This is a genomic window from Acidimicrobiales bacterium (assembly GCA_041394265.1).
Lineage (GTDB): Bacteria > Actinomycetota > Acidimicrobiia > Acidimicrobiales > SZUA-35 > JBBQUN01.
Genome location: JAWKIO010000005.1, coordinates 2,292,199 through 2,753,571, shown reverse-complemented (window position 1 = coordinate 2,753,571; position 461,373 = coordinate 2,292,199). Strand labels below are relative to the sequence as shown.

437 protein-coding genes, 6 tRNA genes, 2 pseudogenes and 1 riboswitch (2 of these 446 cut by a window edge) are annotated in these 461,373 nt (G+C 67.0%); of the genes and pseudogenes, 210 read left to right on the top strand and 235 right to left on the bottom strand.

Features of this window, described 5'->3' with window-relative positions:
• Together gatA and gatC are read right to left on the bottom strand one after the other, a co-directional pair.
• Positions 1-829 carry the 5' portion of an Asp-tRNA(Asn)/Glu-tRNA(Gln) amidotransferase subunit GatA gene (gene gatA, locus R2733_13470; GenBank protein MEZ5377510.1) on the bottom strand. It extends 656 nt beyond the left edge of the window, so only the first 829 of its 1,485 coding nucleotides appear in the window; its start codon is at positions 827-829; its stop codon lies beyond the left edge, outside the window.
• Complete coding sequence (gene gatC, locus R2733_13465; GenBank protein MEZ5377509.1) at positions 826-1,128, bottom strand: Asp-tRNA(Asn)/Glu-tRNA(Gln) amidotransferase subunit GatC; 303 nt, start codon at positions 1,126-1,128, stop codon at positions 826-828. Before gatC ends, gatA begins: the two co-directional genes overlap by 4 nt.
• Before the next feature lie 157 nt (positions 1,129-1,285).
• On the opposite strand from gatC, the gene R2733_13460 reads away from it, so the two are divergent.
• The gene (locus R2733_13460) at positions 1,286-1,705 is read left to right on the top strand and encodes an SCP2 sterol-binding domain-containing protein (protein ID MEZ5377508.1); all 420 of its coding nucleotides are present in this window, start codon (positions 1,286-1,288) and stop codon (positions 1,703-1,705) included.
• Between the two features lie 20 nt (positions 1,706-1,725).
• Positions 1,726-2,364 (top strand): inorganic pyrophosphatase, encoded by a 639-nt coding sequence (locus R2733_13455; protein MEZ5377507.1) that lies wholly within the window; start codon positions 1,726-1,728, stop codon positions 2,362-2,364.
• A 10-nt stretch (positions 2,365-2,374) separates the two neighbouring features.
• Here R2733_13455 and R2733_13450 read toward each other — a convergent pair whose 3' ends face one another.
• Complete coding sequence (locus R2733_13450) at positions 2,375-4,483, bottom strand: PASTA domain-containing protein (GenBank protein ID MEZ5377506.1); 2,109 nt, start codon at positions 4,481-4,483, stop codon at positions 2,375-2,377.
• Positions 4,484-4,636: 153 nt separating this feature from the next.
• Between R2733_13450 and R2733_13445 the strand changes: the two genes are divergently transcribed.
• Complete coding sequence (locus R2733_13445) at positions 4,637-5,146, top strand: hypothetical protein (GenBank protein ID MEZ5377505.1); 510 nt, start codon at positions 4,637-4,639, stop codon at positions 5,144-5,146.
• Positions 5,147-5,153: 7 nt separating this feature from the next.
• Here the strand turns inward: R2733_13445 and ligA are convergent, their stop codons facing one another.
• Positions 5,154-7,235, bottom strand: coding sequence for an NAD-dependent DNA ligase LigA (gene ligA, locus R2733_13440; GenBank protein ID MEZ5377504.1), 2,082 nt, complete (start codon positions 7,233-7,235; stop codon positions 5,154-5,156).
• Between the two features lie 290 nt (positions 7,236-7,525).
• Between ligA and R2733_13435 the strand changes: the two genes are divergently transcribed.
• The 3 genes from R2733_13435 to R2733_13425 all read left to right on the top strand — a co-directional run bounded on the left by R2733_13435 (position 7,526) and on the right by R2733_13425 (position 10,414).
• Positions 7,526-8,464 (top strand): hypothetical protein, encoded by a 939-nt coding sequence (locus R2733_13435; GenBank protein MEZ5377503.1) that lies wholly within the window; start codon positions 7,526-7,528, stop codon positions 8,462-8,464.
• Between the two features lie 97 nt (positions 8,465-8,561).
• Positions 8,562-9,227, top strand: a complete 666-nt coding sequence (locus R2733_13430; protein MEZ5377502.1) for an RNA polymerase sigma factor — start codon at positions 8,562-8,564, stop codon at positions 9,225-9,227.
• Positions 9,227-10,414, top strand: coding sequence for a hypothetical protein (locus R2733_13425; protein MEZ5377501.1), 1,188 nt, complete (start codon positions 9,227-9,229; stop codon positions 10,412-10,414). Before R2733_13430 ends, R2733_13425 begins: the two co-directional genes overlap by 1 nt.
• A gap of 2 nt (positions 10,415-10,416) precedes the next feature.
• Here the strand turns inward: R2733_13425 and R2733_13420 are convergent, their stop codons facing one another.
• Genes R2733_13420 through R2733_13400 form a run of 5 tightly spaced genes read right to left on the bottom strand, consistent with a single transcriptional unit; the run spans position 10,417 to position 15,085 of the window.
• The gene (locus tag R2733_13420; protein MEZ5377500.1) at positions 10,417-11,376 is read right to left on the bottom strand and encodes an L-threonylcarbamoyladenylate synthase; all 960 of its coding nucleotides are present in this window, start codon (positions 11,374-11,376) and stop codon (positions 10,417-10,419) included.
• Between the two features lie 17 nt (positions 11,377-11,393).
• Positions 11,394-12,437 (bottom strand): tRNA 2-thiouridine(34) synthase MnmA, encoded by a 1,044-nt coding sequence (mnmA, locus tag R2733_13415; GenBank protein ID MEZ5377499.1) that lies wholly within the window; start codon positions 12,435-12,437, stop codon positions 11,394-11,396.
• Between the two features lies 1 nt (position 12,438).
• Complete coding sequence (locus tag R2733_13410) at positions 12,439-13,608, bottom strand: cysteine desulfurase family protein (GenBank protein MEZ5377498.1); 1,170 nt, start codon at positions 13,606-13,608, stop codon at positions 12,439-12,441.
• A gap of 51 nt (positions 13,609-13,659) precedes the next feature.
• Entirely contained in the window at positions 13,660-14,037 is a 378-nt protein-coding gene (locus R2733_13405) for a hypothetical protein (GenBank protein MEZ5377497.1), read from the bottom strand.
• A 4-nt stretch (positions 14,038-14,041) separates the two neighbouring features.
• On the bottom strand, positions 14,042-15,085 hold the full coding sequence (locus tag R2733_13400) for an RDD family protein (protein MEZ5377496.1): 1,044 nt from the start codon (positions 15,083-15,085) through the stop codon (positions 14,042-14,044).
• Positions 15,086-15,107: 22 nt separating this feature from the next.
• Here R2733_13400 and R2733_13395 point away from each other — a divergent pair, with 22 nt between their 5' ends.
• Together R2733_13395 and R2733_13390 are read left to right on the top strand one after the other, a co-directional pair.
• Positions 15,108-16,124: a stage II sporulation protein M gene (locus R2733_13395; GenBank protein MEZ5377495.1), complete on the top strand. Its 1,017-nt coding sequence runs from the start codon at positions 15,108-15,110 to the stop codon at positions 16,122-16,124.
• Positions 16,125-16,184: 60 nt separating this feature from the next.
• Complete coding sequence (locus R2733_13390) at positions 16,185-16,733, top strand: N-acetyltransferase (protein MEZ5377494.1); 549 nt, start codon at positions 16,185-16,187, stop codon at positions 16,731-16,733.
• A gap of 3 nt (positions 16,734-16,736) precedes the next feature.
• Here the strand turns inward: R2733_13390 and R2733_13385 are convergent, their stop codons facing one another.
• From R2733_13385 to R2733_13360, 6 genes are read right to left on the bottom strand one after another with little or no spacing between them, the layout of a single operon-like run.
• The gene (locus R2733_13385; protein ID MEZ5377493.1) at positions 16,737-17,132 is read right to left on the bottom strand and encodes a cupin domain-containing protein; all 396 of its coding nucleotides are present in this window, start codon (positions 17,130-17,132) and stop codon (positions 16,737-16,739) included.
• A 14-nt stretch (positions 17,133-17,146) separates the two neighbouring features.
• Entirely contained in the window at positions 17,147-18,475 is a 1,329-nt protein-coding gene (locus R2733_13380) for a DUF58 domain-containing protein (GenBank protein MEZ5377492.1), read from the bottom strand.
• A 7-nt stretch (positions 18,476-18,482) separates the two neighbouring features.
• Positions 18,483-19,586: a MoxR family ATPase gene (locus tag R2733_13375; GenBank protein ID MEZ5377491.1), complete on the bottom strand. Its 1,104-nt coding sequence runs from the start codon at positions 19,584-19,586 to the stop codon at positions 18,483-18,485.
• On the bottom strand, positions 19,583-20,752 hold the full coding sequence (locus R2733_13370) for a DUF4350 domain-containing protein (protein MEZ5377490.1): 1,170 nt from the start codon (positions 20,750-20,752) through the stop codon (positions 19,583-19,585). The genes R2733_13375 and R2733_13370 overlap by 4 nt, the downstream gene beginning before the upstream one ends.
• A 30-nt stretch (positions 20,753-20,782) precedes the next feature.
• Positions 20,783-21,445 carry a DUF4129 domain-containing protein gene (locus R2733_13365; GenBank protein ID MEZ5377489.1) on the bottom strand — a complete coding sequence of 221 codons (663 nt, stop codon included), beginning with the start codon at positions 21,443-21,445 and terminating at the stop codon, positions 20,783-20,785.
• Positions 21,446-21,469: 24 nt separating this feature from the next.
• Complete coding sequence (locus tag R2733_13360; GenBank protein MEZ5377488.1) at positions 21,470-22,288, bottom strand: hypothetical protein; 819 nt, start codon at positions 22,286-22,288, stop codon at positions 21,470-21,472.
• 102 nt (positions 22,289-22,390) lie between these two features.
• Here R2733_13360 and R2733_13355 point away from each other — a divergent pair, with 102 nt between their 5' ends.
• Entirely contained in the window at positions 22,391-23,143 is a 753-nt protein-coding gene (locus tag R2733_13355; protein MEZ5377487.1) for a class I SAM-dependent methyltransferase, read from the top strand.
• Between the two features lie 8 nt (positions 23,144-23,151).
• Here R2733_13355 and R2733_13350 read toward each other — a convergent pair whose 3' ends face one another.
• Positions 23,152-23,895, bottom strand: a complete 744-nt coding sequence (locus R2733_13350) for a rhomboid family intramembrane serine protease (GenBank protein MEZ5377486.1) — start codon at positions 23,893-23,895, stop codon at positions 23,152-23,154.
• A gap of 257 nt (positions 23,896-24,152) precedes the next feature.
• Here R2733_13350 and mscL point away from each other — a divergent pair, with 257 nt between their 5' ends.
• Positions 24,153-24,515: a large conductance mechanosensitive channel protein MscL gene (gene mscL / locus R2733_13345; GenBank protein MEZ5377485.1), complete on the top strand. Its 363-nt coding sequence runs from the start codon at positions 24,153-24,155 to the stop codon at positions 24,513-24,515.
• A 35-nt stretch (positions 24,516-24,550) separates the two neighbouring features.
• Here mscL and meaB read toward each other — a convergent pair whose 3' ends face one another.
• Entirely contained in the window at positions 24,551-25,498 is a 948-nt protein-coding gene (gene meaB, locus R2733_13340) for a methylmalonyl Co-A mutase-associated GTPase MeaB (protein MEZ5377484.1), read from the bottom strand.
• On the bottom strand, positions 25,495-25,773 hold the full coding sequence (locus R2733_13335) for a NifU family protein (protein MEZ5377483.1): 279 nt from the start codon (positions 25,771-25,773) through the stop codon (positions 25,495-25,497). The genes meaB and R2733_13335 overlap by 4 nt, the downstream gene beginning before the upstream one ends.
• Positions 25,774-25,951: 178 nt before the next feature.
• On the opposite strand from R2733_13335, the gene R2733_13330 reads away from it, so the two are divergent.
• The gene (locus R2733_13330; protein MEZ5377482.1) at positions 25,952-26,221 is read left to right on the top strand and encodes a hypothetical protein; all 270 of its coding nucleotides are present in this window, start codon (positions 25,952-25,954) and stop codon (positions 26,219-26,221) included.
• Between the two features lie 6 nt (positions 26,222-26,227).
• Entirely contained in the window at positions 26,228-27,733 is a 1,506-nt protein-coding gene (locus R2733_13325) for an MFS transporter (GenBank protein ID MEZ5377481.1), read from the top strand.
• A gap of 27 nt (positions 27,734-27,760) precedes the next feature.
• Here R2733_13325 and R2733_13320 read toward each other — a convergent pair whose 3' ends face one another.
• Together R2733_13320 and R2733_13315 are read right to left on the bottom strand one after the other, a co-directional pair.
• On the bottom strand, positions 27,761-28,330 hold the full coding sequence (locus R2733_13320) for an alpha/beta family hydrolase (protein ID MEZ5377480.1): 570 nt from the start codon (positions 28,328-28,330) through the stop codon (positions 27,761-27,763).
• Entirely contained in the window at positions 28,327-29,037 is a 711-nt protein-coding gene (locus R2733_13315) for a hypothetical protein (protein ID MEZ5377479.1), read from the bottom strand. The genes R2733_13320 and R2733_13315 overlap by 4 nt, the downstream gene beginning before the upstream one ends.
• A gap of 62 nt (positions 29,038-29,099) precedes the next feature.
• On the opposite strand from R2733_13315, the gene R2733_13310 reads away from it, so the two are divergent.
• The gene (locus R2733_13310; GenBank protein ID MEZ5377478.1) at positions 29,100-29,918 is read left to right on the top strand and encodes a polyphosphate kinase 2 family protein; all 819 of its coding nucleotides are present in this window, start codon (positions 29,100-29,102) and stop codon (positions 29,916-29,918) included.
• Between the two features lie 236 nt (positions 29,919-30,154).
• Here the strand turns inward: R2733_13310 and glpX are convergent, their stop codons facing one another.
• The 27 genes from glpX to R2733_13175 all read right to left on the bottom strand — a co-directional run bounded on the left by glpX (position 30,155) and on the right by R2733_13175 (position 55,773).
• The gene (gene glpX / locus R2733_13305) at positions 30,155-31,144 is read right to left on the bottom strand and encodes a class II fructose-bisphosphatase (protein MEZ5377477.1); all 990 of its coding nucleotides are present in this window, start codon (positions 31,142-31,144) and stop codon (positions 30,155-30,157) included.
• A 183-nt stretch (positions 31,145-31,327) separates the two neighbouring features.
• Positions 31,328-31,735, bottom strand: a complete 408-nt coding sequence (atpC, locus tag R2733_13300; GenBank protein MEZ5377476.1) for an ATP synthase F1 subunit epsilon — start codon at positions 31,733-31,735, stop codon at positions 31,328-31,330.
• Positions 31,735-33,195 carry a F0F1 ATP synthase subunit beta gene (gene atpD, locus R2733_13295; protein MEZ5377475.1) on the bottom strand — a complete coding sequence of 487 codons (1,461 nt, stop codon included), beginning with the start codon at positions 33,193-33,195 and terminating at the stop codon, positions 31,735-31,737. Before atpD ends, atpC begins: the two co-directional genes overlap by 1 nt.
• A gap of 24 nt (positions 33,196-33,219) precedes the next feature.
• Positions 33,220-34,212 (bottom strand): F0F1 ATP synthase subunit gamma, encoded by a 993-nt coding sequence (locus tag R2733_13290; GenBank protein ID MEZ5377474.1) that lies wholly within the window; start codon positions 34,210-34,212, stop codon positions 33,220-33,222.
• A 6-nt stretch (positions 34,213-34,218) separates the two neighbouring features.
• Positions 34,219-35,838 carry a F0F1 ATP synthase subunit alpha gene (atpA, locus tag R2733_13285; protein MEZ5377473.1) on the bottom strand — a complete coding sequence of 540 codons (1,620 nt, stop codon included), beginning with the start codon at positions 35,836-35,838 and terminating at the stop codon, positions 34,219-34,221.
• Positions 35,839-35,871: 33 nt separating this feature from the next.
• A complete protein-coding gene (atpH, locus tag R2733_13280) occupies positions 35,872-36,393 on the bottom strand; it encodes an ATP synthase F1 subunit delta (protein ID MEZ5377472.1) in 522 nt (173 codons plus the stop codon).
• Between the two features lie 33 nt (positions 36,394-36,426).
• Positions 36,427-36,960 (bottom strand): hypothetical protein, encoded by a 534-nt coding sequence (locus tag R2733_13275; GenBank protein ID MEZ5377471.1) that lies wholly within the window; start codon positions 36,958-36,960, stop codon positions 36,427-36,429.
• Positions 36,961-36,967: 7 nt separating this feature from the next.
• Positions 36,968-37,504, bottom strand: a complete 537-nt coding sequence (gene atpF / locus R2733_13270) for a F0F1 ATP synthase subunit B (GenBank protein ID MEZ5377470.1) — start codon at positions 37,502-37,504, stop codon at positions 36,968-36,970.
• 11 nt (positions 37,505-37,515) lie between these two features.
• Positions 37,516-37,815, bottom strand: coding sequence for an ATP synthase F0 subunit C (gene atpE, locus R2733_13265; protein ID MEZ5377469.1), 300 nt, complete (start codon positions 37,813-37,815; stop codon positions 37,516-37,518).
• Positions 37,816-37,953: 138 nt separating this feature from the next.
• The gene (gene atpB, locus R2733_13260; protein ID MEZ5377468.1) at positions 37,954-38,712 is read right to left on the bottom strand and encodes a F0F1 ATP synthase subunit A; all 759 of its coding nucleotides are present in this window, start codon (positions 38,710-38,712) and stop codon (positions 37,954-37,956) included.
• 28 nt (positions 38,713-38,740) lie between these two features.
• Entirely contained in the window at positions 38,741-39,229 is a 489-nt protein-coding gene (locus R2733_13255; GenBank protein MEZ5377467.1) for an ATP synthase subunit I, read from the bottom strand.
• Positions 39,226-39,540: an AtpZ/AtpI family protein gene (locus tag R2733_13250; protein ID MEZ5377466.1), complete on the bottom strand. Its 315-nt coding sequence runs from the start codon at positions 39,538-39,540 to the stop codon at positions 39,226-39,228. The genes R2733_13255 and R2733_13250 overlap by 4 nt, the downstream gene beginning before the upstream one ends.
• A gap of 68 nt (positions 39,541-39,608) precedes the next feature.
• Entirely contained in the window at positions 39,609-40,901 is a 1,293-nt protein-coding gene (locus tag R2733_13245) for an MraY family glycosyltransferase (protein ID MEZ5377465.1), read from the bottom strand.
• A gap of 117 nt (positions 40,902-41,018) precedes the next feature.
• Positions 41,019-42,275, bottom strand: a complete 1,257-nt coding sequence (gene glyA, locus R2733_13240; protein ID MEZ5377464.1) for a serine hydroxymethyltransferase — start codon at positions 42,273-42,275, stop codon at positions 41,019-41,021.
• On the bottom strand, positions 42,275-42,742 hold the full coding sequence (gene rpiB / locus R2733_13235) for a ribose 5-phosphate isomerase B (GenBank protein MEZ5377463.1): 468 nt from the start codon (positions 42,740-42,742) through the stop codon (positions 42,275-42,277). Before rpiB ends, glyA begins: the two co-directional genes overlap by 1 nt.
• Positions 42,743-42,799: 57 nt before the next feature.
• Entirely contained in the window at positions 42,800-43,225 is a 426-nt protein-coding gene (locus R2733_13230; protein ID MEZ5377462.1) for a cyclic nucleotide-binding domain-containing protein, read from the bottom strand.
• A 156-nt stretch (positions 43,226-43,381) separates the two neighbouring features.
• The gene (prmC, locus tag R2733_13225; GenBank protein ID MEZ5377461.1) at positions 43,382-44,317 is read right to left on the bottom strand and encodes a peptide chain release factor N(5)-glutamine methyltransferase; all 936 of its coding nucleotides are present in this window, start codon (positions 44,315-44,317) and stop codon (positions 43,382-43,384) included.
• Entirely contained in the window at positions 44,310-45,386 is a 1,077-nt protein-coding gene (gene prfA, locus R2733_13220; GenBank protein MEZ5377460.1) for a peptide chain release factor 1, read from the bottom strand. Before prfA ends, prmC begins: the two co-directional genes overlap by 8 nt.
• Positions 45,387-45,455: 69 nt before the next feature.
• Entirely contained in the window at positions 45,456-46,484 is a 1,029-nt protein-coding gene (locus tag R2733_13215; protein ID MEZ5377459.1) for a hypothetical protein, read from the bottom strand.
• A gap of 14 nt (positions 46,485-46,498) precedes the next feature.
• Entirely contained in the window at positions 46,499-46,786 is a 288-nt protein-coding gene (locus R2733_13210) for a type B 50S ribosomal protein L31 (protein MEZ5377458.1), read from the bottom strand.
• A gap of 43 nt (positions 46,787-46,829) precedes the next feature.
• The gene (rho, locus tag R2733_13205; protein ID MEZ5377457.1) at positions 46,830-48,665 is read right to left on the bottom strand and encodes a transcription termination factor Rho; all 1,836 of its coding nucleotides are present in this window, start codon (positions 48,663-48,665) and stop codon (positions 46,830-46,832) included.
• Between the two features lie 251 nt (positions 48,666-48,916).
• Positions 48,917-50,311 (bottom strand): threonine synthase, encoded by a 1,395-nt coding sequence (gene thrC, locus R2733_13200; protein ID MEZ5377456.1) that lies wholly within the window; start codon positions 50,309-50,311, stop codon positions 48,917-48,919.
• Positions 50,308-51,633 carry a homoserine dehydrogenase gene (locus R2733_13195; protein ID MEZ5377455.1) on the bottom strand — a complete coding sequence of 442 codons (1,326 nt, stop codon included), beginning with the start codon at positions 51,631-51,633 and terminating at the stop codon, positions 50,308-50,310. The genes thrC and R2733_13195 overlap by 4 nt, the downstream gene beginning before the upstream one ends.
• A gap of 65 nt (positions 51,634-51,698) precedes the next feature.
• Positions 51,699-52,976, bottom strand: coding sequence for a diaminopimelate decarboxylase (lysA, locus tag R2733_13190; GenBank protein MEZ5377454.1), 1,278 nt, complete (start codon positions 52,974-52,976; stop codon positions 51,699-51,701).
• Entirely contained in the window at positions 52,976-54,577 is a 1,602-nt protein-coding gene (locus tag R2733_13185; protein ID MEZ5377453.1) for an arginine--tRNA ligase, read from the bottom strand. Before R2733_13185 ends, lysA begins: the two co-directional genes overlap by 1 nt.
• Positions 54,578-54,678: 101 nt before the next feature.
• Positions 54,679-55,230, bottom strand: a complete 552-nt coding sequence (locus tag R2733_13180; GenBank protein ID MEZ5377452.1) for a pyridoxamine 5'-phosphate oxidase family protein — start codon at positions 55,228-55,230, stop codon at positions 54,679-54,681.
• Between the two features lie 21 nt (positions 55,231-55,251).
• Positions 55,252-55,773: a GNAT family N-acetyltransferase gene (locus R2733_13175; GenBank protein MEZ5377451.1), complete on the bottom strand. Its 522-nt coding sequence runs from the start codon at positions 55,771-55,773 to the stop codon at positions 55,252-55,254.
• Between the two features lie 96 nt (positions 55,774-55,869).
• Here R2733_13175 and R2733_13170 point away from each other — a divergent pair, with 96 nt between their 5' ends.
• Positions 55,870-56,313: a YchJ family metal-binding protein gene (locus tag R2733_13170; GenBank protein ID MEZ5377450.1), complete on the top strand. Its 444-nt coding sequence runs from the start codon at positions 55,870-55,872 to the stop codon at positions 56,311-56,313.
• A 40-nt stretch (positions 56,314-56,353) separates the two neighbouring features.
• Here R2733_13170 and R2733_13165 read toward each other — a convergent pair whose 3' ends face one another.
• From R2733_13165 to R2733_13155, 3 genes are all read right to left on the bottom strand, one after another.
• The gene (locus R2733_13165; GenBank protein ID MEZ5377449.1) at positions 56,354-57,178 is read right to left on the bottom strand and encodes an ABC transporter permease; all 825 of its coding nucleotides are present in this window, start codon (positions 57,176-57,178) and stop codon (positions 56,354-56,356) included.
• Positions 57,175-58,134, bottom strand: coding sequence for an ATP-binding cassette domain-containing protein (locus tag R2733_13160; protein MEZ5377448.1), 960 nt, complete (start codon positions 58,132-58,134; stop codon positions 57,175-57,177). The genes R2733_13165 and R2733_13160 overlap by 4 nt, the downstream gene beginning before the upstream one ends.
• 154 nt (positions 58,135-58,288) lie before the next feature.
• Positions 58,289-58,930, bottom strand: a complete 642-nt coding sequence (locus R2733_13155) for a TIGR03086 family metal-binding protein (protein ID MEZ5377447.1) — start codon at positions 58,928-58,930, stop codon at positions 58,289-58,291.
• A gap of 63 nt (positions 58,931-58,993) precedes the next feature.
• Here R2733_13155 and R2733_13150 point away from each other — a divergent pair, with 63 nt between their 5' ends.
• From R2733_13150 to R2733_13140, 3 genes are all read left to right on the top strand, one after another.
• A complete protein-coding gene (locus R2733_13150; protein MEZ5377446.1) occupies positions 58,994-59,950 on the top strand; it encodes a YafY family protein in 957 nt (318 codons plus the stop codon).
• Between the two features lie 87 nt (positions 59,951-60,037).
• On the top strand, positions 60,038-60,976 hold the full coding sequence (locus R2733_13145; protein ID MEZ5377445.1) for a DMT family transporter: 939 nt from the start codon (positions 60,038-60,040) through the stop codon (positions 60,974-60,976).
• A 76-nt stretch (positions 60,977-61,052) separates the two neighbouring features.
• On the top strand, positions 61,053-61,952 hold the full coding sequence (locus R2733_13140; GenBank protein MEZ5377444.1) for an LLM class flavin-dependent oxidoreductase: 900 nt from the start codon (positions 61,053-61,055) through the stop codon (positions 61,950-61,952).
• Positions 61,953-61,977: 25 nt separating this feature from the next.
• Here the strand turns inward: R2733_13140 and R2733_13135 are convergent, their stop codons facing one another.
• The 5 genes from R2733_13135 to R2733_13115 form a co-directional block, all read right to left on the bottom strand.
• Positions 61,978-63,393, bottom strand: coding sequence for a vWA domain-containing protein (locus R2733_13135; protein MEZ5377443.1), 1,416 nt, complete (start codon positions 63,391-63,393; stop codon positions 61,978-61,980).
• Between the two features lie 189 nt (positions 63,394-63,582).
• Positions 63,583-64,245 (bottom strand): hypothetical protein, encoded by a 663-nt coding sequence (locus R2733_13130; protein ID MEZ5377442.1) that lies wholly within the window; start codon positions 64,243-64,245, stop codon positions 63,583-63,585.
• Positions 64,246-64,323: 78 nt separating this feature from the next.
• Positions 64,324-64,878, bottom strand: a complete 555-nt coding sequence (locus R2733_13125) for a hypothetical protein (GenBank protein ID MEZ5377441.1) — start codon at positions 64,876-64,878, stop codon at positions 64,324-64,326.
• Positions 64,879-65,074: 196 nt separating this feature from the next.
• The gene (locus tag R2733_13120; GenBank protein MEZ5377440.1) at positions 65,075-65,815 is read right to left on the bottom strand and encodes an aspartate/glutamate racemase family protein; all 741 of its coding nucleotides are present in this window, start codon (positions 65,813-65,815) and stop codon (positions 65,075-65,077) included.
• Between the two features lie 43 nt (positions 65,816-65,858).
• Positions 65,859-67,112, bottom strand: a complete 1,254-nt coding sequence (locus tag R2733_13115; protein MEZ5377439.1) for an MFS transporter — start codon at positions 67,110-67,112, stop codon at positions 65,859-65,861.
• Positions 67,113-67,458: 346 nt separating this feature from the next.
• On the opposite strand from R2733_13115, the gene R2733_13110 reads away from it, so the two are divergent.
• The 7 genes from R2733_13110 to R2733_13080 all read left to right on the top strand — a co-directional run bounded on the left by R2733_13110 (position 67,459) and on the right by R2733_13080 (position 75,572).
• Entirely contained in the window at positions 67,459-68,847 is a 1,389-nt protein-coding gene (locus tag R2733_13110) for a 4-hydroxyphenylacetate 3-hydroxylase N-terminal domain-containing protein (protein MEZ5377438.1), read from the top strand.
• Complete coding sequence (locus tag R2733_13105; GenBank protein MEZ5377437.1) at positions 68,847-70,133, top strand: acyl-CoA dehydrogenase family protein; 1,287 nt, start codon at positions 68,847-68,849, stop codon at positions 70,131-70,133. The genes R2733_13110 and R2733_13105 overlap by 1 nt, the downstream gene beginning before the upstream one ends.
• Positions 70,134-70,190: 57 nt before the next feature.
• Entirely contained in the window at positions 70,191-71,765 is a 1,575-nt protein-coding gene (locus R2733_13100) for a diguanylate cyclase (protein ID MEZ5377436.1), read from the top strand.
• A gap of 274 nt (positions 71,766-72,039) precedes the next feature.
• Complete coding sequence (locus R2733_13095; GenBank protein MEZ5377435.1) at positions 72,040-72,360, top strand: hypothetical protein; 321 nt, start codon at positions 72,040-72,042, stop codon at positions 72,358-72,360.
• A gap of 44 nt (positions 72,361-72,404) precedes the next feature.
• Complete coding sequence (locus R2733_13090; GenBank protein ID MEZ5377434.1) at positions 72,405-73,760, top strand: acyclic terpene utilization AtuA family protein; 1,356 nt, start codon at positions 72,405-72,407, stop codon at positions 73,758-73,760.
• Positions 73,757-74,092, top strand: a complete 336-nt coding sequence (locus R2733_13085; GenBank protein MEZ5377433.1) for a hypothetical protein — start codon at positions 73,757-73,759, stop codon at positions 74,090-74,092. The genes R2733_13090 and R2733_13085 overlap by 4 nt, the downstream gene beginning before the upstream one ends.
• Positions 74,085-75,572 (top strand): carboxylesterase family protein, encoded by a 1,488-nt coding sequence (locus R2733_13080; protein MEZ5377432.1) that lies wholly within the window; start codon positions 74,085-74,087, stop codon positions 75,570-75,572. Before R2733_13085 ends, R2733_13080 begins: the two co-directional genes overlap by 8 nt.
• 81 nt (positions 75,573-75,653) lie before the next feature.
• Here the strand turns inward: R2733_13080 and R2733_13075 are convergent.
• From R2733_13075 to R2733_13055, 5 genes are all read right to left on the bottom strand, one after another.
• Positions 75,654-75,725: transfer RNA gene (locus R2733_13075), tRNA-Arg, on the bottom strand.
• A gap of 22 nt (positions 75,726-75,747) precedes the next feature.
• A complete protein-coding gene (locus tag R2733_13070; GenBank protein ID MEZ5377431.1) occupies positions 75,748-76,710 on the bottom strand; it encodes a glycosyltransferase family 2 protein in 963 nt (320 codons plus the stop codon).
• Between the two features lie 2 nt (positions 76,711-76,712).
• A complete protein-coding gene (locus R2733_13065) occupies positions 76,713-77,306 on the bottom strand; it encodes a glycosyltransferase (protein MEZ5377430.1) in 594 nt (197 codons plus the stop codon).
• A 40-nt stretch (positions 77,307-77,346) separates the two neighbouring features.
• The gene (locus R2733_13060; GenBank protein MEZ5377429.1) at positions 77,347-77,820 is read right to left on the bottom strand and encodes a hypothetical protein; all 474 of its coding nucleotides are present in this window, start codon (positions 77,818-77,820) and stop codon (positions 77,347-77,349) included.
• A 47-nt stretch (positions 77,821-77,867) separates the two neighbouring features.
• Positions 77,868-78,497 (bottom strand): hypothetical protein, encoded by a 630-nt coding sequence (locus R2733_13055; protein ID MEZ5377428.1) that lies wholly within the window; start codon positions 78,495-78,497, stop codon positions 77,868-77,870.
• 67 nt (positions 78,498-78,564) lie between these two features.
• Here R2733_13055 and R2733_13050 point away from each other — a divergent pair, with 67 nt between their 5' ends.
• Both R2733_13050 and R2733_13045 read left to right on the top strand, forming a co-directional pair.
• The gene (locus R2733_13050; GenBank protein MEZ5377427.1) at positions 78,565-79,710 is read left to right on the top strand and encodes a hypothetical protein; all 1,146 of its coding nucleotides are present in this window, start codon (positions 78,565-78,567) and stop codon (positions 79,708-79,710) included.
• Entirely contained in the window at positions 79,707-81,227 is a 1,521-nt protein-coding gene (locus tag R2733_13045) for a polysaccharide biosynthesis C-terminal domain-containing protein (protein ID MEZ5377426.1), read from the top strand. Before R2733_13050 ends, R2733_13045 begins: the two co-directional genes overlap by 4 nt.
• Here R2733_13045 and R2733_13040 read toward each other — a convergent pair.
• The 3 genes from R2733_13040 to R2733_13030 are packed head-to-tail and all read right to left on the bottom strand — an operon-like array spanning position 81,205 to position 85,078.
• Positions 81,205-82,230, bottom strand: a complete 1,026-nt coding sequence (locus R2733_13040) for a glycosyl hydrolase (GenBank protein ID MEZ5377425.1) — start codon at positions 82,228-82,230, stop codon at positions 81,205-81,207. The two genes, R2733_13045 and R2733_13040, sit on opposite strands and share 23 nt — an antisense overlap.
• Positions 82,230-83,510 carry a hypothetical protein gene (locus tag R2733_13035; protein MEZ5377424.1) on the bottom strand — a complete coding sequence of 427 codons (1,281 nt, stop codon included), beginning with the start codon at positions 83,508-83,510 and terminating at the stop codon, positions 82,230-82,232. Before R2733_13035 ends, R2733_13040 begins: the two co-directional genes overlap by 1 nt.
• Before the next feature lie 14 nt (positions 83,511-83,524).
• Positions 83,525-85,078, bottom strand: coding sequence for a polysaccharide biosynthesis tyrosine autokinase (locus tag R2733_13030; GenBank protein MEZ5377423.1), 1,554 nt, complete (start codon positions 85,076-85,078; stop codon positions 83,525-83,527).
• 243 nt (positions 85,079-85,321) lie between these two features.
• Here R2733_13030 and cysD point away from each other — a divergent pair, with 243 nt between their 5' ends.
• Genes cysD through cysC form a run of 3 tightly spaced genes read left to right on the top strand, consistent with a single transcriptional unit; the run spans position 85,322 to position 88,165 of the window.
• Positions 85,322-86,233: a sulfate adenylyltransferase subunit CysD gene (cysD, locus tag R2733_13025; protein MEZ5377422.1), complete on the top strand. Its 912-nt coding sequence runs from the start codon at positions 85,322-85,324 to the stop codon at positions 86,231-86,233.
• 58 nt (positions 86,234-86,291) lie between these two features.
• The gene (cysN, locus tag R2733_13020) at positions 86,292-87,539 is read left to right on the top strand and encodes a sulfate adenylyltransferase subunit CysN (GenBank protein ID MEZ5377421.1); all 1,248 of its coding nucleotides are present in this window, start codon (positions 86,292-86,294) and stop codon (positions 87,537-87,539) included.
• Positions 87,539-88,165 carry an adenylyl-sulfate kinase gene (gene cysC / locus R2733_13015; protein MEZ5377420.1) on the top strand — a complete coding sequence of 209 codons (627 nt, stop codon included), beginning with the start codon at positions 87,539-87,541 and terminating at the stop codon, positions 88,163-88,165. Before cysN ends, cysC begins: the two co-directional genes overlap by 1 nt.
• 6 nt (positions 88,166-88,171) lie before the next feature.
• Here cysC and R2733_13010 read toward each other — a convergent pair whose 3' ends face one another.
• The 6 genes from R2733_13010 to R2733_12985 form a co-directional block, all read right to left on the bottom strand.
• A complete protein-coding gene (locus R2733_13010) occupies positions 88,172-89,680 on the bottom strand; it encodes an LCP family protein (GenBank protein ID MEZ5377419.1) in 1,509 nt (502 codons plus the stop codon).
• An 81-nt stretch (positions 89,681-89,761) separates the two neighbouring features.
• Entirely contained in the window at positions 89,762-90,613 is an 852-nt protein-coding gene (locus R2733_13005) for an alpha/beta hydrolase (GenBank protein ID MEZ5377418.1), read from the bottom strand.
• Complete coding sequence (locus R2733_13000) at positions 90,610-90,903, bottom strand: GNAT family N-acetyltransferase (protein MEZ5377417.1); 294 nt, start codon at positions 90,901-90,903, stop codon at positions 90,610-90,612. The genes R2733_13005 and R2733_13000 overlap by 4 nt, the downstream gene beginning before the upstream one ends.
• Before the next feature lie 251 nt (positions 90,904-91,154).
• Positions 91,155-91,676 carry a TetR/AcrR family transcriptional regulator gene (locus R2733_12995; protein ID MEZ5377416.1) on the bottom strand — a complete coding sequence of 174 codons (522 nt, stop codon included), beginning with the start codon at positions 91,674-91,676 and terminating at the stop codon, positions 91,155-91,157.
• A 68-nt stretch (positions 91,677-91,744) separates the two neighbouring features.
• Positions 91,745-92,071, bottom strand: coding sequence for a darcynin family protein (locus R2733_12990; protein MEZ5377415.1), 327 nt, complete (start codon positions 92,069-92,071; stop codon positions 91,745-91,747).
• A 163-nt stretch (positions 92,072-92,234) separates the two neighbouring features.
• The gene (locus R2733_12985; protein MEZ5377414.1) at positions 92,235-93,461 is read right to left on the bottom strand and encodes an acyl-CoA dehydrogenase family protein; all 1,227 of its coding nucleotides are present in this window, start codon (positions 93,459-93,461) and stop codon (positions 92,235-92,237) included.
• Between the two features lie 104 nt (positions 93,462-93,565).
• Between R2733_12985 and R2733_12980 the strand changes: the two genes are divergently transcribed.
• Together R2733_12980 and R2733_12975 are read left to right on the top strand one after the other, a co-directional pair.
• Complete coding sequence (locus R2733_12980; GenBank protein MEZ5377413.1) at positions 93,566-94,171, top strand: DNA-3-methyladenine glycosylase I; 606 nt, start codon at positions 93,566-93,568, stop codon at positions 94,169-94,171.
• A 109-nt stretch (positions 94,172-94,280) separates the two neighbouring features.
• Positions 94,281-95,522: a hypothetical protein gene (locus R2733_12975; protein MEZ5377412.1), complete on the top strand. Its 1,242-nt coding sequence runs from the start codon at positions 94,281-94,283 to the stop codon at positions 95,520-95,522.
• 54 nt (positions 95,523-95,576) lie between these two features.
• On the opposite strand, the gene R2733_12970 is transcribed toward R2733_12975, so the two are convergent.
• The 3 genes from R2733_12970 to R2733_12960 form a co-directional block, all read right to left on the bottom strand.
• Complete coding sequence (locus R2733_12970; protein ID MEZ5377411.1) at positions 95,577-96,749, bottom strand: Coenzyme F420 hydrogenase/dehydrogenase, beta subunit C-terminal domain; 1,173 nt, start codon at positions 96,747-96,749, stop codon at positions 95,577-95,579.
• A gap of 194 nt (positions 96,750-96,943) precedes the next feature.
• Entirely contained in the window at positions 96,944-97,276 is a 333-nt protein-coding gene (locus tag R2733_12965) for a hypothetical protein (protein ID MEZ5377410.1), read from the bottom strand.
• A gap of 199 nt (positions 97,277-97,475) precedes the next feature.
• Complete coding sequence (locus R2733_12960; protein ID MEZ5377409.1) at positions 97,476-98,279, bottom strand: uracil-DNA glycosylase; 804 nt, start codon at positions 98,277-98,279, stop codon at positions 97,476-97,478.
• A 28-nt stretch (positions 98,280-98,307) separates the two neighbouring features.
• Here R2733_12960 and R2733_12955 point away from each other — a divergent pair, with 28 nt between their 5' ends.
• From R2733_12955 to R2733_12940, 4 genes are read left to right on the top strand one after another with little or no spacing between them, the layout of a single operon-like run.
• Positions 98,308-99,081, top strand: coding sequence for an MSMEG_4193 family putative phosphomutase (locus tag R2733_12955; protein ID MEZ5377408.1), 774 nt, complete (start codon positions 98,308-98,310; stop codon positions 99,079-99,081).
• Between the two features lie 11 nt (positions 99,082-99,092).
• Positions 99,093-99,611 carry a DUF3090 family protein gene (locus R2733_12950; protein ID MEZ5377407.1) on the top strand — a complete coding sequence of 173 codons (519 nt, stop codon included), beginning with the start codon at positions 99,093-99,095 and terminating at the stop codon, positions 99,609-99,611.
• Between the two features lie 7 nt (positions 99,612-99,618).
• Positions 99,619-100,368 carry a phosphatidylinositol kinase gene (locus tag R2733_12945; protein ID MEZ5377406.1) on the top strand — a complete coding sequence of 250 codons (750 nt, stop codon included), beginning with the start codon at positions 99,619-99,621 and terminating at the stop codon, positions 100,366-100,368.
• A gap of 51 nt (positions 100,369-100,419) precedes the next feature.
• Positions 100,420-101,037 (top strand): flavin reductase family protein, encoded by a 618-nt coding sequence (locus tag R2733_12940; protein ID MEZ5377405.1) that lies wholly within the window; start codon positions 100,420-100,422, stop codon positions 101,035-101,037.
• 28 nt (positions 101,038-101,065) lie between these two features.
• On the opposite strand, the gene R2733_12935 is transcribed toward R2733_12940, so the two are convergent.
• Positions 101,066-102,421, bottom strand: a complete 1,356-nt coding sequence (locus R2733_12935) for a PLP-dependent aminotransferase family protein (GenBank protein MEZ5377404.1) — start codon at positions 102,419-102,421, stop codon at positions 101,066-101,068.
• Positions 102,422-102,640: 219 nt separating this feature from the next.
• On the opposite strand from R2733_12935, the gene R2733_12930 reads away from it, so the two are divergent.
• The gene (locus R2733_12930; GenBank protein MEZ5377403.1) at positions 102,641-104,332 is read left to right on the top strand and encodes a S8 family serine peptidase; all 1,692 of its coding nucleotides are present in this window, start codon (positions 102,641-102,643) and stop codon (positions 104,330-104,332) included.
• 130 nt (positions 104,333-104,462) lie between these two features.
• Here the strand turns inward: R2733_12930 and R2733_12925 are convergent, their stop codons facing one another.
• From R2733_12925 to R2733_12885, 9 genes are all read right to left on the bottom strand, one after another.
• Positions 104,463-104,909, bottom strand: coding sequence for a pilus assembly protein TadG-related protein (locus R2733_12925; GenBank protein ID MEZ5377402.1), 447 nt, complete (start codon positions 104,907-104,909; stop codon positions 104,463-104,465).
• Positions 104,906-105,277, bottom strand: coding sequence for a hypothetical protein (locus R2733_12920; GenBank protein ID MEZ5377401.1), 372 nt, complete (start codon positions 105,275-105,277; stop codon positions 104,906-104,908). The genes R2733_12925 and R2733_12920 overlap by 4 nt, the downstream gene beginning before the upstream one ends.
• A gap of 74 nt (positions 105,278-105,351) precedes the next feature.
• Positions 105,352-105,816 carry a hypothetical protein gene (locus R2733_12915; GenBank protein ID MEZ5377400.1) on the bottom strand — a complete coding sequence of 155 codons (465 nt, stop codon included), beginning with the start codon at positions 105,814-105,816 and terminating at the stop codon, positions 105,352-105,354.
• On the bottom strand, positions 105,809-106,003 hold the full coding sequence (locus R2733_12910) for a hypothetical protein (protein MEZ5377399.1): 195 nt from the start codon (positions 106,001-106,003) through the stop codon (positions 105,809-105,811). The genes R2733_12915 and R2733_12910 overlap by 8 nt, the downstream gene beginning before the upstream one ends.
• 56 nt (positions 106,004-106,059) lie before the next feature.
• Entirely contained in the window at positions 106,060-107,001 is a 942-nt protein-coding gene (locus R2733_12905) for a type II secretion system F family protein (protein ID MEZ5377398.1), read from the bottom strand.
• Complete coding sequence (locus R2733_12900) at positions 106,998-107,882, bottom strand: type II secretion system F family protein (protein MEZ5377397.1); 885 nt, start codon at positions 107,880-107,882, stop codon at positions 106,998-107,000. Before R2733_12900 ends, R2733_12905 begins: the two co-directional genes overlap by 4 nt.
• Positions 107,879-109,168 (bottom strand): ATPase, T2SS/T4P/T4SS family, encoded by a 1,290-nt coding sequence (locus R2733_12895; protein MEZ5377396.1) that lies wholly within the window; start codon positions 109,166-109,168, stop codon positions 107,879-107,881. The genes R2733_12900 and R2733_12895 overlap by 4 nt, the downstream gene beginning before the upstream one ends.
• Positions 109,165-110,511, bottom strand: coding sequence for a hypothetical protein (locus R2733_12890; protein ID MEZ5377395.1), 1,347 nt, complete (start codon positions 110,509-110,511; stop codon positions 109,165-109,167). The genes R2733_12895 and R2733_12890 overlap by 4 nt, the downstream gene beginning before the upstream one ends.
• Positions 110,508-111,143, bottom strand: coding sequence for an RcpC/CpaB family pilus assembly protein (locus R2733_12885; GenBank protein ID MEZ5377394.1), 636 nt, complete (start codon positions 111,141-111,143; stop codon positions 110,508-110,510). Before R2733_12885 ends, R2733_12890 begins: the two co-directional genes overlap by 4 nt.
• A 326-nt stretch (positions 111,144-111,469) precedes the next feature.
• On the opposite strand from R2733_12885, the gene thrH reads away from it, so the two are divergent.
• The gene (gene thrH / locus R2733_12880; GenBank protein MEZ5377393.1) at positions 111,470-112,108 is read left to right on the top strand and encodes a bifunctional phosphoserine phosphatase/homoserine phosphotransferase ThrH; all 639 of its coding nucleotides are present in this window, start codon (positions 111,470-111,472) and stop codon (positions 112,106-112,108) included.
• On the opposite strand, the gene R2733_12875 is transcribed toward thrH, so the two are convergent.
• A complete protein-coding gene (locus R2733_12875; GenBank protein ID MEZ5377392.1) occupies positions 112,086-112,973 on the bottom strand; it encodes a DUF3445 domain-containing protein in 888 nt (295 codons plus the stop codon). The genes thrH and R2733_12875 overlap by 23 nt on opposite strands.
• A gap of 35 nt (positions 112,974-113,008) precedes the next feature.
• On the opposite strand from R2733_12875, the gene R2733_12870 reads away from it, so the two are divergent.
• The gene (locus R2733_12870; protein MEZ5377391.1) at positions 113,009-113,251 is read left to right on the top strand and encodes a helix-turn-helix domain-containing protein; all 243 of its coding nucleotides are present in this window, start codon (positions 113,009-113,011) and stop codon (positions 113,249-113,251) included.
• A gap of 26 nt (positions 113,252-113,277) precedes the next feature.
• Here the strand turns inward: R2733_12870 and R2733_12865 are convergent, their stop codons facing one another.
• Positions 113,278-113,802 (bottom strand): hypothetical protein, encoded by a 525-nt coding sequence (locus tag R2733_12865; GenBank protein ID MEZ5377390.1) that lies wholly within the window; start codon positions 113,800-113,802, stop codon positions 113,278-113,280.
• 108 nt (positions 113,803-113,910) lie between these two features.
• On the opposite strand from R2733_12865, the gene R2733_12860 reads away from it, so the two are divergent.
• Genes R2733_12860 through R2733_12835 form a run of 6 tightly spaced genes read left to right on the top strand, consistent with a single transcriptional unit; the run spans position 113,911 to position 120,603 of the window.
• Entirely contained in the window at positions 113,911-114,567 is a 657-nt protein-coding gene (locus R2733_12860; GenBank protein MEZ5377389.1) for a LysM peptidoglycan-binding domain-containing protein, read from the top strand.
• Between the two features lie 55 nt (positions 114,568-114,622).
• Positions 114,623-115,048 (top strand): OsmC family protein, encoded by a 426-nt coding sequence (locus tag R2733_12855; protein MEZ5377388.1) that lies wholly within the window; start codon positions 114,623-114,625, stop codon positions 115,046-115,048.
• 58 nt (positions 115,049-115,106) lie between these two features.
• Positions 115,107-117,224, top strand: coding sequence for an ATP-dependent helicase (locus R2733_12850; GenBank protein ID MEZ5377387.1), 2,118 nt, complete (start codon positions 115,107-115,109; stop codon positions 117,222-117,224).
• 52 nt (positions 117,225-117,276) lie between these two features.
• Positions 117,277-118,800: a GMC family oxidoreductase gene (locus R2733_12845; GenBank protein MEZ5377386.1), complete on the top strand. Its 1,524-nt coding sequence runs from the start codon at positions 117,277-117,279 to the stop codon at positions 118,798-118,800.
• A gap of 50 nt (positions 118,801-118,850) precedes the next feature.
• Positions 118,851-120,131: a TauD/TfdA family dioxygenase gene (locus R2733_12840; protein MEZ5377385.1), complete on the top strand. Its 1,281-nt coding sequence runs from the start codon at positions 118,851-118,853 to the stop codon at positions 120,129-120,131.
• Positions 120,016-120,603, top strand: a complete 588-nt coding sequence (locus R2733_12835) for a hypothetical protein (protein MEZ5377384.1) — start codon at positions 120,016-120,018, stop codon at positions 120,601-120,603. The genes R2733_12840 and R2733_12835 overlap by 116 nt, the downstream gene beginning before the upstream one ends.
• Before the next feature lie 17 nt (positions 120,604-120,620).
• On the opposite strand, the gene R2733_12830 is transcribed toward R2733_12835, so the two are convergent.
• Entirely contained in the window at positions 120,621-122,153 is a 1,533-nt protein-coding gene (locus R2733_12830) for a carboxylesterase family protein (GenBank protein MEZ5377383.1), read from the bottom strand.
• A gap of 210 nt (positions 122,154-122,363) precedes the next feature.
• Between R2733_12830 and R2733_12825 the strand changes: the two genes are divergently transcribed.
• Complete coding sequence (locus R2733_12825) at positions 122,364-123,461, top strand: phosphotransferase (protein MEZ5377382.1); 1,098 nt, start codon at positions 122,364-122,366, stop codon at positions 123,459-123,461.
• 12 nt (positions 123,462-123,473) lie between these two features.
• Here R2733_12825 and R2733_12820 read toward each other — a convergent pair whose 3' ends face one another.
• Positions 123,474-124,484: an alanine racemase gene (locus R2733_12820; protein ID MEZ5377381.1), complete on the bottom strand. Its 1,011-nt coding sequence runs from the start codon at positions 124,482-124,484 to the stop codon at positions 123,474-123,476.
• A gap of 30 nt (positions 124,485-124,514) precedes the next feature.
• On the opposite strand from R2733_12820, the gene R2733_12815 reads away from it, so the two are divergent.
• Positions 124,515-125,429, top strand: a complete 915-nt coding sequence (locus tag R2733_12815) for a DUF72 domain-containing protein (protein ID MEZ5377380.1) — start codon at positions 124,515-124,517, stop codon at positions 125,427-125,429.
• A 15-nt stretch (positions 125,430-125,444) separates the two neighbouring features.
• Here the strand turns inward: R2733_12815 and R2733_12810 are convergent, their stop codons facing one another.
• A complete protein-coding gene (locus R2733_12810) occupies positions 125,445-126,740 on the bottom strand; it encodes an acetyl-CoA hydrolase/transferase C-terminal domain-containing protein (protein MEZ5377379.1) in 1,296 nt (431 codons plus the stop codon).
• Between the two features lie 132 nt (positions 126,741-126,872).
• Here R2733_12810 and mutM point away from each other — a divergent pair, with 132 nt between their 5' ends.
• Positions 126,873-127,679: a bifunctional DNA-formamidopyrimidine glycosylase/DNA-(apurinic or apyrimidinic site) lyase gene (gene mutM, locus R2733_12805; GenBank protein MEZ5377378.1), complete on the top strand. Its 807-nt coding sequence runs from the start codon at positions 126,873-126,875 to the stop codon at positions 127,677-127,679.
• Positions 127,680-127,697: 18 nt separating this feature from the next.
• Here mutM and R2733_12800 read toward each other — a convergent pair whose 3' ends face one another.
• Together R2733_12800 and R2733_12795 are read right to left on the bottom strand one after the other, a co-directional pair.
• Complete coding sequence (locus R2733_12800; GenBank protein ID MEZ5377377.1) at positions 127,698-128,222, bottom strand: VOC family protein; 525 nt, start codon at positions 128,220-128,222, stop codon at positions 127,698-127,700.
• 34 nt (positions 128,223-128,256) lie between these two features.
• Positions 128,257-128,805, bottom strand: a complete 549-nt coding sequence (locus tag R2733_12795; protein MEZ5377376.1) for a YceI family protein — start codon at positions 128,803-128,805, stop codon at positions 128,257-128,259.
• A gap of 145 nt (positions 128,806-128,950) precedes the next feature.
• Here R2733_12795 and R2733_12790 point away from each other — a divergent pair, with 145 nt between their 5' ends.
• The 7 genes from R2733_12790 to R2733_12760 all read left to right on the top strand — a co-directional run bounded on the left by R2733_12790 (position 128,951) and on the right by R2733_12760 (position 136,052).
• A complete protein-coding gene (locus R2733_12790) occupies positions 128,951-129,406 on the top strand; it encodes a MarR family transcriptional regulator (GenBank protein MEZ5377375.1) in 456 nt (151 codons plus the stop codon).
• An 88-nt stretch (positions 129,407-129,494) separates the two neighbouring features.
• Positions 129,495-130,220, top strand: a complete 726-nt coding sequence (locus R2733_12785) for a DUF2520 domain-containing protein (protein ID MEZ5377374.1) — start codon at positions 129,495-129,497, stop codon at positions 130,218-130,220.
• Positions 130,217-131,071 (top strand): pantoate--beta-alanine ligase, encoded by an 855-nt coding sequence (panC, locus tag R2733_12780; GenBank protein MEZ5377373.1) that lies wholly within the window; start codon positions 130,217-130,219, stop codon positions 131,069-131,071. The genes R2733_12785 and panC overlap by 4 nt, the downstream gene beginning before the upstream one ends.
• 30 nt (positions 131,072-131,101) lie before the next feature.
• The gene (locus tag R2733_12775) at positions 131,102-132,529 is read left to right on the top strand and encodes an RNB domain-containing ribonuclease (protein MEZ5377372.1); all 1,428 of its coding nucleotides are present in this window, start codon (positions 131,102-131,104) and stop codon (positions 132,527-132,529) included.
• On the top strand, positions 132,522-133,658 hold the full coding sequence (locus R2733_12770; protein ID MEZ5377371.1) for a serine hydrolase: 1,137 nt from the start codon (positions 132,522-132,524) through the stop codon (positions 133,656-133,658). The genes R2733_12775 and R2733_12770 overlap by 8 nt, the downstream gene beginning before the upstream one ends.
• Entirely contained in the window at positions 133,658-135,649 is a 1,992-nt protein-coding gene (locus R2733_12765) for a S9 family peptidase (GenBank protein MEZ5377370.1), read from the top strand. Before R2733_12770 ends, R2733_12765 begins: the two co-directional genes overlap by 1 nt.
• Positions 135,650-135,662: 13 nt before the next feature.
• Complete coding sequence (locus R2733_12760; GenBank protein MEZ5377369.1) at positions 135,663-136,052, top strand: DUF2752 domain-containing protein; 390 nt, start codon at positions 135,663-135,665, stop codon at positions 136,050-136,052.
• A gap of 1 nt (position 136,053) precedes the next feature.
• On the opposite strand, the gene R2733_12755 is transcribed toward R2733_12760, so the two are convergent.
• Complete coding sequence (locus tag R2733_12755; GenBank protein MEZ5377368.1) at positions 136,054-137,742, bottom strand: Ppx/GppA phosphatase family protein; 1,689 nt, start codon at positions 137,740-137,742, stop codon at positions 136,054-136,056.
• A 15-nt stretch (positions 137,743-137,757) separates the two neighbouring features.
• On the opposite strand from R2733_12755, the gene R2733_12750 reads away from it, so the two are divergent.
• Both R2733_12750 and R2733_12745 read left to right on the top strand, forming a co-directional pair.
• On the top strand, positions 137,758-138,516 hold the full coding sequence (locus R2733_12750; protein ID MEZ5377367.1) for a 50S ribosomal protein L11 methyltransferase: 759 nt from the start codon (positions 137,758-137,760) through the stop codon (positions 138,514-138,516).
• Positions 138,509-139,141, top strand: a complete 633-nt coding sequence (locus R2733_12745) for a hypothetical protein (protein MEZ5377366.1) — start codon at positions 138,509-138,511, stop codon at positions 139,139-139,141. Before R2733_12750 ends, R2733_12745 begins: the two co-directional genes overlap by 8 nt.
• 256 nt (positions 139,142-139,397) lie before the next feature.
• Here the strand turns inward: R2733_12745 and R2733_12740 are convergent, their stop codons facing one another.
• Positions 139,398-140,189 (bottom strand): metallophosphoesterase, encoded by a 792-nt coding sequence (locus R2733_12740; protein ID MEZ5377365.1) that lies wholly within the window; start codon positions 140,187-140,189, stop codon positions 139,398-139,400.
• Positions 140,190-140,440: 251 nt separating this feature from the next.
• Here R2733_12740 and R2733_12735 point away from each other — a divergent pair, with 251 nt between their 5' ends.
• The 7 genes from R2733_12735 (at position 140,441) to R2733_12705 (ending at position 148,051) form a co-directional block, all read left to right on the top strand.
• Entirely contained in the window at positions 140,441-141,400 is a 960-nt protein-coding gene (locus R2733_12735) for a nitronate monooxygenase (protein ID MEZ5377364.1), read from the top strand.
• Complete coding sequence (locus tag R2733_12730; GenBank protein MEZ5377363.1) at positions 141,397-142,257, top strand: sulfurtransferase; 861 nt, start codon at positions 141,397-141,399, stop codon at positions 142,255-142,257. The genes R2733_12735 and R2733_12730 overlap by 4 nt, the downstream gene beginning before the upstream one ends.
• Complete coding sequence (locus R2733_12725; GenBank protein MEZ5377362.1) at positions 142,254-143,231, top strand: LLM class flavin-dependent oxidoreductase; 978 nt, start codon at positions 142,254-142,256, stop codon at positions 143,229-143,231. Before R2733_12730 ends, R2733_12725 begins: the two co-directional genes overlap by 4 nt.
• A 41-nt stretch (positions 143,232-143,272) precedes the next feature.
• On the top strand, positions 143,273-144,142 hold the full coding sequence (locus R2733_12720) for an enoyl-CoA hydratase/isomerase family protein (GenBank protein ID MEZ5377361.1): 870 nt from the start codon (positions 143,273-143,275) through the stop codon (positions 144,140-144,142).
• Positions 144,135-145,700 carry an MDR family MFS transporter gene (locus R2733_12715; protein MEZ5377360.1) on the top strand — a complete coding sequence of 522 codons (1,566 nt, stop codon included), beginning with the start codon at positions 144,135-144,137 and terminating at the stop codon, positions 145,698-145,700. Before R2733_12720 ends, R2733_12715 begins: the two co-directional genes overlap by 8 nt.
• Before the next feature lie 181 nt (positions 145,701-145,881).
• Positions 145,882-147,048, top strand: coding sequence for a GNAT family N-acetyltransferase (locus tag R2733_12710; GenBank protein MEZ5377359.1), 1,167 nt, complete (start codon positions 145,882-145,884; stop codon positions 147,046-147,048).
• A complete protein-coding gene (locus R2733_12705) occupies positions 146,999-148,051 on the top strand; it encodes a lytic transglycosylase domain-containing protein (protein MEZ5377358.1) in 1,053 nt (350 codons plus the stop codon). Before R2733_12710 ends, R2733_12705 begins: the two co-directional genes overlap by 50 nt.
• Before the next feature lie 39 nt (positions 148,052-148,090).
• On the opposite strand, the gene R2733_12700 is transcribed toward R2733_12705, so the two are convergent.
• Positions 148,091-149,413, bottom strand: coding sequence for a hypothetical protein (locus tag R2733_12700; protein ID MEZ5377357.1), 1,323 nt, complete (start codon positions 149,411-149,413; stop codon positions 148,091-148,093).
• 86 nt (positions 149,414-149,499) lie between these two features.
• Between R2733_12700 and R2733_12695 the strand changes: the two genes are divergently transcribed.
• The 6 genes from R2733_12695 (at position 149,500) to R2733_12670 (ending at position 156,067) form a co-directional block, all read left to right on the top strand.
• Entirely contained in the window at positions 149,500-151,005 is a 1,506-nt protein-coding gene (locus tag R2733_12695) for an AMP-binding protein (protein MEZ5377356.1), read from the top strand.
• Positions 151,005-152,054: a phosphotransferase family protein gene (locus R2733_12690; protein MEZ5377355.1), complete on the top strand. Its 1,050-nt coding sequence runs from the start codon at positions 151,005-151,007 to the stop codon at positions 152,052-152,054. Before R2733_12695 ends, R2733_12690 begins: the two co-directional genes overlap by 1 nt.
• On the top strand, positions 152,054-152,779 hold the full coding sequence (locus tag R2733_12685; protein ID MEZ5377354.1) for an alanyl-tRNA editing protein: 726 nt from the start codon (positions 152,054-152,056) through the stop codon (positions 152,777-152,779). The genes R2733_12690 and R2733_12685 overlap by 1 nt, the downstream gene beginning before the upstream one ends.
• Positions 152,779-153,570: a DUF1295 domain-containing protein gene (locus tag R2733_12680; GenBank protein ID MEZ5377353.1), complete on the top strand. Its 792-nt coding sequence runs from the start codon at positions 152,779-152,781 to the stop codon at positions 153,568-153,570. Before R2733_12685 ends, R2733_12680 begins: the two co-directional genes overlap by 1 nt.
• A gap of 77 nt (positions 153,571-153,647) precedes the next feature.
• Positions 153,648-155,174, top strand: coding sequence for a Gfo/Idh/MocA family oxidoreductase (locus R2733_12675; protein ID MEZ5377352.1), 1,527 nt, complete (start codon positions 153,648-153,650; stop codon positions 155,172-155,174).
• Entirely contained in the window at positions 155,171-156,067 is an 897-nt protein-coding gene (locus R2733_12670; GenBank protein MEZ5377351.1) for an alpha/beta hydrolase, read from the top strand. The genes R2733_12675 and R2733_12670 overlap by 4 nt, the downstream gene beginning before the upstream one ends.
• On the opposite strand, the gene R2733_12665 is transcribed toward R2733_12670, so the two are convergent.
• From R2733_12665 to R2733_12640, 6 genes are all read right to left on the bottom strand, one after another.
• The gene (locus R2733_12665; protein ID MEZ5377350.1) at positions 156,053-157,879 is read right to left on the bottom strand and encodes an MFS transporter; all 1,827 of its coding nucleotides are present in this window, start codon (positions 157,877-157,879) and stop codon (positions 156,053-156,055) included. The two genes, R2733_12670 and R2733_12665, sit on opposite strands and share 15 nt — an antisense overlap.
• Before the next feature lie 60 nt (positions 157,880-157,939).
• Positions 157,940-159,661, bottom strand: a complete 1,722-nt coding sequence (locus R2733_12660) for a class I adenylate-forming enzyme family protein (GenBank protein MEZ5377349.1) — start codon at positions 159,659-159,661, stop codon at positions 157,940-157,942.
• Positions 159,662-159,685: 24 nt separating this feature from the next.
• The gene (locus R2733_12655) at positions 159,686-160,669 is read right to left on the bottom strand and encodes a hypothetical protein (protein MEZ5377348.1); all 984 of its coding nucleotides are present in this window, start codon (positions 160,667-160,669) and stop codon (positions 159,686-159,688) included.
• A gap of 94 nt (positions 160,670-160,763) precedes the next feature.
• On the bottom strand, positions 160,764-161,606 hold the full coding sequence (locus R2733_12650; protein ID MEZ5377347.1) for an ATP-binding cassette domain-containing protein: 843 nt from the start codon (positions 161,604-161,606) through the stop codon (positions 160,764-160,766).
• Entirely contained in the window at positions 161,603-162,307 is a 705-nt protein-coding gene (locus R2733_12645) for a hypothetical protein (protein ID MEZ5377346.1), read from the bottom strand. The genes R2733_12650 and R2733_12645 overlap by 4 nt, the downstream gene beginning before the upstream one ends.
• Positions 162,304-162,834 (bottom strand): RNA polymerase sigma factor, encoded by a 531-nt coding sequence (locus R2733_12640; protein MEZ5377345.1) that lies wholly within the window; start codon positions 162,832-162,834, stop codon positions 162,304-162,306. The genes R2733_12645 and R2733_12640 overlap by 4 nt, the downstream gene beginning before the upstream one ends.
• A 128-nt stretch (positions 162,835-162,962) precedes the next feature.
• Between R2733_12640 and R2733_12635 the strand changes: the two genes are divergently transcribed.
• Positions 162,963-163,946 carry a sterol desaturase family protein gene (locus R2733_12635; protein ID MEZ5377344.1) on the top strand — a complete coding sequence of 328 codons (984 nt, stop codon included), beginning with the start codon at positions 162,963-162,965 and terminating at the stop codon, positions 163,944-163,946.
• Here the strand turns inward: R2733_12635 and R2733_12630 are convergent.
• Positions 163,876-164,430 carry a hypothetical protein gene (locus R2733_12630; protein ID MEZ5377343.1) on the bottom strand — a complete coding sequence of 185 codons (555 nt, stop codon included), beginning with the start codon at positions 164,428-164,430 and terminating at the stop codon, positions 163,876-163,878. The genes R2733_12635 and R2733_12630 overlap by 71 nt on opposite strands.
• A gap of 61 nt (positions 164,431-164,491) precedes the next feature.
• Here R2733_12630 and R2733_12625 point away from each other — a divergent pair, with 61 nt between their 5' ends.
• Genes R2733_12625 through R2733_12615 form a run of 3 tightly spaced genes read left to right on the top strand, consistent with a single transcriptional unit; the run spans position 164,492 to position 166,795 of the window.
• Positions 164,492-165,190, top strand: coding sequence for a hypothetical protein (locus tag R2733_12625; GenBank protein MEZ5377342.1), 699 nt, complete (start codon positions 164,492-164,494; stop codon positions 165,188-165,190).
• A 37-nt stretch (positions 165,191-165,227) separates the two neighbouring features.
• Positions 165,228-165,812: an RNA polymerase sigma factor gene (locus R2733_12620; protein MEZ5377341.1), complete on the top strand. Its 585-nt coding sequence runs from the start codon at positions 165,228-165,230 to the stop codon at positions 165,810-165,812.
• Positions 165,809-166,795, top strand: a complete 987-nt coding sequence (locus tag R2733_12615; protein ID MEZ5377340.1) for a hypothetical protein — start codon at positions 165,809-165,811, stop codon at positions 166,793-166,795. Before R2733_12620 ends, R2733_12615 begins: the two co-directional genes overlap by 4 nt.
• Before the next feature lie 65 nt (positions 166,796-166,860).
• Here the strand turns inward: R2733_12615 and polX are convergent, their stop codons facing one another.
• Together polX and R2733_12605 are read right to left on the bottom strand one after the other, a co-directional pair.
• Positions 166,861-168,651 carry a DNA polymerase/3'-5' exonuclease PolX gene (polX, locus tag R2733_12610; protein MEZ5377339.1) on the bottom strand — a complete coding sequence of 597 codons (1,791 nt, stop codon included), beginning with the start codon at positions 168,649-168,651 and terminating at the stop codon, positions 166,861-166,863.
• Positions 168,651-169,097, bottom strand: coding sequence for a GatB/YqeY domain-containing protein (locus R2733_12605; GenBank protein MEZ5377338.1), 447 nt, complete (start codon positions 169,095-169,097; stop codon positions 168,651-168,653). Before R2733_12605 ends, polX begins: the two co-directional genes overlap by 1 nt.
• Before the next feature lie 121 nt (positions 169,098-169,218).
• On the opposite strand from R2733_12605, the gene R2733_12600 reads away from it, so the two are divergent.
• The 6 genes from R2733_12600 to R2733_12575 are packed head-to-tail and all read left to right on the top strand — an operon-like array spanning position 169,219 to position 176,524.
• Positions 169,219-170,355 (top strand): serine hydrolase domain-containing protein, encoded by a 1,137-nt coding sequence (locus R2733_12600; GenBank protein MEZ5377337.1) that lies wholly within the window; start codon positions 169,219-169,221, stop codon positions 170,353-170,355.
• A gap of 15 nt (positions 170,356-170,370) precedes the next feature.
• Entirely contained in the window at positions 170,371-171,666 is a 1,296-nt protein-coding gene (locus R2733_12595; protein ID MEZ5377336.1) for a cytochrome P450, read from the top strand.
• Positions 171,667-172,296 carry a rhomboid family intramembrane serine protease gene (locus R2733_12590; protein MEZ5377335.1) on the top strand — a complete coding sequence of 210 codons (630 nt, stop codon included), beginning with the start codon at positions 171,667-171,669 and terminating at the stop codon, positions 172,294-172,296.
• 1 nt (position 172,297) lies between these two features.
• Positions 172,298-173,059 (top strand): SDR family oxidoreductase, encoded by a 762-nt coding sequence (locus R2733_12585; GenBank protein MEZ5377334.1) that lies wholly within the window; start codon positions 172,298-172,300, stop codon positions 173,057-173,059.
• Positions 173,060-173,093: 34 nt separating this feature from the next.
• A complete protein-coding gene (locus R2733_12580; GenBank protein MEZ5377333.1) occupies positions 173,094-175,223 on the top strand; it encodes a RecQ family ATP-dependent DNA helicase in 2,130 nt (709 codons plus the stop codon).
• A gap of 50 nt (positions 175,224-175,273) precedes the next feature.
• Complete coding sequence (locus tag R2733_12575) at positions 175,274-176,524, top strand: cytochrome P450 (GenBank protein ID MEZ5377332.1); 1,251 nt, start codon at positions 175,274-175,276, stop codon at positions 176,522-176,524.
• On the opposite strand, the gene R2733_12570 is transcribed toward R2733_12575, so the two are convergent.
• Positions 176,511-177,317, bottom strand: coding sequence for a nucleotidyltransferase domain-containing protein (locus R2733_12570; protein ID MEZ5377331.1), 807 nt, complete (start codon positions 177,315-177,317; stop codon positions 176,511-176,513). The two genes, R2733_12575 and R2733_12570, sit on opposite strands and share 14 nt — an antisense overlap.
• A gap of 57 nt (positions 177,318-177,374) precedes the next feature.
• On the opposite strand from R2733_12570, the gene R2733_12565 reads away from it, so the two are divergent.
• The 5 genes from R2733_12565 to gcvP all read left to right on the top strand — a co-directional run bounded on the left by R2733_12565 (position 177,375) and on the right by gcvP (position 184,570).
• A complete protein-coding gene (locus R2733_12565; GenBank protein MEZ5377330.1) occupies positions 177,375-178,646 on the top strand; it encodes an MFS transporter in 1,272 nt (423 codons plus the stop codon).
• A gap of 90 nt (positions 178,647-178,736) precedes the next feature.
• Entirely contained in the window at positions 178,737-179,372 is a 636-nt protein-coding gene (locus tag R2733_12560; protein MEZ5377329.1) for a hypothetical protein, read from the top strand.
• Positions 179,373-179,458: 86 nt separating this feature from the next.
• Entirely contained in the window at positions 179,459-180,280 is an 822-nt protein-coding gene (gene surE, locus R2733_12555; GenBank protein ID MEZ5377328.1) for a 5'/3'-nucleotidase SurE, read from the top strand.
• Between the two features lie 106 nt (positions 180,281-180,386).
• A riboswitch (glycine riboswitch) is annotated at positions 180,387-180,499 on the top strand.
• Between the two features lie 26 nt (positions 180,500-180,525).
• On the top strand, positions 180,526-181,689 hold the full coding sequence (gene gcvT, locus R2733_12550) for a glycine cleavage system aminomethyltransferase GcvT (protein MEZ5377327.1): 1,164 nt from the start codon (positions 180,526-180,528) through the stop codon (positions 181,687-181,689).
• 1 nt (position 181,690) lies between these two features.
• Positions 181,691-184,570: an aminomethyl-transferring glycine dehydrogenase gene (gcvP, locus tag R2733_12545; GenBank protein MEZ5377326.1), complete on the top strand. Its 2,880-nt coding sequence runs from the start codon at positions 181,691-181,693 to the stop codon at positions 184,568-184,570.
• Between the two features lie 31 nt (positions 184,571-184,601).
• Here gcvP and R2733_12540 read toward each other — a convergent pair whose 3' ends face one another.
• On the bottom strand, positions 184,602-184,985 hold the full coding sequence (locus R2733_12540; protein ID MEZ5377325.1) for a DUF3499 family protein: 384 nt from the start codon (positions 184,983-184,985) through the stop codon (positions 184,602-184,604).
• Between the two features lie 249 nt (positions 184,986-185,234).
• On the opposite strand from R2733_12540, the gene R2733_12535 reads away from it, so the two are divergent.
• Positions 185,235-186,236: an XdhC family protein gene (locus tag R2733_12535; GenBank protein ID MEZ5377324.1), complete on the top strand. Its 1,002-nt coding sequence runs from the start codon at positions 185,235-185,237 to the stop codon at positions 186,234-186,236.
• A 48-nt stretch (positions 186,237-186,284) separates the two neighbouring features.
• Here the strand turns inward: R2733_12535 and R2733_12530 are convergent.
• Positions 186,285-189,797: pseudogene (locus tag R2733_12530) on the bottom strand (indolepyruvate ferredoxin oxidoreductase family protein).
• Between the two features lie 69 nt (positions 189,798-189,866).
• Positions 189,867-190,817 (bottom strand): LLM class flavin-dependent oxidoreductase, encoded by a 951-nt coding sequence (locus R2733_12525; protein MEZ5377323.1) that lies wholly within the window; start codon positions 190,815-190,817, stop codon positions 189,867-189,869.
• A gap of 164 nt (positions 190,818-190,981) precedes the next feature.
• On the opposite strand from R2733_12525, the gene R2733_12520 reads away from it, so the two are divergent.
• Entirely contained in the window at positions 190,982-191,977 is a 996-nt protein-coding gene (locus R2733_12520; protein MEZ5377322.1) for a sulfotransferase, read from the top strand.
• On the top strand, positions 191,974-192,921 hold the full coding sequence (locus tag R2733_12515) for a sulfotransferase (GenBank protein ID MEZ5377321.1): 948 nt from the start codon (positions 191,974-191,976) through the stop codon (positions 192,919-192,921). Before R2733_12520 ends, R2733_12515 begins: the two co-directional genes overlap by 4 nt.
• A gap of 22 nt (positions 192,922-192,943) precedes the next feature.
• On the opposite strand, the gene R2733_12510 is transcribed toward R2733_12515, so the two are convergent.
• The 4 genes from R2733_12510 to R2733_12495 all read right to left on the bottom strand — a co-directional run bounded on the left by R2733_12510 (position 192,944) and on the right by R2733_12495 (position 195,126).
• Positions 192,944-193,234, bottom strand: a complete 291-nt coding sequence (locus R2733_12510) for an MGMT family protein (protein MEZ5377320.1) — start codon at positions 193,232-193,234, stop codon at positions 192,944-192,946.
• Positions 193,221-194,006: an HDIG domain-containing protein gene (locus tag R2733_12505; protein MEZ5377319.1), complete on the bottom strand. Its 786-nt coding sequence runs from the start codon at positions 194,004-194,006 to the stop codon at positions 193,221-193,223. The genes R2733_12510 and R2733_12505 overlap by 14 nt, the downstream gene beginning before the upstream one ends.
• A 33-nt stretch (positions 194,007-194,039) precedes the next feature.
• Positions 194,040-194,807, bottom strand: a complete 768-nt coding sequence (locus tag R2733_12500) for a hypothetical protein (GenBank protein MEZ5377318.1) — start codon at positions 194,805-194,807, stop codon at positions 194,040-194,042.
• A gap of 85 nt (positions 194,808-194,892) precedes the next feature.
• Complete coding sequence (locus tag R2733_12495) at positions 194,893-195,126, bottom strand: hypothetical protein (GenBank protein MEZ5377317.1); 234 nt, start codon at positions 195,124-195,126, stop codon at positions 194,893-194,895.
• A gap of 377 nt (positions 195,127-195,503) precedes the next feature.
• Here R2733_12495 and R2733_12490 point away from each other — a divergent pair, with 377 nt between their 5' ends.
• Positions 195,504-196,280 (top strand): hypothetical protein, encoded by a 777-nt coding sequence (locus R2733_12490; GenBank protein ID MEZ5377316.1) that lies wholly within the window; start codon positions 195,504-195,506, stop codon positions 196,278-196,280.
• Positions 196,281-196,319: 39 nt separating this feature from the next.
• On the opposite strand, the gene R2733_12485 is transcribed toward R2733_12490, so the two are convergent.
• Positions 196,320-196,775: a hypothetical protein gene (locus tag R2733_12485; GenBank protein MEZ5377315.1), complete on the bottom strand. Its 456-nt coding sequence runs from the start codon at positions 196,773-196,775 to the stop codon at positions 196,320-196,322.
• A gap of 141 nt (positions 196,776-196,916) precedes the next feature.
• On the opposite strand from R2733_12485, the gene arfB reads away from it, so the two are divergent.
• Positions 196,917-197,333 (top strand): alternative ribosome rescue aminoacyl-tRNA hydrolase ArfB, encoded by a 417-nt coding sequence (arfB, locus tag R2733_12480; protein ID MEZ5377314.1) that lies wholly within the window; start codon positions 196,917-196,919, stop codon positions 197,331-197,333.
• Between the two features lie 66 nt (positions 197,334-197,399).
• Positions 197,400-197,822 carry a rhodanese-like domain-containing protein gene (locus R2733_12475; GenBank protein MEZ5377313.1) on the top strand — a complete coding sequence of 141 codons (423 nt, stop codon included), beginning with the start codon at positions 197,400-197,402 and terminating at the stop codon, positions 197,820-197,822.
• A gap of 20 nt (positions 197,823-197,842) precedes the next feature.
• Here R2733_12475 and R2733_12470 read toward each other — a convergent pair whose 3' ends face one another.
• Genes R2733_12470 through R2733_12455 form a run of 4 tightly spaced genes read right to left on the bottom strand, consistent with a single transcriptional unit; the run spans position 197,843 to position 201,058 of the window.
• On the bottom strand, positions 197,843-198,742 hold the full coding sequence (locus R2733_12470; protein ID MEZ5377312.1) for a diacylglycerol kinase family protein: 900 nt from the start codon (positions 198,740-198,742) through the stop codon (positions 197,843-197,845).
• Positions 198,735-199,400: a VOC family protein gene (locus tag R2733_12465; protein ID MEZ5377311.1), complete on the bottom strand. Its 666-nt coding sequence runs from the start codon at positions 199,398-199,400 to the stop codon at positions 198,735-198,737. The genes R2733_12470 and R2733_12465 overlap by 8 nt, the downstream gene beginning before the upstream one ends.
• A 20-nt stretch (positions 199,401-199,420) precedes the next feature.
• Positions 199,421-200,302 (bottom strand): 2-phosphosulfolactate phosphatase, encoded by an 882-nt coding sequence (locus tag R2733_12460; GenBank protein MEZ5377310.1) that lies wholly within the window; start codon positions 200,300-200,302, stop codon positions 199,421-199,423.
• 30 nt (positions 200,303-200,332) lie between these two features.
• Positions 200,333-201,058: a PAS domain S-box protein gene (locus R2733_12455; protein ID MEZ5377309.1), complete on the bottom strand. Its 726-nt coding sequence runs from the start codon at positions 201,056-201,058 to the stop codon at positions 200,333-200,335.
• 504 nt (positions 201,059-201,562) lie between these two features.
• Here R2733_12455 and R2733_12450 point away from each other — a divergent pair.
• Entirely contained in the window at positions 201,563-201,868 is a 306-nt protein-coding gene (locus R2733_12450; protein ID MEZ5377308.1) for a helix-turn-helix transcriptional regulator, read from the top strand.
• Positions 201,869-201,978: 110 nt separating this feature from the next.
• On the opposite strand, the gene R2733_12445 is transcribed toward R2733_12450, so the two are convergent.
• Positions 201,979-202,359: a hypothetical protein gene (locus tag R2733_12445; protein MEZ5377307.1), complete on the bottom strand. Its 381-nt coding sequence runs from the start codon at positions 202,357-202,359 to the stop codon at positions 201,979-201,981.
• A 798-nt stretch (positions 202,360-203,157) separates the two neighbouring features.
• Between R2733_12445 and R2733_12440 the strand changes: the two genes are divergently transcribed.
• Both R2733_12440 and R2733_12435 read left to right on the top strand, forming a co-directional pair.
• Entirely contained in the window at positions 203,158-206,007 is a 2,850-nt protein-coding gene (locus R2733_12440; GenBank protein ID MEZ5377306.1) for a cold shock domain-containing protein, read from the top strand.
• 288 nt (positions 206,008-206,295) lie between these two features.
• Positions 206,296-206,802 (top strand): hypothetical protein, encoded by a 507-nt coding sequence (locus R2733_12435; protein ID MEZ5377305.1) that lies wholly within the window; start codon positions 206,296-206,298, stop codon positions 206,800-206,802.
• Between the two features lie 335 nt (positions 206,803-207,137).
• On the opposite strand, the gene R2733_12430 is transcribed toward R2733_12435, so the two are convergent.
• Positions 207,138-207,344 (bottom strand): hypothetical protein, encoded by a 207-nt coding sequence (locus tag R2733_12430; protein MEZ5377304.1) that lies wholly within the window; start codon positions 207,342-207,344, stop codon positions 207,138-207,140.
• 138 nt (positions 207,345-207,482) lie between these two features.
• Between R2733_12430 and R2733_12425 the strand changes: the two genes are divergently transcribed.
• The 3 genes from R2733_12425 to R2733_12415 all read left to right on the top strand — a co-directional run bounded on the left by R2733_12425 (position 207,483) and on the right by R2733_12415 (position 211,700).
• Positions 207,483-207,872, top strand: coding sequence for a lamin tail domain-containing protein (locus tag R2733_12425; protein MEZ5377303.1), 390 nt, complete (start codon positions 207,483-207,485; stop codon positions 207,870-207,872).
• 12 nt (positions 207,873-207,884) lie between these two features.
• Positions 207,885-210,764, top strand: a complete 2,880-nt coding sequence (locus R2733_12420) for an AAA domain-containing protein (protein MEZ5377302.1) — start codon at positions 207,885-207,887, stop codon at positions 210,762-210,764.
• A 327-nt stretch (positions 210,765-211,091) separates the two neighbouring features.
• Positions 211,092-211,700 (top strand): hypothetical protein, encoded by a 609-nt coding sequence (locus R2733_12415; protein ID MEZ5377301.1) that lies wholly within the window; start codon positions 211,092-211,094, stop codon positions 211,698-211,700.
• An 81-nt stretch (positions 211,701-211,781) separates the two neighbouring features.
• On the opposite strand, the gene brxD (R2733_12410) is transcribed toward R2733_12415, so the two are convergent.
• The 10 genes from brxD (R2733_12410) to pglW all read right to left on the bottom strand — a co-directional run bounded on the left by brxD (R2733_12410) (position 211,782) and on the right by pglW (position 234,563).
• Entirely contained in the window at positions 211,782-213,101 is a 1,320-nt protein-coding gene (gene brxD, locus R2733_12410; protein MEZ5377300.1) for a BREX system ATP-binding protein BrxD, read from the bottom strand.
• A 12-nt stretch (positions 213,102-213,113) separates the two neighbouring features.
• Positions 213,114-213,731: a hypothetical protein gene (locus R2733_12405; GenBank protein ID MEZ5377299.1), complete on the bottom strand. Its 618-nt coding sequence runs from the start codon at positions 213,729-213,731 to the stop codon at positions 213,114-213,116.
• A 113-nt stretch (positions 213,732-213,844) separates the two neighbouring features.
• Positions 213,845-216,139, bottom strand: coding sequence for a dynamin family protein (locus R2733_12400; GenBank protein ID MEZ5377298.1), 2,295 nt, complete (start codon positions 216,137-216,139; stop codon positions 213,845-213,847).
• Between the two features lie 891 nt (positions 216,140-217,030).
• The gene (locus R2733_12395; protein MEZ5377297.1) at positions 217,031-219,136 is read right to left on the bottom strand and encodes a DEAD/DEAH box helicase; all 2,106 of its coding nucleotides are present in this window, start codon (positions 219,134-219,136) and stop codon (positions 217,031-217,033) included.
• A gap of 13 nt (positions 219,137-219,149) precedes the next feature.
• On the bottom strand, positions 219,150-220,475 hold the full coding sequence (gene brxD, locus R2733_12390) for a BREX system ATP-binding protein BrxD (GenBank protein ID MEZ5377296.1): 1,326 nt from the start codon (positions 220,473-220,475) through the stop codon (positions 219,150-219,152).
• Positions 220,472-223,108: a BREX-2 system phosphatase PglZ gene (gene pglZ / locus R2733_12385; protein ID MEZ5377295.1), complete on the bottom strand. Its 2,637-nt coding sequence runs from the start codon at positions 223,106-223,108 to the stop codon at positions 220,472-220,474. The genes brxD (R2733_12390) and pglZ overlap by 4 nt, the downstream gene beginning before the upstream one ends.
• Positions 223,105-226,788, bottom strand: coding sequence for a hypothetical protein (locus R2733_12380; protein ID MEZ5377294.1), 3,684 nt, complete (start codon positions 226,786-226,788; stop codon positions 223,105-223,107). The genes pglZ and R2733_12380 overlap by 4 nt, the downstream gene beginning before the upstream one ends.
• Positions 226,737-227,420 carry a hypothetical protein gene (locus tag R2733_12375; protein ID MEZ5377293.1) on the bottom strand — a complete coding sequence of 228 codons (684 nt, stop codon included), beginning with the start codon at positions 227,418-227,420 and terminating at the stop codon, positions 226,737-226,739. Before R2733_12375 ends, R2733_12380 begins: the two co-directional genes overlap by 52 nt.
• Positions 227,421-227,595: 175 nt before the next feature.
• On the bottom strand, positions 227,596-230,343 hold the full coding sequence (gene pglX, locus R2733_12370) for a BREX-2 system adenine-specific DNA-methyltransferase PglX (GenBank protein ID MEZ5377292.1): 2,748 nt from the start codon (positions 230,341-230,343) through the stop codon (positions 227,596-227,598).
• Entirely contained in the window at positions 230,283-234,563 is a 4,281-nt protein-coding gene (gene pglW / locus R2733_12365; GenBank protein MEZ5377291.1) for a BREX system serine/threonine kinase PglW, read from the bottom strand. The genes pglX and pglW overlap by 61 nt, the downstream gene beginning before the upstream one ends.
• Positions 234,564-234,688: 125 nt before the next feature.
• Here pglW and R2733_12360 point away from each other — a divergent pair, with 125 nt between their 5' ends.
• The 4 genes from R2733_12360 to R2733_12345 all read left to right on the top strand — a co-directional run bounded on the left by R2733_12360 (position 234,689) and on the right by R2733_12345 (position 238,227).
• On the top strand, positions 234,689-235,126 hold the full coding sequence (locus R2733_12360; protein MEZ5377290.1) for a hypothetical protein: 438 nt from the start codon (positions 234,689-234,691) through the stop codon (positions 235,124-235,126).
• A 391-nt stretch (positions 235,127-235,517) separates the two neighbouring features.
• On the top strand, positions 235,518-236,408 hold the full coding sequence (locus R2733_12355; GenBank protein ID MEZ5377289.1) for a hypothetical protein: 891 nt from the start codon (positions 235,518-235,520) through the stop codon (positions 236,406-236,408).
• Entirely contained in the window at positions 236,405-237,967 is a 1,563-nt protein-coding gene (locus R2733_12350; protein MEZ5377288.1) for a hypothetical protein, read from the top strand. The genes R2733_12355 and R2733_12350 overlap by 4 nt, the downstream gene beginning before the upstream one ends.
• Positions 237,968-238,155: 188 nt before the next feature.
• A tRNA-Arg gene (locus tag R2733_12345) sits at positions 238,156-238,227 on the top strand.
• A gap of 109 nt (positions 238,228-238,336) precedes the next feature.
• Here the strand turns inward: R2733_12345 and R2733_12340 are convergent.
• From R2733_12340 to R2733_12325, 4 genes and pseudogenes are all read right to left on the bottom strand, one after another.
• On the bottom strand, positions 238,337-238,690 hold the full coding sequence (locus R2733_12340; protein ID MEZ5377287.1) for a DUF5615 family PIN-like protein: 354 nt from the start codon (positions 238,688-238,690) through the stop codon (positions 238,337-238,339).
• A complete protein-coding gene (locus R2733_12335; protein ID MEZ5377286.1) occupies positions 238,687-238,908 on the bottom strand; it encodes a DUF433 domain-containing protein in 222 nt (73 codons plus the stop codon). The genes R2733_12340 and R2733_12335 overlap by 4 nt, the downstream gene beginning before the upstream one ends.
• Before the next feature lie 83 nt (positions 238,909-238,991).
• A pseudogene (locus R2733_12330) lies at positions 238,992-239,195 on the bottom strand (DNA-binding protein).
• Positions 239,196-239,265: 70 nt separating this feature from the next.
• Complete coding sequence (locus R2733_12325) at positions 239,266-239,937, bottom strand: UPF0158 family protein (protein ID MEZ5377285.1); 672 nt, start codon at positions 239,935-239,937, stop codon at positions 239,266-239,268.
• Between the two features lie 98 nt (positions 239,938-240,035).
• Between R2733_12325 and R2733_12320 the strand changes: the two genes are divergently transcribed.
• The 8 genes from R2733_12320 (at position 240,036) to R2733_12285 (ending at position 247,374) form a co-directional block, all read left to right on the top strand.
• The gene (locus R2733_12320; GenBank protein ID MEZ5377284.1) at positions 240,036-241,220 is read left to right on the top strand and encodes an RtcB family protein; all 1,185 of its coding nucleotides are present in this window, start codon (positions 240,036-240,038) and stop codon (positions 241,218-241,220) included.
• A gap of 39 nt (positions 241,221-241,259) precedes the next feature.
• Complete coding sequence (locus R2733_12315; protein MEZ5377283.1) at positions 241,260-241,826, top strand: GNAT family protein; 567 nt, start codon at positions 241,260-241,262, stop codon at positions 241,824-241,826.
• Positions 241,823-242,362 carry an O-acetyl-ADP-ribose deacetylase gene (locus R2733_12310; protein ID MEZ5377282.1) on the top strand — a complete coding sequence of 180 codons (540 nt, stop codon included), beginning with the start codon at positions 241,823-241,825 and terminating at the stop codon, positions 242,360-242,362. The genes R2733_12315 and R2733_12310 overlap by 4 nt, the downstream gene beginning before the upstream one ends.
• A 94-nt stretch (positions 242,363-242,456) precedes the next feature.
• Positions 242,457-243,368, top strand: a complete 912-nt coding sequence (locus R2733_12305; GenBank protein MEZ5377281.1) for an NAD(P)-binding domain-containing protein — start codon at positions 242,457-242,459, stop codon at positions 243,366-243,368.
• A gap of 45 nt (positions 243,369-243,413) precedes the next feature.
• On the top strand, positions 243,414-243,794 hold the full coding sequence (locus R2733_12300; GenBank protein MEZ5377280.1) for a limonene-1,2-epoxide hydrolase family protein: 381 nt from the start codon (positions 243,414-243,416) through the stop codon (positions 243,792-243,794).
• A gap of 51 nt (positions 243,795-243,845) precedes the next feature.
• Positions 243,846-244,532, top strand: a complete 687-nt coding sequence (gene ureA, locus R2733_12295; protein MEZ5377279.1) for an urease subunit gamma — start codon at positions 243,846-243,848, stop codon at positions 244,530-244,532.
• 13 nt (positions 244,533-244,545) lie between these two features.
• Entirely contained in the window at positions 244,546-246,312 is a 1,767-nt protein-coding gene (locus R2733_12290; protein MEZ5377278.1) for an urease subunit alpha, read from the top strand.
• A gap of 6 nt (positions 246,313-246,318) precedes the next feature.
• The gene (locus R2733_12285) at positions 246,319-247,374 is read left to right on the top strand and encodes an agmatine deiminase family protein (protein ID MEZ5377277.1); all 1,056 of its coding nucleotides are present in this window, start codon (positions 246,319-246,321) and stop codon (positions 247,372-247,374) included.
• Positions 247,375-247,434: 60 nt separating this feature from the next.
• On the opposite strand, the gene R2733_12280 is transcribed toward R2733_12285, so the two are convergent.
• Complete coding sequence (locus tag R2733_12280) at positions 247,435-248,133, bottom strand: hypothetical protein (protein MEZ5377276.1); 699 nt, start codon at positions 248,131-248,133, stop codon at positions 247,435-247,437.
• Positions 248,134-248,336: 203 nt separating this feature from the next.
• On the opposite strand from R2733_12280, the gene R2733_12275 reads away from it, so the two are divergent.
• Positions 248,337-248,882 carry a PadR family transcriptional regulator gene (locus tag R2733_12275; protein ID MEZ5377275.1) on the top strand — a complete coding sequence of 182 codons (546 nt, stop codon included), beginning with the start codon at positions 248,337-248,339 and terminating at the stop codon, positions 248,880-248,882.
• Here the strand turns inward: R2733_12275 and sigJ are convergent.
• The 3 genes from sigJ to R2733_12260 all read right to left on the bottom strand — a co-directional run bounded on the left by sigJ (position 248,864) and on the right by R2733_12260 (position 252,804).
• A complete protein-coding gene (gene sigJ / locus R2733_12270) occupies positions 248,864-249,859 on the bottom strand; it encodes an RNA polymerase sigma factor SigJ (GenBank protein ID MEZ5377274.1) in 996 nt (331 codons plus the stop codon). The two genes, R2733_12275 and sigJ, sit on opposite strands and share 19 nt — an antisense overlap.
• A complete protein-coding gene (locus R2733_12265; protein MEZ5377273.1) occupies positions 249,856-251,166 on the bottom strand; it encodes an FAD-dependent oxidoreductase in 1,311 nt (436 codons plus the stop codon). The genes sigJ and R2733_12265 overlap by 4 nt, the downstream gene beginning before the upstream one ends.
• 102 nt (positions 251,167-251,268) lie before the next feature.
• Positions 251,269-252,804, bottom strand: coding sequence for a right-handed parallel beta-helix repeat-containing protein (locus R2733_12260; GenBank protein MEZ5377272.1), 1,536 nt, complete (start codon positions 252,802-252,804; stop codon positions 251,269-251,271).
• 83 nt (positions 252,805-252,887) lie between these two features.
• Here R2733_12260 and R2733_12255 point away from each other — a divergent pair, with 83 nt between their 5' ends.
• From R2733_12255 to R2733_12225, 7 genes are all read left to right on the top strand, one after another.
• Entirely contained in the window at positions 252,888-254,432 is a 1,545-nt protein-coding gene (locus tag R2733_12255; GenBank protein ID MEZ5377271.1) for a D-aminoacylase, read from the top strand.
• A gap of 7 nt (positions 254,433-254,439) precedes the next feature.
• Positions 254,440-255,426 (top strand): GNAT family N-acetyltransferase, encoded by a 987-nt coding sequence (locus R2733_12250; GenBank protein MEZ5377270.1) that lies wholly within the window; start codon positions 254,440-254,442, stop codon positions 255,424-255,426.
• Positions 255,423-256,301 carry an LLM class F420-dependent oxidoreductase gene (locus tag R2733_12245; GenBank protein MEZ5377269.1) on the top strand — a complete coding sequence of 293 codons (879 nt, stop codon included), beginning with the start codon at positions 255,423-255,425 and terminating at the stop codon, positions 256,299-256,301. The genes R2733_12250 and R2733_12245 overlap by 4 nt, the downstream gene beginning before the upstream one ends.
• A 67-nt stretch (positions 256,302-256,368) precedes the next feature.
• Positions 256,369-256,551, top strand: coding sequence for a hypothetical protein (locus tag R2733_12240; protein ID MEZ5377268.1), 183 nt, complete (start codon positions 256,369-256,371; stop codon positions 256,549-256,551).
• Complete coding sequence (locus tag R2733_12235) at positions 256,548-257,534, top strand: YihY/virulence factor BrkB family protein (protein ID MEZ5377267.1); 987 nt, start codon at positions 256,548-256,550, stop codon at positions 257,532-257,534. Before R2733_12240 ends, R2733_12235 begins: the two co-directional genes overlap by 4 nt.
• Positions 257,535-257,670: 136 nt before the next feature.
• Complete coding sequence (locus tag R2733_12230; GenBank protein MEZ5377266.1) at positions 257,671-258,363, top strand: hypothetical protein; 693 nt, start codon at positions 257,671-257,673, stop codon at positions 258,361-258,363.
• A complete protein-coding gene (locus tag R2733_12225) occupies positions 258,360-259,016 on the top strand; it encodes a hypothetical protein (GenBank protein ID MEZ5377265.1) in 657 nt (218 codons plus the stop codon). The genes R2733_12230 and R2733_12225 overlap by 4 nt, the downstream gene beginning before the upstream one ends.
• Before the next feature lie 134 nt (positions 259,017-259,150).
• On the opposite strand, the gene R2733_12220 is transcribed toward R2733_12225, so the two are convergent.
• From R2733_12220 to R2733_12205, 4 genes are all read right to left on the bottom strand, one after another.
• Positions 259,151-260,326 (bottom strand): serine protease, encoded by a 1,176-nt coding sequence (locus R2733_12220; GenBank protein MEZ5377264.1) that lies wholly within the window; start codon positions 260,324-260,326, stop codon positions 259,151-259,153.
• Positions 260,323-262,536, bottom strand: coding sequence for a transglycosylase domain-containing protein (locus tag R2733_12215; protein MEZ5377263.1), 2,214 nt, complete (start codon positions 262,534-262,536; stop codon positions 260,323-260,325). Before R2733_12215 ends, R2733_12220 begins: the two co-directional genes overlap by 4 nt.
• The gene (locus R2733_12210) at positions 262,529-263,488 is read right to left on the bottom strand and encodes a hypothetical protein (protein MEZ5377262.1); all 960 of its coding nucleotides are present in this window, start codon (positions 263,486-263,488) and stop codon (positions 262,529-262,531) included. The genes R2733_12215 and R2733_12210 overlap by 8 nt, the downstream gene beginning before the upstream one ends.
• A gap of 208 nt (positions 263,489-263,696) precedes the next feature.
• A complete protein-coding gene (locus R2733_12205; protein ID MEZ5377261.1) occupies positions 263,697-263,963 on the bottom strand; it encodes a ferredoxin in 267 nt (88 codons plus the stop codon).
• A gap of 128 nt (positions 263,964-264,091) precedes the next feature.
• Between R2733_12205 and R2733_12200 the strand changes: the two genes are divergently transcribed.
• The 6 genes from R2733_12200 (at position 264,092) to R2733_12175 (ending at position 271,442) form a co-directional block, all read left to right on the top strand.
• Entirely contained in the window at positions 264,092-265,492 is a 1,401-nt protein-coding gene (locus tag R2733_12200) for a wax ester/triacylglycerol synthase family O-acyltransferase (protein ID MEZ5377260.1), read from the top strand.
• Positions 265,489-267,630 carry a prolyl oligopeptidase family serine peptidase gene (locus tag R2733_12195; GenBank protein ID MEZ5377259.1) on the top strand — a complete coding sequence of 714 codons (2,142 nt, stop codon included), beginning with the start codon at positions 265,489-265,491 and terminating at the stop codon, positions 267,628-267,630. Before R2733_12200 ends, R2733_12195 begins: the two co-directional genes overlap by 4 nt.
• A 4-nt stretch (positions 267,631-267,634) precedes the next feature.
• Positions 267,635-268,741, top strand: a complete 1,107-nt coding sequence (rsgA, locus tag R2733_12190; protein MEZ5377258.1) for a ribosome small subunit-dependent GTPase A — start codon at positions 267,635-267,637, stop codon at positions 268,739-268,741.
• 207 nt (positions 268,742-268,948) lie between these two features.
• Positions 268,949-269,299, top strand: coding sequence for a LysM domain-containing protein (locus tag R2733_12185; GenBank protein ID MEZ5377257.1), 351 nt, complete (start codon positions 268,949-268,951; stop codon positions 269,297-269,299).
• A 125-nt stretch (positions 269,300-269,424) separates the two neighbouring features.
• Positions 269,425-270,681, top strand: coding sequence for an L-2-hydroxyglutarate oxidase (lhgO, locus tag R2733_12180; protein MEZ5377256.1), 1,257 nt, complete (start codon positions 269,425-269,427; stop codon positions 270,679-270,681).
• A gap of 128 nt (positions 270,682-270,809) precedes the next feature.
• Positions 270,810-271,442, top strand: coding sequence for a peroxiredoxin (locus R2733_12175; GenBank protein ID MEZ5377255.1), 633 nt, complete (start codon positions 270,810-270,812; stop codon positions 271,440-271,442).
• A 124-nt stretch (positions 271,443-271,566) separates the two neighbouring features.
• Here the strand turns inward: R2733_12175 and R2733_12170 are convergent, their stop codons facing one another.
• Complete coding sequence (locus R2733_12170; GenBank protein ID MEZ5377254.1) at positions 271,567-275,079, bottom strand: adenylate/guanylate cyclase domain-containing protein; 3,513 nt, start codon at positions 275,077-275,079, stop codon at positions 271,567-271,569.
• 132 nt (positions 275,080-275,211) lie between these two features.
• A complete protein-coding gene (locus tag R2733_12165) occupies positions 275,212-276,027 on the bottom strand; it encodes a zinc finger domain-containing protein (GenBank protein MEZ5377253.1) in 816 nt (271 codons plus the stop codon).
• Between the two features lie 182 nt (positions 276,028-276,209).
• Between R2733_12165 and R2733_12160 the strand changes: the two genes are divergently transcribed.
• The 3 genes from R2733_12160 (at position 276,210) to R2733_12150 (ending at position 281,303) form a co-directional block, all read left to right on the top strand.
• Positions 276,210-277,832, top strand: coding sequence for a glycoside hydrolase family 13 protein (locus tag R2733_12160; GenBank protein ID MEZ5377252.1), 1,623 nt, complete (start codon positions 276,210-276,212; stop codon positions 277,830-277,832).
• 151 nt (positions 277,833-277,983) lie between these two features.
• The gene (locus tag R2733_12155) at positions 277,984-278,751 is read left to right on the top strand and encodes an ABC transporter ATP-binding protein (GenBank protein ID MEZ5377251.1); all 768 of its coding nucleotides are present in this window, start codon (positions 277,984-277,986) and stop codon (positions 278,749-278,751) included.
• Positions 278,752-278,753: 2 nt separating this feature from the next.
• A complete protein-coding gene (locus R2733_12150; GenBank protein MEZ5377250.1) occupies positions 278,754-281,303 on the top strand; it encodes an FtsX-like permease family protein in 2,550 nt (849 codons plus the stop codon).
• Positions 281,304-281,447: 144 nt separating this feature from the next.
• Here the strand turns inward: R2733_12150 and R2733_12145 are convergent, their stop codons facing one another.
• Both R2733_12145 and add read right to left on the bottom strand, forming a co-directional pair.
• Positions 281,448-286,043 carry a DEAD/DEAH box helicase gene (locus tag R2733_12145; GenBank protein ID MEZ5377249.1) on the bottom strand — a complete coding sequence of 1,532 codons (4,596 nt, stop codon included), beginning with the start codon at positions 286,041-286,043 and terminating at the stop codon, positions 281,448-281,450.
• Positions 286,044-286,097: 54 nt separating this feature from the next.
• Positions 286,098-287,129, bottom strand: coding sequence for an adenosine deaminase (add, locus tag R2733_12140; GenBank protein ID MEZ5377248.1), 1,032 nt, complete (start codon positions 287,127-287,129; stop codon positions 286,098-286,100).
• 98 nt (positions 287,130-287,227) lie between these two features.
• Between add and R2733_12135 the strand changes: the two genes are divergently transcribed.
• Positions 287,228-288,157, top strand: a complete 930-nt coding sequence (locus R2733_12135) for a TIGR03621 family F420-dependent LLM class oxidoreductase (protein ID MEZ5377247.1) — start codon at positions 287,228-287,230, stop codon at positions 288,155-288,157.
• Positions 288,158-288,252: 95 nt separating this feature from the next.
• On the opposite strand, the gene R2733_12130 is transcribed toward R2733_12135, so the two are convergent.
• From R2733_12130 to R2733_12115, 4 genes are all read right to left on the bottom strand, one after another.
• Positions 288,253-288,699 (bottom strand): hypothetical protein, encoded by a 447-nt coding sequence (locus tag R2733_12130; protein ID MEZ5377246.1) that lies wholly within the window; start codon positions 288,697-288,699, stop codon positions 288,253-288,255.
• A gap of 134 nt (positions 288,700-288,833) precedes the next feature.
• A complete protein-coding gene (locus tag R2733_12125; GenBank protein MEZ5377245.1) occupies positions 288,834-290,573 on the bottom strand; it encodes an ABC transporter ATP-binding protein in 1,740 nt (579 codons plus the stop codon).
• 29 nt (positions 290,574-290,602) lie between these two features.
• A complete protein-coding gene (locus R2733_12120; protein MEZ5377244.1) occupies positions 290,603-292,336 on the bottom strand; it encodes an ABC transporter ATP-binding protein in 1,734 nt (577 codons plus the stop codon).
• A gap of 178 nt (positions 292,337-292,514) precedes the next feature.
• Positions 292,515-294,683, bottom strand: a complete 2,169-nt coding sequence (locus R2733_12115; GenBank protein ID MEZ5377243.1) for an AAA family ATPase — start codon at positions 294,681-294,683, stop codon at positions 292,515-292,517.
• A gap of 72 nt (positions 294,684-294,755) precedes the next feature.
• Between R2733_12115 and hemE the strand changes: the two genes are divergently transcribed.
• From hemE to R2733_12080, 7 genes are read left to right on the top strand one after another with little or no spacing between them, the layout of a single operon-like run.
• The gene (gene hemE, locus R2733_12110; GenBank protein MEZ5377242.1) at positions 294,756-295,817 is read left to right on the top strand and encodes a uroporphyrinogen decarboxylase; all 1,062 of its coding nucleotides are present in this window, start codon (positions 294,756-294,758) and stop codon (positions 295,815-295,817) included.
• Between the two features lie 7 nt (positions 295,818-295,824).
• Positions 295,825-297,351, top strand: coding sequence for an apolipoprotein N-acyltransferase (gene lnt / locus R2733_12105; GenBank protein MEZ5377241.1), 1,527 nt, complete (start codon positions 295,825-295,827; stop codon positions 297,349-297,351).
• Positions 297,348-299,009, top strand: a complete 1,662-nt coding sequence (gene pgi, locus R2733_12100) for a glucose-6-phosphate isomerase (protein MEZ5377240.1) — start codon at positions 297,348-297,350, stop codon at positions 299,007-299,009. Before lnt ends, pgi begins: the two co-directional genes overlap by 4 nt.
• A 60-nt stretch (positions 299,010-299,069) precedes the next feature.
• A complete protein-coding gene (locus tag R2733_12095) occupies positions 299,070-299,840 on the top strand; it encodes an ABC transporter ATP-binding protein (GenBank protein MEZ5377239.1) in 771 nt (256 codons plus the stop codon).
• On the top strand, positions 299,837-300,604 hold the full coding sequence (locus tag R2733_12090) for an ABC transporter permease (GenBank protein MEZ5377238.1): 768 nt from the start codon (positions 299,837-299,839) through the stop codon (positions 300,602-300,604). The genes R2733_12095 and R2733_12090 overlap by 4 nt, the downstream gene beginning before the upstream one ends.
• Positions 300,605-300,653: 49 nt before the next feature.
• Positions 300,654-301,799 carry an ABC transporter substrate-binding protein gene (locus R2733_12085; GenBank protein ID MEZ5377237.1) on the top strand — a complete coding sequence of 382 codons (1,146 nt, stop codon included), beginning with the start codon at positions 300,654-300,656 and terminating at the stop codon, positions 301,797-301,799.
• Between the two features lies 1 nt (position 301,800).
• Positions 301,801-302,811, top strand: coding sequence for an LLM class flavin-dependent oxidoreductase (locus R2733_12080; GenBank protein MEZ5377236.1), 1,011 nt, complete (start codon positions 301,801-301,803; stop codon positions 302,809-302,811).
• A gap of 27 nt (positions 302,812-302,838) precedes the next feature.
• Here the strand turns inward: R2733_12080 and dtd are convergent, their stop codons facing one another.
• Positions 302,839-303,276: a D-aminoacyl-tRNA deacylase gene (gene dtd / locus R2733_12075; GenBank protein MEZ5377235.1), complete on the bottom strand. Its 438-nt coding sequence runs from the start codon at positions 303,274-303,276 to the stop codon at positions 302,839-302,841.
• Positions 303,277-303,457: 181 nt separating this feature from the next.
• Here dtd and R2733_12070 point away from each other — a divergent pair, with 181 nt between their 5' ends.
• From R2733_12070 to R2733_12050, 5 genes are all read left to right on the top strand, one after another.
• On the top strand, positions 303,458-304,732 hold the full coding sequence (locus R2733_12070; protein MEZ5377234.1) for a glycosyltransferase family 4 protein: 1,275 nt from the start codon (positions 303,458-303,460) through the stop codon (positions 304,730-304,732).
• On the top strand, positions 304,732-305,454 hold the full coding sequence (locus R2733_12065) for a class I SAM-dependent methyltransferase (protein MEZ5377233.1): 723 nt from the start codon (positions 304,732-304,734) through the stop codon (positions 305,452-305,454). The genes R2733_12070 and R2733_12065 overlap by 1 nt, the downstream gene beginning before the upstream one ends.
• Before the next feature lie 16 nt (positions 305,455-305,470).
• Positions 305,471-306,502: a hypothetical protein gene (locus R2733_12060; protein MEZ5377232.1), complete on the top strand. Its 1,032-nt coding sequence runs from the start codon at positions 305,471-305,473 to the stop codon at positions 306,500-306,502.
• Positions 306,503-306,586: 84 nt separating this feature from the next.
• Entirely contained in the window at positions 306,587-307,201 is a 615-nt protein-coding gene (locus tag R2733_12055) for a maleylpyruvate isomerase N-terminal domain-containing protein (protein ID MEZ5377231.1), read from the top strand.
• A gap of 175 nt (positions 307,202-307,376) precedes the next feature.
• Entirely contained in the window at positions 307,377-308,108 is a 732-nt protein-coding gene (locus tag R2733_12050; GenBank protein ID MEZ5377230.1) for a glucose 1-dehydrogenase, read from the top strand.
• A 109-nt stretch (positions 308,109-308,217) separates the two neighbouring features.
• Here R2733_12050 and R2733_12045 read toward each other — a convergent pair whose 3' ends face one another.
• On the bottom strand, positions 308,218-308,898 hold the full coding sequence (locus tag R2733_12045; GenBank protein ID MEZ5377229.1) for a hypothetical protein: 681 nt from the start codon (positions 308,896-308,898) through the stop codon (positions 308,218-308,220).
• Positions 308,899-308,997: 99 nt separating this feature from the next.
• Here R2733_12045 and R2733_12040 point away from each other — a divergent pair, with 99 nt between their 5' ends.
• Positions 308,998-309,909 (top strand): TIGR03564 family F420-dependent LLM class oxidoreductase, encoded by a 912-nt coding sequence (locus R2733_12040; GenBank protein MEZ5377228.1) that lies wholly within the window; start codon positions 308,998-309,000, stop codon positions 309,907-309,909.
• A 33-nt stretch (positions 309,910-309,942) separates the two neighbouring features.
• Complete coding sequence (locus R2733_12035; protein MEZ5377227.1) at positions 309,943-310,869, top strand: TIGR03564 family F420-dependent LLM class oxidoreductase; 927 nt, start codon at positions 309,943-309,945, stop codon at positions 310,867-310,869.
• A gap of 7 nt (positions 310,870-310,876) precedes the next feature.
• Here the strand turns inward: R2733_12035 and R2733_12030 are convergent, their stop codons facing one another.
• The 4 genes from R2733_12030 to R2733_12015 form a co-directional block, all read right to left on the bottom strand.
• The gene (locus R2733_12030; protein MEZ5377226.1) at positions 310,877-311,953 is read right to left on the bottom strand and encodes a 2OG-Fe(II) oxygenase family protein; all 1,077 of its coding nucleotides are present in this window, start codon (positions 311,951-311,953) and stop codon (positions 310,877-310,879) included.
• Between the two features lie 129 nt (positions 311,954-312,082).
• On the bottom strand, positions 312,083-312,871 hold the full coding sequence (locus R2733_12025; protein MEZ5377225.1) for an alpha/beta hydrolase: 789 nt from the start codon (positions 312,869-312,871) through the stop codon (positions 312,083-312,085).
• 39 nt (positions 312,872-312,910) lie between these two features.
• Positions 312,911-313,537, bottom strand: a complete 627-nt coding sequence (locus R2733_12020; protein MEZ5377224.1) for a class I SAM-dependent methyltransferase — start codon at positions 313,535-313,537, stop codon at positions 312,911-312,913.
• Positions 313,534-314,016: a GtrA family protein gene (locus tag R2733_12015; protein MEZ5377223.1), complete on the bottom strand. Its 483-nt coding sequence runs from the start codon at positions 314,014-314,016 to the stop codon at positions 313,534-313,536. The genes R2733_12020 and R2733_12015 overlap by 4 nt, the downstream gene beginning before the upstream one ends.
• A gap of 74 nt (positions 314,017-314,090) precedes the next feature.
• Between R2733_12015 and R2733_12010 the strand changes: the two genes are divergently transcribed.
• From R2733_12010 to R2733_12000, 3 genes are all read left to right on the top strand, one after another.
• Entirely contained in the window at positions 314,091-314,945 is an 855-nt protein-coding gene (locus R2733_12010) for an acyl-CoA thioesterase II (protein ID MEZ5377222.1), read from the top strand.
• A 125-nt stretch (positions 314,946-315,070) separates the two neighbouring features.
• Positions 315,071-316,369 carry a PQQ-dependent sugar dehydrogenase gene (locus tag R2733_12005; protein ID MEZ5377221.1) on the top strand — a complete coding sequence of 433 codons (1,299 nt, stop codon included), beginning with the start codon at positions 315,071-315,073 and terminating at the stop codon, positions 316,367-316,369.
• A gap of 78 nt (positions 316,370-316,447) precedes the next feature.
• Positions 316,448-316,633 carry a hypothetical protein gene (locus R2733_12000; protein MEZ5377220.1) on the top strand — a complete coding sequence of 62 codons (186 nt, stop codon included), beginning with the start codon at positions 316,448-316,450 and terminating at the stop codon, positions 316,631-316,633.
• Between the two features lie 7 nt (positions 316,634-316,640).
• Here R2733_12000 and R2733_11995 read toward each other — a convergent pair whose 3' ends face one another.
• A complete protein-coding gene (locus R2733_11995; protein MEZ5377219.1) occupies positions 316,641-317,075 on the bottom strand; it encodes a GNAT family N-acetyltransferase in 435 nt (144 codons plus the stop codon).
• A gap of 157 nt (positions 317,076-317,232) precedes the next feature.
• Here R2733_11995 and R2733_11990 point away from each other — a divergent pair, with 157 nt between their 5' ends.
• On the top strand, positions 317,233-318,072 hold the full coding sequence (locus R2733_11990; protein MEZ5377218.1) for a PAC2 family protein: 840 nt from the start codon (positions 317,233-317,235) through the stop codon (positions 318,070-318,072).
• 44 nt (positions 318,073-318,116) lie between these two features.
• Positions 318,117-318,755: a LysE family translocator gene (locus tag R2733_11985; protein MEZ5377217.1), complete on the top strand. Its 639-nt coding sequence runs from the start codon at positions 318,117-318,119 to the stop codon at positions 318,753-318,755.
• Between the two features lie 27 nt (positions 318,756-318,782).
• On the opposite strand, the gene R2733_11980 is transcribed toward R2733_11985, so the two are convergent.
• The 5 genes from R2733_11980 to fdhD form a co-directional block, all read right to left on the bottom strand.
• On the bottom strand, positions 318,783-319,466 hold the full coding sequence (locus tag R2733_11980) for an NUDIX hydrolase N-terminal domain-containing protein (protein MEZ5377216.1): 684 nt from the start codon (positions 319,464-319,466) through the stop codon (positions 318,783-318,785).
• A 39-nt stretch (positions 319,467-319,505) separates the two neighbouring features.
• On the bottom strand, positions 319,506-321,800 hold the full coding sequence (locus R2733_11975; GenBank protein MEZ5377215.1) for a [protein-PII] uridylyltransferase: 2,295 nt from the start codon (positions 321,798-321,800) through the stop codon (positions 319,506-319,508).
• Positions 321,801-321,807: 7 nt separating this feature from the next.
• Positions 321,808-323,331, bottom strand: a complete 1,524-nt coding sequence (locus R2733_11970; protein MEZ5377214.1) for a S1 RNA-binding domain-containing protein — start codon at positions 323,329-323,331, stop codon at positions 321,808-321,810.
• Between the two features lie 89 nt (positions 323,332-323,420).
• Entirely contained in the window at positions 323,421-324,125 is a 705-nt protein-coding gene (locus R2733_11965) for a chlorite dismutase family protein (protein MEZ5377213.1), read from the bottom strand.
• Between the two features lie 36 nt (positions 324,126-324,161).
• Positions 324,162-324,974, bottom strand: coding sequence for a formate dehydrogenase accessory sulfurtransferase FdhD (fdhD, locus tag R2733_11960; GenBank protein MEZ5377212.1), 813 nt, complete (start codon positions 324,972-324,974; stop codon positions 324,162-324,164).
• Between the two features lie 67 nt (positions 324,975-325,041).
• Here fdhD and R2733_11955 point away from each other — a divergent pair, with 67 nt between their 5' ends.
• From R2733_11955 to R2733_11940, 4 genes are all read left to right on the top strand, one after another.
• Positions 325,042-325,785: an RDD family protein gene (locus R2733_11955; protein ID MEZ5377211.1), complete on the top strand. Its 744-nt coding sequence runs from the start codon at positions 325,042-325,044 to the stop codon at positions 325,783-325,785.
• Positions 325,743-327,452 (top strand): hypothetical protein, encoded by a 1,710-nt coding sequence (locus tag R2733_11950; GenBank protein MEZ5377210.1) that lies wholly within the window; start codon positions 325,743-325,745, stop codon positions 327,450-327,452. The genes R2733_11955 and R2733_11950 overlap by 43 nt, the downstream gene beginning before the upstream one ends.
• Before the next feature lie 265 nt (positions 327,453-327,717).
• On the top strand, positions 327,718-328,608 hold the full coding sequence (locus R2733_11945) for a glucosyl-3-phosphoglycerate synthase (GenBank protein MEZ5377209.1): 891 nt from the start codon (positions 327,718-327,720) through the stop codon (positions 328,606-328,608).
• 20 nt (positions 328,609-328,628) lie between these two features.
• Positions 328,629-328,820 (top strand): hypothetical protein, encoded by a 192-nt coding sequence (locus R2733_11940; GenBank protein MEZ5377208.1) that lies wholly within the window; start codon positions 328,629-328,631, stop codon positions 328,818-328,820.
• On the opposite strand, the gene R2733_11935 is transcribed toward R2733_11940, so the two are convergent.
• The 6 genes from R2733_11935 to ispF all read right to left on the bottom strand — a co-directional run bounded on the left by R2733_11935 (position 328,798) and on the right by ispF (position 333,263).
• Positions 328,798-329,808, bottom strand: a complete 1,011-nt coding sequence (locus R2733_11935) for a glycerate kinase (protein MEZ5377207.1) — start codon at positions 329,806-329,808, stop codon at positions 328,798-328,800. The genes R2733_11940 and R2733_11935 overlap by 23 nt on opposite strands.
• Positions 329,809-329,840: 32 nt before the next feature.
• Positions 329,841-330,446: a LytR C-terminal domain-containing protein gene (locus R2733_11930; GenBank protein MEZ5377206.1), complete on the bottom strand. Its 606-nt coding sequence runs from the start codon at positions 330,444-330,446 to the stop codon at positions 329,841-329,843.
• 52 nt (positions 330,447-330,498) lie between these two features.
• Positions 330,499-330,572: transfer RNA gene (locus R2733_11925), tRNA-Thr, on the bottom strand.
• A 34-nt stretch (positions 330,573-330,606) separates the two neighbouring features.
• Positions 330,607-331,695 carry a hypothetical protein gene (locus R2733_11920; protein ID MEZ5377205.1) on the bottom strand — a complete coding sequence of 363 codons (1,089 nt, stop codon included), beginning with the start codon at positions 331,693-331,695 and terminating at the stop codon, positions 330,607-330,609.
• Positions 331,692-332,738: a 23S rRNA (guanosine(2251)-2'-O)-methyltransferase RlmB gene (gene rlmB, locus R2733_11915; protein MEZ5377204.1), complete on the bottom strand. Its 1,047-nt coding sequence runs from the start codon at positions 332,736-332,738 to the stop codon at positions 331,692-331,694. The genes R2733_11920 and rlmB overlap by 4 nt, the downstream gene beginning before the upstream one ends.
• Before the next feature lie 12 nt (positions 332,739-332,750).
• Positions 332,751-333,263, bottom strand: a complete 513-nt coding sequence (gene ispF, locus R2733_11910; protein ID MEZ5377203.1) for a 2-C-methyl-D-erythritol 2,4-cyclodiphosphate synthase — start codon at positions 333,261-333,263, stop codon at positions 332,751-332,753.
• Between the two features lie 313 nt (positions 333,264-333,576).
• Between ispF and R2733_11905 the strand changes: the two genes are divergently transcribed.
• The gene (locus R2733_11905; GenBank protein MEZ5377202.1) at positions 333,577-334,236 is read left to right on the top strand and encodes a Crp/Fnr family transcriptional regulator; all 660 of its coding nucleotides are present in this window, start codon (positions 333,577-333,579) and stop codon (positions 334,234-334,236) included.
• Positions 334,237-334,374: 138 nt separating this feature from the next.
• Here the strand turns inward: R2733_11905 and disA are convergent, their stop codons facing one another.
• The 4 genes from disA to R2733_11885 all read right to left on the bottom strand — a co-directional run bounded on the left by disA (position 334,375) and on the right by R2733_11885 (position 341,185).
• Positions 334,375-335,448 (bottom strand): DNA integrity scanning diadenylate cyclase DisA, encoded by a 1,074-nt coding sequence (gene disA, locus R2733_11900; protein MEZ5377201.1) that lies wholly within the window; start codon positions 335,446-335,448, stop codon positions 334,375-334,377.
• Between the two features lie 84 nt (positions 335,449-335,532).
• The gene (gene radA / locus R2733_11895) at positions 335,533-336,888 is read right to left on the bottom strand and encodes a DNA repair protein RadA (protein ID MEZ5377200.1); all 1,356 of its coding nucleotides are present in this window, start codon (positions 336,886-336,888) and stop codon (positions 335,533-335,535) included.
• A gap of 110 nt (positions 336,889-336,998) precedes the next feature.
• Positions 336,999-338,501 carry an HAD-IA family hydrolase gene (locus tag R2733_11890; protein ID MEZ5377199.1) on the bottom strand — a complete coding sequence of 501 codons (1,503 nt, stop codon included), beginning with the start codon at positions 338,499-338,501 and terminating at the stop codon, positions 336,999-337,001.
• 149 nt (positions 338,502-338,650) lie between these two features.
• Entirely contained in the window at positions 338,651-341,185 is a 2,535-nt protein-coding gene (locus R2733_11885; protein MEZ5377198.1) for an ATP-dependent Clp protease ATP-binding subunit, read from the bottom strand.
• A gap of 254 nt (positions 341,186-341,439) precedes the next feature.
• Between R2733_11885 and R2733_11880 the strand changes: the two genes are divergently transcribed.
• A complete protein-coding gene (locus R2733_11880) occupies positions 341,440-342,435 on the top strand; it encodes a polyprenyl synthetase family protein (protein MEZ5377197.1) in 996 nt (331 codons plus the stop codon).
• A 130-nt stretch (positions 342,436-342,565) separates the two neighbouring features.
• Here the strand turns inward: R2733_11880 and R2733_11875 are convergent, their stop codons facing one another.
• Positions 342,566-343,174, bottom strand: coding sequence for a DJ-1/PfpI family protein (locus R2733_11875; GenBank protein MEZ5377196.1), 609 nt, complete (start codon positions 343,172-343,174; stop codon positions 342,566-342,568).
• A gap of 68 nt (positions 343,175-343,242) precedes the next feature.
• Positions 343,243-344,235, bottom strand: a complete 993-nt coding sequence (locus R2733_11870; protein ID MEZ5377195.1) for a GlxA family transcriptional regulator — start codon at positions 344,233-344,235, stop codon at positions 343,243-343,245.
• Between the two features lie 168 nt (positions 344,236-344,403).
• On the opposite strand from R2733_11870, the gene R2733_11865 reads away from it, so the two are divergent.
• Positions 344,404-344,838, top strand: coding sequence for a PPOX class F420-dependent oxidoreductase (locus R2733_11865; GenBank protein MEZ5377194.1), 435 nt, complete (start codon positions 344,404-344,406; stop codon positions 344,836-344,838).
• Between the two features lie 24 nt (positions 344,839-344,862).
• Here the strand turns inward: R2733_11865 and R2733_11860 are convergent, their stop codons facing one another.
• Positions 344,863-345,492: a hypothetical protein gene (locus tag R2733_11860; protein MEZ5377193.1), complete on the bottom strand. Its 630-nt coding sequence runs from the start codon at positions 345,490-345,492 to the stop codon at positions 344,863-344,865.
• 98 nt (positions 345,493-345,590) lie between these two features.
• Here R2733_11860 and R2733_11855 point away from each other — a divergent pair, with 98 nt between their 5' ends.
• The 4 genes from R2733_11855 (at position 345,591) to R2733_11840 (ending at position 350,493) form a co-directional block, all read left to right on the top strand.
• Complete coding sequence (locus R2733_11855; GenBank protein ID MEZ5377192.1) at positions 345,591-346,796, top strand: ATP-binding protein; 1,206 nt, start codon at positions 345,591-345,593, stop codon at positions 346,794-346,796.
• The gene (locus tag R2733_11850) at positions 346,793-347,425 is read left to right on the top strand and encodes a response regulator transcription factor (protein ID MEZ5377191.1); all 633 of its coding nucleotides are present in this window, start codon (positions 346,793-346,795) and stop codon (positions 347,423-347,425) included. The genes R2733_11855 and R2733_11850 overlap by 4 nt, the downstream gene beginning before the upstream one ends.
• Before the next feature lie 144 nt (positions 347,426-347,569).
• Positions 347,570-349,810 (top strand): hypothetical protein, encoded by a 2,241-nt coding sequence (locus R2733_11845; GenBank protein MEZ5377190.1) that lies wholly within the window; start codon positions 347,570-347,572, stop codon positions 349,808-349,810.
• A gap of 77 nt (positions 349,811-349,887) precedes the next feature.
• Positions 349,888-350,493 (top strand): hypothetical protein, encoded by a 606-nt coding sequence (locus tag R2733_11840; protein MEZ5377189.1) that lies wholly within the window; start codon positions 349,888-349,890, stop codon positions 350,491-350,493.
• An 86-nt stretch (positions 350,494-350,579) separates the two neighbouring features.
• Here the strand turns inward: R2733_11840 and lysS are convergent, their stop codons facing one another.
• The 11 genes from lysS to R2733_11785 all read right to left on the bottom strand — a co-directional run bounded on the left by lysS (position 350,580) and on the right by R2733_11785 (position 359,897).
• Positions 350,580-352,064 (bottom strand): lysine--tRNA ligase, encoded by a 1,485-nt coding sequence (lysS, locus tag R2733_11835; protein MEZ5377188.1) that lies wholly within the window; start codon positions 352,062-352,064, stop codon positions 350,580-350,582.
• A gap of 5 nt (positions 352,065-352,069) precedes the next feature.
• Complete coding sequence (gene nadC / locus R2733_11830; GenBank protein MEZ5377187.1) at positions 352,070-352,948, bottom strand: carboxylating nicotinate-nucleotide diphosphorylase; 879 nt, start codon at positions 352,946-352,948, stop codon at positions 352,070-352,072.
• Between the two features lie 33 nt (positions 352,949-352,981).
• Positions 352,982-354,574, bottom strand: a complete 1,593-nt coding sequence (gene nadB / locus R2733_11825) for an L-aspartate oxidase (protein MEZ5377186.1) — start codon at positions 354,572-354,574, stop codon at positions 352,982-352,984.
• A gap of 78 nt (positions 354,575-354,652) precedes the next feature.
• Entirely contained in the window at positions 354,653-355,102 is a 450-nt protein-coding gene (gene folK / locus R2733_11820; protein ID MEZ5377185.1) for a 2-amino-4-hydroxy-6-hydroxymethyldihydropteridine diphosphokinase, read from the bottom strand.
• A complete protein-coding gene (gene folB, locus R2733_11815; protein ID MEZ5377184.1) occupies positions 355,102-355,473 on the bottom strand; it encodes a dihydroneopterin aldolase in 372 nt (123 codons plus the stop codon). The genes folK and folB overlap by 1 nt, the downstream gene beginning before the upstream one ends.
• On the bottom strand, positions 355,466-355,981 hold the full coding sequence (locus R2733_11810) for a hypothetical protein (protein ID MEZ5377183.1): 516 nt from the start codon (positions 355,979-355,981) through the stop codon (positions 355,466-355,468). Before R2733_11810 ends, folB begins: the two co-directional genes overlap by 8 nt.
• Complete coding sequence (gene folP / locus R2733_11805; protein MEZ5377182.1) at positions 355,968-356,789, bottom strand: dihydropteroate synthase; 822 nt, start codon at positions 356,787-356,789, stop codon at positions 355,968-355,970. Before folP ends, R2733_11810 begins: the two co-directional genes overlap by 14 nt.
• 7 nt (positions 356,790-356,796) lie before the next feature.
• Positions 356,797-357,768 (bottom strand): tRNA lysidine(34) synthetase TilS, encoded by a 972-nt coding sequence (gene tilS, locus R2733_11800; GenBank protein ID MEZ5377181.1) that lies wholly within the window; start codon positions 357,766-357,768, stop codon positions 356,797-356,799.
• Positions 357,728-358,840 carry a zinc-dependent metalloprotease gene (locus tag R2733_11795; GenBank protein ID MEZ5377180.1) on the bottom strand — a complete coding sequence of 371 codons (1,113 nt, stop codon included), beginning with the start codon at positions 358,838-358,840 and terminating at the stop codon, positions 357,728-357,730. Before R2733_11795 ends, tilS begins: the two co-directional genes overlap by 41 nt.
• Positions 358,841-359,021: 181 nt before the next feature.
• Entirely contained in the window at positions 359,022-359,330 is a 309-nt protein-coding gene (gene rsrA, locus R2733_11790; protein MEZ5377179.1) for a mycothiol system anti-sigma-R factor, read from the bottom strand.
• A 3-nt stretch (positions 359,331-359,333) separates the two neighbouring features.
• A complete protein-coding gene (locus R2733_11785; GenBank protein MEZ5377178.1) occupies positions 359,334-359,897 on the bottom strand; it encodes a sigma-70 family RNA polymerase sigma factor in 564 nt (187 codons plus the stop codon).
• A gap of 345 nt (positions 359,898-360,242) precedes the next feature.
• On the opposite strand from R2733_11785, the gene R2733_11780 reads away from it, so the two are divergent.
• The 8 genes from R2733_11780 to R2733_11745 all read left to right on the top strand — a co-directional run bounded on the left by R2733_11780 (position 360,243) and on the right by R2733_11745 (position 365,446).
• Positions 360,243-360,434 (top strand): ribbon-helix-helix domain-containing protein, encoded by a 192-nt coding sequence (locus tag R2733_11780; protein MEZ5377177.1) that lies wholly within the window; start codon positions 360,243-360,245, stop codon positions 360,432-360,434.
• 361 nt (positions 360,435-360,795) lie between these two features.
• Entirely contained in the window at positions 360,796-361,146 is a 351-nt protein-coding gene (locus R2733_11775) for a hypothetical protein (protein MEZ5377176.1), read from the top strand.
• Positions 361,143-362,258 carry an AAA family ATPase gene (locus tag R2733_11770; GenBank protein ID MEZ5377175.1) on the top strand — a complete coding sequence of 372 codons (1,116 nt, stop codon included), beginning with the start codon at positions 361,143-361,145 and terminating at the stop codon, positions 362,256-362,258. Before R2733_11775 ends, R2733_11770 begins: the two co-directional genes overlap by 4 nt.
• Before the next feature lie 209 nt (positions 362,259-362,467).
• The gene (locus R2733_11765) at positions 362,468-362,692 is read left to right on the top strand and encodes a hypothetical protein (GenBank protein ID MEZ5377174.1); all 225 of its coding nucleotides are present in this window, start codon (positions 362,468-362,470) and stop codon (positions 362,690-362,692) included.
• A gap of 99 nt (positions 362,693-362,791) precedes the next feature.
• The gene (locus tag R2733_11760; GenBank protein ID MEZ5377173.1) at positions 362,792-363,355 is read left to right on the top strand and encodes a helix-turn-helix domain-containing protein; all 564 of its coding nucleotides are present in this window, start codon (positions 362,792-362,794) and stop codon (positions 363,353-363,355) included.
• Between the two features lies 1 nt (position 363,356).
• Positions 363,357-364,856: a phage terminase large subunit gene (gene terL / locus R2733_11755; protein ID MEZ5377172.1), complete on the top strand. Its 1,500-nt coding sequence runs from the start codon at positions 363,357-363,359 to the stop codon at positions 364,854-364,856.
• Between the two features lie 117 nt (positions 364,857-364,973).
• Positions 364,974-365,261 (top strand): hypothetical protein, encoded by a 288-nt coding sequence (locus R2733_11750; GenBank protein ID MEZ5377171.1) that lies wholly within the window; start codon positions 364,974-364,976, stop codon positions 365,259-365,261.
• Positions 365,258-365,446 (top strand): hypothetical protein, encoded by a 189-nt coding sequence (locus R2733_11745; protein MEZ5377170.1) that lies wholly within the window; start codon positions 365,258-365,260, stop codon positions 365,444-365,446. The genes R2733_11750 and R2733_11745 overlap by 4 nt, the downstream gene beginning before the upstream one ends.
• Positions 365,447-365,459: 13 nt before the next feature.
• Here R2733_11745 and R2733_11740 read toward each other — a convergent pair whose 3' ends face one another.
• A complete protein-coding gene (locus R2733_11740) occupies positions 365,460-365,636 on the bottom strand; it encodes a hypothetical protein (protein ID MEZ5377169.1) in 177 nt (58 codons plus the stop codon).
• Positions 365,637-365,815: 179 nt separating this feature from the next.
• On the opposite strand from R2733_11740, the gene R2733_11735 reads away from it, so the two are divergent.
• Complete coding sequence (locus tag R2733_11735; protein MEZ5377168.1) at positions 365,816-371,269, top strand: phage tail tape measure protein; 5,454 nt, start codon at positions 365,816-365,818, stop codon at positions 371,267-371,269.
• A gap of 96 nt (positions 371,270-371,365) precedes the next feature.
• Positions 371,366-371,725, top strand: a complete 360-nt coding sequence (locus R2733_11730; GenBank protein MEZ5377167.1) for a helix-turn-helix transcriptional regulator — start codon at positions 371,366-371,368, stop codon at positions 371,723-371,725.
• Between the two features lie 3 nt (positions 371,726-371,728).
• Here the strand turns inward: R2733_11730 and R2733_11725 are convergent, their stop codons facing one another.
• Positions 371,729-372,790, bottom strand: coding sequence for a DUF4214 domain-containing protein (locus R2733_11725; GenBank protein MEZ5377166.1), 1,062 nt, complete (start codon positions 372,788-372,790; stop codon positions 371,729-371,731).
• Positions 372,791-372,895: 105 nt separating this feature from the next.
• A complete protein-coding gene (locus R2733_11720; protein ID MEZ5377165.1) occupies positions 372,896-373,276 on the bottom strand; it encodes a hypothetical protein in 381 nt (126 codons plus the stop codon).
• A 131-nt stretch (positions 373,277-373,407) separates the two neighbouring features.
• Here R2733_11720 and R2733_11715 point away from each other — a divergent pair, with 131 nt between their 5' ends.
• The 8 genes from R2733_11715 (at position 373,408) to R2733_11680 (ending at position 376,989) form a co-directional block, all read left to right on the top strand.
• Complete coding sequence (locus tag R2733_11715) at positions 373,408-373,692, top strand: hypothetical protein (GenBank protein ID MEZ5377164.1); 285 nt, start codon at positions 373,408-373,410, stop codon at positions 373,690-373,692.
• A gap of 32 nt (positions 373,693-373,724) precedes the next feature.
• A complete protein-coding gene (locus R2733_11710; GenBank protein MEZ5377163.1) occupies positions 373,725-373,991 on the top strand; it encodes a hypothetical protein in 267 nt (88 codons plus the stop codon).
• 74 nt (positions 373,992-374,065) lie between these two features.
• Entirely contained in the window at positions 374,066-374,986 is a 921-nt protein-coding gene (locus tag R2733_11705) for a tyrosine-type recombinase/integrase (protein ID MEZ5377162.1), read from the top strand.
• Positions 374,987-374,993: 7 nt separating this feature from the next.
• Complete coding sequence (locus R2733_11700; protein ID MEZ5377161.1) at positions 374,994-375,593, top strand: hypothetical protein; 600 nt, start codon at positions 374,994-374,996, stop codon at positions 375,591-375,593.
• Positions 375,594-375,768: 175 nt separating this feature from the next.
• Complete coding sequence (locus tag R2733_11695) at positions 375,769-375,939, top strand: hypothetical protein (protein ID MEZ5377160.1); 171 nt, start codon at positions 375,769-375,771, stop codon at positions 375,937-375,939.
• Positions 375,936-376,244, top strand: coding sequence for a hypothetical protein (locus R2733_11690; GenBank protein ID MEZ5377159.1), 309 nt, complete (start codon positions 375,936-375,938; stop codon positions 376,242-376,244). Before R2733_11695 ends, R2733_11690 begins: the two co-directional genes overlap by 4 nt.
• Positions 376,241-376,729, top strand: coding sequence for a hypothetical protein (locus tag R2733_11685; protein ID MEZ5377158.1), 489 nt, complete (start codon positions 376,241-376,243; stop codon positions 376,727-376,729). Before R2733_11690 ends, R2733_11685 begins: the two co-directional genes overlap by 4 nt.
• A complete protein-coding gene (locus R2733_11680; protein MEZ5377157.1) occupies positions 376,723-376,989 on the top strand; it encodes a hypothetical protein in 267 nt (88 codons plus the stop codon). Before R2733_11685 ends, R2733_11680 begins: the two co-directional genes overlap by 7 nt.
• A gap of 89 nt (positions 376,990-377,078) precedes the next feature.
• Here the strand turns inward: R2733_11680 and R2733_11675 are convergent, their stop codons facing one another.
• From R2733_11675 to R2733_11635, 9 genes are all read right to left on the bottom strand, one after another.
• Entirely contained in the window at positions 377,079-378,047 is a 969-nt protein-coding gene (locus R2733_11675) for a site-specific integrase (GenBank protein ID MEZ5377156.1), read from the bottom strand.
• A 287-nt stretch (positions 378,048-378,334) separates the two neighbouring features.
• Positions 378,335-378,407: transfer RNA gene (locus R2733_11670), tRNA-Thr, on the bottom strand.
• Positions 378,408-378,489: 82 nt separating this feature from the next.
• A complete protein-coding gene (locus tag R2733_11665; GenBank protein MEZ5377155.1) occupies positions 378,490-379,557 on the bottom strand; it encodes a hypothetical protein in 1,068 nt (355 codons plus the stop codon).
• Positions 379,557-380,153: a dTMP kinase gene (gene tmk / locus R2733_11660; GenBank protein MEZ5377154.1), complete on the bottom strand. Its 597-nt coding sequence runs from the start codon at positions 380,151-380,153 to the stop codon at positions 379,557-379,559. Before tmk ends, R2733_11665 begins: the two co-directional genes overlap by 1 nt.
• Positions 380,154-380,160: 7 nt before the next feature.
• Positions 380,161-382,920 carry a type I DNA topoisomerase gene (topA, locus tag R2733_11655; GenBank protein MEZ5377153.1) on the bottom strand — a complete coding sequence of 920 codons (2,760 nt, stop codon included), beginning with the start codon at positions 382,918-382,920 and terminating at the stop codon, positions 380,161-380,163.
• Between the two features lie 125 nt (positions 382,921-383,045).
• Positions 383,046-384,422 carry a Na+/H+ antiporter NhaA gene (gene nhaA, locus R2733_11650; protein MEZ5377152.1) on the bottom strand — a complete coding sequence of 459 codons (1,377 nt, stop codon included), beginning with the start codon at positions 384,420-384,422 and terminating at the stop codon, positions 383,046-383,048.
• Between the two features lie 57 nt (positions 384,423-384,479).
• Positions 384,480-385,061 (bottom strand): ATP-binding protein, encoded by a 582-nt coding sequence (locus R2733_11645; GenBank protein MEZ5377151.1) that lies wholly within the window; start codon positions 385,059-385,061, stop codon positions 384,480-384,482.
• A gap of 10 nt (positions 385,062-385,071) precedes the next feature.
• Positions 385,072-386,298: an FAD-binding domain-containing protein gene (locus R2733_11640; protein MEZ5377150.1), complete on the bottom strand. Its 1,227-nt coding sequence runs from the start codon at positions 386,296-386,298 to the stop codon at positions 385,072-385,074.
• 134 nt (positions 386,299-386,432) lie between these two features.
• Positions 386,433-387,962 (bottom strand): cryptochrome/photolyase family protein, encoded by a 1,530-nt coding sequence (locus R2733_11635; GenBank protein MEZ5377149.1) that lies wholly within the window; start codon positions 387,960-387,962, stop codon positions 386,433-386,435.
• Between the two features lie 233 nt (positions 387,963-388,195).
• On the opposite strand from R2733_11635, the gene R2733_11630 reads away from it, so the two are divergent.
• From R2733_11630 to R2733_11620, 3 genes are all read left to right on the top strand, one after another.
• Complete coding sequence (locus R2733_11630; GenBank protein ID MEZ5377148.1) at positions 388,196-389,128, top strand: hypothetical protein; 933 nt, start codon at positions 388,196-388,198, stop codon at positions 389,126-389,128.
• Between the two features lie 88 nt (positions 389,129-389,216).
• On the top strand, positions 389,217-391,505 hold the full coding sequence (locus R2733_11625; protein ID MEZ5377147.1) for a DEAD/DEAH box helicase: 2,289 nt from the start codon (positions 389,217-389,219) through the stop codon (positions 391,503-391,505).
• Between the two features lie 66 nt (positions 391,506-391,571).
• Positions 391,572-392,273, top strand: coding sequence for a CDP-alcohol phosphatidyltransferase family protein (locus tag R2733_11620; protein MEZ5377146.1), 702 nt, complete (start codon positions 391,572-391,574; stop codon positions 392,271-392,273).
• Positions 392,274-392,278: 5 nt separating this feature from the next.
• On the opposite strand, the gene R2733_11615 is transcribed toward R2733_11620, so the two are convergent.
• The 7 genes from R2733_11615 to R2733_11585 form a co-directional block, all read right to left on the bottom strand.
• Positions 392,279-393,187, bottom strand: a complete 909-nt coding sequence (locus R2733_11615) for an aminoglycoside phosphotransferase family protein (GenBank protein ID MEZ5377145.1) — start codon at positions 393,185-393,187, stop codon at positions 392,279-392,281.
• A 54-nt stretch (positions 393,188-393,241) separates the two neighbouring features.
• On the bottom strand, positions 393,242-393,616 hold the full coding sequence (locus R2733_11610; protein MEZ5377144.1) for a TadE/TadG family type IV pilus assembly protein: 375 nt from the start codon (positions 393,614-393,616) through the stop codon (positions 393,242-393,244).
• Positions 393,616-393,819 carry a DUF4244 domain-containing protein gene (locus R2733_11605; GenBank protein ID MEZ5377143.1) on the bottom strand — a complete coding sequence of 68 codons (204 nt, stop codon included), beginning with the start codon at positions 393,817-393,819 and terminating at the stop codon, positions 393,616-393,618. The genes R2733_11610 and R2733_11605 overlap by 1 nt, the downstream gene beginning before the upstream one ends.
• Before the next feature lie 66 nt (positions 393,820-393,885).
• The gene (locus R2733_11600; protein ID MEZ5377142.1) at positions 393,886-394,470 is read right to left on the bottom strand and encodes a type II secretion system F family protein; all 585 of its coding nucleotides are present in this window, start codon (positions 394,468-394,470) and stop codon (positions 393,886-393,888) included.
• Positions 394,467-395,237 carry a type II secretion system F family protein gene (locus R2733_11595; GenBank protein MEZ5377141.1) on the bottom strand — a complete coding sequence of 257 codons (771 nt, stop codon included), beginning with the start codon at positions 395,235-395,237 and terminating at the stop codon, positions 394,467-394,469. The genes R2733_11600 and R2733_11595 overlap by 4 nt, the downstream gene beginning before the upstream one ends.
• Positions 395,234-396,310, bottom strand: a complete 1,077-nt coding sequence (locus R2733_11590; GenBank protein ID MEZ5377140.1) for an ATPase, T2SS/T4P/T4SS family — start codon at positions 396,308-396,310, stop codon at positions 395,234-395,236. Before R2733_11590 ends, R2733_11595 begins: the two co-directional genes overlap by 4 nt.
• Complete coding sequence (locus R2733_11585) at positions 396,310-396,972, bottom strand: hypothetical protein (GenBank protein MEZ5377139.1); 663 nt, start codon at positions 396,970-396,972, stop codon at positions 396,310-396,312. Before R2733_11585 ends, R2733_11590 begins: the two co-directional genes overlap by 1 nt.
• Positions 396,973-397,047: 75 nt before the next feature.
• Between R2733_11585 and R2733_11580 the strand changes: the two genes are divergently transcribed.
• Both R2733_11580 and R2733_11575 read left to right on the top strand, forming a co-directional pair.
• Positions 397,048-397,143: transfer RNA gene (locus tag R2733_11580), tRNA-Sec, on the top strand.
• Between the two features lie 134 nt (positions 397,144-397,277).
• Complete coding sequence (locus R2733_11575; GenBank protein ID MEZ5377138.1) at positions 397,278-398,018, top strand: GNAT family N-acetyltransferase; 741 nt, start codon at positions 397,278-397,280, stop codon at positions 398,016-398,018.
• A 67-nt stretch (positions 398,019-398,085) separates the two neighbouring features.
• Here the strand turns inward: R2733_11575 and R2733_11570 are convergent, their stop codons facing one another.
• Entirely contained in the window at positions 398,086-399,420 is a 1,335-nt protein-coding gene (locus R2733_11570; protein MEZ5377137.1) for a hypothetical protein, read from the bottom strand.
• A gap of 244 nt (positions 399,421-399,664) precedes the next feature.
• Here R2733_11570 and R2733_11565 point away from each other — a divergent pair, with 244 nt between their 5' ends.
• Entirely contained in the window at positions 399,665-400,411 is a 747-nt protein-coding gene (locus R2733_11565; GenBank protein ID MEZ5377136.1) for an alpha/beta fold hydrolase, read from the top strand.
• 21 nt (positions 400,412-400,432) lie between these two features.
• Here R2733_11565 and R2733_11560 read toward each other — a convergent pair whose 3' ends face one another.
• The 5 genes from R2733_11560 to R2733_11540 form a co-directional block, all read right to left on the bottom strand.
• Positions 400,433-401,368, bottom strand: coding sequence for a sigma-70 family RNA polymerase sigma factor (locus tag R2733_11560; GenBank protein ID MEZ5377135.1), 936 nt, complete (start codon positions 401,366-401,368; stop codon positions 400,433-400,435).
• Positions 401,369-401,758: 390 nt separating this feature from the next.
• Complete coding sequence (locus R2733_11555) at positions 401,759-402,397, bottom strand: hypothetical protein (GenBank protein MEZ5377134.1); 639 nt, start codon at positions 402,395-402,397, stop codon at positions 401,759-401,761.
• A 75-nt stretch (positions 402,398-402,472) separates the two neighbouring features.
• Complete coding sequence (locus tag R2733_11550) at positions 402,473-403,708, bottom strand: D-alanyl-D-alanine carboxypeptidase family protein (protein MEZ5377133.1); 1,236 nt, start codon at positions 403,706-403,708, stop codon at positions 402,473-402,475.
• A 111-nt stretch (positions 403,709-403,819) separates the two neighbouring features.
• Positions 403,820-405,535, bottom strand: a complete 1,716-nt coding sequence (locus R2733_11545; GenBank protein ID MEZ5377132.1) for an NAD+ synthase — start codon at positions 405,533-405,535, stop codon at positions 403,820-403,822.
• Positions 405,536-405,716: 181 nt separating this feature from the next.
• Positions 405,717-406,529: a hypothetical protein gene (locus R2733_11540; protein ID MEZ5377131.1), complete on the bottom strand. Its 813-nt coding sequence runs from the start codon at positions 406,527-406,529 to the stop codon at positions 405,717-405,719.
• Positions 406,530-406,697: 168 nt separating this feature from the next.
• Between R2733_11540 and R2733_11535 the strand changes: the two genes are divergently transcribed.
• Positions 406,698-407,024: a YdhR family protein gene (locus R2733_11535; GenBank protein ID MEZ5377130.1), complete on the top strand. Its 327-nt coding sequence runs from the start codon at positions 406,698-406,700 to the stop codon at positions 407,022-407,024.
• A 194-nt stretch (positions 407,025-407,218) separates the two neighbouring features.
• Here the strand turns inward: R2733_11535 and glnII are convergent, their stop codons facing one another.
• Positions 407,219-408,235: a glutamine synthetase GlnII gene (gene glnII, locus R2733_11530; GenBank protein ID MEZ5377129.1), complete on the bottom strand. Its 1,017-nt coding sequence runs from the start codon at positions 408,233-408,235 to the stop codon at positions 407,219-407,221.
• 156 nt (positions 408,236-408,391) lie between these two features.
• Between glnII and R2733_11525 the strand changes: the two genes are divergently transcribed.
• Both R2733_11525 and R2733_11520 read left to right on the top strand, forming a co-directional pair.
• Positions 408,392-409,723 (top strand): glutamine synthetase family protein, encoded by a 1,332-nt coding sequence (locus R2733_11525; GenBank protein ID MEZ5377128.1) that lies wholly within the window; start codon positions 408,392-408,394, stop codon positions 409,721-409,723.
• 5 nt (positions 409,724-409,728) lie between these two features.
• Positions 409,729-410,409 (top strand): response regulator transcription factor, encoded by a 681-nt coding sequence (locus R2733_11520; GenBank protein MEZ5377127.1) that lies wholly within the window; start codon positions 409,729-409,731, stop codon positions 410,407-410,409.
• A gap of 14 nt (positions 410,410-410,423) precedes the next feature.
• Here the strand turns inward: R2733_11520 and R2733_11515 are convergent, their stop codons facing one another.
• The 6 genes from R2733_11515 to R2733_11490 form a co-directional block, all read right to left on the bottom strand.
• On the bottom strand, positions 410,424-412,226 hold the full coding sequence (locus R2733_11515) for an AMP-dependent synthetase/ligase (GenBank protein ID MEZ5377126.1): 1,803 nt from the start codon (positions 412,224-412,226) through the stop codon (positions 410,424-410,426).
• 96 nt (positions 412,227-412,322) lie between these two features.
• Positions 412,323-413,573: a serine--tRNA ligase gene (serS, locus tag R2733_11510; protein MEZ5377125.1), complete on the bottom strand. Its 1,251-nt coding sequence runs from the start codon at positions 413,571-413,573 to the stop codon at positions 412,323-412,325.
• Between the two features lie 40 nt (positions 413,574-413,613).
• The gene (locus R2733_11505; GenBank protein ID MEZ5377124.1) at positions 413,614-414,654 is read right to left on the bottom strand and encodes a histone deacetylase family protein; all 1,041 of its coding nucleotides are present in this window, start codon (positions 414,652-414,654) and stop codon (positions 413,614-413,616) included.
• Between the two features lie 8 nt (positions 414,655-414,662).
• On the bottom strand, positions 414,663-414,821 hold the full coding sequence (locus R2733_11500; protein ID MEZ5377123.1) for a hypothetical protein: 159 nt from the start codon (positions 414,819-414,821) through the stop codon (positions 414,663-414,665).
• 57 nt (positions 414,822-414,878) lie between these two features.
• Positions 414,879-415,226, bottom strand: coding sequence for a Rid family detoxifying hydrolase (locus R2733_11495; protein MEZ5377122.1), 348 nt, complete (start codon positions 415,224-415,226; stop codon positions 414,879-414,881).
• Entirely contained in the window at positions 415,223-416,797 is a 1,575-nt protein-coding gene (locus R2733_11490) for a 2Fe-2S iron-sulfur cluster-binding protein (protein ID MEZ5377121.1), read from the bottom strand. Before R2733_11490 ends, R2733_11495 begins: the two co-directional genes overlap by 4 nt.
• Positions 416,798-416,820: 23 nt before the next feature.
• Between R2733_11490 and R2733_11485 the strand changes: the two genes are divergently transcribed.
• A complete protein-coding gene (locus R2733_11485) occupies positions 416,821-417,762 on the top strand; it encodes a hypothetical protein (GenBank protein ID MEZ5377120.1) in 942 nt (313 codons plus the stop codon).
• Here R2733_11485 and erpA read toward each other — a convergent pair.
• The gene (erpA, locus tag R2733_11480; protein MEZ5377119.1) at positions 417,755-418,078 is read right to left on the bottom strand and encodes an iron-sulfur cluster insertion protein ErpA; all 324 of its coding nucleotides are present in this window, start codon (positions 418,076-418,078) and stop codon (positions 417,755-417,757) included. The two genes, R2733_11485 and erpA, sit on opposite strands and share 8 nt — an antisense overlap.
• Before the next feature lie 127 nt (positions 418,079-418,205).
• Here erpA and R2733_11475 point away from each other — a divergent pair, with 127 nt between their 5' ends.
• Positions 418,206-419,426: an Mrp/NBP35 family ATP-binding protein gene (locus R2733_11475; protein ID MEZ5377118.1), complete on the top strand. Its 1,221-nt coding sequence runs from the start codon at positions 418,206-418,208 to the stop codon at positions 419,424-419,426.
• 32 nt (positions 419,427-419,458) lie between these two features.
• Here the strand turns inward: R2733_11475 and R2733_11470 are convergent, their stop codons facing one another.
• Genes R2733_11470 through R2733_11460 form a run of 3 tightly spaced genes read right to left on the bottom strand, consistent with a single transcriptional unit; the run spans position 419,459 to position 421,103 of the window.
• On the bottom strand, positions 419,459-420,208 hold the full coding sequence (locus R2733_11470; protein MEZ5377117.1) for a mechanosensitive ion channel: 750 nt from the start codon (positions 420,206-420,208) through the stop codon (positions 419,459-419,461).
• Positions 420,205-420,534 carry a hypothetical protein gene (locus R2733_11465; GenBank protein MEZ5377116.1) on the bottom strand — a complete coding sequence of 110 codons (330 nt, stop codon included), beginning with the start codon at positions 420,532-420,534 and terminating at the stop codon, positions 420,205-420,207. The genes R2733_11470 and R2733_11465 overlap by 4 nt, the downstream gene beginning before the upstream one ends.
• Entirely contained in the window at positions 420,531-421,103 is a 573-nt protein-coding gene (locus tag R2733_11460; GenBank protein ID MEZ5377115.1) for an RNA polymerase sigma factor, read from the bottom strand. Before R2733_11460 ends, R2733_11465 begins: the two co-directional genes overlap by 4 nt.
• Before the next feature lie 252 nt (positions 421,104-421,355).
• Here R2733_11460 and R2733_11455 point away from each other — a divergent pair, with 252 nt between their 5' ends.
• On the top strand, positions 421,356-422,024 hold the full coding sequence (locus R2733_11455; GenBank protein MEZ5377114.1) for a hypothetical protein: 669 nt from the start codon (positions 421,356-421,358) through the stop codon (positions 422,022-422,024).
• 306 nt (positions 422,025-422,330) lie between these two features.
• On the opposite strand, the gene R2733_11450 is transcribed toward R2733_11455, so the two are convergent.
• The gene (locus R2733_11450; GenBank protein MEZ5377113.1) at positions 422,331-422,906 is read right to left on the bottom strand and encodes a hypothetical protein; all 576 of its coding nucleotides are present in this window, start codon (positions 422,904-422,906) and stop codon (positions 422,331-422,333) included.
• 30 nt (positions 422,907-422,936) lie between these two features.
• Positions 422,937-423,476, bottom strand: a complete 540-nt coding sequence (locus tag R2733_11445) for an FxsA family protein (GenBank protein ID MEZ5377112.1) — start codon at positions 423,474-423,476, stop codon at positions 422,937-422,939.
• Between the two features lie 87 nt (positions 423,477-423,563).
• On the opposite strand from R2733_11445, the gene selA reads away from it, so the two are divergent.
• Complete coding sequence (gene selA / locus R2733_11440; GenBank protein ID MEZ5377111.1) at positions 423,564-424,835, top strand: L-seryl-tRNA(Sec) selenium transferase; 1,272 nt, start codon at positions 423,564-423,566, stop codon at positions 424,833-424,835.
• Positions 424,832-426,595: a selenocysteine-specific translation elongation factor gene (gene selB / locus R2733_11435; protein ID MEZ5377110.1), complete on the top strand. Its 1,764-nt coding sequence runs from the start codon at positions 424,832-424,834 to the stop codon at positions 426,593-426,595. The genes selA and selB overlap by 4 nt, the downstream gene beginning before the upstream one ends.
• 12 nt (positions 426,596-426,607) lie before the next feature.
• Here the strand turns inward: selB and R2733_11430 are convergent, their stop codons facing one another.
• On the bottom strand, positions 426,608-426,868 hold the full coding sequence (locus R2733_11430; protein ID MEZ5377109.1) for a WhiB family transcriptional regulator: 261 nt from the start codon (positions 426,866-426,868) through the stop codon (positions 426,608-426,610).
• Between the two features lie 152 nt (positions 426,869-427,020).
• Positions 427,021-428,262, bottom strand: a complete 1,242-nt coding sequence (locus R2733_11425; protein MEZ5377108.1) for an NfeD family protein — start codon at positions 428,260-428,262, stop codon at positions 427,021-427,023.
• A gap of 62 nt (positions 428,263-428,324) precedes the next feature.
• Between R2733_11425 and R2733_11420 the strand changes: the two genes are divergently transcribed.
• Positions 428,325-429,272, top strand: coding sequence for an ArsA-related P-loop ATPase (locus R2733_11420; GenBank protein MEZ5377107.1), 948 nt, complete (start codon positions 428,325-428,327; stop codon positions 429,270-429,272).
• Positions 429,269-430,342: an ArsA-related P-loop ATPase gene (locus tag R2733_11415; protein MEZ5377106.1), complete on the top strand. Its 1,074-nt coding sequence runs from the start codon at positions 429,269-429,271 to the stop codon at positions 430,340-430,342. The genes R2733_11420 and R2733_11415 overlap by 4 nt, the downstream gene beginning before the upstream one ends.
• Here the strand turns inward: R2733_11415 and R2733_11410 are convergent.
• Complete coding sequence (locus tag R2733_11410) at positions 430,324-430,671, bottom strand: STAS domain-containing protein (protein MEZ5377105.1); 348 nt, start codon at positions 430,669-430,671, stop codon at positions 430,324-430,326. The genes R2733_11415 and R2733_11410 overlap by 19 nt on opposite strands.
• Before the next feature lie 356 nt (positions 430,672-431,027).
• Here R2733_11410 and R2733_11405 point away from each other — a divergent pair, with 356 nt between their 5' ends.
• The 4 genes from R2733_11405 to R2733_11390 all read left to right on the top strand — a co-directional run bounded on the left by R2733_11405 (position 431,028) and on the right by R2733_11390 (position 432,816).
• Entirely contained in the window at positions 431,028-431,429 is a 402-nt protein-coding gene (locus R2733_11405; protein ID MEZ5377104.1) for a response regulator, read from the top strand.
• 64 nt (positions 431,430-431,493) lie between these two features.
• Positions 431,494-431,567, top strand: a tRNA-Pro gene (locus R2733_11400).
• A 108-nt stretch (positions 431,568-431,675) separates the two neighbouring features.
• Positions 431,676-432,578 (top strand): oxygenase MpaB family protein, encoded by a 903-nt coding sequence (locus R2733_11395; protein ID MEZ5377103.1) that lies wholly within the window; start codon positions 431,676-431,678, stop codon positions 432,576-432,578.
• Entirely contained in the window at positions 432,565-432,816 is a 252-nt protein-coding gene (locus tag R2733_11390) for a MazG nucleotide pyrophosphohydrolase domain-containing protein (GenBank protein ID MEZ5377102.1), read from the top strand. Before R2733_11395 ends, R2733_11390 begins: the two co-directional genes overlap by 14 nt.
• Before the next feature lie 19 nt (positions 432,817-432,835).
• On the opposite strand, the gene R2733_11385 is transcribed toward R2733_11390, so the two are convergent.
• The 3 genes from R2733_11385 to R2733_11375 all read right to left on the bottom strand — a co-directional run bounded on the left by R2733_11385 (position 432,836) and on the right by R2733_11375 (position 436,326).
• On the bottom strand, positions 432,836-433,933 hold the full coding sequence (locus tag R2733_11385) for a 2-oxoglutarate and iron-dependent oxygenase domain-containing protein (protein ID MEZ5377101.1): 1,098 nt from the start codon (positions 433,931-433,933) through the stop codon (positions 432,836-432,838).
• A gap of 15 nt (positions 433,934-433,948) precedes the next feature.
• The gene (locus R2733_11380) at positions 433,949-434,968 is read right to left on the bottom strand and encodes an aspartate-semialdehyde dehydrogenase (protein ID MEZ5377100.1); all 1,020 of its coding nucleotides are present in this window, start codon (positions 434,966-434,968) and stop codon (positions 433,949-433,951) included.
• A gap of 137 nt (positions 434,969-435,105) precedes the next feature.
• The gene (locus R2733_11375) at positions 435,106-436,326 is read right to left on the bottom strand and encodes an aspartate kinase (GenBank protein MEZ5377099.1); all 1,221 of its coding nucleotides are present in this window, start codon (positions 436,324-436,326) and stop codon (positions 435,106-435,108) included.
• A gap of 178 nt (positions 436,327-436,504) precedes the next feature.
• On the opposite strand from R2733_11375, the gene R2733_11370 reads away from it, so the two are divergent.
• From R2733_11370 to R2733_11355, 4 genes are all read left to right on the top strand, one after another.
• Complete coding sequence (locus R2733_11370; protein ID MEZ5377098.1) at positions 436,505-437,341, top strand: peptidylprolyl isomerase; 837 nt, start codon at positions 436,505-436,507, stop codon at positions 437,339-437,341.
• Positions 437,342-437,351: 10 nt separating this feature from the next.
• Positions 437,352-438,050: a leucyl/phenylalanyl-tRNA--protein transferase gene (gene aat, locus R2733_11365; protein ID MEZ5377097.1), complete on the top strand. Its 699-nt coding sequence runs from the start codon at positions 437,352-437,354 to the stop codon at positions 438,048-438,050.
• Between the two features lie 19 nt (positions 438,051-438,069).
• Positions 438,070-440,043 carry a protein meaA gene (locus R2733_11360; protein ID MEZ5377096.1) on the top strand — a complete coding sequence of 658 codons (1,974 nt, stop codon included), beginning with the start codon at positions 438,070-438,072 and terminating at the stop codon, positions 440,041-440,043.
• Positions 440,044-440,169: 126 nt separating this feature from the next.
• A complete protein-coding gene (locus R2733_11355) occupies positions 440,170-440,934 on the top strand; it encodes a diguanylate cyclase (protein MEZ5377095.1) in 765 nt (254 codons plus the stop codon).
• A 14-nt stretch (positions 440,935-440,948) separates the two neighbouring features.
• Here the strand turns inward: R2733_11355 and R2733_11350 are convergent, their stop codons facing one another.
• Genes R2733_11350 through R2733_11340 form a run of 3 tightly spaced genes read right to left on the bottom strand, consistent with a single transcriptional unit; the run spans position 440,949 to position 443,865 of the window.
• The gene (locus tag R2733_11350; protein ID MEZ5377094.1) at positions 440,949-442,118 is read right to left on the bottom strand and encodes a CoA transferase; all 1,170 of its coding nucleotides are present in this window, start codon (positions 442,116-442,118) and stop codon (positions 440,949-440,951) included.
• Positions 442,079-442,318 carry a hypothetical protein gene (locus R2733_11345; protein ID MEZ5377093.1) on the bottom strand — a complete coding sequence of 80 codons (240 nt, stop codon included), beginning with the start codon at positions 442,316-442,318 and terminating at the stop codon, positions 442,079-442,081. Before R2733_11345 ends, R2733_11350 begins: the two co-directional genes overlap by 40 nt.
• Entirely contained in the window at positions 442,315-443,865 is a 1,551-nt protein-coding gene (locus tag R2733_11340) for an acyl-CoA carboxylase subunit beta (GenBank protein ID MEZ5377092.1), read from the bottom strand. Before R2733_11340 ends, R2733_11345 begins: the two co-directional genes overlap by 4 nt.
• Positions 443,866-444,007: 142 nt before the next feature.
• On the opposite strand from R2733_11340, the gene R2733_11335 reads away from it, so the two are divergent.
• Entirely contained in the window at positions 444,008-444,640 is a 633-nt protein-coding gene (locus R2733_11335) for a TIGR00730 family Rossman fold protein (protein ID MEZ5377091.1), read from the top strand.
• On the opposite strand, the gene R2733_11330 is transcribed toward R2733_11335, so the two are convergent.
• A complete protein-coding gene (locus R2733_11330) occupies positions 444,631-445,464 on the bottom strand; it encodes a hypothetical protein (GenBank protein ID MEZ5377090.1) in 834 nt (277 codons plus the stop codon). The genes R2733_11335 and R2733_11330 overlap by 10 nt on opposite strands.
• 7 nt (positions 445,465-445,471) lie before the next feature.
• Positions 445,472-445,903 (bottom strand): potassium channel family protein, encoded by a 432-nt coding sequence (locus R2733_11325; protein MEZ5377089.1) that lies wholly within the window; start codon positions 445,901-445,903, stop codon positions 445,472-445,474.
• A gap of 132 nt (positions 445,904-446,035) precedes the next feature.
• Between R2733_11325 and R2733_11320 the strand changes: the two genes are divergently transcribed.
• From R2733_11320 to cbiB, 4 genes are read left to right on the top strand one after another with little or no spacing between them, the layout of a single operon-like run.
• Positions 446,036-446,932, top strand: a complete 897-nt coding sequence (locus R2733_11320; protein ID MEZ5377088.1) for an aminotransferase class I/II-fold pyridoxal phosphate-dependent enzyme — start codon at positions 446,036-446,038, stop codon at positions 446,930-446,932.
• A complete protein-coding gene (locus tag R2733_11315; GenBank protein ID MEZ5377087.1) occupies positions 446,929-448,413 on the top strand; it encodes a cobyric acid synthase in 1,485 nt (494 codons plus the stop codon). The genes R2733_11320 and R2733_11315 overlap by 4 nt, the downstream gene beginning before the upstream one ends.
• Positions 448,407-449,051 carry an adenosylcobinamide amidohydrolase gene (locus R2733_11310; GenBank protein ID MEZ5377086.1) on the top strand — a complete coding sequence of 215 codons (645 nt, stop codon included), beginning with the start codon at positions 448,407-448,409 and terminating at the stop codon, positions 449,049-449,051. The genes R2733_11315 and R2733_11310 overlap by 7 nt, the downstream gene beginning before the upstream one ends.
• A 14-nt stretch (positions 449,052-449,065) precedes the next feature.
• Complete coding sequence (gene cbiB / locus R2733_11305; GenBank protein ID MEZ5377085.1) at positions 449,066-449,977, top strand: adenosylcobinamide-phosphate synthase CbiB; 912 nt, start codon at positions 449,066-449,068, stop codon at positions 449,975-449,977.
• On the opposite strand, the gene R2733_11300 is transcribed toward cbiB, so the two are convergent.
• Positions 449,972-451,078 (bottom strand): hypothetical protein, encoded by a 1,107-nt coding sequence (locus R2733_11300; protein MEZ5377084.1) that lies wholly within the window; start codon positions 451,076-451,078, stop codon positions 449,972-449,974. The two genes, cbiB and R2733_11300, sit on opposite strands and share 6 nt — an antisense overlap.
• Before the next feature lie 87 nt (positions 451,079-451,165).
• Between R2733_11300 and R2733_11295 the strand changes: the two genes are divergently transcribed.
• A complete protein-coding gene (locus tag R2733_11295) occupies positions 451,166-452,245 on the top strand; it encodes a DUF4214 domain-containing protein (GenBank protein ID MEZ5377083.1) in 1,080 nt (359 codons plus the stop codon).
• Between the two features lie 7 nt (positions 452,246-452,252).
• Here the strand turns inward: R2733_11295 and R2733_11290 are convergent, their stop codons facing one another.
• Complete coding sequence (locus R2733_11290) at positions 452,253-452,846, bottom strand: DUF1801 domain-containing protein (protein ID MEZ5377082.1); 594 nt, start codon at positions 452,844-452,846, stop codon at positions 452,253-452,255.
• A 79-nt stretch (positions 452,847-452,925) separates the two neighbouring features.
• Positions 452,926-453,357, bottom strand: a complete 432-nt coding sequence (locus R2733_11285; GenBank protein ID MEZ5377081.1) for a VOC family protein — start codon at positions 453,355-453,357, stop codon at positions 452,926-452,928.
• Between the two features lie 155 nt (positions 453,358-453,512).
• Here R2733_11285 and R2733_11280 point away from each other — a divergent pair, with 155 nt between their 5' ends.
• From R2733_11280 to R2733_11260, 5 genes are all read left to right on the top strand, one after another.
• Positions 453,513-454,532, top strand: a complete 1,020-nt coding sequence (locus tag R2733_11280) for a hypothetical protein (protein ID MEZ5377080.1) — start codon at positions 453,513-453,515, stop codon at positions 454,530-454,532.
• A gap of 58 nt (positions 454,533-454,590) precedes the next feature.
• Entirely contained in the window at positions 454,591-456,096 is a 1,506-nt protein-coding gene (locus R2733_11275; GenBank protein ID MEZ5377079.1) for a DUF6605 domain-containing protein, read from the top strand.
• A gap of 127 nt (positions 456,097-456,223) precedes the next feature.
• Positions 456,224-457,957, top strand: coding sequence for an amidohydrolase family protein (locus R2733_11270; GenBank protein ID MEZ5377078.1), 1,734 nt, complete (start codon positions 456,224-456,226; stop codon positions 457,955-457,957).
• Positions 457,954-459,120, top strand: coding sequence for an amidohydrolase family protein (locus R2733_11265; GenBank protein ID MEZ5377077.1), 1,167 nt, complete (start codon positions 457,954-457,956; stop codon positions 459,118-459,120). Before R2733_11270 ends, R2733_11265 begins: the two co-directional genes overlap by 4 nt.
• Before the next feature lie 58 nt (positions 459,121-459,178).
• Positions 459,179-460,432 carry a GGDEF domain-containing protein gene (locus R2733_11260; protein ID MEZ5377076.1) on the top strand — a complete coding sequence of 418 codons (1,254 nt, stop codon included), beginning with the start codon at positions 459,179-459,181 and terminating at the stop codon, positions 460,430-460,432.
• Here the strand turns inward: R2733_11260 and R2733_11255 are convergent.
• Positions 460,429-461,085 (bottom strand): flavin reductase family protein, encoded by a 657-nt coding sequence (locus R2733_11255; protein ID MEZ5377075.1) that lies wholly within the window; start codon positions 461,083-461,085, stop codon positions 460,429-460,431. The genes R2733_11260 and R2733_11255 overlap by 4 nt on opposite strands.
• Here R2733_11255 and R2733_11250 point away from each other — a divergent pair.
• Positions 461,084-461,373, top strand: partial view of an ATP-dependent DNA ligase gene (locus R2733_11250; protein MEZ5377074.1) — the start only. Its footprint extends 901 nt past the window's final position; the window shows 290 of its 1,191 coding nt (coding positions 1-290); its start codon is at positions 461,084-461,086; its stop codon lies beyond the right edge, outside the window. The genes R2733_11255 and R2733_11250 overlap by 2 nt on opposite strands.

Here is a 461,373-nt window from a genome sequence, read left to right as displayed (position 1 = left end):
CGATCACTTCGGGCTCGAATCCCTCGATCTCGCCCTCGCCCATCAGCTCGGCGATGACGCCCACCCGCAGTCCTTCGACGCCCCGACCGATGGCGGGGAGGCAGGGCACGTGCGGCTTGGGGATCGAGGTGGAGTCGCGCCGATCATGGCCGGCGATGGTGTCGAACAGCGCCGCCGAGTCGGCGACGTCGGTCGTGAACGGACCGATCTGGTCGAGCGAGCTGGCGAAGGCGATCAGGCCGTAGCGGCTGACCGATCCGTAGGTCGGCTTCAGCCCGACGACGCCACACAGTGCCGCCGGTTGGCGAATCGAGCCGCCGGTGTCGGAGCCCAGGGCCAACGGAGCAAAGCCGGCGGCGACAGCGGCCGCCGACCCGCCGGACGAACCGCCGGGGACCCGAGTCGGGTCATGCGGATTCCGGGTGGCCCCAAAGGCGGAGTTTTCGGTGGACGAGCCCATGGCGAACTCGTCGAGGTTGGTCTTGCCCACGCTGACCACGCCGGCTGCGGCCAGCCGTTCGACGACGGTGGCGTCGTACGGCGGCTCCCAGCCCTCGAGGATCTTCGACGAGCACGTGGTGGCGATCCCCCGCGTGCACATGTTGTCCTTCAGCGCGATCGGTACACCGGCCAGTGGTCCCAGGTCTTCGCCGGCGGCAAGGCGCTGGTCGACGGCGGCCGCGGCTTCGAGGGCCTGCTCGCCGTGCACGAGGTTGAAGGCATGGATCTCGCTCTCACGAGCGTCGATGGCTGCGAGGTGGCGTTCCATCACCTCGACGGAGGTGGTGGCGCCCGAGGCGATGTCTGAAGCGATCTCGAGTGCGGTCATGGCTCCTCCCCCAGGGCGGGCGGCACCATGAACATGCCGTCTTCAGCTGCCGGGGCGTTGGCGAGCACTTCCTCCCGCCCGTCGAATTCCTCGACCACGTCGTCGCGGAACACGTTGGCCAGTGGATACGGGTGGTGGGTGGGCTCGACGTCGCCGATGTCGAGGGCCTCGACGTCGTTGGCGTGCTCGAGGATGGCCGCGAGTTGCTCGGTGTAGACATCGAGCTCGTCGTCGGGGATCGCCAGCATCGCGAGCCGAGCGACCTCCGCCACTTCTTCTCTGGTCAGGTGCGCAGACACCGGTTCAACCTATCCGGCCGCCCCAGCGCCGAGTCCTCCATTTGGGTCGACCCCCTCACGCGCCGATCCGACCTGACGACCGCCCGGTAGCCTCTGCAGACACGGCTTGCGGTCGCCACGATTCGCCTGACCGTCGTTCGATCGAGGAGCACCTGTTGTGTCAAGCCCCACCTACCCCTTCCTTTCCGACGAATGGGTCGAGGCGGCACGAGCGCTGCGTTCCGAATACGAGGGCCGGATCCCAGAGCCTCCGGCGTCGGTGCGGCTGAACACGATCATCACCGATTCCCCGCATCATGACGGTCCCCTCCACGGCCACATCGACACCACCCGGGGTGAGATCATCATCGACGAGGGTCACATCGATGCCCCGGATCTCACGGTCACGGTCGACTACGCCACCGCCAAGGCGGCGTTCGTTGCTCGCGATCCCCAGGCCGTGATGCAGTCCTTCCTCTCGGGAAAAATCCTGGTCGAGGGCGATGTCATGAAGCTCATGGCCCTTCAATCTGCGCAGCCGACGGCCGATGCTGTCGAGATGTACGAGCGGCTCGACGCATTCACGGCCCGCGACTGATCGACCGATAGGAACGGATCATGGCCAAGAACTTCAATCGCTACCGCGCCCACCCATGGCACGGCCTGCCCATCGGCGACAGCGCTCCCGACCTCGTCGAGTCGTACATCGAGATCACCCCGTTCGATGCGGTGAAGTACGAGATCGACAAGCAGACCGGCTACCTCCGAGTCGATCGACCCCAGGGCAGCTCGGCGCTTCCACCCACGCTGTACGGCTTCATCCCCCGCACCTACTGCGGCAATCGGGTGGCGTCGCTCACCCCACTCGCCGAACAGGGCGACCACGACCCGCTCGACATCTGCGTGCTGTCGCAGCAGCGCATCGACCGGGCCGACATCGTGCTCTCGGCTCGAGTCGTCGGCGGGATCCAGCTGCTCGACGACGGCGAGGCCGACGACAAGATCGTGGCCCTGCTCGCGAGCGACACCGTGTTCGACTACGCGAAAGACCTGAAGCAGCTTCCGGTGGCCGTGGTCAACCGCATGGTCCACTACTTCGGCACCTACAAGATGGACATCACGGGGGCCACGCCGAACAAGATCGAGGTCGTCGGCACCTATGGCGCCGATCACGCCCGTCAGGTCATCCGCGCCGCGATGGACGACTACGACGAGGAATTCGGCCTCGAGGAGCGCCGCCGCCTGGCCGAGGACTGACCCGCCAGACTCAGCGGGTGAAGATGACCACCGCGGTGCCCTCGCGGTGGGATTCACCGGCGGGCGGGTTCGTTGCCAGCACCTCGGAGTTTGGCGGACCCTCGGTGTCCTGCACCCAGAAGCCGGCTGCCTGCAAGGCGTCGGCCGCGTCTGCCGCGCTCATACCGGTCACGTCGGGAACCGTCACGAAGGGCTTACCCGTGGAGAACACCACGGTGACCTCGCTGCCCCGCTCGACGGTCGTGCCCACCGCCGGGGTCACGGAGATGATCTCGCCCTCTGGCACGTCCCTCGAACTCTCCTCGCCGCCGACGAACACCAGTTGCACCGCTTCGATCGCCTGCTGGGCGCCGGCCACATCGAGCCCCTGGATCGCAGGAATCGTGCGCGGCGCCGGACCCCGGCTCACGGTCAGGTCGACCGCGCTCCCGGTCTCGAGTTCGGTCTCGGGTTCGACCGATGCCGCAACCACCTGCCCGACCGGGATCTCCTCGTCGTCGACCTCGGTGACCGTGCCCACGACGAGCTTCACATCGTCCAGCGCCTGGGCGGCGTCGACCTGCTGGAGGCCGACAAGTGTGGGAACCGTCCGCAGTTCGAGCCCGGCCGACACCACGAGCGTGACGATCAGCCCTTCCTCGTACTCGACGCCGGGTTCGGGAGATTGGGCCAAGACCTCCCCCGGCACCGAGCCGTCCTGACGGACGGTGTCATCGACTTCGACGAGCCAGTTGTTGAGTTCGATGTCACGGCGGACGCTGGCGATGTCCTGCCCGACGAACGTGCCCATGGGGTGGGTGGGCGTCGCAAACACCTCGCCGATGTCGCCCGGCGCAAGGTCACGGCCCTTGTAGGCAACGGCCGCTCCGGCGATGAGGACGAGCAAGAGGACGACGAACGGCCAACGTCGTCGGACGTCTTCGGTCTCGATCACGTCGTCGTCATCGTCGTCGTCGTACCGGCCGTCACCGCCCGGTTCGACCACCATCTCGGCCGTGTGGTGCGTGGCGCCCCGAGCCGGCTCGACCGCTCGGTGCACGCTGGTCGCCATCGTCGACACATCGACCGGCGCGTTGTCGTTCGTTGCCGGCAGGACCCCGGTGGCCTCGGCCCGCAGATCGATCGGTCGCTCGCCGAGCACGATGGTGCCGGCGGTGTCGATCGTTGCCTCGGGATCGGCACCGTCGCCTTCGGCGTCGTGGACCGCCAGCTCGGTGACGTCGATCGGCACCAGCGGCAGCCGCTTCGGGCGCGGGAGCGACGACGCCGCTCGGTGGAGACCACGGGCCAGGGTGGCGGCATCGATCCGCTCGCCGGGGGCAGCCCGACCGGCGGCGGCGAGCACGGGCGCAAGCGGGCCGAGCTCGGATGGCACCTCGAGGTTGGTGTCCTGACGCAGCAGCATGGTGGAGAGCGCCGTCGGCGCCGTGAGCGGCACCGAGCCGGTCACCGCCTCGACAAGGCTCAGCGCCAGGCCGTAGACGTCGGCCCGTCCATCGACCACATCGGCCGTCGCCTGCTCGGGTGCGGCGTAGCGAGCGGTACCGACCAGGGCGCCCTCGGGTTCGGTCCAATTGGCCTCGGCGACCGCGCGAGCGATCCCGAAGTCGGCGATGCGGAGCCGGGCCGCGTCGTCGAACAGCAGATTCGCCGGCTTGATGTCGCGGTGAACGAACCCCCGCTCGTGGGCGTAGGCAAGCCCCTGTGCGGCCTGGAGGCCGACCATCAACGCCTGCGACAGGCTCAGCGTGGTGCGATTGGCCTCACCTGGCGACCGGGTCGCCAGTGGTGCCGGCCCGTCGAGCATCGATCGCAGGCTTCCGCCCTCGAGCAACTCCGAGACGAGGTAGGCCGGGTCGGTGTCGGACCAGTCGTAGACCGCAAGGATGTGGGGATGGTTGAGCTGGGCCGATGACCGCGCCTCGGACTCGAACCGCCGAGCGAACCGGGGGTCGGCGGCGAGGCCGGCATGGAGGAGCTTGACCGCCACCCGCCGGTGCAGCGAGAGATCCTCAGCCAGGTAGACACGCGCGGATCCGCCGCTCCCGATGGGAGCGACCAGCCGGTAGCGCCGGCCGAGGACTCGACCAACGTGCTCATCGAGACTCCGAGCGCGCACAGCGTGATGGTATCGACCCGGCGCGTGCCGCCGAGGTACCCCCATCCAACTTCGAGTCGACGGTCACCCGATACCCGGAAGCGGCGACCGATCCGGCACAATGGTCGACGGCCCGCCGCAGCGGGCGTCGCTGTCTCACCCTCGGTATCCCACGTGCGCACTCGCATCATCCTCATCGCCGGCGTCTTTCTCGCTTTCGGGGCTCTCGTGCTCGGCGCCATGTACGACGCCCCCACCGAGCCGGCCGCGATCGTGCGGACCCAGTCGGCGGCCGACGGGGGCGGTGAGCGCGACGGCGAGTCGTCGGTGCTCGACATCAACCCGATCGAGGGCTGGTTCCCCCAGACCGGGGTGGGCAGCACCTGTACCGAGTCGGTCGGTGTCGATCTCATTCCCGGCTACGGCGCCGTGCTCGTGATCAACGGCGAGCCGATCCCCGACAACGAACTCAACATCTACGAGAACCCCGATGCGCCGCCCGGTGAGCGAGTCCTGACCGCCGCAGGCGCTCTGGGGCGCTACACCTGGGGGCCCGAGGAAGACTGTCCCAACGGCCGACTGCTCCGCCCCGAGGGCAATTCGGTGATGGCATGTGTGTATCGAATCGAACAGGGCCCGAACGGCTGCCGCCAGTACGGACCGTTCGAGTTCGACGCCCTCTGATCCGGCGTCAGCTGGGTAACTGACCGGTCTCGAGCAGGGCGACGAAGCCGGCTTCGTCGATCATCGGCACACCGTGTTCCTCTGCTTTGGTGACCTTCGACGCACCCGGCTCGGACCCAACCACGACGGCCGTGGTCTTCTTCGACACCGAGCCGGGACTCTTGCCGCCCCGTGACTTGATGGCGTCGGCCGCGCCGTCACGGGAGAAGCCATCGAGCGAGCCGGTGACCACGATCGACATCCCCGCCAGGGTCTGGGGGATGTCGACCACCTCGGGCCCTTCGAAGTTCAGGCCGGCAGCCCGCAGCTTGGCCACCAGGGCCTGCGCCGCCTCGCTCGAGAAGTACTCCTTGGTGGACCGGGCGATCACCGGGCCGACGCCGTCGAGGGCGGCCATCTCGTCGACCGAGGCCGCCATGATCGCGTCGAGGTGGCCGAACCCCGACGCGAGGCTGGCGGCACCGCTTGGACCCAGGTGGCGAATGCCCAGGCCGACGAGCAGGTTGGCGAGCGGCCGATCTCGGGTGGCGTCGATGGCGGCCACGAGATTGTCGATGGTGGCCTGCCCGAAGCCTTCCCACTGGGCGACCTCGCCCCAGTCGATCGTGTAGAGGTCGCCGACGTCGTTGACGAGGCCACGTTCGATGAAGAGGGCGATCCGGCTCTCACCCATGCCGTCGATGTCCATCGCACCGCGCGAGGCGAAGTACTCGATCTGGGTCTGGCGCCGGGCCGGGCAGGCCGGGTTGATGCAGAACGTGTGCGCCTCGTCTTCAGGGCGGACGAGTTCGACCCCGCACGAAGGGCAGTGGGTGGGGAAGTGCCACTCGGGGAGGTCGTCGGGTCGCTCGGCCAGCACGGGTCCGAGCACTTCGGGAATGACGTCGCCCGCTTTACGGACGATGACGGTGTCACCAGGGCGAACGTTCTTGAGGCGGACCTGATCGGCGTTGTGGAGGGTAGCCATCTGCACGGTGGAGCCGGCCACCACCACGGGAGCGAGAACGGCGAAGGGTGTGGCCTTGCCGGTCCGCCCGATCGAGACCTGGATGTCGAGCAGTTTGGTGGTCTTTTCCTCTGGTGGGAGCTTGAACGCCATGGCCCACCGGGGGGCTCGGGCGGTGGAACCCAACGACCGTTGTGCCGCCAGCGAATCGACCTTGATCACCGCGCCGTCGATCTCGTAGTCGAGGTCGTGGCGATGTTCGTGCCACTGCTCGGTGAAGGCGATGACCTCGTCGATGGTTCGAACCGCCCGGCGCTCGGGATTGACCGGGAAGCCGAGCGAGGCCAGCCAATCGAGCGCCTCGCCCTGGGTGGTCAGCTCGGGGCCGTCGACGACCTCACCCAGCTGGTAGGCCCAGAATGCCAGGTTGCGCGACGCGGTGACCGACGGATCCTTTTGGCGGAGGCTGCCCGCTGCGGTGTTACGTGGGTTGGCGTAGAGCGGCTTGCCCGCAGCCTCCTGTGCCTCATTGAGGGCGGCAAACTCGGCGACGGGCAGGTAGACCTCGCCCCGGACCTCGAGCACGGGCGGTGCGCCGACCAGTTCGGTGGGGATGACATCGATGGTGGACACGTTGGCGGTGATGTCCTCGCCCACCCGACCGTTGCCGCGCGTGGCGCCCTGGACGAGCACGCCCTGCTCGTAGCGGAGCGAGAGGGCCAGCCCGTCGATCTTCAGCTCGCAGAAGTAGCCGATCGCCAGGTCGTCGCCGTCGATCTCGAGCGACCGCGCCATGCGCTCGGCCCAGCCTCGCAGCTCGGCATGATCGAACGAGTTGTCGAGGCTCATCATGGGCACCCGGTGCTCAACCGACGCGAACGTGGCCGACGGTGCGCCGCCGACCGCCTGGGTGGGCGAGGTATCGCTGGCGAGATCGGGGTGCTCGGTCTCGAGTGCCTGGAGCTCACGAGCCAGGGCGTCGTAGTCGGCGTCGGGGATCTGGGGGTTGTCGAGCTCGTGATAGTCGCGGTTCGCCTGGGCGATCAGCGCCCGCAGCTCGTCGATACGGAGCGCCGCATCATTGCTGGTCGCATCGCCGCTGGTCGCGTCGTTGCTCGTCGAGGTAGGGGTGCGATCGTCCACCACCAGAGCGTAGATCGTCCCCCTGACATTCACGGCCGACCCCGGATCACCCCACACCGCCCCGACCACCGCAACCACCGCAACCACCGCAACCACCGCAACCACCGCAACCGTCGAGCATTCGAGCCCAGTCCTTCGAACTGTCCACTCTGGAGCTCAGAATCGGGCTTCAGTGTGGACAGTTCCGCGGTTTGGGCTTCAGCGCCGACAGTTCGTGTGCTCCCCGCCTCCTGGCCTCGCCCACTGCACGGTCTGGTCGCGGCAGGGTCTGGTCGCGGCACAATGGTCCGATGACCACCGTTTCCTCGCCGACCACGCTGCCTGCGCTGATCGAGCGAGGCGGACTCTGGCCGGTGCGGATCGTATGGTTCGTGCTGCCGTTGCTCATCGGTCCCGGGTTGCTCGACACCGTCGACGGCCGCAGTGGGCCGGTGCAGACCGTGGTCGAGGTCGGCGCCTGGGCGGCCTGGTTCGTCGGACTCGTCTCGGTCATGGCCCCCTCCACGGTCACGCTCACCCTGCTGCGAACGGTCGCGCCCGCCACGGTCGTCGCCCCACTGGTGGGTGCGCTCACGGCTGGCAGCTGGCCGGTCGGCGTCGTGATCGCGCTGCTTGGTGGTCTGGTCGCCAACGCGATCGTCTTCCTCCCCACCACCGGCGAACCGATGATCAACGGGTCGGCCTACGGCGCCGAGAAGCGAATGGCGCTACGGCCGCCGGCGTCGATCCTGATCGGCCCGCTCTATCTGGCGTGGGGTGCGGTGTTCGTCGGCGTCGCCGCCGGCCCGCTGCTCCTCGCCGCCAAGAACTGGTGGTTGGGGGTGCCGCTCACCATCGTCGGCATCTTCTTGGCGATCACGGGTGTCCGATCGCTCCATCAGCTGTCGCGGCGGTGGATCGTGTTCGTGCCGGTCGGGTTCGTGATCCACGACTACTGGTCGCTGGCCGAGTCGCTGCTGGTGCAGCGGAAAACCAAACCCACGCTCGGCCCAGCCGAGGCCAAGCGAACGCCGACCGACACCGATACCGGCGCCACCAACGGCCCGGTCGACCTCACGGCCGGCGCGCTCGGTCTGGCCCTGTCGCTCCGGCTCCCCGAGCCGATGCCAACCGCGTTGCGGGCCAAGGGCGAGGTCACCTCGACCACGGCGACCGAGTTCTGGTTCTCCCCGACCCGCCCCGGACGGGTCCTCGCCGAAGCCCGTACGAGGGCGATCACCATCGGCTGAGAAAATTCTGAAAGGTCGGCAGCGGTGGCGACACGTGGATGATGTGGCACCAACATCTTCCCGTTCCGATGCACACGGAGCGATGAGTCCGCCGGCGGTGGCGACCATTCGAACCGAACGATTCCGTGCGATCTATGACGGCCTCTTCGATGACCTGACCAGCTATTGCCGGCGCCGGGTCCCGCCCGACGACGTGGCCGATCTCGTTGCCGAGACCATGATGATCATCTGGCAGCGCCTCGACGACGTGCCCACCGGTGCCGCCGCTCGACCCTGGGCCTATGCGGTCACCAGGAACCTCATGCGGAACCACTGGCGCAAGGGACAGCGGAGCGACGCACTGCGCACCGTGCTGATCGGCGAACTCCACCAGGCCCAGGAGCGCAACGCCAAATGCGGTACCGGCCCGGCACTCGAACCCGACCAGATCGAAGCGCTCGTCGACGCCCTGCACGGCCTCAAGCCGAAGGAGCAGGAACTGATCCGCTTGGCGACGTGGGAGGAACTCTCACACGCCGACATCGCCGTGGTCTTGGACTGCTCGACCAACGCCGTCGCCATCCGACTGCTGCGGGCACGAGGCCACCTCGCCGACCGGCTCGGGCGAGACCCGCGCTGGGGCAACGACACCAGCCGAAACGGAGCGACGGTGAAAACACCGAAAGCCATCGGACCCTCCCGACACGTAGGGGGTGATGGTCGCACAGCGACCGAGAACGACACGACGACCAGCGACGTGACCCGACCGGGAGGATGCAAGTGATGAACGAACACGATCCCTTCGAGGTCCTGCGCAGTCACAAGCCGTTCTCGGCCGACACCGCGATCACCGACACCACCCAGGAGGCCAAAGCGGCCCTGTTCGAGGAGATCACGATGACCGAGCACACACCCGAAGCCGAACGACGCGCCCGCAAGCTGGCGAACGCACCGAGTCGATGGCAGCGGCCGACCCTGGCGGCGGCTGCCGCCACCGTTGCGGCGGTCGGCGTCCTGTCGACGACGCTGAACAACCCATCGGCCTACGCCTCGGTGATCGAAGCCACCGAGGTCGTCGCCGAGGCCGACAGCGGCCGCGTTCGGGTCGATGTCGATGTGCGAGAGGACTCGAGCGGCGGGTCGACCGAGTCGGGTTCGTTCTTCGTCGACGTGACCTACACCGGAAACGACTCCCTGATCGTGACTGGAGGAGCGTTCGACGGCGACCAGCAGGCCGGCCTCGACGACTACGAGATGTCGATCATCCAGGTCGACGGGACCAGCTACCTCTCCAACCCCGACGGCACGTGGGCGGCGATTCCGGGTTCGGACTCGATGAGTGAGGGCTTCCTGCCCGGCCTCGGTGCCGCCGACACCGATCCCACCGAGATGCTCGAGTTGCTGCGCACGGCCGAAGACGTGTCGAAGGCCTCGAACAACGACGGCACCACGACGTACGTGGGCACGATCACGGCAGCGTCGGTCGAGGCACTCGACCCGGACCGTCTGCCGGCCGGCATCGCCATGATCGCCGAGGACCCGGGCAATCTTCCGCCGGAGATGGGGCTGACCGTGACGGTCGAGAACGGTGCACTTCGTTCGGTCCGGCTCGACGCCATCGGCGACTACCCGGGCAGCGACCTCACCTCGCCGGGCTACATCGATGCGACGATCACCACGACGTACAGCGATGTCGGCTCCGTCGACCCGATCGAGACACCGGCGCCCGAGCTCATCGTCGAATCGCCGTTTGCCGACGAGTCGATGATGGAGGCCGTCACCATCGTTGGTGACTTCCTCGAGGCGAACCCCGGATTCTGCGGCCTCGATTCCGAGGAGACCTACGACCCGGCGATGCCCGAAGATGTCGAGACGTTCGTGGAGGAGTTGTCGGCGTGCTTCGACGAGCAAGCTCCGCCCGACGTCGCCGCGGCCTGGCGGATCATGAACGAACCGCTGCTGGGCGACTGACCTCAGCGGGGGGCGCTGGCCTTGGCGAGTCGGTCCATGACCGCAGGCAGCAGGTCGCCTGCCTCGTGCGGGGCGACCACCATGATCTGCGTCGTGTCGGCACTGTCGGCACGACGCAGCGCCGCGTACAGACCCTCGGCAAACCCTGCAGCGTCGGCAGGCAGCCACTGGACCTTCGAACGCTCGGGGTCGAGTACCGGTTCACCGAGCGGCGCGATGACTGCCACCCGATCGTCGAGCGGGCCGTCGATCGATTCGACCACGACCACGGGCGCGTCGGGTGCATAGTGCGACGCCATCATCCCGGCCGCCCGAGATTCACCCGTGCGACCATCGACCACCGATTCGCCGAGCACCGCTTCGATCGCCTCGACCGACACCCCACCCGGCCGCAGCAACACCGGCGCTCCGCCGACCAGTTCGATGATGGTGGACTCGACCCCGACCTTGGACGGACCGCCGTCGAGGATGACGTCGACCGCATCGCCGAGGTCGGCTCGAACGTGGTCGGCCGTCGTCGGGCTGACATGACCGAAGCGGTTGGCGGACGGCGCGGCGACGCCGCCACCGAAGCGACGCAGGACTTCGAGCGCCACCGGGTGATCCGGAACCCGCAGCCCGACCGTCGTCCGACCACCGGTGACCGATGGCGCTGCAAGGCCCGATGACTCGACGATGATCGTGAGCGGCCCGGGCCAGAACGCCTCAGCGAGTGCCGCGGCCCGCGCATCGGAGCCCGTCGACCACTCGTCGACCTGCTGGGCCGATGCCACGTGCACGATGAGCGGATGCCCGGCCGGTCGGCCCTTCGTGGCGAAGATCCGCTGGACGGCCGCCTCGTTGGTGGCATCGGCGCCGAGGCCGTACACCGTTTCGGTGGGCAGCCCGATGAGTCCGCCAGCCCGCAGCGTGGCGACGGCGGCATCGATGTCGGCGTCGGTCGCCGTGGGCTGGGAGGTCATCGCCATTGAGTCCGGACTCACTCGGCGGTGGCGCCGCCGACGACCTGATCACCCACGTAGAAGACCACCGACTGGCCCGCAGCGATTCGAGTGTGCGGCGCATTCCATCGCACGGTCGCGCTGCCGTCGCTGGCGATGTCGACCCGGCCCGGCTCGCGTCGTCCGTGGGCCGCAGCCTGGATCATCACCTCGGCTTCGACCGGACCGGCGGTCCAGGCGAGTTGCGACAGCGGGGTGTGATCGGTCCTGGTCAGCTCGCGTGGGCCCACGGTGACCTGTGGTGTCGCCGGATCGATGTCGATCACGTAGTTGCGCTCGGCGTTGCCAGCGAGCCGCAGCCCCTTGCGCTGCCCGATGGTGACCAGCTGGACCGAGGTGGTGTGGCCGACCACGGTGCCGTCCGTATCGACGATGTTGGCGGGTGTGAGCGGGATGCGGTCGCCGAGGAACTTCTCGCGGCCGCCGTCGGAGTGGATGAAGCAGACATCCTGACTGTCGGGCTTGGTTGCCGTCCGCAATCCGAGCTCGGTCGCCAGTTCACGGACCCGCTCCTTCGTGATGTCACCGACGGGGAGCACGAGCCGAGCCAGCTGCTGCTGATCGAGCATGTGCAGCACGTAGGACTGGTCCTTCGCTTCGTCGGCACCACGGGCCAGATGTCGGACACCGGCGTCGTCTTCGACAATGCGGGCGTGATGCCCGGTGGCCACCAGATCGAAACCGAGGGCGTCGGCTCGCCGCAGCAGCTTGTCGAACTTGATGTGACGATTGCACTCGACACACGGGTTCGGGGTGCGACCGGCTTGGTAGTCGGCGACGTAGGGATCGATCACGAATTCGACGAACTCGTCGCCGAAGTTGAACACGTGGTGGTCGATGCCGAGCTGTTGGGCGACACGGCGTGCATCGTCGACGTCGGACACCGAGCAGCAGCCCGAATCGCTCTCGCCACCCCACAGCTTCAGGGTCACGCCGGTGACCTGATGGCCCTGCTCGACCAGGAGTGCGGCCGCGACCGACGAGTCGACACCTCCCGACATCGCGACGAGGATCTCGGCCATGTCAGCTCCGCTCCCGCAGCCGGGCGACGGCAGGACCGATAGCAGCGATGGCCGCGTTGATGTCGTCGTCGTTCGTGGTGTAGCCGAGCGAGAGCCGCAGCGAGCCGAACGCCAGGTCGCGACCGAGGCCCATGGCGGCCAGCACGTGCGATGGCTCCATGGCGCCGCTGGCGCACGACGACGCAGCGGAGGCGAAGATGTCGTGCTTCTCCAGTAGGAAGAGCAACGCCTCGCTCTCGATGTCGTCGAAGCAGAGGTGCGCGATGCCGGCCACCCGCTCGGGCTCGACTCCGTCGACGACGCCGGACACGTGCGTACCCGGGACGTCGGCCACGAGGGCCGACACCAAGCGGTCGCGCATGGCTCGGGTACGAGCGACCATCTCGGTGCGGGTCGTGTCGGCCTCGGCAGCGGCCGCGACCATGGCGGCAATGCCGGCAACGTTCTGGGTGCCGCTGCGTCGCTCACGTTCCTGACCGCCGCCGATGGTGCGAGCCGCCAGCGGTGTGCCGCGCCGAACCATCAAGACGCCCACGCCCTGGGGACCACCGAACTTGTGGGCAGCGAGCGAGAGCAGATCGACGTGTGGTGCGACGGTGCGCAGGTCGATCCACGAGAAGGCCTGGACGGCGTCGGTATGAAGCACGGCATCGGGCGCGAGTTCGCGAACGATGCGAGCCACCTCGGCCATCGGTTGCACGATGCCCGTCTCGTTGTTCACCGTCATGACCGACACGAGGCTGATCGCCAGCGAGTCGTCATCGGCGGCTGCGCTCGCAGCTGTCGCTAGCAACTCCTGCAGCACCACCAGATCGATGCGACCGTCAGCACGGACCGGGCACACGAGTCCCTTGCGGTGCTCGACCGGTTCGAGAACCGCATGGTGCTCGATGGCCGAGCAGAGCGCACGCCCGCCCTGTGCGTCGAGCACACCCAGCACGGCGAGATTGTCGGCCTCGGTGCCGCCGGCGGTGAAGACGATCTCGCCGGCATCGCACGCGAGGAACTCGGCCATGGTCTCACGAGCGTCGTCGAGCACCCGATTGGCATCGCGAGCGAAGCGGTGGGCGCCCGACGGGTTCCCCGGCTGACCGGTGAGCAGGCGCGTCATGACACCGATCGCGACTGGGCGCGGCGGCGTGGTCGCCGAATGATCGAGGTAGTGCGCCATCAGTTCAGGCTAGCTGTGCACCGTCACTGCGCCGCCAGCGGAGCCGGCTTGCTACGACATCAGGGCGGCGACGACGAAGCTGCCGTCGCTCAAGAGCTGCACGAGGCGCGGGCTGCCATCGATCAGCTGCTCGGTGCGTTTTCCGCCGGGGCCATCCACGGTGTAGCTGATCCCGGCGTCGTGCAGCGTGGAGGTGACATCGTCGGTGCACAGTCCGACGTAGCGATCGGCCTCGGTGTTCCACGACTCGCTCATGGCCTCGACGCCGGGACCGGAGAGCGCCAGATCGACGAGGTGCTGAGGATCGAAGTCAGGGCACGGCGCTGCGTTCCTCGCCTCGCCCACGGCGCCACAGGCGCCGAAGAGCATCGAGACCGCGACGATCAAGATCGCTCGAGTTCTCCGTGTTTCGGTGGCCGCCGGCTGCATGGGGTCAGGACCTGGGTGGCGGGGGCGGCATCGAGGACGCTGGTGGTACCGGGGGTGGCATCGACATGGGCGGGCCCGATGGGGGCGCCGGCGGCGGGGCGGCGGGCGGGCGTTGGTAGCTGCCGACCATCGGTACGTTGGCGAACGGCCCGTAGATCGGCGGGGGTGGCGCAGCCGTCGTGAATCCGACGCCGTACGCGCTCGTGAAGGCTGGCAGCACGGGGGCCTGAGTGGAACCGTCGGCGAAGCTGAACCGCCGCTGGTAGGCGAACACCGCCGCCATCAGGTAATGCTCGAAGGCCATGTGTTGGGGTCGAGGCGTGGCCCCGCTGCGCTGCAGGCCGTCGGCCATCACCTGGGCCAGGTGGCGGGCAGCGTCGGCCGACAAATGCCGGTAGCGCAGCATGTAGTCACGCAGCACAGCGAACTGGTCCTTGGTCATGCCGCCGGCATCGAACTGCTCGCAGAAGTGCTCGTGCCCCCGTACCACCGGGAAGAAGACGGGCTGGGGCATCGATCGTTCGAGCCGTACCACGATGGTGCCGGCAGCCATGTCGCCGATCCGCTGGCTGCGTCGCGAGGTGAGTGCTGCGATCATCGCCATCGCCCCGCCGGGAGGGAGAACGAACTCGATCAGGGCGATGAGCGAGCGGACGGCCGCATGACGGAACTGCACCGGCCCGCCTTCGGTGGTGACCACCCGGATGCCCATGATCTTCTTGCCCAGCGTCTGGCCCGACATGAACGCTTCGGTGACCGGGTAGCCGAAGATGAAGAGGAAGCCGAGGACGCCCGTCAGGACGGTCGCCACGACCGGAGCACCAGACGCAAACGCGCCGACGGGTGCAAGGACGAAGGTGAACAGCATCAGTTGGAGAAAGGCGTCGATGGCCTTGGCCAGGATGCGCGAACCAAGGCCGGCGGCGCGGAATTCGAGCAGCACCGCCTCGGGAGTGACGACCGACGAGTGGTGCAGCGCGCGTGCCGGTCGGGCGTCGCCGACGGTCGGCCCTCGGGTGGTGGAGTGATGCAACGCGGCGCCGGGCACGGCGTCTAGCGTAGGTTCTCGCATGGACATCGACCGGTATCTCGTGACCAACCGACCCGGCTGGGGGCGACTGAGCCAGCTCACGAGCCAAGCGTCCAGCAAGCCGAGAACGCTGTCGAGCGACGAGGTACGCGAGTTCCTCACCCTCTATCAGCGGGCTTCCAGCCAGTTGTCATTCGCTCGCGGTCACTACGACAACCCCGAGCTGACCGCGGAACTCACCACGCTCGTCGCCAACGCCAACGCCGTGCTCTACCGTCGCACCTCCAGCCCCACGAGCGCGTTCCGCCGGTTCTTCACGGTCTTCTTCCCCGCTGCCATCTGGCACCTCCGTCGCTTCGTCGCCGTCGCCGCCGTGGTGACGTTCCTGCCCGCGGCGGCCCTCGGGCTGTGGCTCGGTGGTGACGACGCCTCGCTCGACGCGCTCGCTCCTGAAGCGACCCGGGCGGCCTACGTCGATGAGGACTTCGAGGACTACTACAGCTCGGCACCGGCGGCCGAGTTCGCGAGCGCCGTCCTGCTCAACAACATCCGGGTCTCGTTCATTGCCTTCGCCGCCGGCATCTTGTTCGGCGTCGGCACGATCTACGTGCTCGCCTCCAACGGGGCCAACCTCGGGGTGGCGTGGGCCGTGTTCATCGCCGCCGGCCAACAATCGAAGTTCTTCGGCTTGATCATCCCGCACGGTCTGCTCGAGCTCAGCGCCATCGTGCTAGCCGGGGCCGCCGGAATGAGCATCGGCTTCGCGATCCTCGCGCCTGGCGACCGCCACCGGTCGGCCGCCCTGGCCGAGGAGGCTCGGCGGGCGATCATCGTGATCATTGGTCTGATCCTCGTGTTCACGGTCGCCGGTCTCATCGAGGGCTTCATCACCCCCGGGCTTCCCGCCGTCCCTCGACTCATGATCGGTGTGGTGGTCGAGACGGTCTTCGTCGCCTACCTCGTCGCGTTCGGCCGTCGGGCGGCGGCGCTCGGCTTCACCGGGCTGGCTTCCGAAGCCCTCGAGGGCGACCGGGCACAACAGGCGCTGTCGGTCTGATCGGCGCCAGACGGCGAATACATCGACCGATGTGTCGTCACCTTTGCTAGACAACGATCGATGACCGAGCCAACTGACGCCCTCACGATCCGCTGCGAGACCGATGCTGATCACGACCAGATCGCACGAATCGTGGCCGCCGCGTTCGGGTCATCGGTCGAGGCTGAACTCGTCGATCGCATTCGTGCATCACCCGAGTACGAGCCGTCGATGGCGCTGGTCGCCGAGCTCGAGGGCGAGATCGTCGGCCACGTGATGATCAGCGGTGCCCGACTCCACCACAGCGAGGGTGATCGTTCGATCGCTTTGCTGTCGCCACTCGCCGTCGCTCCCGACAGGCACAAGTCGGGGATCGGGGCGGCACTCGTCGAGGCCGTGGTGGCGGTCGCGGACCAACGCGGTGTGCCGATGGTCGTCCTCGAAGGCGATCCCGGGTACTACGGGCGCATGGGCTTCGAACCTTCGGCCGGCTACGGCATCACCATGCCGCTGCCGGACTGGGCGCCAAAGGAGGCAGCCCAGATACGGCGCCTGACGGCGTATGCGTCCGACGATCCCACGCTCCGGGGCGAGGTGAGCTACCCCGCCGCCTTCGACGGGGTCGATTGACGCTCAGGACTCGAGTGGCGCCAACACGATCTCGTCTCGGTACTCGCCGAGCAGCGCGATCGGGTAGTCGCCGGCGAAGAACCGCCGGGTGAACTCGGCCCACCGCAGGGCCGGGCGCATCTCGATCCGCAACCTCACCGGCCCGTCGGTGGGATTCCACGCGAGGTGTGGGCGGCCGGCCGGCGCGGTCACAACGGAACCGGCAACAGCCGTGACCGTGACCCCGTCGACCTCGAACGCTGCGGTGCCCTCGAGCACCTCCCACGTCTCCTCCATGCCCGGGTGTGCGTGGCGCATGGCTCGATGTCCGGGCCGGGTCCACGAGACGATCATCTGGAGCAGTTCGGGAGTCTCGATGACGAACTCGATCTGCTCGCCGGTTCGCTCGTTCTCGATCATCTGCGGATCCTAGGTCAGAGGCGACCGATCGCTTTGGCCTCGAGGTAGAGCTCGCCGAGGGCTGCGCTGAATCGGTCGGGTCCTTCGTCGACCACCAGCGCTCCCTTCGCCCTGAGTTGTGCCGCCACACGCTGGCGGGCGGCGATGGCCTCGATCGCCGAGGCTCGCAGAAACGCCCCTTCGGTGTCGGCTCGCCCTGAGTGCGCCCACGCGATCACATCGGGGTCCTGCACCGAGGCGACCGCAACGAGGTGCGTGCGGGTGAGGATCGGGAGCGCAGGCAACACGAACGACTCGACGACTTCCTCACTCAGCTCGGTCAGCAGCACCAGCATGTGGCGCCGGCGATAGCGAGCAGCGACGTGGGTGACCATCGACCGATAGTCGCTCTCGGCCAGGGCCGGCTCGATGTCGAAGAGCCGTTCGGCAACGAGCGCCCGCTGAGCACGACGGTTCGACGGCTCGATCGTGGTGTGAACGGTTCGATCGAACGCGATGAGACCCATCCGATCGCCGAGGCCGGTCGTGAGGTCGGCCAACAACATGGCGGCGTCCATGCCGTACTCGAATCGGGGGATGGCATTGATCCGCCCAGCCATGACTCGTCCCGAGTCGAGTAGACACAACACGCTCTGGTTCTGCTCCGCCCGGTAGCTCCGCACCACCGGCCGCATCGACCGAGCGGTGGCCGCCCAGTCGATCCGACGGGTCTCGTCGTCGGCGGTCATCTCTCGAAGGTGATCGAATTCGGTGCCACCACCTCGGATGCGGGCGGAACGCAGCCCGATCTGTTGCAGCCGGGCCTGCTTGGTCGCGAGTTCCGCCTGCTTCGCCGACCGGTAGAGCGGCAGGACTCGCAAGGTGGTGGGCACGTCGACGTTGCGTTGCCGGACCATCAATCCCAGGGGGCCGGTGGTTCGCACCACCACTCGGGACGGCTCGAAGCGCCCTCGTCGCGCCGGAACGAACCAGATCCGTGCCGAGCCCACACCGTTGCTGGGCACGTCGATCCGGGCCCGGCGCGTCTCGGCGCCAAGCGACGGAGCGAACTCGTCGGCCACCCACACGGCAGTGCGACGACCACCGCGTTGCGACACGTCCCAACCGATCGAACCTTGCGATCCGATCGTCACGGCATTGGGGTGCACACGCTCGACCTCGAACCGCTTGGGCGAGGCGGCCAGGAGCACGTCGATCACGAGCACGACCGCCAGCACGAGGTTGATGAGCACCAGGTACCCGGCCCACGAGTCGCTCGAGAACGCCACGGGCAGGACCAGCGCCGAGGCGCCGGCCAGCACGGCAACGATCGCAGCGCGGCGAGTCGGGATGGGCCAGCTCATCGTTCGCTCAGGGCGCCGGCACCTGGGCCAGGATGCCGTCGAGGACGTCGTCGGCCGTCAAGCCCTCGATCTCGAGTTCGGGCCGGACTCGAACTCGGTGGCGCAGCGTCGGCTTGGCCATTGCCTTCACCTCGTCGGGTGTCACGTACTCGCGGTTCGACAGCCACGCCCACGCCTTCGATGCCTTCAGCAGTGCCGCGGCACCACGAGGCGACACTCCCAGTTCGAGCGAGGGCGCCACTCGGGTCGCTCGGGTCAGGTCCACGAGGTAGGCGAGGACCGGTTCGCTCACGGTGATCCGGCCGACCTCGACTCGGGCCGCCGCGAGCGAGCCGGCGTTGGCGACTCGGCGCACGCCCGACGCCAGCGGATCGTGGGGATCGAGTCCGTGGTGATGTCGCCGCAGCACCTCGACCTCCTCGTCGCGGCTGGGGTACCCGACGAGCAACTTGAACAGGAACCGGTCGAGCTGGGCCTCGGGCAGCGGATACGTGCCCTCCTGCTCGATCGGGTTCTGCGTGGCGATCACGATGAACGGGTCGGGCAGCAGGCGGGGCGTGCCGTCAGTCGAGACCTGGTGTTCCTCCATCGCTTCGAGCAGCGCCGCCTGTGTCTTGGGCGGGGTCCGATTGATCTCGTCGGCGAGCAGCAGGTTCGTGAAGACCGGACCTTCTCGGAAACGGAAGTCGCCTCGGTCGTAGACCATCTGGCCGAGCACATCCGACGGCATGAGGTCGGGGGTGAACTGGACGCGGGCCGCATCGAGACTGAGGGAGGCAGCCAGCGACTTGACCAGCAACGTCTTCGCCACACCGGGGACACCCTCGAGCAGCACGTGTCCCTCGGCCAAGAGCGCACACAACAGACCCGAGAGCACGCCACTCTGACCAACGACGACCTTGCCGACCTCGTCACGGATCGCGTGGAACTGGGCTTGGGCCGGCACCCGCTGATACTCCGGCTGCGGCGCGGCCTGCGCCTGCGGTGGGGGCGCCTGGTTTTGGGGCGCCTGATGTTGAGGCGGTGGTGCCGCCGATGGCTGCTGCGACAGCGAAGGGGTGGCGGCCGGCGGAGTGGACGGCGTCGGGTCGGACGGTGGCTGATCGGTCATGGTGTGTGACTCCCGGAGGACAGCGAGGACGGACGGCCCGCCGAGACGGGCGCTTGCGTGAAAACGTTGGGCGTGGCGTGGTCGATACGAGTGACGAGCTCGGCGAGGTCGGGTTCGCCGCCGGAGCGATCGACCATGATCGCCATGAGCGCATCGGCGGGATAGCCGGTGCGTTGGGCGACCACGGTGGCCACGAGGTCGGGCGGGGTGTCAGGACCGAGCCGGTGCTCGGTCCGCAGTCGAGCGCTGAAGTCCGATCGAAGCGCAGCCGCTGCCCACTCGTCACCCTTCGCCCGCCGTTGCAGTTCGGCCGACGATCGGACGAGGAGCGACGCCGGGATCTCGACGAGCTGCGGCTCGGCGACGACCTTGCCGAAACGTCGGCCTCGGAACCACAACCACAGGCCGGTCGCCACCACGAGCTGCATGAGGAATACGTTCACCCGGGCCGGTACGAGGTCGAACAGACCGACCTGGGGATCGACCTCGGGCCCCATCGTGATCGTGGCGGGATGCCAGAGCACGACTCGGCGGGCGCCGTCGGAGGTGGCGAGACGCACGATCATCGCTGCGTTGTCGGCCTCGGCGATGTGGGCGTTGTCGACGAGCGTCGCCCCGCCGACCACGGTGACTCGGCCACGATCGAAGCGGTACTGGGCCACGGCGGTGGTGCCACCGGGAGTGCCGGCGGCCGAGGGACCGAAGCACGAGGCGGCCACCCCGTCGGTGGCGAAGAGCCGGATCGACGGGGCGGACAACGCGGAGAGGTCGGCGAGAGCCTCGATCGAACACACTCCCTTGACGACCTGGCGCCCGTCGGCATTCGCGATGCTGGCACCTTCCGGTCGAAGCGGCGTGAAGGTCGAGCGATTGTCGAGCCAGATCAGATGACCACCGTCGCGCACCCAGGCGAGCACAGCCTCGTCGCTGTCGGCATCGAGTGAGTCTTCGAGCACGATCAGCGTGTCGGTCGATTCGTCGATCGATGAGGTGCCCACGTCGTCGGCGTAGCGGTCGAGCAGCTCCCGTAGCGCTCGTGCCCCGTCGGGAGCCGTCGATCGTGGGTCGAGCGGCACACCGTCCGACCGACCGGGACGGGCGACGAAACCGACGACGACCGCGACGAGGAACAAGCCCACCCACACGAGGGCGCCCTTCTGCCTCATGACCGACCCTGCTTCATGACCGACCCTGACTCATGAACGACGACCTCCGTCGATCAGGTCTCGGTCGATGCCCTCGAGATCGTGGGAGTCGTCCAAGCCGACCGGTTGTTCGCCGAACCAGGCTCGCTCGTAGGTCTCGGTTGCCGAGGCGAATTGTTCTCGGCGAGGCGGCACGGTCTCGAACGAGCGCAGATGCTCGCCACTGGTCAGTGCCTCGTCGTCATCGAGCTCGTCGGCATCAGCCAAACCGGCGATCAGCGCTCGGTAGCGAGCCCGCACCGCGCCGTTGAAGTCGCGCTCGGACTCGGCCACCGCCGCACGATCGAGCCACTCCCGCCGGGTGGTTCGATGGCGGGATCGCTGCTCGATCGTGGGCTTCTCCTTCTTCGGGCCTCGGAGTCGGCGTCGAGGCATGACCCGGAGGAGGAACCAAATGACGAGCGCAGCACCGACGGCAAGGAGGATCCAGCCCAGCAAGTAACCACCGCTCCCGACGCCTCCGGCTCCTCCGGCCGAGATCCCGAACCGACGGGCCAGCCACTCGAGGAAGTCCGAGATGGCGTCACCGACCGGCTGGAGGCGATCGCCGATCCAATCGATGGCGCGCTGCACGACACCTCGCTCGGGTGCCCGATACTGCGGCTGCGACACGATGTCTTCCGCGGCGTTCTTGATGTCGCCGGCGTCAGCCATGGGAGAAGTCAGCCATGCGGGAAGTCAGCCCTGTGGGAAGGACGTGAGGGATCGGAGTTCGAGGTCGAACCCCTCGGTGCGGAAGCGGGCATCGAGATACAGCAGGCTCATGGCGGCGCCGTTGAGCGGCAAGATCAGGAGTTGGCCGATCAGCAGCGCGGCGGCGTTGACCACGAGGAAGCTCCGCTCGGGCAGCCCGGTGAAGAGGGAGACGAGGAGGAACAGTCCGCCCTGGAGGAACAAGCCGGTGAAGAAGATGGCGATGATCAGGCCGTAGACGGCGCCGCTGTTCGCCCGGGCCAGTCGCCACGACCGCTTCAACGCCGCCTTGATCGACACCGCCTCTTCCACCGCGATGACCGGCGAGAGCAGGCTCGACATGGCGAGGAAGAAGAAGCCCGGGAGCAGACACGCCAGCGTGCCGAGGATCGTTGCCACGTGGCTGGCGACGAACGTGACGCCGACGACAGGAAGACGGCGCAAGGTGTAGCGGATGGCGGCCAAGGGTGTGGTGTCGATCCCCACCAGCCAGCCGCCAACGATGCGAGCGACGGGGACACCGGCCAGTGCGGTGACGAGCCAGCCGAGCAAGAGCCGGACCAGCACGGAGTCGGACATCACTCCGTCTTGGACACCGAAGCCGTTGGTGATCGTGGCGGGTTCGGTACCGAGCACGAAGGCGTCGAGCAAGAGCTGGGCCAGCGCACCGGGAACGGCGATCCAGGCGACGGCGAGCACCAAGACCAGGGGCCGCTGACGGAGCGCGTGGAAGGCACCGTCGAGGAGGTCGATCACGCCGAGCGGGCGGTCGGTGATGGGTGCAGGTGCATCCGTTGCCGTCACCGACCCATTGTGGCCGACCGACCGGGTGAGGCACGGCATCCCTGCCGCAACAGCACGGCAGGGAGAGGTGCGGGTTCTGGTTCGACCTGGTAGGCAACGGGCATGGACGGATTCCGGCCCGATACCTATGGCGAGGCCTTCGCCGATGTCTACGCACAGTGGTACGGCAGCATCACCGATGCCGAGGCCACCGCCGCCTTCGTCGACACCCGGTCGGTCGAGGGCCCAATCCTCGAGCTCGGCGTCGGCGACGGCCGGCTGGCCCTACCGTTGGCCGACCGGGGCCGGATCGTGGTTGGGGTCGACGCTTCCCGCTCGATGCTCGACCAACTGGCGACGCGAGACGAAGCCGCCACTCGCGCCAGCACGACCGGTCGAGTCATCGCGCTCATGGCCGATCTTGCGCGTCTGCCGGTCGTCGGTCCGATCGGTGGTGCCCTGTGCGCCTTCAACACGCTGTTCAACCTGCCATCGGCCGATCAGCAACAGGGCCTGTTCGACCGGTTGGCCTCAGCGCTTGCACCGGGGGCGCCCATCGTCGTCGAAGCGATCACGGGTCATGGTCTGGCCGAGAGTCTCGACCAGTCGGTCGGTATCTCACAGATGAGCGTCGATCGCCTGGTACTGAGCGCGACCAGGGTCGATGCTGCGGCGCAGACGATCGAGGGCCAGCACGTCGACATCACCGAGCACGGCATCCGGCTGCGGCCATGGCAGCTGCGTTGGACGACGCCGGAACAGCTCGACGCCATGGCGAAGCGTGCCGGGCTGCGGCTCGACGAACGAATCGCGGATTGGCACGGTGAGCCCTTCGACGACGAGTCCGACCGACACATCTCGGTGTATCGACGCTGAACGTGTGCTCAGATGTTGATCGCGACGATGCCGCCTGCTCGGGCAACGGCGACCGCCGCGACGAACATCGCCACCACCAGCGCGGCGGCCATCCCTGTGGCCATCCGCATGACCTTCGGGTCGCTGGCGAATGTGCGGTGTGCCGCGGTCAGCACCCCACCGACGAGGAACCCACCGGCGATGCCACCGAAGTGACCCCAGAAGGAGATGCCGACACCGGGCAGCAGAGGCAGCAGCAGATTGATCAGGAAGATGCCGCCGAGACCGGTCTGAAAGATCGAGCGGCCCTGGGCGGCGAGGATGCCGGCCATCGCCCCGGCCAGACCCAACACGGCGCCGGACGCACCAAGGGTGGCCTGCGGGAAGTTGAACGCCAGCACCGCGAGCGAGCCTCCCACCAGTCCACCGGCGTAGACGAGGACGAATCTCAGGCGGCCGATCGATGGTTCGAGGACTTCACCGAAGAGGTAGAGCGCGTACATGTTGAATCCGATGTGCAGCAGGCTGCCATGGAGGAACCCGCTGGTGATGATGCGCCACCACTCGCCGCTTGCGACCGCTGGGCCCCACAACCAGCCGTCACGAGTGACGGCGTCGTTGGTCAGCATCTGGGCGAGGAACGCGAGGACGCAGATCCCCATGATCGTTTGTACGACCACCGGCCACTTCGACAGATCCCGCGGCCGCACCACCTTCTGGGCGCCAGATTTCGCACACTGGGGGCAGTGGAAGCCCACCGATGCCGGGCGCATGCACTCCGAGCAGATCGGGCGATCGCAGCGCTGACACCCCACTGCCGCCAGGCGATCTCGGTGTAGGTAACACGTTGCATCGTCAGCGACCACGCTCGGAGCGTATCTTCACCCTCGAGAAGGCTGGTCGCGGCCAGAACCGCAGCCGGACCCTCACGTCATGCAATGATGTCGGCCGAGCGGCGCTACCCCCGGTAGCACCGACGACGACCATCCACAGCCATGTTGGCTGGGGCGAACACGAGGAGCGAACAGCAGTGATTCAAGAATTCAAGGACTTCGTCAACAAGGGTGGCGTCTTCGAGGCCGCCGTCGGTCTGATCATGGCGCTGGCGTTTGCGCCGGTCGTTCAGGGCCTCGTCGACTTCATCATCATGCCGATCATTGCGGCGATCTTCGGTCAGCCGAACTTCGACAACATCGGCTTCAACCTGGGCGATTCACGAGTCTACGTCGGCGCCTGGATCAGCACGATCGTGAGCTTCCTCATGATCGCCGCCGTCATTTTCTTCCTGGTGAAGGCCTACAACGCCATGAACAAGCCCGCTCCTGAGGAAGAGGCCGGTCCGAGCGAGGTCGATCTCCTCATCGAGATCCGCGACGCCCTCAAGCGAGGCTGATCACCCGGCGCTGCCGGATACTTCGTGCGGTGTGGTCAGTCGGCTCCGAGGAGCCGACTGGCCGCGTCCCACGGTGCGACCGATCGATCAGCCACGGCATCTCGTAGGCCGGCGAACTCGTCACGAGCCTCGATATCACGTACCTGCTGTTCGATCCGCTCCCGCAGGATGGCGCTGAGTTCGTCGTTGCTGCGCTGACGACGCCGAGCCTCGAGCTCGCCCGACGCCGTGATCTCGGCCCGGTGTGCGCCGATGGCCGCCCACAGTTCGTCGAGCCCTTTGCCATCGGTGGCCACGGTGACGACCACCGGAGGCCGCCACCCTTCCTTCGCCGACAGGTCGAGCATGTATTCGAGGTCGCGCCGGGTGTCTTCGGTACCGGCTCGGTCGCCCTTGTTGATGACGAACACGTCGGCGACTTCCATGAGTCCGGCCTTGTTGGCCTGCACGGCGTCGCCCCATCCGGGATTGACCACGACCACCGTGGTGTCGGCAGCACCGGCGATCTCGACCTCGACCTGGCCGACCCCGACGGTCTCGATCAGCACGTAGGACCGACCGGTGGCCTCCAGCAGACGTACGGCCTCAGGAGTGGCGAGGGCGAGACCGCCGAGATGGCCGCGGGTGGCCATCGAGCGGATGAACACCGACTCGTCGAGGGCATGGTCTTGCATGCGAACCCGGTCACCGAGGATGGCTCCACCGGTGAACGGCGATGATGGATCGATGGCGAGCACGCCGATGCACAGATCGTCTTGGCGCATGCGGGCGACCAGGGCGGCGGTGAGGGTGGACTTGCCCGCCCCAGGAGCGCCCGTGAGCCCGACGGTGTAGCCGTGGCCGGCATCGGCGAAGGTGAGCCGCCCCAGTTCGCGTGCGGCGTCGCCACCACGCTCGATGACCGAGAGCAGGCGAGCGACCGCAGCGCGCTTGCCTCCCTTGGCGTCGGCGTACAGGGCCGGCAGATCGACAGGCGGCCTCACAGCGAAACGCGGGTCCCGGTCTCGACAACGCCGTCGCCTGCGAGTTCTTCGCCGACGTGACGAACGGCGGTGACGCCTTCGACTCGTGATTTCATGATTCGCTCCACACCGTCTTTCAGGGTGCCGGTCGAGATGGGGCAGGTCACGCAGGCACCCAGCAGTTCGACGGTGACCACGCCGGTCTCGGGGTCGACATCACGCAGTTCGATGTCACCGTCGTCGGCCTGGATGGCCGGCCGGATCACCTCGATGACCTTCGCCACCTTCTCCGCCATGGTCGACGCGCCCGCTCCCACCGGGGCAGCGGCGTCGGCGGCAGATCGCCCCGAGGGGGTGCCGCCGCTCAGTGGTGAGGTGGTCTTGGGTTCGGTCATGGAGGCTCCTGGCGTGCGCTGAGGGGAATGACGACCCAGATGGCACCCTGACCACGGTATCGCCCTACCCTGACAGGCAGTGAATTGGGTCCTGGGGATCGAGTCCGTCTCGATCGAGCACACTTCGCACAACCGCGCCGACTTCGCACGCATTCCCATCATCGCCCATCAAGGTGGTTGGGACGAGGCGTTGCTCGTCGGTACGCCGCTCGTGCTCATCGGCCTGCTCCTGTGGATCGCGAACCGGAGGGTGTCGGCGCAGCTGGCCGCAGCCGAAGCCGCAAAGGTCGGCGCCGAAGCCGCCGGGGCCGACAACGCAGCACCCAACGATCAAACCGACACTCCCTGAGGGGACATGCCGACCATCACGACTCGGCACACCGTTGACGCCGACGACGAGCGCTTCCTCCAGTGCCGCCACGACCTCCTGGAGGAGATCGAGGTCGCACCAGGGGTGTTCGAGCAGTCGTTCGGACCGTTCCGTCGGTACCGACGCACGGTGGTGACCATCGAGGAAGCCGACAGCTCCCGGGTCGTGGAAGAGACCTTCGACTTCCGCCTCGCCATCATCGTGTGGGCCTTCCTGTTCCATCCGTTGATGAAGCGAGCGCTGGTCGACCCCGATCGACGTCCGCAAGGGCGCTGGTGGTGGCCGGCCAGTGTGATCGGTGAGCAGACCACACGGCTCGTCTCACTCCTGTCGATCTTGTCGGTCATCGCCGGCTATCTAGGGGTCATCATCGGGCAGACGATCGCATTCGCGGCTCGAGACTTCGACGTCGGCGACGATGTGCAGAGCAACACACTCGCCGCGGTCCGAATCGGCGTGATCGTGTCGGTGGTGTTGATCCGCCGCGCCGATCTGATCGGACGACGCCCGCTCCTGCTGGGGTTCACCTTCGGCGCGATCGGCTTCACCGTTCTCGGAGCTCTGTCGCCCAACATGGTCGTGCTGGGCGCGACCCAGGCCATCGCACGAGGATTCGACACCGGCCTGCTGACCCTCCTGAGCCTCGCCGTACTCGAGGAGGTACCGGCGGGGGTCCGCTCGCTCGGGGTCGGCTTGATGGGCATGGCATCGGGCCTCGGTGCCGGGTTCGTCATCATGGTGCTGCCGGTCGCCGACACCAGCCCCGGTGGTTGGCGTTGGGTGTACGCCGTTGCCGCCGTCTTTCTCCCGGTGCTGTGGTGGGTGGCCCGCAACCTGCCCGAGACCAGACGGTTCGTCGCCGCCGAGCAACACCATGCACCGGGCGACATCGACCGGCGGATCTTCCTGCTGTTGGCCTTCGCCGCGTTCGCCGGGGCGATGTTCTTCTCCCCCGCCTCGCAGCTGAAGAACCAATACCTCCTCGACGAACGAGGGTTCAGCGCCGCCAAGATCAGCCTGTATCAGTTGGTGATCGGCACACCGGTGGGCTTGTCGATCGTCCCGGCCGGCTACCTGGCCGACCGGTTCGGTCGCAAGCCGGTCGGCGGGTGGTCGCTCCTCGTCGGCACCATGGCCACCGCGGCGCTCTACTTCACCGGCGGCGCTCCCCTGTGGATCTTCTCGTTGATCGGGATCTGGGCCCTCGGGGCCTCCTACCCGGCACTGCGTAGTTTCCAGACCGAGCTGTTCCCCACCCGGGCCCGGGCTCGCGTCGGCGGCTGGCTCGACGTGATCAGCGTGTCGGGAAGCGCCGTCGGGCTCGTGATCGCCGGTCAACTGGCCGAGCGCTGGGGCAGCCTGGGACCGGCCATTACCGTGCTGATCGGAGGACCGATCCTGGCCGCCCTCCTCGTGCTCTTCGTCTACCCCGAGACGGCGAATGTCGAGCTCGAAACGCTCAACCCGAGCGACCCCGCTCCCCTCACCTGAACGGCCGCGGCCGGACGGATGTGGCGTTCAGAGCGCAGCGAGCCACGCGGCCGTCGCGGCGATGATCTGATCGTCGTAGGCCGGTTTGGGGTCGTGGGCGGCACCGTCGAGCCATACCTGTTCCAGCGGACCGGCGTAGCTGGTGAAGTGCTGGTCGAACTCGTCGGGCTTCCCGAATGCGTCGCGGGTTCCCTGGACCAGTAAGCCGGGGACGGTGACGTCGGGCAGATGTTCGGTCCGGAGGTTGTCGGGCTTACCGGGGGGATGGAGCGGATAGCTGAGCAGCAGCAGTCCGGCAGCCGGGAGTCCTTCGGCAACAGCCATCGAACAGGCGCGTCCGCCCATCGAGCGTCCCCCGAAGACAAGGGAGAACGGCGACACGCCCCAGCCGTCGGCGAGCTGTGCGGCCTGCTCACGAATGGACTCGATCAGCTTGGGCATGCGGTCAGGTGGGCGCCGCCCCGGGCCCCTCGCCCGGTAGGGGAAGTTGCAGCGAGCGACCGGCAACGACAGCTCGGCCTCCATGCGAAGGAACAGACGATGCTCCCGATCGCCACCGGCGCCGTGGAACAGGACGAGCCCGCCGGGGGCCGTCATGAGGCGAGCAGGATCTTGCGGGCCGCCGTGAGGTCGGCGATGCGCTTGGCCGCTTCGTCGGAACCACCGCCATGATCGGGATGAGCCTCACGGAGCAGGGAGCGGAAGCGGCGCTGGATGACCCGCTTGTTCGGTGCGTCGCCGTCTTCGTTGGTGAGGTCGAGGATCTCGAGCGCCCACGCCACCGGGTCGTTCCATGATTCGAGATCGATCAGTGTGGCGGTGCGTCCACCCATGACGGCCGAGATGAACTGTTCATCGACCGGTCGGCCCCACAGCAGCGCGCCACGCATGGCATCGAACACGGGACCACGCACCTCTGCTGGCAGGCTGCCGGCGCAGTAGAGGGCGCCGAGGGCAAACTGGACGGGTTTGCCCCGCTCGTCGTCGAAGTCGAACATCAGACGGTCGCCGTCGGCGATCAGGCGATGGGTGCTGCGTAGGAGCCCGACCCGATCGACCTGATAGCGGTGGCGGACCCGTGGCTGTGGAACTCGACGCCCGGCGGCCAACTCTTCGAGCAACCACACGAGATGCTCACGCAGCTCGCCCTCGACGTTGGGTGCGGTGTGGGCGAGGATGCCGGCCAGCAGCACCCCACCGGCGCCCGGCGCAGGGTCGATTGGGAGGTTCCGGCTGCCCAACGCGATGCGTCGGGTCGGCGCGATCGGCCGCGAATGATAGATCTCGAGTTCCGCGACAATCACGAGTGACAACGGTACCGCATGACCTGCAGCAACTCTGAGTCGGGGCGTGTCAAGATCTGCCCATGAGTTTCTCCATCGATGCACTGCGGGCCAAGCCGGACGACAAGATCAACCTGTCGAAGATCGACACGAACGCAACCCCCGGCTGGGACACCGACGACCGGGCTGGCGCCGAAGCCCGCACGCTCGAGCTCAACACCGAACTCGAGCGGCTGCAGGAGGTCATGTGGGCGCAGGGCACCAAACGGTTGCTCGTGGTCCTGCAAGCCATGGACGCCGGCGGCAAGGACGGCACGATTCGCCACGTGTTCGACGGGGTCAACCCGACCGGTGTGCGAGTGGCGTCGTTCAAGAAGCCCAGCGAGCGAGAGCTGGCACACGACTACCTCTGGCGGATCCACGCCGAGGTGCCGGGCAATGGCGAGATGGTGATCTTCAACCGGAGTCACTACGAGGACGTACTCGTGGTGCGGGTGTTCGACCTCGTGCCGAAGCAGCGGTGGAAGCAGCGCTACGAGCACATCCGGCACTTCGAGGAGCTGCTCGTCGACGAGGGCACCACGATCATCAAGATCATGTTGCACATCTCGAAGGCCGAGCAGAAGGAGCGGCTCCAGGATCGGCTCGACAAGCCGCACAAGCACTGGAAGTTCGACGTCGGCGACCTCGCCATGCGCGAGCGCTGGGACGACTTCATGGAGGCGTTCGAGGACGCCATCAACGAGACCAGCACCGAGTCGGCCCCGTGGTACGTGATCCCGGCCGACCGCAAGTGGTATCGAGACCTGGCGATCAGCGAGATCATGGTCCAGACGATGGCGAAGATGGACCTCGACTTCCCGCCGTCAGACGACCTCGAAGGCATCACCATCCCCGACTGACCCGCTCCCCCACCCCCGAACCTCCGAGCCACCGTCCAATCCACGACAAGCTCCGGGTTTCCGTACGCTCAGCCGTCCGCAGCCCCGAAGCTTTCCCAAGATTGGACGCAGCCCCGGAGGTTGCGACAGGACCACGAGCGCGCTGACCGCCTGTTACGCGTGCGGAGGGACGAAGCACGCCAACGAGCGCGCTGATCAGATCGCCGGAGGCGGCGGAGGCGACAGCCGGAGCAGGGCTAGAGCGGGCCGGCGATTTCGGAGAGTTTGTGGATCGAGTGGGTGGCGTCGATGACGCGGACCGTGCCCGATCGGGAGCGGACGACCAGCGATTGGGTGGAGATGGTGTCGCCGTCGAAGCTGACGCCCCGCAGGAGGTCGCCGGTACTGATACCGGTGGCGGCGAAGAAGCAGTTGTCGGATCGCACCAGGTCGTTCAGTGTGAGCACGGCGTCGAGGTCGTAGCCGGCGGCTTCCGCTGCGGCCCGCTCGTCGTCGTCTCGGGCGTAGAGACGACCCTGCAGGTCGCCACCCATGCCCTTGAGGGCGCAGGCGGTGATGACGCCTTCAGGCGTGCCTCCGATGCCGAACAGGATGTCGACGCCGGAGCTGGGAACCGCACAGGCGATGGCGCCGGCGACGTCGCCGTCGCCGATGAGACGGATTCGAGCGCCGGTGGAACGGATCTCCTCGATCAGGCTGGCGTGACGGGGACGATCGAGCACGACAGCGGTGAGGTCTTGCACCTGGACCCGCTTGGCCTTGGCCAGGGCAGTGAGGTTGCGCTCGACCGGGAGGCGGATGTCGACGATGCCGGCGCCGCTGGGGCCGACGGCGATCTTGTCCATGTAGACACAGGGCCCGGGGTCGAACATCGAGCCGCGATCAGAAGCGGCGATGACCGCGATGGCGCCAGGCTGGCCCTTTGCCGTGAGGGTGGTGCCATCGATCGGGTCGACCGCGATGTCGGTGTGGGGCGGCAGGCCGTTGCCGACGATCTCACCGTTGTAGAGCATGGGCGCTTCGTCCTTCTCGCCCTCGCCGATGATGACGATGCCTTCCATCTCGACGCCGTCGAGCACGTGGCGCATGGCGTCGACGGCGGCCTGGTCGGCTCCGTTCTTGTCACCCCTTCCCAGCCAGCGGGCTCCGGCCATGGCGGCGGCTTCGGTGGTGCGGACGAGTTCGAGGGCAAGGTTGCGCTCGGGACGCAGACGTACATCGTTCATGAGGCCACACCGTACCGAACCAGACGATCGTGTGGGAATCGACGATTCTCCCCATGGAGCGTTCGTCCTCGCCACGGCAGCGCCCGGTCAAAAAAGACCACACCCGGCCGTGCTGCACAGAGGCAGACCGGGCCGGGTGAGGTACCGAGATGGATGTCGCCGCCACGCGGGGCGGCGTTGGGATCAGTGGGCGGCTTGCCCCGCTCCGGTGAGGCGGAGGCGAACCTCGGCCCACCGAAGGTCTTCACGGGCGAAGGCGTCGTCGGCGTTGGCGGCAAGGGCCGCTTCCGCTGTTGCCTTGTCGGCCTGGGCCGCTGCCACGTCGATGTCGGCCGCGGGCGTTGCCGCGTCGGAGAGCACCGTGACGGAGGTACCGGTGACCGAAACGAAGCCGGAGCGAACGGCGAACGACAACACGTTGCCGCTGGTCTCGGTGACCCGGACCTCGCTGGGCTGGAGGCTCCCGATGAAGGGTTCGTGCCCCGCGAGGAAGGCGATGTCGCCCCCGCCTCGGGTGCGAGCAACCACCTGGGTGCCCTCGCCCGAGTACAGCACGGCCTCGGGCGAAACGAACTCGACCTGGAACGGCATCAGGCGCCCGCTTCCTTGCGGAGACGTTCGGCCTTCTCACGAGCCGAGTCGGCGCCACCGACGTTGAGGAAGGCCTGCTCGGGCAGGTCGTCGAGGTCGCCGTTGACGAGCGCTTCGAACGAGTCGATGGTCTCCTCGACCGGGGTGAAGATGCCGGGAAGGCCGGTGAAGACCTGGGCCACGAACATCGGCTGGGAGAGGAAACGCTCGACCTTCCGGGCCCGGTTCACCGTGACACGGTCTTCTTCGGAGAGTTCGTCGAGACCGAGGATGGCGATGATGTCCTGCAGCTCCTTGTAGCGCTGGAGGATTTCCTGCACCCGGCGGGCCACCTGGTAGTGACGGTCGCCGACGACCTCGGGAGCCAGGATGGTCGAGGTCGATGACAGCGGATCCACGGCCGGGTAGATGCCCTTGGCGGCGATGTCACGAGACAGCTCGGTGGTGGCGTCGAGGTGGGTGAAGGTGGTGAACGGCGCCGGGTCGGTGTAGTCGTCGGCAGGCACGTAGACGGCCTGCAGCGAGGTGATCGACTTGCCACCGGCCGAGGTGATGCGCTCCTGGAGGATGCCCATCTCGTCGGCCAGGGTCGGCTGGTAGCCCACGGCGGAAGGCATACGGCCGAGGAGGGTCGACACCTCGGAACCGGCCTGCACGAAGCGGAAGATGTTGTCGACGAACAGCAGCACGTCTTGGCCCTGCACGTCGCGGAAGTACTCGGCCATGGTGAGGGCCGACAGGGCGATGCGCAGACGCACCCCCGGCGGCTCGTCCATCTGACCGAAGCACAGGGCGGCCTTGGAGAGCACCGAGGTCTGACCGTCGCCCATCATGGTCTCGCCCATCTCGATGAAGAGATCGGTTCCTTCACGTGTGCGCTCGCCCACGCCGGCGAACACCGACACACCACCGTGGTTCGATGCGACACGGGTGATCATCTCGGTGATGAGCACGGTCTTGCCCACGCCGGCACCACCGAACAGGCCGATCTTGCCGCCCTGGAGGTAAGGGGTGAGAAGGTCGATGACCTTGATACCGGTCTCGAGCACCTGCTTGGTGGGAGCCAGCTTGTCGAAGTCAGGAGCGTGACGGTGGATCTCCCACCGTTCTTTGATGTCGAGCGAGTCGGCCGGCACGTCGAGCGGCTCGCCAATCACGTTCCAGATGTGGCCGAGGGTGACGTCGCCGACCGGCACGGTGATGCCGTGGCCGAGGTTGCGGACCGTGGTGCCACGACGCAGACCATCGGTCGGCTTCATGGCGACGGCGCGGACTCGCGAGTCTCCCAGCTGCTGGGCGACCTCGGCTCGCACGACGGTGGTCTCACCGGCGACGTCGACATCGAACTCGATGGCGGTGTTGATCTTGGGCAGCGAATCCGGGGGGAATTCGACGTCGACCACAGGGCCGGCGATGCCGACGATTCGGCCGTCTTTGAGCTGCGGTTCGGTGGCAGTCATGGGTGCGATGCTCCTGGGTGCTGTCTAGTCGTGAGGATGGCGGTGCTCGTGTCGCCCGAGGTGTTCGGGAAACATCTGCAACGGCTGCAGGTGGTCGAGAAGGAGGTCGTCGTCGTCGGTCTGGTCGGCGCTGAGCGATTCCGCACCCGAGACGATCTCCATGATTTCGGTGGTGATGGCTTCCTGGCGGGCACGGTTCATGATCCGCGAAAGCTTGATGATGAGCTCTTCGGCGTTCTCGGTGGCGGCCTTCATGGCTCGCTGCCGGTTGGCGTGCTCGGATGCCGCAGCGTCGAGCAGTGCCGTGAAGAGCCGGGCCTCGACGTAGCGAGGGAGCAGGTCTTCGAGTACCCCCTCGGGGGAGGGCTCGAAGGCGTAGCTGGCGAGCGCAGCGGCGTCGCCACCACCGGCGGTGGCGATGGTCTCGGTCGACTCGAGGGGCAGGAAGCGCCGGACCACAGCGTTCTGGGTGCCGATGGAGACGAACTCGGTGTAGATCAGTTCGACCTGATCGACCGAGCCGGTGTCGAACAGCTCACGAACTCGGCGAGCAATGGCTCGTGCGTTCTCGAAGCTGGGATTGGCGGTGAAGCCTTCGAAATGGGTGTTGATCTCGAAACCCCGGAAGGCGAAGTAGTCGGCGGTCTTCTTGCCGACACTGATCAGCTCGTAGGAGCCGCCTTCGGCTCGAACCGCTTGGATCTCGCGCTCGGCGGCACGGAAGACCTGAGCGTTGTAAGGACCGGCAAAGCCGCGGTCACCAGCGCAGACCACGAAGGCCACACGCTCGACCTTCTCGGCCTGTCGCAGCAACGGGTGGTCGACCGATGCCCCGCCGGCGGCGAGGTTCTCGATCACTCCGGTGAGCTGCTCGGAGTAGGGGCGAGCAGCCGCCGCTCGGCGCTGCGCCTGCGCCACACGAGTGGCAGCGATCAGCTCCTGAGCACGGGTGATCTTCTTGGTGTTCTTCACACTGCCGATACGGCGGCGAAGAATTCGCTCGGCTCCACCTGGCATCGGCGATCAGTCCTTGACTCGGCTCACGTCGGCCTCGGGCAGGGTGTTGGCAGCGTCGACCATCGTGGAGGTCGCTGCGCCCTGGTCCGTGGCCTCGGGGGCTTCGGTGGTGGTGACCGATCCGGCGAACTGGTCGGTGTAGGCGGCGATGGCGGCCTCGAGGGCCTCCTCGTCGGCGACACTGCCCTTTTCCACGATGTGGGCGAGCTGGTCGGCGTGACGGCTGCGGAACCACTCCAGCAGACCGGACTCGTAGCGGGCCACATCGGCGACATCGATCTTGTCGAGGTAGCCGCGGGTGCCGGCGTAGAGCACCACGACCTGGTCCTGCACCGGGTACGGGGTGTTGATGCCCTGCTTGAGGAGCTCGGTGAGGCGATAGCCACGGTCGAGCTGCTGCTGCGACACGGCGTCGAGGTCGGAACCGAAGGCCGCGAAGGCAGCGAGTTCACGGAACTGCTGGAGGTCGGACTTGAGGGTACCGACAGCCGACTTCATGGCCTTGATCTGGGCAGCGGAGCCCACTCGGGACACCGAGATACCCACGTCGACGGCCGGTCGGATACCGGACTTGAAGAGGTCGTCCTGGAGGTAGATCTGGCCATCAGTGATCGAGATCACGTTGGTGGGGATAAAGGCGGAGACGTCGCCGGCCTTGGTCTCGATGACGGGGAGGGCGGTGAGTGAACCGGCGCCGTTCTCGTCGGAGAGCTTGGCGGCACGCTCGAGCAGGCGGCTGTGGAGGTAGAAGACGTCGCCGGGGAAGGCCTCACGCCCTGGCGGGCGACGCAGCAGGAGCGACACCTGGCGGTACGCCTCGGCCTGCTTGGAGAGGTCGTCGTAGACGGCAAGGGCATGCTCGCCGTTCTCCATCCAGTGCTGGCCCATGGCGCAACCGGAGTAGGGAGCGAGGTACTTGAACGGCGCCGGGTCGCCGGCGGCGGCGACCACGACCACGGTGTAGTCCATGGCGCCGAAACCACGGAGGATCTCGACGGTCTGGGCGACCGTGGAGGCCTTCTGGCCGATGGCGACGTAGACGCACTTCACGCCGAGGCCCTTCTGAGCCAGGATCGTGTCGATGGCGACGGTGGTCTTGCCGGTCTTGCGGTCGCCGATGATCAGCTCTCGCTGCCCACGACCGATCGGGATGAGCGAGTCGACGGCCTTGATGCCGGTCTGCATCGGCTCGTGCACCGGCTTGCGGCCGGTGATGCCGGGTGCCTGGATCTCCATGCGTCGGGGCTGCACGTTGTCGAGCGGGCCCCGGCCGTCGATCGGCTCACCGAGCACGTTGAGCACACGGCCGAGCACGCCGTCACCGACGGGGATGGAGAGAATCTGGCCGGTGGACTCGACCGACTGACCTTCCTGGATGGCGTCGACGTCGCCGAGCACCACGGCGCCGATGGAGTCCTCGTCGAGGTTGAGGGCCAGGCCCACGGTGCCGTCCTCGAAGCGAAGGATCTCGTTCACGGCGGCGTCGGGCAGGCCGCTCACGCGGGCGATGCCGTCGCCGACTTCGATCACTCGACCGACGGTCTTGGACGACAGATCGGCCTGGAACGCATCGAGGTTCTTCTGCAGGGCCGAGGTGATGTCGGCTGGGTCAAACGAAAGTGCCATGTAAGTGTTCTTCCTCTAACAGGTTCTTGGCGCCTACAGAACTTCGCGCATCTTGTTCAGGCGGGTACGGAGCGAGCCGTCGATCACGGCGTCACCGATGGTGGTGACGGCGCCGCCGACAACAGAGGGGTCGACGACGACCTGGAGTTCGACGTCGCCACCGGTTTGGGTCTTCAACGCCTGCTCGAGGCGGGCGTGCTGATCGTCGGTGAGCGGAACAGCGGTTCGGACGGTGGCAACCTTCTTGCCTGCTCCCGACGCGGCCTTCTCGACGAAGGCGTTCACGATCTCGGAGAGCTGGCTGCCACGGCCGGAGGTGACGATCATGCCAACCAGGGCTCGGGTGGTGCTCGCCGCATTCCCCAGGAGGTCGTCGACGATCTGACCACGAACGGCCGCGGGCAGCAGGTTGTTGCCAAGGGTCGAGCGAAGGTCGTCGTTGCCATCGGCGGCACGGGCGAACTCGGCGAGTTCGCTCTTGACGACTTCGAGGTTGCCGTCGGCCTGGGCGACGGCCAGGAGGGCGTCGGCGTAACCAGCGGTTGAGTCAGACATGTCGTGAGCTCCGGGTGGGGGTCGGCGGGTGGGTCAGCTCCGGGCGAGCTGGCCGACCTGGTTGATGTAGGACTCGATGAGGTCAGCGTGCGCTTGGGCATCGAGCGAGTCGGTGACGACCGCTTCGGTGGCACCGCGGGTGAGGCGAGCCACTTCTTCGGTGATGTCGGCGAGCGCTTGGCGCTTGCCGTTCTCGGCATCGGCCGCCGCACGCGCCTTGAGCGCAGCTGCGTCGGCGTGAGCCTTGGCGACCATGTCGGTCTTCAGGCGGGCCGCGGTCTCGGTGGCCTCCCGGCGCAGACGATCGGCCTCGGCGTCGACATCGGGCAGGTCGGCGGTGGAGGCCGACAGGACCGACTGGGCCTCGGCCTTGGCGGCCTGGGCCTCGGCCAGCTCGGCACGAATGCGAGCGGTGCGACCGTTCATGGCCTTCTTGATGGCCGGGACACCCTTGGTCAGGATGGGGATCATCAGCACGCAGAAGGCGAGTGAGCCCCAGATGACCTCGTTGATGTCACCCGCAAGGTGAACACCGTTCGGTGCCTCTGATGCAAACAGACTCAGCATGTCGACCTCAGTTCGAGCTCTCGAGGAATCGCGTCACGGCGGGCTGCGCGGCAGCGGCGTCGATGTTGCGATCCATCACACGGGATGCGGCTTGGCTGGCGAGCGCCGCGATCTGGGGCTGCACACCGGCCAGGGCCTGGGAGCGTGCGGCTTCGATCTCGGCGTTGGCTTCGGACCGGATGACCTCGGCCTCGGCCTCGGCGGCAGCAAGGATCTGCTGCACCTCGACGTCGGCTTCGGCACGGGCGGCGTCGACCACGGCAGCTGCCTCGGCACGAACGTCGACCAACTGGTCCTGGACCTCCGATGCGGCCGATCCCGCCGTTGCCCGAGCTTGGTCGGCAGCGTCGAGGTCGGCGCGAACGGTATCGGCTCGCTGATCCATGATCTGCTTCACAGGAGGAAGCAGCACGAACTTCACCAGGGCCCACAGCGTGAAGAAACACACCGCGCCCCAGAAGAGCTCGTTGCTGGTGGGCAGAATCGGGTTGGCGGCGGCTTCAGCCGCCTCTTCCCCTGCCTCGGTGGCGAGAAGAGTGAGCACAGGCTGACTCCTCAGGCGAACTTGAGCAGAATGAAGACCACGAAGCCGATGAGGGCGAGCGCCTCGGTGAAGGCGATACCAAGGAACATGGTGGTCTGGACCTGACCGGCCGACTCGGGCTGACGAGCCATGGCCTGCACGGCCTGACCAACGAGGTAACCGATGCCGATACCCGGGCCGATGGCGGCGAGACCGTAGGCGAAACCGGCGCTGGAGGCGCCAGCCGTTGCCTTGTCCGCGTCAGCGGTGTCGGTTGCTGCGTCAGCAGCGATCTCGATGATGTGAGCTGCAGTGGTAGCAAGGGCGCTCATTGGATGATGCTCTCCTGTTTCAAAGTTGCTTCGGTGCGAAGCGTTGCTGTTCTGCCCGGAGGCGAGAAATTGGACGAACGGGTGGACGACTTGCGGTTCGCTCGGCGACCGGAGGCGTCGAGCGGTTCAAACCGGCGATCAGTGGTGAGCGCTGCGTGACAGCGAGATGTACACCGCGGTCAGAAGGCTGAACACGAAGGCCTGGATGAGGGAGACCATGATCTCGAAGCCGGTCAGGGCGACGAGGGTGGCGAAGCTGAAGGGCAGCACGGCGATGAGCGCCGTCTTCTGCCACAGGGCGATGCACAGCACGCCGAAGGTGACGAGCAGGATGTGCCCGGCGAGCATGTTGGCGAAGAGACGGACCGCCAGGCCGAAGGGCCGGAGCAAGAAGGTCGAGAGGAACTCGATCGGGGTCACGAGGACGTACAGCGCCTTCGGCACACCCGGGGGGAAGAGCGACGACTTGAGGAAGCCACCGACGCCCTGGGCCTTCACGCCGACGGCGATGAAGGTGGCCCACGCCACGAGGGCGAGAATGACCGGGTTGGCCATACGGGCGTTCGCCGGCATCTGGAACGTGGGGATGACCTCGAAGATGTTGCCGAAGAAGACGAAGAGGAAGATGCTCAGCAGCAGCGGCAGGTACTTGCTGCCGTCAGGGCCGATGGCCGACTGCACGACCTGCTTGTCGACGAAGCCGACGGTGCTCTCGACGATGTTCTGCAGTCCGCTGGGGACCAGTTCCTTCTTCGAGAGCAGGAACAGCAGGGTCGGGATGACCACGGCCAGGACGCTGATCAGCGCGATCTTGTTGAATTCGAAGATGGTGCCTTCGCCGAAATAGGCGGGCCACTCCACGAGGTTTTCGATCGGCGGGAATTCCAGGGCGAACACCTGAGGTACTCCTTGAAGGGGTTGGACTTCAGCGGCGGCCGGCAGCAACCGGACGACCTGACTTGCGAGACTGTGACGTACGGGGCTTCAGGCCGGGGAACGCGAGCGAGGCCGAAATGAATCGAAGCTCCCACACGAGCAATCCCAAGTGCGTGACGATGATCGTAACGCCGAGGGGGACCATGGCGACCCATGATTGGTCTTTCACCAGCCAAACAGCGGCGAAGATCAGCCCGAGGCGCATCACATAGCCGCCGAGTGCAGCGGAGGCGACGAGGGCGAAGGAAATGCGAGCGGCCCAGCCGAGCAGGAATGCTGACAGCAAGAAGTTCACGAGGATGAGGCCCATGCCGAACGCCACCGACCAGGCACCGTTGGTGCCGGCGAAACCGGCGCCGACGAGCACACCCAGCGGGACGAAGGGAAGGCCTCGCTTGACCATGTCGATCGCGACCTCGGCGGCCGGCGACGGCCCATCGAGTCGATCGATGATCGGCGTCGCCGTGGCGGCGCTCATGCGTTCGCCTCGTCGGCCTGGCGTGCCGCGACTTGCGCGGTGACCTGCTGGGCGTCGAGCCGGGCGGCGTCGCGCTGGGCCTCGAGGCGCGCGATGTCGTGGCGATATCGGTAGTAGACAGAGATCGCCGCACCGGCGAACCCGAGGAAGGTGAACACGAGCAGGAAGATCGGGGTGGTCCCGAGCTTGTTGTCGAGCCACAGGCCGATCAATCCGAACAGGACTGCCGACAGCACCAGTTCGAGGGAACCGTTGCTCGAGTGGAGTTGTTCGGTCAGGGCTGGCTGCTTGGCGTCCACGGAAGGTCTCACGTCAAAAGCCGAGCCTCGCTGCCCGACCGGCCAGAACCATATGTGTCCGGGCTCGTCGTTGCAACCTCTCAGCCCGCTCTTGGGTCGTGTATCTCACTACGTCGCGTGGTCATGGCATCGGCATCTGCCCCATCGGCGTCGGAAGCCGACCGCGCTCGGCGCGCAGCGAACGGCACCACCGCCGGATTCATGCCCTGGTCGGCGGCCGATGCCGACGGCTTCGACGGCAGCGGCGGATCGTCGAACAATTCGGCGTCGTCGCTCGACGTGAATCCCGGATGCAGGGAAACGAACAGCAGGATCGCCATCCCGATCACGCCGATCGGTACGACGGCATCGCCTTCGCCCTCGTTGTACACCGGCCACAACACGATCGCCGACAACAGCGCGGTCCACGCCCAGAGGATCAGCACGCTACGCCGATGGCCGTGACCGAGCCGGATCAGTCGATGGTGGAGATGGTCTCGGTCGGCAGTGGCGATGCCCTGGCGGCGCGAGGCGCGCCGGATGATGGCGAACGCGGTGTCCACCATGGGCACGCCGAGGATCACCAACGGGATCAGCAGGGGTGCATAGAAGAAGAACGCCTGCCCGCTGAAGGCTTCTTCGGTACGACCGCCGACGGCGACGGTGGACGCCGCCATGAGACAACCGAGCAGGAGCGATCCGCCGTCGCCCATGAAGATCTTCGCCGGATGTGCGTTCCAGGGGAGGAAGCCGGCGCAGATGCCGAACACGAGGGCGGCGATGAGTGGGCCGAGGCTCTGTGGCGACAGGACACCGGCGGCACCCAGTTCGAGCGAGTACAAGAAGAACGCAATGGCCCCGATGCCCATGATGCCGGCGGCCAGACCGTCGAGGCCGTCGATGAAGTTGACGGCGTTTGCCATCCCCAGCACCCAGATCACGGTCAGCAAGTAGCTGAAGTCGGGGGCGAGGAGGAAGAGATCGAGGAACGGCACCCGGAACCAGAAGATGTTGGTACCACCGAGGACGAGCAACGTGCCGACCAGCACCAGTCCGGCGGTCTTGGCCGGCGCCGAGATCTCGCGGATGTCATCGGTCACCCCGACCACATAGGCAAGCGTGGCGGCGGCCAGCACGCCGAAGGGCTCGGTCGAATTGCCGAACAATCCGGGGAACCAGCCGCTGTACCAGGCAAGCCCGAACCCGGCGGCGAAGCCCAGAAACATCGCCCCACCGCCCAGGGTCGCCGTCGGTCGCTCGTGGGCACGACGCTCGTCGGGCTCCACCACCAATCCGCGGGCCACGGCGAGCACGCGGAAGAGCGGCACCGTCATGACCGTGACCGCGAACGCCACGATCATCACCACGACGTAGGAACTCAGATCAGGACGCACGATGACCCGCGGCATGGGGACGGAGAGGGACGCCTCGCCGCCGAACACGTTCTGGCGAACAGGTGGCGCCCGCGGTCAGACGCTGCATCTGCGGGCTCCACGGCATGGACGCCGAGGCTAGCCCGCAATCGCTTCGGGGTAGGGGGCAAACGGCCGACAGAGTGCGGCAACTTCGCCGCGGATCTCGGCGACAGCGGCGGCGTCGGTCCGTGACCGCAGGGATCGAGCGATCAGCGAGCCGATCTCGGCCATCTGCGGCTCGGTCATGCCCTGGGTCGTGACCGCCGGGGTCCCGATCCGGATGCCCGAGGTGACGAACGGCGAGCGAGGGTCGTCAGGGATCGAGTTCTTGTTGAGGGTGATCCCTGCGTCGTCCAGCACCGCCTGCGCCTCTTTGCCCGTCAGTTCCTCGTCGAAGGGACGGAGGTCGACCAGCATGAGGTGGTTGTCGGTGCCGCCGGACACGATCCGGAATCCCTCGTTTCCGAGGGACGACGCCAGCGCCTGCGCATTGGCGACGATCTGTGCGCCGTAGGACTTGAACTCATCGGTTGCCGCTTCGGCGAACGCCACCGCCTTCGCTGCGATCGAGTGCTCCTGGGGACCGCCCTGTTGACCGGGGAAGATCGCCTTGTCGATCTGCTTGCTCAGCGCCTCGGTCGACAGGATGCAGCCACCGCGCGGACCGCGCAGCGTCTTGTGCGTGGTGAAGGTGACGATGTCGCAGAAGGGCGTGGGGTTCGGGTGCACGCCGGCGACGATCAGGCCGGCGATGTGTGCGGCGTCGAACATCAACAGGGCACCGACCTCGTCGGCGATCGATCGGAAGGCCTCGGGATCGATGATGCGCGAGTAGGCGGTGGCACCCGCCACGATCAGTTTCGGCTGGTGCTCGATGGCCAGGCTCCGCACCTGTTCCATGTCGAGGCGCTCGTCGGACGGCGTGAGCCCGTAACCGACGAAGTCGTACATCAAACCCGAGGCGTTGACGGGTGAGCCATGCGTGAGGTGACCGCCGTGGTCGAGCCGCAACCCGAGCACGGTGTCACCGGGCTCGAGGACCGCCTGGTAGACGGCCATGTTGGCGTTGGCCCCCGAGTGCGGTTGCACGTTGGCGTGGTCGGCACCGAAGAGCTCGCAGACTCGCTCGATGGCGAGGCTCTCGACCTGGTCGACCACTCCGTTGCCACCGTAGTAGCGGCGTCCGGGGTACCCCTCGGAGTACTTGTTCGTGAAGACAGATCCGGTGGCGGCCATCACAGCCGGCGACGCGAAGTTCTCCGATGCGATCAGCTGGAGGCCAGTGTTCTGGCGCTCGATCTCGGCTGCTTCGAGTTGCTGGTACGCAGTGTCGTTCACAACGGGCCAGGACATCAGTGGGTCTCCTCGGAGATGGTGGTGGTGACGACGTCGAGCGCCATGATCTTGTCGACGCGCCGCTGGTGGCGGCCGCCTTCGAACTCGGTGGTGAGGAACGCGTCGACGGCGTCGAGCGCGACCTGTTCACCGGTGAAGCGTTCGCCCAGACACATCACGTTTGCGTCGTTGTGCAACCGTGACATGCGGGCGGACGTGACGTCATGCACCGTGGCGGCGCGAGCGCCGGGCACTTTCGAGGCCGCCATGCAGATCCCGATGCCACTCCCGCACACGGCGATGCCAAGATCGGCCTCGCCCGCCACGACGGCCCGTGCGACGGCGGCACCGTAGTCCGGGTAGTCGACCGAATCCGCCGAGTCGGTGCCCAGATCGAGCGCGTGATGACCTCGTTCGGCGAGGTGAGCGGCGATCACGGCCTTCAGCCGAAAGCCGGCGTGGTCGGACCCCACAGCGATGTTCATCGGATTGCTCCTCGTCAGGCGACGGAAGCGAGGGTATCGCCGGGACCGCCCCGGGAATCAGCCTCGGGCGCTGTTGTCCCGTTCGCGAGCGACGAGGAGGGCGTGGACCCGCTCACGCAGATCGGGGTTGTCGTCGAGGATCTTGCGGAACTCCTTGGTGCCGAACGACACGAGCACCATGTCGGTCTCGGCGACCACGGTGGCATTGCGAGGCCGATGCTCGAGCAGCGCCATCTCGCCGACCATCGTGCCCGGACCGACCGTGGCGACGTACTCGCCCCGCATCAACACGTTGGCCGTGCCCTCGATGATCAGGTAGCAGACATCACCGAAGCGCCCCTGATCGGTGAGCTCGGCGCCGGGGTCGGCGTCGACCCGGTGACCGAGTTCGGCGATCTGTTCGACCTGGGCGGCCGAGAACGAATCGAAGAACGAGTGCTTGCTGAGCCAATCGACATCGAGCTTGTTGTTACGTCCGAACATGGAGACCTCTCGCAGGCTGGTTGGGCCGCGCGCCGCACCAGGCGGGATGATCGTAGCGGTGACCGCGGAGTCGGGAAAGCCGTTCGGTGCCCAGCCACGAGTGGCGGTTGCCGTCGGCCGCCGTGGCCGTTGCTTTCGTCGCCGGTGGCGATGTTGTCAGCCGCCGGTGGCGGTGCGGGCCACGATGCCTCGGGGCCGGCCGCTGAGATCACGGAACGCTTCGACATCGACGAACTCGGCTGACGCCATGTCGCCCAGTCGTTCGACCTGGTGAGGCGCGCTCTCGAGGACCAGTGCGCCACCGCCCATCAACCAGCGAGGCGCTTCGCCGATCAGGACCTCGTAGGCCGCGAACCCATCGGCATCGGCGATCAGGGCTCCTTGCGGCTCCCAATCGGCCACTTCGTCGGGCAGCGCCTCCGAGACTGCGACGTACGGCGGGTTCGACACGATCACGGCGATCTGACCAACCAGATCGATCGGCAGCGCAGCGAACCACCAGCCTTCGGCGACTCGAACCCTCGACCCGTATCGTCCGAGCCCGGCCAGGTTGGCCCGAGCGACATCGAGCGCATCGGCCGAGACGTCGGTGATCCACACGTCGGTGGTGGCATGTTCTCGCGCCAGCGACAGCCCGAGGGCGCCGCTGCCGGTACCGAGGTCGACGGCAACCGTCGGCCCGGCTGCACTCAGCCGCCGCAACTCGGCAAGCGCCCGTTCGGCAACGATCTCGGTCTCGGGACGCGGGATCAGCACCCGCCGATCGACCATCAGATCGAGGTGGCGAAAGCCCCAGCGTCCGACGACGTACTGGAGCGGCTCGCCGTCGGAACGGCGTTCGACCATCTGGTCGAGCCGGGCGACACCTCGTGTGGTCGCTCGTTCGCTCAACCCGGCGGCCAGGCCCGCTCCCTCGAAACCGGACGCCTCCTCGATGATGCGCCGAGCGCTGATCGACGCATCAGCGACACCGGCGCGCTGCAAGCGCTGCTCGGTCTCGGCGAGCAGGGCACGCCAGGTGATCGTTCCTTCGAGCTCGTCGACGCCGTCGCTCGAGCCGGCAACACCGTCGAGGTCGGCGGGGTCACGCATCGTCATCGGCCTCGGCCTGGAGCTGTCGGGTCCGCTCGTCGTGCACGAGCGCATCGCTGATCTCGTCGAGCTCACCGGCAAGGACCCGTTCGAGCTTGTACACGGTCAGTCCGATCCGGTGATCGGTGACCCGATTCTCCTTGAAGTTGTACGTCCGGATCTTCTCGGAGCGTCCGCCGCCACCCACCTGTCCCTTGCGGGTCTCCGACGCAGCGGCAGCCGCCTTGTCCTGCTCGAGCTGCAGCAGCCGGGAACGCAGCACCACCATGGCTCGAGCCCGGTTCTGGAGTTGGCTCTTCTCGTCTTGCATCGAAACGACGATGCCAGTCGGTAGGTGGGTGAGACGCACGGCCGAGTCGGTGGTGTTGACGTGCTGTCCACCAGCGCCGGAGGAACGGAACGTGTCGATCGTGATGTCGTTGGGATCGATGTCGATGTCGACCTCGTCGGCCTCGGGGAGCACCGACACCGTCGCCGACGACGTGTGAACACGCCCCTGCGATTCGGTCACCGGTACTCGCTGCACCCGATGTACCCCGGCTTCATGCTTCATCCGGGTCCAGACGCCATCGCCGCGGAACACCACGGTCACATCGGAGTACCCGCCGAGGTCGCTCGGCTGCGCCGCAATCACCTCGGTCCTCCAACCCTGTCGGGCGCCGAATGCCTGGAACATCTCGAAGAGGTCACGAGCGAACAGGTTCGCCTCTTCGCCACCCTCCGCTCCACGGATCTCGACGATGACGTCGCGTCCGTCGTTGGGATCCTTCGGCAGCAGCAGGAGGCGGAACTCCTGGCCGAGACGGTCGATGTCGGCCTCGGCGGCCGACGCCTCGGCTCGAAGCTCGTCGCGCTCGGCGGCGTCGGCTTCGGCCAAGAGGGCCCGGGCCACCTCGAGGTCCTCGGTCCGTTCCCGCAAATGACGGCCCACCGCAACGAGGTCGCCGAGCTCGGCATAGCGCCGCGTCAGTTGGACGAACCGCTTGTTGTCTGCGGCGATGTCGGGGTCACCCAACCGGGCCTCGAGCTCGGCGTGTTCGGTCTCGAGTGTCTGCAGACGTTCCAGCATCGCCGACAGGCTAACGGTGTCGGGCCAGCCCCGATTCAGCCGGATGATTCCGGGGCTCGGTCGCCACTGCTACTCCCAGGGCGGAGGCGGCGTGGCGAGGCTGGCGTTGTCCAGGCGTTCGACGAGGCGCTCGACGACCGGGTAGCGATCACGGGGCGGAGTCACGACGATCAGTTCGGCGTCGGTGTCTTCGCGTTGGCGATAGTCGGCGGCCTCGGCAGCGAGATCGACCTCGACGCCAACGGAGCACACCACGACCACCGGAGCGCCGTCGGCACGACGACCGACGGCGGCCACGGGTTGGGTGCCGAGCAGGGTGTCCCTCGGGCGGAGCGGGGCGACGGGTTCGGCCGAGATGAGGTCGATCAGCGACGGTTGGTCGAGGATGCTCGAGCGGATCCAACGCTCGCGGGCGAGACGATTGAGCGGATGCGGCGGTGCTCCGGGGCGACGGTGGGGAGCGACGGCCGAGATGGCTCGACGAAGCCCGGCGTCGGGGTCGAGGTCGCGATGCACGAGTTGGTGCAGCTCACGATCGGCCTGACCGACCCCGACCTCGAGCAACGGGATGGCTGGACGTTCGCCGCTGTGGTCGAGGATGACCCGAGCGACTTCGAGACCGGCGAACTCGGCCACGATCCGACCGTGATCGTCGACGGCGCGGGCACCCCCCTCGGCGATCAGGCCGGCGAACGACCACTCGGCCGCCGTGAGTTCGGGAACGTCGAGGATCGGCGCCGGCTCGGCGACCGTGATCGTGGTCCCGTCGACGGCGAAGACGGTGATGGAGGGACCCGAGGCGAAGTGCCCCGCCCGGCGGGCCAGGTGACCGGCCACCGCCGGATCAGCCAGCAGCGACAGCGACTCGAAGCCCTGCTTCTCAGCCCACAACAGCGCCGGTCCCAGCATGCGTTCGGCCAGACCGAGCGAGCCGGTCTTCGCTTCGTTTCCGCCGGCCGCCTCGGCCAGGAGATAGCCCGTCGACGCGACGAATCCCCCGGCGGAGCCAGGGGATTCGATGATCTCGATCTCGACGCCGAGGTGCTCGCGTACCAATCCCCGAAGCTTGGCTTCGTACAGAGAGGTGCGTTCAGCCACCGGCGAGGCGAGGATCAGCTCTCGGGCGTGGCTTCGGCGGCTTCGGTGCCTGGCTTGCGGCGACGCCCGAAACGACGCTCGAACCGCTCGACGCGACCGGCGGTGTCGACGATGCGCATCTGGCCGGTGAAGAACGGATGGCTCGCCGAGGAGATTTCGACCTTCGCCAGGGGGTAGGTGTTGCCGTCTTCCCACTCGATGGTCTCGTCGGTCTCGATGGTGGACCGGGTGAGAAATGCGAAGTCCGCTCCCGGGTCCTGGAAGACCACATAGCGGTAGTTGGGATGGATGTCCGTCTTCATAACTGCTCCATTCTGGCGCCTCGGGCACCGTGCGAGACGGGGCCTAGGCGATTTCGTTCAGAAAATCTCGGTTGGAGGCGGCAGCAGCCACGCGCTCGGCGAGCATCGACGCCGCCGCAGCGGCGGGGCCACCATCGCTCGGGGCGAGGCCGTCGAGCACCACGCGCAACCGGTCGAGCTTGCTCTTCTCGTCGGCATCGACCAGCTGGTCGGCGTTCCTGGTGCCGCTCTTCAGCGCGTCGATCGCCGGGAAGATGTTGCGCTCGGCGAGGAGGCGGTCGAGCCGGATCTCCGCGTTCGCCGTGCCGTCGAACTCGCCGAAGATCGCGTCGTCCATCTCGGACCCGGTCTCGACGGTCACCGTGGCGATCACCGTGAGCGAGCCGCCTTCGGCGATGTTGCGAGCGGCCCCGAAGAAGTGCTTGGTCGGGTAGATCGCGCCCGCATCCAAGCCGCCGGCGAGCGTTCGACCGGTGCCGGGACCGGCCAGGTTGTACGCCCGGGCAAGATGCGTGAGACCGTCGATGATGACCACTACGTCGGCGCCGTCTTCCACCATGCGCTTGGCTCGCTCGAGGGTCAGCTCGGCGACCGAGCAGTGTTCGTCGGCCGGTCGGTCGAAGGTGGAGGCGACGACATCACCCTGTTCGAGGTGGTTGGCCATGTCGGTGACGTCTTCGGGCCGCTCGTCGATGAGCAGCACGACCAGCTCGGCGTCGGGCGTGTTGCGCTCGATGGAACGAGCGAGTTCCTTGATGAGGGTGGTCTTGCCCGACTTCGGTGGCGCCACCACGAGGGCGCGCTGGCCCTTGCCGATCGGCGCCACGAGATCACAGATGCGGGGCGTGACGGCGTCGGCCTCGTCGGCTCGTTCGAGCCGCATCATCGTGTCGGGGAAGATCGGGGTCAGTCGATCGAAGCATGGGCGCTCACCGAGATCATCGGCCGCCCGACCGTTGATGGAGTCAACCTCGGCCAGCGCCGGGTTCTTCTCGTTGCGATTCGCCGGCCGGGCGCTCCCCGCCACGAGATCGCCGCGTCGCAGACCGAATTGGCGAACCAACTTGACCGGCACATAGACGTCGTCTTTCGAGGGCAGCAGACCGTCGACCCTGATGAAGCCGTAGCCGTCATCACGCAGGTCGAGGATGCCCGCGACCTCGATCGGTTCGTTCACGACGGGCTCGTTCATCTCGTCACGATCCCGGCCCCGACCCCGACGGCGTCGGCGTCGGTTTCCGCTGTCGGGCTCATCGCCCTTGCCCTGCTGAGCCGCGCCCTGTTGGTTGCCACCCTGTTGGTTGCCACCCTGTTGGTTGCCACCCTGCTGGCCCCCACCGTTGTTGGATCCGGCCTGTTGATTGCCGCCCTGCGGGTTGCCGGCATTGGCGCCTTGCTGGTTGCCACCCTGGTGGTTGCCGCCCTGTCGGGCCTCGCCCTGCTGGTTGCCCCCACGGCTGGAACGGTCGTTGTCGCCGCGACCACCGCGACCACCTGGGGTGGACGACTCACCCGATGAGCGTTCCGAGCTTCGGGCACGATCATCATCACGGCCGTTCGATGGACGATCGGTGTTGGACCGACCGCCGTCGCGCCCAGATTCGGTGACCTCGGCCTCACCCGAACGAGCGTAGGTCTGGTCGTCGGCGGGGGTGGCGATGCCGGACGAGTCGGAGGCCTCGCTCGATTCGTCAGCGTCGTTCGAGTCGTCAACGGATGCGTCGGCGACGACGGCGCCCGACCGCTCCAAGATGAGGTCGACCAGATCCGACTTCTTCATCCGGCTGGTTGCCTTGCCTCCGAGCGCATTGACGATGGTGGTCAATTCGCCCTTGTCCTTCTTCTCGAGGGTGGCACGGTCGATGACCTGCTCAGACATTCATGAACTCCTGGGGCTCTCCGCCCGGTGGGCGGGGTTGGGCACTCGCGCTCGACCATCGCAATGTTCGAACAGTCCGGGTTGGGCGAAGTCGATGGATCGAGCGACGCCGCGGCCGGGTCGGTTGGACCGACGGGACCAGCACGTTGACCCGATCGCCGTCGTGCGGGGGGTGCTGCCGGAACAACCAGGCACTCACAACCCGCATCGGGGAGGCTAGCAGCGGTCGTGGCGGATAGGCGACGGGCCGTTCAGCGCCCGGTGAACTCCCTCAGCAGCGCAGCGACGTCGGCAAGCGAGTTGTCGGCGCGCTGGCAGAACTCCGGACGTTCGAACAACTCGGAGAGGAACGGCGGGAGCGGTGGCCGCACGCCGGTCGCCTGCTCGACGGCATCGGGGAACTTCGCCGGTGCCGCAGTCGAGAGGGTGATCATGGGCACGTCGGGGTTGCGACGGAGCCGCCGAGCCACGTTGGTACCCACCGCGGTGTGGGGGTCGATCAGCATCGCGAGTCGATCGTGGATGTGGGCGATCTCGGCCAGGGTGCCGTCGTCGTCGAGGCGGCCGGCGTCGAACTCGGAGCGGATCGCGGCGACCCATTCGTCGGGAACTGCGGACAGCCCCTCGCTGGCGAACCGGCCGAGCACGTCGTCGACCTGGCGGCCGTCACGGCCGGAGGCTTCCCACAGCAGTCGCTCGAAGTTCGACGAGATCTGGATGTCCATACTCGGGCTGAGTGACGGCTCGACTCGACGCGACGCCAACGCACCCGTCTCGAAGAACCTGGTCAGCACGTCGTTGCGGTTGCTGGCCACCACGAGTTGGTCGATGTTCAGCCCCATTCGCTTGGCGTACCAGCCGGCGAGGATGTTGCCGAAGTTGCCGGTCGGCACCGTGAACGACACGGGATCCCCGGACTCCCCGATCACCAGCCGAGCCGCCCACACGTAGTAGACGATCTGGGCCATGACCCGCGCCCAGTTGATCGAGTTCACCGCAGCCAGCCCGAATGCCGCCCGGAGCTCGGGGTCGTTGAACGCCGCCTTCACCAGATTCTGACAGTCGTCGAAGCTGGCCTCGACCACCGCGACATTGCGCACGTTGTCGGCATCGACGGTGGTCATCTGACGACGCTGGACCTCGGAGACCCGGCCTTCGGGGTGCAGCACCATGATGTCGACGTTGGCCCGGCCCCGGAGCGCCTCGATGGCGGCGGAACCGGTGTCGCCGGAGGTGGCGGCGAGCACCGTCATGCGGCGCTGTTGGCGGCCGAGCTCGTTGTCGAGCAGCCGTCCGACCAGCTGGAGCGCAACGTCTTTGAACGCCAGGGTCGGCCCCTGGGTGAGATCGAGCAGGTGGTGACCGTCGCCCAGATCGTGCACCGGACACACGAGTGGATCGCGGAAACAGGCGTAGGACTCCGCGACCATGGCGAAGAAGTCATCTCGATCGATGGTGCCCTCGACGAAGGGCCACATCACCAGCTGTGCCACCTCGACGTAGCCGGCGCCGGCGGGGATCTCGGGGAGTGCGGGCACGTCGCTCGGGCAGAACAGGCCGCCGTCAGAAGCAAGGCCGGCGAGCAGCGCGCCGGGGAAGTCGACGTTGTCGGCCCGACCTCGCGTGGATTCGTAGCCGAGCGTCATCCGACCACTCGCAGCACACTCTGGATCCCGGTGACCGCTTCGAGCGCACGGAGATCGTGCAGCGTGGCCTGCACATCGCGCTCGAGCGCCTGATGGGTGATGAAGACGATGCGAGCAGTGGTGCCGACGTCTTCCTGCTCCATCGAACGGATGGACACACCATGGCGGCCGAAGACACCAGCGACCTGCGCCAGAACGCCCGGCGAGTCGTCGACCTCGACGTTGAGGTAGTAGGCGGTCTCGAGGTCGTCGATCGGGCGGATGGTCATCTCGCCGCCGGTTGGCACGACCTGATGGGCCCCACGATGCCAGTTGAGCGCAGCGTCGGTCAGGTCGCCGAGCACGGCGCTGGCCGTGGGGCGCCCCCCGGCGCCGCGCCCGTAGAACATGAGCTCACCCGACGAGTTGCCTTCGACGAACACGGCGTTGAAGCTGTCGCGCACCGAGGCCAATGGATGGGTGACCGGGACCATCGAGGGATGCACCCGCACACCCACCACCGGACCGGCGGCGGTCGCCGACTTCTCGGCCACCGCCAGCAGCTTGATCTCGTAGCCCAGGCGACGGGCGTAGGCGATGTCGGTCTGGGTGATCTCGGAGATGCCCTCGTGATAGACGTCGCCGGCGACGACCCGGGCCCCGAAGCCGATCGACGCCATGATGGCGATCTTCGCTCCGGCGTCATATCCCTCGACATCTGCGGTCGGGTCGCGCTCGGCGTATCCCAGCCGCTGGGCCTCGGCCAGGGCGTCGCCATAGCTGGCACCGTCCTCGGCCATCCGGGTGAGGATGTAGTTGGTCGTGCCGTTGACGATGCCGGTGATGCGGTGGACGTCCTCACCGAGCAGCGACTGACGAAGCGGGCGGACGATGGGGATCGCCCCGGCAACGGCGGCCTCGAACAGCAGGTCGACGCCGCTGGCGGCCGCCGCGGCATACAGCTCGGCGCCATGGTTGGCGAGCAGCTCCTTGTTCGCCGTGATGACCGGCTTCCCGGCCGCCAACGCCGCCAGGATCAGCTCCCGTGCCGGCTCGATGCCACCGATCACCTCGACCACGATGTCGACATCATCACCCGTGGCCACCGATCGAGCATCGGTGGTGAGCAGTGACGGATCGAGTTCGATGTTGCGATCTCGGCTCACGCTGCGAACGGCGATGCGGGTGACGACAAGATCGAGACCGGTGCTCGCAGCGATCGCCGGGCCACGCTCGTTCAGGAGGTCGACGAGCGAACCACCGACGATCCCGCAGCCGAGGAGGCCGACGCGAATGGGTGTGGCAGCACCACGCTGCTTGGACGGGTCAGATGCTTCGGGCACCCCCGAACCCTACTGGCTCCGATGCAGGCGACCGACCGAGAATCGAGCGGGCCGGTTTGGTCGAATCAGCCGAGATCGGTGGCCAACAGGTCGTCGTACGTCTCGCGCCGCACCACGAGGCGAGCGTCGCCGTCGCGGCAGAAAACGACAGGAGGTCGCAGCACCTTGTTGTAGTTGGATCCCATCGAATGGCCGTAGGCACCGGTGACCGGAGTGGCCAGGATGTCGCCGACGACGAGATCGGCGGCGATCGGCGCCTCTCGCACGAGGATGTCGCCGGATTCGCAGTGCTTGCCGACCACCCGCGCCATCTCGGTCCGGGGGCCGAGCACGTCGCGTGGCAGGAAGGTCTCGTAGCCCGAGCCGTAGAGGACCGGGCGGGGGTTGTCGCTCATGCCACCGTCGACGGCGACGTAGGTGCGGATCCCCTCGAGCTTCTTGATCGTGCCGACGGTGTAGAGCGTGATGGCCGCGGCCGCTGCGATCGAGCGGCCTGGTTCGATCCCGAGCTCGGCCGTGATGCCGTACTCGGCCGCCGTCGCCTTGAGCTTCGCCGCCCACTGCGAGATGGTTGGCGCTTCCTCACCCTCGACGTAGGCGACGCCGAGCCCCCCACCGATCACCAGCTCGGGAAGCCCGAGCGGGTTTGCGAAGTCGGCGAGCGTGAGCAACGCCTGGGCGAACGACGACACCTCGAACACCTGCGACCCGATGTGGGCGTGTATGCCGACGAGTTCCATCGCTTCGGAGGCGCGCGCCCGTTCGACGGCTTGCTTGGCAACGCCGGTGGACACCGTGAAGCCGAACTTCGAGTCGTTCTGTCCGGTGGCGATGAACTCGTGCGTCTCGGCCTTCACACCGGGCGTCACTCGGAGATTGATCTTCGGGGCGGGAAGGCCATCGGCGACGAGCTGCTCGATTCGATCCATCTCCTCGAAGCTGTCGACCATCACACGACCGACCCCGACCTCGAGCGCGTAGCGAAGCTCGGCCAGTGACTTGTTGTTGCCGTGCAGGTGGGTGGCGGAGGCGGGCACACCGGCCGCCAGCACGACGGACAGCTCGCCCCCGGTGGCAACGTCGATCTGCATGCCCTCGTCGTAGGCGAGCCGAGCCATGGCCCGGCACAGGAAGGCCTTCGAGGCATAGGTGGCATGGTTGCCGAACACTGAGACGGCCTCGCGGCAACGCGAACGGAGATGATCTTCGTCGTACACGAACAACGGCGTGCCGAACTCGGCTGCGAGCTCGAGCGTGTCGCATCCGGCGATCAGCAACTGACCCTGCGGACCGACGGACGCGTTGTCGGGGAGGAGATGGAAGGGAACCGGATTGGTGGTCACTACATCTCCTCTGGGGCCGAGACGCCGAGGATATCGAGCCCGATGGAGAGCCCGATCCTTGCTGCCTCGACCAACCAGAGGCGAGCCTGGCGGAGGTCGTCATCATCGTCGCTGAGCACCGGGCAATCCCGATAGAACCCGTGGAAGTCCGACGCCAACTCACGGATCCAGGTCGTCATCTTGTGCGGTGCCCGCTCGGCGGCGGCGATCAGTAGGACCTCGGGTAGCGCCGAGAGCGACCGGAGCAACGCAAGCTCGCGCTCGTGGCTCAGCCGAGCCAGGTCGACCTCGGCGAGTGGGCGTCGCTCCACCGAGCGCTCCTCGGCCATCCGCACGATGGCGTGGATCCGAGCGTGTGCGTACTGCACGTAGAAGACCGGGTTCTCCGACGCGTGCGCCTTCAGCACGTCAATGTCGATCGTCTGCCGAGTGTCGATCGACTGGAGCAGGTACGCGAACCGAGCAACGTCGGGTCCGACCTCGTCGACGAGATCGGCCAGCAGCACCATGGTGCCGGCCCGCTTCGAGAGCCTGACCTCGGCGCCGTCGCGTATGAGCGTGACGTTCTGCCCGATGATCGCTTCGTACTCATCGGACGAGTGACCAAGCGCAAGCAGCGCCGCCTTCATTCGCGCGACGTAGCCGTGGTGGTCGGCACCGAGGATGTCGACGAGGAGCGCACCTCGACCGAACTTGTCGCGGTGGTAGGCGATGTCGGGGAGGAAGTAGGTCGGTTCGCCATCGGCCTTGACGAGCACCCGGTCCTTGTCGTCGCCGAAGTCGGTGGTGCGCAACCACACCGCATCCTCGTCGTCGTAGACGTGGCCACCCTCGCGGAGCTCGTCGAGCGTTGCCTCGATGGCGCCGGTTTGCACCAGGTCGCGTTCGCTCGACCACGAGTCGAACTCGACGTGCATCGCCGACAGCGACGCCTCCTGGTGTGCCCGAGCGTGGGCCAGTCCCCACTCGAGTGGATCGGCATCGGCGGGCATCAGCGCCGCCCACTCGGCGATGTACTCGCCGCGATAGCCGTCGTCGGCCGGCTCTTCGCCGTTGCGACGGGCCACCAGCGAGCGGGCGTACTGCTCGGCCTGGACGCCGCGATCGTTGATGTAGAACTCACGGTGTACGTCCCACCCGACACGCTCGAGGATCCGAGCAACCGAGTCGCCGTAGGCGGCCCAGCGACCATGGCCTGCGTGCAGCGGGCCGGTGGGATTGGCCGAAACGAACTCGATGTTGACGGTGCGTCCGGCTCCCTGGTCCATCCGGGCATAGGCGTCGGGCCCTTCGGTCACCACCTCGGTCAAGACCTCGTGGAGCCAGGTCGGCGCCAGACGAAAGTTGACGAAGCCGGGACCGGCGATCTCGAACTCGTCCACGTGGCGCGGCGGATTCGCCGACAGTTCGTCGACGAGGCGCTGAGCGAGGCTGCGCGGATTCGTCCCGACGACTTTGGCGCACACGAGGGCGGCGTTGGTGGACCAGTCACCGTGTTCGGGTCGGGCCGGCCGCTCGATGACGACACCGTCGGGCACCTCGTCGACGCCGAGACTGCCGAGTGCGGCGAAGACGGCGTTCAGAAGTTCGTCACGAATCATGGGCACATCAACGTAACGACACGATCGGTGCCCTTCATTGACCGGTGACCTCACCCAACCACGTAGTCCGAACGAATCATGAAGATCCGTTCAACGTTGGCTCAAGCCGGCGTCAAGCCCGGCAACCCGTCGATGCTGACGGCATTCTTCGTCGCCCGATACTCCACGAGCTCGTCGTCGCTGCGGTTGTCGGTCCAGTCCGACAAACGGGTGCGGTCGGCCTCGAACTGCATCAGCGGCACCGAGAAACCACAGGAATCCGAAACACGATCGGCGGAAACCACGATGATCGCTCGAGCGCCGCGGGAGGGAGTGAACCGCTCGACCAGCTCGTCCCACCGGTCGTCTCCGGGAAGAACGGCAGTTCCCGTGCCTTGCACCCGCACGATGCGGGCCGGTCCCTCGAAGGCGCACCACATCAGCGTGATGCGCCCGTTCTCCGCCAAATGGGCCACGGTCTCGATCCCGCTCCCGGTGAGGTCGAGGTAGGCCACCGTGGTCGGGTCGATCACGCTGAGCGTGCCGGCCATGCCCTTCGGCGACACGTTCACGTGCCCGTCGCCGGCCAACGGAGCCGTGCCGACGAAGAACATCGGCTGGCGGTCGATCCACGAGATCATTGCATCGGACAGTTCGTCGTAACGGGTGGCCATGCGCCCGACGCTACTCCCGCCTCAACCGACGGGTCGACGCATTTCGAGTTCGCCCGAGCAGGGTCCGCCCACCGTGAGCCCCGCCGAGTCGGTGTCCTCGAACCCCACCGATCGGTAGAGCTCGATCGCTGCGTGATTGTCACGTCGAACGGCGAGGACGACATCCGTGGCATCGTGTCGCCGTGCCCACCCGATCGCAGCGTCGATCAGCTCGCGGGCCGCACCCCTCCCCCGGTCGGCGGGTCGCACCCACATGCCCCAGAGGACTGCATCGATGTGCGACGGTGTGGCGAGATGTTCGACCGGCGCGCGCCGAACGCCGATACCGACGACGCCGATGTCGCGGCCGTCGTCCGTCGCCACGAGGATCTGGCCGGGCTCACCGCGGAACGAGTCCATTCGCCGAGCCCACTCGGCGTCATCGAACTCCGTCTCGTGGTCGATCGTCGACCCGAACGCGTCGGGGTCGGTGGCAAGGGCCTCGAGGCGGAGGGCCCGGTAGCGGTCGAGATCTCGAGCACTCGTGATGGCGACGATCGACATCGCTCGATCGTAGAACCCGGCCGCCGACGACAGCGACGGATTTCTTCGTCCGCCGGGCTCACCGGTGACCCGCCGGCAACCGGTTACCGTGCCGACATGGCCAACCAACGACCGCCGTCGCCACTGGGCCTTTCGCTCCCGGCCACCTCGTCCGGCCCGGCGTCGTGCCCGTGTGGTTCCGGATCACCGGTGACCCTGTGCTGCGGGCGCATCCACGCCGACCCCACCCTCGCCGTGACCGCGGAACAACTGATGCGCGCCCGCTACAGCGCCTTCGTTTTGCATCGCCGGGCGTTCCTCGAGATCTCGTGGCATTCGTCGACCCGCCCCGACCGCATCGATCTCGATCACGACACCGAGTGGCTCGGCCTGACCATCACCAAGGTGGTGGCGGGCGGCCCGAAGGACGACGTCGGCGAGGTTGCCTTCATCGCCCGACTGAGGGAAGCCGCGTCAGGCGAGAGCGTGCAGCAACTCGTCGAGCACAGCCGCTTCGTCAGAGAAGACGGACGCTGGAGGTATCTCGACGCCCTCCGCTGATTCACGCCGCGGTGCGGGGGTCGATGTCGAGTCGATCAGATCACGACGACGCCGAGTCGAACTTGCGGATCGAGAGCGTGGCGAAGACAAGCGTGATCCCAACCGCATAGGCGATCGCGTACCAGCCGTTGTTCCCGACGTCGTGACCGTTGTAGAGCGCCCGGGCGGCGTTGGTGACGACCGTGAACGGGTTGGCGTTGGCGAAGATCTCGAGTGGTCGAGGAAGCGTGGCGGTCGACACGAACGCCGACGACACGAACGTGACCGGGAACATCCAGATGAAACCGCCGGAGTTGGCGGCCTCGACCGACTTCACCGACAGGCCGATGAGTGCCTGCACCCAGCTGAGTGCGTAGCTGAATGCCAGCAACAGCAAGGTGGCACCCAGTGCGCCCAGCAGCGAACCCTCGAACCGGAAACCAATCACGAACGCAACCGCCAACATGATCACGAAGGTGAAGACGTTGCGGGCGAGATCGGACAACGTGCGACCGATGAGCACCGACGCCTGCGTGATCGGCAGCGAACGGAGCCGATCGATCAGGCCCTTGGTCATGTCTTCGGCGATCCCGATGGAGGTGAACGCCGAACCGAAGACCACGGTCTGGGCGAAGATGCCGGGCATCAGGTACTGGTAATAGTTGCGGAACCCGTCGACGGCGATCGAGCCACCGAAGACATACGCGAACAGCAGCACGAACATGATGGGCTGCACCGCGGCGAAGATCAGCAGTTCGATGTTGCGAGGGATGACCCGCAGATGGCGACCCGCCTCGGTGAGAGCGTCTTGCACTGCAGGACGGAGGCCGTGCGGCTGTTCGAAGTTGGCCGGGGTCGAGCCGACCCGGGTGTCGGTGGCGGTCATTCGGAGGACTCCTCGCTGTCAGTGGCATGGCCGGTGAGGGAAAGGAAGACGTCGTCGAGGGTGGGCCGGCGGACCTCGACGTCGACGATCTTGGCCCCGGCGTCGTCCAATGCTCGGATGGCGGCAGGGATCACCCCGCCGCCGGCCGGGATGGGAGCCGTGATGGTGAGCGGCGCATCGGGATCGACGATGACGTCGCCGGTGGCGAGCGGTGCGAGGGCAGCCCGAGCGATCTCGATGTTGGCCTGATTGGCGATCGACACCCGAATCCGATCACCGCCGATCTGATCCTTGAGCTGGTCGGCGGTGCCCTCGGCGATCTTGTGGCCATGGTCGATGACGACGATCGAATCGGCCAACTGGTCGGCCTCTTCCAGGTATTGCGTGGTCAACAACACGGTGGTGCCCTCCTCGCCGAGCTCCTCGATGAGCGACCACATCCCGAGCCGCGAGCGCGGGTCGAGGCCGGTGGTGGGTTCATCGAGGAACAACACCGACGGGCGGGCAACGAGGCTCATGGCGATGTCGAGGCGGCGACGCATGCCACCGGAGTAGGTGTTGGCCACTCGATCGCCGGCATCGACGAGATCGAATCGTTCGAGCAACTCAGAAGCGCGAGCCGTGGTGGCCGCCTTGTTCATGTGGAAGTAGCGGGCCATGAGCTCGAGATTCTCGCGACCGGTGAGCCGTTCTTCGACAGCCGCGTACTGACCCGTGAGGCCGATCCGAGCTCGCACCTTCGCCGGTTCACTGCCGACGTCGATGCCGTCGACGAACGCCCGGCCGCCGTCGGGCCGGAGCAGCGTGGTGAGGATGCGGACCGACGTGGTCTTGCCCGCACCGTTCGGCCCGAGCAACCCCAGCACGCTGCCCTGCGGTACCTCGAGATCGAGACCATCGAGGGCCCGCTTCTCTCCGTATTGCTTGACAAGCCCAACGGCTTCGACTGCATGCATAGCGAGAACCTATCCAAGGCCTGTGACAAGGCCCTTCGAATTTCGACGATCACCCGGGTCAGGGCCTGCGGCCCATCACGACCACCCGGGTCAGGGCCTGCGGCCCATCACGACCACCCGGGTCAGGGCCTGCGGCCCATCACGACCACCCGGGTCAGGGCCTGCGGCCCATCCATGCCACCAGCCGGTCGATCGCCGGGGCGTCCTCGGCAGTCGGCACCACCGGATCGAACGGGATGTACTCACCCCGCCCCTCCTCGGGCAGCTTCATCTTCGCCCCCATCACGGCACGCTCAACGATCTCGGTCGGCCAGTCGACCTCGATCCCCAGGGACGAGGCGAGATCCCAGGTGTGCACGAGCACCTCACCGATGTAGGTCGCGATCGCCACAGCACCGGGGAACTCGCCGAAGGGCAGGACCAGCGTTGCTCCGAGCACCGAGTCATCGGCCCACACCGAACGCTGGTCGGCGACGGCGGCGTCCCACGCAGCCGTGAAACCGCTCGGCTCCAGACCCGCAGCTTCCTGCGGGACCGACCAGGGATCCTCGTGACGTCCAACGGCCGCCACCCGTTGGATCACGGCGACGAGATGCGACGCCAGCTGGCCGAGGTCGTAGTCGCTGCACGGCGTCGACCGGCGCAGATCATCGGGTCCGATGGCATCGATCACGGTTCGAGCGAGATCGACGACCGTGTCGAACGAGGGACGCAGGTCCGGCAGTGCGCCGTTCGGAGCGACATCGACGTGAGCAGCAGCGGTGGAGTTGGGGCTGGAGGTGATGGTTTCAGTCATGGATCGCATCGTGAACGGATGAAGTGGCCATCTGGTGGCCACTTTGTATGAAATGCTCGAATCATGCGCGCCGACCGACTCGTAGCTGCCCTGCTCGTCCTCCAAGCTCGGGGACGGGTGACTGCCAATGAACTCGCCGAAGAACTCGAAATCTCCGTTCGCACCGCCCGCCGTGACCTCGAGGCGCTGTCGATGGCCGGTATTCCCGTCTACCCCCAACGAGGGCGGGGCGGCGGCTGGCAGTTGATCGGCAACGCTCGCACGGATCTCACCGGGCTCACGGCATCTGAGGCGCAGGCTTTGTTCCTGACGGTCGGGACCTCGGCGGTGGCCAGCCCGGCCCTGCGATCGGCGGCGCAGAAGCTGGTGCAAGCGCTGCCCGAGTCGTTCCGGGGCGAAGCAACTCGGGCGTCCGAGGCGGTCATGATCGATCCGGCTCGATGGGGACGCAACGACCGTCCCGAGCCACTCGACTTCCTCGAACCGCTGCAGTCGGCGTTGCTGGCCGGACGCCAGGTCGAACTCGCCTACCGGGGCGCCAACGCGGCGCCGAGTGTCCGTGTGGTGCATCCGCTCGGGCTCGTCACCAAGGCGGGCGTCTGGTACCTGGTCGCCATGACCGCAAAGGGACAGCGAACGTTCCGTGTGAGTCGGGTCACCGGCGTCGAGGTGCTCGACGAGCCGAGCGAGACGCCCGCCGACTTCGACCTGCGCGAGGCCTGGGCCGCCATCACCGAATCGGTCGATCGGGGTCAACGTCCGGTGACCGCCACCGGCATCGCCGATCCCTGGACCCTGGGGCCGCTCAGATTTCTCTTCGGCTCCTCGCTCACCATCGGCGAGCCCCGACCCGACGGACGCTACGACGTCACGATGGCGGCGCAGAGCGAGCAGGCGTTGGCCGGCCTGGTGGCCGGGCTCGGCGCGGCACTCGAACTGGTCGAACCGGCCACCGTCCGAACCCTCCTGGCCGACATCGGCCACCAGCTCACCAACACCTACGCACCTTTGGAGCGTTGACACCCCTGAGCGGCAACAACTCGCCAAGGTTGCGGCTCGGGCAACCGTGCGACCGTGTGGGGCCGACCGACGGTAGCGTCCAGCGTCGTGCCCAGGTCGCCGAGGGAGCTGCACATCGACCACCCTGCTCCAGGCGCTTCGCCACGAGGCGTGGGCTACGTCCTGGTGTCGGCCGCTGCGTTCGCCACCCTCGCCATCTTCGGCCGTCTCGCCGCCGACGACGGACTGCGGAGCAACACCTTGTTGCAGTGGCGATTCGGGGTGGCGGCGGCCGTGCTCGCCACGTTCGGCGCCTTCCGCTCGACGCTTCCTCGGCACACCCGCGTGCTCCTGCTCGGGTCCGGCCTCGTCTACACGACCCAGACGAGCTTCTACTTCGCCGCGCTCCACCGCATCTCGGCCGGCACCACTGCGCTCCTCCTCTATCTCGCACCGGCCTTCGTCATCCTCTACGCCGCCGTACTCGGCACGCGACCGAACCGGCTCCAGATCGTGGGTGTCGGCGTCGCGCTTGCCGGCCTGGGTGTGATCCTCGGAGCGCCGTCGGGAGCCGATGCGTCGAGCGCGGGCCTCGCCTTCGGCGCGGCCGCCGGCGCCACCCTTGCGGGCTACATGTTGCTCGGAGAGATGGCGTTCGAGGGCGTCCCACCGCTCTCGATCGCCGCCCACAGCATGGTCGGCGCCGTCGTCGGGTTCACACTGCTCGACCTCGCCACCCAGCGTCGGCTCGACCTCCCGTCGGGGGCAGGCCAGTGGATCATCGTGGCCGCCGTCGTGATCGTGCCGACGCTGATCGCCATCCCGCTGCTCTTTGCCGGCATCCAGGCAATCGGCGCCGCGCCCACTGCCGTCATCTCCACCGCCGAGCCGGCCTTCACGCTCGTGTTCGCCGCTGCGCTGCTCGACGAGCCGATGCGGGCGGTGCAGCTCGTCGGCGGTGGCCTGATCCTCGCCGCGGCCGTCACCGCCCAACGCTCGGCCAACCATCACATCGCCACCCGCTTCCCCATCGGCCCCACCGACTGACGGCACCTTTGGCGAGTTGATGCCGCTCAGAGGTGTCAACTCTCCAAAGGTGCGGGTGGTCGGCTAGACACGGCGCATGACCGCAGGATTCAAAGTGCGCATCGGCGTGGCGGCAGGCGTCGGGGTCGCCGACGATGCGGCGGCCTTCCTCGATCTCGTCGACGCCGTCGACGACCTCGGGTACGACTCGATCTGGGTGCCCGACGTCGTCACCACGTCCACCCTGGACCCGATCGCCGCCCTCTCGGTCGCGGCCGGCCGACGCCATCGGCTCAAGCTCGGGACCCACCTCATCCTCCCCGGTCGGAACCCGGTGCTGCTGGCCAAGCAGCTGGCGACACTGGACCAGCTGTCGGGTGGCCGGGTCCTGATCAACGCCGTCCTCGGTCTCCGTCAGCCAGCCGAACTGGCAGCGCAGGGCGTCGACGCCGGCGAGCGCACCCGCATGCTCGAGGAATCGATGCACATCATGCGGACACTGTGGCGAGGTGAACCACTCACCTTCGCCGGCACACACCACCGATACGAGGACGTCCAGCTCGCCGTGCGGCCGAAACAGCAACCGCTGGAGATGTGGCTCGGTGGTCAGGTACCGGCGGCGCTGCGTCGTTGCGGTCGGATCGGCGAGGGTTGGATGCCAGGTCTCTGCACCCCGGCCGAGGCGGCCGCCGGCAAGGCGGTCATCGACGCCGCGGCCGAAGAAGCCGGCCGAACGATCGACCGCGAGCACTTCGGCGTCAACCTCACCTGGGTCGAGCGGTCGATCTCGCCGGCGGTCCGAGCGTCGGTCGCGGCCCGCCGCGACGACCTCGACGCCGACGACGTGATCGCGATCGGTGTTGCCGGACTCGCCGAACAGATCGAAGCATTTCTCGCCGTGGGATTCTCGAAGTTCGTCATTCGTCCAGCAGAGCCACCCTCGTCGTGGCCGAGTGCCATCGAGGGTGTCGCCGACGTTCTGGAACTGCAGACCTGAGACAGTTGCTCGACACCCAACCGGATCACTGCTCGGTCGTCGTGGTCGTCGACTGCGCTGGTGGGAGGGCAACGTCCGTCCCAGTCAGGTCGGCCAACTCCTCGGCGATCAGACGAACGAGCAGATCCTCGAGCGGCAGTTCCTCGTAGTCGATCGATTCGATGTCACTCGACTCGCCAAGCGCAGCACCGCCAACCCCGTAGGTCAGGAACACGAATCGGGCGCCGGTGAACTGGGCGAGTTGACGAAAGACGTACTCGGCCTGGTCGTCGCTGTCGGACGAGGCGATCGGGAAGATCCGGATGCCGCGCTCGGCGGCCATCGTCATGCTGGCGTCGTAAGGCTGGTCGACTTGCCGACCGACCTGGGGCGGCGCGTCGGCCAAGAGGAACGTGAGCTGGATGGTCGTGTCAGGGTTGCGCCAACTGGGCTTGGTCAACGCATCGGCCAGCGCCTCATCGAGCGCCTCGGGATAGTCGCCACCACCCTCGGCGACGACCTCCGATAGCGCCTGGCGGAAGGAGTCGATGTCACCGGTGAAGTCGAAGGTCCGACTCACGTAGGCATCGCCCTCGTCCCGATACACCGTCAGGGCCAGCCGCAGGTCGATCGGCGTGTCGAGCGCCGATGCCCGACGAGTCACCTCCTCAACGGTTTGCTTCAGGCGTTCGATCTCGTCGCCCATCGAACCGGTGGCGTCGATCAGGAAGAGCACGTCGAGCGCAATCGCTCCGTCGACACCCCCCGGTTGGTCGAGCGCGATCTCGACGGTCGGGGCGTCGAGCGCCACCTCGACGCCGCTGGCCACCGCCACGAGCTGGCCGGCGCCGTCCCACCCGGCCATCGCCGAGGGATGGAGCAGCGCAATACCGTCGGCGCCCGTCCGCACCGACCCGATTTCGACGTCGCCCTGCCGCACGACTACCGGCAGGCCGGCCACCGGAAGCCCATTCGTGCCGGTGACGACCACCCGATGCTGAGTGCTCACGTCGACCGCTCGTACCGGTAGGCCGAGACCGGCGATTCGTTCGAGGTAGGCCAGGTAGTCCTGGAACGACTCGTTGTCGTCGATGCTGCCCGCCCGAGGTGGCCCGGCATCGATCGGCTCCTCCATCACCACCCGCGCCCCGTCTGCGCTCTCGGCCGCCTCGCCGCCGCTGGCCATCGTGGTGGTCATCGCCATGTCGCCTTCTGCCGTCGCCATGGCTTCCTCGTCGCCGCCGCCGAACGAGGCATCGGCGTCGGCTGGGCTGCCGTCCAACCAGCCACGCCCGGTCTCTGTCGGGTCATCGTCGGTCGTGGTGATCGTGGGCGCTGCACCTTCGCTCCCGCTGCCAGACGTGCAGGCGGAAGCCGCCAGTGTGAGGGCGAGCAGGAGCGTCAGAAGGCGAGCAGTCGTTGCCCGAAACGATCGGGCATCAGTGCGTGGCGTGCGGTTCATGCCACCTGAGACGGCGACCGAACCGATCTGGTTCCCGTCGATGGTAGTTGTGCGGGGTCGGCAGCGGAAGCAAGAGACCCATGCGCCGTTTCGATTTCGCAGCGAAGCTGGTCCACAGCGTCAGCGGGGTCCGGAGGGAGTTCGACCCCTGCCAGTAGTCGCCTGCAACTTGCTTCGCTACGACGATCGTCAAGGCCGCTCGATCGGCGCGAGTCGCTCGGGCGTGATCCAGCGACACGGCGGTTCGTCAAAGACGATCCATACTGACCGATAGTCAGCCGGGGTTTCAGGCGGATCTTCGAGGACCGCGAGACCTTCGGTCAGCGCGAGTGGGAGCGTGTCGAGCCATCGTTGGACAGTTCGCCCGTAATCAGAGGGGCGCAGCGCGTAGTCCCATGTACGAAGTCGTCCAACCTCGGGTGCCACCCACAGCCGGATGTCGGGGACACCCTCCAACGCTTCATCAAAGCCGTGGTCAGTAAGCCGAAGACTCAACCCGAATGGCCGCTGTGCGGTCGAGCACACGAAGTCGGCATGGATACGCAAGCTCTTGATCGCGGACCCAAGCATCAGGGTGGCGATCTCGTCGACCGAGCAACCACGAAGCGCTGCCAGGTGATGAGATCGAGTCCACATCGCAGGCTGGTCGTGTTCGTCGAGCCGCAGAATCCACTCAGGGTCGCGAAGAACGTTTCCGAACACGTCAGGGAACTCGGCTTCCAGTTCATCGAAGAGGCGCATCAGCAGTTCCATCCGTCGTGGCGCGGCGACGAAAACACTCTGTCCGCCGAAATCGGACGGCAGGTTGCCGGGTTTTGCGTGCTTGCGCACGCCATCCGGTCGTGTCGCCATACTCCCCTCGTTGACGTGAGGAATCGCGAGCGGCTCGTCGAGGCGGTGGATTGACGAATGACACCTGGCGGACGCACGCTACGAGAACACCCACCTGCATGGTGGTTCCCGGAAACCGACCCACACCGCTTCTTCGGTGCCGGGCCCGAACCATCTCTTGGCGTGCGCCTCGGCAAACTGTTCGGCGGTCCAATCTCGCACCTCGAGGCCATCGGTCAAGCTCGACGGAAGTGCGCCCAACCACGCCTCGACGGCCCGATACCAGGTGGAGGGCGAGGCTTCTGGTGTGTCGTGCCAATGTGGAGCAACGACCGTATCGACGATGAGCCGGGCGGTCAGAACCACGTCTGCCGGTCGTTCGGGGTTGCGCTTCTCCACCAAGACGCCCATCCGATAGGGACCGCTCTCGCTGGCGCACGCAAACCTGGCGTGGATGTGCAGGCTCTCCACCCCCAGTCCGACGGCCAACGTGGAGAGCTCGTCGGTTTCCCAACTCTCCAGCGGAGACTTGAAGAGGTTGAGCCACAGGGGCGGATTGTTGGAGTCACCTTCGAGCTCGAGAATCCAGTCCGGTTCCCCTTCCTCGACGGTCCAGCCGAGGGAAGCTGATTTCAGCTCTTCGTAGCTACGCATCACAACTTCCACCACCTGCGCTTCCTGCTCGACACGTCGTCGCTAGGAGCTGGCCCCCGGGGAGCCATGCATGATCGCACCATCCAGTGTTCTCCAAGCGCCGACTTCGCAACGCAACCGGTACGGTTCGCACTCGCAACCTACTCGATCGAGCCCGAAGCCCTCGCGTTCGCCGCGTGCGGTTTCGGACCGGTGTTCAGTCGTCGTGGTGCGGCGACCTCGTACGGACGCCGTCGAGGGCCAGCGCCACCGCAGCGTCGGCATGAATTCGCGTGGTCGGGAAATAGGGCATCAGCGCCCCGTCGCCGTCGGTCACGTCGTCGGGGCCGACGAGCAGTTCGATCTCGGTACAACCCGCGATGACGCCCTGGGCTCCGTCGTCGATCAGTCGATCGATGATGTCGATGTAGGCCTCCTTCGACTCGGGGTTGATGACTCCCTGCACCAACTCGTCGTAAATCACGTCATGAATGATCGAGCGATCGGGACCATCCGGAACTCGAACGGTGAGACCGTGGGCTTCCAATCGACCACGGTAGAAGTCCTCCTCCATCGTGTACCTGGTCCCCAGGAGTGCGACGGTGTCGAGTCCCGCATCGAGGATCGCTCTCGCCGTTGCGTCGGCCAGATGGAGGAACGGGACCGTGATCGCCGCCTCGATCGCCGGCGCCACGACGTGCATGGTGTTGGTACACAGCACGATGAAGTCGGCTCCGGCGTCTTGGAGTCGTCGAGCATCGCGGCCGAGTAGCTCGCCGGCGACCTCCCACTCCCCCGCCGCCTGGAGCTCCTCGATGCGAGCGAAATCGTAGGAACGGACGATGAGGTCGGCCGAATGCGTGCCGCCCAACGCCTCACGCACACCTCGATTGATCATTCGCTCGTATTCGACCGAGCTCTCCCAACTCATCCCGCCCAGCAGCCCGATCATCTTCATGCCGGGAGTCTGCCACTCGGGCTCGCGCGATCGGTCGGCCGGATCAGCCGAGACGCCGGAGCTCGGCATTGCGCACGTAGACCGTGACGAAGATGGCGAACGCCACGGCCGTGACGCCACTGATTGCCGCACCGGTGCCGTACGCCTCGGAGAGGTTGCCGAGCACGAACACACCGATCGGCATGAAACCGGCCTGCACGAGCGTGTAGAGGGCCATCACTCGCCCCATCAACGCCTGTGGCGTGCTGGCCTGGATGAGTCCCTGGTTCATGTTGATGTAGAAGCCGCCGGCGAGCCCCATCAGCAGGGCCAGGGCGCACACGACACCGAAGTTGGTCGAGCGACCGATGAAGAACGTCACCGACGACCCCACGATCACCGCCCGCTGGAACAGCGTGCCCTTGTTGGGAAGGTCGCCGCTCTTCATCACGACTACCGAGGAGATGGCGATGCCGAGTCCCATGAATGCCAGGGGGATGGCTGCATCGCCGGCTTCTCGACCCAACGCTGTCTTCACGTGCGCCTGCATGGTCACCATCACCGCTGGGTTGATCGACAGGCTGGCGACGATGAGCAGACCGAACAGCGTGCGGAGCGCGTTGTCATGCCACACGTGCGAGAGCGCGTCTCGAACTTCGGCGGAGATCTTGCGCCGCGTGGCCACCGTTTCGTGGTGGGGCACTCGTAGCTGCACGAGGAAGACGACGCCGAGCAGCATCAGCCCGGCCTGGAACCAGAACGCCCCGGCGAAGCCCACCTGCCGTTGGACGGCACGGATCACCACCGGCCCGAAGATCAGCGAGGCGGTCATCGCCAACGCGTTGACGGCAATGGCGCTATACAGCTGATGCTTTTCGACCAGGGCCGGCACGAGCGACGAGCGAACAGGCGACCCCAGCGCTGCGGCCGAGCCGGCAAAGGCGGCGGCGAGCATCGCCCAGCCGACGGTCAGCCGGCCCGAGGCGACGAGTAGCGCGGTGCAGGTCATCACCACGGCCCCGGCCATCTGGGTGGTCATGAGCATCTTGCGGCGATCGATCCGGTCGGCCCACACGCCGGCGTGCAGCGTGAGGAAGAGGGCCGGGAGCCCGAGCGCTCCGATGACCAGCGCCTGCTCCGACTCGCCCCGGTCGAGGTGGTCGAGCACGAGCGAACCGAAGAGGAACCGCTCGGCATTGGCGACGAGGAAGAACGCGATGTTGTTGAGCCACAGGAAGCGGAAGTTGCGTACCCGTAGGGCATTGCCCGGCGCCGCGACCGGCTCGGAGCTGTCCGTCGCTGGCGTGGTCTGCGTCATCGGCGACATCGTGGCACGAGCATTCACCTCACCGCCATCTCCCGTTCACCAAGCGAGCGGCCGGCCAACCCGGCCCGGGCGACCCGGCCCGGCGGCCGGACCCAGCTCGGCAGCAACTGTCGACACTCGAGCCCACACCAGCCAACTGTCCACACTGAAGCCCGGAACTGAGCTCCAGTGTCGACAGTTCGCCACGATGGGCTCCAGTCCGGACAGTTCGAAGCCCAACTCAGGGGCGGCTCGTGACGATCACGGACTGGCGTTTTCGTACCGGGCCAGCGGCGCCACTACGTTGCTTCGAGGGACAAAGCACCAGTGCCGAACCACTCGGCCGAGGGAGTACGACATGTTGACCGGGGACCAGTACAAGGCGTCGTTGTTGGACGGACGCGCCACCTACTTCGAGGGCGAGCGGATCGAGGATCTGCCCGGGCACCCGCTGCTCGGCCAGACCGTCGACATCACTGCTGAGGGCTACGACCGCTGGTACGACCCCACCCCCGATGCCACGAGCCCCCTCCTCGCCGTGCCCACCTCGGCCGAGGAGCTGCGCGACATGATCCCGCTCCTCCACGACGCCGGGATGATGGCACACGTCACCAACACGTCGATCCAAACCCTGAAGACGGCTTCGGGTCGCATGACCGACCTCAAGCCCGACTACATCGAGCGCATGTCGGCCTACATCGAAGAGGCCCAACGGTCCGATGTGCGCATCACCCAGTGCATCACCGACGCCAAGGGTGATCGCAGCCGCCCGCCGGCGAAGCAGGACGACCTCGACTCCTACGTTCGTGTGGTCGACCGCCAACGCGACGGCGTCGTCATTCGGGGCGCAAAGCTCCACATCACCGGCGCCTCGTTCGGGCACGACTTGCTGACCATCCCGACCAAGGCCATGAAGGCCGGCGAGGAGGACTGGTCGATCGGTTGCGTGGTCCCGGTCAACGCCGAGGGTGTGAAGATCATCAACACCACCTACGCCCCGCGTCATGAGGACGTTCGTTCGTTCCCGGTCTCGGGCGGCCACCACTTCCCCGAGGGGTTCGTGATCTTCGACGACGTGTTCGTCCCGCATGAGCGGGTCTTCCTCGACGGCGAGACCGCGTTCGCCGCCGTGTTCGCCCACTCGCTCGGTTTGTGGGAGCGGCTGGGCGGCCTGTCTGCGTTCGTCGAGGAAGCCGACGAGCTGGTCGGCTTGGCCCAGTTGGTCGCCGAGGCCAACGGCACTGCGGGCATCTCGCACATCAAGGAGAAGATCTCCGAGATGATCATCCACGCCACGCTCATCCGAGCTGCGCTCGAAGCGGCGGTGAGCAACTGCAACATCGGCCCGGAGGGAGCGGCCTTCCCCAACGAGCTCTTCACGAACGCCGGCAAGTTCCACGCAGCGGCGAACTACAACGCCATGGTCCGCCACGTCCACGACATCGCCGGCGGAGCAGTCCTGACCGCACCGGTGCCTGCCGACTTCGAGAACGCCGACGTCGGGCACCTGGCGAAGAAGTACATGTCAACCGGCAATGCGATCGACGGGGAGTACCGGGCCCGTCTGATGCACACGATCCGCGACCTCACCGCCGATGCCTACGGTGGCTGGAAGGCGGTCACCAACATCCAGGCCGGTGGCGGTCTGTATGCCCAGCGCATCGTCACCCGCCGCCACTACGACCTCGAAGGCGCCAAGCGCAAGGCCTTGCACATCGCCGGGATCAGCGAAGACGAGGCGAAGTGATGAGCGCTGCGTCGGCAGCCGCCACCGAGAGCCCCACGAGCGCAAGCGCCCTGCAAGACGAGGTCCGATCGTGGTTGGCCGAGAACTGGGACCCGTCGCTCCCACTGGGTGAATGGTGGGCGCGCCTTGCCGATGCCGGCTGGAGCTTCCCCCACTTCCCGATCGAATGGTCGGGGCGAGGCTTGTCGTCGGCCGATGCCAGCATCGTCGAGCACGAGATCCGTGCCGCCGGCGCGTACGGGCCGCCTCATGGCATCGCCACCATGATGGTCGCGCCGATGGTGCTCGAACTCGGCACCGAGGAGCAGAAGGCGAAGTGGCTCCCCGGCATCGTGCGCGGCACCGACGTGTGGTGCCAGCTGTTCTCCGAACCCGGCGCCGGTTCCGACCTCGCCGGAGTGTCGACCCGAGCCGTCCTCGATGGCGACGAGTGGATCGTCAACGGGCAGAAGGTGTGGACATCGGGCGGTCACTACGCCAAGCGAGCCATCCTCGTCGCCCGCACCGACCCGGCCCAGCCCAAGCATCGCGGCCTGAGCTTCTTCGTGATCGAGATGGACCAACCGGGTGTCGAGGTCCGGCCGCTCGTCCAGATGACCGGCGATGCCGAGTTCAACGAAGTGTTCCTCACCGACGCCGTCGTGCCGGCCGAAAGCCTGATCGGCGATGTCGGCGGCGGCTGGTCGGTGGCGCTACGCACGCTGTCGTACGAGCGTGGGTCGCTCGATCCCGAGGCCGAGGCCGGCATCCAGTTCGCGCTCGACCACGACGAGCCAGCCGGCCGCTACGCATCGGGTGAGTTGAACGACGGCACTCGCGGCTTCATGCCCACCGGCTCCGAAGCGTGGCGACTGCTGTGCCAACTGGCCGCCGAGACCGGCTCGGTCGACGACCCACTCATCCGACAGGAGCTCGCCCGGCTGTACGGCTGGTTCGAGATCGCCCGCTTCACCGGACTCCGTGCGGCCGCAACCCAGGCGGCGACCGGCCAGCTGCCCGGTCCCGAGGTGTCGCTCGGCAAGCTGGCATCGGTCCGTCTGATGCGGGCCTACCGCGACCTTGCCCTCACGATGCTCGGTCCGGCGGGCACCCTGCTCGGCCCCGACGCACCGCACGGTGGACTCTTCGCACAGATCGCACTCTCCGTTCCCGGCATGTCCATTGCCGGCGGGACCGATGAGATCCAGCGCAACATCATCGGCGAGCGGGTGCTCGGCCTCCCCGGTGACATTCGGGTCGACAAGGATCGCCCGTTCTCGGCGGTGGCCAGCGGCACCACGAGCTGAGCGGCCCTGCCCAGGAGGTGGGGTCACGTTCGGTCGTTGGCGACCGAAACTCCACCTATGCATGCCTGGACACGCGACGAACTCCTGGCGCTCGCTCGGGGCAAGCTCGTGGGAGTGCGGGGCGAACTGGGCGAGCCCGTGGTGGTACCCGACTGGATGCGCAGCGACGAGTTCGACGTGCTGGACCAGTCGATCGAGGAGATCCTCGATCAAGTACACCCCGATGATCGGGTGAATCTCGTCGACCTCTACGGACTGGCGATGACGACACCGGGTGAGCTCCTCGACACGGAGTTCCGGTCAACGCTGGGCGAGTCGGCGGCCATCACCAGGATGCAGATGATCAACCTCATCGGCGACGACGTGCTCGGGCACCTCTTCGTCGTGATCGACCCGACCGGTCGAGTCGTCGACGGCGGCTTCGATCATGACCATCTCTTCGACCAGCGGCCAGCAGACTGGATGATCTTCACGGTCAACTCGGCTGCGGTGATCATGACCGTCGAGGGCGATAGCGAACGGTTCATCGGGTACTCCCACGACGAGCTGATCGGGAGTGTCCCGGCCAAGTTCACCGTGGCGGAACACTTGGTTGCTGGCATCCGCATGTGGAAGCAGCTCAACGAGCATCCCGAAGGCACCTACACCTCTCGACGCCAGTGGATCCGCAAGGATGGGACCAGGGTCTGGGTCGAGACCTCGTATGCGCATCGGCGCAACCCGCCATCGGGAGAAGGACACATCATCCTCGTGTTGTGGGACATCACCGACAAGGTGGCGGCCGAGCAACAGCTGCTCGAGCGTGAGGCCGAGCTGCAGCGCCTCGCCGACGACTTCCGGGCACTGGCCAACGAGGTCACCGCGGCGGTGTTTCGCTGCACGATCGACGGCGACGTCACGTTCCACAACGCGGCGTGGCGCCAGCTGCTCGACCGCCGCGCCGGCGTCGAGCGCATCCACGACCTCTTCGACGGCGAGTCACGACGACGCCTCGACACGACATTGGCCGATCTGATCGTTGGCCAGACCGAGCGGGTCGAGCTCGAACTCGCCGGAGACGACGAGACGACCTGGTGGCGACTCCGCCTCCGTGCCATCGGTGGCGACGGTCGCGCTGCTTCGTTCATCGGCTCGCTCGATGACATCACGACGACGGCAAAGCTCCGGGTCGAAGCCCGACACGACTCGCTGACCGGGCTGCTGAACCGATCAGCGATCGAGGCGCACCTCGCGCAGGCGTTGGCGACGTCTGGGTCACACACGATCGTCGTCTTCGTCGACCTCGACCGCTTCAAGGTGGTGAACGACACCTGGGGTCACGAGGCCGGCGATGCCGTGCTGGTGGAGGTCGCACACCGACTCCGGCGAGCTGCCCGCGAGCACGATGCGATCGGACGCTGGGGCGGCGACGAGCTCCTGTTGGTGATGGACGTCGGCGCGGAGCCCGACGACCATCGAATCGTCGAGCGGCTCCAGCGGGTCTTGCTCAAGCCGGTCGCCGTCAATGAAACAGCCGACTGGATCCCATCCGCGTCGATCGGCGTGATCCGCCCAGAACCCGGCGAGTCGGCCGAAACGGTCATCGCACGCGCCGACGCCGCAATGTTCGCCGTCAAACGAGCAACGCGCTGAGCCAGCGACCACGATCAGAGAGTTGTCCATCGATCCACACCCGCGGGCCTGATGCAATGATGGGGCCGTGACCATGTCGGGTGGTGGGCGGTCGGAGACAACCGACGTCGAGTACCACGTGGAAGTCCGCCGGCCGTTGCACCGACCCAACCCGAGTGATCGGTTGGAGCGTCGATGGCGAGCACGGTCCAATCAGCGTCGGCAAGATCGCTCCGGCCGCTCCGAGAGGAAGGGATGGAGCGGATGGGACTGGATCGACCTTCCGTTGGACGACATGGGGGTCTTCGGCCTCGCCATCATGGCAATCGCCACGGTCATCGCTGTGGGTCTCCTCGCACTGCTCGTCGGCCCGTTCGTGTGGATTCTCGTCGGGTTTGCCATCGACCTGTTGCTGTGGCTGTTCCTCGCCGTCATCGGGCTCGTCGCGTGGCTCGTCCTCGGCCGGCCCTGGCAGGTGGTCGTCGTCGATCAGCACGGCGACTCCCACGCGGAGGTCGAGGTACGAGGCCGCCGCGCCGCCCACGCCCTGGCCGTCGTCGTCAGCGACCGTCTCGCTGCCGGCCTCGACCCACAGGCCGCCACGTCCGGGCCCTGAGGTCGAGCTGCATCGTCGGCACCGTCGTGGGCCATAGTTGAGCCATGCCAGAACAGGTGAGGCCGTTGCGTATCGGGGCGGGCGCTGGATTCGCCGATGACCGCATCGAGCCAGCGGTCGAGCTCGCCGAACGGGGCGACCTCGACTACCTGGTCTTCGAATGCCTGGCGGAGCGCACAATCGCGCTCGCACAGATCGAGCGGCGGCGAGATCCCGCCGCCGGCTTCAACGAGTGGCTCGGCGCCCGCATGCGGGCGGTGCTCGAGCCGTGCACCCGGCAGGGAGTGAAGATCATCACCAACATGGGCGCAGCGAACCCACTCGCCGGCGCCCGCCTCGTAGCCGACGTGGCGACCGAGATGAGTCTGGCTGGGCTGAAGGTCGCAGCGGTCGAGGGTGACGACGTGCTCACGCTCGTCGCCGGACGCGGCCTACCCCTCATCGAACGCGAGGCATCGCTCGACGATCTCGGGGAATCGGTCGTCTCGGCGAATGCCTACCTCGGTTGCGAACCGATCATCGCAGCGCTCGAAGCAGGCGCCGACGTGGTGGTTGCGGGCAGGGTCGCCGATCCGGCGATGTTCTTGGCCCCGCTGGTACACGAGTTCGGTTGGCCACTCGACGATTGGCGACGGCTGGCCTGTGGTGTCGGCGTCGGCCACCTCCTCGAGTGCGCCGGCCACGTGACCGGCGGCTACTTCGCCGACCCCGGAGTGAAGGACGTGCCCGACCTCGCTCGGCTCGGCTTTCCGATCGCGCAGGTCGAAGCCGACGGATCGTTCGTCATCACCAAGGTGGAGGGAACGGGCGGGCGCGTCGATGTGGCCACCTGCACCGAACAGCTGCTCTACGAGGTCCACGATCCTTCGGCCTACGTCACGCCCGACGTGGTGGCCGACTTCTCCGGCGTCCGCCTCATGCAAATGGCCGAGAATGTCGTCGCCGCTGCGGGCTTCGAGGGCTGTGAGCGCCCCGACCATCTGAAGGTCTCGGTGGGCTACAGCGACGGCTTCATCGGTGAGGGTCAGATCTCGTACGCCGGCCCGAACGCCGTGGCCCGGGGCCGGCTGGCGCTCGACATCGTCCGAGAGCGGCTCGACCTTCTCGACATCGCGATCACCGACGCCCGCTTCGATCTGATCGGCATCGACGCCGTTCATCGTGGACCCACGCCCGACTCCCACGCGGAACCGATGGAGGTCCGAGCGCGGGTCGCCGCTCGAGCGCCGACTCGTGACGCTGCGGTGCGCGTCGGTCACGAGGTTGCCTCGCTCTGGCTCAACGGGCCTGCGGGCGGTGGAGGTGCCGTGCGAACCGCGACCGAAGTCATCGCCGTCGCCTCAGTCCTCATCCCCCGGCTCGATGTCGAGACCAGGTGCACCGTCGTGGAGTCGGCATGAGACTGCACGACATCGCCCACAGCCGAGCCGGCGACAAGGGCAACACCTCGGATCTCTCACTGATCGTGTTCGACACCGCCGACTACCCCTTCATCGCCGAGTACGTCACGGCCGAGCGAGTGGCGACCCATTTCGGCGACCGTGTCCGTGGACCGGTTCTTCGCTACGAACTCCCGCAGCTCGGCGCCCTCAAGTTCGTCCTTCACGACGCGCTGGCGGGAGGCGTCACCCGCTCGCTCGAACTCGACATCCACGGCAAGAGCCTCAGCTCGAGCCTGCTCGCGATGGAGCTGCCGGACCGAACCGGCGTAGAGAGGAGTGCCGATGACTGATCCCGTGGTGGAAACTGCCGCTGGCGCGGTCCGTGGACGGCTGCTTCCCGACGGCACACGCTTGTTCGCCGGCATCCCGTTTGCCGCACCCCCCATCGGTGACCTGCGCTTCCGCCCGCCCCTTCCCGCTACGCCGTGGAGCGGGGTACTCGACGCTGGCGCTGCTCCCGCTCCGCCGGCGCAGGGAGTGGCCGCGCTGAGCGGAGAGGGCGCCGGGTCGACGGGGAGTGAGGACTGCCTCTATCTGAACGTATGGGTGCCACCGTCGGCCGGACCGTACCCGGTGCTCGTCTGGATCTACGGTGGCGGCTTCGAGAACGGCTCGGCGTCGCCGCCCGAGACCAATGGAGCTGCGTTGGCGCGCCGACTCGACGCCATCGTCGTAGCCACCAACTATCGAGTCGGGGCCCTCGGCTGGCTCCATCTGGCCGATCTCGGTGGCAGTGCATGGCGGCGCTGCACCAATCTCGGGCTCCAGGATCAGGCAGCGGCGCTCGGCTGGGTTCGAGACCACGTGGCCGCATTCGGGGGTGACGCCGCCAACATCACCGTCGCCGGCGAGTCGGCCGGGGCATTCTCGATCGGGTCGCTGCTCGCCGTTCCTGGTGCCTCGGCATCGTTCGATCGCGCCATTCTCCAGAGCGGGAGCACCTCTCGGATCTTCCCGGCCGACATCGCAACGTCGATGGCGGCCGACCTGTTGGTTGCGCTGCAACTCGACGAGGTCGACCAGCTGACGTCTGTCCCTGTTGAGCAGCTGCTCGTTGCACAGCGCAGCGTCATCGACTCCGACATCGGTCGCCGCAACCTCCCCGGCGGCCGCTCGTGGGGTGTCGTGCTCGACGGCGACGTCCTCCCGATCGACCCACAAGCCGCCGTCGCCGCCGGGGCAGCCCGCCACATCGACCTGCTGGTCGGCACCAACCGAGACGAGGTCCAGCTCTTCGAGGTGCTGCAAGGCGAGGCCTACGTGCCCGCCGACGAGGCGGAGTTGCTCGACGAGATGGTCCGGGGCGGCGTCGCCCGTCCCGACGCGCTGCTCGAGCACTACCGACGCACGACACCCTCGGCCGACCTGGCGAGGCTGCGCTCGCTTTTCCTGGCCGACGCGATCTACCGTCTGCCCGCCCTTCGACTCGCGGCTGCCCATGTCGATGCCGGCGGTCGAAGCTACTCGAGCCTGTTCTCCGGCGAACCGCTCGGACCGGCGTACGGCGCCTGTCATGCCGCCGAACTGGCCTACCTGTTCGACCGACTCGATGAGGTCGGTGCCGACACCCTCGAGAACGCCGCCGTCGCCGACGAGTTCGCGACCGCCTGGTCGAGGTTCGTGAGCACGAGCGATCCCGGCTGGCCGGTCTATGACCCCAACGCTGCGCTCAACACCCGCCAATTCGGCGGCACTGACGAGATGGTGCCGCAGCCGGCACCCGGCCTGATCGAGGCCTGGGGCGAATCGGCGGGCCTCCCGTCCGACTGACGCCCGACTCGGCCACAGCGAGAAAACGAACAACGGCCTCGACCGGCGTGTTCACGCTGGTCGAGGCCGTGCTACAGAGCGTGCCCTCGGCAGGATTCGAACCTGCGCACACGGCTCCGGAGGCCGATGCTCTATCCCCTGAGCTACGAGGGCGGGACTCCGGATCGTACCCGGCTCAGATGCCCTTACCGAACCGATGGAGGAGTTTCAGTATCGAAGCGGCCGGAACACCGGCGGCGACGACGAGTGCGACCGGAACCCGGCGCTCCTTCGGCGACAACTTGAACGTCTCGACAGCGGTGCGGAACGCCCGCCCTCGCTCCCCCATCGCCGCCTGGGCGACCGCCTGCTGACCCCGAATACGGGCGAGGCCGACCGGGTCGTCGTGGAACTCGGGGAACTTGTCCACGAGGTAGCCGAGTGCCTCGTCGATCATGCGCCACCGCTCGAAGAAGAACGAAGCGCCGTGCCAATACACCCGCACCAAGGGCTGGGTGGCGGCGGCGATCGGGGCGATTTTCGCAGCTCGTAGCAACCAGTCGTAGTCCTCGGCGTATCCGCCCGGGATGTCTTCGTCGACCTGGCCGATCGCGCCCCACGCCGCGGCCAAGAACAACGTCGCTGAGGGGTGCACCTCGGTCATCCGGTCCCGGATGAAATCCTCGAACGTGAGCTTCGCGGGATCAGGGATCCGTTCGGTGTCCTCGTCATCGAAGTTGATGAAGACGCCGGTGGTTGCCACCAACGCCGACGGTGTCGTCCGCAGCGCAGCGAACTGGGCGGCGAGCTTGCCCGGGAGCCACTCGTCGTCGTCGTCACAGAAGGCCACCCATGGGTGCGTGGCCTTGGCAACCCCGGAGTTGCGGGCTCCGGCGAGGCCCGGCTTGCGTTCGTTCGTGGTGACTCGAATGCGCCGTCCCGGTTCATCGAGTCCAAGCGAGTGGTCGGGCTCGGAATGGTCGAAGACCAGCACGATCTCGAGGTCGCCAACGTCGTCCTGTGCGAGCACGCCGGCAATCGCTCGGGCCAGCAACTGAGGTCGATCACGGGTGGCGATCACGACCGACACCGACAGGTCGTCGAGCGCCGACGCTTTGGCGTCGGCCAGATGGTCGGTCGCCGATGCGGCGCTCGACATCGTCACGAGTCCAGTACGGGGCGGTGGTGCGGCTCGATGTCGTTCGGCGTCAGCCGGGTCTGGATGCCGAGGAGATCGTCGAGCACCTTGCCGAGCTTGACCACACCGGATGCTGCTTCGAGTTCCTGGCGGGGGATCGTGAACGTCTCCGGGTGCGCCAATGCCTCGGCCATCAGCACGTCGAACTCTTCGCGTGTGGTGGCACAGCGAGCCAGGCCGTGGAGATCGAGATGACGGGCGAACCGCAACTGATGGTCGTCGACGTGCTCGCCGAGCGAGTTGTCACGCGGAACGACGATCGGCAGCCGTCCGGCCATCCGGGCGTCCATCACCGTGGAGGGTCCTCCATGGCTCACCACCACGAGGGCAGCCGCGAAGAGGCGGCGCAGTTCGTCGTGAGGGATGAGGTCGTGACTCTCGATCGACACCGGTGCAGCGACGGTGCCTCGTTGCACGATGACGCGGTAGGTCGGGTTGTCCTTCGCCCATGCCTCGGCCCACTCGACCAAACGTGCGAAGGGATGATGGTCGGTTCCGACGGAAATGACGATCATCTGATCTTCGGGCAAGGGGTCGTTCGCTTGGGAGAGAGACATGGCAGGGGCCTTCATCGGGTCCTGGCGTTGCGACGGCACATCAGTAGAGAGGCCCAACGAGTTCACTTCCTGGGTTGAGCTTCTGCTGCTCGGGCCACTGGACGCAGAACCGAGAGGTGAACGGGCGAACGAGTCGACCCGTCATGGTCCGTGAATCGATGCGGTCGTAGACCTCGAGATACACGGTGGGGATCTTGCGGAGTCGTGCGGCGACGAAGAACGGGACCGCCACACCGGCACCGTTCGAAATGACGACATCGGGACGCCAATCGGCAAGCACCTTATGAGCCAGCACCATGTTGCGCAGCGTGTTTGGGATGTTTCGTGTGGTCGGATAGTGCGCAGGAATCAGATGCTCGCCCTTGAGCTTCGAGTGCGCGTCGGGCAGATCGAAGGTGACCCAACGCCGCTCGTGATGGGCCCACCACGGGCGCAGCTGCAGCAGCTGCGACAGGTGTCCGCCCGAGGACGACACGAACAGCACCCGGCGCGGAGCACTCGGAAGGTGATGCACGCTGCCCATTGTGCTCGCACCGTCGAGGACGGCCCCGTCACTGTGACTCATGCCAACCTCTCGAATCCATCACTGGCACACACGGCGAGCAACTCGTCGGCTCGACTCGACATGGCGTCGGAGCCGACGGCGTCGAGCAGCGCAGCGCCGGCGGCCTGGTAGCGAGCGTCGCTCGAGGCGGCGGCGTTGGTTGCGCCCTCGGTGAGACGGGCTTGCACGTCGGGACCGGTGTCACCATCGAGCAACCCGAGGTAGCCGAACTCGACAACCGCGCAGGTCTCTGCAGCGCTCGGGGCCATCGCCGGCCCGGCCAGCGAGGTGTCGCCCGCCGCCGATTCGGCGCCACCGTTGACCGGCTCGGTCGAAAGGCCGTCCTCGGATTCGATGACAGGCGCCGGTTCGTCGGCGATGGTTTGGGCGCCGCCGTTGGCGGGATCATCGCCGACACCGGTCTCGCTCTCGGCGGGAAGATCGGCCGCGTCCTGTCCATCGGCGTTCGGCGTCGACTCGCCCCCCGCTTGCGACTCGACGTTGCCAACGGCACCATCGGAAACATCGCCAGATGAAGCTATCGCCCCATTCGACGCTTCATCCACTGGGTCGGAGCACGCCGCAACACCAAGAGCGAGTACGGCGACGAGAGCAGGCAGAAGACGGCGGGATCGGGGAACGGTCATCACCAATCTTTCGGCAGTTCGAACGTAGGGTTTAAGGCTCGCCAGGAGATGACGAAACTGAAAGCACATGAGTCGCGGATTGCCAGGACCCGAAACGAATGAGCTCGCTTGGGTCACCTCGATGCTCGGCGGCCCGGGACGTGGCGCGGCCCGCCCCTACCTGTGCCGTCCCTCGCTCGAGCAGGCAGAACTCCTGGTCCCGCTGCGCCCACGACGCGCCGCCGCCGGATCGATGCGGCGCTACCACGACGACCGTTCGTGGAAGCAACGCGGCGTCGTGTTGGCCGGACAACTTCTCGGCCAGTTCGGCGTGCTCGATCGGGCGCCCGGCGAGCGACACGACCTCCCGTCGTTCGTCCGCATCGAACAACTCGGTGCCATGCTCGGCGAGAGCGAACTCGTGCCGGCCATCGGACTCGGACCTCGGCGCCGCAACCGCAAACCGGTCATCCAGCTCCTCCGGCCGAACGGCGAAACCGTCGGCTTCGCCAAGGTCGGCTGGTCGCCCTTCACCACCGAACTGATCACCAACGAGGCCCGCTGGCTCCGCCACGTCGACGGTCGCATGCCCCCGGGCACAAGCGCTCCGCCGGTGCTCCTCGATCACCGATTCGATGACATCCACATCGTCGTCACCGCTCCCGTCGACACGCCGGTGTTCGCTCGACGCCGCGGCCCACTCGATTTCGAAACGCTGGCGGCCATCGCCCGCCTCGGCACCGACGAAATCCGAGCGCTGCCCGAACTCCAGATGCTCGCTCAGGCGCGCGAGCTGGGGGTCGCCGAAGTCGTCGATCTCGATCGACTCGTCGAACGCCATGCCGAGGTCCGCATCGAGTTGGGGCTGTGGCACGGCGACCTGACACCGTGGAACACCGCCACCAACGGCACCAGCACCGGCATCTGGGACTGGGAGTTCAGCGACGACCACCGCCCCATCGGATTCGACGCCCTGCACATTGCGTTCGAACTCGTCCGCCGCAGCGGCCCGGCGCAAGAGGCCGCAGCGATCGCAGCGATCGAGTCCGACGCCGCCTCGATCCTGACACCCGTCGCCGACCCCGTCACTGCAGCCGCCATCACCGACCTCTACTTCTGCGAACTGCTGATGCGCGAGCGAAGGCTCGCCGGCGAAGGATGGGAGCCCCAGCACCTCGCTCCGCTCGAACAGCATCTGATCGACGTGCTGCAACGACGCATCGGCCACCCATGACCGAGCCCGCCACCGCCGGGTCGCCGACCACCAAGCCCCTCGGCTCGTCACAGTCGACGGCTGCTGCGTCGTCGTTGGCGTTGCTCGGAGCAGTGGTCACGACCGTTGCCAACTTCGTCATCGCCATCCTGGTCTCGAGCTCGAGCAATGCGTTGGCCGGTGTCTTCTTCACCGGCACGGCGGTGGCCACCATCCTCGGCAACTCGGCGAGTCTCGGAACCATGACCAGCCTCGTCTACTTCCTCCCCCAGGCGTTGCGGGGGGACCAGCCGAATCCGCGCGCATTGATCGGCCTTGCGCTCCGACCGGTCGCAGCGTTGTCGATCGGGCTCGGGGTCGTGCTGTTCGTGGTTGCCGGGCCGTTCGGCCGACTCGTCTCCGACGACGCAGCCGGCGACCTCACATCGATGCTGCGCGTGTTCGCCGTCGTCGTGCCGACCTGGGCGCTGACCCAGGCCCTTCTTGGTGCCTCACGAGGTCTCGGGACGATGGGGCCGACCGTCGGGGTCGGCCAAGTCCTGCGGCCGGGTGGCCAGATCGTGCTCCTCGGTCTGCAGTTCTGGCGTGGCGATCCTTCGGCCACCGCGATTGCCGTGGCGTGGTCCGTTCCCGTGTTGATCGGCCTTGGGGTCGCCATCGTCGCCGTCGCTCGTCTCGGCGGGTTCCAGCATCACGGTCCGGGACTCGTCACCGGTCGGGAATTCTGGGGCTACACCCGCTTCCGAGCGCTGTCGACCACGATGCAGATCGCACTCGAACGCATCGACGTCGTGATCGTGAGCGCGCTGCTCGGCTCCGGCCCGGCCGGCATCTACGGATCGCTCAGCCGCTACATCAGCGCCGGCAACTTCCTGATTTTCTCCGTGGCCCAGGCGATGTCGGCCCATCTCCGGCGAGCGATCTCGAACCAGAACATGGACCGGGCACGACAACTCCTCCAGCGCACGACTGGTTGGGTGGTGGCACTGGCCTGGCCCTACTTCGTCGCCGTCGCCATCAAGGCCGAACCGCTCGCCGAACTCATCAACGATCGCTACGTCGATGATGCGAACATCCTGCCGATCCTGGCCCTCGGCATGATGGTCAGCGCCTTCGCCGGTCCGATCGACCTGATGCTGCTGATGCTCGGACGCAGCAAGGCGTCGCTGTTCGGCGTCACGCTGGCGATCGCCACCGACCTCGTCCTGCTGGCGATGCTCGCTCCTGCCTTCGGTCTGGTCGGCGCCGCCATCGCCTGGGCTGCCGGCGTTGCCGTGCAGAACACCGTCGCCAGCGTGCTGGTCTACCGCGACATCGGTTTCATGCAGGTTGCCAGCCCGTCGCTCATCGCCGCTGTCGGATCCATCGCCACCGTGGTCCCCATCGGGCTGCTCACACCCTCGACCTTCGTCGGCACGGCGCTCACGGCGCTCATTGCGCTCCCGCTACTCGTTGCGTGGCTGCTGGTGATGAGGGATCGGATCGGACTGCAGGAACTCGTTCCAGCGCGGTTCCTCAACCGTCTCCCAGCCTTCTGACCAGCTCGACGAAGGCGTCTCGGGATTCGGGGCTGGTGTCGTAGTCCCAGACACAGTCGGGGTACGTGCCACCGGGCGCCGTGACGTTGAACCACGAGACGTACTCGAACTTGGCGGCGACCGAGGGATCGGCGAGGTAGGCCGCGGCGTTCCGGATCCACTCCGCTTTGCGCCCTGGTTGGGCGGGGTCCTCGACACTCGCCGTCTCGGCGACGGCAAGTGGCTTCCCGTGCGCCTCCGCAAAGGCCAATGCCGGGGCGACGAGGTCGGCGAACTCCACCCATTCCCGGACGCTGCCCTGGCAGAGGTACCAGTTGTAGGGATCCACCCCGACGATGTCGACGCTCTCGTCGCCGGGATACCACTGATCGGCCACCGGGCCGTTGAAGGCGCCGCCGGTGAGCACCCACACGGTCTGCAGATGCCCGCCACCGCGCTCGTCGAGCAGTTCATTCCAGCGACGCCACATCGCCTTGAAGTCCTCGGCCGTGCCGTTCGCCGCCGAGTCGCGGGTCTCCGGCTCGTGGTTCAGGGTCACATACGACCCATCGGGCAGCGCCGCCATCCGGTCGACCCAGGCGACGAGATCGTCGTACACCGCCGTACCGGGCTCGGCATCGGCAAGATCGCGCCACGGCACGAGCAGGCCTGCGCTTCCTGCCGGACGCACCGACAGGTGGACCCGCCGACCCTCCGCCATCGCTTGCTGCATGTCGGGATACGACAGGTCGTCGTCCCAGCGTTGGAACCAGCGGATCAGGTCGAGCCGTTGGCCGACATCGGCTTCGACAGCCGTGATGGTCTCATAGCGACTGCGCGGCACCGACATCGCCATGAACGGCTTCTTCTGGGCCTGAAGCGACGCCCGATCGGTGCTGGGCGTTCCGCCGTCGGCGACCGTCGACTCCGCGGTCGAGCGCAGATCCCCACCGCCCTCGACCGTCGTGCACGCCGCGACAACCAGGCACACTCCCGAGACGGCTGCCGCCCGCCAGAGACGCATCACGAGTACTGCTCGGCGTCCTCGGACTGGATGCGGATGGCAAGGGCAGTGGCGGCGAGCATGGTGAACATCTGGTGCGGCACGTGAAGGTAGAAGAACGCCTGGATCAACCCGATCAGGATGATGGCATGACACCACAGTCCGGCAACCGATACTTGGCGCCTCGTCCGCCACGCCCAGGCCGTGAAGGCGCTGAAATACCCGAGCGCGCCCGCAAACCCATACGAGAACATCACGAACCACATCTGGCCGTGCGTGCCGACCGACGGCAGGTTCCGGTCGTTCGGCCTCGGCGCACCCCAGCCGAACACCGGGCGTTCGACCGTTCCGGCGATGGCGTCGGTGACGAGTTCGAGGCGATCACTGTTCGAGTGGCCGGTGGCGAAGCGGGTCACGATCAAGTCGCCCAACGGCGTCAACACCAGCACGAGCGCCAGACCCATCAGTGCGATCAGGGTGTTGCGAAGCGCCTTCGATTGGCCGGCAGCGCCGAGACGAAGCGCCACATAACCCATGCCCAGCCCCAAGCTGATCCACAGGCCGCGGTTGAGTGACACGACCGCAGGGATCACTGCGGCGATCAAGAAGATGCGGATCAACCGGTTCGAGAACCCAACCCGTGCTTCACGCTGGGCAATCAGGGCGAACGGCGTGAGGAGGGCCAGCATCGAGCCCCACGAGTTGGTGTAAGGGAACGGTGCCTTGGGACGGGGGATTGGGAACCCGATGATGTCTTGCACCTCGGCGAAGCTCGGTGTGACCAGCGTGCCGATCAGCTCATTCGCCCGAAGGCCGGCCGGCATCAGGTAGGCCATCGGCGAGGCGAAGCTGGTCTCGCCCAGGAAGAATGCCAGGTAGCCGCCGACGACGGTCGCCATCCAGAGCCACACGAAGGCGCGGACTGTGCTCCATACCGAGACGCTCTCGCCGCCGTTCAACACGTACAGCAGGAAGACCGTGGCGCCGACGTAGTACCCGAACCTCAGCACCCAGCCGGCCATCCGGTCGGCGGCGTCGATGCTCATCGAGGAACCGACGACCGCCACCAGGAACAGGATCCAGAGCCCGAAGGACTTCGGCAGCACGAGTTCGCGCCGCCGCACCAGCGAGGCGGCCATCGGGAGGGCGAAGAGGACCCAGGTGAACCCGGCCAGCCCGAGCAGGAACCACACCGGCATCAAGGTGATCATCGCCGTGACCGGCCACGTCGGCAGTGGCGCGTCGGCCTCGGGACGTGGGATCGCCGGCCGGTAGGGCCGGTTGATCGACGGTGCGGTCACGGGGACAGTCTGGATCAGCTACGGCTGGTTTCGGCAACCACCGTGCCGAGCACGTCGGCGCCGACACGGCGGAGCTGCTCGACGGAGTCGGCGACACCGGACCGGGTCGCCCGGTCGGGCTCGATCACGAGCACTGCGCCCTCGCAGAGTCGAGCAAGGTCGACGGCGTCGGCAACCTGGAGGACGGGCGGGGCCTCGAACACGACGAGATCGAACTCGCTGCGGGCGCTGGCCACGAGTCGGCCGAACGCCTCACCCTGCAGCAAGCGAGCCGGGTCGGCGACCTGTGTACCTGAGGTGAGGATCTGGAGGTTGGGGACGCTCTCGAGGATCTTGATCGATTTCGACAGCGATGCCTGACCCGACAGCACGTCGCTGAGGCCGGCGTCATTGTCGAGACCGAAACGCTCGTGCATGCTCGGACGACGAAGGTCGGCGCCGACCAGGAGGGTGCGACGACCGGATCGAGCGGCGGCGGTGGCCAGGTTGGCGGCCACGGTCGTGGCCGAGTGCGGGTTGTTCGTTCCCGCAACGAGGACCATCGACTTGTCGGCCTGGTCGAGGTTGAACAGCAGCGAACCCTGGACCCGGCGATACGCCTCGCCCTCTTCGCTGTTGATCTCGGCGATCGCCGAACCGTTCCCGCCCTTGAACAGGCCCTTGCCGACCGGAACCGAGCCCAGCAACGGAAGACCCATGCTGGAGAGTTCGAGCGTGGCCGTACGAACCCGATCGTCCTGACGATCGAGCAGGAACGCCACGGCGAGGCCGAGCATCACGCCCACCAGCGCGCCGCTGAACGGGCCGGCGGCGGCGGGGATACCGGTCTTGGCATCGGGCAATCCGGCGTCGGAGAGAACTTCCCCCGGATCGACGCTGATGGCGCCGAGGTTGGCCAGCTTCGAGCCGATGCCTGCGAGTTCTTCTCGCTTCGAGATCTCTCGGTATTCGAGCGCACGAACCCGAGCGCCGTTGTCGCCGGCGGCGGCGATGTCGGCCGCCAGCGTCTCGAGCTCGGCAAGGAGGGCGGCTTCGCGTTCGGTCAGCTGCACCCGTGCCTGCTCGGTGTTGGCGAGACCGGCGTCGCGGCGATAGTCCAGGTAGGCCTCGGCGGCGGCCTGTGCGAGATCACGGGAACGCTCGGCCTTCCCGCCCGACGCGGTGAACACCAAGATGTTGGAGTCGAAGTTCACCGTGACGTCGATCTGTTCGGCGACCGACCGGGCCACGTCGGGATCGATGACGATCGACTCGGCGGCGGCAACGACATCGGGGTCGTCGAACGTCGACGCACCCAGGGTGTCGCGAGCCTCGATCAGGGCAAGGGCGCGCTCGGTGACTCGCTGCGACTCGGCGATCGCCCGCTCGGTGTCGGTGTTGATCTGGCGGGCGGCGTCGAGATTCGGGCTGTCACCCGCGATCACGAGCGGCCGGACCTCGACTCGCGCGCTGGCTTCATAGACGCGCGTCTGCAGCTGGAGCACCAGGAACCCGAGCACCGCACCAATCGCGGCGGCACCGGCGATCACCGGCCACCAGCGCCGGAGAACGCTCGTGTATTCAGACACGTCAACGACGGAATCGCCGTCGGCCATGGGTGCCTACTTTCGTCGAGAGGATGGGCGGACAGGGTTCAATCGGTCACTCGATCTCGTTGTTGAGCACCGTCGTATGGTCATGGTGCCGGGAGCCTCACCAGCTGACAAGGGCCTCGGTCGGGCGGCTCATTCGGTGTGGCGACCTTGCCCAGCCCGTTCCCGGTGGACCAAGGCGTAACATTGACACCCAGCCGGCCGATAGAGGGTTCGATGATGAACACGAATTACCTGTTGAGTGATCTCCGCGCGTTGGAGTCTGAAGCGATTCACATCATTCGTGAGGTGGCGGCCGAGTTCGAGCGTCCGGTGATGCTGTTCTCGGGTGGTAAGGACTCGATCGTGATGTTGCATCTGGCGATCAAGGCGTTCGCGCCGGCCCGGGTGCCGTTCCCGATCATGCATGTCGACACGGGCCACAATTTCTCCGAGGTGATCGACTATCGGGATCGTCGGGTGGCCGACGAGGGGCTGCGGTTGATCGTGGCCTCGGTGCAGGACCAGATCGATGCGGGGAACGTGGTGGAGGAGACCGGTCCTCGGGCGTCTCGCAACGGGTTGCAGACCTCGGCGTTGTTGCATGCGATCGAGGAGCATCGATTCGATGCGTTGTTCGGTGGTGCTCGCCGTGATGAGGAAAAGGCTCGGGCGAAGGAGCGGGTGTATTCGTTCCGTGACGAGTTCGGCCAGTGGGACCCGAAGGGTCAGCGTCCGGAGTTGTGGTCGTTGTACAACGGGCGGCATTCGATGGGTGAGCATTTCCGGATCTTCCCGATCTCGAATTGGACCGAGCTCGATATCTGGCATTACATCCGTGACGAGGAGATCGAGATCCCCGAGATCTATTACGCCCACCGCCGGCAGGTGTTCGCCCGGGACGGGATGTGGTTGTCGGACTCGCCGTTCGTGACTCGTTTGCCGGGGGAGGATCTCGAGGAGCGGATGGTGCGGTTCCGCACGATCGGTGATGCGACGTGTACGGGGGCGGTGGATTCCCCGGCTGATGACATCCACAAGGTGATCGAGGAAGTGGGGGCGACTCGGATCACCGAGCGTGGCGCCACTCGTGCCGATGATCGGCGCACCGAGGCTGCCATGGAAGATCGTAAGAAGGAGGGGTACTTCTGATGCCGGCTCCGATCACACAGGTCTGCGGCGGAAGCCGCAGCGAAACGAGGTACTTCTGATGGAGTTGCTCAGGCTCGCCACGGCGGGGTCGGTGGACGACGGCAAGTCGACCCTGATCGGCCGGTTGTTGTTCGACTCGAAGTCGATCTTCGAAGACCAGTTGGAATCGATCGAGGCCACCTCGTTGGCTCGCGGCGCCGAGAGTGTCGATCTGGCGTTGTTGACCGACGGTCTACGAGCCGAACGGGAACAGGGCATCACGATCGATGTCGCCCACCGCTATTTCGCCACCCCGCGGCGCAAGTTCATCATCGGTGACACCCCCGGGCACATCCAGTACACCCGGAACATGGTGACCGGGGCCTCCACCGCGGATCTGGCGATCGTGTTGATCGATGCCCGCAAGGGAGTGATCGAGCAGTCCCGCCGTCACGCGTTCATCGCGTCGTTGTTGCGGATCCCGCACCTGGTGTTGGCGGTCAACAAGATGGACCTGGTCGATTGGGACCAGGCCGTGTTCGAGAACATCCGGGCCGAGTTCGCCGAGTTCGCCACCAAGCTCGATGTCCCCGATCTCACGTTCATCCCGATGTCGGCCCTGTTGGGAGACAACGTGGTCGACCGCAGCGCGAACATGCCGTGGTATGAGGGGTCGACCCTGCTCCACCATCTCGAAGAGGTCCACATCTCCTCGGACCGGAACCTGGTCGATACCCGGTTCCCCGTCCAGTACGTGATCCGCCCCCAAACCGATGAACACCACGATTATCGGGGCTATGCGGGCACCGTGCGCGGTGGGGTGATGCGCCCCGGTGACGAGGTCATGGTCCTGCCGTCGGGGTTCACCTCGAAGATCAAGGCGATCGATGCTGCTGGTGAGCCGATCCCCGAGGCGTTCCCCCCGATGTCGGTCACGATCCGTCTCGAGGACGAGATCGACATCTCGCGTGGTGACATGATCTGCCGGCCCAACAACCAGCCCGAGGTCGGCCAAGACCTCGAAGCGATGGTGTGTTGGATGGCTGATGCTTCCCAGCTCCGCAAGGGACAGAAACTGGCGATCAAGCACACCACCAAATGGGCGCGGGCCATGGTCAAAGACCTCCACTACCGGCTCGATGTCAACACCCTGCACCGTGACGAAGCCGCCGAAGCACTCACGCTAAACGAGATCGGCCGGGTCACCCTGCGTACCACCCAGCCCCTCTTCTACGACGAGTACCGACGCAACCGCCAGACCGGCAGTTTCATCCTCGTCGACGAAAGCACCAACGTCACCGTCGCCGCCGGCATGATCATCCGCTGATGACCAACCCCGAACCGGCAAGTGGCCCAGCGTCGAGTCATCCTGTCACCGAGAACGTCGTGTGGCATCCGAGCGGTGTCGCTCGGGCCGATCGCTGGGCGGCCACCGGTTCGTCCGGTATGACCCTGTGGTTCACGGGCCTGTCCGGATCGGGCAAGTCGTCGGTGGCGGTCGAGGTCGAGCGTCAACTCCTTGCCGCCGGCCGTCCGGCCTACCTGCTCGATGGCGACAACCTTCGCTTCGGGCTCAACGGCGATCTGGGATTCTCGGCCGCCGACCGCGACGAGAACGTCCGCCGTGTTGCGCACGTGGCTCGACTGTTCGCCGATGCCGGCGTCGTTGCGATCGTCCCGTTGATCAGCCCCTATCGGGCGGCCCGTCAGCTCGCCCGGTCCCTCCATGAGGCCGCCGATGTGGTCTTCGCCGAGGTCTTCGTCGACACCCCGCTCGAGATCTGCGAGCAGCGCGATCCCAAGGGCCTCTACGCCAAGGCACGTGCCGGCGAGATCAAGGGCATGACCGGGATCGACGACCCCTACGAGGCGCCGCTCGATCCGGAGCATCGCTTCACTCCTGCCGATGGTGATCCGGCCGCCGTGGCCAAACTGCTCATCAGTCGGCTCTGACGGCGATCAACCGCAGGCGGTGCCTTCAGGGGTCGGACCGGGCACGACGCCGACTGCGGTGGTGGTCGTCGTCTCGACCGGCGCCACCTCGACCGGAGCGGTGGTGGGCGGTGTCGGCAACTCGACGGACTCGCGCGGCGTTTCCAGCAGGCCCTGGTAGTCAGTGCCGGTCAGGAGGACGACCTCGGTGAGGGTCTCATCGATCTCGTAGGCCGGTCCGCTGATGAGATAGCTGCCGAGCTTCGCCGCACCGGCGGCCATCGACGAGGGATAGCGAACGACCGTGCGTTCGGACGTGGGTCCGTTGTCGATCGTCTCGACGTTCATACCGAGGGCGCTGAGCGCCTTCGCCGCTTCGGACGCCTGTCCGGGAATCCGCGAACCGTTCTCGACGCGGTAGATGACCGGCACCGGCGCCGCGGTGACCTCGGTCGGCTCTTCGCCCCGGAAGATGGCGAGCGTCGGTTCGGCCAGCTCGCGCTCGAGACCAAGCACGGCCGCTCCCGCCGAGGTGCGGAAGTCGTAGACCGGCAACGAGTGCCCGACGATCTGGTCGCCGGAGACGCCACCAAAGGCCTTCGCCAGTGCGAGCAGCGAACCGATCTCGGCCCCACCATCGATGGTGAGGTTCGCCCCGGCGATGTTCAACACATTGTTGAGCGTGCCGATCTCGGCGATGTTGATCTTCTGCAGCGTGGTGTCGGCCACCCTGCGGATGAAGTACTGCTGACGACTCGACCGGCCGAGATCGCCGGTGCCGTCGCTGTGCCAGCTGCCGTCCTGGAAATACTCCACATGGCGGCCGCGGACGAACGCGAGTGACTGGAAGCCGTCGAGCACCTGGCACCCGGCATTCGGAACGTTGAGGCCCGACCCTGCGTCACGCATTGGGTAGTCGAACCAGATCGGTACGCCGCCGAGACCCTCGACGATGTCCTGGAAGCCGACGAAGTTGACCTCGGCGTAGTGGTTGATCTCGATGCCGAAATAGGACTCGATCGTGTTGACCAGCCGTTCCTCGCCACCCTCGCCGTTGAAGGCGCTGTTGACGCGTCCCTCGCCGCCGCCATCCAGCGGAACGTAGAGGTCGCGGGGGATCGACAACAGGTCGATCCGGCCGGTGGTTGGATCCACCCGGGCAACGATCATCGTGTCGGTACGTTTGCCCTCGGGCGCACCCTCGCCGAGGAATACGCCGGCCCCTGGGTCGTTGGGATCGATGCCTTCTCGGGAGTCGGTGCCTACCAGCAGCCAGTTGGAGGGCTCACCGACTTCGGCCGCCTCGACACTGCCGATCTCGACACTGCCGATCGCCTCGTACTTGTCGAGACCCCAGGCCATCACACCCGCACCCATGAGGCTGGTGGTGATGCCGACAACACCGAGCGCGATCACGCCGCGCTCGAACCAGCTGCGGCTCGGGCGCGTCATCGCCCGCCGCGTGGGGGCAGCAGGACTGGCCGGGGCGCCAGGCGGGTTGGCTCGGGGCGTCGAGCCATCGGTGGGGCGATTCATGGCGTGGTGAACGCTAGCGCAGCACTCTCCGATTCGTAACGTATGGTGCGGTGTTCCGAGAGCCCAGCCGTCAACGGTCGATCAACCGGCGCCGAGATGTTCGAGGAGCAGCGGGGCAACCGCGCCGGGGGCTTCGTCGGTGATGAAGTGGCCCACGCCCGCCAGCTCGACGAATCGGTACGGGCCCTCCACCATCGAGGCGGTCGCCTCCGCCGCGCTGCGGCCAACCGTGGCGTCGGCATCACCCCACACGTAGATCGTTGGCACGGAGGCCCCGGCCACGTCGGCGGCCTTGATCGACGATCGTCCGGCGGCGCGGTACCAGTTGACGGCCGCGTCGAGTGGGGCCCATGCACCGAGGATCTCCAGGTAGGCGTCGGCATCGGCGGGTGGCACACCGCTACGGTCGTAGATCCGGCGCAGGGTGGCCGCATCGTCGGCGAGCAACTCGTCGGTCGCCTCGGGACGAAGGAAGCTCTGATGGTGGCCAGAACGACGGCTCTGGGCAGCATCAGCCCGCAACGCCTGGACGAACGCCGCAGGGTGAGGGCGAGAGAGCACGGCGAGCGAGCGCACGCGGTCCGGGTGGAGCGCAGCCGTGATCCAGGCGATCTGGCCACCCCAGTCGTGACCGACGAGATGGAACCGCGGAGCGGCGAGCGAGTCGGCCAGCGCCACGACGTCGGCGACAATTAGCTCCATCCGGTAGTCGTCGATGTCCGACGGTCGCGCACCGGCGGAGTAGCCACGCTGGTCGGGCGCACACACGTCGAAGCCGGCATCGGCGAGGACCGGCAGCTCGGCTCGCCATGCGTAGCGGGTTTGCGGGAAACCGTGGAGGAAGAGCACGAGGTCGGCGCCCGTCCGTGGCGAGGCGTCGGCGGTGAAGCTCATGCCGTTGGCGTCGACCTCGATCGTGCTGATGGTTCTCATCGGCCCGGCTCCAGCGTCTTCGCCATGCAGAGGCTGTAGGGGTTCACCGTGTAGGCGTCGAAGGGCGCACAACGCTCGAAGCCCATCGAGGCATACAGCCGTTGAGCCGGGAGGAACTCCTCCATCGTCCCCGTCTCGAGCCCGACCCATCGCACGCCTCGAGCCTGGGCGACAGCAACGAGGTGGTCGACCATCGCCCGTCCCACCCCTCTTCCCCGAGCGGCAACGGCGGTGTGCATCGACTTCAGCTCGGCTCGCTTCACCCAGATCTCGAAGGGCGCCGACGCCAAGCAACGCACCATCGGCTCGAGCGGTGCAGAAGGTGACGGCGGGATCGAGCAATCCCGAGAGGTCGAGCGCGTGCACATGCTCGGCCGGCGACGTTGCCGCGGCAAACCGAAGATGGGCTTCGAGCAACTCGACCACATCAGGCGTGTCGGGCGACTCGACGGCGATCATCACGTCCACGCCCGAGAGTCTCGCACCCCAAGGAGGCCATTGCCGTCGATCTCGGCAGATTACGCCGGGTCCGTTCGGCGGCCTAGTTCGGGGCGATCACCGAGTCGACGACACGGCCAACGAACTGGTCGTCGAGAGTTTCGGCCGTGAACAGATATCGGAAGTAGATGGCCCCGAGGGCGAGGTCGATCGCCGTCTCGACGTCGGCGGCCAGCAGCCGACGCTCGTCCTCCGCTCGTCGCATCACGGTGCGGATGATCGTTCGACGCTCGGTCACGGCGGCATCGAAGAGTGACTGCAGTTCGAGGTCGCGCGCCGCCGGCGAGAGGATCTCTCGAACTGCGGTGCCGAACTCGGTGTTCACCGCGCGCGCAAGATTTGCCAGCAGCTGTCGAGCGTCGAGGCGGACGTCGCCCGTATCCGGCACCTCGGGATTGGTGCCCTCGAGCACCTCCATCAGCGCAGCGGCAACGAGCGCCGCCTTGGACGCGTGCCGACGGTAGATGGTCGGCTTCCCGACGCCGGCCCGCCGAGCCACGGCTTCGATCGTCAGGTCCACGAAGCCGACATCGCTCAGCAGCTCCCGAGTCGCGGCGTTGATCACAGCGTCGGTTTCGATCAGTCTCGGACGGCCGATGCGGTCGGATCTCCCGCCGGCCGATGGCGGCGGCGTCACAATTCGCCGGCCTCGAAACGCTGATAGCCATCGTTCAGGCCCAGGAGGACCTGAATGATCTCGGCGTAGGGATGGAAGAAGAACTCGAGGTCACGCAGCTCCTCCCACATCGCGTGGTAGCGATCGAGATCGTCGAATCGGCACAGCACCCAGTCGGTGTACCCCGAGCCGAGCGCATCAGCATCGAACCAGTCCATCTCGACCTCGCCGGCATAGCGAGCAACGACGACTTGCAGTGGCTCGGCCTTCGCATTCCTCGTGCCTCGATCGAGCGCAAGCCACGCCGGCAGCAAGCGGAGGACCACCACCGCTCCGTACTTCATGATCGGTCTCCTCGCGTTCATTACGTTACGAATCGTAACGTAATGAACGCGAGGAATCAAGTCCGTCGATCTCCCGTTGTTCAGGCTGCAACGTTGGTACGGGGAGCATCAAAACGAGGCTCCCCGCACCAACGTTGCCGGGGGTAACGCCGGGGATTCGCGGCTACTTGGGTTCCTTGGGGAGGCCGAGGACGCGCTCGCCGACGATGTTGCGCTGGACCTCGGCCGTGCCGCCCCAGATGGTCTCGGAACGGCTGAAGAAGAACGACGCCTGCATGGCGTTGACCGGGTAGCTGGCCTTGCCCCGCTGCCGGTTGGGGTTGGAGCTGTCCGGGTCGTACACGCCGTCGAGGACGAGGGAGTCCATCCCGGCCACATGGGTCCACAGTTCCATAACGTCTCGGTGATACTCCGACCAGAACATCTTGTTGGTGGCGCCCAGCGCCGCCACGCCCAAGTCCTTCTTCTTGTGCAGGGTGGCCGAGAGCGAGCGGAGGCCGTTGACCTTCATGATCTGGACCTTGGTGTGCGCCGCAGCGATGCGCTGGCGAATCACCGGGTCGTCGATCTTGCCGTTCTCGCGTGCGGTGTCGATGATGGCGTTCAGTTCGGTCTCGAAGCGTCGGTAGCCGGTAGTGGCGCTGGTGCCTCGCTCGAAACCAAGCGTGGTCATGGCGACCTTCCAGCCGTTGTTCACGCCACCGACGACGTTGTCCTTCGCACACTTGGCGTCGGTGAAGAAGACCTCGTTGAATTCCTGCGAACCGTCGATCTGGTTGATCGGTCGGACCTCGACGCCCGGCTGGTCCATGGGCACGAGGAGGTAGGAGATGCCCGCGTGCTTGGCGACGTTCGGATCGGTGCGGGCGAGCAGGAAGACATAGTCGGCGTGTTGGGCCCGGGTGGTCCAGACCTTCTGTCCGTTGATGACCCACTCGTCGCCGTCGAGTTCGGCCTTGCACTGCAGCGACGCCAGGTCGGAACCGGCCTCGGGCTCGGAGAAGCCCTGACACCATGCGATCTTGCCCTGGAGAATGCCGGGCAGGAACTCCTTCTTCTGCTCCTCGGTGCCCCACTGCAAAATGGTGGGGCCGACGAGGGTGTCGCCGAAGAAGTCGCCCCGCATCGGCGCGCCGACCCGAGCGAACTCCTCGGACAGCACCACCGATTCCATGGTGCTCAGTCCCTTGCCGCCGTACTCCTTCGGCCACGAGGCGCAGATCCAGCCGCCCTGGAAGAGCTTCTCGGTCCATTCCGCAACGAACGCTTCGCGCTCGTCGTCGGACATCTCGAAATCGTCGTCGGTCCAGCCGGCGGGAAGGTTGGTCTCCAACCAGCTGCGAATCTCGCCGCGGAACGTTTCAGCTTCTTGGGGGTAGTCGAGGTCCATGTCGCCAATCTTGACCCACCGGTCAAGTTTTGTCCAACACGACGCTGTGACCTGCCCGAACACCGGCAGCGGTGGGCCATTTGGACGGTCGCTAACCTGACCCGATGAACGACGTGGTGATCGGAGACGACGGAAACGCTCGCTGTGGGTGGGGTGCCTCGACACCCGACTACGTCGACTACCACGACCACGAGTGGGGGCGGCCCGTACTCGATCGGACCACACTGTTCGAGAAACTGTGCCTCGAGGGCTTCCAGTCCGGGCTCTCGTGGATCACGATCCTGCGCAAGCGCGAGAACTTCCGCGCCGCCTTTGCCGGGTTCGACCCCAACCTCGTTGCTGCGTTCGACGACGACGATGTCGAACGCCTGCTGGCCGACGCCGGCATCGTTCGCCATCAGGGAAAGATCCGGTCGACGATCAACAACGCTCAGGCCGTGCTCGCCATGGAGGCGAACGGCGAACAGCTGCAGGACCTCATGTGGTCGCATCGGCCCAAGACTCGGCACCGGCCGGCAACCATGAGCGAGGTGGCTGCGACCACCCCGGAATCGGTGGCGCTGGCCAAGGCGCTCAAGCGCCGTGGGTTCTCGTTCGTCGGACCCACCACGGCTTACGCAGCCATGCAGGCGATGGGCATCGTCAACGACCACATGGTCGGCTGCTGGCAACGCGAGGCCTGCGAGGCCGCCCAACTCGCGGTCGGCTGAACGACCGCGAAGGGGGCTCGTCGGGGCATATCGGCTACAGATCCGAAACTTGAGCACTTTTTCCCACGTTCGCTCAAGGAAAAAGTCCGTTTGGCCGAAGAAGACCCCGATGTCTGACCGGAACCACCACTCCCGAGCCACCGTGCCGCTCGGGATCGAACTCGATCGTCTTCCCGACATCGGTTCCGGCCCCGACCTCGTCACCCGCCCCGGTCCGAGCCCGCTCGAACTCCGCCAGATCTCCGGACTCACCTCCGGCTCCGTGTTCCCTCTCTCGGTGGGTCGCACCCGGTTCGGTGTGGCGCCCGGACGGGTCGAATTCGAGCTCGATCTCGACACCAACGGCATGGTCCGGCTCACACCCGGCGAGCGGACCGTCCGGCTCGACGGCGTCGCGGCCAATGGCCCGACGCTCGTGGGCGCCGCCATCATCGACGTCGGCGACGCCCGATTCGCCGTGACTCGACGCCGCTCCGACACACCTCGGCGTCGAGTCACGCTGCGCACGGACGGCACAATCACCGAGCCGGTCATCCCCGTGCCGGATCGGTCGCCGGCCATCGATCCCGACGCGTTCACCCACGAGCTCCGCAAGCGAGTGTCGGCTGCGCGACGAGTGGTGATGGCCCAACACCGACGGTCGAACCCCGACCCGGTCGAGCTCCTCACCATCGCCAAGCGCGACGACGGTCAACGGTGGACGCGCCGTCTCGACGACGCCGACTTCGGCCGGGTCAGCATCGCCCACGCCGAACTCCCGTGGCATCCACGCTTCGACAACATCGCCCGGATCCCCAACGCCAGCGCCATCGCGCTGGACGATCTTCGCTACCTCGTCGCCGCCTCGGTCACCACCAACCTTCGCGATGGCGCGCTCGCCATCGTCGGTGACCGATCCGCCGGGCTGGCCGTGGCTCGCCAGATCATGGTCTCGCTGGCGACGCTCACCGCGCCGAGCGACCTCGAGATTGCCGTGCTCGCTCCGTGGCACCGAGCCGAGGCGTGGCATTGGGCCGACGAACTGCCCCACACCCAAGGCGGCGGCGACTTTGCCGTTCCGCTGCTCTTCGTCGATGGGGTCGAACAGCTCGACGATTCACTCGGCACCGCCCTCATCGAATCGTGCGGGGCCGGCGCAGTCATCCTGGCCGACGATCCAAGCGAAATCCCTGTGCGGTGCTCGACCTCGATGCTCATCGCACCCGACGGTCGAGCGACGATCATCAACCACCGCACCGGCGAGACGATGATGGGCGCAACGCCCCTGGGGCTGACCGAGCGACTCGCAGCCGCAGCCGCCACCGATCTGCGTGACGCGACGCTGGGGGCGGTACAGACTGCAGTCGGCTGAGCGATCGCTTGCTGAGGGGAACACCCTCGCTCGGCGTCGCTCTCCTCGGACCCGCTACTTCTTCTTTGGGGCCGGCAAACCGACGCGGGCCGCGCCGTTGGCCCACTCCGGCCACCGCTCCCGGCTCTTCTGCGCCAGCTTGTGCATCAGCGCGATGGCGCCGGGATCGTCGTCGCCGGGTCGGGTTTCGATGACGCCGTCGTTCATCATCGCCTGGATGATTGCTCGTCCGAGATCGGTCCGGACGATGGTGAGCGTCCAGTCGGTGAGTTCGCCGATACCGCCGGTCGAGATGTCGGCATGTTCCGCTGCGAAGTCCGGGCAGTGGTTGCAGCCCTCACGGGTCCAGGCGTGACATTCCTTCAGGTTGATCTCGTGGTAGTCGCCGTTCTTCATCCAGATCTGGAAGACGCCCTTGATGTTCATCTTCACGATGTCTTCTTTGTTCAGCCCGTACTTGATGCCGAACAGTTCGTCGAAGAGTGAGTCGTCGAAGCTCTTGGAGCACAGCAGCCCGATGTTGAGCTTGATCGGCTTGCCGACCTTGCCGATCTTTCGATGCCACATGACGGGACCGATCGAGGCCTGGCAGCTCATGCCGACCAGTGCCAGGTTCTCCAGGCCACGCTCGCGGGCCTCGTCGTAGGCGATCGTGTTGGCCGAGTAGGTGTAGCGACTCCCCGCGCCGGCGAGGACCTCGTCGGCCGTGGTGGCCACCCCCGGAGTGGCTTTCCAGCCCGCTCCCCCCTCGAGCATCGAGACCAGCGCCCCGTCGATGATGTCGTTCTCGAGGCACCAGATCAGGATCTGGGAGACGAGACCGCCGTCTTGACCCTTCTCGTAGATGGCATCGCTCTTCGCCCGCACGAGCATGATGTCTTTGTAGATCCCGGCCATCGCATCGGCCTCGCGGTCGAACCCGAAGAGGTGCTCGTTGGCCTCGCTCTCCCAGTCACGGAACCGGGGGCACGCCCGGGTGCACGAGGTGCAGCCCTTCTCACCGTGACCACAATTGGTGGGACCGAGCTCGTCTTCGAGATGGAACGGCTTGTACTGGCCGGGTTCGTGCTTGTAGCCGATGACGTCGTGCGGGCACGAGATCACGCATCCGGCGCAGCCGGTGCAGAGGCCGGAGGTGATGACCTCGTCGTAGAGCTCCTTCCACTGGAAGGTCCAACGCTCCTTCTTCGCCGGTGCGTTCGTGGCGGGGGTTGCGGTATCGGTCACGCCCGGACCCTACAGCACTGCGCCATCGGCGCCCCAACGGCACGGCAGCCATCGGCGCCCCAACGGCACGGCAGCCATCGGCGCCCCAACGGCAGCAGCAGCCATCGGCGCTCCAACGCCACGGCACCTACGACACCGCAGCCATCGACAACCGAGGGCCGGGGCACCGCTCCTCGGTCACCGTCGCTCCTCGATCAGAGCTCGCCGACCTCGATGACACATTCGGCCACGATCTCGACCAGCTCCGGTGGGAGCGGCGGCGGCGGTTCACCCTCGGGCACCTCGGCCTTCAGCTCGGCTTCCATTTCCTCGAACTCGGTGAAGCGGAGGCGCACCTGCGCGGTGTCGATCACGCACTGGCAGAGCTCGACCTGGATGACCGGGTCGTCGGTCGTGGAAGCGCAACCGGCCATGAACCCGTCGGCGTTCTCCTGCTGGAAGTCGAGCTGGGCCTCCTCGGAACAGCCCGCAGCCACGAGCGCCGCAGCGGCAAAGAGGGCGGGCGCAACGAGGCGGGCAACGGGCACGAGCCGAATCGTACTCGCGCTTCGTCACCGCGGTCCTCGCCCCACCCGCCCGCGAAGCCCGTTCTGTGCGTCACACTTCCCACCCCCACCCGTTCTGTGCGTCACACTTCCCGCAGGCGACGCGAATGACGCACAGTTCGGGGATAGCGGTGGGTTTGACGCACAGAACGGGAGCGATCGACGCGGCGGGACTGGTGGGTCATGTGGGGCGGGCGTCGAGGAGTTCTCGGGCGCGCGAGAAGACGGCATCGAGCATTGGCTCGGTCAGGCGGCCGGTGAAGGTGTTCTGCTGGGAGACGTGATAGCTGCAGAGCAGCACTCGCCCGTCGCCGAACTCGACCTCGACCCCGTGGCCGAACGCCGGGCGAGGCTTGATCCCGAGGTAGGTGGCGAGGCCTTGGTAGGCGAAGCCGCCGAGCGCCACATAGACCTGTGGGTCAAGGAGGGCGATCTCGCGGTCGAGGAAGGGAGCGCACGTGTCGCGCTCGACCGTGGACGGCTTGTTGGCGGGCGGAGCACACTTGACCGGCGAGGTCACATACGCGCCCGAAAGCTCGAGCCCATCACCTCGATCGATGCTCTCGGGCTGGTTGGCAAAGCCGGCACGGAACATCGCCCGGTACAGCCAGTCACCGCTGCGGTCGCCGGTGAACATCCGCCCCGTCCGATTCGCGCCATGCGCAGCGGGCGCCAGCCCGACGACCATCAGCTTGGCGGCAGGATCGCCGAAACCGGGCACACCCCGCCCCCAGTACTCCCAGTCGGCATACGCCGCACGCTTCTCGGCCGCCACCTGTTCACGCCACTCGACCAGGCGCGGGCAGCGGCGACAGTTCGAGACCTCACTCGCGACGACGGCGAGGTCGTCGCCCCGCTTCGCTGCCGGCTTCGCCTTCGCTGCCAGCTTCGCATTCGCTGCCGGCTTCGCATTCGCCGTCGGCTTTGGCTTCGCTGCCGGCTTTGGCTTCGCTGCCGGCTTTGCCTTCGATCGATCTGCTGCCACGCCAAAACCGTAGGTACCGTGCAGTCCAATGGCACCCGCACCGAAGTCCCCCATCGCCAAACGTTCCTCGACCACGAAGGCCGCGACGAGGAACGCTGCCACCAAGAAGGCCGCGACAACGGCGTCGAAGAAGAAGGCCGCGGCCAAGAACGCAGCGGCGTCGAGCGGGCCGAAGCCCACCACCGTGTTGCTCGTACGCCACGGCCGCACGCCGACCACCGGCCAGGTCCTCCCCGGACGAGCCAAGGGTCTGCATCTCGGTGACGAAGGCGTCGCCCAGGCGCAGCGGGCCGCCGATCGCATCGCCGCACTCGGCGAAGGCAAGATCGCCGCCGTCTACAGCTCGCCGATGGAACGAGCGCGAGAGACGGCTGCTCCGATCGGCAAGGCCACCGGACAGCGAGTTCGCGTTCGCAAGGGTCTCATCGAAGCCGACTTCGGCGACTGGACCGGCAAGAAGCTGGTCGACCTCAACAAGCTCCCCGAGTGGAATCAGGTCCAGCGCTACCCGAGCGGGTTCCGCTTCCCCGGCGGTGAGTCGTTCACCGAGATGCAGCAACGGATGACCAACGAGATCGCCGAACTCGTGGCCAAACATCCGGGCGAGACGATCGTGTGCGCCTCGCACGCCGACACGATCAAGGCCGCTGTCGCCCACGCCATGGGCACCCACCTCGACCTGTTCCAACGCATCGTCATCGGGCCGTGCTCGATCTCGGCCATCACCTACACCACGGGCGGCCCGATCATCCTCGCGGTCAACTCGATGGGCGATGACCTCTCCACCCTGATCCCGAGCTGAACGCGAGACCGATGTCTGATTCCTTCGACTTCCGCAACGCCAGCCACTTCACCGCCGGCGCCATCGGTGAGCCGGGACGGCGGGTTTTCTTCCTCCAAGCCGGCGATCAGCACCAGCACGTTTCGTTCAAGCTGGAGAAGCAACAGGCGATTGCGCTCGCCACGTTCCTGCGCACCGTGCTGGACGACCTTCCGACGCCCGAAGGGGAACCGCAGCCCATCGCCCTGGTCAACCCCGTCGAACCACAGTGGGTCGTCGGACAGATCGCCGTCGGCACGGCCGAGCCCGGCGAGATCATGATCCTCGTCGAGGAGCTGGTCATCACCGACGAGGGCGACGACGAAGACGACGACAACTCGTTCGACGAGTTCGACGACCGCGGTGCTCGTTGCACCGCCAACATCACGATCGCCCAGGCGGCAAACTTCATTCGCACGGTCGACGAGTTGGTCAGCCAGAGTCGACCGCCGTGTCGCATCTGTGGTGGGCCGCTCGATCCCGACGGGCACGTCTGCCCGCGGTTGAACTGACCCAACGATGCCGACCGAGCCCGACACCCCGTTCGACCTGGCTCCCGAGCAGCTGATCGAGCTGTTCGAGTCCGGCGAGGTCGAGGTCGAGGGCCGCATGCCCTACAGCTCCAACGCCACGCTCCTCGTCACGGTCCGAGGTCACGACGAGGTCGGCGATCCGATCGAGCAGAAGGCCATCTACAAGCCGGGCCAGGGTGAGCGACCCCTGTGGGACTTCCCCGAAGGTCTCTACAAGCGGGAGGCGGCGATGTACCGGCTCGCTCGGGCCCTCGACCTCGACGTCATCCCTCCCACCACCATCGCCGTCGGGCCGTTTGGCGAGGGGTCCTTTCAGGCGTTCGTCGACGCCGACTTCGCCCAGCACTACTTCACCTTGCACGAGGCCGGTATCGGGCTGGACGACATGCGTTCGATCGCCGTGCTCGACATCATCGGGAACAACGCCGACCGCAAATCCGGTCACTGCCTGATCGGTCCCGACAACCGCATCTACGGGATCGACAACGGATTGTCCTTCCACGCCCAGTTCAAGCTGCGCACCGTCATGTGGGACTTCGTGGGCGAGCCGGTGCCCGAGTCGCTGATGGACAGCATCGACACCTTCCTCGAGACGGGGCCGCCCATCGAGTTGGCCTGCCTGCTCGACGCCTTCGAGGTCGACGCGATGATGACTCGAGCCCGCGCCTTGCTCGATGCCGGCGTGTACCCGGCCGACGACACCGACGGCCACCGCTGGCCGTGGCCCCTGGTCTGACCCCACCATGCTCCCGAGGTGGATCTGACCGCGTGGTCTACGCTCCAACGCATGCAGGAAGACAAGACCCGATTCGACGTCGCCGAGCTGCAGGGAGCCGACCCCTACAAGCTGCTGACCGGACTCGTGGTGCCCCGCCCCATCGGGTGGATCGGCTCGGTGTCGGCCGACGGCGTGCACAACCTGGCGCCCTACTCGTTCTTCAACGCCGTCTCGGGCAATCCTCCGATGGTCGTGTTCTCCGCTGGCTACGGCGACGGCGTCCGCAAAGACACCGCCGACAATGTGAAGTCGACCCGTGAGTTCACGGTCAACATCGTCACCGACACCACGGTCGAGGCCATGAACGCCAGCTCGGCCAGCCTCCCCGCATCGGTCGACGAGTTCGAACACGCCGGCCTGACCCCACTCGACTCGGCCTTCATCGCCCCGAAACGGGTGGGCGAGGCCAAGGCGCAGCTCGAGTGCCGGCTGGTCAATGACATGCACATCGGTGCCGAGGGTGGCGGGAACTGGCTCTTCGTCGGCGAGGTCGTGGCGTTCTGGGTCGACAACGACCTGCTCGACGGAACGCGAGTCGACCAGGCCAAGCTGGCGGCGGTCGGACGACACGCCGGCAACTGGTACAGCACGACCGAGCACCTCTTCGAGATCGTCCGACCGGCCTGACCGGGCTGCGCCGCTCCTCGGTGGCGACTCAGCGCCGGGCGTTCCACACCTCGACGATGCGGTCGAGTGCTTCGTCGAGCAACGCCGGCGGACGGTCGAAACACAGCCGAAGGTGAGGATCCGGCTGCCCGTCCGGACGTGACGACGCACCGGCACGAACCGACACGCCACCGGCAGCCAGCGCGGCCACGAAACCCGAGGCGTCGTCACCTGGCAGCGCCGACCACACGGTCAGACCACCATCGGGAGTGTGCACCTGCCACTCGGGAAGTGCTTCGGCGAACCAGACCTCGAACTGGCGAGCGGCGTCGAACAGGGTCGCTCGCCTCGCATCGAGAAGGTCGTCGAAGCGCTGGAGCAACTGGCCGGCGAGGAGCTGTGCGGCGATGGACGGGCCATGGTCGAGGGCGGTGGCCCGGTAGCGAGCGAGCTGGGCCACGCTCGCCTCCGAGGTGACGATCCAACCGAGTTGCATCCCCGACCAGGCCGACTTCGACAGCGTGCCGACCGAGATCACCTCGGCCACCTCACAACTCGCTCCGAGATGGTGGATCGGTGGCTGGAACGCGAGGTCGTCACCGGCGCCGTCGACCAACACGACCATGGCGTGATGGTCGAGCACCGCCGCCACTTGCTCGACACGTTCCGCCGGCGAGACCACACCGGTCGGACTGTGCACGCCGCCGAGCAGGACGACGAGATCGGGGCGACGTTCATTGATCAGGGTGTCGAGGTGTGAAGGATCGACGCCGAGATGGTCCCGGCGAACCGTTGCGAACCCCACGCCGAGCGACTCGACGAGTGGCCGGAGTCCGTCGTAGGTGAGTTCCTCGATCAGGACGAGCCCGCCGACCGGCACGCGCAGGGCGATGACCATGGCCAGGGCCTGATGCGCACCCGAGGTCACGAGGACGTTCACCGCGTCGGCGGGCCGTCCGGATCGGCGATGCCGCCGGGCGATGTGCTCTCGAAGCGCTTCGAGCCCGACGGTGATGCCATCGGGACCGACGCCACTGGGAGGCGACACCGCCAGCAGATTCGCCGTATCGAGCGTCAGGCTGCCCAGATGCGACGCGTCGAAGGGCGCGGCGCTCGCCAGATCGATGGCCGAGGACGATCCGGTCCGTGGCGTCACGATCGTGCCGCTCCCCTGTCGCGACTCGACCAGGCCGAGCGACCGGAGTTCGGCGATCGCCGCCGACACCGTTGGCCGACTGACGTCGAGCGCGACGGCCAACGCACGCTCGGTCGGCAAGCGCTGGCCATCGGCGAGCACGCCGGTCGCCAGCACGTGACGCAAGGCCAGCGTGAGCCGCTGGCTCAGCCCTCCCGCCCCACTCGCCTGCCAACCGACCACGAGCTGCGCCAACTGTGATGCGTCCATCTGCCCTCCTACCAGCCACGATGCTCGCCCGCCTCGCCGAGGGCGAGTATTGGACTGATGGTCAACATACCAATGACCGTCGAATGGTCGGTCGATGGTCGGGCTGAGTCGTTCGGCCCTGCTTGGGCGAAAACCCTCAAGGTCGCTGCTTGTCCATGTCGTTACACCAATCACCAAGGATGGTGCAGGGCCACCTTCGGAACCCAAGGGTTACCGAGCATGACGTTCAGCTTCAACGCGACCAAATCTCTCAACGATCGGGCAGCCACGGAAGGGCGCTCGATCCGACACCCACTCGCCGCACTCGCCGCCGTCGCCACGATCGTGCCGATGCTCGCCTCGCCAGCGGCCGCTGCCGCTGCCGCCCCCACGCAGGCTGCGGTCGACGGGATCTTCGACTTCAGTGAGCTCGAGTCCCTCGGCGGCCTCATCACCGGCGGTGACCGTCTCGGCGTCAGCTACGCCAACGCCCTCGGAGCGGCGACGACCAAGGTCGACACCAACGTGGTCGCCCTGGTCAACACCCCCGACGGCCCCCAGGTGATCGAACTCGAGTCACCGCTACCCGAGCAGCTCAGCTCGACCCTCTTCGCTCTCGACGGCGTCGTGGCGGCCGAAGTCGACGGGGCCTCCTACCTGACCGGCACCGGCGCTCCCTACGGCCACCTCCAGACCCACCTCGGTTCGATCCGCTCACTGTCCGGTCGCTCGGCCAACGGAGCGGTGGTCGCCGTGCTCGACTCCGGCGTGGAGGCGCACCCCGATCTGCCGCCAATGGTCCCCGGCTACAACACGGTCGACGAGAACGCCAACACCAGCGCCGTGACGGATCACGGCACCATGGTTGCCGGCTCCATGACGGCGGTGTCGAACAACGGCATCGGCATCGACGCCACCGTCGAGGGGATTCGAGTCATGCCGATCCGGGTCTGCAAGACCGACGGTTGCTCGTTCGGTGACGTGGCCGAGGGCATCATCTGGGCCACCGACCACGGCGCAGACGTGATCAACCTCTCGCTCGGCGGCAACCACTCCTCGGTGACCGAAGCCGCGGTCAACTACGCCAACGACCACGACGTCCTCGTCGTAGCTTCGGCCGGCAACAACGGCGCTGCCGGCAACCCGACCATCTATCCCGCCGCCCTCCCCGGTGTGCTCGGCGTTGGCGCCTACCAGAACGACGCTCCGACCACGTGGGCCTCGAATGGTTCGTGGGTCGAGATCTCGGCTCCCGGCGAGTCGGTCGCCACCCTCGGCACCGGCGGCAATTACGTCCTGGGCAAGGGCACCTCGTTCTCGGCCCCGCAGGTCGCGGCAGCCGCAGCCCTTCTCCGGTCGATCGTTCCCAGCGCCACTGCGTCCGACATCCGGGCGGCGCTGGTCGGCTCGACCCGTGACATCAACGGCGCCGGATGGGATGCCCACACCGGTCACGGCTCGCTCGACATCGCTGCCGCCGTCGCCTGGGCCGACGCCCAGCACGCCCAGACCGGGGCGAACAAGGCACCCGGTTCCGTCGGCGCCGCCTCGACGATCGCCGCCCTGGTCCAGGCCGATGACTACCGGACCAGCGATGCCGTCACCCTCCGCCTCTACCGTGCCTTCCTCGGCCGTGAGCCGGATGTTGCCGGCGCCCAGTACTGGATCGCCCAGACCCGCAACGGAACCACGCTCGCCGACATGGTCGACGGCTTCACCAACTCGACCGAGTACCGGAACCGGTATGGCTCGAACGTGAACGATCAGGTCTTCCTCGAGGTTCTCTACCGCAACGTCTTCGAGCGTGAGCCGGATCCTGCGGGCGTCGCCTACTGGCTCGGCCAGATCGGCAACGGCGTCAGCCGCACCGAAGTGGTCTACAACGTCGCCGCTGCCACCGAGTTCACGACCCGGTACGCCTACGGGGCCTAAGCGGCAGCGCGGAGAGGCGAGACGTTGCACTGCGATTCGCCTCCTTCGTCGGCGAAACAACCAGGCTGGGCTTCTGGGTCGGTCCACGTCAAGGGCTCCTTCGTCGCCCTCTCCGCGCACCTCATCAGCCTCACCCCCCGCTTCGGCGGGGACCCGCCGACGCCTCGACCTCGATGTCGACACCGTCGCCGGGCGCGACCAGCGAGAGCAGCGAGAAGTCGACCCGGCCCGACACCGACACCGTGATGCGGCCGGGTTCGACGCGTGTCACCCGGGCCGACCGGAACGACGACGGTCGGTCCTGTGTCGACACGCTCCACTCGACGTACGACGTCGCCAGCACCGGATCGAGGGCCAGGTCGCCGCTGCTCCGGTAGTGAGCGATGTCGATGCCGTTCGAGCCGGCGGCGGCAGCGGCATCGGCAACCTCCGATAGCGCACGGTGTTGGGCAACGACTCGCCACAGGTCCAGGCTGACGCCTCCCACGACCAGCAGCATCATGACCACGCCGACCCCGAACAGCGTCACCTGGCCACACTCGGGCTTTTCGGTCCATCGGCGGGATCGCTCACTCATGGCTCGACCGAGGCGAAATCGGGGCGACGCTCCACATGGGTCGCCGTCCACGGATGTCGCGCGACCACGCCGAAGCCCGGCACCGTCAGCGCCGGGACGTCGACCGTGACTCGTGCGGTCACGGGCTCACCCGGCCGGCCGTCCACCTGACGGACACGCAGCGAACCCGGCGCCAAGCCGTGAGACGCTTCGATCGCGGCGACAAGATCGCCTACCTCGACGTTTGACTCCGACACCGTGACCGCACGGGCGACCTCGGCCGCTGCGTCGGTGGCTGCCAACTGGTGCTCGACCCAGGTCGGAAGCTGGAGTACGAGAACGGCAAAGGGGAGCACGATCAAACCCAACACGAATGGGAGCTCGAGCACCGCGCTGCCTCGCTCGTGTGATCTGGCTCGGACGGTTCGCCGACGCCGCCGAGCGTTGGTTTGATGGCCCGCCATCATGCCGGCTCGACTTCACGCACGGCGACGGCGCGCACCGTGGTGTGCCAGCCGGGCGTGATCGGCAGCCAGGCATCGAAGTGGGCATCGACTTCGACCGTGACGAGCGTTGGCCCCCGATCGCAGCGCACGCCTCCGACGCCTGCACCCACGTCGCCATCGAGGAGCGACGAGCGGGCGAGTTCGAACGCTCGCCCACATGCCTCGACGGGCGCGTCGAGCGGTGCCGCAGCGCGAGCCGCCGACTGCACCGCCGACCTCAGCGCACCCTTGGCGTACAGCCAAACGGCGAACTGTGTTGCGAGCACGAACGCCAGCAGCAGGATGGCGATCGAGATCACCGCCGGCAGCGCGATGGTGCCGTGCTCATCGGCGCGTGCCCGCCCGCCGCCGTGCTCATTGGCGCGTGCTCGCCCGCCGCCCCGCCCATTGGCGCGTGCTCGCCCGCCGCCCTCCTCAGACACCGAGCGAACCGCGAATGGCCTCGACCACACTGAGGCCGACCTGTTCCAGCGCAGCGAAGATCCCGACGAGCATGCCGATCGACAGGGCGCTGATGCCCAGCCATTCGACGACGGCCGAGCCGCGCTCGGTCGCTCGCGGTGCCGACGAGCGCTCGCGCAGGTCGATGAGAGCTTTGGTCATGAACATGGTGTCTTCCTTTGCTTGAGAGGTGAAGGTGTGCCGTGGGTGAGATGGCACCCGACTCATGGGTTGCCGAACACGAGGGATGGCAGCGCGGCACCGACGAACAGCGTCATCACGGGTGCGACCAGAACCAGCAACGGCACAACCATGGCCGTTCGCCGCTTCACGGAGCGACGGGCCAACTCTTCTCGCTGCTGGGCACGAACCTCGCTCGCAACGGCGAGAAGGGGATCGACGATGTCGCCACCCACCCGGATCGATGACGCGAGGAGTCGATACAGCCGGGTTGCCGTCGGTTCGGCACTCTCGTCGGCGAGTCGCTCGAAGGCGGCCTGTGGTGACGTTCCCCCGGCGATCAGCCCGAGCGCTGCCCGGCAGTCATCGGCCACCGGTCCGATGCTGCGACGGACCACGGCCCGGAGTGACTCGACGGGTCCATGGCCGGTGCGGAGATGGACGGCAAGGAGTTGGGCGATCACCGGCACTTCGGTACGCATCCTGGCGCTGCGCTCGCTGATCGCCCGATCGAGTGAGCCTCGGTGCATCGACAACCCGGCAACCGCGAAGCAGACGAACATGGCCAACGATCCGGACCCGACCCCGAAGATCGCCGCTCCGGAGACCGCACCCACCGCACAACCGGCGACCGCCGTCGCCAGCTGCCGTATCCGGTACTGCGCGACATCGGGATCGTCCTTGCCCGACTGGCGAAGGCGCTGCGCCAACTCATCGGCATCGGCGGCGTCGACGAGCTTGCTGAGCCGGGCGGCGGCCTCGGCAACCGTCGGGCCGAACACACTGCAAAGCGCCGAACGATCGTCGTCGATGACCAGCCGGCGCACCGCCGGCGCACCGGCGCCCGTTCCCAGCCGAGAGCGACCGTAGGCCGAGTACGCCTCGAGTCGAGGAGCCAGCCTGCGCCTGGGTGCGACGACGCTCGACACCGCCAACATCACGAACGATGCGCTCGCTGCGGCCGCCAGCAGGACGAGGCCAGTCATCGTTGCCCTCCACCCGCTCGCAGGATGCGGGGTTCAACCTCGATTCGGCCCAACCGGTCCACGAGAACGACACCGACCAGCGACATGACGAAGCCGAAGACGATGACGAGCGTTCCTCGCCCGGAGGCGTAGAAGTTGCGGTAGCCCTCGGATCCGAGACACAACAGGCCGAGCACCACGAACGGGAGAACGGCAGCACTCCGAGCTTCGAGCTTGGTTTCGAGCTGCGCCGTCTCGATGTCCGTCGTCAACGCCAGATCTCGCACCGTCGAAGCGGCCAACTCCTCGAGGACGTCGACCACGACTCGGCTGCCCTGATCGAAGGCGACGAGAAGCACCTCGACGATCCGATCGGTCAGAGGATCGGCGAGTTCGTTGCCGATGGTCTCCAACGCCACCCGATGGTCGAGCGCAGCGGCCAGGGTCTCGTACCGAGCGAACGATGGTCGCAGCGGTGCCGGGCCGAGTCGACCCAGTTCGGTCAACGCCGCGTGCATGCTGGCACCGGAGCGAAGGCGAGTGGCGAGATCACGCAGGGCGTCGGGCCAAGCCGCACGTCGAACCCGACGGTTGGCAACTCGCCGACGGTCGAGCACCACGATCGGCGCACACGCTCCCAGCAGGCCCACCATCAGGCCCAGAGAGGCAACACCGGTGGACACCAGCACCATCGCTGCGGGTACTGCGGCGCTCATCATGACCACGAGGCCCAGTGACCGACGGGTGATATGAGCATCCGCCTGTTCGAGCCACGTCGCCAAACGCTCGGCGCGACTCGGCGCCGAGACTCGGCGGGACTCCCACTCGGGACGGACACCCACGAGCAGTCCGACCACGAGGTAGACGAGGATGGCGGCGGAGAGCGCAGCGGCAAGCGTCATAGGAGATCCACCCGTCCCTCGAGCACGTCCTCGACTCGAAAGCCTCGATGCCGCAGACCCCGGTCGATCCGGTTGGCCAGGTCGTCGGGCAGCGGGGCGCCGGTCCAGACCAAGGGACTCTCACTGCCCGATCGGGTGAAGATCGGCTCGACCGTGATGTCGTGTTCGGTGGCCTGCATGGCGGGGACCGCAACGATCTCGGCGATCTGTCGACGACCGCTCGGCCCACCTTCTCGTGAGGTGTGCACGACCACATCGACGATCGAGCTGAACACATGGCGCATCTGCTCGGCCGTCACGTTGGTGCCCGACATCGTCGCCGTCGAGATCAGCGCCATCAGGCCTTGCCGTGCGCCGTTCGCATGGATCGTCGACAACATGCCACAGCCGGCGTTGCCGGCCCTCGTGAGCTCGTACGCCTCACCACCCCTGGTCTCACCGATCACCACCAGATCCGGCCGCATTCCCAACGACATGCGCACCAAATCGCGCAACGACACTTCGCCCACACCCTCCGGCCCCGCCGTCCGAGTACGCCAACGCGCCGCGTGCAAGTGATCGGTCGACAACTCCGGCGTGTCCTCGCACACGATCACCCGGCGAGTCGACGGCGCCGAGCGCAGCATCGCGTTCAACAACGTCGTCTTCCCACTGCCCGGCTGCCCCGTCACGATCACCCCGGTTGGCACGGCCAGCAGCACCGACAGGAACGACGCCGCAACCTTCGTCAGCGACTCCCACTCCACCAGCTCGGCCAGGGTCTCGCGACGAGTCAGGTACCGCCGGATCGTCACATCGATCCGCTCGGCAATCGGCGGCAACACCACACCCAATCGCGCCGAGCCGCCGAGAATCTGGGTTTGCACCACCGGATGCAACTCATCCGCCGTCGCCCCGACCGACGCCAAGAGCTTTGCGACCACGTGCGCCACTTCTTCCTCGCTCACCGGCTCGGAGTGCGCGATCAGGCGGCCGGCGTCGTCGACGTACGACACCTCTTCGCCGTGGATGATCAACTCCTCGTAGCGGAGGGACCCGTCGAGGAACGGGGTCAGCGGACCGAACTCGAAGACCGAGCGCGCCAACCGATCCACCATCGCCGACGGGTCGCCCAATGGGCGCCCAACACTCCCCGCGGAAGCCGACGCTTCGTAGTCGGCGACGACTCCGCGGATCAGGCCCAACACCGCTGCCGAGTCGGCAACGTCGAGCCCGCGTCGGGCCATCTGGTCCAAGGTCGCCCGTCGCAACCGCTCGTAGGTGCTCCCGGTCCGCACACCGTTCACGACCGAGCCCCCTCGCCGTTGGCCGTACCGACCGCCGAGGTATCCGGTAAGGGCGTTGGCGACGGTTCGTGGACACTCTGCGCCGTGTCCGACTCACTCGCACTGCGTCGCCAGCGAGGAACGAGGGTGCGACGCTGCGGTTCGTGGTCGTCCACGCCGAGTTCGGCAATCGCGCGTCGGAACGGCCCCCAAGCCGGCACGTCGGCGTCCCAACAGCCGCGCTCGACCCTCCGATCGGTCGGGGCACACACGATCGAGCCGACGCGGTCGCCAACGACCGACCGCAGTTGATCGACGAGCTGCGAGCGCTGCGAGAGCGAGCGCGGCGCCCGATTCAACACGATGTCGACCGGTCGGTCGCCGACCAACCCCAACGCGTCGACAAGCCAATCGACGAAACGGAGCAGCCCGGTCGCCGACGCGTCGCAGACACCGACGAGTTGGTCTGCGGTCGTCGCCGACCGACGGGACAGCTCGTGGCGGCCGACGAAGCGGTGCAGGTCCTCGAGACTCGGTCCGAGCCTCACGATCACCGCCGGCCAGGCCCGAGCGCACGCCTCGAGCAGATCGACGACGTCATCGGGTCGCACCAGCGACCAGTCGTCACGAGTCACGAGCCCCGCGATCACATCGAACGGCAGCGTCGGTCGTTCGCCGTCGATGGCCCGAGCCAGACAGTCCCGCAGATCGGCCGACGCCGCACCGTCGAACGTGAGTGGTTCACGGCGGTGGGTGTCGACCGCAGTCAGCAGGTGAGGATGCAGACCGAGGCCCAGGCGGCGAGCCAGCGTCGGGTGGGTCTCGTCGACATCGACAAGGAGAGGTCGCCCGCTGCCCCATCCGGCCGCCAGCGCGATGGCCACCTCGGTCGCACCGGATCCCGCCGGGCCACCGACGGCGACGACGCCATGTCGTTCGTCGGGCTCCAGGCCGTCGATACCGGCGTCGGCCAGCAGACCGGCAAACCGCCGATCGATCTCGGGATCACGTCGCTGCCGGCGGATGGTCTCGACCAACTCGTCGCTGCCGACCGAACAGGCCAGCACCGTCTCGATCCCGACGTGCTGCAGCTGGCGGCGGCCGAATCCATCGGCTTCGTCGGGATCGAAGATGCCGACGAACGCAATGCCGGACGCCCGAGCCGACTGCACGAACGGAACCGACAACCAGCTCGTGTCGTCGTCGACGACCAACACATCGACGTCCCCGCCGAGCGCCTCGTTGCCGTCGTGCAGCAGTACCACCGCCACGTCGGCCTCGTGATCACGGCAGTGCCGTTGCAGGCTGCCTCTCCAGGTTCGAGCGCTCAGGGCGACGCCGACCACCATTCGCTGTCCACTCACGACGCCTCCTCCATGTCGTCCGCACCGATGACCGGGTTCGAAGCTCGCGAGGAACGGTCGGGCAGCCGTGGCGCTCCCGTGGATCGCAGGAGTTCGACAGGTCCACGCTGGCGAGCGTCCATCAGGGCCAGCGCCTGGTCGTCATCAACCTCGAGGGTCACGAACGACACCGACGGCCCGCCGAGCAATCCCTCGGCGCCGCCGCCCTGCGGGAGTCGCGCCACTCGCACGTCGCTCAGGACGAAGACCGCGGCCTGTTGCTCGTCGACACCGATGACGTCGACCCGATCACCGACCGACAACCCCAGCCCGAGGATCGAGACGGCCTCCAACTCGATGGCTACGGTGCGAGAGAGGCCCGGCGCTTCCGCGGCCACCAGATCGTCGCGCAGTAACGGACGGCCGGCTGCCACCTCGTGTTCGAGCACGAACCCCGGGACGACGTCATCGGGACGCAGCATCAGATCGAGAAATGGAGCATTCGCAGCCACTGACACCGGCTGCACCGGCAACGACGCCAGGCTCGAACCGGGGGCACCGTCGGAGAGCAGCACCACGACCTCGGCGGTCTCGGACCGCTCGGACAGCACGGACCCCACGGTGACGAACGTGGCGAGGCCGGCGGTCACCATCGCGGCGTGAGCGAGGGTCAGCCGGGTCCGCGGTCGTCGCCCGGCACGAGCTGAGGACCGGCGCCGTGGCGAACTCGCTGCGCTCGATTGTTGGCCGTTGCCCTGCATTCGCCCACGCTCCATGACTGCGGCCCGGACCGCTGCGGTCACCAAGCCTCGATGCCGTTCCGCCTCGATCTCGGCGGCTTCGGAATGACGAGCACCGTACGAAGGCGACGCGGTGGGAGGAAGGGAGTACGGACCCCCTTGACAACCGTCGTGCGGTCGGCATCACATCGCTGACGCTGGCGTGGGAGTCGCCCGTCGACCAGCCAGAATGGGGCACCGTGAACGAGAACGCCCCGGCCCCACGCCTCCAGCAGTCCATCATCACCCTCGACGTCGAGGGGGTGCTGGTGCCGGAGATCTGGGTCGCCGTCGCCGAGCGCACCGGGATCGAGTTCCTCACACGAACCACTCGCGACGAGCCCGACTACGACGTCCTCATGACCCGGCGGCTCGAGTGCCTTGCCGAGAACGGCATCGGCCTCAGCACCATCCAAGAGGTGATCGGCACGCTGTCACCGCTCGACGGGGCCGACGACTTCCTCCGCAACCTGCGATCGACCACCCAGGTGGTGTTGCTGTCCGACACCTTCGAGGAGTTCGCCCGTCCGCTCATGGCCCAGCTCGGCTGGCCCACGGTCCTGTGCCACCGGCTCCACATCAGCGACGACACGATCACCGGCTACCAGTTGCGCATGCCCGACCAGAAGCGCAAGGCCGTTGCCGCCTTCCAGTCGCTCAACTACCAAGTCGCCGCCGCCGGCGACAGCTACAACGACACCACGATGCTCGGTCAGGCCAATGCCGGCTTCTTGTTCAACGCACCCGACAACGTGATTGCCGAGTTCCCGCAGTTTCCGGCGTGCACCGACTACGACGTGCTGACCGAGCACCTCTTCACGAGTCTCGGTCTGGCCTGACCCCGGCCCGGTCGAGCCACTCGAGGATGGCGTCGCGGTGTCGAACGCTGCCCGCCTTGTAGCCGGCGACGTCGTCGGGCATCGAGGTGAGCGCCGTCGCCAAGCCGGGGCCGGCGTCGTGGGTGAGCACCCAACCCAGCGGTCGCCGCAGGATCCGGATCGTAAAGAGAATTGCGTCGGTCTCGGGGAGCCGACGCAAGGTCTGGTATTCCACCCGCAAGCACAGCGCGTCGGCCACGTTGTCGGCAGTGATCGGAACGGCCGGCGGTGCCTGCTCCCCCGGTTCTAGCCGGTTGCCATGGTCGCCATCGATGGTCCAGTTGGTGCGCCACACCGGTCGCTCGACTCGAAGCCGATCGAAGAACGTGTCGGTCCGCGCCGACAGATCGGTGTCGTACCGCGGCACGGGCACGTGGATCCCGGCCATCGAGCGACCCAACTTCGATGCCAGGTGCCACCGGGTCGGGAAACAGACACACGCCGCCGTCATCCGCCACTCGTTGCCTCCCTGGAGGTCGCGTTCCATGACGACGAGATCCTCCTGCACGAGTCGCGCTGCCTGTTCGATCGGGTGCGCGTCGTGGTCGCGTTCGGGAAGGTCGAGCTGCCGGGCCCGCAAGTCCTCGGTCACGAGCGCCAGCACCTCGCTCGACGCCGGCTCGCTTCCGGGCATCGTGGCGACCACGTCCTGGGGTCGTTGGGCCAACAGTTCGGCCTTCTCGGCACGGTCGGCCTCGAGATCGGCATCGATGATCAGCCAGCGATCGAGGGCGAGCGGCCGAACCCCCATCGTCCAGACGAAGGGTTGGTCCTGGAACGGTGGAGCGATCGCATCGACCCACTCCAGCTCGCGACGATCACTCATGGAAGACAAGCGTAAACGAACGCTAGACTGGCAGAGTGCCTGAATTTCCAGATGGATTCGATCGACTTCGAACCGAATACCCTCCCATCCTGACCACCGCCCAGGTGGCCGAACTCCTCGATCTCAACACCCGCACCGTCCTCACCATGGCAGGCGATGGACGCCTTCCCGCCAGCCGGCTCGAGGGTTCTCGCAAGTACCACTTCGTGCTCGAGGACGTCATCGACACGCTGAAGCGGAACCGGGTCATCCCCGAGAGCGCGCCGACCAACTCCTGACACCCGCCGGTCAGCCGGCGGCCCACTCAGAACGAACTCGTCACCGACACGACGGCGTCGTGAGGGATCAACGCCTCACGCCCGGAACCGACGCGTAGCGACACATGTGTCGGAGCTACTCCGATCACGCTTCCCGTGATCGGGTCGCTCGATCGGCGATCGATCGTGACGGGTCCCGCCGCGTCCACGAGCGACCGCAGGTGGGCCACGAGTGTTCGGGGATGACCGTTCGACCAGTCGATCCGCTCGCCGACCACGTCGGGATCCTCGTCGATGACGACGCCCTCCACGTGGGCCAAGACGATCAGCTCGCGCAGTCCGGCCTCGGCCGACAGGGTGACCACCGACTCCCCGACGTGCACGAGTCGACCGTACCGTCGGCGATCGACGGCATCGACGCGCACGCGTCGGCCCAGCGCCGCCCATTCGCACAACCGCTCGGTGAGGCTGGTCTGGGCCATCGCCAGCTCGGCCTCGGCCGACTCGACCTCGAGCTGTTGCGACCGGGCCGCCAGCCGAAGGCGGCGTACCTCGCGCTCGTGATCGTCCATGACGTGCCCATCGGCCGGCGGGGGTCGGCCTTGAGCAACAGCATCGCGAGGCGACCTCCACCCATGGGCCGTTGACAACGTTTCTTTACTATTGTTTACTCTTTCTTCGTGACTCTGGAACGACAGATCTTCGAGCTCGCCTCGTGGCTCCTCATCATCGTCTGCGGGTGGTGGACCATCGGCGCCGCCTTGTGGATCGGCGCACTACAGCGACCCCACACCTCGCTTCGACGAGTGGCGTCGGCCGTTTCACTCCCCGGCAGTCGACGCCTTGCCCACGCGGTGCTGGCCGCCGCACTCACCGTCGTCTCCGCCTGCTCGAGCGACCAGCAGGAGCCGACGCTCGTCTACCTCGGAAGCGTCACCACCTCGACACCTTCGATGACACCAACCCCACCGCCCACGCAGGCGCGCCCCTCGACCACGCCAACCACCCACGTCACCCCGACGACACCCTCGACGACCCCACCGACGACACCGGGCAACGACGATCCGGTGCCACCGGCATCGACCGAGCCGACCACCCACGCTGAACCGTCGCCTGTCGCCGAGTCCTCGACCGCCACACAGCACGAGGTCGTCGCCGGCGACCACCTCTGGGCTATCGCCGCCCAGCGACTCACCTCCTCCGACCAATCGCCGACCAACACCGAGATCAGCGGCTACTGGCGCCGCCTCATCGCCGCCAATGCATCCACGATCCGCTCCGGCGACCCGAACCTCATCTACCCCGGCGAGGTGCTCACACTTCCGCCACTCGACTGATCGCCGTGGATCGGTGCCGGGAATGCACCGACGCCCCCATCGTGTTGGATCAGGCATGACCATCACTGCCGTACTCAACGAGGGATTCCACGTCAACATCTCCAATGGCACCCACACCTGGTCGGCCGACGAACCGATCGACGACGGTGGCACCGACCTCGGACCCAATCCCTATGACCTCCTCCTCGGCGCCGTTGCGGCCTGCACCGTGATCACCTTGTCGAGCTACGCCCGTCGCAAGGGCATCGCGATCTCGTCGCTGTCCGCCGAGTACAGCTACGCCAAGGTCCACGCGTCGGACTGTGTGCAGTGCGACGACGACCACACCGGCATGGTCGACCACGTGACCTCGCGCATCTTCATCGACGGTGACTTCGACGAGGCCACCCGCACGCGACTCGAAGACATCGCCCGGCGGTGCCCGGTCCACCGCACTCTCGAGCGCGGCATCGTCTTCAACGACATCGTGTTCGCCGGCTGACGATTCGACCCGGGCCGTCACTCCCCGCCCTCGACCAGTCCGCTAGGCTGACGAACGCATGTTCGCCAGCCAGGTACTCGACGACCTCAACGACCGCCAGCGCGACGCCGCCACGCACGACGGCGCTCCCCTGCTCATCGTCGCCGGCGCAGGGACGGGGAAGACCAAGACGCTGGTGAGCCGCGTCATCCGCCTGATCGATGACGGTGCCGACCCCAATCGGATCCTGCTCCTCACCTTCACCCGACGCGCGTCGGCCGAGATGTTGTCGCGGGTCGCCGCTACCTCCACCAATCGCGCTGCGTCGCAGGTGTGGGGCGGCACCTTCCACGCCACGGCCAACCGTCTGCTGCGCAGCTATGGGCAAGCGGCCGGTCTCGCTGCCGGGTTCACGGTCCTCGATCAGGGCGACAGCACCGACCTGTTCGGCATGGTGCGGACCGACGAGGGATTCGGCGAGCGAGGGAAGCGGTTCCCGCGGAAAGAGACCATCGCCAACATCTACTCCCGCATGGTCAACTCCCAGGCCAAGCTCGGCGAGGTGCTCGACACCGACTTCCCCTGGAGCGCCGAGCACGCCGACGACCTCAAGACCATCTTCACCGCCTACACCGCACGCAAGCGCCGACACCAGGTCCTCGACTACGACGACATGCTGCTGTTCTGGCGTGGCCTGCTGGCGTCGAAGATCGGCGACACCATGCGGGGGCTCTTCGATCACATCCTCATCGACGAATACCAGGACACCAATCCGATCCAGGCCGACATCATCCGCGGCATGTGCCGGCCCGACACCCAAGTGTGCGCGGTCGGCGACGACGCCCAGGCGATCTACGGGTTCCGGTCGGCGACCGTCGCCAACATGTGGGCGTTCCCCGAGCACTTCCCCGGCGCTCGCATCGTCACACTCGAACAGAACTACCGCTCGACCACCCCCATCCTCGACCTCGCCAACGCCGTCATGACCGCGTCCGACCACGGCGGTGACGACGGCTCGGCCCAGCACTTCGACAAACAGCTGTGGTCCACCCGCTCGGGCGGGACGACACCCAAGTTGGTCACCTGCCACGACGAGGCCGACCAGTCGGCCTACGTGGCCGACGCCATCCTCGACGCCCGCGAGCGCGGCATCGATCTCCGCCAGCAGGCCGTGTTGTTCCGCGCCGGCCATCACTCCGACCATCTCGAACTCGAGCTGACTCGGCGAGACATTCCCTACGTGAAGTACGGAGGCCTGAAGTACCTCGAGGCCGCCCACGTCAAGGATCTGCTCGCCCTGCTGCGCATTCTCGACAACCCCTCGGACCAGCTGGCGTGGCGTCGGGTCCTCGCATCCATCGAAGGGGTCGGACCGGCGACGCTCCGCAAGCTGGCCGAAGCCATCGGGCTCGATCCGATCGAGACCGGGCGCCGCAAGGACGACCCGACAGGGTCGCCGCCGTCCGCCACCGCACCCTCGGGCACCAACGACACCGCGCTCCTGCGGTTCCTGGGCGACGACCTCCCGGTCCCGGCCGCTGCGGCCGAACAGGTCGCCGTCCTTCGGGCTGCGCTCACCGACTGTTCGGCCGACGGCATTCCACCGGCCGAGCAGATCGACCGGCTGAAGGCGTTCTGCGAACTGTCATTTGCGGCGAACTACGAGAACGCGGCCGCCCGGCTTGCCGACATCGACCAACTGGCCGCCACGGCTGCCGCCTACGACAACCGCAGCCGGTTCCTCACCGAGCTCACGCTCGATCCGCCCGAACGCACCGGCGATCGTGCCGGGCCACCCCACCTCGACGACGACTGGCTGACCCTGTCGACCATCCACTCGGCCAAGGGCATGGAGTGGCGAGCGGTGCACGTCATCCACACCGCCGACGGCAACATGCCCTCCGACATGGCCATCGGTGACCGCGACGGACTCGCCGAAGAACTCCGGCTGATGTACGTCGCTCTGACGCGGGCCAAGGACGAACTCACCGCCACCTTCCCGTTGCGCTATCACGTACACCGCTACGCCAACGACGACCGTCACCTCTACGCCCAGATGTCGAGATTCTTCGAACCCGTGCGCGAGTACTTCGATCTCGCCACCACGCGCGATCACCCGTCCGACGCGGTGATCGAGCTCGACTCGGTCGGTGTTGCCGACGAAGTCGACACCCTGCTCCACTCGCTCTGGGAGTAGCACAGCCGATCGACGAGATGACCCATCGGACCTCGATGGTTACGCTCACGCGATGAGCACTGTGCCCTCGAGGATCGAAGCCGACGACATCGTGGTGGGAGGCGGATCTGGCGGTGCCGTCGTCGCCGCACGGTTGGTCGAACAAGGGCGACGCGTCGTCCTCGTCGAAGCTGGCCCCGACTACGGACCCGTCGGTGATCCGCGGTGGCCCAACGAGCTCGTCGATGCCCGCATGCTCGCCACCAGTCACGACTGGCACTACGCCGGCGGGCGCTGGACCTTCTCTCGAGCGCGTGTCATCGGTGGCTGCAGCAGTCACAATGGGGCGATCGCCGCCGTCGGCCATCGCTCCGACTACGACGGCTGGCGGCTCCCGGGCTGGTCGGCCGGGGAGGTCGCGCCACTGTTCGCCACGGTCGTCGAACGCATGCGGGTCCGGGCCTACCAGCCGAGCGAGGTCGTGCCGTTCCACCGCGAATGCCTGGCGGCAGCCGCCGATCTCGGCTGGACCATCGCCAGCGACCTGTGCGACCTCGACGCCGGTCCGTCGTTCGGCCTCGAAACGGTCAACGTCAGCGGCTCGACCCGGTGGAACACGGCGTTCGCCTACCTCGACCCGGGCCGCTCCTCGACCGGGCTGACCATCGTCGACTGCACGGTGGTCGACCGTCTCGTGCCAACCGCCGGCGGCATCGTGGTGCATGGCCGCCGTGTCGACGCTCACCCGTTCGACAACTCGCACGCCTTCCCTCCGCACCCCACCGCACCGAATGCGACGAGCGACGCCGTCGAGCTCATCGCCGAACGGGTGATCCTCGCGGCCGGCGTCTACGGCACCCCCGCCATCCTGCAGCGATCGGGCGTTGGCGACCCCGATCGGCTTCGGGCCGTCGGTGTCGTGCCGACCCTCGAGTCACGCCTGGTCGGCGCCAACCTGCACGACCACCCCATGGTCGATGCCAGCCGCACCGTCGGCGCCGAACTCCAGCGGCATCTCGATGATGCCGCTGCGACGGGCTTCCTGCCCGAGGAGCAGACGCTCGGGAAGTTCGTGTCGTCGCAGTCGGACGATGGCCACTACGACCTCCATGTCTTCCCCGTCGTCGCCAGCGATCAGACCAGCGAACTGCACGGACGCGTCGCCGTCGAGGTTGCGTGCATGAACCCGCGCAGTCGAGGCCGTCTCGACATCACCGGCGCCGATCCGCTCGCCGCACCGACCATCGACCACGCCTACCTCTCGGATCCTGACGATCACGATCTCGCCGTGCTGCGCGACGGCCTCGCCATCGCCGAGGAGCTCCTCGATCATCCGCTCGTGGCACCCCTGCTCGGATCCTCACCCTACGGACCGGCGACCGACGATGAGATCCGATCGCGGGTGGCGCACTACTACCACCCGGTCGGCACGTGCGCGATGGGGCGGTCCGACGTCGCCGTCTGCGACGAGGCCGGCCGAGTTCGGGGCCTCGACAACGTGTGGATCGCCGACGCGTCGATCATCCCGCAGATTCCACGAGCCAACACCAACCTCCCGGCGATCATGATCGGCGAGCGAATCGCCAGCTGGCTCTGATCGTGGTCGAATCGATTGCCGTGGTCGAGCCGCTCTGACAGCATCGCGTCATGCAGATCGACCCGATCACGCCGACCATCGGTGCCGACGTCCACGGCATCGACCTGAACACGCTCGACGACCATCAGTTCGCCGCCGTCCGCCAGGCGCTGCTCGATCACCAGGTGCTGGCCTTCCGGGAGCAAGACCTCGACCCCGAGGCGCAGCTCGACTTCGCCCGACGCTTCGGCGACATCGACCGCTACCCGTTCACCTCCGGGAACCGCCACTTCGCCCCACATCCGTCGGGCCTCGACGGTCTCGTCCGCCTCGAACACGACGAACGAAATCCGGGCTACGAGAACCAGTGGCACATCGACATGACCTGGCGGGCCGAACCACCGATGGGCTCGATCCTGCGGGCCGTCGAACTGCCGGCGTCGGGCGGAGGCGATACCGCCTTCTGCAATCTCGCTGCGGTCCACGCCTCGTTCGATCAGGCGACCCAGGACTACCTCGGCACGCTGTCGGCCACACACGATTGGCTCAAGGTCTTCGGACGCCAGATGCCGCCCGACGATCTCGCTCGGTTCCGCTCGGAACTCCCGATGGTGTCGCACCCACTCGTCCGCACCCACCCCGACACCGGGGCCAAGCATCTCTTCTACAGCCAGCCGTTCGTGGTCGGCCTCGCCGGGCTCCCCGATCAGGTCGGCCGTGCGTGGATCGGCCATCTCACCGACTTGATCAACACGCCCGAGTTCCACTGCCGTGTGAAGTGGGCGCCCGGAACGGTCGTCATGTGGGACAACCGGGCGGTCGCGCACTACGCCGTCAGTGACTACTACCCCGAGCGCCGGGTCATGGATCGGGTCACGATCGCCGGCGACAAGCCGTACCGATCGATTCGCAGCGGCGCCTCGCTCGTACGCTGTGTCGATGGCACAGCGTGTGGTCACGATCCCGACCACCCTCGATCTTCGTCGCAACGTCCGAGGCGCCAAACAGCCCTTGATGATCGGGCCGACCGAAGCATGGTGGTCGACCCGTACACCCGATGGCCCGGGCTCGGTCTCGTTCGTGCGCACCGCCGACACCAGCGTGACCGTCGAGGCGTGGGGCGCGGGGGCGGGCTGGTTGCTGAACCAGGCGCCGCGGGTGCTCGGGCTCGACGACGTTCTCGAAGGGTTCGAACCGTCGGGCGCGATCGCCGAAGCGTGGCGGCGGTCGCCGTTCCTGCTGGCGCGGACCGACCGACCGTGGGACGCGATCGTCGGCGCCATCCTCGGCCAGAAGGTCCAGGCGACCAAGGCGATCCAGAGTCGTCGCGCCATCGCGCGACGCTTCGGTGAGCTGGCACCGGGTCCACGTGAGGCCTGGATCCTGCCGTCGCCCGAGACGGTCGGTTCGATGAGCTACGCCGACTTCCACCCGGTCGGGGTCGAGCGGAAGCGGGCCGAGATCATCATCCGGGTGGCGCGTGAGATGCGCCGCATCGGCGAGATCGGCGACCGCACGCCGACCGAGTTCAAGGCTCGTCTCCAGCGGCTGCACGGGATCGGTCCGTGGACGGCAAACCTCGTGACGGCGGTTTCGATGGGCGACGCCGACGCCGTCCCCACCGGCGACTACCACATCCCCAACACCGTGGCGTGGGCGATTGCGGGCGAACCCCGGGCCGACGACGCTCGCATGCTCGAACTGCTCGAGCCATATGCGGGGCACCGCTGGCGCGTCATCCGTCTGGCCAAGGCCAACGGCTCTGCACCCAAATACGGTCCCCGGCTCTCCCTCCGCGGTGACGGCCTCTCCCGCGGCCGCTGAGCGGCGGCGGGGGAACGTCAGAGGAGGTCGGCCCAGGCGTGGGTGCGTTCGGCGTGGGGGTGCTCGACGACGGCGTTGACCTCGCCGAAGTCGTGGACCCGGCGGCGGTCGGGGTCGTACGTCGGGAACGTCTCCGAATCCTCCGACGGCACGCCGTGACGGGCGAAGTGCAGCCACGTGTCCTGCATGCGCTCGGACAGCTCGATCGGCGGGTGATCACCGACGAACGAGTGCATGCCCGAGGCACCGATGGTCCCGAACACGAACGGCAACTCCAGCGCATGGCAGCTACCGAGGATTCCCCCGGCAACGGGTGACGCCCACGAGAACTGGTAGTGATGACCCGCACTGCCCGCTTCGGCGCGAGCTTCGAGCATGCGCACGGCGGGCAGCCGGAAGACGGCGTCGGTCATCAAGGTCGACTGCACCGCCCGTGGTGCCATCCCGTCGTCATCGATGGACATGTCGTACGCCGCCGCAAGGGCCGAGCTGGCGGCATCCGGGGTTGCAGAGGCGGCAGCCAGCCGGTCGATTCGGGTGGCCAGGCGATCGGCGGGAAGCGGCTTGCGGGTGGGATCGAAGAGGTTCCACTCGTCGACATTCACACCGGTCAGCAGGGCGACCGACGACCCGACGCCATCGCGGATGGCGTCGAGAAGCGGGCGTTCGATGACGTGACCATCGAGCACCGGCTGGAACGACATCAACTGCGGGCCCAACTCGTGGGCGCCGTTGATCCGGTCGAGCACGTTGCCGCCGGCCCCGCGAACCCGCTCGCCTGCAGCGATGAGCGCCGCCGGATCGATCGCCATCAGTTCATCGAGCGAATCGACCCCCGCTGCCTCCATCACCCTTGCGGCCGTCTCGGCGGCGACGTCGGAGGTGGTGAGATTGTGGACGGCACCGCTCTGGGCGATCACTCGATGGAACCGTCCGCTGTCACCGGCAATGGCGAGGAGCGACGACACGCTCATCCCGCCGGCGGACTCGCCGAAGATCGTCACGTTGCCGGCGTCGCCGCCGAACGCAGCGATGTTCTCCTGCACCCAGTCGAGGGCGGCCAACTGGTCGAGCAGGCCGAGGTTGCCCGAGCCGGCGAGCTCGGGGTCGAGGTGATCGAGGTGAAGGAAGCCGAGCGGACCCAGCCGGTAGTTGATCGACACGACCACCGTGTCGCCTCGGGCGGCGAGCGATGCACCGTCATAGATGGGCGACGAGCCCGAACCGGTCGAGAAGCCTCCGCCGTGGATCCACACCATGACCGGTCGGGTCGCATCCTGTCCGATCGCTCCGGCGGGAGCCCACACGTTCAGGTGGAGGCAATCCTCGGATCGCTCCTCGGCCCCGCCGCCCAGCATCGCCTCGAGCGCCGAGGCCGGCTGCCACGCCGTGGGCCCGAACGAGGTGGCGTCGACGTGACCGGCCGCCCGGTGCGGGACCGGCGCTCGGAAGCGTCGATCACCCGACGGCGCCTCGGCGAAGCGGATCCCGGCGTAACGATGCACCGACCCGAGGTCGGTGCCGGTCAGAACACCACTGGTCGTCGTCACCTGCTGCATGCTCACTCCCCGTCGGACCGCTGTCGGCGCCGCCACGACACGGGCCCTCGGTCGCAGCGACGCCATCATGGCCGCCCTCGGACCGACCGTGCGACTCGACCCGACGCAGAGTTGGCGAGACCAGCGCGGTCTCCTACTCTTGCGACCTTCGTCACACCACCGGGAGGACTCATGGCCGCGGTTGCAGGAATCGAGATCGGGATGCCCACCAGCATCGAGGGTGTCACCGCCGAGTGGCTGACCAGCGCGCTCCGGATCACCGGTGACATCGGCAACGGCACGACCGTCGCATCGGTCGAGCACCGACGCTTCGCCGAGGGGGTGGGCCTCCTCTCCGAGCTCTACCGCACCACGCTCAGCTATGAGCCGGCGGCCGAGGGCGCTCCGACGTCGCTCATCACGAAGTTCGCCATCTCCGACCCGGCCCAGCGCGGCATGGCGGAAGGTCTCGGGTTCTACTCGCGTGAACTCCACTTCTACACCCACCTCGTCGACCAGATGCCGATCCGCACCCCACGGGCGGTTGCGGCCATGCAGGACCCCGGAAGCGGCGACTTCATCCTCATCATGGAAGACATGTCGGGCCTGCGGTCCGCCGACCAGCAGGTCGGGGTCACCTGGGACGACGCCCTCCGTTCGGCTCGCAACCAGGCCAGGCTCCATGCGGCGTTCCATCAGAGCGATCAGCTGGCCGACCTGGCCGCGACGTATCCGCCGATCGAGAACCCGATCTACCTCGCCGCGCTGCCCGGCGTGTTCGCTGCTGGTTGGGAGAACGCCCAGAAGCACGCCGGCGAACACATGACCGCCGGCATCAAGGCATTCGGTGATCGGTACGGCGATCTCCTGCCCTTCTTCCTGCGCACCTTCATGGAGCCGCTCACGCTGCTGCACGGCGACTGGCGGGCCGACAACCTCTTCTACCTCTCCGACGATCCGGCCGACGAGAACCAGGACATGGCCATCGTCGACTTCCAGATCATGGGCCAGGGCACCGGCGCCTACGATCTTGCGTACTTCGCCAGCCAGTCGATCGCCCCCGACGTTCGTTCGGGCCGCGACAGTGAGCTGATCGACACCTACCTCGCGGCCCTGGCGGCAGAAGGTGTCGACCGCGATCGAGACGAGTTCGAGCGTCAGTACAAGCTCGCGCTCGCGCACTGCCTGATCTACGCAGTCGCCAGCTTCCCGAGCTACGAGCTGCTGCCCGAGAACAGCCAGAGCCTCATGGTGTCGATGCTCGTGCGCGCCATGCAGGCCATCACCGACAACGGCTCGCTCGACCTGTTGCCGGACTGAGGCCCGACCGACTCACCAGTGGCGGAGATCGATCGGCCACTCGTCGACCACGCTCTCACCATCGACCACCCAGTACTGCCGGTGGCGGGCGACGGTCGGATCGACGTGCGCCGGGAGGAACCGGATGCGGTCACCGATCGCAATGGCGCCGTCGCGGTTCTTCAGCGTTGCGTGCTCGTCGGACAGGAACATGAGATCGGCATCGACCGGGGTCGGCAGCCCGTGATCCAGTCCGAACGCCTTCAATCCGGCGTCGACCACGGCCCAACCCTTGGCGTTCACCGAGACGACGGTGCCCAGCACACCGAGCGCGATCCGGAAGGGTGAGTCGAGCTTGGCGTAGTCGGTGTCGAGGAGGCAGTAGGAGCCAGCCTGCACCTCGGTGACCCAGCGGTTCACGGCGTAGGTGCCAGTGCCGCCACCCGACACGATGTCGCCGCCGACCGCCTCGTGTGCCTGCAGCAGCAAGGCCATCGACGCTTCCACTCGCGCCGCCTTGTCATCAGGTGGCTGCACCATCATCAGATGGCCCTCGTAGCCCATGACGCCGCGCACATCGAGACCCGCCGAGCGTGCACGGTCGGCGAGTCGACCGGCGTCGTCGACGGCGCAGCCGCACCTCGGCAGCCCGACCTCGACGTCGATCAGCACCCGGCGGACCCCACCGGCGATCGCAGCGTCGAGCACCGTATCGGAGTCGACCGCCACGGTGATGTCGGCACCGGCCTCGACGAGCGGGCCGAGGCGGGAGTAGTCATAGGTCTCGTTGGCGAGCAGCAGATCGTGGCCGAGTCCGGCCTGCGCCATGCCCTCGATCTCCCGCACGGTCGCTGCGCAGAAGTTGCGATGACCGGCGGCCACCAGTTGCTCGGCCAGTCGTGTCGACTTGAACGCCTTCACGTGCGGTCGGAGCCGATCACCCGGAAGCGCTGCGGCCATCGCCGCAACGTTGTGGTCGAAGACGGACTTCTCGACCACGAGCGCCGGCGTCGGAAGATCGTGGATGGTCGATGGGCTGCTCACAACGGGCACCCTACGACCTAATCTCGGCGGGTGCCGTTGCGAGCGATCCCACCGACCGAGGGCTCCCCCGATCGGCTCCGCATCGGTTGCGCCATGTGGGCCCATCCTCCCTGGCGCGATCGCTACGGCATTGCTCCGGGCGGCGAACTTGCCTGGTACGGCCGGCGGTTCACGACGGTCGAGGGCAACACGACGTTCTACGCCGCGCCCAAGCCCGAAACGGTCGAGCGCTGGGCCCAGCAGGCACCGTCCGGTATGCGGTTCTGCTTCAAGCTGCCTCGCCACCTCACCCACGAACGGCGACTCCGCAACATCGAGAAGCCGCTGGTCGAGTTCCTCGACACCCTCGGTCCGCTGGCCGACCGCCTCGGTCCCCTCCAAGTTCAACTCCCCGCCTCGTTCGGACCGGAGGACCTCGGAGTCCTGGTCGACTTCCTCGACTCGGTCGTGGGTCGCACCCACGGTCTCGATGTCGAGCCGGCATGGGCGGTCGAGGTCCGCCACCCCGAGTTCAGTCCCGGTGGCCGCAGCGAGCGCCTTCTCAACGACGCCCTGGCGGCACGGGCGGTCAACCGGGTGATCCTCGACTCTCGTGCCCTGTTCGCTGCGCCCCCGGTGACGAAGGAGGAGCACGAGGCTCACGCCGCAAAGCCCCGGCTACCGGTTCGGCCGGTGGCGACCGGGGCTCAGCCTCTCATTCGCCTCATCGGCCAGAGCGACCACGAGGCATCGCTGCGGCTTTGGCGTGGTTGGTTCCCCAAACTCGTCGAGTGGTCGATGGCCGGCGCGACGCCCCACGTGTTCGTCCACACCCCGGACAACGTCGATGCGCCCGAGCTGGCCATCCAGGTCTGGAACGAGCTCCGGGCGCTGTCGGGCTCCGAGCTTCCGGAGATCACGGCGCTCGCACCGGTCGACCCAACGGCCCTCCAACTCGACCTCTGATCGACGCTGCTGAGCTCAGCGGATCATGCCGTTGGCTTCGGCCTCGCGGGTCAACCACGCCCGATGGTCGGGGTGGGCGATGGCAATGAGGGCATGCGCTCGCTGGGACATGGTGAGCCCCCGGAGCTCGGCAATGCCGAACTCGGTCACCACGTTGTCGACGGTGTTCTTGTTGGTCGTGACGACGGCGCCGCTGTTGAGCGTGGGGGTGATCCGGCTGATACGACCGCCGGCCGTGGTGGAGGGGAGCACGATGAAGCCCTGGCCGTTCTCGGAGTACTGGGCGCCACGGGCGAAGTCGGCTTGGCCACCGCTGCCCGAGAAATAGCGGGTGCCGATGGTCTCGGAGGCGCACTGTCCGAACAGGTCGACCTGCAGCGTGGCGTTGACCGAGGCGAACCGGGGCTCGCGGCCGACCAGGCGGGGATCGTTGACCTCGTTCACCCCGACGAAGATCACCTCGTCGTTGTTGTCGAGGAAGTCATAGAGACGCTGCGTTCCGAGTGCGAACGTGGTGAGCGCTCGCCCCTTGGAACGACTTTTGTAGCGCCCGGTGGCGGCGCCCGACTCGATCAGGTCGACCAGCGGATCGCTGAACAGCTCGGTATGGATGGCCAGATCCTTGCGATCGACGAGCAGCTTGGCAACCTGGCTCGGCACCGACCCGATCCCGAGTTGCAGGGTGGAGCCATCGCCGATCCGCTCGGCGACGAGCGCAGCGATGGTCTTGTCGATCTCGCTCGGCTCGTTGGCCGTGGTCTCGACAAGCGGGTAGTCGGCCTCGCACCAACCCAGCGTGTTCTGATGGCGGACCCGGTTCTCGCCGAAGGTGCGCGGCATCCGCTGGTTCACCTCGACGATGAACGGCACCCGACCGATCATCGGCGAGGCGTAGTCGGCGCTGGTGCCGAGCGAGAAGTGGCCGTTGCGGTCCGGCGGACTCACCGCGGCCAGCACCGCGACCGGGTTGCGTTCCAGCAGCCGCAGCGGCACCTCGGAGAAGTTGGCCGGGGCGAATTCACAGCCGCCTGCTTCGTAGGCCTTGCGCGTGATGTGCGAGAGGAACCACGACACATGGTTGAGGTACCCGCGATACGCACCATGGAGGTAGGGCCGGTCGTGCAGCGCGTGCATCTGGTGGATCGTGACGTTCTTGAAATCACACGCCCGCTCCTCGATGGCGTCGAGCAGCTTGACCGGCTCGCCGTTCCCGATCGGGACGACGAGCTGGGCGTTCTCGGGGAGCTGCTCGACCAGAGCGTCGGCGATCTCCTCGGGACTGGCTGGCGACGGCGGGAGCACGAGTTCCATGCCCCCGACGATACGCACCGCCGACGACGGCCGGGCGGGACCTTGTTCCCCAAACGCCCGCACCGGTCAGACGGAACGGGGCCACCAAACGCCCTCGTATCGCCACCGGCACGCGACAGTAGGCTCGGCGCCGTGCCGGAACTCCCCGAAGTCGAGACCGTTCGCCGCCAACTGGCGCCCCGTCTCGCCGGGCGCACCGTCGTGCGAGCCGGGTCGCACGACTCCGCCAAGTTCACCCCTGCTCGCGCTGCGGTCGGGCACCGGTTCGGCCAACCCACTCGGCGGGGCAAATACCTCCTGCTGCCCACGGCGGCCGACCGTGAACTCGTCGTCCACCTCGGCATGACCGGCAAGCTCTCGTTCCGAGACGGTGGGCCCGACCTGGCCAACCCGTACCTCCGGGCCTGGTGGGAGCTCGACGGCGAGGAAACACTCGAGTTCGTCGACGTCCGGCGCTTCGGTCGCCTGCGGTTCGTCGCCACCGGCGATTACGCCGACATCCCGACGTTGCACCACGCCGGGCCCGAACCGTGGGACCCAGCGTTGACCCCGAGACGATTCCATCAGCTGCTGGGCTCCAGCCGTCGAGCGCTCAAGACCAAGCTGCTGTCGCAGCGGCCCATCGCCGGGGTCGGCAACATCTACGCCGATGAGGCGCTGTGGCTGGCCCGCATCAACCCCATCGTGACCCGGCTGGGTGTGGAGCGTGCCGGCGACCTGCTCGATGCCCTACGCGAGGTGTTGGAACAGGGCATCGAGCTCGGCGGCACGACGTTGCGGGACTATCGCAACGTCGAGGGAGGCACGGGCGGCAATCAGCAAGAGCTCCACGCCTACGGTCGGGCCGGGTTGCCGTGTGAGCGCTGCGGCACGACCCTTCGCTCCGCGGTGGTCGACGCCCGCACGACGACCTGGTGCCCTCGGTGCCAACGGCATTGAGCCGTTCGTCGCAGAGGGTCAGTCGACGAGGGAGCGACCGAGCATCTCGTGGAGCGGGGCCGCCAACAGTTCGAGCCGGGTCCCGTCGGGATCGCGGAAGTAGGCGGACTCTCCGGCCACCAGATCGACCTGCACCCCAGCGGCACGAAGGCGCTCGATGGCCGCGTCGTAGTGGTCCCGGGTGACCGAGAGGGCCAGGTGGTGGAAACCACCGAGCACCTCCGCATACGGCCCCAGACCGAGGTCGGGGAAGTCGAAGAAGGCCAGCAGATTGCCGTGCCCGATGTCGAAGAAGAAGTGGGTCGAGCCCTCGTAGTCGCGGTTCTCGAACAACTCGACCAATGGGAAGCCCAACAGCTCCTGGTAGAAGCGGATCGTCTGCTCGACATCGGAGCACAACAGGGCGAGGTGGTGCACGCCCTGGACAATGGTGGTGGGCCGCTGGTCGGGCGGCAGTAGGTAGCGCTCACGCAGCGCCTCCCACTCGGCCGCTCGATCGGCGGGCCGGCGTTGGCTTGGCTCGTGTTCGCTTGGCGCGCTCATGCTGCCACCTTGCCTGACGCCACCGTGTCCTGCCTCATCCGGCCGCAACGAATTGGAGCTCGAGCTGGATCGCCACCTTGTCGGCGAGCAGGACACCGCCGGTCTCCAACGGGGCGTTGAACTCGATGCCGAAGTCCTTGCGGCTGATCGTGGTCTCTCCGGCGAATCCGGCCTTGGCGTTGCCGTACGGATCGGTCGCCAGCCCGTAGAACTCGACATCGAGTTCGACCGACTTCGTGATGCCGTTGATGGTGAGGTCACCCACGAGCGTCCAGTCGTCGCCGGCACCGCTGATACCGGTCGATCGGAACGTCATGGTCGGGTTGGCGTCGACGCCGAAGAAGTCGGTGCTGAGCAGGTGGGCGTCGCGGTCGGTGTTGTTGGTGTCGACCGACGACATGGCGATCTCGGCGGTGACGGTGCTCGCCTCGAGCGAGTCACCGACGACGATCGAAGCGTCGAACTGGTTGAAGCGGCCGCGCACCTTGGTGAGGCCGAGGTGACGAACCGTGAACTCGACCGACGAGTGGGCGAGGTCGGAGGTCCAGGTGCCGGTGGCGAGGGGGAGCACTGTAGTGGTCATGGAGAAGTCCTTGCGTTGGAGGTTGTTCGGTTTTGAACCATAACGGAAGGTAATTCAAAAGTGAACCACCTCGCCGCGTGACCTTGGTCCCTTCTCGCCGCCTCGGGGCGCGGTCGGCGTTGACAGTGCGCCTACGCTGGACGACATGACTCGGTGGCTGGACGACGAGCAGCAAGATGCGTGGCGACGATTCCTCCACGCCACCTCGCTGCTCTCCGAGCGGCTCGACCACGGGCTGTCGGATCGCTCCGACCTCTCGAGCACCGACTACGAGATCCTCGTCCATCTCTCCGAAGCGCCCGAACGACGGCTCCGCATGAGCCAGCTCGCCTCCACGGTCCTGGTGTCGAAGTCGCGACTCACGTACCGCATCGATCGATTGGTCGCCAAGGGACTGATCGACCGGGTGGACTGCCCGAACGACGGACGCGGCACCAACGCGCTTCTCACCGACGAGGGGTTCCGTCAGCTCGAAGCGGCCGCTCCTGGGCACGTCGACGACGTTCGCCGCTATCTCATCGATCTGATCGAGCCCGACGAGTTCGAGGCGTTCCGGAACATCTTCACCCGGGTCGAAGCCGCCCTACTCGCCGACGACTGATCGCCGGCACCTCCCCACCATGACTGCTCGCGGCGAAGCTCCACGTCCTCGGTTCCGCACGATCGGTCTCGGACGAGCCGGGGGTTCGATGACTCGTGCGCTCGAAGCGGTCGGCTGGTCGTTCGCCGGATCACTCGGCCGAAACGACGACGTTCGCCATGCGGGGGTCGACGTCGACCTCGTGATCGTCGCCGTGCCTGACCACTCCATCGCCACGGTCGCCGAGCAGATCGGTTCGTGCGATGCCGTCATCATGCACCTCGCCGGCTCCCGTCCGCTGAGCGACCTACAGCCTCATACCCTCGTCGCCTCGCTCCATCCGCTGGTCTCCCTGCCCGACGCCGAGACCGGCGCCCGACGTCTGCTGGCCGGCGCGGTCTTCGCTGTTGCCGGCGCCCCACTCGCAGCCGCCATCGTCGAGCAACTCGGCGGCCAGGCCGTCCGGGTCGAGGACGACCAACGCTCGCTGTACCACGCCACCGCCGCCATCGCCTCGAACCATCTGGTGTCGTTGTGCGCGCAGGTCGAGCGGTTGGCCGACGCCGTTGGCATTCCGCCTGGCGCGTACTGGCAGCTGATGTCGGCGACCCTCGACAACGTGATCCGCCTCGGGCCGGCCGCCGCACTCACCGGTCCCGCCGCTCGGTCCGACTGGGCCACCATCGCTGCGCATCTGGCGGCGCTTCCCGCCGAGGAACTCGAGCTGTACGAGGTCCTCAGTCGCGGCGCCGCCGAACTGGCGGGACACCCATGGCAGAACGCACCATCATCTCCATCAGATGCCGCTGCATCCAACGACGAAGGACGTCCATGACCCTCGAACGCATCGCCACGATCGACGAGCTCCGTGCCCGCCTCGATGCCGCTCGCTCCGAGGGTCGCTCGGTCGGGTTCGTCCCCACCATGGGCTACCTCCACGATGGCCACGCTTCGCTCATGCGCGCCGCTCGGCCGCAATCCGATCTCGTCGTTTCCTCGATCTTCGTAAATCCGCTGCAATTCGCCGCGAACGAAGACCTGTCCGCGTACCCACGTGATCTCGAACGCGACACCGAACTCGCTTCCGAGGCCGGCGTCGATCTGCTGTTCACGCCCACCGTCGAGGAGATGTATCCGTTCGGACCGGTGCTCACCTCGGTCAGCGTCGGCGGACTCTCCCAGTTGTGGGAGGGTGCCAGTCGTCCCACCCACTTCGCCGGCGTCGCCACGGTCGTGACCAAACTGTTCTCGATCGTCGGTGCCTGTCGGGCGTTCTTCGGTGAGAAAGACTTCCAGCAGCTCGCCGTCATTCGCCGCATGGTCGCCGATCTGTCGATCCCGGTCGACGTCATCGGTTGTCCGATCGTGCGTGAACCCGATGGCCTCGCCATGTCGAGTCGAAACGTCTACCTCGATCCCGAGCACCGGGCCGCAGCGATCGTGCTGCGACGCGCCCTCGACGCCGGACTCGAAACGGCGGCCACCAGCGACGATCCCGCCACGGTGATGGACGCGATGCGTGACGTCGTTCTGGCGGAACCCCTAGCGTCGCTCGACTACGTGGCGGCCGTCGACGCCGCCACGCTCGAGGTGCCCGCTCGGCTCGAAGGGAACTGCCGCCTCCTGATCGCCGCTCGCGTCGGGATCCCGCGACTGATCGACAACTGTGCCCTCGATCGGGACTGACCCTTCGCTACGCCACTAGGTTGAGCAGCCGTGAAGCAGCTCCGCGTCCATGCCCCCACCGACTTCGAGGCGGGATTCGCACGGATCCGGGCGGAACTCCACGTGCCCACGACGTTCCCCGACGACGTCCTCGCCGCAGCCGAGGCGGCCACGCCGCCCGACGTCACCCGTCGCGACGCTCGCGATCTCCCGTTCATCGCCATCGACCCTCCGGGTGCGACCGACCTCGACCAGGCGCTCGTCATCGAGGAGACCGCCACCGGATTCCGGGTCCACTACGCCATCGCCGACCTCGGCGCGTTCATCGAACCCGGAGGGCCCATCGACCGTGAGGCCCGGGAACGAGGCACGACCCGCTACTCACCTGATCTGCGGACACCGTTGCACCCACCGATGATCTCCGAGGATCGAGCGAGTCTGCTCCCCGGTGTCGATCGGCCGGCGTTGCTGTGGACGATCGACCTCGGCGCCCAAGGCGAGATCGCCGGTTCACACCTCGAGCGAGCCACCGTGACGGTTCGCGAAGCCATCTCGTATGCCGAGGCACAGCGGCGGATCGATGCCGGCGACCCCGCCCTCCGACCGCTCCAGGTGGTCGGCTCGCTGCGCCTCCAACGAGAGGTCGATCGGGGCGGTGTCAGCCTCAACCTGCCGAGCCAGGAGATCGAGCGAACACCGTCGGGCGGTTACGCGCTGGCGTACGACACCTCGCTCCCGGTCGAGGACTGGAATGCGCAGATCTCGCTTCTCACGGGCATCGTCGCCGGCTCGAAGATGGTCGAGCACAAGATCGGCATCCTGCGCACGCTGCCACCCACCCGCCGGCAGGACCTCCGAGCGCTCCGCCACCAGGCGCGCGCTCTCGGGATCGACTGGCCGACCGAGCTCGACTACCCAGAGTTCATTCGTACCGTCGAGCCCACCAACTCGCTACGTGCTGCGTTCCTGCTGCAGGCGGCCCGTTCGTTCCGGGGTGCCGGCTACGTGGCGTTCGATGGCGTCCTGCCCGACGAGTACGAGCACGGTGCGATCGCCTCCGTCTACGCCCACGTCACTGCGCCGCTGCGTCGTCTGGTCGATCGTTTCGGCAACGAGATCCTCCTTGCGCTCTACGCCGGCGAGTCACCGCCGCAGTGGGCCGTCGACGCGCTCGACGATCTTCCGACCTTGATGGGCCGGGCCCGCTCCCACGAGTCGTCGCTCGAACGGGCGATCATCGACTACACCGAGGCGATCCTGCTCGGCGATCAGGTGGGCGAGACGTTCCGGGCATTCGTCATCGACGTCGACGACCGCCGCGACGTCGCCAAGATCCAACTTCTCGACCCCGCGGTCGTGACCACCGTGAGCTCCGATCGGCTCCAGCTCGGCACCGAGATCCTGGTGCAGCTCGACGCCGTCGACACCGAGGCCCGCACCGTCACGTTCACCCCCGTGGGAAAGGAACGGCATGACTGACACCTCGACCGACGGCGCGCCGCCACCGAGCAGCTCACGGAAGCCAACCCGACGTCCGCCGCTTCCGCCGCAACCCGACGGCATGGCGTGGCCGACCGACACATGGCCGACGAGCGACCCGGCCGACGACGTCGACGCCGATCGCCTCACCTCGCTGGTGCAGCGAGGCTTCGGGCCCGACCCCGAAGCTGCCACCGCCGACAATCTTGCGCTCGTCGTGATCCATCGTGGGCGACTGGTGACCGAGGCCTACGGTCCCAACACGGCCAGCGACGACACCCTGATCTCGTGGTCGATGGGCAAGAGCATCACCCAGGCACTCGTTGGCCTGTTGACCCTCGACGGGCTGATCGACGTCGACCAACCGGCCGATGTCGCCCGCTGGGCCGACGACGACCGACGCACCATCACCACCCGGGATCTGCTGCGGATGACCAGCGGCCTCGAATTCGTCGAGGACTACGTCGACGACCAGATCTCGCATGTGATCGAGATGCTCTTCGGCGCCGGGCGAGGCGACGTCGCCGGCTACGCCGAATCGTTTCCGCTCCTCCACGCCCCCGGCACCACGTTCAGCTACTCGAGCGGTACGACCAACATCATCGCTGCCCTGTGCGGGCGCCTGATCGCCGGGACACCCGGTCGGCCCGCCGTGTCCTCCGACGCCGATGCCGTGCGCGGCTACCTGGACCGGCGCCTCTTCGGACCGATCGGCATGTCCAGCGCCATCCCGAAGTTCGACGATGCCGGCACCTTCATCGGCTCGTCCTTCGTCTACGCAACAGCACAAGACTTTGCACGGTTCGGCTATCTCTACCTCCGCGACGGTGTGTGGGACGGCGAACGGCTGCTCCCCGTGGGCTGGGTCGATGCGGCCCGCACTCCGGTCGACCCGCATGTCGACGAAGAACACTGGTACGGCGAACACTGGTGGCTGTGGCCCGACGACACGGCGGCCTTTGCGTGCCAGGGGTACGAAGGGCAGCGAATCGTCGTCGTCCCCGAGCGCGACCTGGTGATCGTTCGACTCGGCAAGACCGACGCCAGCCGGAGCTCGCACGTCAACGCCTGGTTGACCGAGATCATCGGCTGTTTCCCGACCATCGACGCACCGATAGGAGCGCGGTGATGGTGCGCCCGCTGAAGCCGACCGACCTGTACCGGCTCGAGTACGCAGCCGACATCGCCCTTGCACCCGACGAAGGCTCGTTCGTCTGCACGATCGCCTGGCCCGACGACGCCACCGACGAGATCCGCTCCCGGCTGTGGCGGAAGGCATTGGACGACGAGGCCGAACCCACCCTCCTGCTCGACGGTCATCGGGACACGCACCCGGTCTTCTCACCCGACGGCTCGCAACTGGCGTTCCTTCGAGCCGACGTGGCGTCACCGGCACACGCAGCGGTGCTCGACCTCGGGTCGAGTGCCGTCACGGTCTTCGACTCGATCCCCGATGCTGCGGTCGACGTGCAGTGGCTCGATGACGAGCACCTCGTCGTGGTCGCCCCTCGCCGGCCGCCCGAGCAGGAGGGCGTCGACGATGATGAACTGGCCAGGCGTCCACGTGTCATCACCGCTCTCGACTACCGGTTCAACGCTCGCAACTGGATCCACGACCGGCAACGCAACATCGCCATCATCGACCTGGCGACCGGAGGGGTCGGGTGGCTTACGTCGACCTCGCTCGATCTCCGAAGCCTCGACTGCACCGGCGCCGCGCCCGCCCCCGATGGCACGAGCATCCTGGCCATCCTTCCCGATGACGACCACGAGTTCTCCGGCGCCACCAGCGTCTGGCTGCTGAGCGCAGCGGGCGGCGACGCCGCTCGTCTGACCGAGCCCGGAGGGTCGTGGTCGGCGGTCGGTTGGACCCGGGACGGCCGGCCCTTCGCCACTGGCCATTGCGAGGCTGCCATCACCTCGTTCGACCAGCCTCACCTCCTCGACCCAGCCGGGGTCGAAGGGCCAGAGCGAATCGGCACCGACGACGTCAACTGCACCGCCCTGCTCGGCGGCTCGGCTGGTCCCGTCGCCATCGACGGGGCACTCCTGCTGCCGGGCATCCGGGGCGGCACCATCACGATCGACCGCTACGACCTCGCCACCGGGACGACCACCGTCGTTGCGCCCGTACGCGGCATGGCGGGAGCGTTCACGGCCTCGGCCGATGGTCGGCTTCTCCTCGCCACGGTCTCGACGCCCACCCGGCCGGCAGAGGTGTGGGATTGCAGCGTGATGGTCGACGGCGAGCCCGCTTCGGTGGTCCTCGGCCTCAACCACGACCTCCTCGCCGAACTCGACCTGGTCGAGCCCCAGGTCGTGACGATCACCTCGCACGGACCGGGTGACGACACGACCGAAGTCGAGGCGTTCCTCCTCCACCCGCCGGCGTCGGCGCCTTCCACCGGTGAGCGGCGGCCCGGTCTGTTGTACGTCCACGGCGGGCCGATGAGCATCTACGGTCTCAACTTCTTCGACGAGTTCCAACTTGCGGCCGCTGCCGGCTACGTCGTGATCGGCGCCAACCCTCGAGGATCCGACGGCTACGGCATCGTGTTCGGACGGGCGGTGATCGGCGACATGGGCGGCCCCGATTGGCTCGATGTCTCGGCCGTCGCCGACCATCTGGCCGCGCTCGACACCGTCGATGCTACCCGCATCGGTATGGGTGGCGGCAGCTACGGCGGCTTCATGACCTCATGGGCCATCGGCCACACCGATCGGTTTGCTGCGGCGCTGGTCGAACGATGCGTGTCGAACTGGGAGACCTTCGCCGGCACCAGCGACATCGGTCCATGGTTCGGCCGACGGTACGGCGGAGCCACCGTCGAGTCCGACGTCGAATCGCTCCGTCGACAGTCGCCGATCACCTACGCCGCCAACAACTCCACGCCCACGCTGATCCTCCACTCCGAGCAGGACTGGCGCTGCCCGCCAGAGCAGGCCGAGCAGCTGTTCGCGGCCTATCGACGGGCCGGCGTCGACACCACGTTCGTGCGGTTTCCCGGCGAGAACCACGAGTTGTCCCGCTCGGGCAAGCCCCGACACCGCGTCGAGCGGTTCGTCCTCATCCACGACTTCTTCGCTCGCCATCTCGGCGGTGGCCGGTTCGAGCTGTGATCGGCAGTCACCGATGACCTACGTGGTCACCCGCTCGAACTCGACGGCTCGCTGGCTTCCCCTGGTCGGTGTCGGCGCTGCTCTCGGCGCGCTCACCGTGCTCGACGGCCCGGTCCTGTGCCCGTTCCGCCGCTGTACCGGTGGCTACTGCCCGATCTGTGGCGCCACTCGATCGGTGGCGGCGCTGGCCCGCCTCGATCCGGTGGGAGCCCTGCGGCTCTACCCAGCCCTGCCAGTCCTGGCGCTGGCTGCAGCGCTCGCCGCGTGGCCCCAGCGGTTTGGTGGAGTGCACCATGATCGGTGGTTGTTGGGCGCGGCCGTGGCCATCGCCGCGATCTGGTTGGTCCGGTTGGCGGTCGGCGACATCCCGGCGCCGACTGGCCTCTACGCGCCGTTCGGCTGACTCAGCTCGACTGATACGCCCGATCGGCGTTGGTCGGACGGTGCAGCACGATGTCGACACCGAGCGCATCGGCCAACAGCTTCGAACGCTCCCCCGCTGCGTAGAGCTCGAGCTCGAGATCATCGGCGTCGTCGTGGGCGAGCGGCTCGATCGTGAGCACGGGTCGCTGCGGCTCGTCGTCGACCAGCACCCGGATCGACTGCACCCGAGCGGCGTGGCTGCGATCGAGTCCGATCGCGATGCGCAAGAGACCGGCCAGGATGCGCACCTTCTGCTGCTCGTCGGGCAGGAGCGCGGCGAACTCGCGGTGGCGTTCCTTCGGCCGCCCTCGCCGGTGGTAGCGAGCGACGAGCGCGATGACCTCGATCTCCTGCTGGGTGAAGCCGGTGAGACGATCGGAGTTCCGGATCACGTAGTAGCCGTGCTTGTGGTGACTCGAGTGGCTGATGAACAGCCCGACGTTGTGCAGCAGCGCACCGCACACCAGGAGCTCTCGATCGTTGGCGTCGAGGCCGTGGAGTCGCTGGGTGCGATCGAACAGCTGCCCCGCGAGATTGGCACAGGTGGCGGCGTGTTCGGGATCGGGATCCAGTTGCGTCGCCATGCGTTCGACGTTGGCACGACGCAGATCGCTCAAGCGGTCGAGTCCGGCCGTCCGGGACCCACCGAAGCGATCGAGGAGCACACCCTCCCGCAGGGCGTAGCTCGACACCGTCATCTCGTCGATGTCGAAGGCACGAAAGATCTCCGACAGGAGGATCGCCCCACCCGTGATGATGTCGACCCGGCGCGGGTCGATGCCGGGAAGGTCCTTGCGCTCGTTCCGGTCGGTGGAGGCGATCGAGTCGATCACGGCATCGAGCTCGCTGCACGTGAAGCTCACCCCGTTGACCGAGCGCAGCTCCTCGCCCCGGTTGGCGGCCGCCATCGCCGCGAGGGTCGAGATGGTGCCCGACGAGCCGATCGCGATCTCCGGCTGGTGACCACCGAGCTCGCGCGACACCGACGCCAGCGCGGCCCGCACGTACTGACGGCACGCGTTGGTGCTCTTCCTGGTCATCTCGCCGTCGGGGAAGAACCGCTGCGTGAGTCGAATCGACCCCAGCTTCATGCTGCGGGCCTCGATGACCTCGCCGCCCTCGCCCACGAGCAACTCGGTGCTGCCGCCCCCGATATCGGCGAGGATCAGCCGACGGTCGAAGACCGGGAGGGCCTGGAGGACACCAAGATGGATCAGCCGAGCCTCTTCGGTCCCGGCGATGACTTCGACGTTGACGCCCGCTTCGGTTCGGGCCCGTTCGATGAACTCGTTGCCGTTGCTGGCTTCACGCACGGCCGACGTGGCGACGGCGACCAGGTCGACCGCGCCGAAGCTCTGTGCGACCTCGTTCATCCGCTGCAGAGCGGCGATTCCACGCTCGATGGCATCGGGCTGGAGACGCTTCATCTCGTGGGCGCCCGAGCCCAGCCGCACCATCTCCTTCTCGGTGGTGAGGACGTCGAAGCCGCCACTGGCGTCGGCCTGGGCGACAACGAGATGGAAGGAGTTGGTGCCGATGTCGATGGCGGCGTGCAGTGGAGCGGCACCCGAGCCGAGGCCGGCGGCGTCGGTGGCCCCGTGGTCGGTCGTTGCTCCCGCGTCGTCGGGTCCGCCTGCCTGCGATGTGGTCGAGTCAGTGTGGTCACTCATGAATAGCCTGATGCTATGGCCTGGCTCCTGACGATCGCACTGCCGGCGGGGGCCGATGTCGAGGATCTCCAGGAACGCCTCTGGGAACTCGGCACCACGGGCATCGCCGAAGTCGAAGTCGACGCAACGCCCGCCATCATCGCCGGCTTCGAGCAACGCGCCGATGCCGAGGTGGCCGCCGCAGCCATCGGGCCGATCGCCGTGGTGTCACCGGTCGACCCCTCGGCATGGCCGACACCGGAACCGCAGGAGTTGATCGTCGGCGGACACGTGCTGTCGATCGAGGTCGGTCAGGCCTTCGGGCACGGACATCACCCGACCACTCGGTTGGCGCTCGACGCCGTCACGCGCCTCACCTCTGCTTCGACCGCCGTACTCGACGTCGGAACCGGCACCGGCATCCTGGCGCTCGCCGCTGCGGCCCTGGGGGCCCAGCCGGTCGTAGGGGTCGACATCGACCTCGAAGCCGTCACGATTGCCCGGCGCAACGCAGTGTCGAACGGGCTCGATGTCGCGATCACCGACGATGCGCTCGACGAGCTCGGTTCCTTCGACCTCGTCGTCGTCAACATGCTCGCCTCCGAGCTCGAACCGATCGCCCCGGCAGTGTTCGGCCGACTGGCGCCCGATGCGACCCTCGTCATCACCGGGTTCCTCGACGAACAGCGACCCTGGGTCGAGTCGATGTTTCCCTCGCTCAGCGAGCACGACTACCTCCAGGGCGACGATCGGTGGGGCCGGTTGATCCTGTCGTCCCGCACGTCTGATGGCTGATCTCGACACCCCCGTCTGGTACGCCTCGTATGGTTCGAACCTGTTGCGGCAGCGCTTTCTCGCCTACCTACTCGGTGGCGCGGTGCCCATGTCGACCAGCGGCGACGCACAGAAGGGCTCGCGCGATTCGGCGATGCCCACCGACGACCGGCCCTACGTCCTGCGTCATCAGTTGCTCTTCGCCCACTCGTCGCAACGTTGGGGCGGAGGCGGGGTGGCCAAGCTGTCGCTGACGTCGGACCCGCTCGTCGCCACCCAGAGTCGGGCGTGGCGGATCACGCTCGGGCAGATGGAAGACGTCTTCGCTCAGGAGAACCGGCAACCCGAGCCGGCGGCCATCGACCTCGAGCAGCTCCTCGCCGCCGGCATCGTCACCCCGTACCCGACCTGGTACGGGTCCCTCCTCCACGTCGGCTCGATCGACGGCGAACCGGTACTGACCTTCACCGGGCCGACGCCCGATGACGTCATCGCGCCGGCGCACGCCTCATACCTCCGGGTCATCGCCGACGGCCTGGCCGAGCTCCGTGGCTGGGACCGTGCCACTGCGGCCGACTACCTCGCCGCCTGCCCCGGCCACGTCGACCACCTCGACGCCCCGACGATCCTCACCCTCCTCACCTGACACCAGCGGCACCGGAACCGGGACCGACCCGCTCCCGTCCATCGTCAACTGTCGACATTGGCGCCCACCCTCGTGATCTGTCGACACTGAAGCCCGATTCTGAGCCTCAGTGTCGACAGTTCGCCGGAATGGGCTTCAGCCTCAACGGTTCAACTCTCGGCTCACGAGCCCACGACTGACCAACTCTCGGCTCTGGAGCCCACTTCCGGGCTGGAGGGCCGAGAGTTCGCCTCAGGTGAGCTGGAGGGCCGAGCGTTCAGGTGAAGAGGCTGGCTCGGTCTTGTTGGGCGGTGCGGGCCCACTGGACGAAGTCCGGGGCATTGTCGACGATGAGCGACCGTTGGGCGGCAACGCCGACCGGTACGAGGTGCGAGACGACGCCACGGTCGGTGTACGCGTGGAGGCTGAACGTGGGCGCCTCGGCCGTTTCCGCCGGATCGTGGTTCGGGTCGAGGTCGATGGCGACCGAGATCGCGGTGGACGGACACACCCACAACGAACAGCCGCCCCAATTGGTCTGGATGAGCCGGTGCACATGCCCACTCAGCACCTGCAGCACCTGTGGATGGCGGCGCACCACGGTCTCGAAACGATCGGCGCCACCAAGGCCCACACAGTCCATCCACCAGATGCCGGTCTCGAACGGCGGCGCGTGGATGGCGACGACCGTCGGCTGATCGGTGTGTGCGCTCAACTCGGCATCGAGCCACGAAGCGTCGTTCTCGGTGAAGACGTTCGAGCCGGCGTCGAGGAGCACCAGGCGCAGCGGACCGGCATCGATCGCTCGATGGTCGGCCAGCGCCTCGATCGGTCGGTCGTGGTTGCCGGCGATCGCCTCCCATGGCACCTCGAGGGCGCCCAGCCGATCGAGCACCTCACTCCACTCCTGCGGCGTTCCGTTGTGGGTGTTGTCGCCGGTCAGGAGCACCAGATCCGGACGGCGTGACATCCGATTGATCTCGTCGATCGCCAGCGACAGTCGGTCCCCGCTCCCGACGTTTGGCCCACCGACGTGTGCGTCCGATACCTGCGCGATCACATACACCATCGAGGAATGCTCCCACGCCGACTGCCGCGCCCGCCGTCAACTGTCGACGCTGAAGCCCACCCTCGTGATCTGTCGACGCTGAAGCCCGATTCTGAGCCTCAGTGTCGACAGTTCGCCGGAATGGGCTTCAGCCTCGACGGTTCGGGTGAGCGGCCGGCATTCCGGTGGAGCTAGGGCGGTGGGTTGCGGGCGGGAGCGCACCGCCCGCCTACGCCGTGACAGTGGTGGGAGTGGCATGGCATGGTCTGGGCGTGACCACTGCACCCGCTCCGTTCGACAACCGAATCACCCGGCTCCTGGGTGTCGACTATCCGATCATCCAGGCCCCGATGGGGTGGATCGCCCGCAGCCAACTGGCGTCGGCGGTGTCGAACGCCGGAGGCCTCGGGATCATCGAGACCTCGTCGGGTGAACTCGACAACGTGCGCGACGAGATCCTCAAGATGCGTGACCTCACCGACAAGCCGTTCGGCGTCAACATCGCCCAGGCGTTCGTCCGCGATCCCAACATCGTCCAGTTCGTGATCGACCAGGGCGTCAAGTTCGTCACCACCTCGGCCGGCAATCCGCAGGCGTACACCTCACAACTGAAGGAAGCGGGGCTGACGGTGTTCCACGTCGTGCCGACGCTCAAGGGCGCCATGAAGGCCATCGAGGCCGGTGTCGACGGCCTGGTCGTCGAGGGCGGCGAAGGTGGCGGCTTCAAGAACCCCGACCCCGTCGCCTCCATGGTGCTGCTCCCACTCATCCGGTCCAAGGTCGACGTCCCCATCGTGGCCGCGGGCGGGATCGTCGACGGTCGATCGATGGCGGCCGCCTTCGCCCTCGGCGCCGAGGCCGTGCAGATGGGGACCCGGATGGTGTCGGCGGCCGAGAGCCCGGTCCATGCCAACTGGAAGCAGGCCATCGTCGACGGCGCCGAGACCGACACGGTGTTCCTGAATCAGCGCCATTCCCCCGCCCTGCGAGCGATCAAGACCGACAAGACGCTGACGCTCCAGTTCGCCGAGCACAACGTGTTCGGCGATTTCGGCAATGCCATGGATCTCTACTTCGGCGGCGACATGAACGCGGCCATCGCCTTGAGCGGTCAGGTCCAGGGCCGGATCGACTCGGTGCGCCCGGTCGCCGAGGTGATCGGCGACTGCGTCGAGGAGTTCTACGCAACGCTCGCCGACCTCGCCGACCGCTACCTCGAAGGTCGGTCATGATCGATCCCATCGTGAGCCCCGAGTGGCTGGAAGCACATCGAAGCGAGGTCGTGCTGTGCGACGTTCGTTCGTACCTCGACGGCCGAGTCGGGCGCGACGCCTACCTCGCCGGCCATCTTCCCGGTGCGAGATTCGTCGATCTCGACACCGTGCTCGCAGCACCGGCGGCGCCAGTCGTCGGCCGGCATCCGATGCCGACGCCCGAGGTGTTCGCCAATGGTCTGGCCAACGAAGGCATCGGTGACGACACCACCGTGGTCGCCTACGACGACGCCGGCGGGATGATCGCCGGCCGGCTGGTGTGGATGCTGCGGATTCTCGGCCAGGACGCGGCCCTACTCGATGGCGGCATCGGCGCCTGGACTGCGGCCAACGGCGCCGACCAACTCGAGACCGGCGCGGCCGATGCCGCCATCGCTGCCGAGCGAGCGATCGTCTCCTGGCCCGACGGCGTGATGGTCGACGCCGACGAGGTGGCGGCGCACATCGCCAACGGCGGTGTGGTCGTCGACAGCCGGGCGGGCGAGCGCTTCCGGGGCGAGGTCGAACCCATCGACCCCAAGGCCGGCCACGTACCGGGTGCCCTCAATCTGCCGTTTGCGGCCAACCTCGACGGTCCACTCGACGGCGGCCGATTCCGACCACCGGGCGAACTGGCGGCTCGCTTCACCGAGGCGGGTGTCGACGACCAGGCCATCATCTACTGCGGCTCCGGGGTCAGCGCATGCAACAACATCCTGGCCGCCGAACTCGCCGGAGTCGGTCGCCCGAGACTGTACGTGGGGTCGTGGTCCGGCTGGTCCTCGGATCCCGATCGTGAGGTCGCCACCGGCGACGAGGCGGCGGACGAAGCATGAGCACCGACATCGGGTTGTGCTTCCACCGTGAATTCGCAGCGGGCGCAGTCATCGAGCATGCCCACACCGCCGAGTCGTTGGGCTTCGACGAGTTCTGGGTGATCGAGGACTGTTTCTTCACCAGCGGGCCCACGCTCGCTGCCGCGGCCTTGACCGCCACCGATCACATCGGCGTCGGGATCGGGATCATGCCCGCGGTCGCTCGGACGGCTGCGATCACCGCGATGGAGATCGCCACCCTCGCCGGGCTGGCTCCCGGGCGGTTCCACGCCGGGATCGGCCACGGCGTGCAGACGTGGATGGCGCAGATGGGAGCGCGCAAGGCCTCGCCGCTCACAGCGCTCGAGGAGACGATCCTCGCGGTGCGGGAGCTCCTCGCCGGAGACCGCATCACCCGAGACGGCCGCTATGTCACCCTCGACGACGTGGCCCTCGAAGCCCCGCCCCACACCGCGCCGCTGGTGTCGGCCGGCGTCCAGTCGACCAAGTCCCTGCAGTTGGCGGGGCGCGCCGCCGACGGCACGATCCTCGCCGAGTTGTGCAGCCCGACGTACCTCCGGTGGGTCAAGGAACAGATCGCCGTCGGTGCCGCCGAGGTAGGACGGTCCGGCGAGCCGCACCGCATGACGATCTTTGCGTCGATGGTCATCGACGACGGTGACGCCGCACGGGCCGCAGCCACACCGTTCGTCGCCAGCGTCCTGGCTCACCCGCACATGGGCCTGCGGATGCTCGACTTCTACGACGAGCTCGCTGACCGAGCGGCGGCGAGCAGTTGGGAGGAAGCCGTCGGCGCGATGCCCAAGAGCTGGTGGGCGCAACTCGGCGCCTTCGGTACGCTCGACGACGCTGCGGCCTACGTCATGTCCATGACCGAGGCCGGTGTCGACGCCATCGCCTTCTTCCCCGGACCGTTCGACCCACTCGGCGCCGCAGCGCAGCTGGCCGAACAGGTGCTCCCTCGCACACGCTGAACCCGTTCGCCCCCGACGTGCGGTCGTAGTAGACCGTCGCAATGGAGTCACTGTTCGCATCGCCCCGCCGCTTCACCGGATTCGAGATGGCGCTGGAAGACCCTGGCATCGTCGTCATCTCGTTCGACAACCCGGAACGTCTGAACGCGTCGACCTCGGCGATGAAGCGGGACCTGCTCGAGGTGCTCACCCAGGCTCAGATGGACGACGCTGTGAGGGTCATGGTGTTCACCGGCAAGGGCCCCGCCTTCTGGGCCGGCGACGATCTCAGCGGAACCACACCCGACCGCGACCACGCCGAGGTGCCACCGATCTACCCGGGCCACCATCACGCCATGGGCACCTACAACGGGCTCCGGGTCATCTCCCAGGCGGTCAACACGGCCGTTCGGAATCTCGACAAGCTCACCATCGCTGCCATCAACGGGTATGCGATCCAAACCGGCTTCTCGCTCGCCCTCGCGTGCGACTTCCGACTGGCCGCACGGTCAGCCAAGATGGGCAGTGCCACGCTGCGGTTCGGGCTGCTGCCCGACGAGGGCGGCCAGTTCCTGCTCGTCCAACACCTGGGCGTTGCCGGGGCCATGGACTTCCTGATGCGCAAGCGAATCGTCGATGCCGATGCTGCCCTCGAACTGGGTCTGGTCCACGAGGTCACCAATGACGATGCGCTGATGCCCGCAGCTCTCGCTCTCGCCGTCGAGTTGGCCAACGGCCCGCAGGCCGCCATGCGCATGCTCAAACGCTCGATCTATCTGGCGGCCGAGCAAACCTGGGCCCACTCGCTCGAGGACATCGCCGCTCGCACCGCGATCACCGATCATCACCCCGATGCGAAGGAAGGTGGTCGGGCGTTCGCCGAGAAACGTGTGCCGGTGTTCAACCGCGACCTCGGGGCACGAGATGACTGACCTCGACCAGCCGAGCGTTGCCGACGGCGAACTGACCCATCGCCAAGTCATGATCATCCTGTCGGGTCTGCTGCTCGGCATCTTCCTTGCCGCCGTCGACGGCACGATCGTGTCGACGGCGCTGCCGACCATCGTCGGCGAACTGGGTGGCTTCGATCAGTTGACCTGGGTGGTCACCGCGTACTTCGTGACCTCGACCGCCGCCACACCGCTCTACGGCAAGGTGAGCGATCTCCTCGGGCGCCGAATCGTCTACCAGTTCGCAATCGTCTCGTTCATCGGCGCGTCGATCCTCGCCGGTTTCGCGCAGAACATGACCCAGCTGGTGCTGTTCCGGGCGCTCCAGGGCGTCGGGGGCGGCGGCCTCCAGTCCCTTGGGTTCATCGTGATGAGCGACATCGTGTCGCCACGAGACCGTGGCCGATACATGGGCTACTTCACGGGCACCTACGCGCTGTCGGGTCTCGCCGGGCCACTGCTCGGCGGGCTGATCGTCGATTCGTCGCTCGGCTGGCGATGGATCTTCTTCCTGAATCTCCCCATCGGACTCATCACGTTGGCGGTGATCTCGACCGTGCTGCGCCTGCCCCATGTCCGTATCGAGCGTCGTATCGACTGGGAAGGAGCAGGCCTGCTCGTCGTCGGCGTCAGTGCACTGCTGATCGCCGCCAGCATCGGCGGCGACGACTACGCCTGGTCGTCGCCCACCATTCTCGGGCTCATCGCGCTCGGACTCGTTGCATCGGTCGGTTTCGTGTGGTGGGAAGGAGCCCGGGCCGAGGAGCCGATCCTGCCGCTGCGGTTGTTCTCGAATGACATCGTCGCCGTCGGGATGATCCTCAGCGTCATCACCGGTGCTGCGCTGATGAGCACCAATGTGTTCCTGCCACTCTTCCTCCAGGTCGTCACCGGCACCAGCGCAACCGAGTCAGGCCTGATCCTCTCACCCATGATGGTCGGGCTCACGCTGGCATCGATCGTGGCCGGCGGTCGCCTGTCGAAGACCGGTCGCTACAAGCCGCTCATCCGCACTGGGCCGATCGTCGCCCTCGCCGGGATCAGCGGTCTGACCCTCCTCACGACATCGTCGCCGGTGTTGATGGCGGTCCCGTTCGTGATCCTCATGGGCATCGGCATGGGCATGCTGATGCCGCCGCTGTCGGTCTCGGTGCAGAACGCCGTGCCGTTCACCGATCTCGGTGTGGTCACCGCCGCCACCGCCTTCTTTCGTTCGCTGGGCCAGACGATCGGCGTCGCCCTCTACGGCGCATTGATGGCCGCCAAGCTGCGGACGGAACTGGCCGAACGGATCGACGAGTCGACACTCGGCAATCTCGACCTGTCCGAACTCACCGGCAGCCCGAAGAAGATCCGCGAGCTCCCGACCGAGCTGCAGACCCCGGTGGTCGAGTCGATCGCCGACTCGGTCCATCTCGTCTACCTCGCCGCCGTCCCCATGGCGTTGCTCGTCGTCGCCGTGGCCTTCCGGCTCCGGGAGATCCCGCTCCGTACCCAGTCCCCGATGGCCGAGGCCAAGGCGGCGGCAGCCGGCGAGTGAGAGCGGCGGCAGCCGGCGAGTGAGAGCGGCGGCAGCCGGCGAGTGAGAGCGGCGGCAGCCGGCGAGTGAGAGCGGCGGCAGCCGGCGAGTGAGAGCGGCGGCAGCCGGCGAGTGAGAACGCCGGCAGCCCGACCGTGAAATTCGCAGGCGACCGGGGATCGAGGCGACAAGACTGCCGGTCATGACCGTGTCCTTTCGCGTGCCTTCCGACGACGACTTCGGGCGCCTCGCCGTCTTCGACGGTCGGGCCTTCGGGTCGGACTGGAAGGACGACGACCTCGAGCGAGTCCGTCCGACCATTCCGCTCGACCGGTTCGTCATCGGCGAGAACGCAGCGGACGGCCAGATCGTTGCCGCTGGCGGTGCCTATGCCTACGAGCTGACGTTGCCGGGCCTCGCCACGGTCGATGCTGCGTGTGTCACCTGGATCGCCGTGGCGGTCACGCACCGACGCCAGGGCCTGCTGACGACCATGATGCGGATGCTCGATGAGGCGGCGGCCGACCGAGGCGAGCCGGTCATGGTGCTGACGGCGAGCGAGGGCTCGATCTATCGCCGCTTCGGCTACGGGAGCGCCACGTCGTGGCGGGCCACCACCATCGACCGACGTTTCGGCCAGGTGCTGCCGTCGCACCAGCCGGCGCCCGGGTCGGTGCGGATCGTCGATCGTGACGGCATCGACGACGCCCTGTTCGAACGGTGGGACCGCTATCGACGAGCCCAGCCTGGGGAGCTGTCTCGGAGCCGGGCCTGGTTCCCGGCACATCTCGACCGGGGCACCAACTCGACCTTCGCCCTCCACGACGACGGCTATGCCGCCTGGTCGATCGAGCAGAAGTGGGATCTCGGCCATCCCCGCCACGAGCTGACGATCCGTGACTTCTGCGCTGCCACACCTGAAGCGCACGCGGCCCTGTGGCACACGATCCTGTCGGTCGATCTCGTTGGCGAGATCACCTCGATGTACACGGTCGCCCCGGATGACCAGCTGCCGTACCTGCTCGACGACCCCCGGGCCCTTCGCACCATCGAACTGAATGACTTCCTGTGGGTCGCCGTCCGCGATGTCGCCGCCGCCTTCTCGGCCCGCAGCTACCGCACCGACGATCGTCTGGTGCTCGGCACCGAGTACGGAAGGTTCGCCGTCGAGGCCGACCGGTGTGTCGCAACCACCGATGACCCCGACCTCGTTTGCGAGACCGATGCCCTCGGCCCGCTCCTGCTCGGAAGTGTCAGCGCCAGCGCGTTGGTCCGGGGTCGGCGGATCCAGGCCGAACCCGGCGTAGCGTCGCGTGCCGATGCCTTCTTCGGACACGATCCCGTCGCCCACTGCCGAACGCCGTTCTAGCGGCTTCCTTCCCGCGGCGGTGCTGGCCGTGGGTGCGCTGCTCGCCGGCTGTAGCCCATCCAGCTCGGACGCCGACGCTGGGATGACTCCGGCCACGAGCACGGCGACCTCCAGCGAAGCCGCCTCCTCCACCGCACCGCCGTCGAGCGAACCGACGTCAACTGTGTCGACGACCACCACGACCGCTCCGACGACGACCACCGTCGCCCCCGATCAGCGACCGCTCCCGACCGACGAGACGACACTGGCCGAAGCAATCAGTGAGGCCGAACTGGCGATTCGCGACGAGGCCAACGACGACCCCGCCGCCGCGGCGTGGGGGCGACGCCTCCAGCTGCTGTACCGCACCCTGGCCGACAACGAGGCGTGGGCAACCGCCGTGCTGGACGGGGTCGATCCGGCCATCGCCGACGACGTTGCGTCGAACTGGTCGGCTCGCCAACACCTCTCCGCCCTCGTCACCAGTACGAAGTTGGCTGACGACCTCCCGGCCTGGCGGATCGACGAGCCCGTCGCCGCCGAGGAACTCCTCGCTGCCTACCACGCTGCCGAGGACGCCACCGGTGTGCCGTGGGAGATCCTGGCCTCGATCAACTTCATCGAGACCCGGATGGGTCGCATCGAAGGGCTGTCGACGGCCGGGGCGGTCGGTCCGATGCAGTTCCTTCCCTCGACGTGGGAAGGCTGCTGCGAGGGCGACCCCACGGTCGATGCCGATGCCATCCGAGGCGCTGCGGTCTACCTCACGCTGGTCGGCGCTCCCGACGACATCGATGCGGCGCTGTTCTCCTACAACCACTCGACCGACTACGTCGAAGCGGTGAAGGCGTACGCCGAGGTGATGGAACGAAACGAGCTCGCCTACCGCGGCTACCACGCCTACGAGGTCTTCTTCCGCTCCTCGGCTGGACTCGTCGTGCTCCGGCCCGGGTACGAGGAACCGGAACCAGTCGACGCCGCCGCATGGATCGAGGCGCACCCGGACGCGCTGATCAGCGACTGAGGCCGTTCGTCCGCGTCGGCGGAACGCCGCCGTCGATGTTCACAGGATCGAGGCGCCACCACCGCCACCACCCGGTGGCGGACTCCAGGTGGCGTAGTCGCCGTCGGCGACGAGGAACGGACCGAAATCTCCGTCGATCAACTCGACCCAAACGCCCGTTTCGGTGCCGACCGTCCCGGCGAACACCATGGCCTGGCCCTCGGGCTCCCAGCGGTGCTGGCTCTGGGCGTACTGATCGAAGAACGGCAGATAGGCACTCTGGTCGAGCCGGCTCGGTACGTAGGGCGTGAGTGTCGTGAACTCACCGGCCGACGACCAGATGTGCCATTGCACGCCCAGGCCGTCAGCTCGACCGAGCCAGCCCAGCAGCGCACTGTTCGGGCTCCACTCGAACGCCAGCGGTGCCTCGTCGGTGACGAGCACATCGCGCCCCGTTGCGAAGTCCAAGACCCGGAGGTCGACGTCGGCAATGGTTTCGGGCTGGCGAGCACCCAACTCGAACGCCACCGTCTGGGTGGCGGCTTGCACGGTCAGATAGGCCAGCCGTGCCCGATCGGGACTCAACACGAAACGAGTCACGTCGCCAATCTCGAGCAGCTCCCGCCGTGCGTTGGTGACCACGTCGAGCGACACCAGCTTGCCCGCCTCGACGGTGAGCACGTGGTCCTCGTCGAGCCAGACCGGTGCGGCGAACTGGTCGGCCGTCGGCGCGATCGCCACCGCCGGATCGGGCGGCGTCGACAGCTCGAGTCGATCGCCGTCGACGTGCAGCACGAGCTCAGGCTCGTCAGGCCGCCACGACAGGTACAGGGGCGCCCCGACCTCGCCCGGAACGACGTTCTCACCAGGGACAACCGTTCCCATCTCGAACCGGGTCCCGCCGACTTCCGGCCGTAGGTACCCGAGCGTCGACCCCGCCGTGTCCCACGACAGGTAGAACGGGGTCGTGCCCAGACCGACCGTCAGGTCCGGTTCGGCACCAGGCGCACCGACACCGATCGCCGAATCGACGCCGTCGGTGGTCACCCAGGCCAGGCGGGAACCGTCGGGCGACCAGGTCGGCTGGCTTGCCACCTCGAGCTCGGAACCGGCAACGACGACGCGGTCGGAACCGTCGGGCGGCATGACCACGACCTCGTGGGCGTCGACGATCGCCAGCTGTCCCGAGAGCGCGATGATGGCCTCCTGAGCAGGGCTCTCCGGTTGTTCCGGAATCGGCACCTGTGTCGTGGTGTCACCCGGCTCGTCCTCGGAGCCGACCTCCGACGAACCCGACGTGCACGCAGCCAACCCGAGCCCGACGACGAGCGTCGTGACGACGAAGTTTGCCCAACGTCGATGGCCTCGGCGATGCACAGTCACAGCTCACCATCCTGCCGCCGATTCGGTCGCGTTGGGTGGTCGGCCGGGCCGGCGCCGTTTTCACGTCATCGAGCCTGACCACTACCGTGACCCTCGTCACCACCACCGGAGAGAAGAACACTGTGGATCAAGCACCGCCCCGCTCCTATGCGGCCCAGTTCGCCCATCACGCCGAGACCCGGCCCGACGCGCCTGCGGTCACCCTCGGCGCATCGACCCTCAGCTACGGCGAGCTCGACCGAGCAGCGCTCCGGATGGCTCGGGTGCTTGCCGACCACGGGACCGGCGAGGGCGACTTCGTCACGATCGCCGAACCGAACTCGCTCCATTTCATCATCGCCGCCGTCGCCTGCTGGAAGATCGGGGCGATCCCTCAGCCCGTGTCGTCTCGTCTCCCCCGGCTCGAGTTGGCATCGATCATCGAGCTCGCCGACCCGGCCGCCGTCGTCGGGGTCGAGGTCGAGGGTCGCACGTCCTTCGCGCTCGGCTTCGAACCGTCCGACGACGTGAGCGACGCACCGCTTCCCGACGCCGTCTCACCGGCCTGGAAGGCACCGACATCGGGCGGATCCACCGGTCGGCCCAAGCTGATCGTCTCGGGTGACCCATCGATGATGAGCGTCGATCTGGAGGGGCGGGCCAAGCTGCTCGGGGCCACGATCGACGACACGATGGTGATGCCCGGCCCGCTCTATCACAACGGGCCGTTCATCTGGTCCTTCGTCACCCTGCTCTCGGGTGGACATCTCATCCTGCTCCCACGCTTCGACGCCGAGGGCACCCTCGCCGCCGTGCAGCAGCACCGCGCCACCTCGATCTACCTCGTCCCCACGATGATGCAGCGCATGTGGAAGCTGCCCGAAGACGTGCGCGACGCCTACGACCTCAGCACGCTCCAGGTCGCCTTCCACCTCGCCGAGCCGTGCCCCGCCTGGCTCAAGGAAGTGTGGATCGACTGGGTCGGCGCCGATGTGCTGTGGGAGTTGTATGGCGGCACCGAGGGTCAGGCATCGACGGTCCTGAGCGGCACCGAGTGGCTCGCCCACCGCGGTTCGGTCGGCAAGCCCAGCGGCGGCGAGATCAAGATCTTCGATGACGACGGCAACGAGGTCGAGCCGGGCACCGTCGGCGAAGTGTGGATGCGACCGACCGAACCCGGCCGCATCACCTACCGCTACATCGGCGCCGAAGCCGAAGCCCGCGACGGCTGGGAGTGCCTCGGCGACATCGGCTGGATGGACGAAGACGGTTATCTCTACCTCGCCGATCGCCGCAAGGACATGATCCTGGTCGGTGGGGCCAACGTGTATCCGGCCGAGATCGAAGCGGCGATCAGTTCGCACCCCAACGTCGCGTCGTGTGCGGTGATCGGCCTCCCCGACGAGGACAAGGGCAACCGCATCCACGCCATCGTGCAGCCCGCAGGTGAGCTCACCGACGAGATGCTGCGCGAATTCCTCACCGAGCGATTGGTGCGCTACAAGCAACCACGCACCTTCGAATACGTCGACGAGCCGTTGCGCGACGACGCCGGTAAGGTCCGCCGAGCTCAGCTGCAGGCTGAACGAATCACCACGAATGAGGTCCGATGATGAGTGACAACAACGACGTCCGGGGGATCAACACCGAGCCGGTCACCGCATGGCTCGAAGCCAATATCGACGGCGCCACCGGACCGTTCGAGTTCACCATCATCACCGGCGGCCACTCCAACATCACCTACAAGGTCACGGGCAGCGACGGCGCGGCCTACGTGCTGCGGCGGCCGCCGCTCGGGGCCGTGCTCGCCTCGGCCCACGACATGGCCCGTGAACACCGGATCATCGCCGGTGTCGGCCAGACCAGCCTGCCGGTGCCTCGGGCACTCGGGCTGTGCGAAGACGTCTCGGTCAACGACGCCCCGTTCTACGTCATGAACTATGTCGAGGGTGTCGTGCTCCACAACGACGAGGCGGTCCTCGAGGCCATGCCCGACGAGGCGAGCCGCACCGCCACCAGTCGCAACGTGGTCGAGGTGTTGGCGCAGCTGCACATGACCAATCCCGACGACATCGGGTTGGGCGAACTCGGCCGCAAGGAGGCCTACCTCGATCGCCAGCTCAAGCGCTGGGCCGGTCAGTGGGAGAAGTCCAAGACCCGCGAGCTTCCCGAGATGGAGCGGGCCCACGAACTACTGCTGCAGCACAAGCCGGAGCAGAAGTACACCGGCATCGTGCACGGCGACTACCGGCTGGGCAACATGCTCGTCGACCCCGAGCGCTGCACCGTTGCTGCGGTCCTCGATTGGGAGCTGTGCACGCTCGGCGACGTCTTGGCCGACGTCGGCTACCTGCTCAACAACTGGGTGCAGCCCGGGGAGGAGTCGGCCCGCGGCGCCACCGCCAACCCCACCTCGGTCGGCGGCTTCCGCACCCGTGAGGAACTCGTTGCCCACTACTCCGAGATCACCGGGTTCGAGGTCACCAGCATCAACTACTACCGGGCGTTCCAGAACTGGCGGCTCGCCGCCATCGTCGAGGGTGTGCTGGCTCGATATCTCCAGGGCGTGATGGCCGACGACACCGTCGACACCGACCTCTACAAGCAGCAGGTCGAGGGCCTCTGCCAGCAGGCGCTCGACCTCCTCGCCACGCTGGACTGATGACCACCACCGACGCCCTCTATCTGCGAGACGCCGAGCTCCAGACCTTCTCGGCGACGGTGGTCGAGGTCGATCACGAGGCTTCGGCGGTCGCACTCGACGCCACCGCGTTCTACCCGACCGGCGGGGGCCAACCCCACGACATGGGAGTTCTGGCCTTCGGCGAGGTCGAGGCGGCGGTGGTCAACGTCAAGAAGTCGGGTCAGCTCATCTGGCACACGCTCGATGCCGAACCGCCGCCGGTGGGCACGGCCGTCACCGGCACGATCGACTGGGAGCGACGGCACCAACTGATGCGTACCCACACCGCACTCCATGTGCTCTGCGGTGTGATCTGGAACGAGTGGTCGGTCCCGGTCACGGGCGGCAACATGGAGCCGCTCAAGGCGCGCATGGACTTCGAGTTCGATCCGCTCCCCGACAGCTTCGCCGAACGGGTCGAAGCACTCGTGAACGCCGAACTCGACGCCGATCGACCCATCGAGGTCTCATTCCTGCCCCGTGAGACGGCGGTCGTCGACGCGGATCTCATCCGCACCAAGGTCAACCTCATCCCCGAGTCCGTGAGCGAGATCCGGGTCGTCGACATCGTGGGGCTCGACAAGCAGGCCGACGGCGGTACCCACGTTCGTTCGACCGGCGAGGTCGGTCGCCTGCGCGTGGTGAAGACCGAGTCGAAGGGCAAGGGCAACAAGCGCCTCCGGGTCGAGATCGGCGACGTCTGATGGAGGCGCTGCTGCCGGCGGCGTTGGCCATCGCGGCCCTCATGATCGTCGTCTGGATCATCAGCCTCGTCATCTCCGATGCATCGATCGTCGACATCGCCTGGGGCTTCGGGTTCGTCGTCGTGGCCTGGACCGTTCGTCTGACCGTCGACGGTGTCGCCGCTCGCCAGAACCTGATGGTCGCGCTGGTGAGCATCTGGGGACTGCGACTGGCGGGCTATCTGGCCATGCGCAATCTCGGCCACGGCGAGGATCCCCGCTATCAGGCGATGCGTCGACACCACGGGCCCCGCTTCCCGATCGTGTCGTTGCTCACCGTCTTCGCGCTGCAGGGCGTGGTCATGTTCGTCGTGTCGCTTCCGGTGACGCTCGGCCAGGCCGCAGACTCCCCGACCTCGCTCGGCCCATTGGCGTGGATCGGCGCCCTGGTGTGGCTCGTCGGGTTCGGATTCGAGGCGATCGGCGACGCCCAGATGCGCCGCTTCCAGTCCGATCCGGCCAACAACGGTCAGGTGATGGATCGAGGACTGTGGGGCTGGACCCGCCACCCCAACTATTTCGGCGACGCCACCATGTGGTTCGGCTTGTGGCTCATCGCGCTCGAGACCGGATGGTCTGGCGTGGTGTCGGTGGTGGGTCCGGTCGTGATGACCTACTTCCTCCTGAACATCTCGGGCAAGGCGCTGCTCGAGCGCAGCATCGGCAAACGGCGGCCGGGCTACGCCGACTACGTGGAGCGCACCTCGGGTTTCTTCCCCCGCCCGCCGAAGCAGTCGACAACCGCAGGCTGAGCACCCCGGCCGATCCAACACCGCCGGCCGACTGGCCGATCCAACACCACGGAGGCCAGCCAACTACGGTCCGTTCGATGACGATGCTCACTCGATCACTCGACGGACTGTCCGACGACGACCTCGACGAGCTCACCGGCCGGATACGGGGCGGCGAGCGTGTGTTCGTCGAACTGCGGCCAGGCGACCGTGCCGCGGCACTCCTTGCGGGAGCCGAGGCCGTCGAGGTCGAGCCGCTGACCGAGTGGTTCATCACGCTGGCCGATCGGCCGGAGGCGGCGCGTCTCGAACGTGAGGTGCCGCTGCACTCCGGGCTCCGCCACCTGCGTCCGATCGACGGCGAGGTGCAGATCGTCGCCACATGCAGCGTCCGCTTCGAGCATCGACCGGTCCTGACCGTGCGGCGACTCGGCGACGGCGTGGTCGTCGGAAGCGGACTGGATGCGACCGCTGCCCGCGCACATCCAGTGATCGGGCACTTCATCGACCGGCTCCTGGCCGGAAGAGACGAGCCGACGATCGCCACGCTGGGCGTCGCCGTCGTCGGCTATGGCCCCTTCGGCGGCATGGGCTACACCCACGGGCTGGCCTGCACCGAGACCGAGGGACTCGAACTCGTCGCAGCGGTCGACACTTCGCCCGAGCGACTCGACGCGGCACGTGCCGACTTCCCGGACCTGCGCGGCTACGACGACGCCAAGTCGATGGCCGCCGACGATGGGGTCGACGTGGCGATCATCGCCACCCCGCCGGTCTTCCACGCTCCCCTCGCGCTCGATCTGCTCCGAGCGGGCAAGCACGTCGTCCTCGAGAAACCGATGTGCCTGACCCTGGCGCAAGCCGACGAACTGCTGTCGATGGCCGACGCCGCCGGCAAGACATTGACCGTCCACCAGAGCCGGCGCTGGGACCGCGACTACCTGGCGCTGACTCGAGCGATCGATCAGGGCCAGATCGGCGAGGTCTTCAACATCGAGACCTTCGTCGGTGGCTTCGAGCACCCGTGCCGGGCCTGGCACTCCGAAGCCACCGTCTCCGGTGGCGCCGTCTACGACTGGGGCTCGCACCACATCGACTGGATCCTGCAGTGGTACGGCGCAGCGCCTCGCCGGGTGATGAGCAACCACCACACCCGCGTGTGGCACGACACCAGCAACGTCGACCAGCTGTCGGTGTGGATGCAGTGGGACGACGGCCGCGAGGCCACGTTCCGGCAGAGCGACATCGCCGCCATCCGGCGCCCGAAGTTCTACGTCCAGGGCACCGAGGGCACGATCGAGGGCCACTATCGGCCGCTGCGCAACGAGCGGATCGAAGCCGGTCGGGGCCACCTCGACGGCTGGCACCACCACGCAGAGGCACCGGTCGATCTGCGACTGGCCCGCTACGAGAGCGGCTACGGCATCACCGAAACGACGCTGCCCCCGGCACCGCACCCGGGTTGGGGGTTCCACCGGAACCTGGCCGATCACCTGCTGGCGGGCGAACCGCTGGCGGTCGATCCTCGCCAGAGCCGGGCCGTCGTCGCCGTGCTCGAAGCCGCGCACGCCTCCGGGGAGAGCGGCGGCACGCTGATCGAACTCCCCGACCTCGAGGTGCCATGAGCTACCACCCCGGTCGCTCGCGTCAGGTGCCGGTGGCGTCGGGGGTCGAGCTCCGCACCGTCTGGTGGGAGCCCGAGGGTCCCCCGGTCGGTTCGCCGTGGCTGCTCGTCCATGGACTCGCCTCGAACGCTCGGCTGTGGGACGGGGTCGGGCGTCGACTCGCCGCGGCCGGCCGACTCGCCGTAGCGGTCGACCAGCGAGCACACGGGCTGTCGAGCAAAATCGACGGCCCGTTCGACATGGGCACCGTTGCCGACGATCTGCTCCATCTCCTCGACGCGCTCGGCTGGGACAAGGCGAATCTGGTCGGGCAATCGTGGGGTGGCAACGTCGTGATCGAAGCGGCGGTTCGTCATCCTGACCGCGTCGCACTGGTGGTCGGGGTCGACGGCGGCGCCATCGACCTCTCCACCCGATTCCCCGACTGGTCGGCGGCCGAACTCGCTCTTGCCCCACCCCGGCTGGCCGGCACGCCGCTCGAGCGAATCGAGCAGTGGCTGGCCACGTCGGCCGATGATTGGCCCGAGGAAGGCCGCCAGGGAACGCTCGCCAACTTCGAGGTGACGCCGGGTGAGACCGCCACCGTGTCGCCGTGGCTGACCTTCGAGCGTCACCTCTCGGTGCTGCGAGGATTGTGGGAGCACGATCCCTTCGAGCGGTTCGCCCATGTGTCGGCACCGCTCCTGCTGATCGGCGCCGACGACGGGACCGGTCCGTCCGACAAGCACGAGGCGATCGACCGCGCCGTGGCGCTCGCTCCCGTCGCTCGGAGTGTGTGGTTCCGACCGGCGCATCACGACGTGCACGCCCAGAAACCGGACGAGGTCGCCGAGCTGCTGCTCCGGGCCGCCGACGATCCGGCCTTCTTCAGTGAACGGTCAGCCGACCTCTGAGAGTCGACGGGCGAGGTCGCGTCCTCGTTCGACGTCGACGGCTCGCAACAGGTAGATCCCCGCGGCGAAGAACACGACCAGTGCCAGAACGGCCGGTCGACTGGAGTCGAAGATCGTCACGCTCGCCACGAACACCAACGGCGAGATGATCGACGCGAACTTCGACACCACCGAGAAGAACCCGAAGAACTCGCCGCTGCGACGCTCAGGGATGAGCCGGGTGAACAGTGACCGCGACAAGGCCTGGCTTCCCCCCTGGCACACGGCGACCAACCAGGCGAGGAACCAGAACTCGACCACGGAGTCGAGAGCGAAACCCCACACGGCGATCACACAGTACGCCGCCAGTGCGATCGTGATCGCTCCCTTGGTGGTGAGGCCGTCGGCGAGACTCGTGAACCGACGACTGGCGACCGCCGCAACGACGACGGCCAGCACCTGGGACACCAGGATCAGCACGAGGATGGTCGGGATGCTCGACGACCTCGGAGGCGGCAGCACCTCGATGGACTCGATGCGGAAGCGCTCGCCGGACCCGCTGATGAGTTGGAGCGTGAGCTGATGGCTCCCGGCTTCATCCAGCTCGATCACCTCGGTCTCGCCGGTGCGGTCCGTCGGATTGTCGGTATCGATCACGAACAGCTCACCGTCGTCATCGACAAGCGGGTTGCCGTCGACCAGCACGGCGATGTCGCCGTGGTCGGGTCCGGCATCGTGGGTGATCTCGACCGATTGGCCATTCCATCGGAAGGTGACCGGGCTGGTCGATCGATCGAGCTCGACCACACCTTCTTCGACGAACCCGTCGAGCGACGCACCGCTCACATCGGCCGACGCGAACCATCGAGCCCCGATGCCGAAGGCCGGGAGCAGCACGATGTTGGCGATCACGAACATCGTGAGGAAGCGCCGGCGGATTCGATCCGCCGACAGCAGGGACCCGAAGAGCAGGCTGTAGGGGATGCCGACGAACTGCACGAGCAGGATGGCGAGGGTGAGTTCGATGGCGCCGAACCCGAGCTCGGCGCCGTAGATCGCCGCCACCGTGATGACCGCGTTGATGCCGTCGTTGTAGATCAAGAACGCGATCAGGAAGCGCTTCAGGTCGGGCAACTCGCCCAAGCCTCGGAGCGTGATCATCACGTCGGTGACGCCGGACTTCACCGCGTCGATCGCCCGACGCGATCCCAGTCCTGGGGGCTCGGCCACCGAACGGATCAGCGGGGTCGAGAACAGCGCCCACCACACACCGACCGACGCCAGGCTCAGCCGGACACCGAGGTTGTCGTCGGGCAGTGCGAAGATGGCGACCACGTTGGCGGCCAGGAGCAGTCCGCCGCCGAGGTAACCGAAGGCGTACCCCCGTGCCGACACGCGATCGATGTCGTCGGGCCGGGCGACGTGCGGCAGTAGCGCGTCGTAGAAGACATTCGATGTGCCGAACCCGATCCGGGCGACGGCGAACAGGATCGAGGCCAGGAGCCAGTCGCCTTCACCGATCCCGAACATGGCGAGCGTGGCAACGATGCCGATCGTCGCGAAGATCAGCAGGAAGCGCTTTCGCCAGCCGGCCTCGTCGGCCGCGGCGCCGAGCACCGGACTGAGCAGCGCCACCACGAGCACCGACAGGCTGAGCGTGAGGGTGTAGTAGCGGGTGGCCTCGGCCGGCGAGGACAACGTCGATCCAGCGACCGTCGAGTAGTACACCGGCAGGACGGCTGCGAGGATCGTCGTGGCGAACGCCGAGTTCGCCCAGTCGTAGAACACCCACGCCCGTACTCGCTCGCGGTACTGGTCGTCCTTGGTGGCCACCCGGAGAGCCTAGAGGTCGGGCAGCCGGTCAGGGTCGGACTCGGCGGGCGAGACGCCCCCTCAGTCGAGCGTGACGAAGATCGGATCACCGCGCTCGACGGCGGAGCGCAGGTCACGCTTGAGCACCTTGCCCGTGGCCGTTCTCGGGAGCGGCTCGGACGTTCGGCGAACGATCGATGGCACCTTGAACGAGGCCAGATGCTCGGCCAACCGGCGTTGGATCTCGGCGCCGGTCAGCTCGGCATCGGGGGCGAGTTCGACGATGGCGGCGACCTCCTCGCCGAGCACATCGTGTGGCACACCGATCACGGCGACGTCGACGATTCCCGGAATGGCATGAAGGGCCGCTTCCACCTCGGCGCAGTACACGTTCTCGCCGCCGCGCAACACGACGTCCTTCAGCCGATCGACCACGTACACGAAGCCGTTGTCGACGTACGCCGCGTCGCCGGTGTGGAACCAACCGTCGGTGAACGCCGCGGCGGTGGCCTCGGGATTGTTCCAGTAGCCGGCCACGACGTTCGGTCCCCTCACCCACAGCTCACCGGTGGTGCCGTCGGTGACCGCCTGGCCGAGTTCGTCGCGAATGCTCACCTCGGCCACCGGGACCGGGCGGCCGACGGAATCGGAGTGGTCGTAGTAGTCGGCCCCCGAGTTCGACACCACGGCCGACGTGGTCTCGGTGAGGCCGTAGCCATTGGCCGGACGGATGCCACGACCGGAACGCTCACCGATCCGGTCGATCAGACTCGGCGGCACGGGCGCACCGCCGGATGACACCGATCCGAGTGACTCGGCAACGACACCCTCACGATCCAGCTCGTCGAAGAGTTGACGGATCACCGTGGGCACGCCCGACACGCTCGTGATGCCCTCGGCAACGATCAGGCGGACGGCTTCGGCTGGGTCCCACTTGTACATGCACACGAGGGTGGCGCCGAACGCCGTCGACACGTAGAGCCCCGTGAGTCCCCCGATGTGGAAGAACGGGAAGGTCTGCAGCCCGACCGTGGGTGCCGGCGTCGCAGGCAGGGTCTGGCCCGTTGGCGCAGGGGCCATGGCAGCCGCCAGCGCGCCGCCCAGGGTGGTGTTCATCAGATTCGTGCAGTGATTGCGGTGGGTCTGGACCGCTCCCTTCGGGCGACCGGTCGTCCCCGAGGTGTACATGATGGTGGACGGGTCATCGGGAGCGATCTCGACCGCCGGCAGCGCCGGCGGCTCACCCGCTGCCTCGATGACATCTTCCAACCGATGCGCCCATGCCGGCACCGCCTCACGAGACCGGGCGACGTAGACCGCTCGGAGCACCGGCAGCCGATCGGTCAGGCGAACGAGCCGCTCGTCGTCGACCACCGCAGCGACCGCTCCGGAGTCATCCAAGCCATACTCGAGCTCGGAGGCGGTCCACCACGCGTTGAGGGGCACCGCCACGGCCCCGATGGCCTGGATCGTCCAGAATGCCAGCACCCATTCGGGGTAGTTGCGCATGGCGATGACCACTCGATCACCCTGCCCGATGCCGAGCTCGGTGAGGTGAGCCGCCAACCTGCGCACCCGCTCACCGTGTTCACGGTACGACCAGCGAGTGTCGGCGTGGACGAGGAACGTGCGGTCCCCGTACTCGAGGCTCCGCTCGTACACCGCCCGCATCGAGGGCGCAGCGTTCGCATACACCGGCAGCTCCACGCCGCCGACGGTTGCCCTGACGATCTCGAACGGGCTGCCCGGTGCCGTCAGTTGGGTGATGGCGGCGACACGATCCGTCGTTGGTTCATTCGACATGCGTCACTCTGGCATGGCGTGCAGTCAATCATCGAACTGCGCCCGCTCGGCCGAGGTCACGCACTCGCCGGCCGCGGTCGAGAGGATCTCCTCGGCCTCCGGATCACCCAGCGCCGACAGCCGGGCGTAGTCGGTCGGCCTGACCTTGTCGTCGATGCACGTGGCCGTGTCGTTCGAGATCTCGATGCCGCGCTCGCGCCACAGCGACGCCTGATAGAGGATGCCCGTGTTCAGACACGTGAGCACCGTGCCGTCGAGTGCCAGTTTCATCGCCTCGTCGTCCTCCTCGCGGTAGACGACCCGGCGGTACCGCTGGAGCCAGAAGTTCACCCTCTGCTCGGGCGCGGCGTACACCTCCTCGAGACACGCCTGGTCGACCGCCGGAGCGGATCGAGGATCTTCCAGGATCGAGGCCACGCTCTCGCCCAGGATCGGGGCGACGGGCGAGACACACGCCGTCGCACCGATGATTGCCGGATCCTGTCCGGCGCCGCTCCAGGCCGGCACCTCGAAGCGGCCGTTCAACACGTACAGCAGACCCAGGAAGGCCATGCCCTGCGTCTCCGAGCCCTTCACCGCTGTCGCCAGACAGTCGCGGTGCTCCTTGGTGAGCCACGGCTGGTCGACTTCTTCGAAGCGGAGACTCATCAGCTGCGGCGGCGAGCACTCGGTCGCCCTGGTCACGATCGTGACGTGTTCCTCGACCGGGAGGTTGATCGCCCCACCCGCCTCGTCGGCCTTCTCGAGGAGGACTCCCAACCCGGGGTCCTCGGCGATGAGCCCTTCGAGGCAGGCCTGACGGGCGTCCTCGAGTGCTGCCCGCTCGGCGTCGGCCGGGTCGCTGAACGCTGCCCCCGGGGCGGTCGTGGGTGCTGCGGTCGAACTCGCCGAGCCGGCGCTCCCGTCGGCATCGGCACCTGCTTCCCCGCTGCCTGCCGAACCGCTGCTCGACCCGCAGGCCGTGGCAGCGATCGCCAACGTCACCAACAGCTTCGCCAATCGGCCCACGACCAACTCCCTCGCTTGGCTTCCCTCCAGCCACCCGGACCGTACTCCAAGAACCGCGGTGGACGCCGATCGCCCGTGATCGAGCGGCGGTGCCTCAGGTCGTGGCGTCGACCAGGAGAAGGTAGCCGTCCTCGACCGTCGGAGGCACGAGCACAGCGCCGGGCGGTGGCGTGCCGAGACACCGATACGTTCCGTCGGCTTCGAGCCACGACGCTCGTGCCTCGTCGGGACGTGTCGACTGTCGCCAGGCCCGACCGGCTGCCTGTTCGGCCAGTCGAGTCGGGGTACCCACGAAGCGCACCCGCCCGTGGTCCAGCACGATGACGGTGTCGCAGTGGGTGACCTCGTCGGTGAGATGGGTGGAGAGGATCACCGTCGAGCGCTGCCGTCGTTCGGCGACGACCTCACGGAGGCGGAACCGTTCGTCGGGATCCAGACCTGCGGCCGGCTCGTCGAGGATCAGTAGGGTCGGTGCGGCGAGGAGGGCTTGCGCCACCCCGAGCCGCTGCCGCATCCCGCCCGACAGCTCGGCGATCGGCGCTGCGGCCCGGTCGGCCAGTCCAACACGTTCGAGGGCGTCGAAGACCATGTGCCGTCGAGTCCGTTCGTCGCCGCACTCTTTGAGGACGGCGAGGTAGTCGAGGGTGTCGAACACCCGAGTCGAACCGCCGAGACCATGAGCCTGCGGGAGGTAGCCAAGCCGACGACGGATCTCGATGCGATCGGACTCGAACCGTGGGTCGAGCCCGTCGATCAGCATCGACCCCGAGTCCGGGGACAGCACCGTCGCGATGCAACGAAGCAGCGTCGACTTTCCGGCGCCGTTCGGTCCGAGCACGGCGGTGAGGCCGCCCTGGATCGACAGGTCGACGCCGTCCAGCACCGACTCGCCGCCGAAGCGCTTCTCGAGAGCGAAGGCCAGGACCGAGCTCGTCATGCCTCCTCCCGGAGCAGATCGAACCGGACCCGTCGCTGCTGCAGCATCACGAGTGCCATGCCGGCGACCACGAGGGCGCTCACCTGCGTTGCCGGACCGAACGCGTCGAGGCGATCGTCGAAGCGGCGACTGGCGACCACGATGGTGGTCACCCATCCGACGGCGGCCGCAGTGGCAGCTCGACGTGGAGTGACCGCTGCCATCAGCGCGACCGTGAGCAGGGTCAGCCCGAACGACGGCAGCATCCATGCCAGCGAGGTGGTGACGGCGACGGGCGACAACAGCGACACCGCTCCCAGGACGACCGTTGCCACGGCTTGCACCGTCGCCGCTCGCACCAGCACGAGGCGTAGCCCCTTGCTCGGCGTCGCCAACTCGATCTCGTGAGCCGGGTCGCTCGAGGGTCCGAACGCCATCGCAACGCCTGCGACCGGAACCAGTGGGGCGAGCACGGCCAGCGTGAAGAACGCATCGTGCGGGTCGGCCGCCCCGGCGACCAGGAGCCCGATGACGGCGACGGCGAAGACAGCAGCGAACCACGATCGACGAAGGGCGGGAGTGGCGGCCATGACCCGGGTGATGTCGGAGGGAACGCCGACCTCGCGGAGCGCACGCTCGACACGGCCCGGACGCGGTGCGTCGAGTTCGACCACGATCGCTCGCCAGTTGGCGTCGATCCGCGATTGTTCGATCGGCATCATGCGAGCAACTCCTTCATCGTCGAGCGGGCCCGCTGGAGTCTGGTCTTGACGGTTCCCTGCGGAATCCCGAGCACCGCGGCCGCCTCCTTCGTGGTCAGTCCGTCGATCGCCGTGAGGACCAGCACGGCACGAAGGTCGGGATCCAGCCGGTCGACCGCCGGCCCGAGCGCGCCGTGGAGCCCGCTGTCGAGGAACGTGTCCTCGAACGACACCACACCATCGACCACCGCATCGGGGGGCACAGGCACCGGTCGCTTCTTGCGAAGCTGATCGACGAGCCGGCGGACCGCTATGCCCCACAACCAGGCACCGACGTCGCCGTCACCTCGATACTTCCTTGCCGACTTCCACACCGCGACGAACGTGTCCTGCAACGCCATGTCGACGAGGTCGGGATCCGAACACCGACTGTGGAGCCGCTGGATGAGCCAATGGGCGTGGCGCCGATAGAGCTGTTCGAGCGCGCTGCGGTCGCCCCGGGCGATCCGGGCCACCAGTGCAGCGTCTTCCCCTCGTTCGGCGACCATCGGTGTTCCTGTCGGCCGGAACCGCTCGATCGGTTCATTGTCGCCCGGATTTCTTGGTCGGAGGCGATCGGCTGGGTCGTCCTGCTCAACGCCGAACCGATCGTGCGTCTCGCAGCGACAACCTTCACATGACTGCCACGATCCCTGCTCCACCCGTCCGACCCCAGCGCCCCTCCTCGTTCGCACCTCCGCACGAACCGGCGCCACCGTCCGCACCGGCCCCGGCTCGGCGGCGGGCGCGTCTCCCGATCGCGCTCGCCGCCCTGATCGTCGGGATCTCGCTGGCCTTCGACCGGTCGCCATTGGGTGTATTGGTGGCCCTCTTCGTTCTCGTGGTCCCCTTCGAGAAACTGTTCCCCCGCCACCCCGGTCAGCGATTGCGCCGGCCGCAGCTGGCCGGCGACGTGGCGTTCGCCCTCGCCAGCCCACTGCTCAACATCGTTGGCATCGCCGTCGCCGTGGTCATCGGCGTGGTGACGCTCGCATGGGTGCCCGGCCTCCTCATCCGGCCGCTGGTCGCGCTGATCCCCGTCGCGGTCGCACCGTTCGTCGGCATCGCACTGTTCGATCTGGCGATCTATTGGGTGCACCGCTGGTCACACGAGGTGCCGTTCCTATGGCGATTCCACGCCATCCATCACTCGACCGAACACCTCGACTGGATCAGCGGGTTCCGCAACCACCCCTTCGACGGCGCGCTGGTGGCCCCGCCGTTCTTCTTCCTCCTGGCTGCGGGCTTCAGTGCCGAGTTCACCGGCGCCCTTGCCGTCGTGCAGATCGTCCTCGGGATCTTCCTCCACGCCAACGTGAAGTGGCGCCTTCGCCCGCTGCACCGGATCGTGATCACGCCGGAGTTCCACCACTGGCACCACACCAATGACCCCGAGGCGATCCACAGCAACTACTCGGTGTTCCTCCCGATGTGGGACCAGCTGTTCGGCACGTACTTCATGCCCAAGGGCCGCCGGCCGAAGCGCTACGGCGTCGACGAGTACGTTCCACAGGGCATGGTGGCGCAGCTCCTCCACCCGTTTCGGGGGATCAGGTCGCGCCGATCGCTGGCGGCAGAAGTCCGAGCATCGATTCCCATGCTGCGATTTCGCAGCCGTTGACCCGGGTGATCGTGGCATCGATGGCGACGCCGTCGACCTCGCCGACGATGTGGGCTTCGTCGGGACCGCCGTAGATCTCGGTGCAGACCTGATCTTCGGGGATGCCGTCGATCAGCCGAGTGGCGATCGCTTCGTCGGCCAGCAGCTCACAGGCCTGCTGCCCGACCACGCCCTCGACCTGCGGTGTCACCGGGAACGTGTCGCCCATACAGCCGACGGTGTAGACGATCGGCTCGATGTCGGGATGGGTGACCGTGATCTCGACGGTGCCGATCGCACCGGTACCGCCGCCCAGCGGGCCGTCGGGCAGGGTGGTAGCGACCGAGTCCTGGGTCGTGTCGCCGCCGGCGACGGTGCTGGCGGTGTCGCCGCCGGCGACGGTGCTGGCGGTGTCGGCGCCGGCGACGGTGCTGGTCGAATCGCTGCCGCACGCAACGAGACCGAGGGCGAGAGCGAACGGGAGGGCGATGATGTGATGCTTCATGTCACTCCGACGATCGCTCGGCCGATCTGGTTCCCGACACTTCGTGCGACACAATTGCCGCATGGCCAAGCGCAGGAAGAGTCGGCTGCAGTCGTTCGGCACCGGCAAGATCATGATGGCCGCCATCGAACGGGCCGTGGAGAACCGGTGGGATCAAGCCCTCGAGCGGGCGCAGGCAACCACCGGAACCGAGAACGAGCGAGTTGCCCAGATCGAACGGGCCTTCCTCCGTGAACTGATCGCACTCGGGGCCACCGCCGGTGGAACCGCGGCCATGCCCGGTGTCGGCACCATGACCGCCATCGGACTCACCGCCAGTGAGGTGGCGTGGACCGCCACTCGCACAACCGACATGATCCTCACCGTCGCTGCGGTCCACGGGCACACCGACGCGGTGATGGAGGAGCGCAAGAGCTGGGTACTCGCACTGTTGGCGTTCGACGACGATGCCGCCGAAGGGCTGGGCAAGACGATCGCCGAACTCGGCGGCACGGTGTCGGCATCACGTGCGGTATCGCTCGACGTGCTCGAGCGTGCGAACAGCCGAATCGCTCGCACCCTGATCGCTCGCTACGGCGCCGAGCGCAGTGCGCTCCTGGTCGGCAAGGTGCTGCCGTTCGGGATCGGCGCCGTCGTCGGCGGAGCGGCCAACCACTTTCTCGTTCGATCGACCATTCGTCGATCCGATCGATTCTTCGACGAGATCGCCGACTGGAAGCGTCTCCCGCCACCGAGCTTCTCCGACAGAATCTCCGATTGACCGAAAGGATCGAGGCGATGCCGGACATGAGGGTGATGTGTCCGTCCTTTCACCATCGTTCGATCCTGTCGACTCCCGGCCGTTCGAGTCGGTCGACGGCGTCGGACATCGACCGATGACGCCCGACGAGCGCAGGGAGCGGTTCCGCACGATCTTCGATGCGTATCACCACGAAGTCGACGCCTACTGCCGTCGGCGCGTCCCCGAGTCGAGCGCCGCCGACGCCGTGAGCGAGACCTTCCTCACCGCCTGGCGACGTTTCGACGATCTTCCTGCCGGTGCCGAGGCCAAGCTGTGGTTGTTCGGCGTTGCCCGCAACGTGCTCGCCAACCAGCGTCGCAGCGAGACCCGACGCGACCATCTCCACCTTCGCCTCGTCGGAGAACCCACGTCGCCCGGCACCGACCTCGCCGAGCACGTCGTCGGCGACCCGTCCCCGGTCCTCGATGCGCTCGCCACGCTCGCGCCCGACGACCAAGACATCCTCACCCTGATCACGTGGGAAGGGCTGTCCCACGCCGAGGCCGCCCGAGTCCTCGGCTGCTCGACCAACGCCGTTGCCATCAGAATCCATCGAGCGCGCAAGCGGCTCGCCGACGCACTCACGGAGGTGCCGTCATGACCGACGCCAACGATCCCATTCTCGCCGCCCTACGCGACGCCAATCCCGTTCCCGACCCCCGCCGCCTCGCCGGCGAGTCGACCGATGCCCTCTTCCAGGAGATCACCATGACCACCTCCACCGACGCTGCCAACGCCCGCGACTTCGGCCCCGCACCGACGAAAGACGAGATCGCTCCCCGCCGAGCACGGCGCAAGCGGGGCGTCGCCCTCACCGGCGCTGCGGCCGCCACCGCAGCCGCCGTCGGGTTCGGCGTCGTCGCCTTCGGCCCAGGCTCGGTCCCCGAGGCCCATGCCGCCATGATCAGCGCCGCCGAGAACACCGACGCCGCTCGCTCGGGCACCGCCGTCATCACCGTCACCACCGACGCCGAGGGTGGTCACGAGTTCGTGCTCACCACCGCCTTCGACGGGTCCGATCTCTCGGCTTCGGTCAGTGGCGACGACCTCGCCTCCGAGATCGGTGGCACGCCCGAGCTGCGCGTGGTCGGCGGCACGATCTACGTGAGCGACGGCGACCAGTGGTACTCGATCGACGATCCGCGGATCGCCGACTTCCTGTCCGCTGCCGGCATGCCGGTCGACGTGCGCAACACCCTGTCCGACGGGATCGTCGAACTCGTGAAGTCGGCGTCGAACGTCGAGCAGCTCGACGCTCGTCACTACCGAGCCACGGTCACCGTCGGCGAGGCTCAGCGTCTTGCCGCCGACTTCCCGAGCCTCGGCGTGTTCACCGATCGCATCGGTTCCGAGCAACTCCCGGCCGACGTGGCCGATCAGCCGCTCGACATCGACCTCGTGCTCGACGACAACGGGCTCATCGATGTCGTCACCATCGACGCCGATGCAGTCGACCCTTCCACCGGTGAGGCCATGAGCGGCTCGATCAGCATCGATCTGAACGACCTCGGCATCACCCAGACCATCGAGGCCCCGGCCGACGCCCAGCCGATGGACATGGGTCGCATGCTCGGCGGCAACTGAGCAGCTCGCCGGTCACCGCCGTCGGGCCTCGGTTCGGTCATCGGCGACCGAGGGAGCGATCGCGTTCAGCGCCGGTGACCGGCCCACTCCAGGAACCGGTCGCGTGGCCAGGTGTTGACCACCAGGTCCTTCGGCGCCCAGCCCCGTTGGGCAGTCAACACCCCGTACTCCATGCGGCCCAACTCGGAGGTGTGATGCGAGTCGGTGTTGATCACCAGCTTCACACCTCGATCGACCGCCTTGCGGACCACGTCGGACGCCGCGTCGAGCCGCTGCAGCGCTCCGTTGACCTCGAGTGCGACGTCGAAGTGCGCCAGCGCTTCGAGCACGATGTCGATCTCGAGCTCGATGCCGGGACGCCGGCCGATGTAGCGACCGGTGAGATGTCCGATGGAGTTGACCGTCGGGTCGGCGATGGCCGTGACGAGTCGCTGGGTCTGGGTCTTGGGATCCTGATCGAAGTGCGAGTGCACCGAGGCGACCGTGTAGTCGAACAGGGCGCGGAACTCCGGTGAGTAGTCGAGTCCGCCCGAGGCACCGATGTTCAGCTCGCAGCCCCAGAGGATCGTCATGTCGGGGTACTCGGACTGCAACGACCGGATGTTCTCTCGGTGCTCGAGCATCTGCTCCTGGTTCGAGCCGTTGATCGCCAGGTCCTCGCCGTGGTCGGTGATGGCGAGGTACTCGTAGCCCAGGGCTGCGGCTTTGGCGACCATGTCGGCCAACGACGACCGGCCGTCGCCAGAACGGTCGGTGTGGTAGTGCAGGTCGCCCCGAATGTCGGGTCGAGTGACGAGCTCGGGCAGCGAACCGTTCGCTGCGGCCTCGACCTCGCCGGTGGCCTCTCGCATGGGCGGCGGCACGAGCGACATGCCGAGCGCCTCATAGATCTCGGCCTCGGTCAGCCGGGCGACCGCCACGTCGCTCGCGGTCTTGGTCGGCTTGCCGTCGGCGTCGCGCTCGGCCTCGAAGAGGCCGTACTCGTTGAGCACGAGGCCGCGATCCATCGCCCGTTGCCGCAGCTCGATGTTGTGTGCCTTCGAGCCCGTGAAATACAGGGTGGTCGCGCCGAACTGTTCCGGCTCCACCACGCGGACGTCGACCTGCAGACCGGCCACGGTGAGGAACGAGGTCTTCGTGTCGCCGCTCACCACGATGTCGTGGACGTCGGGGTGGGTGCGGACCCGGTCCATCACCGTCGCCGGATCGGTCGACGCCACCGTGATGTCGACATCGCCGATCGTCTCGGAGAAGCGGCGGAGGCTCCCGCAGAACGCAGCGTCGGTCACCGACTCCAGGGCCGAGAGCTCGGCCACCAGCCGTTCGGCGAGGGGCAGGGCGTCGGCGATCGGTGTGCGACGATCCTTGCCCGACATCCCGAGTCGTTCGATGGCCTTGGCGATCTTGGCCTCGCTCGTCGCCCCCAGGCCGGGCACGGTGCGCAGCGTCTCGTTGGCGATCGCCGCCTGGAGTCCGGCGAGATCGTTGATGCCGAGATGCGAGCGGATCTGCTGCAGCGTCTTCGGCCCCAGACCGGGGATCTTGCTGAGGGCGACGACATCGGGCGGGAACTCGGCCCGCAACGCCTCGAGCTTGGTGACCGATCCGCTGTCGATGAACTCCCGGATCTTCGCTGCGGTCGACTTGCCGATGCCCTTGAGCTTGGCCAGCTGGGCCTCGGTCATCTCGGCCAGCGTTGCCGACTCCGACTCGACCGCACGTTGGGCGTTCTCGTAGGCCCGCACCTTGAACGACTGGGGTGACCCCTCGGCCAGGGTCGTCAGCTCGGCCAGCTCGCCGAGCATGGCGGCCACCGAGCGATTGCTGACGACCCGCTCAGGATGGTCGCCGCACATCAGGCCAACCGAGCCTTCACGAAGTCGGCAACGAGGCGCCCGTCGGCCCGGCCCGCCACCTCGGCGTTGACCGCCTTCATCGCCTTGCCCATGTCGGCCTTCTCGGTGAACCCGTTGGCCGCCAGCGTGGCCTCGACCACGGCAACCAGCTCGTCCTCGCTGAGCCCCTTCGGCAGGTAGCGCTCGAGGATCTCGGCCTCGGCTCGCTCATCGGCCGCCTTCTCGGGCCGGTTGCCGGCGTCGAACGCCTCGGCCGCCTCTGCCCGCCGCTTGACCTGGGCGGCGATCACCTTCATCACGCCGTCATCGTCGAGCTTCGCCGCCGCCGCACCCGAGACTTCCTTCTCCTGCACCGCGGCGATCACCGACCGCAGGGTGCGGAGGGTGAGGGCGTCGCGGGACTTCATGGCGGCGGTGAGGTCGGTCCGAATCGTGTCGATCAACATCGCCTCATGATGGCACGCAACGCCGTGCGTTCCCCGACGTGTCGGGCGTCACTTGTGAGCTAGGGTCACCCTCCGGCGCAGCGAACGGCGCGTCACTGAACGGACGGAGCGAGGGACACACATGACGACCATCGAGGGCACGCACGACGGACGGTTCGACGAGCTGGTCGAGTTCCTGTCGACACAGGTCGACAGCGGCCACGACCTCGGACTGTCGGTTGCGCTCACCATCGACGGTGCCCCGGTCATCGACGTCTGGGGCGGCTGGGCCGACCTCGACCGCACGGTCCCATGGACCGAGAACACCATCACCAACGTCTGGTCGACCACCAAGACCATGACCAACCTTGCAGCACTCGTCCTGGCCGATCGGGGCCAACTCGACCTCGACGCGCCGGTCGCCGACTACTGGCCCGAGTTCGCCGCCAACGGCAAGGAAGGGGTGCTGGTCCGTCACGTGCTCAGCCACACCTCGGGCGTATCGGGTTGGGAGCAGCCGGTGACGATCGACGACGTCATCGACGTGCCGACCGCGACGGCCCGGCTGGCCGAACAGGCGCCGTGGTGGGAGCCGGGCACCGCCTCGGGCTACCACGCCCTCAACCAAGGCCACCTCGTCGGCGAACTCGTTCGCCGTACCGACGGTCGGTCGCTCGGCACCTTCTTCGCGGAGGAGATCGCTGGTCCGCTCGATGCCGACTTCCACATCGGCCTGCCGGCTGCCCACCACCACCGGGTCTCCAACGTCGTCCCTCCGCCGCCGATGTCGGCCGACCTCGGCGCCCTCCCGCACGACCACCCAGCCGTCCGCACGTTCACCGGACCGGTCGCCTCGGCCGAGGCCGCCTGGCGTCCCGACTGGCGCCAGGCCGAGATCGGCGCCGCCAACGGGCACGGCAATGCCCGCTCCGTCGCACGGATCCAGTCGGTCGTGGCCAACGGCGGAACGCTCGACGGCGTCCGCCTCCTGTCGCCGTCGACGATCGACCGCATCTTCGACGAGCAGTCCAACGGCATGGACCAGGTGCTGTTCACGAACGTCCGATTCGGCATCGGCTACGCACTCGAGGCCGACAACTTCCCGACCATGCCCGAGGCACGCCGCTGCTTCTGGGGCGGCTGGGGCGGCTCGGTCGTGATCAACGATCTCGATCGCCGCATGACCATCAGCTACATGATGAACAAGATGCAGGGCGACATTCTCGGCAACGCCACCGCCAAGGGTGTGGTCGAGCGAATCTACGAGATCGTGGGCTGAGACTAGGCTCGCGTCATGCGACGCGAACAGGTGCTCTTCCCCGCCCTGCGCTACGTCGCGAAGCGGCCGTGGCTCGCCCGGGGACTGAACCCGCTGCTCGCGCCCTACAACCCATTCGACCCCGATCGCCGCAGCAACCCCTACCCCGGGTATCAGCTGCTCCGCAACGAGGGGCCGGTCATGTACCACGAGCGGCTCCAGGGCTACATCGTGAGTGGCTACGACGAAGCCGAGGCCGTCCTCCGGTCGCCGTCGGTATCGGTCGACCGCAGCGGCCAGCTCCTCACCGTTCGCCCCTACTCCCAGCTCGATGACGACGTCATGGCGTTCTTCTCGACCTGGCTCATCTCGATCGACCCGCCCGACCACACACGGCTGCGCAAGCTGATCAGTCGGGCGTTCACGCCACGCTCCATCGAGTTGCTCGAACCCGGCGTCGCCAACCAGACCAACGAGTTGCTCGACGACCTCGCCCGGCGGTCCGCCGACGCCGCGCTCCCCGCCAGCGTCGACGTCATGCCGACGTTCGCCGATCTCCTCCCCATTCAGGTGATCGGACAGCTCCTCGGTATCCCGAAGAGCGACTGGCCGTGGCTGAAGACGATCTCCGACGAGGTCGTGAAGTTCGTCGATCCGCTCAATGGCTTCGACCCGAGCGAGATGAACCGTCTCGTTCGCGAGTTGTCCACCTACTTCGGCGACCTCGCCGAGCAACGGCGGATCGAGCCCGGCGATGATCTGTTCAGCCGCCTCATCGCCATCGAGGAGGATGGCGACCGGCTCACCCGCAACGAGTTGATCTCGATGCTCAGCCTGGTGATGGGGGCCGGCCACGAGACCACGTCGAGCCTCATCGGCAACGCCCTGCTCGCCATCGACGCCCACCCCGACGCTCGCGGATTGCTCCTGCAACGCCGCGATCTCGACGCGAATGCCATCGAAGAGCTCCTGCGATTCGACAGCCCGGTGCAGGTCACCCAGCGCACGACGCTCGAATCGATCGATGTCGGAGGCATACGCATCCCCGCCGGAAGCGACGTCACCATCCTGCTCGGAGCCGCCAACCGTGATCCTCGGCGCCACGATCGGGCCGGTGATCTCGTCCTCGACCGCCACGACCCCAGGCCGCTGTCGTTCGGCCACGGCATCCACCACTGTGTCGGTGCGGCGCTCGCCCGCATGGAAGGCCGAGTCGCCGTCACGTCCTTCGTTCGTCGCTTCCCTGGCTACTCGGTCGATCGCGACGAGATGCGCTGGAAGTCGACCCTCACCCTGCGCGGACCGAGCTCGCTGCCGGTCTTCCTCGATTAGATGCTCCCCGACACCGATCCCGAGGTCGCCGGTCGTCGCGCCCTGCTGCGTCAGATCGGCTTCGTCGTCGGCCTGGTGGTCCTCATGTGGGTGGTCGAGTTCGTGGACACCTTCGCCCTCGGCGATCGGCTGCAGGGCAACGGCATCGTGCCCCGAACCTCGAGCGGGCTCGATGGGATCCTCTGGGCGCCCTTCCTCCACGCCGACTGGCGCCACATCTTCTCCAACAGCGCACCGTTCCTCTTCCTCAGTGCGCTGGTCGCCATTCGTGGCTTCGGGTACTGGCTCCGGGTCACGGTCGTGGCCTGGCTCCTCGGTGGTGCGCTGACCTGGATCTTCGCCGGCACCGGCAACCACATCGGCGCCAGTGGGGTGGTGTTCGGCTACCTCGGCGCACTGCTCGGCGCCGCCATCTTCGAGCGGAGCGTGCGCGCCGCCGCACCGGCGGCGGTCGCCCTGTTCCTCTACTACGCCATGTTGATCGGCCTGGTTCCCCAGCAGGGCATCTCGTGGGAAGGCCACCTTGCCGGGTTCCTCAGCGGCATCGCCATCTCGCGCACGATGGTGCGGCCCCGCGAGCGCCGAGTCGACGACGAACTGCCGATCGCCGGCGACTATTGGATGGAGTGACATGGACCTCGGACTCGGCAAACGAACAGCGCTGGTGACCGGCAGCCACCGCGGCACGGGGGCCGCGACCGCACGAGTCCTCGCGGCCGAGGGAGCCTCGGTCATCGTCCACGGGCTCGAACCTGGTCAGCCCGACGCCGTGGTCGAGTCGATCCTGGCCGAGGGCGGCAAGGCTCGTGGTGTGGTCGCCGACCTCCTCGATGACAACGCCGTGGCGGCGATGGCCGACGAGGTCGGCACCGAGATCGACATCGTCGTGTGCAACTACGGCGTCGCCGCGGGCGGGCGGTGGTCGACCGCCGATGACGATGCCTGGCTCGAGGCCTACGAGCGCAACGTGCTGTCGGCCGTGCGGGTCATCCGGGCGTTCCGCCCCGCCCTGGTCGAACGGGCGTGGGGTCGGATCGTGCTGCTCGGCACGGTCGGGTCGCTGCGCCCGGCGCCGATCCGGCCGCAGTACTACTCGGCCAAGTCGGCCCTACCCGGTCTGGTGGTCAGCCTGGCGCAGGATCTGGCCCAGACCGGCGTCACGGCGAATCTGGTCAGCCCGGGTCTGATCGCCACCCCCGAGGTGCTCGAACGGCTGCGAGGCCGTTCGGTCACCGAGGCCTTCGGCTCCGATCTCGCGCCCCTGACCACCGCCATGACCACGCCCGACGAGGTCGGCGCCGTGGTCGCCTTCCTCTGCAGCGACCAGGCCTCGTCCATCACGGGCTCGAACTTCCGCATCGACGGCGGCGCCGCCCGAGCAGTCACCCCCTGATCGACTGTCACTGTCGCTTCCTAGGGTGGATCACATGACCACCGCCATCGAACCGCCACGACCAACCCGTGCCGAGGTCGAGGCCGAGCTGGCCGAGCACGTGCGGTCGTTGGCCGGTCCGAACGCTCGTCCTCGGCCCGAGCAGATCGAGGCCGTCGCTGCGGTGGTTGCCGGTCGTCGTCGCACCCTGCTCGTCGCCCGCACCGGGTTCGGCAAGTCGGCGGTGTACTTCTCCGCCACACGTATGCTTCGCGATCGAGGCTGGGGCCCCACCGTCGTGGTGTCCCCCCTGCTGGCCCTGATGCGCGACCAGGTCGCGGCCGCCCGCAACCTCGGCCTGGCGGCCGAGACGATCAACTCGTCCAACCTCGATTCCTGGGACACCATCGAGGCCCGCATCCTCCGCAACGAGGTCGACCTGCTGCTGATCGCGCCCGAGCGACTGGCCAACGAGGGCTTCCGCAATCGAGTGTTCTCCTTCATGCAGTCCCAGCCGTTCGCCCTCGTGTGCGACGAGGCACACTGCATCTCCGATTGGGGCCACGACTTCCGGCCCGATTACCGACGTCTCCGGCGCCTGCTCGCCGACCTTCCGGCCTGGACACCGGTGCTCGCCACCACGGCCACCGCCAACCAGCGCGTGACCGACGACGTCGCCACCCAGCTCGGCGACGACACCCTCGTCCTGCGCACCTCGCTCGATCGCGCATCGCTCCACCTGAGCGTGGTCGAACTCGACAACGATGCCCAGCGCCTGGCGTGGCTGGCCGAGACCATCGATCAACTTCCGGGCTCCGGCATCATCTACTGCCTCACCCAGGCCCAGGCCGACGACACCGCATCGTGGCTACGCAGCCAGGGCCACGACGTCGAGTCCTACACGGGTGGCATCGACGCCGACACCCGCCTGCGCCTCGAAGACGGCCTCCGCAACAACGAGCTCAAGGCGCTCGCCGCCACCTCGGCGCTCGGCATGGGATTCGACAAGGGCGACATGGCGTTCTGCATCCACCTTGGTCTCCCACCGTCACCCGTCGCCTACTACCAGCAGATCGGGCGGGCGGGACGCAACATCGAACGGGCCGAGGTGATCGCCCTGCCTCGTCCGGTCGAAGACGCTGCGGTGTGGCGCTGGTTCGAGTCGGTGTCGCTGCCGTCGGAAGCCATTTGTCGGGCCGCGCTCGACCAGCTCGACCGGTCCCGGCCCACCTCGGTGGCGTCACTCGAGACCTCGGTCAACCTCGGGCGCAATCGCATCTCGACGCTCATGAACATCCTCGAGGTCGACGGTGCGGTGCAGCGGGTCCAGGGCGGCTTCGTCCGCTCGAACAACGACTGGCGCTACGACCACGAGCTGGCCTCCACCCTCAGCCGGCTGCGTCGCGACGAGTCCGAACAGATGCTCACCTGGGCCGCGCTCGATCGCTGCCGGCTGCGGTACCTCCGCGAGGCGCTCGACGACGCCGAGGCCACCGACTGCGGCCGATGCGACATCTGCACCGGGCACAGCTGGTCGCACCAGCCCGATGCCGATCTCACCAGTCGGGCCAACGCCTTCCTCCGTGGCGGCGAACTCGTCGTCGAGCCTCGCAAACAGTGGCCAACCGGTCTCGATGCACCAAAGGGGCGCATCGGCGCCGATCGCCAGGCTCAGCCCGGTCGGGCCCTGGCCCGCATCGGCGACGGCGGCTGGAGCACGCCACTGGCCGGTCTCATCGCTGCCGCCGATCGCGCCGACCCGGTGGATCCGCCCGACGACTTGATCCGTGCCCTGGCGGCGGTCCTCAAGGGCTGGGCCTGGGAGGAACGCCCCACCTGGATCTGCCCGATGCCGTCACGTCGCCGCTTCGAACTGATCGATGGCGTTGCGTCGAAGCTGGGCGCACTGGGCAAGCTGCCGGTCCACCGCGCCCTCGTCGAACACCCGACACCCGACGCCACCTTCCAGGTCGAGCAGGCCAACTCGGCCCACCAGGTCGGCAACGTTCATGGTCGCATCGTCGCCGATCCGAGTGCCCTTCCCCGAGACCCGGCCGTACTGGCCGGCCCGGTCCTGCTGATCGACGACGAAGCCGACTCGCGATGGACGCTCACCGTGGCGGCATGGGAACTGACCGGCACCGGATCGGGCCCGGTACTTCCGCTCGTGCTTCGCACCCGCTGAGCCCGATCCCATCGATGGCCTGACCAGCCGAAAGATGCGATGATCGCCTGATGGATCGATACCCGCTGGCTGCCGACGTCATCGACGTCAACCTGTGGAGCCCGTCCACGTTCGCCGACGGCCCGCCCTATGAGGCCTTCGCTGCACTCCGCAAGCAGGCGCCAGTTGCCTGGCATCGCGAGCCACCCAAGCGTGAGGGTGGCCGTGAGGGACCGGGCTTTTGGTGCGTCACCCGCCACGCCGACATTCACACCGTGTCGACCGATCCGGCAACGTTCTCGTCGTGGCTCGGTGGCTTCACCGGGGCCGACATCCGTGGCGACATCCTCGAGGAGACCCGCCTCAACCTGATGGCGATGGACCCGCCCGAACACACCGCCCTCCGCAAGGCCATCCGGGAGCCGTTCGGCCCCAAGGGCGTGGCCCGTCTCAGCGAGGCGATCCAGCAAATCGCCGTCGATGTCGTCGACGCCATCTCCGCAAAGGGATCCGCCGAATTCGTCGACGAGGTCGCCTCGGAGGTGCCACTCCGCATTCTGGCCAACCTGCTCGGTGTCGCCGAAGCCGACCGTCGCACCTTCTATGCCTGGTCGAACGCGATCATCGGCAACCACGACCCTGACTACGGTGGCACGGTCCAGGACTTCCTCGCCGCCAAGGACGCCCTGTTCGACTACGGCCGGGCCGTGATCGCCGAGAAACGGGCCAACCCTGGCGACGACTTCATCTCACGCGTGGTCAATGCCGAGGTCGACGGTCGACCGATGGACGACGATCACGTGGCGATGATGTGGTACCTCTTCCTCGTTGCGGCGAACGAAACCACTCGCTCCACCCTGACCGGCGCCGTCCGGGCGCTCAGCGAGTGGCCTGATCAGCGCGAGCTGCTGCTGTCGGATCTCGACGCCCACCTCCCGGGGTTCGTCGAGGAGACCCTGCGGATGAACAATGCCGTGCTGCACTTCCGGCGAACCGCCACCCGCGACACCGAACTCGGTGGCGCCGAGATCAAGGCCGGCGACAAGGTGCTCATGTGGTACCCGTCTGGCAATCGTGACGAAACGGTCTTCGACGATCCAGAGCGATTCGACCTCACCCGCTCGCCCAACCTTCACCTCGCCTTCGGCGTCGGGCCGCACTTCTGCCTCGGCGCCCGGCTGGGTCGGCTCTCGGTGGCTACCACGCTGCGAGAGCTGCTGACCCGGCTCCCCGACATCGAGGTGTCAGGCGAAGCCAAGGGCGCTCACTCGACCTTCCTGAACTGGGTCAAGGTGCTGCCGGTCAGCTTCACCCCGGAATGACCCGACGAGTGGCGGTCGCGATGTCGGCGATGGGCTGATAGTCGAGCACGGCCGCCGGATCGATCTCGCCTCGCCGGACGGCCAGCGCCGTCTCGAACGCCGGCCGCTCCGCCTCGGAGGCCGCCGCCAACATCCGCTCACCCGCCTCGGTCTTCGAAATGATCTCACCGGTCTCGATGGTGTGGGCCAGGCGGGCCGGACCAAGACCGAGCCACTCGAGCATCCGAGCCTCCACTGATCGTGGCTCGGCGAGCACCTTGTCGACCAGCGGCAACCAGTACTCGTCGAGGTTCCGACGGCAAAAGGCCGCCAGTTCGGCGTCGTCGGGGTCGCGCATCCACACCGATGTCGGCGTGCCCCGAACGGCCACGGCATGGCGCACCAAGTTGCGCCAGGTGACCGGGTTGACCTCGAAGTCGGTGCCGTAGCTCGTCTCACCGTTCAAATACGACACCGACGGCACGATCGGATCGGCGTTGGTGGCGAGTGACGAGGTGGTCAGGTAGCTCGCCTGGAGCGGGCTGCCGCCGGCCTGGCGCTCACGTTGGTGGACGGCGTCGATGACCGGAACATCGGCGGGGCCGAGGGGGTGCCGGGTCACGATCACGAGATCGATGTCGGAGTGACCGGGGTGATAGTCGCCGAGCGCGATCGATCCCACGACGTGAAGCCCCGACACCACGTCGGGGAGTTCTCGGTCGAGTTCGGCGAGCAACCCCTCGATTCGTGGGCGGACATCATCGGGCAGCGCTGCGTCCATACCTTCGACCGTACCGAAGACCGGCAACACCATGGCATCGGGGTAGCCTGCGCGCGCTCCACCCGTCCCGATCAAGATGCTCGAGAATCGATGTCCGACCCGATGAACGACGCGGTACCCCACCCGTCGCCACGAGCCGCCGCCACGGCGCTCCTCGGTGGGTTCGGCTTTCTCATGCTCGGCAACGGGATGCAGGGTTCGCTGATCGGTGTGCGGGCCGAGATCGAGGGGTTCTCGAGTGCCTGGACCCCGATCATCATCGCTGCCTATTTCGCCGGCTACCTTGCCGGCACCAAGGTCGCCCTGCGTACGTTGGCGCAGGTCGGCCACATCCGGGTGTTCGCGGCCCTGGCGTCGCTCGCCTCGACGGCTTCGCTGCTCTACGCCGTCGTTCTCAGCCCGCCGATGTGGGTACTGCTCCGCCTCGTCACCGGCATGTGTCTCGCCGGCCTGTACGTGGTCGTGGAGTCCTGGTTGAACGCCATCACGACCAACATCACTCGCGGCCAGCTCCTCGGCGCCTACATGACCGTGTCGACTGCCGGCATCGGCCTCGGCCAGCTGCTGCTCAACGTCGCCGACCCCGCGGGCGTGAAGCTGTTCATCTTGGCGTCGATCCTCGCCTCGCTGTCGCTCATCCCGATCGCGCTGTCGACCACCTCGGCGCCACCCGTCGTCGCACCCGAGCCGCTCCCGATACGCCAGCTGTACACCCTCATGCCGCCCGGTGTCGTCGCGGCCGCGCTCGTGGGCGTCAGCCAGGGAACGATCATGGGCATGGCCTCGATCTACGCGAGCCGCGAGGGCCTCAGCGGGTTCTCACTATCGGCCTTCCTCTTCGCTCCACTGGTCGGGGCCACCGTGCTGCAGTTCCCCGTCGGCCGCTGGTCCGACCGGGTGCATCGTCGCTCGGCGTTGGCGGTCGTTGCCGCATCGGCGGGGGCCCTCAGCTTGTCGTTGCTGTTCGTCCGGCCCGACAGCGTGATCGCCCTTGCCATCTTGTTCGTCGCCGGTGGCGCCATCTTCCCGCTCTACTCGGTGTCGCTGGCCTTCCTCAACGACAATCTCCCCGCCGAGTACCTGATGGCCGGCTCCGCTGGCTACGTCCTCCTCAGCGGCATCGGGGCGTTCTTCGGACCGCTCATCACCGGTGGCCTGATGTCAGCGATCGGGCCGAGCGGCTACTTCGTCGTCCTCGGCGGCATCCCGCTGCTCCTGGCGCTGTACCTCGGGGTTCGCATCACCACCAAGGAAGCCATTCCGGTCGAGGACCAGGGTGACTGGGTGCCGACCGCGCGCGGTGCCGGTGCACTCGCCGCCGTCGACGAGCGTCGCAAGCTACGAAACCGCCGTCGCGACTGAGCTCGCTCAACAATCATCGCCAACGGCCGATGGACACGGAACACTCGCTCGCCGGCACCCGGCCGCGGGCGCGAGAGGGAAGTGACTGCCATGCGCCACCATCGACGTTCGTTCCACCTGCTCATCGCCGGATCGGCCCTGTTCCTCGCCTCGTGCGGATCGAGCGGCTCCGACACCGCCGCCGGGGGTTCCGACGGCGGCTCGAGTGAGGCCACGACCACGACCGAAGCTGGACCGTCGCCGATCTACACCGAGTCCGAATTCGATCAGGTGTGCCGGGGCACGGGCCTCGAAGCGGCCGCCGGCTTGAGCGCCGAGACCGGCGTCCACCCGCTCGTCATCCTCGAGGGCGAGGATCCCGAGTACAGCTACAGCAGTGTCACGCTGCCCGACGGCTGGGAGGTCGAGATCGGGAACTACGAGGCGACCGAAATGGTCGCCTGCCTGAACCGGGTGTCGGCCACGCCGGTCGAGCTCTGTGAAGGCTACGAGGATTCCGACAGCGGCATCTCGTGGTCGGTCCAGACCTTCGATGCCACCTACGAGCTGACCCTGCGTGACGCCAAGACCGCCGAAGTCATCGCCACCGAATCGTTCGAGGGCCCCTCGGACGGCTGCCCGATGTTCTCCATCTTCAGTGAGGGCGACCCCGATCCTGCGCCCGAGTACGACGTGCCGAGCGCCGACATCGAAGTCTTCCTCAAGGACTACGTCACCGGCGCCTGAGCGTTCGGGCGCCCGTTCAGTCGCTGTTCACGCCGTGGGCACCGACTGGCCACATGGGCGCGGTGCCACCCGGGTACCGTGCACCCATGCGCCTGCTTGTAACGAACGACGACGGCATCGATTCCGTTGGCCTCCACATCCTCGCCGAGGCGATGAAACCGCTCGGTGATGTGATCATCGTCGCCCCCGACCGGGAGTACTCCGGCGCCGGTGCCGCCATCGGCGCACTCTGGCTCACCCGGCCCGAGGTGCACCAGGTCAAGCTCGACGGGTTCGACAACGTGTGGACCGTCTCGGGCCCGCCGGCGCTGTGCGTCTTCTTCGCTCGGCTCGGCGCCTTCGGCCCCAAGCCCGACCTCATCGTCTCCGGCATCAATCCCGGCGCCAACGTCGGCCGCTCGGTCTATCACTCCGGCACCATCGGCGCCGCCCTCACCGCCCGCAACGGAGGGATCAATGGCGTGGCGGTCAGCCAGTCGGTCACCGGTTTCGGTGCCGAGGGCCAGGGCTGGGACGACGCCATCGCCAACCAGAAGTGGCACACCGCCGCCACCATCGCCGCCGAGGCCGTGCAGGCCATCATCGATTCGCCGCCCTCCACCCCGTCGGTGCTCAACATCAACGTGCCGAACGTCGAGCTCAGCGAGCTCACCACCCGGCGCTGGACCCAGGTCGGCAACGAACCGCCTCGAGCGATGTCCACGGCCAAGCTCGAACCGAAGATCGGCCACGAGGGCAGCTTCTACGTCGACATGTCGTTCGGTGAGGAGCGAGAGCAGTCGAGCGCCACCGACGTCGGCGCCATCATGGCCGGCGAGGTCTCGTTCACGTGGCTCGGCCGTATCCAGGCCACCGACGAGGGCACCGAGGCAATCGACTCACGGATAGACGCACTGCTCCAGAGCTGAGCTAGCCTCTGGCTTGGCCTCGTAGGCGCTCGGGAGAGCGGTCGGTTCGCCGGCCCGCCGAAGGAGCAACCGCCCCGGAAACTCTCAGGCATCCGTACCGTTTGTCTTTGGCCACTCTGGAGAGCGTCGGATTCCTGCCCGTGCGGGGAGAAGCGGCCACCGAAGGAGAAAGCGGCTCACCCCGCCAAACTCTCAGGTATCAGCGACAGAGGGGGCACCCAGCCAACGAGCTTCGAGGTGCCTGAGTGTCTGATCCTGCGTCCAGTCCTGCAACCGTGTCCGATGCCGAATCCGCAGCACCGGTGCCGCTCCAGACCCCGCTCGCTGCGCTGCACGACGAACTCGGCGGGCGCATGGTCGACTTTGCCGGCTGGTCGCTGCCGGTCCACTACGAGGGCGCCATCGCCGAGACCAACTGGGTCCGGGCCTCGGCCGGCCTGTTCGACGTCTCACACATGGGTGTGGTCGACCTCTTCGGCAACGGCGTCGCCGAGGCGCTCGAAACCATCACCCCGGCCGGGATCACCACCCTGCAGCCGGGCAAGATGCGCTACGCACTGCTCACCAACGCCGAGGGTGGGCTGATCGACGACATGATGGTCACCCGGCCCGAGTCGGCCGAGGCGGGAGAACACCTCGTGCTGGTCGTCAACGGCGCTCGCCGTGCGGTCGACCTGCCGCACCTGCGTGCGTCGCTCGCCGGCATCGAGGTCGTGGAGCGGGCTCCCTACGCCCTGCTGGCGCTGCAGGGTCCGAAGGCGGTCGACGCGCTTGCTCGGCTCGCTCCTGCCGTGGCCGAGCTGGTCTTCATGGAGGCCACCACCGTCGACCTCGACGGCACGACGGTCGAGGTCTCGCGATCGGGCTACACCGGGGAAGACGGCTTCGAGCTGGTCGTCCCGGCCGCCGGCGCCGAGACCGTCGCCCGGGCCTTGCTCGCCCAGCCCGAGGTGCGCCCCGCCGGCCTCGGCGCACGTGATGCCCTGCGGCTCGAGGCGGGACTCTGCCTCTACGGCCACGACCTCGACGAGACCATCAGCCCCGTCGAGGCCGACCTGGTCTGGTCCATGCCGAAACGCCGTCGCGAAGCCGGCGACTTCCTTGGCGGAGCACGAGTCCTCGACGAGCTGGCGAACGGCACCACTCGGGTTCGCGTCGGGCTCGCTCCCGAGGGCAAGCGCCCGGTGCGCGAGGGCGCCACCCTCTCGACACCCGACGGCGAGCCGGCCGGTGTCGTCACCTCCGGCGGGCACGGCCCCACCGTGGAACGCCCCGTCGCCATGGGCTACGTGCCGCCGGCACTCGCCACCGTCGGCACTCGGCTGATCGCCGACGTTCGTGGCAACGACGTGCCCTGCGTCGTCGCCGACCTCCCCTTCACTCCCCACCGCTACGTCCGAGGTGCCTGACATGACCGCACTCCCCCACCAATTCGTCACCCGCCACCTCGGGCTCACCTCCGAGGATCACGCCAAGATGCTGGCCGACCTCGGCCACGCCACCCCCTCGGCGTTCTTGGATGCTGCGGTGCCGACCGACATCCAGATCGGCGAGCCGCTCGACCTGCCACCTGCGCTCACCGAGACCCAGGCCCTCGCTCGTCTCCGATCCCTCGCCGATCAGAACACGGTGCTCACCAGCTGTATCGGCATGGGGTGGAACGACTGCATCACCCCGGCCGTCATCCGGCGCAACATGATCGAGAACCCGGCCTGGTACACCTCCTACACGCCGTACCAGCCCGAGATCTCACAGGGCCGGCTCGAGATGCTGACCGTCTTCCAGACGATGGTCGCCGAACTGACCGGGTGCGAGCTGGCGAACGCCTCCATGCTCGACGAGGCAACGGCCGCCGCCGAGGCGATGACGTTCCTCCGCCGCGGCGACAAGACCAAGCGCACCGGCTTCTTCGTCGACGCCGAATGCCACCCGCAGACCATCGAGGTCGTACAGACCCGGGCCGAACCGCTGGGCATCGAGGTCATCGTCGGCGACCCGACGACCGATCTCGATCCCGACGCCGTCTACGGGGCGCTCCTCGCCCACACGGGCACCACCGGCCGCCTGCTCGACCTCACTCCGATCGCCGAGGCGCTGCACGCATCCGGCGCCGGTGTTGCTGCCGCCACCGATCTGCTGGCCTGCACCATCGTCACGCCGCCGGGTGAGATGGGCGCCGACGTCGTAGTGGGCTCGGCCCAGCGCTTCGGTGTTCCCATGGGCTTCGGCGGACCGCACGCCGGCTTCATGGCCACCAGCCAGGACCGTGCTCGCCAACTCCCCGGCCGTCTCGTCGGGGTGTCCCTCGACGCCAACGGCAAACAGGCGTACCGCCTCGCACTCCAGACCCGCGAACAGCACATCCGCCGGGAGAAGGCCACCTCGAACATCTGCACCGCCCAGGCGTTGCTGGCCAACGTGGCTGCTGCCTACGGCTGCTGGCACGGACCCGACGGACTCCGCGCGATCGCCTACAGCGTCCACCACCTCGCCCAGCAACTCGCCGGTGCCCTCACCGGTGCCGGGCTGACCGTCGAGTCCTCGGCCTTCTTCGACACCGTGACCGTCCAGATGCCGGGCGCTGCGGCTGCGGCCGTGCACCGAGCCGTCGAGGCCGGGATCAACCTCCGCCTGGTCGACGCCGACCGAGTTGGGGTGTCGTTCGACGAGACCTCGACCGTCGACACGCTCGCCACCGTCGCCGGTGCGCTCGTCCCCGATCTCGGGGTCGCCACCTTCTCGTCGATGGAAGGCTTCATACCGGTCAGCGTCCTCACCGATCGCGATGGCCCCTGGTACCGCACCACCGGCTTCATGACCGACGAGCGGTTCCACCGCTACCAGAGCGAGCACGAGATGCTGCGCTGGCTGCGCAAGCTCGCCGATCGAGACCTGGCGCTCGATCGCACCATGATCCCGCTCGGTAGCTGCACGATGAAGCTCAACGCCGCCGCCGAGATGGAGCCGATCAGATGGCCCGAGTTCGCCGGCATCCACCCGTTCGCCCCGGCCGACCAGACGGTCGGCTACCGCACCCTCATCCGAGAGGTGGAAGAGGCGCTGATCGAGGTGACCGGCTACGACGCCATTTCGCTCCAGCCGAATGCCGGGAGTCAGGGCGAGTACGCCGGCCTGCTGGCGATCCGGGCGTACCACCAGAGCCGGGGCGACGACCAGCGCGACGTCTGCCTCATCCCATCGTCGGCGCACGGCACCAATGCTGCCTCGGCGGTCCTCGCCGGGATGCGCGTCGTGGTCGTCGCCAGCACCGAGCGAGGCGACGTCGACCTCGACGACCTCAATGCCAAGATCGATGAGCATGCCGACACCCTGGCGGCGCTGATGGTCACCTACCCGTCGACCCACGGCGTCTACGAGCGCACCATCATCGAGATCTGCGATCGGGTGCACGCCGCCGGCGGCCAGGTCTACACCGACGGGGCCAACCTCAACGCGCTCGTCGGTGCGGCCAAGCCCGGTCGTTTCGGTTCCGATGTGAGCCACCTCAACCTGCACAAGACCTTCTGCATCCCTCACGGCGGCGGCGGCCCTGGTGTGGGCCCCGTCGGCGTCGGCAGCCATCTTGCACCGTTCCTCCCGGGGCACAGCGTGGTCGACGGCATCGGTGGCGTCGGTGTCGACGGCCATCGGGTCGGGGCCGTGTCGGCCGCACCATTCGGGTCGGCGGGCATCCTGCCCATCACGTGGATGTACATCCAGATGATGGGCGCCGACGGCCTGCGCCGCGCCACCGAGGGTGCCGTGCTCGCTGCGAACTACGTCGCGAAGCGACTCAGCGAGCACTACCCGGTGCTCTACACCGGGCCGAACGGGCTCGTCGCCCACGAGTGCATCATCGACCTGCGTCCCATCACCGACGCCACCGGCGTCACCGCCGACGACGTCGCCAAGCGGCTCGCCGACTGTGGCTTCCATGCCCCCACCATGTCGTTCCCGGTCGCCGGCACCCTGATGATCGAGCCAACCGAGTCGGAGAGCTTGGCCGAACTCGACCGGTTCTGCGACGCCATGATCATCATCAAGGGTGAGATCGACGCCGTTGCCAACGGCGACGTGGCCATCGCCGATTCCGTGTTGCGCCATGCGCCGCACACCGCCGATGTGCTGATCGCCGACGACTGGGACCGGGCGTACTCACGGCGCCAGGCTGCCTTCCCGATGCCCGGGATGTCGACCGACAAGTACTTCCCACCGGTCGGCCGGGTCGACAACGCCTACGGCGACCGTCACCTCAGCTGTTCCTGCCCGCCGCTCAGCTCCTACGACTGAGCGCCGCTCGGGCTCGTGGCGTCCCCTGCGATCAGTGGGGGACGACGCGGAACGCCCGTGACAGCAGCGGGCTCTCGGCGTCGAGGTGGGCGTCGGCCGATGCCGGCTCGGCCACTCGGCCGAACTCGAATCCCGAACGGTCCGCTGCTCGGCGCCGGCTGGGTCGCCCCTGCGGGGCGGCGTCGGCGGGTGCCGGGGCCTCGGTGGCCCAGATGTCGGCCTGGGTGGGCGTGCGCTTGTCGACGAGGGTCCACCCCACCGGAGCGGTGCGGGTCTCGGCATGATCGGCGCACAGGGGAATCCCGGCGACGGCCTCGGCCAGGTCGATGATGTGGACCTCGGCGATGTCGTTCTTGAACTGCATGCTCGCCACGGCCTCGATACCGCAGCTCAATCGTGCACAACGCAGTCCCATGGCCAGGGAATCTAGCGGGATCTGATCGCACAATCGTGGACCCGGCCGATCAGCCCCAGCCACGACGGCTGCCCGGCAGATCATCCCGAACGCTCGGCTGTCGAGCCCACACCCACGCAACTCTCGGCTGCTGAGCCCACTTCCGGGTCCGGGGGCCGAGAGATGTGCGACGGTGGGCCGCTGAGCCGAGCGTTCAGGTCGGCAGGGAGGCGCCTTTCGGCGCGGCGATTGTGGTGGAAGAGTGTTCGCATGCACTCGATGGTCCACGCCCTCCTTCGTCAACCTGCGGCCGGTCAACCCGCGGCCGATGCGTCGATCGTCCGTGTCGTGTCACTCACGGGATTCGGGCGCCGCGACGCCGCCGACGGTGCCGTGGTCGACCAGGCCGGCATCCACGGTGAGATCCTGGGCGGGATTCTCGACGACCCGATCCGCCAGGCGCATGCCGCCGGTGGTCGGCAGCTGGTTTCGGGCCGCATCACCGACCCCGACGCCGACGCCGCCGGGCTGTTGTGCGGCGGCACCGCCCGCCTCCTGCTCACGCCGCTCGACGAGGTGCCCGAACTGTTCCGCACATCGGTCGCCTCCGCCACCCCGGTGGCGCTCGTGACGCAGATCGGAGCCGACGGCACGATCGGTGACACCGTCGTCGTCACCCGTGCCGCTGCCGAGGGGACTATCGCCGACGACGCGTCGACGTCCGCTGCCGTCGACGCCGCACGGGAACTGTTGGCCATGGGCAAGTCCGACACCCGGGTCGTCGAGCACGGCGGTGGCGAACTCGCGATCGCCACCCTCGTGCCCCTGCCGTCGGGCCATGTCGTCGGTTCGGGACCGATCGCCGAGGCGATCATGGCGCAGGGACAGCTCATGGGTTGGACCGTGACGTCCGACGAGACCGTCGACGCCGGCGAGGCGTTCCTCACGACGGCAGGACCGGCCGACGCCATCGTGATTCTGTCGCACGACCCGCGCATCGACACCCCGCTCCTCGACGCGGCACTTCGGTCCGACGTCGGCTACGTCGGTGCCATGGGGTCGCGCCACACCCAGGCCAAACGTCGCACTCGCCTCGAGGCACTCGGGCACGACGAAACGAGCCTGGCTCGCATCCACGGACCGGTCGGTCTCGACCTCGGGTCACGCACCCCGGCCGAGACGGCCGTGGCGATCGCCGCCGAGTATCTCGCCAACCGATCCGGTCGAGCGGCGCAGTCGCTGGGTACCACCACCGGCCCGATCAACGGCTGAGGTCACCCGGCACGCGCCGCTCCGCCAGCTGCCAGGTCGGGATCCAGGTCAGCCCCGAGCCGAGGTCAGCTCCGCCAGCTTGGCGCGATAGGCCTCGACGTTGCGCTCCTTGATCTGCTCGTAGCCGCGGATCATGTCGGGCAGCTCCGCAATCTCGACCGCAGTGTCGACGTTGTGCTGGTTCAACCCGGCCAGCAGATCGTCGATGACCGTGCGGTACTCGTCGATGAGCTCACGTTCGAGTGTGCGGTGGGCCGAGCGTCCGAAGGGATCGATCGCCTTGCCTCGCAACCCCTTCATCCGGGCCAACCCGGCGAACGCGATGTCGCCGGAGCGGCCGAGGCCGATCTTCTTCGTGAGCCCGAGCTTGCGGGCCGTCGGCGGGTGCAGCTTGTAGGTGATCGTCGACTCGTCGCCGAACTGTTCCTTGATGGCGGCCTGGAAGGCTTCGGAACGGTGCAGGCGTGCCACCTCGTATTCGTCCTTGTAGGCCATCAACTTGTGGAGGTTGCGAGCAACGGACTCGGAGAGGCGCGAGTCGCCGGGGACGGCCGCCGACTCGAGCGAGCGGACTCGGGCAACAGCATCGACATAGGCCTGGGCGTACGCCACGTCCTGGTAGTCGATGAGGTCGGCCGCCCGGATGCCGAGCAGTCGTTCGAGCTCCTCGCTCGGCGAGTCGACGGCAGCGATCATCTTCTCGACCTTCGCGGTCCGCTTGATCTCACGCTTGGCCCGGCCCGGGCGCTCCAGATCGAGTGTGGCCAGGAAGTCGGGATCGATGGCGATCTTGCGTCCGATGCGGAACGCCTGGATGTTCGTGTCGATCGCCACCCCGTTGAGTTCGATGGCCCGCTCGATCGCATCGGCGCTGATCGGGATGACGCCCGACTGATAGGCCGAGCCCAGCACGATGATGTTGGCGGGCATATGGGACCGGAACAGGTTGTCGGACAGGTTGGTGGCGTCGTAGTAGAGGTTCTTCGCCGGTGTGGTCGCGTCGTCGATGAGGCTGCGCAGCCGCTCGAACTCGGGGAAGGTGGCCTTGGTGTCGAGCACCATGGTCGGCGTCGGCACCTTCGACGACGACACGATGGCGACCGTCCGTTCGGGTGTGGCCTTCGCCAGGTTCAGCGAGCTGGTGCCGGTGAGGACATCGAACACCAGGTAGGCGTCGGCCTCACCGGCGCCGATCTTGTTGCCTTCGCCGATCTCGTCGGACTGGTCATCGCCCGCGCGCCGAACCTTGAGGTTCGACACCACCGGACCGCCCTTCTGCGACAGGCCGGTCTGGTCGAGACCATGTGCCACCTTGCCGTCGAGCAGGGCAGCCGTTGCGAGCAGCTGGTTGACGGTGACCACACCGGTCCCGCCGATCCCCATCATGAGGATGTTGCCTTCGTCGATGCGCCGTGAGGGTTCGGGCAGATCGTCGCCGATGGCGGCGATGGCGACGGTCGCCTTCTGCTTGACCTTGCCGGCCGGGATGACCTCGACGAACGCCGGGCAGTCGCCCAGCAGGCAGCTGTAGTCCTTGTTGCAGCTGGACTGATGGATCTGGGTCTTGCGCCCGAACTCGGTCTCGACCGGCTGCACGGAGAGACAGGTGGACTTGGCGGCGCAGTCGCCGCACCCCTCGCACACCGCCTCGTTGATGAAGACACGCATCGGTGGTTCTTCGACGAGACCACGCTTGCGGTCTCGACGCAGCTCGGCGGCGCAGGCCTGGTCGTAGATCAGCACGGTGGTGCCGGGAATGTCGCGCAGGATGCGTTGGGCCTCATCGAGTCGATCTCGATGCCAGACGTCGGTGCCGGCAGCGAAGTCGGCATCCGAGCCGTACTTCTCGGGGTGGTCGGTGAGGACCATCACCTTCGCCACACCCTCGGCTTGCACCGACCGGGTCAGCTCCGGCACGGTCATGCCGCCATCGACGTCTTGGCCGCCGGTCATGGCGACCGCAGCGTTGTAGAGGATCTTGTAGGTGATGTTCGTCCCGGCGGCCACGGCCTGCCGGAGGGCCAACGAACCCGAGTGGTGGTAGGTGCCGTCGCCGATGTTCTGGAAGCGGTGGTTCTTCCCGACGAACGGCGCCGCGCCGACCCATTGGGCACCCTCGCCACCCATCTGGGTCAGCCCAATGACGTGACGACCCGGGTGGAGGCCGGCCATGCCGTGGCAGCCGATACCGCCGCCGACGTCGGAGCCGTCGGGCACCACGGTCGAGCGATTGTGCGGGCATCCCGAACAGAAGTTGGGCACACGGTTCGCACCCTCACCGGAGGCGCCGAGCGCCACGGGGATGTAGGTGCGCTCCTTGGCGATGAGGCCGATGTTGGCCTCGCCGAACCGGTCGACCAGGAACGGCCGCAGCTTGCGGGCGACGAGATCCACGTCGATCTCGCCGTGCCCGGGGAACCAGAACTCGCCGGCCTGGTTCCGCTTGCCGAAGATCATCGGCGCGTTCGGCGTGCCGTAGAGGATCTCCCGCACCTGGCTCTCGATGAACCCCCGCTTCTCCTCGACGAGCACGATGACGTCGAGCCCGCGAGCGAAGTCACGAATCGATGCGGGTTCGAGCGGCCACACGAGCGCCGGCTTGAGGACGCGCACACCGAGTCGATGCAAGGTGGGCTCGTCGAGACCCATGCGGTCGAGGGCCTCGCGCAGGTCGTAGTAGGTCTTGCCCGCCGCGATGAGCCCGACCCGCGCGTCGGCGGCAGGGACGGTCACCTCGTTGAGTCCGTTGAGCGCCGCGAACCGCTCGACCGCGACCATCCGACCCTCGTGGATCTCGAGCTCGGCCCGAACTGCCGCCGGCCCGACCGGGTAGTCGATCTGCGTGGGCGCCCACGGGTGCCCGTCCCACGAGAACTCGGGGCGTTGCGTGCGGACCCGACCCGGCCCCACCTTGATGGTCGAATAGCCGTCGGCAACATTCGTGACGATCTTCAGCGCCGCCCACAACCCGCTGAAGCGGGAGAGCTCGTAGCCGATGCGCCCGTAGTCGGCCACCTCCTGCACCGTGCCGGGGTAGAGGATCGGCGTTTGGAGATGCTGGAGCATGTACTCCGATTCGGAGGCCAGGGTCGACGACTTCGATGCGGGGTCGTCACCGGCGACGAGCAGCACGCCGCCCTTCGGATCGACGCCGCAGGTGTTGGCGTGCCGGATGGCGTCGCCGCTGCGATCGAGGCCTGGCGCCTTGCCGTACCACATGCCGAGCACACCATCGTGCTTGCCGTCGAACTGCTTGTTCGCCACCTGGCTTCCCCAGATGAGCGTGGCCCCGAGATCCTCGTTGAGCCCCGGGATGAACGTGATGTTGTTGTCGGCGAGTTGGTCGGCGTTGCCGAGCATGAGCGAGTCGATGCCGCCGAGGGGTGAACCTCGATAGCCCGACACGAGCGCGGCATTGTCGAGGCCATCGCGTCGATCGGCTCGTAGCTGGTCCAGGAGCACGCGAAGGAGCGCTTGCACGCCGCTCATGGCGACGTCGCCCTCGTCGATCCGGAAGCGGTCCTCCAGCTGGAATTCTGCAAGTGTCATCGTGGTCTCCTCGGTGCGGCGGGTGGTCGTCTGATCAGTTCGTGGTTGGTTCGATGGGCGTGCAGGCGGCGAACGAGGTCGCTACAGAGACGCGAGCCTCGGCGACACGTCGCTGGCGATCCATTCGCAGATCGTGTCGTCTTCGTGGCAGAAGTGCTCGAAGACCACTTCGTCGAGGCCCTGGTCGCGGAGTTGGCCGACGTAGTCGACCAGCTGTTCGACCGAGCCCTGCCACGGACCGTGCCCGGCCGCCGTCACGGCTTCGAGCGATGGGGTGGTGCCCGCGGGCGCGAACATGCCGAGGTAGCGCTCCAGCGCCTGCTGCCGATGATGGTCGTCAGGCCCGATGGTTGCGAACACCAGCATCGATCGACGGATCTCGGCGGGGTCGCGTCCGATCGCATCGCAATGCCGCTCGAGTGCCGCGTTGGCTGCTCGGAATCCTTCGACGTCGAGCGGCGTGGTGTTCCACTCGTGTGCGTGGTCGGCGACGATCTTCAGCGTGCGCTTCGGGCCACTGCCCCCGATCAGGACACGAGGCCGGCCATCGGGTGGGTGCGGCTTCGAATCCGTACCGGCGATCCGGTAGTACGACCCATCGAACGTCCCCGAGTCGGAGTACCAGAGCTCCTTCATCAGACAGAGGGCCTCGTCGAGGCGGTCATACCGCTCGCTGGGCGGCGGGAAGCCGATGCCGTACACCCTGTGTTCGACGGGGTACCACCCGGCGCCGAGCCCGAGCACGAATCGGCCATCACTCAACGCGTCGAGCTGTTGGGCCATCCGGCCGACGTTGACCGGTTCACGGAACGTCACCGGCGTCACCAGCGTCCCGAGACGAAGGTTGGTCGACTCCTCAGCCGCCATCACGAACGACAGGTACACGTCGATCGCGTCCTTCTGTGTGCCGTTGAAATAGTGATCGGATCGATACAACGAGGTGTAGCCGAGCCGCTCGACGAGTTGGACGATGTGCTTCCAACGGTCCCAGGTCAGCGGGGTTGCTTCGCCGATGATGATGCCGACGTCCATGCTGCCTCCTCCTGACCACCGTGACTCTAGTCACTCGCTGCCTGCCGGCTCCCAAGGACGGGCTACCGACGGGTTGAGCGATTGGGTAAATCTGACCTCCGACCTGCCGAAAAGGGATCACGGGAACCATTGTTCGTCGATCCCTTCCGCGGCACGCTGAAGGGATGCGTGACGAGGCGATGGATCCTGATCGGACCACCATGAATGCATCGATAGCTCCTCAATCGCCTGTTGCTCTGCCTGACACGCCGTCGTTCGACATGACGCCGTACGGCTCGCGATACGTGGCTCCTGAGGGCGCCGTTGCCGTTGCGAAGGCGAACGTGCTCGAGGCCATTCGCCGCTATGGCTCGCTCACCGCATCGCTGCGGGTCGATCCTGACTATCTGATCATCGGAGCGAAGCGCGGTGGCACCACCTCCCTTGCCCGCTACCTGCTGCTGCACCCCGACGTGCGTCCGCTCTTCCCGGCGCGTGAGACCCGGAAGGGCACGTACTTCTTCGACGTCAACTACGGACGGGGCCACGACTGGTATCGCTCGCACTTCCCCACCCGCATGGCGCACGGTCTTCGTGAACGCCGGGCAGGGCATCCGCTCGCCATCGGCGAGGCGACCCCCTACTACCTCCACCATCCCCATGCCCCGGTCCGAGCGCGCGGCATGGTGCCGAACGCCAAGATCATCGTCTTGCTGCGGGATCCGGTCGAGCGGGCCTACAGCCACTGGGTCGAGCGAACCCGCAACCGGGTGGAGACGCTGAGCTTTGCCGACGCAATCGAGGTCGAAGCTCGGCGTCTCGACGGCGAAGAAGCGCGTATGTTGGCCGATCCGGCCCACCAGAGCTTCGCCCACCAGCACTACTCCTACGTCGACCAGGGCCGCTACGCCCGTGGCCTGCGCCGGTGGATGAACGCCTACCCGGCCAACCAGCTCCTGGTGCTGCGGTCCGAGGATTTCTACGCCGATCCGGCGTCGGTCTACGCCGAAGTGCTCGAATTCCTGGGTCTGGCGTCGTTCATGCCCGACGAGTTCCGGGCGTGGAACATGAAGCCGAAGGATGCGATCGATCCCGCGGTCGTCGACCGGGTCCGTTCGATGCTGGCCGACGACATCGTCGAGCTGGAGCAGTTGCTCGGTCGCTCGATGCGCTGGTCGTGACGAGCGAACGCCAGACGGTGCTGTTCACCGGCGGTCTCGGCCGTTCGGGCAGCACGCTGATCGAGAAGCTCCTCAACGAGCTGCCCGACACGTTCTCGGTCGGCGAAACTGTGCACCTGTGGGAGCGCGGCGTGCGAGACCACGAACGATGCGGTTGCGGCGAGCCGTTCGCCGAGTGCGCCCACTGGCAATCCGTTGGCGTCGAAGCCTTTGGCGGCTGGGACCAACTCGACGTCGACCGACTCATCGATCTTCGCTGGTCGATCGATCGCAGCCGACGCCTGCCCCAGATCTTCGCCGCGCTGAAGTCACGGCAGCTGAACACCGACGAGGTCGAGTACGTCGACCACCTGCGGCGAGTGCTGCTCGCTGCAGCGACGACCGCAGGCGGTCCACAGGTCCTGCTCGAGTCGAGCAAGCATCTGTCGACGGCGACGCTGCTCGCCACCGATCCCTCGCTCGACGTCAGGGTGCTCCACCTGGTGCGTGACCCGCGTGGTGTCGCGTACTCGTGGACCAAGGAGGTCAAGCGGCCCGAAGCCGGGCCCGACGAGGTGATGCCGATCTACCGCCCGGAGCGCACGGCACTGCGCTGGGTCACGGACAACCTGGGCTTCCGGACACTCGCCCAGCTCGGCGTACCGACGATGACGCTGCGCTATGAGGACTTCCTCACTCGACCGACGCAGACCATCCGCTACATCGCCGAGTTCGCCGGGCTGAGCATCGAGGACGGCCAACTCGGATTCCTCGACGGCAACGAGGCCAAGCTGCGCACCCCGATGCACTCGATCGCCGGCAACCCGCTTCGGTTCGGTGGAGCCGATCTGACGCTGCGTCTCGACGATGCGTGGAAGACGCAGCTCGATCCGACGTCACGACGGATCGTCACCGCCATCACCGCTCCGGTCTTGGGTCACTTCGGCTACCCCCTCCGCCCCTGACCCGCCGCACCACGGTGGCGCCTCAGGCGTGGGGTGTGGCCTTCACTCGGCCGTTCACCACGACCACACCCTCGGCAGCGAGCCGTCGTGCGTGCTCGTCGGGGTCATGCGGGATGATCCGACCATTGGCCGCCACCACACGCCACCACGGCAGCCCCTCGTGGCGTCGCAGCACGCCCCCGATCGCCCGGGCAGCGCCGGGAAAGCCGGCCTCGGCCGCCACTTCGCCGTAGGTCATGACGTCGCCCGGTTCCGTGGCGACGAGAACAGCGATCACCGCCGCCTCGAATGGTGTCGGCTCAGGATCCGGCACCGGTTCGCTGCTCCCACCACGACCGCAGCCGAGCCTCGATCTCGTCGTCGGCCAACTCGCCTTCGGTCCGTTTGAGTTCGAGCAGGAAGGCCAGTGCCTCGCCGACCTCGCGACCGGCGGGGAGCCCGAGGAGTTCCATGACGGCCTTGCCGTCGAGCTGCGGTCGCTCGGCTGCCTCCTGCGCTTCGCGGGCCAGACGGACGACTCGTCGTTCGAGATCGTCGATCTGCTCGTGGAGGCGGGCTTCCTTCGCCCGGTTCCGAGTGGTGCAGTCGGCGCGGACGAGTTCGTTGAGCAGGCCGAACAGGTGCCCGGCATCGCGGGTGTAGCGCCGAACGGCCGAATCGGTCCAGCCATCGCCGTAGCCCTTGAAGCGGCCCGACAACCGGACGAGCTCGGCGACGTCTTTCACGACCTCGGATTCGTAGCCGAGGTCTCGCATGCGACGCTTGGTGATCTTCGCACCGACGGCTTCGTGATGACGGAAGGTGACGCCGCCATGGTCGAACGACCGGGTCGCCGGCTTGCCGATGTCGTGGAACAGCGCGGCCAACCGGAGCGTGAGGTCGGGGCGGGTCTTCGCCGTGACGGCGATGGTGTGTGCCAGCACGTCCTTGTGTCGATGGATCGGGTCTTGCTCGAGTTCGAGCGCACCGAGCTCGGGCACCACGATGTCGGCATCTCCGGACGAGCAGAGCTCCCAGAGCGCATCGGTCGGGTCGGGCTCCAACAACACAGCGTTGAGCCGGTGGCGTCGGTCGTCGGCGTTCACGGGTCCACGACTATCAGGACGTCGGACATTTGGCTACTGAGTTGCCTGGTCGAAGGGCGAGACCGTGACCGGGCCGCCGCTGCGTATGGAGACGGTCGAGCCCGTCTCGGCCGCGGCCCCGACGCCGACGTCGACCTGGTCGGCCATGTCGTCGTCGGTGACGACCGTGAGGTCGTACCCGGTGTCGGGTACGACGAGATCGACGTTGCCGCTGTCGTTGGTGAGCACGACGGTGAGGGGAGGTGCAGCGAACTCGAGCGCCATCGACGCATCGTCGAGTTCGACGGTGAGCTGCTCCAGCGCGAGACCGAACCCGGCGACATCACCGGTTGCGCTGACGACTCGAGCGGATCCGGCGATGGGACCGAGGAGGACGTCGTCGCGGTCGGAGAACACGGTCAAGTTGCCGGCGAACGAGTGCACCTGCACGGCGCCGGCGTCGGCAATGACCACCAGCTCGGTACCGGGGACGACCTCGATCGACGTCGTCGCCCGACACGGCCATCTGGTCTCGCACCGGACGCGGAAGACCGCTTCGTCGCCGTCGTTGGCGAGCTCGACGGTTGGGCGCCGGACGAGGAACGAGTCGCTGTGGCTGGCCCGGTTCTCGGTCCCGCTGCGCACCTCGACCGGGCCGGCATCGGAGACGACAACGATGCGACGACGATCACCAAACGACAGGCTCGCCTCGTCGGAGCGGTCGAGCCACCCGAAACCGAAGAAGACCACGAGAACGGCGGCGATGGACCCTCGCAAGATGCGTCGGCGTCTCGTCGCCTTGGCCTCGATCGAGCCTGCCACCCGAGCATTGTGCCAGAAACGGCCCTCGGACCGATCCCGGCATCAGTCCGCCAGCGGCGTCGTGACGCCGACCACGTGCGACCGGTCAGGCGGTGCCGGCGATGAGGATTGCGACCCCGAGATGGATCGCACCAATCGACGCAACCTGCAGTTGGGTGGCCCGACGTTGACACAGGAGTCGGACCGACCCCAACGAGAACAACGCAGCCGTGACGCCGGCAAGAGCGAGGGTGCCGCTGAGTTCACCCACCACCAGGATGAGTGCGGCGATCGTGCCCAGGGTCAGCACGCAGGTGGGCTGTGCCGCCAACTCGTCCACCAGGCGACGATCGGATCGTTCCCGCTCGGTTCGTGCAAATGCCGCCGTTGTCATTTCGATGCTTTCCGTGTTCTCCCGCCAAACGGCGAGAGCGGGCAACGCAATGGTTCGAATGGGTGAGGTTCGAATGGCCGCCGGTCGAGCTCGCCGCTGAGCGATGCTGACTCGGCGTGGACCTTTCCACGTTCGCTCAACGGCTGTCACGTTGGCGACCGCGACTGTCATCGTTTCGCAACAGTGTGGGCCACTTCGCCGGGAAAGATGACGATTCCGAGGAACTCGGCGCCCCCTCGCGACCGTTGGAGGTCAGGAAGCGTCGTTCTCGATGCGGCGGTCCACCCGCCATCGCCCCTCACCTTTGCGAAGGAGCTGCACCAATGAAGAAGACGCTCACCGGCGTCGTGCTCGGCATCGTTGCGTTCGCCGGATTCGCCGTGTGGTCCAACCTCATCGACGTTCGCTTCCCGTGGCAGGTCCTGCCCGAGTTCGCCGATGTGCACGTCGATCTGACCCTTCCCGAGGAAGCAAAGATCGTCGAGGTCGAACCAATTGCCCTCGATTGCCGGGCTCGCATCCATGCCGAGGTCCCGGTCGAGGGACGACGCGAGCACTCGATGTTCGGCAAGGTCTACCGGACCGACACTGTGACCATGCAGGCCACCGGCGACGTCGACACCTGTGTCGAAGGGACGTCGGCCGACGTGATCTACAAGCGTGACGGATCGACCGAGGTGATCATTCCCGGTGAGTCGATCCTCTTCGTTCGTCCGCGGGTCGATGCCGTCGCCACTGCGTCGTCGGTGCACGAGACCAAGGGCGCCGTCGGCAAGTTCACCGACGCGTTCCCGTGGGTCGACACCGACTCGGGACTCACGCCGCTCGCCTATGCGTACGCCCAGAACGTCATTGGATCGAGCCAGTGCATGCAGGCGGCGTACACGGTGACCGAGCAGGTGCTGATCGACGCCTATCGGCAGCAGTTCATCGACCAGGGCGCCGATCCGGCGACACTGGTCGTGCGCATCGAGGGTGAACCCCTGTTCCCGAACGCCCCCGAGGTCGACATGGGCGACGGGGTGACGATGTCGGTCGGGAGCGACCAGGTGAGCTGCACGACGGCCGACGGACTCGGCCGGACCATTCCTCAGCAGTAGCACCCGCCACCGCTGGTCGGCCGGCAACCAACCGGGGTATCAGCCTTCGCTGGTATCTGGGGCCGGCGGGTTGTAGATCGTCGGTGGGGTGACGCTGACCGATGGGATGGCGACCGTGGTCGGCGCAGCAGTGGTGGGCGGCACGGTGGTGGTTGCTCGAGGACGCGTGGTCGGCGGGCTGGTGGCGGGCGGCTTGGTCGCCGGGGCGGCGGTCGCCTGCGGCGCGGCCGTGGTTGCCACCGTGGTGGTCGTCGCCTCGGTGGTCGTGGTGGCCTCGGTGGTCGTGGTGGTCACGACCGTCGTGGTGGTCGTCGGCTCGGTGGTGGTCGTCGTGGCCTCGGTCGTGGTCGTCGAGTTCACCGTGGCCACGGTGGTCGCGTCGACCTTGACGCCGCGATCGTCGCCGGACAACAGCAGATAGCCGTTGACGCCGAACACGGCGAGCACCACGGTCACGCCGAAAACACGCTTCATTTCGTAGGCTGGAAATTCCATCGGTCCGCTCACCTTCCCGCTCCGCCCCCACCAGTATGCGGTGGAGCTTCGGGGAGCGAAAGGTCGCCGGGTCGAATCACCCCCCATGGTGAGCTGCGTTACTCACCGGACGACACGAGGTTCCTGGGATACGGTCGAGCCATGGCGACCGACGGTCCACTCCATGTGAACGGTTCGCTGACCATCCCGGCATCCGACCTGACCTGGAAATTCGGACCCTCCGGCGGGCCCGGCGGCCAGCACGCCAACACGGCCAACACCAGGGCAGAACTGGTCTTCGAGATCGCGACCTCGGAGTCGCTCAATACGTATCAGCGAGATCGACTCGAACAGGAATTCGGTCCTCGGCTCCGGATCGTCGCCGACGAGTTCCGGTCGCAGACCCGCAACCGCGAGGCGGCGCTGGAGCGGATGGCGGACCGGCTGGCCGACGCACTGAAGCCAAAACGAGTGCGGCGGGCGACACGTCCCGGGCGCGGGGCGAAGGAACGCCGGTTGAAGGCGAAACGCCAGCGGAGCGAGGCGAAGGCGAGGCGATCGAAGAACTGGGACGACTGATCCCTCCGGAACTGGCGCCGCGTCCACCGCTGGCCCCGATCGGCGGTGGCGGACATACTGACGGCCATGGCTGAGATCACCAAAGCATGGGACATGGTCGACGTGGCGAAGGCGTCGCTCGAGAACTTGAGCGCAGCGCAGGTCGAAAGCGAGCGTCAGGCCGGGTCGGCGATCATCGTCGACATCCGCGATCACCGGGAGCTGTACCTCAAAGGGAAGATCCCGGGAGCGGTGCATGCACCTCGGGGCATGCTGGAGTTCTGGATCGATCCGGCGAGTGAGTACTACCGCAAGGTGTTCTCACCCGAGAACCGCTACATCGTCTACTGCGCAGGTGGCGGCCGGTCGGCGCTGGCCGCAAAGGCCATGAAGGACATGGGCTATCCCGATGTCGCCCACCTCGAACCCGGGTTCGACGGCTGGGAGGCCGCCGGTCTCGAGATCGAAGACATCAAGGACGACTCCAAGTGGGTGCCGCGGGCCGACTGAGCCCTGCCGGCGCCCCGGCGTCAGCCGACCGGCTGCGCGACGGCCAGCGCACCGGGACGTGCTGCCAACGTCACCGGAGCCGACCCGAATTCCTCACCGTCGGCCCAAAGGGGTTCGTCGGTCTCGACGCGCACGCTGCGAGCCCGATAGGTCTTCACCTTCGGGTGCCGTACGTGACGGCCGGCGAACACGGTCGGCATCACGCGAAGCAGTTCGAAGGCGGGCACCGCCTCGACCACGACCAGGTCGAGGAGTCCGTCGTCCTCCTCGGCGTCGGGGCAGATCGCCATGCCGCCGCCGAAGTAGCGGGTGTTGCCAATGGCGAAGAACGCCGTGTCGAGGTCGACCGACTCACCGTCAATGGTGAACCGGACAGCAACCGGCTCGAGGCGAGCCGCCTCCAGCACGGTCGCCACGGTGTACTTTGCCTGCCCCGGCGGGAAGCGCATCGGGTTGGCCCGAGCCGTCACCCGTCCGGAGAAGCCGGCAGTCACCACGGACGCGGCGAGCCGACCGTCGTCGCCCTCGATGAGGTCGATGGACTTCGGATCGCCCAAGATCGCCTGGCGGAGTACCGATCGGTGCCGGGCCGCCGGGAGCTTGTGTCCCTCGCCGATGCCGAGTCCCCGGGCGAAGTCGTTGCCGGTGCCGCTCGGGACGAGGCCCGCCGTGATCGACGTGCCGGCGAGGGCCGGCAGCGCGAAATGGATCAGGCCGTCACCGCCGACGATCACGAGTCGGTGCAGCTCGGCCCGGTGTTCGTCGATGACGGCGGGAATCTCGCTCGGCGACGCTGCGGTGAGCACCCGGTGCCGGAACCCGAGGGCAGTGGCGGCATCGGTCGCCTTGGTCAGCGCTGCCGCCCGCGGGCCGCCAGCTTCGGGCCGAGCGAGGAAGTGGACGAGATCGGGTTCAGTCACGGTCTTGCCACGTGCAGACGCACACCTCGTTGCCCTCGGCGTCGGCCAGCACCCAGAAGGCTCGCGCCCGCGCATCACTCACCATGACGCCACCGGCGGCGAGCGCCGCCGCCACCCGGGCCTCGGCCTCGTCGTGGGCCACCGACACATCGATATGGATGCGGTTCCGCTGCTGGCGTGGCGAGTCCATCTGCTGGAACCAGACTGCCGGTCCGCGGCGCTGCGGGTCGACCAGAGCGTTGCCGGCGCGGCGGTACCCCAGGACGGCCATCCAGAACGGTCGAATGGCATCGATGTCGAGGGCGTCGATGGCGATCTCCAGCCGCTCGGTCGTCGCCGGCAACGAACGCATTCCCATCGCAGCGGCCAGTGACGAGATCGTCGACGCGAGGTCGAGGTCGAGATCGCTCAGGCCGTCGATCGAGTGGGTCGTCAGCGTGACGTGGACGACGCCCGGATATCGCAGGTCGATGTCGGGGTGGTGATCGGCGTCGTCGGCTGCCTTCGCAACGGCAGCGGCAAACGACGCCGCCTCGGTGAATGCTCCGGTGTCGCCCGAGGCATCGGCCTCGAAGCTCGCCTCGATGCCGCCGAGCAGGTAGCGCCAGTCGACGAGACCGGCTTCCGACATGGCCTGGGCCGCAACGGGAGTGGGCATTGGGTGAGCGTAGCTGTCCGCTATGGCCACCGTCTGAACGTGCGCGGTGGGTCGCCCGAGCGCCAGATGGCCACGGTGTCGGCCGAGTCGACGGCGGCTGCGAGGTCGACGTCGAGGGCGAATCCCTTCTCGATCAACTCGCGACCGCTCACGCACGCGCGCAGGACATCGCCGATGTGGTTCTCTGCCGCTACGAATGCAGCGGCGGCCGTGTGTGCTTCGACCGACAACTCGAGGCCCCGCTCGCCAAGCCGTGCTGCGATGGCGCCGGCCCCGAGCTGATCTTCGAGCGCGGGCCGGATGCCCGGCCTGCCGGGAACCGTCGATGACCAGTGCTCGGCGGCGGCGACGATCGTGCAGCGACGGCGGGGGTCGGCGGTTGGATCGCTCTCGCCGAGCAGCTCGACCACTGCGTTCGCTGCCGCCGTGCGATTGTTGAGCGCCGCGATCAGTACCGCAGGCGCCGAGACCGGCGGTCTGATCCTCGTCGGGAGGGCTTCCGTGCCAGCACTTCGGCCGCGGTCCATCGCAGCGGACACACACGCAGCGCCGTTCCACGACGTGAAGATCACGCGGTCACCAGGCTCGAGGGCGCCGAGGCTGGCCGGGGAGAGCGAGAACCGCTCACCGTCGGGAATCCTGCCCTTGGCGATGATCTCGGCGTCGAGGTCACGAGCGATCGCCTCTCGGCCGCCCCGCTGGTCGATCTCCTCGCCTGAGTACACAAGGGCCTCGGCACCCCGGTCGACGGCGATGCCGATCGTCGTCGAGAACGAGAGCACGTCGACGATGACCACGATGTCGCCCCGCTCTGCTGCCAGACGAGCACCTTCGGCCGTCGATTCGACATGGATATCGGCCACCGGCCACGGCTCGAAGGGCGAAGTTCCGACGTCGGTCACAACCGACACTCTGCCAGGAGCAGTGGTCGGTCAGTCGTCTTCGAGTTCGATGCGATCGCCGGCGACGTCGAAGATGGCGGAACGAATGCGGGTGATCACCCCGTCGAGATCGTCGACATATCCGAGGGCGGCATGTTTCACGTCGTCGTCGCTCAGTTTCGATGCGAGCGACTGGAGCCCGATGCCGATGGTGAACACGCTTTGGATGACGTTGTCGTGGAGTTCGCGCGCCATCCGCTCCCGGTCGTCGATCAGCTGGGATCGCTCGCGAGCGGCATGTACCTCGGTCTCGATCGCCACTCGGCTGGTCACGTCGCGGACGGCGGCCACGGTGCACGGACCTTCAGGGCCTTCCACCGGGCTCAGGCTGATCTCGACGAGGAAGGTCGAGCCATCACGGCGACGGGCTTCGAGCCGGGTGCCCTCCCCCATCGCTCGGACCGACTGGGCGGCCTGGTAGTTCTGGCGGAGCCGGACGTGGCGCTCGCTCAATGCGTCGTCGAGCAGGTGTTCGATCTGTCGACCGAGGAGCTCACCACGGTCGTAGCCGAACATGGCTTCGAGCTGGGAGTTGACGAGCAGCATCGTGCCGTCGGCGTCGACCACCACGATGCCGTCGGGGGCGGCGTCGACCACTGCCCAGGCGACCTCATCGCCCACACTGCCTTCGGCGAGGGGACGCTCCGGTCCGAACCGTCGAGCAACCGACGTCTCGGCGCGATGACTCCGGCCGGCGTCAGATGGTTCGGTCGACATGGCACCAGTGTGGCCCAAAGTTGCTCGAATGCGGGACTCCGCTCGATCAACAGAACGTCAACGAGACCTTCACCATGCCTGAACACGCGGTGCGCCCACCTCGGCCAACGCCGCCACGGAGCGCCATCGTCCGACCGCCGGCGACTGCAACTCCCGGGCCACCAGCCCACGCCCACGCAAGTCTCGGCGCTGGAGCCCAGATCCGGGCCGCCCAGCCGAGAGTTCGTCAGCTGCGGGCTCGTCAGCTGAGAGATCACGCACTTTGCCTGCGCTTCACCGACGGGTCATGCCGGAGCCATCGCTGCAGCCACTTCGTATGCTGCTAGCCGCCGAGCTTGCACGGACCCGTCCGACGCAAGTGGGCGTGCCCCCGTGGGGACGGCGCGAAACTCGCTGAGCTGGGCCTATGTAGGCCAGGAACGTACCTTTGGAACACGAATCGCCACATTCTGGAACACGAATCGGCGTTTCCGCAGTTCACAGCGGTGGATCGGCTCGAAAACCGTGACACGGCGCAGCGCTCAGTATGGCGACCCCAGGTCGTATCTCCTGGACCCCTCGGAGTGGCCCGAGGGCGACCTCACCGCTGACGCGCCGCCCGCTGCTGTCCACCTTCAGCAGATCGTCCGGGCTGTCGAAGCAGCCCTCGCCGAAGCATCGATCTCGCGGCGAGAACTGGCCCGCCGTTCAGGTCTGGGTAATGCCACGCTGGACCGTTTGCTCAACGGCGTGGGATGGCCTGACTACTTGACGATCGTTGCGATCGAAGACGCAGTCGGCGTGGCGATCTGGCCCGATCGAACGATCTGACGATGGGCCAGTGCCCATCGTCGGGCAAAGGCGTTGGCACTCGTTCCCTGCGGCGAGCATCGCTGTCTCCCAGCGACTGTGGACACCGACGCATCGAACGTTGGATCTGACTACTCCCGAAGCTGTTGGAAAATTGCGTAGGGGTCGAAGACCACAGGTGGTCGACGACGGGCCGATCGAACGTCGAAGGTGAACGGGCCGGGCACGATCTCGATCCTCTTCGACCCGGTGTGGTTGACCGCCACCCAGTCGGTGTCGCTCCCGGGGTACGCATCGAGTAGCTCGACGAGGAAGCGCTCGATCTTCTCTCGAGGACATCCAGCGGTCGAGAACCGGACGGCTGCGCTGATGGCGACAATGTGAGTTTCCTGCAGCCCTGATGCCTGAAGATGGTGTCCGCTGGATCGGAACCAGGCAATCCACCGCTCGAACTCACCCGACCCGTCGTCGACGATTTGCCGTGCAGTTTCGAGATCGAAGGTTTGGGCCATCACTGCATCCCAGCCGAGTGCTCACCACAACCCGAAATCGAGCGTGCCGTCAGCGAGTGAGTCCCAACTGGTAGCGAGACCTCTTCGAGCTGAGGCTCGAGCGACAGTCCAAGAACGCTTCCTCGACGGCCCCTCGTGCTGTGGTTCTCCCGCCTGCTGCCTGCGAAGCGTGACCGCAGTATGCTTCGGCCGGTCGCGGGCGGCGAAAGTCTTCTTCGTGCTGCCCGAGTTGAATTCGACCCATGGGCTATTTGAGATACGGCTCAGCTGCAGCGAGACCAAGATGGTCTCGCAGAATCGACCCCATGGTCCCGCCGCTCAGTGTCCAACTCCGCCACAGCCCAATCCACGCTCAGGCCTCAGGAAGGAACGTCGATGCACCCGAGCAAGCGCAAGCCATTCTCGACCGGCATAAGTAGGAGCGGGACGACTGCGAGAGACCGAATCGATGCAATCATTCGCTCCGGTGTACCGCTCGAGACGAGCACTCCCAAGCCGAGATGGCTACAACCGTCCATGTCTGAATGGCCGCCTTTCGCACGGCCGTAGTTAGATGAGAGCAACCAATGGTTCAAGGCAGCGATTGCCGGGAGACAACGCACTTGACCGCCCAGCCACGAGCTCTTCAGTGTCGCAACCTAGCTGGCTCCTTATTCCCAACATCGATAGTGCTGTCCCAAGACCGCAAATACCCACAAGCTGCTGCCTCCAACGAGCGCTCGACCGGTAGATCGATATCGCGTCCAGTACCCACTTCCCTCAAGCCCAACACAATTCGACGAATCGAGACAAGTAGCAATGGCCTCACCCGAGCGACAGCGTCTATTCGGACTGATTGACAGTCTGGAGCAAGATATCTCCGAGCTGATTCGGTACCATCTCCTCCGAGTCCATTCCGAAGAGCAATTGCTGACTTCAGACGAACTCAGCTCGGCCAGGGAGCGCCAAGACGACGAAGCAGAGGACTTGATAAGCTATCTTGATCTGGGGCCAAAAGTCGGCGTGATCCTACGATGGAAGCACGATATCTCCGAGTCTGAGCGCCCGGGTTTGACAAGGTTGGCTACCGCCATGGAAGGCGTTTATCCAATTCGCAATCGGGTCATGCACGGTCGCCCGCTCCTGCCCGATGACTCAGAAAAATGCATCGCTGCTCTGACAACCATCGCTGACAGCGAGCTCAACTGCCCTCGCCTAGCTCGCACGCTGCAGCACCTAAAAGCTGATCCCAGTTGGCTCCCACCTGGTGCACTCGTGCGACTTCCAGCCCGAGTGTTGAACAATCTTCCCGACGCAGATTACGACGACACCGGGCTGATCGGCCGCAACCGCGAGCGAGCCGAACTTATGAAACTACTAACCGAGAGACGATGGCCGGTTATCTCCGTCATCGCAGCGGGCGGTTATGGAAAGACAGCATTAGCACTCGATGTCCTCCACGAAATCGTGGGTTCACCTGATTGCCCTTTCGACCTCGTTGCGTGGGTTTCGTTGAAAACGGAGCGCCTGACTTCGTCAGGCGTGGTTGAGATCGAGGCTGCTCTACGATCAGTCGGCGATGCAATCCCAACTATTGGTGGTTTGCTTGATTCATCAGATGCCTCGATCGATGACCTCGTGCAGTGGCTCGACGGCATATCGACCCTTCTAGTCCTCGACAACCTTGAGACGGCGACCTCGGCAGAAGTAGTGGAGCTGATCGAACGAATGCCGCAAGATGTGAGATTCCTTTTCACGTCTCGCGTCGGGATAGGTCAGCTGGAGAAACGATTTGAACTGAATCCGCTCGGGCAATCGGCCGCGGTTGAGCTGCTCCGTCGCCTTGGGCAGTCGCGTGCCACGTATCTTGGCGGTGCAGCACAAGCCCAACTCGCTCAGCTAACCAACAAGGTTGGGTTCACCCCTCTTGCCCTTCGCTGGTTTGCCGAAGGCGTCGCAGCGGGGCTGGAACCAGCGGCGGTACTTGAGCAACGAGCGGACTTGGTGAGATTCTGCGTCGAAAACATATTCGACGGCCTCCCGCCCGACGCCCAGAAGGTAGCGTGGCTTCTCGACGGCATTGGCCGGCCGACTCCTGTACCCGAGATTCACTCAGCACTGCCGGCTTGGTCGATAGACCGCGGTCGCTCCGCTATTCAAGAGCTAGTTCGGCGAATGTTTGTCGTGAGAACGGCGGTTGAAGGCACGCTCAACGAGCGCCTCGACCTCACGGAAACACTACGTGATTTCCTTCGCTATCGAACGGCGGACCCCGAATGGGTTGCTGAAATATCGGAAGCTGTTGCCTCCAATGATCGGGAACGTGAGCGACTCTTTCGAGATCGAGAGAAGGGTGGCCTAAGGCCCAACATTATTCATGGGAACAGCGAACATATCGCGGCGCAGACAGAGCTTCGTCGCTCCCTGGCACTCAGCGCTAAGGGCAAGATCGCAGAAGCACTCCAACACGTGGAGAGAGCCGATCAACTCGACCCGGAGTTTTACGAGAATGCCAGGGTTAGAGCCTTCATTCTTCAGAGGTCTCGTCCTGCGGAGGCTACCGTCGAGTACACGCGAGCACTTAGCCTCACAGCCGATCCGACTGAACGTGCAATGGTCCAATACTTCTTCTCTGCACATCTGCTGAAGACAGAGTCGAACGCGGCCCTAGCCCGGCAACTAGCACAAGAGTCGCACGACGCTCTTGATCTTCCTGAGACGGCGCTCCAAGTGGCTAATGTTCTCCGGATGGATGGCGAATATGCAAAGGCGATCGATATTCTGGATTCCGTCATGAGACAGCCAAGTGACGACGCTTTTTCAGTTGTCGGAACCACGCTTTCGATGAACTTGCGAAAGCGATTGGCCGAGACACTCGTTCACGACCGAGATTCGCTAGTCAATCCGGCACAATTGCTCGTCGATGCCCTCATGCTCGCCGACTCTGCGATAGGAAGAGGTTTGCGGGACGGCACCATGGTTCGAGAGGTGGTCCGCTGCGGCTCGGATTTGCTGAACTATCTGAGTCAAAACCCTGAGTCGCCTGTCGATCTTCTCGACCTCAAGTCTTCCATGGAGCTGCTGGACCGCGAGCTGCCATGGGCTCGCACTGGCGCAGACACCGATTGGTTGAAGCGGCATGCGGAGCGGGCGCGACCGGCGCTCGCTTCCATTGGAATGGAACTCCCCGAGAGTCTTGCTTCAGCTACCAATATCTCCAGCCGTCATTTGGGAATCATCGATTGGTTCGATGGAACGAAAGGTTATGGTTTTGTGGATTCACCCTCACTTGGCAGGACGATCTTTGCACACGCGTCCGACCTCGCTGATCAGTCTGACCTCATTCACCTGGTAAAAGGTGCAAGCTTCGAGTTCGCTGTTGGCACCGATCAAGATGGGCGAGACCGCGCAGTCGAGTTGGTTGCCTGCGATGACCTCGATCTTGTCTCGCGAATGATCGATCGAGTGTGCCGTGTCACCCATCGGGACGTCGGGTTTGCACTGGCCCGGGACCTGGCGACCGGAGCAACAGTATTCGTCGGTCGGCACCAACTCATGGAGTCTCACGATTGGGATCTCGTCGCGATCGGGACTGACCTGCTCCTCGATGTGCAGATCGAAGACGACGGAAGATTCCGGTCGGTCACTGGGTCCGTTCGGCTGACATGACACGAGCGTGCCAATCCCTGAAGATCGCTGAACGGATCTACTCTTCAAACGGAAGGGTGAATCACCCTGGGTTCGCAGCCAATTGCCGGAACGGTGAACTGCTGGTGATCGGAGGCTGCAATCCGACCGGCTTGATGCCTGGAACATCACAGCCCCTCAACTCTCTGCGACTGGATGTCGAAACTGACTGGCCACGAGCCGGAGTGCCTGCGCCGCCCGAGAAGGCCGTCCCCGTTCGTCGGAGAACGTTGCAGACGCTGACACTTGAGATCTGTCAGCGTTCCGCCGATGACTGGAATGCGGCCGAACCACATGATCCGTCCGAGCTGGTCGATGCTGCCGTGGCCGGGAACCACCATTCTCCAGGAACGACGAAACCCCATGACCAAGCCGCGCTCCGCTGTTCTTGCCCTACTTGCCACTGGAGGGCTTCTCGCCACCTCCTGCGTGTCCTCTGATGCGCGCAGCAACGCTGCGCTCAACGACGAGACGGCCGCCGACTCAGCGAGAACACCGGCGCCATTCGCCCTGCTCGATGACGACGCCTGGAAGGACGTGCTCGAGCGGATCGAGTCCGGACACGGCTGCTACGAACAGGGTGACGAGTTCGCTGACTCTGAGTACATCGGCATGGAGCTCGACGATGCAGCGAACCACGCCGAGTCACGTGGATTCGACCTCGTCATCATCGGGCGCGACAACGGCCCGTGCGGCGCCATCACCGCCGACCTTCGCCGCGACCGCATCGTCGCAACGGTCATCGAAGGCGCCATCCACAGCGTCACCTTCACCTGACCTGCTCGACAGGGCCATGTCACGGAGGCGCCGAGCATGGCCCGAAGGTGAGCTTCGACGGCACGTTTGTGGATGGTGGGTAGATCAGCAGAAGCCTCGCACCCCAAGCTGTGCCACCCTGCCATCATGGGGCACATGGCTGGTACCACTTGACGTTGCATTCGCTGAAGCCGTCCTCACCGGAGGCGCCCACCCGACGATCGATCCTCGGGGCTTGGGCCTGCGTCGCATGGGCCTGCGTCGTTGGCGGATGCGGGCTGGCGGGCAGCGACGCTGATGGTGCAGCGCCCCGCGACTCGGTGGTGGAGGCGCCCCTGCCGTTAGCCGGAGCAGCGTCAGGCGGAGTCGAGGTTGTTGAGATCGTCGACGGCGACACCTTCGACGCAACGATCGACGGGAGGCTTGAGCGAGTGAGACTGATCGGTGTCAACACTCCGGAACGCGGGGAATGCTTCGCTGAGGAGGCGACTGAGGCACTTGAGCGCCTCATCGTTGGTCGAGACCTGCGGCTCGAGGCGGATACGTCTGACCGTGATCAGCACGACCGGCTGCTGCGATATGTGTGGGCGGGCGACGTGTTGGTCAACGAGCAGCTCGTACTCGACGGATTCGCCATCTCACAAGACGTCGCGCCGGACACCGCTCTTGCCGATCGCTTCAACGCAGCACAGTCCCGATCGATGGCCGATGAGCAGGGCCAGTGGGCGGCGGACGCGTGCGGGCGGCGCGCAGGCGTCTCTGGACTGAGGATCGTTGAGATCGAGTACGACGCACCCGGGAACGACGGCGAGAACCTCAATGGCGAATGGGTTGTCGTCGGGAGCGATGACGAGTTGGTGGACCTGTCCGGATGGGCGTTGAAGGATGAGACGTCATCGCACCGCTTCGTCTTCCCCAACGGCTTCAGCCTCGCTGCTGGCTCGACAGTACGAATCTTCTCGGGGTGCGGTTCTCCCACTGAGTCCGAGCTGTATTGGTGTCAGTCGGGATCGGCGATCTGGAACAACTCGGGCGATACCGCCTTTCTATTGGATCCGGCGGGCAACACCGTTGCGACATTGGCCTACTGACGAGATGAATTGATGGCATCACCAGAACGAATGAGCGTCGCCGGACGAGTGACTGCGAGGCGTACGCGTCGCAAGAAGGATGGCAGCCCATACGTGATCTGTGCGATCGATGCCGGCTCCGGGGCCACCATCGACTGCGTTTGGTGGGATCCGACGCTGGCGCCAGCGGCGGGCGCCGAGGTCGCAGTGCAGGGAACGCCGATGAACAACGGCTGGGTGTCAGTGTCTTCCAGCCGCATTCGTCCTGGACGCACCGCGCCTCGAGAGTTCGAGCATCGCCTCCTCGACTACTACCGAGACTGCATCGAGGCAGAGTTCGCGCAAGACCGTGACCTGACAATCGACAGCTCGTTGGTGCATGTGGTGTCCACCGGCTCGTCGATGCTGGCCTCCGGAACCCACACCTTCGAGTCCGACCCGTCGGCCAGACGATGGACCGATGCTCGACGGCAGGCTGGCGACGCTGAGTCCGTCTACGTCGGCTACCCGATCGTGACCGACGGAGACAGCCGTGGCGGCCGCATCGCACCCGTCTTCATGGCCGAGGTCGCCATCACCGCCTCACGCCAAGGCGTCGTGGCGGCACTTCGTTCGGCATCGATCGAACTCAATTCCAACGCGTTGAGAATGCTCGGCGTTGGCGAAGAAGTCGACGACGTGCTCGATCGCTTCGACGAATTGGAGCCGGGATCCAGCCCGGTCGACAGGCTCACGTCTTGTATGGACTTTGCCGCCACCGAGGGGTGGTGGCTCCGCTCTGCGCTCGATCCGACTCGCCTGGAGCGCAGCAATAGCGGACGCCAGGTGAGCAACACCCAGATACTGATGGCTCGTCGAGGTGGTGACGAGATAATCAGCCGTGCGTTGTTGCAGGACCTTGAAGCCATGTTGCAGGCTCCGATCAAAACCCTTCGCTCTGGACCTGTCGGCGTGTTGTTCGGCAACATCGATCCGGGCGACGCCCACGAGTTGGTTCCGACGCCTGCAGTCCTGCCAATCAATCTTCATCAGGAGTTGGCGGTCAACGCCACGGCCGAGGCGACGGTCAGTGTGATCACCGGCCCGCCCGGTACGGGAAAGACTCAGGTGCTCGTCAACGCGGTGGCTGCAGCCATCGATCGTGGAGAGTCGGTGTTGCTTGCGTCGAAGAACAACCATGCGATCGATGTCGTCGTAGAGAGGATCTTGTCGACCCACCACGCGGCCGCCCCGATACGAGTCGGCCGATCAGAGTTCCGTGAACCAGCCGGGTACGCCATGTCCTCCGCCCTGGCGAATGCATCAGGCCAAAACGCGATTGGCGAGCCGGCGATCGAGGCCGCACGGTCTCAATGGGCGTCTGCCGCCGATGATGCGGGTCACCCGTACGACGCCATGAAGCGCCGTTCCTCTCTTGAGCGCCAGATGGACGAGCAAGCCAACCGCATCGACGAACTTGCTGCGGCCTTGCCTGAACGACTTCGGTTCGTCGACCTTGCCGAGCTACCTGATCGCGACTATTTGATCGCATCGTACGGAGCAGCCGACCGTCAGGTCAGCGAGGCTGCGGCTCGCTCGCGCCGCTGGTTCTGGCAACGTCGGCGGGCCGCCCGAGCGCAAGCCGAGGCCGATGACCTCGTCGCGAAGACCTGCGCACTCGTCGGCGATCGCGCACAACCTGACCTGACGAAGTCCCTCCTCGAAGCCGGTGCCCGACCGACCCTGGACCTCGTAGGCCAGCACTTGCAGCTCATCGCCGAGACCGACGCACTCCTCTCACTTCGCAGCGAACTCGCAGCGATACCACCGGAGCACGAACTCGAGCGGGAAATTGCTGCGGGCTTTGAGCTGAGGCAGTCAGCAGCGGTCGACTTGTATGAAGCGAACTGGCTGTGGCGTCGCCGGCTGGGTGCGCCGTCGCTTCCTGCAGCGAGATCGATTCAAGCCCACCTTTCGGCCGGCCGGGCACTGTCTCGAGCATCGAACGGATCAGAGTTCAAGTCGAGCACCAGTGCATTTCCTGTGTGGTGTACCACCAGCCTTGCAGCAGGGAGCAACCTCCCTCTCGCTGACGGCCTCTTCGACTTGGTCATCGTGGACGAAGCAGCCCAGAGCGATGTGCCATCGGCTCTCCCACTGCTGTTCCGGGCGAAGCGGGCTGCGATCGTGGGGGATCCGCACCAACTCGAGCACATCTCGACAATTGGTGAGAAGGCTGACGACGCGCTCGCCGACAAGCACGGGCTCACCGCCGAGCAACGATCCCAGTACTGCTACAAGGACAACAGCCTGTACTCGCTCGCCGCCCGACGGGTGAAGACGGAGCCGATCCTTCTCAATCGCCACTTCCGTTCCCACCCCGACATCATCGGTTTCTCGAACGAGACGTTCTACGGCGGCAGACTCGCAGTCGAGACCATGCCGCTCGAAACGGACATCGGGCCCGCCGTGGTGTGGATCGACGTCCGCGGCGAGTTCGACCGCGATCGACGGGGCCGCTCGGCGCTCAACCGCCCCGAGGCAACTGAGGTTCTCGAAGTACTCGGCGAACTTTGGGACCAGCTCGACTCGTCACGTGTCTCGATCGGCGTCGTTTCCCCATTCCGCGCCCACGTCGACCTCATGAAGCAGTTGATCGCTGATCGCCGGCGAGACCTTCTTGATGTCGTCACCGTCGATACCGCACACGGCTTCCAAGGCGATGAGCGCGACGTCATGGTCTTCTCGACGGTGCTGACTCCCACGATGCCGGCCGGCCTTGTTCGCCATGCCGGACAGTCAAACCTTGTCAACGTGTCCGTCACGCGAGCGAGAGCGAAGCTGGTGATCGTCGGAGATCGGCGAGCATGCCTCGAGAGCAAGGGGTCGCTCGCTGCGCTTGCACGCTATTCGCAGGCGTTCGACCGGTCGTGATGCGTAGCTGACCCCGAGCCGCCGACCAGCGCTTCGCTGAGCGCCGATCACTCGTTCTCCGAGCGCTCACACGGGCGTTCTCCATCGCCTTCGCCGACGCGATCGAGCCTCCAGATCGCCTTCCTCCGCCACTGGCGGATCGCCGGCACCAACAACCCTGCATGAGAGAATGGCGATGTGCCCGAATCAGCTGTAGGTCCCAAGGGAGCGCCAGTCGGCGACGCCATCGAGAAGGTCGTGACAGCGCTAGTCGCTGGCGCTCTCGGCGCAGCACTGCTCGCCGTTGCAGGTCTCTCGATTGCAGCTGCTGTGCTCGCCGCTACCGGTGTGATCCTGCTCGCTGTCTCCGCCATCGCTCGACTGAGGCACGATGCGGGAGTAGTACCTGTCGCCTTGTCAGCCATCGTCGGCCTGGGCTTGTGTGCAGCGGCGTGGCAATTGACTCCAGAGCGGTTGACCGTCACCGATGTCGTCATCGTGGCTCCGCCGGCGGAGATGAACGGACCCGCAACCGAGACGGCGAACTGCCTGCCATCCTCATCGGTGAGCGATCGGATCGACGCTCTGCGCTGCTTCAGCGAGACCTCAGGGATCGTGGACCCCTGTTTCACGAACTCGGTGGCCGAATATGCATGGTGTCCCTCCGTCGACGGTGCTGCTGAGATGTTCAGCCTGGAGGGCGCTCCGCAACAATCAGCCCTGGGCGACGTTCGATCGAGTATTCCCTGGGCAATTCAGCTCGAGAACGGCGAGCGGTGCCGGCGAGTCTCCAAGACGGTCGAAGTGATCGACGGCGAGGGAATCTTTCACCTATGTGACGCGGGGACCGAGATTCTCGGCGAAGTGGACACGTCCAATGAGGTGTGGACCGTCTTGGCTCGATCCGGTAGGTCAGCGCAGTTCGAGCGTCTTCAACTCAAGAGAGCGTGGAAATAGCGACAGCAAGCAATCACGACGTTCAACGGTCTGGGGGCTGCAGTCGGATCGCCTGCGAGCAGTTGCGTGCTTCCACAGGTCTTATAGCTCCAGTTCGATGTCGTTGGGCGATGAGGCGGAGCGGGCACTGCGCTCGGCCTGGGTCAATTCATGGTCGACCACGGTGAGTCGGTAGTGAAGCCGAGGGTCGAAGTCGGGATTCAGTTCGATTCGATCGAGTACATCACCGACCAGCTTCTTCACGTAGAGCCGTGGAGCCACGCCGACCTTCGATCCGAGCTCGCCCGTCACCGCACGAGCGAGGACAGCAAGATACTCGTCGTCACAGACATTGACGATGCGTTGAGGATCCTGCACGTTGGATGCAAACAGATCTCGCACGCGTCGGCCGACATCGACGAGCGCGTCCAGATTGAAGCCATTCAATCGAACCTGCACCGCTCGGGGGTTGTCGAACCTCGGGTCACTGGAAAAGTCGGTGTGGAGACGCTGAGCCAGTGGGGTCAGCCGCTGCACACCCTGAGGCCCGTCGTAGAACGGCGGTGTCCCTGTGATCACCAGATACAGCCCGGGGAAGCGGCCCTCATAGAGATCGTCAATGAGCTTTCGCAACGCCTCGAGACCCTTGTCCCGAGTGTCGGACCGCATTCGTTGCATGGTCTCGACCTCATCGAGCACGAGCACGAGTCCGCCGTAGCCGGCGTCTCGTAGCAGTGCCAACAGCCCGGCAAGGAACGAGAGGGCTGCGTCGTGATCGAGGTCGCCCTTGATTCCCGCTGCTCGCTTGATTGACGCTGCCACGTGCGGTTGGCCGCCGAGCCAGGCAAGAAGACCATCCGCTGTAGCTCGGTCTCCCTCGTTGCAAGCGACCAAGTAGGCGCGCAGCACTGCGGAGAGCGCCGGCGCAGTGCGAGTGATCCCTCCGAGTCGCTGCTCCATCAGCTCGGCGGTCGCCTCGGTCAGCGCGCTCGTGTCGTTCGGTTCAATCGTGCCGGCAGCGAGGACGTCGTCCTCCAGTGCGAAGAACCACGCATCAACCACGGTCCGCAGCGCGCCGGATCGCACGGTCGAAGTCGAGAGCTGCTCGACGAGTCGGCGATAGATGGTCTGGTAGCGGTGAGGAGGCGTGTCAGTCTCGGAGATCTGCACCTCTGCGGTCGCCATGCCTCGGCTCTTCGCCCGTTCGGCCAACCATCGAGTGACGAAGGTCTTGCCTGCTCCGTACTCGCCACGGATGGCCTTGAAGACTCCAGCGCCTGCGAGCACTCGATCCATCTCTTCATCGAAGATCGCTTCGAATGGGTCGAGGCCCACGGCAAGTGCATCGAGTCCCTGAGCCGGGACTGTCCCTCGCCGAAGAGCATCCAGAATCTCGACGCGCCGCTGCGGTGAGACGGTCATCGTTGGTCGCTCTCACGCACTGGAGGCGCCGGCCTCTCGTCGTTGGTTGGCGCCGAGCTGGTACTCAAGTAGTTCACGGTTGAACTTCACCGTTTCACCGACGATGGACAGGGCCACGTAACCGTCGATGTTGACGACCTGAACGAGCTGCGCAAGATATCGCTGAACTCGGTGGCGAGGGAGCCCGGCAAGTGACGCGAACGAATCGAACGAGAGTCCACCCATCCCGTTCCGGTCGAGCACTCGGAGCATTCGCCGAACCTCCTCAGTGGAGATTCGCTGCTTCGCCACTCGGCTCGTCATCGCGTCGAGCGAGAGCACGGTGTCAACCCAGTCGGGCGCCCCTGGCGCAGGCTGCCTCGCGACATGCTGCGCTACGGCTCCAGTCCCGCGGACCAGCTTGGACCGTTCTCGTAGGTCGAATAGGTCTGAGAGATCGATGAGGGGCTCGATCCACAACGAGGCAAACCAGGTCGAAGCACCATCGGTGATGACTGCGCCGCCGTTGGTCGTCCCAATGGCTGCCATCACCGGGAGCCCTCTCCGCTCGACCTCGGCCGCCAGCATTCGTGACGGGGATCCGTCGAACGCCGCCTGCAGACCGATCGGTCCGTGGATCGCTGATTGCACGGATCTGTAGCCGCCGTGATCGAGTCTCGTGCCATCCTCGAAGAAGACCACGACTCCCCTCGATCCGACCGGTTCCGCAAGAACCTCTGCAAAGTCGGGATGCGTGGCCACGATTACGCCATCTCGACCGTGGGCAGTCCGGCGAGAAGTGCGGTCAGGTCGTCCAAGTCATCGACCGAGTGCTCGATCAGATTGCTGGCTTCGGCAACAGTCGTGACCGTCGAGGTAAGAGTTTCTGCCTCAGCACGAATTCCTCTACCGACCTCTGCCACCTGGAGGCTGAGATCGCTTGTCAGCGAGTCGAGCATGCCGGCGACAAGCTCAGTGACGTCGTCCAAGAGTTGATCGGCAGCGATGATTGCCGCCTCGATGATGATGTTCACCATCCGGTTCAGCGTCCCTTGGCCTCGGTCGGCGGCCGCAGCCGCGAAGGCCCGCGACATGCGTGTCTCCACGAACTCCTTGACCCGTTCATCGATCTGGCGTCGGTCCGATTCCAACCGAGACGCAACCTGACGTTCGAGCGCTGTGAGCCGATCGGAGACGAGATTCTGCGAGGCAACCATCGTTGCCTTTCCGGACTCGGCGAAGACCTGATCGAGCTCCGGGAACTGACGACAGGCTCGAGCAAAGACGTCAACGAAATCGGTTGAGGCATCACCAAGCTCGTGTGTCAGGGTCTCGACTGCGGTGGTCGCTCGATGCCCGAAGAACTCCACCCATGCGAACGAGATCCGATCCAGCAGTGGCTTGGAGATCTGGCGATTGAAATCGATCGTCCGATCACGAGAAGACCAGGTGCCTCCCCGCCGAGCGGTCGCACGCACTGTCGCCCAGTTCATTCCTCGCCAGATCTGCTCGAGATCCCGGATGTCGAGAGCAGCGTCGCTGCCGGCGCGCTGCAGCCGTTCGGTCAGGACGTTCGCCGCCGTCGCAATCGACTCATCAAACCGATCGGTCGACCGGTTCGTCCTCTCTTCGAGAAACGAGGTGGCCTGACCAGCAGCGGCCGTCACCTCACTCAGCTGCTGTTTGGTTGCGAGGGCTTGAGCTTGGATCCGAGTGATTCGGGTCTGCACAACGCGACTCAACTCATCGGCAACACTCTGCAGCTCTTGGTAGATCTGATTGAGATGCGCTTCCTGACCGTGATCGGAGACGAGCGTCCTTGATGCCTCCTGAAGCTGCGGAATGCCGGTGTCGGCCGGCACCCTCAGCATGTGCTTGCGTTTCTGCATGATGCCAACGCACTTCTGATACTCCCGAGCCGACACGCAGTGGATCGGAGCGGCTGAGAGTTGGGTCCGCAACTCGCCGACTTCGGAGCTCTCGGCCCCGGCGTCGCGACCAATCAGCTCTGCGAGCTCGTCGAGCTGTTCACGAACCACTTGACGAACCGCGCTTGACCGAGCGTGCACGATGTCACGGTCCTCGCTGTCGGGAGCGAGGTCGAACTGCTCGATATCGGCGTCAGCGTCGATGTCGTCGGCTGCGGTGCCGACGAGATGGAGCGATCCGGTTCGCCCGTCCATGTAGAGGCGACGAAGAAGGTCGCCGTCGCGCAGGAAATCGAAGACGTCTCGGGTGAGCGCTCGCTTCATATTGAAAACGACCCACACGAACCGAGCCGATCGGAGATAGTCCTTCGTCGCTTCTTCCCTCGCCTGATTCGGGTCGTTCAACCCGGGCAGATCGACGAGAACCGCACCATCCTCGAGCTTCTCGAATGGCCCCTGTACGCGTACCCGCTTGACGATGGGCCAGAACGAGTAGTCAGAGCTGAGGTACTTGGCCAGCATGTCTCGGAAGTAGCTGTCCTCCTCGGCTTCGATGACGTGAACGCCGCGATCGAAGGCATCTCGAATCTCCTCGGGCTCGATCAGGTCCTCGCGATCGAGGCTCACCAGGTATCGGTTGGCGGCCAGCTCGCCATAGACCGCTCTGATCTTGTCCTCGGCTGCCTTCGAAATCCCGATCGAATCGGACTGACGTTCTCTAGCGTCAAACAGATCTTGTTCGAGCAACGCCAATTCGTTGTGCCAATCGGAGCGGTCGATGAACTCGATGTCAGCCTCGAAGAAGCCGGTTGGAGAGAAGGCCACCTCGGTGATGGCGGACGTGCAGGCCTTCATCGAACTCACGGGAAGCAGCCTGCATTCGAGGAGCGCATTGACCAATGTGCTCTTTCCCGCACCCGTGCCGCCGAGCAGCGCAACCATCACCTCGGGCCGCTGCGGGATCCTCTGGATCAGAGCATCAACCGTGGATTCGATCGACACCGGAACATCCAGTCCGTTGGTGCGAAGATCATTTGCGTAGCGCTTCAGGTCCTGCGCGTAGTCGGTAAGGAACTGCTGAGCCTTCTCAGGTGTGAGATCGTCCGGTGGCTGAGGATTGAGGTCGGTCATGGAAGGGCTCGGCAGCGGGTCCAGCATTTCCGCACACCGCCACGGCAGGCGACGGTAGTCGCTGTTTCTGATGTGCTGCCAGAACCACGCTGAGCGCCCATTCCGTCATAGCCATGTTGAGCGAACTGCTCGAGGTGCACAGCTTCGAAGGCACGGCGCAATCAGCGTCGACGGCGTGCATCCTTTGCGCAGTCGTAGCAACGCCCGATTCGTTCCGCTCGCTTGCCGGTGAACACGCCGGTCGTCGTAGCGATCGGAGCGCCGCAGTCGTGGCAGCGAGTCGGCAGCTGGGCTTGGGTGGCAGGTGGGCCTGTGACCGGCTGATTCTGCCGCTGCCTCACCCGTTGGTCCGGGACCAGGCGCTTGACCGGCTCCGACCCTGGCTTGCGGCCGCCGCTATCCGAGTGCGAGCACGAGCGGCCACTGGGATCGAGACCTCGGCGCATCACCGACGAGCTTGCGAACTCTCGTCCACAAACCGGGCACTTCTTCGACGGTTTCGGCTGAACGAATCGCTTTCCGGCCCAGCTCTGTCGATTGCCCTTGGAACTCTGCGAACCTCGATCGTTCACCGCACTGGCTTCCGAGTCGAAGGCTCGTCGACGCCGACCATCGCTCGGCCGCCGCAGCGCAGCTCACGCCCGAGGGCGCCATCTGGGGCTCCTTCGGCAAGAGCGGTCTTTGGCAGGTCGTGGTCCACGCTTCCCCTTCCCGTCACCTGTGAGCCTGGGACTCGGGGTCGCGCACAGCGTGCGAATCTCGTGCAGACAGCAGATGACGTCGGAACCAATGATCACCTGGCGGTAGCGACCGGTCAATCGGTCGAAGTGCCTGTCGCCGAAGTGCTGAAGCTCCGCGCAGACGCTGGTGCGAAAGCTCTCGAACCCGCCCTCAGCGCCGTTCGTCGTGGCTGTCGATCGGGGCGCCCACTGCCCAGTCGACCGCCGGGATGTCGCGGAGGCGGGCGACTGAGATCTCGTCGATGATCGAGTCAGGCAGAAGCCGACGGAGCTTGAGTGGTGTGCCGACATTGCGCACGAGCTTGGTGAGCTCCCCGATCGGTGTCGGACTGGCGACCGCCGCCTTGATCTCCTTGCGCCCGACGCCGTCGTCCAGCGTGATGTAAAGGTTGTTCTTCTGACCGATCTGCGTCCGCAACGGCGCAAGCCGGGCCGCCAACTCCAGGTTCGCCCGCAAACCGGCGAACGTGTACCAACGCAGCCCGGAGTCCGTCCGCAGGAGAAGCGTGCGGCCCGGCTGTGCTCCGGGGAACTCCATCCGCGCCTCCGCCAACCGTGACTCGGCCCGCCTGGTGAGCGTGGCCGGTGCGAGATCTCCACCTCCGAGCACTTCGGCGATCGCCTGGCACAGCTCGAACGACCACGGCAGCACGCTCGGCGGGAACCGGAGCCTCGCCTGATCCCCCTCGGGCTCGATCTGCGCCACCCTGCGCTTCCAATCGATCTCGACCAGCCGCCACCGCCGACCGGCGAGCAACACCCGAGGAGGCGTGCTCTCGAACGCCGCCAGGATCGAGTAGTCCGGCAGCTGCCCGATCTCCGTCCGTCCCTGACGCATCGACACCACTGGATCGGCCACGAACACCGATGTCAGCTCGAGGAAGTTGCGCCGTCCGATCGTCTTCTCGGCCTTCTGCCCTGGACTCAACAAGCCGGCGTCGTCGTGCAACCACTCACTGGCGATCAGCTCGGGGACGAGCTCGGCGGCACGGTCGCTCGCTGCACCAAGCACGCTCGGCGAGCCGAGCCAGTCCTCCCACGTCGCCCCGACGAGTCCGTTGTCGGACTCCTGCAGCGTCAACGCCATCAGCTGCTGCGTCGCCACATGGATCGGCAGCACCGGCGCCGTCGCTGGCTCGACGTACCCCTTCGCCCACAAGCGCACCAGACCGAGCGCACCGAGAAACGCATCATCCGACGTTGTCAGGAACAGGCAATTTCGGCTCGATCCCGCACGTCTGCCGGTCCGGCCGATCCGCTGGAGGAACGACGCCACCGTCGATGGCGCGTCGATCTGAATCACCCGGTCGAGGTCGCCCACATCGATGCCGAGCTCGAGCGTGCTGGTCGAAACGATCACGCAGTCCTGGGCCTCGGCGAACGCCTGCTCGGAGCGGTGCCGCTCCTCCCGTCCGAGCGAGCCGTGCGAGACGAACGCGGCCGTCCCCTTGTCGTTCAGCGCCGTCCCCAGCTCCTCGACCCGGCGACGGCTGTCAACAAACACCAGGCGCTTCTCGCCCCGGTGGAGACGGTCGATCACGGTGGCCGCATTCTCGAGCGTCCCGACGAAGTCGAGCTCGACCTCAGGCTCGGTAAGCGCCTCTGCGGGAGGGTTCAGGATCCGACGGGGCCCAGTGCTCGAACCGCAGAACCACTCCAATAGCTCGCCGGGATTACCGACCGTGGCCGAGAGGCCGACCCGCTGCAGGTCTCGACCGGCAACCCTCGTCAGACGCTCCAGCACCGAGACCAGGTGCCAGCCACGATCGGCGGCAGCGAAGGCGTGGACCTCGTCGATGATCACGGTCCGCAGGTTGGGGAACAACCAGTCCTGGTTGACTCGTCGTGAGATCAGCATGGCCTCGAGCGACTCGGGCGTCGTCAACAGCACGTCGGGAGGATCGGAGATGATTCGTGCCCGCTCGCTCTGGCTCGTGTCGCCGTGCCAGAGCTTCGCCGTTCGTCCGACGAACGACGTGTAGAGCTCGAGCCGAGGCAGCAGGTTGTTCAGCAACGCCCGCAGCGGTGCGAGGTAGAGCACACTGAGCGGCGTCCACTCCTCGGTGGCCATGCGACTCAAGATCGGGAACGAGGCCGCCTCGGTCTTGCCGCCCGCTGTCGGAGCGAGCAGCATCCCGTGCTCGCCAGCGACGAGCGGCTCGACGGCAGCGTCCTGCAAGGGACGCAACGCAGGCCAGCCAAGGGTGTTGACGACGTGATGCTGCAACGAAGGGTGCAGTTGATCGAACCCGCTCATCGGACCGAGGACATCAATCGAGGTCGAGATCGAGTTCGATGTCGTCGGCGTTCTGGCCGGCCCGGGCGGCCCGTTCCACCGGGTTCAGTTCGAGTTCGACGACACTCAGTTTGTAATGAGCGCGAGGGTCGTAGTCGGGAATCTGCTCCACTCGGTCGAGCACGTCCACCAGCTTCTTGATGAACAGTCGAGGGGCGATACCGACCTTGGCGCCAAGCTCACCCGAGACAGCGTCGGCGAAATCGGCCACATAGGCGTCATCCACGACCGCCATGATGCGCGCCGGGTCAGACGCGCCCTGAGCAAACAGATCGCGCACGCGGCCGCCGACCTCGATCAGGGCATCGCGATCGAAGTTCAACAGCCGCACCTGGACAGCCCGCGGGTTGTCGAACCTCGGGTCGCCACTGAAGTCGGTGTGGAGACGCTGAGCCAGCGGTGAAAGGCGCTGGACCCCCTGGGCACCGTCGTAGAACGGCGGGGTGCCAGTGATGACGAGATAGAGACCGGGGAAGCGGCCCTCGTAGAGATCGTCGATGAACTTCCGCAACGCCTCGAGGCCCTTGTCACGGGTGTCGGAACGCATCCGTTGCATCGTCTCGACTTCGTCGAGCACCAGGACGAGCCCGGTGAAGCCGGCGTCGCGGATGACGGCCAGGAGCCCAGCGAGGAAGGCAAGGGCGCCGTCGTGGTCGAGATCGCCCTTGATGCCCGCCGTCCGCTTGATCGACGCAGCAACGTGGGGCTGCCCGCCGAGCCAGGCCAGGAGACCCTCGGCGGTTGCGTTGTCACCGCTGTTCGTTGCCGTCAGGTAGGCCCGAAGCACCGCCGAGAACGCAGGTGCGGTGCGAGTGATATCACCAAGCCTCTGCTCCATGAGCGCGGCGGTCGCCGCCGTGACGGCCTCGGTGTCGTGCTCATCGATCGTGCCAGCCCGCAGGACCTCGTCCTCGAGGGTGAAGAACCACGAGTCGATGATCGTGCGGAAGGCGCCGCCTCGAGCTGTCGACGTCGAGAGCTGCTCGACGAGCCGCCGGTAGATCGTCTGGTACCGATGCGGCGGCGTGTCCGACTCGGAGATCTGGACCTCGGATGCGACCATGCCACGACCCTTCGCTCGCTCAGCAAGCCAGCGAGTGGCGAAGGTCTTGCCAGCGCCGTACTCACCACGGATCGCCTTGAACGCACCGGCGCCCGTAGCAACCCGATCGAGCTCCTCGTCGAACATCGGCGACAACCGTTCGAGCCCAACGGCGAGCGCGTCGAGCCCCTGCGCCGGCACCGTGCCCCGACGGAGCGCATCGAGGATGTCGGCCCGACGTTGCGGAGAGACGGTCACAACGTGCCCATCTGGTTCTCGAGCAACTGACGATCGAGGCGAACCGCTCCATTGACGGAAGCGAGCACCTCGTAGCCGTCGACGTTGAGAACACGCTGCAGCTGACCCAGCCAACGACTGAATCGTGGCCGGGGCATCCCGAGGGAGTCGGCGAGCCGTTCCTCTTGCACGGGCGTACCCGCTGCACCAGCGAGCAGTCGCAGCACCGCCGACACCTGGGCCGAATCGAGGCGCAACCCCTGGAGCTGCGAGGCGATGTCGTTCCGTACGAGCAGCCGATCGACCCAGTCCCCCTCCGCCGGCACCGAGTCGCCCGGTGCGTCCGCCGCCTCAGGAACAAGAGCTGGCACGGGATCGAACAACGTCGGCGCATCCGAAGGCTTCGCCGCACGCTTGGCGGGAACCGGAGCAGACGCAGTCGACTCAACGGCCGGGATCTCCAGTGTCGGGTACCACCAGCTCGGCGCCGGGATCGACAACGGCTCCCACCCTGCGGCCTCCTCGGTCATCATCACGACGGCGGGCACGATCAGCTCCACCGGAGTCAGACCGCCGTGGTAGCCGTTGCGCTTGGGGCCGTAGTGGATTCGCTCGTCCCACGGCATCACGCACGACTTCGACTCGACGATGACGCGAGGCCCCTTCACTTCGATCTCGCCCTCCTCGGCCGGGCCGCTCTCGGTGGGCCGCCAGCGCTCACCGCCATCGGCGCCCGGTCGTTGGGTGTCGTCACGATGCAGGATGTGGCCGTGATCCGCAGTCACGACGAGTGCGCGCCCGGCATGACGAGCGGCGCGTAGCAGCTCTCGCAGTGGAGTGAGCGCGTCGAGATCCCACCCAGCCGGGGGTGCCTCCACGTCTTTGAGCCGTTCGTCGATGTTGTTCAACACGACGCCGACGATGTGGCGACCCCGATCCTCAATGGCCTCGACAACGTGCCCGGAAAGGGTGTCGAGTCCGCCCTGACGGAGATCGGCCTTGTGGAACAGCAGCGGAGGCTTCTTGTCGAAGGGGCGGAACGCCTCGAGACTCGGGAAGTACCGCGTCTCCGAGTCCTGCTGGCCGCTGCGCAACGAGCCGCACAACAGGCTGGCCCGAGAGAACTCGGTGACCGTCGGCAACGTGGCGAGCGCAGTCGGCTGGGCTGGAAGGTCAGCGTGGGTGACGGGATGCCAGCCCTGGCGTTCGAGTTGTTCAGCGACCTCGAGGAAGCTCGGCCAACCCATGCCGTCCAGGACGAGGACGAGCACCGGACCTGCTTCAGCTGCCCGCACGGCGACCGTCGCCAGCAGATCCTCGACCCCGAGCAGGTCGTCGTGGCGATAGGCGGCATTGGCCAGCTGGCGTGCCGTGGTTGCGCCGTGCGACCGCACTCGATCGAGCACCTGTGCGTCGATCTCTGCGAGCACGGTGCGAGCCTCGGGATGACGATCGCCTCGGCTGACGGTCTCCCGAGCCCGGTCGCGCCAGCTGCCATCGGCGAGGTAGTCGATGACCGTTCCCTTGAGTGTTCCCGCTGGCTCCCACCCGGTCGTGAGCCAGCGAACGAGGCGAGCTGCCATTCGCATGCGGGTCACCCGGCTTCGCTCCTCCTCGGCGAGCAGATGAGCGTCGAGTCGATCGAGAGCCGCTTCGGCTGTCCGCTCCCCGTCCCGGTCGGCAGGCGTCTCGAGCCACGTGACAAGCGCCGCCGCAGCTGCGCCGACCCGAGCCTCGAAACCACTGGGGAGCACATCGGAACGTACGGCATCGGCGGTCGCCTTCACCCGCTCGACGGCCGCGTCGCCAGCGTGCAACCACCTCGCAATCGGGTCGCTGGGAGCAGCATTGCGAACGCGATCGACGGCAGCTCGGCCGAGGGCTGCGAATTCGGGGCCGGTGAGGGAGATGTCGCCGAACTCAAGGTCGAGCCGGAGTGCTGCCGGTGAAATCGGATCGTTCGCAACGACATCGGCGACAAGCCCGAGCGCTGTCATCTGGTCGCCCTTGCCCTGGCGGATCGCGGCGAAGATCGGTCGAACCGCTGGTCCGTGGAGGTCGGTCAGGTGACGCTCGACAAGATCGGCCACTTGCGGGCGGACCTCACGCAGCGCACGTGCTGCGGCCGGTCTCTCGGCCCAGATGATGAGGTCGACGAGGGTGTCGATGTCAGCCTCGAAACCGATCCGCACGAGCGTCGCAAGCGCGGTCTGGAGGTCGAGCACCTTGGCCGTGACGGGCCGGTAGCCGCCGAGTGGTTCGAGTTCGATCAACGCGTCGGCGACCGCGTCGTGGTCGGCGAGGTCGCGCGTCACCTGTTTGGCGCCGAACATTCGGGCGATGATCTCCCAGCGATCGACCGTTCGGATGCGCCGGCTCACCGCCCGCGCCAGCAGATCGGCGCCAAGGGCCGTGCTGTCGCACGAAGTGATGATCGCCAGGGGTCCGTTGCGATGCTTGGAGACATGCGCACGGATGGCGAGCGGCGAGTCGGAGGCAAACACTGCCACCGGCTGCCCCCCGACGACGACGGCCTCCGGCTCAACGGACGCGTCGCCGCGAACGATCACGAACGGCGCGTCGGCCGACTGCCGCTCGAGCAGACCAGCAAGCAGCGACTCGAGCTGTGGCCGCGAAACGACTGGTGCCGTCACGACGGGTCCGTCTCCCAGCGGAGCGTGACGGTCTTGCCGCCCTCGATCAGGGCTCGGAGATCAGCGACGACTGCGTCGAGGTCGGCCATCGTCGCGACACTTCGTTCCGTTGCGTACGGCCCGTCGCCTTCACCCTGAGGTCGAGCGTCGACAAGTGTCGTACGGTGGCCTGAGGATCCGCCATCAGTGCCAGCAACGACAACTGGCGGTGCGTTCCTCTTCACGTGATCCGTGAACGCTCGCTCGACCCGCTGCGCAGCGGCCTCGAACGCGACCACCACCTGGTCGCTCGTCAGCGCTTCCACCACGTCGTTGTCGACCACCTGCCGAGCTGTGGCCCACAGCTCGAAATTGGATCGCTCGACGGCGGCGGCGACCGCCGCAGCTGTTGTCAGGCTCTTCGCCGTCGCCTCGTCACTCGTCGGGGCTTGGTAGCCGGCGAGGATCTTGACCAGGTCGGCGTCGTCGGCTGCTGCCAGCGACTCCGCAAGCTCACGCGATGCCGCGGCCGTGTCCAACCTGGCGCCGGGGGCCAGGGCCCAAGTGGAGTAGGCCCCCCCGAGCGCGGCGGCGAGTCGGCTGGCGTCGCCTCGCAATGCCTGTGCTCGCTCCCGCACCCGAGTCCCCATCGATGCCAGCTCCGGACCAGTCACCCGCTTCGAGAACGTCAGTCCGAAGAGCTTCGAGGCGCGATCGACGGCGGCGAGCCAGTCGGCTTCGTCGGGAAGCTGCTCGGGCACGAGCGTGGCGTCACTCGGCAGCGGCCGAGCCAAGTCGATCTCAAGCGGTGCTCCACGATGCATCAACCGATGCTGCGTCTGCACTGCGACAGTCAGCACCACCAGGTCGGCGACCGGAGCCTCGAGGCCACGTCGAGCACCACCAACCTCCTCGATCCAACGACGCACTTCCTCAACAGTCACCACGTCGCCAGCGGCGGCGAGGTTGCGGTCGAGCTGAGTGCGCCAATAGTCCCCGAGCGTAAACGCCGCATCGCTCATGGTTCCGAGCTGCAGCGGCCCGACGATGTTGCGCAACGGCTTGCGGTTCGAGCTCTCCACGTTCACCCGTGGCGGATCCTCCGTGAGCGCTCGCTGGATCTCGTCCCAGACGGTGCGACGGTTGCCGACCGTGATCCGAGCCTCGAACTCCGGATGGCCGGGATAGAGGGCGCCGAACACCTGATCGCAAAGCTGCCCGAGCGCTCCGGGGAAGGTGGGATGGGTGGTCGGCCGGATCGGAACCGACGGATCGAGGCTGCGGTAGTGATCGGTGAGCGAATGCACCGAGTCGACGAGATGGTGACTCTTGCTGACCACCCCGTAGGCGACGAGGACGGCCTCCGACAGCTGTTCGGCGAGCTGCTTGCGCATACCTTCCAAAAGCGGACGCGCCTGCGCCTTCTCGTTGACCGACAGTCGCTCGGTGTACTTGTCGAACCGATCTGGCTTCAGGAGCTCCTCGAGCGCAACGAAGCGGCCGAGCGCGTGGAGGCCGTCGGTGTTGAGGAACGACGGAAGCCAACAGATCGTCGTGGACGGCTGGTGAGCCTGGCTCCATGAGTCGAGCCGCTCGAGATCGTCCTCGGGCGAGCGACCGGTGTCATCGAAGGGGAAGTCGATAATGATCTTGGGCCGGTCAGGCGAGGCGACGAGCGCCGAGTCGGAAATCTCCCCATCGTCACGGATGTTGCCGAACACGACGTCGACTGGACGGACGCTGCCCCGCCACTCGTGGTCGAGCGAACCCCGAAGGTCGTCGCCAATGCGGCCGTCGAGGGCATCCGAGATGAGCTTGCGCACCCGCTGGCGACGCGCGCCCCGATTGTCGAAGTCGGTGACCGCACGGGCAAGGATCTCGTCGGTGTCGACGTCAGCCAGCTTCAGGGTGACCGTAGGATTGGTCGGATCGTCGCCGATGGTGAGCTCGCCCAGCTGGAGGCGCTTCAGGCGGGTGGCCAGCAGTGACGCCTCCTGGCCCTTGATCGGGCTGGTAATACTCCCCCAGTTCAGGGCGACGAGCTTGGACGTCGTCATTCCTCGGAACGCCTCGACCTCGGGGACGAGGGCAGCGAGCAGCAGCGTCTTGAGGATCCGCGCGTCGGCTCGGAACGCAACCATCGCCGGCTCGAGGTCGCCGGTCGAGTCGTTGACGCCGTGCACGTCTCGCAGGCGCGGATGGAGCTTGGTTCGCCACAGCTTCTTCGCCGTCTCGAACAGGCCCTTGAGCTCGTTGGAGAAAGGCTCGTCACGCGTCGCGACAACATCCCAGAGGTCGCCGACCGGGATCAGCTGCCCAAGCTCGAGGTCGTCGCGCTGATCGACGAGGAGTTGGAGCATCACCTTCAGCGCCGTGCGCTCGCGCTGGAGTGCCTCGGAGACATCGACCAGCGCCTGCACCAAGGCAGGCGAGAACGGGTAGACGGTGCGGAACATCTCGATGTCGGCGTCGTTGCCGAGGAGCTGCCGCTTCACCTCGTCCCGTCCGGCGAGGACGGTGTCGACGGCATCGGCCAGCTGGCGGCCCGCTCCGTCGTCGACCGGAGTCAGGAGCCGCTTCTTCGCAACCACCGGCAAGTTCCCCGACGCCAAGCGGATCTCACTGAAGCGGCCCTGTTGCAGCTCGAGGTTGTCGGCGAGGCTCTGGAGTTCAGAGCCGGCAATGTGGTTGCCGACGAGGTCGCGCAGATCGCGCTGACGGGCAACGAAGCTGATGATCGGGACCGGGCGGTCGGCGTCGCGAGCTTCGACGAGCTTGGTGAGCTTCTGCGACTGTTCCTGCACAAACTTGAGGTCACCGATGTTGGCGGCGAGCCACAGAATCAGCTCGTCGAGGAACAACACGATGCCGTCGTAGCCGAGGGTCTTCGCGTGACGGCTGATGGCACCGAGCCCACGATCCAGATCGATGAAGCCTTCACCGGTGGAGCTGGCTTCGAGGCGCGTGGCGCCTCGGAACGTGGCGATGTACGCCTTCACCAGTTCGAGACGATCCTCGTCGGTGGCGGGAGCTGCCAGTGCTTCATCGACCTTGGCAGTGGTCCAGGTGGTGCCGAACTCACCCCAGTCGTCGCCACCACCGGCGTTTTCGTTGATGGCAGCGAGGAACTTCTCCTCCCCAAGTAGCTCGCGCTGCTTGGGCAGCTCGGCTCGCATGATCTCGTCACCGAGGTAGACGGCCGGGATACCGCCATCGGGATCAGTCTCGGCAACTCGTTCGACGTAGCCGCCGAGGATCCGCTGCTCCATCGACTTGGCGTCGAGGAAATGGGTGGGCACCAAGAGGAATCGCTTGCCGTCAAGGCTGGCCGCGTGCTTGTTGATGGCGCCGTGGAGTTCAGGCTTGGAGCGAGCATGGGTGTCGCCACTCAGCAGCAGGTGCAGCATCGCCATGAAGTGCGACTTGCCGGAACCGAACGACCCTTGGAGATACGCCGCCTTCGACGCACTGTCGGAGACGGCGGAAGACACGAGGCCGAGAGCGTCGTCGAACGCCTTGGCCAGCTGCTCGGTGACCACGTACTGGTCGACCGTCGGTTTGGTGTCACCGGTGATCCCCTGGGTGAGCTTCAGGACGAAATCGCCGTCCTGCACCTGGGTAGGGATGTCGATGAGTTCTCGGATCAGGGTCATGTAGTCGCCTTCTTCGCGCGGCCACGGGTTGTGGTTGGCGGCCGCCATGCTCGCAAATCGTCTTCGGTCACTCCCAGGCGGGCCAGCTCACCCGCAAGGTACGACTCGTAGTAGTCACCCAACCCCATACCGAGCGACGGGTCGAGATCGTTGTGCCACTGCTCCAGCCACGGCTGCAACTCCAGCAGGCCAGCAAGGATCGGCACGAGACGATCGGTCTCCCAGCCCTCCTCCTGCGACCGCTGCTGGAACAAGGCGACGAGCGCCTGCGCCTGCTCGAGATGATTCCACCCGGCCCAACCCAGCACCCGCGAACCATCGGCGTCACGCTCCAGGCCCGGATACGACACGAACCGCTCCTTCGGCACATCGAGCTTTCCGCGGAGCTTCCAGACCGACGTCGACACGAAATCGCCCGACCCGTACTTCGGCGGCACCGGAATCTTCCCAACGTCCTCGCCGGCGTCCTCACGACGCTGCAGCTCCCATGTCTTCTCCCACGACGCTCGCTTCCGCAAACCCGGCGCCTTGTAGCGCAGCGCCGCCAAGAACGGAACCGCCTCAGCCTTCGTCAACTCACCAACCAACTTGGCAACGTCGACGTCCGGCGAACCGCGATACAGCTCGGCCACCCGCATGAACTCCACATCAGTCCGAGCAGTATCAGCAAGCTGGTTCACCGACCGAGGCTCACCACCAGCCCAATAGCGAGCATCCTCCAACCGAGTCGCCAACCACCCTTGAAGAGCCTCCGCCGCAAGAACATCCCACGACTCCCAGTTCCAGCGCCGCTTGTACTCAGGACGCTCGAGCAGCTTCACGAACCGATCCGACTCGATCAGAGCCAGTCGCTCCTCAACTCGAATCTCGGTACCACGCTGGCCATCCGTCGGGCAGCTCCGTGACTGGCGCCGACCGGTGTCGACGAAACCACTCCGTCGTCATCTCGCCTGAGGCCGCCCGTCGAGCCAGTGCAATCTCAAAGGCACGCTGGCCCTTCTCCAACTCGAAGGCCTGGTCGGGCGAGAAGGACAGATCCCTGTCTGTGATTCCGTAGAGGAATGCGCACCGCCAGTCCAGCTCGTCCTGCAACCACACCATCCGACCACGCAGCCGACCGACCTCGTTCTCGAACGCTGACCAGTTGCCCCAATGACCAGCCTCGGCGGCAGCCGTCGGCAGGGCGGACGACAGCTCCTGAGCCGTTCGATCGAGTGCTTCCGCCCACGGCAGTACCTCTCCCGTCACAATCGGGAATGCCTTCAGTTTCGTTCCGTCGAACTCGGATCGGACCGTCCACGCCTCGCTCTCAAGCCCTCGGTCCACTCCATTGGAGGGCTTGCCCTGGAAGACCTGCTTCATCCAGAAACACGCCACCGCCGAATTCAACAACCCCAGCAACTGCAGGTGCTCAGCCTCCGACGCCCCCTCCGGCAACTTGATCACCGGCGCCGACTTATTGAACACATTGCCACCTCGGTCCAGCACAAAGTGATTGTGTGTGGAGACGAAAGCGAATGTGAGGGAGTGGGGGGTTTGGTACGTCCGCGCCGTGTACTGCATGTACTCGTACCACTTCAAACCAGCGTCAGCCATCTTGCCCTGGAAGGTGGCACGATCCGCAAGGATTGCCCTCCATCGCCAGAGCAGTAACTCAGCGGACTCGATGGTCGAGTTGTCGGAATACGGGTCCCAGAGCCAATTCACGTAGGCCCCGGACCAGTCACGTAGATCCCTTCCAACCACGAACTTTCGGAACTGCCCTCTGGCTAAGCCGCTGTGGCGTAGACGCACATCGTCAAAGAGGTAGGCTTCATCAGCCCCGACTCGAACCGCTCCGCCGATCGGAGGCGAAATGGCCGCCTGCAGTGGCGCGAGATCACCTTCGATTAGCTTGGTCAACGGACCGGCCGCTCCGCCCTGCAGCGACCAGGGGTGACCCGCTAGTCGTTCCCGTCCGAGCTGGTCCACACTGACGAAGTCGTCTTCTGCGCCAGGCTGATCGATCAGGCGCTCGATCGATGACCAGACTTTGCCCTCGGCAGGTACGGCTGGAGACGAAGGCTCGCCACGGACGCCAAGCACAGCCCTCAACTTGTCGCCAACCGGCCCACGGTTGCGTCCGAACAGGATCACCGTCGGCGTGCCATGCCCTGGAATGTACGCGCCACTCGTGTCGATCACATGCGTGAGGTCGACCTCGGAGGCGAGAAAGTCCTCGATCAACTTCTTGCCGAACTCTCGCTCCATGAATGAGTTCGCCGTGATCTGTCCCGTGAATCCAACAGGCCGATCACTTGCTCCTCGGTAGGCGAGATCGAAGATCCGTTCCATGAACGGCACCGCCAGCGAATACTGACGATGGCACGTCGGGTAGCGGTCGCGATAGGCCGCTCCGGCTGCCTGGTCCTTGACCGTGATGTACGGCGGGTTGGCCACTACGGCTTCGTAGCGACGACCCAAGATGCGGTCGAGCAGCGCTGCGTCCTCGGTCGCATAGAGATGGGCGGTGTCCGCCATCGACCGCTCGACCTCAGGCAGCCGCGCCCCCGCCAACGTTCGCGCCGGACCGTGCAGCAACGAATCACCGACAGCAACCTGGATGTCGAATACTGGGGCCTGGGATAGCTTCGCAACCTCCGCAAACCGCAGCGCGGCAACGAGAAGGCGGAATCGGGCAATCGACGCGGCGAACGGATTCAGATCCACCCCGTACACGTTCCCCAGTGCACGAGCTGCGGCAGCGCGAGGGCCAGCTCCCGGATCAGCGTCGAGATGCCGCTTGGCCAATCGAGCGAAGGCGCCAAGCAGGAAGTGACCCGACCCGCACGCCGGATCGATCAGACCGAATCCAACCTCAGCATCAGCCCCGGCGAGACCGAACTCGTCCAACGCCGGCTCCAGCGTCCGATCAAGGATGAACTCCTCGACGAAGTCCGGCGTTTGCAGCAGCGCGTACGTCTTCTTCGCGTGATCCGAGAGGTCTTGGTAGAGGTCGCCGAGAAAGCGGGTCCCCCACTCCGGATCAGCAAAATCCCACACCAACGGTCCGCCATCGGTGACCTGGCGCCACAACTCGATCAGCGATCGGCATACATCGTCTGACGGGCCGAACCGCCACAGCGGATTGTGCTCCCCGAACACCTGCCCGAGGCCCGGCAGGCCCGCCGCTTGCTCGAACACATGCAGGAGAAAGGCACGCTCACCGTCGGCCGGATGCTCACGGAAGAACTCCAGCTGCGCATCACTCGCCCACCGCCGCCAATCCCCCGGCCCCGAAATCAACGGATCGGCCAGCAGGCCGTTGTCCTCACAGAACCGGATGAAGACCGTGCCGAGCACCCAGGACACGGCGACCTGTGCGAGCAGGTCCTCACGCCACGTGTCCTCGTCGTGCGCCGTCCGCCCCGCCTCCGACGCAGCCAACCAGTCACCATGCACCAACTCGGCAACCTCGGGCACCTCATCGGCACGCGTCCGGAGATCATCGACCAGACCCGAAACTCGAGCCTTCAGCTCAGACGTGAGGGCAGCAGCATCAATCACGAGGCGACTCCAGATCGGTGGGCGTTGCGGAGCCAGTCCTCGGGGAGGTGGCTCCATTCGTTGCGGGAGATGACGGGGACGGCCCGGCCGTCGAGCATCGGGACATCGGTGGCGGTGGCCGCTGGCACGAGGAGCCATAGGGCTTGCAGCGGGTTCCCGCCCTCGTGGAGGGCGCTGCGCCAGCTGGCGACGAGATCGAGTCGGTCGAAGCGAGCCAGCAGACCGGGATCGGTCAAGAGAACCGTGCCGTCCGTGGCGATCAGGCGCTGGGTGAAGCCATCGAGGGCTCGATTGACCACGTTGCGGAGATTGCCCCAGTGGGGCCCGACCTCGCCGGCTGCGTCGGCCTCGGTGAGGACCTGCCACGAGGGCTTGCCGTTGGCAGTCAGTTCATCGAGCTGTTCGGTGAGCCAGCTGTCGACGCTGACGGTGACATCGGCGAGTCGTGTGAGTTGCGAGGTCGCCTTTTTGACGTCGATCGGCTTGGCGACCAAGACCAGGAGGCCGCCGTTGTTGTGCGAGCGGCCGAGACGGTCCTCGAAGTCTTGGGCGTTGTCGATCTCGACGCGAGGGATGTCGGCCGTGACGTTGGTTGCGTAACGGGAGTACGAACCGGCCAGCGTGCTCGAAGACGTGCCGCGATGGAGCGGGTTGATATAGGCGCCTGCCGCCGAGTCCCAGGACAGTCCGACGCCGGCGGCCCCGAGCGCAGCGTCGAGGTCAGGGCGACCCGGTAGCGGCATCGCGGCAGGGAAGCGGGCTGCGACCTTGGCCTGGACATCTTCGATGGTGAGCGGCTTCGGGGCGACGAAGGCTCGACGGGTGGCTCGAAGCGCGGCGACAGGTTCGAGGTCGGTGCGGTAGAGCTCGAGGCGGCTGTTCAGCGATGCTTCGGCGCACAGGTCGGCGGCGAGGTCGGCGAGGTGAGCGTCGGGCAGCGGGGCATCGAAGACTGGAGCAGCGATCGATTGGAGGTGGTCGAGCAGCTGCACCCGGGTGACAACGTCATGGTCCGACACGAGCGAGCCAGCAGCATCGGCGAGGGCAGCAGCGTAGTTGGCGAGTTCGACGCCGCTGACAGGCGCGTCGACGCCATCTCGTGCGAGCAGGACCGAACCGCTGCGACGACGAATGATCCACGTCGGCGCATCGACGCCTTCCTCGGTGAGGGACGCGATGCGGATTACGCCGCGAGCGGCTTGCGCGGCGAGCGCCGGGTCGTCACCGGGGTGACGAACAACGAGGCGGGTCACGAGTTGTTCGAGGCTGAGGACACCGAGATAGGTGACCTCGGCCCGGATCTGGTCGCGCTGGCGAGTGATCGCCGGTTCCTTCAGCCAGCGGGCCCGGAGCTTGCCGAGGAGCTGGGACACCCGGGCCGGGGTGACGTCGAGCCATTCGCCGAGTTCAGCCTGCGAGGCCCACGGGTCGTGGTCTGGCACTAGGCCGGCGACGATGCGAGCGAGGGCGATCTGGGTCTGCTGATCCTTGCGCTTCGACGTCGGGACCGCTTGGGCAGCAACCGCTCCGAGCTCGCCAGCACGCTGCTCGTCGTAGCCGGGAAGGCTGAGCTGGCCTGAAGCCGAGTCGTCGGTGGTCTCGGTGTCGTCGACATCGGGTTCTTCGCCGAGGGCATCGCCAAGCAGGCTGTGGGCAACAAGGAGGTCGTTGCGGGTCTTTGACCCGACGCCGGGAAGGGCGCGGAGCTGACCGGGGCGGAGGGCAAGGAGTTCGCCGACCGTGGTGATCTCGGCATTCTCCAGCGCACTCACAGCGCGACGGCTGAGGGGAAGAGTGGCGAGAGGTGTCGCACGATCGGTGCCAGCGGGGACGTTGAACTCGTCGTGCCCGTCGGTGTGCACGGTCGGAGTCGCCGGCTCGGCTGCGGCCTCGAAGGCTCGCCGCCAGGCGAAGTACATCTCATCTGCCGTTCCGAAACGCTCACGGACGTCTCGGTGGAGCGCTCGGGCGAAGAACGACGATAGCGACGTGGCGACAGCAGAGTCGAACAGTGCCGGCGACACATCGACGGGGTCATCGACGTAGCGAGGGTCGGCGGTGCCGTCGCCGTAGCGGGGCTTGGTGCCGGTGGCGATCTCGAAGAGCGTGACTGCAGCGCTATAGCGATCGGCGGCCGGGTCCCAGCGGCCACGCTTGGCGAGGAACGGGTCGAGATAGCCAGGGGTTCCGGCCTCGAGCGCCTCGATCGAGGCCGAGGCGAGAGAGAAGTCGAACAGAACCAGGTGCTGCGCGTCCTTGTCGCCTCGAGGAGCGACACCGAGATTGTCGGGCTTGATGTCTCGGTGGGCGCGGCCCATCTGCTCGAGGTAGCGAAGTGCGTCGAGGAGATCCTCGCCCCACCGCTGCACGAGCTCGACGCCCACCTTGGTACTCGCCAGGTGCGTGGCCAGCGTCCGCTGCGCAGACGAGGTGGTGCGGTCGGGGTCGTAGGGCGGACCTGCGTAGGACAGCAAGAGGGAGACGTGGCCGCTGAGGTCGAGCGGTTCCTCGAGGAGCTGCACGATCGCCGGATGCTGGAGGCCTTCGAGCGAGCTGGCTTCGTCGAGGAGTCGGTCGTTGCCCGTCTCGGGGTCGACGGCGACCTTGAGAACGCACCGCCGGTGGTAGTGCTCGACATCCTCGACGAGAAGGGCAATGGCGGTGGCGCCACGGCCAAGGCGGGCGATGACCTTGAAGCGGTCTCGCCCGATCACGGCGTCTCGTCGGGCGTCGAGCGGGTTGGGTTCGTAGTCGAGCTCCTCCTCGGCCCAGGATTCTTCGGCGAAGTCGAGCCGGATGAGCACGTCGTCCATCGAGGCAGAGCGACGCGATGGGTCGGCCTGTGTGGCCTCGATGACGAGGTCGGCGAGCTCAGGGTCGACGGCATCGGCGACGGCGGTGGGGTCGAGGTAGCCGACGGCATCTAGGGTTTGACGGAGCTGCCGTGCCGAGGCGGCTGGCGGCTTTCCAGTGAGGATGAGTAGCGCAAGCGCCCCGAGGCCGAAGACGTCGATGCGCTGGGGCTTGGCATCCGGCTGGGCGGCTTCGGGGGCTCGGTAGACGTCGATGTCGGAGGCGGCAATCGCACTGACGTGTGCGTGGGCGGTGCCAGCGACGACCGTGCCGTCGGGGCCCTGGGAGACACGGGCCCCGGCATGCCAGTTGGTAATGCGGATCCGAGGCGGCGTGTCTTCGTCGCCGGCGGTCACCAGAACAGCGGATGGGGCAAGGGCACGGTGGTAGACGCCGTGCCGGTGAGCGAAGGACAGCGCTTCGCCCAGTTGGCGGATGAGGCCGAGTCGGTCGTCGACGGAGAGCATGGACGACGCCGGGTTGGCCAGGAAGGCAGCGAGGTCGACTTCAGCGGGGTCGTAGTCGAAGAGGAGCGCAGGCCCACGTTCATGGTCGGTGAACGAGACCGGACGAACGATGCTCGGGTGGTCGAGGCTTCGGAGTAATTCGTACTCACGTCGAGCGGCGCGACTGGCGATCTCGCGCTGTGCGGTCGTGGCATTCTGCTCGAGCGGGTAAATGCGGACACGCCGAACGTCGCTCTCGATGCTGCGATGGCGAGCCTGGAAGTCTTGGTAGGCGATACCCGTGGAGCTGTCGGCCTCGACGTCCTGGAGCAGCTTGAGGACTTGGTAGTCGCCAACCCATCGACGTGATGTCGATTCTCGGATACCAGCCTGGCCGACCGCCTTGACGAGACGGTCGACGACGCTCCGGTCGATGCGACGGCGGGGGTGACCTTCAGGTGTCGGGTCGAGGGACGTCAGATGGTGGACGATGCCGCCGAGGTTCGCACGCTCTGGCGGAAGGTCATTGCCGGGGTCGGCGTCGCGTCCGAAGACGTTGAACCGCCCCTGCGGGCTGATGCGGCTGCGGAGCTTCGGGTCGGAGAGGAAGACGACCTCTTCAAGGTAGGGCATGTCGCGGCGGTTCTTCCGGAACGCCTGGGTGCTCTCGAGAAGGCTCTTGAGCGCCTTGGCCTTTCGGTTGGCCAAGATGCGCGGATTGTTCATTTGAATGAAGCCGCCGTCGGGGAACGTGACCTGCCACGTCCCGCTGTCACCGGCGATCTCACCAGGATGCGACTTGACCTCGATGAGATAGAAGCCGTTGTCGGTGATGGCGAGCGCGTCGACCTCGTAGAGCTGGCCATTGCGGGTAGTGAACTCGAAGTTGGCCCACACGTGGAACGGCTGACGGTCGGGCAACCGGCCTCGTAGCCAAGCCAGGGCCTCCCGTTCGTGGTCGTGTGGACTATCGCTCACCGTTGTCCACACAGGGCCAATCACCTTCCGTCGCCAGCAACGCTGGTCGATCGTAGACGGAATGACAGACGACCAGCAGATTCGCGCCGCGGTGAGGGTCTACGGTTGTTCGAAGGCAGGTTTCCATGAGCGATCACGCAAGGTCACGGATCGATGAGCTGGCAGCCGACAACGAGCGGCGCCTCACCGAGGTCTACGCCCGATTGATGGCGCTCGGCCATCACCGTGCCCAGGACCTGGCCGCTCATCGTGGCGAGAAACTCGAAGCAACACAGCGCTGGCTCGATGAGGCAGAGCAGGACAACCGGTTGTTCGCCGTTGAGGTCGACGGCGAGCTCGTGGTTCCGGCCTCCCTGCTCGATCCCGAGCTCCGGGAGATTGCGGAGTGGCACGCAGTGCTGGAGGTCGTCCACCAGTTCCGAGGACCGGGATGGCCACGGTGGACGTGGATCGACCTGCCGAATGGTTGGCTCGATGGCGGCGTGCCGTCCGAGATCATCCAGTCCGACCCACAAGCCGTTCTTCGGGCGGCGAAACGGAAGTTGGAGAGCCTCCGAGGCTGACGAGTCGTCCGAGTTCAGGGTCTACTCAGGGGCTGATGCTCGGGCCACACGCCATCTGAGCCCACTTGTTCGGTGAGCATCGTCGGCGACGGTGCTGTCGGCCCAGCGGCCCCACTTCACACTGGTCACAGAAATTCTGGAGAATTTTTCAGAACCGGGCCGCCCCCATGCCGGCCTGGCGAGCGACCTGACGGTCGCCTCCATGAATCCCTACCAGATCGGCTCAGCCGAACGCTGCATCATTAATGATGCATTCCATCCGAAACTGCCCTCATGCAACTTCGAGCCTTCCGGCTTCGGCACACTGGGCCAACACATCATTGGAGCCAACCAGCTATTCAGACTGCCCCGACTCAGGGACCGCCTGATCGCCGCCAGCGAGATCGAACGAATGCGATCCGCTGACGCCCTCACCCTCGCCGAAGCCCTCGGTGTGGTGTCCGATCGGCTCGAACTGTGGCAAGGCAGTTCGCAGACCGCAGTCCGAATGGTCAGCGACCTGGGCCTCTTCGCTCGGCACGCACGCCACCGAGGCGTTCGCTCGATCGACGAGGTGACCGCCGACCTGTGCGAAGAGTGGGTCACCTCGGCCGTTCTCCGCAGCGCTCCCCTCGCCAAGTGGGGCGACCCGGCGACCAAGACGCAGTACCGGCGCCGATCGGCGCTTCGCCTCATGTACCGAGAGCTGCGGTTCCTCGGCCTCGTCGCTGAAGGCGTCGACCCCACGATCGACCTCGTTCTCACCGACGCTCGAACCACCAAGGCCGTTCGGCCTGTGACCGTCGAAGAACTTCTCGAGCTGCAGGCAGCCTCACGCCGGACCACGGTCGAGACCCGCATCCCGGCGATTCTCGCCTTCACCGAAGCAACGCTCCGCCCGGCCGAGATCGCCGGGATCACGCTCGACGCAGTCGATCTCGGCGAGGGCACGGTCCAAACGCCCGGTGGATCGGGTCGACCGCGGGCCCGCAAAGCCGTCCTAAGCGACTGGGGCCGCGCTGAAGTCGAGCGGCGCCTCAAGGCTCTGAGCGCCGGACAACTCGTGTGCATCGACAGCGCCGAAGAGAGGCTTCGGCCAGGCTCGATCAGCACCGCTCTCGACCGACTGATCCGCGAGGCAGGTCTCGCACGTGATCGACGGGTCAAGCCCCGCTCGATCATCGCAGCTCGGGCACTGGCGACTTATGAGGAGACCGGAAGCATCGAAGCGGTCGCCAACCTGCTCGGCGCACGGTCGCTCGACCGGGCGGCAGCACTGATCGATCTGGGGTGGCAGCGATGACTTCCAAGCCCAAGCAGCCGAAGACCTCGAGGGTGACCGCCAAGAAGGATCGCACGACGCGGCGCCGCTCGTCCGACACCACATCGACCGAGTCCGACTACCCCATTCTGCGCAAGCGTATGCGGGGCCGCGAACTGCCTTCGACCATCACCGATCTGGAAGAGCTCCTGGCGCTCCTCGGAGACGCTGAGTTCCAGCAACTCTGCCTTTCCCTGGCGCCGGCCGACGTGCCACAGGTCGGCCGCCCGCCGAAACACCATCCGGCGGTCCACATGGTCGCCGCGTACGCCCGCTTGCTGCAGCACTCCGAACGCCATGGACATCGATGGCTCTTCGACCACTGGCCGAGGGTCCACTCCGAGATGTTCCGAACCTTCGGCAAAGCGGTGATTCCCAAGGAGCTCGACCCACCGACGAGATCAGCGACCCGACGATTCTTCGCTCGATCCGTCCAGGACAACGAGGACTACTTCGAATCCATGCGAAGCCTTGCGGCGAACGCAGCTCGCTCACTCGGGCTGGGCACGGGGGATGGCTCCCTGAGCAACCCTGTGAGGACATCCACCATCTTCGGCGATGGCGCCGTCTACCGAGCACGAAGCAGCTTCACCAAGGAAGACAAGGTCATCGACCCCGAGACTGGAGAGATCAAGAGCCGCCGCTTCGACCCCGACGCCGACACCTACGTCCAGGGTGACGAGACCCGCATCCACGGCCTCAAGACGGCAGCCTTCAGCATCGCCTCGGATCATCCGGGTGAACGCGTGCTTCTCGACTTCGACGTCGACGCCGGATCGAACGAGGCCGCGGCGGCCATGCGAATCTTCGAGCGGGTCGCCGACGAGTTCGGCGACGGGATCAAGGCGGTGACCTACGACATGGCGTTCGCCGGCAAACACATCGACCAGATCTACCGACGCGGCATCATGCCGGTGATTGGCGTCCCCCTCCAGGAGGGTGGGAAGCTTCGAAATCAGTCGGTCGGCGTGCACACCTTGAACCTCAACGCACCTCACAACGGCACGCTCAAGGAGGACGTTCAGTTCTGGGCGATCAACGGGCGGCCGCACATCCAGGTGGTCGCAGGCAGCGAGTTGCTCTACGAACCGCTCGACCTCACCCGAATCAGCAGGCGTGAAATCGCGTTCCGCGAGTACCTGGTCAGAGCGGAGTTCGAGGTCCCCAACTCGGCGCCCTTTCCAAAGCATCAGCGGGGAGCGAAGGTCCTGATTCGCCTCAACACGACTCCGGAAGAACGGAAGGCGGCATCGGACAGCAGCTTCAAGAACTCGGCCAAACGCCGAAGCACGGCACCAAAGCCGCATGCACTGCGCGCTCACTCCGAAGGCGACCCCAACTGGGCCTCCCTGACCGGCATTCGCCAGGATTCGGAAGCGCTGAACGCCTGGAACAAGGACCAGCAGGGACCCCACCGCCGCTCCGCGGTCTACGGCAACGCACGGCTTCGGGTGTGGCTCTCGCTGAGCCAGCTTCGGAGTGCCATTCGATCGAAGCTCGTGCGGAAGCGGCGTGAAGCGGCGGAGGCCGCCAAGCGCTAGCACGAACCCAACGGCGACGGACCCAGCCCGGCACTCGCCGGGCTGGTTTCGCGCGCCCGGTGCCAGCCGGGCAGGTGTTTCGGACCTCTGGAACGGCCCTCGGCGGTAGTCTCAGGCCCGAAGACGGGCCGAATCGGCGCCTGTGACAATCGACACCGTTATTTCGCGCCGATTTTCGATCCGTCCCCGCCCCCGTAGCTCAGTGGATAGAGCATCGGTTTCCTAAACCGTGAGCGCAAGTTCGATTCTTGCCGGGGGCGCTCAGCGGGAATGTCCTCCTAGCAGGGAAAACACTCCCATCTGCTCGTCCGCCCAGTGTCGTCGTGTGGTGCCCGTAGCACTGAGTTCTACCCACACGCCGATGTCGAGCTATCCGGGTTCGCTCGTCAGTCGAGTGAGGATGAGCAACGACTCGTTCTCGGTGGTACCGAACTCCGCAATGAGATCTCGACGCTCACGCAACACCTCGGCGATGTCATTGGTCGTCGCGTTTCCAAGGCGTAGCCACACCGCCTTCGGGGGCGGACCGAGCAGGAAGGCGAGCTGCCGAAAGTCGGAGTCCTTGGAGACGATCGTGTAGCCGTGTTGACCGGCGTAGCTCCAGATCTCGTTGTCGGCCGCCGTGTCGAGAGCAAGCGCCAGTACATGCGTGCTATTGGGAAAGACGTCGCTCAGCCGGGCGACGAGATGACGAGAGAGGTTCTGGTCAAAGAGGAGCTTCACGCCGGTTCGGCGAGTCGACGCTCACGCATCGCGGCGAACTCCAGCGCAGCGCGAACATGCGCTTCGCTCAACTCGGGAAAATCATCAACGATCTCAGCCGCAGTCATTCCTGAGGCCAGATAGTCCAGCACGTCGTAGACCGTGATCCTCGTACCGACGAAACAGGGCTTGCCGCTGCGAACGCCCGGCCGAGTTTCGATCAATGCTGCAACGCTCATGGCCCGAAGGGTACCGCACGACAGCCACTCGCTCCCGCAGCGACACTGCCCAGCGAAGGCGTCGGCGACAAGATCCGATTCGATCAGTGGGTGCGGGTCGGCCTGGGAGTTGCTGTGAAGTCGTACATGCCGCTGTCCTCGGCAATCTCGACCATGCGGTCGAGAGCGTCGCGGGTCTCGCTCGATCGGCGTCGCCGGTACTCAAGAACATCCGACAGCAGCACACGACGGTGTCTTCCGGGTTGTTCGTAGGGGATCTCGCCGGCTTCGAGGAGTTTGACGAGGGTCGGCCGTTCGCAAGACCGGCTTCTTTCCCGATTTGGAGGCGCGCCCTTGGCGGTGGCCGAGCCGACGTGGTCAACCGGCGGTCGAGCGGTAGCCGCGGTCGGCGAGCCAGGCCCGGGCTCGACCCAGGCGAGCGTCGTCGCGGAACCGGTGCCAGCGCGTGTACTCGTGTTCGTAGCGGCTCAGCTCGCTCCTGAATCGCCGAAAGGCGCCGCGCCCCGCCAGCGTGTCATCGAGGCGAGCGGCGATGTCGGGATCGTCGACCGACGCGGTGAAGCGCTCCATGTCGGCGTAACCCGGCGCCGATCCGTGTCCGGCGACGACGAGCCAACGGTCCGAGTCGGGGTCGAAGTCCTCGGGCCCCTCGTGGATGTCGAGGAGATCGGCCGGCCAGACCGTCCCGTCGACCAGGTCGACAGCAGCCTCGCTGCCACCGGACTGGTCGAGAGCCTCGCCCAGCTGTTCGAGCTCGACGGGCAGCGGGAGCAAGCCGGACGACGTCTCGACCACGAAGTGCCCGAGTTCGGCGATGAGTTCCTCATCACCGGTCCAGCCACGGGTGGCCAGCGCATCGACGAGTTGGCCGGCGATCGCAATGAGTCCGTCGGTCGACTCGCCCCGCAAGATTGCGCTGCCGGCGTGTTGGAGCCCGTCGACCGGCAACGCTCCCGCCAACACGTCCTCGATGGCTCGTGCATCGGTACCGGCGATCCGTAGTTGTCTCGACCACACGTCACGACTCATCGATGTGCCTCCGCTCTGGTCCGGCCACGGGCGACACAAATCGCTGGGCGGCGACCTCCCGACCGACCACACTGGATTGTCGCCACAGGAGCAGACCGATGCCAACGACACCAGCCGACAACCTCCTCACATGGGCCGACGACCTCGATGGCACGACACTCGATCAGGTCGCCAATGCGGCGGCGCTGCCATTCGTACACCATCCGGTCGCGCTCATGGCCGACGCCCATCTCGGCTACGGCGTGCCGATCGGGACGGTCCTCGCCACCAAGGGGGCCGTGATCCCCTCGGCCGTCGGTGTCGACATCGGCTGCGGCATGGCGGCGCAGCGGTTGTCCGTGTCGGTCGACGAACTCGACCTCGACCGCCTTCACGACCGGATCAGCCAAGTCGTTCCTGCTGGACAGCCCACGCGCAAGGCGACGGGGTCGGGTTCGTTTCGCGACACCGAGCGGATCATCGACCTGTCTACCGACGACGAAGCGCTGCTGTCCGCCGGTGCAGGCCACACGGGGTTCGACGTCCGTAGGGCCGCCGACCAGTTCGGCACCCTCGGCGGCGGCAACCACTTCGTCGAGGTCTGCGAAGACACCGACGGGGCGGCCTGGATCGTGCTGCACTCGGGAAGTCGTGGCGTGGGCAACACGATCGCGAAGACGCACATCGACGCGGCCAAGGGACTCATGGCGGCGTACTTCATCGAGTTGGGTGACCCTGACCTCGCCTACCTCGTGGAAGGCACACCGGAGTTCACGGCCTACATCACCGCCATGCTCTGGGCGCAGGACTACGCCGCCCGGTCCCGCTCGCTGATGATGCGCGCCACCTTGGCCGTTGTCGCCGAGCAGTCCGGTGGACCGGCCGCAGCCGAAGACGAGATCAACTGTCACCACAACTACACGACCCGTGAGCACCACCACGGCCAGAACCTCTGGGTCACGCGCAAGGGTGCTATCGACGCCGGAACGGGGAAGCTCGGGATCATCCCCGGATCGATGGCGACCGGCTCCTACATCGTGGAGGGCTGTGGGTCCCCGGCGTCCTACTGCTCGGCGTCGCACGGTGCTGGTCGAACGATGTCGCGCTCGGCTGCCCGGAAGCAGCTGACCGAGGCGTCGTTGGACGACCGCATGGACGGCATCGCCTGGAACCACGACGCCGGGGCGCTGCTCGATGAGCACCCCGACGCCTACAAGCGGATCGAGGACGTGATGGCCAACCAATCCGATCTCGTTCGCCCGGTGGCAAGGCTCCGCACCGTGCTCAACTACAAGGGTGCGTGAGTCGGCGGGTGCCCAACGATCGGGGCTGCCTCGGTGACCATGCGCGAACATGGCTGGGTGCCCAGTGGCAAAGACGATGACATCGATCTGGCCGGCGCTGTCGTCCGACTTAGGACGACAGCGCCCTCCGACATTCCTGCGCTCATCGCGATCCGCCAGACCGACGAGGTGCGCAGCCGTTGGGGTGGCGGCGACCTCGAGGCCGAATTCGCCGACGATCTGGCCGATGACGCGCTCTTCCAGCTGACCATCGAGGTCGACGGGCGAATCGTCGGACTGATTCAGTTCGCCGAGGAGGAGGACCCCCAGTACCGCCATGCCTCAATCGACATCTACATCGACCCCGCCGTCCACCGACAGGGATACGCGAGCGACGCAATCGCCACGCTGACCGACCATCTCTTCGCCGAGCGAGGCCATCACCGACTGACGATCGATCCAGCTGCCGACAACCTGGCGGCGATCGCCTGCTACTCGGCGGTCGGGTTCCGCCCGGTCGGCGTCATGCGCTCCTACGAACGTCGCTCCGACGGCAGCTGGAGCGACGGCCTCCTCATTGAGCTGCTCGCCACCGACGACCCACGAGGAAGGGAGACCACACCATGACCCACACGCACGAGTGTTCGTTCTCTCTCGACAACGGTCGACTGCAGGTCGACGTGGTGATGGGCGACATCACGACCGAACGAGTCGATGCCATCGTCAACGCCGCCAACTCGTCACTCCTCGGAGGAGGCGGCGTCGACGGCGCCATTCATCGAGTGGCCGGGCCCGAGCTGCTGGCGGCCTGCCGTCTCCTCGATGGCTGTCCGACCGGACAGGCGAAGATCACGCCTGGCTTCGACCTCCCGGCCACGTGGGTCATCCACACCGTCGGCCCGATCTGGTACGGCGGAACCGATGGAGAGCCCGAACTACTGGCGTCGTGCTACCGGCAATCACTCGCGCTGGCAGACGAAGTCGACGCAAGCTCGATTGCGTTCCCGGCCATCTCGACCGGCGTCTACGGGTATCCGACGGAGCCCGCGGCCCGGGTCGCCGTCGAGACCATCACCTCGACCGGCACATCGGTCACGCTGGTTCGCCTCGTCTGCTTCAACCAGCCGACGTGGGATGCCTATCTGAGCATCCTCGACCACTAGGGAAATCAGCCAACGCCACAGGGGCACCCACAATCTCGGTGAGACACCCGTCGCTTCGTCGGCTAGATCGCACCAGGCTGCCTACGCTTCGGACATGAAGATCGCCATCATCGGCGCCGGGAGCGTCGGCACCGCCGTTGCCTATGCGGCTGCCATCCAGGGGGTTGCCGACGAGCTCGTGCTCTACGACCTCGATGGAGCCAAGGCCACCGCCGAGGTCCTCGACCTCCAGCACGGGCTCCAGTTCGTCCCGTCCGTCCAGGTCCAAGGAGGCGACGACATCACCGCGTGCCGTGATGCCGAGATCGTCGTGATCACGGCCGGGGCGAAACAACGCCCGGGGCAGAGTCGGCTCGACCTGGCCGGAGCGAATGCAGCGATGACCCGCAAACTCGTCCCGCAGCTCCTCGGGCTGACCACGAGTCCAGTCCTGCTGTTCGTGACCAACCCAGTTGATGTGGTGACGTTCGTCGGGCAAGTGGCGGCGGCCGAACTCGGCATCGACCATCGCAGGGTCATCGGCTCGGGCACCGTGCTCGACACCTCCCGCCTCCGCCACCGGCTGGCGACGAACTTGTCGGTCGCCGTTTCGAGCGTGCACGCGTCCATCGTCGGTGAGCACGGCGACAGTGAGATTGCGCTCTGGTCGACGGCGAACGTCGGCGGTGCACCACTGCCGCTGGCGGCTCGGGAACTCGACGAGTTGCTGCACGAGATCCGCAATGCGGCGTATCGCATCATCGAGGGCAAGGGAGCGACGAATCTGGCGATCGGCCTGTCCACCGCTCGCATCCTGGCTGCCATCGCCAACGACGAGCGAGCCGTCCTTCCGATCTCCACTCGCCACACGTTCGACGGCGTCGGCGACGTCTGCCTGTCGCTTCCCACCGTCGTCGGTCGAGCGGGCGCGGTGGACATCGTCGAGGTGCCGATGACCGATCACGAGCGACAGGGCCTCACCGCCAGTGCGCAGGCCATCCGAGCCACCATCGACGCCGTCAGCTGATCGGGACGCCTGGCGCGGTGCTCGACGGTGGTGGAGACTGCCCGCATGTCAGCTGAACAGATCGTCAACGACTTCATCAAGGCCATCGAGGCACAAGACGTCGACGCCGCCGTGGCCATGGTCGCTCCCAACGTGTCGTATGAGAACATGCCGATGAACCCGATCGTCGGCCGCGACGCCGTACGCCAGACCCTCGCCGGGTTCCTCGAACGTGCAACCGAGGTGGACTGGCGGATCGACAACCAATGGGCCGTTGGTTCGACTGTGATCAACGAGCGGCTCGACCGGTTCAAGATCGGCGAGGGCTGGCTCGAGCTGCCGGTCGCCGGCATCTTCGAGGTCAACACCGACGGACTCATCACCCTGTGGCGCGACTACTTCGACCTCGGCAGCTACATGAGCCAACTCACTGCGCTGACGAGCTGACACCCACCGTCGTCACGCGCCCCGCTGGTCGCAGACGATTAGCCTGCAGCGATGCGTCTGACACCGACCGAGCGTGATCGGCTGCTCCTCTTCTCAGCAGCGGAACTGGCCCGGTCGCGCCGCGCTCGCGGCCTGCGGCTCAACGTGCCAGAGGCTACGGCGCTGATCGCCGACACCGTGTGCGAAGCGGCTCGGGATGGGCAGCGCCTCGGCGACGCCGCAGCGGCGGGTGCATCGATCCTGACGGTCGATGACGTCCTCCCCGGGGTGGTCGACATCGTCACCGAGGTCAAGGTCGAGGCGGTCTTCGACGACGGCACCCGCATGGTCGTGGTCCGCAACCCTTTCGGTCCGGATGCGGACGGCCTCGGCGACGAGGCGCCCGGCGCCGTACTCACCGGTCCCGTCACCGCGACCGAGCACGCAGGACGTACGACACTCGCGGTCGTCAACACCTCCGATGTGCCCATTTCGATCACCTCGCACTTCCACTTCTTCGAGGTGAACCAACGGATGCAGTTCGACCGAGCGGCGGCCTACGGCATGCATCTCGACATCCCTGCGGGTGCCGCCCTGCGCTTCGATCCGCACCAGACCGTCGATGCACCGCTGGTCCCGATCGGCGGCAAGCGGGTCGCCATCGGCTTCGCCGGCCTGGTCGACGGACCGCTCGACGCCCCCGGCGCGAAGGAAGCCGCCATCGCTCGGGCCGCTGCGCTCGGCTACCTCGGCGCATGACGGAGGCCTCGACATGACGCAGCACTCCCACGGCCACTTCAGCCACCATCACGACGGCGGCGAGGCACCACACGAACACCTCGACGAAGCCGACATCCTGCCCGACGACTACGCCGCCATCCACGGACCGACCGTCGGCGACCGAGTACGACTCGGCGACACCGGGCTCGTGATCGAGATCGAATACGACGCCCAACGGCGCGGCGACGAGTTCCTCGCCGGGTTCGGCAAGACCGCTCGAGACGGCCTCCACCTGCAAGCAGCCGCGGTGCGCGAGACGTGCGATGTCGTGATCTCCAACGTCGTGCTGATCGATGCCATGCACCGCATCGGCAAGGTGTCGATCGGGATCCGTGACGGCCGTATCGCCTCGATCGGGCGGGCCGGCAACCCCGACACGCTCGACGCCGTCGACGTCGTCGTCGGCACCGGAACGACGATCGTCTCGGGCGAGGGCCTCATCGCCACGGCCGGAGCGATCGACACGCACGTCCACCTGCTGTCGCCTCGCATCATGGAGGCATCGCTGGCGTCGGGGGTCACCACCATCATCGGACAGGAGTTCGGTCCGGTCTGGGGCGTCGGGGTGAACTCGCCGTGGGCACTGCGCCACGCGTTCAACTCGTTCGACCAGTGGCCCGTCAACATTGGATTCCTCGGCCGGGGCTCGTCGTCACATGAGGCGCCGTTGATCGAGGCGTTGGTCGAGGGTGGAGCGTGCGGGTTCAAGGTGCACGAGGACATGGGCGCCCACGCTCGTGCGCTCGACACCGCCCTCCGAGTCGCCGACGAATACGACGTCCAGGTCGCCCTGCACACCGATGGGCTCAACGAGTGTCTCTCGGTCGAGGACACCCTCGCCGTGCTGGCCGGACGCACGATCCACGCCTTCCACATCGAGGGTTGTGGCGGGGGCCATGTGCCCAACGTGTTGAAGCTCGCCGGCGTGGCCAACGTGATCGGCTCGTCGACCAACCCGACCCTGCCGTTCGGACGAGACGCGCTCGACGAGCATTACGAGATGATCTTCGCCTCCCACGGGCTGAACCATCACTCGCACAGTGATCACGAGATGGCGAGCGACCGCATCCGTGGCGGCACGATGGGAGCCGAGGGCATCCTCCACGACATGGGCGTGATCGGGATCACGTCGTCGGATGCCCAAGGCATGGGCCGGGCCGGTGAGACCGTGCGTCGCACGTTCCAACTCGCCGCCGCCATGAAGGTCCATCTCGGCATGGCGGCCGGCGATGTCGCCACCCGTCACGACAACGAGCGAGTCCAGCGCTATATCGCCAAGCTGACGATCAACCCCGCAATCGCGCACGGCCTGTCACACGAGATCGGATCGATCGAGGTCGGCAAGCTCGCCGACATTGTGCTCTGGCGACCCGACCACTTCGGCGCCAAGCCCCAGATGGTACTCAAGGCCGGTTTCCCCGCGTTCGGCGTGACCGGCGATCCCAACGCGACCACCGACTCCTGCGAGCCGCTCGTCCTCGGCCCGTTGTTCGGTGGCCTCGGTGCCACGCCGGCCGACCTGTCCGTTGCCTTCGTCAGCCAGGCCGCGGCCGCAGCCGACAATGATCATTTGACCACTCGCCGTCGCCGAGTCGGTGTGCGCAACACACGGAACATCGGACCGGCCGACCTCGTCCATAACGCCCGACTGGGCACGGTCGAGGTCGACAACGCCACCGGCATGGTCAGCTTCGACGGGGAACGCGTCTACGCCGACCCCGTCGAGTCCGTCTCGCTCAGCCGCCTCTACTTCCTCTGAGGAATCATGGTCACCCCTCGCACTGCCGGCTTCTCGATGCCTCCCGAATGGGCACCACACGAGCGGACCTGGATGGAGTTCCCACCGGTCAATCACTACTTCGCCCCACCCGACAGTACGACGTCGATCGAGCACTTTCGTGACGCGTGGATCGCGGTCACGAACGCCGTCGCCCGATTCGAGCCGGTCTCGCTGATCTGCAATCTCGGCGATGGCGACACCGCACGCGAGCTCCTCGACCGCGATGTCGCCGACAACGTCACGATCTACGAGGCGCCGATCACCGACGCCTGGTTCCGCGACAGCGGTCCGACCTTCCTCACCCATCCCGACGGCCGGCTCGGTGCCACCCACTGGAGCTTCAACTCGTGGGGTCATCCCGAGATCGACTCACGCGACGAGGCACAGGTCGGCGCCTTCGCTGCGGGGATCGCCGGCGCCGAGCTGTTCACCACCGACATGGTCAACGAGGGCGGCGGCATCCACACCGACGGCGAGGGCACCGTCCTCCTCACTCGCACCGTCCAGCTCGACCCACTACGGAATGAGGGTTGGCTCCCCGAACGGGCCGCCACCGAGGTGAACGCCTACATCGGCGCCGAGAAGGCGATCTGGGTGCCGCGCGGACTCACGGTCGACTACGGCGACTTCGGCACCCGCGGCCACATCGACATCGTCGCGGCGTTCGTCCGACCCGGTGTCGTCGTGGCTCATGCCCAGCGCGATCGGAACCATCCCGACTACGCCGTGTGTGCCGAGAACCTCGAACTGTTGCGTCGTTCGACCGACGCCCGAGGCCGTCAGCTCGAGGTGATCGAGATCCCGGCCCCCACCCGAGGTCGGGTCGACGGCAGCTTCAACGATTGGTCCTACATCAATCACTACGTCTGCAACGGTGCGGTGATCCTCTGCTCGTTCGACGACCCCAACGACCAGCAGGCGGCGGCGATCCTGGCCGAGCAGTACCCGGGGCGCGAGATCGTGCTCGTTGACGCACGCTCGATCTTCGAGTGCGGAGGCGGCATCCACTGCATCACCCAACAGCAGCCCGCCACTCGCTGACGAGTCACGCACACCCCGCAAACCCCAGCAACGTTGGCGTCCCCACACCTCTGACCGGGCTCAACTCTCCAAAGTTGCTGGGGGTTCGGTGGGGGGTGGGGTGGCGAGGCGGGCGAGGGCGGTGGTGACCGCGAGCTGCGGGCTGGCGAGGACGGGCACCGGACCCGAGTAGCGGCCGACCGCATCGGCCATCGAGGCCTGAGCGAGCACGATCACGTCGAGCCCTTCCGCACAGTCGGCACAGGTGGCGGCGATGGTGTCGAGGTAGCCGTCGACGTCGCCGGCCTCGAACTGGGCCCAGGCCCCGTCACTGAGCACCATCTCGATCTCGACCGGGGCCGATTGCTCAGCAGCAACCGACTCGAGCAGATCGTGCGTGGGACCAACGGTGCTCTCCAGTGCCGTGACCACACCGATACGACCGGCACCGGCCGAGGCCAATCGCACCGCCTCCTCGGCCATCGGACGGTCGACGCGGAACACCTCGACGCCCTGCAGCTCACCGGCATGCTCGGCCACGCTGCCGATGGTCGAACAGGTGCAGACGACGACGCCGGCTCCCCGCGCCGCGAGATCGGCGACGGCGCGTCGCACGGCCAGGTGGAGGGCGTGATCATCGAGCCCGTCACGGCGGGCGTCGGCCAGCAGTGCCTCGTCGACGACGGCCATCGTCTCCATCGATGCGTCGGCCTCGGCCACGAGCGTCTCGAAGGTCGAGACGTGAACGGGCGACGTGTGGAGGAAGCCGATGGTCGTCATTGCCGCACGCTAGTCAAGGCCGCAGCGCGAGACGAAGAATTCGCTTCCCAAATGAACAGTCGCGATATATCGTGAGTGTTACGAGGAAGAGTTCCTCGAAGCACCCTCCACATCAGGAGCTACACATGCATCACGCATCACACACAGATCACGCCCACCTCCCGCCCTGGGCCCGCCGTGGCCAACGACCCGAAGGATTCGACATGAATGAGCCAGCGTTCGGACGCCGAGGAGAGAGCGCAGGCCGCGGCGGTCGCGGCCGGGGTGGCGGCGGTCGAGGAGGCGGTCGCAAGCGCGGCGGGCCCCATCGCCGGGGTGGCGTCGGGCGGGGCGACGTTCGTATCGCCGTCCTCGCCCTGCTCACCGAGGAGCCGATGCACGGCTACCAGATCATGAGCGAACTGGCCGAGCGCAGTCAGGGCGCCTGGCAGCCGAGCCCCGGCTCGATCTATCCGCTTCTCCAACAGTTGGCTGACGAAGGTCTGGTCACGAGCGACGAGTCCGACGGCCGGAAGGTCTTCACCCTCACCGAGGCCGGCATCGCCCTGGCTGACGAGAGCGCCGACCAGCCACCGGTGTGGGAGCGATTCGCCCAGTCCGGTGCTGGCGTCGATCTCCGCGAGGCCATCGCCGGCATCGCCGTTGCCGCCCGACAGGTGGCGACGACCGGGACGTCGGATCAGGTCGCCCGCGCCGCCGAGATCCTCGTCGACGCCAGGAAGCGGCTGTATCAGCTGCTGGCCGAGTAACCGCTGGGACCCGCCGAGCCGGCAGACCCGTCGCCGTCGACCGGACGGTGCCGTACGGCTGCAAGCTTCTCCGGATTCATGACGGTCAGGATCCGCACGATCGCACCGTCGACCACCTCGGCGCTCGTGACCGACGACAGCTCCCCACCCACCGTGATCGTGAAGCCGGGAAAGCCGCTGACCATTGCCGGTTCGATCACCCCGCCGTCTTCGAAGCGCTTCGCCAGGTTCACGAAGAGACGCACGATGCGATCCGACCCCACGACAGGCTGGCGCGCTGCTCGGCGCTGCGCGCCACCATCGCTGATGTAGCACGCATCGGGGGCGAGACAGGCAAGCGCGGATTGTTCGTCGCCAACGATGATTGCCTCGAGAAAGCGGGCCGCAGTGGCCAAGGCTGATCGGGCATCATCGCGTCGCTCGATCGACGCCCCTCTCACCTTGCGCCGGGCTCGGCTCGCCAATTGACGACACGATTCGGGCGATCGATCCATCGACGCCGCGATGTCGGCGAAGGTCTCACCGAAGACGTCGGCCATCAAGAACGCGACCCGTTCATCGGGCGACAGCCGTTCGAGCATGACGAGGAAGGCCGACGTCAGCGAATCCGAGACCACCGCCGATTCCGACGGATCTCCCAGCGGTTCGACCCACGGCGTCGGCAACCACGGCCCCACGTAGTCGACCTCGTCCCGCTTGCGGCGACGAAGCTGATCGAGCGCCAGTCGAGTGGCCACCGTGTTCAACCACGCATCGGGGTTCACGATCTCGGCCTGATCGGCTCGCTCCCAACGCAGCCAGGCTTCTTGGACCACATCCTCGGCGTCGACGAACGAACCAAGCAGCCGATACGCGCGTCCGACGAGCCGGGGTCGAGCCGCTTCGAAGGTGAGATCGACGGTCGACGCGTCAGACGACGCGCCGCCGACGTCGTTCTCGCACACCGGCTCACCACCGGCTCGCCCCATGCTGGTCATCGAGCCAGCATGCCCGTTCGTCGAGCTGCGTGGGCAGCGGCGGCATGCCCACTCGCTGCTCCCGACATGATCGACGCGTCAGCCAACAGGTGCTCGGTCATCCAGTCGCCGGCAGCGAACAACCCCTCGGCCGACCGCTCCAGCCCGGACGGCCGCTCGACGCCGACGATCGGCCGACCCCAGGTCACCACGGGTGCGGCGAGAAAGCGATCCACCACACGTTCTTCGGCCGTTGGGAGGCCAGCTGCTGCCGCATGGCGTTCGAGCTCGGCGCGGTTCCGCTCGCTCGAACGGTCGGCATCGGAGTCGAGATAGCGCATCACCGAGTACAGATGGGCGCCATCCGGCGCCAGGTCGGCGCCAGGTGCATGCATCGAGCAGTACAGCGGCTCGTCAGCTGACAGCAAGAAGGTCGACGATCCCCTTGCGCCTGCGATGTCGAGACACGCCGCCCGCTGCGCTGCGCCTGCTCGCTCCACCCAGTCGGCGGTGTCATCACCCACGAGGTTGGTCGCCTGCACCGGGCCGCCGACGGCAAGCACCACGGTCGATGCTCGGAGCGACCCCTCGTCAGTGACGACCGTCCACTCCGCCGATTCCCGTTCGACCGAACGAACGGCCTGGTGCTCGAGGACGGCGATGCCGGCGATACCCATCAGTCGACGCAGTTCGCCGATGATGTGCTGCCATCCGCCATCGACATAGGTCACCCCCGCCATTCCTGCTTGAAGCTGGCGAAACATGATGCCTGCTGGTTGGGTACCGGGATCGGCCGCATACGACCCGAGCCGCAGGACCGCTGTCAGATATTTTACGAGATCAGGTCGGGCGCCCCGCTGGTCGAGCCAGTCATCGACGCTGTACGAGTCATCGGGCAGCGAGCGGCCCAGCGACGCAAGGATCGAGGTGAGCTTCATCTTCGATCGAAGACTCAGCAGTCGACTCGTCGCCAGTGCGGCCGGCGCGATCGGCAACGGCGCAACCGCGCCATCCCACATGAACTCATACGTCGTCGGGTCTGGTCGGTGGCCGGTGATCGACGCACCCAGTCGATCGAGCACGGCGCGGCCGACGCCGTTGTACAAGGCATGCCCGCCCTCGTTGAGGGTGAAGCCGTCGCGTTGAGCGCTCTTGGCTCGGCCGCCGAAGCCGTGGGCGTCCAGTACCGCCACCGACGCCCCGTCGCCCGCCGCCGTCAGCGCTGCGGTGAGGCCGGCCAGTCCGCCGCCGACCACCACCACGTCGTACGGTCGGCCGGCAACCGACGCCATCGATGCCATTGATCCTTCGTTCACTCGCTCGTTCATCATCGAACCTCCGACCACTCGACGAACCGAACGCCTCGATCGTGACGAGAAATCCGACGATTCCTGTCCGGCACGCGGTGCCGGTGGTGTCATGGGGCGGTATCAGGGGCTCGTTGTCGACGACGAGGTGCTCGCCGGCGTCGTGGCGGTGGTCGACGGCACAGTGGTGGTCGACGGCACAGTGGTGGTCGACGGCGCGGCGGCCGTGGTCGGCGACAGCGCAGCATCGGCTTCGTAGGCACCCATGTCCCATCCGCCGCCCTGGGGGCGCGGGGTTCCGTCACGATCCTCGGCGAACTCTGCGATCTCGACGCCGGCGTCGATCGCCGCCGATCCCTCGGCCAGGCGGAAGTCGCCGGCGGCGGCGTCGACGAACAGATCGGCGGAGGCCGCGATGTTGCCATCGAGGGTCGAGCCGATGTTGTTCACCAGTTGGGCGTCTGCGGGATTGTCGCCCTGGCGGATCTCGATCGGGACGAGCCCGGCATCGAAGATCGTGTTGTTGTAGATCCGGACCAGCGTGGCGTCGCGGTTCTCGAACTTCGACTCGACGAGGATCCCGCGATGCTCCAGGTTCCACATCACGTTGTTGTAGATGAGCGACGGAGTGTTGACGTTGATGGCATTGCCGTCCTGGAACTGTGAGGTGGCGGTCACGTTCCAGATCGTGTTGTTGCGGATGATGATGTTGGCGTCGAAGTGCGGGATGACGGCCAGGTAGACCTGACCGGCCACGATGGCGCCCGAGTTGGCAGTGGTGATGTCGTGCACCAGGTTGCCCTCGATCACGATGTCGAACGCTCCCGGCTTGACGTCGATGGCCTCGGCGGTCGTGTTGGCGATCTCGCAGTTGCGAATCGTCACCCGGGCAACGGGATCGACCCCGCTGTCGGCGCCCAGGTAGAAGCCCTCGCCGTAGTTCGAGTACGGCGTGCCCTCGAGGTCGCCGGGTCGAATCCCGGTCCGATCGATCACGCAGTTCTCGAACAGCATGTCGGTGCTGCCCTCGTTGATCTGGACCGCCTCCTGTCCGACATCTTCCCAACGCATGTCGGTGAAGGTCAGGTTGTTGGAGGCCTTGATGTAGGTGCCGTGGATCCCGCCTCGCACGGTGAAGCCGGAGAAGTCGATGAACTGCACCGAGGTCATCGACAGCGAGTCGGAGGTGTCGACGGTCTGGGGATCGAAGACGACACCACCGTCGGGCGCCGTGACCGAGATCGGAGCCTCGGCCGTGCCTCCGACCCCTTCGAGTTGTGTGAACGGGTAGGTACCGGGGAGCAATCGGATCTCGTCACCGGGAACGGCAACGGCGAACGCCTGCTCGAGTGAGGCCACTGCCGTGTCGGCGGTCTGGCCGGCAGCGGTATCGCTTCCGTCGGGCGACACGTACACCACGGGCTCGCGGGGTGCCTCGCTGGTCGTCGTGGTGTCGGCCGACGAATCGTCGGTCGACTCGGTGGTCGGCACCGACGTGGTGGCGTCGGCGACCGGCTCACCACCACCGTCGCCACCTCGGGTGAGCAGCACCACCGCCCCGGCGAGCAGGATCATGGCAACACCGACCCACAGCATCCAGAGGTCTCGCCGCGCCATCAGTTGCGCAATGCGGGTCTTCCGATCGTCTGTTGGTCCCACGCACGTCCTTCGTTTCGCCGAGCCATCAGGGTACTGGCGATCGTGGTGGCCCTTCGGTCGGTCTCGTGTCTAGCGTTGCGGTCATGACGCCACCCGATATCACCCTGGTGCTCCGGGGAGCCACGGTGTACGACGGCACCGGTGCACCACCGGTCCTCGCCGACGTCGCCATCGCCGGCGACCGAATCGTCGAGGTCGGCCAATCGGTCGACGGTCACGGAGCGCCCGAGGTCGACCTCACGGGGCTCTGCCTGTCACCCGGGTTCATCGACACCCACACCCACGATGACTTCGCCGTGCTGCTGCATCCCGACATGGCGTTCAAGGTGTGCGGCGGGGTCACCACCTGCATCGTCGGCAATTGCGGGATGGGTGCTGCTCCGCACCGACAGGCCACTCGGGTGGCGCAATCGTTCCATCCCGATGCCGAGCTGCCTGACTGGGACGGATTCCGCGGCTATTTCGAGCTGCTCGAGTCCTCGCCGCCGTCGGTCAATGTCGCGGCGCTGATGGGGCACGGCACCATCCGGGCGGCCGTCATGGGCCGCTCCGACGCCGAACCCACGCTCGATCAGTTGGAGGAGATGCAGGCGATCCTGACCGAAGGACTCGACGCCGGGTGCCTCGGGATGTCGACCGGGCTCATCTACGAACCGGGCAACCACTCGACCACCGACGAACTCGTCGAGCTGGCGACGACCGTGGCCGAGGCCGGCGGGATCTACACGAGCCATCTTCGCAACGAGGCCGACCTGCACGCCGAAGCGATCGACGAGGCGATCGAGATCGGCCGACGCAGCGGCGCACCGGTGGTGATCAGCCACCTGAAACGAACGGGCCGGCGCAACTGGGGTACGGCCGCACACGCCATCCGCCAGATCGAGGCGGCGAACGCCGAAGGCCTTTCCGTTGCCGCCGACCAGTACCCCTACACCGCAGGGAGCACCGTGCTGTCGGCCATCGTCGGTCAGGGCACCTTGCGTGATCCAGACAACTCCTTCGGCGGGGTGACCGGCGACGATCTCGTCGTTGCCAGTTGCCCCAACGCACCGGCGTGGGAAGGGCGGTCGATCGCCTCGATCGCCGAGGAACTCGGGATGGACGCCGCCGACGCCGCCGACCATGTCGTGGCCACCGACCTCCGCACCACCATCATCTTGCACTCGATGAGCGAGGACGACGTCCAGACCATCCTCGCCGCCGATGGGATCATGATCGGCTCCGACGGGCTGCCGACCCTCGAAGGCCGGCCACATCCCCGTCTCTACGGCACCTTCGCCCGCGTACTCGGGCACTACAGCCGCGATCTCGGCGTGCTCGGGCTGGCCGAGGCGGTCCACCGGATGACCGGTCGGTCTGCCGAAGTGTTCGGGCTCACCGACCGCGGCGTCATCCGACCTGGCGCCATCGCCGATCTGGTCGCCTTCGACGCCAGCGCCATCATCGACGTCGGCACCTTCGACGACCCCCAGCACGTGCCCGAAGGGATCGTCGGGGTCTGGGTGGCGGGCCGGCCAGTCGTCGCCGACGGTGTGCACACCGGCGACCGGCCGGGTCGCGTGCTGCGCCGCGGCGGCGTCGCGACAACCGAAACGGCCGCCGAGACCGCCCCCGCCGGCAGCGCCTGACGCGTTCGTGCGCCCGCTCAGCCTCGACCAACTCCTGGCACGCTCCGACGACATCGATCGTGCGATCGAGGCAACGGCCGGCATCGATCCGTGGTGCTCGGCGCTCGACTGGATCGTCCCCGTGCACCTCGCCTTCGCGCCGAGCGCCACGCCGATCCTCCGGGAGGCGCCATCGGGCTTCGCCCTGCTCGCGCGCTACCCGACGTCCGAAGGACGATCGATGATCGCGGGGCTCGAGCCGCTCTGGGGGTTCGCCGCTCCCCTGCTCGGCAGGGACCAGGGGGCCGTCGCCGCCGAACTGGCGGCCGAACTCCTCGACGACACCGACTGGGACACGCTCGCGCTCCCGGGACTCCCTCCGGCGCGCGACACCGTGATGAGGATCGCCCGGTCGCTCGCCGTGTTGGGCGACGTCGGCCTGCAAGAAGGCATCACCCGCCAGATCATCGACCTCGAGGACGGGGCGACGGCCTGGCTGGAGCGACGCAGCCCCAAGTTCCGGCGCAACCTCCGCAATGCGCAGCGCCGTGGCCGAGACGTCGGTCTCGATTTCGAGATCGTCGATGACGCCCCCGACCTCTTCGACCGCATCCACGCAATCGAACGAACGAGTTGGAAGGGCGCCCAGGGCGACGGCATCACCAGCCCCGAGATGAGCGAGTTCTACCGCGTGATGTCGCAGCGCCTCCAGGGCGCCGGACGAGCGCGGGCGGTGGTCGCCACGATGCATGGATCGGACGTCGGCTACATCCTCGGTGGCGTGCGCGACCATCGCTACCGGGGCCTCCAGCTCAGCTATGCCGCCGAGGCCGGTTCACTGTCGCTTGGGCACCTCCTCCAACGCCACGAGCTGCACCGCATGGCCGCCGAGGGCATCGCCACCTACGACATGGGGATGGACATGGCCTACAAGCAGCGAATGGCCGACCGCTCGATGACCTCGGTGATGCTTGTGGTACGTCGCGACGTCACCGGCTACGTTCGGCACCCGTGATCGACATCGGAAAAGTTGGTATCTGGCAGGGCGTCCTCGACGCACAACCGAGCGGAGCGGTGCGAGAAGCCGTGGCCGAGGTGGAGGCGATGGGGTGGCCCACCCTGTGGATTCCCGAGACGGTGTCACGAGATCCATTCGTCTCGGCATCGGTGATGCTCGAAGCCACCTCGCAGTTGAAGGTCGCCACCGGCATCGCCTCGATCTGGGCCCGAGACGCCATGACCACCGCCAATGCGTCGAAGACCCTGAACGAGGCCTACGACGGCCGGTTCCTCCTGGGCCTCGGTGTGAGCCACCACACCCTCACCGAGTGGGTCCGCAAGCACGACTACTCCAAGCCGCTCAGCACCATGCGGACCTACCTGGAGCGGATGGACGCGTCGATGTTCAAGGGTGTCGAGCCCGCCGAGCCGCCGTCGCGGGTCCTCGCCGCCCTGGGCCCGAAGATGCTCGAACTGTCGGCCACCATGGCCGACGGCTGCCACCCGTATTTCGTCCCGGTCGAGCACACGGCGATCGCCCGCGAGGCCGTCGGGCCCGACAAGATCGTCGCCACCGAGCAGATGGTGGTGCTCGAGACCGATCCGACCGCCGCCCGCGAGATCGCCCGCAAGCACATGGCGGTCTACCTGGGCCTGCCCAACTACGCGAACAACCTGATCCGCCTCGGCTACTCCGAGGAGGAGATCACCAGCGCTTCGGATCGAGTGGTCGACGCCATCACGGTGTGGGGCACGGTCGACACCGTGGCAAAGCGGGTACAAGACCACCTCGACGCCGGGGCCAGCCATGTCTGTGTCCAGGTGCTCCAGAAAGATCCGACCGCGATTCCCACCGAAGCCTGGAGAGAGCTCGCCGGCGCTCTACTCTGATGGCGAACGACTCGGCGGCACCGAGGCCGTCGAGCCGCTCGACCCGACACAACTGCGAGGCGACCTCATGACGCAACAATCCGTGCTGCTCCTGGCCGGTGCCGGCCTGCTCCTCGGCCTGATCGCCGTGGTGATCGATCGACTCAACTTCCCCCAGCCGAAGTTCCGCGCCAAGGGGGTGCGGGTCGGGGGTGAGCAAGCTCGCGACCGCACCGGTGCCCACATCGTCGAATTCGAGGATCAGCAGTGACCGCCGCCGTCGTTGCCGAGACCGCCCCGCCGGCAAACCCGTCGCTGGTCGAAATGGGCAAGCACCTGCTGGTGCGCATCAAGGCCCACAACGTCGTCATCATGTGTGCCGGCATCGCCTTCTACGGCGTGCTCGCCATGGTGCCCACACTGATCGCCCTGGTCACGATCTACGGTCTCGTCACCGATCCCGACCAGATCGCCGACCAGATCAAGAGCCTGTCCGAGCGGATGGACCCCGACACCGCCGAGCTGATCGGCTCCCAGCTCGAGGGCATCGTCGACAGCGCCAAGGGCGGCGGGGGGATCTTCGCCCTCGTGTCGGGCATCGTGCTCGCCCTTTGGGCCGCGTCCGGCGCCGTCCAGAAGCTGATGCTGTCGATCAGCATGGCGTACGCCACCATCGAACGGCGCAAGGGCTGGAAGGTACGAGGCATCGCCTACCTGTTCACACTGGGCGGCATCGTGGGCGTTGCCCTGCTCGTGTTCCTCCTGGGCGCACTACCGGCCGTGATGAGCGAGATCGGCCTGTCGGGACCGACCAAGCTGCTCCTCAACATCTTGCGGTTCCCGCTCCTCGCCGCTCTCTTCGCCGGCGCGCTCACCTTCCTCTACCGCTACAGCCCGGATCGCGATCACAAGACCCCGTGGTGGAACCCCGGGGCCATCGCCGGCACGATCGCCTTCATGCTCTTCGCCGGGCTGTTCTCCTTCTACGTCTCCTCTGCCGGCGGCATGCCTCCCAGCTACGGAGTGCTCGGCTCGATCGCGGCCCTCATCATCTTCTTCCAGCTGTGCGCCATCGCCGTGATCATCGGCGCCGAGGTCAATGCCACCTACGAGGGCGAAGACCTCGACCCGTCGAGCCGCGGCTCCAGCCTGCTCAGCCAGAAGACCGAGGCGTTGAAGCAGGTCGAACCGGTCAAGCTCGGCACGGCGATCGCCGGCCTGGCCGCCATCATGTTCCTCGGCAAGGGCGACTGAACAGAGACGGCCACGGCGACGGCACCGAGGATCGCTCGGAAGGCTGCTGCGCATCAGTATGGGTCCAACGACTCATTTCACTTGAATCCCGCTTGAGTTTCATCAGCCCCGCCACCGGTGTGCCGATGGCAGTGGCATGCGACCGAGCCAGGAGAAGCAACGCCACAGCGCTGTGCCCGTCCCTGCCCGTCGCACGCGCCCGGTCCACTACCGCCTGACCAAGACCGAGGCCGAACTCCAGGCCGAAGCGCAGGCGAAGCGCGCCGAACGCATCGCCGTGCTGCAGCGGGACGACGACGACTACACCGACTTCCTGTACTCGATGCTGGGTACGGCCGTGTTCTTCTTCCTCGTGCAGATCGTTGCGTCGGTGATGATCGCCAACTACCTCGGCGTGGCCGTGAGCATCAAGGTCTGGGCCAAGGTGCTGCCCTACATCGAGCTCCGGGGCGGACTCACGGAGTTCATCAAAGTCACGACCTACTCGACCGCCGCCACCGTGCTCCTCGGAACGGTGCGGTCGATGGCCACGCTCGCGTTCTGGCGCAAGAACATCCAAGTGGTCGACGGGCGGGCCACCGCGCTGCTGATGAGCGGGCTGCTGCTCGCCTACCAGTACATCCGCCATCTCATGAACCCGCCCGTGATCGACACCTGGATCTACGCGCAAACCATGGCCGGCGTCGTCGCCGCCACCGTGATCTACCTGGGGTTCCGACCCACAGGTCACCAGTCGGCCCCGGCCGAATCGCCCGCTCGACCGACGCGAGTCGAGCGCGCACTCTCCCCAACCCAAGCAACTGAGCAAGGAAAGCGAATTCCACGATGACCACCAAAGGACGTATCTCCCGGCGGACGGCGATGGCCGCCACCGCCATGACCGTGTTCGCCACCCCGGCGTTCGCCTCGATGATGATCCAGAGCTACATGGCTGCCGATGTCGACATCGTCAGCACCTGCCTGGTGACCAAGGCCGGCAGCGATGTCGGCAGCTACTCCGATCCCGCCGGCGCCAGCGTCGACTTCGCCAGCAGCGCAGTCAACAACAGCCGCGTCGACATCCTCGAAGACCGCGTCAGCGTCATCGGTATGCAGGGTGACCGAGTGATCTACAACGACGTCGCCCGCATCCAGAACACCTGTGACATCCCGCTGGCCGTGCATCTCCGGATGAGCGGTTCGCAGGGAAGCGGCTGGGCCGACCGCTACGCCGAGGTCTACATCAGCTCGACGGCCACCCCGCTCGACTCGACGATCTCGCTCGGCTACCCAACCGACAACACGGCGAACTGGACGGCGCAGCCGCTCGTCGTCGACTCCAGCGGCACGCCCACCCAGCCGCTCACCAGCGACGTGACCCTCGCTCCGAACGAGGAGCTGCGAGTCGCCACGCTGATCGAGGCCGGCATGCTCCCCGCCAACCTCACCGATCAGTCCACGATGACCTGGGACGTCGTCGCCACGAACGACAACGGTCGCTAGACCATCGAGAGGTTCGGGCCCTCCCGAGCCCGAACCGCACGCCCAGTTCCCTTGGGCTCGCGTCGAGCATCGCCGTCCGGAGCACCTCCGGGCGGCGATGACGCGTCCGGGCCGCCGCGCCGGTTCGGCTCGGCTCAGCCCTCGGTCTCGCTGCCCTTGGTGACGGTGGGTGCTCGACCGGCGGTGGTGTCGTCACAGGTCAACAGGGTCGAACACATCGCGGCGACATCAGGGCTCTGGGCGACGGCGCCTCCCGAGATCCCGAGCGGCTGATAGGTCATCGAGGCCATTCCGAGCACCCGACCCTCGCCGTCGACCAGCGGACCGCCGACGAAGAACGTGCCGAGCGGCGCCGTGTGCTGGAGTCCCTGTGCCGATCGATCGACCAGGACGCCCGGCGTGGCGGTCGCACCCTGGCCACCGATGCCGCTCACGGCGAAGACCCGTCCGCCGAGCGCGGCCACCTGAGTTGCCGGATCGGCGAGCGTCAAGGGTTCGATGGGCTGGGTCGTGACGAGGAGCGCGAGGTCGTGGGCTTCGTCCCACGCCCACAGCGTGGCCGTCACTCGCTCATCCCCCTTCACGAGCGTGATCGTCGGGGACGGAGCAACCGTCGAGGCGCGCACCACGCTGAGGCTCGTCACGAGCGCCGTGCCGCCGTTGTGTCCGGTCACGGCGAACGCCGAACCGGTGGTCGTGGCGCCGGCGTCGTCGAGTGTCTCGACGGTCCAGACCGAAGGCCCGACCAGCGCCGGCAACTCGATCACGCCGCGGGCGTCGGAGGCGAACTCCGACAGTGCGCCGAGCTCGCCCCGGATGTCCTCGATCGACGACGAACGCGCCTCCTCGAGTGCGCCGGTGGCATCGCTGAACTGCTCGTCGAACCCCTCGACGAAACTCGTGATCTGGCGTTCGTTCTCGGCGAGCCGGTTGTCGTAGTACGCATAGAACGCCGCGCCAGAAGCTCCGACGCCGACAGCAAACGACAACAACATGGTCGAGGTGCCGATCACGGTCCGCGGCAGGATCCGGTGGCGTCGCTTCTCCCGTCCGGGACTCATCGGCACGAACCCACGGGGTGCCCAGGTTCGCCGGAGGCGCCACTGCTGCCATCGGTTCGGGGGCCGGAGCATCGGCGCCACGCCACCAGCGGCCGTGCGACCTTGGCGGCCGAGGAACGACCAACGATCGGGCGACGAGATCGGCGCCTTGCGGGTCGACGGCGCCGGCCGGTCGACCGAGGTGGTACGGGCGGCCCGGTCGGAGACCTGGCGGCGCTTCGCTTGCTTGGTGCTGGGTGACGAGGTCATCCGTTGCTTCCTTGTGCATCAGGCGAGGCCGTCGTGGTGGACGTCGACGGTGTGGAGGTCGGAGACGTTGCGCCGGGTGTCGTCGGCACGACGGTGGACGAGGTCGTGGGGGGCGGGGCCGTCGTCGGTGGCGGGGCATCGATGTCGGGGATCGGGACCAGCGAGCGCTCACACGGCCCGCTGCAATCCGGGCCGACGACGGCCGGCTGGTCGCGATCGGCGACGACGGTCCGCTCGACCAAAGGGCGGTAGGTGTCAGAAGCGGGTGCGGTGATCGGGCGGGGAACGACGAAGCTCTCGACCGGGCTGCCGGCCAGCGCTGCGTTCATGAAGTCGGCGAAGGCGATCGCCGGGTGACTGCCGCCCGTGACCCGGGCGACGCCGTTCACATTCGTGAGCGACGCCAACCCGTCGGTATGTCCCATCCACACTGCCGTCGACAGCGACGGGGTGTAGCCGACGAACCAGGCGGCCCAGTACGACTGTGTCGTTCCGGTCTTGCCGGCGACCGGTCGGTCCCGCAGGGCGGCTGCCTTGCCCGTGCCATCCGTGACGACAGCCTGGAGCACATCGGACACCGAGTCGGCAACGTTGGCGTCGAGCACACGGATCCCCGGTCGGTTCTGTTGGTCGATCAGCACCTGGCCGTCGGCATCGAGCACACGAAGGATGCCGATGGGTTCGTAGCGGATCCCGCGATCGGCGAAGGTGCCGTACGCCGACGCCATCTCGAGCGGCGAGGTCTCCGCCGACCCGAGCGCCAGGCTCGGGCCGTAGTCACCGGCGGGGTCGATGCGGGACAGACCGAGGTCACTGGCAAGTTCCGCAGTCGCCGCGATCGAGACCTCGTCGATCAGCATGGCGTAGACCGTATTGACCGACGAGATGGTGGCGTCTCGCAGGGTGATCTCGCCTCGATCGGCGCCGTCGTAGTTGGTGATGGCGCACTTGCTGCCGGTGCAGCCGGGCACGACCCACGTTCCCGGGGCGGGGCGTAGGGCATCGGTGGGGATGCCCTGACGGAACGCCTCGGCCAGCACGATCGGCTTGAACGAGCTGCCGGGCTGGAAGCCGGTGCTTCCCCCGGTGGCCAGGTTGACCTGGCTCGCGGCGTAGTCTCGACCGCCCACCATCACCAGCACTTCGCCGGTTCGAGGATCAAGCGAGACCATCGACATGTCGATCGGGGACTCGGTGTTGGCCAGCCGGGCGGCGACGGCTGCCTCGCCCTCCGCCTGCAGCGTCGGGTCGATCGTGGTGTAGATGCTGAGCCCGCCCCGGTAGAGGGCGTCCGGACCGAGCCGATCGAGGAGTTCGGCCTCGACCCAGTCGACGAAGAAGGGGTAGCTGCTCGCTCCCTTCGCCGGGGGTGCGGCGACCACGGTGACCGGACCGCTCGGGGGCGTGGGATCGGTGGCGCTCCACAGGGTACGCCGGGCCTGGCGCTCGTACTGATCGACGGTGATCATGTCGAGGTCGAGCATCGCCTGCAGCACCAGCCGGCGACGCTCGTCGGCCGCCTCGATGTCTTCGCGTGGCGACAGGCGGGTCGGGGATTGCAGGACACCGGCCAGGGTGGCGGCCTCCGAAAGATCGAGTTCGTCGACCGGCTTTGCGAAGTACACCTCCGCCGCGGCACCGATGCCGTACGCTCCGGCGCCGTAGTACGACGTCTCGAGGTAGGCGAACATGATCTCGTCCTTGGTCATCTGCTGTTCGAGCTCGACCGCCAGCAGCGCTTCGCGAGCCTTGCGTTCGAAGGTCTGCTCGCCCGAGAGATAGGTGTTCTTGACGTACTGCTGCGTGATGGTCGAGCCGCCCTGCGCGACCCCGCCGACTTCGACGTTCGTGCGTGCCGCTCGGGCGATGCCCTCGAAATCGACACCGTTGTGCTGGTAGAAGCGCTGATCCTCGATGGCCACGACGGCGTCGATCAGGACTTGTGGTACGTCCGACGGCTCGATCTCGACCGTTCGATCGAAGCCACGGAACACCGCGATCTCGTTGCCGTCGCGATCGTACGCCCGAGACGGCACGGCCTCGAAGGTGGGGCGTTCATCTGGGAGCTCGCCGGGCAAAGGTGCCTTGAGCAGGACGGTGATCCCGACGGCGGCAGCCACCGGAGGCACGATGACGATGGTGAGTACCACCGCCACCGTGAGGCGGAGCAGCCCGGTGATCACTCGAACGAGTCGGCTCGATTCACCCATCGATTCCCGCCCGTCCGTCGGCGGATCCCGAGCCATCGTCAGCGAGCCCATCCTCGAGGTCGTCGGGCGGCGGGGGTGGCACGACACACTCGAGGAGCGCAGCCGAGTGCGTGACCTCGTCGAGCGTCGGCGCCACGACGAAGGAAGCCGGTGCCGACCCGGCGGTCTCGCACACCGCACCGAAACGAGCGATGCCGGTGGCATCGGTCGGGGCGGTCAACGCCGAGATTGCCCGTGCGGGACCCTCACCGAGCGCCATCTCGACGAGCACCCCCGGCACTGGATCGACCACGACGATTCCGTCGGCGTCGACTCGTCGCCGACCGACGGTCACGCCGATCGTTGCCGCTTGTCCGAGCTCGCGTGATGCCGGCGCACTTGCGGCGACCACGAGTCCGGGTGCCGGCCCGCTCACCGCCAGATCGACGACGGCCTTCTCGTCGGCAGCGACGAAACGCACCGTTGGCGCCACCGACGCCAGTTGCTCGGGGACGAAGGCTCGGATTCGCCAGCGACCACCACCGACACCGGTCAGTTGCCAGCGACCGACGTCGTCGCAGGTGATGTCGAGCGTTGCGACGACCGGCGCCCCATCGGAGGAGCCGGCGGCATGATGCTCGACCCGGACGATGGCGAAGGGAACCGGCCCGAGTGCGTCGGTGACGACGCCGGACAGCTCGACCGAACCACTGGGCAGCGTCGCTTCGGCGATCGAATCCGCCGCGAGCAGGGTCGGGAGCACCACGTTCTTGGTGTCGGGTGCCGCTGGCACGATCAGCGGCGAACTCCCGAGGTCCACCTGCTGTGAGACCTCGAAGTCGAGACCATCGAACTCGAACTGCACCGGCGCGCGTTCCTCGGTGTAGGCCTCGATGATCGGGTCGCGCCGCTGCCACACCGCGACCACCATGGCGAGCAACGCCATACCGAGCACCAGCCGAATCGCTCTCACCGGAGTCCATCGGCCGTTCGGAGCCGGTCATGAGCCGTTCGGCCCATACGGGCGTGGGTCGCATGGGCCGGAGGGCCGAGCTCGAACCGGCCCCTGGACGCGCACCGACCCCGGCGATGCCGCCGGGGTCGGAGTCAGACCTGCGGTGACGTCAGTGCTGCTGTGAGGTCAGCGCTGCGATGGCGTCAGTGGTGCAGTGGCGGTGACGTCAGTCGACGTCGATGAAGATGCACTCGCCCGGGCACTCTTCAGCGGCTTCGATCACGCTGTCGAGGCCACCGTCGGCCACACGGGCCATGCCCTCGGCACCAGCGGGGTTGTTGGTGCCGTCGAACAGCTTCTCGGTCCCGAAGTTCGAGGCCGATTCCTTCACGTAGTAAAGGCCGTCGTCCATTCCGAAAAACACATCGGGGGCGATCTCGGCGCACAGACCATCGCCAGTACAGAGATCCTGGTCGATCCAGACCTTGACCATTTGACACCTTCTTCTTCGATCTCGGCGAACGACCTCCAACGGATCGCTCTACCTTGGGTATCGGCGCCGAGGTGGCACCGATGAGTGATCTTACCCGAAGGTCGGCCACCTGCAGAGACGGGGGACGGGTGCGACGACGACTCAACGATGCCGAAGCCCTGATGTGGCGGCTCGGACAGCATCCGATGCTCGCGTCGACCATGGGGTCGATCGTGATGCTCGATGGAACTCCCGACACCGAGCGCTTCGTTCGCTCGATGGCCCACAGCGTCCTTGCCGTCGAGTCGCTCCACCATCGCGTCGCCAGTCCTCCGCTCCCGCTGGCCGATCTGGAGTGGGAGCCCGACCCCGACTTCGACCTCGAGCACCACGTCCGCATCCTCCGCCTCCCTGCCCGGGCGGGCATCGACGAGGTGACGGCGGCGGCGACCCGTCTCATCGACGACCCGTTCGATCGGTCCCGTCCTCCCTGGTCGATGACCCTCCTGACCGGGGCCGGGCGCGGACGCTCCGCACTGGTGATCAAGGCCGACCACGCCATCGCCGACGGCCAGGGCATGTTGCGCCTCGGTGCGAACCTGTTCGACTTCTCCGACGACGCCCCGCCACGGCCGCCCGTCGATCTCGATGCCGCGATGCGGGCCGCAGGCAGCGGCACGAGTTCGGCGAAGGACGCCGTCACCGATGCGATCCGCTCGCGAGTCGAACGCCTCCTCGGCTTGGCCGTCGAGGGTCTCGGTGCTGCGGGCTCACCCGATCGAGCCCGCCAACTCGTCGACGAGCTCGGCGCAGCAACCCAGCTGGTCGGCGGGGCAAACACGACCGCCTCTGCATCCACGGCGTGGCAACGGCGCTCGCGCAACCGCCGTTCACTGCACCTGACCGCACCGCTCGACGAACTCCGAACACAAGCGGCGGCCCGCGACTGCAGCATCAATGACCTGTTCGTGACGGCGTGCGCCGAGGCCGCCATCGGCTACCACCGGACGCTCGGCGAGGAGCTTCCTCACGTCGTCACCAGCGTGGTCGTGAGCACCAGAACCGAGGATGATCCCGACGCTCACAACGCGGTGATTCCCTCGGCCGTCGTCGTCCCGGGCGCCGGTGCGTCAACCGACGAGCGACTCCGTGCCGTGCAGCAACAGGTCGCTGAGCGACGAGCGGCGATCGATCGACATCAGGGCGGACTCGATGCCGCGAGCCGGATCGCCGGGTTCGTCCCGCCGATGGTCGCTGCCGCCGCAGCCATCGACCAGGCACGTCGCATCGACATCGCCACCAGCAACCTCCCGGGCCCACCGATGCCGATGTGGTTGGCCGGGGTGCCGGTCCGGTGGATCTCACCCCTCGGGCCCGTCGCCGGCACGGCGTGCAACATCACGATGCTCACGTTCTGCGACGACGCCGCCCTCGGCGTTCACTACGACCCGAACGCCGTTGCAGATGCGAGGCTCCTCGGCAGCGAGCTAGTCTCGGCCCTCGCTCGGCTCCAGATCAGCTGCCGTGGCCGATCCCCTCGCACCCGATGACCGACTTCCCCCAGCAGTACGCAACGAGCCGCCGCTTCACCCTCGGCGCTCCTCGAAACGTCCGTGTGACGCCCACCGGCGACACGGTGCTCTTCCTGCGTTCCGAGGGGCCGACCGATCCGGTGCTCTGCCTCTGGGCGCTGCGCGTGGCCAATGGCGAGACCGAGATGCTCGTCGACCCGAAGCAGCTCGATGGCGACGGTGATCTGCCTCCGGCCGAACTGGCACGACGCGAACGGGCTCGTGAGAGCGCGGGCGGCATCGTCGCATACTCACTCGACGAGTCCGGGCAGCGCGCCGCCTTCACGCTCGCAGGCGACCTCTACGTCGTCGACGTCGACACCGGCGCGCTCACCCCGATACCCACGCCGGGCGGCGTGTTCGACCCGGTGATCGATCCCACAGGGCATCACATCGCCTTCGTCGGCGGTCCCGACGGTGCCAGCCTGTTCATCGTCGACTCGAGCGGGACCGGCGAAGCCGTCCTCGTGGCTGGCGACGACGATCCGCTCGTCTCGTGGGGACGCGCCGAATTCATCGCCGGCGAAGAGATGTCGCGCACCCGTGGGATGTGGTGGTCGCCCGACGGCACCGAGTTGCTTGCCCAACGGACCGCCGAACACGACGTCCCCGTGTGGTGGATCGCCGACCCGGCGCATCCCGATCGCGCCCCGCGATCGATCCGCTACCCCGCCGCCGGGGCCACCAACGCCACGGTCGAACTGGCGCGCTTCACCGTGACGCGCACCGGCGACCGGCCCACCGTCGAACCAAGCGGCCTGATCGACTGGGACACGGGCGAGGACACGTCGTTCGAGTACCTCGCCAACGTGCTCTGGGCGAAGGGACACCCCCCGCTCATCGTGCGCCAAACCCGCGACCAGCGCCGAGTCGAGCTGGCCGAGGTCGGTCCGGAGCATGAGGTAACGGTGCGGCACACCATCACCGACCCCACCTGGGTCGAGCTCGTGCCCGGCGCGCCGACCTGGGCCGGCGACCGGCTGCTGACCGTCGAAGACATCGACACCGCGCGTCGGCTCGTCGTCGACGGCACAGCGGTCTCACCTGATCATCTGCAGGTGCGATCGATCCTGCGAGTAGACGGCGACGTGGCGGTGGTCACCGTCTCGGTCGATGACCCGTCGAGTGTGTTCGTGATCGAACTGCCACTCGACGGCAGTGCGCTCGACACGCTGCCGTCGATCGACACCGAGCCCGGTGTGTACTCCGTGGTGCGGGGCGGATCCACCGTCGTCCAGCTTGCGCAGCGGGTACGCCACGCGGGTGTCGAGATCACCGTCGCCAGCCCGAGCCACCCCGAGCCGCTCCTCATCGCCGACCTCAGTGCCCCACCGGTGGTCACACCACGTCCGTCGTTCTTCGCCGCCGGACGACGAACGCTCCCGTCGGCGCTGTTCCTCCCCGCCGATCACGACGGCTCGTCGAAGCTGCCGGTGCTGCTCGATCCCTACGGTGGCCCCCACGCCCAACGGGTCACGCAGACCCACAACGCCCACGCAGTGTCGCAGTGGTTCGCCGACCAGGGATATGCCGTGCTCGTCACCGACGGCCGCGGCACCCCAGGTCGAGGGCCGGTGTTCGAGCGAGCCGTCGCCGGCGATCTGGCGGCGCCGGTCCTCGATGACCAGATCGATGCGCTCGACGCCGCAGCGGATCGCTTCGGAGTCCTCGATCTCGAACGAGTCGGTATCCGAGGATGGTCGTTCGGCGGCTACCTGGCGGCGCTGGCCGCCCTTCGCCGGCCCGACCGGATCCATGCCGCCGTCGCCGGGGCGCCGGTCACCGACTGGCGTCTCTACGACACCCATTACACCGAGCGCTACCTGGGCACGCCCGCCGAGCATCCCGAGCACTACCGGCGCTGCGATCTCATGGCCGACGCCCATCTCCTCGACCGACCCCTCCTCCTCATCCACGGGCTAGCCGACGACAACGTGGTGGCAGCCCACAGCCTGCAGCTGTCGACTGCGCTGCTCGCCGCCGGTCGCCCTCACCAGGTCCTGCCGCTGTCCGGAGTCACTCACATGACGCCGCAGGAGGTCGTCGCCGAGAACCTGTTGCGTCTCCAGCTCGACTTCCTCGATCGTCATCTCCGCTCCGACCAGTCGGTGGATTGATGCCGTGAGCTCGCCGCAACGACCGTCGCCGTCCCTCCCGTCACTCGGCTGGACCGCCGAACACGACACATGGGCCGAGGGCATCGAGCACGACCTTCGGGGACGTATCGCTCGTGCCAGTCGTGGGTTCTCGGTCGTGTTCACCGGCGACGACACCGTGCTGGCGGCGTCGAGCTCGATTCGCACCGACCTCGGCATCGCACCGGCCACCGGTGACTTCGTCACGATTGACGTGTCCGATGGCGAGCCAACGATCAACGCCATTGCCCCTCGAACCACCGAGCTGACCCGGCGGGCACCGGGCCGGGTGCCCGAACCTCAGGTCCTGGCAGCCAACATCGACGACGTCTTCGTGATGCACGGGCTCGATCGGCCCATCAACCTGCGCCGGCTCGAACGCCAGCTGGTCATCGTGTGGCAGAGCGGGGCCACACCCGTGGTGCTGTTGACCAAGGCCGATGAGGTCGCGCACCACGAGGAGGCGGTGGCGTCCATTCGCAACATCGCGCCCGGCGTGCAGACCCTCGCGATCTCGACCATCACCGGTCGCAACATCGACGCCGTGCGGGCACATTTCACCGACACCCGCACCATCGCACTCCTCGGTCTCTCGGGAATCGGCAAGTCGACCCTCATCAACGAGCTGTCCGGCGGCACGGTGCAACGTACGGCGCAGGTCCGAGCGACCGACAAGCGGGGCCGGCACACCACGGTGACTCGGGACCTGATCCCCCTCCCGGGCGGCGGGATCGGCGTCGACACGCCGGGCATCCGCGAGATCGGACTGTGGCAGGCGTATGACGGGATCGATCGGACGTTCGCCGAGATCACCGAGGCCCGGGCCAACTGCCGCTTCAGCGACTGTGAACATCAGCGAGAGCCCGGGTGCGGTGTGCGCGAAGCCCGCAGCGACGGCCGGATCGCCGAACGCCGCCTCGATCACTGGCGCGAGCTGATGGCCGAGATGGCACTACAGGAGGAGCAGCTCGAGGACTTCCGCCGACGCTCCGAACACCGCGACCGGGCCGACGTCGATCGCAAGAAGAACGCCGAGCGCCCCCAGAAGGCGGGCAAACGCCGAAGCGGGCGCCGCGGCGGCAAACGCCGCTGATGTGACAGCGGCAAACGCCGCTGATTGTGACAGCGGCAAACGCCGCTGATTGTGACAGCGGCAAGCGCCGTGATGTGACAGAGCCGTCGTCGCCGATGCGCTCGTGTTCCTCGTTGTTCACACAATTCCCATGTGAAGCAGCAAGCACGGAGAGCAAGGATCGGCAATACTCCCCGTGAGCACGACGACACGCGAAGGGACATCGGTATGGGGCGAGGCAGGACACAGCGGACGGCTCTGACGATCGCGCTTGCGCTCGCCCTCGCCAGCTGTGGCCGAGCCGACGACGGCGCCGAGGTGGCCGGCACCGAGGTCACGGCACCGTCGACCACCGCTCCCGCCCCCACCACGGTCCCGCCGCCGCCCACCACCGTGCAGGTCAACTACGTAGTGCAGTCCGGCGATTCGCTGTCGGTGATCGCCAGCCGGTTCGGTGTCAGCACGCAGGCGTTGGCCGACTTCAACGCCATCAGCGACGTCAACTCGATCGTCGTCGGCCAAGAGTTGTCGATCCCTCCCACCACGGTCGCCACCTCCTCGACCACCGTCGCCGGCTGACCGAGCGGGCTCGGCCCGAACATTCACCTACGGCAATCCCTCGAAGGCCCATTCGCGCTGTCGGTACCCTTGGTCGTGTTCGCACGTACGTCCCGAGAGCGTGCGACCGCTCGAGGGAGCACGTCATGAGCAACACCACCGCTGGCCCCGCATCGTCCAATGGCACCGGTGCATCCACCAATCGGTTCGACGTCGCCGTGATCGGCGGCGGCATCGTCGGCCTGGCCTCGGCCTACAAGCTGCTGACGACCCGGCCCGGCACCTCACTCGTCCTCATCGAGAAGGAAGCCAACGTCGCCGGACACCAGACCGGTCACAACTCCGGCGTGTTGCACTCCGGCATCTACTACAAGCCCGGCAGCCTGAAGGCGAAGACCTCGACCGAGGGCCGGGCCAAGATGGTGGCCTTCTGCGAGGAACACGGGATCAACTACGACATCTGCTCAAAGGTGATCGTGGCGACGCAGGACATCGACCTTCCCCGGCTCGCCGTGCTCGAGGAGCGGGCGGCGGCCAATGGGGTGGAGGCCCGCCGCATCGATGTCGCCGAACTGCGTGAGCGCGAACCGCACGCGGCGGGAATCGCGGCGCTGCACGTCCCTGCGGCCGGGATCACCGACTACAAGGCGGTCTGTCGGAAGCTGGCCGATCTGATCACCGAGGCCGGTGGCGAGATCCGTACCGGAACCACCGTCACCGACGTCGACGAACGGGTCGACTCGGTCCGGATCAGCACCGATCGCGGCGACATCGAAGCCGGGATGGCCATCACCTGCGGCGGGTTGCACAGCGACCGCCTGGCCCGGATGACCGAACCGGACACCACCGAGCGGATCATGCCATTCCGGGGTGAGTACTACGAGCTTGCCGAACATCGTCGGTACCTGGTCAACACGCTGATCTATCCGGTGCCCGATCCCGACTTCCCGTTCCTGGGTGTCCACCTGACCCGCATGATCGATGACTCGATCCACGCCGGACCAAACGCAGTTCTCGCCCTGGCTCGCGAGGGCTACACCTGGGGCGACATCAACGCGAAGGATCTGGCCGAGGTGCTCGCCAACCCCGGTTGGTGGCGGCTGGCCCGGAACTACTGGCGAACCGGCTTGGGTGAGTACTACCGGTCGCTCTCCAAGCAGGCGTTCGTCAAGGCACTCCAGCGGCTGGTGCCCGAGATCACCGCCGACGACCTCGTCCCGAGTCCTGCCGGCGTGCGGGCGCAGGCGGTCAATCGTCAGGGCGCACTGCTCGACGACTTCGTGTGGGCCGAGACCAACCGCGTCGTGAACGTGCTCAACGCTCCGTCGCCGGCCGCAACGGCCTCACTGGCGATCGGCGAACAAATCGTCGACCGCGTGCTCGCCCACCAGCACCTCTCCTGACCCGCTCCACCGCAGGTCGGGGTGGGGGACGAATGGCCGAGTTAATTCCGACCAAATCGATCGGGTTTTGCGAGAATAGGGTTTAGGCTCCCGGAGACACCATCATCCGCATCTGTTTGGAGACTCCCATGGCCATCCGTCTCGGCGACATCGCCCCCGACTTCACCGCTCCGACCACCGACGGCGAGCTCTCGTTCCACGCCTGGAAGGAAGGCTCCTGGGCGGTGCTGTTCTCGCATCCGAAGGACTTCACCCCGGTGTGCACCACCGAACTCGGCTTCACCGCCAAGCTCAAGGACGAGTTCGACAAGCGCAACGTCAAGGCCATTGCGGTCAGCGTCGACGATGTCGACAGCCACAACAACTGGGTCGGCGACATCGAGGAGACCCAGGGCACGGCGGTCAACTTCCCGATCATCGGCGACGAGAACCGCGCCGTTGCCGACCTCTACGACATGATCCACCCCAACGCGAACGACACCCTCACCGTTCGCTCGGTCTTCGTGATCGATCCGAACAACAAGGTGCGCCTCACGCTCACCTACCCCGCCTCGACCGGCCGAAACTTCAACGAGATCCTGCGAGTCATCGACTCGTTGCAGCTCACCGATGGCTACAAGGTCGCCACCCCGGTGAACTGGTCGCCCGGCGACGACGTCATCATCTCGCCGGCGCTGTCGAACGACGAGGCCAGCGGCCTCTTCCCCGGCGGCTGGGACGAGAAGAAGCCCTACCTCCGCCTCACCAAGCAACCGAGTTGAGCGAGGCCCGAGCTGAGCGAGACCCGAGCTGAGCGAGCTCTGGGTCATCGAAGTCGACGCTGAACCGACGCCGTCCGATTCGTTCGGGCGGCGTCGTCGCGTCACGACCGATGTTGCGCTCGGCTCAGACCGCGGTCGGCTCGCTCGCTCCCGGACGTGAGGCCAACGTCCAGCTCCGGCGCCAACCGGTGGGGTCGATACCCATGGCGATGATCTCTTGCTCGACCGCCTCGGTGTCGACGCCGGAGGCGATGGCCTCGACGAGCGAGACCAGCAGCGGCGAGATGCGGTCGTCGGTGTGCGCCAACACCTCACGGGCCGAGGCGATGCTGCTGCGCATGCCATCGGGCCGCCCCTGGGCGCTGCTGGCCGCCGCTCTCGACAGGTGAGCGAGCAATCGATCGAGATAGGTGGGCTCGCCGGCCAAGGCCGCCGCCGCCCGGTCCTCGGCCACGTCGTATCGACCCATCGCCGAGGCCACGACAGCACCGACGGCGAGGGCATTGGTGTGCACCCGGTCGTCAGGTAGCTCGGCGTCGTGGTCGTCGAACGCCCACTGCAACTGGGCCTCGGCATCGGCGAGCATGCCGGTTTGCATCAATGCCAACGCCATGGCGATGGCGAGATCGCTCTCGCCGAGGATCGCCGAGCTGTTGCTCAGACCTTCGAACCGTGCCGCCCAGCGCAGCGCGCGCTCGGAATCACCCAGGCGAGCAGCTGCTGAACAGTTGCTCACGGTGGAGATCCGGCGAGTTTCGGCGTCGCCGGCCCGCTCGGCGAGGGCCGCCGACTGCTCGAGTGTCGCCAATCCCTCAGCCACTCGGCCGCGGGTGATGAGGGCACGCCCCTCGATGGCTCGAGCCTGCACGGCGAGCGAGAAATCATCGGCGCGTTCGGCGGCGTCCTGGGCGTCGCGCGCCACTTCGAGCGCCGTGCGAGCGTGCCCCGACCACAGGCACATCGAGGCGTGAAGAATCATCATGATGGCCTCGGCCCAGGGATCGCCGCGGCGGCGGATCTCCGGCAGCACTTCATCGACCATCGCCTCGGCGGTCTTCCAGTCGCCTCGGTGGAAGGCCACCCACGCGCCGAGACCCATCGTCCAACCGAGCCCCGAACGATCATCGAGTTCGGTGAAGATGTCGATGGCAGCGCCGACGAAGCGCGCCGCCTCCTCGATCCGACCACCCTGATACGCGAACAACGCCAGCGACTGGAGTGCCCACGCCTCCTCGCGACGCTCGCCGGCCTCGGCCGCCACCCGGCGCGCCAGTTCGAGGCTCGACCGAGCGCTCTCGGCATCCTTGCGGTGCATGTCGGTCAGGCCGAGGAGACGCAGCGCCGCCGATTCCGCCGCGAGGTCGCCGAGGCCGTGGAGCTGCTTGATCGCCTCGGTGAGCGCCTTGGTGGAGTGGTCGTAGTCGCCGGCCTTTGCGTCGATGTCGCCTCGAACGACGAGCGCCTTTGCCCGAAGCGAGGGGTCGTCGACACCCAGTGAATCGAGGTGATCGAGGTCGGACCGGGTGCCGCTCACGTTGCGCTGGGCGGCCCTCGCCTTGGCCCGGCCGTACAGCATCATGGCCTGTTCGGCCTCGGGCGCGAACTCGATGGCACCGGTGAACCACTGCTCGGCCTCGCTCGGCACCCCGGCATCCATCGCCCGCCACCCGGCCTCGCTCAGCCAGTAGGTGGCGCGATCGACGATGTCGGCCCGCTGTTCCGGCGTACCGGCGGACAGTTCGAGGACGAGCTGCGCCGCCGCCTGGTAGTGGCGAGCAATGGCCACGGCGATCGAGTTCCGATAGTCGGGCTTGTTCTTGGTCTCGAGGTAGCGGGCGGCGCGCTCGTGCGCCGTCGCCCGAGCTGCCTTCGTGATCGTGCCGTAGGCGACCTCGCGGGTGAGATCGGAGACGAAGGTGAAGCGGGAACCGTCGATCGAGAGGATGTCGCCATCGACGAGCGTGGCGATCCCGGCGTCGACATCGCCTTCGTAGCCCATCCCCTCGAGCATCAGGCCAATGCTCACGACCGGGCCCGATCGCCCGAGCACCGAGGCCACTTCGAGCACTCGGCGAGCGGTCGGGTCGAGCTGATCGAGCCGGGCAGCCAACAGCCCCCGCAGGGTGTCGGGGATACGAGCCAGCCGGTTCTCGGTGGCCGACCCGCCCTCGGACGAACCGACGAGGCCCTGACTGCCAACCAGCTCGGCCAGTTCCTCGAGGAAGAACGGGTTGCCGCCGCTGCGCTCGATCAACTCGTCGACGTCGGACGACGACAGCGCCACGTCGAGTTCGGCGACGAGTCGCCGCGCTGCAGTCGCCTCGAGCGGGCCGAGTTCGAGGGTGAGCCGGCCGAACCGCCCCTCGATGTTGCGCAGCTCCTCGCCGGTGCGACGAGCGGTGAGCACGACGACGAACCGAGTGCGGGCCAGCTGCGACAGCACGTGCGAGACCAGCGACCACACCGCCTCGGCCGCCCAGTGCATGTCGGACAGCAGCATCACGACGGGCCGCCGAGCGAGCTCGACTTCGAGCAGGCTGGTCAGCATCAGCGTGACCTCGGCCCGGTTTCGGTCTCGGTTCCCGTTCCGCAGTGGATTGGGGTAGCCGAGTGCGTGCAGTGCGGCGGTGGTGAAGCGGTCGAGGTTGCCGGCCAGGGCGTCGCCGTGTTCGGTCAGGTTGCGACGGATGATCTCGGTGGCGAGGTCGAGTGAGGTGTCGATGTCGAGTTCGAAGAGCTGCCGCAACACCTCGGCGACCGGCCACCAGACGTTGGCCTCGCCGTAGGGGACGCAGCGACCGCGAACCACGAGGGCACCAGCGCTGCGGGCGAGGCCAGCGGCAAGCTCCTCGGCAAGCCGGGTCTTGCCCATGCCGGCGTCGCCCTGCAGGAACGACAGCTGGGCCTGGCGGAGTTCGAGCGCCAGACGGCTCTGGGCGTGCAGCACCGCCAGTTCGTGCTCGCGCCCGACGAACTCGGAGGCTCGACGCGTTCGGGTGCCAGGGGGCCGGGTTGCCGATTTGGCCAGCCACGCCTCGATGTGGCCGACGCGGCCCTTCGCTTCGAGTAGTCCCAGCGCCTCGTAGCAGATGGCGTCAGCGGTGGCCGCATGCGTGGACGACCCGACGACGATCTGGCCCGGTTCGGCCATGGTCTGCAATCTCGACGCCGTGTTCATCACGTCGCCCATGGCGGTGTAGTCACGACCCGACGCGGAACTGCCGACGAGGACCTCACCGGTGTTGACACCGATGCGAACCTCGAAGGGTGTTTCCGCCTCGACCGCCATGGCGGCGAGGCTCTCCTGCATCCGTAGCGCTGCGCGTACCGCCCGCTCGGCGTCATCCTCGTGCGCCACCGGGGCACCGAAGAGCGCAACGATCTCGTCGCCGATGATCTTGTCGACCACGCCACCGAATGAGGTGATGTCGCGAGTCAACTGGACGAAACAACGATCGACCATCCGCTTGACGTGTTCCGGATCGAGTTGCTCGGCCAGGGTCGTGAATCCGACGATGTCGGCAAAGATGGCCGTGACGACCCGGCGTTCTTGATCGTCGCTCCCCTGCGAACTCCCGCACGACGGGCAGAACCGGGCGCCGACGGGCACCGCAGATCCACAGGAGTCGCACGACATTCCGCCGAGTCTAGGCAGACGCGCCGTGGTCGGCGCCTCCGACGATCACCATCGACCCAGTGGTCGGCGCCTCCGACGATCACCATCGACCCAGTGGTCGGCGCCTCCGACGACCAGGCGCTCCAGGCGTGCTCAATGCCGGCCGGTCGACCGGGCCGGGCTGGTCGCCGACTCGGACCCGCACTGGCAGACCGGGCAGTAGTAGGTGGAACGGGCGTGCTCGCCGTGCACGGCCCGCTCGATCGGCGACGAGCAGCGAGGGCACGGTTCGCCTCGCTTGCCGTAGACCGCCAGTCCCCCCTCGACCGTCGTCCGAGGGCCACTTCCCAGGTTGGCTCGAAGGAGCTGGTGAGCGAGGGTCACGATGGCTCGCCGATCATCGATCGACACGTCGTCGAGTCGCCGATCGGGGCAGATGCCCAGGGCGTGGAGGACCTCGCTCTTGTAGACGTTGCCGACGCCGCAACAGATCCGTTGATCGAGCACGGCCACGGCGATCGGAACCTCACCCCGACCGACCTCGGCGAACCGTCGAACCGCCTGCTCGAGGTCGGGGTCGGGTGAGGTCAGATCGGGGCCGAGGTGCCCCGGACCGATTCCCCGTGAACGGTCGGGCCTGGTCAGGCGGACATGCGGCGCCGAGAAGCACACGGCAGTCCAGCCGTTGTCGACCTCGACCAGAGCTCGTACGGCAGATCGACTGCGGCGCCACCGATCACCCTCCCGATAGAGATGCCAGCTCCCGGTCATCTTCATGTGTGTCTCGAGGACCTGGCCATCGTCGAACCCGATCAGCAGGTACTTGCCCCGGGCTTCGACAAGATCGACCGTCGTGCCGGGCTCGACCCCGCCGATGAGCCGTGCTGCCTCGAATCGAACGACGCGCCGATCGAGCAGTGCCGGTCGAAGTCGGGCTGCGGCTCGCCAGATCGTGTCACCCTCGGGCATCAGGGCCAGTGTGACTGCTGCCGACCCGGCGCGGCGACTCGGGCGGGGTGCCCGGGTACGTCGACCCGGGCCGGCAGGTTTGGAAACGTTTGCACCACTGCCATCATGACCGTCGACGGCACGACAGCCGTCGCCGTGCTCTTGAGCGCTGAAGGATCAGTGCCGATGAAAGGTCTGTGCCAATGACGAGTCCATGGTGGCGTCATGCCGTCGTCTACCAGGTCTACATCCGATCCTTCGCCGACGCGAACGACGACGGAACCGGCGACATCAACGGACTGCGATCCAAGCTCGGCTACCTGCGCGACCTCGGCGTCGACGCGATCTGGATCAACCCCTGGTATCGGTCACCGCTGCACGACGGCGGCTACGACGTCGCCGACTACCGCGACATCGAGCCGCGCTACGGCGACATCGACCAGGCGGCAGCGCTGATCACCGAGGCCCACGACCACGGCATCAAGGTGCTCGTCGACCTCGTGCCGAACCACACCTCGAGTCAGCACGCGTGGTTCCAGGAGGCCATCTCCTCGCCGATCGGCCATCCGTCGCGGCGGCGCTACCACATCCTCCCGGGCCAGGGGACCGACGGCGAACTCCCACCGAACGACTGGACCTCGGTCTTCGGCGGATCGGCCTGGGACCGACTGCCCGACGGCGAGTGGTTCCTCCACCTCTTCGATCACACCCAGCCCGACCTCAACTGGACCAATCCCGAGGTCATCGAGGAGTTCGAGAACATCTTCCGCTTCTGGCTCGACAAGGGCGTCGACGGCTTCCGGGTCGACGTCGCCCACGGCTGCGCCAAGGACATGTCGTATCCCGACCTCGGCACCGAGGGCGACGAAATCCTCCAGGCCACGAAGGTTGCCGACCATCCGTACTGGGACCGCGACGACGTCCACGACATCATCCGCGGGTGGCGTGCCGTGCTCGACTCCTACGAAGGACATCGCATGATGGTGGCCGAGGCGTGGGTGCCGACCACCGAACGCATGGCGCTCTACCTCCGGCCCGACGAATACCAGCAGTCGTTCAACTTCAACTTCCTCGAGGTTGATTGGGACGCAGCGGCGATGACCGAGGTCATCGCGTCCTCCTGCACCGACGCCGCAGCCGTCGGGTCAGCCCCCACGTGGGTGCTGTCGAATCACGATGTCGTCCGCCACGCCACCCGCTACGGACTGCCGGCCGGCACCAACTGGCGGCACTGGCTGCTCGACGGACCACACGAGATCCTCGACGCCGAACTGGGTCTGCAGCGGGCGAAGGCGGCCACGCTCGTGATCCTCTCGCTGCCCGGATCGGCCTATCTGTACCAGGGAGAGGAACTCGGCCTGCCCGAGGTGTGGGACCTGCCGCCCGAGGTGCTCGACGATCCCGTCTGGGAGCAATCGGAGCACACGATCAAGGGTCGCGACGGCTGTCGGGTGCCGATCCCGTGGACAACCGACGGCCCGGCGTTCGGCTTCGGCGAGACCTCGCCTTGGTTGCCGATGCCCGAGGCGTTCGGACCGCTGTCGGCCGAGGCCCAGACGGGCGACCCCGCCAGCACGCTCGAGTTCTACCGCGGTGCCATTGCCATTCGCCGTGAGCACCTGTCGCAGGACGAGTCGATCGAGCTCGTCGAGGCACCGGAGAACATCGTCGCCTTCCGCCGTGGATCGGGTGTCGAATGCTGGCTCAATGTGGGTGTGACCGACGTTGCGCTTCCGGAAGGCGAGATCCTGTTTTCCAGCGGCACGCTGCCGCCCGGGTCGCCGGCGATGCTGCCCGGGAACACAGCGGTCCTCCTCCGCCGCTGAGATTGGGCACGTCAGCGCGCTGATCGATGGCGCGCCGTCGTCACGGGGCGGCAACTCAGGGTTCACCCTGATTCCTCCCTGAAATCGCTTCCACGTGTCATACCCTCGGGGCAGACTGGTCACTGCTCGCCCATCAGCCCAGGAGATCCGTATGTCCATCGACAGCCCCGTCACGCCCCCACCGCCGAGCACGACCGTGTGGGCCGCGCACTGTCGCGACGCTTCGAAGGTCTACGGCGAAGGCGACACCGAGGTCCACGCGTTGCGCAACGTCAGCGTCGGGTTCGAAGCCGGGAAGTTCACCGCCATCATGGGTCCGTCCGGATCGGGCAAGTCGACGCTGATGCAATGCATGGCGGGCCTCGACCGCCTGAGCAGTGGCACCACCTTCGTCGGTGATGTCGAGATCTCGACGCTGAAGGACAAGGCGCTCACCCAGATCCGGCGAGACAAGATCGGCTTCATCTTCCAGGCCTTCAATCTCATCCCGACGCTCGACGCCAAGGAGAACATCACCCTCCCGATGGACCTGGCGGGCAACGCCGGCGACCCGGCGTGGATCGACAAGGTCATCGACACCGTCGGGCTTCGCAACCGACTGCATCACCGCCCGAACGAGCTCTCTGGTGGCCAGCAGCAGCGAGTCGCCGTCGCCCGGGCGTTGGCCAGCCGACCCGACATCGTCTTCGGCGACGAGCCGACCGGCAACCTCGACTCCCGGACCGGTTCCGAGATCCTCACGTTCATGCGGTCTGCCGTCGACGACCTCGGCCAGACCATCGTGATGGTCACCCACGACCCGGTGTCGGCGTCGTACGCCGACCGGGTGCTGTTCCTGGCCGACGGGAGCATCGTCGACGAACTGCTCGACCCCGACGCCGACACCATCTTCGACCGCATGCGCCACCTCGGGGACTGAGCATGTTCAAGACCACACTGAAGTCGATCATGGGCCACAAGGCCCGCCTCATCGGCACGGCCTTCGCCGTGATCCTCGGGGTGTCGTTCCTCGTCGGCACCCTCGTCTTCACCGACTCGGTCGGCAAGGCCTTCGACAACCTCTTCGCCAGTGTCTACGAAGACACCGATGCCGAGGTCCGCTCCACCGAAACGCTCGACCTCGGCTTCGGCGGCGAGATCCGCTCGAACATGGACGAGTCCTATGCCGCCGTCGTTGCCGCCGTCGACGGTGTGGCCGCTTCCGACCCCTACGTGGCGGGTACGGGCCAGATCGTCGGCGCCGACGGTGAACCCATCGGCAATCCGGGCCAGGGACCCCCCACGTTCACGTTCTCGTGGAATGCCACCGAGCAGGTCAACCCGTGGCAACTCCTCGACGGCAGTCGTGGCCCGTCAGGCCCCGACGAGTTGGTCATCGACAACGCGTCCGCCGACAAGGGCAAGCTCTCCGTCGGTGACCGGGTCACCGTGATCGGCACCTCCGGCGCTCGCGAGTTCGAGCTCGTCGGCGTTGCCAAGTTCGGCACCAGCGACTCGCCCGGCGGCGCGTCGTTCGCCTTGCTCGACCTTCCGACCGCCCAGGACTTCCTCGACCTCGAGGGTCAGCTCACCGGCATCTCGATCGTGGCCGACGACGGGGTCAGCCAAGACGAGATCGTCAGCCGTCTCACGGCCGCTCTCGACGGGCCAGTCGAAGCGGTCACCGGCGAGCAGCTGACCGAGGAGAGCCAGAGCGCCATCCAAGACGGTCTGTCGTTCTTCAACATCTTCCTCACCGTGTTCGCCGTGATCGCCCTGTTCGTTTCGAGCTTCGTGATCTACAACACGTTCTCGATCCTGATCGCCCAGAAGCAGCGCGAGCTCGCACTGCTGCGAGCGATCGGAGCGAGCCGGCGTCAGGTGCTGCAGTCGGTCTTCCTCGAAGCCGGGGTGATCGGGCTCGTCGCCTCGGCGCTCGGCATCGGGGCAGGCATCTTGCTGTCGATCGGCATCCGAGCGGCGTTGAGCGGGATCGGTTTGGAACTTCCGAGCGCCGGCCTGGTGATCCAGACGTCGACCCTGGTGGCCGGCATGGTCGCCGGGATGATCGTTACCCTCGTCTCGGCGGTGTTCCCGGCCATCAACGCTTCGCGTATCGCCCCCATCGAGGCGCTGCGTGAGGCGGCGGCCGAATCGCAGGGGTACTCCCGGGTGCGGTTGCTCTCGGGCCTGCTCGTGCTGGCGCTCGGCGTCTTCTCCATGGTGGCCGGGCTGTTGCAGCCCGAGATCTCCCTCGTCGGATTGGGCGCAGCGGTCATCTTCGTCGGCGTGTTCGTGCTGGGCCCGGTCATCGCTCGACCGGTCGCTCGTGTGATCGGCGCGCCGCTCGCCGCCTCGCGGGGCGTCACGGGCAACATCGCTCGCGAGAACGCCATGCGCAGCCCGAAGCGCACCGCTCGCACCGCAGCGGCGCTCACGATCGGTGTGGCCCTGGTGGCCGGCGTGTCGATCCTCGCTGCCTCATTGCAGACCACGATCCGAGACATCATCGGTGAGCAGTTCACCGGCGACTATGCGATCGACTCCGGCACCGGCGGCTTTGGTGGTGGACTCCCGCCCTCACTCGTCGACGAACTCGCCGCGCTGCCCGAGGTCGAGACGGCGGCCGGAATCCGTGTCGGATTCGGCCAAGTCAACGACGAAGACACCGCTGACTTCTTCAGCGTGGTCGACCCGGCCCGAGCATTCGATGTCTTCGACATCGGCGTCACCGCAGGATCACCTGGCGACCTGGGCCCATCGAGCATCTTCGTGTACGAAGACAAAGCGGCCGACCTCGGCATCGGGGTCGGCGACACGCTGCAGGTCACGTTCATCGACGGCACACCTCGTGATCTGACCGTTGCCGGACTCTACGAGAACAACGAGTTCGCCGGGAACTACACCATCGCCACCTCGTTGTACGAGCAAACCGGCGCCGAGCAGTTCGACTTCACCGACTACATCATCCTCGCCGATGGTGTGTCGATCGAAGACGCCCGTCCGGCGATCGAGGCGGTCGCTGCGCCCTATCCGAATGCCACGGTGCAGGATCGGGATCAGTACATCGAGGCGCAGGCCGACTCGCTCAACCAGCTCGTACGGCTGATCTACGGCCTCCTCGCCCTGGCGGTCATCATCGCCGCCTTCGGCATCGCCAACACGCTGCGCCTGTCGGTGATCGAGCGAACTCGCGAGATCGGACTCTTGCGGGCCATCGGCATGACCCAGAGCCAGATCCGATCCACCATCCGGTCGGAGGCCGTCATCACCGCCGTCCTCGGTGCGGTGCAGGGGATCCTCCTCGGCATGTTCTTCGGCTACGCGATCGTGTACGCACTTCGCGACCAGGGCGAGATCGCCTTCAGCGTGCCGGTCGTGAGCCTGATCGTGATGCTCGTCCTGGCGATCATCATCGGCATCGTGTCGTCGCTCGTTCCGGCCTACCGAGCGTCTCGCCTCAACGTGTTGGAATCGATCGCCACCGAGTAGCGGCTGGTCGCGACCCGTCTCGTGCGCTCGGAGCCGACTCGGTCGACGCCTCAGACCGTCCGAACTCGAGACCCCGAGCGACAAACCCAGCCAACTCGAGAGCCAGGGCGACACTTGTGTCGTGTGGGCTCTCGAGTTGGCGGATCAGCGGAGGGTGGGGCCCTTGTAGCCCTGCTTGAAACCGTTGGCCAACAGCAGGTCGCGGATCGCTGGGTGTTCGGCACTCGGTGATCCGTCGACCTTGGTGATCTCGATGCGCTTGAGTTGTTTGCGTGCCACCAGGCCGGCGAGCGCCTGCACCCACGCACCGTCGTTGGCGAGGTCGTGCCCATCCGGCTGGGCGAAGGTGACGAGGCTGCGGGCCCCACGATCGAGGAACACGAGGGGGATACCCCTCCGCAGCACCACATAGGCGCCGATCGACCGGGACGGACGGCCCTCGGTGTCGGGCCAGGGCAACGCGGCTCCGTAGGGTTGTGCGGGGTCGGTGGCGGCCAGCACCAGGAGGTCGGCATCGGCATCAAACGCAGCATCGTGGATGTTGGCGTCGCGTTCACTGCGCAGCCGATCAACGGCACCCGGCAACGCGAACTGGGCCGCACCGAGTCCGGCGACGAAGTAGCCCCGCCGCACCTGACCACGGTCTTCGAGCTCCTTCAGCACCGGGTAGACGCCTGCGAACCCGCCGGCAGCGCCTTCAGCCAGGGCCATCTCGCGTGTCAGCACGCCGTAGCGTTCGAGCAGCTGGAGCGCCCGGGCCGTGGCCTGCTCAGTGGGTGTGGCCGCCGGTCGTCGCAGCTGATCGACCAGCGACCAGCGACCGGTGGCCGCCGGCGGGCCGAGGCGCGACAGTGAGCGAAGGTTGGGGCGACGTCCGGTCCTGCCCCGGCTCGACGCACCGGCCTTGGATGGTCCGGCGCCACCGATCAATGCGCGCAACGGGGTCAGGGAGTCGTTGGTGACCTCGCCGGCCCAGACCAGGTCCCACAGCGCCCGCAAGACGCTGGTGTCGGTGTAGTCGAGCTCGGCCGCCTGGGCCGCATCGACCAGGTCGGACCAGAACGACGCACCGCCGCTGGCCAGTCGAGCGCGGAGGGCGGCGTGAATGGGGTCATCCGGTCGTTCGTCGGCAGGCTCAGGTGACAGGAAGGGCACCTGGTCTCGCCACAGCAACCGGAGTCGACCGTCGTCGGAGCCGAGCGCTCCGCCACCGACCCACACCACCTCGCCGGCGGTGAGCAGTGTGTCGAGGTCGGTGGAGCGATAGGCGGGCAACCGGGCGGGAAGGATGTCGACTTCGAGCATGGACGCCGGCAGGGCGGCACCCTGCAGACTCGTGATCACCTCGGCCAGACCATCGACGCCGTGGAGGCGGGAGCCGACGTGCTGCCAGTCGGGAAGGAAGCGGGCGAGGACGTCGTGGTCGACCGGTTCGACCTCGCGTCGGAGCGCAGCCAGCGAGCGCCGGCGCAGCACCCGCAGGACGTCGTTGTGGCACCACTCTCGTTCGACCCCGTCGGGGCGGAACTCGCCTCGCACGATGCGCCCGAGTCGCTCGAGCTCGTCGAGACCACGACGCGCCCGCTCGGGTTCGAGACCGTAGCGATCGGCGACCTCGTCGGTGAGGAACGGCGTATGGGTGCGGGCATAGCGAGTGAGGAGGTCGCCGAGGGGATCGGCGACCGAGTCGGTGAAGGCCTGAGGCAAACCGGGCGGAAGGGCAACGCCGAGCGCGTCGCGCAGGCGTGAGGCATCTTCGGCGGCCGCCAACCGCTGCTCGCCGCCCACCGCCACCCCGATGATGCGCCGCTGATCGAGCAGCTCGGCAACGGCGGCTCCCGCGTCGATGCCAGCGCACCGCGCCTCGATCTCGTCGAGCGAGAGCGGACCCAGCCAACGCATGAGGTCTTCGACCGCATCGACGTGACGAGCCTGCCAGCCCTCGGCGGTGCGCTGCAGTTCGGCGTCGAGCGCTTCGAGGACCTCGGGGTCGAGCAGCTCCCGCAGCTCCTCGGCGCCGAGGAGATCTCGCAGCATCTCGCGGTCGAGGGAGAGCGCAGCGGCCCGGCGCTCGGCGAGCGGTGCGTCGCCCTCGTACATGTATTGGGCGATCCAGCCGAACATCAGGGATTGGGCGAACGGCGAGGCCGACTCGGTGTCGACGCTGTGGACCTTGATCTTGCGACTGCGGAGTTCAGTGAGGACCTCCCGCAAGGCGGGCAGGTCGAACACGTCGTTGACGCACTCTCGGGTGGCCTCGAGCAGGATGGGGAAGCTCGGGTAGGAGGCCGCAACTGCCAGCAGGTCGGCGGCCTTCTGCCGCTGCTGCCACAGCGGTGTTCGACGATCAGGGCGGCGGCGGGGCAGCAGAAGCGCTCGGGCCGACGCCTCACGGAACCGAGCGGCGAACATGGCGGTCTGGGGCAGCTGGGTGACCAGCAGCTCGTCGAGTTCGTCAGGGTCGATCATGAGCTCGTCGACCGGCACCCGATCGACGGCCTCGGGAAGCCGGATGACGATGCCGTCATCGCTCCACATGAGCTCGACGTCCCAGCCCCACTGCTCGGCGAGCCGATGCTGCAGCGCCATACCCCACGGCGCGTGGACCTGGGCACCGAACGGGCTGAGGATGCACACCCGCCAGTCGCCGATCTCGTCGCGGAATCGCTCCACCACGATGGTGCGATCGTCGGGCACCCGGCCGGTCGCCTCTCGCTGTTCGTCGAGGAACTGCACGAGGTTGGTGGCCGCCAGATGGTCGAGCCCGTGGCGTTCGGTCAGGCGTTCGCCGGCGTCGTCGGCGGACAGGGCGAGGATCTCGCGGTTGAACGCTCCCATGGCTCGACCCAGCTCGAGCGGGCGCCCCGGACCGTCGCCATGCCAGAACGGCATCTTGCCCGGCTGTCCCGGCGCCGGTACCACCACGACCCGCTCGTGCGTGATGTCTTCGATTCGCCAGGTGGAGGCCCCGAGCAGGAAGGTCTCGCCGACCCGGGACTCGTAGACCATCTCCTCGTCGAGTTCACCGACACGAGCACCGTCGGGGAGGAAGACGCCATAGAGCCCACGATCGGGAATGGTGCCGCCGCTGGTGACGGCCAACCGCTGCGAACCTGGCCGGCCCCGCACGGTGCCGGCGAGCCCGGCGTCGATGGGGGCGTCGGGGCGAGCGGTGCGGTCCCACACGATACGGGGACGTAGCTCGGCGAACTCGTCGGATGGGTAGCGGCCGGCGAGGAGGTCGAGCACGGCGGCGAGCGCGTCGTCGGAGAGCTCGACGAAGTTGGCGGCACCACGCACGATCTCGGCCACCTCTGCGACGGCGAGCTCGTCCATGGCCACCATTGCCACGATCTGCTGCGCCAGCACGTCGAGCGGGTTGCGGGGGTAGCGGGTCTCCTCGATCAGCCCGGACTGCATCCGGTCGACGACCACCGCCGCTTCGAGGAGATCGGACCGGTGCTTGGGGAACAACTTTCCTCGACTCGGGGCCCCCACCTGGTGACCGGCGCGGCCGATGCGCTGCAGCCCACGGCTGACGGCCCCGGGTGACTCGACCTGGATCACCAGATCGACGGCGCCCATGTCGATTCCCAACTCGAGCGACGACGTGGCAACCAGGCCCTTCAGCGTTCCCCGTTTCAGCTCGTCTTCGATGATGAGCCGCTGTTCCCTGCTCAGCGATCCGTGATGGGCCTTCACCAGTTCTCGCCCGGGTTCGGGTGGGCGGCCCTCGGCCTCGGCCGAGCGGTTCTCGCCGTCGAGTGCCAGCTCGTTGAGCCGGGTGGCGAGTCGCTCGGCCAGTCGGCGGGCGTTGACGAAGATGATGGTGGACCGGTGCTCCTGCACGAGTTCGAGCAGTCGGGGGTGCATGGCCGGCCAGATGCTGCGACGTACCGGCCCAGCCGCGGCGGGACCGCTCATCGGTTCGTCGACGATCTCCTCGCCGAGGCGGGCCATGTCGTCGACGGGGACGATCACCTCGATGTCGAGCACCTTGCGAATGCCGGTGTCGACGATGGTGACCGGACGTGGTGTGCGATCGGGTCCGAAGCCACCGAGGAACCGGGCGATCTCCTCCAACGGGCGCTGGGTCGCCGACAGCCCGATGCGTTGGACCGGTCGATCGGTGATCCGATCGAGACGCTCGAGGCTGAGGGCCCTGTGCGCACCTCGCTTGGTGGCAGCGAGAGCGTGGATCTCGTCGATGATGACGGTTTCGACGCCGGCCAGGGTCTCACGCACTCGGGAGGTGAGCATGAGGTAGAGGGACTCGGGGGTGGTGATCAGGAGATCCGGGGGATGACTGGCCAGCCGGCGTCGTTCGTCTTGCGGCGTGTCGCCGGTTCGCAATGCCACCTGCGGCTCGTGAAAGGGCTGACCGAGGCGCTCGGCCGCCAACCGAACCCCCTGGAGTGGCGCCCGCAGGTTCTTCTCGACGTCGACGGCGAGCGCTCGAAGCGGCGAGATGTAGAGGATGCGGGTGCGCCGGTTCTTGTCGTCGGGAGTTGGCACCGAGGTGAGCTGATCGAGCCCCCAGAAGAACGCCGTGAGGGTCTTGCCCGAACCGGTGGGGGCGAGGATGAGCGTGTTGTCGCCACGGGCGATGGCCGGCCAACCTTCGACCTGAGGTGCGGTGGGTTCGACGAAGGTGGTGGCGAACCACTCGGCGGCGGGCTCGCTGAATCCTGCGAGGACAGCGTGTCGCTCCCGTGCTGCTCCCGACTTGCTACTCGCCATCGCCTCACCGTACCGACCACCTCTGACAGAGGACGTACTCGGCGGTGTCGCTGCTCAGCTGGCGAGCGAGTCGCGCAGCTCGGACCTGATCGACGTCTTCAGTTCCGGCGAGGCGAACGAGGCGTCGAGCGCATCGAGCAACAGGGCGGCGTGTTGCCGTCGATCCAGGCCGAAGTGTCTCGTCGCCAGTGCGAGTTCGGTCACCAGGTCGGTCGCGAACCATCCGGGATCGTCGGTGTTCAGACACACTCGGACACCGGCGGCCAGCAGCTCCGGAAGCGGGTGTCGGGCCAGGTCGTCGACCACGCCGATGAGGCGGTTGCTCGTGAGGCTGACCTCGAGCAGCACCCCTTCGTCGGCGAGCCGAGCAACGAGGGCGGGATCCTCCAGGCAACGTACGCCGTGGCCGATGCGGACCGCACCGAGATCGTCGAGTGCCGATCGGATGCTCGCTGCACCTTCGGTCTCCCCGGCGTGGGGCAGCGATTGCAGGCCAAGTGCCGTCGCTCTCGCAAAGTGGTCGGCGTACGGCGCTGCCGGGAACCCGACCTCGTAGCCGCCGAGGCCGATGCCGACGAGGCCGGAGGGAGTGTTCGGGCCCTCGAGGTAGTCGATCGTCACCGTCGAGTCGGGGCGCTCGAGATCTCGGGGGATGTCGATCACCCACCCGATCTCGACGCCACGAGCGCGGGCCCGTCGGCGGCCCTCGTTGAGACCGTCGCGGTAGTCGGTCTCGCTGAGCCGATGGCCGCCTCGTGAGAGGAAGTGGGTGTAGGCCGTCGTGGTGATCTCGGCGTAGCGCACGTTCTGCCCGGCGAGGGTGGCCGCCAGGTCGTCGGTGATGGTGGCGAGATCGTCGCCGGATCGCAGCAACGAAAGCCCATAGAAGAACTGGCGGCCGAAGTCGGGGAAGTCGACGAACGAGAACGTGTCGGGAATCCCCTGTGGCCAGACCCGAGTGGGGTCGGCGCCGTGCCGCTCGGTGAGCGTGCGCACCGTGTCGACCGACATCGATCCCTCGAGGTGGAGGTGGAGCTCGACCTTCGGGACCGAGGTGAGCCACGCCGGATCGGCGGCAGACGACATCGCCCCAGCATGCCGGGGTGCCGATCGCCCTGCACGCTCGGACCCTCCTCTCGTGCCGAACTCTTGGTCCGTGGCACCGGGCGGCATAGAGTCGCCGAATGACCAAACCCTTCCGCTTCGGTGTCCAAGCTCGTGCTGCTGCTTCTCGTGACGAGTGGGTGGAGCTGGCGAGAAAGGCGGAAGACCTCGGCTACTCGACACTCACGCTCCCCGATCACTTCGACGGCTCGATGGCCCCGGCCATCGCGTTGCAGTGCGCCGCCGATGCCACCACCAACCTGCGGTTGGGCGCGCTCGTCTGGTGCAACGATTACCGCCACCCGGTCGTCTTCGCCCAGGAGATGGCCACCCTCGACGTCTTGTCCGACGGCCGACTCGAGCTCGGTATCGGCGCCGGTTGGATGCAGACCGACTACGTCGCGGCGGGAATGACCTACGACCGGCCCGGCGTCCGCATCGACCGCATGGTCGAGTCGGTCCACGTCCTCAAGGGGCTCTTCGGCGACGGCCCGTTCTCGTTCGAAGGAGAGCACTACACGATCACCGACCTCGACCTGCACCCCAAGCCGATCCAAGACAAGGTGCCGTTCCTCATCGGCGGGGGCGGGCAGCGGATGCTCGGTATCGCCGGCCAGCACGCCGACATCGTCGGGGTCAACGCCAATCTGCGCTCTGGCAAGATCGACGGCAACACGGTCGCCGACGGTGTGGCCGAGCGATTCGCCGAGAAGATCCAGTGGATCAAAGACGGTGCGGGAGACCGTTTCGACGACATCGAACTCAACGTCCGGGCGTTCTTCGTCGTGTTCACCGACGACCGTCAGGGCACGGCCGAGGCCATGGGCCAGGGACTGGGTCTCACGGCCGAGCAGGCGCTCGCCTCGCCGCTCGCCTTGTGTGGCACCACCACCCAGATGGCGGCCGATCTCGTGGAGCGACGCGAGACCTACGGCTTCAACTACATCGGGGTCGGCCCGGATGAGATGGAGGCCTTCGCCCCGATCGTCGCCGAACTCGCCGGCACCTGACATCTCGCCGCTCGGTCGAGTCGATCCGGTCCCGCCCGGAGGTGCCCTGACTCGTAAGGGAGACCGAGTGCTCGGGCGCAAGCCAGCGGTATCGGTCAGGCCGCCATCTCGTAGAGCGTCCACCAGCCGGCGACACACAGGCAATGGAGGGCGCCCGAGGCGATGAGCGAAGCGGCTCGCCGCTGCGGCGTGCGCTGGCTGGCCCAGAACATCACGCTGACGGCGGCAACCAGGTGGAGCACCACCATGATCGGGAAGGCGTCGTCGAGCAGCCGGCCACCGTCGCGTACGAGCTCGCTCGATCGGTGGGCCCGCTCCACGCCGGCGGCGATGAGCTGTGCGGCCAACAGGGCGATGCAATGGCCAATGGCCACCAGGGTGGCGATGAAGTAGCGACGGCTCCGTTCGGCGGAGTGATGGGCGGCATCGCGGTGGGCGTAGTGCAGCGCAGGGAGTGACTCGCCCGGCTCGAGGAAGACGGGTCGCTCGAGAACGGACGGCTCGGGTCCGGCGGGCCACTCGAAGTCATGCTCCGTCGTCATCGCCACCACCTCTCGCCTTCCCGTGGTCCGGCGACCCACGCCGGACGCCGCGACTGTAGAGCGACCACCCGTCACCCGTCGACACACCCCACCCGTTCTGTGCGTCAAACACCTCGCGTTTCCCGTTCTGTGCGTCAGAGTTCCCGCTGACGGGAAGGCTGACGCACAGAACGGGATGAGCGGTGACTTTGACGCACAGAACCGGGAGTGACATCGGTGAGGACGCCACGGTCGAGTCGCAGGATCTGATCGGCCCGGTCGAAGGCAACGGCTCGGTGCGAGACGGCAAGCACGGTCATGCCGGCGTCGGCCAGGTTGGTCCACAACGCCAGCTCGGTCTCGACGTCGAGTGCGCTCGACAGATCATCGAGCACCACCAACTCAGGCGAGTGCACAAGCGCCCTGGCGGTGGCAAGACGCTGACGCTGGCCGCCCGAGAGGCGTAGACCACGGGGACCGATCAGCGTGTCGACACCGTCAGGCAGCTCGGCGATGTCGGGAGCGATCGCCGCTCGGGCCAGCGCCACGTCGAGGGAGGCGGCGTCGACCGGGCCGAGCGACACGTTCTCGGCAACCGAGTCGGACACCAGCTGGGGGACCTGCGACAAGAAGGCGGCATTCGGCGGCACGAAGAAGGCCCCCGGATCCTCGACCAGTCGACCATTCCACTGGATCTCCCCCTCGACCTCGGCATGCCACGCCAAGCCCAGCAGGGCCCGGAGGAGTGTCGACTTGCCCGCCCCGACCTGACCGGTCAACACCGTGAAGCTGCCACGCTCGATCACGAAACTCGCCGACTCGAGTCCGGCCCCGGTCGAGTAGCGAGCCGACAGATTCCTCACCTCGAGTCGCTCGAGTGGCTGGCGTTCGGGCCGCATGGAGACCAGCGGGGACCGCAACTGACGTGGCTCGATCGGCAGATGACGAGGCGTCACCGTGTTGGCGGGGAGCTGGTCGGCGACGAGCAGGCCCATCCGCTCGAAGGCGACGCCTGCCTGCTTGCGCCGGGCAAGGAGGCGGCCGATCATCCGGGGCAGGAAGCTCAGCCAGCCCAGGTAGGCGGTGAACAGCGCCAGCTGGGCCACGCCGAACCGGCCCGACGCGATGGCGCCGGCGCTCACCAGCAGGACGAGCCCGAGGCCGACGTCGGCAGCACCCTTGCTGAACGCCTGGACGCCTTCGTCGAGCACGTTGTCTCGAACGGCGGTGTGCGAGCGGTGACGAACCAAGCCCGACAGCCGACGGAGCATCGCATCGGCGGCATCGTTGACCTTGATGGTGGTGGCACCGGCCATGATGTCGCCGACCAGCCCGCTGACCGCCCCGGCCGCCGCTCGATCCGCGCTGCGGTACGCCTTGATCTTCCCGTCGAGGACCCGGGTCCCGACCGCCACCGCCACGAGTGGCAAGAGCAGCACCGCGGCGGCCGGCGCATTGGTGGCGCCAAGCACGAAGCCAGCGACTGCCGTGAACGCGATGCCCCCGGAGACGTCGACGACACCGTCGAGCAGCATGGCCACGTCGTGGGTGTCGTCTCGGAAGTGGGTGACCGCTTCACCGGCCGACCCGACCGGTTGACCCGCCTCGGGGCCTCCACTCGACAGCTGTGCGGTCAACATGTTGGCCCGCAGGAAGCTCTCCATGTGGACCCACGATTTCGTCCACTGGATGACGCCAGCGTGCAGCGCCGCCATGCGAACGAACTCGGTGGCGAGGTAGAAGCCGACCCATCCGCCAACACCCCACCCGTATCCCGTCGACCGTGCCTCGATCGAGTCATAGCTCCGAGCCAGCAGCCAGCCGCTCAACGCCGGCGCGCAGAAGAAGACGATGAACCCGAGCCAGCCCAACAGGAAGCTGCGTCGGTCATGCATGGCAACTCGCCATGCCAGACGCCAGACGTTCACGACGACACCTCCAGCGCCAGCTCGAGTAGCTGGGCGAAGCGGCTGTCACCGTCGGCAACCAGTGAGCCTCGCTCGCCATGCTCGACGATCTCGCCCCGGTCGAAGACCATGATCTCGTCGAGCGTCTGCAGGGTCGAGAGGCGGTGGGCGATCACCAGCGTCGTCCGCCCCTCGATGAGGCGGGCGACGGCGGCATCGATCTGCTCCTCGGTCTCGGGATCGACTCGGGCGGTCGCCTCGTCGAGCACGATGAGGTCGGGCTGACGCAGCCAGACCCGGGCGAGCGCCAGCAACTGCGACTCGCCTGCCGACAGCCCCTCACCACCCGCCCCGAGCTGTCGGTCGATTCCTCCGTCGGCGAGCGCTCCGAGCCCGACGTTCGCCAGCGCGTCGCGGACCTCGTCGTCGGTCGGAGCGTCGTCGAACAACGTGACGTTGTCCCGGATCGAGCCGCTGAACAGCTCGACCTCTTGGGGGATCAGCGCTACCCGGCGTCGCAGTTCCGACATCGGAATGTCGCCGATCGGCACGCCGCCGAGCAGCACCGTGCCCTCGGTGGCATCGGTGAGTCGGAGGACCAGCCGCGAGAAGGTGGTCTTCCCACTTCCGGTCCGACCGACGATGCCGACCGAACGACCGGGGGCGATCTCGGCGTCGATCGAGCGCAGCACCGGTTGGTCGTCACCATAGTCGAACGACACGCCCATCACCGACACGCCGAGTGGACCAGCGGGCGGCGAGGTCGTCCCGGCATCGATGACCGTTGGACGAATGGCCCGTAGCGCGGCAACTCGATGCATCGCGCCGTTGGCCTTCTGCATCGTCTCGAGCTGGTGCACGACGTCTTCCAACGGACGGGAGACGGCGAGCACATACTGGAACAACAGGAACGCCGTCCCGATCGTGATGGTGCCGGACCCAACCAGTGCGGCACCGGCGATGAGGGACAGCGCAACCCCAACCGCAAGGGCGCCCTGCACCGCCCACCACATCGACATGAACGCCCGCTCTCGTGCGACCGAGCTCGCCAGCGCTGCGCTCGACTCGGTGACGAACCGATCGATGGCGTAGGCAGTGGCGCCATTGGCTCGAAGGTCCTCGGTGGCGGTGAGGCGCTCCTCGATGCCGCCGTACAGCCGGGCGTAGTCGCCCATCTCGCTGGCCGATTCGCTGATGGCCCGATGGCGGTTGGCTGCGAGCATGCCTCCCGCCAGCCCCAGATAGGCGATCATGCCGAGTGCGAGTCGCCAGTCGATCACGGCGAGGACGACGTTCATCCCGACGACCAGGAAGATCGCGCCAAGTGCTCGGGGCACGACCTTGCCGAGGAAGTCCGACACCGAAGTGACATCGCCGTCGACTCGTTGGATCAGCTCACCGGGCGTGTGCGTTCGGTGGAACTCGTGGTCGAGGGTGAGCACGTGCCGGGTCATCGAGAGCCGGAGGTCGTTGGTGGTCCGCCACGCCGCAACGGTCGCCGACCAGGCAACGGCGACCTGTGCCAGCTGGGTGACGATTGCGATCACCAGGAAGACGACGGCGAGCCCGACGATGGTTTGCGTCGTTGCTCCCGCGGTTGCCTGGTCGATGATGCGGCGGAGGACGATCGGGCCGGCCAGGCCCAGCGCCGAGGTCGCTGCCACCAGCGCCCCGAGCGCGAGCCAGCGAGTGCGGTCGGGGCGCAGCAGTTCGAGGAGGGCGCGCCAGCGCGACGGCGATCGGTCGGTCACCCAGGCAGTCTCCCCTGCGCCTCGGTCATCCCGCCCCCGAATTACGTTTCCGTGACGGGCGCACCCGACCTCAGGTCCAACCCGTTCTGTGCGTCAAACCCACCGCCGATACCCGTTCTGTGCGTCACCGTTCCCGCAGCCGGGAAGTTTGACGCACAGAACGGAAGAAGTGGGTGGGTCAGAAGAGGGTGGGTTGTTCGACCTCGACGATGCCGACCGACTCGGTGGCGGTGGGGGCCGCCTCGCCCGAGACGAGGAACTCGGGTAGCGCTCGGTCGTGGACGACGACGAGGCGCTTGGTGGCGCGAGTGAGCGCGACATAGAGCGAGCGGGCGCCTTGGGGTTCCTCGTCGAGGATCGCCTGCGGCTCGACGACGATGGCGACGTCGACCTCGAGGCCCTTCACCACTCCCACCGGCACGACGGTGATCGGATGATCGAGTCCGTCTCGGATGGCGAGACCGACGTCGACCTGACGTTCCTCGAAGCGGGCGACCAGCGCGTCGTAGGACGACGGCGGAACGATGACTGCGACGTTGCCGCTTCCCAGCTCCTCACGCTCGGCGACGGCGGTGTCGATGATCGTGTCGACGAGCGTCGAGGGCTGGACCGTGGCAACGAACCGCGGCTCGTCGCCATCCTGACGGACGGCCTGCGGTGCGCTGAGTTCGGGCGCAGCGACTCTCAGCGCCTTGGCGGCCAACGCCATCGACGGCCCGGGAATGCGATAGCCGACCGTGAGTTCGGCTCGCCGCGCCGGACGACGATCGGGCAGGTGGTCGAGTACTTCGCTCCAGTCGGCATGGGCCCAGGCACCGGTGGACTGGGCGATGTCGCCGACGACGGTCATCGACCCGTTGAGCGACCGGCGGGTGAGCATGCGCAGCTGCATCGGCGAGAGATCCTGCGCCTCGTCGACCACGATGTGGCCGTAGGTGCGGGACTCGTCGTCGTCGGGGCTGCCCGGCCGCGGGCCGAGTCGTTCGAACGCCTCGTCGAGGACGGGGACGTCGTCGACCGTCCAGACCACCGATCGGAAGTCCATGTCGGGTTGCCACGGCCGGAACAGGTGACCCCGCTCGTCGTCGGTGAGCGCTGTCCGTCGAGAACCTCGACCAGCTGAGCGCAGCAAGGCCTCGGATCCGTAGAGATCGTGCAACAGGGCGGCCGGGGTGAGCACCGGCCACATCCAGTTCAGCGCCGTGCGCAGATCGGGATCGTTGGCGAGCTGGTCCTTGACCGTGGCGGCGTCGGTTCCGTCGGGATGGGTCGCGGCGATGGCCTCGTAGACCTGGGAGACGATGAACTTCCTGGCGCCGTTGTGGGTGTGGAAGCGGCGCTTGGCCTCGGCCACGATTCGCTCCGACTCGGCAGCTCGGAGTCGCACCTTGCGAATGCCCATACCCAGCACGAGATCGCGGCGCAACGGGCGTTGGCGGTCCGCGACGGCTCGGCGAACCACGCCGACCATGCGGAGGTCGCCCTTGATCCGGGCCGTGTGGAGGGGATCGCGTCCGGTCACCCGCACCCGCGGCACGAGGTCGGCCAGCACCGCCATCTCGACCCCGGCCTCTCCCAGCGAGGGGAGCACCTGCTCGATGTAGCCCAGGAACAGTCGGTTGGGGCCGACGACCAGGACTCCCTGCCCCTCGAGCGGGAAGCGATGCTCGTAGAGCAGGTAGGCGGCACGGTGAAGGGCGACGACGGTCTTGCCGGTGCCCGGCCCGCCCTGCACCACGAGCACACCGGCCATCGGGGCCCGGATGATCTCGTCCTGCTCGGCCTGGATGGTGCCGACGATGTCGCCGAGGTGGCCGGTTCGCCCGGTTTCGAGCGCTGCGACCAATGCTCCCTGCCCCTGGAGTTGACGGCCGTTGACCGACGCGACCGTGGACCCGGCGGCCTCGCCGAAGAACTCGTCTTCGAGCCCCAGCACCTCTCGCCCGCGCGAGATGAAATGACGACGTCGGACCAGCCCCCGAGGCTGACGGCCCGTGGCCCGGAAGAACGCCTCGGCCACCGGAGCCCGCCAGTCGACGATGAGCGGCTCGTGGTCGACGTCGGCGACCGCCACCCGCCCGATGTGATAGCTCCCACCGCCGTCGGCCTCACCCTGGTCGATGCGACCGAAACAGATCGAGCGCTCGCCGATGTCGAGTTGGGTGAGTCGAGTGACGATCTTCTCGGTGATGACCTCTCGCTCGTACCGGGCCTGGTTGGTCCCACCCGCACCGACCTCGACCATCTCGCGCAGCCGCTTCGCCTCATCTCGGCTCTCGTCGAGGCGGCGATAGGCCCGGTCGACGTGCGCCTGCTCTGCGGCTAGCTCGGGATGGGACTGAGTCACCGCGCTCCTGACCGGGAAGAAGGGACGGTCGATTCTAGGGGGAGAACCGGCAAGACCGGTACCGTTCCACCGGTGAAGACGATCCGGAACGACCACCCCCACCGCAACAGCCCCTTCATCCGGGCGGCGCTCCAGGAGCCGGTCGACCGGGTGCCCGTGTGGTTCATGCGGCAGGCCGGGCGGTCGCTGCCGGAGTACAAGGCGGTGCGGGGCGAGGGCACGATTCTCGATGCCATCAAAGACGCCGACCGGGCCACCGAGATCACGCTGCAACCCATTCGCCGCTACGGGGTCGACGCCGCCATCCTCTTCTCCGACATCGTCACGCCGGTGTGGGCCTCGGGGTTCGGCATCGACATCACGCCGGGCGTCGGTCCGACCGTCGACCAGCCGTTCCGCTCGTCGTCCGACCTCGAACGCCTCCGGCCGCTCGACCCCAGCTCCGATCTCGACTTCCAGACCCGCACCGTCGAACAACTCGTCGCCGAACTCGACATCCCGCTGATCGGCTTCGCCGGCGCGCCGTTCACCCTCGCGTCGTACCTGGTCGAGGGAAAGCCGTCGCGTGACTACGCACACGTCAAGGCCCTGATGTTCGGCGAGCCCGAACTCTGGCACCAGCTGTGCGACCGGCTCGCCGACTACGCCATCGCCACCCTCAGCTCCCAGGTCGAGGCCGGCGCCTCTGCCGTCCAGTTGTTCGACTCATGGGCCGGTGCGCTCCGACCCGAGCACTACCGGGAGTTCGTCTTCCCCCACTCGGCGAAGATCATGGCGGCGATCGACGAACTCGGCGTCCCCCGGATCCACTTCGGGATCAACACGGCCGAACTGCTCCCACTGATGGCCGAGGTGGGTACCGAGGTCCTTGGCGTCGACTGGCGTACCCCGCTCACCACCGCCCGCGAGCGCACCGGCGGACGAGTGGCCCTCCAGGGCAACCTCGATCCGGCGATCGTGTTCGCTCCGATCGAGGTGGTCGAGCGAGAGGTCGAGCGTGTCTTCGACGACAACGGTGGCCACCCGGGACACATCTTCAACCTGGGACACGGCGTTGGCCCCGCCACCGATCCCGACGTGCTGTTGCACATCGTCCAGCTCGTCCACACCCACTCGACATCAGCGGACAGTTGATCGACGCGTGACCGAAGCCGACGACAGCAACGCCACGCGCTTCGCCGACGGGCGGCTCGCCACGGCCGCCAAGTGCATCGTGGCCGGCGTCTGCCTCGCCGGTTCGGTGCCGCCGTGGGGTTCGTGGCCGCTGGCATTCATCGGCATCGCCATCACCGACCGGCTACTCGCCGTGCGCTCGGCGCAGCAGCGGTTCTGGCGCATGTGGGTCGTCGGGGTCTCCTGGCTCGCCCCCGCCATGCTGTGGATGTACGACCTGACGCCGCCGGGCTACCCCATCGCGTTCATCGCCTACGCCGCGTACTTCGGGGTGGCGGCTGCGCTCACCCCGCCCGACAACACCTGGCGGCGACTACTTCTCCCGGGCACCCTCACCCTCGCCGAGATCGTGCGCTGGTACTGGCCGTTCGGCGGGGTCCCCCTCGCCAACCTGGCCCTGAGCCAAGTCGACACCCCGCTCGCGCAGACCGCACGGCTCGCCGGCCCGCTGCTGGTGATGGTGCTCATCATCGTGGTCGGTCAAGCACTGTCGTCGGCGGTCGATCGAGCGGTGCGCCCCACCCTCATCGCACTCGGTGTCGTCGCCGTAGCCATCGTCGCGGCCTACGCCCACCCCCGAGCGTCGGTGGTCCGCGAAGTCGAGACCGCCTCGGTGCAGGGTGGCGGACCCACCAGAACCCGGGCGTCGTCGGACCAGCAACCGGTCGTACTCGGCCGCCACGTCGAGGCGACCAAGTTCATCGACCGTCCCGTCGACCTCATCCTGTGGCCCGAGAACGTGGTCAACCCCGGCGTCTATCTCCCGATCGAGTCGGCCCGCGCCACCGTCGACGAGGTCGCACGATCGCAGGACGCCACCGTGCTCGCCGGGTGGTTCTATCCGGTGAGCAACACCGGCACGGTCAACTACCAGTCGGCCATCACCCCCGATGGCAACGAGATCGACCGCTACGACAAGGTACGGATCGTGCCCTTCGGCGAGTTCGTCCCGCTCCGTGGGTTCATCGAGTGGACCGGATTGGGCGAGGGCATCCCGTCACGAGACGTGATCGTCGGGACGGCCGACCCGGTGCTCGACACGCCGGTCGGCCCCGTCGGCGTCTCGATCTCGTGGGAAGGGTTCTTCGAACGACGAGCTCGCGCCTCGGTTGCCGACGGCGCCGAACTCCTCACCAACCCCACCAACGGAGCGTCGTACTGGTTGACCCAGGTACACACCCAGCAAGTGGCCTCGAACCAGCTGCGGGCCATCGAGAACGACCGGTGGGTCCTCATGGTCGGCCCCACCGGCATGAGCGCCGTGGTCGAACCCGACGGCACCCTGCAGCAGCGCACCGACATCGGTGAGCGGGCGGTGCTGTACGCCACCGTCGAGATGCGAACCGGGCGCACCCTGGCCAGCCTCGTCGGGCTGTGGCCGGTACTTTGTTACGGCGTCACCGCCGTGATGCTGGGCCTCTGGCAACTGCGGCGCCCGGCCCAACCGACACTGGACCCAACCGTCGAGCACGACCACCCTGGAGCCGCATCATGAGCATCGATCAGACCGCCGCATGGAAGGCCGTCGCCGAGGCCGCCACGCCCGTCGACCTTCGGGAGCTCTTCGCCTCCGATTCCGGTCGGGCCGAGCGCTACACCTTCACTGCGGGTGATCTGACCGCCGACTTCTCCAAGCACTGGCTCACCGACGACGTGCTCGCTCGGTTGGTCGCGCTGGCCGAGGAGGCCGGGCTGGCCAAGCGCACCGAGGCCATGTTCAGCGGCGCCCACATCAACACCACCGAGGACCGCGCCGTGCTCCACACTGCGCTGCGCCGCCCGGCCGACGCTCCCCTCGAGGTCGACGGCCAGCACGTGACCGCCGAGGTCCACGAGGTCCTCGACGCAATGAGCGCGTTCGCCGACCGGGTCCGGTCGGGCGAGTGGGTCGGCCACACGGGCCAGCGCATCGAGACGATCATCAACATCGGCATCGGTGGCTCCGACCTCGGCCCGGCCATGACCTACCGAGCCCTGCGGCCCTACGTGCAGGACGGGCTCGACGTCCGCTTCGTGTCCAACGTCGACCCGGCGCACCTCACGATGGCGCTCGCCGGCATCGACCCGGCGACCACGCTGTTCATCATCGCTTCCAAGACCTTCTCCACGATCGAGACCATCTCGAACGCCAAGGCCGCTCGCACCTGGTTGGTCGACGCGCTCGGCGACGGTTCGGTCGACGCCGATGACCCAGCAGCCGCACCGATCGTGGCGAAGCACTTCGTCGCCGTGTCCACCCAGGCCGACCGCGTCGCTGCCTTCGGGATCGACACCGCCAACATGTTCGGCTTCTGGGACTGGGTCGGGGGCCGCTACTCGGTCGACTCGGCCATCGGCCTCTCGCTGATGATCGCCATCGGACCCGACCACTTCCGAGCGTTCCTCGGCGGCTTCCACACGATCGACGAGCACTTCCGCACCACCCCGTTCGAGCGCAACGTGCCGGCGCTGGCCGGCCTCATCGGTGTCCTCTACCGCAACTTCTGCGACCTCCCCACCTACGCCGTGTTGCCCTATGCCCAGCAGCTCGATCGCTTTGCGGCCTACCTGCAGCAGCTCGACATGGAATCGAACGGCAAGCGTGTCCGACTCGACGGCACCGCGGTCGGCTACGAGACCGGACCGATCGTCTGGGGTGAACCCGGCACCAACGGCCAGCACGCCTTCTACCAGTTGATCCATCAGGGAACCACGATCATCCCGGCCGACCTCATCGGGTTCCTCGCCTCGCCGAGCGATGTCAGCGACGACGGGGCGATGGGCGACCTCCACGATCTCCTCATGGCCAACCTGTTCGCTCAGGCGGAGGCGCTGGCGTTCGGCAAGACCGCCGACGAGGTGCGTGCCGACGGCGCCGACGAGGCGCTGGTGCCTCATCGCACATTCCCCGGCAACCGACCCACGTCGGTGATCCTGGCCGATCAGCTCACGCCGTCGGTCCTCGGACAGCTCATTGCGCTCTACGAGCACAAGGTCTTCACGCAGGGTGTGATCTGGGGCGTCAACAGCTTCGATCAGTGGGGCGTCGAGTTGGGCAAGGTGCTCGCCACGGCGATCGGCAACGAGCTGTCGGCCACCGACCAACCCGAGCTGGCGCACGACTCCTCCACCAACGCGCTGATCGAGCGCTACCGGGCGTTCCATCAGCGCTGAGCCGCCCGGTCGTCGGCCGAATCCAACATTCGGACGCGTTCGCCCTACCGTCTACCCCTGATGACCGCCCTGCCCGCCATCGACATCGTCGGCCTCACCAAGGTCTTCGATCGCTCGGGACAGCGGTTGGTCGCGCTCGACGGGCTCGACCTTCGGGTCGACGCCGGCGAGTTCGTCAGCCTCATCGGCCCGAGCGGCTGCGGGAAGTCGACACTGCTCCGTGCGGTCTGTGGTTTGCTGCCGGTCGATCGGGGTTCGATCCTGATCGGCAGCGAGTCCCCGACCGAGGCCAAGCAGCGCAAGCACTTCGGCTTCGTGCCGCAGACGCCGGCCCTGCTCGAGTGGAAGAACGTCAGGGACAACGTTCGCCTGCTGCAACAGGTCAACGGTCGCAGCGGTGACCCCGCCGACGTCGACGCGCTGATCGAGCGCGTGGGGCTCACTGCCGCAGCGAACGCCATGCCCCGCGAACTGTCTGGCGGCATGCAGCAGCGGGTGAGCCTGGCTCGGGCGTTCGCGCTGCGGGCGCCGGTGCTGATCATGGACGAGCCGTTCTCCGCGCTCGACGAGATCACGCGGGCCGACATGCGCTACCTCCTGCTCGAGCTGTGGCGCGAGACCCAGGCCACCGTGCTCTTCGTGACCCACAACATCGATGAGGCCATCGTGCTGTCCGACCGGGTCGTGGTGTTGGCAGGACAACCGGGCACGGTGGTTGCCGACGAGCGGATCACGCTCGGCCGTCCCCGGGCAGAGGGCATCGAAGACGACCCCCGCTTTCACGCCCACGCATCGTCCATCCGCCGAGCACTCCACGACGGTCACCGGTGAACCGCCGCCCTTGGCTGGCCCTGGCCCCGTTCTCCGGCATCGCCGGACTGTTCCTCGTGTGGGAGCTCTACGTCCGCGCCTTCGACGTTCGGGCGCTCACACTCCCGCCCCCGTCCCGCATCGTCGTCCATGTCTTCGAGAACCTCGGGTTCTACGCCGACAACGCCGCCACCACCGTGACCGAGGGGGCAGTGGGTTTCGTCCTCGCCTTCGTGATGGCCATGATCGTGGCCACGGCAATGGCGCACTCCACCTTCGTGGAACGTGCGTCGTGGCCGGTGCTGGTGCTGATCCAGTCCACCCCGATCGTCGTGCTGGTGCCGGTCTTCATCCGCTGGCTCGGGTTCGGCATGGCCCCGAAGATCGCCATCGCCGCGCTGTTCGCGTTCGTGCCCTTCGTGTCGAATGCCGTCACCGGACTTCGTTCGGTCGATGCCGACCGACTCGACCTGCTGCATTCGGTCAACGCCTCCGATCGCGAGATCTTCTGGCGTCTGCGTCTCCCGAGCGCGCTCCCCGCGCTGTTTGCCGCCGGCCGGATCTGCATCGCGTTGTCGCTCATCGGCGCCGTGATCGGCGAGTACTACGGCTCGTCGACCTCGGGCCTGGGCACGGTGAGCGCCCGCGCCGCAAGCCGTTCGTTCGTCGACCAGCAGTGGGGATCGATCTTCGTCGCTTCGTTCGTCGGGATCGCTGCAACGTCGATCCTGTTGGTGTGCGAGCGGCGGGTGTTGCGGTGGCACGCCTCGACCCAACAGGGCTAAGCACGAGTCAGTTTGTTTCAAATCAAGACTCACTGGCTAATGTACCGAGATGCGCTCGCACCTGGCTCGTCACTCCCTGCTCCTCCTCGCATCGTTCGCGCTGCTCACCGCAGCGTGCACGGCGAGCGACTCCGAAGGATCGGCGGGTGCGTCCGACACGACCGGCGGGTCCGGCAGCGAGGTCGACTCGGCCGGCGAGGTCGGTTCGGCCGAACGCTGCGACGCCAACAAGGCGGCGGGCAAGATCACGTATCTCTCGGGCTTCGACTATGCCGCCTCCCCTGGCATCCTCGACGTCCTCATGGCCTCGCAGCTCGGCTACTTCGAGGAGCTGTGCCTCGACGTCGAAGTGCTTCCCGGCTTCGCACCGGGCAACCTCGGACTCGTCGCCAGCGGCGAGGCCCAGTTTGCCAACGCCGGCTCCCTCGGCGACGTCGTCACCACCAATGTGAATGGCGAGGCTGATCTGGTGGCGGTCCAGCAGTACGGCAAGGTGGCCATCCAGGCGCTGGTGGTGCCGGCCGACTCCGCCATCGAGTCGCTGTCCGACATCCCCGGGACCCTCATGGGCATCAAGGGCGACCTGCCGCCCGACATCGAAATGATGCTGTCGATCGAGGGTGTCACTCGTGGTGACTTCGACGAACTGGAGGTGCCGTTCGATCCGTTCGGGGCCTTCGAGCTCGGCATCGATTCGCTGCCGGTCTACAAGAGCAACGAACCTGGCCAGCTCGATGCCGCCGGCTTCGAGTACCGGACTTTCGATCCGGTCGACTTCGGCGTGCCGTCGTCGTTCGGTGTGCTCGCCACCTCGTCATCGTTCCTCAACGACCACCCCACTGCGGTGCAGGACTTCATTCGGGCGGTGTCCAAGGGCTTCGCCTACGCAGTCGACAACCCTGAGGACGCCGTCGCCCGAGCCGTGGAGCAGATCAATCTCGGCGACAACGTGGCCTTCCTGACCACCGAGTCCGAGACCGGGCGCTGGGCGGTCGAGTCGGCGCTGGTGCTCGACTCGACGGCGGGCGGCGAAGGCCCGGGCATCCCCGATCTCACCCTCGCCGGCGAGCAGGTCCAGCTCCTCACCGACATCGGCCGGTTCGAGACGCTGCCCGACTGGGAGTCGATGGTCGATGCCGGTCCGGCCGCCGGCATCTACGACGGCACCGAGATCATCTGGCCCGCCGGGTCCTGAAATGGTCGAGTACGGCCTGATCTCGTTGGCCGATCATCTCGCCGATCCCGTCACCGGTGAGCGGGTCAGCCAACGACAGCGACTCATCGAGATCGTCGATCAGATCGTGCTGGCCGAGTCGCTCGGCATCCCGCTCTTCGGTGTTGGCGAGCATCACTTCGGCAACTACATCTTGCCCTCGCCCGAGCTGGTGCTCGCCATGGCTGCGGGCCGGACCACGCACATCACCCTCGGCACTTCGGTGTCATTGTTGGCGAACGTCGATCCGGTTCGCTACGCCGAGAAGCTCTCGGTGCTCGACGTGCTCAGCAACGGGCGAGCCGAGGCCGTGTTCGCTCGCGGCGCATCCGAACGCACCGCCGAGGCCTTCGGTATCCACAGCTTCGACGAGCTCCGTCCGCGCTTCGACGAGTCGCTCCGGTTGGTACTTCGGCTGCTGTCCGAAGACGAGGTGACCTGGGACGGCGAATACCGCACCGGACTCGACGGCGTCCGGATCGAACCGCGCGCCGTCCAGAAGCCCTATCCCACCATGTGGGTGGGTGGTGGTCTGTCGAACGTGTCGGCCGACCTCGCCGCCGACCTCGGCCTGCCGCTGATGTTGCCCAGCCTGTTCCGGTGGCCTTCCGACTACGTCGACATCGCCAACCGCTACCGGGAGCGCAGCCAGGCAAACGGATTCCGACCCCGAGTCGGGTTCCCGTCCTATCTGCACGTCGCCAAGACCTCGCAGGAGGCGAAGGCTCGCTGGCAGCCACGGCTGGAGTACTACAGCGAGTTCGCGATGGAGATCCGCGGTGCGTTCGGTCGGCCGACCGACTTCGACTCGCTGCTCCTCGGTCCGGCGCTGTGCGGAAGCCCCGCCGAGGTGGCCGAGCGCATCGGCGAGATCAACCGTGAGCTCTCGCTCGATCGACACCAGTTCCTGATCGATGTCGGTGGGCTCCCCTACCCCATCGTCGCCGAGGTCCTCGAACTCCTCGCCACCGAGGTGCTCCCCCAGGTCCCCTGACCCGGAGCCTCTGCGGCTACGGCTGGATCAGAGTTCGATGAGGATGGTGACGGGGCCGTCGTTGTGGATCTCGACGTCCATGTCGGCGCCGAATCGGCCGGTGGCCACGGTCGTGCCGAGCGACCGGATCCGCTCGGCGCACGCGTCGATCAGCGGCTCGGCGACCTCGGGACGGGCGGCGGTGATGAACGAAGGCCGGTTGCCCTTGCGTGCGTCGCCGTACAGCGTGAACTGACTGATGAGCAGGATCGAGCCGCCGATGTCGGCCACCGACAGGTTCATCTTGTCATCGTGGTCGGCGAAGATCCGCAGCTTGACCAGCTTGTCGGCGAGTTTGTCGACCATCTCACGGTCGTCGCCCTCGGTGATGCCGAGCAGGACACACAACCCGTCGTCGATCGCCCCGACCACGTCACCGTCGACGGTGACGCTGGCTCTGGTGACGCGTTGGACGACCGCTCGCATCACGAGACCGTAGCGACGTCGCGGCGTCACCCGACGACACGACGCAGCGGGTCGACCCCGGCACCGAGTACCACCCGGGCGGAACTCCACGTAGCCTGACACCGTTGTACCCGGCGGTAACCCGCCTCGTCGGCGGGTGACCGCTGCGCTACGGCGGGTTCCCGCCAAGAAAGTTCCCTCCATGAGTTCCCTCGAAGACCGTCCGCTCCGCCTGGCCTACCTGTCGTATCGGTCGAAGCCGACGGTCGGCGGCCAGGGCATCTACACCCGCCACCTCACCAAGGCGCTCGCCGACCTCGGCCACACCGTCGAGGTGTTCTCGGGCCAGCCCTACCCGGTGCTCGACGAGCGGGTGAAGCTGACGCAACTCCCGAGCCTCGACATCTTCAACGACCAGTACCCCGGCCGCTTCCCGGCCTACTGGGAGATCAAGACCAAGGAAGACCTGCTCGAGATCGCCACCTTCTCCACCGGCATGTTCCCCGAGCCGCTGGCCTTCAGCTATCGGGCCAAGAAGGCACTCGAGCCCCGGGTCGCCGAGTTCGACCTCGTCCACGACAACCAATGCCTCGGCTACGGGATCCTCGGCATCGACAAGATGATCCCCACCCTGGTCACGCTGCATCACCCGATCACGGTCGATCGCCGGCTCGAGATGGAGGCCGCACCGAACTGGCGCAAGCGCACCAGCATCGGCCGCTGGTACGGCTTCGTGAAGATGCAGGGTCGGGTGGCCCAACGGATGCCGCGCATCGTCGTGGTGTCGGAGAACTCCATCCAGGACATCCACGACGACATGGGTGTCGACCTCGACCGGATGCGGCTGGTGCACGTCGGTGTCGACCCCGATCTGTTCCGACCGATGCCCGAGGTGCAGCGCATTCCTGGACGGCTCATCACCACTGCGTCGGCCGACGTCGAACTCAAGGGGCTGCGGTTCCTGCTCGAAGCCATGGCCAAGCTCCGCACGGAGCGGGATGTCACGCTCACGGTCATCGGCCGGGCGAAGAAGGGTGGGCAGGCCGAGGCGCTCATCGAGAAGCTCGGCCTGGCCGACCACATCCAGTTCGTGAGCGGCGTGACCGATGAGCGCATCGTCGAGCTCTACGCCGAATCGGAGCTTGCGGTCGTCCCGTCGCTCTACGAGGGCTTCTCGCTCCCCGCCGTCGAGGCGATGGGTTCGGGCACTGCGCTGGTGGCGAGCGACGGTGGCGCGCTCCCCGAGGTCACGGGTGTCGACGGCGAAACCGTGCTCCGCTGCTCTGCAGGCGACGCCGACTCGTTGAAGCGAGCGCTGGAGCGCGGCCTCGACGACCCGGAGCTCCGGGCCCGCATCGGCGCCGCCGGACGCGAGCGGGTCAGCCAGCTCTACACGTGGCGCCAAACCGCCATCAACACCGTCGAGCAGTACCGAGAGGTCCTGGCCATGCGAGCGAGCGCCGAGCAGGGTCGCTGATGCTGACCGTCGACTACGACCGGCTCGAACTGAAGCCGGGGATGCGAGTGCTCGACCTCGGCGCCGGATTCGGGCGGCACGCGTTCGAAACGGCTCGTCGCGGCGCGTCGGTGGTAGCCGCCGACCTCGCCTTCGACGAGATGGAGTCGACGAAGGACACCTTCGCCGCCATGTATCTCGCAGGCGAGCTGCCCGAGGGCATCTCCACCGTCGTGCTCCAGGCCAACGGGCTCGAGTTGCCGTTCCCCGACGGTTCGTTCGACCGGATCATCGCCTCGGAGATTCTCGAACACGTCCCCGACGACCTGGGCGTCATGGCCGAGCTGTTCCGGGTGCTCGCCCCTGGTGGCCGGCTGGCTGCCACGGTGCCCGCTGCCCTCCCCGAGCAGATCTGCTGGTGGCTGTCCGACGACTACCACGCACCCGCAGCGGTCGGCGGCCACGTGCGTATCTACGGCCAGCCGGAACTACGGATGAAGCTGTCCTCCGTGGGGTTCGAACCTGGCGAGTCCCACCGAGCCCACTCGCTCCACAGTCCGTACTGGTGGCTGAAGTGCGCCGTCGGCGTGAAGAACGACGACCACCCGCTGGTGAAGCAATACCTCCGATTCCTCACGTGGGACATCGTCAAGGCACCGACGCTGACGCGGACGGCTGACCGACTCCTCAACCCCGTCTTGGGGAAGTCGCGTGTCGTCTACGCCGACCGGCCAGCGGTGTGAGCGAGGACCCGGTTCGATGACCGAGATGATCACGCCGTCCGTGGAGGGCATCGTCACCGCGGAGGATCTGCGCGCCACCGCACAGACGATCGCCGAGCTCCAGCTCTCGAACGGCATGATCCAGTGGTATCCCGATGGGCACGCCGACCCGTGGAACCATGTCGAGGCAGCCATGGCCCTGGCGACGTGCGGCTTCGTCGACGAGGCCGAACACGCCTACCGCTGGCTCGCCGAGATCCAGCGGCCCGACGGCAGCTGGCACAACTACTACACCGCCGACGGCATCGAGGACGCCAAGCTCGACGCCAACTGCATCGCCTACATCGCCACCGGGATCTGGCATCACTGGCTCGCCACCGGCGACCGCTCGATCCTGGAGCGGTACTGGCCGGTGGTCGAGGCGGCGATCGAGTTCGTGCTCGATCTCCAGACTCGACGAGGCGAGATCATCTGGGCCCGGCACTCCGACGGCATGCCGTGGAACTACGCCCTGCTCACCGGCTCGTCGTCGATCAGCCACAGCCTCGCATGTGCGGCCAAGATCGCCGAGGCCCTCGATCGGCCCCGTCCCGAGTGGATCGGGGCGCGAGCCCGCCTCGTCGATGTGATCGCCAACCAACCCAACGCGTTCGAGCCCAAGGCCCGCTGGGCCATGGACTGGTACTACCCCGTGATGACCGGAGCCGTCACCGGCGACGACGGGGCGAAGATGCTGGCGAAGGGGTGGGACACCTTCGTCATGGCGGGCAAGGGGGTGCGTTGTGTGAGCGACCGCCCATGGGTCACCGCCGCCGAGACCTGCGAGTGCGCGCTGGCGCACCTGGCCGTCGGCCAGACCAGTGCGGCCCGCACGCTGTTTTCGTGGATCCAGGCCCACCGAGACCGCGATGGCTCGTACTACACCGGTCTCGTCTTCCCCGAGCTGGTGTTCTTCCCGGCCGACGAGCGCAGCAGCTACACCGCGGCCGCCGTGATCCTGACCGCCGACGCCCTGTGCGGCGTCAATCCAACCTCAGGCCTCTTCGTCGACGAGATCGCCGGACGCTGAGCGCTGCCGGTCGGCGCACCGGATCGACGCAATGTTGACCCGATCAAGCTTCGCCGGATCGAGGGGGTTGCCTACGCTCGCCCCATGCGCTCACAGTTCCTCGCCGGTGCCCATGTCGTCCTCGAAGCCCTCCGCCAGCCCGGCATCGCCGAGGCGTGGGACCAGCCGTCGGTGCTGGAAGGCCAGACGGTCGGCGCCCTCTGCGGCCACCTTGCTCGGGGCTCGGTCTGGGTCGTCGCCGACTATCTCGAACTCGACGAGCCCGATTCGGTGACGTTCGAGACCGCCGACCAGTACGGCGCACTGGCGAGCAGTCTCACCGAGGAGGATCACGTCAACATCCGCAAGCGAGCGGCCGAGGTGGCCTCGATGGGCTACGACGCGCTGGTCGCCAAGGTGGCCGAGCGATTGACCGCACTCGAACAGCGCCTGGCCGACGAGCCGCCCGATCGGATCGTGCCCGTCTTCGGTGGGATGACGATGCGGCTCGACCCCTACCTGAGCACACGCATGCTCGAACAGGTCGTGCACCTCGACGACCTGGCTCGCTCGGTCGATTTCCCGCTGCCCGAGATGCCCCGCGAGAACGTGGCGATCGTTCTCGACGTCGGCAGCCGCATCGGCCTGCACCGGTTCGGGGCCGCCACGATGATCCGTGGCATGTTCCGCGGCCTCCCCGGCGCCTTCCCCGTGCTCTGATCTCTGGACCTGCTCGAACCGTCCGAACTGAAGCCCAGACCGGTGAACTGTCGATACTGAAGCCCCCAATTGAGCTTCAGCGTCGACAGATCGGAAGTATGGGCTTCACTGTCGACAGTTCGGGTGGGGGGCGGCGGACTTTCCAATCGGGCGGGGCTCTTCTAGCGTCGCCGCCATGGGACAACTCGATGGCAAGGTCGCACTGATCACCGGCGGTGCGAGGGGGCAAGGCGAAGCGGAAGCGGAGCGGTTCGCCGCCGAGGGGGCGACGGTGTACATCACCGACGTGCTCGACGAGGTGGGCCAAGCCACCGCCGATCGGCTCGGTGATGCCGTCACCTACCTCCACCACGATGTCACGAGTGAAGACGACTGGAATGGCGTCGTCGCCGGCATCGTCGAGGAGCACGGCAAGATCGACGTGTTGGTCAACAACGCCGGCATCTTCCGGACGGCGAGTCTGTTCAACACCTCGCTGGCCGACTGGAACCTGATGCTCAGCATCAACCAGACCGGGGTGTTCCTGGGCTTGCGGACCGTCGGGCTCGTCATGCGCAACCAGGGGTTCGGCAGCATCATCAACATCTCGTCGGTCGCCGGGCTCGGTGGTGCCCGAGGCGCACACGCCTACGGGGCAACCAAGTGGGCGGTGCGGGGCATGACCAAGTCGGCTGCACTCGAACTGGCCCCCGACGGCGTGCGGGTGAACTCGGTGCACCCCGGGATCATCGAAACCGCCATGCTCGAGGAGTTCGGCCAGACCCTCAGCCGCGTGCGGGAGAACATCCCGATGGGGCGCACGGCCGCGGCGTCAGAGGTGGCGAACGTGGTGCTGTTCCTGGCCTCGGACGAGTCGTCGTATTGCAGCGGCCACGAGTTCGTGGTGGACGGAGCGTTGAAAGCCTGACGGCTGAGAGACCGGGGCAGCCTGACGACTGAGAGACCGTGGCAGCCTGACGACTGAGAGACCGTGGCAGCCTGACGGCTGAGAGACCGTGCCAGCCTGACGGCCCGACTCAGAGGTCGGGGAGCTCGCCAGTGAGGTTGGCGCGCTGTGACAGCTCGAGCCAGTCGCCATCGGGCAGTCGGACGAACGAGATGGCGGCGGTGTCGCCTAGGCGCATGGGTGCCATGCCTTCGGTGAACCCCTTGCGGAGGAAGCGCTCGTGCTGCTTCTGGACGTCGAAGACCTGGGCGGTGATGTAGGTGCAACCGAGTGAGCGTGACGGTCCGGCGGGTGCCCGACCGGGCTGATGATCGAACGCGATGAGCGTCTCGCCAACGTGGATGCGGCCGCCTTCGGGCCGGGCATCGAAGGCCTCGATCAAGAGGGAGGCGGTGTGGTCGACGGACCGGGCGGCGAGGGTGATCTCGACGGCGCTGATGCCGTCGTGCCCCATCGGCACGAGTTCGACCGGGACGCCGTCGGGGTGCATGAGCGAGCGGGCCGCATCGACATCAGCCGCAATGCGAAGCCGAGTGAAGCCGCTCGTTGTCGGCTCGAGCGGATCACGCGACACGTTCTGCTTGAGCACCCCCTCGTGGAGGGTGTAGCGGTGCTGGTGGACCCCGCCGCCGACCTTCAGGAGTTCCTCGTAGCCGAGCCCGACCTCCTGCTCCCAGAAGGCCTGAGCGGCCTCGAGATCGTTGGTGTAGAAGCCGACGTCGAGGGCGGACTTTGCTGGCGAAAAGGTCATGCGCCATCTTGGCCGAAGTCCGGGTCGCGAGCCACCACTCATGGACGCCGATCCGCTTCCGAGGCGGTCCGAGCGAGGCCGCCGAGTTAGTGTCCCGACATGCGCATCGGTATCAACGGTTCCAGCCTGCTCGCCCGCCCCGACCTCGACGCGATCGTGGCCAACATGGCCGACGCCGAGTCGTCGGGTTTCACTAGCTACTGGCTGGCCCAGACCGGTCTCATCGATCCGCTGCATTGCTTCACCGCAGCTCGGGCCGCAACCTCGTCGATCGAGCTCGGTACCGCTGTCGTGCCCACCTGGCCCCGCCATCCGCAGGCGCTCGCCGCATCGGCGTTGGCCTCGCAGGCGGCAACCGGCGGTCGGCTCGTGCTCGGCATCGGGCTGGCGCACCAGCCATCGGTCGAGGATCGCTGGAAGATGGAGTGGAAGCAGCCGATCCGTCACATGCTCGACTACCTCGACGTGCTGCTTCCCCTGCTCGAATCCGGCGAGGCCCATCACGAGGGCGAGGTCTGGTCGTACGACGGCGAGGCGGCCCGCATCACCGATCAGGCGCCGAGCGTGATGCTCGCCGCACTCGGCGACCAGATGCTGAAGATCGCCGGCCGGCGCACCGACGGCACGATCCTGTGGTGCGTCGGGCCGAAGACCCTCGAACGCCAGATCGTTCCCGGCATCACCACCGCCGCCGACGCAGCCGGTCGGCCGGCACCTCGGGTGGTGTGCAGCCTGCCGGTGTGGGTGACCGACCGACCCGACGAGGCCCGCGCCCTCGTTGCGAAGTCGTTGACGATCTACGGCCAGCTCCCGTCGTATCGGGCGATGCTCGACATCGAGGGCGTCGAAGGTCCCGCCGACATCTCCCTGATCGGCGATGCCGAGACGGTGCACGCCGGACTCACCGAGATTGCCGCGGCCGGCGCCACCGACTTCACCGCCGTCGTCCAGGGATTCGATCCCGACGAGGTGTGCCATGGTTGGGAGGCGCTGAGCGGCTGGAGCGCATGAGCAACGAGCGAGGCTTGACGAAGGAGACTCGAGATGGGTGGTGATCGATTCGGCGTTCGCTGGGGGTTGGCCGGCGGCGTCGCATTGGCTTCGATCGACGAGGTTCGCGAGATCGCTCGTTGGGGCGACGAGGCCGGGTTCGACAGCCTGTGGATCTCACACGCAGCAGCGGTCGATCCCATCGTCGCGCTGGCTGCGGTGGCATCGGAGTTCACTTCGATGCGAGAAGTCGGCACATCGGTGGTCCCGCTCTACGGACGTCATCCCTTCGGTCTCGCCCAGCAGGTGATGACGGCCCAGTCGGCGCTCGGTGGCCGCTTCACGCTCGGTGTCGGACCATCGCACCGACCCTCGGTCGAGGGCACCCTCGGGCTGTCGTGGGATCACCCCTATGCCTACACCGAGGAGTTCCTCGACGGTTTGCAGCCGCTGCTCGCTGGCAAACCCGCCAATGTCGAGGGCACGCAGGTCACCACTCGCGCCGAGGTCGCGATCGATGCGCCAGACACCCCGGTGCTCCTGGCGGCGCTCGGCCCTCGCATGCTCGGCCTGGCCGGTCGACGAACCCAGGGCACGACCGTTGGCCAGTGCGGCCCGAAGACCATCGCCAGCCACATCGTGCCCACGGTCCACGCGGCGGCCGAAGCCATGGGCCGACCCGAACCCCGGGTGATGGCGCTGATCCGGCTCTGCGTCACCGACGACATCGGCCCGGCGTACGCCCAGGCGCAACAGGTCGGCGCGCCCTACGGCGTGCTGCCCTCGTACGCCGCGATGTTGGCGAAGGAGGGGCTCACTGACGCCGCCGACCTCCATCTGATCGGCTCGTGGGAGCGAGTGCTCGACGGTCTTGGCGAGTACGCAGCAGCCGGCGTCACCGACCTGCGGATCGAGGTGGTGGCGCCCGACCTCGCAACACGCGACACCACGCGCGCCGCCTTCGCCAGCTACCTCAGCTGAGGCGCACTCACCCTCGGAAGTTGGCGGCGATGCGCTGACCGAGATAGTCAGCGGCCGTGATCGGCGGGTAGGCGCCACTCGGGCTCTCGATCACGGCGTCGCGATCGGCCTGGGCGAAGTACGCGATCGAGTAGCGCGGACCTTGCGGCTCATCGGCGCCGGGCATCCGCACTCGGTGCAGGGTCGAGGGCAGCTGGTCGTCGCTCCACCGCATCAGCATGTCGCCGATGTTGCAGGTGATCGTGCCTGCGGCCGGTTCGACATCGGTCCACCCCAGGGGCTCGCTCCGCTCCAACAGCTGGGCCTCACTGCCGGGGCACACCTGCAGCCCCCGTTGTCCGGGCACCTGATGCAGCAGGGTCAGGCAGTCGTAGTCGGTGTGGGCACCAGCTCGCCAGACGGTCGGGTCGGGGTCGGCGGTGAGCGGAAGGTAGTGGAGCAACCGCAGCGTGCTCTGGTACTCAGGAGAGGAAGGATCGTGGCGGTGAGTGAAGAAGTCGCCGTCGAAGCCGAGTTTGCGAGCGAAGCTCGACAGGATCCGCATCGCCACCGACCAGTTCGCCGCCTCGAACGCCGACATCACCTCGACGAAGTCCGCAAGTTCGTCGTCGGTCGGCCACAGATCGAGTTCGACCATGCGTGACCGGGTGATCTGGTACGACTCCTTGTCGTCGTAGGTCCCGGTCGACGGCCGGTTCTGGCTCCGGTACTCCCACCCGGAGTTCGTTCCCCGACGCATCGGGCGCCGGGCCTTCACGTCGGCGGGGAGCTCGAAGAAACGGGCGGCGAAGTCGAACGCCCGGTCGACATCGGCCTGGGGGATACCGTGCCCCGACACCTGGAAGAAGCCGATCTCGGATGCCGCCTGCCAGAGTTCGTCGTCGATCGTTGCCTGGTCGGGCTGGCTCAGGTCGATGCAACGGATCTCCCGGTCGACCATCACGCCGACCCCGCCGAAGGTGCGTTCCTTCGCCAGTTCGGACTCGGCCGATGTCCGTGCAGTCGGCGGCGCTGCCGCTGTTGCCGGCGGGTTCGCCGCTGCTGCCGACGATCCGGCGGTCGGGTTTCGTGCGTCGTCGTGCATGATCACTCCTCGTTGCGTGCCGATGGGCACGAGGTCGAGGGCAATGACCGGCGCCGGAGCGCTGACTGCTTCTACCCGTTGGCTGTCGGCTCGATGCTAGGCGTTGAACGAGCAGGAGCCACCGCGGCCCTACAACTCGGCGAGGAACACAGCGAGCGGCGGGTTCACCACCTCGGGGTGCGACAGGTTCGCAGCGTGGGCGGCGCCTGGGACCTCGACGAAGCCACGGCAGTCCTGCACTCCGTCGGCCACCACCCTCGCCTGATCGAGCGTGATCGCCTGGTCCTCGGTGCCGTGGACGATGAGCACCGGGCAGGCGACCTCTCCGAGGCGGTCGGTGACATCGTCGCGATCGAGCAGCGCGCCACCGGCGATGGTGATGTCGGAGTTGGCGATGAGCTGCTTCCACTTCGGCATCCACTCGGCCGTGAGGTCGGGCTCGCCGAGAATGAGGCCGGCCACGCCGGTGAGCACCTGGTCGACCACGGCGTCGTCACCGCTCGTGAGCGCACCGAGCATGCCCCGATACCCCTCGAGCGCCTCGGGCCCGTCGACCCCTGCCATCGAGTCGATCATGACCAGGGCCCGCACTCGCTCAGGGTTGGCGAGCGTTGCCCGCAACGACAGATAGCCACCCTGGCTCATGCCGACCAACACGGCCTGGTCGATGCCGAGGTGATCGAGCAGACCGATCGCGTCGGCGGCGGAATCCCAGTAGGTGAACGGGCCCGGGGCCGGCGTGTCGCCGAAGCCGCGCTCGTCCCAACGGATGCAGCGGTAGTCGGCCGACAACGCCTCGACCTGTGGGTCGAACATCGTGTGGTCCATCAAGAATCCGTGGCTGAAGAGCACGGCCGGCCCGTCACCGCCGGAGTCCTCGTAGCGGATGGTGATGCCATTGATCTCTGCAGTAGCCATGGAATCGACGCTACTGCACGAGCGATCGCGCTCGCCCGGTCACGCCGTTCGCTGGAGCACCCGGAGTGATCCCGTCGCCGACCGTTCGGTGAAGCGACCCGACGCCAGGGCCGGGAGGTAGATCTCTTCGTAGGGTGGTCGCCCACCATCGGCAGGATTCGGGAAGACGTCGTGGATCACGAGGTAGCCGCCGGGTGCCACGTGTGGCGTCCACCCCGTGAAGTCGTGGCGGGCCGGGTCGACGCCGTGTCCACCGTCGATGAAGAGCAGCGAGAGCGGTGTGGCCCAATGCCGAGCCACTCGGGGTGAGTCGCCGACGACGGCGATCACCCACGGTTCGAGCCCGGCGTCGTAGACCGTGCGCCGGAAGATCGGCAACGTGTCCATCACACCGATGTCGGGATCGACGAGATCGGGCTCGTGCCACTCCCAGCCCGCCTGGTTTTCCTCGGACCCGCGATGGTGATCGACACAGAACAGCTGGTTGTCGAGCGAGCGAGCGGCGGTGCCGAGATAGAGCGCCGATTTTCCGCAGTAGCTTCCGACTTCGAGCATGGGTCCGAGCATCGGGTCGGCTCCGAGCGCTGCCTCGTACAACGCCAGTCCTTCGTCGGGTGGCATGAACCCCCGGGCGGCTTCGGCGAGTGCCTGCTCGTCGGGCGTCACGTCGAGGTGCCCTGGTCGATCGGGAGCACGGGGTCGGCGACGAAGAGACGGTCGAGCAGCAGGTACTTCGCCACCCACACCAGGAAGTAGGCGATCAGGGTGGCGAGGTTCACCATCAAGCCGCTACCGAACCATCGATCGGCGACCTCGGCGAAGACCGTGGAGACGGCGAGCCCGACCCCGGCGATGCCGAGAAACGGGAGCACCTCGCGCCGCAGGTCATGGCGACGACCGCGCACACCCCACACCCACGCACGACTGAGGAGGTAGGCCGGAATGGCGGCGAGGAAGCCGGCGAAGAGATTGGCCTTGCCGCCTGACCATCCCCAGATCGAGTTGGCGGTGTACAGCAAGCCCTGATGGTTGATGTTGTTGATCACCGTGACGAGGAGGAACCGTCCGGCCCGCAGGGAGTGCGGTGTGACCCGATCCTTGACCGACGCCAGCGTCGAGACGGAGGGAGACGCATCGGGGGTCACGCCACGAGACTACCTGGGCAATCGTTCACCACAGGAGCACCACATCGCGCTGCCGGCGCTCCACAATGGTTGGCGTGACGCAAGGACCGGTCGACGATCTCATCAGCCTGCTCGATCTCGAGCCGATCGAGCAGAACATCTTCCGGGGGCAGAGCCCCGACGAGCAACGCCAGCGAGTCTTCGGCGGCCAGGTCGCCGGCCAGGCGCTGGTGGCGGCCACCCGCACCGTCGAATACGGCGCCGTACATTCGCTCCACGCCTACTTCCTCCGCCCGGGCGACCCGACGATCCCGATCCTCTACGAGGTCGAGCGCATCCGCGACGGCCGATCGTTCGCCACTCGGCGCGTCGTCGCGATCCAGCACGGCCAGGCCATTTTTCATCTGTCGGCCTCGTTCCACACCGCCGAGGAAGGGTTCGAGCATCAGATCGAGGCGCCGCAGGGCCTGCCGGATCCCGAGTCGCTTCCCGATTTCCAGACCAGAAACGCCGACCAGGCCGAGTTGCTCGGCGACTGGTACAGCCGTCCTCGCCCGATCGATACCCGCTATGTCGGCCCGGACGGTCTGAACCGGTCGCGGGCGAGGCTCGACCCCCAGCAGTACGTCTGGATGCGGGCCGACGGCCAACTGCCTGACGACCCGGTCGTGCATCAGTGCGTCATCACCTATGCCTCCGACATGAGCCTGCTCGATACCGTCGCCCGCCCCCACGGCGTCTCGGTGCTCGACGGCGACGTGATGATGGCCAGCCTCGACCACGCCATGTGGTTCCATCGCCCGTTCCGGGCCGATCGTTGGTTCCTCTACGCCCAGGACACACCGTCGGCGTCGGGTGCTCGTGGCCTGGCGCGCGGGTCGATCTTCCAAGATGGCGTGCTGGTTGTGTCGGTCGTCCAGGAGGGTCTGGTCAGAAAGCTCACCAGCTGACCCCACTCACCGGCGGCGACCGGCCACAATGGCGAGTGCGGCATGTCATCGCGACCACGAGCGCGGCGACAACTCCAGTAGTCCTGCGACCGCTTCCCGACAGCCAAGGCGACCTCACTTTTCTCATGCGGCGATCCCCGTACCTCCTCTTCCTCGCACTGCTCACCGCCGCCTGCGGCTTCCCCGAAGTGGCGACTGCGCCGACCTCGAGCCTGCCGTCGAGCGACAGCGAGACCGTGGCAACCACCGACGATCCCGCGGCCGACGCCACGCTGGCCACGCCGCCGTTGGCCGATGAGAGCGAGGGCGCCGCCTGGGCCGACATGGCGCTCACCCTCGAGCCGATCGCCGAGATCGCCAACCCGATCTCGATCACCGGCCGCTCGGGCACGCTGAACCTCTACGTCGCGAACCGTGACGGGGTCATCCACGTCCTGGAACGCACGATCTCCCCCGAGAAGGCGATCGAACGCATCAGGCTGTCGTCGCGCCCCATGCTCGACCTCACCGGACTGGTCTCGCTCGAGAGCGAACAGGGCCTCCTCAACGTCACGTTCTCGTCCGACGGGCGCGACATGTTCGTGTACTACACCGACCTCAACGGCGACGTCGTCGTCGACAAGTACGAGGTCGACCGGTCCGATCGAGCCAGCTACGACGACCGCATCGAGCTGATCCGGGTGCCTCAGCCGGCGCCGAACCACAACGGCGGCGGCCTCGCCGTCGGCCCCGACGGATTCCTCTACATCGGGCTGGGCGACGGCGGCGGCGCCGGCGATCCCGAGCAGACCGGCCAGGATCCGCGAGACCTCCTCGGTTCGCTACTTCGCATCGACCCGGTGAGCAGCGAGACCAGCACGTACGCCGTGCCGGTCAGCAATCCGTTCGCCGACGGGGTCGACGGCGCCCCCGAGGTGTGGACGTACGGAGCGCGCAACCCCTGGCGGCTCTCGTTCGACCAGCTGACCGGCGACCTCTGGATCGGCGATGTCGGCCAGAACGCCATCGAAGAGATCGACAAGCTCGCCCAGTCCGATGGCGGCGGCCGTGGCGCCAACCTCGGGTGGAATCTGGTCGAGGGAAATCAGCCGTACGAGGGTGGCCAAACCCCGGCGAACCACACGGCACCGATCTACGTCTACGGCCACGACGGCGGCCGCTGCTCGGTCACCGGCGGCCATGTCAGCCGGGCCGAACTCATGCCACAGTTCGACGGCGTCTACATCTTCGGCGACTACTGCACCGGCGAGATCTTCGGACTCGCGATGGTCGACGGCGCCGTGCTGGTACGGCCGCTCCAGGTGACCGCCGCCGGTGGTGAACTCGTGTCGTTCGGCCAGGACACCCTGGGTCGCGTGTTCGTGGTGGAGTCCGGCGGACGAATCAGCCGGATTGCGCCGGCCCCGGCCGACGCCGAGGGCTGAGCCGGCAACGACGAGTCACCACAGCTGGTCGCGTTGCGTCGGTGGCGCGATCGAACATGTGTTCGATACTCTGAGCGGATGCACCCTACCAACGGACCCGTGTCTCCACCTCCTCGATCTGGTCCAGCGACCGCCGAGGATTGGGAGCTGATTCGCCGCTCGATCGCCATGCTCCCTCCCGGTGCATGGGCAATGCGGCGTGAACAGGCGCTCGAGGCCCTCTCGACCCTGGTCGAGGGGCTACGAGCCAACCGTCACCGATGATGCCGGCTCAGTCGCCGCCCAGGTCGTAGCGATAGACGTTGGTGTTGCGCTGCTCGAACCCGATGCGGGCGTACAACCGATTGGCGGCCTCACGCGAGGGACGCGAGGTGAGGTCGACCGTGACGGCGCCCGCTTCCTTCGACATCTCGATGGCGTGCTCGCTCAACAGCCGCCCGACACCCTTGCCACGGGCCTCGGTATCGACGATCACGTCCTCGATCCAGGCGCGGATGCCCGTGGGGATGCGGAACAACACGAGGGTGAGGCAGCCGTAGACGACACCGTCCTCTTCGGCGAGCAACAGGTGCGACGCCTCGGAGCCAACCAGATCCTCGAGTTCGGCCCGGGTGGGGGGCGGGTTCGACTTCGACAACTGGGGGACGAGCCGTTCGAACGCGGCGACGACGTCATCGGTGACTTCGGTGACTTCAACGATCTTCACTCGACCAGTATGGCGACCTGATCCCGCACGGCGAGGGATGAACTTCCCGGCGATCCCCCACCGGGAGGTTTCGCCCACCTCCAGCCCTGCCTGCAGCCGTCGCCTGCCACGCACCGTGTGCACTCACGCCCCTGCGTCAGCCCGATACGGTGGAGGGGTGAACCACATCCAGTGGATCGAGCCACTTCCCGAACTCCGCCGTCCCACACTCGTGCTCGCCTTCGAGGGTTGGAACGATGCCGGCGATGCCGCGTCGTCGGCCGCCGAGCACCTGGTGTCCCTCTTCGACGCCGAACCCGTGGCTCGCATCAACCCCGAGGAGTTCTACGACTTCTCCACGACTCGCCCGCTCGTGGTGCTCGACGACACCAAGCGCACCATCGAATGGCCGGCGCCCGAGTTCACCGCCGCCGTCCTCGCCGACAGCGACCGAGACCTCGTCGTGCTCGCCGGCATCGAACCGCACCTGCGATGGAAGACGTTCGCGAACGCCGTCGTCGAGGTCGCCGAACAGCTCGGCGTCTCGATGGTCGTCTCGCTCGGCGCGCTGATCGCCGACGTCGCCCACTCCCGCCCCACCACGGTGTTCGGGTCCGCCCAAGACGTCGCCCTCGCCGAGCGACTCGACCTGGAACCCTCGTCCTACGAAGGCCCCACCGGCATCATCGGGGTGCTCACCAACCTGCTGCACGAACGGGGTATCGACACCCTCTCGCTGTGGGGGTCGATCCCGAGCTACGTGCCCCACGCCAACTCACCCAAGGCGGCCCTGGCCCTGGTCGACCGGCTCGGCAGCGTGCTGGGACTCCCGATCCTGGGCGGTGATCTCGTTGAAGCCGCCGCCGAATACGAGGCGCAGATCACGGCGCTGGTCGAGGACGACGACGACACCAAGGCCTACGTGTCGAGCCTCGAGGCGGCATACGACGCATCGATGCGGCCGGAGTCCTCGGCCGAGCTCATCGAGGAGCTCGAGAACTTCCTGCGAGACCAGTAGGAAATCGCCTCGCTCGTCGCCCGGTCACGACTACGGTCGCCGCGATGTCGACCACGACCCTCCTCGCCTTCGCCGCCGCCGCTCTGCTCCTCCTGGTGATCCCGGGCCCGGCCGTGATGTACATCGTCACCCGCAGCGCCGCCCAAGGCCGCAAGGCCGGGCTCGTCTCGGTCGCCGGCATCCATCTCGGCACGGTCGTACACATCGTTGCCGCAATGATCGGATTGTCGGCCATCCTGGCGGCCTCGGCCACGGCCTTCACCGTCGTCAAGTTGGTGGGTGCGGCCTACCTGATCTGGTTGGGGCTGCAGTCGATTCGCTCGTACCAGCGAGGCAAGGTCGAGACGGACGTGTCGGTCGCACCTCGCCGACTTCGTCGGGTGTTCGTCGATGCTGTGGTGCTCAACGTCCTGAACCCGAAGACGGCGATCTTCTTCCTGTCGTTCGTCCCACAGTTCATCGATCCCGAAACCGCACACCCGGTGCTCGACATCGCCACGCTCGGCGCCGTCTTCATCGTGCTCGGGCTGGTCTCCGACGGCGCCTATGCCCTCGCCGGTGGATGGGTCGGCGGCAGGCTCCGCCGCTCACCACGGCTCCAACGTCGTAAAGATCTCGTCGCCGGAGGCACCTATCTCGGACTGGGTGCCTTCACCGCCCTCGCCGGCGGCCATTCGAGCTGAGCTGCCGCCGACCGTGGTGGACCCGGGTCAGTGACCGTGCGATCCGCGCCAGACGGGTTGGCGAGGGAGGTCGAAGTCGGTGTCGCCCGACTCGCCTCGGATCGACGCGAAGGCACGCGCACCCCACTTGTCGAAGTTTGCGATGGGCTGCGGCAACTCGTGCTCACTGAACCAGCCCACATCGAGGCACTCCTGCGGGTGGTGCCGTAGCTCGCCTCCGGTGGCCCGGCACAGGAACACGATCGTGTAGAGCGGGATCCGGCTGAAGCCGAGCCGGAGCCCGTCGTAGATCCCGATCGGGCGGATTACATCGCACTGGATGCCGGTCTCCTCCTGCACCTCCTTGACCGCGACCTCGGACGGCGAATAGCCGACGTCGGCCCACCCGGTGGGGTAGAGCCAGATCCCCGAGTCGGACCGTTGGATGAGCAGGATGCGGCCCTGGTCGTCGCCGACGACCGCACCGATGGCCACCTTGGGCGTCACGTAGCCGGCGATCCCGGAACCGACCACCTTCAACCATTCACCATGGAAGCGGGCGGCATCCTCGCCGTCGACGTGGGACCGGATGTCGGACGCCACCGCCAGGACCTCTTCGAATCGTTCCCGTTCGTATTGGTTCTCGGTGAACCCGAGGCCGGTGCGGGCAATACCGGCGAGCGACTCGGCCCAACGCAACAGCTCCTGGGAGTTCACGGTTCGGTCGGTCATGACTCGCTCCTTCGATGGGACGGGTGACGACGGTGACGCCTACGCGGTGTCGCTGTCGCGGGTGATCTCGGTGAGCGCCAACTCGAGCTCGCCGAGCACCGACGGGTCGGTCACCTTGTTGCCGTGAACATCGCACAGATAGAAGCTGTCGACCGCATCGGGACCGAGCGTGTGGACCTTGGCACTCATGATCCCGAGGTTCAGCTCGGCCACCACCTGCGTGATCTTGTAGAGCACACCGATCGTGTCGGGGGTATGAACGTCGACCACGGTGGCCGCGTCGGACAGCGTGTTGTCGATGTGGACGTATCGCCGCGGTGGCGACGCCGCCAGCCGACGATGGAAGCGGGCATAGGACCGGGCCCGCTGTGCGATCCTCGCCGACAGGGCGAGGCGCCGGTCGAGTGCGGCGTGCGCCAGCTCGATCACCCGGTCCCACTCCACGGCAGCGCCAGTGGAGGACTGCACGACGAACTCGGTGGCGGCCATGCCGTCGGACGAGTAGGCCGATGCGTCGAGCACGTCGAGTCCCGAGATCGCCATCACCCCGGCCAGACGACTGAAGTGACCATGCGAGTCGGGAGCAACGACCGACATGGTCGAGCCGCGACCGACGATCACCCGCTCGCCGGCCGCCATCCACTCGAGCATTTCGGCGGTCGGGAACTCACTGGCGACTTCTTCGACGTGGCCGCCACCCAACACGTGCTTGGTGCGAGCGACCAGATCACGTAGCAGACCGGCCTTCCATGAACCCCACATCGACGGTCCGGTGGCGATCGAATCGGCTTCGGTCAACGCGGCCAACATGTCGAGGAAAGCGACCGTGTCGACCGCTGCCGCAACGGCACGAATCGTTCCCGGGTCGGACAGATCCCGCCGTACGGCGACATCGGGCAGGAGCAGATGCAGCCGGCAGAGGTCGACCAGCACGGCGACCTCCTCGGGCGGATACCCCATGCGTTCGCCGATGGTTTGGATCAGCCCCATACCGACTTCGGTGTGGTCGCCCGGAAAGCCCTTGCCGATGTCGTGCAGCAGCGTTCCCACGACCAGCAGATCGGGCCGCACGACGGTGTCGGCCAACGCGGCGGAGTTCGCGGCGGCTTCGCACAGGTGCCGGTCGACGGTGAACAGGTGCATCACGTTCCGCTGCGGCTTGCACGACACCCGGGCCCACTCGGGCAGCAGTCGGACCATCAGCTCGAACTGTTCGAGGTCTTCGACCACGTCGATCGCCGAGCGCCCGGCGAGGAAGATCGCGGCCAGCAGCTGGCGGGCTTCGGCGGGCCACGGCTCGGGGATCCGAGCCTCGCTGTCGGCCAATCGCTGCAGCGACTCGCGACCGATGAGGGTGTTGGTCTTTGCCGCCGCCGCAGCCATACGGAGGAGCGCCAACGGATCGGTCTCGACCTCGGCATCGTCGGTGAATTCGAGCTGACCGTCGACCAGTTGGATCCCGGGTTCGACATCAGCTTGCGGCCGACCTCGCCGCGGCCGGGATCGGGCATGCTCCCAGCGGTACCACGCCTCGTCGCTGTGCCAGCCGATCCGTCGACCGGCCTGGGCAACCTCCAGCATGAGGTCGGCGCCATCGCCCATGCCCATTCGCTCGGCGACGGCATCGTGATCTTCGAGGCTGAGCACGTCCCCGGCACGGCCAAGTACCCGATGGAGCTCGACCCGGACCCTCGACAGGATCTCGGCGTCGGGACGTAGCTGGTCGAGGAGATCGCTGGCGAAGCCGGGCTCGGCTCGTTCGGCCCAGGCGAGCGCCTGCAGATCGCGGAGGCCGCCGCGCCCCTCCTTGAGGTCGGGCTCCAGGCGGAACGCGACGTCGCCCTGTGACGAGTGACGCTGCTCGACCGCTGCGGCCAGCCGGGTCATGAGGTCGTTGCCGCGCTTGCGCCACAACTTGTCGCGCCCGGCTTCGAACCCGGCGACGAGCTCGGCGTCGCCGGCGATGAGACGGACGTCGAGGTAGGCCGTCGCCCGCTCGAGTTCGTCGGCGGCCAGCGCCAGGGTTTGCTTGACCGTGCCCACCGAATGCCCGAGCTTCAGACCGAGGTCCCACACCGGATACCACAGCTTGTCAGCCAGCTCGTCGATCGAACGCGACGGGGAGTGCAGGAGCAGGACGTCGAGATCGCTGTAGGGCCAGAGTTCGCCCCGCCCGTAGCCCCCGACGGCGATCAGCGCCACGCCGTCCAGGTCGGTGGCGGCCTCGGCCATCAGCTGGCGGAAGAAGTCGTCAGCCGCGTCGGCGTGCGCTGCGGTGTAGGCGCTGCCCGTCAGCGACTCGGAGGGCAGCAGTGTGGTCTTGCGTTTGGCCATGGAGAGGTCAGGAACCGTACTGGTCGCTCACGGCCTGCCGGATCGACAGTTCGATCCGGCGACGGCGCTTGTCGACCGACAGGATCTTGACCATGACCGTTTCACCGGGCGTGACGATCTCCTCGGGCGCCGATACCCGGTACTCGGCGAGTTCCGACAGATGCACCAGCCCCTCGACCCCGCCGAGATCGACGAAGGCACCGAAGTCGACGAGCCGGGTGACTGGACCCGACACCACCTCGCCGGCGGTGACCTGAGCGAAAGGATCGGGGGCCACCTGGCGCAGCGACAACGAGACTCTGCGCTTCTTCACCTTGACGTCGAGCACCTTGACCTCGACGGAGTCGCCGACGCTCAGCACATCTCGCGGATGACCAACTCGATGCCAGGACAGCTCGGAGAGGTGGACCAATCCCTTGACGCCGCCCAGCTCGATGAACGCGCCGTAGTCGGCGAGCGAGGCGACCGTCCCCGTGACGACCGAGTCGACCACCAGGCTGGTCAGCAGCTCATGGGTGCCCCGGCGCTGTTCGCGCAGCAGGATCGAGCGTCGGGACAACACCAGCCGTTCCTTGCGCTGATCGGACTCGAGCACCCGGAGTTCGAGCGTCTGATCGGCGAACTGGCTGAGATCCTTGATCGGCTCCAGTGAGAGATGCGAGGCCGGGACGAAGCCACGCAACCCGTTGACGTCTACCACGATGCCTTTCGCGCTCAACGACGTGACCTTGGCCTTGACCGTGCTGTGGTCGGCCGCGGCGGCATCGACCGCCTCCCACGCCTTCATCTTGAGCGACCATGCCCGAGACAGCACCACCCGCCCCTTGGGATCGTCGCGGGCAAGGATCGCAGCGTCGACTCGGTCGTGGAGCGACACGACGGCGTTGAGATCGGCCACCGGTTCGAGGTCCCAGTGACGGCGAGCGAGCACCGCCAGCCGCCCGTCTTCGAGCGTGAGCGACAGTTCGTCGGGGTCGATGGCCGTGACGATCCCGCTGACGATCTTCCCGGCGTCGGAGATCGCAGGCTTCGGAGCAGCCGGAAGACCTCCCCCCGGGGGCGGCGGCGGGGGCCCTGAGGTGACCGCATCACCGATGGCCGGAGCGACCGGGTCGGCGTCGGTGGGCTCAGACGCAGCGGGCTCGGTACCAGCCGGCTCGGACGAGCTGGACTCGGAGCTCGCAGGCTCAGCCTCCGCATCAGCCGCTGCGGGTGCGGTCGTCTCCGACGCAGGAGCAGCAGTGGGCTCGGCTTCGGTGGCGGCAGGTGCCGGTGCTGGCTCGGCGACCACCTCGGTCGGCGGCTCGGCATCGGATTCGCTCGGTGCTGCATCCACGGGCTCGGCAGCATCGACCGGCTCCGCAGCATCGACCGGCTCGGCAGCATCGACCGGCTCCGCAGCATCGACCGGCTCCGCCGTGACGGGCGGCGTATCGGAGGCGGGATGATCGTCGGCCTGATCTGCTTCGACCGCGACGGCTTCCGGGGCGTCTGGCTCCGCCTCGGATACGGGATTCTCTGCGTCGGTCATCGTTCCACCTCGTTCACAACGGCCAACAGTAGGCAAAAACGCGGCTCAGCGCCCTTCCCGGCCCGCCGAGACCCAGCTCATGGCGGGGATCAGTCGATGCCGATCGAGGTCAACGTCTCCTGCGCCGAAGCGACCACACCGGTGTAGAACGCTCCGAAATCGGCATACACCGCCGATGCCTCGTCGAACCGCATGGTGTAGACGACGTCCTTGAGGTCGTCGGGGCGCTGGGCGAACAGGGTGACGCCCCACTCGTAGTCGTCGAGGCCGGCCGACGCCGTGATGAGCTGGACCAACCGACCGGCGAACTTGCGGCCCGACGTGCCGTGCTCGTGCATGAGGTCGCGGCGATCCTCGAACGAGAGCCGGTACCAGTTGCCGGTCGTGTCACGCCGCTTGCTCATCGGGTAGAAGCACCAGGCGTTCTTGCCGTCGGGCGGCAGCACCGGGTAGAGCCGCGCCTGCTTCATCTCGTCGGGAACACCTGCGGCGTATTCGCTGACCTCGGTGATCGACACGTAGCTGTCGACCAGTTCGAGACCGGCGGCAGCCAGGTCGGTCTGGATCCGCCGCAGTCGCCACATGTCGGGTCCGAGCACCATGGTGGCGAGATCGGCCTTGTGACCGAGCATGGCCACGGTGACGACCTGATCGCCATCGGCCTCGGCCTTCTCGATGGCCGTGACGATCGCCTCGCGTTCGACGAGCGGCGTGGTCCGCCAGAACAAGTGGAGCACCCCGAGTCCTTCCGACAGGGTGGCCGAGCCTTCGAGGTTGGTCGCAGCGTTGGGCATGCTCCGAGTGTAGGGAGCACACGTCGCCGGACCTGATCAGGCGCCGTCGGGACTGTAGAAGTTGGCCCGGCCCTCGCGGGCGAAGCCGGCCAGGGTCATGCCGGCCCGGCGGGCAGACTGCACGGCGAGCGCCGACGGTCCCGACACCGCGACCAGGGCCGTGAACCCGCCGGCCCACGCCTTCTGCACCATCTCGAACGACGCTCGGCTCGATACGAACAGGGCCAGATCGCTCGCCGGCAGCGCTCGATCGAGCAGCAGCCGACCGATCACCTTGTCGACGGCGTTGTGACGGCCGATGTCCTCGCGAGCCACGACCACGGCGCCGGACCGGTCGACTGCTGCGGCCAGGTGCACTGCTCCGGTGGCGTCGTGGAGCGGCTGGTGCCCTTTCACCTGCGCCGGCAGGCTCAGCAGCAGGTCACGGTCCCACGGCTCGTGCTCCGGCAGCGGGCCGATGCGGTCGGCCAGCTCGTGGATGGCGTCGCTGCCGCACAGCCCACACGATGACGACACCAGCCCTCGGCGGGCCGAGCTGGCGTCGTCCGTCGCGACCGCGCTCGAGCGACCCGTCTCGACCGTGACGACGTTGAACTCGGTGGCCACCGCCGACCCACCTCCGCAGTAGCGGATCGTCTGTACGTCGCCGGGGCCGACCAGACCCTCGGTGAAACAGAACCCTGCCGCCAGTTCGAAGTCGTTGCCGGGCGTTCGCATCGTGCTGGCAACGAGCGAGCCGTCGAGTTCGATGCTGAGCGGTTCCTCGACGATGAGATCGTCGGGGACGAGCCTCGCCTCATCGCCGCGCACCTTCCGCGTCAGCAGGCGCTGCGTCGTCGATCGGCTCATGTCATCAGCGGACCACATTCGTCAGCGAGGCACAACACCGCAGCAAAACCCATAGTGTTTTCACTCGATGAGTCAGCCGTTCGATCCAAACGCCGCTCCTCCACCCGGCTTTCCGCCGCCGGCCGCCCCCGGCGCGCCGATGGACACACCTCAGACCGGTGCCCCGGCCTACGGCGCACCACAGCCCGGTGCTCCGGCCTACGGCGCACCGCCGCCGGCGTTCGGCACTCCCCCACCGGCGGGCTACCCCGGCGGCCACGAGGTTCCCGGGTATGGCGCCCCACCTCCCATGGGCAGCGGCACGCACTTCCCACAACCGGCCACCGGCGTCCTCGCCGGGTTCGGCGCCCGCCTGGGCGCCAGCCTCCTCGACGGCCTTCTTATATGGTTGATCTCGCTCGTCGCCGCCATCCCACTGGGGCTGTGGGTCGCAAGCCAATGGGAGACCACACCCGAGCCGTGCACCGTCAACGGTGAGGTCACCACCTGCGACCTACCCACAGACGCCTCTCTTGGCATCCTGGCGGTCGCCGTGGGGCTGTGGCTCCTCTTCACTTTCATCGTGCCCGTCATGTACTACGTCCGATCAGTGGCGAAGACCGGCCAGACTCCCGGCCGAAAGATGCTCGGCATCCGGGTGGCGAGCACCGCCGACGGCGAGCCGCCGTCATTCGGTATGTCCTTCGTTCGCTACCTCTTCAGCGCGATCAGCTCCCTGATCTGCGGGCTCGGCTACCTGTGGATGCTGTGGGACGACAAGAACCAGACGTGGCACGACAAGGTGTCTTCGACCGTGGTGGTACGAGCCTGAGCACGCACCGCATCGGGCTGCCTCGCCTGCTCATCACCCTCGGTCTGCCCCTCGTACTCGCTGCTGCGTGCACCAATGGCATCGAGGAGGTGGCACCGGCCGGGGGCGCGTCCCTCGACCAACCGACGCCGCCCGACTGCAGCCCCCAGCCGCTGGATCCGGCCACTGCGATTCCGGCCGACCCGGTGGCCGCGTCGATCCTGGTCAGTCAGCTCGTCTATCCCGTCTGCGCCGATCTGGTCGTGGTGAGCGATATCGAGCACCTCGAGGTTGCCGTCGACCTCGCCATCGAGTCCGACGCGCCGATCGTCCTCGTCGACCCGCATGCCCCGCCCTCGAGCTCCGCCGACACTGCCTCGACCACCGACACTGCCTCGACCGACGAGACGGCGGAACCCGGCAGCACCGCCGACGCCAACTCGACCGACGACAGCACCAGCGCCGACGACTCGGATGCGGCCACCACCAATGACGTGCTCGCTGCCACCATCGCCGAGCTGGACCGGCTCGATCCCGGCGTCGCCCTGTGGGTCGGACTCCCCGAGGAGCGCGACGCCATCGAATCGCTCATCGACGCCGAGTTGTCACAGGCGATCGCTCCCGCGGCCGACGCTGTCACGCTCGGACTCGACTCGGCCCCACCGCCCGATGCCGGTGTGCACACCTGGGTCGCCGGCCCGGAGCAGGAAACGACACTGCTCGCCTCACTACCGGCGATCGCCGCCGGTGGTGGGACGACTCGCCTGATCACCGGCTTCACCGATGAGGTCCTGGCCACCGATCTGTCATTGGTCGACCCGACCCGGCTGTCCTTCGTCGAAGGCCTCGATGCCACCGATCAGTGGCGAGCCGAGTTGGCACTCGCGGGCACCACACTGCCCGGTGGCGGCACCACCCTCTTCCCCGACCGCCGCATCATCGCCTTCTACGGCAGTCCGGTCACCTTCCGCCTCGGTCTCCTCGGCGAGCAGGGCCCCCAGGCGACGATCGACCGGCTCGCACCGGTCGTCGACTCCTACCGCATCGGCGACGAGCTCCTCGTGCCGGGTTTCGAGCTGATCGCCACGGTCGCCGATTCACAGGCCGGCGACGACGGCAACTACTCCAAGGAACTCGAGCCCGAAGCGCTACGTGAGTGGATCGAGGTGGCCGCAGCCAACGATGTCTACGTGATCATCGACCTGCAGCCGGGCCGCACCGACTTCCTCACCCAGGCGAAGACCTACGAGGAATACCTGCGTCTGCCCAACGTCGGCCTCGCGCTCGATCCCGAATGGCGTATCGGTCCCAACGATGTGCACCTCGTGCGAGTCGGCACCGTCGACGCGGCGGAGGTGAACACGGTGGTGGACTACCTGGTCGACATCGTGCGTGAGGAAAAGCTGCCGCAGAAAGCCCTGGTCGTACACCAGTTCCAGACGCAGATGGTCACCAACCGGGAGCTGATCCGCACGCCACCGGAACTGGCGGTGGTCATCCACGTCGACGGCCAGGGCCCGCTCGGCACCAAGTACGGCACGTATGACACGATGCTCGGCGCGCCCATCGGGCCCGAGCAAGACCTGTGGTGGGGCTGGAAGAACTTCCTCGACGAGGACACCCCGATGGCCACACCCGAGCAGACCAACGCCGTCACACCGCTCCCGGTCATCGTCACCTTCCAGTGATCTCCGCCCGGATTGTCAGCGTTCGCTCGCTCACCTGATCGGCGCCGAAAATGACTCGACCGGCGGCTTTCGCCGCCGGTCGATATCCCGGTTCCCGCCGAGAAGTGTTGAGGCCAGATGGGGAGAGATGACCTCGACACAGATAGCTTCGGTCGGATTCGGGCGGTGCTGAGTCAAATGATCCAAACGGCCCCCCGGTGAACGAACCCTGACACCGGGCCGGCAGCGGTCCAGCCACCACCTCGGACAGCCATCTCCGCACACCATGCGCATCTACGACCACGAAACGTTCACCGTCGACCGGCTCCGTGAAGCCAAGGGATCGACGACCGTCACCGTGGCGCTGCCGGCGAAGGACGAGGCGACGACGATCGAAGCCATCATCACCACCATTCGCGACGGGTTGATGGGGTCGGTGGGGCTGGTCGACGAACTCATCGTCATCGACGACCACTCCACCGACGACACCGCCGCCGTCGCCCGCCAGGCGGGCGCCGACGTCTACCCGGCCGGCGAGATTCTTCCCCGCTATGGCGCCGGCCACGGCAAGGGCGAGGCGTTGTGGAAGTCGCTGCACGTGTCGACGGGTGACATCGTCTGCTGGTGCGATGCCGACATCCGCAACTACGACAACCGCTTCATCCTCGGTCCACTCGGCCCACTGCTGACCGAGCCCGACATCGGATTCACGAAGGGGTTCTACCGCCGACCGTTGCGTGACGACGGCGAGGGTGGCGGTCGAGTCACCGAGCTCGTCGCCCGACCATTGATCTCGAGTCTCTTCCCGCACCTCGGCCCTCTGGTGCAGCCGCTGTCGGGCGAGTTCGCCGGGCGGCGAGCGGTCCTCGAACAGGTGCCATTCAGCCGGGGCTATGCGGTCGATCTTGCGCTCTTGATCGACCTCACCGAACGGTTCGGCGCCGACTCGATCGCCCAGGTCGATCTCGGTACCCGCATCCACCGCAATCGGCCGCTCCGCGAACTCGGCCCACAGTCGGCGGCGATCACCAACATGGTGCTGCGCCGCGCCGGACACGCGACGGTCACCGAGATCGTCGAGGGCATCGGCGACCTCACCCTGCTCCGGCCGACCCTTGGCGACGCCACGATCACCGTCGGCGACCTGCCGCCGATGGTCGAGGTCGACACCGCGTAGTGGTCGACTAGGGTCGGGGCGTGCCCGAGGAGCTCGAACGCCCACCACTCGCCCCGATCGTCGCCGTCGTCGCTGCCGGCATCGTCGGTGTGTTCGTGTTGCGCTGGATGCTGCGCGCCATCGTCGGGGGCCTCAAGTTCGCCCTGCTGTGCGCGGTGATCGCTGCGGTGATCTACGGCGTGTCGCGCCTCAGGTCGGGTGACGACGACTGAGTTCGTCCGCCACGATCGAGGCAACCAACTCGACGGTGTCGTGCATCGCCCGGTCCAGGCCGAACGCTTCGACGAGCGACACCACACGCAGGTGCTCCGGGGCCTCGACCGAGGGATCACGATCGCCGACGATCGAGACGACCGGCACGCCTTCGGCCGCCGACCACGCCCCCACGCCGCCGACCACCTTGCCGTTGAACGACTCGTGATCGAGATAGCCCTCACCGGTGATGACGAGGTCGGCCCCCACGAGTGCGACATCGAGCTCGGCTCGCTCGGCGAGCACCGAGAACCCGGATTCGAGCCGGGCACCCAGGGCGAGCAAGCCACCGGCGAGCCCGCCCGCTGCGCCGGCGCCGGGTACCTCCGACACATCGATGCCGTAGTTCTCCTGGTAGACCTGGATCAGGCGCTGGAGGCGACGAGTCAGGAACTTGACCTGTGCCGGCGAGGCACCCTTCTGCGGGCCGAAGACCGTCGCCGCCTCATCGAATCGAGTCTGAACGTCGCAGGCGACGATCAGTTCGATGCCCTTCATGCGCGGCGCCGGCGGCATGGCTCGGATGGCTCCCCACCCCCCATCGGTGGTGGCCGACCCGCCCAGGAACACCACAACGGTCGTGGCGCCGAGCTCGATGGCGGTACTGATCAATTCACCGGTGCCGGTGGTGTCGGCAGCCACGGCGTCGTTCTGGTCGGCGCCACCGACGACGGTGAGCCCCGAAGCGGCGGCCATCTCGATATAGGCGGTCCGACCGTCGAGCCGCCAGCCGGCCTCGACCGGATCGCCGAGTGGCGAGGTGACGACCGTCGTCTTGTTCGGTCCTCCGATGACGTCGAGCGATCCCTCGCCCCCATCGGCCAGCGGGATCGCGCAGCTGTCCCAGCCCAACCGATCGGCCGCCCCTACCGCCGCCTCGCTCAGCTCGGTGGCGGTCGCCGAGCCTCGGAACTTGTCGAAGGCAATGACGACCTTGGGCTTGGGCACCGTGACCTGCTCGACGGACAGTGCGCGGACCGTCAGACCTTGATCACGCCGTCGGACCCGATGCGCACGACGATGTTGGCTCCCTGGGTGTCGGCGATGGGAGAAGCGGTCGGATCGAGCGGCTGCACGACCGTGGCGGGGTCGACGCCGTAGACAGCGGCCACGGCGTTGGCCTCGGCCAGGTACCCCTCGGTGTAGAACACCGCCGACGGGCCGTTGATGTCGGCGTCCTTCGGTTCGAGGGTGATGTAGTTCGACGGCTTCAGCAGATCGGTGCCGGCACCGGCCACGCCGGCAACACGACTGGTGGCGTCGGTGCCGTTCAGGACCAGCACCTTCACCTCACTCGGATCACGGGGTGGGGCCGACACCGTGGTGGTCGTGCTCTCGACCACGGTGTCGCCGGTGGGCACCGTGGTGGAGGTGTCGCCGGCGGCTGCTGCATCACTGGTGTCGCCACCACCATCTGCGGCCGGCGTGGCGTCGGCGGCGGTGTCGTTCGACGAATCGCCGATCCCGCGGAACATCAGGAGCAGGCCGACAGCCACCGCCGCGATGATGACCAGCACGCCTCGAGCGGCGTTGGTTCCCGCCGATCGGCTGAACCCGCCACCTGCGTCGTGTGCCCCTGCGGTCATGTGAGACTCCTCTGCCCAAGTGATGTGGCGACTGGTGTGGCGAACATAGGTGAGCCCGAGGCCGGATTCGAACCGGCGACATCCGCTTTACAAGAGCGGCGCTCTGGCCAACTGAGCTACACGGGCGTGGCCGACAATCGTAGACGCTTTGACCTCGGCGTCACTGCAACTTCATGTAGACCCGACCGTCGATGCCGTCGACCTCCACGCGCATGGTGAGGGCTCCGAGATCGGCGGCCGGCACCTGCCAGCACACCGAGCCTTCGGCGGTCTCACCGACCGACACCAGGCGATCCTCGGGCAACGGTGTCGACAGCGGCGCACAGCTGCCGGTCGAGGTGCGACGCCCGTCGGGACTGACGGCGGTGAACGTCAGCACCGACAATGTCTCGGGCGCGTCGCCCTTCGCCAGCGCGACGCGGAGGTTGACCGTGGCGTCGGCGGTGTCGCCGCCCCCGGCCGAGGAATCGACCGGTGCCGCAACGACCTCGATCGTCCACTCGGTCGCAGCGCCGGTGTCGGGATCGTCGTAGGAAAGGCGAACCAGATCGCCTGCGGTGTGCGGATTGGCAGCGCTGCCCTTGACGGCCGTTGCGTCGAACGCCACGACATCATCATCGTCTCCGCCACCGCCGCGGGTGAGAACGAACGCCAGCCCAGCGACCACCACAAGCGCAAGCAGGGCAGCGGCACCGATGAGGAGCCGCTTGTTGGATGACGAGCCCGACGATGGCGTGTCGAAGCCTGGCGGTGGTGCACCACCGGGAGGCGTGGCACCCGGGGGCTGCGACCATGACGGCTGCTCCGGCGCACCGAATCCGGTGGGAGCGCCAGCAGGGGGCGCCGACCACGAGTCGGCCGGTCCGGGCGCCGGCATCGGGTGGCCGGCGATACCCGACTCGGTGGGCTGCGGCGTCGGCATGACCGTCGTGGGATCGCGGTCGAAACTCGGCGACTCTGCCCTTGGCGCCTCGAAACTCGGCGACTCTGCCCTTGGCGCCTCGAAACTCGGCGACTCTGCCCTTGGCGCCTCGAAACTCGGCGACTCTGCCGGTGGCGCGTCGTAGCTGGGAGGCGGGGCGGGCGCCGGTGCCGGCTCGGGTTCGGGCATCGGCGCCGGGGCAGGGGAAGCGACGGCCGGGCCCGGGCCGTAGCCCTCGGGCCACCACAACGAATCGCTGGCCTGGTACCAACCGTCAGGTGGCGGCGACGGATAATCGTTGCCGTCCCACGCTTTGTAGGTGCTCATGGTGCCTCCTCAGTTGCAGTGGATGCTCGCTGACGGACCACCTCGAAGCAAGCGACGGCGCTGGCCATCGCCACGTTGAGGCTGTTCAGACTTCCTGCCATGGGGATCTGGGCCACGAGGTCGACGCGTTCGCGCACCAGTCGGCTCAGTCCCTTTCCCTCGGCGCCGAGCACCAGCGCCACCGGCTGCTGATGGGTCAGTGGCAGCTGGAAGATCGAGGTCTCGCCGCCCATATCGAGACCGACCGTGAGGACACCTAGATCCTGGAGCCGCTGCAGGGCGGCGGGAATGCCTGGCACCAATGCCATCGGCAGGTGCTCGATCGCTCCGGCGGCGATCTTGGTGACGGTCGGCGACACATGCACCGCCCGGTGACGGGGCAGGACGATGCCGGTGACGCCCGCACACTCGGCCGTGCGCAGCATGGCGCCCACATTGCCCGGATCGGTGATGCCGTCGAGGACCAGGAGGAACGCTCCCGGTTTCTGTGCCAGATCATCGAGGTCGTGTTCGGGAAGCTCGGCGGCGCGTGCGAGGACGCCCTGGTGCGACTCGGTGAGCGCCTCGGCATCGAAATGGCGTCGCGACACAGCACGCAGTGGGATGCGCATGTCTTGGGCGAGCTCGACGATGTCGTCGAGAATGTCGGCAGCGTCGAGATCCTCGATCATGTAGATCTCGCGCACCTGCCGCGTTCCGGCCAGCAGGAGTTCTCGCACGGCCTGGCGACCCTCGACCTGGTCACCCCCGAGTGCACGCTTGGGCGCTCGCTTGGCATTGCGACCAGCTCCCGGCGCCCGACCGCGGCCGCTGCGAGCACCGCTGGTTCCCTGAGGGTCACCGGTCGAGGTTCCACGACGAGCGCCGGCGCGTCCTCCCGAGGCGCCACCGCTGCGACCCGCGCCGGCCCCGCCACGGCCGCCGGCAGCCGACCCGGCGGCGCGACGCGACGAACGACCACCTTGTGCACCCTTGCCGCCGGTCGTGCCCCGATTGGCGCCGGTGTTCTTGGGGCCGCCCTTACCGGGACGTTTGCCTGCCATCGACTCTCCGATTCATCGTTTGGCCCTGTCTATCGCAGCATCGCTGCGGACACAGAGGGCCACCGCGTGGCACTGGACGCCACCGGCCAGTCCTTCGACCCCTTCCGTGCGCTTCCCCTTGATGCTCACCGGGGCGCCGAGCGCCTCGCTGACCCGCTGTTGCATGGCCTCACGGTGAGGCGCCAGCTTGGGTCGGTCGAGGATGACGGTGCAATCGGCGTTGACGACACGCCAGCCGGCATCGGCCACCGCCGCACGCGCCGAGGCGAGCAGCGTCAAGCTGTCGGCTCCGGCGAACTCGGGCGAGGTGTCGGGGAAGTGTTGCCCGATATCACCCAATCCGACGGCGCCGAGCATGGCGTCGGTGATTGCGTGGGCGATCACGTCGGCGTCGCTGTGACCGGCGAGCCCCGGACTGTCGTCGAACGTGACGCCACCGAGAACCAGGTGACGGGCCGGGTCGCTCGACCACGGGTGGACATCGAACCCCTGGCCGATCCTGAACTCGGGAATCCCATCACTCACCCCGAAACCCTACCCCACCCCAAGAACCCCCGAGCGAACCCCAGAGGCCTGGGTCCCGACGAACGGCGAGCAGTTCTGGCCCCAAGGCCCGGATTGCGAGTTCGGAGCGGAGCGAGGAACTCGGGGAACCCCCGAGGCCCGCCAGGGCCGAAGGGTTCACGAGGCCCGCCAGGGCCGAAGGGTTCACGAGGGCCCCGAGGCCCGACGAACGGCGAGCAGTTCTGGCCCCCAGGGCCAGAACTGTGGAAGAGAGGAGGGCCCCCGAGGCCCGACGAACGGCGAGTACACGTGATTCTGCGGTACCGTCTGCCAGATGATCCCCCTTGACCTCCTTCGCCGAGTCGACCTGTTCGAACACCTCGATGAGGACACGCTCGTGTCGCTCTCCGAGTCGGCAGAACAGCTTCGTCTCAAGCGTGGCGATGTGTTGTTCAACGAAGGCGACGAGCCCGACGATCTCTACGTCACCGTGTCGGGTCGGATTGCGATGGTGAACCGGTCGATCGACGGCCGCGAGTCGGTCGTGGCCTTGATGGAGGCGGGCGACCTGTTCGGCGAGATGCCGCTGTTCGACCAGCAGAACCGCTCGACCGACGCTCGAGTGCTCGAGACCAGCGAGGCCATTCGGATCCCCTACGGCCCGCTGCGGGCGATCTACGCCGAACAACCCGACCAGCTGTGGCAGGTCGTCAAGCTGCTCGCACTTCGCGTCCGCACCATGGACGGCGTGCTCGCCGACTCGGTGTTCCTCGACGTCACCGGCCGGACGGCGAAGCGATTGCTCGAAATCGCCGGCGATGCCGACGAATTCGCCCTCCCCGTCACCCAGGAAGAGCTGGCGGGCATGGTCGGAGCGAGCCGGGAGCGGGTCAACAAGGCGATTGCCAGCTTCATCAAGCTGGGCTGGCTCGAGCAGCGCGATCGCCGCTACGGCATCCTCAATCGCGAGCAGCTCGAACTCCGTTCACGCTGACACTCGCAGCTCGAACTCCGTTCACGCTGACACTCGCAGCTCGAACTCCGTTCACGCCGGTACTCGCAGCTCGAAGTCCGTTCGATCTGGCACTCGCACCCGCAACCTGCTCACCCGCCGGCGCAAGGCCGGCACGGATCACTGATAACGGTCGAGAATCGAACTTTCGGCCAGGCGACCGAGCGCTTCCTTCACCGCTCGGGCTCGGGCGTTGCCCACACCGTCGACCGATTCGAGTTCCTTGACCGTGGCCCGCAGCACCCGCTGTAGCGACTCGAACCGCTCGACGACGAGGTCGACCACCGGCGGCGACAGCCGGGGCAGGGTCGAAAGCAAGCGGTAGCCACGAGGCTCCAGGTTCTCGTCGAGGTCGGGGATCCCGGTGGCGAGATGCAGTGTCTTGGCCAGAACCTCTTCGTCATAGAGCGCCTCGTCGTCGAGTTCGTTGAGCGCTTCCATGGCCTCATCGATGTGGAACGTGGCGTCTTCGTTGAAGTAGTCGCGAATCAGCAGACGGCGATCGTCGACCACGCCGCCGACCAGTTCCTCGAGCTGGAGGCGGACCAGGCGCCCGTCGGAGCCCAATTCGACCAGGTTGCGCTCGATCTCGGACGCGATTCGGGCCACCATCTCGGTGCGCTGCAGCACCTCGAGCACGTCTCGCAGCGTGACCAGGTCTTCGACTTCGAGCGCAGTCAGGTTCTTGCTCACGGCGGCGAGCCGGATGCGATAGCGCTCGAGCGTCTGGAGTGCCTGGTTCGACCGTTCGAGGAGACGGCTGACCGGCTCGAGCGGGTGCCGCTGGGCCCCCACGTAGACCTGGATCTCCTTGCGAGATTCCGACACGGCGATGACGGGGACGTTCAGTGAGCGAGCGACCCGTTCGGCCGTGCGGTGCCGGGTGCCGGTTTCCGAGGTCGGGACGTTGGGGTTCGGCACGAGGTGGACATTGGCCCGAGCGATCCGGGAAGTATCGGCGGCGAGGATGATCGCGCCGTCCATCTTGGCCAGTTCCGACAGCCGCTGCGGGGTGAACGCAGCGTCGAGCAGGAAACCGCCGGAGCAGATGTTGAGCACGTCGGGGCCATCGCCGATCACGATCAGCCCGCCGCGGCCTGACTGGAGGACTCGGTCGAGACCGTCGCGCACCGGAGCGCCGGGCGCCACCTGGGCCAGCGCCCGCAACAGTGCTGTTTCTGCCCTCGAGTCCATCGACGTACTGTAGTGCAAGCAAGCGACCGCCCGGACGGCCTTCGTCGCCACGCACCCGCCTGCCGTCGGTGAGAGCGGCGCGACTCAGGCGGCCCGGGCCCGGGCGATGGCAGCCACGGCGAGATCGAGCCGCGAGCAGCGGATGAGCCGCAACCCGGCGGGTCCATCGGCGGCGGATGCCGGCACGATGGCGGTTCGGTAGCCGAGCCGGTAGGCCTCGTGGAGTCGGAGGTCCATGCGGGGAACGGCACGCACCTCACCGGCCAGACCGACCTCGCCGATGGCAACGACCGACGGTGCGATCGGCTCGCCCGAGGCTCCCGATGCGAGCGCCAGCGCCAACCCGAGGTCGAGTCCGGGATCGTCGGTCTTGACCCCACCCGCAACGGAAGCAAAGACGTCGTAGGGGCCGAGGTCGACACCAGCTCGACCCGCCAGCACGGCGAGGGCCAGCTTCAGACGAGCTGCTCCGATGCCGTGGGTGGTTCGTTGTGATGACGCCTCGGCCCGAGACTGCACGAGCGTTTGGACCTCGACCATGAGCGGGCGGTGACCGTCGAGAATCGGGACGACCACGGAGCCGGCGACGTCGGTCAGGCGGTCGGCCAAGAACCGGGCCGACGGATCGTGAACGGGCATCAACCCGGCGAAGGTCATCTCGAACAATCCGACCTCGGTGGTGGCGCCGAACCGATGCTTGGCAGCCCGGAGGCGTCGGAGGTCGGCGTTGCGGTCGCCTTCGAAACTCAACACGGTGTCGACGACGTGTTCGAGCTGTCGTGGGCCGGCGAGCGTGCCGTCCTTGGTGACGTGCCCGATCAGCATCACCGTGCAGCCATGGCGCTTGGCCGCCGCGACGAGGTGGCCGGCCACCTGGCGAACTTGAGAAACCGAGCCGGGCGCGCCGTCGAGGTCGGCGTCGTGCATGGTCTGGATGGAGTCGACCACCACGAGCTGGGGCCCGATCTCGGCGATCGCTGCGGTCACGGCATGGACATCGACCACGTCGAGCACCGAGACCGTGGGCGGGATCGGGCCGAGTCGATCGGCTCGCCCGGCGACTTGGGAGGGGGCTTCCTCGCCGGTGACCAGGAGCACGGTGCCGCCACTCGCCGCCACCGACTGGATGATCTGCAGACTCAGGGTGGACTTCCCGATGCCGGGTTCTCCGCTCAACAGAGCGACCGAGCCCGGCACGATGCCGCCGCCGAGCACACGGTCGACCTCGGAGAGACCCGTGGGGATCGGCACCGACGTGGCCCGATCGACCGACAGCAGCGACTGCGCCGCCACGGCGGCGGCCGCAGGCCGAGGGGTGAGGGTGCTCGGAACGGATTCTTCGAGGGTGGCCCACTCACCGCAGCCCGTGCACCGACCGGTCCAGCTGACGCTGGTGGTCTGGCACGCTCGACACACGAACACTCGACGTTGTTTTGCCATGCCGAGACCTTACGGATGGCGTGTGACACGCCCGAGTCGTCGGCGCCAGGGCCCACGCCGTCGGCGCCGGTGTCAGCGGTCCGCTCTGGCGCCCACGAGCACCCGACGCGCTACTCGACCGGGGCCGTGTCGACCTGGAAACTGCGGAGGATCGCGTGCTGGCGTGCGTCTTCGTTATTGGCTTCGGGGGCGAACCACGCCGTGCGAAATCCGAGGCGTCGAGCGGCGTCGAGATTGTCGAGTTCGTCGTCGACCACCAGGATCGTGGACGGGGCGGCTCGAGTGAGACGGCGCAGCACCTCGTAGATCGGTTGGTCGGGCTTGCGCACCCCGATCGCCCCACTGACGATCCAGGGGTCGATCAGGCCCTCGAGGCTGTGCTTGGCTCGCAACTTGGTGGCCCAGTTGGTGCTGTCGTTGGTGACGCAGGCGACCTGCACGCCATTTTCTCGCAGGTAGCGCAGGAATCGGACCACGCCCGGGCTCAGCTGGAAGAGATTGAGGTAGTCGTCGTCGAGCTCGTTCGGGTCGCCGTCGAGACCCACGCCGGCCCAGAACTCGGCGGCAGTGATGCGCCCGAGGCTCATCGCTCGGGCCCGGGCCACGATCTTGTCGTGGCTCACCTCGGACCCTCGTTGGCGCACGAAGGGGACGAGCAGCTGGTTGATGTCGTCGCCCTGGCGATAGAGCACGCCCATGCCGTCGAGGGCCACGACGGCGGGCAGGTCGTCGTCTGCGCTCTCGGGCTCGGCGACCTCGGTCGCGTTGATCACCGGCTTCGGTTCCTTGGGCTTGGGTGCCGCGGGCTTCTTCGACTTGCCGCGCCGCTCAGGCCGCAGGACTCGCAGGAGGTGTCCGAATGCCACCAGAACGGCGAGAACGGCAGCGACGATCGCCACCCCGCGCCACACCAGCGCCGCCACCTCACGGGTCGACGAAGCGACCGTCACCGGTGTCGGTGACGCCGCATCGAGCCGGGTGGCAAAGATCCGTCCGGTATCGGCACCATCGGGGTCGATCGACCCGCCCGAGACATCGCCGTCGACGGTGCCCGGCATGCGCACGGTCAAGGAAACGAACACATCACCAGGCGTCGCGCCGTAGCGGCTGGCGATATCTGAGACCGAGCGCCCGAGCAGGGCCGAGAGCTGGTCGTCGGAGAAGCCTTCGAAATTGACGGGCGCGAGGGACCCGTCGACCCGGTAGTCGACCGTGGCGAACGCCTTCTCGCGCGAGAGGGTGAACGGACCGACCACTCCTTGCTCGCCGGCAAGTTCGGCCATCACCTCGCTGAACTGCTGCGGGGTGCCGAATGCTTTGGACGCCGAGACTCGCACGGCGCCGTTGTCGTCGGGCTGCGGTGGATCGATCTCCCAGCCGGCCTGGAAGAGATCTTCGAGCGCCAGGCCATCGGCACTCGGCAGATCGAGCACGGCAGCAGCCGTCTCGCGGTCGAGGATCACCGTGGCGGTGACGAGACCCGAGCCGTCTTCCTCGACGTCGATCCCGATGAGAACGTCGGTGCGACACCCGCTCGCCAGCAGGGCCAGACCGGCGAGCAGCCAGACGACGATCCGCTGACTCGTCGTTCGTCGTCGGCACCTGCTCAACACCGTCGCCACACTACCGGCCCGGCGGTCGCTCCTCGGCCACCGATGCATCGCCACCCCGGATCCAGGACGCGACCGTGGGGTGCACCAAGCGGTGCACCCCACGATGTCGGCATGTGTGTGGTCGACGGCGAGCACGCCGCCGAACCGGATCAGTCGCCGGTTTCGGCCAACTCGGGCGTGGACGGCGGCTGGAATCCCTCGTGCGCCGTGAACGACAGCTCACGATTGCCGTTGTCGTCTTCGACCACGTCGACGACGACGATCTGGCCGGCGCGGAACTCCTTGTAGAGGAGCTTCTCGGACAGCACGTCTTCGACCATGCGCTGGATGGCTCGGCGCAGCGGACGTCCACCCATGGTGGGGTCATAGCCACGATCGGCCAGCAGGTGCTTGGCGTCGGTGGTGAGTTCGAGTCCGATGCCCTGACCCTCGAGCTGCTCGGTGGTGCGGGCGATCAGGAGGTCGACGATCTCGGTGACCTCGTCCTTGCTCAGCTCGTGGAAGACGATGGTCTCGTCGACACGGTTGAGGAACTCGGGCCGGAAGTGCACCTTCAGTGCGTCGTCGACCTTCTGCTTCATGCGCTCGTACGACACGGCCTCGTCGACCTTGGCGAAACCAAGCTGCGCCTTGCGCAGGTCTTGGGTACCGAGGTTGGAGGTCATGATGAGCACGGTGTTGCGGAAGTCGACCGAACGGCCCTGCGAGTCGGTCAAGCGACCCTCCTCCAGGATCTGGAGGAGCGTGTTGAAGACGTCGGGGTGGGCCTTTTCGATCTCGTCGAAGAGCACGACCGAGAACGGCTTACGTCGCACGGCTTCGGTGAGCTGACCACCTTCCTCGTAGCCGACATAGCCGGGGGGCGAGCCGACGAGGCGGCTGACGGTGTGCTTCTCCATGTACTCCGACATGTCGAGCGTGATGAGCGCCTTCTCGTCGCCGAAGAGGAACGACGACAGGGTCTTGGCCAGCTCGGTCTTGCCGACACCGGTGGGGCCCAGGAAGATGAACGAGCCCGACGGGCGGCGGGGGTCTTTCAGACCGGCCCGGGTCCGGCGGATCGACTGGGAAACGGCCTTGACGGCGTCTTCCTGGCCGATGACCCGCTTGTGGAGTTCCTCTTCCATCCGGAGGAGCTTCTCGGTCTCTTCCTCGGTGAGCTTGTAGACCGGGATGCCGGTCCAGATCGAGAGCACCTCGGCGATCGACTCTTCGTCGACCTCGTCGAACAGGTCGACGCCGGAGGCCTTGATCTCGGCCTCGAGTGCTTCCTTGGAATCGAGGAGTTCCTTCTCCTTGTCGCGCAGGCGACCGGCCTCTTCGAAGTCCTGGTTCTCGACCGCACGCTTCTTCTGCTCGACCACGCCGTTGAGCTCGGACTCGAGCTCTTTGAACTCGGGCGGGGTGGCCATGCGCTTGATCCGCAGGCGTGAGCCGGCCTCGTCGATGAGGTCGATCGCCTTGTCGGGCAGCTGACGGTCGGAGATGTAGCGATCGGCGAGGTTCGCTGCGGCGACGAGTGCCTGGTCGGTGATGGTGACCCGGTGGTGGCTCTCGTAGCGGTCGCGCAGGCCCTTCAAGATCTCGATGGTGTGCTCGACCGTGGGCTCCTCGACCCGGATGGGCTGGAACCGACGTTCGAGGGCGGCGTCCTTCTCGAGGTGCTTGCGATATTCCTCGAGCGTGGTGGCGCCGATGGTCTGGAGCTCACCGCGTGCCAGCATCGGCTTGAGGATGCTGGCGGCGTCGATGGCGCCTTCGGCGGCACCGGCACCGACGAGGGTGTGGAGCTCGTCGATGAAGAGGATGATGTCGCCTCGGGTCTTGATCTCCTTGAGGACCTTCTTGAGACGTTCCTCGAAGTCACCGCGGTAGCGGCTACCGGCGACGAGAGCGCCGAGATCGAGGGAGTAGAGCTGCTTGCCCTGGAGCGTGTCGGGCACGTTGTCGTTGGCGATGCGCTGGGCCAGTCCCTCCACGATGGCGGTCTTGCCGACGCCAGGTTCGCCGATGAGCACCGGGTTGTTCTTGGTGCGCCGGGACAAGACCTGCATCACGCGCTCGGACTCGCGATCGCGACCGATCACGGGGTCGAGCTTCTTGTCTCGGGCGAGCTGGGTGTAGTTGCGACCGAACTGATCGAGGATCAACGACCCCGACGGGGCATCGGCGCTGCCACCACCCGGCGTGGCGCCGGGCTTGCTGGAGCTGGCCTCGGGGGCCGAACCCGACGAACCCGAGGGACCGGAGTAGCCGCTCAGCAACTGGATGACCTGCTGGCGCACCCGGCTGAGATCGGCACCCAGCTTCACGAGCACCTGGGCAGCGACGCCCTCGCCCTCGCGGATGAGGCCGAGAAGGATGTGCTCGGTGCCGATGTAGTTGTGGCCGAGCTGCAGCGCTTCACGCAGCGACAGTTCGAGCACCTTCTTGGCACGCGGGGTGAAGGGGATGTGGCCCGACGGCGACGAGCCACCCTGACCGATGATGTCCTCGACCTGGCTCCGTACGGCCTCCAGCGAGATCGACAGCGACTCGAGCGCTTTCGCCGCGACGCCTTCTCCCTCGTGGATCAGACCGAGCAGGATGTGCTCGGTGCCGATGTAGTTGTGGTTGAGTAGGCGGGCTTCTTCCTGGGCCAGCACGACAACTCGTCGAGCTCGATCAGTGAAACGTTCAAACATGGAACTCCTCCCGGTGGGGCGTGAGGAACGTGGAGTGAGTCTAGCGGCGCCCGTCCCCTCAAGGTCGGCTCGCGTGACGCAGGTGTGAGAACTCTGCGCACTTCTCAGATGTTCCCATTCGAGATGGTCGTTGGACACACGGCGGGCCCCACTCGGTTGCCGCCCGTCGGCCGGCTGCGTCACGTGATCCCTGGTCACGAAGGGTGACCGGCCATGGTTGAGGATCGGCCCGGCGGGTGCTCTAGCGTGGTCGGGTGGCCGCCAATCCGCTCGCACTCCTTCCCACCGGACCGAACGACAAGGAACGGGTCGAATCGACCTTGCTCGACGTGGTCCACATCGAGGGCGACGAATACCTCTCCGAGATCGCCTCACACCTGATCAAGGCGGGTGGCAAACGGCTTCGGCCACTCTTCACCATTGCGGCCGCTGCGGCCTCGCTACCCGACGGCGAATCGGTCCACCACGATGTCGTCCGTGGCGGCGTTGCGGTCGAACTGGTCCACATCGGCTCGCTGTACCACGACGACGTCATGGACGAAGCCGAGATGCGGCGCCAGGTCATCAGTGTGAATGCCCGCTGGGGCAACCTCAAAGCCATCCTCGCCGGCGACTACCTCCTGGCCAAGGCGTCCGAGATTGCGGCCGACCTCGGCACCGAGGTCGCCGGACTCCTGGCCGCCACCATCGCCGAGCTCTGCCGGGGCCAGGTGGGCGAGCTCCAGACGATGTACGACATCACGCGCACCGAGGCACAGTACTTCCCGTCGATCGAGGGGAAGACCGCCTCGCTGTACTCCGCCGCCTGCCGGATCGGCGGCATCGTCTCGGGCCAACCTCGCGACGACATCGACCGCCTCACCGAGTTCGGCCGACTCTACGGCATGGCGTTCCAGGTGATCGACGACATCCTCGACGTCATCGCCACCGACGAACAGTTGGGCAAGCCGGCCGGCAACGACATGATCGAAGGCGTCTACAGCCTGCCGGTCATCCACACCCTCGCCTGGCCCGAAGGCTCCCTCCTGCGCGAAATGCTGGCCGATGGCCTCGACCCCGAGCAGCGCCACGCCGCCATCGACATCGTGCGCCAGGGTCCCGGGATCGATTCGGCGTTCGCCGTTGCCGAGGACTTCGTGGCTCAGGCGAAGGCCGTGCTGGCCGAGGTCAGCACCAACGCGGCGGCCACCGCACTCGCCGGCGCCGCCGACCACCTCCTCCAGTCGGTCCCCCGCCCCCAAACCGCCTGAGCACCGTCCGGCCCGCCCCGAGTCGTCGGAACTCGAGACGCCAGGCGACACCCTCTGCCGTTCTCGAGAGCCCGAGCGACGGTTCTGTCGCACTGGGTCTCGAGAACGGGGAGGGGTGTCGCTGCTGGTCTCAGGAACTGACGTCGGCGTACGGCGGCGCCGGGTCGTACTGGATGTAGTGCTGGGTCCGTCGGGCGTGCTCCGGTGAGTCGATCTGGCCGATCAGCCACAGCGCCATGTCGATCCCGGCCGACACTCCCTGACTCGACACGACCTTGCCGCTGTGCACCCACCGCTGGTCACGAAGCACGGTGGCGCCATCGGCCTCGAGCTGATCCTCGAAGCCCCAGTGAGTGGCGAGCGGTTGCCCATCGGCCACGCCCGAACGGTGCAACAGATAGGAACCGGTGCAGACGCTCGTGACCCAGGTGGCCGGGCCGGCGACCTTGGCCAGCCACGCCATCAGGACCGGGTTGTCACACTCGACCCTCGTGCCCATCCCTCCCGGTACGAGCACCACGTCGAGTTCGGGGTGGTCATCGAAGGTGTGGTCGGGCAGGATCCGCAGTCCCTTGTTGCAGCGGATCGGACGATCGTGCTCGGCAATGGCGACGACCCGGTCGAGGCGGGTGCCCTCCCGGTTCTCGCGGACCATGGCCGAGGCGGTGAACACCTCCCAAGGCCCGACGAAGTCGAGCTCTTCGCAGTCGTCGAACAGGAGCAATCCGTAGGTGGTCACTGGCGTTCCCTCTTTCTGTTGGTGGTCTTCATGTGGTGATCGACGTGTAGTGGTCGACGTGTGGCGGTCTACGTGGCGGAGCTGTCGAGTCGGAACCGGTCGCGATAGGCGCCCGGTGTCACGCCGACCTGGCGAAGAAAGGCGCGACGCAAGGTCTCCGCCGAACCGAAGCCGCAGCGACGGGCGACCGTGTCGAGGCCGTCATCACTCCGTTCAAGGACGTTTCGAGCTGCTTCGATGCGAAGTCGTTCGACATAGCGGGCCGGTGAGCAGCCGATCTCCTCGGCGAAGACGCGGGTGAAGTGCCGCTCACTCATGCCGGCCGCTCGGGCCAGGGCACGAACGGTGAGGTCGGCCGATGGGTCCTCGTGTACCAACTCCTGAGCAGCCCGGATCCCCACCCGGCCGACCGGATCACTCCAGACCGGGGTGGCGAACTGCGACTGTCCGCCCGGTCGACGCAGGAACAGCACGAGATGACGGGCGACGCTCTGGGCCACCTCGGCGCCATGATCGGCCTCGACCAACGCGAGCGCCAGGTCGATCCCGGCCGTCACCCCCGCCGAGGTCCACACGTTGCCGTCACGCAGGAAGATCGGATCGGGATCGACGTCGATCTCCGGGTATTCCTGCCGCAATCGTTCGGCCCGACTCCAGTGGGTGGTCACCCTTCGACCGTCGAGCAGCCCGGCCTCGGCCAGCAGGAAGGCGCCGGTACAGACCGACGTGATCCGCACCGCCGACGCTGCGACCTGCCGGCACCAGCCGACGAGCCCGGCGTCGAGGCGGGCCTCGTAGACCCCACCCCCACCCGGGACCATCAGTGTGTGAGGTCGAGGTCGCGCCGAAGCGACCGAGGACTCGGCGAAGAGCACCAGCCCGCTCTCGCCCGCCACCGGCCCGGGCATCGAGCCGACCACTTCGATGAGGTAGCGCTCGGCGCGGGGACGGTGCCCCGCCAGCCAGCGGTTCGCCCCCTCGAACACCTCGTGAGGACCGACGAAGTCGAGTGGCTGGACACCGGGGTAGAGGAGGAACTGCACGAGCACGTGACCAAGCATGCGCAGCCGCCTCGATGGCGTCAATGACACAAGACCCACGATTTCCGCCACTCGAAGACGCCCGATGATGTCGACCCGGTCACGAAACAGCGAACCCCTTGCCAATCCGTCATCGGCGCGCGAGCGTTGCCAGGGAGACATTCGTCACATCGGATCGGGGGAACCACGATGACCATGATCTCCGCACCCATGCAGGCGCTCCTCGGCACCGACGCCGTTGCGCACTGCTGGACCGCCAACCCCGACGGCTCGCCGCAGGTATCGGTGGTCTGGGTCATCGCCCAGGACGACGAGGTGCTGTTCGGGACCGACGCCGGCAGCATCAAGGCCCGCAACATCGCGGCCAACCCGAAGGTGATCCTGTCGATCGAAGACACCGAGCGCAACGAGCGCGGCTTTCAGCGTCACCTCGTGATCCGGGGAACCGCATCCATCGAGCCCGGGCCCAACCCGGCGCTGATGGACGCTCTGGCCCACAAGTACACCGGCCTTCGCCGTCACCCGTTGGCGATGCGGGACTCGCCGACCAGTGTGGTCGTGCGGGTCGCCATCGATCGGATCAGCGGCGTGGGCCCATGGATCGAAGATCGGGCTGCCGCCTGACGGCGGACACGTCGCCGTCGAAACTCACCCCTCGGTCGTCGGCTGGCAGCTTTCGGAATCGCCGGTCCCCGTGAACGCGATCGGTACCTGTTCCACTCCGACGCGCCCGCTGAACAACCACCGGCTCGCCTCGATCCGTACGTAGTCCTCGAAGAGGATCGACGATCCGTTCTCGTAGCAGAGCCCGTCCTGGAACGTCACGGTGAGGAGGAACGTCCGTCGTTCGCCAGGCCGGAGCGACAGGGCGAAGTCGAACCGAGCGTCGAGGCCGTTCGCAGCGGGAGCTGGTTGCAGCGATCCCGGCTCGACCAGGACAGCCAAGGCTCCTTGGGCCTGGGCAGCGCCGAAGGGGATCAGCGCATGGTCGATGTCGACCTCGCGGGTCCCCGTGTTCTGCAGGTGGAACTCGATGGTGCATTGCATCGCACGCCGAAGCTCGATCCGCCAGAACGAGAAGGTGCTCGACGTGTCGATGTCCTGTTCGACGTAGCCCGGCTCGATCCCGCTGCACTGCAGCGGCGTTGCGTCGGCGACGACTCGTACATCGGCGAACGCCCGCTGGGCGTCGTTCCACGCCCACAGGTACAGGCCGAAGCAGGCGACGATCGAGATCGCCGCCAAGCTCGGCCACCACCGTCGCCGCGTGCCTGACATGCGCGCAGCGTACCGGTCACCCCGGAACAGGCGTGCGATGATGGCCCGGTGACGGCTGCGGCACCTCAGCACTCGACCGCTTCGGCCGATTGACCACGATGGAGCCGGCCGCCCCACCACGACCCGAGGTCGACCCGACCGCGGGCCGGGTGCTTCCGCTGATCGGCCCGCTGCGTGCGCCCCGAGTGTCACCGCCCACTCGGCGCACGCTGCTGCGCGGCATCCTCGCCTTCCGCTGGCTGAGCGGCACATGGATGGCAGCGGTGTTCCTCTGGGAGATCTGGGAGCGCCGGGGCGACGCCAAACCCGGCGTCGACCACCCACTGATCGGCATCGTGCTCCTGGTCGCGGCCTTCGCTGTCATGGGGTGGCTGACCACCGTGTACCAGCGCGACCCCGACCGGCTGACCGGCCCGGCACCGATCGCCACGGAGATCGCCGTCGCCTCCTCGCTGCTGTTCGCCGACATGTGGGTGTACGGAGCCACCCACTCGCAGGCCCTGCCAACGATCTGGCCGCTCGGGGTCATCTTCACGGTGGCGATCGCTGCCGGTACCCGACCCGCCGTCATCACCGGCATCGGTCTGGGGCTCAGTCGCTACGCCGGCTGGTTGCTCTCCATCCCCGATGACGAGTCGGCGTGGAGCATGACCCGCATCGCCAGCACCGTCTTGTTCGCCGTCGGCGGCTGGGTGGCGGGCTACCTCATCAACCAGCAGGCCGAGGCCGATCGATCGATCTCGGCGTTCCGAGCGCGCGAGGAGGTGGCCCGCACCCTGCACGACGGCGTGCTCCAGACCCTGGCGGTCATCCAGCGTCGTAGTGACGACAGCGAACTCGTCGAGCTCGCTCGCTCGCAGGAGCTCGAGCTGCGCCAGTACCTGTTCGACGGCACGGCCTCGTTCCACGGCGCGAACACCGACGACGACCTGGCGGCGACGCTCCGGGCCGTTGCGCTTCGCATCGAGCGTCGAGACGGACTGCACGTCGATGTGATCTGTGCCCCCGATCTCCCGCCCGGTGAGCGTCGAGCGGTCCACGCCATCGGCGGTGCGGTCACCGAGGCCTTGACCAACGCAGCCAAGCACGGGCGTGCCGACAAAGCGATCGTCTACGCCGAACCAGGCGATGACACCGGCGTGTTCGTTTCGGTCAAGGACAATGGCGTGGGCTTCGACCCCGCAACCGTGCAACGGGGGCAAGGATTGAACGGGTCGATCGCGGCCAGGATCAGCGATGCCGGGGGCCGGGTCGAGATCGACGGTCGACCGGGCCGAGGGGCCGAGATAAGGATGTGGTTGTGAGCTTCACCGAGCACGTACGGGTCGTCCTGGCCGACGATCATCCGATCTGGCGCAGTGGGGTGCGTGCCGACCTCGGGCCGAACTTCATCGTGATGGCCGAGGCCGGCAACGCCACCGAGGCCATCGACGCCATCAGACAACACCAGCCGGATCTGGTGGTCTGCGACCTCAACATGCCCGACGGTGGGGGCATCAGGGTGGCCAAGGAGTGCGGGGAGATGACCAACATCGTGATGCTGACGGTGTCGGAGGCCGAGCGCGATCTCCTCGATGCCGTGGCCGCCGGCGCCAATGGCTATCTCGTCAAGTCGACCCCGCCCGATGAGCTACGGACGGCGCTGTGGAAGGCCGCCCAGGGCGAGCCGGTGTTCTCGCCTGCGCTGGCGAGCCTGGTCCTGGGCGAGTTCCGCAGCATGGCGAAACAGGCGACAGGAACACAGCCTCTGTCGGACCGAGAGCGGGAGGTCTTGCAGTACGTGGCTCGGGGCCACACGTACAAAGAGATCGGTGAGGAGCTCTACATCTCGCCGAAGACCGTCGAGAACCACGTGCGGAACATCCTCGGCAAACTGCATCTGAATCGGAAGCAGGAACTGGTGCGCTACGCCTTGGAGCACGGCATCGAGTGATGCCGATGTGACCGGATCGAGTGATGCCGGTGTGACCGGATCGAGTGATGCCGGTGTGACCGGATCGAATGGTGTCGACCCCCTAGCGCGTTTTGGGGGATTCCCTGGGCAGACCGGCGGCTCGTCGAGGTTCACGATCGACGCATGCCGATCACACCACCGCCACCACCGTCCGCCCCGCCCTCACCGCCACTCGGTGATGTACCGCCGCCGGTCGCCGCGCCATCCGCCGACCCGGAGCAGGCTGCCGCCCGGCGCCGCCGGGCCGCTGCACTGTTGTCGGCGCTCGGCGCCGCACTCGTCCTGATCGCCGCCGCCACCTTCATCAGCTTGCGGTGGGGCGAAATGGCGCTGCTGGCGAAGTCCGGCGTGCTGGCCGGACTGGCGTTCGGTTGCATCGGTGGCGGCATGGCGCTGCGCCGCCGAGCCCCTGGGACGGCGGCCGCCTTGGTCCACCTCGGTGCGTTCACCGCGGCCCTCGATGCGGGCGCCATTGCGACCTACGCCGACTGGAGTTTCGGTTGGATCGCTGCGGTGGGCGGCGTGACCGGCCTGGCAACCACCGCACTCCTGCCCCTCGTGCTCTCCGGGCTCGACGTCGATGACCGCTACCTTCGCTCGCCTGTCATGGAGGCAGGCCGAGTGCTTGCCATTGCGGCCATCGGCCTCGCAGTTGCCAACACCACGCCGCTGGCCGCAACGCTCGTCATTGCGGCCACGGCCATGACGACGGCCGCTGCACAACGACGAGAGGCGACGGGACTTGCGCTCGTTGCGGGCCTCGGCCCGGTGATTCGCTCGATCGGTTCGTACGCGGAACCCGGTTCGCTCCTCCACTGGCTTGCGGCGATGACCGCGGCTCCCGCCACGGCGACGGTCGCCGTCGCCGTGGTGGCCGTGATGGCCATCGTGGCGCTGCACCGGGGACCGTTCTGGTCAGCGGCTGCCGTTGTGGTCGCGGCCGTCGCCACTCCGGCCGCGGTCGAGGTCTTCGGACAGCACCAGGATGGCGCTCTTCTCACCGCGGCGGCAGCCGTCGTCGGTTTCCGCATCCTCGCCAAGGTCGCCGGGAAGACGGGCTGGCTGCCGCTGATCGACGCCGGCGCGCTGACCACCGCACTCACCGCCATCGGAACGGGCGCCTTCCGGTTCGTGGAGATGCTCGTCTGGGACCAGGAAGGACAGGCTCTCGACGTCGGCCTCGCAGCCACGGCCGGACTGCTGGCAACCGGCTGGCTGTTGTCCGATCTCTTCGACGACGAGGGTGTTGCGCCGAGCCGCCTGTGGCACGGCGCCAGTGGGCCGATCGCCACGGTCGGTCTCGTGAGTGCCGTGGTGGTCGGTGCCACCTCGACGATGCAGTTCGATCGGGCCGGTGTGGTCGTCGGCATCTCGGCCCTTGCGCTCGGCCTGACCCGCCGCAAGGGCGCCGAGGTCGTTCTCCGGTCCGGGATGCCGCTCGCCGCCATCCTCCTGCTCGGTGCCCCCGTTCCGGCGTTGATCACCGTCATCGGCGGTGCACTCGTGAGCCAGGCCCGAGCGCATCGCGATCTGGCCGATGGCGCGACCCCGGCCCGGGCCTCGTTGACGCAGCTCGCCGGGCTGGCCGGCCTCGTCATCGGTTCGCTCGCCACGGTCAATGTCTGGCACGACGAGCCCGGCAACGCTGTGTTGGCGGCGATGGCCATCGGCGCTGCTCTGGTCGCCATCGGGATCGACAGTTCACGGCTCAGCGTCCCCGATCTCCGCATGCCGCCTCGTCTCCTGCTTCCCGTCGTCCTCGCCCCGGTCTGGTTCGACCTGGGCCTGGCGGGCAGCGTCGCCGTCGCCACCGCCATCGTGCTGCTGGCCGACCGAATGGCCTTCGGTACCAAACCCAGCGAGTGGCTGGCGCCGATGCACCTGACCGCCGGCATGTGGCTGATCGCCAACCAGCCATGGTGGCAGGTCGAACGGATCACGGCCGCCGACTGGTGGCTGTTCGGGCCGTCGGTGCTCGTCGGCGTGTTCGGCTGGCAAGAACTGCAGCGTGGCAGGAGTTCGTGGAATGGCTTCGGTCCGGCGTTCGGCATCGTCGGCACGATGGCCATCCTCGACCGGCTCGATGGCGCGGGTGGCTGGCACGGCGCCGTCGCCGGCGCCATCGGCCTGGCCGGTGTCCTCGTCGGGGTCGGCCGGCGCTGGTCGTCTCCCACCATCATCGGGGCCGCGCTGCTGTTGATCGCCACGGTCGTCGAGGTCGGCGGCGTCGTGCCTCGCATCCCTGTCTGGGCGTTGCTCACGCTGGGGGGCGCCGTACTGCTCGGGGTCGGTTGGTCGCTGGAGCGCAGTGCCGGCGACGGACCGATGGCGTCGCTGCGCTCGACATGGAGCGAGTTCAGGTAGATCGACCCGGTCGGCGGGGAGACCGATGCACTACTGTCGGCCTCGGCCGAAGGGGCCCAGGACCCGGATGAGGCGGCATGACAACGACGAAGCAGGGGACGTCACACCCCATCTTGATCAGCGGTGACGCCGGCCCAACGCCGGTCGGCGTGCTCGCCGGACTCAGCATCGACCTGTCGAAGCGTGGGCTTCCGGTGGGCCACCCGGTCCGGGTCACCGTGATCGATCGGTCCGATCGATCGTTGATCCGCCTCCGCCAGCTCCCCACGATCGACTCGTACGTCACCATCGACGATCTCGACGGGATCGATCGCCTGCTCGAGCAGCTGGATGAACGCACGCTGCTCGAGCCCCGAGTCACCGGCCTCGATCTTCTCGTGATCAACGAGCTGGCCCGCCTGCTCGATTTTCTCACTCGCACCGGTCGGGCCGACCTCGCCCAACGACTCGGCGACCTCGTCGCTCGCCACGACGGCGACCGCCTCATGGTGGCCGCCTCGTGCAGCGCTCCCGACCAGCTGCCCAGCGAGGTGCGCTCACAGTTCCGAGCCTCGCTCGACTGTGGCCCCGACGGCAGTGGTCGCCTCGCCAATCCGACCGGTGAGTCGGTCATCGACCTTCGTGAGTGGTCACCCGATCGAGTGACCAGCGCCGTCGCCTCGATCATCCAACCCGCCGCCTGACCCCCTTCACCCGACGCAAAACCGTCGCAACTTTGGCGGATTAATGCCGCTCAGAGGTGTCAACTCGCCAAAGTTGCGGGGCGGGTTTAGAACTGTTCGGGGCGCAGCGTGGGGAAGAGGACGACGTCGCGGATGGTGTGCACGTCGGCGAGCAACATGACCAGGCGGTCGATGCCGATGCCGAGACCGCCCGTGGGCGGGAGCCCGTATTCCATGGCTCGCAGGTAGTCCTCGTCGACCACCATCGCTTCTTCGTCGCCCTCGGCCTTGAGCTGCGCCTGGTCTTCGAAACGAGCACGCTGCTCGACCGGATCGATCAATTCGGAGAAGGCGTTGCACAGCTCACGACCGGCCACGATGGCCTCGAACCGCTCGGTCATACCCGGCACACTGCGATGGTCGCGCGACAGCGGTGAGACTTCCTTCGGGTAGTCGGTGACGAACACCGGGCCCCAGAGCTGCGACTCGGTGGTCTTCTCGTAGATCTCGAGCAGGAGCTTGCCCGCCCCGTAGGAGTCCTTGACCTCGACACCGAGTCCCTTGGCGGTGGTCCGCAGCTCGTCGAGGTCGGTGTCGAGCGACAGCGCCAGCCCGGTGTGTTCCTCGATCAGCTCGATCATGGTGGCGCGTCGCCACGGTGTGGCGAGGTCGAGCTCGCGATCGCCGTAGGTCAGCGAGGTGGTGCCGCGCAGCTCGATCGCCAGATGCGCGACCAGCTCCTCGGTCAACTCCATGATGTCGGCGTAGTCGGCGTAGGCCTGATACAGCTCGAGCATCGTGAATTCGGGGTTGTGGCGGGTGCTCATCCCCTCGTTGCGGAAGACGCGGCCGATCTCGAAGACGCGCTCGAAGCCGCCGGCGATGAGGCGCTTGAGGTAGAGCTCGGGGGCGATTCGCAGGTAGAGATCGGCGTCGAGCGCGTTGTGGTGCGTCGTGAACGGCGTGGCCAGCGCACCACCGGGGATGGGGTGCAGCATGGGGGTCTCGACCTCGGCGAACCCGCGGTCCTCGAGCCAGCGCCGGATCAACGACAGGGCCCGGGAGCGCAGCACGAAGACCTCACGACTCTCGGGCGTGACCCACAGGTCGACGTAGCGTTGGCGATACCGGGTGTCGGGATCGGAGATGCCATGGAACTTGTCCGGGAACGGGCGAGCGGCGGGCGCCAGCATCACCCACGACTCGACCTTGATCGAAAGCTCACCCTTGCGGGTCTTCATGACTTCGCCGGTCACACCGATCCAGTCTCCGAGGCTCAACTCGGTGAATGCAGCGAAGTCCGGGGTGACCTTGGACGGAGCGAACAACTGGATCCGGCCACCGCTGTCCTGCAAGGTGCCGAACGCAAGCTTGCCTTGCACCCGCCGCAGCATGAGACGGCCGGCAATGGTTGCCTGCACACCGGTCTCGGCGCCGTCGTCGATGTCGCCGTACTCGGCACGCAACGCATCGGAGGTGGTGGTCGGAGCGAACTGGTACGGGATCGTGAGCGACGCCGCTGGTTCGGCCGCCACGTCGATCATCGATGCATCGGAGGTGGTCGCTTCATTGGTCTGGTCAGGTGTGGTCACGATGTTCAGGCTCGGTCAGGAACGACATCGAGTCCGATGTCGAGCACGGTGGACGAATTGGTGAGCGCGCCCGACGACAACAGGTCGACGTGCGAGTCGGCATAGGCATCGAGGGTGTCGAAGGTGATCCCTCCGGAGGCCTCGAGCAGCGGCCGCTTCCGCCCGGGCTGTTCGGCGGCCCAGGTATCGGTGGCGGCAACGAGATCACGGAGCTCGGCAGGCGTGAAGTTGTCGAGCAGGATGATGTCGGCACCGGCCCCGAGGGCTTCGAACATCAGCTCGCGGGTGTCGGCCTCGACGTGGATCGTGCGGCCCGGCCAGCGCAGGCGCGCCAGCGCGACGGCGTCGGCGATGGTGGTGCCGAACAGATGGTTGTCCTTCAGCATCAGCCAGTCGGAGAGATTGCCACGGTGGTTCGACGCTCCACCGGCCCGTACCGCCGCCTTCTGCAGGGAGCGATAACCCGGCAAGGTCTTGCGGGTGTCCCACACGATCACGCGCCCGTTGGCGACTTCGACCCAACGGGCTGCTCCGGTGGCGATCCCGGAGAGGTGGCTCAAGAAGTTGAGCGCGGTGCGTTCGGCGGTGAGAAGGGTGTTGAACGGGCCGCGAGCGGTACCGATGAGATCGCCGGCTTCGACGGCGTCGCCGTCGGTCTTGACCCACTCGATGCTGAGTCGGGGGTCGAGCGCGGCGAAGGTCTCCTCGACGCACAGACAACCGGCGATCACACCCTTGGCTCGTGATCGGAACTCGGCGGTTGCGGTCAGCGAGGGATCGATCAGCGACGACGTCAGGTCGCCGAACGGCGTGAGGTCTTCGGCAAGTGCTCGTTCGACGAGGAACCGGACGTCGTGGCGTGGTGGATGCAGGTCAGGGCGCACACCCAACAGGCTAGGGGCCGCCCACCCGAAGACCTAGACGATTTCGTTCGGGTCGGCGGTACGCACGAGCTGACGGACCAGCCACTCGTCTCGGGTTTCGGGGAAGTCCTCGCGGGTGTGGGCGCCGCGACTTTCCTCGCGAGCCGCCGCAGCGGCCACCACTCCACGACCGAGGGTGACCAGGTTCCGCACCTCGGCCCACTCCGTGCCGGGGTCGTCGGCTGGGACTTCCTTCGCCAGCGCGTCGAGCCGGGCGGCGGTGGTGGCCAGGCTCTCGGCGGTGCGGACCACCCCGGCACCGCGGGTCATCGATGTCTGCACGTCGAAGCGGACATCGGCAGCCGCCCGACCGAGGCTGCCACCGAACTCGACGGGCGACAGGGGTGCGAGCGGACGGCCACCTACCCGATCGGCCTCGGGCGTGAGCACGCTCCGCATGGCACCGGTCGCCTCGGCGACGGTCTTGCCACCGGCGATCGCGTCGACGGCGCGAGGCGCGAACACCATGCCTTCGAGCAACGAGTTGGAGGCGAGCCGATTGGCGCCGTGCACCCCGCTGCATGCCACTTCGCCCGCACCCCAGAGTCCGGGTATCGACGTGGCGCCGTCGAGGTCGGTGACGAGCCCGCCGCAGGTGTAGTGAGCGGCCGGGGCGATGGGCAGCAGGTCGACGGCCGGATCGAGTCCGGCCTCTTCCAACGAGGCCATGATGGTCGGGAACCGGATGTCGAACTGGTCGAGCTCGCGAGCGTCGAGGAAGAGATGGTCGACGTCCTGCTCGAGCATCCGCTTCATCATGGCTCGAGAGACCACGTCGCGGGGCTGGAGTTCGTCGACGAACCGTTCACCGTTGGTGTCGCGCAGCAGCGCCCCATGCCCGCGAAGCGCCTCGGACAACAGTGGACGAGGCATCGACGGATGGTGCAGCGCCGTCGGATGGAACTGGACGAACTCGACATCGGCCAGGGCCGCACCGGCCGCCAGGCTCATGGCGATCCCGTCGCCCGTCGCCTCGACCGGGTTGGTGGTCACGGCGAACAGCTGGCCGGCCCCGCCGGCGGCGAGCAACACGTTGCGGGCAAGGATCTCGGTGACCTCGCCCGACTCGGCGACGTAGGACACCCCGACGCAACGGCCGTTCTCGATCAGCAGGGTCTCGGCGAAGGCGTGTTCGACAAGCGCAGCCGCCGTGTCGTGCACAGCGATCACGAGCGCACGCTCGATCTCGGCACCGGTGGCGGCACCCTTGGAATGCAAGATCCGGGGCATCGTGTGCCCGCCCTCGCGGGCGAGCTTGAATGCGCCGTCGGCCTCGGTGTCGAACATCGCACCCATGGCGATCAGCTCGTTGACCCTGGCCGGGCCTTCGTCGACCAGAACTCGAACGGCGTCGAGGTCGCAGAGGCCGGCGCCGGCGGAGAGCGTGTCGGCCAGGTGGAGATCGGTCGAGTCGGCGTCGGCGCCGAGCACGGCGGCGACACCACCCTGGGCCCAGCGCGTGGTGGCCTGGTGGAGTTGGCTCTTGGTGATGACGCCAACGCTGAGACGATGGGCGCTGGCGGCGCGCACCGCAGCCGAGAGCCCGGCGACTCCGCTTCCGACGACGAGCAGATCGAGTTCTGGCATCGTGACGTTCTAGCGCCGAAACGACTCGACCACAGCGTCGAGGGTCGAATCGGCTCCGGCGGCACCGTCACCTTGGTGTCAGAGTGGACCCACCCGGGTGACCTCGCCATACGCCTTCGCCCGGTCGTAGTGCGGATGCTCGAAGGACGGGTCCAGATCGAGAAGTGGATCCATCACGAAGTTGCGTTCGTGCATCCGGGGATGCGGCACGGTGAGCTCGGGGCCACCGACACGAACCCCGTCGATCCACAGCACGTCGACGTCAAGCGTGCGGGGACCCCACCGGACCACCCGTTCACGCCCAGCGGCCCGTTCGAGTCGACGGCAGGTCTCGAGCAACTCGTGCGGCAGCTGTCGGGTGTCGAGCTGGACGACGATGTTCAGGTAGGCGCCCTGTTCCGGCCCCCCAACGGGCGCCGATTCGTACAGCGGCGACACCGCGACCAGGTCGGGGAGGTCGGCCACCGCTGCCCGGAGGTAGCCGAGACGGTCACCGAGATTGCTCCCGAGACCGAGGAACGCCCGCATCAGCGACTGCGGCGGAGGCGCACACCGGTGGTGTCGATGTGCTGCGGGACGGGAGGACGGAGCTTGCGAGCCACGACGGTGACGGCGTCGACCCGAGGGTGTTCCAGGACGATCTCGGCGACCCGGGTGGCCATCCGTTCGAGCAACATGAAGCGCTCGACGTGGAGGACGTCGGCGAGCTGATTGCTGAGCGCGCCGTAGTCGACCGTGGTGTCGAGGTCGTCGGTCGTACCGGCTTCGCGCATGTCGAGTTCGATGTCGAGGTCGAACTCGAACGGCTGGCGCCGTGCCTGCTCCTCGGGGAGGACCCCACAGAACACCAAGAGCTCGAGCCCGCGGACCTCGATCACGTCGGGCGGCTGCTCACTCACCCTTCACCTTCTTCGCCTCGACAGCAGCGGCGGCCAGCTCGCGTCCGACCGGGCCCATCTGACGTTCGAGGATGCGCTCGATCACGATGATCGCCTTCGAGGTCTCCGGCACCATGTTCGACCATTGGAGGTAGCCGGCCATGAGACCGGCCAGCCGATCGCCGACCTCTTCGGTGTGCAGCAGCAGTTTCGACCCGTTGGCCAACAACGCCGACAGCTGGGGAAAGATCTGCGACATCGCGATCTCGGGATCGACGCTCGGGGTGAGCGGCCAATGCTTCCACGGCAAGCCCAGCTCGTCGTAGCTGTGGAGGTTGTGCGACGACGGGATCAGCGAGATCACGAAGGAGAAGTTGTGCTCCCGGATCCAGATGATCTCCTCCTGGCGGCGCACGCGTCGGTGGTTCGTGCCGTAGCCACCCGGTCGTTCACAGACGGCCAGTTGGTCGGCGATGATCCAACGAAAATGTCGCGGCTCGATGCCCTGAGCCCACCTACCCTTCGCCATCAGGTCCCTTCCACTTCGGATCGGCGGCAACGACGGTTGCGGCCTGCCATGCGGCCTTCACATCATGCACACGGATCATGCTGGCCCCGAGAAGCATGGCATAGGTTGCGGTGGCAACCGATCCCTCGAGGCGGTCGCCGGCCGGAACCGGCACATCGGCGCCATCCGACCGGGCCAGGATGGCCCCCAACATGCTCTTGCGGCTCAGGCCGACGGCCACCGGCCAACCCGTGTCGACGAGGCTGGCGAGACCGGCGAGCAGCGCCATGTTGTGCGCCTCGCTCTTGCCGAAACCGAAGCCGGGGTCGATCCAGATGTTCGCAACGCCGGCTCGACGCCCGGCCTCGGCCCGCTCCACCAGGAACTCACGCACCTCGGCCACGACATTGGCGTAGTGGGGGCGGTGCTGCATGTCGGCCGGTTGCCCCTGCATGTGCATTGCGATCCAGCCGGCGCCGGTCTCGGCCGCCACGTCGTGGAGCGAGGCCGACACGTCGTTGATGATCTCGGCACCGGCACTCACCGCTGGTCGGGCGACCTCGACACGCCGGGTATCGATCGAGATCCGGGCGTCCGGCCGCCGTGCCCGAAGCGCCTCGATGACCGGGATGACCCGCTCGAGCTCGGTGTCGATCGACACGGCGTCGGCGCCGGGACGGGTCGACTCGCCTCCGATGTCGATGATGTCGGCCCCTTCGCCGAGCATCTCGAGGGCTCGTTCGACGGCGCGCTCGACCGACGAGAACTGCCCGCCATCGCTGAACGAGTCAGGCGTGACGTTGAGAATGCCGAGGACCAGTGGGCGCATGCGGGGGTCAGGCTACCGAACCGTCACCGGACTCGGGAACGTCGTCTCGGCGCACGTCCTCCGGCTCCTCGAGCGCAAGCCTCGCACGGGATCGCACCACTCGACGCCCACCGGCCAACTCACAAGCACGGACACGATGCTCGACCACGTCCCATACCCGCTCGAGTTCGGCCGTCGACGGCGGGTGGCCTTCGGCGGTCCGCAGCCAGGCACGAAGCGCGGCCCGAGCGGCAACCGGCGAGGCCGAGCGCAGGGCGGCCGTGCTCGTGACGTCGACCTCGTCGGCGAGGGCGGCCACCCCCTCGACCAGAGCTCGCGTGTGGGTCGCCGTGCGCACGAGGAGCGGCACCAGATCCCGGCCGGCGATCTCGTCGAACAACGGCAGCAGCTCGTGCCGGATGCGATTGCGGACGAATCGTGGGTCGCGGTTGCTCGGATCGTCGAACGGCTCGACGCCGAGTTCGGCGCAGAGCTGCTGGGTCTCGTGGCGACGCAACGCCAGTATCGGGTGACGTCCACCGGGCACCATCGCTGCGAGTCCTTCGGGACCGGCACCTCGGGCGAGGTTGATGAGGATCGTCTCGGCCTGGTCGTCGGCGGTGTGGCCGAGCAAAGCGCCCGACCCGAGCGCGGCGTGACGCACTGCACGTGCTCGCGCTTCGAGATTCGGGCCGGCGTCGACGGCCACCGAGACCGACCGGAACCCGGCACCAACCAACCGGCTCACGGATTCGACGAGGTCGGCTTCGCTCTCGGATCCGTGGCGGAGCCCGTGGTCCACGTGCACCGCCGTCACCTCGAGCTCCGCCGCAACGGCGAGGATCAGCAGGGCGAGAGAGTCCGCACCACCCGAGACGCCACAGACGACGGCCGAGCCGGCCGCGGGGAAGTCACAGCGAGCGAGCAGGTCGATGACCACCTGCCGCCGGCGCAGGTCGTCAGGCGCCGGACACACCGGCGGGCGGACCGATCTCGCCAACCCGGCTGACCCAGGCTGCCGGTGTCCGGATCTCGTCGATGGTCGGCAGGTTCTCGGCCTTCTCCCACACCTGGTCGAACAGCTCGCGGCCGCCGGCCGCCTCGACGGCTTCGATGAACGACTCGCCCTCGGCGTACTGGGCGAGCTTCGCCTCGAAGCCGAGCAGCTTCTGCATCATCTTGGAGAGGCCCGATGCGTTCTTGCGGCGCTGGCTCATCACCCGGGCGAACCGGGGCTGACTCGGGATACGCCCCGACCCCGCACGGTCCATGGTCTTGTCGCCATGGCCTTCGAGCAGGCTCATCAAACCGGTGAGCCGATCGAGGATGACCTTCTGTTCGGGGCTCGCCAACAGCTGCGACAGTCCGGCGTCGAGTCCGGAATCCTTCCCCGCCCGCTTGTTGGCGGCAACCTGCTTCGCCGCGTCGAGCAGCCTCGCCGGGTCAGGGTCGACGGCGTCGAGCAGCGCCTCGACCTGAGCCAGGAAGTACGGACGGAGCCAGGGCACCGCCGTGAACTGGGCTCGGTGCGTGCACTCGTGGATGGCGATCCACAGACGGAACTCCTCGGGTGGGAACCCGTAGCGCTCCTCGAGCATCGTCACGTTCGGTCCGACGTAGTAGACCCAGTCTTGGTCTTCGGGCCGCTCGTCTTCGATGATCAACAGGTCGTACTGGCCGATGACCCGGCCCGACATCCATCCGAGCATTGCCCCGAGCTCGGCGCCCGCGACGCGAGGGCCGACGGCGTCGGACACCGGCTGGAGCAGGCGGCCGAGCGGGCCCGGTTCGTCGTCTTCGTCGTCGAACTTGCCGAGCAACGGTCGGGCCAATCGATCGAAGCTGGCGAGGTTGGCGTCGACCCACCCCATCCGGCCGGTGACACGCGCCTTGGCCGACCCGGCCAGGGACACCAGCCCGGTTTCGTCCGCGACGAGTTCCTCGGCCTGCGAGGTGAGCCGGAGCAGATCGGGCTCGAGTTCGGATTGCAGCGCCGCGACCTCATCGGACTGCTCGCGCGCGATCTTGTTGGCAACGCTGCGGGCAACGCCCCAGTCGACCGAGGCGTCCACTACGGCTTTCTCGGGTACCTCGGGTTCTCCACGTTCTTGAAGTAACCCACGATCACTCCGAGCACAGTGAACAACGCGCCGACCGAAAGGAAGAACCCGATCCACCAATGCCATACAACAGCCAACATGGCCGAGAGTGTACGTGGTCACTCACCAATCAGCGAGTCATCGTCGGGCGGTGTCAGCCCGACGGCGGGTCGAGATCGCCGGCAGCGAGCTCGGCCAACGACACCCGAATCCGTTGCCGCAGCTCCTCGGGCACCTCACACTGGCAGCGTTGCGAGATCACGTGCTTCAGTTCGGCGTGGAACTCGTAGGCGTCGAAACAACCGGCACAGGAGTCGAGATGACCGGCGATCAACGCCCGCCGCTCCTCGGTGAGCGCGCCGTCGAGGAAGGTGTGGAGCTCGGCGGCGGCGTCTCGACAGTCGCCGGGGTTGTCGAAACCGGCACACGGTGATGGTTCTGGTGGCACTGATGGTTCAGTCATCGGTCATCCGGGCTCACTGGCAAGGCCACGGGCAGCGGCATAGGTGTACAACTCGCGCTGGAGCGCTTTTCTTCCGCGGTGCAGACGGCTCATGACCGTGCCGATCGGGATGTCGAGGATCTCGGCGATCTCCTTGTAGGCAAAGCCCTCGACATCGGCCAGGAGCACGGCCATCCGATAGTTCTCAGGGAGCGCCTCGACGGCGGCCACGACCTCGGCTTCGGAGAACAGGTCCATCAGTTCGTCCTCGGCGCTGCGGCCGTGACTGGTGGGTCCGTTCAGCCGGCGGTAGAGGTACATGTCGTCGAGATCGTCGAGCTCGGTCTCGTCGGGGCGCCGCTGTTTCGACCGGTACCGGTTGATGTGCGCGTTGGTCATGATCCGGAACAGCCACGCCCGAAGGTTCGTGCCCTCGGAGAAGGAGCCGTAGGATCGATACGCCCGCAGGTAGGTGTCTTGCACCAGGTCTTCGGCATCTTGCTTGTTCCCGGTCATCCGCATGGCGGTCGAGAACAACGAGCCCATGAATGGCTCCGCGTCGGCCACGAACGTGGCCTGATCAGCCACGTTCCCACCGAGTACGGAACGGAGCCACAGCTCCCACAGGTGGCCTGATCATCGGAGCCCGGAACGAGAGTTGAACTCGTGACCTACGCTTTACGAGGGGGATCTTCGCCGGCATATCGTATGCCGTAGAGGTGTCCCACCAGGTCACACGTCCGCAGCCCATCACTCTGCGTGGCGAGATTGACCACATTCGAGGGCACACCGATCGGTATGGCACACCCTGTGCCCGGCGCGGTTTCCGCATGCTGCAGGGTGCCACCCCGTGGCCTCAAATCGGTCTGCCGTTTTGGCATTCAACATGACCTAACGGTGTACCACGAGGCCAGGGGGACTAGGCTGGACGACATGAAGGCACGAAAGCGAACGAGGGGCGGGCCGACACCGATCCGCCTACAGGTGATGCTCGATCCGGCCCTGGCCAAGGAACTCGACGACCTGACCGAGGAACGGTTCCACGCGAATCGCTCGATGGCAATCACTGAGGCGGTCCGTCGCCTCCTCGCGGACGAGCAGACGTCCGCCAGCAAGGCCGCCTAGTCCGGCAACGCGGTTCCACCCCACCGCGCCATCCCGCCGCCACTCCCGCCCGCCGAAGCAGGTGTGTCCGGCCCTACGCCAAGCATCCGAACGCGAAAAGACCCGCCAGAACTCTCAGTGAGAGTGCCGAACCGGCGGGCCTTCGCTGACCACAGGGGTCCCAAACAATGAAGCCCAGTATACCGCATCGGTATCAGATTCCACCGGATGCCCAAGAAATATGGGCATCCCGCATTGGCTCGATCACCAGCCAGTTCACCGGATTGTGCACTCGATGCGCCACCTATCGCCGCCACCCTGAAGGCGACCTCTGCCTCGGTTGCGCTGAGATCGGCGCTGGCGATGTCTGGTCGGGTGCAGCATGAGCGCCGCAGCAGATCAAACGCATGACCCGTTCGACGACCTCGACGCACTGCCCGCGGTCGACGGGAACCGCCCGCTGCGGATCGTTCCGCCGTCACCGTCAGTCGAGGACGTCGTCGCCGGCGTCACCGACTTCCCGGCGTTCGCGGAGTCGCAGCTCGCCGGCGGCACGGTCGTACTCGTCGGCGACCTACGCGACCTGATCGTGCGCGCCGCCACCATGCGGCCTGACGATGTGCTCGCCGAGCTCGACCGCATCGCCAGGTACTGGCGCACTACCGCTGCACTCGCAGCAGCGGCCGCCGAACGGATCGGCGATCAGCCATGGCCCGACGAGGCGGCGTCGTGAGCGCCGGATACGACGACCGGGGCAAGGTCCTCCAGCTTCCCGATCACACCGACGTGAAGGAAGCCGCCCACTTCGACATGATCCAGGCGAAGATGATGTCGATCACCGACGTCTTCGCAATCCAGCCGCCGGGCCAGCTGGTCGACGGCTGGATCGACTCCGGCATGATCTGCTCGATCGTCAGCCAGTACGGCGCACTCAAGTCGTTCGTCGTCCTCAGCCTCGGACTCTCCGTCGTCACCGGAGCACCATGGCTCGGCCAACCGATCCGCCAAACCGGGCCGGTGGTCTACGCCGCGCTCGAAGGACTCTCGTCGCAGGCTGAACGGATCCGCGGCTGGATGGAACACAACGGGTTCTGCGCCGAGGAGCTTGACGACTTCAAGGTCTGGCCCGAGAACTTCGACCTCGGCGACGAGGCGCACATCGCTGCGATGGAGGCCTGGCTGGCCGTCGTGAAACCCAAGCTCGTCATCATCGACACGTTGTCCAAGGCGACACCAGGGGTCGATGAGAACTCGAAGGCCGAGATGTCGTCGGTGTACTGGACGCTCGCCCGGCTGCGCAACGCCTGTGACGGCACGATCCTGATCGTCCACCACACCGGACACAACGCACGCGACCGGGGCCGAGGGTCGTCGATGCTCGAGGCTGACATCGACATCGTGCTCGCGATCAAGGGTCAATGGAAGGACGGCAAGCCACTCACGCTCACGTCGGAGAAGCAGAAGGCGAGGGAGAACCCGAAGCCGCTGTACATCGAGCTCATCAAGACCCGCAGTGGATATCCGGTCGTCGTCGAGACAACCGCCGCCCCAGACGTCGAGGCCCGCCGTGACGATGTTGCCGAGCTGATCCTCGCCAAACTGCAGCGCTATCCCTTCGAAATCTGCCGGTCCCACCTGTACAAGGACTCGAATCACCACGGGCACATCCGGGGCACGGCGGCGCGCATCAACGAGGTGGTCGACGCATTGCTCGCAGACGGCACCCTCCACACGGTGACGGTCCCGAGGGCTGGCACGCGGTCTCTGCAAGCGCTCGTCACAGCCGCCCAGTACATCGAGTTCTCAGCTCGAAATAGTTCGGTGGGTGAGTTCGGTGGCCCCTAAGAGAAAACCACCCACCCACCGAACTCCAGAGAGAGGTCTACGACCTCCTCTCTGGAGAACTGGTAGCGGTCGGTGGAGTTCGGTGGTTTGGCCAAAACCACCGAACTATGTCCAGCTGACCAGCACAAACAGACCGTTCCGTGCACTTCAGTGGTTTCACAAAACCACTGAAGTGCGCTCCGACTGACACCCAGACACAGAGGATCCAGATGACACGCCGAACCAACACCAGCCGCACCACCATCCGCCAAGCCGTCAACCCGACACTCCGACTCCTCGGCTGCACCTGCCAGCAACCCCACCAACGCACCGTCCGCACACCGCACAACACCGCCGGCGTCCACCACGTCGTCATCGAACACGACGACAACTGCCCGGTCATCGCCCGAGGCAACCAAACCACCTGGTCGGTCCTCGGCGGACAGCACCGCTGACGACTGTCCACCGTCCCCGACCGTCCCTCGGGGACGCCGGGGACACACCCACCGCCGCCGCCACCCCAACGCAGCACCCGCCGACGAAGGAACCCCACGGTGGCACAGAAGAGAACACGCAAGAACGCCAGCCCCGAAGAACTCGCCGAAGCACAACAACGCTACGAAGCCGGAGAGCCCGCCGCCGCCATCGGCCGAGCATGCGGACGCAACCGATCCACCATCAACACCTGGGCCAGAGAACACGGATGGCAAAGGCCGAACGGATTCGACGCCACCACCACCGACGCAGCCCGCGCCGTCCGAGACGCACTCGACCTCGACCGATGGAACGACGCAGCCAACCGGACGGCCACCAACGTCGACCAGCTCATCGAACGCATCACCGAAGCCATCCAAGCCAGAGACCACATCGCCGCCAACGCATGGTCCAAAGCCCTCGCCACCAACCTCGACAAGGTCTTCGACCTCACCGACCGCATCGCCTCCAAAGGCCAAACGATCAACCCGGCAACCGCCACCCCCGAACAGATCCTCCAATCCGCAGAGGCCCTCGTGAGATCACTCGCACCACTCGACGAACACACCCCCGACGAAACCGACGACGATGTCGACCCATCAGTCGAGGCACCTTCGCAGATCGATCGGAAGGGAGCGATCTGAGATGGAGATGACGTTGGAGGATGCGCAGCTCGTGGTGCTCCGCTGGCTGGAGGCGACACCGCCTCAGCGTCGTGTCGCCCGGCATGGGCTGAAGGTGGCGTTGGAGCTCATCGCTGAGCACGATCTGGTGAAGGCGGCCGAACTGATCGAGCTGTGCCGTCTCGCTGTCGAGAAGCCGCTGTGGCGGAAGACGGCGCGACCCGACCAGTTGGCGCCCGGTGAGGCCGGGTCGGTGGACACCCGGACCGATTGGGACACGTGGTTGGTGATCGCCGGTCGCGGGTGGGGCAAGTCGGAGTGTTCCGCTCAGTGGGCAGCGTCGAAACTCATAGGGGGGAATATCCGCCTGGCGTTGGTGGCCGCCACGTTCGCCGCCGGCCGAGACGACATGGCCGAAGGAAGCTCGGGTCTGCTCCGCTGCCTGCCACCGTCGATCCTCATCGACGGCTCGCTCGAACGGTCGTGGAACCGCTCGCAGGGACAACTCAAGCTGGCCAACGGGTCCCATGCCCGGATCTTCTCGTCGGAGAAGCCGGGCTTGCTTCGTGGCCCTCAGCATCATTACGCCTGGGTCGACGAGTTGGCGAAGTTCAAAGACGCGAACGTGCCGACGACGGAAGACAGCACGTGGTCGAACCTGATGATGACGATGCGTCTCGGCCCTCACCCGCAAGTCGTCGTGTCGACCACGCCTCGGCCGTGCATGGTGCTCACCGGGACCCGTGACAAGCCCGAGATCGGGCTCATGCACGCTCAGAACACGATCGTCACGCACGGCACCACGTACGAGAACATGGAGAACCTGCCGGAGACGTTCCAGCGTCGCCTCCTCGCCTACGAGGGCACACGCCTGGGTCGGCAGGAGCTGTACGCCGAGATCCTCGACGACGTCGAGGGCGCCCTGTGGACATCACACCTGATCGAGTCGGCCCGTATCAGCCGGGGCTGGATTGACGAGTTCCATGGTGGGCTGACACGGATCGTGGTCGGTGTCGACCCGTCGGTCGGGATGGGCGAGGAGCACAATGATGAATGCGGCATCGTCGTTGCGGGCCGGTCTCGGGACGGGCACGGGTTTGTGCTCGACGACCGCTCGGGGCACATGTCGCCCGAGAAGTGGGCGCGCACCGCCGTGCGGGCCTTCCACGAGCACGAGGCCGACCTGATCGTCGCCGAGAAGAACAACGGCGGGCAGCTCGTCGGCGAGATGATCCGCATCACCGACAACCGGGTGCCGGTCAAGCTCGTCACCTCCAAGCGGGCGAAGTACACCCGTGCCGAGCCGGTGGCCGCCCTCTACGAGCAAGGCCTGATCCATCACGTCGGGATCTTTCCTGAGCTCGAGGACGAGATGACGTCGTATGTCCCGAACGACAAGAAGCAGGACAGTCCCGATCATTTGGACAGCTTGGTCTTCGCCGTCTCCGCTCTCTTCGATCTGAACGGCCGTGAGCAGCCGATGACGCACTCGGTGCGCTCCAACGCGGCGGTCAGGCGATGAGCCGGCGCCCACCGCCCGGGCAGGCCGAGATGTTCCCGACGACCGAACCACCGCCTGAACCCAGCCGCAAGAAACCGGCCGACGAGACGCCGGTCGACCACGAGAAGGAGACCACCGATGCCGACAGATGACCTCGCTCAGATCCCGATCCTGCTCCCCGACGGCACCACCAAGCCGCTCGGCGAGTGCACCGCCGACGAGCTGGCCGCTGCGCAGGAGTACGCCAAGCGGACCAAGCCGCTGCTCGATGCCTACACGGCGAAGCTCGACGAACTCACCGCACACGTGACCGCCACCGGTCGCCAGCCGACCAGGGAGCAGCAGGCCGAACTGGCCGAGCTCGAACTCCAGCTCGCCGACGATCCCCGATTCCTCGCCATCCACAAACTGAAGGGCCTTGCATGACCACTCCGCCAACGACCACGTTCAACCTGTCCACGACGAGCAAGCCGGGAGCGACACGGGAAGACCTGACACGGATCGAGTACGCCATCTCGTTGGTCCACCCGGTGCTGGAGAACATGATCTCGGACTACGGGCTGCCCGCTGACGTCGAGCTCATCGTGGAGCGGAAGCACACCACGCCATAGGTGTCGGTATGAGCTAGGAGAGGGCCTCAAACAGGGTCTGCCACTCGTGGATCTCGTCCTCTTCTCCCGCCGGCGTCGGGGTCTCCGGTCCAGAAATCTGGACGGCGTTGTTGTACTTGCGATAGCTGGCAGTGAACGAGAGGTGAGTCGACTGGGTCTTGCGATACCCGAATGGGATCGGAGATCTCATCGTCCCAGCCTACCGACGGCATCCAAAGCTGATAGGGCGAATCCGTCAGCCTCGTCGTTGCGAGCCCTGTGCGCCACCGTGGGTCCGGTTCCACACCCCGCAGCCCACGGTGGCCAGCGCTCGCCCCAGGCCCGTGATGGCATCCGGGTGACCAGGGCAGACGGTCGGACTCTGACCGTGTGGAACTGGAACGAATCAGACTCGCACTCGAAGTTGACTCAGCCGCCTGGGCTGCGGGCCTCCGTGGCGCCGCGACCCAGCTCGGCGGGTTCGGCGCCCAGGTCGACGGCATCGTCGGCAAGATCACCGGCGTCACTTCCAAGCTCGGCGCTGCCGGGACTGCGTTCGGTGCGTTCGGCGCCGGCATGGCCCTCGCCTTCGCTGCCAGCATCGGCCCAGCCATCGAGTTCGAGCAGGCGTTCACCGGTGTCCTGAAGACCGTCAACGGCTCCCAGGCCCAGCTCGCCACCGTCCGTGACGGCATTTTGGACATGTCCCGGACGATGCCGATCGCCGCCACCGAGATCGCCGGTGTCGCCGAAGCCGCCGGTCAGCTCGGTGTCGCGACCGGTGACATCCTCGGGTTCTCCGAGACGATGATCAAGCTCGGTGTCACCACGAACCTGACCGCCGAGCAGGCCGCTACGTCACTGGCCCGGTTCTCGAACATCATGGGCACCTCGACGTCGGATGTCGACAAGCTCGGTGCGACGATCGCCTACCTCGGCAACAACTTCGCCACCACCGAATCTGAGATCGTCAACTGGGGGCTCCGACTCGCCGGCGCCGGAGCGGTGGCTGGTGCCACCGAGGCCGAAGTACTCGCCATCGGTGCCGCCATGTCGTCGCTCGGGATCAACGCCGAGATGGGCGCGACCGCGATCTCGACGGTGTGGATGGAGATGACCAAGGCGGTCGAGACCGGCTCCCCGAAGCTGCAGACCTTCGCCGAGACCGCCGGCATGACATCGGAGGCGTTCGCCTCGATGTTCGAATCCAACCCGACGCAGGCATTGAACGAGTTCGTCACTGGACTCGGACGGGTCGAAACCGAAGGCGGGTCAGCTGTCCTCGTTCTCGATCAGCTCGGCCTCGACGGTGCTCGCATGTCGCAGGTCTTGTTGTCGGCGTCGTCCGCCGGCGACAACCTCGCCGTGTCGATCGAGGGCGCGACCCGTGCCTTCCGTGACGGTGTCGCCCTGAACGACGAGTACGGCAAGTTCGCCGAGACGACTGCGGCCCGGATCGAGATCCTGAAGGGCAAGTTCAAAGCCCTGGCCGTCGAGGTCGGGACCCCGGCACTCGGCGCAGTGGTGACCGTCATCGACGGCATCGGGGTCGCGGTCGACTTCCTCGTCGACAAGGTCGGCCCTGCAGCGAGCGAGGTAGCCGAGTTCGCGGGGAAGGTTGCCGGTGCGGGTGCTGTGCTGGTGGCTTCGCTCGGGGCACCGATATTGCAGGTTATCGGCGGTGCGATCATCGGGTTGGCGACCAGCGTCGAGGTCCTGTTCGCCGTCCTGAACGAGATCCCCGGTGCTGCAGGCGCTGCTGCCGCAGGTATCGCGTTCTTCGCTGCTGCGTCGACAGTCGGCGGAGTGTCCGCCGTGTCCGCCGCGTTCGTGTCGCTCGGTCAGGCGCTCGGAGCTGCCGCGATCTCTGGGACATTGGCAGGCACCGGCCTCGGTTCGGCCGCTGCTGGCATGGCTTCGATCACCCTCGCCGCCGCCCCTGTCGCCGCGGTGGCTGCGTTCGCTGCGGTGGTCGCCCTGATGGGCTTGAACGCACGCAACGCGAAGGAACGAGCCGACGAGTTCGCCAGTTCGTTGACGAGGCTGTCGGTCAACGCTGAGGGCCAGGTCACCATGGACGGTCTCGCCCAGGCGACGCTCGCAGCCGCTGACGCCTACTACGAGGCTGCGGAGAAGTCCGGCGGGTTCCTGAACACGGTCAAGGAGTTCGCCGGGATTCTTCCCGGTGTCTCCGATGCGTCGCTCGACAACGCGCTGACGCTGCGCGAGGCGGGGACGGTCGCGGTCGAAAGCGCCAACCAGTTCAAGCTGCTCCAGGACACGTATGCGACGGTGGGGATGCAGTTCGGGCTCACCGCCGACCAGGTCGAGCGGCTGGCGTTGGTGTCCGGCATCGATCCGTCCGGCTTCCTGGATCCGGCAACGTGGAACGACACCTTCAACGCCCTCTACGAGGTAACGCAGGCGTCGGCGGAGCTGGCAGACACCACCGGGACGACGATCGATCAGCTGACGAACGCCTCGGAATCGGTCACGCAGTTCGGCCTGGCCGCTGGTCTGACCGCCCCTGAGATTGGCTACCTTGCCGATGCTTTCGACATCGACTTGGCCGCCACCGGCGACGACCTTGCGAACGCGAAGACGCAGATGCTCCTCGCCGCCGAAGCAGCACGCGCCTCCGCCGAGTCTGTCGGCGGCATGGGCGACGCCTACCTCCAGGCCGCCGGCCATACCTACGAACTGGTGAACGCCCACACCGCGCTCGGTGAAGTGATGTCGGGGATCGGGGCTCGACGCCAAGCGATGGTCGCACAGACCCAAGCACTCGCTACCGCCGAGGCGAACCTCGCAGCAGCGCTCGAGTCGGGAGATCCAGCGGCGGTGGCACAGGCGTACGGCGACCTTGCGGTGGCCCAGGGATCAATGCAGACCTCGGTCGAAGGTGTCAACGGTGTCGTCGCCGCCAACATCGATGCGTTCCGGGACTGGGGGCACCAGGTCGGTCTCACCGACGAGCAGATCGGGTCGTTTGCCCTGAACTGGATCGCTCTGACCGAGCACGAGAAGGTTGACCTGGTCATCACGGGCATGGAGCAGCTGTCAGAGGCCGAGCAGATGACGTTGCTCCTCAAGCTCAGCATGCTCGACCTCAACAACACCAAGGTCCGCACCGACATCGAAGCCAACACTGACGGCGCTCGCGAGCGGGTCGCTGACCTGGCCAGCGAGTACGACCTGTGGGACCAGGCGACCGTCGAGACGTTCCTCATGGCAGACGGCGACGAAGCCATTCGCATGGTCAACGAGCTGCTCCTCGCACTCGGTCAGATCCCTGCGACACGCTCGGTGATGATCGAGGTGTCGTCGAACATCTCGGGCGCTTCGCTGGCGTGGCGGGCCTCCGGCGGTGGCGGTGGCCTGGCTTCGCTCGCTGACGGCGGGATCGTGGGCTACGCCGATGGCGGACTCGCTGAAGCGTTCGCAGCGGGCGGTGTCGTGCGTGAACGGCCCGGGACGGCCGGGATCTACCGGCCAGCGTCGAAGTACCGGATCTTCGCCGAGCCCGAGACCGGTGGTGAGGCCTACATCCCGTTGGCTGCGTCGAAGCGTGGCCGGTCCCGTGCGATCTGGCGGGAGACCGGGCACCGGCTCGGCATGTTCGCCGACGGCGGCATAGCTGACCGTATGCGCTACCTGACGGGTGGGATCGCTGACGCCGAGGCGTTCGCGAACGGCGGTGTCACGTCGGGTTCGTTCTCGAGTGGTGTGTTCCTGCCGACGATCCACGTCGGTGTCGAGATCGACTCGCGTGGCGCCGGCGAACTGTCCACGACGTTGGGCGGTGTCGCCTCGGCGATCGGGAAGGTGAAGTCGGTCGCTGACGGGCTCCCTGCTTCGTTCCAAGCATCGTTCGGCACTCTCGAGGAGATCGCAGCGTCGACGGGCCTGTCGTTGGAGGAGGTCCGTCGGATCGCAGCCGACGCGTTCGGCCAAGCCGCTGTCGAAGCGGAGTCATCGTCGGAGCGCATGTACCGGGCGTTTGCTGACGCTGGGATCGGGATCGAGCAGGTCGCTCACGACGCCGGGCGGGCGTTGGTCGAAGAGATGGACCCCACCGAGTTTCTCGCCCAGATGGAACGCATCACCGGCTGGCTCGCGTCCGACCTCGGCCCGGTGCTCGAAGGATTCAACGGCGATATTGGCGACACGATCGATTGGATCGAGTCGATGGGCTTGTCGATGGACGAAGTGTTTTCCACCGTGTTCCTCGAAGCGGCCGACGACATCGACATCCTCACCTCCGCACTGGGCCTGTTGGAGTCGGCGATGAACGACACCGACTCGGCTGCACGTGACCTCACCGACTCGATGGACTTCCTCAACGGCCGCCAGCTGGATCTGATCACCGCGCAGAACGACGCCACCCTCGCCGTGGCCCGGTTCCAGAAGATGATCGACGACGGCAAGACCTCTACCGACCAGTTCACCGAGGCGGGTGCACGGACGTCGGACGAGATGATCCGGCTCGGTGAGACCCTGGCCGGTCTCGTGATCGAGGTGGCGAAGTCGGGGGCAGGGTTCGAGGCGACCGAACAAGCGATGGCGACGCAGATCGAGACGTTCCGGCGCCTGGCGACCGCCGCCGGGTTCACCGAGGAACAGATCGCCAAGTACGTCGAACTGTTGTTCACGATGCCTGCTGACATCGTCACCAACGTGACCGTCGAGGCCGGTGAGGAGCTGGCGACGGTCGAGGCGTTCAAGCAGGCGATGGAAGAACTCGACGGGTTCCTCGCGATCCCAGACATCCAGTTGAACGACGCCGACGCCACTGCACGGGCGGTTGAACTCCAGGACCGGCTCACCGAACTTGGCCTCACCCAGACCGTCGTCACCGTGGATGCCGAAACTGGGCAGGCCACGGTCGACGTGGAAGCGGTCGGGAATCTGCTGAACGACCTCGCGTCGGGCGCGACGGTCGTCATGATCGACGGGAACCCTGTCCCGGCCGAAGATGCGGTCGCCCTCGTACGGGGCCTGCTGGAGGGTCTCGTGTCGGCCCCGTACGACGCCCAACTGTCCGCCACCGATTCGGCGTCGCCCGTTGTGTCGACCGCGCAGGGCAACGCTGACACGTTCGCCTCCCGGCCCTACGACGCCACCCTCACAGCGACAGATTCGGCGTCGGGCACGATCGACTCGACGAGGTCCCGTGCCGAGGGGTACGCGTCGGGCCGGTACGACGGCAACCTGACGGCCACCGATTCGGCGTCGGGGACCATCGAAGGGACCAGGGGCAAGGCGGCCAGCTACGCGACCACCTACAACGCGACGCTGACCGTGACGGACAATGCGTCGGGGATGATCTCGCGGGCGCAGGGCGCAGCTTCAGGGTTCGCCGGGACCTACACGGCGACCCTGATCACAAACAGGATCGAGAACGTCATCACCAACAACCTGCCGAGCAGGCCGCCTCCTGCCGCAGCGAACGGGATGCTCACCCTCGCCGGCGGGTTCCGTGCGATGGCTGCCGGCGACATCCTGCACCGCAACGCCATGATGATGCCCGGCCGCTCCAACATCCTGTGGGCCGAGGACATCGACGGCGAATCCTATATTCCGCACGCACCATGGAAGCGGGAACGCTCGACCCGGCTCCTCGCCGAGACAGCGGGCCTGTTCGGCTACGGCCTCCACCGCCGTGGCGCCGGCTACGGGCCTGCTGCTGGCCCAACAGTCGTGGTCAACTCGGACTTTGCACCCCAGGTCGTCTTGAATGGTGTCTCCGACGAGCGGGTTGCCCGCACGGTCGCCACTCAGATCGAGCGGGAGTTCAAGACGTTCCACAGGGAGATGAGCCTGAGCCTCGTCGGGCGCCACTGACGAGGTAGCTGATACGGCCGCCTATCCGGTGGGTCTGCGGGCCTCCCGACGGTCGAGAAACCACACCACGACGGCGATCGGTTATACCGTGGCGGTATGCCCGACGAGTCTGATCTCGAGCCCACTCCCCCATCCGAACGACGGATCTGCGCAGCGATCCGCAGCTTCCGTGAAGCCGCCGGTCTGACCCAGGCCGAGGTCGCCGAACGTGTCGGGGCGCCCCAGTCGTATCTGTCCCGGTGGGAGACGTCACGGGTGCCGAGCTACGGGGATCTGTGGACGATCGAAGTGAAGGGCCTCGGTGTCGCACCGGGGTCGGTGCTGCGTCTGGCCGGGTTCGTCGACCAGGTGGCCGGCGAGACGAACGGTGTGCGTGACGCGATCTCTGATGATCCGTCGTTGTCGTTGCCGCAGAAGCGCATGCTGCTCGCCGCGTACGAGGCCGGGTTCGAGTAGGAGCTACCGCGGGTCAGACCAGCGGGCATTCAACGCCTCGCAGGTAATGCGACCAGGCGGCACGCTCCTGAGCCGACCGTCGAGAAGAATCGAGACCTTGCTTGCGGTCTCACCTGCTCCTACGTCGTCAATGCCTGCCAATTGATCGTCCACTCTGATGCCGTCGATGTAGGCGATGAGATGAACAGATGAATCACTCACGACCGACCTTGGATTGGTGAGCTCGATTCGGATGTCGGGGTAACCGAGGGTGTTGGTTCCGAGGAGTCGGCAGCCATTCGGGGATGCGACCACTGGGTTGGCCCTCCATCGAATGCTCGCGATCTCACACGTCACACGGCCGACTGCGACGCCCTCATAGGTCGATTTGGAAAGAAACAGCGAGTCCTCTTCCGCGTATTGACCACTGCGCACGAGATCGACGCCCATCAACTGGTCATCGACTCGTTGGCCGTCGATTCGGCCGACGATGTTGAGGGTGCCGTCGGCGTCTCGTCCGCTGTCGTTGGTGACCGACACCCGGAACTCGATGTATCCAATGGAGTTGAGTCCAACTACCACGCAGCTCGAGGCCGAGGGTGGAGGGTTGGGAGGGGCAACTTGTGGCTGGGCGACCGGAGCAAACGGGTATCGCCCGATGAACTCGTCGTTGGCTGCGACCCAGCGCACAACTCCACCGCGGGTGAGCCCTGCGCGAACCTGCCCCAACCAGTAGTTGAACCCGCCCTGGTCGTAGCCACGGCCAAGCACGTTGGTATAGACGATCTCCAGGAAACGCTCGTCACCGACGTTGCCGTAGGTGTTGGCGAACTCGGTCGACGCAGCGAAGCTCTCGGCGATCGTGTCGAGCGATGCGCCGAACCTGGCCTGCTGGATCCAGTACTTGGCGCCGACGACGTCGGGTGTCCGCTCGAAGAACGCCCGATACAGCCTCAGCAGGTTGGCGTCGGACTCGCGGTAGTCGCTCGCGCCAAGGATCTCATCGAGCGTCTCGGCCTGCGACACCAGCGCTGCGCCGGCAGGTGTTGGGGCAACGAGCCCGAGCATGCTGGCGATGAGAACCACCGCGACGATCGATCGTCGAATTACACCCATGCCGCCACTCCCCTGCTCGCCGGCCACGGGAAGAGACTGGCCGCCGGGCCTGGCGCCGTCAAGCCGAACGGCTGTTCAGAGCATCCGCTTCCGCCACTTCATGGCGTACTGCCGGTTCGACGATCCCATGGCCGTGCTGATCGCAGCCCACCCGTGCCCCGCCTCCCTGGCCGCATCGATGGCGATGACGGTGGCGGGATCGTCCTGGGCCTCGAAGGCACCGGTGACCGCTTGCAGTAGGGCCTCGTCTGGCGGGCCTGCTGGTGCGGGTGCGGGCTTGGTTCGGAGCTTGCGCCATCCCTGGGCGTACTGACGATCGCTCGAACCCATCGCCTCGCTGATCGATTGCCATGTCTTGCCGGCGTCCCGCGCCTCGTCGATGGCGTCCACGAGGCGTTCCTCGATCTCCTCGGCTTCCTCGACGAGGGCGGTGATGCGTTCGAGTGGGTCAGACATGGGTGGCTCCTGGCGGGTTCGGCAGCTCGCCCCATCGATCGATAGAACATATGTCATGATTATCTTGACGATGGTGCAGCACTTGTGTCATGATTCTATTCACAAGGAAGTCCGAACGCCAGGAGCACACCATGTCCGTCACATCGATCCATCCGAAGGCCGCCGCCAACCGTGCCGCCAAGGCCCGCCGGCTCGCCGCCATCCTGATCGAGCACGGCGCCACCCGGGCCTCCGCCACGGGCCTCCCAGCCGCCTCATGGGCTCACGTCGCCGAACTGGACGCCATCCGCACCGGTGGCAGCTTCCGGGCGCCGTCGGCCGCCACGATCGCCGAGACCCTCCTCCACCTCCCGCTGACCGTCGCCGAGCAGGCCGCCGCCTACGCCGACGCCGAGCAGCTCCTCGAAGCCGCCTGACCCCGCCCGATACCGACCGAAGGAACCCCGCCATGACCACCACCCCCACCACCACGAAGACCGCCGACGAGTACTTCGATCTCGCGCTCGCCATCTGGCCGCGACCCACCGCGGCCGCCGACCTCCGCCCCGCATGGGACGCTGCGATCGCCCGAGGCGAGACAGCGCAGGGCCTCCACGCCGCTGCCGTCGAGTACGTCCACGACGTCGGCCGCCGGGTGTGCCGCAACTCGCCGGTGTGGCCAGCCGAGCGGTTCTTCGCACCTACTGGCGACTATCGGGTGTACCAGCCCGACTGACTTCCCACCCGCCCAGGTGGCCGATACGAACTGTTATCGGCCCCCGGACACCACCACTCCGAGGAGACACCACCATGCACGACATCACGACCCATTCCGCCGGCGTCGAGCGGGCCGGGCCTCTCGACAGCGCCACCACACGACTCATCGCCGGGTTCCTGCTCGCCCAAACCTCGACCAACACCCGGAAGGCGTACCGATCCGATCTGCGGATCTTCCATGACTGGCTGACCGACCATGCCGATAGCACGCCGCTCCTGCACGCCACCCGTGCCCACGTCGACGCGTGGGCACGGCACGGTGAGGAGGTCGAGCGACGGCGGCCGTCGACGATCGCCCGCCGCCTCACCACCCTCTCAGCGTTCTACGGCTACGTGATCGACGAGGGAGTGCTCGACATCAACCCCGCCGGCAGGGTGAAGCGGCCGAAGGTCGGCGAAGGCCACGTCGAGCTCACACCGGGCCTCGATCGGGACCAGGCCCGAGCGCTGCTCGCCTGCGCCGCCGCCCACGGGCCTCGTGACCATCTCCTCGTGCTGCTCCTGCTGACGGTCGGCCTGCGGATCTCCGAGGCCCTGTCGCTCGACCTCGACGACATCGAAGAGCACCGCGGCCACCAGTCCGTGCTCATCCGAGGCAAGGGCGGCACCGAGAACCGAGTGACGCTCCCGCCGCTCGCCTACTCGGTGGCCCGACAGATCGGCGACACCGGCCCCATGCTTCACCGTGACGGCGTCCGATGGAACCGTGACCAGGCGAACCGGGCACTCACCCGTCTGGCACGCCGTGCGTGCCTCGGACGACACGTCACCCCGCACATGCTTCGTGTCACCGCGATCACCGAGGCGCTCGAGGCCGACATCCCGCTACGCGACGTCCAGGATTTTGCCCGGCACGCTGATCCGAGGACGACACGCCGCTACGACCGGGCTCGTGCGGGCCTGGACCGGCACGCAGCAACGGCTGCCGCGATCGTGGCGAGAATCTCGGCTTAGTCTCTTGTTGCGTTTCAATACGAGACATGTCATAGTGTGTCGTATGAACACACAACAAGACATTGACCCGCACGGCTGGCTTGCACGCATGCTCGAGCCCCAGGCCGACTGGCGCCGAGCCAAGGCTGCCGAGTACCCCGAGGACGAGCGAAACGCCCGAGCTTCGGACTCCCTCCACGACTTCATGGCTTGGATCCGAGCTCTTCCAGGAGACGACCCTCGGACGAAGGCTCTCAGCTCGGTGCTGACGTACCACGACGCCGGCCTCGGCGAGGAGAGCAGTCGGGAAGTGAGCAGATACGGGTTCGACGGAAAGCCGCCGTCGTTCAGCGCCTGCCTCACTCGCCTCGTCGTCACGAGCGCCCGTGACGAACGCGCCTTCGCCTACGACGTCTACTCGCCGGATGACCTCGCAAAGGAGATCGATTGGTACGGCGAAGCCACGCTTCTCAAGCTGTGTCGACTTGGAGCTCTGGCGGCACAGGTCGAAGAGGAGATCGCGGAGACAGCTGGGGCATGCCATGCCAACGGGATCGCCTGGGAGGCAATCGCGGCAGCACTGTCGATCCAGCGGCAAACGGCGCAGAAACGATACGAACACGTCTGACTCAAGCCAGCTTCGGATCGTGCCGAAGCATCGGTGTCGAGCAAGACTCCACAGCAAGCGTTCGACGCAACCACAACCAGGAGACCGCCCGCCAGCTACGCCCAGCCATGGCGGGCGGTCCCGCGTCCGGGATGGCATCCGGCCGAGAGACGTCTCTCCGCTGACGATGGACGCCATGAGACGCCGCCCCCTGAACCCCGAACGGCACCGGATGACACTCCGCCTGCCCGAGACCCTGTACGACGAGCTCGGCGACCTGGCCGACCAGCACACGTTCGGCAACCGGTCCGCCCTCGTCGAACGGATCCTCACCGATCACGTCGCCAACGTGAAGGCAGCGGCATGACGATCCTGCACGTCGACAAGCCCATCGAGGTCGGCGAGACGATCGACGGCTACCTCGACCACACCGGTGCGATGGTGTGGCTCCCGACGCCGATGCGGATCCTCGACGCCGGCCGGGCCTACGTGATGGCCGCAGTCGCCGGCGGACCGCTCGTCACGTTCATGTCGTACGAAGTCCGGGCCGTGTTCGACACCGACCGGACCAAGACCGCGATCTACCTGCACCGCCACGACGCCAGCCAAGCTCGGTGGGCGCAGTTCCCCAAACCCGCAGCAGCACGCCCCACTGAGGGAGTCGCTGCATGACCACCCGCACCCATCCGAGAGGAACCCTCATGGAAGCAGCAGCCACCGACACCGCCGGACTCGTCCGGTACGACCTCGAGCGCGTGTTCGCCACGAAACGCAAACCGCTCCGAGTCAACGACCAGATCGTCGCCTGGGTCGACCACGACGGATACCGGCACGACATCGTGACCGAAAGACCCGTCTCCATCTGGGAGATCCGGAACGGCTACGTGAAGGCCGTGGAGGCGTTCACGCGTTTCGAATGGGGCGTCCGTGCCACACCGAAACCGCAGATGTTCGTGTTCGCTGTCGACGACTCCCAGGACGAGCTGTGGCACGGCTGGAAGATCATCCAAGCCGCCGGCCTGGTCCGGGCGAACGACAGTGAACGGCGCACGATCGGCGACCGTGCCGGCGAACCGGTGCCGATCGCAAGCTGGGAGGTCCCGTACAACGACCGCTACGCCCTGCGCGTCACCGAAGCGCAGGCCCCGTCATGGTGACCCCATCCGAGAAGACGATCGCCGAGCGGTTGGCCGCCGGCAAAGCCAGAGCGCAGGCCCAGCTGGCCCGAGCGACCGGTCAGCCGATCGAACCGTCTCCGCCGGAGACCTCGCCGGCGACGACCACCTCCCCGCTGTTCCCCTATCCGACGATGACCACCCAGCCCGAGCCGACGATCGCTGAGCGGATGGCCGCCGGGAAGGCGCGGGCGCAGGCCCGGCTGGGGACCTACGACGCGGGTTTCGATCACGTCGCCTGATCCCCGGTTCCGGCGGACCTCCTTCCGACCGTCGGAACCCACATGAGCGAAGAGCACCCTCGACGATTTCCCGGGGGTGCTCTTCCGCGTCACAGCAACCTGTCACCCAACGCCTGCGCCGCCCGCCGAGCAGTCGCCGGCACGTGATGTGCGTACACCTTCTGCAGCGTCGCGATGGACTCGTGACCAAGCATCGCCGACACCGTCGCTTCCGGTGTGCCGTCGTCGAGCAGTTCGGTGGCGTAGAAGTGCCGCAGATCATGGAACCGGACATCGACCGCCTCGGCCCGCATCCGCACCTTCCGCCACCGTGACGACCACGCAGACGGCGTCCACGGGCGATCGTGACCGGCGTTCGGCGAGAACAGCCACACAGGCCCCGTGTTGCCCTCCCTCGCCGCTCTGGCCTGTGCCTCGGTCGCCCACTCGCCGAGGATCTTCGCAACGAAATCGGCGACCGGTACGACACGAGTCTGATTCGACTTCGGGGCCTTCACGACCGTCCCACCGTCACGGATCTCAGCTATGGCACGTTCCACCACGAGCTCAACGCTCTTGATGTCCTGCACCTGAAGTCCCAGCATCTCACCCCGACGAAGGCCTGCGAGCGCTGCAGTACGCACCGCAACACCCATTCCGAACTGTTCGTCTTCGTCCGCGAAGTCGAACAGCCGGCGCACCGTCTCCGGCGTCGGCGGCTGGATCCTGTACGCCGGGCCTCGTGGGACCTTCACGCCAACCATCGGACTCGAATCGACCCACCCCCACCGGATCGCCCGTTTGAACGCCCCCTGCAAGATGGTGTGCGCCTTCTGACACGATCTCGGCGACAGGCCCTCTTCGAGCATCTCGTCGTAGAACTGCTCAAGCGTGTCGGCGTCGAGCTTGTGGAGATGGATGTGTCCCATCGTCGGCAATATGCGGGTCCGCGACATCCGTCTGTACTCGTCGACCGTGGACGCTTCGAGCCGTCCGGGCTCGGTCCACAGACACCGCTCGAGGAGATCTCGGACGGTGCGCGCCGTCGAGTTCGGCGAGAGCATCGACGCCTTCCGCATCAGCGCCGCCTCGGCTCGGCGGGCATCTCGACGGGTCCCGTGAACAATTTTCGTGATTCTTTTTCGCCGGCCCTGATCGTCTCGTCCGAGGTCTGCGACGACCTGCCACCTGTCGGGTCCCTTGCTGACTATGGCCATGTGTAGCTCCCACGCTCGACCACTTGTAGTGACGTCTCATGGGCTACCAAGCCGGGTCGGGCCGCCGAGGGCACATGTGTGCCCTCGACCCCTGGTCGCTCCCCGATCAGATCAGACGACATCTGATGCCTGACCAGGGAGAAGGTGAGAGCCCGAAATGGGAGTTGAACCCATGACCTACGCTTTACGAGAGCGTCGCTCTACCAACTGAGCTATCCGGGCGGAGCCAACAGCTTATCGGTCGTTGTCCTGGCGCCACGCTTCGTTGCCAGGTTCGCAACCGTCGCCTGGCCGGTGGCGAGGCTCAGCCCAACTGGAGGAACAGCGCCTGGAGCAGGAGTTGTTCGTTGGGGTTGCGCACCAATGCTTCCGCCGCTCGCTGGATCGCCGCAATCGAGTCGACCGCCGCCGGGTCGGATCCGGCGACCAGCCGGTCCCGGTAATGGCGGGACATGGTGGCCAATCCGAAGCGAAGTTCGTCGTTGCGGATGGCCTTGATCTGGCGCTTGTGCTGAGCGACGAGCGACGACCGGCCGAGCCCGCGTTCGCCGAGTTGTTCCGCCTTGGCATCGAGCTCTTCGATCTCACGCGCCTGCTGGAGGTCGAGCGGGGCCTGAGCTTCGTCCATGCCCTCGCGTACCTGATTGACCAACTCGACGACGTTGGCGCCGGTGCCGTCGAGCTTGTCGGGGACGCTGGCCCACAACGCCGCCCGGGCGGCCAGCCGATCGTCGTTGGACAGCAGGCGGGCTCGATCGAGGTCGCCACCCGATGCCAGCGCTGCCAGGTGGGCTCGCTCGGCCGGCACGCCATCGGAGATCAGCGAGACCTCGAGCACGTTGGTGGGGATCGGCGAGAACTCGACGGTGACACAGCGACTGGCGATGGTCACGATCTCCGGTTGGACGTTCTCCGCCAACAGCACGAACACCGCCGACGGCGGCGGTTCCTCGATCATCTTGAGGAGGCGACCGATCGCCGCTTCCTCGATGTTGTCGACCCCGTGCACGACGATGACCTTGCGCGGCCCCTCGGCGGGCGACGTCTGGCCGTGGCGGATGATCTCCTTCGCATCGTCGACGCGCAGCGCGGCGCCTTCCGGCCGCACTTCCTTCAGATCAGGGTGGTTGCCGGCGATCGCCAGTCGTCGGGCCCGGTCGGAGGCGTCGCCATCGAGATGTCGGGACAACAGGACGGCGGCGAAGGACCGAGCCGCCCGCGCCGTCCCCACGCCCTGCTGCCCGAGGAACAGGTAGGCGTGAACGGGAGCGATGGCTGCGGAGTCCAACCGAGTGATGGCGTCGGGCTGCCCGATCACGTCATTCCAGATCGGGTCCTCGACGCCGCGGCCGAATGCTGCTTCGGTCGCCATCACAACCTCGGCTCCACGACCGCCCAGATTGCCGCCTCGATGGCGTCGACCGGCTGGGCCGCGTCGATCACGACCCAGGTGTCGGGATCGGCGGCCGCCATCGAGCAGTAGGCGTCGTAGACCGCCCGATGGAAGTCGGGTCCGGCCTGTTCGAGCCGATCGAGGGAACGGACGAGACGTTCGACGGCGGCTTGGGGGTCGAGGTCGAGGAACACCACGATGTCGGGGAGTCGATCGGCAACGGCCCATTCGTTGATCGAGCGAACGGCGTCGAGACCGAGGCTGCGCGCCCCGCCTTGGTACGCCATCGAGGAATAGAGACTGCGATCGGAGACGACGTGGCGGCCCTCGGCGAGCGCCGGCTCGACCACCTGGGCAAGGTGCTCGGCCCGGTCGGCGGCCATCAACAAGGTTTCGGCCCGTGCCCCCATGGTCGGGCGTCCGACGTCGAGGAGCAACGAGCGGAGCTCGACACCGAGCGGTGTCGCACCCGGCTCGAACGTGCGAATGGCTCCGATCCGCTGCGCCAGTCGATGGGCTTGGGTGCTCTTCCCCGACCCTTCGCCGCCCTCGAACGCGATGTAGCGCCCTGGCACGCCGGTCCTAGAACGGTGTCTCGTCGGGCGACGAGTCCACCGACGAGGACGCAACCTTCTTCGCGCCCGCCTTCTTGGTGGTTTTCTTCGCCGCCTTCTTCTTGGTGGCCTTCTTCTTTGCCGACGCCTTCTTCGTGGCCTTCTTCTTCGCCGCTTTCTTCTTGGTGGACTTCTTCTTGGTCACCGGACCGCGAGCGCGGCGGTCAGCGAGCAGCTCCGAGGCCCGCTCGATCGTGATGGTCTCGGGATCGTCACCCTTGCGCAGGCTGGCATTGCTCTCACCGTCGGTGACGTAGGGCCCGAAGCGCCCATCCTTGAGCTGCACCTCTTTGTCGGTCGCAGGATCGACACCGACGATCTTGAGCGGCGCCGCGGCCTTCTGCCCACGCCGCCGCTTCGGCTCGGCCAGGATCTTCAACGCCTCGTCGAGGGTGATCGTGAACAGCTGAGACTCGGCGTCGATACTGCGAGAGTCGGTGCCCTTCTTGATGTAGGGACCGAAACGGCCGTTCTGGGCAGTGATCTCGACCTGGTCGGCGGGATCGAGCCCGATCACCCTCGGAAGTGACAGCAGCTTGACGGCGTCGTCGAGCGTGATCGTCTCGACGTCCATGTATTTGAAGAGCGACGCCGTCAGCGGCTTCTCGCCGGTGTCGTCGTCGTGTTCGCCCATTTGCACGTAGGGACCGAAGCGGCCGGCCTTCAGCAGGATCGGGATCTGGGTGTCGGGATGGATGCCGAGCTCGCGGTCGCCCTTCGGGGCGTCGAGCAGTTCGACCGCCTTGGCGATGTCTAGCTCGTCGGGAGGAAGGTCTTCCGGGATCGATGCCCGGTCCTCACCCCGTTCGAGGTAGGGGCCGTAGCGGCCGACTCGGGCCACGATCGGTACGCCGTCTTCGTCGGCGCCGAGCGGGATCGAGTTGACGGCTCGCGCATCGATGTCACCCAGACGTTCCGATACCTGTTCCTTGAGCCCGGGGAGTTCGTCGGCCCCGAAGTAGAACTCGGTGAGCCATGGGATGGGCTCGGCCTCGCCCCGCGAAATCGAGTCGAGGTCGGCCTCCATGCGGGCGGTGAAGGCGTAGTCGACCAGGTCGGGGAAGTGCTGTTCGAGCAGCGTGATCACGGCGAAGGCCTTGAAGCTCGGCACCAGCGCCGAGCCCTTCTTCCACACGTACTCACGGCCCTGGATGGTGCCCATGATCGACGCGTAGGTGGACGGGCGTCCGACCTCGAGTTCCTCGAGTCGTTTGACGAGCGACGCTTCGGTGAAGCGGGCTGGCGGCTGGGTGTCGTGACCGGCGGCCTCGACGTCGGTCACGTCGGCAGTGTCGCCCTCGGTCAGGGGCGGCAGCAGCTGCTCGGCGGCTTCCTGTTCGTCTTCTTCGTCGCGGTCTTCGCGGTAGACCTTCAGGAAGCCCTGGTGCTGAATCACCGTGCCGCTGGTGGAGAAGATGGCGTTGCGCCCGGTCGGGGTCTCGACCTCGAGGCGAAGCGTGACGGTCTCGCCGGTGGCATCGGTCATCTGCGAGGCGACGGTGCGCTGCCAGATCAATTCGTAGACCCGCAGATCCTGGGTCGACAGTTCGCTCGCCACTTCCTCGGGCGTCTGGAACCGATCGCCCGCAGGACGAATGGCCTCGTGGGCCTCCTGGGCGTTCTTCTGCTTCTTGGCGTAGGTGCGGGGCGCGTCGGGCAGGTAGTCGTTGCCGAAACGCTCGGCGATCTGGCTGCGGGCGGCGGCGATCGCGGTCTCCGACAGCGTGGTCGAATCGGTTCGCATGTAGGTGATGAACCCACGCTCGTACAGTCCCTGGGCGACTCGCATGGCCTGCGCCGAGGACAGCCGGAGCTTGCGACCGGCCTCTTGCTGGTAGGTCGAGGTGGTGAACGGCGCAGCCGGGCGGCGACGGTATGGCTTCGACTCACGGCTCTTCACCGTGGCGGTGCGACCCTCGAGTTCGCCGGCGAGCGAACGAGCCGCCGCTTCGTCGAGGTAGGCCCGGTCGGGCTGGGTCAGCGTGCCGTCGGAGCCGAAGTCACGCCCGGTGGCCACGCGCAGATCGTCGAGCTCGACCAGCATCGCCGTGAAGACGTCGGGCCCGTCGCCGCGGTGCTCGGCGCCGGCGGACGCATCGAACGTGCCCTTCAGATCCCAGTAGTTGGCGGACCGGAACGCCATGCGTTCACGCTCGCGAGCGACCACGATGCGGGTGGCGACCGATTGCACGCGGCCGGCGGACAGCCGCGGCATCACCTTCTTCCACAGCACCGGCGAGACCTCGTAGCCGACCAATCGGTCGAGGAGGCGGCGGGCCTCCTGAGCGTCGACCAGGCGACGGTCGAGATCTCGAGGATTGTCGATGGCGCGTCGGATGGCCTCGGGCGTGATCTCGTTGAAGACCATGCGCTTGACCGGCACCCGTGGGTTCAGCACCTCGAGGAGATGCCACGCGATCGCCTCACCCTCGCGGTCTTGGTCGGTGGCGAGTACGAGTTCGCTCGCTTCCTTCATCAGCTTCTTGAGCTTGCGGACCTGATCGGTCTTCTCGGGCGAGACGACATAGAGCGGCTTGAACCCATTGTCGACGTCGATGCCGAGGCTCGCCCACTTTTCGCCCTTGTAGGCGGCCGGGACCTGGGCGGCGTTCTGGGGCAGGTCGCGGATGTGACCGATCGACGATTCGACCATGTAGTCGTCACCGAGATACCCGGCGATTTTCTTCGCTTTTGCTGGTGATTCGACGATGACGAGCGGTTGCGGCACCTTCGCAGACTACGAACACCGACAGCCGTTTTGCGAACACACCCCAAAAACCCAGCGGTCAGGCCAACCGGACGCCGCACTCCACAGCACGGCCTCGCCTCCACTCGTGTTGCTGTGACCTGGGGCTACGCGTGAGCGTGGTGATCTGATTCGACCACGTTGTCGGCGGATGTCGGGGCCGGTGCCAAACGGATGAGGAACGCGCCGAGCAAGGTGGCGAGGAACGACGCGGCAAGAATGCCGATCGTCGCTGCGTCTTGATTGTCGGGGATCTCGAACGCCAGCCCGCCGATGAAGAGGGCGACGGTGAAGCCGATGCCGGCCACTGCTCCTGCGGCGAGGACGTGGATCAGTGAGACGCCACGCGGCATGTCGGCGATACCGAGCCGAACCGCAGCCATGGTGAACAGCGTGATGCCGAGCGGCTTGCCGACCACGAGTCCGAGGATCACACCCCACATGACCCGGTTCGAGATGGCGTTGCTCAACACATCCCCACTGAGCAGCACACCGGCGTTGGCCACGGCGAACAGCGGAACGATGATGAAGCCGGTGAACGGCGACAGGAGGGTGATGAGTCGCGAGGTGATCGGCACCGTCTCCTTCATCTTCCAATTGACATCGCGCACGGCGGCCGGCGTCGCCCGCTCGCCGGTGACGATGTCTTCGATGTTCTCGAACGCACGCGGGCCGAGCAACGGGCGGGCCGGCGCCATGAGTCCGAGGGCGACGCCGGCGATGGTGGCGTGGATGCCGGACCGGAAGGTGCAGTACCAGACGAACACGCCGACCACGATGTAGACGGGGATGTACCAGACGCGGAACTTCTTGAGCAGCGCCACCACCACGAGCCCGGCGACCGCAGCGGCGAGCCACTGGAAGGACAGTCCCGACGAATAGAAGATGGCAATCACCAGGATCGCACCGATGTCATCGGCGATGGCAAGCGTGAGAAGGAACAGCTTGAGCCGGAACGGAACCCGCGGGCCGAGCAAGGCCAGCACACCGACGGCAAAGGCGATGTCGGTCGCCATCGGGACGCCCCATCCGTGAGCGCCGGACCCGCCAATGTTCACCCCATAGAAGATCAGTGCCGGGAGCAGCATGCCGCCGAGGGCGGCGATGGCCGGCAAGGCTGCGACCTTGGGGTCGGACAGGTCGCCGACCACCAGCTCGGACTTGATCTCGAGTCCGGCAACGAAGAAGAACAGCACCATCAACACGTCGTTCACCCACAGATGGAGTGGGAGGGCGTGCCCGTCGTGCTCGAACAAGTGCGTGGTGCGGAAGACGACGTCGAGTCCGCTCTCCCAGAACGAGTGGTAGTTGTCGGGTGCGACGTTGGCCCAGATCAGCGCGGCCGCCGTTGCTGCGAGGAGCAACACACCCGACGCCGTCTCCTGCTCGAGGAATCGGACCAGCGGTCGGGCGACCGCTTTGGCGAGACGGGTGTCGCCACCGCTCCACGCCTCTTTGCGAATGGCAAGGGGAGATTCAGACATGATCCTCGACTCGAGACTGGGAGATCAGCTGATGATCGTAGTGCCCCGAGTGTGGCGTCAGTCTCTTGCGGAATCGACGGTTGGGTCCTGCGTGCCCTGCCAGAGTTCGAGGTGCACCGTGGTGCCACCAGGTGTCGAATCGAACACCACTTCGGCCGAGCTGAGGGTGCGCATGAGCGGGATGCCGAAGCCCCCTTCGATGTCGAGTCGCTCGGGCTGTTCGATGTCGGGGACCAGCCGTTCCTCGGGCATACCGGGGCCCTGGTCGATGACGCTCAGCTTGACCCAACCCCGGCCGACAGCGGCCCGCACCCGCACGCGCCCGAACGGAGGCACGAGTTGGTTGGCCTGGATCGCGTTGGTGGTTGCCTCCGATGTGACCCAGCGGAGGTCGTCGAGCCGATCACCGACGAGCGCGTCGGCGGCGGTGGAGCACGAAGCGATGATCATTCGAACGACCGTGACGAGGTCGAACCGTGAAGGAATGTCGATCTCGATGACATCGACGTGTTCGGTCGTTTCGTCATGGCCGGAGAGCTGCGGGGCCATCACCGGAGACGGTAGCCCACCGAGCGGACTCGACGAGAACGGGACTCCGATGGCATCGACCTCGTTCGTCGGTGCGTCGTCGGCGGTCACCGCTGCAACCTTATGGGAGGTCGATGGCGCGCAACCAGGCGCTGAACGATCGGACGGTTCCCCCGTTCGGGCGGACATACCACGGATAAGGATGGACGGCGACGGGACCGATGTCGCCAGACCGTCGTACGAAGCCCGGGACCGGCGCGTGTGTGACGGCGACCTTGCGGCCACGAAGTTCGTCGGCCGGTCGGCCGAGACGCAGCTCGAGATCGCGGCTCGTCGCAAGTTCGGCCAGTGTCTCGGTGAGGAAGACCAGCCGCTTCCCCGACAGCGAGAGCGACGCAAGCAGCGGCTCGTCGAACACGAACACGACGGGTAGATCAGGATGTGCGACGAGCGCCGGGTCGGCGGTGCCCAACGATTCCGCCGTGAGCCACACCGTGTCGGGCGCGGTCGAGATGATCGGGGTCGCCGGGCCGGCGATCGCGGCGTCGTTGCCTTTTCGGAGCGTGACCGGCTCGTCGTGAGGCACCGGGGCGACCGGTTCGGGCCAGGTCTCCACCGGACAGTCGTGGACCTTCTCACACGACGCGCACAGCCCCGCCGCACGTTCTTCGACCTGCCATCGGCTGAAGGAATACGACTTCGCCGACGCCAGACCGGCGGTCCACTGCCACCCGAGGCGATTGGCGGCTCGTGAACCATCGATCAGGTGACGGAAGAAGAAGTCCTCACCCTCGTTCCACGGCGCTGCGGAACGCACGCTCCAGTGACTGGCGAGCCACATCCGAGACTGGTTGACCAGCCAACCGTCTTCCTCCAACTCGCCCAGGGTCAGGTCCATGCACGCCATGTCGCGGTCGTAGAGCTCTGCGGCGTTCCACGACGCATCGACCACCGGCTGATCGGCGCGTACCCCTTGGCGCGTGGAGCGACCCAACCGGGCGTACCAGTGACGGGCGTACTCCTGCCACAGCAACTCGCTGCGGAACTTGGCGACATCGCTCACGGGCCCGCCGTCGACGTGTTGCCAGACGCGGTCGAGGGTCAGCAAACCATGGCGGATGTACGGCGAGAGCGCCGACGCGCCGCGCCGGGGTGTCGGGTAGACCTCATTTCGGCGGCGGTCGTAGCCGCTGACGTCGAACGAGCGCAGGGCCTCGTCGGCTGCGGCCTGGCCACCTCGAAACCGCAGCGACCCCGACGGCTCGTCGCAGATGAGGTGGCGGAGGTGGTCGCCAACGAAACGCGCTGCTGCGTCTCGGCCGATGTCTGGCGTGGGGAGCGAACTCACAGGGTCTCCGAACGGCATCCGATCTGGATGCCCTCAGTATCGACCATCTGACGCCTCCCTTTTGTGGGTCATCTCCACCAAAACCGACCGATCGGGCCCGGTCGAATGCCCCACCACGGCCTGCTTGGGGCAGGTCAGAGCGTTCCGGCGTCGAGTTGTTGCCGGATCTCGACGGCGTGCTCCCGAACCTGCTCGAGATCGGCGAGTCGTCGCATGCCGGCGAATTGGCGGGCCAGACGGTGATTGGCCCCCAACGTGTCCTCGTTCCTGGCCAAGAAATCCCAGTACAAGGTGGTGTACGGGCAGGCTTTCGGCCCGACCCGCTGCTTCGGGTCGAACCGGCACCCCCGACAGAAGTCGCTCATTCGATGCAGATACGCACCACCCGACGCGTAGGGCTTGGTTGCCATGCGCCCTCCGTCGGCGTGCAACGCCATGCCGATCACGTTCGGCACCATCACCCACTCGGCACCGTCGACGAACGAGGCCCACATCCATTCCATCATCGCCTGGGGGTCGACGCCGTGGGTGAGGGCGAGATTGCCGAGCACCATCAGTCGCTCGATGTGGTGGGTGTAGCCATGGTCGTGCAGGTGCTCGATCGTGGCGGCGACACACGCCATCTCAGTGGTCGCCTCACCGGTGAACGCTGGTGGGACGGGGCGGTCGGCGGACAAGGCATTCGAGCCGCCGTACTCGGGCATCCAAGCCCAGAACAGACCCCACACATACTCCCGCCAGCCGATGACCTGGCGGATGAAACCCTCGGCCGATGCGATGGGGACCCGACCGGATCGGTACGCGGCCTCGGCCGCCTCGACCACCTCGATCGGGTGGAGGAGCCCGAGATTGAGCGACGACGACAGCGCCGAGTGAGCGAGCTTCCACTCGGCCGTCAACATCGCATCCTCGTGCGGACCGAACACCGGGAGGCCGATGTCGATGAACTCGGTGAGCCGCTGCCGGGCCTGGGCCCTGGTCACCGGCCAGGTGCCGTCGGGTGCGGCGCCCCAGACGTTGTCGGGGAAGCGTTCCAGGACGTCGAGATCGATCGCATCGAGTTCGAACCGGGTCAGCGCCGGCCAGGCTCGACCGTCGGTCGGCGGCGGTTCGCGGTTGTCGTGGTCATAGTTCCATGAGCCACCCTCGGGGTGGTCGCCGTCCATCAACAGATCGAGCCGGCGACGCTGGAAGCGGTAGAAGTCCTCCTGCTTGAGTGCCGTCGACGGGCTGTCACGATCGATGCCGCGCTCCTCGAGCCACCCGGCGAAGTCGTCCTCGTGGCACGCGAACTGAGCATTCGGAACGAGCTCGACGCCAAGTCGCGCAAGGAGCGGGCGGGCAACCCAGCTCATCGGCTCCATGGCCATCACCCGCGACGGGGCGAACTCATCGACATGTTCGCGGAACCCCGTGGTCATGTCGGCGGCCTGTCGATGGTCGACCTCGTAGCCGGCATCGGTGAGCTCGGCGGCGAGATGCGCCATCCCCGACAACACGACATGAAGACGCTGGCGATGCCATCGCTTGGACTCGATCTTCGACCGGCTCTCGATCAGCAGCACCCGACATGCCCCGGGCGCGAAGTCGCCGAGCGGGCCGACCGACGGGTCGAGCTGATCGCCCAGGATCCAGACGGTCGGCAATCGTTCGGAGTCGGCCATCGCCCGATGGTGCCAGGCCGTACGCGACGACGAGACACCGCAGCCTGCCCGTTGTCCCCGGCGGGGAACCTGTCCATGTCACCGACGGGGAACCCACCCCCTTGTGGCTGTCCGAGGGCGTGGCTACGGTGAGGCGTCTCGGAGCTCTCGAGCCCCTTCGCACCCCGGTACCGCCAGTGCGGGCCGACCGACCGTCCGGCGATGGCCGCGGTCCCTTCTCGAAGGACACATCGATGAGCTCCACCGACTCCCATTTCCCGACCCGATCGTCCGGATCCATTCCTGCCTGGGCCGGGGCGTTTCGCGACCCAGCCACGGCACGCCACTTCGTCAGTGTTGTTGCCGACGTCATCGAGCAGCGGTGGGGCGACACCGCATCGTTCGATCTCGACGACGGACGGCTCACGTTGGCCGACCGGCGCACGATCGACTTCGCCAACACGGCCCACGAGCTCGTGGGCTTCGACGAGCCCTACTGGCGCCAGTATCTGTTCCTGATGCTCTCGGACTACGAGGCCTTCGATCCGCAGGCCCTCGATCGCGAGCTCCGCTCGTGGACCCAGATCCGGAGCCGCCTGCGGGTCCGCCTGTTCCCCACCACCACGCCCGAGGTCATGGGCGACCGCGAGCTGATCCGTCGACCGGTGAGTGACCACCTCAGCTTCATCATCGCTGCAGATTCCGACCTTGGCTGTGTCCCGGTTCCCGCCGACGTCACCGACGAGTGGGGCAAACCACTCGAGCAGGCGTGGCGGGCGGCGATCAAGAACACCCGGGTTCGCGCCTCGTTCCATGTGGCCGTGGCGAACACCCCCACGGCGAACTTCATCATGCTCGACGGCGACCTCTACACCACCGGTGCAGCCCGCGACCTCGACCGGTTCCTCCCCGGCGTCATCGGTCCCCACGGCGCCCTCGTAGCGGCTCCGACCAGTCGGTCGTTGTTCGTCCAGCCCATCGAGCATCCCGACCACGTCGCCGACGACGCGATGGGGCTCGCCGTCGCTGCCGCCACCTTCATGCAGATCGAGCCGAGCCCGCTCAGCAACGATGTGCTGTGGTATCGAGGTGTCGACGAACTCGTCGGCGCACTCGACATTGGTCCCGGTCACCGCATCCGCAATGTGGCACCCGAGCCGATGGCCAGCTGGCTCGGCCCCGACTGACCTGCGCTGCTCCCCCGGGCGGCGTGGCGCGTCGGCCGCCTGTCATCGCCCGGCACTACGCTCGGTTGACGATGACGGAGCCGCTGCGTTGACCGCGATCGACACCGGGGCAGCCACTGCTGCAGCGTTGCTCGACGCGCTCGATGCCACCGGCCGCCTGGTCCACGTCGAGACCCTGCCGGAGCGGTTGCCAACCGTGGCCGCACTGGCTCGGCCGCTCCCCGGCGCCATCGCCCATTTGGAACCGGTCGGTGGCCTGTGGCGGCACCAGGTGCAAGCGATCGACCTCCTCCGCGACCGGCAGTCGGTCGTCATCGCCACGCCGACGGCATCGGGCAAGTCGCGCTGCTATCAGATCCCGATCGCCGAGTCGGTCGTCACCGGCCTTCGGGCCGGCACCTCGCTCCTGCTGTATCCCACCAAGGCCCTGGCCCAAGACCAGCTCCGAGCGTTCGGCGACCTCGAGGTGCCGGGACTGGCGGCCATGGCCTACGACGGCGACGCCACTCGCGCCGAGCGCACCTGGGCGCGCGACCACGCCAACGTGGTGCTGACCAACCCGGAAATGCTGCACCACGCCCTCCTGCCACACCACCAGAAGTGGGCGGCCTTCTTCCGGCGCCTCGACTACGTGGTGATCGACGAACTGCACGTGTTGCGGGGCGTGTTCGGCAGCAACGTCGCGCATCTGTTGCGTCGCCTACGGCGAGTGTGCGAACTCCACGGGTCATCGCCGACCTTCGTCTTCTGCTCGGCCACCATCGGCGAACCCGACACCCTGGCATCGCAACTCTGCGGCCATCCCGTCACCGCGGTGACCGACGACGCCTCCCCCGCCGGTACCCGCCATGTTGCGCTCGTCCAACCGGCGACCATCGACGCCGACAAGGGCATCCGGCAGTCGCCCGCCACCGAGGCGATCAGCGTTCTGAGCGAACTGACCATGAACGGGCAACGCACCATGTGCTTCTGCCCGAGTCGGGCGATGACCGAGCGAGTCGCCGCTGGGGTCACTCGGGCGTTGCCAGCACCGCTCGCCGACACCGTGCGGGCCTACCGGTCCGGGTATCTGGCGTCGGAGCGTCGCGAGATCGAAGACGACGTCGCCAGCGGCAAGGTCCGAACCATCGTCACCACCAGCGCGCTCGAGCTCGGGGTCGACATCGGTGGTCTCGACGCCACCGTGCTGTGCGGGTTCCCGGGCACCATCGCCTCGCTCTGGCAACAGATCGGGCGGGCCGGTCGCTCGCAACAGGAATCGGTCGCGGTGGTCATCGCCGGCGACGATCAGCTCGACCAGTGGTTCGTCCATCACCCGAAGGATCTCTTCGAGCGAGCGCCGGAACCGGCCGTGATCAACGCCGCCAACACGATCATCGCCGATCCCCACCTGGCGTGCGCCGCCTACGAGTTCCCGCTCACCTGGCGCGATGACCAGTGGTGGCCCGACCTCGACGACGCGGTCCGCCGACTCGTGCAGGCCGACGACCTCAGTATTCGACCGGGCCGGCAGCGGATTCCGCGTGCCGTCTGGGGCGGACGTGGGATGCCGTTCCATCGAGTCGGTCTCCGTTCGGGATCGAGCGGCGAGGTCGCCATCGTCGACCGTGACGACACCCTGATCGGCACCGTCGAACTCGACCGGGCGAGCACACGAGTGCACCCCGGCGCCGTCTATCTCCACCGGGGTCAGGCCTTCCGGGTCGAGGCGCTCGATCTCGTCGCTCGCCGAGCAATCGTCTCCCCCGACGACGGGCGCCACTACACCCAGACCCGCACGTCGATCGACATCGACGTCACGGCGGTCCGCCAGAGCAAAGCCGTCGGGCGCTCACAGCTCCACCTCGGCAACGTGAAAGTCACCACCCAGGTGACCGGCTATCACCTCTTCGAGCAGGGCACTGCGTCGGCGATCGAGAAGCACGATCTCGACCTGCCGCCGCAGGAGCTGCTGACCACGGCCGTTTGGTACGAGTGGACGCCAAAGGTGGCCAAGCTGGCCGGCATCCCCGAACGTCTCCTGCCGGGCGCACTCCATGCCGCAGAACACACCGCCATCGGGATCCTGCCGCTGTTCGCGATCTGCGACCGCTGGGACGTCGGCGGCGTGTCGATCGCGGCGGCCGGGCACAGCGGGCTGCCGACGGTCTTCATCTACGACGGGTTCGCCGGCGGTGCCGGCGTCGCCGAGCTGGCGTTCGACGCCTCCGATCGACACCTCGCCGCCACGATCGACGTCCTCGACCAGTGCCCTTGCGACGCCGGTTGCCCGTCCTGTGTGCAGTCCCCCAAGTGCGGCAACGGCAACGAGTTGCTCGACAAACACGCTGCGCTTGCCTTGCTCCACACGACCATCGGATTCGACGAGCCATTCTGAACCGAAGCGACGAGGTCATGTCCGGCGTGGATCGGCCGATGGACCTCCATGGAGGCGGCAACCGACGTGACCCCCGAACCAGCGACGACGACATCCCCGGCCTTTGCCGGTGACAAGAAGAAGGGCCAGTCGATTCTCGGCCCCGCCGAGCGGCGATTCATCGACTGGGCGATCCCGAAGGTCCCGTCACCGATCCTCAGCCACCACCTCACGGCACTCACCGCACTGTGGTCGGTCGCAACGGTGGTGTTCGGCTACCTTGCCCGCCGCGACCTGGCCTGGCTCCACGGCGTGTCGGTGATGGTGTTCCTCCAGTGGCTGACCGATTCTCTCGACGGCAGTCTCGGCAAGTACCGCAAGCAGGGACTGGTGAAGTGGGGCTTCTTCGCCGATCACATCCTCGACCTGATCTTCGCCGGCAGCATCGTGATCGCCTACTCGTTCCTCGTCGACGCGTGGTGGCTCGAGTTCTTGTTCCTCGTGCTGCTGCTGGTGACCACCGCAACGATGGCCGTATCGTTCCTGTCTTTTGCGGCGACGAATCAATTCCAGATCGCGTACTACGGCATCGGACCCACCGAGATCAGGATCGGCTACATCGTGCTCGACACCTTCGTGGTGTTCGCCGGCACCGCGATCTTCAGCTGGGGTGTGCCAGCGGTCGTTGCGTTGAACCTGGCCGCCTTCGCGGTGCTGGTCGCCCAGACCAGTCGGCAGCTCTGGGCGATCGACTACGAGGCGAACGTCGACAACCAGCCTCGGCCCTGACGCCATCACTCAGAGAACCGAAGGGCCGCAACCGCGTCCGCAGCGAGCAGCATCTGCGACCCGATCGGTTCCTCGTCGATACTGCGCAGTAGCAGCCCGGTCGACACTCGTTCGGCCAACCCCCAATCCCAGATCGCGCCGCCATCGACGCCGGTGCGAGCCGCGAGCCATCGAGCCCGATCGAGCGGATCGCCCTGGAGCAGCTCGACCGGGTCCTCCCGCAGCAAGACCCCGAGGTCATACGCCGGCTCGGCCGATAGTCCATCGGGATCGACCAGCTTGAACCCACCGTCCGATCCGAGCAGCGCGTTCCACTGATGGATGTCGCCATGCACCAGGACCGATCGCTCATCATCATGCGCGGCAATGCGACGCTCGAGGGCGGCGAGCGCCGCGTCGATCGCCGCCGTGGTGCACGGACAGTCGAGCGATTCCCACGTCGAGGTGATGAACTCGGCGAGCCATGCTGCCTTCTCAGCGCCAGTGGGGAGTCCGAGATCGGGCACCGGTCGCCACAGTCGCATCCCGGCGTCGCTCATGATCGCATGGCGCTCGGCGATCGGCAGACCGAACTCGTGCAACGTCGGCCCGAGACGTTCGAGGAGCAGGGCCCCTCGCTCGAGGTCGTGCTGGAGCAGCGCCGCGCAGCCGTTGCCGTCGGCGTGGACGAGCACGGCGATCTCGTTGCGGGCGGCGTCGTCACCGCGGGGCACGATCAGCTTCAAGACCGCCGATCGACCGCTCTCGGTCGTCGCCTCGAGCACGAGGGCCTCGGATGCGTCCTGGTAGACCTTCCCGGTGGTAATCGACCAGCTGCGCTCGACGTCGTGCACCAGATCGGCGAGTCCGTCGAGCCAGTCGGATGCACCGACAAGCTCGGCCTTGGCCTGCACGGCCTTCGGTACGGCGATCACCGTGGCATCCCAGCACAATGGCGCGGAGTCGGCACGTCGAGCTGCCTCGCTCGATCACTCGACGCGCATGGTCACCGCAGCGTGGAGTTCGATGTCGCCGACGAACCGGCCGACGAGCGGCACGTTGGTCGGTGAGCGGTAGGTCACCGTGGCCGTCGTGCGATCGCCTCGGCCGTTACCTCCGGTGAGGCGACTCGACAGGCGCCCGGCATCAAGTCCTCCAGCGGCCAACGCCGCACGGCGGGCGACCGCAGGGTCAGGCTCGACCGCAGCAGCGCGCGCTGCTTCGCGGGCCGCATGGTGCACGAGCAGCGCGTCCTTGCCGACGAGTGCCGCCTGCAGGACGACCAGTGCGAACAGGACGACGAGGGGAAGGACCAACGCGAACTCGACGACGGCCTGCCCCCGTTGGCCCTTCCCCGTTGCCATCAGCCCACCTGACCGATCACCGAGTTGAGCACGGCATCGAGCAGGCGCCCGATCTTGCCCGTGCCGACGGCCCAGGCCAGCGCGAGGCCGGCAACGGCAGCAGCGCCCAGGATGACCAGCGCGTACTCCGCGGTGGCCTGCCCGAGCTGCCGGGATCGCCGGGTGGCCGACGATGGCGTGGACAGCGCGTGGAACATGAACATGAGAACACCTCTCGTTGTTTGGTTGGAGCGGCAGGGCAACCTGCGAGACGAACGGGGGTGGCGCGGTCACAGACGCTGGAGCGACACCACCAGGAGCGGCACGACCGCACCGACCACGACGGCGGGCAACGAACACAACACGAGCGGCAGCAGCAACTGGACCGGGAGCTGGCGAGCTGCCAGCTCGTTGCGATGACGCCGGGCGGCGACTGCCTCATCGGAGAGGCGGAGGAGGAGCGACGCGAGCGGTGCGCCTTCTCGGTCGGCTTGGGCCAAGGCAACGAGGAGCGGTCGGTACTCGGCTCCCAGCGCGGTCATCGACCGCTGCATGGCGTCGGAGAAGGTGCCGCCTGCGGCCAGGTGGTCGACAGCAGCCGTGAAGCCGGCACGGACCGGTGCAGGCCCCTCGGCCGCGATGAGGCGGATCGATCCGAGCGGCGTGTCGCCGGACGAGATGGCTATCGAGATGAGGTCGACGACGTCGGGGAGGGCGTGAGCGACCCGGCGGCGGCGTCCACGTTCGGTCATCGTGGGTCGTCCTCGCCACACGATGCCCACTGCAGCGACGGCAATCGGGACCAGTGGCCACCACACGACGCCGGCAACGAAGGCGAGACCGGCAACGGCCAGCGGCCGGGGATGCCGGCTCATCGCTGCACCGCTCGGTCGATCCACCACCAGCTGGCGGCGCTCAGGAGTCCGGCCACGGCAAGGCATCCAGCGCCGGTCCAGCTGCGCAGATAGAGCTGGGCGGCGGCGGGTTCGATGGCAGCGACGACGGCGGCGAACACGACCGGCAGCAGCGTCAGAAGATCGGCTGATGCCGTCGCCTGACCAGCGTGGGCTGCCGCGTCGTCACGAGCCGCAACCCCTGCCCGCAACGTTTCGCCGACTCGATCGAGCGAGAGGGCAACGGGACCGCCGTTGGCCAGCATCAGTCGCAGCGAGGTCGCCAACAGCGCGAGCGAAGGGAGGCCAACCACGTCGGCACGCCGAAGCGCTGCTCCGAGATTCGCGCCGGCAGCGTGGGCCCGCCGGCAGGCATCGAGCCGGGCGCCGAGACCGTGCCCGGCGTCGGCCCCGTGGTCGATATCGGCGAGCAGCGACGAGACCGCTGCGGCAAGCGATCGGCCGCTGCGAAGCTGCTGAGCGAGGCGATCGATCACCTCGATCACCGACCGATCGAGGAGCCGCTGGTTCCGACGCATCGCCCGCTGGGTTCGCGCCTGCCTCATGGCGAACAACGCCGGCGGGAGAACGACGACGAGGAGCGGACTCCCGAGACCCATACCTGCCACCACGCTCGAGATACTCGCCGCGGTCCAGGCGTCGACCCGATGGCTCTGGTGGCGCGCTCGCCCGGCCGGCGCCCGGTCGGTCGACAATCGTGCCCGCACGATCGAGCGGTACCGCATCATCGGGTCGCCCTCCACACGGTCGTCGGCTCGAGTGGTGAGGCAGGCACGATCCGGGCGACCTCCGCGATGCCCCGGCGGGCGCCGAAACGCTCGATGTGGACGACGTAGTCGATCGTCTCCGCCAGGATCTCGGAGATGGCAGCGTCCGACACGCTCGCGTCGGCGAGTGAGGCCAGGAGCAACAGCCGCCGTAGCGCACCCGCTGGGCCATTGGCGTGGACCGTCGTGAACGAGCCGCGGTGGCCCGTGGTGAGGGCCATCAACAGATCGAGGCATTCGAGCGATCGCGTCTCTCCGAGGATGAGGCGATCGGGCCGCATCCGCAGTGCATTCTTGACGAGGTCGCGGATCGTCACCTCGCCCACGCCTTCGGCATTTGCGGTGCGGGCTTCGAGTCGGACCAGATGACGGCGACCGAGCTGGAGCTCGGCAGTGTCCTCGATCGTGATGATGCGCTCATCCGAGCCGATCGATTGCGCCAGGGCATTGAGCAACGTCGTCTTGCCGGCGCCGGTGCCGCCACTGATCACGATGGTCTTGCGTTGTTCGACGGCCGAGCGCAATGGCTGCACGACAGCCTCGGGACCAAAGGCGTCGAGGCCGATGGCGGTGGCGGCGAATCGCCTGATCGTGATCGTGGGACCATCGACCGCCAACGGAGGCACCACCACATTGACCCGACTCCCATCGGCGAGGCGAGCATCGGCCATCGGATGCAGTCGGTCGACCCGCAAGCCCAGTGGGTCGAGGATCCGGGAGATCACGAGCCAGATCTCTGCCTCGCTGAGGCGCAGATCGGTGGCTTCCAGTTGCCCGCGACGTTCGACCCAGACCGGGCCGGGTCCGTTCACCATGACCTCGGCGACATCGGGGGCAGCAAGGAGTTGCTCGAGCGAACCGAAGCCACGAGCGCGGGCCATGGCTCGCTCGACCGTGTCGGTCAGCAACGCGAGGTCGGCGGTCGGCCACTCGCGGCGGATGGCGTCGACGAGGTCGCCGGACTGAGCCGACGGTGAGTCCGTCAACAGTTCGATCAGGTGCCCTTCGATGGCGATCACGTCGTCGGGATGCATCAGAAGACGGCGAGCCGGCGGAGGGTGCCCGGCATCCTACGCACCAGCAGTCCGGCGTCGACGGCGCGGAAGATCTGCGGCTCGTACGGGATCGTGGCAACCACGGGGGCACCGAGCACCGACTCGACATCGGCCGTTGTGAGGGCTCGATGCGGCTCGGCGATCACGACCACGTCGTCGGGTGCTGGTCGGTGCCGAGCCTTGCTCAACGCCACGTAGCACTGCCGCGTCACCAATACCGACCTCGTGGCTTGCTCGACGATCGGCAACAGGCGCTGGTGATGGCCGACATCGACGACCACTCGGCGGTGGTCCGATCGCAGCAGCGTTGCCAGCAAGCCCAATCGCTCATGTGGCAGATCGGCCGGACCGGACCCCGACCCGAGCACGGTGAGCTGCTCGGTGACTCGGGTCTCGAACGAGCGGAGCGCATCAGGGGCCGGGTCGACCGAACGCCCCCACTGGTCGAGGGCGTGCTCACGCGGCGCACCACCGGACGAGCCGAGCACTTCGCCCATGTCGCCGGCGAGGTCGACGAGCAGCACCGGTTCGTGCTCGGACAGCAGAAGGGCGACGGCAGCGGCGGTCACCGAGCAGCCGGCTCCACCCTTGGCGGAAGAGAAACACAGCATGACGACCTCACACGGGTCGGACGACGTCAACCGGGGACGGTGAGCCGCTACGAGCATGCGGGCGAGATCGTCGCCGACGGACGTTGCTCCGGTAGGGTGCGGAGCGGAGGTGTCCGAGTACCTGGTGGGCTCCCCCGCCTTCAAAGCGGGTGTGCGATGTGATCCATCGTAGGCGGGTTCGATTCCCGTCCACCTCCGCCATCAACGCCACGGCGGGGACACCGTGTCGGGAAGCGGAACTCGATCGCCACGAACACTACCGGGACGATCGACACATCCGACGACGCAGGCGGAAACACAAGGTCAGCAAGCCAAGCGTCGTCCATACTCCGTGGATGCCGGTACCGGACCTCAGCACCTCACAGCTGGAACACCTGAGCGATCGTTCGATGCCGGGGCGAGAACGGACATGGGTCGACGGCTGGGTGTGCCGCGCCGCCGACGGCGTCACGAGTCGGGCGAACTGCTGCACGCCGCTCGGCCCGATCGGTGATTCGATTTCGGCGACCGTCGATGCGGTCGACTCGTGGTATCGAGGCCGTGACCTTCCCACCGTGTTCCAGCTCTGGGAGGGTGCCGACTTCGCCATCACGACCGAACTCGATCGTCGGGGCTACACGACGATCGAGGGAGCAGAGGTCATGGCGCGCACGCTGCACGACGCTCCGACTGCGCCCGCCAGCGGCCACCGGATCGAGCTCGATGACGGTCTCGAACGACGCCTTGCTGTCGAAGACGACGCCGATCGACTGGCCGAGCTGGCCCTGTCACCGCTCACCAAAATCGTCGCCGGATGTTGGGACGGCTCGAGGCTGCGTTGCAGCGGCGTCGGTGTCCTCGATGGCGCCGCCCTCGGGGTGTTCGCCATGTCGACGGCCCCCGCCGATCGACGCCAGGGACTCGCGTCGTCGATCCTCGCCGCACTGCTGGGCGAGGCCGTGGCGCGTGATCTCGACGTTGCGTGGCTGCAGGTTGCGCCGTCGAACACGGGCGCCAAGCAGCTGTACGAGCGGTTCGGCTTCGCCACGGCGCATGCCTACCACTACCGCGCAGCGCCACCGCTCGGGCTGAGCTAGCCAGGGAGGGCACCGCCGCCGGGGCCCATGGGATCTCGAGCGATTCGGGGCACGACGCCCCGGCGCATCAGCAGGCCGAGAGAGCGTCGCTCACGTTGGAGGGGGAGGTGGACCCGGGGGCCACGCCGGCAACGAGATTCTTGAAACCGGTGGCCGGCGCCCAGCCGCCCGCCGCCGCGCCGCTCCCGATGCGATACCACCAGCCGTTGCCTCCGGGCGTCGGCGAGTCGGTGAAGACCTTGCACTCGATGACCACGATCTGACCACCGGGGATCCGGCCGAGCTTCGGGTCGATCGCCGGCCATGCGGTGTAGGTGTCGACACCGCCCTCGACCGCCTCCAGCGCCACGAGCACGGGGGCCGGAGGCAACGGGACCGTGAGATCGGGGTCTTCCTCGGTAGTGGTCACCTTCTTCGGCCCGGTCGTCGTGGTGGTGGACGGCGCGGTCGTCGGTGCCGGTGTGGTGGGAGCTGCCGTGCTCGGCACGGTGGTCGTGGTCGCACGGGTGGTCGGCGGCCTCGTCGTGGTCGGCGCAGCGGTGGTGGAGGTGGTCGATTCGATGCTCGGACCCGCCGGTTCGGGCAGTTCGGACACGATCAGGAGTGCAGCGGGCACCACGCCTGCGCGTTGTTGGCTGGCGACATTCCGAGCCCGCTCGACCAACTCGGCGACCATCGGGACGACGTCGGCCAGCGAGGCACGATCGGCTGCGGTTGCCGCGTCGCCCAGGGCGTCGAACACGCACTCGAAGTAGTCGTGTAGCCCAGCCTCGAGCGGTGCTCCGAGGTCGGCGTCGGCGACGGCGTCGACCTCACATCCATCGGCGAGGTCGGACGCCCAGTCGAAGGTACTGTCGAGCCCGAGTACACCCATCAGCTCGTTCGTTGCTTCGATGATCGCCCAGCGTTCGCCGAACTCGAGCGACAGATCTTGTTCGTCCCACTCGCCGGCCGCTGCGGTCAGCGTCGCCGAGGCGCCCGGACGCACCAGCGCACCGGTGGCGCCACGGAGCGGCACGACACCGTCGGGATCATCGCTGCCGACGACCCACCCGGCCGACGCGTCCGGATAGTCGATGCTGAGCGGACCACTCGCATTGTTCACGATCCGCAGCACGAGCTCATCGTTGGCCGTTCGGTCTGCGCACACCAACAACGGGCCAGACGACGACGGCTTCAGCGATTCGGCAGCCACCCACACCGGCGCTTCACCGCACGTGGGTGCAGGGGCGTCGCCGCTGGTGATGGTGTTGTACCAAGCGACGAAGGTCTGGGTGAGGCCGTCGGCCGTGGCCGCATCGTCGGTGGTGGACGCCGACGTCGGGGTCGAGGTGGTGGTGCCATCGAGGGCTTCGTCGCTACCGCTCGTGCAACCGGCCGCGACGATTCCGATGGCAACCAACGCGGCTGAGCATCGACGTCGCGTTCCTCGCTTGCTACGCATGCAGTCTCCTGGGTGAGGCAAGGCCGGTGGGCCCGGTCTCAGCTTTCGGTCGTGTCGTCTCCGCTATGAGACCGTGTCGTGCCAAGAACCTAGTCGGCGAAGCGCTGCTTGATGAACCACCGACGACCGTCGGCCCTGGTGACAACGGCGCCGCCGCTCCTCGACGGGCGAGATGACGGCGACGGCTGCGTAGAGTGGGGCGATGACCGACATCATGCCCGGCGCCGAACCGATGAGCGTCAACGGAGGCCCTACCGGAGTCCTCGCCATCCACGGCTTCACCGGATCCCCGCAGTCGATGCGCCCGATCGCGTCGGCGATGGCGGCCGCCGGGCACTCCGTGGAGCTCCCGCTGCTCCCCGGGCACGGCACGACCGTCGACGACATGCTCGCCACTGGTTGGTCCGACTGGACCGCCGCGGTCGATGCCGCCTACCGAGATCTGGCTGCTCGCACCGAGCGGGTGGTGGTCACCGGATTGTCGATGGGAGGGGCGCTCACGCTCTGGCTGGCCACCCAGCACCCGGAGATCGCAGCGATCATCCCCATCAACGCCGCCGGCAAGGCTGATCCCGACCTCATGGAGGGCCTGCAGGCCTTCATCGATTCCGGCGCCACCGTGATCGACGCCATCGGTGGCGACATCGCGAAGGACGGTGTGGTCGAGGTCGCCTACGACCAGACGCCCCTGGCACCGCTGCTCAGTCTGCAGCAGGGAATCCTCGACATGTCCGGCGAGTTCTCGAAGATCGCCATGCCGACGCTGCTCATCACCAGTCGGAACGACCACGTGGTCTCGCCGGACACGAGCGACTTCATCGCCGAGCAGATCGGGTCAGATCCCGAACGTCTGTGGCTCGACGACAGCTTCCACGTCGCAACGCTCGATCATGATGCCCAGCGGATCATCGACGCAGTGGCGTCGATGATCGCCGATCTGGACGTCTGATCGTTCGGTCGACCAGGGGGGTCAGACCGCGAGGAGGTCGCGGGCCCCGGTATCGGAACTCGGATGCCGGAGCTTCGACATGGCCCGGGCCTCGATCTGGCGAATCCGCTCACGAGTGAGGTTGAAGTACTCCCCCACCTCTTCGAGGGTGCGGGGCTCACCTCGGTCGAGTCCGAAGCGAAGCTTGAGGATCTCGCGTTCGCGCTCGTCGAGCGGTGCGAGGAGCCGGGAGATCTCTTCAGGCAACAGTGCGGTGGCCGCCACCTCGAAGGGTGAGTCGGCGGAGCGATCTTCCACCACGTCGCCGAGTTCGGCGTCGCCGTCTTCCCGCAAGGGCTCGGAGAGCGACAGGGGCTCGGCAGCGAACCGCAGTGCCTCGGTGACCTTCTCTTCGCTCATCTCGACTTCGGCTGCGAGTTCGGTGAGCGTGGCCGGCCGGCCGTACTTCAGCTCGAGGCGGGCGCGTGCCTTCTGGAGACGGGCGAGGGTGTCGCCGGCGTGCACGGGCAGACGGATGGTGCGACCAGTGTTCGCGATACCTCGGGTGATGGCTTGGCGGATCCACCAGGTGGCGTAGGTCGAGAACTTGAAGCCCTTGCGCCAGTCGAACTTCTCGACGGCGTGCATCAGGCCCAGGTTGCCCTCTTGGATCAGGTCGAGCAGCGGGAGTCCGGAGGCCTGGTACTTCTTGGCGATCGAGACGACGAGGCGAAGGTTCGACTGCACGAAGGTGCGTTCGGCCTCGCGTCCCTTGCGAATGGCGCGGTTGAGCTCACGTTTGCGAGTGGGAGCGACGGCCGGGTCGGCCTCGAGCGCTTCGGCAGCCTCTTTGCCCGCCTCGATGGCCTGGGCAAGACGAACTTCGTCTTCCTTGGTGAGCAGCGGATACTGCCCGATATCGGTGAGGTACAGACGGACGAGATCTTCCTCGTCTCGTTCTACTCGCTCCTTGGCCAAGGATCCCAACCTCTCGTCTCTGCCGGCGCCGAGTGCAAAACCCGCCATATCAGAGGGTATCGACTACCGGCAACAGTTGTGGTATCGCATCGTATCGAAGCCGAAGTGGCGCCGATCGGTGATGCGCATTGTTGATCTGGCTTGTTGATTCGGCGTCTCGAGGAGTGCACTTGAGCAACGAGCAGCTCGTACTCTCGGGCCACAGACGAGACGTCGGTCACGTTCGCGCTCTCGCCAGCTTGGCAGATGAATGCCGATTTCCCACTGGGTGAACCCACATCCGGGAGGTTCGACTCAACCAACCTCGTTGTCGAACCAGTGCGCGGCCACCACCGAACACCAGCACCCTTCAGGAAGGAGTTCGCTGGTCACCGGCGTCCGGCGCCCGGGTCAGGGGCCGAACGAGCTCACCGACCCAGCGCCGGTGACCCCGCCGGCTGCCAGCATCATTTTCTCGAGCTCGGCCTGACGCTCCAGGGCCCGGTCGACGTCGCCGGGGCCGTGGATCAGCGACTGGATCATCATCTCGCCGTCGCGCCACTCCTCGAGGTCGTCGGCCAGCGCAAAGTCGAGCGCTCGGATCGTCGGGGCGTCGGTGATACTCGCGGTGTTGTTGCGGTGGAACGTGTACGCCGCGATCAGGTGTGGCAACAGGACCCGATACATCCCGACCAACTTCGTGAGCGTGTCACTGGCTCGCTCATTGTCGCCGAGCGCATCCATGAAGGCCTCGATCGCAGGATTGGCCGGCAGTGTCAGGCGAGTCGGATCCATCTCGCGCAACTGGGGCAACCGCTTGTGCCACAACTCGGCATGAAAGGCGTGGTGGTAGCAATGGGTCCCGAGCCGCAGCTTCAGATCGGGCTCGGGGACCGAACCCACCCAGCCGCCGAGCAGCTCGAAGATACGCATCTCGACCCACTTGTAGTTCCCGACGCGACGAGCGGTCTCTTCGACCGAGAACCGCCCGGGCATCTCGTTGCGGTCCCAGGGCGCACGCGCCGGACGTGACGTCGAAGACTCTGCCATTGCTCACCTTTCGATCTGGACCCGCCGAACGTAGCCGAACCAACGGCGCTCGCCGATCTCGAGGCACGCACCGGATCAGCGACCGTTCGTACTCCAGTGCCACGGCTCGGAGGGAAGGTTGTAGAAGCCATAGCTCGCGGCGTTCGCCGCCAACCACTGATACGCAGGACTGGAGCGGCTGCTGATGATGCGCCCGCCGTAGGTGAAGTCGATCGCACGGCCCTGCTCGTGCATCGAGGTGCCGGGCCGAGCCGTCGGTGGGCGACAGCTGCTGGACGGCATCTCATAGATCGCGTAGTTCGAGGTTCCACAGTTGTTGCGGCGCACCGCGATCTGCCCCGAGGGATCTCGGTAGCCACCACCGCTCAGTTCGATCCCTGCGGCCGACGCGGCCGACAGCATGGACTCGACATTGCCCGCGATCGATCGGTGCACCTGGATGCCCCAAACGCTCACGATGTCACCCGATCCGACGGTTCCACCACCGCCACCGCCACCCCCCGAGGGAGCACGGGGAGCAGCCGCTGCGGCCTCGGCCGCCCGCTTCTTCGCCAGTTCGGCCGCGAGGCGGTCGACCTCGGCCTGCTCCTTGGCCGCCAACTGGGAGTCGAGCTGCTGGATCGATGCCAGCTCGGACAGCTCGTGATCGAGTCGGTCCTCGGCTTCGGCTGTCAATGCCGCCTGGGCGTCACGCGCCTCGGCGAGCACGCCGAGCTCTTCGGCCATCTGGTTGCGCAGAGCCTCGGCCTCGGCGGTGGCGTCGGCGGCAAGCGCCCGTTCGACCACCAGGTCTTCCTCGGCCGCCCGCAACTGCTCCTCGACATCGACCTCGCCCTGGGTGACGTCGTGCACCAGGGTCTGCATTCGGACGGCCTGGCTGATGTCGTCGGAGTCGAGCAGGGTGGAGTCGGTGTCGCCTTGCGACATGAACGAGTTGATTGCCCGCCCTGCCAGTTGCTCCCGCAGCCGGGCGATCTCTTGTTCCTTGTCGATCACGGCCTGCTCGGACTCGGCGAGGCGCGCCTCTGCGTCGGCCAGGCTCCGCTCGGCATCGGCGACCCGGTTCTCCTGCGCCGTCACGTTGGCCTGCACTGCCGCCAACGCGGCAGTGAGTTCGTCGACCTCGGCCTCGACGGCGTTCACCTGCTGCGCCTGCGCTGCCTTCTCGGCCTGGGCTTGACGACGTTGCTCGCGGATCGACTCGAGCTCGCCCGAGGTCTGGGCCTGCGACGGCGCCGAGATCGACGCCAAGGCAAGGGCCATCACCACCATCGCAGCGCGGCGGACCGATGAGAACTTCGTACGTGGCATCGTTCTGACCACCGTACTCGGCGATGGACAACACCGGAAGCGCGCGGGCAGTGCTCCCTACTCACGCAGGCGTGAGGTGCTCGCTACTCACGCAAGCGTGAGGCGCTCTCGCTACCCCCGGTAGCGATTCGTGATCGGCACCCGCCGATCACGGCCGAACGCCTTCGGTGAGATCCGGATCCCCGGGGGGCTCTGCCGCCGCTTGTACTCCGCGATGTCGACCAGGCGCGTGATCCGGTTCACGATCGCAGCATCGTGACCACGCTCGATCAGCTCCTTCGCCGTCAGATCGTCTTCGACGTAGCCGGCGAGAATGGCGTCGAGTACGTCGTAGGGCGGCAGGCTCTGATCGTCGCGTTGGTCGGGTCGCAGCTCGGCCGACGGAGGCTTCTCGATCACGTTGTTCGGGATGATCTCCCGACCGGCGGACTCGTTGCGCCAACGCGCCAGCTCGTAGAGCCGAGTCTTGAACACGTCCTTGATCACGGCGAAGCCACCGGCGGTGTCGCCATAGAGCGTGGAATACCCGACCCCGACCTCGCTCTTGTTGCCCGTGGTGAGGATCAGCCAGCCGAGCTTGTTCGACAACCCCATCATCAGCACGCCGCGAATACGGGACTGCAAGTTTTCCTCGGTGGTGTCCAGCGGACGATCCCCGAAGGATGGCGCCAACATCTCGAGCAGCGCGGCATGCGCCGGCTCGATGGCGATCGTGCGGTAGTCGACCCCGAGTGCCTCGCACATCGCGACGGAGTCCGACACCGAGTGATCGCTCGAGAACCGTGACGGCATGAGGACGGCGTGGACCCGATCGGCACCGACCGCTTCCACTGCGATGGCGACGACCATCGACGAATCGATGCCGCCGGACAGGGCGACCCCGACCTCGGTGAAGCCGTTCTTCACCACGTAGTCGCGAGTGCCGAGCACGAGCGCCTGCCACACCTCGGTGTTGTCATCGAGCAGATCGATCATCGGCGGTAACAGCGGTGGGCCGTCGAGGGGCTCGTGCTTCGAGAGCTCGACGACGGGGAGCGCCGGCACTGGCAGCTCCTGGCCTCGAGGATCGAGCCGCCGCTTGCGATAGGTCGGGATGACCTCGATGTCGCAGACCAGCACCTGCTCGTCGAATTGGGCGCCCCGAGCGATGAGATGGCCCTCGTGGTCGAACACCACCGAGCCGCCGTCGAAGACGAGCTCGTCCTGCCCGCCGACCTGATTGACATACACCAGGGCGCACGAGCTGTCGGCCGCCCGGCTGCTCATCAGCACGTCTCGTTCGAGTGCCTTGCCGGCGTGATACGGGCTGCCGTTGGGAACGAGCATGACTTCGGCTCCGCCGGCGGCCTGCTCGTGCATCGGGCCGGTGGGGCTCCAGATGTCCTCACAGATGGCGATGCCGACCTTCACCCCCTTGATCTCGACCAGCTGATACGGGTCGGTGCCGGGGGTGAAGTAGCGACGCTCGTCGAAGACGCTGTAGTTCGGCAGGAGTCGCTTGTGATAGCTCAACACCTTCCGGCCATCAGCGCACAGCACGGCCGTGTTGAAGATGTCGCGACCGCCCTCGACCGTGCCGATCAACGCGGCGCATGAGCCGGTGCGGGCCGCCACCCGGGCCACGGCGGCCTCACAGGCCGCCACGAATCCGGGCTTGAGGACCAGGTCCTCGGGCGGGTAGCCGCACACCGACAGTTCGGGGAAGACGGCAACATCGGCGCCGGCCTGCTCAGCGTCATCGAGACAGTCGATGATGCGAGCGACGTTGCCGTCGATGTCTCCCATCACCGCATTGATCTGGCACACCGCAACCCGCAACCTACGCATGGGCCGAAGTGTAGGAGGCGGCAGCCACACCGACCGCAGCCAGGGCGAAGACCCTCAGAGGCAGCTCGGATGGGCGAGACGTCGCACTGCGATTCGCCTCCTTCGTCGGCGAAACAACCAGACTGGGTTTCTGGGTCGGTCCACGTCAAGGGCTCCTTCGTCGCCCTATCCGCGCACCTCCTCAGTCGCCGGGAGGCGGGCCGTCGAGGTGGGCCTGTACCCGCTCGGCGATCCGAGCCTGGATCTCGGCCGCTTTCTCGGCGTCGATCTTGCCGTCGGCGACAGCATCGGCCAAACGCTCCTCCGCTGCCGCCGTCAACGCTGCGGCCAACTCGTCGGCGCCGACACCCTGGGCAGCCGCGGCCTCGGCGAGGGTGCTGCCGCCGTCGATCGCGTCGTGCAGGGCATCGGGGTCGAGCCCGAGCTCATCGAACACCGGCGCACCGAGCAGGCGCTGCTCCATCCGAGGATGCGCATCGAGCCGGCGGCCCTCGCCCGGCGTCGGGCGTTCCTCGGGTGTGCGCTGCACCATCTCGGCGATGCGCTCCTCGAGACCATCGCTCATGTCGGCGGCCCGATCGGCATCGAGTCGGCCCTCGGCGACCGCTGCGTCGAGGCGGGAGGTCGCCTCATCGACGAGCGCCGCCACCAGCTCGGCCTCGCTCACACCCTGCGCCGCTGCCGTTTCGGCCAGCGTCTGACCGGCGTCGCGGGCCTCTCGCAGCTCGGCGGGCGTCATGTCGAGAAGTTCGGCCAGGAACTCGGGTCCGCCGGCCAGACCGGGACGACGAGCGTGGTCGCCGCCTGGTCGAGGGGGACGCTCGCTCGTCGCCTCGACGGTGGACGTGGGGGTCGAGTCGTCCTGGGCACCGGCCATTCCGATCGGCGAGAACACGGCGCCGATGGCGATGCCGCCGGCGAGGAGGGAACCGGCGAACGCCATGCGTCGGCCGCTTCGGGAGATCGGGGTGGAGGGAGAAGAGCTCGTGCTCATGTCAGACCTTTCGTCACTGAGTGGATGTCGATGCACAAAGCTTCGACCCCGAGTGTTAGTGGTCTGTGATGAGCCGACCAGGGCTCGGTGAGCACCGTGCGGAGCGCCGAGTCGTCCCGACCGCCCGACGGAACCGATGCGTGAGCCACGAGTGCTAGAACGATGGCCATGATCGTCACCGTGGTCCGCTTCCAACTCACCGAGCCCGTCAGCCTCGACGACGCTCGCGACCAGTTCGGTAGCAACGCTGCGTCCTACCTCGACGTACCCGGTCTGCTGTTCAAGGCCTACCTGCGCGGCGAGAACGGCGAAACGGCCGGCGGCGCCTACTGGTGGGCCGACCGGGCGAGTGCCGAGGCCAAGTTCAATGCCGACTGGCTGGCCGGCGTGACCGCCAAGTACGGAGCACCGCCGAGCATCGAGTACTTCGACGCTCCCGTCATCGTCGACGCCCAGCACGGCGTGATCCGTACCGAACCACCGCTCCTGGCCTGAAGACGGCGATCTGAAAACGGCGATCGCCGGGACCCGAAGGCCCCGGCGATCACGCGGGCGAGCTGACGATCACTCTGCGAGTGCTGTCACACCATCACTCTGCGAGTGCTGTCACACCATCACTCTGCGAGTGCTGTCACACCATCACTCTGCGAGTGCTGTCACACCATCACTCTGCGAGTGCTGTCACACCATCACTCTGCGAGTGCTGCGCACACGGTGTTGGTCATCAGCGTGGCCAACACGTAGGGGTCGGCATTGGCGTTCGGGCGACGGTCCTCGATGTAGCCCTTCTGGTCGCGAGCAACCTGCCACGGGATACGGATCGAGGCACCACGATCGGACACGCCGTAGCTGAAGGTGTCGTAGCGCTGGGTCTCATGAGCCCCGGTGAGACGATCTTCGATACCGGGGCCGTAGCCGGCAATGTGCTCCTCGGGCTTGCCGGGGGCGCCGAGCGCCTCGCAGGCAGTGATGATGGCGTCGTAGTTCTCGCGCATCTTGTTGGTCGAGAAGTTGGTGTGCATGCCGGCGCCGTTCCAGTCGCCCTTCATCGGCTTGGCATCGATGCTGACTTCCATGCCGTGCTTCTCGGCGATGCGGAACAACAGGTAGCGGGCCATCCACATGTGGTCACCCACGGCAACGGTGTCGGCCGGGCCGATCTGGAACTCCCACTGGCCGGGCATGACCTCGGCGTTGGTGCCCGAGATGGCGAGACCGGCGGCGATGCACGCCGTGGTGTGCTCCTCGACGAGGTCGCGACCGTGGATCTTCACGAAGCCCACACCGCAGTAGTAGGGGCCCTGCGGCGCCGGGAAGCCCGTGGGAGGGAAACCGGCCGGCCAGCCGGTGTAGCCGTCGAGAAGGGTGTACTCCTGCTCGAGACCGAACCACGGTTCCTGGTCGCCGTACTTCTCCATGGCCGCAACGGCGCCGGCACGGGTGTTGGTGGGGTGCGGCGACAGGTCGGCGGTGAGGAGGGTCTCGCAGAGGACGAGGATGTCGTCGCCACCGCGGATGGGATCAGGGCACTGGAAGACGGGGCTCAGCACCACGTCGGAGTTGTCACCGGTTGCCTGATTGGTGCTGGAGCCATCGAAGCCCCAGATGCCCGGCTCGTCGCCATCGGCGAGGATCTTGGTCTTGCTGCGGACCTCTGCGTACGGCTCGCTGCCGTCGATCCAGATGTATTCAGCCCTGTATGCCACGTTGGTGTCTCCAACTTCTCGAGTTGTCTTGGTTGACCGGAGTCGCCACCCAGTAAAGGCCAGACCAACTGAATCGCCAATGTTTGGATTGTGAACGCACTGTGAACCAGCGAGACAAGGGTGACTCTGTCGGATCCGGCTGCTATCTCTTTCACTGTGGAACGACAGCATGAGTACGTCCTACGGGCCGTCGAGGAACGCAACGTCAAACTGATCCGTCTGTGGTTCACCGACGTCCTGGGTCAGCTGAAGTCGGTCGCGATCTCGCCCATCGAACTCGAGAACGCGCTCGAGGAGGGCCTGCACTTCGACGGCTCGGCCATCGACGGTTTCAGCCGGGTGCAGGAGTCCGACGTCCTGGCCAAGCCCGACCCCAGCACCTTCGAACTCCTGCCGTGGGCCGACGGCGGCTCGACCGGCCGGATGTTCTGCAACATCTTCAACCACGACGGCAAGCCGTTCGAAGGCGATCCACGCCACGTGTTGCGCCGCAACCTCGCCACGGTGCGAGACGCCGGTTTCGAACTGATGGCCGCACCCGAGATGGAGTTCTTCTACTTCGCCGACGGTGATCCGACCGGCCCGCCGACGGCGCTCGACTCGGGCGGCTACTTCGACCTCACCACGAGCGACGTCGCCTCCGACCTCCGCCGCCAGACCATCTCGGTCCTCGAGCAGATGGGCATCCCGGTCGAGTATTCGTTCCACGAGGACTCGCCCTCGCAGCACGAGATCGATCTTCGCTACACCGGCGCCTCCGAGATGGCCGACCAGATCATGACCTTCCGACTGGTCGTTCGAGAGCTTGCGCTCGAGCGGGGGCACTACGCCAGCTTCATGCCCAAGCCGGTCGCCGGCGTGCAGGGCTCAGGCATGCACCTCCACTTGTCGCTGTTCGAAAGCGACAACAACGTGTTCCACGACAGCGAGTCGCCCTACCACCTCAGCAAGATCGGCCAACAGTTCACCGCCGGCCTGCTCCACCACGCCCGAGAGATCACGGCGGTCACCAACCAGCTCGTGAACTCCTACAAGCGGCTCGTGGTCGGCTACGAAGCGCCGGTCTGGGTCGGCTGGGCCCGCAACAACCGTTCCGCACTCGTACGAGTGCCGGTCACCCGACCCGACAAGCACAGCTCCACCCGTATCGAGTTCCGCTCGCCCGATCCGGCGTGCAACCCCTACCTCGCGTTCTCGGTCATCGCCGCCGCCGGCCTCAAGGGCATCCAGGAGGGCTACGAGCTTCCGGCCGAAGCCAGCGACAACCTGTTCGAACTCGACCAGCGAAGCGCCAGCAAGCTCGGAATCGCTGCGCTGCCGGCGTCGCTGGCCGAGGCGCTCGACGAGATGGAGCGATCCGAACTCGTGCAGAACGCCCTCGGCGAGCACATCTTCGAGTGGTTCCTCCGCAACAAGCGCGACGAGTGGCGCAGCTACAAGGCGCACGTCAGCCAATGGGAACTCGAGCGCTACCTGCCGCGGTGGTGACACGCATGGCCGAATCGTTCGTCGTTTTCCCGAACCCACCTCCCCCCGACCTGGCCCGCGCCCTCGACCTCGACGGCTATCAGTGGACTGCCGTGTCGTCGTCGAGCGAGCTGTCCGACGTCGAGCCCGACGAGGGCTTCACCGGCGCCATCATCGTCGCCGACGAGCAGGCCGAGGCGGCCTTCTCGTTGTGCCGCGACCTCCGCAAGCGCGATGTCCCGATCGAGCCGCTCCTGCTCCTGGTCTCTGGCAGCCAGCTCGACGAACTGGCGAGCCGCGACGACCACTACGACGACTTCATCATCACCCCGTTCCACCCCCGCGAGCTCGAGGCTCGACTCAAGCACCTGCTGTGGCGGGCGGGGCGCGGCGTTCGACCCGAGCTCGTGGAATACGGACCGATTGCGCTCAACGTCGAGACGTATCAGGCCTCACTCGATGGTCGCCCGCTCGACCTCACCTACATGGAGTACGAACTCCTCCGGTTCCTCACCGCACAACCGGGCAAGGTGTTCACTCGCGAAACCTTGCTCAATCGGGTGTGGGGCTATGAGTACTACGGCGGCGCTCGCACCGTCGACGTGCACGTACGTCGCCTCCGGGCCAAGCTCGGCGAGGAACACGCCAACCTGATCCAGACCATCCGGTCGGTCGGCTACAAGCTCGGCCAGTCCCGTTGGGGCTGAGTGAGGTGCTCCCTCTACTTGGCGTAGAGGGCGTCGATTTCGGCGGCGAAGGTCGACATCACACCACGACGCTTGAGCTTCGACGTCGGGGTGAGCAGGGCCGAGTCGGGCAGCCACTCGTCGGCGAGCACCTTCACCTTCTTCACGGCCTCGGCATTGTTGTACTTGCTCATGGCCTCGGCCAGGCCGGCGTCGATCTCGGCCAGCACGTCGGGATTCTCGGCAAGGGCCGCCATGGAGGCGTCGTCACCGGTCAGCCCGTGGCGGGCGGCCCATGCCGCCGCGGCGTCGGGATCGAGCACCACCAGCGCCGAGACGAACGGCTTCTGATCGCCGATCGCGCAGGCTTGACCCACCAACGGGATCATCTTCAGTGATGCTTCGAGGTTGGCCGGGCTGATGTTCTTGCCGCCGGCGGTGATGATGAGTTCCTTCTTGCGATCGACGATCTTGAGATAGCCGTCATCGTCGATCTCACCGATGTCGCCGGTGTGGAACCAGCCGTCTTCGTCGATCGCCTCGGCCGTCTTCTCGGGGTCGTTGAGGTAGCCGGGGAACACGTGCTTGCCACGAGTCAGCACCTCACCGTCATCGCCGAGTTTCAGCTCGACACCGTCGGCCGCAAAGCCCACATAACCAGGCTTCACCGCGCCGGCCCAGGTCAACGCGGCGGTGGTCTCCGAGAGGCCATACCCCTCGGTGAGCGGCACACCGATCGCCCGGAACCACGCCATGATCTCGGCCGGCAACGGCGCGGCACCGCTGATGGCGATCTTGCATTCGTTCAGACCGACGAGCGGCCGCACCTGGCTGAACGCAACGGCGTCGAGGAAGTTCCAGGTCTCGATCTCCTCATCGGTCGCCGTGCCCCAGGTCATCTTCTCGACGATCGGCAGCGCGGCTTCGACCGCTTCGTTGAAGGGACCGCCCTTCTCCGGGTCGGCCGACAGCACGGCATTGACGCCGGCGTAGATCTTCTCCCAGACCCGAGGGACACCGATCAGGATGTGCGGGCTGGTTTCGGCGGCGTAGGCCGCGATCTTCGAGGTATCGGGGCAACAGATGACCTGGGTCGCCAGGTTGATCATGTAGTAGTGGCCCAGGAGCCGTTCGAAGATGTGGGCCATCGGCAGGTAGGAGATATAGCGCTTGCCGGCAGCCTCGCCGATGTCGGTTTGCTCCTCGAGTTGTCGCTCCATGACACCGAGCGTGAACGTGATGTTCGAATGGGTCAGCATCACACCCTTCGGCGGGCCGGTGGTGCCGGAGGTGTAGATGACCGTCGCCAGGTCGTCGGGCTGACAGGTCGACGCCAGCGGTGCCAGGTCGGTGGGTTCGGAGGCGGCGAGTTCGGCATAGCTCAACCCACCGGTGGCACCGGCGGGGTCGTCGACCACGGCGAGGTGTTCGAGCGTCGGCAGGGCCCCGCGCACCTGGGCGAACCGGTCGAAGAAGGCCGCGTTCTCCACGATGGCGACCTTGGCACCACAGTGACCGACCAGATACTCGATCTGTTCGGGAGCCGAGGAGTTGTAGATCGAAATCGGTGTCGCCCCCAGGAACATCACGGCCAGATCCAGTGCATGGAACTCGGGACGGTTCATCAACATCAAGACGACCCGGTCACCGGCACCGACGCCAAGATTGCGCAGCGCCGTGGTGAGTCGGGCCGTCTCGTCGGCCAATTGCTGCATGGTCCAGCTCGCCCACTCGCCGTCGGCGTCCTTCCAGCGGAGCACCTCGATGTCGGGGTACTCCTCCAACGTCGAGAGGAACCGCAGCGGAAGGTTGTCGAGCGCAGTCTGGTCAGTCGTCATGCCACACAGTGTGGCAAAGAACACGCGGTCAGGCGCATCAACGCTGCGACAACATCCCCTTTCAGGGCGAGTTGCCGACGAGACGGCTGCGACCGGCTACTTCGGCTCGATGACCTCGAGCCCGCAGAACGGCCGGAGCACCTCGGGGACGGCGATGGTGCCGTCATCCTGCTGATGGTTCTCGAAGATCATCAGCATGGTTCGACCAATCGCGCAAGCAGTGCCATTGAGCGTGTGCGCGAACTCGGTGCCTCGGTCGGTCTTCATGCGGGTGCCCATGCGTCGGGCCGAGTAGTCGGTGTAGTTCGAGCACGAGGTCACCTCGCGGTACCGCTGCTCGGACGGGAGCCATGCCTCGATGTCGTACTTCTTGGCGGCGGCCGCTCCGAGGTCGCCGGCCGCCACGGTGATCACACGGTGGGGGATGTCGAGCTCGGTGAAGATCTCCTGCTCGGTCGAGCGGAGGTATTCCAGTTCGTCCCAGGAGGTCGACGGGTCGCTGTAGATGAACATCTCGACCTTGTCGAACTGGTGCACGCGGAACAGGCCCTGGGTGTCCTTGCCGTAGGTACCGGCTTCGCGGCGGAAGCATGAGGAATAGCCGACGTAGCGCTTCGGCAGCTCGCCCTCTTCGAGACGTTCGCCCCGGTGCAGCCCGGCGAGGCCGACCTCGGCGGTGCCAACGAGATAGAGCTCGTCCTTTTCGAGTTCGTAGACCTGGTTGCGATCAGTCGGAAAGAAGCCGGCGTCGATCATCATTTCTTCGCGCACCAACACCGGCGGGATCACCGGGATGAACGACTTGCGGACGAGCTTGTTGAGCACGTACTGCACGAGACCGAACTGGAGGAGGACGGCGTCACCCATCACGTAGGCGAATCGGCTGCCCGACATGCGCACGGCTCGCTCGGTGTCGACCAGACCGAGTCGCTCGCCGATCTCGCCGTGCGACTCTGCGCGTGGCGGTGTCTCGGTACCGAAGGTGGCCTCGACGCGGAAGTCGTCTTCACCACCGGCGGGTACCGACTCGTGGGCCGGGTTCGGGACGGCGAGGGCGAGGGTCTTGACAGCCTCGTCGGCTTCGGCGAGCCGCGCCTCGAGGGCCGCCAGCTCGGATTTCAGGCCGGCGACGGCATCGATCTTCGCCTGACGCTCCTCGGGTTTGGCCCGACCGATCTCCTTCGACGCCGCATTCTGTGTGGCTCGCAGCTCCTCGGTGGCAGAACGAGCGGTGCGGGCCGTCTCGTCGGCGTCGAGCAGGGAGCCGATGGCGTCCTCGGTTGCTCCCTTGCGGACGGCGCCCGCGCGGTAGTCGGCGTCTTCTCTGAGTCGTCGCAGGTCGATCACGCTCGCGACAGTACCGCCGGGACCGGTCGCTCCGGTCGTTTTACGCGGAAGCGCCGGCTCCTTCGAAGCCTTGCAGCACGCCGACGATGTTGCCGCCCAGCTCGGCCGTGGCGTAGCCACCCTCCATCACGAAGACGGTTGGCAGCCCGAGGCCTGCGAGTTGCTTCCCGATGGTCGGATAATCGCCGATGTCGAGTTGGAAGTCGCTGATCGGATCACCCGTATAGGTGTCGACACCGAGCGAGACCACGAGCGCCTCGACACCGGCAGCGGTCAGATCGGCCATCGCCGATTCGAATGCCGCCATCCAGGCTCCCAACTCGGTGCCGCGAGGCAGCGGATAGTTGAAGTTCGCCCCGACACCTTCGCCCTCGCCGGTCTCGTCGGCGTGGCCGAGGAAGAACGGGAACTGCTGGCGAGGATCACAGTGGATCGACGCGAAGACCACATCGCCCCGTTCGTAAAAGATGTCCTGGGTGCCGTTGCCGTGGTGATAGTCGACATCGATAATGCCGACCTTGGCGAAGCCCTGAGCCCGCAGCCGCTGCGCAGCCGCCGCCGAGTTGTTCAGGTAGCAGTAGCCACCGAACTGATCACGGGTGGCGTGATGACCCGGCGGACGACACAGAGCGAAGGCCGAGCGTTCGCCGTCGGCCACTCGCTGCGCCGCGGTCTGGGCGATCGCCACCGATTCCAGCGCTGCGGTCCAGGTGTGCTCACCGATCGAACAATCGAGCGCGAAGCTGTAGTGGCCGAGCTGGCCCTCGATGTGATCGGGGATGATCGACCGAGTTCGATGGCCCGGGAAGCAGAAGCCCATGGCCGAGCTGGCGGTTCGGCCGGCGGCGACCCATCGATCGAACGCGCTCGACATGAAGTCGAGGTAGTCCGACGCGTGGATCGCAGCCAGTTCGGCCTGGTCGACCGGATCCGGGGCGATGGACGGACCCATCGCCGCAGCCTCGAGTGCGAGCACGACGTTGGTCGCACGAATGGGCGACTCCCACGAGGGAATCAACTGGCCGCCGTCGAGCTCGCTCACATGATGAGCGGCGTGCACATCGGATCGCACGACCAGCACGGCTGGGCCTAGCGATTCGTCTCGATGAGCTCGGAGCCTTCGTTGTCGGCCTCGGCACCGTTCTTCAGGAGGGTGCCGATCACGGCGGCGGGGATGGCCATCGTCATCAGGAATCCGACGGGAATGACGACGAGCAGAACCACGGCGATGATGATGAAACCGATCATGGGTGCCAGTGTGCCGTATCAGACGCCGTTCGGGCGACTCTTCGCCGAGTCGGCGGGTCAGCCGACGTAGGCGAGCGCCTCGATCTCGATCAGGGCACCGAGGGGCAGCTCCTTCACCGCAACCGCCGAGCGGGCCGGCCGATGGTCCCCGAACAACTCGGTGTAGACCGAGTTCATGAGGGCGTAGTCGGCCATCGAGGTCATGAAGACCGTGGTCTTCACCACCTGGTCCATGCGGGCGCCGCCGGACTCGAGCACCGCCGCCAGATTGGCCATGGCCTGGCGCAGCTCGGCTTCGAGTCCTCCGGCGACCACGGCACCATCGGCGATGCCGATCTGACCACTGGTGACCACGAACGGGCCGGCGGGAACAACGGGGGTGTACGGACCAACGGGTGTGCTCATGACGTCATCATGCCAGCAGTTCCGGTCGACCACCGAGGTGTGAGGCCGCTGCGTTGCCACACCGCCGATGCCACCGCGGCGAACACCGCATCCGAGCCGTTGATTGCCGGGCTGTCGTCGTCGATCAGTTCCACCTCCACCTTCGGCATGTCGACCGCTCGGGTGATCCCGAAGCTACGAACTGTGAGATCGTGGATGTCACCGGCGTCGTCGACCGTGAGCGCTTCGCTCGTCACCCAGGAGTACGCCATGTGCGCGGCACCGATGCAGTAGGACCGCAGCACGACCCGGTCGAGGATCTCGCCACACCGCACGCTGACCGAGATCACCCCGTCACGGAACGACGCACTGGCCTCGGCGCCATTCGGAGCGACGACCGGTCGGTCGACAGGCTCCAACGCCCGCTGCAACACCAGCGCTTCGGCCCAACCGGCTGCCCGCAGCTCGCTCGAGCACGATGGCCCGGGGAGCGTGACGGTGCGAACCTCGAGCCCCGGCGCCACCGCTGCGACCGCCGCTTCGATACCCGGGGCGGCGGCGACGATCATCACGCCGGTGCCGTCGCTTCGGATCCCAGCGGCCATCGGCGGGCGCTTCGGCCCGAGCCGCACCGCGTCCTCACGGCTGTAGAGCGCCAGCACCGCTCGCCCGTGCTCGTCGGCCAGCCCCTTCGCCGCCGCCGAGACCGCCGACTGGCCCTTGGCTCCGAACGCACCGCCGTTCGCGAGGGGTGCGACGGGTTCACCTCCTGGCTCGCACCAGGCGGCATCCGTCTCGAGATACCCCGGTTCGACCCACGTAGTCTGAAGCGTCGCCGCCCATGGGTCGCCACCGTCGTCCGGTACGTCGATCGGCCAGGTGTGCTCGACGGTGGTGCGCCGCCCCTGGACCTTGGAAGCTGCCGTCCGAGCCGAGTGGAGCGTCTCGCCGACGGCCCAGCCACCCCGACCATCGGGAACGGCGATGAGCGCATCATGCGGCGCGCTGTCGGCAGCGAACCCGCCGGCGCCGAGCACCACCGCCGGATCGACTCGCTGCGGCGCATGCCCTTCGAGCGTGGCTCGGCGAGAGGCGGCGTCGAGATCGCGCTCGTCGTCGGCTGAACCGTCGTGGTCCCACGCTTCGATGATGGTTTGCCATCCGGTGCAACGGCAGAGGTGAGCAAGCAGTGCGTGCTCGACTGCGTGGTGATCACTCCGGTCGGTCACCTTGTGGTCGAGCGCGTCGAGCCGCAGCACGATACCCGGGGTACAGAAGCCGCATTGGCTTCCTCCGGTCGCACAGAAGCTGTTTGCCCAACGACCGGCCCGCTCCGGCGGCAGTCCTTCCACCGTGGTCACGGTCCGCCCCGCAACACGACGGGCCGGCGTCACGCACGCCACCCGTGGCTGGCCGTCGACCAGCACGGTGCAACAGCCGCACTGACCCTGTGGGCTGCAGCCGTCCTTCACGCTCGTGGTCGCGAGTGGGCCGCGGAGCACACCCAACAGCGTGTCGCCGACATCGTCGACCTGCACCGGTGTGCCATTCAGCTCGAAGTCGAGGGTCCTCGGGCGCGCGTGATCGGTCATGGCCGAAGGATATGGTCAGGCGCGTGTCGACCCGAGCCCGACCGATGCTGAGCCGCCGTTCCGTCCTCGCCGCCGGCACCCTCGGAGCCCTGGGCCTGGCGACCGGCGTCGGCTTGACGGCCTGCGGCTCGTCGACGAGCTCCGTGGGCGAGCTCGGTCCCCAGCTGGTGGCGCTGTTCAACCCCAACCGCATCATTGCTGCCGGGGTCCCGCAGCGGCTGCCATTCGGCCTCGTCGACAACGGCATCACGCTCACCGGCGACGGCGCCCCGGTCACCGCACGGGTGCTGGCCGATGGCGAGGTGATCGACACGGCCGAGGTCATCGGTCGTGTCGTTGCGCACGACCACCCGGCCGGCACCACCGAGCATCAGCACTCGGGCCTGCTGCGCTACTACGCACTCCGAACCACGCTCCCCTCGCCTGGCGTCTACGACGTGGAGTTCGACATCGGTGGGGTCACGGCGAGCTCGCCGGTGCAGGCGTTCGATCCCGACGAGGTCGGCGTGCTCCTACCGGGGGCGCCCTTTCCGTCGATGATCACCCCGACGGTGGCCGATCCGGGCGGCATCGACGCCCTGTGCACCCAACCCGACGGACCCTGCCCCTTTCACGAGCACACCGTCGCCGACGTGCTTGTGACCGGACAGCCGATGGCGGTGCTGGTGGCAACGCCGGCCTTCTGCTCGACTGCGTACTGCGGACCGGTGCTCGACACGTTGATCGAAGCGGCGCCGAGCTACCCCGGCATTGCCATGATCCACCTCGAACCCTACGCCAACGCGCGCGCCGTCAACGGCGATCTGACCAGCCCAGACCTTCAGCTGGCGGCGTCGATGAGCGCACTTGGCCTCGATTTCGAGCCGGCGCTGTTCTTGGTCGGCAGCAACGGTGTGCTGGTCGACCGCATCGACAACGTGTTCGACTCGAGCGAGCTCGAACCGGCGTTGGACTCGCTCAGCTGAACGACTGCCCGCAGCCGCAGGTGCGCTGGGCGTTGGGATTGTCGATCGAGAAGCCGGCCTGCTGAAGGCCGTCCTTGTAGTCGAGCGTGGCCCCGTTGAGCAGTTGTGCGCTGGTGGGGTCGACGATCACGCGAACGCCATCACCGACGGTGGACGTGATGTCGTCGGCGGCCGAGTCGGCGTCGAAGAACATCTCGTAGCTGAAGCCGGAGCATCCGCCGGGGCGCACGGCGACTCGAAGTGCCAGCGCAGCGTCGCCCTCTTCGTCGAGAAGAGTCTTCAGCTTGCCTGCGGCGTTGTCGGTGACAGTGATCATGCCAAGTCCTCCATGGAGTCGGTGGGTGAAGGCTAATGGTCGTGTGCACGGAGATGCACACCGGGCGGTCCCGATATCCACAACGCCGACTCGGGCGCAATCATTCCCATCTCCTAGCCTGGAGGCCATGACGTTCGTGAACCACCAGCACGCTCCGAACGACGATCCGGCCGGAGGTGACACCGGCTCGCCGTCGCCGGCCGACGTGATGGAAGTGCTGCGCGGGGTGATCGATCCGGAGCTGAACCTCGACATCGTGTCGTTGGGGATGGCCAAGCGAGCCGATGTCGACAACGGTGTGGTCACCATCACCATCGCGCTCACCACCCTCGGCTGCCCGCTCCGGGCCCAGATCACCTCCGACGCCACGGCCCGGATCGGTTCGATGCCTGGGGTCTCCGACGTCCAGATCGAGTGGACCGAGCTGAGCGCCGAAGAAAAGGCGCTGACGATGGATCGTGCCCGCAAACACGCCGTCGACACTGCGGGTGAGACCGCCATCGCTCCCACCACCAAGGTCTTGGCCATTGCGTCCGGAAAGGGCGGGGTCGGCAAGTCGTCCGTCACGGTCAACCTCGCCGCTGCGCTCGCCATGCGTGGGCTGCACGTCGGGATCATCGACGCCGACATCTGGGGATTCTCGGTGCCACGCATGCTCGGCATCGAGGGTCGACTCGACGCCGACGGTACGGGAGAACGCCCGATCATCAAGCCCCACTCGCTGGCGTTCGGCTCCGGCCGGCTCGACGTCGTCTCGATGGGGTTCCTGGTCGAAGACGAGGAGTCGGCCCTGCTGTGGCGCGGCCTGATGTTGAACCGTGCCGTGCAGCACTTCCTCGAGGATGTCGCCTGGGCCGACGATCTCGACTACCTCGTCATCGACATGCCACCAGGCACCGGCGATGTCGCAATGGGTCTCGCTCGGATGTTGCCCCGAGCCGAGATGATCGTCGTCACCACGCCGGCCACGGGCGCACAGAAGGTGGCGGCACGAGCGGTGACCATGGCACGCAAGTCCTACGTCCGGGTGGCGGGCATCATCGAGAACATGTCGGCGTTCATCACCGAGGACGGCCGCTCGTACGAACTCTTCGGGTCCGGAGGCGGGGCCGCCTTGGCCGCGTCCTCCGGCGCTCCACTCATCGGGCAGGTCCCGATCGAGCCGGCGGTGTCGCACGGTGGCGATGCCGGCACACCTGCGGTGCTCGGTGAGGGAGCGGCAGCCAGCGCGTTCCATCAGATCGCCGAGCGAATCGTCACCGAGGTTGCGCCGCCGATCGAGATGGCCGGTTGTACCGCGCGACTGCTCGCTGCAGCCGAAGCCGCGCTCGACGAACTCGAGCTCTGACGCACCAATGCTTCGGTCTGACGCCCCGACACTCAGGCCTGTGGCGCTCCGGTGCCAGGAGGTGCGGCCCGATCGATGACGAGACGCTCGCTCGCGATGGACGAGGACGGCACGAGCACCCGTTCGCCATCGGCGGTTTCGAGTTCGATCGCTGTCGGATGCAACCCGACCACGGTGCCGGCCAGGTCGCCGCTCTGGATGTGGTCACCGATGGCGAGCATGCGCCGTAGCGTTCGCGTCGAAGCGACCTCGGCGGCGATCCCACGACCACCCAGCCCGACCAGCAACGTGAAACTGGCGGCGAGTCCGAAGAAGATGGCGGCAACACCGAGATTGACCACGGTGGTGTCGATCCCGAGCTGGGCGACGGCGAGCAGGACGGCGAGTCCGACGATCGTGCCACGAACCGCCATCGACACCTGCCGCTGTACGGCCGCCGACGCTCGAGCCAGCGCCGGACCGATCGCCGTCAGCGCGAATGCGCTCACGACATTGGCCAGGATCACGATGATGGCCGCCGACAGCACCCGGGGCAGGAAGGCAATGAGATCCTTCGGCAGCTGATCGAGGGCGTCGGGGCTGATCACACCGAGGGCACTGATCATGCCGATGATGACCCCGCCCCACAGCACCAGACTCGACAGGGGGGAGGCCGCCTCCTGGAGCGCCGGCGGACGAGTGTCCTTCGCCAGGGCCCGGAAGACCAGGCGGGAAGCCAGCAGCCCGGCGAGGATGCCGCCGATCAGCATGCCTGCGACGATGATCCAGTCGGTTCCGGTCATAGGTCCTCCTCCGTGAGCAACAACTTCGAGGTCTCGAGTCCGGCACCGAACAGGTCACCGAGCACCGACAACATCTGACGAGACCCCAATCGGTCGATCACCTTTCCCTCGACACGATCCGAGAGCCCGGCGTTCGGTGCAAGCACGCTCGACAGTATCGAGCCGAGGTCGGACCGTTCGAGATCATCACCGATTGCCAGGTGTTCGAGCTTGGCCGCGCAGCGGTGACAGTTGTCGATATGAGCCGTCAGATCCGGGCCATCGACCGGCGTATCGTCGTGCAACCACCGCCGCAGCTGCTCGGTGGAGGGGTGGCGCCGGATCATGACCACTCCCGCAATGCCGAGGCCAGCTTGCGTCGCGCCCGCAGCAGCCGGGTCTTGACCGTCGGCAGCGGCACATCGAGCAATCGGGCGATCTCCTCGTACGCCAATCCCTCGATCTCTCGGAGCACCACGACACTTCGAGACAGATCGTCGAGCGTGTCGAGTGCCGCCTCGAAGTCGGTCATCGCCTGCGACTGCTCGACGCGGTGCTCGGGAAGTTGCTGTGGGCGGTCGGTCGCCTCGGGCAGGTCGATCGGATCGGTCACGAACGCTCGGCGACTGCGGAGGGTCGAGATCGCGGTGTTGTGGGCGATCCTCATGATCCACCCCCGCATCGACGAGTCACCGCGGAAGCTCGGTAGCGCCAGCCAGGCCTTGAGCATGGTGTCCTGGGTGACGTCCTCGGCCAGCGCCCGGTCGCGCACGACGGAATAGGCGAGCCGGAAGACGGCGTCGCCGTGGTCGACCACCAGCTGGTGGAGATCGTCGGGGTCACCACTCGACGCACGCGCTCGTTCGCCCGGCGAGCCGGTGCCTGGTGGAATCGCCCAGAGCGAGGGCGTTCGCACACGGTGAAACAAGAGACGCAATAGGGACACGACGCACGTGAGCTTATGGGAGTCGCGCACTTTCTACTTTTGCTCGCCCATCCCCCGGATTCGTTCCGCCGCCAACTCGCCGTGGTGGTTTCTCGCGACTTTCGTAGGCGCCCAACCGTCCTGAACACCGCCGGAACGGGACGAGCCGTTCCGCGACAACACGATGGAGCAATCATGGTTCACGGGCGACTTCTGGCGGTCAGCATCGACTTCGATGGGATCTTGACCAAGACAGTCGGCGACATCGCCGACTTCGTTCCCAAATTGGTGGCGTTCGTCTTGATCTTCCTCGTGGGTTCGTTCATTGCGAAGATGGTTCGCAAGGCCATCACCACGGTGCTGCACAAGATCCGTTTCGACGACTACATCGACGCCGCCGGTATCGGCACGCACATCGAACGAGCCGGCTTTGCCGATAGCGGCAGGTTCGTCGCTCAGATCATCTACTACCTCATCATGTTGCTCGTGCTGAAGCTCGGGCTCAGTGCCTTCGGTCAGAACGACATCAGCGATGCACTCGACGGACTCATCGCCTTCATCCCGAAGATCATCGTGGCCTCGATCATCGTGATCATCACCGGCCTGGTCGCCAACACCGTGGCCAACGTCATGCGGCCCGCCCTGTCGAACCTCGACTACGGCTCGGCGCTCACGACGGCCGCCACGACCGCCATCTGGGTGATCGGCATCTTCGCCGCCATCGATCACATCGAGGTGGCGAACGACATCGTCGACACCCTGTTCACCGCCATCGTGGGAAGCCTCGGCCTGATCCTGGTGATCAAGTTCGGCGTCGGCGGCATCTGGGCAGCCCGCGACCATTTCTGGCCTGCGGTCTACCGCAAGTTCTCACCATCCGCCTCGGCTGCGTCGCCGGACCGCCAGGCGTGATCGTGACACCGGGGCCTGCGGCGGAGTCCCGGTCTCGGTCAGCGGGTTCCCCCGGCCCGGCTGACCGAAGCTCTCGAACACCGAACGGTGCCCGGCGCCGACACGGGTTCAACCCCCTCCCCTGATCCCACCCTCAGCACTGCGGGATCAGGGGACCGGATGGCGGCATGGGGCTGGGTGGGCGATCCAGCCTCAGGTCGCTTCCGAAAAGGGCCCCCGACCGATCGGTCGGGGGCCCTTCACCGTTCATGCGGTCTGGGTCACTCGGTCTCGACTCGGACGGTCGACCCGGCGAGCATCGACCGATCAGAGTCCGAGGTGCTTCTTCGCCTCTTCGATGTACTGACCGCGCCCCGGAGCGATCGCCTTCAGCCGGAACGACTTCACCCGGGCAGGGAAGTCGTTCGGGATCTCGTCGCTCAAGTGATCACCGGCGATGAGCGAACGCTCCTGCTCGAGGAAGAAGACGTGGCGTCCGTCGCTCGGACTTCCCATGGCCATCGCCGCCATGCGGAACTCGGTGGCGTCGATCTTGTAGCCGTCGCCGAGCACGGTGTCGGCACCTTCGAAGCCAGGGGGCGCCACCAATTCGGCACCCGTGAGTTCCTTCAGCTTGAGCGCACCGCCGGAGTAGGCAGGGGACGGATCGGTCATGACGATCCACCGGATGCGATCGCCACCACAGCCACACAGCACGTCGAGGTGCGAGGCATCGCCCGGTCCCGGGTCGACGATCACGATCTCGTCGATGCCGATCAGGTAGGTGTTGAGCCCCGGCTCACCGTCGGCTTCGGCGCAAGCGATGCGCCGCACCAGCGGGCTGAGCGCCCGAGCGACGCCTGGGGTGATCGGCGGTGGTGGCGTTGGTTCTTCGATGGTCATCGGATTCGTTGCTCCTCTGCGACGAGTAGGTCAGCCGAGTTCAGGCCGAGCTGATCGTGGTACATCTGCAACATCACCGGCGTTCCGGCCATCGGGATGCGCCCGATCCACCAGATCGACATCGATGATGGTTCCATCGCCCGATGGGCCGCGTCGTCCAGGGCGCCTGGCGTCGTGCAGCGATCCTGAGCGGTTGATGAAGGGCACAGACCAGGACGAAGCCCGGGCCGCCAGCCGTGGTTCGACGGCCTTGCGGACCGGAGGGATCAGCAGCACGGCACCGACGGCGGTGGTGACGAAACCAGGGAATCCAATGAGGACACCGGCGATCAGGCCGAGAAAGCGACCGGCGACAGCGGTGGAGGAGTCGGTGGAAGGATCGGCTGCCGACGCCAGCGTCGAGACGAGGAGACCGGCCGACTGCTGACGAGTCACCGCGACACCGAGGATCATGAACAACAGCAGGAGGAGCAGCGTCGATCCGAACCCGATCTGCCCGACCACCCATGCGGCGGCGAAGTACTCAGCGACCAAGAGGCCGAAGATCACGAGCGCCGAGCGGGAGAACATCGACACCAAGTCTACCGGCGCCGAGGCCCTCCCCGACCGGCAGGCCTATCCTCGGGGTGTGCAGACCACCGCTGGAACAGCCGGTTCATGAGCGATCGACCCCCCTCTGTCGACCGGCTGGCCCGCTCACTACGAGCGAGCGGTCTGCCGCACCCCGTGCTCGTCGACCTGGCTCGACGCCTGATCGCCGACGGCACGACCGACATGGCCGAGACCGAAGCCAACCGAGTGCGCCGTCGGCTGCTGACGCCGGTGATCAACGGCACCGGTGTACTGCTCCACACGAATCTCGGCCGGGCACCGGTGGCCGTCGACCACGAGGCCACGTTCTCCAATCTCGAACTCGACCTCGAAACCGGCGAACGCGGGAGCAGGCAGGCCGGCATCGGGAGCCTCCTCGCCACGGCCACGGGGGCCGAGGCCGCCATGGTCGTCAACAACGGAGCCGCTGCCGTCATGCTCGTTCTCGCCGCGCTGGCAGCCGGCAAGCGGGCCGCTGTCAGTCGCGGCGAACTGGTGGAGATCGGTGGAGGGTTTCGCATTCCCGACGTGATGGTGCAGTCCGGCGCCGGTCTCGTCGAAGTGGGCACCACGAACCGCACCCGACTGGCCGACTTCCAGCGTGCGATCGATGCCCACGACGATCTCGAGGTGGTCCTCCACGTCCACAAGAGCAACTACGAGATCGTCGGGTTCACCGAATCGGTCGGCATCGACGAACTGGCGACGCTCGACGCCATCGTGGTTGCCGACATCGGCTCGGGCTATCTCGACGCCGCTTGCCCCTGGCTCGACGGTCCTCCGCCTTCGTGGTTGGCGAACGAGCCTGCCGCTCGTCAGAGTCTCGACGCCGGCGCCGACCTCGTGATCTTCAGCGGCGACAAGCTGTTCGGCGGACCGCAGGCCGGCATCATCGCCGGAAGGGCCGACCTCGTCGCCGCCTGTGGGCGACACCCACTGGCGCGCGCCCTGCGTCCGGGCAGCCTCGTACTCGACGCCCTGCAGACGACCACCTTGGCCTACCTCGATCGCCGCGGCACCGACATCCCCTTCTGGCGCATGGTTGCGACGCCGACCGCCGAGTTGCGAGTGCGGGCCGAGGCCATCGCCGCCACGACGGCCGGCTCCTGGATCGTCGTCGACACTCGTGCCGTCCCCGGCGGTGGCACGCTGCCGGGAACCACCTTCGCCAGCGTGGGCCTGAGCCGACCCGGTGATCATCGCAGCTCGTTGCGATCCGGTGAGCGGCCACTGATCGCTCGAATCGAGAACGGGTCGACCATCATCGACCTCCGCACCATCGACGCCAACGACGACCCTGCGGTCATCGCCGCCCTCGCGGCCACCGGCGATCGATGACCGTCATCGCGACCGCCGGTCACGTCGACCATGGCAAATCGACACTGATCCGACTGCTTACCGGCACGGATCCCGATCGCTGGGAAGAGGAGAAGGCACGGGGTCTGACGATCGATCTCGGCTTCGCCAGCCTCACCCTGGGCTCGGGGCGCACGCTCTCGTTCATCGACGTGCCCGGCCACATCCGCTTTCTCCGCAACATGCTGGCCGGCGTCGGTGCCGTCCAGGGATGCCTGTTCGTGGTGGCCGCCACCGAAGGGTGGAAGCCGCAGACCGAGGAACACCTGCGAATTCTCGACCTCCTCGGCGTCGCTCACGGTGTGATTGCGCTGACCAAGACCGACCAGGTCGACGCCGAACTCCTCGAGCTGGCGCTCCTCGATGTCGCCGAGCACGTCGAGGGCTCGTTCCTCGAAGCCGCCCCGGTCGTCCCGGTCGCCGCTCCCGGGCGTGCGGGCTACGACCAGCTCGAGGTCGAGCTCGACGCACTGGTCGACCGTGTCGGCCCGGCCCTCGACCGGGCAAAGCCCCGGCTCTGGATCGACCGCTCGTTCGCTCCCGCCGGCGCCGGCACCGTGGTCACGGGCACGCTCACCGGTGGTTCGGTCATGGTCGGCGACGAGCTCCTCCTTGCCCCGCAACGGTCGAGTGCACGAGTTCGTTCGCTGCAGACGCACCACCAATCAACCGACACCGCCCCGCCGGCCGCCCGGGTCGCCGTCAACCTCACTGGCATCTCGCACCACGACGTGCAGCGGGGCGACGTCCTGGTCACCAACGGCGCCTGGCATCACACCCGAACGGTCGACGCCGAACTCAACGTGCTGGCGTCACTCAGCCACGAGGTGTCACGGCGCGGCGCCTACGCCGCCTACATCGGCTCCGGCGAGTTCAACGCGGCCGTGCGGATCCTCGGCCCCGAGACCCTGGCCCCTGGCACACGCGGCAACGTTCGCCTTCATCTCGACCGGCCCCTTCCGCTGGTCCCCGGCGATCGGTTCATCCTGCGCGAGCACGGTCGCGACGAAACCATCGGGGGCGGTGAGATCCTTGACGTCGACCCGATCGTTCCGGCGTCGAAGGCTCGACCCGACCGCTCGATCCACCGGGTCGTCGCCGAGCGAGGCTGGATCGAACTCGCTCAGCTCCGACGGCTGATCGGCGACGACGACCAACCGACGCCGATCGGCGCAGATCCCGGCGGCAACGGTGACGACGGCCTGCGCCTCGTCGGCCGATGGGTGGTCCCGTCCGACGTCCTCGACGCCGCCATCGAGGCCCTGCGAGCCGACATCGAGGCCGCCGGCGCGCTCGGGCTCGACATCGCCACCCTCGACGAACAGCGCCGAGCCGTGCTCGAACGCATCGACGAGGCGAAGGTCGATGCCGGGCGTGTCGTGCTCGGCACGCCCGTCGACCCGCTGGCCGACCACTGGTGGGTCGAGGTCCTGCTCCAAGACCCGCTGTCCCCGCCGAACGCCGACGGCGTGGACCGGGCCGAGGTGAGGGAACTCGTGCGCCGGGGCCTCGTCATCGAACACGACGGTGTGTACTTCGCGGCGACGGCACTCGAGGTTGCCGGTCGCCGGCTCCGGTCGGCGCTCGAGGCACAACCGGAAGGTATGACCGTGGCAGAGATCCGCGATCTGTGGGGAACGAGCCGCAAGTACGTCCTGGCCATTCTCGGTTGGATGGACGCCACCGGGCAGACTCGCCGACGTGAAGACCTCCGACTCGCCGGACCGAGGCTGCCACAGTGAGGGGCGAAGTGATCAGTTCGCCCGAGACAGGCTCTCGCGTCGCTCGTTCTCGGTGAGGCCGCCCCAGATGCCGTGCTGCTCACGAATGGAGAGCGCGTAGTCGAGGCACGACGTCTGCACCGAACAACTCATGCAGATCTCCTTGGCCCGAGCCTCACGCATCCGCTTCTCGGAGCGACGCTCGAGGCGTGGCGGCGGGAAGAAGATGGCCTGGTTCGGACCCCGGCAGGCGGCACCCTTCTGCCATGTCGCTTCGAGTTCGTGCACACTCATGTTCGAGACCCCCTTCAGTGCTGGAGCCCGACCCTATGCCCGAAGTGACGCCCGACACAAGGGCCTCTTTCCGCCGGTCAGGGGGTCGTCAGTCACGCTCAGGGGCCAAAACGGACGAAGCGTGGTGACGGGCGCGCGGCCCGTGAGGGCGGTCAGCCCCGGTCGCGGTAGTCCTTCGCTCCACCCGCCTCGGGTTCGACCTCGAGGAGCATTCGATGGAGTCCGACCACACGCACCCGATCGCCGGTCTTCAGCGGCGTCGCCCGGTTGGTGATGGCTCGCCAGGGAGCGTCGCGCACGACGACCGTGCCCTCGGGATCGATGTCGCTGGTCGCCTCGCCGAACTCACCGATGATCCACGACCGCCCGATGGTGGGGCTCGAGAACCGGGTCCGCACCATCGACGGCATGCCGGTGTAGGCGTACAGCGCGGCCCCGATGAGCCCGACGCCGATGGTGATGACCGACATCGACACCCCGTCATAGAGCGTGAGGGTGCCGATGGCGAACAGGACCATGCCCACCCCCGAGTACAGGCGGGGAATGTTGGTCTGGATGTCGACGGCGAACGCCAACAAGGCCAGCACCAACATCACGACGGCGGAGGTGCGCACCGGGAGCACGGCGAGGCCGTAGCACCCCATGACCAGCATGAACGCACCGATGGCACCGGCGATCCCGACACCGGCGGTGTAGAGCTCGAAGATCAGCAGCGCCAACCCACCGACGAAGCACAGGTAGGCAACCTCGGGACTGGCCACGGTGTGGAACAGCTGCAGGGTGAGCGGTAGTTGCCGGAACTGGGGTTGGCTGAGGCCGATCGCCGACTCCGTGCCTTCCACGGGTGCCTCGTAGCCCGGAAGTTGGCTGACGAACTCGCGCAGCACCGACGAGGTTTCGAGCGGACCGACCGAGATCCCGAGATCGATCGCTTCCTGGGCATTGATGGTCTGGTCGGCCAAGCGCGCGGTCGCCTCGCCGAATGGCTCACCAAAGGAGTCGTCGAGCCGCAACCGCCCGGTGTCACCGATGCGGGACCCGCCGGCGACACCCACCAGGTCGGCGACGCCCAGGAGTTCAGCTGCACCGCCGTAGGCGACCGAACCCGAGGGGCCGACCCAGATGGCGATCGGCACACTCGACTCATCGAGCCGCCGAGCGAGGCGCTCGAAGGCACGATCGTCGAGCACCGCCCCCTTCGAGTCCATCTGCAGCACCACCCCGAGGACACCCTCGGCTTCGGCGTCGTCGAGTTCGGACAGCAAGAAGTCGGTGATGACCGGATCGATCAGACCGGACACCTCGACGATGCGCACCTGCGACGCACTATCGGCGGCCTGGGCGCCTGCGGACGGCGCAAGGCCGAGCAACATGCTGCAGGCAGCCAGCAGCATGGCAAGCACGCCGAGACGTCGGGTACATCGGCGGCTTCGGCCGGGCGCTAGCCTCGGCGTCAGTGTCCGCATTGGAGTTCTTGACTGCATCTCGCGTCCTGATCGTGGCGGGAAAGGGCGGGGTCGGCAAGACAACGCTAGGGGCAACCCTCGGTCTTGCCGCTGCCAGGCTCGGTCTGAGCGTCGCGCTCATCGAACTCGAAGGACACAGCACGCTCGGCCGAGCGTTGGGCGCCGGTCCGCTCGACTACCGGCCCATCACCATCGACCTCGAACCGGGCTGGACCGGCCGACTCGAAGCTCGACGGATCACCCCCGACGAAGCACTCGCCGAGTATCTCGGCGATTCCGGGCTCCGACGGGTCGCCACACGACTGATCAAGACCGGGGCGATCGACGTGGTCGCCACCGCCGCACCCGGCATCCGAGACTTGCTGGCACTGGGCAAGATTCGACAGCTCGAGGAACGGGGCGGCACCGACCTGATCGTGGTCGATGCTCCCGGATCGGGGCACGCCATCACCTTTCTCCGATCTGCTGCCGGCATCGCCGACTCGTCCCCATCCGGCCCGTTGCGCGACCAGGCCGACCTGGTCCTCGCGCTGCTGGCAGATGAACGACGATGTCAGACCATGCTGATCACCCTCCCCGAGGAGACGCCGATCAACGAGGTGGTCGAGACCGCGTTCAGTCTCGAAGACCAGGTCGGCGTGAAGCTCGCCCCGGTCGTGATCAACGGCTGCTGGCCGAGCATCGACGGACTCGAGGCCAGCGTCACAGCGAAGCGCCCGACCTGGCGGTCGACCTCTCCCGAAGCGTGGGACGCGGCCGTCTTCCGACTGCAGCAGATCGAGCAGCAGACCACCGAGTGTCGGCGTCTCGCCGCCGAGCTCCCACTCCCGCAGCTCCGACTGCCCCACCAGTTCACCACTCGGATCGAGCGACCACATCTGCTCGATCTCGTCGACCACCTGATGGACCAGCTCGACACGATCGGTTCTGCCGCATGAGTGTGGCGCTCGATCGCCTCACCACCCCCACGATCGTCTGCCTGGGGCCGGGCGGCGTCGGGAAGACCTCGATGTCGGCCGCCATCGGCGTTGCCCTCGCTCACACCGGCAAGCGGGTCGTCGTGCTCACCATCGATCCCGCACGTCGCCTGGCCGACGCCATGGGCCTCGACGAGCAGCTCGGCAACGAACCCCAACAGATCAAGGGCCCCTGGTCGGGTGAGTTGTGGGCGTCGATGCTCGACCCTGCGGCCACGTTCGAACAGGTGATCACCGAACAGGCCCCGACCCCCGCCCAAGCCAAGCGGATCCTCACCAACCGACTGTTCGCCAACCTCGCCACCTCGCTCTCGGGAACCGGCGAATACATGGCGACCGAGCGGCTCCACGCGCTCGGCAACGACGACCGTTTCGACGTCGTCGTCGTCGACACCCCACCTTCACGTCACGCCTTCGACTTCCTCGACGCACCCGGGCGACTCACGAGGTTCATCGACCACCCGCTCTACCGTCACGTGCTCGCACCTCGACGAGGTCTGCTGCGCGCCGTGTCCAAGGCCAACCAGCTGGCGGTGCGCACCGTGTCGCGCATCGTCGGCGCCGACCTGCTCGGCGAGGTCGTCGACTTCTTCTCGCTGTTCGACGGCATGGACGACGGGTTCCGGGACCGTGCTCGCCTCGTCGACCAGCATCTATCCGGCGTCGACACCGCCTACGTGCTCGTCGCCTCGGCCCGGTTCCAGGCGGTCGAGGAAGCCGAGTGGATCGCCAACAATCTCACCAAACGGGACCGCTCGATCTCGCTCCTCCTCGTCAACCGAGTGATCCCCCGGCACTTCGCCACCGCCTCGGTTCTCGCCGACGAGACGGTCCCTCCGCCCGTCCGCCAGAACCTGGCCGACCTTCGCCGGCAGATCGATGACGAGACGCGCCTGTCAGACCAACTCGGCGACGCCACGGGGGGCGCGCCGCGATGCACGATTCCGCAGCAGCCGAAAGCTGTCAGCGACCTTGGCGGATTGCTGGCGTTGGCCAGCCACCTCGCCGAGGATCAGTCGTCGTCGGCCTGATCGAGGGCTTCGAGCGCCTCTTCGAGCGAGTCGGCCACCGGCACGATGCGATCGAACCCCGTGGTGTGGAGCAGGCGGGTGATGGTGGTGCGGTCACAGGCCACCGCCACCGAGCCGTTCGCTTCGCGGGTCTTGCGAATGCCACCGATCAAGGCACCGAGGCCGGCCGAATCCATGAACGGCACCGATGACAGATCGATCAGGAGACGCTGCTCGCCGGCGAGCTTGCCGAGCGCTTCACGAAACGCGCCGACGCTGTAGGCGTCGAGCTCTCCCGAGGGGCGGCAGAGGGTGTAGTCGTCGTTCTCTTCGATATGGATCTCGAGCACGGGTACGTCCTCTTTCCTTCAGTGGCCGCAACCGACACGTTGTCTCCGGTCGAGCTGCGAGGTCTTGCTGGTACAACCGACGAAGCGGTAGCACACCGATGTTCGACGACCAGACCCATCGGGCCGCGGCCGCCTCGGCACGGATGCTACCGCCCAAACGCATGGGGCCGTCATCTGGTTCCCGTCGTTCCTCGGCCCCTGTCGTTCCTCGGCCCCAGGGGGCCTCGGCACATACCGAGTTCTTCGCTGGCGCTCAGAACTCGCGCCGCTCCACACTGCAGAGCCGCTGGTGCCGTCGGTCCACGAGCAATGCGGCGCTGGCGGGGGTCCCTCGTTTGGAGTGGTAGCCTGCCTGCGTGGTTGCGATCCTTCTTGCTACTGATTCTGATGCGCTGTTCGAAGAGGTCGATGCGGCGCTGGCCAGCGACGACGTCAGCGTGATGCGCGTCACCGCCGGCGCCGACGTGCTGCGGGTGGTCGAGGTCAAGTCACCGGATCTCGTCCTCCTCGACATGCAGATCGGCAATCAGGGTGGCATCGCCACCTGCATCGCCCTCCGCCAGGAAGAGGGCTTCGACCGCCTCGCCCATCGACCGGTCGCCCTCCTGCTCGATCGAGCCGCCGATGTCTACGTGGCCGGCCAGTCCGGCGCCGAAGGCTGGCTCGTGAAGCCGATCGACCCCCTTCGCCTCAGCCGGATGGTCAGCGCACTCCTCGCCGGGCAGACGCACTACGAAGGCGTCGTCGCCAGCGCCTGAGATCTCTGACAAAACCACCGTCGGCTCCGCCCGACGATTCAGATAGCATCGGAGTTCGTCACCACGGGTTGTGGCGCAGCTTGGCAGCGCGCCTCGTTCGGGACGAGGAGGTCGGGAGTTCAAATCTCCCCAACCCGACGCCATGCTCGATGCCCGGTCGCCACCTCGGCGGCCGGGCATCGGCGCGCCTGGGGTCTCCAGCGACCGATTGCTCACGCCGTCAACCCATTGAGTACGTTCGCGGAGATGACGACCGCGTCGAGTCCCATCGAACAGGCCATCGGGGTCCTGCGTACCGAAGGCGGCGCCATGATCCGTCGGGCCATCGCCGGCGACGAAACGCTCGACCCGACCGAACTGGCGAACGACGACGATCTCGGCTGGTTCGGGCCGGACAGCGCCGTTTGGGAGGTCCATTCGAGTTCGGCGATGCTCATCGGCGGTCTGCGTGCCCTCCTCTTGCAGACGCTACATCCCCTCGCCATGGCCGGCGTGGCCGAGCACTCCGACTACAAACGTGACCCGTGGGGGCGGCTCCACCGCACCGGCCGGTTCGTCGGCGCCACCACGTACGGCACGTCCACCGCAGCCGAGTCTGCAGTCGAGACCGTGCGGAAGGTGCACGAGCGGGTCACCGGCTTCGCCCCCGACGGGCGTCCGTATGCCGCCAACGATCCGCATCTCCTGCTCTGGGTACATGTCACCGAAGTCGATTCGTTCCTCGCCGCCTACCGGCGGTACGGGAATGAGCGGCTCCCTCGCGATCGGCGCGACGCCTACGTGGCCGAGATGGCGATCGTCGCCGAACGACTGGGGTCGGAGCCCCCACCGCGCAGCGAGGCCGAACTCGCGGAGTGTCTCCGACGCTTCCGGGCCGAATGCCGAGGCTCTCGACAGAGTCGGGACGCCACCCGCTTCCTGTTGAACCCTCCGGTCAATCTCGTCGCCCGACCGGCTTACGGCATCATCACCGCCGCGGCGATCGGACTGCTTCCTGGGTGGTCCCGGCGGCAGCTCCTGCTTCCGACCGTGCCACTCGTCGACCCGCTCGCCGTGCAGCCGGCGGCGAAGGTACTGATGGCTACGATCGGCTGGCTGATGGGCGACGACGACCAGCGACGCCTACCCTCCGAACGTGCAGCTCCATGAGTTCCAAGCATTGATGGACCGCCTCTACGGCGACGCCGATCGTGAACGGGGTCTTCCCTCGACCGTGGCGTGGCTGTGCGAAGAGGTCGGTGAACTGGCCCAGGCCGTGCGCAAGGGCACGGTCGAACAGCAACTCCACGAACTCGGTGACGTGCTGGCGTGGCTTTCCTCGCTCGCCAACCAGCTCGGGCTCAGCCTCGAAGACGCAGCGGAGCGCTACGTCACCGATCCCCCATGACCGTGCGTCGACTCGACCGTCAGGCGGGTGCGTGGTCGGGGTGGTGGGCGGCCACGTTGTCCGGATAACTGCGGCAGTAGTAGTTCCACAGCTGCTGGCCGTACACACCCGCGCCCTGGCCACTCCCGATGCCGTCGACACCAGCCTCGATCTCGTTCTTGCGGGCCATGAACCCGGCACCAGCATGGTGTGGACTCGCCGCCACGGCAGCGGCGAACGACGGATCGAGCGGCAACGGATCGAGCCGTGTGGTCAGGTCGGGACCGTGGAACCAGGCCGAGGAAAACCGTTCGGCGCCGGTGATCACTCGATGGGTGGTCGCCACGAAGTAGTTGCCGGTCATCTCCTGCAGCATCTCCCCGATGTTGACCACGAACGCACCGGGGGTCGGCGCCACATCGATCCACTCGTCGGCAGGGTTGAGTACCTGTAGACCGCTGACCTCGTGCTGCAGCAGCAGCGTGAGAAACCCGGCATCGTGGTGGGGGTTGACGCCCGCGCCATCGCTCGGCGTCGGCGGGTAATGGATCAACTTCACCAGCGAGTGTGGGTACGAACCGAACATCTCACGAAGATGGGAGACCGCCAGTCCGAGCCCGACCGAGAAGAGCTCGAGCAGTTCATCGGCCAGCTGCTGCATGGCAGCGAAGAACTCCGACATGTGCGCCCGGAAGCCGGGAAGGAGCCCCTCGTCGATCCACTGGTTGGGGCCGTCGAGTCGAAGATAGGGCGGCTCGAGATCGAGACCGCGGACCGGATGTTCGGTCGAAAGGTCGAGCTGTTCCCGCAGGTCGGGACGACCACCGGTCAGCTCGCTGCCCACCGGTTCGAACCCACGGAAATGCGGGGAGTTCCGTTTGTCGATCGACAGCCGATCGGCCTCGGGCAGGGCGAAGAACCGTGCCCGTTGTCGAGCGTGCTCGTCGAGGAAGTCCGGCTCGATGCCATGCCCGACGAGCTGGAAGAAACCGACCTCATGACAGATCCGACACACCTGTTCCGCGAACGCTCGCCGCTCCCCGTCGTCGGCGGCCGAGCGCCAGTGCGCCAAGTCGATCTCGGGGATGGTGGTGAAGGGGTCGGTCGTCGCAGCGGCCGAGGGAGAAACAGACGTCACGGCCGACAGGTTGGATCAGGCTTCGTTGGCGATCAACTCGGCGATCTCCACCGTGTTGAGGGCGGCGCCCTTCCGGAGGTTGTCGCCCGTGACGAACAGGGCGAGGCCGTTCGGCACGGTTTCGTCGCGACGAACACGACCGACGATCGAAGGATCGCTACCGGCAGCCTTCAGCGGCGTCGGCACGTTGTCGACCACGACGCCGGGCGCCTCGGCGAGCAGCTCGAGTGCCCGCTCGACCGAGAGCGGGTTGGCGAACCGAGCGTTGATCGACAGCGAGTGCCCGGTGAACACCGGGACCCGCACACAGGTGCCCGAGACCGTGAGCCCGGGAATGTGCAGGATCTTGCGTGACTCGTCGCGAAGCTTCTGCTCCTCGTTGGTCTCGAACGAGCCGTCGTCGACCATCGAGCCCGCGAACGGCACCACGTTGTAGGCGATCGGCTCGACGAAGGCAGAGGGGGCGCCGACATCGACCGACTCACCGTCGTGCGTCAGCTGGCGGGCGTCGCCGGCCTTGGCGATCTGGCCCGCAAGTTCTTCGACGCCGGCCAGACCGGCCCCCGAAGTTGCCTGGTAGGTGGCGACGACCAGCGATTCGAGCTGGGCCTCGTCGTGCAGCGGTCGCAGCACCGGCATGGCGGCCATGGTGGTGCAGTTGGGATTGGCGACGATGCCCTTCGGGCGGTTCAGCGTGTCGGCGTCGTTCACGCCGACCACGACCAGCGGTACCTCGGGGTCCATGCGCCACGCCGAGGAATTGTCGACCACGACGGCACCCGCTGCTGCGACCTTGGGAGCAAGGGCGAGCGATGTGCCGCCGCCAGCGGAGAACAGCACGACGTCGAGCCCTGCGTAGTCGGCGACGGCGGCGTCTTCGATCGTGACCGGCGAGCCCTTCCAGTCGATGGTCCGCCCGGCGGAACGAGCCGAGGCGAAGAGCCGAAGCTCGTCGACGGGGAAGTTCCGCTCCTCGAGAATGGAGAGCATGACGCTCCCGACCTGACCGGTGGCTCCGACGATTCCTACGCGCATGCTTTCAGGCTAGAGCGATCACCGGAATCCGGCGCCCCAATTTCCGCCACCCCAGGGGCAACTCTGGAGCGTTGATGCCGCTGAGCGGTACGAAAACGCCAACGTTGCTGATCGGAGGGGTGGCGGAAGCGGAATGATCAGGCGGCGTCGAGGCCGAACGCGGCGTGGAGCAGCACGACGGCGTCCTCGGCCCGGTCGGCGCTGATCACACAGCTGACACGGATGGCCGAGGTCGAGATCATCTCGATGTTGATGCCGTTGTCGGCCAACACCTCGAACATCGTGGCGGCGACGCCGGGGTTCGACTTCATGCCGGCGCCGATCACCGACACCCGTCCGATCGACTGGTCGGTGGTGACGGTCTCGGCCCCGATGTCGGCGATCACCCCACCCTCGAGCAGGGCGACGACCCGGGCGTGGTCCTCGGTGGGAACCGTGAAGGAGATGTCGGTGCGGCCCTGGTCGGACACGTTCTGGACGATCATGTCGACGTTCACGTTGGCGTCGGCCATCGCTCGGAACAGTCGGGCCGAGATGCCGGGCTGATCGGGGACGTCGGTGACCGTGACCTTCGATTCGGAGAGATCGTGGGTGACGGCTCTGATGATGGGCTGTTCCATGCCGGGTTCCTCTTCGATGACGAGGGTGCCCGGCTCCCAGGTGAAGGCCGAGCGGATGTGGAGTGGGACCTGATAGTTATGGGCGACTTCGACGGACCGCATGGCCGGCTTGGGGCATCCGGTGGCCGTCATCTCGAGCAGTTCGTCGAAGGTGATGGTGGCCATCTTCTGGGCTCGGGTGACCACACGAGGGTCGGCGCTGAAGACACCCGACACATCGGTGTAGAGCTCGCAGAGGTCGGCCTCGAGGACATGCGCCAACGCGACGGCCGTGGTGTCGGAACCGCCGCGTCCGAGGAAGGTGACATCTTTCTCGGTCGACACTCCCTGCGATCCGGCGACCACCGGCACGACGCCGGCGTCGAGCGCTTCGCGCACCCGATCGGGGTGGATCTCGAGGATCTTGGCATTGCGATGGTTGGTGTCGGTGATGAATCCGGCCTGGCTCCCGGTGAACGAGTGGGCCTCATAGCCTTCCTCGGCGATGGCCATGCACATCAACGCGCACGCCTTTCGCTCACCGGCGGTGATGAGCATGTCCATCTCTCGGCCGGTGGGGTTCTTCGAGACCTGCGAGGCGAGGTGGAGCAGTTCGTCGGTTTCCTTGCCCATGGCGGAGATGACCAGCACCACCTGGTCGCCGCGGCGGCGGCAACGAGCAACATGGTCGGCGACGATCCGCATGCGGTCGGGATCGGCGACCGACGTTCCACCGAATTTCTGAACGACGAGTGCCACGGCGAAGAACGCTAACGGTGCCGACCGTGGTTGAAACCCGATTTAGGCCGCCCGACGCGTCGTTCGGGTCACACATGGTGCCGGCGGACCATCACCGACGGCGCAGTGCAGGGCGGCCCGGAGGCATCGCCCGGGGGGTGGCGTCGGCTGGCGGTATGCCAACGATATTCTCCCTGCCGTGGGTACCGAGAAGCGTGAACGTCAGAAGGCCAACCGTCAGAAGAAGATGGAGGAGCTGCACCGCACCGAGAAGAAGGACGACCTGCGCGGTCGTGTGATCCTCTTCGCCACGATCGCACTGCTGCTGCTCGGTGGTTTGTTCGCCTGGTCGCAGCTCAGCGGCGACGACGACAACGCCAACGACACCGCCGCCGGCGAGGCGGTTGCCGACAGCGGCGACGACGCGACCACCGAAACCACCACCGATGCCGCCGACAGCGTTGATCCGATGGACCCGATCCCAGCCGACTGTCCGCCGGCCGATGGTGCCCCCCAGGCGCTGCAGTTCCAGTCGGCGCCCGAGATGTGCATCGACGTCGCCAAGACCTACACCGCCGAGGTCAGCACCTCGATGGGCGACTTCACGATTGCGCTCGACCCCGAGCGAGCACCGCTCACGGTCAATAACTTCGTGTTCCTCGCCCGCTACCACTACTACGACGGGGCCACCTTCCACCGTGTCATTCCGGGCTTCGTGATCCAGGGCGGCGACCCCGTCGGCGATCCCCCCGGGATCGGCGGACCGGGCTACTCCTTCGCCGACGAGCTGCCGGCCGAGGGCGAGTACGAGCTCGGCTCCCTGGCCATGGCGAACTCCGGGGCCGACACCAACGGCAGCCAGTTCTTCGTCATCACCGGCGATCAGGGCATCGCACTGCCGCCGCAGTACTCCCTGTTCGGGAAGGTGACCGACGGGCTCGACGTCGCCCTCGCCATCCAAGACGTCGAGACGGACGCCGGCGACGCACCGGTCGAGCCGGTCGTCATCAACTCGGTCACGATCACCGAGAGCTGACCCCGGCGTCGTGAGCGACCCCGGTGCTCCGACCTGGACCTTCCCCCCGATCGCCGACCTGCCCGACGACGACCTCGTTGCCTTCGGCGCCGATCTCTCAACGGGCACGCTCGTGGCGGCCTACCGGGCCGGCTACTTCCCCATGCCGCTCACCCTCCCCCTTTCGGAAGCCTTGCGAGCGCGCAAACGCACCGAGATCGGCTGGTTCCATCCGGTCGAGCGGGGCGTCCTGGTGCCGGCTCGCCTCCACGTCAGCCGCTCCCTCCGCCGGTCGCTGCGGCGGTTCACCGCCACTGTCGATCGGTGCTTCAGCGACGTCGTCGCGGCGTGTGGCGACCCCGCTCGACCGCATGGCTGGATCGACCGCGACATCACCTCGGCCTACACCGAACTCCACCGTCGCGGTGTCGCCCACAGCATCGAGATCTGGGACCACGAGGGACTCGCCGGCGGGCTGTACGGGGTCGCCATCGGCGGTCTGTTCGCCGGTGAGTCGATGTTTCACCATCGAACCGACGCCTCCAAGGCGGCCATGGTGGCGCTGGTCGACCTGATCGGGCCCGAACCCGAGCGCCTCATCGATGTCCAGTGGCTCACCGACCATCTGGCGTCGATGGGCTGTGAGCGCGTCGAGCGCGCCGACTACGTCGAACGGCTCGATCGGGCCTTGGAACTCGACCTACCGGAAGTTTTTCGCTCCCGACCCTGATTCGGGCGACAATGCGGCCATGACTTCTCTCCGTCGCGAGCAGCCCGACCGACCGTGGATGATGCGGACCTACTCCGGACACTCCACGGCGCGTGCCTCCAACGAGCTCTACCGGACCAACCTCGCCAAGGGACAGACCGGCCTGTCGATCGCTTTCGACCTGCCCACGCAGACCGGCTACGACCCCGATCATGTGCTCGCCCGAGGCGAGGTGGGCAAGGTCGGCGTGCCGGTCGTCCACCGAGGTCACATGAGCACCCTGCTCGACCAGATCCCGGTCGGCGAGATGAACACGTCGATGACGATCAACGCGCCGGCGGCATGGATGCTTGGCCTCTACATCGACAATGCCAACGCCCAGGGCGTCGCCTCGACCCAGCTTCGAGGCACCACCCAGAACGACATCGTCAAGGAATACCTGAGCCGCGGCACCTACATCTTCCCGCCCGAGCCCAGCCGGCGGCTCATCGTCGACATGTTCGCGTTCTGCAACCAGCACGTACCGCGGTGGAACCCGATGAACGTCTGCAGCTACCACCTGCAGGAAGCGGGGGCGACACCGGTCCAGGAGATCGCCTACTCGCTGGCCACGGCGATCGGCGTGCTCGACGCCGTGAGGGAGTCAGGCCAGATCGCCGACGACGCGTTCAGTGCGACCGTCGCCTCGGTCTCGTTCTTCGTCAACTCCGGCATCCGGTTCATCGAGGAGACCTGCAAGATGCGGGCCTTCACCCAAATGTGGGATCGCATCACGCTCGAGCGCTACGGCATCACCGACCCGAAGGCTCGTCGCTTCCGCTACGGCGTGCAGGTCAACTCGCTCGGCCTCACCGAAGCCCAGCCCGAGAACAACGTGCAACGAATCGTGCTCGAGATGCTCGGCGTCAGCCTGTCCCGCGACGCACGCGCCCGGTCCATCCAGCTCCCGGCGTGGAACGAAGCGCTCGGCCTGCCGCGGCCGTGGGACCAGCAGTGGGCACTGCGGATGCAACAGGTTCTGGCCTTCGAGTCCGACCTGCTCGAGTACGACGACATCTTCGCCGGTAGCCATGTGATCGAGGGCCTCACCACCGAGCTGATCGACGCCGCCACCGCCGAACTCGACGAGATCCTCGAACTCGGCGGTGCCTTCGAAGCGATCGACGAGCTGAAGGGGCGCCTCGTGCGTTCCCACGCCGAGCGCATCCGTCGTATCGAGCGGGGCGAGCAGACCATCGTCGGGGTCAACGACTTCATCGAGACTGCGCCCTCGCCGTTGGGCGGCTCCGACAGCATCCTCACCGTCGACCCGTCGGTGCAGGCCGAGGCGATCGCCGACGTGCAGCAATGGCGAGCCAACCGCGACAACGCAGCCGTCGGCGCTGCCCTCGCCGACCTGGCTGCGGCGGCAAAGGGCACCGACAACATCATGGAGGCCACGATCGCCCTCGCGGCCGCCGGCGGCACCACGGGCGAATGGGCCGACTGTCTGCGCGAGGTCTTCGGTGAATACCGAGCCCCGACCGGCGTGGCCGCGGCCGGTGGCGCAGGAGGTGGTTCCGAGCGGCTGCGAGCAACGGCCGACAAGTACCGCGACACCGAAGGCGGACCGATCCGGTTCCTCGTCGCCAAGCCCGGACTCGACGGTCATTCCAATGGAGCGGAACAAATCGCGGTTGCCGCACGTGACGCCGGCATGGAAGTCATCTACCAGGGCATTCGCCTCACCCCCGAACAGATCACGGCTGCTGCTCGAGACGAAGACGTCGACGCCATCGGCCTCTCCATCCTGTCCGGGAGCCACCTCGAGCTCGTCCCAACGACGCTCCAGTTGCTTCGCGACGCCGGAGTCGAGGCGCCGGTGATCCTCGGCGGGATCATTCCCGAGTCCGACCGTGCTGGCCTGATCGAACAAGGGGTCGCCGCCGTCTACACACCAAAGGACTTCGACATCGGCACGATCATCGCCGAGGTGGCCGATCTCGCCATCGCCGGTCGTTCCGCCCGCCCCTGAGCCTCCACCGGGTTCCACGAGGTGCTCAGAACACCTGCCATGACCGCGCGACGCCACCGCGCGTGAGACAATCCTTTCGCAGGACGAGTCCTTGAGTTGTCGGCGCTGTAGCCGATGGAGTCTGTGATGAACGCACGCGAATCGCTTCCCGGATTGATCACTGGCGTCCTCGGCTTGGCCGCGGGCCTCATTGCCACGATCCTCGACGTTCCGATCTTCGGCACCGTCGCCGGGTTGCTCGCCCTCGCTGCCGGTGTCGCCGGCATCCGATTGGCCCAGCGTCTCGACGAACAAGCCGCGGTGCAACGCCTCGTCGAAGACGAACTTCGGACGGTCCGGGCCAGCGCCGTCGCCACCGAGGAACGCCTCATCGCCGAACTCAACAACGACGAGCCGATCGACAACGAGCAGGACGACATCGACGCCCTCACCGATTCCTCGACCGGGCTGTTCAGCGAGAGCTTCTTCACCGTGGCCCTCGACTCACGGGTGGCCGCTGCCCGCCGCCACCTGCGACCGGTCGCCATCATCTTGCTCGAGGTCGTCGAGGGTGTCGCCACCAACCAGCAGACCGACGCCGACGCCGAACTCGTCGCCGAAGCGATCCGAGTCACACTCCGCGAGGCCGACACCGCCTGCCGCCTCCGCAACGGCTACTTTGCGCTGTTGCTGGAAGACACCCCGGAGAACGGTGCCATCTGGACCGTCGAACGGATTCGGCGTCAGCTCCTCGGCGCCCAGCAGGGCCTCACCCTCTGGGCCGGTGTCGCCTGCTATCCGGCCCACGCCTTCTCGCCCAACGAGATCATGTCGGCGGCCGAGACCGCGCTCGACGCCGCTCGCGAGTGGCGCCAGGACCGCATCGAAGTCGCCACCGCCGCCGCCGACTGACGACCCATCGCGGGTCAGTCGTTGGTGACCTCGAGCTCGGCGAAGACCTCGTCGGTGTCGTGGCCCAGTGAACGACCGCCGTGGCGTACCTCGCCGGGCGTGGCCGACAACCGGGCGATCACTCCAGGCATCGGGTAGCCCTCGTAGCGGGCGAACGATCCCCGCGCCTCCATGTGCGGGTCGGCGACCAGCTGCGCGATGTCGTAGACCTGTGCGGCGGCAGCATCGGCCTGGGCGAAGGCGCCGAGCACCTCGTCGAGCGTGCGCTCCGCGACCCAGTCCGCCATCCGGTCCTCGACCAGATCGCGATGGACCATACGATCGTCGACACTCGCAACCCGTGGATCGCCACCCAGGCCGATGAGCTCCATCACCCGAGCCGCCACCGTGTCGGCTGACGTCGACACCGCCACCCACTCGTCGTCGCTCGTGCGGTACGTCCCCCGAGGAATCGAATACGGCAGCCCTGAGCCGAGGCGAGGCTGGAGCTGGCCGGTCTGCATGAACAGCGAGGGCAGCGGGCCCATCATCTGGATCATCGAGTCGATCAGACTGGCGTCGACCACCTGACCGGTGCCGGAGTGGACCGCCACCATCGTGGCGAAAGCGGCAGCCAACGCGGTGACCTCGTCGGTCAACGCGATCGGCGGCAGCGTTGGCGCACCGTCGGGGTCGCCGTTCAACGACGCCAGGCCCGACATGGCCTCGGCCAGCGTGGCGAAGCCCGGTCGATCCCGGTAGGGACCGGTCTGGCCGAAGGCCGTCACCCGCACGATCACGAGATCGGGACGCCGCTCGTGCAAGACGTCGGGCCCGAGACCCAACGCCTCGAGCTTTCCCGGTCGCATGTTCTCGACGATCACCCGGCTGGTCTCGACCAACTGGAGGAAGCGATCACGCCCCGCAGGAGTGGTCAGATCCAGCTCGATGAACCGCTTGTTCCGATTGGCTCCCTTGAAGAAGAAGGTCTCCCCATCGGCAGGATCACGCCAACCGAGGTTGCGCGCCGTGTCACCGACGCCCGGACGCTCGATCTTGATCACATCGGCGCCGTAGTCGGCGAGGTAACGAGCACAGCCCGGACCGGCGAGCACCGTCGCCAGATCGAGGACGCGCAGATCGGCGAGTGGGCCGGCCAACGGGATCAGGGACGACGGCGGCTGGTGATGGTGGGCTGGCTCCACCACCGTCCGCTGAACCGCCAACGCGGCGGCCCGGGATCAGGCGACTGGGTGTGCGCCGCCGGGCGAGGCCACGCCATCTCGATGGCGGCAACAATGGCCGCGGCTTCCTCATCGGTGGGATCGGGCGAGATCAGCTTCACCTTTCCACCCCCACTGCTGCTCGCTGCGCTCACCGTCCCACCGCTGCTCGCTGCGCTCACAGTGGCACGTTCCCGTGCTTGCGCTGCGGCAACTCCTCGCGTTTCGATTGCAGCATGTTGAGACCGGCGATGAGCTTGATGCGGGTCTCGGCCGGATCGATCACGTCGTCGATGTAGCCCCGCTCGGCCGCCACCCACGGGTTGGCGAAACGTTGCTTGTACTCGTCGATCAGCTCGGCTCGACGTCCGGCCGGATCGGCGGCCGCCTGGATCTCACGGCGATAGACGATGTCGGTGGCACCCTCGGGACCCATCACGGCGAGTTCGGCGGTCGGCCAGGCGAACGCCAGGTCGGAACCGATGCTCTTGGAGTCCATCACCACGTAGGCGCCGCCGTAGGCCTTGCGGGTGATGACCTGGATCCGGGGAACGGTCGCCTCGCAGTAGGCGTAAAGCAGCTTCGCCCCGTGACGGATGATGCCGCCGTACTCCTGGTCGACACCGGGGAGGAACCCCGGCACGTCGACGAAGGTGACGATCGGGATGTTGAACGCATCACACGTGCGGACGAAGCGGGCGGCCTTCGACGAGGACTCGATGTCGAGCACACCGGCGAGCATCATCGGCTGATTGGCCACGATGCCGACCGGCTGACCGTCGAGTCGGGCGAAACCGCAGGTGATGGCCTTGGCCCAGTTGGCGTGGTACTCCATGTACTCGCCGTCGTCGACGACCGAGGTGATCACCTTGGTCATGTCGTAGGGCATGTTGGGGCTGTCGGGCATCAGCCCGCCGAGTTCGGGACACAGACGATCCGGATCGTCGGTCGGCTCGGCCCGCGGCGGGCTCTCGAGGTTGTTCGCCGGCAGGAACGACAGCAGGTAGCGAACGTCGTCGAGCACCTGCTTTTCGTCGTTGGCCACGAAATTGGCGACACCCGACTTCGACGAATGCGACCCGGCGCCGCCGAGCTCTTCGAGCGTGACTTCCTCGCCGGTCACGGTCTTCACGACGTCGGGACCGGTGATGAACATGTGCGAGGTCTCGCGCACCATGAAGATGAAGTCGGTCATGGCCGGGCTGTAGACCGCACCACCGGCGCAGGGGCCGAGGATGACGCTGATCTGGGGAATCACGCCCGAGGCCTTCACGTTCCGGAAGAAGATGCCGCCGTAGCCGTCGAGGCTGACGACACCCTCGGGGATGCGGGCGCCGGCGCCGTCGTTGAGCCCGATGAACGGCGCTCCGACCGAGAGGGCGAGGTCCATCGCCTTCTGGATCTTCTCGGCGAACACTTCGCCGAGCGAGCCGCCCATGATGGTGAAGTCCTGACTGAACACGAAGACCTTGCGACCATCAACGGTGCCCCAACCGGTGATGACACCGTCGGTGTAGGGGCGGGAGGTCGCCTCCGGCGAACGGGTGCGGGCCAGCATGTCGAGCTCGTTGAACGAGCCGGGATCGAGGAAGTAGTCGATCCGCTCCCTGGCCAGCATCTTGCCCTGGTCATGCTGACGCTGGATCGACCGTTCGGAGCCGGCGTTGAGCGCCTCTTCCTTGCGTGCCTTCAGGTCGGCGAGCTTTTGTTCCAACAGGTGGTCAGTCACGGGCGCTGAGGTTAGCCGCCACTTCCCTCAGGAAGAAGCCCACGGACAGATGACCACGAGGACCGATCTCCCCGCTCGGTGGCCTGGCTCTTGAAGGCGAAATCCTGCAGGGGGTGCGCGGCGCCTCTCGTAGAGTAGCGAGATGGCCGAACCGACCAGCCCGTCCGCCGATACCGAGACCGGGCCCGGCCCCTTCCGAACACTCTGCGTGTACTGCGCCTCGTCCCCCGGATCGAACGAGCAGATCACGGCAGCCACCGTGGCTCTCGGGTCGCTCATGGCCGCCGAGGGCGTCGAGCTCGTCTACGGCGGTGGAGCGGTCGGCCTCATGGGTCTACTCGCCGACACCGTGCTCGACGGTGGCGGAGTCGTCACGGGCGTCATGCCGACCGACCTGTTTCCGCGGGAGGTGGGCCACCCCAACCTCACCTCGATGATCGAGGTGTCGTCCATGCACGAACGCAAGCTGACGATGTTCGAGCGCGCCGATGGCTTCATTGCGCTGCCGGGCGGCCTCGGCACGCTCGAGGAATTGGCCGAGGTCGCCACCTGGGCGCAGATCGGTATCCACGCCAAGCCGATCGGCATCCTGAACGTCGACGGCTACTACGACGCGCTGCTGGCGTGGCTGCAGCGGTCCGTCGACGATCGGCTGCTCAAGCCGGCCAATCGGGAGCTGCTGATCGATCGGCCCGACCCGGTCTCGCTGCTCGAGGCAATGCGAACGGCCACGCCACAAACCGAGACCAAGTGGCTCGACCTCGATCAGACCTGAGCGTCGACCGCGGGGAGACCCATCGGGTTCGGGAAGGGCAACACACCCGATGCGACCACCGAGCGAGCGACCCCGTCGAGACGTTCCACGAGCGACAAGGGCGCAGCAACGGCAAGTTCGTCGGTCAGCGACTCGATCGAAGAACGCAGTTCTGCTCCCGCTGCGGTGAGCGCGCCCGGCGACGACAGCAGCCCCCGGTCGACCAGGCGCACTCGCCCTGCGTCACGCTCATCGGCGGTCCATCCTCGGTTGGCGAAGAACGTCTCGGGGTCGATGCCGGTGCCGGCCGCGAGCAGGTGATGGGCCTCGACGCCATCGACGGCATGGACTGCCAGCGCGGCCACGTGCCCGTCGCCCCGCTGTTCGCGCAGCGTGGTGCACTGCTGCCACAGCTCCTGGACCGGGTCGTCGAACACTCCGACCGACCGGTTGGCGGCGTACATCGGGCGGCCGAGGACCGAGGCCTGCATCGAAAGTGAACGCAACTCGTCGTTCAGCTCGACCGCGACACGCTCGACATCGGGGGCGACGCGGCGCAGCGCCCGCGCCGCGCTCTCGGCCCGAGTGGCGAGAAGGTCCTCGGGCGACACCAGCGCCCAGGCGTCGGGAAGCGACCGCCGCACCATCGCGGGGGCGAAGTTCGCGAAGGCGGCCTCGACGGCGCCTGGCGCCACGGATCCGAGCGGAGCGGCGCGGAAGCCGAAGTAGCCCATCCAGAAGCCCTTCAATCCGGCGTCTTTCGCCGCGGCGATCGATTCTGGAGCGAAGTAGGTGACGGCGTGGAGCGTCTCGAACCGCTGCCAGAACGCACGGGCGACGGACACGCTCACCTCATCCCTGCGGACCACTGGTCGGATACGAGGTGCCCTCGACTGCATCCACCGTGTCGAGCCGGTCGACGATGAGCTTGAGCGCCTCCTTGATCTGCTCCTGCTCCTCGTGGGTGAAGACATCACGATCGACGATCAGTTTTGAGGTGAACGACGCCGTGATCATCGGGATCACCACCGTCACCATGCTGATGATGAGCACCGTGGCGACCCCACGCCCGAACGTCGTCTCGGGGTAGGCATCGCCGTAGCCGACGGTCGACGCGGTCACGACCGCCCACCACAGCGACGTGATCGGGCCCTGCCGCTCGGCGATCGCATACCCGGCGCCACCGAGACACACCATCGTCGCCGCCGCGATGCTCAGATACATCGGCCGATTCGCAATGATGACGGCGCGTTCGGACACGGTTGCTACCAGTTCTCGTCGCATGGTTCCCTCCTGCTGTGACGTGAAGCCCCCCGAGCGTAGAACACCGACCCTCACCAGGTCATGGGAAACGCCCGGTCACGGCATCGGTGCCCTGGCGAGGACATGGCGACACCGGCGCTTACGCTTCGCCCGGTGCCCGAGACGCCCGTCATTCCCATCGCCGGTCGTCACGGCGGGGACGGGCCGGCGATCGCGGCGGCACTGGGTTGCTCGCCGGCCGACGTGCTCGACCTGTCACAGACGCTGAATCCCTTCGCTCCGGACGTGGCGGCCATCGCGGCGTCCAAGCTCGGAGCGCTGAGCCACTACCCCGATCCGCGTCGGGCGACCGAGCAACTGGCCGAGGCCATCGGCATCGAGTCCGAACGCCTCCTGCTGACGAACGGAGGAGCTGAGGCGATCTCGCTCGTTGCCCGGGTCGTCGGAGGCCGTGTGCGCTCGGAACCGGAGTTCGCCCTTCATCCGCGCTCGGCGACCGGCCCGCTCTGGCGGAGCGACCCGCACAGCCCGAGCGGATCGTTGGCGGCTCCCGACGAAGCGGCCGACGTGTGGGACGAAGCGTTCTTTGCCATGGCGACGGGTCGGTGGACCGGCACCCGCCCGGGCACCGTGGTGGGTTCACTCACCAAGCTGTTCGCTTGCCCGGGCCTGAGGCTCGGCTACGTGATCGACGACGACGTGAACCGTTTTGCTGCCGTGCAGCCGCACTGGTCGGTCAGCTCGATCGCGCTCGCGGTGCTCCCGCACTTGTTGGCGCAGGCCAAGCTGGACGATTGGGCGGGCGCCATCGCCACGGCGCGCGCTGCGCTCGCCGACCTGTTCACCGAGCGCGGCTTCGGCGTGGCCGTCGCGGACGCTCCCTGGGTGCTGGTCGAGGCCCCCGGTCTACGGGAGCGGCTTGTTCCCGAGCGCATCGTCGTTCGGGATTGCACCAACTTCGGCCTGCCAGGGATCGTTCGGGTCGCCGTCACCGACGACGCAGGGCGCCGACGATTGGCCGACGCTCTCGATCGGATGCTGGGACAATGAGCGACCGGGGAGGATTGATGGTCGTCGGCGCGACCAGCGGGGCCGGCAAGTCCACGCTGACCGCGGCGCTGTGCCGTTCGCTCGCCCGAACGGGACGACGGGTCGCTCCGTTCAAAGCCCAGAACATGTCGAACCACGCTGCGGTCACGGCCGACGGTGGCGAGGTCGGGCGGGCTCAGGCCATGCAGGCGCTGGCAGCGGGCGTGCCGATCGAACGACGAATGAACCCGATTCTCCTCAAGCCGGCGTCGGAGCTTCGCAGCCATCTCGTCGTGATGGGCGAGGAGATCTCGGTCACCGATGCCGCCGACTACGGCAAGATCACTGCCGGCTTGCGGGACACGGTGCTCGAGGCGCTCGGATCACTTCGTGACGATCACGAGTGGGTCGTTGCCGAGGGAGCGGGCGGGGCGGCGGAGATCAACCTCCTCGACCGCGACCTCGTGAACCTGCCGCTGGCCCGTGCCGCCGAACTACCCGCCGTGCTCGTCGTCGACATCGAACGAGGCGGGGCCTTTGCCTCGGCGCACGGCACGGTCGACCTCCTACCACCCGAGCTGCGCTCCACGATCCGCGGCATCGTGTTCAACCAGTTCCGCGGCGATCCCAGCCTGCTGTCGCCGGGTATCGCGGCACTCGAGGAACGCACGGGTGTTCCCTACCTCGGAACGCTCCCCCACCTCGGTCGACTGCGCATGCTCGGCGTCGAGGACTCGCTCGACATCCGACCCGACCTCGACGCCGAACACCCGTCGGAACGCCCGTTGCGAGTCGTTGCCATCCGCCTGCCGCACCTCGCCAATCCGTCCGATGTCGATCCACTCGTCGTCGAACCCGACGTGGCTTTTCGCTGGACGACACACGCCGACGAAGTGGCGACCGCTGATCTGATCATCCTGCCCGGCAGTCGAGCAACCGTCGCCGACCTCGCCTGGCTTCGCCAGACCGGCTTCGATCGAGCAATCGCGACCACGCCGGCGACGGTCGTCGGCATCTGTGCCGGCTTCCAGATGATGGGTCGCATGATCCACGACGACGTCGAGTCGGGTTCGGGAACGGTCGCCGGACTCGGGATGCTCGATGTCGAGACGACGTTCGAGCACCCCAAGCTGGTGCGGCAGCGTGTGGCCACTGCCGGCGATCATGAGGTGTGCGGCTACGACATCCGGTTCGGTCGACCGTCGGCCGGCAAGGTGCCCTGGTTCGACGGCGCAACCGTCGAACCCGAGGGCGCAGTGTCGCCCGACGGTCGTCGCATGGGGACGAGTCTGCACGGGCTGTTCGACGCCAACGACTTCCGCCGTGCGTTCCTCGGCACGGTCGCCGAGCGACACGGGCGCTCGTTCTCACCGCATCCGCAGGCGTGGGCCGACCAGCTCGACCACTACCACGACACGCTCGCCGACTGGGCCGAACAACACCTCGACCTTGATCGACTCATCGCCATCGGACGCGACGCCGGACCGGGTACAGGATGGTGAGCCCGCACCGTCACCCGATCGGCGATCAGACCGGTGTGATGGTGTGGCAGTGGCCGACGCCTCGCCCGGTCCTGTCATCGGCGCCGGTCGGCGGCGGGCACAGGTTCGCGTCGTGGTTGCTCAACATCGGCGTCCCCATCGACTACGCCCGGACTGATCTGGCGGTCCATGCCCAGGAGATCGCTGACGAACTGGCCCTCTCGGGCGAAGGCGTCACCCTGCTGACCGCCGCCGACGTCCGCATGGCGCAACGTTCTGAGCGCGAGGGCGTCACGGTCGACGCCACCGTCGGGATCTCGAAGCCGACCTGGGCGGCGGACCCGGACGGTGGCTACACCCCATGGTCACCGGGGACGATCAACCTCGTCATCGAGGTGCCCGTGGCGCTGAGCGAATCGGCTGCGGTCAATGTGGTGATCACTGCGACCGAGGCCAAGACGCAGGCGCTATTCGAGGCCGGCGTACCCGGCACGGGCACGGCGAGCGACGCCATCGTGGTGATCTGGAGTGAATCCGGTCCGACCGAGGACTTCGCCGGCCCCCGCTCGGTCTGGGGGTCGCACGTGGCTCTCGCCGTGCACGATGCCGTGACCAAGGGCGTCATCGCCGCTGCCTCGCCCTTGGAGCGACTGCAGTGAACCGATGCCTCGCCGTGGGAACCGGCCTGCTCCTCGACCGGATCGTTGGCGAGCCTCCGAACTCGGTCCATCCTGTCGCCTGGTTCGGCACCGTCATGCAGCGGGTCGAGCACCGTCTCTGGCCGCCAGGGGATCACGCGCCGCCATCGGACTCGCATCCGCGTTGGCGCGGCGCCGCCTACGCCGCAGCAGGCGTCACACTCGGCATCGCCGCCGGTTGTACGGTGCGATCCACGACGCTTGCCGTTTGCGTCGGCGCCGCCGGCCGAGAGTTGCGGCGAGTCGCCGACCAGATCGGCGCAGCTGCCGTCACCGGCGGGCTCGACGCCGCACGGGCCGAACTCCCCTCCCTCGTTGGCCGGGACCCGAGCCAACTGGACGCCTCGGGTGTCGCGGCCGCCGTGATCGAGTCCGTCGCGGAGAACAGCGTCGACGCCGTGGTGGCGCCCGTCTTCTGGGCCCTGCTCGCCGGCGCTCCCGGGGCCTGCGCCTACCGAGCCATCAACACCATGGATGCCATGGTCGGTCATCGATCGACCCGGTACGCGCGGTTCGGCACCGTCGCAGCACGGCTCGACGACGTGGCGAACTATGCGCCGGCGCGGTGCTTTGCTGTGCTGTTGGCAATGGTGACGCCAACCCGTGCACGCTCGCTGCACCGGATCATCCGGCGCGATGCAGCGGCACACCCCTCGCCCAACGCCGGGGTTGCCGAGTCCGCGATGGCTGCCGCACTCGACCGCCAGCTCGGCGGGCCGCTCCGGTACGGCGATCGCCTCGAAGAGCGGCCTCTGCTCGGCGATGGCGACCGACCGGTGCCAGCGGACATCTTCGACGCCACCCGCCTTGCCGGTCATGTCGAACTGGTGATGACCACGGCGCTGCTGGTGATCGGCGTCACCCGGGCGCTTCACGGTCGATCATGAATAGGCGTACCGGGCGACGCTCTCCGAGTCGGTGAGATACAGGGTCAGATAGTTGCGAATGTCGTCGTCGACGGCATGGTCCAGCCACACGCCGGAATCGGTCTGCTCGTCGAGCTGCCAGTTCCCGGTGGCGACGGCGAGATCGGCAAGACGGGACAGCTCGGCGGCCTCATCGCTCGTCGCCGACGCGAGGGTGGCGGTCGCCGTGAGGTCGGCGCTGAACCTCACGGGCTGGACGTAGGGATCGCCCGCGAAGAGCGACACCCTCACGCTCGTGTTCTCGTAGCCGTCGGCGAGCGGAAGCCCGGCTTCGGCCTCGGCCAGCAATCCCGTCGGCACCGCCGCTTCGGTCCTGGTGATCGTGTAGTAGATCCGCACCAAGGTGCCGGTGTCATCGGTTCGCACCTCCACCGACAGGTTCGCCCACCAGATCTGTGGATCGGGATGGTCGCTGAAGCTGCCGAAGTCGATGGTGATGAAGTCGCCGTCGGCATCGGTCCCCTGTTCGCTCTCTCGCTCCGGCAGGTCGAGCGCCGGCGTCGTCGTGCGGTACAGCTCGACGATCTCGTCGACCGACTGACCGCTGTAGTAGCGAACGGACGTGCGGTATTGGATCCGCACCGCCCGATCACGCTCCTCTCGGTCGACCTCGAGGCTCATCGACGCGACGGTGGCGTCGTCGGCCACCGGGAAGTCACCCACCTGATCGCTCAGCGTCGCCACCATGCCGACCGGATCGTCGCCGCCGAGGAACTGCTCGCCGACACTCCAGAGTTCGCCGTAGGCGCTGAGGATCGGGTCGCCCGAAGCGTCGACTCGTTCGGTCGTACTCGTTGTCGTGCTGGGCGAGTCCTCCGACCCCGCGTCATCCTCGCTGTCCTCAGAACGCTCGCCGCTCGGTTCGCCCACTGCGTTGGACACCGTGGACGGCGGCGGCTCCGGCGCGGGCTCGGCGAACGACTGCAGCGATCCGCCGTCGCTCGAACTCGAACGGAGCGCGAACAGCCCGACGACGGCGGCGACGGCGACCGTCAGTGCGACACCGGCCACCACGATCGGCAGCTTGGATGACGTCCCGGAGGACGCGTTGGATGTTGGCATGTGACGATGTCCCTCCCCTCACACGTGATGCCACCCTACGAGACGACCGGTAGGAGGTCCATCGGATCGGCGACTACCGTCTCGCCGGTGACGTATCTCCGCACTCTGGCCGCGACCATTGCCGCCTTGCTCGTGGTCCTCCCGGCACCGGTCGCATCGGCGCAGGACGCGGTCGACCGGGAGGTGCTCACCTTCGACGACGTGGCCGCGCTCGATGAGCTCACCACCGAGCACGCAACGATCTTCCGCCTCTATTGGGCGTTCTTCGACCGCACGCCCGACGCCGCGGGCGCGCTCTACTGGGTCGAGCAGTACGAACAGTGCGCGTCGCTTCCCACCATCGTGGATTCCTTCGCTGCGGGGAGCGAGTTCGCCACGACCTACGGTGCGGTCGACGACGATGGCTTCCTCGGTCTCATCTATCGCAACGTGCTCGACCGCGAACCCGACACCGAGGGCCGTGCCTACTGGGCTGGAGAGCTGGCGGGCCGGCGAACGACTCGAGCGGAGACGATGCTCTACTTCGCCGCGTCCGACGAGTTCGTCGCGTCGCACCGTCTCCCCTCCGATGGCGTTCCCGGACGCGGCTGTCGCCTCGGTGGCCGCGGGCCGCACACGACCCGGACGGTCGAACTCGCCCAACCCGCACCGTTTGCGTCGTTCGGTGGCGTCACGCTCCTCGCCCCCTCGATCGCCGTCGAACGAATCGGCTACCACGAATCGACCAACGACGCCGCCCGACCGCTCGACGCCCTGCCCACGACCTTCCCGGCCTCGGTCATGAGCAGTCGGAATCGCGACACCTCCGGCCGCGGTGCCGCCGACGTCGCCGTCAACCCACTCCTGCCCATCACGTCACCTGTATCTGGCACCGTGCTCCGGGCGGGTGGCTACACGCTGTACTGCCGCTATCAGGACGATTTCGTGGTCATCGAGCCAGACGACCACCCAGGCTGGGAGGTGAAGATGCTGCACATCTCCGGGGTCGCCGTTCGCAAGGGTGACCGGGTCGAAGCCGGCGTGACCGTCCTGGCCCCCACCGCGCATCTGCTGCCGTTCTCGTCGCAGATCGACGACCTGACGGCCAACCCGTCATGGCCCCACGTTCACATCGAGATCATCGACCCGTCGATTCCCGATCGACCGAGCGTCGGCGGCGGCTGCTGAAGGACGGTCAGTAGGTCGTCGTCTTGGCGACCGAACCGTCGTCGGTGAAGGTCTGCCACGTGCCGGTCTTCGCCCCGTCGACGAACTTGCCGGTGCGCATCAGCGAGCCATCCTTGCGATACCAGCGCCAGGCCCCGTGGAGCTGGCCGTCTCGCATCGAACCCTCGGCCTTCAGTCGGCCGTCGGCGTAGAAGTCGTATCGCTTCCCCTTCGACACATCCGAGATCTCCGCCATGCGGACCTTCACCAGCTTGCGCACCAACGAAGCCGAGAGCGGCTCATCGACCGGGAACTGCAGCGTGCCCGTGGTCGTCATCGCATCGGCGGGAAGGCCCTCGATCTTCGGGAGCACGTTCCCGCTGTGGGGGAAGTAGGAGCAGTGATCCTTGAAGCCGTCGTAGCCGGCGACAGCCTTGCCCTGCAGCGCAACGCACGGCATCGAGTAGCTCAGCTTCTCCTCGGCGTGGGGAAGGATGGCGAGCAGGGTCGAGCGCAAGGCCTGCAACGTCGATCGCTGCGGCTCGGGGAGCTTCGCCAGATGAGCATCAACCTGTGCGCTTCCGTCGGAAAGGTTCTTCGCTGTCGACTTCTTGGTGGCCACGGCGGGAGCGTAGATCGCAGCGATCGACAGCGGTACCGATCCCGAGGGATTCGAGCCGATCGATCGGCATCGATCGTGATCAGACGCAGAACTCGTTGCCCTCGGGGTCGGCCATGGTGACCCACGTGTGCGGTCCCTGCTGACCGGTGTGCAACACGGTCGCGCCCCGTTCGACCAACCGCTGCCGTACGGCCTCGATGTCGTCGCCCACGTTGCGCAGGTCGACGTGCACCCGATTCTTCACGGTCTTCGCTTCGGGCACGAGCACGAACAGCATCCGGAGCCGATCGGGCGCCTCCGGTATGTCGGGATGGATGGCAGTGCCTTCGCGCCAGACCAGGGCACCCCGGTGTCGAGTGGTTTCCGCTTCCGTCGCGAACCCCTGCTCGACCATGCTCGTGATGAACGCCTCGTCTTGCGGCTCGACCACCCACTGGAGGGTCTCGGCCCACCAGTCGGCCAGGCCGTGAGGATCGGCACAATCAACGACGATCTGCACGCTGTAGCTCATCGCCGGGAGCGTAGACCACCTCACTGCCTTTGCTGGCGTGGCCTTGCTCGGCTCGGTCGAGCTGGACGTCGGGCTTCGCGCCGCTGCCGCGTCGGACCTCCCCATTCCGTCTAGGGTCAGGCGATCGGCGGCAACCAGGAGCATCAGCGAACAACATGACGACGCCTGCTGGTTCGAAGAAGAACTCGACGACGAAGTGGATCGCAGGAGCCAGCATCGCCCTCGCTGCCGTCGTTGCTGCCGTGCTCGTCCTCACCAACGGTGGTGAAACTGATGACCGCGAGCTCGCCAGCAACGCAGACACGGTCCCGACGACGCGCGCCGCGGACACCACGGCGCCAGCCACTTCGGTCGTCGGCGACACGGCCACGACCGACACGACGGCCTCGTCGACCAGCAGCCCCACCGTCGCCACCTTCGTGTACCCGGCGATCGGCAACGTCGCGTTCCTCGACGGCTTGGCACTCGGTTGGTGGGACGGCACGACGTGGAACGAAATGCCATCCGGCTACGACGGCCCTGTCACCGAAACACCCCTCTTCGATGCCCAGACCGTCCGGTACGTCGACCCGGCCGGTCAGATCGTGGCGCGAGAGGTGTCGCCCCTGACCGAGCAATGCACCGAAGTCGGCAACCAGTGGACCGTCGGCGACGATCGGGCGACTGAAGGGCTCGTCGGCACCTCCGGCGAGTGGGAGCTCAGACCCCGAGAGGTCGTCGAGATTGCAGCCGACGAGGCTCATCTCCAATCGGTGCGAGACGTCATTGCAGCCGAAGGAGCGGAGGTACCCGAGATCGAGGTCCAGCGAGTGGTTCGCTTCGATGCCGACGGCGACGGGACCGACGAGGTGCTGATCTCCGCCGAGAGGATCGATTCGCCCGACACGTTGCTCGATGAACCGGTCGGCAACTACTCCATGGTGCTGCTCCGACGAGTCACCCCGACCGGAGTGGAGACGATTGTGCTGTCCTCCGACGTGGTCACCGCCGAGGACCGAAGTGGTGATTTCCAGGGCTTCATTGCCTTCAGCCGGTTGGCCGATGTCGCCGACCTGGATGGCGACGGCCACTTCGAAGCGGTCATCACCACCGGCTACTACGAGGGTGGCGGTGTGGCGATCTATTCGTTGGGCCCGACACCGGAGCTCGTCGTCGCCGCCGGCTGCGGCGTCTGACTGACCTGATCATCGCCCACCTTTCCAGCCCCTGGCCGTCGCGTGCCATGCTGCGGGCATGGCATTCGAGACCGTCACCGGCTACTGCTGGCCCCAGTCCGTTGCTCCTGGCAACGACATCGCCCTCCATCTGTCATCCGCCGGCGGACGCCCGGTCGAGGTCGAGATCGCCCGTGTCGGGGCTCGTCGTGACGTGGTGTGGACCGGCACGGTAGAGGCAGGCGACCACGCGACACCGCTCGACGCGTCGACCAACGGGTGCGACTGGCCGGCGGCCGCCGCTGTTGCCACCGGAAGCGACTGGGCATCGGGCTACTACGAGGTGTTGCTGACGATCGACGTCGGCGGCAAGTCGCGTCAGAGCCACGCCTTCTTCGTGGTCCGCCCGACACCGGCGTCGACCAACACGATCCTGCTCCAACTCGCGACCAACACCTGGCACGCCTACAACGACTTCGGAGGACGCAACCTCTACAACGGCGCCACTCAATCCTCGTTCCAGCGCCCGATGGAGCGGGGCTACCTCTTCAAACCTCGTGGCGCCGGGCGTCGGGTCACCACCACCCATCCACCCGACCACGACATGAACACCCACGTCGGCTACCTCCGCTTCAACCACCTGTCGGCCTGGGCGGGCTCGGCAGGCTGGCCGGACTGGGAGTGGCCGTTCCTCGCCTGGGCCGAACGCAACGGCTACGGGATCGACGTCATCTCGAACGCCGACCTCGAGGAGCACCCGTCGATCATCGATGGCTACCGACTGCTGTTGTCGGTCGGCCACGACGAGTACTGGTCTGGCCCGATGCGTGACACGGTCGAGGGCTTCATCGCTCGGGGTGGGAACGTCGCCTTCTTCTCCGGCAACACCTCGCTGTGGCAGGTCCGCCTCGAGGACCCGGTCGATGGCTCGGCGTCGGTCATGGTCGGCTACAAGGGCATGTACAAGAAGGATCCGGTCTACGAGACCGATCGAATGGGCGAGCTGACGAGCATCTGGTCCGACCATCTGATCGGTCGACCCGAGAACCACATGACCGGGGTGAGCTTCACCCGCGGCGGCTACCACCGCATCGGCAAACGCGTCACCAACGGTGCCGGCGGCTACACCGTCTACCGGCCCGACCATTGGATCTTCGAAGGCACCGGCGTCGACTACGGCGACGTGCTCGGGGCCAAGGCCACGACCGTCGGCTACGAGTGCGACGGCTGCGAGTACACGATCGTCGACGGTTTGCCCGTGCCCACCGGGACCGACGGCACGCCACCGAACTTCGAGATCCTCGGCATGGTGCCCGCCGCCCATTTCACCCGGACCACGTCGGCCCGGCCGCCGAAGCCCGATGAGCCCTCCGAGATCGAGTTCCTGGCGAACCGGGTGTTCGGCTCACGCGACGACGCCTATGTGCGGCGCATCGCAGCCGGGCAGGCGATGCTGGGCACGTACACCTCGCCGGCTGGCGGAACGGTGATCACGTCCGGTTCGACCGACTGGGCTCATGGGCTGGCGGGGCGCGACGAGCAGATCGAGCAGATCACCGCCAACATCCTCACCCGCCTTGGCTGAGCTCCGACGCCGGGAGTAGCGTCGTCGCCACAACCGAGTGAGCGCGTCGACGAAGGGGACTCGTGCGTGGCGTGCTCGAGGCGAGCGAGGTCATCCGGCCCCGCCGTCCGGCAACAAGGGGGCTCGAGTGAGCGAACACGATCTCGTCATACGCAACGGCACGGTGGTCGATGGCACCGGCGATCGACCAGGGAGCACCGCCGACGTCGCCGTCAGCAACGGTGTCATCACCCACGTCGGCAAGGTGGAGGGAGCCGGCAAGCGTGAACTCGACGCCGATGGCCACCTGGTGGCACCCGGCTTCGTCGACATCCACACCCACTACGACGGTCAGGCCACCTGGGATCAGCACCTCGCACCGTCGAGTTGGCACGGCGTCACCACCGTGGTCATGGGCAACTGTGGCGTGGGCTTCGCGCCGGTCCGACCCGACAACCACGAGCGACTCATCCAACTCATGGAGGGGGTCGAGGACATCCCGGGCACCGCACTCCATGAGGGCCTGCCCTGGGCCTGGGAGTCGTTCTCGGAGTACCTCGACTATCTCGACGCCAGGCCCCGAGACATCGACCTCGGCGCTCAGCTGCCGCATGGCTCGCTCCGGCTCCACGTGATGGGCGAGCGGGGTGGCCGTCAGGAACCGGCATCGCCCGACGACATCGCCGAGATGGCCGAGCTCGCACGGCAGGCGGTCGAGGACGGTGCGCTCGGCTTCTCGACCAGCCGCACCCTCAATCACCGCACGAGCCTCGGCGAACCGACGCCCACCCTGAAGGCCGAGATCGACGAGCTCGTCGGTATCGCCCAAGGACTCGGGGCAGCAGGCAAGGGCGTGCTCCAGGTCGTCAGCGACTTCATCGACGTCGAGGCCGAGACCGCGATCTTCCGAGCGATGGCCGAACGCTCGGGTCGGCCGATCTCCATCTCGATCGCCCAGGCTCCGAAGCGGCCCGACGACTGGCGGCGACACCTCGACGGGTTCGCAGCCGCCACGGCGGAAGGCGTCACGATGCGAGGACAGGTCGGCGCTCGGGCGGTGGGCCTCCTCCTCGGTTTGCAGACCACCCTCAACCCGTTCATGTTCTCCCAGGCCTACAAGGACATCGCCGACCTCCCGCTGGCCGAGCGGGTCGGCCGCATGCGCCAACCCGAGCTCCGGGCCAGGATCATCGAGCAGGTCCACACCGAGAACAGCGTGCTCGGGGGCCGTGCTGTCAACGCCTTCAACGCTATGTTCCGACTCGGTGACCCGCCGAACTACGAGCCCGATCCCAGCGACTCGGTCGGGGCGACGGCAGAGCGCGAAGGGCGCGAGCCGGCCGAGGTCGCCTACGACTGGGTGCTCGAAGCCGATGGCAAGGCGATGCTCTACATCCCGAGCCTCAACTGGGCGGCCGGCAACCTCGATGTGGTGCGGGAGATGCTGCTCCATCCGGCAGCCGTGCCCGGGCTCTCCGACGGCGGCGCGCACGTTGGCACCATCTGCGATGTCAGCTTCCCGACCACCCTGCTCCAGTGGTGGGGGCGTGACCGACCCTACGGACGCATTCCGGTCGAGACGCTCATCGCCAAGCAGTGCCGAATGACCGCCGAGACCGTCGGCCTCTTCGACCGCGGCGTGATCGCCCCCGGATACCGAGCCGACATCAACGTGATCGACTTCGACCACCTCACCCTGCACGCTCCCGAGGTCGCCCACGACCTCCCGGCGGGCGGACGCCGTCTGCTCCAACGGGCCGACGGCTACCGGCACACCTTCGTTGCCGGCACCGAGATCATGAGCAATGGCGAGGCCACCGGGGCCACGCCGGGGAAGCTCATCCGAGGAGCACAGAGCGCACCAGCAGGAGCATCGGCATGACCACCATCGACGACACCACCGTCACCGCCGGCTCGGCGTTCGACTTCCCGGTGATCAGTGCCGACTCGCACATCACCGAACCCCCAGACTGCTACAGCGCCTACATCGATCCGGCGTTTCGCGACCGAGCGCCCGCCATGGTCACCGACCCCGAGCGCGGCGATCAGTTCCTCGTCGAGGGCATGCGCCCGATCTCCATGGGTCTGGTCGCCGCCGCCGGCAAACAGGCCGAGGAGATCACCGTCAACGGCGTGATGTTCGACGAACTCCACAAGTCGGGTTGGGATGCCACCTACCGTCTCGCCGACCAAGACCGCGATGGTGTGGACGCCGAGATCATCTACCCGACGGTCGGCATGGTCATCTGCAATCACCGTGATGCCGACTTCAAGAAGGCGTGCTTCGACGCCTACAACCGCTGGATCAGCGACTACTGCAGCGAGGCCCCGACCCGCCTGCTCGGCTGCGGACAGACGGCGCTTCGCAGCGTCGAGGAGGGCATCGCCGACATCACCGCGATCAAGGAGGCGGGTCTGCGTGGGGTGATGATGCCCGGTGAGCCCGGCATCGAGCAGGACTACGACGACCCCATCTGGGACCCGTTCTGGCAGGCGGCGATCGACCTGGGCCTGCCGCTGAGCTTCCACATCTTGACCTCTCGCAACTCGGCGCTCGGCGGCAACAAGCCCCGCGGGTCACGCCTCAACGGCTTCCTCGGAATCATCCGCGGCATCCAGGACATCATGGGCACGCTGGTGTTCGGCGGCGTGTTCGAGCGGTTCCCCGACCTGAAGGTCGTCTGTGTCGAAGCCGACGCCGGCTGGGTCCCGCACTACATGTACCGCATGGACCATGCGTACAACCGTCACCGCAACTGGATGGCGCCCGGGATCAGCTTGTCGAAGGCACCGTCGGAGTATTTCGCCGAGAACATCTACGTCACCTTCCAAGACGACTGGACCGCCTTCAAGCAGGCGAACGAGATGAACTGGCGCCGACTCATGTGGGCCAACGACTTCCCGCACTCGGACTCCACCTGGCCGTGGTCGCAGGGCATGCTGGCCGAACACGCCGCCGGCCTCACCGACGAGCAACGTCGGGCCATCCTCGGTGGCAACGTCGCCGACCTCTACGGTATCGACCTCGCCACGCTCACCAGCTGAACGACAACGGGTCGTCCGGACTACCAAACGGGGCTGCTGGCGGTCGACACTCGTGAACGTGAGCACGGACGCGCACGACCACGACCTCGCCGGTCTCGACCTTGACGATCTTGACCTCGACGGTCTCGATCTCAGCTCCCTCGACCTGGTTCCCGACGTCGTCTTGATCTGCATCGAGGGGTCGGTGCAGTGGTCGAATCGCGCTTTTGCCGGCCTGCTGGCGAGCCTGCCGGGCGCTCCTCGCCTACCCGACCTCCCCGCGCTCGAATCGCCGCTGGTGGCAGGCCAGACGCCATTCCCGTTCGACGTGGTGGGCGACGATGAACAGGTCGTGGCGTTCGAGGCGCGGGCCCGGGTCGTGGTCTATCGCTGCGCACCAGCGTTACTCGTCGTGGCGCGGCCGACCGCCCACCGCCGAGCAGCGGCGCAAGCTCAGCGCGTGCTCTCCCGCTTCATCATCTCGGCGACCACGCTCACGCACCCGTCGAACGAGCGGTCGCACGACATCGAACTCGAGCTCGGTCGATTGGTCGGCGACTATGCCGAGTACTTCGCCTTCGACCGAGTGGAATTGCTCGACAGTACGGGCCATCTTGCGCTCAGCGTCGAGGACGCCATGGTCGAGATCGATCATGACGGACACACCGGTGTATGGGCCGATGCCGCTGCGCTCGGGTTCGCCAGCGCACACCGTCTGCTGATCGGCAACCGCACCGGCGAGATGCACCTGTTCCACCGGCATGAGGGGTCCACCATCGACCAGCTCGACAGCCACTCACTGTTTGCCGAGGTGTTGCTCTCGGCGCTCCACAACGGCCGGGAGGTCGGACAGTTGCGGTTCGCCGCAGCGCACGACGCGCTGACCGGGCTGCCCAATCGAGTCGGCTTCCGGGCCGGCCTCCATCGCCAGTTGGGGTCCAGCGTCTCGGCGCTGCTGTTCATCGATCTCGACGGTTTCAAGGCGATCAACGACGAGCTGGGCCACCACGTTGGCGACGCCGTGTTGGCCGAGACCGCTCGCCGTCTCCAACAACACCTTCGGCCGGGCGACCTTGCCGCCCGTCTGGGCGGCGACGAGTTCGCGGTGGCGGTCGCCACGAACGTGGCCGGCCACCTCGATGCGCTGAGCAGCCGCCTGTCGGCGGCCATCGAGCAGCCGATGGAGATCGGTCCGTTCGAGGTGAGCGTCGGCGCCAGCATCGGCTTCGCCTCGTTGCGGCCCGACGACTCACTCGACGATCTGATGGCGGCGGCGGATCAGGCGATGTACGAGATCAAGACGCATCGCCGAACGCAACGCCAGCGGCGCTAGGCGAAACCCGCGCCGAGCGGGATTCTCGGAGCGAGCGCCGGCATTTCCCAACCCTCGGCCAATGACGACGGGCGGAGGTTCGACCCGCGTCCGTAGTACTCGCAGAACTTCATGATCAGCGGGTCCCACCGTTCGGGGTCGATGTAGCGATCGCCGCCGTCGACCATGACGGTTTCCTCGCCGTGGCACGCCACGGTCTCGACCTCGATGGCGCACAGGCTCGCTTCCTCACCACCGATCGGGTGGATGGCGGTGACGGTGGCTTCGAACTGCAGTGGGCATTCCGCCACCCGAGGCGGGGCGACGAGGTGCGAGTCGATCGGGGTGAGCCCGGCGGCGCCGAACTTGTCGGGCTCGTAGGTGTAACCCCGGGCTGCCTTGTGCGGTGGCACGTCGACCGACCCCGTCAGGAGCGCGATCCGGTCGACGTGGTCGACCATGGACGACGGCACGGCGTTGATCACACACTCGCCGGTGCGACGCAGGTTGGCGACCGTGTGCGAGGACATGCCGAGTCCCAGCACGGCCGTGCGACCGAGCCACCACACCGACGACATCGGTGCGAGATTGGGGGTGCCGTCCTCGTTCACCGTCGAGAGCAGGACCACCGGCGTGCCGAGATAAAGGACCTTGGGATCAATCGTTCGATGCATGATCGCCAGTATCCAGGCCGCCCTCGTGCCGACCGAGCGGAAAACGGACATCTGGTCCGGCGGCGGTCGAGCGCTCCTCGAACCGTCGAGACCCGAGGCCCAGGGCTACGCTGCGGCGATGGACCTCCCGGTCAATCCACCCGTGAAACCCATGCTGGCCAAGGCGGTTGCCGGCATTCCCGAGCGCGACGACCTGCTGTTCGAACCGAAGTGGGACGGCTTCCGCTGCATCGTGTTCCGCGACGGTGACGAGGTCGTCCTCGGCTCTCGCAACGAGAAGCCACTCAC

Bases quoted from the DNA above. Each gene is read 5' to 3' on its own strand.
- R2733_13455 (MEZ5377507.1), top strand. From the start codon at position 1,726: ATGGCCAAGAACTTCAATCGCTACCGCGCCCACCCATGGCACGGCCTG.
- R2733_13435 (MEZ5377503.1), top strand. From the start codon at position 7,526: ATGACCACCGTTTCCTCGCCGACCACGCTGCCTGCGCTGATCGAGCGA.
- R2733_13425 (MEZ5377501.1), top strand. From the start codon at position 9,227: ATGAACGAACACGATCCCTTCGAGGTCCTGCGCAGTCACAAGCCGTTC.
- R2733_13420 (MEZ5377500.1), bottom strand. From the start codon at position 11,376: ATGACCTCCCAGCCCACGGCGACCGACGCCGACATCGATGCCGCCGTC.
- mnmA (MEZ5377499.1), bottom strand. From the start codon at position 12,437: ATGGCCGAGATCCTCGTCGCGATGTCGGGAGGTGTCGACTCGTCGGTC.
- R2733_13410 (MEZ5377498.1), bottom strand. From the start codon at position 13,608: ATGGCGCACTACCTCGATCATTCGGCGACCACGCCGCCGCGCCCAGTC.
- R2733_13405 (MEZ5377497.1), bottom strand. From the start codon at position 14,037: ATGCAGCCGGCGGCCACCGAAACACGGAGAACTCGAGCGATCTTGATC.
- R2733_13395 (MEZ5377495.1), top strand. From the start codon at position 15,108: ATGGACATCGACCGGTATCTCGTGACCAACCGACCCGGCTGGGGGCGA.
- R2733_13390 (MEZ5377494.1), top strand. From the start codon at position 16,185: ATGACCGAGCCAACTGACGCCCTCACGATCCGCTGCGAGACCGATGCT.
- R2733_13385 (MEZ5377493.1), bottom strand. From the start codon at position 17,132: ATGATCGAGAACGAGCGAACCGGCGAGCAGATCGAGTTCGTCATCGAG.
- R2733_13380 (MEZ5377492.1), bottom strand. From the start codon at position 18,475: ATGAGCTGGCCCATCCCGACTCGCCGCGCTGCGATCGTTGCCGTGCTG.
- R2733_13375 (MEZ5377491.1), bottom strand. From the start codon at position 19,586: ATGACCGATCAGCCACCGTCCGACCCGACGCCGTCCACTCCGCCGGCC.
- R2733_13370 (MEZ5377490.1), bottom strand. From the start codon at position 20,752: ATGAGGCAGAAGGGCGCCCTCGTGTGGGTGGGCTTGTTCCTCGTCGCG.
- R2733_13365 (MEZ5377489.1), bottom strand. From the start codon at position 21,445: ATGGCTGACGCCGGCGACATCAAGAACGCCGCGGAAGACATCGTGTCG.
- R2733_13355 (MEZ5377487.1), top strand. From the start codon at position 22,391: ATGGACGGATTCCGGCCCGATACCTATGGCGAGGCCTTCGCCGATGTC.
- R2733_13350 (MEZ5377486.1), bottom strand. From the start codon at position 23,895: ATGCGCCCGGCATCGGTGGGCTTCCACTGCCCCCAGTGTGCGAAATCT.
- R2733_13335 (MEZ5377483.1), bottom strand. From the start codon at position 25,773: ATGGCGGAGAAGGTGGCGAAGGTCATCGAGGTGATCCGGCCGGCCATC.
- R2733_13325 (MEZ5377481.1), top strand. From the start codon at position 26,228: ATGCCGACCATCACGACTCGGCACACCGTTGACGCCGACGACGAGCGC.
- R2733_13320 (MEZ5377480.1), bottom strand. From the start codon at position 28,330: ATGACGGCCCCCGGCGGGCTCGTCCTGTTCCACGGCGCCGGTGGCGAT.
- R2733_13310 (MEZ5377478.1), top strand. From the start codon at position 29,100: ATGAGTTTCTCCATCGATGCACTGCGGGCCAAGCCGGACGACAAGATC.
- glpX (MEZ5377477.1), bottom strand. From the start codon at position 31,144: ATGAACGATGTACGTCTGCGTCCCGAGCGCAACCTTGCCCTCGAACTC.
- atpC (MEZ5377476.1), bottom strand. From the start codon at position 31,735: ATGCCGTTCCAGGTCGAGTTCGTTTCGCCCGAGGCCGTGCTGTACTCG.
- atpD (MEZ5377475.1), bottom strand. From the start codon at position 33,195: ATGACTGCCACCGAACCGCAGCTCAAAGACGGCCGAATCGTCGGCATC.
- R2733_13290 (MEZ5377474.1), bottom strand. From the start codon at position 34,212: ATGCCAGGTGGAGCCGAGCGAATTCTTCGCCGCCGTATCGGCAGTGTG.
- atpA (MEZ5377473.1), bottom strand. From the start codon at position 35,838: ATGGCACTTTCGTTTGACCCAGCCGACATCACCTCGGCCCTGCAGAAG.
- atpH (MEZ5377472.1), bottom strand. From the start codon at position 36,393: ATGTCTGACTCAACCGCTGGTTACGCCGACGCCCTCCTGGCCGTCGCC.
- R2733_13275 (MEZ5377471.1), bottom strand. From the start codon at position 36,960: ATGCTGAGTCTGTTTGCATCAGAGGCACCGAACGGTGTTCACCTTGCG.
- atpE (MEZ5377469.1), bottom strand. From the start codon at position 37,815: ATGAGCGCCCTTGCTACCACTGCAGCTCACATCATCGAGATCGCTGCT.
- R2733_13255 (MEZ5377467.1), bottom strand. From the start codon at position 39,229: ATGAGCGCCGCCACGGCGACGCCGATCATCGATCGACTCGATGGGCCG.
- glyA (MEZ5377464.1), bottom strand. From the start codon at position 42,275: ATGTCCTGGCCCGTTGTGAACGACACTGCGTACCAGCAACTCGAAGCA.
- rpiB (MEZ5377463.1), bottom strand. From the start codon at position 42,742: ATGAACATCGCTGTGGGGTCCGACCACGCCGGCTTTCGGCTGAAGGCC.
- R2733_13230 (MEZ5377462.1), bottom strand. From the start codon at position 43,225: ATGTTCGGACGTAACAACAAGCTCGATGTCGATTGGCTCAGCAAGCAC.
- prmC (MEZ5377461.1), bottom strand. From the start codon at position 44,317: ATGCGTGACCCCGCCGACCTCGACGGTGTTGCCGGCTCGAGCGACGGC.
- prfA (MEZ5377460.1), bottom strand. From the start codon at position 45,386: ATGCTGGAACGTCTGCAGACACTCGAGACCGAACACGCCGAGCTCGAG.
- R2733_13210 (MEZ5377458.1), bottom strand. From the start codon at position 46,786: ATGAAGACGGACATCCATCCCAACTACCGCTATGTGGTCTTCCAGGAC.
- rho (MEZ5377457.1), bottom strand. From the start codon at position 48,665: ATGTCTGAGCAGGTCATCGACCGTGCCACCCTCGAGAAGAAGGACAAG.
- thrC (MEZ5377456.1), bottom strand. From the start codon at position 50,311: ATGACGCTCGGCTACGAATCCACGCGAGGTCGGGCCGACAACGTCGAC.
- R2733_13185 (MEZ5377453.1), bottom strand. From the start codon at position 54,577: ATGATTCGTGACGAACTTCTGAACGCCGTCTTCGCCGCACTCGGCAGT.
- R2733_13180 (MEZ5377452.1), bottom strand. From the start codon at position 55,230: ATGGCCACCCGTTACGACGAACTGTCCGATGCAATGATCTCGTGGATC.
- R2733_13175 (MEZ5377451.1), bottom strand. From the start codon at position 55,773: ATGTCGATCGTCGCCATCACGAGTGCTCGAGATCTCGACCGCTACCGG.
- R2733_13170 (MEZ5377450.1), top strand. From the start codon at position 55,870: ATGGCCAACCAACGACCGCCGTCGCCACTGGGCCTTTCGCTCCCGGCC.
- R2733_13165 (MEZ5377449.1), bottom strand. From the start codon at position 57,178: ATGACCGCCACCGACACCCGGGTCGGCTCGACCCCGGCCAACTTCGAA.
- R2733_13160 (MEZ5377448.1), bottom strand. From the start codon at position 58,134: ATGCATGCAGTCGAAGCCGTTGGGCTTGTCAAGCAATACGGAGAGAAG.
- R2733_13155 (MEZ5377447.1), bottom strand. From the start codon at position 58,930: ATGACTGAAACCATCACCTCCAGCCCCAACTCCACCGCTGCTGCTCAC.
- R2733_13150 (MEZ5377446.1), top strand. From the start codon at position 58,994: ATGCGCGCCGACCGACTCGTAGCTGCCCTGCTCGTCCTCCAAGCTCGG.
- R2733_13140 (MEZ5377444.1), top strand. From the start codon at position 61,053: ATGACCGCAGGATTCAAAGTGCGCATCGGCGTGGCGGCAGGCGTCGGG.
- R2733_13135 (MEZ5377443.1), bottom strand. From the start codon at position 63,393: ATGAACCGCACGCCACGCACTGATGCCCGATCGTTTCGGGCAACGACT.
- R2733_13130 (MEZ5377442.1), bottom strand. From the start codon at position 64,245: ATGGCGACACGACCGGATGGCGTGCGCAAGCACGCAAAACCCGGCAAC.
- R2733_13125 (MEZ5377441.1), bottom strand. From the start codon at position 64,878: ATGCGTAGCTACGAAGAGCTGAAATCAGCTTCCCTCGGCTGGACCGTC.
- R2733_13120 (MEZ5377440.1), bottom strand. From the start codon at position 65,815: ATGAAGATGATCGGGCTGCTGGGCGGGATGAGTTGGGAGAGCTCGGTC.
- R2733_13115 (MEZ5377439.1), bottom strand. From the start codon at position 67,112: ATGACGCAGACCACGCCAGCGACGGACAGCTCCGAGCCGGTCGCGGCG.
- R2733_13110 (MEZ5377438.1), top strand. From the start codon at position 67,459: ATGTTGACCGGGGACCAGTACAAGGCGTCGTTGTTGGACGGACGCGCC.
- R2733_13105 (MEZ5377437.1), top strand. From the start codon at position 68,847: ATGAGCGCTGCGTCGGCAGCCGCCACCGAGAGCCCCACGAGCGCAAGC.
- R2733_13100 (MEZ5377436.1), top strand. From the start codon at position 70,191: ATGCATGCCTGGACACGCGACGAACTCCTGGCGCTCGCTCGGGGCAAG.
- R2733_13095 (MEZ5377435.1), top strand. From the start codon at position 72,040: ATGGGGGTCTTCGGCCTCGCCATCATGGCAATCGCCACGGTCATCGCT.
- R2733_13090 (MEZ5377434.1), top strand. From the start codon at position 72,405: ATGCCAGAACAGGTGAGGCCGTTGCGTATCGGGGCGGGCGCTGGATTC.
- R2733_13085 (MEZ5377433.1), top strand. From the start codon at position 73,757: ATGAGACTGCACGACATCGCCCACAGCCGAGCCGGCGACAAGGGCAAC.
- R2733_13080 (MEZ5377432.1), top strand. From the start codon at position 74,085: ATGACTGATCCCGTGGTGGAAACTGCCGCTGGCGCGGTCCGTGGACGG.
- R2733_13070 (MEZ5377431.1), bottom strand. From the start codon at position 76,710: ATGTCGAGCGCCGCATCGGCGACCGACCATCTGGCCGACGCCAAAGCG.
- R2733_13065 (MEZ5377430.1), bottom strand. From the start codon at position 77,306: ATGTCTCTCTCCCAAGCGAACGACCCCTTGCCCGAAGATCAGATGATC.
- R2733_13055 (MEZ5377428.1), bottom strand. From the start codon at position 78,497: ATGACCGTTCCCCGATCCCGCCGTCTTCTGCCTGCTCTCGTCGCCGTA.
- R2733_13050 (MEZ5377427.1), top strand. From the start codon at position 78,565: ATGAGTCGCGGATTGCCAGGACCCGAAACGAATGAGCTCGCTTGGGTC.
- R2733_13045 (MEZ5377426.1), top strand. From the start codon at position 79,707: ATGACCGAGCCCGCCACCGCCGGGTCGCCGACCACCAAGCCCCTCGGC.
- R2733_13040 (MEZ5377425.1), bottom strand. From the start codon at position 82,230: ATGCGTCTCTGGCGGGCGGCAGCCGTCTCGGGAGTGTGCCTGGTTGTC.
- cysD (MEZ5377422.1), top strand. From the start codon at position 85,322: ATGAACACGAATTACCTGTTGAGTGATCTCCGCGCGTTGGAGTCTGAA.
- cysN (MEZ5377421.1), top strand. From the start codon at position 86,292: ATGGAGTTGCTCAGGCTCGCCACGGCGGGGTCGGTGGACGACGGCAAG.
- cysC (MEZ5377420.1), top strand. From the start codon at position 87,539: ATGACCAACCCCGAACCGGCAAGTGGCCCAGCGTCGAGTCATCCTGTC.
- R2733_13010 (MEZ5377419.1), bottom strand. From the start codon at position 89,680: ATGAATCGCCCCACCGATGGCTCGACGCCCCGAGCCAACCCGCCTGGC.
- R2733_13005 (MEZ5377418.1), bottom strand. From the start codon at position 90,613: ATGAGAACCATCAGCACGATCGAGGTCGACGCCAACGGCATGAGCTTC.
- R2733_12990 (MEZ5377415.1), bottom strand. From the start codon at position 92,071: ATGAAGTACGGAGCGGTGGTGGTCCTCCGCTTGCTGCCGGCGTGGCTT.
- R2733_12985 (MEZ5377414.1), bottom strand. From the start codon at position 93,461: ATGGACCTCGACTACCCCCAAGAAGCTGAAACGTTCCGCGGCGAGATT.
- R2733_12980 (MEZ5377413.1), top strand. From the start codon at position 93,566: ATGAACGACGTGGTGATCGGAGACGACGGAAACGCTCGCTGTGGGTGG.
- R2733_12975 (MEZ5377412.1), top strand. From the start codon at position 94,281: ATGTCTGACCGGAACCACCACTCCCGAGCCACCGTGCCGCTCGGGATC.
- R2733_12955 (MEZ5377408.1), top strand. From the start codon at position 98,308: ATGGCACCCGCACCGAAGTCCCCCATCGCCAAACGTTCCTCGACCACG.
- R2733_12950 (MEZ5377407.1), top strand. From the start codon at position 99,093: ATGTCTGATTCCTTCGACTTCCGCAACGCCAGCCACTTCACCGCCGGC.
- R2733_12945 (MEZ5377406.1), top strand. From the start codon at position 99,619: ATGCCGACCGAGCCCGACACCCCGTTCGACCTGGCTCCCGAGCAGCTG.
- R2733_12940 (MEZ5377405.1), top strand. From the start codon at position 100,420: ATGCAGGAAGACAAGACCCGATTCGACGTCGCCGAGCTGCAGGGAGCC.
- R2733_12935 (MEZ5377404.1), bottom strand. From the start codon at position 102,421: ATGGACGCATCACAGTTGGCGCAGCTCGTGGTCGGTTGGCAGGCGAGT.
- R2733_12930 (MEZ5377403.1), top strand. From the start codon at position 102,641: ATGACGTTCAGCTTCAACGCGACCAAATCTCTCAACGATCGGGCAGCC.
- R2733_12925 (MEZ5377402.1), bottom strand. From the start codon at position 104,909: ATGAGTGAGCGATCCCGCCGATGGACCGAAAAGCCCGAGTGTGGCCAG.
- R2733_12910 (MEZ5377399.1), bottom strand. From the start codon at position 106,003: ATGTTCATGACCAAAGCTCTCATCGACCTGCGCGAGCGCTCGTCGGCA.
- R2733_12905 (MEZ5377398.1), bottom strand. From the start codon at position 107,001: ATGACTGGCCTCGTCCTGCTGGCGGCCGCAGCGAGCGCATCGTTCGTG.
- R2733_12900 (MEZ5377397.1), bottom strand. From the start codon at position 107,882: ATGACGCTTGCCGCTGCGCTCTCCGCCGCCATCCTCGTCTACCTCGTG.
- R2733_12885 (MEZ5377394.1), bottom strand. From the start codon at position 111,143: ATGGTGACCGCCGGCCTCGCCACGTTCGTCACCGTGGGGTCCGTGCTG.
- R2733_12875 (MEZ5377392.1), bottom strand. From the start codon at position 112,973: ATGAGTGATCGTCGCGAGCTGGAGTGGGTCGATGCGATCGCTCCACCG.
- R2733_12865 (MEZ5377390.1), bottom strand. From the start codon at position 113,802: ATGGACGATCACGAGCGCGAGGTACGCCGCCTTCGGCTGGCGGCCCGG.
- R2733_12855 (MEZ5377388.1), top strand. From the start codon at position 114,623: ATGACCATCACTGCCGTACTCAACGAGGGATTCCACGTCAACATCTCC.
- R2733_12850 (MEZ5377387.1), top strand. From the start codon at position 115,107: ATGTTCGCCAGCCAGGTACTCGACGACCTCAACGACCGCCAGCGCGAC.
- R2733_12845 (MEZ5377386.1), top strand. From the start codon at position 117,277: ATGAGCACTGTGCCCTCGAGGATCGAAGCCGACGACATCGTGGTGGGA.
- R2733_12840 (MEZ5377385.1), top strand. From the start codon at position 118,851: ATGCAGATCGACCCGATCACGCCGACCATCGGTGCCGACGTCCACGGC.
- R2733_12825 (MEZ5377382.1), top strand. From the start codon at position 122,364: ATGCCCACCAGCATCGAGGGTGTCACCGCCGAGTGGCTGACCAGCGCG.
- R2733_12810 (MEZ5377379.1), bottom strand. From the start codon at position 126,740: ATGGAACTCGTGCTCCCGCCGTCGCCAGCCAGTCCCGAGGAGATCGCC.
- R2733_12800 (MEZ5377377.1), bottom strand. From the start codon at position 128,222: ATGAGCGCGCCAAGCGAACACGAGCCAAGCCAACGCCGGCCCGCCGAT.
- R2733_12795 (MEZ5377376.1), bottom strand. From the start codon at position 128,805: ATGACCACTACAGTGCTCCCCCTCGCCACCGGCACCTGGACCTCCGAC.
- R2733_12790 (MEZ5377375.1), top strand. From the start codon at position 128,951: ATGACTCGGTGGCTGGACGACGAGCAGCAAGATGCGTGGCGACGATTC.
- R2733_12785 (MEZ5377374.1), top strand. From the start codon at position 129,495: ATGACTCGTGCGCTCGAAGCGGTCGGCTGGTCGTTCGCCGGATCACTC.
- panC (MEZ5377373.1), top strand. From the start codon at position 130,217: ATGACCCTCGAACGCATCGCCACGATCGACGAGCTCCGTGCCCGCCTC.
- R2733_12770 (MEZ5377371.1), top strand. From the start codon at position 132,522: ATGACTGACACCTCGACCGACGGCGCGCCGCCACCGAGCAGCTCACGG.
- R2733_12765 (MEZ5377370.1), top strand. From the start codon at position 133,658: ATGGTGCGCCCGCTGAAGCCGACCGACCTGTACCGGCTCGAGTACGCA.
- R2733_12760 (MEZ5377369.1), top strand. From the start codon at position 135,663: ATGACCTACGTGGTCACCCGCTCGAACTCGACGGCTCGCTGGCTTCCC.
- R2733_12755 (MEZ5377368.1), bottom strand. From the start codon at position 137,742: ATGAGTGACCACACTGACTCGACCACATCGCAGGCAGGCGGACCCGAC.
- R2733_12750 (MEZ5377367.1), top strand. From the start codon at position 137,758: ATGGCCTGGCTCCTGACGATCGCACTGCCGGCGGGGGCCGATGTCGAG.
- R2733_12745 (MEZ5377366.1), top strand. From the start codon at position 138,509: ATGGCTGATCTCGACACCCCCGTCTGGTACGCCTCGTATGGTTCGAAC.
- R2733_12740 (MEZ5377365.1), bottom strand. From the start codon at position 140,189: ATGGTGTATGTGATCGCGCAGGTATCGGACGCACACGTCGGTGGGCCA.
- R2733_12730 (MEZ5377363.1), top strand. From the start codon at position 141,397: ATGATCGATCCCATCGTGAGCCCCGAGTGGCTGGAAGCACATCGAAGC.
- R2733_12725 (MEZ5377362.1), top strand. From the start codon at position 142,254: ATGAGCACCGACATCGGGTTGTGCTTCCACCGTGAATTCGCAGCGGGC.
- R2733_12720 (MEZ5377361.1), top strand. From the start codon at position 143,273: ATGGAGTCACTGTTCGCATCGCCCCGCCGCTTCACCGGATTCGAGATG.
- R2733_12715 (MEZ5377360.1), top strand. From the start codon at position 144,135: ATGACTGACCTCGACCAGCCGAGCGTTGCCGACGGCGAACTGACCCAT.
- R2733_12710 (MEZ5377359.1), top strand. From the start codon at position 145,882: ATGACCGTGTCCTTTCGCGTGCCTTCCGACGACGACTTCGGGCGCCTC.
- R2733_12705 (MEZ5377358.1), top strand. From the start codon at position 146,999: ATGCCTTCTTCGGACACGATCCCGTCGCCCACTGCCGAACGCCGTTCT.
- R2733_12690 (MEZ5377355.1), top strand. From the start codon at position 151,005: ATGAGTGACAACAACGACGTCCGGGGGATCAACACCGAGCCGGTCACC.
- R2733_12685 (MEZ5377354.1), top strand. From the start codon at position 152,054: ATGACCACCACCGACGCCCTCTATCTGCGAGACGCCGAGCTCCAGACC.
- R2733_12680 (MEZ5377353.1), top strand. From the start codon at position 152,779: ATGGAGGCGCTGCTGCCGGCGGCGTTGGCCATCGCGGCCCTCATGATC.
- R2733_12675 (MEZ5377352.1), top strand. From the start codon at position 153,648: ATGACGATGCTCACTCGATCACTCGACGGACTGTCCGACGACGACCTC.
- R2733_12670 (MEZ5377351.1), top strand. From the start codon at position 155,171: ATGAGCTACCACCCCGGTCGCTCGCGTCAGGTGCCGGTGGCGTCGGGG.
- R2733_12660 (MEZ5377349.1), bottom strand. From the start codon at position 159,661: ATGTCGAATGAACCAACGACGGATCGTGTCGCCGCCATCACCCAACTG.
- R2733_12650 (MEZ5377347.1), bottom strand. From the start codon at position 161,606: ATGACGAGCTCGGTCCTGGCCTTCGCTCTCGAGAAGCGCTTCGGCGGC.
- R2733_12645 (MEZ5377346.1), bottom strand. From the start codon at position 162,307: ATGATGCCGATCGAACAATCGCGGATCGACGCCAACTGGCGAGCGATC.
- R2733_12640 (MEZ5377345.1), bottom strand. From the start codon at position 162,834: ATGGTCGCCGAACGAGGGGAAGACGCTGCACTGGTGGCCCGGATCGCC.
- R2733_12635 (MEZ5377344.1), top strand. From the start codon at position 162,963: ATGACTGCCACGATCCCTGCTCCACCCGTCCGACCCCAGCGCCCCTCC.
- R2733_12630 (MEZ5377343.1), bottom strand. From the start codon at position 164,430: ATGAAGCATCACATCATCGCCCTCCCGTTCGCTCTCGCCCTCGGTCTC.
- R2733_12625 (MEZ5377342.1), top strand. From the start codon at position 164,492: ATGGCCAAGCGCAGGAAGAGTCGGCTGCAGTCGTTCGGCACCGGCAAG.
- R2733_12615 (MEZ5377340.1), top strand. From the start codon at position 165,809: ATGACCGACGCCAACGATCCCATTCTCGCCGCCCTACGCGACGCCAAT.
- polX (MEZ5377339.1), bottom strand. From the start codon at position 168,651: ATGTGCGGCGACCATCCTGAGCGGGTCGTCAGCAATCGCTCGGTGGCC.
- R2733_12605 (MEZ5377338.1), bottom strand. From the start codon at position 169,097: ATGTTGATCGACACGATTCGGACCGACCTCACCGCCGCCATGAAGTCC.
- R2733_12600 (MEZ5377337.1), top strand. From the start codon at position 169,219: ATGACGACCATCGAGGGCACGCACGACGGACGGTTCGACGAGCTGGTC.
- R2733_12595 (MEZ5377336.1), top strand. From the start codon at position 170,371: ATGCGACGCGAACAGGTGCTCTTCCCCGCCCTGCGCTACGTCGCGAAG.
- R2733_12590 (MEZ5377335.1), top strand. From the start codon at position 171,667: ATGCTCCCCGACACCGATCCCGAGGTCGCCGGTCGTCGCGCCCTGCTG.
- R2733_12585 (MEZ5377334.1), top strand. From the start codon at position 172,298: ATGGACCTCGGACTCGGCAAACGAACAGCGCTGGTGACCGGCAGCCAC.
- R2733_12580 (MEZ5377333.1), top strand. From the start codon at position 173,094: ATGACCACCGCCATCGAACCGCCACGACCAACCCGTGCCGAGGTCGAG.
- R2733_12575 (MEZ5377332.1), top strand. From the start codon at position 175,274: ATGGATCGATACCCGCTGGCTGCCGACGTCATCGACGTCAACCTGTGG.
- R2733_12570 (MEZ5377331.1), bottom strand. From the start codon at position 177,317: ATGGTGTTGCCGGTCTTCGGTACGGTCGAAGGTATGGACGCAGCGCTG.
- R2733_12565 (MEZ5377330.1), top strand. From the start codon at position 177,375: ATGTCCGACCCGATGAACGACGCGGTACCCCACCCGTCGCCACGAGCC.
- R2733_12560 (MEZ5377329.1), top strand. From the start codon at position 178,737: ATGCGCCACCATCGACGTTCGTTCCACCTGCTCATCGCCGGATCGGCC.
- surE (MEZ5377328.1), top strand. From the start codon at position 179,459: ATGCGCCTGCTTGTAACGAACGACGACGGCATCGATTCCGTTGGCCTC.
- gcvP (MEZ5377326.1), top strand. From the start codon at position 181,691: ATGACCGCACTCCCCCACCAATTCGTCACCCGCCACCTCGGGCTCACC.
- R2733_12540 (MEZ5377325.1), bottom strand. From the start codon at position 184,985: ATGGGACTGCGTTGTGCACGATTGAGCTGCGGTATCGAGGCCGTGGCG.
- R2733_12535 (MEZ5377324.1), top strand. From the start codon at position 185,235: ATGCACTCGATGGTCCACGCCCTCCTTCGTCAACCTGCGGCCGGTCAA.
- R2733_12525 (MEZ5377323.1), bottom strand. From the start codon at position 190,817: ATGGACGTCGGCATCATCATCGGCGAAGCAACCCCGCTGACCTGGGAC.
- R2733_12520 (MEZ5377322.1), top strand. From the start codon at position 190,982: ATGCGTGACGAGGCGATGGATCCTGATCGGACCACCATGAATGCATCG.
- R2733_12490 (MEZ5377316.1), top strand. From the start codon at position 195,504: ATGAAGAAGACGCTCACCGGCGTCGTGCTCGGCATCGTTGCGTTCGCC.
- R2733_12485 (MEZ5377315.1), bottom strand. From the start codon at position 196,775: ATGGAATTTCCAGCCTACGAAATGAAGCGTGTTTTCGGCGTGACCGTG.
- arfB (MEZ5377314.1), top strand. From the start codon at position 196,917: ATGGCGACCGACGGTCCACTCCATGTGAACGGTTCGCTGACCATCCCG.
- R2733_12475 (MEZ5377313.1), top strand. From the start codon at position 197,400: ATGGCTGAGATCACCAAAGCATGGGACATGGTCGACGTGGCGAAGGCG.
- R2733_12465 (MEZ5377311.1), bottom strand. From the start codon at position 199,400: ATGCCCACTCCCGTTGCGGCCCAGGCCATGTCGGAAGCCGGTCTCGTC.
- R2733_12455 (MEZ5377309.1), bottom strand. From the start codon at position 201,058: ATGTCGACCGAACCATCTGACGCCGGCCGGAGTCATCGCGCCGAGACG.
- R2733_12445 (MEZ5377307.1), bottom strand. From the start codon at position 202,359: ATGGCCCAAACCTTCGATCTCGAAACTGCACGGCAAATCGTCGACGAC.
- R2733_12440 (MEZ5377306.1), top strand. From the start codon at position 203,158: ATGGCCTCACCCGAGCGACAGCGTCTATTCGGACTGATTGACAGTCTG.
- R2733_12435 (MEZ5377305.1), top strand. From the start codon at position 206,296: ATGACTGGAATGCGGCCGAACCACATGATCCGTCCGAGCTGGTCGATG.
- R2733_12425 (MEZ5377303.1), top strand. From the start codon at position 207,483: ATGGCCGATGAGCAGGGCCAGTGGGCGGCGGACGCGTGCGGGCGGCGC.
- R2733_12420 (MEZ5377302.1), top strand. From the start codon at position 207,885: ATGGCATCACCAGAACGAATGAGCGTCGCCGGACGAGTGACTGCGAGG.
- brxD (MEZ5377300.1), bottom strand. From the start codon at position 213,101: ATGACCGTCTCACCGCAGCGGCGCGTCGAGATTCTGGATGCTCTTCGG.
- R2733_12400 (MEZ5377298.1), bottom strand. From the start codon at position 216,139: ATGACCGACCTCAATCCTCAGCCACCGGACGATCTCACACCTGAGAAG.
- R2733_12395 (MEZ5377297.1), bottom strand. From the start codon at position 219,136: ATGAGCGGGTTCGATCAACTGCACCCTTCGTTGCAGCATCACGTCGTC.
- R2733_12380 (MEZ5377294.1), bottom strand. From the start codon at position 226,788: ATGGCGGCCGCCAACCACAACCCGTGGCCGCGCGAAGAAGGCGACTAC.
- pglX (MEZ5377292.1), bottom strand. From the start codon at position 230,343: ATGGAGCCACCTCCCCGAGGACTGGCTCCGCAACGCCCACCGATCTGG.
- R2733_12360 (MEZ5377290.1), top strand. From the start codon at position 234,689: ATGAGCGATCACGCAAGGTCACGGATCGATGAGCTGGCAGCCGACAAC.
- R2733_12355 (MEZ5377289.1), top strand. From the start codon at position 235,518: ATGCGATCCGCTGACGCCCTCACCCTCGCCGAAGCCCTCGGTGTGGTG.
- R2733_12350 (MEZ5377288.1), top strand. From the start codon at position 236,405: ATGACTTCCAAGCCCAAGCAGCCGAAGACCTCGAGGGTGACCGCCAAG.
- R2733_12335 (MEZ5377286.1), bottom strand. From the start codon at position 238,908: ATGAGCGTTGCAGCATTGATCGAAACTCGGCCGGGCGTTCGCAGCGGC.
- R2733_12325 (MEZ5377285.1), bottom strand. From the start codon at position 239,937: ATGAGTCGTGACGTGTGGTCGAGACAACTACGGATCGCCGGTACCGAT.
- R2733_12320 (MEZ5377284.1), top strand. From the start codon at position 240,036: ATGCCAACGACACCAGCCGACAACCTCCTCACATGGGCCGACGACCTC.
- R2733_12315 (MEZ5377283.1), top strand. From the start codon at position 241,260: ATGCGCGAACATGGCTGGGTGCCCAGTGGCAAAGACGATGACATCGAT.
- R2733_12310 (MEZ5377282.1), top strand. From the start codon at position 241,823: ATGACCCACACGCACGAGTGTTCGTTCTCTCTCGACAACGGTCGACTG.
- R2733_12305 (MEZ5377281.1), top strand. From the start codon at position 242,457: ATGAAGATCGCCATCATCGGCGCCGGGAGCGTCGGCACCGCCGTTGCC.
- R2733_12300 (MEZ5377280.1), top strand. From the start codon at position 243,414: ATGTCAGCTGAACAGATCGTCAACGACTTCATCAAGGCCATCGAGGCA.
- ureA (MEZ5377279.1), top strand. From the start codon at position 243,846: ATGCGTCTGACACCGACCGAGCGTGATCGGCTGCTCCTCTTCTCAGCA.
- R2733_12290 (MEZ5377278.1), top strand. From the start codon at position 244,546: ATGACGCAGCACTCCCACGGCCACTTCAGCCACCATCACGACGGCGGC.
- R2733_12285 (MEZ5377277.1), top strand. From the start codon at position 246,319: ATGGTCACCCCTCGCACTGCCGGCTTCTCGATGCCTCCCGAATGGGCA.
- R2733_12280 (MEZ5377276.1), bottom strand. From the start codon at position 248,133: ATGACGACCATCGGCTTCCTCCACACGTCGCCCGTTCACGTCTCGACC.
- R2733_12275 (MEZ5377275.1), top strand. From the start codon at position 248,337: ATGAATGAGCCAGCGTTCGGACGCCGAGGAGAGAGCGCAGGCCGCGGC.
- sigJ (MEZ5377274.1), bottom strand. From the start codon at position 249,859: ATGACCAGCATGGGGCGAGCCGGTGGTGAGCCGGTGTGCGAGAACGAC.
- R2733_12265 (MEZ5377273.1), bottom strand. From the start codon at position 251,166: ATGAACGAGCGAGTGAACGAAGGATCAATGGCATCGATGGCGTCGGTT.
- R2733_12255 (MEZ5377271.1), top strand. From the start codon at position 252,888: ATGACGCCACCCGATATCACCCTGGTGCTCCGGGGAGCCACGGTGTAC.
- R2733_12240 (MEZ5377268.1), top strand. From the start codon at position 256,369: ATGACGCAACAATCCGTGCTGCTCCTGGCCGGTGCCGGCCTGCTCCTC.
- R2733_12230 (MEZ5377266.1), top strand. From the start codon at position 257,671: ATGCGACCGAGCCAGGAGAAGCAACGCCACAGCGCTGTGCCCGTCCCT.
- R2733_12225 (MEZ5377265.1), top strand. From the start codon at position 258,360: ATGACCACCAAAGGACGTATCTCCCGGCGGACGGCGATGGCCGCCACC.
- R2733_12220 (MEZ5377264.1), bottom strand. From the start codon at position 260,326: ATGACCTCGTCACCCAGCACCAAGCAAGCGAAGCGCCGCCAGGTCTCC.
- R2733_12215 (MEZ5377263.1), bottom strand. From the start codon at position 262,536: ATGGGTGAATCGAGCCGACTCGTTCGAGTGATCACCGGGCTGCTCCGC.
- R2733_12205 (MEZ5377261.1), bottom strand. From the start codon at position 263,963: ATGGTCAAGGTCTGGATCGACCAGGATCTCTGTACTGGCGATGGTCTG.
- R2733_12195 (MEZ5377259.1), top strand. From the start codon at position 265,489: ATGACCGACTTCCCCCAGCAGTACGCAACGAGCCGCCGCTTCACCCTC.
- R2733_12185 (MEZ5377257.1), top strand. From the start codon at position 268,949: ATGGGGCGAGGCAGGACACAGCGGACGGCTCTGACGATCGCGCTTGCG.
- lhgO (MEZ5377256.1), top strand. From the start codon at position 269,425: ATGAGCAACACCACCGCTGGCCCCGCATCGTCCAATGGCACCGGTGCA.
- R2733_12175 (MEZ5377255.1), top strand. From the start codon at position 270,810: ATGGCCATCCGTCTCGGCGACATCGCCCCCGACTTCACCGCTCCGACC.
- R2733_12170 (MEZ5377254.1), bottom strand. From the start codon at position 275,079: ATGTCGTGCGACTCCTGTGGATCTGCGGTGCCCGTCGGCGCCCGGTTC.
- R2733_12165 (MEZ5377253.1), bottom strand. From the start codon at position 276,027: ATGCCCGAGGGTGACACGATCTGGCGAGCCGCAGCCCGACTTCGACCG.
- R2733_12160 (MEZ5377252.1), top strand. From the start codon at position 276,210: ATGACGAGTCCATGGTGGCGTCATGCCGTCGTCTACCAGGTCTACATC.
- R2733_12155 (MEZ5377251.1), top strand. From the start codon at position 277,984: ATGTCCATCGACAGCCCCGTCACGCCCCCACCGCCGAGCACGACCGTG.
- R2733_12150 (MEZ5377250.1), top strand. From the start codon at position 278,754: ATGTTCAAGACCACACTGAAGTCGATCATGGGCCACAAGGCCCGCCTC.
- R2733_12145 (MEZ5377249.1), bottom strand. From the start codon at position 286,043: ATGGCGAGTAGCAAGTCGGGAGCAGCACGGGAGCGACACGCTGTCCTC.
- add (MEZ5377248.1), bottom strand. From the start codon at position 287,129: ATGTCGTCTGCCGCCGATCCGGCGTGGCTCACCTCGGTCCCGAAGGTC.
- R2733_12135 (MEZ5377247.1), top strand. From the start codon at position 287,228: ATGACCAAACCCTTCCGCTTCGGTGTCCAAGCTCGTGCTGCTGCTTCT.
- R2733_12130 (MEZ5377246.1), bottom strand. From the start codon at position 288,699: ATGACGACGGAGCATGACTTCGAGTGGCCCGCCGGACCCGAGCCGTCC.
- R2733_12125 (MEZ5377245.1), bottom strand. From the start codon at position 290,573: ATGCATGACCGACGCAGCTTCCTGTTGGGCTGGCTCGGGTTCATCGTC.
- pgi (MEZ5377240.1), top strand. From the start codon at position 297,348: ATGAGCATCGATCAGACCGCCGCATGGAAGGCCGTCGCCGAGGCCGCC.
- R2733_12095 (MEZ5377239.1), top strand. From the start codon at position 299,070: ATGACCGCCCTGCCCGCCATCGACATCGTCGGCCTCACCAAGGTCTTC.
- R2733_12085 (MEZ5377237.1), top strand. From the start codon at position 300,654: ATGCGCTCGCACCTGGCTCGTCACTCCCTGCTCCTCCTCGCATCGTTC.
- R2733_12080 (MEZ5377236.1), top strand. From the start codon at position 301,801: ATGGTCGAGTACGGCCTGATCTCGTTGGCCGATCATCTCGCCGATCCC.
- dtd (MEZ5377235.1), bottom strand. From the start codon at position 303,276: ATGCGAGCGGTCGTCCAACGCGTCACCAGAGCCAGCGTCACCGTCGAC.
- R2733_12070 (MEZ5377234.1), top strand. From the start codon at position 303,458: ATGAGTTCCCTCGAAGACCGTCCGCTCCGCCTGGCCTACCTGTCGTAT.
- R2733_12065 (MEZ5377233.1), top strand. From the start codon at position 304,732: ATGCTGACCGTCGACTACGACCGGCTCGAACTGAAGCCGGGGATGCGA.
- R2733_12060 (MEZ5377232.1), top strand. From the start codon at position 305,471: ATGACCGAGATGATCACGCCGTCCGTGGAGGGCATCGTCACCGCGGAG.
- R2733_12055 (MEZ5377231.1), top strand. From the start codon at position 306,587: ATGCGCTCACAGTTCCTCGCCGGTGCCCATGTCGTCCTCGAAGCCCTC.
- R2733_12050 (MEZ5377230.1), top strand. From the start codon at position 307,377: ATGGGACAACTCGATGGCAAGGTCGCACTGATCACCGGCGGTGCGAGG.
- R2733_12045 (MEZ5377229.1), bottom strand. From the start codon at position 308,898: ATGACCTTTTCGCCAGCAAAGTCCGCCCTCGACGTCGGCTTCTACACC.
- R2733_12040 (MEZ5377228.1), top strand. From the start codon at position 308,998: ATGCGCATCGGTATCAACGGTTCCAGCCTGCTCGCCCGCCCCGACCTC.
- R2733_12035 (MEZ5377227.1), top strand. From the start codon at position 309,943: ATGGGTGGTGATCGATTCGGCGTTCGCTGGGGGTTGGCCGGCGGCGTC.
- R2733_12030 (MEZ5377226.1), bottom strand. From the start codon at position 311,953: ATGCACGACGACGCACGAAACCCGACCGCCGGATCGTCGGCAGCAGCG.
- R2733_12025 (MEZ5377225.1), bottom strand. From the start codon at position 312,871: ATGGCTACTGCAGAGATCAATGGCATCACCATCCGCTACGAGGACTCC.
- R2733_12005 (MEZ5377221.1), top strand. From the start codon at position 315,071: ATGCGGCGATCCCCGTACCTCCTCTTCCTCGCACTGCTCACCGCCGCC.
- R2733_12000 (MEZ5377220.1), top strand. From the start codon at position 316,448: ATGCACCCTACCAACGGACCCGTGTCTCCACCTCCTCGATCTGGTCCA.
- R2733_11985 (MEZ5377217.1), top strand. From the start codon at position 318,117: ATGTCGACCACGACCCTCCTCGCCTTCGCCGCCGCCGCTCTGCTCCTC.
- R2733_11980 (MEZ5377216.1), bottom strand. From the start codon at position 319,466: ATGACCGACCGAACCGTGAACTCCCAGGAGCTGTTGCGTTGGGCCGAG.
- R2733_11975 (MEZ5377215.1), bottom strand. From the start codon at position 321,800: ATGGCCAAACGCAAGACCACACTGCTGCCCTCCGAGTCGCTGACGGGC.
- R2733_11970 (MEZ5377214.1), bottom strand. From the start codon at position 323,331: ATGACCGACGCAGAGAATCCCGTATCCGAGGCGGAGCCAGACGCCCCG.
- R2733_11965 (MEZ5377213.1), bottom strand. From the start codon at position 324,125: ATGCCCAACGCTGCGACCAACCTCGAAGGCTCGGCCACCCTGTCGGAA.
- fdhD (MEZ5377212.1), bottom strand. From the start codon at position 324,974: ATGAGCCGATCGACGACGCAGCGCCTGCTGACGCGGAAGGTGCGCGGC.
- R2733_11955 (MEZ5377211.1), top strand. From the start codon at position 325,042: ATGAGTCAGCCGTTCGATCCAAACGCCGCTCCTCCACCCGGCTTTCCG.
- R2733_11945 (MEZ5377209.1), top strand. From the start codon at position 327,718: ATGCGCATCTACGACCACGAAACGTTCACCGTCGACCGGCTCCGTGAA.
- R2733_11930 (MEZ5377206.1), bottom strand. From the start codon at position 330,446: ATGACCGCAGGGGCACACGACGCAGGTGGCGGGTTCAGCCGATCGGCG.
- R2733_11920 (MEZ5377205.1), bottom strand. From the start codon at position 331,695: ATGAGCACCTACAAAGCGTGGGACGGCAACGATTATCCGTCGCCGCCA.
- rlmB (MEZ5377204.1), bottom strand. From the start codon at position 332,738: ATGGCAGGCAAACGTCCCGGTAAGGGCGGCCCCAAGAACACCGGCGCC.
- R2733_11905 (MEZ5377202.1), top strand. From the start codon at position 333,577: ATGATCCCCCTTGACCTCCTTCGCCGAGTCGACCTGTTCGAACACCTC.
- disA (MEZ5377201.1), bottom strand. From the start codon at position 335,448: ATGGACTCGAGGGCAGAAACAGCACTGTTGCGGGCGCTGGCCCAGGTG.
- radA (MEZ5377200.1), bottom strand. From the start codon at position 336,888: ATGGCAAAACAACGTCGAGTGTTCGTGTGTCGAGCGTGCCAGACCACC.
- R2733_11885 (MEZ5377198.1), bottom strand. From the start codon at position 341,185: ATGTTTGAACGTTTCACTGATCGAGCTCGACGAGTTGTCGTGCTGGCC.
- R2733_11870 (MEZ5377195.1), bottom strand. From the start codon at position 344,235: ATGCTTGGTCACGTGCTCGTGCAGTTCCTCCTCTACCCCGGTGTCCAG.
- R2733_11865 (MEZ5377194.1), top strand. From the start codon at position 344,404: ATGACCATGATCTCCGCACCCATGCAGGCGCTCCTCGGCACCGACGCC.
- R2733_11860 (MEZ5377193.1), bottom strand. From the start codon at position 345,492: ATGTCAGGCACGCGGCGACGGTGGTGGCCGAGCTTGGCGGCGATCTCG.
- R2733_11855 (MEZ5377192.1), top strand. From the start codon at position 345,591: ATGGAGCCGGCCGCCCCACCACGACCCGAGGTCGACCCGACCGCGGGC.
- R2733_11845 (MEZ5377190.1), top strand. From the start codon at position 347,570: ATGCCGATCACACCACCGCCACCACCGTCCGCCCCGCCCTCACCGCCA.
- R2733_11840 (MEZ5377189.1), top strand. From the start codon at position 349,888: ATGACAACGACGAAGCAGGGGACGTCACACCCCATCTTGATCAGCGGT.
- nadB (MEZ5377186.1), bottom strand. From the start codon at position 354,574: ATGCCAGAACTCGATCTGCTCGTCGTCGGAAGCGGAGTCGCCGGGCTC.
- folK (MEZ5377185.1), bottom strand. From the start codon at position 355,102: ATGCGGGCGTTCCTCGGTCTCGGGAGCAATCTCGGTGACCGTCTCGGC.
- R2733_11810 (MEZ5377183.1), bottom strand. From the start codon at position 355,981: ATGGCGAAGGGTAGGTGGGCTCAGGGCATCGAGCCGCGACATTTTCGT.
- folP (MEZ5377182.1), bottom strand. From the start codon at position 356,789: ATGCGCCCACTGGTCCTCGGCATTCTCAACGTCACGCCTGACTCGTTC.
- rsrA (MEZ5377179.1), bottom strand. From the start codon at position 359,330: ATGACTGAACCATCAGTGCCACCAGAACCATCACCGTGTGCCGGTTTC.
- R2733_11780 (MEZ5377177.1), top strand. From the start codon at position 360,243: ATGAAGGCACGAAAGCGAACGAGGGGCGGGCCGACACCGATCCGCCTA.
- R2733_11775 (MEZ5377176.1), top strand. From the start codon at position 360,796: ATGAGCGCCGCAGCAGATCAAACGCATGACCCGTTCGACGACCTCGAC.
- R2733_11765 (MEZ5377174.1), top strand. From the start codon at position 362,468: ATGACACGCCGAACCAACACCAGCCGCACCACCATCCGCCAAGCCGTC.
- terL (MEZ5377172.1), top strand. From the start codon at position 363,357: ATGGAGATGACGTTGGAGGATGCGCAGCTCGTGGTGCTCCGCTGGCTG.
- R2733_11750 (MEZ5377171.1), top strand. From the start codon at position 364,974: ATGCCGACAGATGACCTCGCTCAGATCCCGATCCTGCTCCCCGACGGC.
- R2733_11745 (MEZ5377170.1), top strand. From the start codon at position 365,258: ATGACCACTCCGCCAACGACCACGTTCAACCTGTCCACGACGAGCAAG.
- R2733_11740 (MEZ5377169.1), bottom strand. From the start codon at position 365,636: ATGAGATCTCCGATCCCATTCGGGTATCGCAAGACCCAGTCGACTCAC.
- R2733_11730 (MEZ5377167.1), top strand. From the start codon at position 371,366: ATGCCCGACGAGTCTGATCTCGAGCCCACTCCCCCATCCGAACGACGG.
- R2733_11720 (MEZ5377165.1), bottom strand. From the start codon at position 373,276: ATGTCTGACCCACTCGAACGCATCACCGCCCTCGTCGAGGAAGCCGAG.
- R2733_11715 (MEZ5377164.1), top strand. From the start codon at position 373,408: ATGTCCGTCACATCGATCCATCCGAAGGCCGCCGCCAACCGTGCCGCC.
- R2733_11710 (MEZ5377163.1), top strand. From the start codon at position 373,725: ATGACCACCACCCCCACCACCACGAAGACCGCCGACGAGTACTTCGAT.
- R2733_11705 (MEZ5377162.1), top strand. From the start codon at position 374,066: ATGCACGACATCACGACCCATTCCGCCGGCGTCGAGCGGGCCGGGCCT.
- R2733_11695 (MEZ5377160.1), top strand. From the start codon at position 375,769: ATGAGACGCCGCCCCCTGAACCCCGAACGGCACCGGATGACACTCCGC.
- R2733_11690 (MEZ5377159.1), top strand. From the start codon at position 375,936: ATGACGATCCTGCACGTCGACAAGCCCATCGAGGTCGGCGAGACGATC.
- R2733_11685 (MEZ5377158.1), top strand. From the start codon at position 376,241: ATGACCACCCGCACCCATCCGAGAGGAACCCTCATGGAAGCAGCAGCC.
- R2733_11680 (MEZ5377157.1), top strand. From the start codon at position 376,723: ATGGTGACCCCATCCGAGAAGACGATCGCCGAGCGGTTGGCCGCCGGC.
- R2733_11675 (MEZ5377156.1), bottom strand. From the start codon at position 378,047: ATGCGGAAGGCGTCGATGCTCTCGCCGAACTCGACGGCGCGCACCGTC.
- R2733_11665 (MEZ5377155.1), bottom strand. From the start codon at position 379,557: ATGGCGACCGAAGCAGCATTCGGCCGCGGCGTCGAGGACCCGATCTGG.
- nhaA (MEZ5377152.1), bottom strand. From the start codon at position 384,422: ATGTCTGAATCTCCCCTTGCCATTCGCAAAGAGGCGTGGAGCGGTGGC.
- R2733_11635 (MEZ5377149.1), bottom strand. From the start codon at position 387,962: ATGGCCGACTCCGAACGATTGCCGACCGTCTGGATCCTGGGCGATCAG.
- R2733_11630 (MEZ5377148.1), top strand. From the start codon at position 388,196: ATGAGCTCCACCGACTCCCATTTCCCGACCCGATCGTCCGGATCCATT.
- R2733_11610 (MEZ5377144.1), bottom strand. From the start codon at position 393,616: ATGGCAACGGGGAAGGGCCAACGGGGGCAGGCCGTCGTCGAGTTCGCG.
- R2733_11605 (MEZ5377143.1), bottom strand. From the start codon at position 393,819: ATGTTCATGTTCCACGCGCTGTCCACGCCATCGTCGGCCACCCGGCGA.
- R2733_11600 (MEZ5377142.1), bottom strand. From the start codon at position 394,470: ATGAGCCGGCATCCCCGGCCGCTGGCCGTTGCCGGTCTCGCCTTCGTT.
- R2733_11595 (MEZ5377141.1), bottom strand. From the start codon at position 395,237: ATGATGCGGTACCGCTCGATCGTGCGGGCACGATTGTCGACCGACCGG.
- R2733_11590 (MEZ5377140.1), bottom strand. From the start codon at position 396,310: ATGCATCCCGACGACGTGATCGCCATCGAAGGGCACCTGATCGAACTG.
- R2733_11575 (MEZ5377138.1), top strand. From the start codon at position 397,278: ATGCCGGTACCGGACCTCAGCACCTCACAGCTGGAACACCTGAGCGAT.
- R2733_11565 (MEZ5377136.1), top strand. From the start codon at position 399,665: ATGACCGACATCATGCCCGGCGCCGAACCGATGAGCGTCAACGGAGGC.
- R2733_11555 (MEZ5377134.1), bottom strand. From the start codon at position 402,397: ATGGCAGAGTCTTCGACGTCACGTCCGGCGCGTGCGCCCTGGGACCGC.
- R2733_11550 (MEZ5377133.1), bottom strand. From the start codon at position 403,708: ATGCCACGTACGAAGTTCTCATCGGTCCGCCGCGCTGCGATGGTGGTG.
- R2733_11545 (MEZ5377132.1), bottom strand. From the start codon at position 405,535: ATGCGTAGGTTGCGGGTTGCGGTGTGCCAGATCAATGCGGTGATGGGA.
- R2733_11540 (MEZ5377131.1), bottom strand. From the start codon at position 406,529: ATGAGCACGAGCTCTTCTCCCTCCACCCCGATCTCCCGAAGCGGCCGA.
- R2733_11535 (MEZ5377130.1), top strand. From the start codon at position 406,698: ATGATCGTCACCGTGGTCCGCTTCCAACTCACCGAGCCCGTCAGCCTC.
- R2733_11520 (MEZ5377127.1), top strand. From the start codon at position 409,729: ATGGCCGAATCGTTCGTCGTTTTCCCGAACCCACCTCCCCCCGACCTG.
- R2733_11515 (MEZ5377126.1), bottom strand. From the start codon at position 412,226: ATGACGACTGACCAGACTGCGCTCGACAACCTTCCGCTGCGGTTCCTC.
- R2733_11500 (MEZ5377123.1), bottom strand. From the start codon at position 414,821: ATGATCGGTTTCATCATCATCGCCGTGGTTCTGCTCGTCGTCATTCCC.
- R2733_11495 (MEZ5377122.1), bottom strand. From the start codon at position 415,226: ATGAGCACACCCGTTGGTCCGTACACCCCCGTTGTTCCCGCCGGCCCG.
- R2733_11490 (MEZ5377121.1), bottom strand. From the start codon at position 416,797: ATGACCGATCACGCGCGCCCGAGGACCCTCGACTTCGAGCTGAATGGC.
- erpA (MEZ5377119.1), bottom strand. From the start codon at position 418,078: ATGATCACTGTCACCGACAACGCCGCAGGCAAGCTGAAGACTCTTCTC.
- R2733_11475 (MEZ5377118.1), top strand. From the start codon at position 418,206: ATGACGTTCGTGAACCACCAGCACGCTCCGAACGACGATCCGGCCGGA.
- R2733_11470 (MEZ5377117.1), bottom strand. From the start codon at position 420,208: ATGACCGGAACCGACTGGATCATCGTCGCAGGCATGCTGATCGGCGGC.
- R2733_11465 (MEZ5377116.1), bottom strand. From the start codon at position 420,534: ATGATCCGGCGCCACCCCTCCACCGAGCAGCTGCGGCGGTGGTTGCAC.
- R2733_11450 (MEZ5377113.1), bottom strand. From the start codon at position 422,906: ATGACCATCGAAGAACCAACGCCACCACCGCCGATCACCCCAGGCGTC.
- R2733_11445 (MEZ5377112.1), bottom strand. From the start codon at position 423,476: ATGTTCTCCCGCTCGGCGCTCGTGATCTTCGGCCTCTTGGTCGCTGAG.
- selA (MEZ5377111.1), top strand. From the start codon at position 423,564: ATGAGCGATCGACCCCCCTCTGTCGACCGGCTGGCCCGCTCACTACGA.
- selB (MEZ5377110.1), top strand. From the start codon at position 424,832: ATGACCGTCATCGCGACCGCCGGTCACGTCGACCATGGCAAATCGACA.
- R2733_11430 (MEZ5377109.1), bottom strand. From the start codon at position 426,868: ATGAGTGTGCACGAACTCGAAGCGACATGGCAGAAGGGTGCCGCCTGC.
- R2733_11425 (MEZ5377108.1), bottom strand. From the start codon at position 428,262: ATGCTGCTGGCTGCCTGCAGCATGTTGCTCGGCCTTGCGCCGTCCGCA.
- R2733_11415 (MEZ5377106.1), top strand. From the start codon at position 429,269: ATGAGTGTGGCGCTCGATCGCCTCACCACCCCCACGATCGTCTGCCTG.
- R2733_11395 (MEZ5377103.1), top strand. From the start codon at position 431,676: ATGACGACCGCGTCGAGTCCCATCGAACAGGCCATCGGGGTCCTGCGT.
- R2733_11380 (MEZ5377100.1), bottom strand. From the start codon at position 434,968: ATGCGCGTAGGAATCGTCGGAGCCACCGGTCAGGTCGGGAGCGTCATG.
- R2733_11360 (MEZ5377096.1), top strand. From the start codon at position 438,070: ATGACTTCTCTCCGTCGCGAGCAGCCCGACCGACCGTGGATGATGCGG.
- R2733_11355 (MEZ5377095.1), top strand. From the start codon at position 440,170: ATGAACGCACGCGAATCGCTTCCCGGATTGATCACTGGCGTCCTCGGC.
- R2733_11335 (MEZ5377091.1), top strand. From the start codon at position 444,008: ATGGCCGAACCGACCAGCCCGTCCGCCGATACCGAGACCGGGCCCGGC.
- R2733_11325 (MEZ5377089.1), bottom strand. From the start codon at position 445,903: ATGCGACGAGAACTGGTAGCAACCGTGTCCGAACGCGCCGTCATCATT.
- R2733_11315 (MEZ5377087.1), top strand. From the start codon at position 446,929: ATGAGCGACCGGGGAGGATTGATGGTCGTCGGCGCGACCAGCGGGGCC.
- R2733_11310 (MEZ5377086.1), top strand. From the start codon at position 448,407: ATGGTGAGCCCGCACCGTCACCCGATCGGCGATCAGACCGGTGTGATG.
- R2733_11300 (MEZ5377084.1), bottom strand. From the start codon at position 451,078: ATGCCAACATCCAACGCGTCCTCCGGGACGTCATCCAAGCTGCCGATC.
- R2733_11285 (MEZ5377081.1), bottom strand. From the start codon at position 453,357: ATGAGCTACAGCGTGCAGATCGTCGTTGATTGTGCCGATCCTCACGGC.
- R2733_11280 (MEZ5377080.1), top strand. From the start codon at position 453,513: ATGACGACGCCTGCTGGTTCGAAGAAGAACTCGACGACGAAGTGGATC.
- R2733_11275 (MEZ5377079.1), top strand. From the start codon at position 454,591: ATGGCATTCGAGACCGTCACCGGCTACTGCTGGCCCCAGTCCGTTGCT.
- R2733_11265 (MEZ5377077.1), top strand. From the start codon at position 457,954: ATGACCACCATCGACGACACCACCGTCACCGCCGGCTCGGCGTTCGAC.
- R2733_11255 (MEZ5377075.1), bottom strand. From the start codon at position 461,085: ATGCATCGAACGATTGATCCCAAGGTCCTTTATCTCGGCACGCCGGTG.